Raw genomic sequence first — 450578 nt, 5'->3', positions numbered from 1 at the left:
CCACAGCTCGATGTCGAGCGGCAGCCGCTGGTACGGGATCGGCGCGAGGTACTCGACCTCCTGCCGCGCGATGAGCGTGATCGTCGCCGACCCCGGGGTCGCGTCGAGCACGGCGGTGGAGGCGCCCACAGCGTGCTCCGCCGTGCCGTCCTCGTTCACCCAGAACGCCTGGATGCGAGCCTCCTCGAGGAGGCTCAGCATCCTGGCGTTGTTGACGTGCCCGTACGCGTCGAGGTCGCTCCACCGCAGCGGAGTCGGCACGTGCAGGCGCACGTCAGTCCCTCGTGAGCTTGCGGTACGTGGAGCGGTGCGGCTTCGCGGCCTCGGGCCCGAGGCGCTCGACCTTGTTCGCCTCGTACGCCTCGAAGTTGCCCTCGAACCAGTACCAGTTCGCCGGGTCCTCGTCGGTGCCCTCGTAGGCGAGGATGTGCGTCGCGATGCGGTCGAGGAACCACCGGTCGTGCGTGATGACCACGGCGCAGCCCGGGAACTCGAGGAGCGCGTTCTCGAGGCTCGAGAGCGTCTCGACGTCGAGGTCGTTCGTGGGCTCGTCGAGCAGCAGCAGGTTGCCGCCCTGCTTCAGCGTCAGCGCGAGGTTCAGCCGGTTGCGCTCACCGCCCGAGAGGACGCCCGCGCGCTTCTGCTGGTCGGGTCCCTTGAACCCGAACGTCGACACGTACGCGCGGCTCGGGACCTCCGTCTTGCCGACCTGGATGTAGTCGAGCCCGTCGGAGACGACCTCCCACAGGGTCTTGTTCGGGTCGATCCCGCCACGCGACTGGTCGACGTAGGAGATCTGCACGGTCTCGCCGATCTTCAGGTCGCCGCCGTCGAGCGGCTCGAGACCCACGATCGTCTTGAAGAGCGTGGTCTTGCCGACGCCGTTCGGGCCGATGATGCCGACGATGCCGTTGCGCGGAAGGGAGAAGCTGAGCCCGTCGATGAGCATGCGGTCGCCGAAGCCCTTCTGGAGCTTCTTGGCCTCGAGGACCACGTCGCCGAGGCGCGGGCCCGGCGGGATCTGGATCTCCTCGAAGTCGAGCTTGCGCGTGCGCTCGGCCTCGGCCGCCATCTCCTCGTATCGCGCGAGACGGGCCTTCGACTTGGCCTGGCGGCCCTTCGCGTTCGAGCGGACCCACTCGAGCTCCTCCTTGAGGCGCTTCTGCAGCTTCTGGTCCTTCTTGCCCTGCACCTGCAGGCGCTCGGCCTTCTTCTCGAGGTAGGTCGAGTAGTTGCCCTCGTACGGGTACAGGCGACCGCGGTCGACCTCGCAGATCCACTCCGCGACGTGGTCGAGGAAGTACCGGTCGTGGGTCACGGCGAGCACGGCACCGGGGTACTTGGCGAGGTGCTGCTCGAGCCAGAGCACGCTCTCGGCGTCGAGGTGGTTGGTGGGCTCGTCGAGCAGCAGCAGGTCGGGCTTCTGCAGCAGGAGCTTGCACAGCGCCACGCGGCGCTTCTCGCCGCCCGAGAGCACCGAGACGGGGGTGTCGCTCGGCGGGCATCGGAGTGCGTCCATCGCCTGCTCGAGCTGGGAGTCGAGGTCCCAGGCGTCGGCCGCGTCGATCTGCTCCTGCAGGGTGCCCATCTCGGCGAGCAGGGTGTCGAAGTCGGCGTCGGGGTTGGCCATCTCGGCCGAGATCTCGTTGAAGCGGTCGAGCTTCGCCTTGATCGGCCCGACGCCCTCCTGCACGTTCTCGAGCACGGTCTTCGACTCGTCGAGCTCCGGCTCCTGCATGAGGATGCCGACCGAGTAGCCGGGCGTGAGCCGCGCCTCGCCGTTCGAGGGCTGGTCGATGCCCGCCATGATCTTGAGGATCGTGGACTTGCCCGCGCCGTTCGGACCGACGACGCCGATCTTCGCGCCGGGGAGGAACGCCATCGTGACGTCGTCGAGAATGAGCTTGTCGCCGACCGCCTTGCGGGCGCGCACCATCGAGTAAATGTAATCCGCCATGTCGCCTACCAGTCTATGGGGCGAGTGTCGCCGATCAGGCAGCCGCCGGTACCGAGCGCCGGCCGGACGGCGCTCTGGTAGCCGCCCGACTTCGGACCGTACTGCCCGATCAGGCAGTCGGGACCGAATCCGACGGCGAACTGGATCGAGTCGGCCGGTTCGCCGAGCGTGGTGGTGTCGTCGGTGACCTGCATCGCGGCGCGGTCGAACCCGGCCGCCACGAGCGCGTCGATGAAGGCGCGACCGCCGGCGCCGGGGTCGGCCGAGATCACCGCCCGGTTCACGGTGTCGAAGAACGTGAGGTTCTCCGCCGCCGACAACTCCGGCCGCAGCACGAGGTCGACGTTCTCGGGCGGCGCGATGGTGCTCGGCACCGGGCGCGGCGTCCGGGTGGGCTCGGCGGTGACGACCGCGGCCGGTTCGGACGCCGTGCACCCGGTCAGGCCGAACGCCGCCGCGCAGACGAGTCCGACGATGACCGCACCCGTCTTCCGCCGACCCATCGCACCCCTCGTCCGCCCGCCTCGATCGCAGAGCCGAGTCTATGTCGGTGGTTCGGAGATCGGCTGAAGGGTCGCACGTCGGCGCGGCCGAGCGGCTGGGCCGGCCGGATCAGCCGGCCGCGCCCACCGCCGCGGTCTCCGGCTCCTCGAGGGCGCCGTCCTCGGCGGCGTCGTCAGCGACGGTCGCCGTCGGCCGACCCTCGACGTCCGGCTCGGATCGGTGGACGACCCGGTCTCCGTTGCTGTCGGGCCAGCCCGGAGTCGCCCCCGGACGAGCCCACGCATCGGCGGGCGTCGACGGCGACGTCTCCTGGACTTCCGGCGATGCGGCCTCCGCGGACCGTCCGGCCGCCGTCCGAGTCACCGTCGTGCGTCCCCACGACAGGTCGTGCCCGATGGATTCCGCATCGATCTCGACCGCGGTGCCGGTCTTCTCGCCCGTCTCCCAGGGCCGCACGCGCAGCCGGCCGTGGACGATCACGCGGTCGCCCTTCGAGACCGAGGCGGCGGCGTTGACGGCGAGCTGGCGGAACGCGCCCACCGAGTACCAGTTGGTCTCGCCGTCGGCCCATTCGCCCTTGGCCCGGTCGAAGTACCGGCGGGTGGAGGCCAGCCGGAAGTTGGTGATCGCCAGTCCGGCGTCGGTGACGTGGTGTCGCGGATCGTTCCCCACGAACCCGGTCACGGTGACGAGGTCGGTCATGTCGGTGCTCCTTGCGGTCGACGCCGCCGCGGATCGGCGGCTCGCGGCATCCGGGGCCCTCGTGCCGGAACGACCCCGGATGCCGCTGACCACAGCGTGCCGCGCGCGGCGCGGCATCCGTCGGCCGTGGTGGCGAAGGGTGCAGATCCGGCGCGGGTACGCGGCTGGGGAGGAGCGGTCAGGCGACGATGTAGTCGGCGTACGAACGCCGAATCTTGTTCACCTTCGGCAGCGCGACGGCCAGGCAGTAGCCCTGCCCGGGGTTCTTGGCGAAGAAGTCCTGGTGGTACTCCTCCGCGCGGAAGAACTTGCCGAGCGGCTCGATCGTGGTCACGAGGTCACCGGGCCACCAGTCGGCGGCGCGGTCGCGCGCCTCCTCGAACAGGGCGCGCTGCTCATCGTCCTCGAAGAACATCGCGGAGCGGTACTGCGTGCCGACATCCGCACCCTGCCGGTTCAGCTGCGTCGGGTCGTGCAGGGTGAAGAACACGTCGAGGATCACCTCGCGCGGGATGACGTCGGGGTCGAACTCGACGCGCACGGCCTCGGCGTGTCCCGTGGCGCCCGTGCAGACCAGTTCGTACGAGGGGTTCGGCAGGGAACCGCCGGTGTACCCGGAGACGACGTCGTCCACGCCGCGAAGCGTGCGGTACACGGCATCGAGGCACCAGAAGCAGCCGCCGGCCAGAACGAAGCTTTCCATCGCCATAGGCTAACCGCATGACCTTCGTCGCCGCCGCGGACCGCTACGACCGCATGACCTACAACCGGATCGGCCGCAGTGGGCTGAAGCTCCCCGCCCTGTCGCTCGGCCTCTGGCACAACTTCGGCCACGACCGTCCGCTCGACACCCAGCGGGCCATCGTGCGGCGGGCGTTCGACCTCGGCATCACCCACTTCGACCTGGCGAACAACTACGGGCCGCCCGCCGGCAGCGCCGAGGAGAACTTCGGCCGACTGCTCGCCACCGACCTCAAGCCCTACCGCGATGAGCTCATCGTCTCGTCGAAGGCCGGTTACCTCATGTGGGACGGCCCCTACGGCGAGTGGGGGTCCCGCAAGTACCTGCTGGCCTCGCTCGACCAGAGCCTCGACCGGCTCGGCCTCGACTACGTCGACGTCTTCTACTCGCACCGGCCCGACCCCGAGACGCCGATCGAGGAGACCATGGGCGCCCTCGCGCACGCGGTGCGACAGGGCAAGGCCCTCTACGCCGGCATCTCGAACTACTCCCCCGAGCAGACCCGCGCCGCGGCCGCGGCGCTCGCCGCCGAGGGCGTGCCGCTCACGATCCACCAGCCCCGCTACTCGATGTTCGACCGCACCATCGAGGACGGGCTGTTCCCCGCGCTCGACGAGGTCGGCGCCTCGGCGATCGTCTTCTCGCCGCTCGCGCAGGGCCTGCTCACCGACCGCTACCTCGGCGGCGACGTCCCCGCGGGTTCTCGGGCGGCCACGAGCCACTTCCTGCCGGCCGAGCGCATCAGCGAGGACTACCTCGCACGGGCGAGGGCCCTGAACGAGGTCGCCGCCGCACGGGGCCAGTCGCTCGCGCAGCTGGCGCTCTCGTGGGTGCTGCGCGTGCCGCAGGTGGCCAGCGCGCTCATCGGCGCCTCGAGCGTCGCCCAGCTCAAGCAGAACGTGGCGGCGCTCGACGCCGCGCCGCTCACCGACGAGGAGATCGCGGCGATCGAGCCGCACGCCGCGCACGGCACCGTGCTCGGCTGAGATGGGCTACGTCTACGCGCTGTCGGCGGCACTGCTGTTCGGCCTGAACGGCAGCGTCACGCGAGTGACCGTCGACGCCGGGATCGACCCGGCGCAGCTCACGTTCATCCGCGTGCTGTCGGTTTGCCTCATCGCCGGCGGGTGGCTCGCGCTCACCGATCGCGGCGCGTTCCGGATCACGCGCCGGCAGGTCGCGGTCATGGCCGTACTGGGCGTGGCCGGTGTCGCGCTCCTGCAGTGGACGTACGCGATGGCGATCAAGCTGCTCCCGGTGGGCATCGCGCTGCTCCTCGAGTACCTCGCGGTGCTCGCGGTCGCGGTCATCGCCCGCGTCTTCTTCGGCGAACGCGTGAAGGGGCGGCTCTGGGTGGCGATCGCGCTCGTCCTCGCGGGCCTCGCGCTCGTCGCGCGGCCCGGCGGCGCGGACCTCGACCCGGTCGGCGTGCTGTTCGGCCTCGCCGCGGCCGCGACGCTCACGGTGTACTTCCTCGTCGGCGAGCGGCAGGTGGCCGCAACCTCGCCGATGGCGGTCGCCTTCTGGTCGATGGGCTTCGCGACCCTGTTCTGGGCGATGTTCAGCGGGTGGTGGCGGCTCGATCCGGCGCTCCTCGCCGCGACGACCTCGCTCGACGGCGCGCTCGAGGCGGTGTCGGTGCCGTTGTGGCTCGTGGTCGCGTGGAACGCGGTCCTCGGCTCGTTCGCCCCGTTCCTGCTGTCGTTCCTCGCCCTGCGGCGGCTCAGCGCGACCGCGGTGGGCATCGTCGCGTCATCCGAGGTGGTGTTCGCCTTCGCGTTCGCCTGGATGTGGCTCGGGCAGGCGCTCGACCCGTTCCAGCTCGCCGGTGCGAGCGTCGTCCTGGTCGCCATCATCCTCGCGCAGACGGCGCGACCGGATGCCGCGATGGACGCCGACCTCGCGAGCCAACGCCTCGCGGCGTCGATGCCGGACGACGAGTCGGAAACCGGCGCAGCGGCGCACGCAGCCGGCGCACGAGGCGCCGGCTCCCCCTCCGACGCGCGGTGAGGCACGCCGCCCAGCCTGCCGCCCGTGGAGTACCGCCGGGGCTAGCCTGCGCTCATGCAGTGGTGGAATGACTTCGTCGCCTGGCTCCTCTCGGACGCCGCCCGTCCGTGGCTGTTCACGGCCGCGGTGCTCTTCGCCTCGGTCGTCGCGGCCGGTCTCCTGTCGGCCTGGATCGCCCGGCGCGCCGTTCGCGGACTCGTGCGCCAGCGCGACCGGGAACTGCGCAACGCCGCGGTCGCCGCCCTCATCGACGCCGCCACCGAGGCCTCGGTCTGGAACTCGCTGACCCCGCAGGAGCAGGTGCTCTCGGACCGGGCAGTCGGGCAGGCCGACATCCAGGTGCGCCTGCTGCCCATCCGCGGCGCCGACGTGGCCGCCGACTGGGCCTCCCACCAGCTGCACGAACTCAAGCGCGCCTCGGCGACGTTCGGATACCAGCTCGACCCGGCCGTGGTCGAGTTCCGGGAACGCCTCCTCGAATGGCAGCGGCACCCCTCGCGCACCCGCCGCGACTTCCGCAACGACCTGGAGCGCTGGCGAGCCCAGCGGAACGACCCCGCCCAGGCGGTCATCGCCGAGCAGGACTCCTGGGTCGCCGAGCAGCACCACGAGCGCTACGTGCCGTCGCCGCTCATCGACCAGCCGATCGCACCCGCGGCCTACGACGACGCCGCGGATGCCGACACCGGCCCCGCACCGCTCGCCTCGACCGCGAGCGAAGCGAGCGTCGAGGAGTCGGACGCCCGCCGCTGACGGACGGGCTCGTCAGGCCTCCTGCCACCACGCCTCGAACGGCGTGACCGGCTCGGTGCGCTTGTGCCGCGTCTGCAGGAACCGCGCCTCGATGAGCTCGGCGACCGCAGCGTCGACCTCGCCGCCCTCGAGGAACTCGTCGATGTCGGTGTAGCGGAGACCGAGGTTCGCCTCGTCGGACTGGCCCGGGTCGTGGTCGAGCAGGTCGGCCGTGGGCACCTTCGTGTACAGGCGCTCGGGAGCGCCGAGTTCCTGCATGAGCGCCCGGCCCTGGCGCTTGGTCAGACCCGACAGCGGGAGCAGGTCGGCTCCGCCGTCGCCGAACTTCGTGAAGAACCCGGTCACGGCCTCGGCGGCGTGATCCGTGCCGACCACGAGCAGGCCGCCCTCCCCCGCCACCGCGTACTGCGCGATCATGCGCATGCGCGCCTTCACGTTGCCCTTGCCGAAGTCGCTGATTGGCACGCCGAGTGCGTCGGCGTAGTCGGCGGCGACTCCGTCGACCCCGCCCCGGATGTTGAAGTCGACGACCTCGGCGGGCCGGATGAACTCGAGCGCCAGCCGCGCGTCATCCTCGTCGTGCTGCACGCCGTAGGGCAGGCGCACCGCCACGAACCGGGCGGGACGCCCCTCGGCGGCGAGCTCGTCGACGGCGATCTGGCACAGGCGACCGGCGAGGCTCGAGTCCTGGCCGCCGCTGATGCCGAGGACGAGGCCCTTCGCTCCGGACGCGGAGAGGTACCGCTTGAGGAACTCGACCCGCCGGCGCACCTGGTCGGCCGGGTCGATCACGGGCTCGACATGCAGTTCTTCGATGATCCGGGCCTGGAGGTCGCGCATGCCACGACCCTACGACACGCGCGCGACGAACGGATGACGCGGCGCTGGGAACCGGCCGCGAGCGTCCGGTTCCCGATAGCATTCGTGCACGCGACGAAGGGGGCTCCGCGTGGAGGTCGACCTGTCCACCCTCGTGCTGGTTCCGGCCATCGCCGCCGTGGCACCGCTCGCCACGCGCGCGGTGGGGCGGTGGATCGCGGTCCCGCTCGTCGTCTTCGAGATCCTGCTCGGGCTGGTCCTCGGACCGTCGGTCCTCGGGTGGGTGCAGGAGGACGACTTCATCGCGCTCTTCGCGGACCTCGGCCTGGCGATGCTGTTCTACCTCGCCGGCCGCGAGATCGACTTCCGCGCCATCCGCGGCACGCCGATCGTGCGGGCGGGCATCGGCTGGCTGGTGTCGATCGTGTTGGGCATCGCGCTCGGCTTCCTGGTGGACCCGGGCGCGGGCGCCGTCTTCGTCGGCGTGGCGCTCGCGTCGACCGCGCTCGGGGCGCTCCTGCCGATCCTGCGCGATTCCGGCGTCCTCCGGACGCCCTTCGGCGTGTCGATCCTCGCCATCGGCGCCGTCGGCGAGTTCGGCCCGCTCCTGGCCATCTCGCTGTTCCTCAGCGGCCGCTCGCCGCTGCACTCGGCGCTCGTGCTTTTGGCCTTCGCGGTGATCGCGGGCGTGCTCATGTTCTTCGCGGCCCGCGGGGACGGCGCCCGGCTGCACCGGGCGATCGAGGCGAGCCTCCACACGAGCGGCCAGTTCGTCGTGCGCCTCGTGATGTTCGTCCTCCTCGCGCTGGTCGCCCTCTCGATCTTCCTCGGGATCGACATGCTGCTCGGCGCGTTCGCCGCCGGCGTGCTCGGCAAGCTGCTGCTCCAGGGCGCGCCGGCCCGCGAAGCCGAGGTCACCGAGGCGAAGATCGAGGCGGTCGGGTTCGGACTCCTGGTCCCGGTCTTCTTCATCAACACCGGCATCACCTTCGACCTCGCGGCGCTCGTCTCCGATCTCAGGACGCTGCTGCTGCTCCCCCTCTTCACGGTCCTGCTGCTCGTGACCCGCGGGCTGCCGGCCGCCATGCTGGCGCCGCCGGGATCGACGGTCCGGGAGCGGGTGTCGACGGGCTTCTTCGCCGCCACGGGCCTGCCGATCATCGTCGCCGTGACCGCGTTGGGGGTGGATGCCGGTGATCTCGACTCCGGCATGGCCGCGGCGCTCGTCGGCGCGGGACTGCTGTCGGTGCTGCTCTACCCGCTCATCGCACTGACGGTGCGGACGGGGAATCCTCGGCGCCCTCGGCAGGAATCGAACCTGCGACCAAGAGATTAGAAGGCTCCTGCTCTATCCGCTGAGCTACGAGGGCCGATCGCCACCACGATACCGCAGGCCGCCGCCGCGACCCGGGGGTTCCGGCCGCGCGGTCGGTCCGCGGGCCGGGCGGGCCCTGTCGGGGCGCGCCAGTAGACTCGCCGCATGGCATCCTCGAGCGACCGACTGGTCTGGATCGACTGCGAGATGACCGGGCTCGACCTCGAGGTCGACGAGCTCGTCGAGATCGCGGTGGTCATCACCGACTACGACCTGAACCCCGTCGACGCAGGACTCGACATCGTGATCAGACCCGATGCGAGTGCCCTCGAGGGCATGGGCGACTTCGTCCGCGCCATGCACACCGACTCGGGGCTGATCGAGGAGATCCCCAACGGCGTGTCGGTGGCCGAGGCGGAGTACGAGGTCCTCGAGTACGTCCTGAAGCACATCCCCGATGAGCAGAAGGCCCCGCTGGCAGGCAACTCGATCGGCACCGACCGGGCGTTCATCGCCAAGTTCATGCCGCGCCTCGACGCGCACCTCCACTACCGCAACGTCGATGTCTCCTCGATCAAGGAGCTCGCCAAGCGCTGGTACCCACGGGCCTACTTCAACGCCCCGGCCAAGGACGGCGGACACCGTGCCCTGGCCGACATCCTCGAGTCCATCCGCGAGCTGCAGTACTACCGTCGGGCCGTCTTCGTCGCCGACCCCGGACCGTCCAGCCAGGAGCTGCAGGCCATCGCGGCCGACGTCGTCGCCGAGTCGACGTCGCCGACCCCGGTCGGCGCTCCGTCGGCGGCCGACGTGTCATCGAGCACGCCCGACGTGGTGTAATCTCGTATGGTTGCAACCGCGGCACGCGGTCGCACATGGTGGGTATAGCTCAGTCGGTAGAGCGCCTGGTTGTGGTCCAGGAGGTCGCGGGTTCAAGCCCCGTTACTCACCCCAAGTACCTCCCGAACGGAGTCGCCGTGCACCTCGACGCCGAGGCCTTCGAGCGGCTCGTCGTCGACGAGCTCGACCGCCTGCCCGACGACATGGTCGACGGACTCGACAACGTCGTGTTCGTGGTAGAGGACCGCCCGGAGGACGGCTCCCTCGACCTGCTGGGCCTGTACGAGGGAACGGCCCTGACCGAGCGCGACCGCTACGGCTTCGGCGAGATGCCCGACCGCATCGTGCTGTACCGCGAAGCGCTCCTCGCCGTCGCCGATGACGAGGAGCAGCTCCGCGACGAGATCCACGTCACCCTCGTGCACGAGATCGCCCATTTCTACGGCATCGACGACGACCGGCTGCACGAGCTGGGCTGGGCCTGAGCGGGCCCGCGTTAGCCTGAATCGCATGAGCCTCTCCCCCGCTCGCGGCGTCGGCATCGCCCTCGGCACGCTCGCGATCCTAGCGGTCGGCGTCTACGCGCCCGCCATGCTCCTCGGCCCGCTCCCCGACGTCGAGATCCGCACCGCACCGTCCCAGCCGGCCCTGCCCGAGACGACTCCCGTGGCGCTGCTCGACGCCGGCGCGTCGGCCGTCGCGCTCGTCGCCGACGACGGTCAGGCGGAACTCGTCGCGACCTCGGGCGATGAGGGGGCGGCGCCGATCGGCGGCGCGGCGAAGCTCGTGACCGTGCTGGCGACGCTCGACGCACTGCCGATCGAGGAGGGCGAGCGCGGGCCCGCCATCCGGATCGGTCCCGAGGACTACACCGACTACCTGCGGTACTCGGCCGAGGGCTCCCGCGCGCTCGCCGTGTCGCCGGGTGAGACGTGGAGCCAGCGGGACGTGGTCCGGGCCGTCCTGCTCGCCTCGAGCAACAACCACGCCGACACGCTCGCGCGTTGGGCGTTCGGCAACCTCGACAACTACGTGACCGAGGCGAACGCATGGCTCGAGGAGCAGGGGTTCGAGACGCTCCGCGTCGCCGATGCGACCGGCCTCTCCGGCGACAACGTGGGTTCTGCTGCGGAACTCACGCGACTGGCCGCACTCACCCTCGCGCAGCCCACGCTCGGCCCGCTCCTGAGCGGCGACGGCGCGTCGACCACGACGGATCGGCGCGTTCCCGACGTGGTGGCGCACCTGGGCGGCGAGGGCATCCGATCGATCAGCCGCAGCTACACCGACCAGGCGCTGTTGTCCTTCGTGTTCACGAGCGAGCTCGACGGCGAGACGTCGCGGCGGATGGTCGGCGCGATGACCGGGGTCGACTCCTACGAGACCCTCGATCCGGCCGTGCTCGCGGCCGTGGAGGGCATGCGGGCCGCGTCCACGCCGATCGAGGTCATCGCGCAGGGAGCATCGTACGGCGAGGCCGTGGCGGCTTGGGGTGATCGGGCCGATCTGGTTGCCGTGGCCGGCCGGACCGACGCCGCATGGGGTGCCGTGCCCGAATCGGCGTCGGTCGAGGTGACGCCGTTCGCGACCGCGCCGGCGGGGCGCGAGGTCGGCTCGGTGACGGTCCGGATCGGCGACCGCGACCTGAGTTCGGTGCTCGAGCTCGACGAGCCCATCTCCGACCCGGGCCCGCTGTGGCGGCTGCTGAACCCCGGCGTGATCGTCGGGGCGTTCCTCGCCGACTGATCGAGTTCGGCCTCAGTCGTTCTCGTCGTCGTGCTCCACCGGGTCCGAGTCGTCGGCGTCGAAGCGGAAGCGGACGCGGATCTGCCCGTTCACCTCGCGCTGGTCGACGGCGTCGTACCAGAACAGCGACTCCAGGCCGTCGACCGCGGCGACCATGCCGACGCGCCGCTCCGGCTCGCCGTGCACGAGCGATCGCTGCTCGAAGTCGCCCTCGAGGGGCCCGTCGATGAACTCCGCCACGTACGTCGCGGCCGCTGCGTCTGCCATGCCCCCACCGTAGTCGCCGAGGAGCGTCCGGTCACCCCGGCGCGCGTGGACGGGTGCCCCGGCGCTCAGGGGGCCAGCCGCACGGTCACGTGGGCGCGCTGCGCAGCGCGGTGCCCCGTCCGGCCCAGGTGGCGGCACCAGTCCGCCTCCCAGGCGTCCCAGTGGGCGTCGAACGCGCCGAGGTCGCGGTCGAGCGCTCGGCGCCGCCGCGTCGGGTACGGCGCGGCGAGCCAGACCCGGACGGCGCCGCTGCGCTCGCCGCCGGCCGCGAACGCCCCGCACCCCTCGATGATGAGTGCGGCGTCCGGCCGGATCCGCAGGTCGACGCCGGGCCGGTCCTCGAGCCAGTCCCAGCGGTGCACCACGCCGGCGGCTCCCCGCGCGTGCGGGGCCACGAGGGAACGGCCGAGCTCGAGGGCGCCGCGATGGAGCCCGCGCCATCCGGGGATCGCCTCGTCGACCCGCACCACGCGCGGCGGGCGGCCGGGCCACGCTCGCACGAGCGCGGCCGCGAACGTCGTCTTGCCGGCGCCGCTCGGGCCGTCGACGAGCACGAGCGGATGCCGCGCCCCGGCCGTGGCGCGCCGCACCGCCTCGACGCCCGGACGGAGCGACATCGTCGGCCCTGCGACCCTCACGTCCACACCGGGTGGAAGGCACCCGCCCAGATCGAGCCGGCGATCGCGGTGGCCGCGATGGTCGCGGCGATGCCGACGAGCAGGACGTCACGCGCGCCGACGCGCGACGGGCGCGCCCACGTGCGGGGACGGTCGGCACCGAAGCCCCGCGCCTCCATGGCCGTGGCGAGCTTGGACCCCCGACGGATGGCGAGGACGAGCAGGGCGAACGCCATGGTGGCCGCGCGGCGGACGGCTCCGTGGTCGCCGATGCCGCGGGCCCGCCGCGAGAGCGCCATCGCCCGCCAGTCGTCGATGAACAGGCCGACCAGCCGGGTCGCGGCGAGCGCGCCGAGCACGAACCGCGCCGGCAGCCGCCAGACCTGCGCGAGCCCGTCGGCGAGGTCGGTCGGGTCGACGCGGAGGAACAGGAGCGCGGCGGGCAGGCCGATCGCCAGGACGCGGACCGACACGGCGATCGCCAGTTCGATGGATCCGTCGGAGATCCGGGCCAGCCAGAACTCCCAGTAGACCGTTCCCGTGGGTCGTCCGTACAGCAGCATGCTGACTCCCGCCACGGGCGCGGCGAGCAGGATCGGCCACGTGCGCCGCAGGAGCACGGCCGGCGTGACGCCGGCCGCGGCGAACAGCACGATCTCGATGAGGAGCGCGATCGCCGCACTCACCCAGTCCACCGTCACGAGCAGCGGCGTGGTGAGCACCATCGCCGCGGCGAGGCGCGTCGCCGGGTTGGTCCGGTCGATGAACCGCAGCCTGGGCACGGGCCGGGCGGGTGCCTCCTCGAGCGCGCTCATCGCCGGCTCCCGACGGGCTGCCGCGCCGGCAGGAGGTCGACGCGGTGCGTGCCGAGCGCGGCCCGGAACGCGGCGTCGTGGGTGACCGACAGGAGCGTGGTGCCACCCTCGACCAGCTCGTGCAGCAGACGGACCAGTTCGACCCAGCCCAACCGGTCCTGCCCGAAGGTGGGCTCATCGAGGATGATGACGTCCGGCCTCGTGGCGAGCACCGCGCCGACCGAGAGCCGCCGTGCCTCGCCGCCGGAGAGCGTGAACGGATTGGCCGCCGCGAGATGGTCGAGGCGGAGCCGCTGCATGACCTCGTCGACGCGCGCTCGGGCCTCCGCGTCCGGCAGCCCCAGCGCGCGGAGCCCCACGGCGAGCTCGTCGCGCACGGTCGCCGCGACGAACTGGTGCTCGGGCTCCTGGAAGACCGTGCCTATCCGTGTCAGGAGGTCGCGTGAGCGCCAGCGCACCGGGGCCCCGCCCAGGCTGCGGGCGAGCCGGGGCGCGGCGGTGACGGTTCCCCCGCGCGGCGCGAGGAGGCCGCCCATCGTCAGCGCGAGCGTCGACTTGCCGACGCCGTTCGGTCCGGTGAGGACCGTCGAGGAGCCCGCAGGCAGGCCGAACCGGAGTCCGGTGTGGAGCACCGGCGTGCGCGGGCGGCCGATGGCCAGTTCGTCCGCGGAGAGGATCGGGGCCGTGGCACCGGCCGCGGCATCCGTCGACTCGGGTACCTCGAGAGGGATGCCGGGGACCCACACGCCCGCCGCCGCGAGCTCGGCCCCCCGCGCCTCGAGGACCTCACCGGGGTCGCCGTCCGCGATCGTCCGCCCCTCGCGGTCGAGGACGACCACACGATCGATCAGGCCGAGCCAGACCTCGACGCGGTGCTCCACGACGACGAGCGTGGCTCCCGTGCGGTCGAGGACGCGCCCGACCGCCTCGCGCACCTCGGCGACGCCCTGCGGGTCGAGGTTCGCGGTGGGCTCGTCGAGCAGCAGCAGGCCCGGGCGCATCGCGAGGGCGCCGGCCAGCGCCAGCCGCTGCTTCTGCCCGCCGGACAGCCGCGACGTCGGGTGGTCGAGCGGGAGCTCGAGCCCGACCGCCTCGAGCGCATCCGCCACGCGCCGCCAGATCTCGTCGCGCGGAACGCCGAGGTTCTCGCACCCGAACGCGACGTCGTCGCCGACGCGGGCGAGGATCACCTGGGAATCGGGATCCTGCAGCACGAGCCCCGCCCGGCCGCGTGCGTCGGGTGCCGGACGCCCATCGACGCGCAGCTCGCCCCACTGCTCGCCCTCGTCGTCGCCGCCGAGGACGCCCGCGAGCGCGTGCAGCAGGGTCGACTTGCCCGAGCCGGACGGTCCAAGGAGCAGCACGCGTTCGCCCGGATGGATCCGGAGGTCGAGTCCGTCGAGCGCCGGTCGACGGCGGCCCGCATGGCGCCAGCCCCACCCGGCGGCATCCACCCGGGCAGGACCGACGGCATCAGCGTGGTGCACGCGTCAGACCCGTCCCGTGACGTCCCGTCCGGCGCCGAACCGGTTGAGTGCCCCGGTTGCGGCGAGCGCGCGGACGACGAGCCAGCCGAGGAGGCCCGCGAGGAGCGCGCCGGAGACGACGAGCGTGCCGAGGTACAGGGCCAGGAACTCCGCGGACTTCTGGAGGTTGCCGGAGGTGAACAGCTCGAGCAGCCAGGCTCCGACGCCCGCAGCGGCGCCGGCGAGCATCGCGGTGACCACGCCGAACCGGCGGTACCCGACGGCGAGGAAGACGAGCTCGGCGCCGAGTCCCTGCGCGAGACCGGAGTAGAGCGTCTCGATGCCCCACTGGTTGCCGATGAGCGCCGAGACCATGGCCGCGAGCAGTTCGACGTAGAGCGCCGCGCCGGGCTTGCGGATGACGAGCCCGCCGAGCACGCCGCCGATGAGCCAGATGCCGACGGCGATGCCGCCGAGACCCGGCGTGAGCGCGTCGGCGGCGCTGAACCACGCATACCCGACGTTGTTCCAGATGAGGAAGACCAGGCCGGTCGCGACGCCGATGACGCTCGCGACGACGATGTCGACCACCCGCCAGCGGGTCCGGCGGCCGTTGCCGCCCGTGGTGCCGTTCGCCCGGCCGTCCGTTGCGACGTTCGCGCGGTCGTCGGCCTCGGTTCCGATGGATGTCTCGTGCACTGTCGTGCCCTTTCGTCTCGTGGAAAGCGGCACGGGAGATGAGAATCTCTGCCCTCCCTGCGCTGGCATGACCCAGATCAGGTTCGACGGTCGAAGGTTGAGAACCTTCCTCTCAGCCCGGCTCACCGGACTCCCGTGTTCGACCACGAGTATACGCCGCGCCGCCCGAGGCGAGCGCGGCGCGGGCGCCGCCGGCGCCTACCGCTTCAGTGCGCGGATGACGAGCTTCAGCGCCTTGCCCGTCGCCGCGACGAGCGGGATGGCGACGATGAGCAGCCCGAGCACGTTCGGCTCGAACCGGACGTCGCCGCCGCGGCTGATGTACGCGCCGAGCGGCACGGACCAGCCGCCGCCACCGCCGCCCGAGCCCTCGCCCTGCTCGTCGTCCTTCCCGGCACCGCCGCCGAAGCCGTACGCGCCCAGCGCGACGGGCACGATCTCGGTGCCGCCCACCTGGACCTTGTCGGCGTAGGAGGTGCGGACGCCGACGCCGGCGACCTTGTCTGCGAGTTCCAGCACGAAATCAGCCATGCGGTCACGCTACCCGGGCCCGGTCGGCGTCGAAAGGCCTTGACGGATGCCGCGCGCCGGGGTCGTCACGAGAACGCACGCGCTCCGGGCGGCAGCGGTTCGTCGGGACGATCCGTCTCCTCCCGCTCCCATCCGGCTCCGGCCGTGGGGAGCGGCCCGGGCGCATCGCGTCGCACGAGGGCGGCGGGCCGCACCGCACCGCGACCGAACCTGCGCGTGACCTCGTCGATGGTGCGCTCCGCGTCGCGCCACTCCTCGTCGGGATCCCACAGCGGCGCTCCCCCGCCCGCCGGGCGCAGGTGCTCGGCCCGGACGCCGATCAGGCGCACGCGGCGCCCGTCGCCCACCAGGTCGGCGAGCGGCACGAGCGCCTCCTCGTAGATGCGCCGCGCGACATCCGTCGGCTCGGCGAGGGTGCGCGACCGGGTGACGGTCGTGAAATCGCCGTAGCGCAACTTGAGGATCACCGTGCGGGCGACCATCTCGGCGCGTCGGAGGCGCACGCCGACGTCGGTCGCCAGGCGCAGCAGCTCGCGGGCGATCTCGTCGCGGTCGACGAGGTCGTGGTGGAAGGTCGTCTCGTGCCCGATGCTCTTCTCGACGCGACGGGTCTCGACGTCGCGCGGGTCGACGCCGTTCGCGAGCCGGGTGAGGCGGGCGGCGAGCGCCGGACCCACGGCGCGCTCGAGGGCGTCGACGGGCATCTCGGCCACGTCGCCCACCGTGCGCAGGCCGAGCTTGAGGAGGGACTGCTCGGTCACGCGACCCACGCCCCACAGCGCGGAGACGGGAAGGGGGTGCAGGAACGCGGTCGTCTCGGCGGCGGGCACGACGAGCATCCCGTCGGGCTTGGCGCGACTGGACGCGACCTTCGCGACGTACTTGCTCGCGGCGACGCCCACCGAGCAGGTGAGGCCCGTCTCCTCGCGCACGCGCCGGCGGATGGTCCAGGCGATCTCGGCCGGCGTGCCGTGGAGACGCCGCGCGCCCGACACGTCGAGGAACGCCTCGTCGATCGACAGCGGCTCGACGAGCGGCGTGAGCTCGCGGAAGATCGTCATGACCCGCTCGGAGTACTCGGCGTACCGGGCGTAGTCGCCACGCAGCACGACCGCGTTCGGGCAGCGCTGCAGGGCGACCGACATCGGCATCGCGGAGTTCACGCCGTACCGCCGCGCCTCGTAGCTCGCGGCCGCGACCACCCCGCGGCCCGCCGTGCCGCCGACGAGCACCGGTCGGCCGCGCAGCTCCGGTCGGCGGAGCAGTTCGACGGACACGAAGAACGCATCCATGTCGACGTGCAGGATCGGCGTCGCCGAGTCGTCGACGGGCCCGGTGGTGACCTGCCGCGACGAGCCGTCCTGCTTGCTCATGCTGCGACCCTAGCGCCCGCCGCCGACGCGCCCGCGACGGTGATCAGAAGCCGAAGTCCCCGCCGAAGTCGCCGCCGCCGAAGTCGCCACCGCCGAACCCGCCCCAGTCGCCGCCCGCGTCGGCCGAGCCGACGTCGCCGCCGTCGCCCGCTCCGGCGTCACCGGCACCGGGGTCCCCCTCGGCGCCCGCCTGATCGAACGACGGATCGGGCAGGAACGCCTGGGCGATCGCCGACCCGACGACGAAGCCCGCGATGGTGCCCAGCATCGACGCGCCGAGCATCGACCCGAAGGACGGACCGCGAGCGCCCTGTCCGCCGGGCGAGGAGCCCGCGAAGGCCCGCTCCACGGTGCCCGGCGATCGGAGCTCCGCCCGGGTCGCCGCCCGTGCGAGGGCCGACGGCTCGTCGGAGACCACGCGCTCACCGGGCGGCGCGCTGTCGGCGAGCGCCCGGTAGACCTCCTGCCGCTGCTCCGGGGTCAGCTTCGCGAACGCCTCGGCGTGCACGGCCTCGATCGACTCGGGCGGGGCGGTCCGCAGCAGGTACCGGTAGCGCTCGATCGCCAGCTCGTCCTCGCTCGGCCGAGGCCGCTGCGGGGCCGAGGCGGCGTGCCCGTACGGCGCCTGCGGCACCGCCGGGGCGGGTCGGGCGGCGCGGTCGTCGCCGGCGCCGAAGAGCCGGTCCAAGAAGCCCATCGTGTCCTCACTCTCGTCGTCTCCCGACGATAGGCCGGGAGCCCATGATCCTGCTGTGAGGCGGTCGCGCCCGCCCCGTGAGACGACGGATGCCGCGGCGGGACACGCCCGCGCCGCGGCATCCGTCGTCGACCGGAAGGCCCTAGCCCTCGCCGCCGCTCGCGCGCTCGAGCACGAGCTCGCGGACGCGAGCGGCATCCGCCTTGCCCTGCATCGCCTTCATCACCGCGCCGATGACCGCGCCCGCGGCCTGCACCTTGCCGTCGCGGATCTTGGCGAGCACGTCCGGCTGCGCTGCGAGCGCCTGGTCGATCGCGGCGACGAGCGCTCCGTCGTCGGAGACCACCGCGAGGCCACGGGCGTCGACGATCTCGCGCGGCGATCCCTCGCCCGCGATGACGCCCTCGAGGACTTGGCGGGCGAGCCGGTCGGTCAGGACGCCCTCGTCGACGAGCGCCGCGAGTTCGGCGACCTGGGCCGGCTCGGCGAGCGCAGCCGGGTCCTCGCCGCGGGCGTTCGCGATGCGCGTGAGCTCGCCGGTCCACCACTTGCGGGCCGCTGCCGGCGTGGCACCCGCCGCCACGGTCGCAGCGACCTCGGCGAGGAGGCCGGCGTTCACGACGCCCTGGAAGTCGAGGTCGGTGAAGCCCCACTCGGCCTTGAGGCGACGACGACGCGCGGCGGGCGGTTCCGGCAGCGCGGCGCGCAGCTCCTCGATCAGGGCGGGCTCGGGCACCACCGGGAGCAGGTCGGGCTCGGGGAAGTAGCGGTAGTCGTCGGCGTCGGACTTCGGACGGCCGGGGCTCGTCGTGCCCGTGTCCTCGTGCCAGTGGCGAGTCTCCTGCGTGATCGTGCCGCCGTCGGCGAGGATCGCCGCCTGCCGCTGGATCTCGTAGCGGACCGCACGCTCGATCGAGCGCATCGAGTTCACGTTCTTCGTCTCGGTGCGCGTGCCGAACTGCTCCTGGCCGCGCGGGCGCAGCGACACGTTCGCGTCGCAGCGCAGGTTGCCGCGCTCCATCCGGGCCTCGGAGACGCCGAGCGCCAGCACGATGTCGCGGATCGTGGCGACGTACGCGCGCGCCAGCGCGGGAGCATCCGCCCCCGCCCCCACGATCGGCTTCGTGACGATCTCGACGAGCGGCACGCCCGCGCGGTTGTAGTCGACGAGCGAGTACTCGGCGCCCTGGATGCGGCCCGTGGCGCCGCCGACGTGCGTGAGCTTGCCGGCGTCCTCCTCCATGTGGGCGCGCTCGATGGCGACCTGGAAGACCCGGCCGTTCTCGAGCTCGACCTCGACGGACCCCTCGTAGGCGATCGGCTCGTCGTACTGGGAGATCTGGTAGTTCTTCGCGAGGTCGGGGTAGAAGTAGTTCTTCCGGGCGAACCGGCTCGACTCGGCGATCGAGCAGCCGAGCGCGAGGCCCAGCGAGATCGAGTACCGCACGGCCTTGCCGTTCACGACCGGGAGGGAGCCGGGCAGGCCCAGGTCGACCGGCGCGACGAGCGTGTTCGGCTCGGCGCCGTGGAACTCGGCGTGCGCCGGGTTCGGCGCGGGCGAGAACATCTTCGTCTTCGTGTTGAGCTCGACGTGCACCTCGAGCCCGATGACCGGCTCGAAGCGCTCGAGGGCCTCGTCGAAGTCCATCAGTGCTGCGCGCGCCATCAGACCACGCCCTCCTCGGTCGCCATGAGTTCGTGGGTGGACAGGTCGGGTGCCTGTGCCAGGATCGGGCCGCCCCAGCGGTCGAGCAGGAGCGCCTCGAGCGCGCCGCCGACGTTGTAGAGGCGGGCGTCCTCGCGCGCAGGCGCGAGGAACTGGATGCCGACCGGGAGCCCGTCCTCCGGGGCGAGGCCCGCGGGCACGGAGATGCCGGGCACGCCCGCGAGGTTCGCCGGGATCGTCGCCACGTCGTTCAGGTACATGGCCAGCGGGTCGTCGAGCTTTTCGCCGAGCTTGAACGCGGTGGTCGGCGCGGTCGGCGTGGCGAGCACGTCGACCTTCGCGAACGCGGCGTCGAAGTCGCGCTGCACCAGGGTGCGCACCTTCTGGGCGCTGCCGTAGTACGCGTCGTAGTAGCCGGCCGACAGGGCGTAGGTGCCGAGGATGATGCGGCGCTTCACCTCGGGGCCGAACCCGGCCTCGCGCGTCGCGGACATCACCTGCTCGACCGTGCCGCCGCCCTCGGGCGTGACCCGCAGGCCGAAGCGCACCGAGTCGAACTTGGCGAGGTTCGACGAGGCCTCCGCCGGGAGGATCAGGTAGTACGCGGCGATCGAGTACTCGAAGTTCGGCGCGCTCACCTCGACGATCTCGGCGCCGTGCTGCTCGAGGAGCTCGAGCGCCTCGTGGAAGCGCTGGCGGACGCCCGCCTGGAACCCGTCGGAGTCGAGCTCCTTCACCACGCCGATGCGCAGGCCCGAGACATCCGCTCGCCTGACCGCCTCGGCCATCGACGGCCACGGGTCGGGGATCGACGTCGCGTCGTGCGGGTCGAAGCCGGCGATCACGTCGTGCAGCAGCGCCGAGTCGAGCACGGTGCGGCTGACGGGCCCGATCTGGTCGAGCGACGACGCGAGGGCGATCGAACCGTAACGGCTGACGCCGCCGTACGTCGGCTTGACCCCGACGGTGCCGGTGACGTGCGCGGGTTGACGGATCGAGCCGCCCGTGTCGCTGCCGAGTGCGAGCGGCGCCTCGAACGCGGCGACGGATGCCGCGGAACCGCCGCCCGATCCGCCGGGGATGCGGTCGAGGTCCCACGGGTTGTGCGTCGCGCCGTACGCCGAGTGCTCGGTCGACGACCCCATCGCGAACTCGTCCATGTTGGTCTTACCGAGCGGCACCATGCCCGCGTCGCGCACCTTGCGGACCGGGGTGGCGTCGTAGGGCGGCACCCAGCCCTCGAGGATGCGCGACCCCGAGGTGGTCGGCATGCCCTTGGTCACGAGCACGTCCTTGATCGCGATCGGCACGCCCGCGAGCGGGCCGAGCTCCTCGCCGATGTGCCGGCGCCGGTCGATCTCGGCGGCGGTGTCGAGCGCGCGCTCGGCGTCGACGTGGAGGAACGCGTGGACGGCGCCGTCGACGGCGGCGATGCGGTCGAGGTGGGCCCGGGTCGCCTCGACGGAGGTGACCTCGCGGGCCGCGAGGCGCTCGCCGAGCTCGGCCGCGCTCAGGCGGATCAGGTCGCTCACTGCTCCTCCCCCAGGATCGCCGAGACCACGAAGCGCGAGCCGTCGTGCTCGGGAGCACCCTCGAGGGCCTCGTCGACGGTGAGCACGTCGCCCACCTCGTCGACCCGGAGCGGCGGGTGCAGCGGGATCGGGTGGCTGGTCGGCGGCACGTCGGGCGTGGCGACCTCGCTCACCTTCTCGACCGCCTGCATGATCTGGCCGAGCTCGGCGGTGAGGTGGTCGATCTCTTCGTCGGTGAGCGCGATGCGTGCGAGGTTCGCGAGGTGCGCGACCTGCTCGGCGCTGATTTCAGACATGCTGCTCCGTCGTGTGGGGAAGGGGTCCCCGCGATTCTATCGAGGAGCGCCGAACAGCCCGGTGCCGTGCTTCTGCAGGAGGTCGTACGCCTCCCCGTAGGTCTGTGGCTCGGGTTCGCTCCCGTCGCCGTACTTCGCGACGAGCATCCCGAGCAGGCCCCGCGCCGGCGGGCTGAGCGGCGCGGTCCGGTGCTCGGACCCCGGGTGCGGCGTCGCCGCCTCGGGGTTCGGCGGCAGGTACTGCGGGGTGGTCTCGGGCCAGGTGAGCGGATGCCGCGGCTCGTCGAGGGTGATCGCGTTGGTGATCGTCGGGGCGCCGTCGTCGCGGTCGGTGAGCGGATCCAGGCCGTGCGCGGCGCAGAGGGTGGCGATCACCGAACCGTGGTGCATGGGGTCGTGGATGACCCCGCCGGCCGCGGTGTACGCCGAGATCGCGATCGTCGGGACGCGGCATCCGAGCCGGTCGAAGGCGAACCCCATCTCGCCCGGCTTCGCGTCGGCGTGCGGGGGCGTCGCCGTCGGCGGCGGCGCGTGGTCGTAGGTGCCGCCGTGCTCGTCGAAGGTGATGAGCAGCATGGTGTTCATCGCGTTCGATCCGCCCTCGGTCGCGCTGGCCCGGATGGCGGTGTAGATCCGGTGGATCAGCAGCTCGCCCGCCCGGACGTCGGAGACGGCGCTGTCGGTGACCTCCCGGCCGTCGACCTCGGATTCGCGTAGCGGGCCCACGGGCGGGTGGAAGTCGTTGTGGTCGTAGATCATGCGCGGTTCGACGAACGCGTACGGCGGCAGCTTCCCCTGCTCGACATCGGTCCAGAACTGGGACATCGGCGCGAAGTGGTCGGTGCGCCAGAACTGCTCGAGCGCGGGCGCGTGGATGAACCCGGTCATCGAGATGAGCTGGAGGTCGTCGAAGTAGATGCGCCAGTCGAGCCCGGCCTCCTCGAGGCGGTTGAAGATCGTCGGGGCGGCCTTGGCCTCGAGCCACTTGCGGTAGCCCTTCTTGCCGCCGTGGTTGGTGACGAACCCGTGGGAGGTCGACGCGTGGAAGAACGACCGGTTGCAGAACGTCTGGCTGGGCACGGCGCAGTGCCACGCGTCGTAGACCGCGAACCCCTTCGCGAGAGTCGAGAGCACCGGCAGCATCTCGGGCGAGAACGACCCCATGATCTGGTGCAGGTCGCGATGGCCCGCCGCGTGCACGTCGTGTTCGACGTGGTGGGCGTAATCGGCGATGAATCCGCTCATCGTGGGCGTGGTGCCCGGGTCCGGCGCGTTGTACGGCGCCTGCATGTCGTCGAGCGCCGCGGTCGCGTTCGACTCCGGGCGGACGGTACCGAACAGCTGGGTGTTGACGTGCGGGAACTCCTCGCCCGGGTCGGGGTGCGGGCGGCTCATGATGGCGTCGGTCGCGCCCGCGTACACGTGGGCGCGGACCACCTCGCCGTCGGGGGCGGTGTTCGCGTGGTCGCCGAAGGCGAGCCCGTCGAAGCTCGCGCCGTCGGGAAGCGTGTCGTCGTCGTACAGCCAGCCCAGCAGGTTGTCGAACGACCGGTTCTCGCCCATGACCACCACGAGGTGGTCGAAGCCGGGTCGGGCCCGCGAGGCGGGCGGGGCGGGCAGGGCGGCCACGCCGGCGGCGCCGTCGGCGACACCCGCGGAGTGTCCCGCGGTCGCCCCTACGGCGCCGGCCGCACCGCCGGCCACGACGGCCGCGGCGCCGGCCACGCCGCCGATGCGGAGGAAGTCGCGGCGCGTGGCACCCTTCGACTCGTCGTCCCGGATGTCACGCTCGCCGCCGGCCATCGCCGCTCCCCTACTGCTCCAGCGCGTCGGGCCCCTTCGTCACGAGGATCGCGAACTGCGCGGCGTCGAGGATCCGGATGCCGAGCTCCTCCGCCTTGGCGAGCTTCGACCCGGCTCCCGGGCCAGCCGCGACGAAATCGGTCTTCTTCGAGACGCTGGACGCCGCCTTGCCCCCTGCCGCGATGATAGCCTCCTGCGCTCCTTCGCGGGTGAATCCCTCGAGCGACCCGGTCGCGACCACGGTGAGCCCCGCGAGCACGCCGCCGCCGTCCGTGGCGCGGCCCGGCCCTGGGTGGCCGGGCGTGGCGAACTGCACTCCGGCGGCAGCCCACCGGTCGACGATCTCGCGGTGCCAGTCGACCTCGAACCAGTCGATGAGCGAGTCGGCGATGATCGACCCGACTCCCTCGACCTCGGCGAGCTCGTCTCGGCTCGCTGCGCGGATCGCCTCGAGCGAGCCGAAGTGGTCGGCGAGCGCGCGGGCTGCCACCGGGCCGACGTGACGGATGTTCAGCGAGACGAGGATGCGCCACAGCGGCTTGGTCTTCGCCTTGGCGATCTCGTCGATGAGCTTGATCGCGGATGCGGACGGCTGGGGCCCGTCGAGGCCCGCCTTGCGCTCGGCGCTCGTGGGGTTGCGTCGGAAGGGGGCGCGGACGCGCGCGGACCCGTCGGCGTCGAGCTTCTCGAGTCCGGTCTCGGCGTCGCGCACGACGACCTCGATGGGCGTGAGGTCGTCGACGGTGAGGTCGAACAGCCCGGCCTCGGTGGGCAGGGGCGGTTCGGCGGGGACGCGCGGCTGGGTGAGCGCCGCAGCGGAGACCTCGCCGAGCGCCTCGATGTCGAGCGCGCCGCGGGACCCGATGTGCTCGACGCGTCCGCGGACCTGCGCGGGACACGTGCGTGCATTCGGGCAGCGCAGGTCGATGTCCCCCTCCTTCATGGGGCGGAGCGGCGTGCCGCACTCCGGGCATTCCGCGGGCATCACGAACTCGCGCTCGGTGCCGTCGCGCAGCTCGACGACCGGGCCCAGCACCTCCGGGATCACGTCGCCGGCCTTGCGCAGCACGACCGTGTCGCCGATCAGCACGCCCTTGGCCTTCACGACCTCCTGGTTGTGGAGGGTGGCCTGCCGCACGACCGACCCGGCGACGCGCACCGGCTCCATCACGGCGTACGGGGTGGCCCGGCCCGTGCGGCCGACGCTGACGACGATGTCGACGAGCGTGGTGTTCACCTGCTCGGGCGGGTACTTATAGGCGATCGCCCATCGTGGCGCGCGGCTCGTCGCCCCGAGTTCGGCGTGCAGCGCCAGCTCGTCGACTTTGACCACGACGCCGTCGATCTCGTGCTCGACGGAGTGCCGGTGCTCGCCGTAGTACGCCACGAACTCCTGCACGCCCTCGATCGAGTCGACGACGCGGAAGCGCGTGGAGGTCGGCAGGCCCCACTCGGCCAGCAGCCCGTACACCTCGGACTGCGCGGCCACCGGGGGGTCGGGCCACGCGCCGATGCCGTGCACCAGCATCTGCAGCCCGCCGAGGCGGGTGCGCATCAATTCGATCTGCGCCGCGTTCTTGCCCTCGGCCTTCTGCCTCAGGGATCCGCTGGCCGCGTTGCGCGGGTTGGCGAATTCGCGTTCGCCCGTCTCGGCCTGCCGGGCGTTCAGCGCATCGAACGCCGCGGTCGGGAAGAAGACCTCGCCGCGGACCTCGACCAGCTCAGGATGCCCCGTGCCCTCGAGCTGCATCGGGATGCCGGGGACGAACCGCACGTTCTCGGTCACGTCCTCGCCGACGCGGCCGTCGCCGCGCGTGGCCGCCGAGACGAGGCGGCCCCGCCGGTAGCGGAGGTTGAGGGCGAGTCCGTCGATCTTCAGCTCGCAGAGCCAGTGCACGTCGCGACCGGCCGCGGCCCGCGCGCGCGTCGCCCACTCGGCGAGTTCGTCGGCGGAGAAGACGTTGTCGAGGCTGAGCATGCGCTCGGCGTGCTCGACCGGGGCGAAGAGCGTGGTCTCGCCCCGGCCGCCCACGGTGAGCGTCGGGCTGTCCTGGCTCTGCAGCTCGGGGTACAGGCGCTCGAGTGCCTCGAGGCGGCGCATCAGCTCGTCGTATTCGGCGTCGCTGATGATCACCGTGTCGCGCTCGTAGTACGCGTCGCGTGCCTCGTTGATGCGGATGGTGAGAGCGGCGACCTCGTCGGCCGCCTCCTCTCGGGAGGGGGCCGCGGGTGCGGTCTCGTCGACGGATGCCACGTCGTCAGCCTATCGACGGCCACCGACCCCGGACGCCGCCCGGCCGCGTCCGCCGGGGCGCGAAGACGGGGTGCGCGGCCCCCACCGCGCACCCCTCTCCGGCGCCGCGCCCCCCAGCGCTAGGCGCCGAAGCCGGCGGCGTCCACCTTCCGGTGGTACCGCGTGCCGGTCTTGCCGCCGAGGATCGCGCCGCCGAGGCTGGCGAGGATCACGATCACCAGCGCGATGATCCCGGTCACGGTCAGCTGGCCCTCGGTCACCGGGATCCTCGGGAACGTGTTGAGGTTCGCGAAGATGTCGAACTGGCTTCCGGCGATCGCCGCGATGACGGCGGCGATGATGGCGATGATGATCGCCCACAGCCAGACCGCGATGCCCTGCTTCATCCCGTTGAAGCGAGCCATGCGCCCGGCGACGTAGCCGCCCGCGAAGTACGCGACGAACAGGATGATCGCCAGGGCGATGAGCCCGACGATCCCGATCGTCTCCACGTTCTCCTGCGCGGCCTCGTCCGCGGCGGCACCGAGGGTGCCGAGGCCGAGCGCGGCGCCGGCCGCGGTCAGCAGCGCGGTGAGCAGCACGCCCACGCCGACGGCGGTCAGCCAGCCGAAGAACGCCGACCCGAACTTCATGCCGCCGAAGCGCTCGCGTTCCCGGTCCACGACGGCGGCACGGACCGCGGGATCGGCGACGGGCCGGTCGTCGTGGACGACCCGGCGTTCGCGGTCGTCGGCGATGCCGTCGCCGTCGCGGTCGCCCCGCACGGCGTGCGCGCCGTGCTCGCGGTCGTCTCGGATGCCGTTCGCGTCGCGGTCGCGGTACTCGCGATCGTCGCGAATCCCGTCCCCGTCGCGGTCGGCCGGGGTGGCCGCGTACGGGTCGCGCCCGGGTCGATCGGATGAGGTGCTCATGACAGGTCCCCTCTCGTTGTGCGCCGCACACGGGTGGTGCCTGCGGCGCCGTCCCGAGCGTACGGCGAACTCCGCGCGGCCGCAGGGGCCTTGACAGGTGCCGCTTCCGTGCCCTCGAGGGTCGCAGGGAACGTTCGGGGCGCACACAGGTACGCCGGGTTCAGGCGGCGGGGACCGCGCTCACCGTCCGATCGATCGTGCACTGGCCGAGCACGCGCGTGCCGACGTACACGACCGCCGTCTGCCCGGGTGCCACGCCCCCGAGCGGCTCGTCGGGCGTGACGACCAGCTCGGCCGTGCCGGCGGCATCCGTCGCCACCCTCGCGACCGCGGGGACGGGATCGGCATGCGCGCGGATCTGCACTTCGCACGCGAAGGACTCGCCCGGCTCGGCGGGCGGGCGCCCGGCCCAGGTGAAGCGCGCTCCGGCGATCTCGGCGACCGCGAGGGCCTCCTTCGGCCCGACCACGACCGTGTTCTCCTTCGGTCGCACCTCGAGCACGAACCGGGGCCGCCCGTCGGGCGCCGGCGTCCCGAGCCGCAGGCCGCGCCGCTGTCCGACGGTGTACGCGTGCGCGCCGTCGTGCGTGCCCACGACCTCGCCGGAGCGGTCGACGATGTCGCCCGGCGCGATGCCGACCTTGTCGCCGAGCCAGCCGCGGGTGTCGCCGTCGGGGATGAAGCAGATGTCGTGCGAGTCGGGCTTCTGCGCCACGCTCAGCCCGCGACGCGCGGCCTCCTCGCGCACCAGCTGCTTCGAGGGCGTGTCGCCGAGCGGGAAGTAGGCGTGCGCGAGCTGCTCGGCGGTCAGCACGCCGAGCACGTACGACTGGTCTTTCGCCCACGCGCTCGCGCGGTGGAGTTCGCGGTGGCCCGCGGCATCCGTCACGATCGTCGCGTAGTGGCCGGTGCACACCGCGTCGAAGCCGAGCGCGAGGGCCTTCTCGAGGAGCGCGGCGAACTTGATGCGCTCGTTGCAGCGCATGCAGGGGTTCGGCGTGCGGCCCGCGGAGTACTCGGCGATGAAGTCGTCGACGACGTCGGCCTTGAAGCGCTCCGAGAAGTCCCACACGTAGTACGGGATGCCGAGCACGTTCGCGGCGCGCTGGGCGTCCATCGAGTCCTCGATGGTGCAGCATCCGCGGCTGCCGGTCCGCAGCGTGCCGGGCATGCGGCTCAGGGCCAGGTGCACGCCCACCACGTCGTGTCCGGCGTCGACGGCGCGCGCGGCCGCGACGGCGCTGTCGACGCCGCCGCTCATCGCTGCCAGGACTCGCATGGGGTCCAGTCTACGAACCGCTGCCTGCGCCTCGGCTGGATCCCGTTCTCAGGACCGTCCGCGCGGATCGCGTGGTTGCTCAGGACGACACGCCGCTCTCGGACGCGACCCGCCGTAGAACTCCTGAGAAGAGCGCGCGAAGGCGAGCGGATGGCGCGGGGCGGCGGTCAGCGGTCGAAGCTCGTGGCGCGCGCGGCCATGCCGGCCCGCGACGCGCGCTCGACGGCGGCGGGCAGGGCGCCGAGGAACGCCTCGACGTCGGCAGCGGTCGTGGTCCAACCCAGCGTGATGCGCAGCGCCCCGCGCGCCTCCTCCTCGGAGCGGCCCATCGCGAGCAGCACGTGCGACGGCTCGGGCACGCCCGCCTGGCAGGCGGAGCCCGTCGACACCGCCACGCCCGCGGCATCCAGGAGGAACAGCAGCGAGTCGCCCTCGCAGCCCGCGAACGAGAAGTGCGCGTTGCCCGGCAGGCGTCCGGCCGGGTCGGGGTCGCCCGAGAGCCGCGCGAGCGGCACGGCCGCGGCGACGCCGTCGACGAGCCGATCGCGCAGGCGCGCCATCCGCTCGTTCTCGACCGCCGCGTGCTCGAACGTCGCGCGGGCCGCCGCCGCGAAGCCCGCGGCGGCCGCGACGTCCTGCGTGCCCGAGCGGATGCGGCGCTGCTGGCCGCCGCCGTGCAGCAGCGGCTCGATGCGCGTCGAACGGTCGAGCACGAGCGCGCCGATGCCCACCGGCCCGCCGATCTTGTGCGCCGAGAGGCTGATCGCCACGAGGCCAGCTCCGGCCGGCGCGCGCGTCTCGCGCCGGAGGCCGTGCAGGTCGATCGGCACGTGCCCGTAGGCGGCGATCGCGTCGACGTGCAGCGGCACGCCCGCGCGCGCGCAGAGCTCGGCGACCTCGGCGACCGGCTCGATCGTGCCGACCTCGTTGTTGGCCCAGAGCATGGTGATGAGGGCGACGGATGCCGCGTCCCGCTCGAGTTCCGCGGCGAGCGCGTCGACCTGCACGCGGCCGAGCTCGTCGAGCGGCACCTCGACCGGTTCGGCGCCGTCGACGCCGGCGAGCCAGTCGAGCGCGTCGATGGTGGCATGGTGCTCGCCGCCCGGGACGAGGATGCGCCGTGCGCCGGCCTCGGCGCGGCGTCGCCAGAACAGGCCCTTCACGGCGAGGTTCACGGCCTCGGTGCCGCCGCCCGTGAGGACGACCTCGATGGGGTCGGCGCCGACGGTGGCGGCGACCTGCTCGCGCGACTCCTCGAGGAGGCGCTTGGCCTCCTGGCCGGCGGAGTGGATGGAGGAGGGGTTGCCGACGACGCGCAATGCGCGCGTGACCGCATCGATCGCCTCGGGCCGCAGCGGCGTCGTGGCGGCGTGGTCGAGGTAGACGGGCTCGCGGCGGAGCATGGGTCACCTCCTGGGGACGGGAACCGGTTCCCTACGAACTACTCTAGATCGCATGTCCCCCGCCGATCCGCTGCGCGACCTGGGCGTGCGGACCGGCCCGGACGGCGGCGTGATCCGCGTCTGGTCCGCGCACGCCACGTCGATCGACCTCGTCGTGTTCGACCGGGAGGACCTCGACTGGGCGAGCGTCCGCGTGCCACTCGAGCGGGATGCGCACGGCGTGTGGGAGGCGTCGTCCCCGGCCCTCGCGCCGGGGGCGAGGTACGGCCTGCGCGTCGACGGTCCGGCCGGGATCGAGCACGCGTTCAACCCGGTGCACACGCTGCTCGACCCGTGGGCGCGCGGGCTGCAGCCGGCCGCCGACGGCTCGTGGCGCGGCGTGGTCCTCGACTCGCTCGCCGCCGAGGGCTTCGACTGGGGCGGTGTCGGCAAGCCGCGCGTGCCGCTCGACCACACCGTGGTCTACGAGGCCCACCTGAAGGGGTTCAGCCGGCTGAACGCACGCATCCCCGACCGGCTGCGCGGCACGTACGCGGGGCTCGCCCACGACGCGTCGCTCGAGTACCTGTCCGGGCTCGGGGTCACCACGGTCGAGCTGCTGCCGGTGCACGCGTTCGTGCCCGAGGAGCGCCTCGTCCGCCAGGGGCAGGTCAACTACTGGGGCTACAACACGCTCGGCTTCTTCGCCCCGCACGCACCGTACGCCAGCCCCGACGCGCAGGCGGGCGGTCCGGCGGCGGTGCGGCGCGAGTTCGCCGGCATGGTGAAGCGGCTGCACGAGGCGGGCATCGAGGTCGTGCTCGACGTCGTCTACAACCACACGGCGGAGGAGGGCCGGCAGGGTCCGACGTACAGCTTCCGCGGCATCGACAACGCCTCGTACTACCGCCACGACGTGCACGGCCGGTACGTCGACACGACCGGGTGCGGCAACACGCTCGACTTCGGCACGGATGCCGCGATGCGCCTGGTGCTCGACTCGATGCGGTACTGGGCCGACGAGCTGCAGGTCGACGGGTTCCGGCTCGACCTCGCCGCGACGCTCGGCCGCGACGCGCTCGGCGCCTACTCCCCCGACCACCCGCTGCTCCGCGCGATGCTCGACGATCCCGTGATCGGCGCGGGCAAGCTCATCGCCGAGCCGTGGGACGTCGGCCCGTTCGGCTGGCAGACCGGGAACTTCGCGCCCGGCTTCAGCGAGTGGAACGACCGCTACCGCGACCGCATGCGCGACTTCTGGCTCGGCGACCTGCGCCGCGAGCGGCACGGCGAACCCGGCAGCGGCATCGGACGCTTCGCGACCCGCCTCGCGGGATCGGCGAACACGTTCGCGCACGAGCGCGGCCCGCTCGCGAGCCTCAACTTCATCACCGCCCACGACGGCTTCACGCTCGCCGACCTCACCGCCTACGACGTCAAGCACAACCTCGGCAACGGCGAGCACAACCGCGACGGCGCCGACCACAACAACTCGTACAACCACGGGGTGGAGGGGCCGACGGATGACGCGGACGTGGCGGCGGCGCGCCGCCGCAGCATCCGGAACCTGCTCGGCACCCTGCTGCTGTCGGCGGGCGTGCCGATGCTCACCGCGGGCGACGAGTACGGGCGCAGCCAGCGCGGCAACAACAACGCCTACTGCCATGACTCCGAGCTCACGTGGCTCGCGTGGGATCCGGCCCGTCGCGACGGCGCGATCGAGGCGACCGTGCGGCACCTGCTGCGCGTGCGGCGCGAGAACCCCGCGCTCCGGCCCGTGCGGTACGGCCGATTCGGCGAGCGCGTGCCGAGCGCGTCGCAGCTCGACTGGTACAACGCGCTCGGCCACACCATGACGATCGACGAGTGGAACGACCCGTCCCAGCGCACCCTGCAGTTCCTCGCGGCGTCGACGCCGGAGTTCGAGGACTTCAACCGCATCCTGCTCGTCGTGCACGCCTCGGAGACGATCGCCGAGGTGCTGCTGCCCGTGCATCCCGGCGTCGACGACTACGAGCTGCTGTGGGACTCGGGCCGCGACGCGCCCGACGGGGAGCAGGGCCGGCGGTACGTTCCCGGCGACCGGCTCACCGTGGCGCCGCAGACGATGCAGTTGTTCCGCGCCCACGGGGAGCCCGCACCGGTGCTCGTCGACGCGGCCGCCGACGACGGGCCGGGCGGCGACGGGCCGGGCGACGCGCCGCCCGGCGATCCGCACGACGGGGATCGGGAGGGCTGATGGCGAAGAAGCCGGATGCCACCGCCGGGACGCCGGCGACGGTCGCGCTCGCGCGCGCCGGCATCCGCTTCACCGCCCTCGCCTACGAACACGACCCGCGCGCCGCCGCATACGGCCTCGAAGCGGCGGAGAAGCTCGGCATCCCGCCGGATCGGGTGTTCAAGACGCTGCTCGTGAGCGTCGACGGGTCGCTCGTCGTCGGCATCGTGCCGGTCGCCGAGCAGCTCGACCTCAAGGCGCTCGCCGCCGCGGTCGGCGGCAAGCGCGCCGAGATGGCCGATCCCGCGCTCGCCGAGCGCAGGACGGGGTACGTCGTCGGCGGCATCAGCCCGATCGGGCAGAAGGTCGCACTGCCGACCGTGCTCGACGAGTCCGCCATCCTGCACGAGACGATCCTCGTGTCGGGCGGACGCCGCGGGCTCGACCTCGAACTCGCGCCCGACGATCTGCTCGCCGTCACGGACGGCCGGTACGCGCCGATCGCCCGCGCCCGCTGAACGCCGGGCGCGGGCCCGTGGTCAGCCCGCGGCGGCGACGAGGCCGAGCTCAGCCGACGACAGCAGCAACGGATGCCGCGGCACGACGCGCACCGTGTAGCCGAAGGCGCCGGCGCGGTCGAGCGTGACGGTGCCCACGTAGACGCGGGTCGCGGCATCCGTCGTCGACGTGCCGTCGGGTTCGAGCGCGGCGGTGCGGGCGTCCTGGATCCGGTCGTCGCCCACCGAGCGACCGTAGACCACCTCGACGGCGACGTCGTCCGGGCTCAGCCAGCCGAGCGCGACGTGCGCGCGCAGGTGCAGCTCGTCGCCCACGTGCGGCGTGGAGTCCAGCCCGCCCGACTCGACGTGCGTCACCTGCACCCCATCCCACGCGGCGCGGACGCCCGCGACCCACTCGGCGAGCTCGCGAGCGGGCTTCGCGCCGTTCGCCGCGACGACGGCGGCGTGCTCGGCGGCAGGACGGTACAGGCGCTCGACGTACTCGCGCACCATCCGGTCGGCTCCGAGCTCGGGCGAGAGGTTCGCGAGCGTGCGGCGCACGCGCGACATCCACTCGGTCGGCACGCCGTCGTGGTCGCGGTCGTAGAACAGGCGCGTGATGCGGTGCTCGAGCAGGTCGTAGAGGGCGGATGCCTCGAGTCGATCCCGTTCGGCGGGGTCGGGCGCCGCGTCCGCGGTGGGAATGACCCAGCCGTGGTCGTCGGCGGCGTACTCGGCCCACCAGCCGTCGAGGATCGACAGGTTGAGCGCACCGTTCATGGCCGCCTTCATGCCGGAGGTGCCGCACGCCTCGAGGGGTCGCAGCGGGTTGTTCATCCACACGTCGCAGCCCGGGTACAGCTTCTCGGCCATGCCCATGTCGTAGTCCGGCAGGAACACGATGCGCTCGCGCAGCTCGGGCCGCTGGGCGAACTGCACGAGGCGCTGGATGAGCCGCTTGCCCTCCTCGTCGGCGGGGTGCGCCTTGCCGGCGATCACGAACTGGACGGGGCGGTCGGGGTCGGTGAGGATCGCCGCGAGCCGCTCGGGGTCCTGCAGCATGAGCGTCAGCCGCTTGTACGTGGGCACGCGCCGGGCGAAGCCGATCGTGAGCACGTCGGGGTCGAGGACGCGCCGCACCCAGTCGGGTGCCACGGCGCCCGCGTGCTGGTCGGCCCACGCGGCGGCGAGCCGGCGCCGGGCGTCCTCCACGAGCTGCAGGCGCATGCCGCGCTTGACGCTCCAGAGTTCGCCGTCGCTCACGGCCGGGCTGAGCCAGTCGGCGTGCTCGGTGTCGTCGGTGCCGAGGTTCGCCTCGGCGAGCGCGATGAGCGCCGGGTCGGTCCAGGTCGGGGCGTGCACGCCGTTGGTGACCGAGGTGATCGGCACCTCGTCGGCGTCGAAGCCCGGCCAGAGGTCGGCGAACATCGACCGGCTGACCTCGCCGTGCAGCTTCGAGACGCCGTTGGCGTGCTGGGCGAGCCGGAGGCCCATGAAGGCCATGTTGAACGCCGACTCGTCGGGATGGGCGCCCGGCTCGAGACCGAGCGGCAGTGCGTCGGCGGGGTCGACGCCGGGCAGCAGGCCGGACTCGAGGTAGCGCGCGACGAGCGCCCGGTCGAACCGGTCGATGCCGGCGGGCACGGGCGTGTGGGTGGTGAACACGGTGCCGGCGCGCACGAGCTGCAGCGCCTCGCCGAAGCTGAGTCCGTCGCGGATGCACGCGGAGATGCGCTCCAGGCCGAGGAAGCCGGCGTGGCCCTCGTTCATGTGGAACACGTCGGGGAAGTGCCGCCCCGTCACCTCGCTCCAGGCGCGCAGTGCCCGGACGCCGCCGACGCCGAGGAGGAGCTCCTGCTGGAGGCGGTGCTCGCCGCCCCCGCCGTAGAGCCGGTCGGTGACCAGCCGCAGGTCGTCGTCGTTGGCGGGGATGTCGGTGTCGAGCAGGAGCAGCGGCACCCGGCCGATGGAGGCCTGCCAGACGCGTGCATGGAGGCTCCGTCCGCCGGGCACCGCGAGCGTGACCTGCACGGGCGCGCCGTCCGCGCGGCGGAGCACCGCGAGCGGCAGGCCGTCCGGGTCGAGCGCCGGGTAGCGCTCCTGCTGCCACCCGTCCGGGGCGATGGCCTGCGAGAAGTAGCCGGCCTTGTAGAACAGGCCGACCGCCACGAGCGGGACGCCCAGATCGGAGGCCGCCTTGAGGTGGTCGCCGGCGAGGATCCCGAGGCCGCCCGAGTACTGGGGCAGCGCCGCGGTGATGCCGAACTCGGGCGAGAAGTAGGCGATGGTCCTCGGCGTCTCGGCGCCGAGCGACTGGAACCAGCGCGGCTCGCCGAGGTACTCGCGCAGGGCCGTCCGCTCGCGCTCGGCCCAGCCGACGTAGCCCTCGTCGTTCGCGAGCTCGTCCAGGCGGCGCGGGTCGACGTCGCCGAGGAACGCGATGGGGTCGCGCCCCGCGCGCTGCCACCCGGCGGGGTCGATGTGCTCGAAGAGGCGCTTCGTGGGTTCGTGCCAGGACCACCGGAGGTTGGCGGCGAGCTCCTCGAGCGCGCCCAGCTGCGGAGGCACCACGGCCCGGACGGTGAACTTGCGGATCGGCTTCACGGGACCACCCTAAGCGGGCGCGCGTGTCGGCGAGGTGAACGGATGTCGCAGTTGCCGCAACCCCCGCAACCCGCGGTGCCGTTCCCCGCCCATCCGCGCTACGGTCGACACGTGACCAGCCGAACCGTGCTCGCCGGCCGGATCCCCGTGACCCGGCTCACGCCCGCTCTGCCCGATCCGCGTTGGAACCCGAAGGCGTTCGCCGGGGAGGTGGTCCCGTTCGGCGCCACGGTGTTCCGCGAGGGGCACGACCTGGTGGGCGCGATGCTCGTGCTGACCAGCCCGTCCGGGGTCGAGCAGCGGCATCGGATGCGCGCCGGCGCCCCGGGCACCGACCGGTGGGAGGCGAAGGTCCGCCTCGACGACCTCGGCACCTGGAGCTGGCACGTCACCGGCTTCGGCGACGAGATCGGCACCTGGGTGCACGACGCCGAGCTGAAGATCGACGCGGGCGTCGACGTCGAGCTGATGTACGAGATCGGCGCGCGCCTCATCGACCGCGCCGCCGCGGAGGCCGACCGACCCGCCTCGGTGCGCAAGCTCCTGAAGGCGTACGCGGCGGCGTTGCGCGACACGGATGCCGCGGCATCCGATCGCCGTGCCCTGCTCGAGAGCCCGCTGCTCGCCGAGTTCGACCAGCGCCCGCTCGCCCGGCTCGCGACCGACTCCGAGGAGCACCGCATCTCCGTCGAGCGCCGCCGCGCGGGCGTGGGCTCGTGGTACGAGTTCTTCCCGCGTTCCGAGGGCGCCCGGCAGTTCAAGAACGGCTCCTGGAAGTCCGGCACGTTCCGCACCGCGCAGAAGCGGCTCGACGGCGTCGCCGCCATGGGCTTCGACGTGGTCTACCTGCCGCCGATCCACCCGATCGGCGTGGCCTTCCGCAAGGGCCCGAACAACACGCTGAACCCCGGGCCGCACGACCCCGGCTCGCCGTGGGCGATCGGCGGGGCCGCCGGCGGGCACGACACCGTCCACCCCGACCTCGGCAACCTCGCCGACTTCCGGGCGTTCGTGCGCCGTGCCGCGGCGCTCGGCATCGAGATCGCGCTCGACCTCGCGCTGCAGGCCTCCCCCGACCACCCGTGGGTCACCGAGCACCCGGAGTGGTTCACGACGCTGCCGGACGGCACGATCGCGTACGCCGAGAACCCGCCGAAGAAATACCAGGACATCTACCCCATCAACTTCGACGACGACTTCGAGGGCCTGGTCGTCGAGGTGACCCGCATCGTCCGGCACTGGATGAAGCAGGGCGTGCGGATCTTCCGCGTCGACAACCCGCACACCAAGCCGCTGGCGTTCTGGGAGCGCCTCATCGGCGACATCAACGCGACCGACCCCGACGTGATCTTCCTCGCCGAGGCGTTCACGCGCCCGGCCATGATGCAGGCCCTCGCGATGGTGGGCTTCCAGCAGTCGTACTCCTACTTCACCTGGCGGAACACCAAGCAGGAGCTCGAGGAGTTCCTGACGAGCGTCTCCCAGGAGACCGCCGACTTCATGCGGCCGAACCTGTTCGTGAACACCCCCGACATCCTCACCGAGTACCTGCAGTTCGGCGGGCCCGCGGCCTTCACGGTGCGCGCGACGATCGCGGCCACCGCCGCGCCGACCTGGGGGGTGTACTCGGGCTTCGAGCTGTTCGAGTCCGTCGCGCGGCCGGGCGCCGAGGAGGCCATCGACAACGAGAAGTACGAGTACAAGCCCCGCGACTTCGCCAAGGCGGAGGCCGAGGGCCGGTCGCTCGCGCTCTACCTCGGCATCCTGAACCGCATCCGGGCCGAGCATCCCGCGCTCGGCCAGCTCCGCAACATCCGCTTCCACGCCAGCGACGACGACGCGGTGCTCGTGTACACGAAGCACCTCGAGGGGCGGTTCATCGACGGTCGAGGCGACGCCGACCACGACACGATCATCGTCGTGGCCAACGTCGACCCGCACTCGGTCCGCGAGACGACCGTGCACCTCGACCTCGAGGCGATCGACCTCGCGCCGGGCGCGTCCTTCGAGGTCGAGGACCTCGTCACCGGCGACCGCTGGACCTGGGGCGCGAACAACTACGTGCGCCTCGACGCGTTCACCCAACCCGCCCACATCCTCCGAGTGATTCGAGGCACGGATGCCTGAGACCGCCAGCGTCGCACCCCCGCCCGTCGACGACGGGCTGCTGCTCGCCGTCGCGGAAGGCCGCCACCACGACCCGCACTCGGTCCTGGGCGCACACGGCTTCGACGTCGCCGGGGAGGGCGGATCCCACACCGTCATCCGCGTGCGTCGGCCGCTCGCGGCATCCGTCGACGCCCTGCTCGACGACGGCGCCCTGGTGCCGCTCGCGCACGTCGCCCACGGCATCTGGGCCGGCGCGGGGGCGTTCGGCGCCATGGGCTACCGCGTGCGCGCCAGGTACGACGGCGGCGGCGAGTGGATCGCCGACGACCCGTACCGCTACGCGCCCACGATCGGCGAGCTCGACCTGCACCTCATCGCCGAGGGGCGCCACGAGGAGCTGTGGAAGGTGCTCGGCGCCCACCACCGCGTCTACGAGTCCCCCGTCGGCGCGCTCCGGGGCGTCTCGTTCACGGTCTGGGCGCCGCGCGCCCGGGCGGTCCGGGTCGTCGGCGACTTCAACGACTGGGACGGCACCGGCCACGCGATGCGCAACATGGGCGCCTCGGGCGTCTGGGAGCTCTTCGTGCCCGACGTCGAGCCGGGGGCGACCTACAAGTTCGAGATCCTCACCCCGGCCGGGCACTGGATCATGAAGGCCGACCCGATGGCCCGCCGTGCCGAGATCGCGCCCGCGACGGCGTCGGTCGTCGCGACGACGACTCACGAGTGGGCCGACGGCGAGTGGATGTCGCGGCGTGCGCACTCGAACCCGCACGAGCTGCCGATGAGCATCTACGAGCTCCACCTCGGCTCCTGGCGGCCGGGCAGGGGCTACCGCGACGTCGCCGATGAGCTCATCGAGTACCTGCAGTGGCTCGGGTACACGCACGTCGAGTTCATGCCCCTCGCCGAGCATCCGTTCGGCGGCTCGTGGGGCTACCAGGTCACGGGCTACTTCGCGATCACGTCGCGCTTCGGCAGCACCGACGACCTGAAGTACCTGATCGACCGCCTGCACCAGGCCGGCATCGGCGTGATCATGGACTGGGTTCCCGGTCACTTCCCGAAGGACGAGTGGGCGCTCGCCCGGTTCGACGGCGAGCCGCTCTACGAGCACCCCGACCCGCGCCGCGGCGAGCAGAAGGACTGGGGCACGCTCGTCTTCGACTACGGCAATCCGCGCGTGCGGAACTTCCTCGTCGCGAACGCGTTGTTCTGGCTCGAGGAGATGCACGTCGACGGCCTGCGAGTCGACGCGGTCGCCTCGATGCTCTACCTCGACTACTCGCGCGAGGAGGGTGAGTGGCTGCCGAACTGGTACGGCGGGCGCGAGCACCTCGAGGCGATCGGCTTCCTGCAGGAGGCCACGGCGACGGCGTACAAGCGCAACCCCGGCATCGTCATGATCGCCGAGGAGTCCACCTCCTGGCCGGGCGTCACGGCGACCACGTCTTCGGGCGGGCTCGGCTTCGGCTACAAGTGGAACATGGGGTGGATGCACGACACCCTGCAGTACATCCAGCGCGATCCGATGTACCGCGCGCACCACCACGGCGAGCTCACGTTCTCGTTCCTCTACGCGTTCAGCGAGCACTTCATCCTGCCGATCAGCCACGACGAGGTCGTCCACGGCAAGGGCTCGCTCGTGCGGAAGATGCCCGGCGACCACTGGCAGCAGCTCGCGAACACCCGCGCCTACCTCGCCTACATGTGGGCGCATCCCGGCAAGCAGCTGCTGTTCATGGGTCAGGAGTTCGGGCAGCTCTCGGAGTGGAGCGAGGAGCGGGGCCTCGACTGGTGGATCCTCGACCAGCCGAGCCACCGCCAGCTCGCCGAGCTCGTCGGGCAGTTGAACCGGCGCTACCGCGAGACGCCGGCGCTCTGGCAGCTCGACGACGACTCGGCCGGGTTCGAGTGGGTCGATGGCGGCGCGGCCGAGCTCAACGTCATCGCGTTCCTCCGGTACGACCGGGACCGTCGACCGCTGCTGTGCGTGGTGAACTTCGCCGGACGCCCCCACGAGGGCGTACGCCTCGGGCTGCCGTCCTCCGGCCGCTGGCGCGAGGTGCTCAACACGGATGCCGCGGAGTACGGAGGCTCGGGTGTCGGCAACCTCGGCGGGGTCGATGCGACCGACGACCCGTGGGCCGGCCGACCCGCCTCGGCGTCATTCACGCTGCCACCGCTCGCGGCGGTGTGGTTCCAGCCGGAGTGACGGCCGGACCGCCGGCAGCCGCGTGCCGCCGGCGGTCGAGTCGCCCGTCGGAGCGGGGCGCGTACCGGTAGCGGCGTACCGGGACCGCTAGTACAGCAGCATCGCCAGGCGGCGACGGGCCGCGCCCACGCGCGAGTCCTCGACGCCGACCACCTGGAACAGCTCGAGCAGCCGCTCGCGCACCGCGTCCTTGCCCGCCGCGTCGAGCGTCGGGAACAGGTCGAGCAGTCGCGCGAACGCATCGTCGACGTGCCCGCCGGACAGGTCGAGGTCGGCCACGTCGAGCTGGGCGTCGAGGTCGCCGGGGGCAGCGGCCGCACGGTTGCGGATCTCGTCGAGCGTCTTGCCCTGGAGGCGGCGGAGGAGCTTGGCCTGCGCGAGTCCCGCGACGGCGAGCTCGTCGCGCGGGTCTTGGGCGATGGCGGTCGTGTAGGCGGCGACCGCGGCGTCGTAGTCGCCTCGCGAGATCGCGTCGAAGGCCTCCTGGTGCAGAGGCGGCAGCGGCGGCTCGACGGGCTCCTCGCTCGTGGCCTCCTCGTCTTCACCGTCGCCGACCGGCACCCGCCCGGTGACGCCGTGCTGCGCGCCGAGCTCCAGGAGCTGGTCGAACACGTCGTCGATGACCTCGTCGGGCTGGACGCCCTGGAAGAGCGGCACGGGCTGGCCGCCCACGAGCGCGACGACCGTCGGGACGGCCTGGGCCTGCAGGGCCTGCACCAGCTGGGGGCTGCGATCGGCGTCGGCCGCCGCCAGGACGAGGCGGGCGCCACGGGCGGTCACGAGCCGTTCGAGCGACTCCACGAGCTGCGTCGACTGCTCGCTCCACGACGCCCACAGCACGACGACGACCGGCACGCTGCGGGAGAGCTCGAGCACCTGCCCGAACGACTGGTCATCGGTCGCGACGACCAGTCGATCACCGGACGGGGCCGGCGCGGAGGCGCCGCGCGCGGTATCCGTCGCCCGTCGCTCGTCGCGGTGCACGAGCGACGACAGGTCGACTGCACCACGCAGGTTCGCGGGCAGCTGCGGGGGGACGGCGTTCGTCACGGGACCTCCGAGGCTCCGATCAGGCTCTCGGACCAGCCGAGCAGGCGGATCTGCTCATCCGATCCGATCGCGGGGACGTAGAACATCAACTGGATGCCGATCTCGCGCTGCACGCCCTTGGCGCTCTTCTCGTCGAAGCCGGAGAGCGCCGCTCCCGGCGCACCGGCCTCGAAGCCGATCGTTCCGCCGTCGTTCGGCGTGACCTTCTCGGTCTGAGTGAGCGAGACGGTCACGAGGGCGCCCGAGTCGTTCGTCGCGAGCGCGACCGTCGGGCTGTCGCCGACCGCATTGCTGAACGCGATGTCCGCGGTCTCGGGGAGGTCCGCGGCGATCGCCTGCTGCCCCTCCGGACCGAGCTGGGCCAGGATCGGATCGTTCGCCGTGTCGAAGAACTCGGCGAACTCGGACTCCGAGCCCTTCAGCAGCACGTCGGCGTAGGCCGTCGCGACCTGGCCCGTGGGCATCACCAGGCCCTTGAACTCGGGGTTGATCGGCGGGGCGCCGATCGAGGCCGGCGCGACCTCGGGCACGTCGGCGTCGGGGACGAGCGCCGTCGCGTAGAGGATCTTGTAGTTGTCGCGGGGTGTCTCCTGCTGGAGCACGAGCGCCGTGGGCGCGACCGTCTCGTCGTCGCTGTTCTGCGCGATCGTGAGCACCGTACGCGGCCATCCCGAGGCCTGCTGCGGCAGCGTCAGCGTGAGGGGCGCGGCCGGGATCGCGGGGAGCTTCGGGTGGTCGGCGTTCACACCGCGGATCTTGTAGTTCGCCTGCCGGGCCTCGAGGGCCGGGCCCGTGAACCGCTCGGTGAGGCGCTCGGCGTCGCGCGACTCATCGACCTCGGTCGTGAAGACCGCCACCCGGCGCATGATGCGCTCCATCTGGGGCACGGTCACGGCGGGCGTCACCGCCGGCCGGTCGTCCGACGCCTCGCCGCCGTCGCCCTCGCCCGGGGTCGCCGGCGGGGTCGTCGCCGCGGTCGTCTCGGGTGCGGCCGAGAGGTCAGGCCAGTAGTCCGCCGAGCACGCGGAGAGGGCCAGTGCCGGCACGAGCAGCACGGGCAGCAGCGCGATGCGGCGGGCCTGTCCGAGCGAACGGTGGCCGCTCGAACCGGACGGCAGGCCCCGGGACGCGCGAGAGGGACGCGGCGCCCGCATGAGCTTGCCCTTCGGCCCCTTCGGCAGGTTGCGGCGCGGACCGCGCGACCGGCGGTGGCCGACCACGCCCCAGATCACGAGTCCGGCCCCGACGAGGAACAGGAACGCGCCACCCGCGATGAGCGGACCGGCCCACGGCGTGGCGTTGTCGAGCGGCCAGGTGACCGAGATGCGCCCGGGTGCGGGCTCGCCCTCGCTGGAGGCGAGCAGCACGGCGATGCCCTCGGGCACGTCGACCGTCGTCGTGACGGTGCGGTCGCCGGTGAACTCATCCAGCCACAGGTCGCTGCCCGCAGGCACGATCACCGGCTCTGCGTCCTCAGCCTCGGCTTCGGCCGTCGGCTCCACGGGCTCCTCGGCGGGCGGCGTCGCGTTCGTGTCGTCGACGGGCTCGGCGACGACGACCTCGCTGGTGAAGTCGCCCGCCTCGGCGTCGTACCCGACGCTGACGTAGGGCTCCTCGCCGATCCACGAGACGACGTCGGCCGTGCGGCCGTACGAGAGGAAGACGGTGTCGCCGCCCGAGACCGTGATCGTCTGCTTGCCCTCGTGGGCGGCGAGCGCCTCGGGCTGCAGCACGATGTACTCCGCCTGGTTGTCGACGACGGTCCCGAGGGTCACCTTGTCCGGATCGAGGAAGACGGTCCGTTGGGCGATGCCGAAACCGACCATGACGGCGGCGGCGGCGAACGCCAGGATCGCGAGAACGAATCGCACGCAGTTACCTCCAGGCCGCACTGAAGCGGCATCCGACAAAGACACCCAACCCTAGCGGCGCAGTCTGGGAGTCTCCTAACGGGAGTCTGGACGCCGCGAGGCGAAACCCCCGCGCCACGGCGCACCCGCGCGCCGTATGATCGGAGGCGACCCGCGCCCCCACAATCCCCCACTACGCGGGACACGGACCCCGGAGGAAGAATTGGCCGTCGAAGAGACCGAGTTCACGCAGGTATTCCGCGGATACGACAAGGATGAGGTCGACCGCAGCATCAATGCGCTCCGGCGCGAGATCATCGCGGCGAACAACGCGTCGGCCGACGTCCAGAAGGAGAACAAGCGCCTCAACGCGCGGATCGAGGAGCTGACCGCCGAGCTCGAGGAGGTCGGCAGCCCCACCTTCTCCGGGCTCGGAACCAAGCTCGAGAACACCCTCCGGGTCGCTGAGGAGCAGTCGACGCGCCTCATTGCGCAGGCCGACATCGACGCCGAGAAGCTGCGCCGCGCCGCGGAGGACGAGGCGCACCTCATGCGCTCCGACGCGCACGAGCTCGCCGAGCGCACCCTCTCGGAGGCGCGCGCCCAGGCCAACCGCCTGCTCGAGAACGCCCGCGCCGAGGCCGACGACATGGTCGCCCGCGCGCAGGAGGCGAGCGAGCAGTTCCGCGACGACGCCAACCGCGACGCCGCCGCGATCCGCGGCGCTGCGAGCACCGAGGCCGCCGAGGCGCGCGCGATCGCCAAGCGCGAGGCCGCGGCGCTCGTCGCCGAGGCGGAGCGCAAGGCCGCCGAGATGCTCGTCGCCGCCAACACCGAGGCGAACGAGGCGCGCGCCGCGGCCGCCGGCCTCCAGGAGGAGACCGAACAGACCCGCGCCGAGGTCGCCGTCGAGCTCGACCAGAAGCGGGCCGAGCTCGCCAAGGAGACCGAGCAGGCGCGCATCGACCTCGCCCGCGAGACCGAGCAGGCGCGGATCGACCTCGAGCGCGAGTCCGCCGAGGCGCGCGCCGCCGTCGAGGCCGAGGTCGAGGAGCGCCGCGCGACGCTCGAGCACGAGCTCGAGCAGGCCCGCACCGACCTGGCGCGCGAGCTCGAGGCGGAGCGAGCCAAGCTCGCGCAGGAGCGCGAGCAGACCAAGGTCGACCTCGAGCGCGAGTCCGAGACGGCGCAGCTCAAGCTGCAGCACGAGCTCGACCGCATCCGCGCCAAGCACGCCGCCGAGCTCGAGCAGATGCGCGCCGACCTCGCCCTCGAGCAGGAGCAGGCCCGCGCCGACTTCGAGGCGGAGGCCGAGCAGGCGCGCATCGACCTCGACAACCAGCTCACCTCCCTGCGCAAGAAGACCACGCACGAGGTCAACCGGATGCGCCGCGAGATCGAGCGCGCCCGCATGGACCTCGACTCGGAGCTCGCGACCAAGCGCGACGAGGCCGAGCAGGAGCTGCTCACCGCGCAGCAGGAGGCGTCCGAGCAGACCAAGAAGTTCCTCGACGACGCCAACACCGAGCTCGCCGAGGCGGTCGCCCGGACGAACGAGGCGCGGGCGGAGGCCGACCGGCTCGAGACCGAGGGCCGTGCCGAGATCGCCGCAGCCCGCGAGAAGGCCGACGAGGAGGCGCGCGAGCGCGTGGCCGCCGCGCACGCCCAGGCCCGCAAGCTCATCTCCGACGCCGAGGAGCGGACGCGCGCCCTCGTCTCCGACGCGGAGGACCGACTGGCCCAGATCAAGATCGAGCGCGACGCCGTCGCCGGCTACTTCGAGAGCCTCCGCGGCGTGCTGACGCAGGCCGAGCAGGTCGCGAACAAGAAGTAGCGCGGACGACGGACGGGGCGCGTCGGTGAGGATCCAGAACGCGTTCAGGCTGGCCCTCGTCGGCACCCTGGGTGTCGGCGCGGGCCTGCTGATCCTGTCGGCGGTCGCGAGCCTGTCGACGATCCTCACGTACGTGGGCGTCGCCCTCTTCCTCGCCCTCGGCCTCGAGCCCGCCATCAGCGGGCTCGAGCGCCGAGGGCTTCCGCGTTGGGCCGCGATCCTGCTCGTCGTCCTCGGCGTGGCCGCGCTCGTGGCGGCGCTGCTGCTGACGGTGATCCCGATCATCGTCGAGCAGGTCGGCGAGCTCATCGCGCTGATCCCCGTGATCATCGCGCAACTGAACCGCGTCGACTGGATCGAGTGGCTGCAGGAGCAGTTCCCGCTCCTCAAGATCGACGAGATCAGCGAGCAGGCCGCCGCCGCGCTCACCGACTTCTTCACCAACCCCGACAAGCTCAGCGAACTGCTGGGTGGCGTTTGGCAGGTGGCGCTCGCGATCGGCAGCGGCGTGTTCGCGGTGATCGTCGTCGCCGTGCTCACGGTGTACTTCACCGCGTCGCTCGATGCGATGAAGCGCGCCACCTACCAGTTGGTCCCGGCCAGCCGACGCGCGCGCTTCGCCGACCTCACCGAGCAGATCACCCAGTCGGTCGGCCGCTACGTCATCGGACAGGTCTCGCTCGCCGCGGTCAACGGCGTGCTGAGCTTCGCCTTCCTCTCCATCATCCAGGCGCCCTTCCCGGCGGTCCTCGCCTTCGTCGCCTTCCTGTTCTCGCTGGTGCCGCTCGTCGGCACGCTCACGGGCTCGATCATCATCGTGCTGGCCTGCCTGATCCCGGGCGTCGGATCGCCGCTCACGGCGCTCGTCGCGGCGATCTACTACCTCGTCTACATGCAGATCGAGGCGTACGTGCTCGCGCCGCGCATCATGAGCCGTGCGGTCCGCGTGCCGGGCGCCCTCGTGGTGGTCGCCGCTCTGGCGGGCGGGGCGCTGCTCGGCATCCTCGGCGCCCTCGTCGCGATCCCGACCGCGGCGGCCATCCTGCTCATCATCAAGCAGGTGGTGATCCCCCGCCAGAACGAGCGCTGACCGCGACGAGGGCGCGGCACGGCGCGCCGGTCAGCTCCGCGCGTCGGTGACGGATGCCGCGGGCCACTCGGTGGGCAGCGGCAGCGCTGCGGGGTTCACCGCGCGGACGATCTCCTCGAGGACGCGACGCGTCTGCGATTCCCCGACCCACAGGTGCTTGCCGCCGGCGACGTCGATCCGCGTGAGGTGCGGGAGCTCGGCGAAGCGCTCGGCAGCCTCGGCGGGCTTCAGGTAGTCGTCGTGCTCCGGGATCAGCGCCACCAGCGGCACCCCCGAGTCCTTCCACCGCCCGAGCTCGGCGTCGCTCGTGCGATGCAGCGGCGGCGACAGCAGGATGGCGCCGGCGATGCCGTGCTCGAGCCCGTACTTCAGCGCGAGCTCGGTGCCGAACGACCACCCGACGAGCCACGGTCGGGGCAGTCCACGCTCCTGGACGAACCGCATCGCCGCAGCGACGTCGTCGCGTTCGGTGACGCCTTCGCCGAACTCTCCCTCGCTCGTCCCCCGCGGCGACGAGGTTCCGCGGGTGTTGAACCGCAGCACCGCCAGGTCCGCGAGGGCGGGCAGCCGAGCTGCCGCCTTGCGCAGCACGTGCGAGTCCATGAAGCCGCCGGCGGTCGGGAGCGGGTGGAGGGTGACGAGCGTCGCGACCGGCTGCCGGTCGAGCGGCGTGGCCAGCTCCCCCACCAGCCGGAGCCCGTCGGGCGTGCGCAGCTCGATCTCCTCGCGGCGCGCCGGGAGTTCGACTCCGGCGCGGATCTCGGTCATGGACTGGTCGTTCACTTCGGTCCGATCCTCCAGCAGTGGGTGTGCCAGTGCCGCCTCGAGGCGAGGTCGGCGGCGTCGCCCAGGACGCCGTCGGCGCGCCAGGCGACCAGGTGGGCGGTGCCCGGTTCGACGTCGAGGCCGCAGCCGGGGCAGACGTACGCCTTGACGGCCTGCGCCTCCGTCACGGGCTGCACGTTCCATTCACGGCCCGAACGCACCTCCGTGCGCCGCCAGCCGGCCGTGAGCCGCTCGACGTCGAGTTCGGGGTGCGGCTCGCGCGCTCGCGCGGCACGGCCGCGGGAACGGTTCGATCGGGCCATCGTCCAAGTCTATGGTCGCCCCGGCGGTGCGCCCGGGTCAGTACCAGCCGACGCTCTGCGAGTGGGCCCATGCGCCGCAGGGCGTGCCGTACCGGCCGCTGATGTAGCCGAGGCCCCACTCGATCTGCGTCGCGGCGTTGGTCGCCCAGTCGGCACCGGCGGTGGCCATCTTCGAACCCGGCAGCGCCTGCGGGATGCCGTATGCGCCGCTCGACGGGTTCATGGCGTTCACGCGCCAGCCGGACTCCTTGTTCCAGAGCGCGACGAGGCAGTCGAACTCGCCGCCGCCCCAGCCGCGAGCGGCCACGGCGCCCGCCGCGTACGCCTGGGCCGATCCGGGGTCGGGCACGACGGCCGGCGGCGCCCAGCCCGCTGAGGAGGGGTCGGGCTCGGGCTCCGGTTCGACGTACTTCTCGACGAGGTAGCCCTCCGAGGCGACGGCGACCGCGTAGTCGCCGTCGACGTCGATCTCCTGCGCCTGCTGGCCGCCGAACCGGTCGACGGGCTCGTAGGACGCCGAGGCGGTGGCGCCGGAGTACGGGTCGACGACGTTGACCATGAGGAACCCGACCGAGGCGAGGAACGCGAACACCACCGTCGCGGCCTGCTTGACCGGGCTCGTCACGCGTGATCGCGACCCGTGGGTCGCGATGCGGGAGGGTGCGGCATCGGCCGTGACGGACCGGCGCGGAACGCTCGGGGCGGTGCTGGTGGATCGATGCTCGACGTTGACGTCGATCGGCGTCTCGCCGTGCTCACCCGAATGCCTGCCCACGATTCGATGAGTGTAACGGAGCCGGGGCTGCTCGGCGAAACGATCGCGCGTCACCGGACGGCGAGCATCACGTCGACCACCGCGTCGAGCACGAGGTCGACCTGCGACTCCCGATATCCGCCGCGCTGCGCGGAGAAGACGACTCCGCGGACGTCGTCGATCGCGATGGGCCAGCCGTCCCTGAAGTAGCGCGTCAGGCGGTCGGCGAACCGGTCGACCTCGCGGACGTTGTACCCGAGCGCCAGACGGCTGACGCGGTCGAATCGCTGCCCCTCGGGGCGGGCGAGGCGGTTGGCGACGACCTGGGCGGTGGTGCGTGCTTCACTCAGCCATGCCTCGTCACCGTGCAGGCGCGACGCGATCTGGCGCTCCTGGAACGCGAAGGCGTCCTCGAGACGCTCCATTGCGGCGTCGACGTGCGCAGTCGAGTACCCGCCCTTCTGCATCCCGAACGCGGTGAGCCGGATCCGCTCGGAGTCGAGCGGGGCGTCGTCGGGCAACGGCCGGCCGTCGTAGGCGCGTCGGGCGCGCTGCAGGAACTCCTCGACCTCGGACGTCTTGTAGCCGAGCTGGTTCTTGCGTGCGCGCGGGAACGTGGCATCCACCGCACCAGTATCGCGCACGCTCAACCGAACACCCGGAACGCCACGAACGCCACGGCGGCCGACGGGAGGATCGAGTCGAGCCGGTCGAGGAAGCCGCCGTGCCCGGGCAGCCACGAGCTCATGTCCTTGATGCCGAGGTCGCGCTTGATGAGGGACTCGGCCAGGTCGCCGAGGGTCGCGGTGAGGAAGATCGCCGCGCCGAAGATCAGCCCGAACCACCAGGTGTTCCCGAGCATGAAGATCGAGAGGATGACGCCGGCCACGACGCTCGCGAGGGCGCCGCCGGCGAAGCCCTCCCAGGTCTTCTTCGGGCTGATGACGGGCGCCATCGGGTGCCGGCCGAACATGAGCCCGGACGCGTACGCCCCCGTGTCGGCCGCCACGGCGATGATGATGAACGCCAGGGTCCACCACTGGCCGCCCTCGGCGGCCGTCAGCACGACCGTGAACGTCGCGAGGAACACCACGTACGCCTGGACGAGGAGCACGGCCCCGAGATCGCGGACGAGGCCGTTCGAGGCGGTGCGCACGGCGGGCGAGGCCTGCTCGGCGATGCGCCAGAGGACGACGAGCAGCATGCCGCCGAGCACGGCGGCGAGCTGGCCCGCACCTCCGCCGTAGTAGGCCACCGGGACGGCGACGATCGCGACCGCGACGGTCGGCACGCGCGGCACCCGGTAGCCGCCGTTGCGCAGTGCGGAGGCGAGCTCGGAACTGGAGAACGCGGCAACGACGACCGCGAAGACCATGAAGAGCTCCTTGATCACCAGCAGGCTGAGCAGCAGCGTGCCGCCGAACGCCACGCCGATGCCGACCGCGAGGAACAGGTTGCGTCCGGTGCGCGCGTTGATGCGCTCCTGCGCCTGGTCGAACTGTGCACGCGACGCCTCGAGCTGCCGCTCGAGCTCGACGCGCCGCTGGTGCATCTGCGCGCGGAACTCCGCCCGCGACGAGTGCTCGTGGTCGCCGGCGTCCGAACGCTCCCCCTCAGGGACGCCTGTCATGGTGACCTCAGACCTCGAGAAGCTCGGCTTCCTTGCGCTTCAGTGCCTCGTCGATCTGGTCGACGTGCGACTTGGTGATGTGCTCGAGTTCCTTCTCGGCGCGGTTCACCTCGTCGTCGCCGACCTCGCCCTTGAGCGAGTCCAGGTCGTCCTTGGTCTTGCGTCGGATGTTGCGCACCGACACGCGCGCATCCTCCGCCTTCGACCGGACGATCTTGACGAACTCCTTGCGACGCTCCTCGGTGAGCTCGGGCAGCGTGACCCGGATGATGTTGCCGTCGTTGCTCGGATTCGCTCCGAGGTTCGGCGTATCACGGATCGCCTGCTCGATGTCCTTCAGCGCGCTCTTGTCGTAGGGCGTCACGACGAGCGTGCGCGCCTCGGGGTTGTTGAGCGACGCCAGCTGCGACAGCGGGGTCGGCGTGCCGTAGTAGCTCACCATGATCTTCTGGAAGAGCTGCGGGTTGGCGCGCCCGGTCCGGACGGACGCGAAATCGTCCTTCGCGACCTCGACGGCCTTCTGCATGCGTGCACTTGCTTCGGACAGAACATCCGCGATCACGGGAACTCCTTCTCTCGGGCTCGGGTCAGTCTATCGAGCGACGGACGGCTCGCCGTTGCTCACGACGGTGCCGATCTCCTCGCCGAGGATGGCCTTGGTGACGTTGCCGGCGGGCTGCATCCCGAAGACCACCATCGGCATGCCGTTGTCCATGCAGAGGCTGAACGCCGTCGAGTCGACCACCTTCAGCCCGCGCTGCAGCGCCTCCTGGTAGCTGATCCGATCGATCTTGTGCGCGTCGGGGTTCGTGCGCGGGTCGTCGGAGTAGACGCCGTCGACGCCGTTCTTCGCGACGAGCACCACGTCGGCATCGATCTCGAGCGCACGCTGGGCGGCGACGGTGTCGGTCGAGAAGTAGGGCAGGCCGGCGCCGGCGCCGAAGATGACCACGCGCCCCTTCTCCATGTGGCGCTCGGCGCGCCGGGGGATGTACGGCTCGGCGACCTGGGTCATGGAGATCGCGGACTGCACGCGCGTCTCCGCCCCGGCCTGCTCGAGGAAGTCCTGGAGGGCGAGCGAGTTCATGACGGTGCCGAGCATGCCCATGTAGTCGGCCCGGCCCCGGTCCATGCCGCGCTCGGAGAGCTCGGCGCCCCGGAAGAAGTTGCCGCCGCCGACGACGATCGCGACCTCGACGGTGCGTGCGGCATCCGCGATCTCGCGTGCCATCGCGCTCACCACGTCGGGATTCACCCCGAGCGAGCCGGCGCCGAACGCCTCACCCGACAGCTTGAGCATGACCCTGCGCTTGCGTTGCGTCATCCGCGACCGATCCTTCCCCTTGGGAGTCAAAACTAGTGGTTCGCCCGGTCCCGGCGCAGTGCCGGTCCGAGCCGTGTCCCGGATGCCGCCGCGCGGCGACGCCGTACACAGGAAAGGAGCCCGGATCGCCGAGGCGATCCGGGCTCCCAGGTCACGACCTACGCGCCGACCTTGAAGCGGGCGAAGTCGGAGACGGTGATGCCGGCGTCCGAGAGGACCTTGCCCACGGACAGCTTGTTGTCCTTGGCGTAGTCCTGCTCGAGCAGGGCGACCTGCTTGAAGTAGGCGCCGAGGCGACCCTCGACGATCTTCGGCAGGGCGGCCTCGGGCTTGCCCTCCTCGCGGGTGATCTGCTCGACGATCGTGCGCTCCTTGTCGACGGCCTCGGCCGGGACGTCCTCACGGGTGAGGTACTCGGGAGCGGCGAACGAGATGTGCTGGGCGACCGAGCGGGCGGTCTCGGCGTCGGAGCCGGCGTAGCCGAGCACCACGCCGACCTGCGGGGGCAGGTCCTTCGACGTCTTGTGCAGGTAGATCGAGAAGTTCTCGCCCTTGACGAGGCGGACACGACGCAGCTCGACCTTCTCGCCGAGGATCGCGGCCTCCTCGCTGATCACGTCGGCGACGGTCTTGCCGTCGGCCGGCGCGGCGAGGGCGGCCTCGACGGTCTCGGCGCGTGCCGCGGCGACGGCCGCGAGGACGCGGTCGGCGAGCGCGACGAACTTGTCGCCCTTGGCGACGAAGTCGGTCTCGCAGGCGAGCTCGATGAGGGTGGCGGTGCCGTCGCCGTTGTCGACGGCGGCGACGAGGCCCTCGGCGGTCGAGCGGTCGGCACGCTTCGCGTTGCCCTTCGCGCCCTTCAGGCGGAGGATCTCGACGGCCTTCTCGATGTCACCGTCGGCCTCCACGAGCGCGTTCTTCGTGTCGACCATGCCGGTGCCGAGGCGCTCGCGCAGGTTCTTGACGTCTTCGAGGGTGAAGTTGGCCATATCAGGCAGTCTCCTGGACTCGTGGTCTTACTTGGACTCGGCGTCGGCCGGTGCGGCCTCGGCCTCGGGCGCGGCCTCGGCCGACTCGCCCTCGGTCGCCTCGGCGACGACCTCGGCGGCCTCCGCCTCGGCGGCCGCCTCGGTGCCGGCGACCTGCTCGGTCTCGGCCGACGACTGCGCGGGGGTCTCGGCGGCGCCGGCCTGGAGGAGCTCCTGCTCCCACTCGGCGAGCGGCTCGGCCTCCTGGCCCTCCTCGGGCTTCTGGTGGCGCTGGATCAGGCCCTCGGCGGCGGCGTCGGCGATGATGCGCGTGAGCAGGCTCACCGAGCGGATCGCGTCGTCGTTGCCCGGGATCGGGTACTGGACCTCGTCGGGGTCGCAGTTCGTGTCGAGGATGCCGATGACGGGGATGCCGAGCTTCTTGGCCTCGTCGATCGCGAGGTGCTCCTTCTTGGTGTCCACGACCCAGAGCGCGGACGGCGTCTTCGAGAGGTTGCGGATGCCGCCGAGCGACTTGTGGAGCTTGTCGAGCTCGCGCTTCTTGAGCAGGAGCTCCTTCTTGGTGAAGCCCGAGGTGGTGCCCTCGAAGTCGAGCTCCTCGAGCTCCTTCATGCGCGCGAGGCGCTTGGAGACCGTGGTGAAGTTCGTGAGGAGGCCGCCGAGCCAGCGCTGGTTCACGTAGGGCTGGCCGACGCGGGTCGCCTGCTCGGCGATGGACTCCTGCGCCTGCTTCTTGGTGCCGACGAAGAGGATGGTGCCGCCGTGCGCGACCGTCTCCTTGACGAAGTCGTACGCCTTGTCGATGTAGGCGAGCGACTGCTGCAGGTCGATGATGTAGATGCCGGAACGCTCGGTGAAGATGAAGCGCTTCATCTTCGGGTTCCAACGGCGGGTCTGGTGCCCGAAGTGCACGCCGCTGTCGAGCAGCTGGCGAATGGTGACGACGGCCATGGCCGTACTCCTTCTGTTCTCAGTTGTCGCCCCGGCCGGCGGCCGGAAGCCCTGGTGCCCGGCACGGCTCCGCCGGCTCTTGCGAGCGGGACTGAATGGAGTCGGTGGCCGAATGGGCACGCGTAGTCGCCCCGACGCGCGGGACGCTCCGGACATGCTATCACGCGAGCGGGATCCGACCGGTCCTCCACAGCCGCCTGCGGGTGCCCGATCGACGGGCCCCGCGACGTCGTCGAGGCGAACGGATGCCGCGTGCGACACGCTCGACGTCATGCCCCCGCTTCCCCGCGCGCTCGCCCTCCTCCTCGTGTCGTCGCTCCTCGTCGTCGCGCCCGGTGCGGCGACCGGGTCGGCCGCGGTGCGGTCGTCTGCGGGCGACCCGTCCTCGTCCCCGCCATCGTCGCCCGCGCCTGGAACGGCGCCCTGGGAGTGGCCGCTCGAGCCTCCGGTCCGCATGATCGCCCCGTTCCTCGCGCCGCCGACCCCGTACGCGGCCGGCCATCGCGGCATCGACCTGGCCGCCGTTCCCGGCACGGGGGTGCGCGCCGCAGCCGACGGCGTCGTGGCGTTCGCCGGCCCCGTGGCCGGGCGCGGCGTGCTCTCGATCGACCACGGCGGCGGCGTCGTGAGTGCGATCGAGCCCGTCGAGGCGTCGGTCGCGGTCGGCGATCGGGTCGCCGCCGGCCAGGCCGTCGGCGTCACGACGACGGGCGGGCACTGCGACGCGGTCTGCGTGCACTTCGGCGTCCGCGTGCACGGCGAGTACGTGTCCCCGCTGTGGTTCCTCGGCGGGCTGCCCCGCGCGGTGCTCCTCCCGCTGTCGGGGTGATCAGGCCCGCGGGTGGGCCGTGGCGTAGGTCTGCTTGAGCCGCTCGGCCGACACGTGCGTGTAGATCTGCGTGGTCCCCAGGCTCGCGTGACCGAGGTACTCCTGCACCGCTCGGAGGTCGGCGCCGCCGTCGAGCAGGTGCGTCGCCGCGCTGTGGCGGAACGCGTGGGGTCCCGAGGGCCCGGAGCCGGGAAGGTCGGCGAGGAGCCCCGCGACCAGTCGGTGCACGGCCCGAACGCCGAGCCGCCCGCCGCGCACCCCGAGGAACACGGGGTGCCCCATCGGCCGGGTGCCGGCCCGGACGCCGGCCGACCCGGTGCCGACGCGATCCTCCATGGAGACGAGCAGCGCCGGGCGGGCGCGGTCCAGGTACCGGTCGAGCGCGGCGGCGGCCGGCGCTCCGTACGGCACCACGCGCTCCTTCGAGCCCTTCCCGACGACGCGCACGGTGCGGTTGCCCCGGTCGACGTCGTCGACATCGAGCCCGACCAGTTCGGAGACGCGGAGCCCGCAGGCGTAGAGCAGCTCGACGATCGCGAGGTCGCGCAACGCCACCGGGTCGCCGTCGACGGCGGCCGACTGGAGTCCCTCGATGATCGCCGTCACCGCGGGCGCGGCGACCACCCGCGGGAGGGTGCGCTTGGCGCGCGGTGCGCGGAGCCTCGCCGCGGGGTCGGCCGCCACGGCGCCCGTGCGTTCGAGCCAGGCGCCGAGCCCTCGAGCGGATGCCGCCCGCCGGGCGATCGTCGATCGAGCCAGACCGCGCTCGGTGGCGGCCCACAGCCAGTCACGCAACAGGTCGAGGTCGACGCGGCCCACGTCGTCGATGCCGCGCTCCTTGGCGAACCGGCCGAGGTCGGCGAGGTCGGAGGCGTAGGCCTCGATCGTGTGGTCGGAGTAGCCGCGCTCGTGCCGGACGTGGGCGAGGTAGTCGTCCACGGCCGCGTCGAACCGGAGTTCAGCCATCGGATGCGCTTCCGCGCTTCCGCGAGAAGCGCTCGAGCCGGCCGTCGTCGTCGAGCGCCTCGAGTTCGCGGACGAACTGCTCGCCGAAGCTCGTGATCTCCGCGAACGAACCGACCGGCACGACCGAGGTCACCGCTCCGTCGTCGAAGAGGTGCACGAGCGAGAACGAGTGCCCGCCGTCGATGCCGACGAGCTCGAGCGGCGGCGCCGAGAGGTCCATGGTGTAGGCGAGGGCCCCGGCGACGGAGACGGGGATCCCGGCGAACGTGCCCTGCGTCGGATAGTGCAGGTGACCCCCGAGGATCAGTCGGACGTCGGTGCCGCGCACCACGTCGGCGAGCGCGTCCTGGCCGCGGAGCTCGAGCACGTCCATGAGGGCCAGCGGCGTGGCGATCGGGGCGTGGTGCATCGCGAGCACGGTGCCGTTCGGTGCGGGCTCGCGGAGTCGATCGGCGAGCCAGTCGAGCGTCTCGGATTCGAGTACGCCGTGGTGATAGCCCGGCACGCTCGTGTCGAGGGCGATGACGCGGAGACCGTCGAGGTCGACCACCCGGTTCACCGGCCCGTCGCCGGCATGCGGCTCGCGCAGGAGGATCTCGGAGAACGGCGCGCGTTCGTCGTGGTTGCCCATGACCCAGACGAGCCGGGCGCCCGTGGCCTCGGCGAGCGGTTCGAGGACGTCCCGGATCCGGTGGTAGGCGTCGGGCTCGCCGAGGTCGCTGACGTCGCCCGTGACGAGGATCGCGTCGAGCTCGCCGGCGAGCCGACCGAGCTGCCGTGCCGCCCGATCGAGATGCGCCACGGTGTCGGCCCGACCGCCGAGCGGAGCGCCGCCGGCGAGGAAATGCGTGTCGCTCAGGTGGGCGATCACGTGTCGCGCCGCCGGATACCTGCCGAATCGGGGATGGTCCATCGCTGCCTCCGACGCCAGCCTAGGACCACCCCCGGCGGTCGGCACCGCGTCACGCCGCGCGGAGGCGAACCCAGCCGTCGTCGACGCGTCGGGCCAGCCCGGTCGCGTCGAGCGCCCCCAACGCCCCGAGCACCGCTCCCGTGCCGAGGCCGCTGCGCGTGGCGAGCTCGGTGACGGTGCGCGCCCGACGCACGCCGAGGGCGTCCAGCACGCGCCGCTCGTCGGAGGTGAGCAGCTCGATCGCGCGCGGCGCGGTGGAACCCGCCTCGGGTCCGGCGGCGTCGGGCGAGCCGAACGCGCCCACGAGTTCGGCCATCTGCGCGGCATCCGTCACGCACACCGCGTCGAACTCGCGCAGCAGACGGTGGCACCCGGCCGACGCCGGGCTGGTCACCGGTCCCGGCATGGCTCCGAGGGGACGCCCGAGCGCGGCGGCGTGGCCCGCCGTGTTCAGCGATCCCGAACGCATGCCCGCCTCGAGCACGACGGTGGCCTGCGCCGTCGCGGCGATGAGCCGATTGCGCTGGAGGAACCGCCAGCGCGTGGGAGCCGCGCCGCACGGCATCTCGGACACGACGGCGCCGGTCTCGGCGATGCGAGCGAGGAGCGCCTCATGGCCGACGGGATAGAAGCGGTCGACGCCGCCGGCGAGGAACGCGACCGTGGTGCCGCCGCTCGCGAGCGCCGAGCGGTGCGCGGTGCCGTCGATCCCGTACGCGCCTCCGGAGACGATGCAGAACCCGCGGTCCACGAGCCCCGCGGCCGCCTCGACGGCGACGTGCTCGCCGTACCCCGTCGCCGCGCGGGCTCCTACGAGCGCGATGGACGGCCGCCGGGTGAGCGATGCCACGTCTCCACGCAGCCACAGCGTCAGGGGGGCGTGCACGCCGAGGTCGTCGACGCCGGCCGGCCACTCCGGATCGGCGGGCAGCACGAGGCGCGCGCCGACGCGCGCGGCCTGCGCGAGTCCGCGTGCGAACGCGGCGTGGTCGCGTCGCGGCCGCCAGCGCTGGAGGCCCGCCGTGACCTCGTGGACGGACACCGCGGCGCCGTGCTCCCCCGCCTCACCCGTCACCTCGGCCGCGGGCCGGTCGTCGAGCAGGAGCTCGGCCGTCCGGATCGCTCCGAGCGCGGCGACCAGGCGCCCGAGCACGCCGTCGCCCGGCTCGGATACGAAGCCCAGGGTGGCGGCGGCGGCGCACGCACGCGGATCGACGTCGGACCCGGCCGGCCGCACGGCGGCGAGCTCGGCCGCCGAGGCGTCCACCGTCCGCTCGAGCGCGCTCATGCGGCGAGCCCCGATCGGAGGCCGAGGGCCCGGCCGACGTGCTGCGCGTCGGGTCGCGCGGCGCCTTCGAGGTCCGCGACGGTCCACGCGACCTTGAGCACGCGGTCGTACCCGCGCATGGTCACCCCGCCGCGTTCGAGCGCGAAGTCGAGTGCCCGGGTGGCGACGCCACCGGGATGCATCCGGCCCTCGCCGCGCAGCCACGGCCCGGGCACCTGGGCGTTGGTGCGCCACGGCGTCCCGGCGTAGCGACGCGCGGCGGCCTCCTGCGCGCGCAGCACCCGTTCGCGCGCCTGGGCCGTGGTCGTCACCGACCTGCCCAGGTCGTCGCCCGGACCCATCCGGAGCATCGCAGGCGTCAGCCGGTTGACCTCCAGCCGCAGGTCGACCCGATCGAGCAGCGGACCCGAGATGCGCGCGAAGTACCGGCGCTTGGTGGCCGGCGGACACGCGCAGGCGTCGGCGACGCGCTCACCGCCGCCGCACGGGCAGGGGTTGGCGGCCAGCACGAGCTGGAACCGAGCGGGGAACGTCGCGACGGCGTTCGCCCGGTGGATCGTGATCTCGCCCGATTCGAGCGGTTGCCGCAGGGCGTCGAGCACGGACGAGGGGAACTCCGGCGCCTCGTCGAGGAAGAGCACCCCGTGGGACGCGCGTGCGGCAGCGCCGGGTCGGATGCCTCGGCTGCCGCCACCGACCATCGCCGCGGCGCTCGCGGTGTGGTGCGGCGCCTCGAACGGCGGCCGCACGGACAGCGTGCCGCCGATGCGCTCGCCGGCGAGCGAGCGCAGCGACGCCACCTCGAGGGCGGCATCCGGCGTCAGGTCGGGCAGGATGCCCGGCAGCCGGGAGGCGAGCATCGTCTTGCCGGCGCCCGGCGGTCCGGCCATCAGCAGGTGGTGGCCGCCCGCCGCGGCGATGAGCAGCGCCTCGACCGCCTCCGGGTTGCCGACGACGTCGGCGAGGTCGCCCCCGGCGGGACCCGCCGCGGACACGTCGGCGGTGTCGCCACTGTGCCGCACGGGTTCGTCGGCGTCGCAGGCCGACAGGTCGAACTCCCCGCCGTGGCGCACCGCGGCTTCGAGCAGGGACGAGACCGCCACGATCTCGACGCCGGGCACGAGTCGCGCCTCGTCGGCGTTCGCCAGCGGCACCATGACCCGATCGTGCCCGGCGCGGGCCGCGGCGAGGACCGCCGGGAGGACGCCGTGCGTGGGCCGCAGGCGACCGTCGAGGCCGAGCTCGCCGAGGTGCACGAACCGCTCGACCGATTCGCGCGAGATGGTCCCGGCGGCGGCGAGGCACGCGAGGGCGATGGCCAGGTCGAAACCCGAACCGTGCTTCGGCAGCGACGCCGGCGAGAGGTTCACCGTGAGGCGACGCGGCGGCAGCGGGCAGCCGGCGTTGCTCGCGGCCGAGCGGACGCGTTCGCGCGCCTCTCCGAGCGCGGCATCCGGCAGCCCGATGATGACGAGCGCGGGCAGGTGGCTGGACAGGTCGGCCTCGACCTCGACGACCGAGCCGGTGAGTCCGACGAGCGCGATGGCGTGCGTGCGTGCGACGGGCATCAGGCGATCCGCTCGAGATGCTCGACGACGGCGGGCGCGGCGGCCGGGGCGAACACCGCCACGGCATCGATCCGGATCCGCCCGGTGGGCGTCGAACTCGCCTCGCACCACGCGAGGGCGAGGCGTCGGAGTCGCGCGAGCTTGCGCGCGGTGATCGCCTCGAAGGGGTGACCGTAGCCGGCACCGGCTCGGGTCTTCACCTCGACGAACACCGTCTCGTCGCCGTCGCGCAGCACCAGGTCGAGCTCGCCGTGGCTGCACCGCCAGTTGCGGTCGATGACGCGCATGCCGCGCGCCTCGAGATGGTCGGCGGCGACCTGCTCGCCGTGCCGACCGAGTTCCGTGTTGTGGGCCATGCGCCCAGCGTCGCGGTCCGCGAGGACCCCCGAGCGCCGATCGCCGCCCGGCGCGGAGGATCCGCCGGATCAGGGCCCTGTGGAGGACCGCTCGCGGCGAGGGACCGGCTCCGGGCTACTCCTCGAGCGCGAGGTCCTTCGGCAGCTCGAACTCGCGCGTGGCCAGTTCCTCGACGTTCACGTCCTTGAAGGTCAGCACGCGCACCGACTTCACGAACCGGTCGGCCCGGTAGACGTCCCACACCCAGACGTCCTTCATCGACAGCTCGAAGTAGAAGTCGTGCTCGGTGTCTCGGCGCACCAGCTCGACCTCGTTCGCGAGGTAGAAGCGACGCTCGGTCTCGACCACGTACTTGAACTGCGAGACGATGTCGCGGTATTCGCGGTAGAGCGCGAGCTCCACTTCACGGTCGTAGTCTTCGAACTCGTCCTCATCCATCGCTGATCATCCTACTTCGAGGTCGAACAGCGACGGCGCCGCTTCTGCCGGCCGCTCGTGCAGCCACGTGCGCCGGTGGAGGCCGCTCGGCCCGTGCTCGGCGATCGCGGCGAAGTGCGCCGGGCTCGAATAGCCCTTGTTCTCGTGCCAGTGGTAGAGCGGGGTGTCGTCGTGGGCGCGGCGCATCCCCGTGTCGCGGTGCACCTTGGCGATGACGGATGCCGCCGACACCGACGCGCAGTCGCGGTCGGCCTTGGTCCGGGTGATGACCCGGGCGCGGTGCTCGATGGACTGGCTGAGCCAGTCGTAGTTGCCGTCGAGCAGCAGCGGCGCACCCGCCACGAGCGCGCGGTCGATGCCCAGCGCGGCGAACGCCCGCGCTCCGGCGAGGCCGAGGCACGCCATGATGCCGAGCCGGTCGATCTCCTCGGCGCTGGCCTCGCCGACCGCCGAGGCGAGCACCCACGAGGCGGCCCGGGGTGCGAGCAGCTGCCGCTTCGGTTCGGGCAGGAGCTTCGAGTCGCGCAGGCCCGCCGGCATCCGCTTCACCGAGGCGTCGATGACGACCATGCCGACCGCGACGGGCCCGGCCAGGGCGCCCCGCCCCACCTCGTCGCACGCGAGGACCACGGGGGCTCCCCCGGCCAGCAGCTCGCGCTCGATCCGCAACGACGGCACGCCCGCGGGGCTCACCTCACTCGGCTCCCTCGTCGACGCCGGCGAACACCTCGGGGTAGTTGTCGAGGAAGGTCCAGTGCGAGATCGGCCAGCTGACGACCACGGCCCGGCCGACGACGTTGTCGGTCGGGACGAAGCCCTTCAGCGGGGTCTCGGTGTTGTAGCGGGAGTCCTTGGAGTTGTAGCGGTTGTCGCCCATGACCCAGAGCGAGTCCTCGGGCACGACGACCTCGAAGTCGTCGCGGGAGACCTTCGTCTCGCCGGGGGGCAGCGCGACGTACGGCTCGTCGAGCGGGACGCCGTTGACGGTCATCTGGCCGAGCGCGTTGCAGCACACCACGGTGTCGCCGGGCAGGCCGATGACGCGCTTCACGAGGTGGTCGTTCGAGTCGGGGGCCGACAGCCCCACGAACGCGAGGAACCAGTCGACGGCCGCGACCACCGGGGGCTGCTCCTCCTCGACGCGGGCGGGCAGCCATCCGCCCGGGTCCTTGAACACGACGACGTCGCCGCGTTCGATCGCCGCGAGCTCCGGCACGAGCTGGTTGACGATGATCCGGTCGTCCTGCACGAGGGTCTGCTCCATCGACTGCGACGGGATGAAGAAGGACCGGATGAGGAACGTCTTGATGAGGAACGAGACCAGGACCGCGACCACGAAGATCACGAGCAGGTCGCGCAGGAACAGCAGGACGCTCCGACGGCGCGACGGCGTCTCGGAGGTGGCGCGTTCGTCGCGCGTGGTGCGTGTGTCTTCAGTCATGAAATGGCTCGAGCTCCCCGACCCAGTCTAGGGGCGGGGAGCTCGAGCGGATGACGCGTGCGCCGGCGGAACGCCGATCAGTTGTCGCGCTTCTCCTTGATCTTGGCCTTCTTGCCGCGCAGCTCGCGCAGGTAGTACAGCTTCGCGCGACGGACGTCACCGCGGGTGACGACCTCGATGCGGTCGATCACCGGCGAGTGGACCGGGAACTTGCGCTCGACGCCGACCTGGAAGCTGATCTTGCGGACGGTGAAGGTCTCGCGGACGCCCTCGCCCTGGCGGCCGATGACGACGCCCTGGAAGACCTGGATGCGCGAGCGGTTGCCTTCGACGATGTTGACGTGGACCTTGACGGTGTCGCCGGGGCGGAAGTCGGGGATGTCCGAGCGGAGGCTCGCGGCGTCGACGTGGTCGAGGATGTGCATGATGGTTCGCTCTCTGCGCCCGCCACCGGTCGAACGCGGATCATGGATGGAAGTGTCTGGTGCCGCCTCGCGCGAACATGGTCGCGCCGTGCGTGCTCCCCGGAGGCAGAGTCCTGCGGCGGCACAATCGTCCATTCTGCCAGATCAGCGGGCCCACGGCCAAAATCCGGCGACGGATGCCGCGCGCGAGCGCGTCGACGGACGACCGCTCAGTCGCGGCGTTCCTCCCACGAGCGCTCCTCGCGGACCACGATGACCTCGCCGCCGTCTTCGGCACGCGGCGTCCGGGTCTGTCCGGGGATGCCCGCGCCGGGCGCGCGACCCGAGGACGCGAGGCGCTCGTACTCCTCCATCGTGGCGCGCACCCGTCGCGCCCCGTCGCTGAGCAGCCGCCAGACGGCGTACCAGAAGGCCGCGATGGCGCCGACCATGGCGAGGATCGCGAACGTGATGCCCGTGGGTCCGTAGACGCCCGCGGCGATGATGAGCAGGTGCCAGACGCCGAGGACCGCGACATCCGCCCAGTCGACCGCCTTGGCCCGGCGCACGTCGGGCCGCGCGGCGATGACGAGGGCGACGACCCCGAGCGACACGAACGCGATCGGCGCGGCGAACATCAGGCCGATGACGCCCCAGCCGCTCGATCCGAAGATCGCGTAGCCGATGAGCAGCCAGACCGGGAGCACGATCGCAGCGATGAACTGCCACCGGTAGAAGGCGCGACGGATCAGCATGCCGCCAGCGTACCCGCGCCCGCCCGACCGGTCGCCGGGTGTTCACTCAGGGCGGACCCGACAGAATGGGTGTCGTGATCGAACTGAGGACCCCTGCGGAGATCGAGCAGATGCGGCCGGCCGGCCGATTCGTCGCGAGCGTGCTGGAGGCGACGTCGAAGGCCGCGGCGCCCGGCGTGAACCTGCTCGAGCTCGACGCGCTCGCGCACGAGATAATCCGCGCGGCGGGCGCGACGAGCTGCTACATCGACTACCACCCCTCGTTCGGCGCGAGCCCGTTCGGCAAGGTGATCTGCACCTCCGTGAACGACGCCGTCCTCCACGGCCTCCCCCACGACTACGCGCTGCAGGACGGCGACCTGCTGACCCTCGACTTCGCGGCATCCGTCGACGGCTGGGTCGCCGACTCGGCGATCTCGTTCGTCGTCGGCACGCCGCGAGAGGAGGACCTGCGGCTCATCGACACCACGCGTCGGGCCCTCGACGCCGGCATCGCCGCCGCGCGACCGGGCAACCGCATCGGCGACATCTCGCGGGCGATCGCCGACGTCGCGAAGGCCGAGGGCTACTCGATCAACACCGACTTCGGCGGCCACGGCGTGGGGCGCACCATGCACGGCGACCCGCACATCCCGAACAACGGCCGCCCCGGTCGAGGCCTCCCGCTGAAGCCGGGCCTGGTGGTCGCCATCGAGCCGTGGTTCCTGCAGACCACCGATCGCATCTTCACCGACCCCGACGGGTGGACCCTGCGCAGCGCCGACGGCTCGCGCGGCGCACACTCCGAACACACCATCGCGGTGACCGACGGCGACCCGATCGTCCTCACGCAGCGCGGCTGACGGCCCGCCCGACTCCCCGCGTCATCCGTCGAGCTCGACCTCCAGCATGCCGCCGACGACGCGCGTGCGGTACGTGCGCAGCGACAGCGCGGGATCGGTGAAGCACTCGCCCGTACCGAGGTCGTAGACCTGCTTGTGCAGCGGCGAGGCGATGGTGGGCCGGTCGCCGCGCGATCCGACGATGCCGCGCGCCATGACGGGCGCGCTCGTGTGCGGGTCGTGGTGGTCCACCGCGTACACCTCCTGTTCGGCGACCCGGATGAGGGCGACCTGGCGCGCGCCGATCAGCGCGACCTCGCCCCAGCCGGGCTCCAGGTCGGACACCGCGCAGGCGCGTACCCATGCGGTCATCAGCTCGATGGTCGACGTCATCTCCGGCTCCCTCGGTCTCGGTGCTCCTCACGCTAGGCACGGCGTGTTTCCCGCGGCGCGCCCGCCGTGTTTCCGACGGGTGAAACCGGCCTCACGTCGCCCGATCCGCGGTGCGAGGTCCCCGAGCGGTTGCGTTACGACCGCGAAACAGGACGGAAACGGCCCGGCCGTACGCTCGCCGACAACCTGAGACCGGGAGGCCAGCATGAACGAGACCGCGAACGCCGCGGCGGGCGCGCGCCACGTCGTCATCGTCGGCGGCGGCCCGGCCGCGCATCGCCTCGCCGACAGCCTCCACGCCCGCGACACCGACCGTCGCCTGCGGGTCACGGTGGTCGGCGAGGAGCCGTGGGCGCCCTACGACCGCGTGGCGCTCAGCACCCGCCTGGCCGACGCGAGCACCGATCTCACGCTTCCGGACACGCCGTGGGACGACGGGCACGTCCGCCTGATCACCGGCGAGCGCGTCGTCGAGGTGAGCCGCGCGAACCGCGTGGCCGTCACCTCGAGCGGACTCGAGCTGCGGTGGGACGACCTGGTGCTCGCGACCGGGTCGAGCGCGCCCGTCCCCGACCTCCCCGGGAGCGAGCACGCCCGCGTCTACCGCACGATCGACGACGTCGACGCGCTGGTCGCCGAGACCCGCTCGCTCGCCGAGCGCCTCGGCCGGGCACCTCGCGTGGTCGTCGCCGGCGGCGGCCTGCTCGGGCTCGAGGCCGCCGGCGGCCTCGCGAAGCTGGGGGCGGATGCCGCGATCGTGCACTCCGGTCGGTGGCTCATGTCCGCCCAGCTCGACGAGGGCGCCGGACGCGCGCTCGGCCGCATCATCGCCGGCCAGGGGATCGACCTGCACCTCGGGGTCCGCCCCGCGAAGGTGCTCACGAGCAGCGGCGGCGTCGTGGGGGTGGAGCTCACCGACGACCGCCGCGTCGACGCCGACCTCGTCGTGTTCGCGATCGGGATCGCGCCGCGCGACGAACTGGCTCGGGCGATGGGGCTCGAGCTCGGCCCGCGGGGCGGGGTCGCGATCGACACGGCGTGCGCGGCATCCGTGCCGGACGTCTGGGCGATCGGCGAGGTCGCGAGCTTCGAGGGCCGCTGCACGGGCCTCGTCGCCCCTGCCAACGCGATGGCCGAGGTCGTCGCCGACCGGCTGCTCGGCGGCGCCGCCGAGTTCACGACCGTCGACGACGCGACCAAGCTGAAGCTCGCCGGCGTCGACGTCGCGAGCTTCGGCGACGCCCTCGCACGCACCGAGCACGCGCTCGAGATCGTCTACGCCGACCCGGCGCGCGGGCTCTACCAGAAGCTCGTCGTGACGGACGACGCCAGGACGCTGCTCGGCGGCGTGTTCGTGGGTGACGCGTCGCCGTACGCGTCGCTGCGACCGCTGCTCGGCACGGAGCTGTCCGGCGAGCCCGCCGCATACCTCTCGGCGTCGGGCACGGAGGCGCCCGCGGGCGACGAGCTCCCGGCATCCGCGCTCGTGTGCGCGTGCAACAACGTCGCCGCCGGCACCATCCGGGACGCCGTCAACGGCGCCCACGGCGCGCACGCGGAGGGATGCGCCGAACTCGGGGCGCTGAAGGCGTGCTCGCGCGCGGGCACCCAGTGCGGCTCCTGCGTGCCCCTCGTGAAGAAGCTGCTCGAGGCCGAGCTGGCCAAGTCCGGCCGCGCGATCTCGCGGGCGCTCTGCGAGCACTTCGCGATCTCGCGGCAGGAGCTCTTCGAGTCCGTCCGCGTGCTCGAGCTCGCCTCGTTCGAGGACATCGTCGCCCGGCTCGGCACGGGGCGCGGATGCGACGTCTGCAAGCCCGTCGTCGCGTCGATCCTCGCCGCCCAGCACGGCTCGTACATCCTCGACGGCGGCCGCGGCGGACTGCAGGACACCAACGACCGCGCCATGGCGAACATGCAGAAGGACGGCACGTACTCGGTCGTGCCGCGCATCCCGGCGGGCGAGATCACCCCGCAGAAGCTCGCGGTCATCGCGCAGGTCGCGACGGACTTCGGGCTCTACACGAAGATCACCGGCGGCCAGCGCATCGACCTCTTCGGCGCGCGGCTCGACCAGTTGCCGGAGATCTGGAAGCGGCTCGTCGATGCCGGCTTCGAGTCGGGCCAGGCCTACGGCAAGGCGCTGCGGAACGTGAAGAGCTGCGTCGGCTCGACCTGGTGCCGCTACGGCGTTCAGGACTCCGTCGCGATGGCGATCCGGCTCGAGCTGCGCTATCGCGGGCTCCGCTCCCCGCACAAGCTGAAGTTCGGCGTCTCCGGCTGCGCGCGCGAGTGCGCCGAGGCGCGCGGCAAGGACGTCGGCGTGATCGCGACCGAGCAGGGATGGAACCTCTACGTCGGGGGCAACGGCGGGTTCCAGCCGGCGCACGCCCAGCTGCTCGCGAGCGACCTCGACGACGAGACGCTGCTGCGCTACCTCGACCGGTACATCATGTATTACGTCCGCACAGCCGACCGGCTGCAGCGCACCGCACGCTGGATCGAGGACCTCGACGGCGGACTCGACCACGTGCGCGACGTGGTCGTGCACGACTCGCTCGGCCTCGCGGCCGACCTCGAGGCCGCGATGGCCCGGCACGTCGGCACGTACGAGGACGAGTGGGCGGCCACGCTCGCCGACCCCGACCGGCTGCGCCGCTTCCGCTCGTTCGTGAACGCCCCCGAGGCGGCCGCGCAGCCCCTCGCACGCGTCGAGGAACGCGGCCAGTACCGCCCGGCCACCCCCGAGGAGCTGGCGCGGGGCGAGGCGGTCCTCGTCTCGGGGCCGACGATCCCCACGCGCGGAGCGGGCGCGTGACCGGCCGGGTGACGCTCGTCGGGGGCGGCCCCGGTCGGGAGGAGCTGCTCACCGTCGCCGCGGTCCGCGCCCTCGGGGCGGCGGACGTCGTGCTCTACGACCGGCTCGCGCCGCACGGGCGCCTCGCCGAGCTCGCGCCCGACGCCGAGCTCGTCGACGTCGGCAAGCAGCCCGGGCACCACGCGATGCCGCAGGGCGAGATCGAGGCGCTGCTCGTCGCCCACGCCCTCGCCGGACGCCACGTCGTGCGACTCAAGGGCGGCGACCCCTACGTGTTCGGGCGCGGCGGCGAAGAGGTGCTCGCCTGCCATCGCGCCGGCGTGCCGGTCGAGGTCGTCCCCGGCGTCACGAGCGCGGTCGCGGTCCCCGGCGCCGCCGGCATCCCCCTGACGCATCGCGGCGTGAGCCGACTCTTCACGGTCGTCTCCGGGCACGCACCGCTCACCGACGACGAGCTCCGACACCTCGCGGGGCTCGGCGGCACCGTGGTCGTGCTCATGGGCGTGAACACCCTCCCCATGCTCGCGGCCGGACTGGCCCGGCACGGCATGCGCGCCTCCACACCGGTCGCGATCGTCGAGCGCGGCTTCCGATGCGACCAGCGCACGACGGTCGCCGACCTGGGCGGCATCGTCACGGCGGCCGGCCTCGCCGGGGTGGAGTCGCCGGCGGTCATCGTCGTCGGCGACGTCGTCCGACTCGCCCACGACGGCCACGCCGACGCCGTCCAGCTCATGGAGCGAGCGGCAGGGTTCGCGGGAGCCGCCGCATGACCGACCAGGCGGAGTGCGCCATCGGATTCCGGCCCGACCAGCTCGAGGGCTTCCGCATCGGCGTGACGAGCGACCGCCGGTCGGGCGACCTCATCGACGCGTTCGTGCGCCGCGGCGCCCAGGTCGTCCACGCCCCGACGATCCGAATGGCGAACGCGAGTTCCGACGAACCCGTCATCGCCGACACGCGCGCCATCATCGACGCCCGGCCCGACGTGCTGCTCGCGACGACCGCCTACGGGGTGCGCCGCTGGTTCGAGGTCGCGGATGCCGCGGGGCTCGGCGACGACCTGGTCGACGCGTTGCGCGACACCGCGATCCTCGTGCGCGGCCCGAAGGCGCGCGGCGGCATCCGCGCCGCGGGCCTCGACGACGTCGGCATGAGCGCCGAGGAGACCACCGAGTCGCTCATCGACGAGGTGCTCGCCAAGCACCCGGCCGGGCTCACGATCGCGGTGCAGCTCCACGGCTACCTCCCGCCGTCGGCGCTCGACCGGCTCCGTCGGGCGCACGCCCGCGTCCTCACGGTCGAGCCGTACCGCTGGCTCGACCCCGACGTGGCCGACGAGCGCGTCGACCGGCTCATCGAGGCCGCCTGCACCGGCGGCCTCGACGCCATCACGTTCACGAGCGCGCCCGCCGTCCACGCGCTGTTCATGGCGGCCGAGGCGCGCGGCCGGTACGACGACCTCGTCGATGCGATGTGCGGGCCCGTCGTCGCGGCCGCCGTCGGCCCGGTCACCGCGGCGCCGCTGCTCGCGGCCGGCATCGATCCGCTGCAACCGGAGCGGTACCGGATGGGCGCCATGATCCGGCAGGTGTGCGAGCACCTCGAGTCGGCGCGCGTCATCCGCGTCGAGACGCGGCACGGGCCGCTCGCGTTGCGCGGATCGGTCGCCGAGGTGGCCGGACGCCGCATCCCGCTCGCCCCCGTCGCGCTCTCGATCCTGCGCCCGCTCGTCGTGGCGCGCGGCTCGGTGGTCGCTCGCGACCGGCTCGCCGCGGGGATGCCGGGCGCGGGCGACGAGCACGCGCTCGAGGTCGCCCTGAGCCGCCTCCGGCAGTCGATCGGCGTCCCCGGACTGATCGCCACCGTGGTCAAGCGGGGATACCGGATCGATGCGTGACCACGACCTCACAGCGGCATCCGATCCGGGTGAGCAGGTGGAGACGCACTGTTCACGACCCGCGCGAACCCGGGAAACACGCCGCGGATAGCGTCGCCTGCACCAGCTCGACCCCGTGACCGACATCCCCGGAGGCACCGATGACCGAGATCCTGCAGACCGCTCCCCCGAGCGCCGCATCCGCCGCGCCGACCACCTCCCCGCCCGCCCCCGCGCCCGGCGCACTGACCCGCCGCCCCGGCCGCTGGATCGACGGGTGGGACCCCGAGGACACCGCGCAATGGGAGCGCGAGGGCCGTCGCGTCGCCCGGCGCAACCTCAACTGGTCGATCTTCGCCGAGTTCCTCGGATTCGTCGTCTGGCAGCTCTGGAGCATCGTCGCGGTGGCCCTTCCCGCGGCAGGCTTCCAGCTCACCACGAGCGAGATCTTCTGGCTCATCTCGATCCCGAGCCTCGTCGGGGCGACGCTGCGCATCCCGTACTCGTTCCTGGTCCCGATCTTCGGCGGGCGGAACTGGACGATCGTGTCGGCCGGGCTGCTCCTCGTGCCGGCCGTGATGCTCGCGGTGACCGTCTCGAACCCCGACACCCCGTTCTGGGTGCTCGTCCTCGCGGCGGCGCTCGCCGGGTTCGGTGGGGGCAACTTCGCCAGCTCGATGTCGAACATCACGTTCTTCTACCCCCAGCGCGAGAAGGGCTGGGCGCTCGGCCTGAACGCGGCCGGCGGCAACCTCGGCGCGGCCGTCGCCCAGTTCACGGTTCCGGTCGTCATCACGATCGGCGCGGGCGCGACGCTGAACCTGCCGGTGGCCGGCTGGATCTGGGTGCCGTTCATCCTCCTGGCGATGTTCGGGGCATGGCGGTACATGGACAACCTCGCCAACGCCAAGGCCGACCTCTCGGGCTCGGCCGCCGCCCTGAAGGAGCCGCACCTGTGGCTGCTGGCCCTGCTCTACATCGGGACGTTCGGCTCGTTCATCGGCTTCGCGAGCGTCTTCCCGAAGCTCATCGCCGACCAGTTCCCCGAGTTCTCCACCATCGGCGTGCTCGGGGCGACGGTCTCCCTCGCGTTCCTCGGCGCCCTCGTCGGCTCCCTGGCCCGGCCCTACGGCGGGCGACTCTCGGACCGGTTCGGCGGCGCTCGCATCACGATGGTCGCGTTCGCGGCCATGGCGGTCATCACGCTCGCGGTGCTCGCGACGCTCCCCCTCGGCAGCTTCTGGGTGTTCCTCGGCCTATTCCTGCTGCTCTTCGCGACGGCGGGCGTGGGCAACGGCTCGACCTACCGCATGGTGCCGATCGTGTTCGCGATGCGGTCCGCGCACGGCGCCGGCGACGTGTCGACCCAGCGCAAGGCGGCCGCGGCACTCGGGCTCATCTCGGCGATCGGCGCGTACGGCGGATTCCTCATCCCGCAGGCGCTGAACCTCTCGTTCCAGGCGACCGGCGGGTACGCGGCGGCGTTCACGGGCTTCGTCGCCGGGTACCTCGTCCTCCTCGCCGTCACGTGGGCCGTGTACGTGCGCCCCCGCCACCTCCGCGAGCAGAAGATCTGAATCGAGCGCGCATGACCGACCGGCCCGCCCCCACCCACTGCCCGTACTGCGCGCTGCAGTGCGCGATGACCCTCACCCCGACGGATGCCTCCGGCGCTGCCGCGCCGACCGACGCTCCGCCCGTGACGGTCGTGGGCCGCGAGTTCCCCACGAATCGCGGCGGGCTGTGCAAGAAGGGCTGGACGTCGGCGGAGCTGCTCCGCGCCCCGTCCCGCCTCGGCGCCCCGCTCCTGCGGGGCGCCGACGGCGCCCTGCACGAGGCGAGCTGGGACGAGGCGCTCGACCTGGTGGCCGGCCGGCTCCGCGACATCCGTGCACGCCACGGTGCCGACGCGGTGGGCGTCTTCGGCGGCGGCGGCCTCACCAACGAGAAGGCGTACCTGCTCGGCAAGTTCGCGCGACTGGCGCTCGGCACCAGCCGAATCGACTACAACGGCCGATACTGCATGTCGTCGGCGGCCGCGGCCGGCAACCGGGCCTTCGGCGTCGACCGCGGCCTGCCGTTCCCGCTGGCCGACCTCGACGATGCCGAAACGATCCTGCTGCTCGGCACGAACGTCGCCGAGACCATGCCGCCGTTCATCGGGCACCTCGCGGGCGCGCAGGCCGCGGGTGGGCTCATCGTCGTCGACCCGCGACGGACGGCGACCGCGAAGCTCGCCGACGACGGGCGCGGGCTGCACGTGCAACCGGCGCCGGGCACCGACCTCCCCCTGCTCCTCGGACTCGCGCACGTCGTCATCGCCGAACGGCTCGCCGACACGGCCTACGTCGCCGAACGCACCATCGGCTACGACGCGGTGCGGCGGAGCGTCGCCCCGTGGTGGCCCGAGCGCGTGCAGGCCGTGACCGGCGTGCCCGCGACGACGTTGCGGCGCCTCGCGCGTCGCCTCGCCACCGGCGGGAGGACCTTCGTGCTGACGGGTCGCGGCGTCGAGCAGCACGTCGACGGCACCGACACCGCGACCGCCGCCATCAACCTCGCGCTCCTGCTCGGACTGCCCGGGCGTCCCGGCAGCGGCTACGGCACGCTCACCGGCCAGGGCAACGGGCAGGGCGGCCGCGAGCACGGGCAGAAGTGCGACCAGCTCCCCGGATACCGGAAGATCACCGACCCCGCGGCGCGTGCCCACGTCGCCGCGGTCTGGGGCGTCGTCGCCGACGACCTCCCTGGACCGGGCGTGCCGGCGATCGAACTCCTCGCCTCGCTCGGTCGGCCCGGCGGCGTCCGCGCCCTCCTCGTCCACGGGTCGAACCTCGTCGTGTCCTCCCCCAACGCGGGCGCCGTGCGCCGCGCCGTGGACGCGCTCGACCTGCTCGTCGTCTGCGACTTCGTCCTCTCGGAGACGGCGGCGCTCGCCGACGTCGTGCTGCCGGTGCTGCAGTGGGCCGAGGAGGAGGGCACCATGACCAATCTCGAGGGACGCGTCATCCGTCGACGCCGCGCGCTCGAGCCGCCGCCCGGCGCCCGCGACGAACTCCGGATCCTGCACGAGCTCGCACGCCGGCTCGGCTGCACGGCCCGGTTCGACACCGACCCCGGGGCGGTCTTCGAGGAGCTGCGCCTCGCGTCGGAGGGCGGTATCGCCGACTACTCGGGCATCGACTACGCGCTCCTCGACTCCGGCGCCGAGGCGTACTGGCCGTACCCGCGCGGCGGCACCGGCACGCCGCGGCTCTTCGCGGACCGGTTCGCGCACGACGACGGCCGGGCGCGCCTCGTCGCCGTGTCGCCCCGGGCGGCGGCGCACCCGGCGCCGGGGCCCGGCGAGCTCACGCTCGTGACCGGCCGGCTGCTCGAGCACTACCAGAGCGGCGCCCAGACCCGCCGGGTGCCCGAACTGCTCGACGCGCAGCCCGAGCTCCGGGCGTCCCTGCACCCGGCGACCGCCGAACGCCTCGGCATCGCGGACGGCGATCCCGTCGAGATCGCCAACGTCCTCGGCTCGGTGCACGGACGGGCGCGCCTCACCGCCGACATCCGACCGGATGCCGTGTTCCTCCCGTTCCACTACGGCGACGACCAAGCGGCGAACCTCCTCACGTCCGACGCCGTCGACCCCGTCTCGTCCATGCCCGAGTTCAAGACCAACCTCGTGCGCGTCACGCGCCTCGTGGAAGCCGGAGCCCCCGCATGACCGCACCGCTCAGGATCGTCCTCATCGGCTACGGGCTCGTGGGCGCCCGCTTCGTCGAGGAGCTGCTGCCCGACGTGGCCGCCGGCCGCATCGCTCTCACCGTCGTCGGCGGCGAACCCGTCGAGTCGTACAACCGGGTGCTCGTCGCCGAGTACGCCGTCGGCAACACCGACCTCGACGCGATGCTGGTCGGGGACCGGGCGGCCGCCGAGTCGGCCGGCGCGCGCGTGCTCCTCGGCGTCGCCGCCACCGCGATCGACCGCGACGCCCGGGTCGTCCGGTGCTCCAACGGCGACGAGCTCCCCTACGACCGCGTCGTCCTCGCGACGGGGGCCCGCGCCAACACGCCCACGCTCGATGCGGTGGACCGGCCGCGGCGCGACCCGGACTCGCTCCGGAAGCACGCGGCGACCCTCGTCGCGCGTGACGACGCGCTGCCGGAGGGCATCACCGCGCTGCGCGACCTCGACGACGCACGGCGGGTGCTCGCGGCGGTCCGCGGACGCCGCCGCATCGTCGTGCTCGGCGCCGGCGTCCTCGGGCTCGAGTTGGCGCTCGCCGCCGCGCACGCGGGCGCCCAGGTCTGCGTCGTGCACCACGGCCCGATCCCGATGCCCCGCAACCTCGACCGCGGCGGCGGGCACGTGCTCCGCTCGGCACTGCGCCGCGCGGGCGTCACCGTCGTGGCCCACAGTCGCGCGGAGGCGGTCGGCTATCGCACCGAACCCGACGGCACGCGCCGCTTCGACCTGCTGGTCACCGCCGACGGCAAGCAGCTCCGCGGCGACCTCCTCGTGCTCTCGTGCGGCGTCAGCCCGCGCAACGAGCTCGCGACCCTGGCGGGACTGCGCACCGCCACGGGCGTGGTGGTGGGTCCCGACCTGCGCAGCTGGACCGACCCCGACGTGTACGCCATCGGCGACTGCGCCCAGGTCGTCGAGCGCACCCCCGAGACCGCGGGGCGGCGCGACCTGCCCGGGGCGCCGTCGGGACTCGTCGCCCCGGGCTGGCGCCAGGCCTCGTGGCTCGCCGCCGCCCTGGCCGACGTGGCCGCGCGGGCCGACGGCGACCCGGTCTCCGATTCCCGCCCGGCCCTGCCCGCCGAGCGCGACGCGATCGTCATGCTGAAGGCCGAGCACGTCGACGTCGTCGCGGTCGGCGACGTCTCCCCGGACCCGTGGGACGACGACGCGCTCAGCCCGCGCCGACGGGTGGCCCAGTGGGCCGATCCCGAGCACCTCCGGTACGTGAAGATGGTCACCGAGGGCGGAGTGCTCACGGGCTTCGCCTGCGTCGGCATGCCGCGGACCGCGGCCGAACTGACCCTGCTCTACGACCGCGGCGGCGAGCTGCCCGCCGACCGCTCGCTCCTGCTCCGCTTCGACGGTCCCGACGACGACCCCGCCGCCGACGCCGACGCCTTCGCGCCCGACGCCACCGTGTGCTGGTGCAACGGGGTCACCGTGGCCGCGATCGAGGCGTCGCACGCGTGCGGCAACGCGACGGTCGAGTGCGTTGGCCGTGATACGCGCGCCGGCACGGGCTGCGGCGGATGCCGCGGCCGCATCGCCGAGATCCTGGCGCGGGCGGCCGAGGCCGACGGCGCGCTCACCGCCTGAGCGTCAGGCGCGCTCGCGGCGCTCGATCCCGATCCCCACTCGCGCGTACCGGTCGAGGACGAGGTCGACGAGCGCCTCGGGCGCGGGCCGCTCGGGCAGGAGGAGCGGATCGGCCACGACGTCCGCGCCCGCGACCTTCGCCTGGTCGTAGAACGTGCCCGGGGCGAGCAGGTAGGGGCAGACGACGATGCGCGCCCCGGGATGCACCTCGCGGAGCATCTCGATCGCGTCGGGCAGGCGGGGGATCGCCGCCGCGATGAAGCCCGCCGTCACCGGGCGCCCGAGTCGCTGGCCGAGGCGGCGCGAGGTCTCGAAGCACTCGCGGACGGCCCGCGGATCGTTCGACCCCGCGGCCGCGAGCAGGACGGCATCGCCCTCGCGCAGGCCCAGCTCGTCCAGGCGCTCCGCGAGCACGTCGACGATCCGCTCGTCCGGTCCCAGTTCCGCGGCGAGGCCCACGTCGCCGCCCAGCCGGTCGAGCGCGAGCGAGAGGCCGGTGCGCACGTGGAACCCGGCGGAGAGGACGAGCGGCACGATGACCGCATTCCGGACGGCGGCCGCTTCGAGCGCGGCGCCCAGGTCGGCGTTCCGGGCGTCGACGAACGTGATGGCGACGTCGAGGTCGGGCCGCGTCGTGGCGACGCCGTCGACCAGCCGGATGACGGCGCGGCGGTTGGCCGCGGACGGTGCGCCATGGGTCACCGCGACGAGCCGCAGCGGCGGCGGGGAGCCGGTCCCGATCGAGCCATCCGTTCGACCCATCAGGCGACCCCGCTTCCCGGCGGAATCCGCTCGTCGCCGCCGGTTCCGACGGTATGCAGGACGTGTTTCGCGGAACGGACCCACGTGTTTCCGGCGCGTGAAGAGTGCCTCACGGGCGGACTTCGCGAAGGCGGGTCAGGCCGTCGGCTCGGTGCCCTCCGGGGCATCGGGCAGCAGCTCCGGGCGCACCCGCCGAGTGCGTTCCACCTGCTGCTCGCGTCGCCACTCGGCGACGCGGCCATGGTGGCCCGACAGGAGGACGGGGGGCACCTCGAGGCCCCGCCAGACGGCGGGCTTGGTGTAGCTCGGGTACTCGAGCAGGCCGTCCTCGTGCGATTCCTCGACGAGGCTCTCCGGGTTGCCGACGACGCCGGGCACGAGCCGACCGGCCGCCTCGATCATCGCCATCACGGCGACCTCGCCGCCGTTCAGCACGTAGTCGCCGAGGCTGATCAGCCGCACGCGCATGCGACCGGCGTAGTGGTCGACGACCCGCTGGTCGATCCCCTCGTAGCGCCCGCAGGCGAACACGAGATGCTCCTCGGCGGCGAGCTCGCGCGCGACCCGCTGCGTGAACGGCTCGCCCGCGGGCGTCGGCACGACGAGCAGGGCGTCGGATGCCGCGTCGCCGACGATCGAGTCGAGTGCCTCGCCCCACGGCTCGGGCTTCATCACCATGCCCGCTCCCCCGCCGTACGGGGTGTCGTCGACCGTGCGGTGACGGTCGTGGGTGAACTCGCGCAGGTCGTGCGTGCGCACGTCGATGAGTCCCGTCTGGCGGGCCTTGCCGAGCAGCGACAGGTCGAGCACGTCGAAGAACGACGGGAAGATCGTGACGATGTCGATGCGCACCGTCGGCTCCTACTCGGCGTCGGCGTCGCGCTCGCCGCCAGCGGATGCCGCGTCCGGCGTCTCCGGCAGCTCCTCGAAGAGTCCGGCGGGGGGCGTGACGGTGACGGTGCCGGCCTCGAGGTCGACCTCGGGCACGATCGCGGAGACGAACGGCACCATGACCTCGCGGCCGCCGGACTTGACGACCAGGAGGTCCTGTGCGGGCAGGTGGTCGACGTGCGCGACCTCGCCGATCCGCTCGCCGTCACGCACGACGGCGAGGCCGACCAGCTGGTGGTCGTACCACGCGTCCGGCTCGGACTCCTCGTCGGCGGGCTGGTCGACCCAGAGGATCGCCTTGATGAGCCCCTCGGCGGCGGTGCGGTCGTCGACGCCCTCGAAGAAGCCGACGGGGTGGCCGTTGTACCAGCGGAGTTCCCGGAGCGTCAGGTGCCGGCCGTGCCAGGGCGACGACTCGGGGACCTGGAGGGAGAACTCGGCGCCGGGGACGAACCGACGCTCGGGGTCGTCGGTGTAGAGCTCGAGCTTGATGGCGCCCTTGAGGCCGTGCGCCTTGGTGAGACGACCGACGCGCAGCTGCTGGGGGCGGGGTGCCGCGGTCACGTCAGTCGTCGGTGTCGACGACGTCGACACGGACCCGGCGGCCGTCGGCGAGTGCGGTCACGACGGTGCGCAGCGCCTTGGCGGTGCGGCCGGCGCGACCGATGACGCGGCCGAGGTCCTCGGGGTGCACGTGCACCTCGAGGACCTCGCCGCGTGCGCTCGACGCGGAGGTGACCTTCACGTCGCCGGGGTGATCGACGATCCCCTTGACGAGGTGTTCGAGCGCGGAAGCGAGCAAGGCCTACGCCTCGTCCGACGCGGTCTCGTCAGCGGCCTCGGCGGCCTCCTCGGCCTTCGCCGGCTTCTCGGCCTTGGGCTTGACGACCGACTTCTTGCTGTCGTCGACCTGGTACTCGGCCTTGGGCTCGGCGGTGCGGACGGTGCTCTTGGCGTCCTTGTCGCCCTTGAACTTGCCCCAGTCGCCGGTGAGCTTGAGGATGGCCATGACCTGCTCGGTCGGCTGCGCGCCGACGCCGAGCCAGTACTGGGCGCGGTCGGAGTCGACCTCGATGAACGAGGGCTCCTCGGTGGGGTGGTACTTGCCGATCTCCTCGATCACGCGACCGTCGCGCTTGGTGCGCGAGTCGGCGACGACGATGCGGTAGTACGGGGCACGGATCTTGCCGAGCCGCTTGAGGCGGATCTTGACAGCCACGATTCTCCTGAGATGTTGTGAGGTAGGCGAACTGACAGCCGTGAGCGTGGGGTGCACACCCGGCGGAAGCTCAAAGGTGCCCTGCGCCGCCGGATAGAGGGTCGGGCGGCACAGAACTCGACTGACCATTCTTGCAGATTTCGCCCCGCGACGATAATCGCCGCGGTGCGTGGCAAGATGAGCCAACGCCGCACCCGCGGCCGGGGACGACAGGGGGCTCCCATGCGGATCGAGTTCGCGCGTTCCGAGCGCTCCTCCGTGGGCATCGAATGGGAGCTCGCGATCGTCGAGCGCGGCAGCGGCGAGCTGGCGTCGGTCGGCGACCGCGTGCTGGCCGACCTCGCCGGATCCGACGGCTCGCCGCATCCGTTCATCACCTCGGAGCTGCTGACCAACACGGTCGAGCTCGTCAGCGGCGTGCACGACCGCGTCGCCGGGGCGGTCGACGACCTCACCGCGCAGGTCGCGGAGGTCAGGTCGGTGCTCGACCGGATCGGCGAGTACGAGCTCATCTGCAGCGGCTCGCATCCGTTCAGCCAGTGGTACGACCAGCGCCTCACCGACAAGCCGCGCTACCACAAGCTCATCGAGCGCACCCGCTGGTGGGGCCGCAACATGATGATCTGGGGCATCCACGTGCACGTCGGCATCGAGGAGCGCGACAAGGCGCTGCCCATCCTCGACGGCATGCTCGCGTACGTGCCGCACCTGCAGGCGCTGTCGGCGTCGAGCCCGTTCTGGGCGGGCGTCGAGACCGGGTACGCGTCGAACCGCGCGCTGATGTTCCAGCAGCTGCCCACGGCGGGCCTGCCCTACCCGCTGCCCGACTGGGCGTCGTACGAGCGCTATGTCGACGACCTCGTGCGCACGGGCGTCATCGAGGACCACACCGAGGTGCGGTGGGACATCCGCCCGTCGCCCCGGTGGGGCACGGTCGAGGTGCGCGTCTGCGACGGCGTCTCGTCGGCCGAGGAGATCGGGGCGATCGCCGCGCTGATCCAGTGCCTCGTCGAGTGGATGTCGGACCGCCTCGACGCCGGCGAGACGCTCACGGTGCTGCAGCCCTGGTACGTCCGCGAGAACAAGTGGCGCGCCGCGCGGTACGGCATGGACGCCGAGGTCATCACTGATGCCGCGGGCACCGAGCGGCACGTCGCCGACGACCTCCGCGACCTGCTCGTGACGCTCGCGCCGTACGCCGACCGGCTCGGCTGCGCCGAGGAGCTGCAGCGGATCCGTCGCACGCTCGACGACGGCGCGAGCTACCAGCGCCAGCTCCGGGTGGCGCAGGAGCACGGCGGCGAGCTGACGGCGGTCGTGGCGCACCTCGCGCGCGAGCTCCGCGAGGGCACGGTCCCCCGCGCGAACCGGTAGCCCGGCGCGGCGGCCCCTACGCCGGGATCCGGCCGGTGCGGATGAGATCGGCGAACCAGCGCGCGCTGGCCTTCGGCAGCCGCTCGAGCGTGTCGTAGTCGACGCGCACGATGCCGAACCGCTTGGAGTATCCGTAGCCCCACTCGAAGTTGTCGAGGAGCGACCACACCTGGTACCCGCGCAGGTCGACGCCGCGCGCCATGGCGCGGTGCGCGGCCGTGAAGTGGCGACGGAGGTAGTCGATGCGGTCCTGGTCGTCGACCATCGGCCCGTCGGGACCCTCCGTCACGACGTCGTCGAACGCCGCGCCGTTCTCGGTGATCATGAGCGGCACCTCGGGGTACGCGCCGTGCAGGGCGATGAGGAGGTCCTCGAGGCCGGACGGGTCGATGTTCCAGCCCATCGCGGTGTACGGACCGGGCTGCTGCAGGAACTCGACATGCTCGGAGCCCGGCCAGGGGGTCCCCCCCATGTCCTTGTGCCCGTCGGCGTTCACGCGCGGCGAGACCCCGTCCCAGAGCCGGACCGTGACCGTCGAGTAGTAGTTCACGCCGAGCACGTCGATGGGCTGGGCGATCAACTCGGTGTCGCCCGGCTTCACGAACGACCAGTCGGTGACGGCGGCGGTGTCCTCGATGACGTCGGTGGGATAGCCGTCGCCGAAGATCGGGCCGAGGAAGACGCGGTTCGCGAGGCCGTCGATGCGCCGCGCCGCCTCGTGCCCGGTCTCGCCCGAGGGCCGGATCACGTGCAGGTTCAGCGTGATCGAGAAGTCCGGGTCGTTCGTCACGACCTCGCGGAGCGCGCGGATCGCGAGCCCGTGCGCGAGGTTCAGGTGGTGCACGGCGGCGAGCGCCTCGGCGCCGTCGGTGTGCCCCGGGGCGTGCGCGCCCGAGCCGTAGCCGAGGTAGGCGGAGCACCACGGCTCGTTGAGCGTGGTCCAGACGGCGACGCGGTCGCCGAGCCGCTCCGCCACGAGGCGCGCGTAGTCGGCGAACGCCTCGGCGGTGGCCCGGTTGGTCCAGCCGCCCTCGTCCTGCAGCGCCTGGGGCAGGTCCCAGTGGTACAGCGTGGCGATGGGGCGGATGCCGCGGGCGAGGAGTCCGTCGACGAGCTTCTCGTAGAACGCCAGGCCGGCCTCGTTCGCGGGTCCGCGTCCGGTGGCCTGGATGCGCGGCCACGCGATCGAGAAGCGGTACGCCTCGAGGCCCAGTTCGACCATGAGGTCGAGGTCGGCCTCCCACCGGTGGTAGTGGTCGCAGGCGATGTCGCCCGTGTCGTCGTTCCAGACCTTGCCGGGCGTGTGGCTGAAGGTGTCCCAGATGGACGGCCCGCGGCCGTCCTCGGTCACGGCGCCCTCGATCTGGTACGACGCCGTCGCCGACCCGAGCAGGAACTCGGGCGGGAACTCGAGACCGGAGTCGCGGTAGTCGGCGTTGCCCGTGGTCATGGTCGTCCCCCTGAAGCGATCATCGGGATGCGGCATCCGCTGCACCACGGATTCACCCTAGTGCGGCGCGTGCGCGAGACGGCTCAGCGACCGAGCAACTTCTGGAGGGCGGCCAGCTCCTCCTCGCTCGGCGCTCCCTTGGTCCCGGCCCCGGCTCCGGCGCCGCCGCCGAGGCCGAATCCCGAGCCCGACGCCCCGCCCGGGCCCGCCGGCGTGGCGCCCGAGGCGAGCGCGGCATTCTCGGCGGCGCGCTTGGCGGGATTGCCCGAACGCGAACCCGACGACTTCTTCTTGGCCTTGGCCGCCTGGCGCTTGCCGCCGCCGTAGCCGCCCGCGCCCGGGATCGGGCCCATGCCCGGCACCTGCGGCACGCCGCCGCGGGCGACGGTCTTCATCATCTTCGCCGCCTGCTCGAAGCGCTGCACGAGCTGGTTCACGTCGGTGACGGTCATACCGGAGCCCTTGGCGATGCGCAGGCGTCGGGAGCCGTTGAGCAGCTTCGGGTTGCGCCGCTCGGCCGGGGTCATCGACTGGATGATCGCCTCGGTGCGCACGATCTCGCGCTCGTCGAAGTTCTCGAGCTGCTGCTTCATGCCGCCCGCACCCGGGAGCATGCCGAGCATCTTCTTGAGGGAGCCGGCGCCGCGGAGCTGCTGCATCTGCTTGAGGAAGTCCTCGAGCGTGAACTGCTCGGTCGCGAGCTTCTCGGCGACCTTCAGCGCCTCCTCCTCGTCGAAGGCCTGCTGGGCCTGCTCGATGAGGGTCAGGATGTCGCCGAGGTCGAGGATGCGGCTCGCCATGCGGTCGGGGTGGAACGGCTCGAAGTCGTCGAGCGTCTCGCCCGTGGAGGCGAAGATGATGGGGCGTCCGGTGACGGATGCCACGGACAGGGCGGCGCCGCCGCGCGCGTCGCCGTCGAGCTTGGACAGCACGACGCCCGTGAAGTCGACGCCCTCCTGGAAGGCCTTGGCGGTCGACACCGCGTCCTGGCCGATCATGGCGTCGATGACGAACAGCACCTCGTCGGGGTTCGTCGCCTTGCGGATGTTCGCGGCCTGCTTCATGAGCTCGGCGTCGACGCCGAGCCGGCCCGCGGTGTCGATGATGACGACGTCGTGCTGGGCGCGCTGCGCGTGGGCCACGGCATCCTTCGCGACCCGCACGGGGTCGCCGACGCCGTTGCCGGGCTCGGGTGCGAAGACCTGCACGCCGGCCTGCTCGCCGACGACCTGGAGCTGGTTGACCGCGTTGGGGCGCTGGAGGTCGGCGGCGACGAGCATCGGCGTGTGCCCGTCCTTCTTCAGCCACTTCGCGAGCTTGCCCGCGAGCGTGGTCTTGCCGGCGCCCTGGAGGCCCGCGAGCATGATCACGGTCGGCGGGTTCTTGGCGAACTGCAGGCGGCGCTGCTGCCCGCCGAGGATGCCGACGAGCTCCTCGTTGACGATCTGCACGACCTGCTGCGCCGGGTTGAGCGCGCGGTTCACCTCGTCGCCGAGCGCGCGCTCGCGCACGGTCGCGGTGAACGACTTCACGACGTCGAGCGAGACGTCGGCGTCGAGCAGCGCGCGCCGGATCTCGCGGACGGTGCCGTCGACGTCGGCAGCGGAGAGCTTGCCCTTGGTGCGGAGGTTCTTGAACGTCTCGGTGAGACGATCGGAGAGGGTGCCGAACGTAGCCATGATGCGCCCCAGTCTAGATGGGCGCCGCTGGGTCCCGGCTCACCGGCCGCCCGGGCTCACCCCTCGAATCGGACGTCGACGATCTCGCGATCGATGTCGATGGACGCCACGAGGCGGGCGTCGGTGTCCTCCGGCGCCAGGCCGTACTCGAACTCGGCGAACGTGTCGCCGGGCTCGTCGGCGTCGGGTCGCAGGTCGACGCGGCTCAGCGACATGGAGCGGAGCGCGTCGATCTGGCGGTCGCCGGAGTCGCGGCCGATCGCGGCCTCGACCTCGTCGGCCTGCTCGAGCTCGGGGTCGAGCATGACGGCGAGGAACCGCACGACCGGCGACGCCGACGAGTCGAGCTGGGAGACGAAGGCGCCGCGGAGTTCGTCGTCGACGAGCTCGAGCTCGCCGACGAGGGTCGCCGCGGCATCCAGCGCCGCGTTCGAGACGGAGTCGGCGTCGGCGTCGAGCACGACCTCGACGCGCTGGTCGCCGTACTCGACGTCCTCCGACCAGTAGTCCCCGATCAGTCCGAAGTAGTCGTGCTCCATCGAGATCCCTTCCTCAGCCGACCAGCTGCTGCGCGAACACGTGCGGAGTGAAGCCCGTGAGGTCGCCGATGCCCTCGCCCTGGCCGATGAGCTTGATCGGCAGGCCCGTCTTCTCCTGCACGGCGATGACGAATCCGCCCTTGGCGGAGCCGTCGAGCTTGGTGAGCACGAGCCCGGTCACGCCGCCGTGGCGGATGAACGCCTCGGCCTGCGCGAGCCCGTTCTGCCCGGTGGTCGCGTCGAGCACGAGCAGCACCTCGCTGATGGGCGCCTGCTTCTCGACGACGCGCTTGATCTTGCCGAGCTCGTCCATGAGCCCGCCCTTGGTGTGCAACCGGCCGGCGGTGTCGATGATGACCATCTCGGTCCCGGTCCGCTTGGCGTACTCGACGGTCTGGAAGGCGACCGACGCGGGGTCCTGGCCCTCGCGCTCGGGGCGCACCACCTCGGCGCCGGCGCGCTCGGCCCACGTCGCGAGCTGGTCGACGGCGGCCGCGCGGAACGTGTCCGCGGCGCCGACGACGACGCTCCGGCCGTAGTTGCGGAGGAACTTCGCGAACTTGCCGATGGTGGTGGTCTTGCCGACGCCGTTCACGCCGACGACGAGCACGACGGCCGGTCGCTCGGTGAGCTTCAACGTCGGGTCGTACTTCGACAGCCGCTCCTCGACGAGCTCGCGCAGCATCCGCTGCACGTCCCTCGGGTCGGTGGTGCGGTACCGCTCGACCTGCGCCTTGATGCGGTCGACGATCTCCTCGGTCACGGCCGGTCCGAAGTCGGCGCGGATGAGCGCCGATTCGAGGTCGTCCCACGTGTCCTCGTCGATCGTCTTCGCGCCGAACACGTTGCGGAGGGCCGCCCCGAGCGACCACGATGCGCGTTCTGCCATGACCACCAGCCTAGGGGCGAGCGGATGCCGCGGCTCGCGTCGCGGCATCCGCCGGCCGTGCGCGCATCGGCGCGTGCCCGCCATATCGGCGAGCCGACGGCCCTGCAAGGCCTTGTCGGCTCGGCCCGGGTGCGGAAGCATCGGACCCACGCGGAAGGAGACCCCCATGCCCCTCGTCGGATTCCACGCCTCCCACGAACAGCTCCCGCCGAGTGCCCTGCTCGATGCGGTCGTCCACGCCGAACGGGCGGGATTCGACGCCGCCATGTGCAGCGACCACCTCGCCCCGTGGAGCCTGCGGCAGGGCCATTCGGGCTACGCCTGGTCGTGGCTCGGCGCCGCACTGCAGGCGACCTCGTTCTCGCTCGGCGTCGTCACCGCACCGGGGCAGCGCTACCACCCCGTGATCGCCGCGCAGAAGATCGCGACGCTCGGCGAGATGTTCCCGGGCCGCTTCTGGGCCGCCATCGGCAGCGGCGAGCGCATGAACGAGCACGTCACGGGCGAGGGATGGCCCGACAAGGAGGTCCGCGACGCGAAGCTGGCCGAGACCATCGACGTGATGCAGCGCCTCCTCGCGGGCGAGGAGGTGGACCACGACGGGTTGATCCGGGTGCACCGGGCCAGGCTCTGGAGCCTGCCCGAGACGAGGCCCGCACTGCTCGCTGCCGCGGTCAGCACCGAGACCGCCGAGGAGACCGCGGCGTGGGCCGACGGGGTCATCACCGTCGACCAGGACGCGGACGCGCTGCGCGACTTCATGCAGGCCTACCGCGGTGCCGGCGGGACGGGCCCGGTGTGCGTGCAGGTGCACCTGAGCTGGGCGCCCACCGACGACGAGGCGCGCGCGATCGCGTACGCCCAATGGCGGCAGTCGCTCGTGCCCGCCCACCTCGCGTGGGAGCTCGAGCAGCCCGAGGACTTCGACGAGCGCACCGCCGATGCGACCGTGGACGACGTCGCGAAGACCCTCCTCGCCTCGTCCGACACGTCGCGGCACCTCGACGCGCTCCTCGAACTGGCGGAGCTCGGCGTCGACCGCATCTACCTGCACCACGTCGGCCAGGAGCAGCGCGGGTTCATCGACGCGTTCGGCGAGCACGTGCTGCCGGAGCTGTCGAAGGCCGGCGTCGGCGCGGGCGCGGTGGGCTGATCGTGCGCGCCACCGATCGCGGGGACCTCTGGTGGAAGACCGCCGTCGTCTACTGCCTCGACATCGAGACCTTCATGGACTGGAACGACGACGGCTGCGGCGACTTCGACGGGCTCGCGCAACGGCTCGACCACCTCGCCGAGCTCGGTGTCACGTGCATCTGGCTCATGCCGTTCCAGCCGTCGCCCGACCTCGACGACGGCTACGACATCGCCGACTTCTACAACGTCGACCCCCGGTTCGGGTCCCTCGGCGACGTGGTCGCGGTGATCCGCGCCGCACGGGACCGCGGCATCCGAGTCATCATGGACCTCGTCATGAACCACACCTCGGAGCGGCACCCGTGGTTCATGTCGGCCAAGCGCAGCCGGAACTCGCCGTACCGGGACTACTACGTGTGGCGCGACGAGGTGCCGCCGAATCCGCCGGCAAGCGTCTTCCCCGGCGAGGAGGACGGCGTGTGGGAGTGGCACGAGCCGACGGGCCAGTACTACCTGCACTCGTTCTACCGGCATCAGCCCGACCTGAACATCGCCAACCCCGTCGTGCGCGACGAGATCGCGAAGACCGTCGGGTTCTGGCTGCAGCTCGGCATCTCCGGGTTCCGTGTCGACGCCGTGCCCTTCCTGATCGAGCCGCCCGACGGCGAGGAGATCGGCGATCCGCACGAGCTCATGCGCGACCTGCGGCGCTACCTGCAGCGGCGTGCGAGCGAGGCGATCCTGCTCGGCGAGGTGAATCTCCCCTATGAGGAGCAGCTCGACTACTTCGGCCGCGACGGCGACCCCGAGGAACTGACGCTGCAGTTCGACTTCGAGGCCATGCAGCGGCTCTACCTCGCGCTCGCCCGGCACGACGCGACGCCGCTCGTCGAGACGCTCGCCCGCAGGCCGCAGCTCGCCCCCGAGAAGCAGTGGGCGAACTTCGTCCGCAACCATGACGAACTCACGCTCGACAAGCTCAGCGATCCGGAGCGCGAGGAGGTGTTCGAGGCCTTCGCCCCGGAGGAGTGGATGCGCGTGTACGGCAGGGGCATCGTGCGGCGGCTGCCTCCGATGCTCGAGGGGGACCCGCGCCGCATCCGCATGGTCTACAGCCTCATGTTCTCGCTGCCGGGCACGCCCGTGCTGTTCTACGGCGAGGAGATCGGCATGGGCGAGAACGGCGAGCAGGAGAAGCGCCAGGCGGTCCGCACGCCCATGCAGTGGTCGGCGGGCGACAACGGCGGATTCTCGCGCGCCGCGCCGCGGAGCCTCGTCGCGACGCCCCCGTCCGACGGGTATGCGCCCGAGCACGTCAACGTCGAGGCGCAGATGCACGACCCCGACTCGCTGCTGTCGACCATCAGGGGGTTCGTCGCGCGGTACCGCAGCTCGCCCGAGATCGGGTGGGGGCGCTTCGAACTGCTCGACGCGGGCGAGCCGGCGGTCATCGCGCATCGCATCACCGCCGATCACCTGCGCTTCGCCGCAGTGCACAACTTCGCGCCGCGACCGGTGACGGTCACGCTCGAGCTCGGGGACCTGCCGGAGGGCGCCATCCTGTCCGACCTGTTCGAGACGGGCGTGACGGAGATCGACGACCGCGGCCGGGTCGAGGTGCAACTCGACGCGTACGGCTACCGCTGGTTCCGGATCCTCGCGCCGGGCGACCGACGAGTCACCTGAGGACGACGGGCGGAGGCGGGCTCAGCTCGCCTTCGCCTCGACGTCGTCGCGCACGCGCTGGCCGACGACGGCCGAGACGCCGTCCTGGCGCATCGAGACGCCGTACAGGGCGTCGGCGATCTCCATCGTGCGCTTCTGGTGGGTGATCACGATGAGCTGGCTGGACTCGCGGAGGTCCTCGAATGTGGTGAGGAGGCGGCCGAGGTTGGCGTCGTCGAGCGCCGCCTCGACCTCGTCCATGATGTAGAACGGGCTCGGCCGGGCCTTGAAGATCGCGAGCAGCAGCGCGACCGCCGCGAGCGAGCGCTCACCGCCCGAGAGCAGCGAGAGGCGCTCGATCTTCTTGCCGGCCGGCTTCACGCTCACCTCGATGCCGGTCGTGAGCAGGTCGTCGGGGTTCGTCAGCGCGATGCGCCCCTCCCCGCCGGGGAACAGGATCGGGAACACCTCGGCGAACGCCTCGCGCGTGTCGTCGAACGCCGACCGGAAGATCGACTCCATGCGGCCGTCGATCTCCTCGATGATCGTGAGGAGGTCCTTGCGCGTGTTCGCCAGGTCGGTGAGCTGCTCGGTGAGGAACTGGTGCCGCTGCTCGAGCGCCGCGAACTCCTCGAGCGCGAGCGGGTTGACGCGGCCGAGCTGGGCGAGCTTGCGCTCGGCGGCCTGCAGCCGCTTCTGCTGCTCCGCGCGGTCGAATGGGCGCGGCTCGGCGTCCGGGTCGCCGTCGACGGGGATGGGCTGCTCGGGCCCGTACTCGGCGACGAGGACGGCCTCGCCGAGGCCGAGCTCGCTCTCGGCCCGCTCGACGAGCGAGGCGACGTGCAGCTTCTTCTCGTAGATGCGCAGTTCGAGCCCGTGCACGTCCTCGGTGACCGCGTGCAGGCGCTCGCGAACGGATGCCTCGGCCCGACGGGCCGCGTGCACCTCCTCGTTCCGGCTGGCCCGCTCGGCTTCCGCGGCGGCGAGCGCGACCCGCGCCTCGGCCACGGACGCGCCGACGGATGCGAGCACGGGCGGCAGCACATCGGCGACGCGGCTCGCGGCCTCGAGCTGGGCCCGGCGGACCACCGCGCGGCGGGCCGCCTCGTCCGCGGCGCGCCGCTCGGCCTCGTGCTGGCGCTCCATCGCGGCGATCCGGGCTTCCTCGGCCCGCACGCGCTCGCGCGCCGTCTCCAGGCGCAGGCGCGCCTCGACCTCGCCCTCGCGAGCGCGTTCGAGCGCCACGAGGGCGCCGTCGCGTCGGTCGGCCTCGAGGACAGGGCGCGGCTCGGCGCGTGCGGCCTCCAGCTCCGACTTCGCGTCGGCGGCGGCCTGCTCGGCCTCGGCGATGCGCTCCTCCGCCGTGCGGAGGGCCTCCGCGAGTCGCTCGGTCTCCCCCGCCGCGGCCTCGGCCTGCACGCGAGCGCGGTTCAGCGCCTCGGTGCGCTGGGCGAGCTTCGCGTCGAACTCGCGGAGGGCGGCGAGCGCCAGCTTGGACTGCGACTTCGCGTGCTCGGCGATGCCGCGCTGCTCGTCGAGGTCGAAGCGGGCGCGCTCGATGTCGGCGCGCACCTCCTCGAGCCGGGCCTCGGCCCGATCGCGCTCGGCGAGCAGCTCGATGCGGCTCTGCGTGCGACCGGATCCGCCGCGGACGACGTAGCGACCGACCACGGTCCCGTCGCGGGTGATCACCGTCGCCGGCCGTTCGAGCGCGGCGAGCGCCGCCTCGACGGCGCGCACGGCGTCGAGGTCGTCGGCGATGAGCACCTCGCCGAGCAGGCCGAGCACGCCCGGCGGGGCGGTCACGACGTCGGCGGCGGCCACCAGGCCGGCCACGGCGTGCGCGGTCGCGGGCACGGCGCCCGGTTCGGCGATCGTGAGGGCGACGCGGCCGAGGTCGTCGTCGGCGGCGACCGCCACGGCCCGAAGCGCGGCTGCGCGGTCATCGACGAGGACCGACTCGGCGAGCGACCCGAGCGCCGCGGCGACCGCCGCCTCGTAGCCGGGCTCGACGCGGAGGTGCTCCGCGAGCAGGCCGCGGACTCCGGCGGTGCTCGATCGGGCGAGGGCGGCCGAGCCGTCCTTCTGGTCGAGGGCGAGCGACAGCGCGCTCACTCGGGCGCCGAGGGCGTCGCGTTCGCGCTCCCGGTCGTGCAGGGCCTCGCGGAGCCGCTCGATCTCGCCCTCGGCCTCGAACACCGCCGCCTGGGCGAGCTCGTACGCCTCGTCGAGGTCGGTCTCCGCGGTCGGGTCGGCGTCGGACTCGGCCTCGACGCGCGCGAGCTCGGCTGCGGCCGTCTCGCGGCGTGCCTGTGCGGCGTCGAGGGCGTTGCGATGGCGGAGCACCTCGCCGCGCACGGCGGCGAGCTTCGACGCCGCCGCATCGGCGCGGCCGGCCAGCTGCGACGCCCGCAGGTCGTACTCGCTCACGCGCGCCGCCTGCGCGGCGATCTCCTCGTCGACGGCGTCGAGCGCCGCACGCGCGTCGCGCATCGCCGACGTGGCCTGCTCGAGAGCGGATGCCGCGTCGCCGACGCCGCCGCGGATGCCGTCGAGCTCGGCGCGGGCGGCATCGATGTCCGCGCGGGTGAGCGTGGGTGCGGCATCCGTGCCCTCGTCGGCCGCCGACAGCAGCGCGATGCGCTGCCGCGCGAGCGAGTCGAGGGAGCGCAGGCGCGCCTCGGACTGCTCGAGGGCGAAGCTCACCGCCCGCGCCCGGTCGACCTCGTCGCCGCCCGACGCCTGCTCGAGCCGCTCGATGTGGGCCTGGTGGCGCTCGAGCTCCTGCTGGAGCACCAGGCGCTCGGCGTGCCGCTCGTGCTCGGTCCGGCCGGCGGACTCGAGCGCCCGACGCAACTCGACCACCTCGTCGGCCACGAGCCGCGCCTTCGCGTCGCGCACCACCGCGGCGATCCCCGCCGCCTCGCGCGCGACCTCGGCCTGGCGGCCGAGCGGCTTCAGCTGACGGCGCAGTTCCGCGGCGAGGTCGGTGAGACGCGTGAGGTTCGCCTGCATGGCGTCGAGCTTGCGGAGGGTCTTCTCCTTGCGGCGCCGGTGCTTCAGGATGCCGGCGGCCTCCTCGATGAACCCGCGGCGGTCCTCGGGACTCGCGTGCAGCACCTGGTCGAGCTGGCCCTGCCCGACGATGACGTGCATCTCGCGGCCGAGGCCGGAGTCGCTGAGCAGCTCCTGCACGTCGAGCAGGCGGCACTGCTCGCCGTTGATGGCGTACTCGCTGCCGCCGTTGCGGAACAGCGTGCGCGAGATCGTGACCTCGCTGTACTCGATGGGCAGTGCGCCATCGGAGTTGTCGATCGTGAGGCTCACCTCGGCGCGGCCGAGCGGGCCGCGCGTCGAGGTGCCGGCGAAGATGACGTCCTCCATCTTGCCGCCGCGGAGGGTCTTCGCCCCCTGCTCGCCCATCACCCAGGCGAGCGCGTCGACGACGTTGGACTTGCCCGAGCCGTTCGGGCCGACAATGCACGTGACGCCGGGCTCGAACGCGAAGGTGGTCGGCTGCGCGAAGGACTTGAAGCCCTTGAGGGTGAGGCTCTTGAGGTACACGACCACCCTTCCGACTGCCGAGCGCTGCGGACTACGGTAACCGACGATCGGCGCCGCCCCCGTCGCGCTCGCCGTGCGCGGGCCGTTCGGTCTCAGGCGGATGCCGCCGGCGGGGCGGTCCGCGGCATCCGGAGGCGCTGGCACCGCGGGCAGCGGTGCGACGACCGGTTCATGAACGCCTCGCGCACGATCGGAGTGCCGCACCGCGGGCAGGGCCGACCGGTCCGCCCGTACGCGTTCAGGGAGTGCGCGAAGTACCCGGACGCCCCGTTGACGTTGACGTACTGCGAATCGAAGCTCGTTCCACCCTCGGCGAGCGCCTTCTGCAGCACCTCGCGCACCGCCTGCAGCAGCTCGCGGACGCGGCGCCGGCTGAGACTCGAGGCGGGCTGCTCGCCGTGCATCCGGACGGCCCAGAGCGCCTCGTCGGCGTAGATGTTCCCGATGCCCGACACCAGCCCCTGGTCGAGGAGCACGCGCTTCACGCCCGAACCGCGACGGGCGAGCGCGGCGGCGAACGCGCCGTCGTCGAACGCGGGATCGAGCGGGTCGCGCGCGATGTGCGCCACCTGGGTGGGGATCGAGCGCGCCCACGGGCCGGTCACGTCGGCGGAGTGGCCGGCGACCTCGCCGTCATCGGTCGGCACCATCCGATCGACCGCCATGGAGCCGAAGATGCGCTGGTCGACGAAGTCGACGCGCAGTTCGCCGTGGTCGGGATGCTCGAGGTGCAGGCGGATGCGGGCGTGCCGGTCGTCGCCGGGGTGGTCGGGCGTGCGCAGCAGGAGCTGGCCGCTCATGCCGAGATGGCCGACGAGCGCCGCCCCGGAGGCGAGCGGCATCCACAGGAACTTGCCTCGGCGCACGGCCGCCTCGATCCGATCGCCCGTCAGCAGCGCTTCGAAGTCGCCGGATGCCGCCTCGTGGCGCTTCAGGGAACGGGCGTCGAGCACCTCCACGCCGGCGATGCGCGCTCCGGTGACCGCGGGCGCGAGCCCGGCCCGGACGACCTCGACCTCGGGCAGCTCGGGCACGTCAGCGGTCGTTCAGGGCGGTCCACGCCTCGAGGGCGGCCGCCATCTCGGCCTGCTTCTTGCTGGACCCCTCGCCCGACGCGCTCACCAGGTCGCCCACCGTGACCGTGGCGACGAAGTGCTTGCTGTGGTCGGGGCCGCTCTCGGCGACCGCGTAGACGGGCGCCGTCGCACCGCGACGGGCCGCGATCTCCTGCAGGCTCGTCTTCGGGTCCATGGCCGCGCCGAACCGCTCGGTGTCGGCCATGAGGGGGCCGATGAGCCGCAGGACGAACTCGGTGGCGACGTCACCGCCGCGGTCGAGGTAGACCGCGCCGATGATCGCCTCGACGGTGTCGGCGAGGATCGACGGCTTGTCGGCACCGCCCGTCATCGTCTCGCCGCGACCGAGGCGGATGAACCGCCCGAGGCCGATCGTGCGCGCGACCTCGGCCAGCGCCGCACTCGAGACGAGGCTCGCCCGGCGCTTGGCCAGCTCGCCCTCGTCGAGCTCGGGGTGGTCGGTGAAGAGCCGGACCGTGACGGCCTGCCCGAGGATCGAGTCGCCGAGGAACTCGAGGCGCTCGTTGGTCGGGATACCGCCGTTCTCGTACGCGAACGACCGGTGCGTGAGGGCGAGGAGCAGGAGCTCGGGATCGAGCTCGACCTGCAGCATCCGCTGCAACTCGGCCAGCTCGGGGGCCCCGGTGTCCGTCTGCTCGACGCGCCTCACGACCGGTCGTTCAGGAGTCTCGTGCCGACTAGACGTCGGCGACCTTGCGGCCCTTGTACTCGAGGAACAGCGGGGTGCCCGCCGAGTCCTCGACCACGCGAGCGCGGTGCGGGAGGCTGTAGGTGACCTTGCCGTTCTCGACCGTCTTGACGAGCGTGGGCACCTCGGCCTTCCACTGCGAACGGCGCGCGTGGGTGTTGGCGCGTGACTTCTTCCGCTTGGGAACAGCCATGACTCTCTCTCAATCTCTCTTCTGGTCGGCATCGGATGCGGACGGCACCGTGCCCTCGTCTTCGGAAGCCGTGAACCCCGCGAGCGCAGCCCAACGCGGGTCGGTCTGCTCAGGGGTGACGAGTTCCGGATGATCAGCCAGGCGCAACCCGGTCACGGGGTCGAGACCCGGGCAGTCCGGCCGGCATACCGGCTGGAACGGCAGTGCCAGCACCACCGCATCTCGGATGAGCGATTCAAGATCCACGTGGTCGTCTTGAACCTCATACTCGAAAGCTTCTCCGGAATGATACGCGAAAAGCTCCTGGAACTCGACTTCGACCGGCAGCGCGATGTCGGTGAGGCACCGTCCGCACTCGCCCTCGGCCGTCGCATCGACCTCCGCCGAGGCCAGGATGCCCTCGTGCACGGACTCCAGGCGCACGTCGACCGCGACCTCGGAGCCCTGCCGGACGGCGACGAGCCCCTCGCCGTACTGCTCGGGCGCGGGGACGTCGAGGCGCTGCTCGCGCATCTCGCCGGGACGGTTGACGAGATCGCGCACGTTGACGCTGAAGGGTGAATGCTGGACGGCCACGATCGACGATTCTACGCGCCGCGCGGCACCGACCGCCCGACGAGGGCACGTCCGGCGGCGCGCAGCGACCGCGGCAGCAGGATCGCCTCGACCCGGCGCGCGGCCGGCGCGTCCGCTGCGAGCGCGCGCGACGCGGTCGCGAGGTCCGCGGCGAGCGCGTCCCGGCGCGGTCCGGCGCGGTCGCCGCCCGGTGCGTCCGCCGACGCGGTCGAGTGCCGCACGCGGCCGTAGCGCTCGCGTTCCACCGCGTCCCGGAGCCGGAGCAGGGCTCCGGCGCCGTCGCCGTCCTCGGCGAAGGCCGGCCGAGCGCCGAGCTCCGCCGCGAGGGCGCGCGCCGTGCGGCGCTCGTCCACGTCCACACCGAGGTCGACCGCGGTCGCCGTGAGCTCGCGCCACGCGGCATCCGCCGGCGACGGCCCCAAGCGGATGCCGCGGCGACGCGTCGCCCGCAGCCCGACCCGGATCGCCGCCGGGAGCAGGACCACGAGGAGGGCCAGCACGACGAGCCCGGCGCCGCCGAGCCATCCCGGCCCGAGCGCCCCGGCGCCCCCGGTCGGCCCCGCGAGCGAGCGGTCCGGGTCGCCGTCGGGCCGCCCGGTCGCCTCGGGCGTCGCCACGGGCGCGGTGGGCACGACGCCGGGCGCCTGCTCCCCCGCGTTCGGACGCGAGTAGGCGGGCACGGTGCCGCGTCCCGGCGTGGGCTCGAACGGGACCCAGCCGACGCCTTCGAAGTACAGCTCGGGCCAGGCGTGCAGGTCGTGCGAGTCGACGTCGACGCGCACCATTCCGTCGACGCGCTGGTTGCTCGGCGTGCCGGCCGTGTAGCCCACCGCGATGCGCGACGGGATGCCGACCTCACGGGCCATGACCGCCATGGTCGAGGAGAAGTGCACGCAGTATCCCGCCCGTTGCTCGAGGAACTCGGCGATCACGTCGAATCCGCCGCCGTCGTAGCCGTCGTCGACGGGCGCCTCCTCCGAGTACTCGAACTCGGAGCTTCGCAGGTAGGCCTGGATGGCGACGGCCGCGTCGTACCGGGTGCGCGCCCCCTGGGTGACCGTCGCGGCGGTCTCGCCGATGATCGCGGGCAGCTCCTCGGGCAGCTCGCGGGTGGCCGGGGCCACGGAACCGGCGGGCGGCTCGACCGCGGCACGGAGCTGGTCGACCGTGGGCTGCACCGCGAGTCGCGTCACGTCGTAGCGCTGCCCGAGGGTCGTGGCGTCGACGCTGCGGACCGTCAGCGAGCCGTCGTCCCAGAACCACGAGCCGCGAAGCCCGCGGACCTCGGCCGTCGGGTACGGCAGCGGCAGCCAGGCGGTCCGGACCTGGCCGATCTGCACCGTGAGCTCGCGCGGCTCGACGAGCACGTCTTCGGCGAGGCCGTCGGGGCGGGGCATGGTGTCGATGGTGTGGTCGCCGTCGACGGCGCGCTCCTCGGCAGTCCAAAGGTCGCCTTCGAGCCGCTCGACGTTGAGCAGCGTGAAGTACGGGCGGTCGGCGTCGGGCGAGACGTAGCTGAACGCCGGCACGGGGTCGGGCCGGCGGAGGTCGCGACCGAGCTCGACGTAGGGGCTGACGCCGCGGGCGAACATCGTGCCGGGCCCGCCGGCGCCGAGCAGGAAGCTGCTCGACACGCTCGGCGTGACGGCCGTGACGACGGATGCCGCGACGAGGCCGATCGCGGCCAGTCCCATCGACGCGCCCGCGGTCGACACGATCGGGCGTCGCCTCGGGGCGGTCACCAGCGCGGAGTCCGGCCGTTCGTCCTCCTGTGCGAGCTCCGCGCTGCGCCGCACCCGCACGTCGACGCGGAGCAGCAGGAGGTACGCGGCAGCCGTCAGGACGAGGGTGATCGCGTCGGCGCCGGATTCGACGAACAGGCCGGGGACGAGGACGGGAACGAGCACCGGGACCGCGGCGAGCGCGGGCAGTCGGACGGTCTGCACGACGAGGTCGAGGAGCACGGCGACGAGCCCGACGCCGACCGCGAGGGCGAACACGAGGGCCGGGACCGGGATCGCCGGCACGGACTGCTGCTCGATCGTGCGCACGGCGCCCTCGGCGAGCCCGAGGAACTCGTCGAACGTGTCCAGCGTGGGGATGATGAGGGCGAAGCTCGTCGCGCCACCGAACAGCAGTGTCAGGGCCAGGAGCAGCGCCACCACCTCGAGCGGCGGCACCAGCGACGGCGGCGTTCGCAGGGCGCGCAGGCCGGCGCCCGCCCCGAGCACGGTGACGGCCGTGAACGCCGTCGCCCACCACCACGCGGCGCCGGCGATGAGCGGCGCGAGCGCCGAGGTCGCGACGAGCAGGAGCAGCAGGGTCGCCCCGGACAGGGCGACGCTCTGGCGGGTCGTCAGCGGCATCCGCTCAGGTCGCATCGCGGCCCCCGCTCCGGACGGATTCGCGTGCCGACCGCCAGGCCTCGCCCCAGGCGGCGGGGAGGTCCGCCGCCCGGCGGACCGGCACCACGCGCCAGTCGGCGTGCTCCAGTCGCTCCACGGCGTCGGCGGCGATGCCGTCGGCGGCGAAGGCGATCGCCGGTTCGAGCACGGGGCGCAGCGCCACGAGGGCGTCGACCGCGGCGTGCGAGGGCGCGACGAGCACGGCGATGCCGGGCATGCGCCTGTCGCGGCGCGCCGTCGAGGGCGACGCGACCCGCGATGCGTCGCGGGGACGGTCGCGCGTCGGCGCGGCGGGTCCGTCCCGTCGCGGCGGCTCGAGGCGCGCGAGGTCCTCGAGGAGGACCAGGTCGCCGCCGGCCGCGCGGTAGCCGCCGGGGTCGGCGGAGATCGGCGCCGCCGGGTCGTCGGGGTCGTCGACCGGTTCGACCCGCACGCGGAACCCGTTCTCGAGGAGGTGCACGCCGATCGACGCGGCGAGCTCCACGCCGAGCTCGAAGGCCGGGTCGAGCGTGGATCCCGCGTCGCGCGCGGCCGACGACGGATGGTGCGCGCGGCCGCCGAGCGCCGTGTCGAGCAGGATGCGGACCTCCGGATCGCCGCGCTGCTCCTCTTCGCGGACCATGAGCTCGCCGCGCCGGGCCGTCGCGGCCCAGTGGACGCGACGCAGCGGGTCGCCGTACCGGTACTCGCGGGCGATGAGCTCGTCGCTGTTGGGGTGGGTTCGCCGCTGGAGGGCGTGGACGGCGCCGTCGACGCTCGCCACGACCCCCGCCGCGGGCTCCAGCGGGGTGACGCGCGGGGTCACGACGAGCTCGCGCGGCAGGCCCGCCGCCCGGTCGAGCCGCGCGAGGCCGAACGGGTCGGTCACCGCGATCCGGAGCGGTCCGACGTCGAACACGCCGCGCCGCGGCGTCCGGAGCCGGTACTCGAGGCGCACGGTGTCGTCGCCGGACGGCATGGCGGTCTCGTGCCGGCCGATCGCCGGGAGCACCGCCTCGCCGGGCGGGTGCAGCGCCGGGTGCGCGAGGTCGCGCCAGTGCGCGCCGTCGAAGGCGCGACGGTCGCGGTTCTGCACGCGCAGGCGCACGGCCGCCGACTCCCCCGCCCGCACCACGTGCGGTTCGAACGCGCGGGTCACCGCGAGCCGCGGCGCCCGAACGGCGAGGAACCCGAGGGATGCGACCGGCATCGCGAGCCCGACGGCCGCGAGCAGCATGATGTCGCGCAGGTCGAACCATGCTGCGACGAGGAACAACGCCGCGCCGGCGGCGACCAGCGCCATCCCCCGCCCCGTGAGGCGTGGACGCGCCGGAACGCGCGCGGCGCGGCTGCGCGGCATCCGCTCACTCCCTCCTGGCGCTGCCCACCGGCACCGGCGTGTCGGCGACGACGCGTCGCACGATGGCGTCGATGAGCGGGCCGCCGTCGCGGTCGTGCCCGCCGACCGCACGGCTCGTGGGGACCAGCCGGTGCGCGAGCACCGGCACCGCGAGCGCGTCGACATCGTCGGGCAGGACGAAGTCGCGCCCGTGCATCGCCGCGTGCGCCTTCGCCGCGCGGATGAGCTGCAGGGTCGCGCGCGGGCTCGCGCCGAGCCGAAGCTGGCGGTCGTCGCGCGTGGCCCGCGCCAGCTCGACGGCGTACTCCTTGACCGCCTGGGACGTGTACACGTGGTGGACGGCGGCGATCATCGCGCGCAGCTCGTCGATCGAGACGACCGGCTCCAGCGCGTCGAGCGGGCTCGCCGTCTCGCGCTGCGCGAGCATCGCGAGCTCGTCGCCCGGTGCCGGGTACCCCATCGAGATGCGCGCCATGAACCGGTCGCGCTGCGCCTCCGGGAGCGGGTAGGTGCCCTCCATCTCGACCGGGTTCTGGGTCGCCACGACCGTGAAGGGCTGCTCGAGCCGGTACGTCGTGCCGTCGGCGGTCACCTGCCGCTCCTCCATGCACTCGAGGAGGGCCGACTGGGTCTTGGGGCTGGCGCGGTTGATCTCGTCGCCGATCACGATGTTCGCGAACACCGGACCGTGCTTGAACTCGAACCGCCGCGACGACTGGTCGAACACCGAGACGCCCGTCACGTCGCTCGGCAGCAGGTCGGGCGTGAACTGGATGCGGCTGACCGTGCAGTCGACCGAGCGCGCGAGCGCCTTGGCCAGCATCGTCTTGCCGACTCCCGGCACGTCCTCGATGAGCAGGTGCCCCTCGGCGAGCAGCACGGTGAGGGCGGCGGTCACCGCATCGCGCTTGCCGGCGATCACCTCCTCGACGTTGCGGACGATGCGCGCCGCGCCGGCGCCGACCTCGTCGATGCCCATCGCGGGTGCGGCCGTCGCCCCGACCTGCGGCGCCGAGACCTCGCTCATGAGGTCATCGCCCCCTGCAGGTACTGCGCCACGGGCTCGGGCACGTACGGGCTCACGTCGCCGCCGAGCGCCGACACCTGGCGCACGAGCGAACTCGACACGTGGGCGTTCGCGGGGTCGGGCAGCAGGAACACCGTCTCGACCCCGGCGAGGTGCCGGTTCACGATGGCCATCGGCGTCTCGTAGGCCACGTCGACCTGCGAGCGGATGCCCTTGACGAGGACCGACGCGCCAACGTCGGTGCAGTAGTCGACGAGCAGGCCCATGCTCCAGGACGCGACGACGATGTCGCCGACGATGCCGGCCTCCTCGATCGACTGCTCGATGAGCGAGACCCGCTGCGCGATCGGCAGGAGCGCCGACTTGTCGGGGTTGTGCACCACGACGACGTGCAACTGGTCGTAGAGGCCAGCGGCACGGCCGATCACGTCGAGATGCCCCCGGGTGACGGGGTCGAACGATCCGGGAACGACGGCGATCCGCTGCATACGTGCCAGCGTAGTGCGGGATCCGGCGCCGTGGACCGCTGCCCGGGAGTCTCAGCCCCTGCTCAGGTACTCGCTCGAGTCGTCGTCGAGGCGGCGTCGCACGGCCGCCGCGAGTGCGGGGTGGGCGGCCAGGTCCGGGTCGTCGCGGAGCACCTCGGCGGCGGCCTCGCGCGCGTCGGCGATGACGTCGCCGTGGCGCGTCACCCGGAGCAGCTTGAGGGAGGTCCGCCGTCCGGACTGGATGGCGCCGAGGACGTCGCCCTCCTGGCGGAGCTCGAGGTCGACGCGTGCGAGCTCGAAGCCGTCGAGCGTGCCGGCCACCGCGTCGAGTCGTTCCCGCGCGACGGTCTCCGCCTCGACGCGGGTCACGAGCAGGCACAGGCCGGGCACGGAGCCGCGGCCGACCCGGCCGCGGAGCTGGTGCAGCTGCGAGACCCCGAACCGGTCGGCATCCACGACGACCATGGTGCTCGCGTTGGGCACGTCGACGCCGACCTCGATGACGGTGGTCGCGACGAGCACGTCGAGCTCCCCCGCGGCGAACGCGCGCATGGTGGCGTCCTTCTCGTCGGCGCTCATCCGACCGTGCAGCGGCGCGATGCGGACCTCCGCCAGGCGCGGGTGGGCGCGCAGCTCGGCGAGCACCGAGGCGACGGATGCCGCGGGCGCGGCATCGCCTTCGGGGTCGGCGGGCTCGAGGCCGTCCTCCGCGACCTTCGGCTCGATCGCCGGGCTCACGACGAACGCCTGGCGTCCCTGCTCGAGCTCCTCGGCGAGCCGCTCCCACACGCGCGGTCGCCAGTGCGGACGCTCCGCCAGCGGGACGACGTGGGTCGTGATGCCCGCACGACCGGCGGGGAGCTGCCGGATCGTCGACACGTCGAGGTCGCCGAACACGGTCATGGCGACGGTGCGCGGGATCGGCGTCGCCGTGAGCACGAGCACGTGCGGATGCCGCCCCTTGAGCCGCAGCGCCTCGCGCTGCTCGACGCCGAAGCGGTGCTGCTCGTCGACGACCACGAGGCCCAGGTCGGCGAACGAGGTCGTGTCGCCGAGGAGGGCGTGCGTACCGACCACGATGCGCGCCTGGCCGGCTGCGACGCGCAGCGCCGCCCGCCGGCGGTCGGCGGCGGGGAGCTGGCCGGTGATCAGCGTGGGCATGACCTCGGCCGCCAGCTCGGGACCGAGCATGTCGACGATCGACCTCAGGTGCTGCGCCGCGAGCACCTCCGTGGGCGCGAGGAGGGCCGCCTGGCCGCCCGACTCGGCGACCGCGAGCATGGCCCGCAGGGCGACGACGGTCTTGCCCGAACCGACCTCGCCCTGGACGAGCCGGTTCATGGGCACCGGTTCGGCGAGATCGGCGTGGATCTGCACGCCGACCTCGAGCTGGTCGTCGGTGAGCTCGAACGGCAGCGACGCCTCGAACCGCTCGAGGAGCCCGCCGGGCGCGGGCGTGCGCCGCACCGCCTCGTGCGCCCGGGCGGCGGCGCGGCGCTCGAGCAGGACGGACTGGAGCACGAACGCCTCGGTGAATCGCAGCGTGCGCTGCGCGGCCTTCCAGTCGGCGTCGCGCTCCGGCCGGTGCACGAGCTCGAGCGCCTCGCGGTGCGCGAGCAGCCCTCGAGCCCGGCGCACGGACTCGGGCAGCGGGTCGTCGACCGGGCCGAGCGCATCGAGCACGAGCGCGACCGCGCGCTGCAGCTTCCAGCTCGAGAGGGTCGCGGTGGCCGGGTAGATCGGGATGGGCGCGGTGGCCCAGCGCAGGGCCGCGGCATCCGGCCCGGTGTCGGTGCGGGTCTCGTCCTCGAAGAGCTCGTAGTCGGGGTGCGCGAGCTGCAGCGCGCCCCGGTAGTCGGAGACCTTGCCGGCGAACATGCCGCGCACCCCGGGCTTCAGCTCCCGCGCGCGCCACGCCTGGTTGAAGAACGTCAGGGTGAGCACGCCCCTGCCGTCGGAGATCTTCGCCTCGAGGATGGACCCGCGACGCGAGCGCATGGTCCGCTCGCGCACCTCGAGGACCTCCGCGACGATCGTCACGTTCTCGTCGCGCGGGAGCCGGTCGAGCGCCGTGAGCTCGCCGCGCGGTTGGTACCGCCGCGGATAGTGACCGAGCAGGTCGCCGACCGTGACGAGCCCCCACGCGCGCTCCATCGCCTTCGCCGTGGGACCGCCGAGCAGGCCGGACAGCTTGGTGTCGAGGGTCGCGGCGCCCTCGACCGAGCGATCGGCCGTCATGCCTCGATCGTAGGCTCCGCCTCCGTCACCTCGGCCGTGAGCGCCTCGATCTCGGCCTGCACGTAGGTGTCGTCGGGCCGGGCCCGGGCCAGTTCGCGCTGCAGCTCGAGCGCCTCGCCGGTACGGCCGAGCGTGCGGAGCGCCCGACCCACCGACCACCGGGCGACGTGCTGCTGGCCGGCCGTCCCGTACTGGTCGGCGGCCTCGACGGCGCGCTCGAAGTGGTGGAGCGCGGCGACCGCGTCGCCCGCGTCGTGCTTGGTCCAGCCCAGGTTGTTGTGCAGGGCGACGCCCCAGCGCTTCAGTCGGCGATCGCGCACCCCCTCGAGGATGTCGAAGCCCTCGGTGGCCCACTCCTCCTCGTGTCCGGCGTCGTTCAGGGCCAGCATGTGGAGGGCGTCGAGGACCAGGAAGGTCGAGCCCGCGAGCGCCGCCTCGCGGACGGCTTTCGTGAACAGCGGCACGGCCTCGTCGAACCGCTCGGCGGTCGCCGCGATGCGCCCGCGTTCGAGGGCGATGCGCGCACGCAGCTCGGCCGCCTCCTCGGGCGTCTCATCGGCGCGTCCGGCCGCCTCGAGGTCGTCGAGCAGTGCGAGCGCCTCGTCGTCGCGGCGCTGGATGCCGACGGCCCGCGCGAGCTGCGTGGTCATCACGGCGCGCTCGTGCGTCGGCACGGCCTCGTCGTCGGCGACCGCGCGGAACCGCTGCTCGCTCGTCGCGGGGTCGGCGAAGTCCCAGAGCCGGTCGATGGCCTGCTGTTCGTCTTCCCGGTGGCGGGACGGATCGGCGTGCAGGGCGTCGGTCGTGTCTTCCACCCCTCCATCATGGCAGCGCGCCGGAGGCGCCCGTTATGCTCCCGAGACATGACGCGCATCATCGCCGGGTTCGCCGGGTCGCTCACGCTCGCCGTGCCCCGGTCGGGCACGCGGCCCACGAGCGACCGCGTGCGCGAGGCGATCTTCTCCGCGCTGGAGGCGCGCGACGCGGTCGACGGCGCGGTGGTGCTCGACCTGTACGCGGGTTCGGGCGCGCTCGGCCTCGAGGCGGCGAGCCGGGGCGCGAGCGAGGTGGTGCTCGTCGAGAAGGCCCGCCCGGCCGCCGAGGTGTGCCGTCGCAACGCGGCCGCCGTCGCGCGCGCCGCGCGGGGATCGGGGCCGCGCATCCGCGTCGAGGCGCGGAGCGTCGCGACGTACCTCGAGTCGGCGCCGGGCGGCGTCGACCTGGCCTTCATCGACCCGCCGTACGACCTCGGCGAGCGCGAGCTCGCGCGCGACCTCGAGCTCCTCGCCGACCTGCTCGCGCCGGAGGCGACGGTGGTCGTCGAGCGCAGCTCCCGCTCCCCGGAGCCCGCGTGGCCGGCCGGGATCGACCCCGAGCGGCGACGCGACTACGGCGAGACGACCCTCTGGTGGGCGTCCGCGAGCGCGCCCGACGCCGGCGGCGATCAGCCCCCGACGCCGTCCCAGCCCGCATAGGGATCCCACCCGGCGGTGTCGACGGGCGCCCCGTCGAGCGTGAGCACGCCCGCCTCGGCCGTCGCCACGCCGATGACCTCGAACGGATGCGGCGGCGGCACGTCCGCCGGGAACGCCGCGAGCAGCCCGTGGTCCTCGGCCCCCGCGAGCGCCGTCAGCGGGTCGGGTCCGAGCGCCGCGGATCGGAAGTCGATGCCGATGCCGCTCGCCTCGGCGATCCGACGCGCGTCGCGGGCGAGTCCGTCGCTCACGTCCAGCATCGCCGTCGCGCCCGCCTCCGCGGCGACGACGCCGGCCGACACCGGGGGCGTCGGCGCGAGCTGCGCTGCGACCAGCCGTGGATGCTCGGTGCGCAGTGCGGCGGCGGCCGCGGCATCCGGTTCGCCCCGCTCGTCGCGGGCCCGGGCGAAGAGCAGCGCGAGTCCGCGGGCGGCATCGCCCCGGCCGCCGGCGTGGGCGATCACGTCGCCCGGCCGTGCACCCGATCGCAGGACCGGTGCACGGCCCTCGAGGTCGCCGAACGCGGTGACCGAGATCATGAGCACGGATGACGCCGACAGGTCGCCGCCGACCACGCCCGCGCCGGGGGCGAGGGCGGTGAGCCCCTCGCGCAGCCCGTCGGCGATGCCCTCGAGCACCCCGACGTCGAGCGATGGGGGCGCCGCGATCGCCACGACCAGGGCCGTCGGCCTCGCACCCATGGCGGCGACGTCAGTGAGGTTCGTCGCCGCGGCCTTCCAGCCGAGGTCGGAGGGCGTGGACCAGGCGAGCCGGAAGTCGGGGCCGTGCACCATCAGGTCGGTCGTCACGACGAACCGGCCGTCGGGTGCCGCGACCACGGCGGCGTCGTCGCCCGCGCCCAGGTGCGCCGCATCGCCCGGGGCGAGGCGGGGCAGGATGCGCGCGAGCACCGCCGATTCGCCGAGGTCGCCGATCGCGGTCGACGGCTCGTGTGCAGGGGGCTCCATGGCTCCCACGGTAGCCTGATGGCGATGCCCGCTCCCCGCCCCCGCCGCCCCCGACGCACGCTGCCGCGGCTCGTCGCCGCGGCATCCGTCGCCGTCGTCGCCCTGCCGCTGCTCGCCTCGTGCGCACGACCCGTGCCGTTCGAGGCCGCGCCCGACGCCGTCGACCCCGACTGCGCCGCGGTGATCGTGCGACTGCCCGACGTCGTCGCCGGGCAGGAGGCCCGCGAGACCGATGCGCAGGGCACCGGCGCGTGGGGCACGCCGGCGTCGGTCCTGCTGCGCTGCGGCGTCGAACCGCCCGGACCCACGACGCTGCGGTGCGTGAGCGTCGACGAGGTCGACTGGATCATCGACGAGTCCGACGCGCCGCGCTACCGGTTCACGACCTACGGGCGCACGCCCGCCGTCGAGGTCGTCGTCGACAACGACGTGGTAGCGGGGACGACCGCGATCGCCGACGTGTCGTCCGCGGTGTCGGTCATCGAGGCCGACGGCGGATGCACCGACCTCGAGGACCTCGCGCCGGAGGGGTGATCCCCCCGCCGAGCCCGGCCCGCCGCCGCGGAGCGTCGGCTCAGCCGAGCCGGACGCCCCGCGCGAGGCCGACGCGGATGAGCTCGTCGACCAGCTCGGGGTAGGTCACCCCGGACTCCTGCCAGCAGCGGGGGAACATCGAGATCGGCGTGAAGCCCGGCATCGTGTTCAGCTCGTTGACGACGAACCCGTCCTCGGTGAGGAAGAAGTCGACGCGTGCGAGGCCCTCGGCCCCGATCGCCTCGAAGGCGCGGATCGCGAGATCGCGCATCTCCTCCAGCCGACCCTCGCCGAGGTCGGCCGGGCAGACCAGGTCGACGCCCGGGGCATCGAGGTACTTCGCGGCGAAGTCGTAGAAGCCGTCGCCGGTGAGCACGATCTCGCCCGCGACCGACGCACGCGGCCGCTCCCCCGGCGCGCCGCCGAGCACCGCGATCTCGACCTCGCGGCCGACCATGGCGGCCTCGACGAGCACCGTGTCGTCCTCGGCGAACGCCACCTCGAGGGCCGCGTCGAGATCGCCCGCCTCGGCCACCCGGCTGACGCCCACGCTCGATCCCGCACGCGCGGGCTTGACGAACTGGGGCAGGCCGAGGGCGGCCGCATCGGCGCGCACGCGCTCGGGGTCGTCGGCCCACTCGCGCGCGGTGACCGTGCGCCACGGCGCGACCGGGATGCCCGCGCCCTGCAGCGCGGTCTTGGTGAAGTGCTTGTGCATGCCGAGCGCGCTCGCGAGCACGCCCGAACCGACGTACGGGAGGCCGAGCAGCTCGAACAGGCCCTGGATGGTGCCGTCCTCGCCGAACGGGCCGTGGAGGATCGGGAACACCAGGTCGATGTCGCCGAGCGAGGACTCCTCGCCGCTCGCGGTCGTCACGCGCAGCTCGCGCGACGCGGAGCTGTCGGGCCACCGCACTCGCGTCCCGTTGTCGTGCACCTCCGGAAGCCGCTCGGGGTCGAGCGCGAACCGCGACGGGTCGTCGGCCTCGAGCACGAAGGCGCCCGCGCGGGTGATGCCGACGGGGATCAGCTCGTAGCGGTCACGGTCGATCGCCTGCAGCACTCCGGCCGCCGTTGCGCAGCTGATCGAATGCTCGCTGGAGCGCCCGCCGAAGAGCAGTACCACCCTGAGCTTGTCCATCCATCGTCCTTTCGCCCTGGGGCTCGTCGTCGGTCGTGAGGTGCGGCGCGATGTCCTTCGGGGCGAGCGTGCCGGCGAGCACCTGCCGGACCTGCTCGACGATGGGCATCTCCACGCCCTTCGCGCGCGCGAGCTCGAGGATCGGCCCGACCGACGCGAGCCCCTCGGTGGTCTGCTGCATCTGGTTGACGACCTCGGGCAGCTTGTACCCCTGGCCGAGCAGGCGACCGGCGGTGTTGTTGCGCGACAACGGCGACTGGCACGTCGCGATCAGGTCGCCGAGGCCCGCGAGGCCCGACAGGGTGTCGGGATGCGCGCCGTGCGCGACGGCGAAGTCGGTCATCTCCACGAGGCCGCGGGTGATGATCGAGGCCTTGGTGTTCTCGCCGTAGCCCGCACCGTCGACGATGCCGATCGCGACCGCGATGAGGTTCTTCAGCACGCCGCCGAACTCGGTGCCGATGACGTCCGTGTTCACGAACGAGTGGAAGTACGGGTTGCGGGCCACGGATGCCACGGCCTGCGCCGTCTCGAGGCTCGTCGACGAGACGACCGCGGCCGTGGGCTGCTCCTTCGCGATCTCGAGCGCCAGGTTCGGCCCGGAGATCACGGCGATCTTCGACTCGGCGATGGGCAGCACCTCGGCGATGACCTCGCTCATGCGGTGGCCCGTCGACTTCTCGACGCCCTTCATGAGCGAGACGACGATCGCCTCGGCGTGCAGGTGCGGCTCGGCCTCGATCAGGTTCTGGCGCAGCGTCTGGCTCGGCACGCACACGTACACCTGCTCGGCCCCAGCGAGCGCGAGGTCGAGCCGGCTCGTCGAGCGGAGGCCGATCGGCAGGTTCACGCCGGGGAGGTAGTCGCTGTTGCGCTTGCCCTCCTGGATCTCCCGCGCGAGCTCGGGGCGGCGCGCCCAGAGGACGACGTCGGCCCCGCCGTCGGCGAGGATCTTGGCGAACGTGGTCCCCCAGCTGCCGGCGCCGAGGACGGCCACGCGCTTGCCCTGGCCCCGGCGCGGCGTCCTAGCCTTCAAGGCGTCCCGTCTCCTTCTGGCCGTGCTTGGCCGGGTCCCACCGCTCGGCCGGCGGGATCTCGCCGCGGAGCTCGCCGAGAAGCGCGGCGATCGCGTTCATCAGCTCGTCGGTGGCCTTGAGCAGCGTCGCCTGGTCGAGCGGCTTGCCGCGGTAGGCGGAGAGGTCGAGGGGCTCGCCGATGATCACGTCGACGGTCTTGCGCGGGAACAGGCTGAGCTTCTTGCCGTACCGGGGCAGGATCGCCTGCGTGCCCCAGTGCGCGGCGGGCACCAGCGGGATGTCGCGCTCGAGCGCGATGCGGACGGCGCCGGTCTTGCCGCGCATGGGCCACAGGTCGGGGTCGCGCGTGAGCGAACCCTCGGGGTACACGATGACCATGCGCCCCTTCTCGACCAGCTGCTCCGCGGCCCGGATCGCCGCGTGGCTCTGGCTGCCGGCGCGCTCGACGGGGATCTGCCCCGAGGTGCGCAGGAACCAGCCGAGCACCGGGTTCTTGAACAGCGACGCCTTCGCGAGGAAGCGCGGCGCGCGGCCGAGGTGCCAGGCGGCGACGCCCATGACGAGCGGGTCGACCTCGCTGTAGTGGTTCGGCGAGAGCACGACCGGCCCGCTCTGCGGCATCCGCTCGCCGTGGTGGAAGCGGTACTTCACCCCGAGGCTCCACAGCGGGAGGATCAGGACGGCGAGGACCCAGAAGAACGAGGGTCGACGCTTCTCGGAACCGGGCTTCGCGGCCGGCGCGGATGCGGGGTCTTGATGTGGCACTGACCCATTATCCTTCGAGCGCGAAGTCCGCCCCGAGCAGCTCGAGCTTGGTGATGAAGTTCTCGTACCCGCGCGCGATGATGCCGACGTTCGACACGGTCGAGCGCCCCTCGGCGGTGAGCGCCGCGATGAGGTGGCTGAAGCCGCCGCGCAGGTCGGGCACCTCGATGTCGGCGCCGTGCAGCTGCGCCGGGCCCGAGATCACCGCGGAGTGCTTGAAGTTGCGCTGGCCGAACCGGCACGGGCGACCGCCCAGGCACTCCTTGTGCACCTCGATCGACGCGCCCATCTCGACGAGCGCGTCGACGAAGCCGAAGCGCTGCTCGTAGACGGTCTCGTGCACGATCGACACGCCCTTGGCCTTGGTGAGGGCCACGACGAGGGGCTGCTGCCAGTCGGTCATGAATCCGGGGTGCACGTCGGTCTCGATGATGACGGGCTTCAGCTCGCCACCCGGGTGGTAGAAGCGGATGCCGTCCTCGGCGATGTCGAACGCGCCGCCGACCTTGCGGAAGACGTTGAGGAACATGAGCATCTCGGCCTGGCGCGCACCGCCGACGAAGATGTCGCCCTCGGTCGCGAGCGCCGCGGCGGCCCAGCTGGCGGCCTCGTTGCGGTCGAAGAGCGCGCGGTGGGTGTAGCCCTGCAGCTTCTCGACGCCCTCGATGCGGATGACGCGGTCGGTGTCGACCGAGATGATGGCGCCCATCTTCTGGAGGATGTTGATGAGGTCCATGATCTCGGGCTCGATCGCCGCGCCGGACAGCTCGGTGATCCCGTCGGCGAGCACCGCGGTGAGCAGCACCTGCTCGGTCGCGCCCACGCTCGGGTACGGCAGCGACACCTTCGCGCCGTGCAGCCCGTTGGGGGCCGACATCCGGATGCCGCTCGGGAGCTTCTCGACGATCGCGCCGAAGTTGCGCAGCACCTCGAGGTGGTAGTCGATCGGGCGGTCGCCGATGCGGCATCCGCCGAGGTCGGGGATGAACGCCTCGCCGAGCCGGTGCAGCAGCGGACCGCAGAACAGGATCGGGATGCGGCTCGAACCCGCGTGGGCGTCGACCTCGGCCATGTGCGCCGTCTCGACGGCGGACGGGTCGAGGACGAGGTCGCCCTCGTCGGCGCCCTCGGTCACGGTCACGCCGTGCACCTCGAGCAGGCCGCGGACGATGCGCACGTCGCTGATGTTCGGGACGTCCTTCAGGACGCTCGGGGTGTCGCCGAGGATCGCCGCGACCATCGCCTTGGTGACGAGGTTCTTGGCGCCCTTCAGCTCGATGCGACCCCGAAGCGGCTTGCCCCCGTTGATCGTGATGCGATCGACCTGGAGGCCCACCGCCGTTCCGTGCTGCTTCGCGTCATTCACGAGTGTGTTCACTCAGTTCCCTGTCTCTGCCGGCTCCCGGATCGGGAGCGTGGTCGGCCGCCACGCCTCACGGTGCGACTCGAACTCGGCGATGGCCGGCTCGTCCCGGAGGGTGAGCCCGATGTCGTCGAGTCCCTCCAAGAGCCGCCACCGAGTGTAATCGTCGATGTCGAATGAAACCGTGAGCGAGCCGATGCTCACCGTACGCTCAACCAGATCGACGGTCGCCGCTATTCCCGGCTGGTCCTCGATCGCCGCCCAGAGGCGCTCGACATCCTCGTACGCGACCTGCGCGGCGAGCAGGCCCTGCTTGCCGGCGTTGCCGCGGAAGATGTCGCCGAATCGGCTCGAGATCACGACGCGGAAGCCGAAGTCGCGAAGCGCCCAGACGGCGTGCTCGCGGCTCGAGCCGGTGCCGAAGTCGGGGCCCGCGATGAGGATCGCCGCGCCCGCATAGGCGGGGTCGTTGAGCACGAACTCGGGGTCCTGCCGCCAGCCGTGGAACAGGGCGTCCTCGAAGCCCGTCTTCGTGACGCGCTTGAGGAACACCGCGGGGATGATCTGGTCGGTGTCGACGTTGGACCGGCGCAGCGGCGCGGCGACACCCGTGACGGTGCTGATCTTCTCCATCGTCAGTTCCCCTTCGCTCCGCTGGTCGAGTACGCCGGGACGGCCGTGTCGAACCCGGCCGCTCCCTCCTGCTCGAGGTCCCACGGGCTCGAGAGGGTGCCGCGGACGGCCGTCGCGGCCGCGACGAGCGGCGACACGAGGTGCGTGCGGCCGCCCTTGCCCTGGCGGCCCTCGAAGTTGCGGTTCGAGGTCGACGCGCACCGTTCGCCGGGGGCGAGCTGGTCGGGGTTCATGCCGAGGCACATCGAGCAGCCGGCGAAGCGCCACTCGGCGCCGAACTCCTCGAACACCTTGTCGAGCCCCTCGGCCTCGGCCTCGAGGCGCACCCGCGCCGAGCCCGGAACGACCATGACGCGCACGCCGTCGGCCTTCTTCCGACCCTGGATGATCGACGCGAAGGCACGCAGGTCCTCGATGCGGCTGTTGGTGCACGACCCCATGAAGACCGCGTCGACCGGGATCTGCTTCAGCGGCGTGCCCGGCTCGAGGTCCATGTACTCGAGGGCGCGCTCGGCGGCGGCGCGCTCGTGCTGGTCGTCGATCGACGCCGGGTCGGGCACGACGTCGCTGAGGGAGACGCCCTGGCCGGGGTTCGTGCCCCAGGTCACGAACGGCTCGAGCGCGTCGGCGTCGATGAACACCTCGGCGTCGAAGGTCGCGCCCTCGTCGGTGGGCAGCGTCTTCCAGTAGTCGACCGCGGCGTCCCAGTCGGCGCCGCGCGGGGCGTGCGGGCGGCCCTGCAGGTAGGCGAACGTCGTCTCGTCGGGGGCGACCATGCCGGCCCGTGCGCCCGCCTCGATCGACATGTTGCAGATCGTCATGCGGCCGTCCATCGACAGCGAGCGGATGGCGCTGCCCCGGTACTCGAGCACGTAGCCCTGTCCGCCGCCCGTGCCGATCTTCGCGATCACGGCGAGGATGATGTCCTTGGCCGTGACGCCGGGCCGGAGCGTGCCCTCGACGTTGATCGCCATCGTCTTGAACGGCTTGAGCGGCAGCGTCTGGGTGGCGAGCACGTGCTCGACCTCGCTCGTGCCGATGCCGAACGCCATCGCGCCGAACGCGCCGTGGGTCGACGTGTGGCTGTCGCCGCAGACGACCGTGATGCCCGGCATGGTGAGGCCCAGCTGCGGGCCGACGACGTGCACGATGCCCTGCTCGACGTCGCCGAGCGAGTGCAGGCGGATGCCGAACTCCTCCGCGTTGCGGCGCAGCGTCTCGATCTGCGTGCGGCTCGTGGGGTCGGCGATCGGCCGGTCGATGTTCAGCGTGGGCGTGTTGTGGTCCTCGGTCGCGATCGTCAGGTCGGGACGGCGGACCGTGCGACCGGCCAGCCGGAGGCCGTCGAAGGCCTGCGGGCTGGTGACCTCGTGCACGAGGTGCAGGTCGATGTAGATGAGGTCGGGGGTGCCGTCCTCGCCCTTCGCGACGAGGTGCGCATCCCAGACCTTCTCGGCGAGGGTGCGCGGGCGGGCCTGCGGCTCAGTGGGCGGATTCATCGATGAACGTCTCTCTCGGATCGTGGGGGATCAGCCGACGACGGACTCCGCGACGGGGGCGGCCGGTCGAACTAGGCCCCGTCGCGGCACCGAAGGAGGAGGCGGAACGGTACGCGCACGATCCTCAGGTTACACCGTCGCGTCGGGGGCCCGGTTCACGAGGAACGCGACGTCGCCGAGCAGGAGCACGGCCCCCTCGGGCACGGACGTGGGTCGGCCCGGCTCGAGTTCGACGGCGTCCTCGCCCTCGGGCCAGATGCGGACGCCGTTGGTCGAGGCGAGGTCGGTCGCGAGGAGCCGGTCGTCCACGACCTCCAGCAGCGCATGCGTCTTCGAGAGCGACCGGGCCGGGTCGTCGATGGCGACCGGCTCGGCCCCGGCCGCGGCATCCGTCGCCCTCGGGTCGCGGCCGACCACGACGCGACTCCGCACCGTGACGTCGTGGCCGGCGTCCGACCGCAGGCGCCAGGCCGTGCGCGGCCCGTGCGGGCGGATCGGCGGGGCCGGCGGCGGGGGCGGCGCGGCGGCGCCCGGCGGCGCGCTCGGGACCGGTGTGGCCGGCGCCGGCGGCCGCAAGGCGGGGATCCGATCGGGCACCCGCACCGTGCGCTCGGGCTCGGCCGGCGCGGGCGCGTCGGGCACGAGTCCCGGCGGGGGCACGATGAAGTCGCTCACGCCCCCACCTTAACCACGCTCAGCGTCGTCGGTGCACCCGGTAGCGGGCGATCAGGCGCCGCAGTCGGCCGGCCGCCGCCGCGACGGCCGCGGCCGCGGCATCCGCTTCGGACCACCGGCGCTCGACCGCACCCGGCTCGACGTCGCCGCCGCCGAACACGTCGCGGTCGACCGTCGCGGCGAGCGACGTGAGCCGCACGCCGTCCTCCGCGAGCCGGACCGACCCGAGGCCCTGCTCGTCGAGCTGGCGCTCGAGGTCGCGTGCGGTCTGGAGCCGCGACGCGCGCTCGGGCGGGTCGAACCCGAGCTCGGCGTAGCGGTCGACGAGCTCCTCCCAGGCTCCGGCCGCCTGCCGATCCGTCGGCCCGCTGCGGCGGAGCCGACGGCGACGGCGGCGGGCGAACATCGCGACGAGCATCGGCAGCAGCAGTGCGGCCGCCGGGATGCCCACGCTGGCGATGACGATCCACGCCCAGGCCGGCAGCTGGAACGGACGGTCGCGGTCCTCGTCGTCGGTGTCGTCGATCTCGACGGTCGTGAGCAGCTCGTCGTCGGCCTGCTCGGCTCGCGGCGGCTGGCGCACCTGCGGCTGCGGCTCGGACTTGGGCTTCGGCGTCTGCTCCTGGGGCACGTCGATGTTGTCGGGGGTGGGTCGGAACGGGACCCAGCCGACGCCCTCGAACGGCACTTCCACCCAGGCGGTCACGTCGGACCCGACGACCTCGACCTCGTCGCCGCCCTCGCCGACCTCCGGCGCGTAGCCCATCACGACGCGGGCCGGGTACCCCAGGTGGCGGGCCATCAGCGCCATCGCGGCGGCGTACTGCTCCTCGTCGCCGACCATCTGCGTGCGGGTGAACAACTCGATGAGGCGGTCGGCGCCGTGGCCGGCCCGCGAGGGCACCGCGTCGCTCGCGAGGCCGTGGCTGAGGAAGCCGTTGGTCTTCAGGCCCCGCTCGATCGCGCGCAGCTGCTCGATCGGGCTCGCCGCATCGCCGGCGTACTCCTCGGCCTTCGCGGCGACGACGTCGGGCAGGTTCTCGACGACGGGCAGGGTGAGCTGCGCGACCGGAACGTCGACGAGGGCCGAGTCGTCGGGCTCGCGCTGGATGCGCGACTCGAGCCGGTACGCCGTGCCCGGACCGACCCCGCTCGTCAGCACGGCCGTGCCGGCGTCGGCGTTGTAGCGGAGGTCGCCGGCGCTCGACGTCGCGGCGTCGCCCCGGAGCTCCAGCTCTGAGCCGTACCCGACGGTCGGCAGCCACACGTCGTCGTACCCGAGCACCTCGACGTCGACCGCGCGGGCGCTGCCGAGGTCGGCGAGCGCGGGCGGCGGGAGCGTGCGGCCCACGATCGAGTACCCGCCGTCGCCTTCCGCCTCATCGGGTCCGGCGACGTTCCAGAGCCGCCCGGAGTACGAGTCCATCGCCGCGAGGCGCAGCGTGTCGCCGGGCTGCAGGCCGGCGACGCGGAACAGCGGCTCCTCGGCGAGGTCCTTGGTGTACGTGCGGTAACCGGCCAGGGGGCTCGGGAACTCCAGCGGGTCGAAGGGCGGCACGACCTCGTCGCGGAGGACGAAGCGGTCGGGGGCGACGGGGGCGAGGGCGAGCCCGGCGACGGCGCCCACGGCGACCGCACCGGCGACGACCGCGGTCGCGCCGGTGAGCCGCCGGCGCCGCAGACGAGCGGCGCCCTCGCCGGACGCCTCGACGGTCGCCCCGCGCCGCCACGCGATCCAGGTGAGCGCGATCGCGGCGAACGCGACCCCGCGCACCGCCGCGAGGAACGCCTCGTCGGTGCCGAGCAGGATCCCCGACAGCAGCAGCAGGACGGGGCCGATGAGCACGACGGCCGCGCGCAGCGGCGTACGCTTCGCCGGCAGCCACCGCAGCACCAGCAGTCCGCCGACGAGCGACACCACGGTGGCGGCGGCGTAGGGCACGACGGCGACGTACGCCGGGGCTTCGACGGGGGCCTGGATGGTGAGGATGTCGGCCCAGCCGTGCACCGCGCCGACCGCGAGCCCGGCGAGGGACTCGAGCGTGGGGAGCACCCCGAGGAAGGCCGCGCCGGGCATGGCGAACGGCGTGCCGACGAGGAAGTACAGCACGATGCCGAGGAGCACGGTCGTGAGGACGTCGAGCCGCAGCATCGTCCCGGCGACCGCCGCGAGCGTGCCCACCGCGATGCCGGCGAGCGCCGCGGCCAGGAAGTCGAGCCCGCCGAAGCTCGTCTCGTAGCCGATGACACCGAGTAGCGACAGCAGCGACAGCACGCCGAGGTCGACGAGGGCGGAGCGGGGCGGGCGGGTCACGGGCGCACCCTCCGGACGAGGCGCGACAGCTCGTCGAGCGCGCCGACGGTCACGACGGTCGACTCCCCCACGCGCGCGATGCGCGAGGCCGCGCCGACCTCGGCCCGGAACGCGATCACCTGGGTGTCGGAACCGAAGACGGTCTCGACCGCGCGGAACTCCGCGAGCGGCGCGAGCGACCCGGCGACGACGATCACGACGCTCGGCACCGGAACGCGGCGAGCCGCCTCGCGGACGAGGTCGCGCAGCGACGCCGCGGGCGTGACGCCGACGGCGAGCGACTCCCCCGCGGCGGCGGCCGGTTCGATCCGGCTCGTGTCGTCGAGGAGCGCCGTCGGCGTCGCCGTGTTCAGCGTCATCCGGTCGGTGGCGACGGCGAGGCGCGTGGCGTCGCGGATGACCTGCACGCCGAGCGACGCGAGCACCGACACCGCGAGCTCGAACTCCTGCTCGGACGCGTAGTGGTCCGCGCGCGTGGCCTGCACGAGCAGCAGCTGGGAGCGCCGCGTCTCCTCGTACTGCCGCACCATGAGCTGGCCGGTGCGCGCCGACGTGCGCCAGTGCACGTTGCGCAGCGCGTCGCCCGGCTCGTACGCGCGCAGCGCGTGGAACGAGATGTCGTTGTTCGTGATGGTCTTCGTGATCTCGCCCTCGAGGTCGCGCACGAGGCCGGCCGCCGAGGGGCGCAGCCGCGCGGTCACGGGGTGCACGAACAGCTCGACCGGGTCGGTCCAGCGCACCTCGCGGCGCAGCAGTCCGAGCTGGTCGCCGCGAACGGATGCCGCGGGGCCGGCGACGATCACCGCGCGACGCTGCGTGGGCACGGCGAACAGTTCCTCGTGCTCGTCGCCCGGGCCGATGGCGGGGATGACGAACTCGGCGAGGCCGGCGCCGACCGGCAGCTCGAGCTGCGACGGCACCGACGGCGCCTCCCCGACGTTCTCGACGACGAGCCGCCCGAGGGCGCGCTCGCCGGCGACGACGCGGCGCGGCTGGAGTTCGACGCCGACGCGGTAGCGCACGCGCCCGAACACGAACGGGATCGCGACGAGCAGTGCGGCGAGCAGCGTCGCACCGACGAACGCGAGCTCGATCCAGCCGAGCGCCCACGCGACTGCGAACGAGGCGGCGGCGACGGCGAGCACGAGCCATCCGGTCGCCGAGACGACGCTCGTGACGGGTTCGGCGAACGCGGCTGCGCGCGCGCCGAGGCGACGAAGCCGGGCGGCGGTCGAGGCGACGGATGCCGCGGCCGAGCGCCGCACGGACCGCAGGGCGATGCGCGCCTGCGACGGGACCTTCGGTGCCGGGGGCGCGCCGGTTCCGGCCGTCATGCCGCCCGGTACGCCGGGGGCACGACGTCGGCGACCACGCGCGTGACGATGCCCTCCGCGGTCACGCCGGCGAACTCCGACTCGGGGTCGACGATGATGCGGTGGGCGAGGACCGGCACGGCGAGTTCGCGCACGTCGTCGGGCGTCACGTACGTGCGGCCCCGCGAGATGGCCCACGTCTTCGCGGTGCGGGCGAGCGCGAGGGCGCCGCGCATGCTCACGCCGAGGGCGGAGTCGGCGTGCTCGCGCGTCGCCGACACGATCTGGTTGAGGTACGACAGCACGGCGGCGTCGACGTGCACCTCTGAGGCGAGGTGCGCCATGGTGGTGACCGAGCTCGAGGCGATGATCGGCGACACCTTCGAGGCGCGCGCGCGGTTGGCCGAGTCGAGCAGGAGCGTCACGGCCGTGTCGTGGTCGGGGTAGCCGAGCGAGGTCTTGACGAGGAACCGGTCGAGCTGCGCCTCGGGCAGCGAGTAGGTGCCGGCCTGCTCGACGGGGTTCTGCGTGGCGATGACCATGAACGGGCTGCCGACCTCGTAGCTCACGCCGTCGACGGTGACCCGGCCCTCCTCCATGACCTCGAGCAGCGCCGACTGGGTCTTCGGGCTCGCGCGGTTGATCTCGTCGGCGAGCACGATCGAGGCGAAGATCGGCCCGCGGTGGAACTCGAACTGTCCCTTGCCCTGGTCGTAGATCGTCACCCCCGTGACATCCGACGGGAGCAGGTCGGGCGTGAACTGGATGCGGGAGTGCGTGCCGTCGAGCGTGTTGGCGAGCGCCTTCGCGAGCACGGTCTTGCCGGTGCCCGGGAAGTCCTCGAGCAGGACGTGCCCGTCGGACAGCATCGCGGTCACGACGAGTTCGATGACCTCGCGCTTGCCGAGGATGGCGCGGTCGACGTTGTCGACGAGCTTCGAGAAGGCGTCCTGGAACCACAGGGCCTGGTCTTGGGTCACGGTCATGGTGTGTCGTCCTCGTGATGGTGGTGGGTCAGAGCCGGCCCCAGTGGGCGACCTGGCTGTAGACGGTGCCGCTCGGTCCGACGAAGCGGATGCGGACGGCGGGGTACTGGTCGGGGTTCGCGGTGCCGAGGCCGCTCAGCGTCTGCACGCTCCCGTTCGCGGAGAGGTTGTACGACGACGTCGACAGGTTCTGCCAGGCGGCGTCGGTGTTCCACTCCTTGTACTGCACGGTGATCTGGTAATTGCCGGGCTGGAAGTTCTGGTAGTCGCCGATGACGTAGCGGCATCCGTTGCAGTACGGGGCGGGACCGCCCTTGCGCACGGTCGCGCCCGCCTGCGGCGGCGGCGGGTCCTGCACGGTGAAGTTCCGCGACTCGGCCGGACCGGTCTTGTTGCTGCCCTCGTTCACCGCGCGAACGTGCACGGTGTGGCTGCCGGCGCCGACGCCCGTGAATCGGTGGGCGCGGTCGGTTCCCGAGTTCGTCCAGCTCCCCGAGTCGAGGCGCACCTCGTATCGGACGCTGCCGCCGCCCGTGTCGCTCGGCGCCGCCCACGACACGTCGACGCTCGTCGGCGCGTTCCCGTTGACCTGGGCGTTCACGTTCCGCGGTGCCGTCGGCGTGCCGTACGGCGTCGCCGACGCCGACACCGGCGACCACTCGCTCCACCCCTTGGCATTCTGTGCGCGCACCATGAACCGGTAGGCCGTGCCGTTGGTCAGGTTGCCGATCTGCTGGTTCACGCCCGCGGCGTTCGCGCCGAAGTCGCGCGCCTGCCCGTTGACGTCGACCTGGTAGGCGGTGATCGGCGAGTTGTTGTTCGCCGGTGCCGCCCAGCGGATCGTCACGGTGCGGTCGCCCGAGCCGATGATCGCCGGCGCGGCCGGGCGATCGGGCCGGTCGCGCACGACGACCGTCACGCGTCCCTGCGACTCGCGCGCGGGGTCGCGCGTGCCGTCCTGGATGCGGTAGATCACGCTGAGCGTGCCCGTGAACGCGGCGCCCGTTCGCACCGTCACGTCGGAGGCGGTGTGGCTCACGGACGCGTTCGCGCCGACATCCGCCTGGTCGATCTGCGCCGCCACGATGCGGAGCGGCGCGTCGGGGGCGAAGGGGTTGAAGTCGTTGGCGAGCACGTCGATCGTGCGCGTCTCGCTGCGGACCATCTCGACCGGACCGTCGTCGTTCGCCTTCGGCATGGCGCGCGTCGACGACACGACGGCGACGTCGACGTAGCCCGGCACACGGAACTCGTTGAACACCACGTCGAACGTGATGCGGGTCTTCGTGCCCGGCTGGACGCCCAGCGGAGCGGAGAGCCGCAGCAGGGAACCCTCGACGAGCTCGCCGCGGATGTCGGCGGTCGAACCCGACAGGTTCTGGTACGACACCCGCTCGATGTTGTCGCGGTTCGGGTGGTCGGTCGACGAGCGCAGGTCGACCGTGAGCGGCGCCTCGCCCGCCTCGATGGTCTCGCTGCGGGGCGTGAACGCCGGCGGCGCGTCGTTGAAGTTCGGATCGCCGACGGTGATCGGGATGGTGAGGATCGCGTTGCGGCCGACCGGGTCGTCGGCGCCCTTGCCGTCGGTGACCTCGAACGTCACCGACGCCGGTCCGCGGTAGTCGCGCGCGGGCACGAACTGCAGCGCGGTGCCGCTCACGAACGGCGCCTCGCCGGAGTTCGTCGCCGAGGCGGACAGGATCGTGGCCGGGTTGCCCGACGGCACGACGACGAGGTCGTCGACGTTCCAGCTGATGCGCCCGTTCATGGGCACGATGATCTCGCCGAGCTCCTTGAGGTACGGCGCCGGGAACTTGGCCTTCTCCTCCGCGAGCAGCTCCTCCGGCGTCTTGGGTCGCTGGGTCTCCTCGACGGTGTCGTCGCCCGACGGGACCGGGGGCACGATGACGAACGCCGTGGCCGACAGGTCGTCGAGGGTGTTGGTGAGCTTGTAGGCGACGGCGTAGCGCTCGCGTCCCGGCTCGACGTCGATGGTGCCGTCGGATGCCACCTCGGCGCGCCCCGCGTTCGGGCCCTCGAGCGTCACCTCGAGGTCGTCGACGAGTCCGCCCGGGTTCGTCGCGTCGGCGAGCGGATCGACCGTGACGGTCTCGCCGTCGACCACCTGCTCGGGCTCGATGACCTGGTCCTTCGCGGTGGGCGGGTCGATCACCGCGTCGTCCGTCACGGCCACCTGGAGGAACGCGGTGTCGGCGCCGCCGCGGCCGTTGGAGATCTCGTAGCGGATCGTGTACGCCGCCTCCTGCTCGGGTGCGGTGACCACGATCCGTCGACGGTCGCGGATCTCGGCCTCGATGCCGTCGTCGACCTCGGGCAGGTCGACCACGCGCAGCCGGTACCCGCTCGGGTCGGAGTCGTTGAGCAGCACCTCGACGGAGGCGGTGCGGCCCGGCTTCATCTCGATCACGTCGTCGACGGCCTTGGGCGGCAGCTGCACGGCCGGGCGCGGGATGACGCCGATCCGGATGGTGCCCTCGGCGGTCGCGCCGAACGTGTCGCGCACCTCGTACGTGAAGCTGTCGGTGCCCGCGGAGCCGGAGAGGGCCTCGTAGGTGAACGACGTGCTGGTCCGCTCGATGATCCGCCCGAGCGTGGGGGCCGAGCGGATGCCGGTGAGGGTGACGGAGTCGCCGTCGGGGTCGAGCTGGTCGAGCGGCACGTCGACCGTCACGGCGGAGCCGGCGAAGGTGCGCGAGGTGAGCGGCGTGGGCAGCGGGTCGCGGTTCTCGCCGGCGTCGCGCGCGACGACCGTGAACCGCACCGCCGCGCGGGCGGACTGGTCGTGGTCGTCGCCGATCGTGTACACGGCGCTGTACGCGCCGGGCGCCTCGGGTGCCTGGAAGCGGACGGTGTCGCCGTCGACGAACGCCAGCCCGTCGCCGACCTCGACGTCGAGCAGCTCCGGCTCGACGTGCAGCTTCGCCGCGTCCGGATGGTAGTCGTTCTCGAGCACCGGCACGGTCACGATGTCGCCCGCCCGGACGATGGCGCCGTCGTCGACGGCCACGGGCGGCTGGTGCTTCACGAGCGGTGGCACGGGCACGATCGTGACGGTGGCGGTCGAGGCGTTGACGCCGTCGGAGACGGTGTAGGCGACCTGCAGCTGCTCGTCGACCGCCTGCGAGGCGGTGATGCGCAGCACGGTGTTGGTGAGGATCTCGACCGACACCAGGCCGTCGGCCGCCGAGTCGTCCATCGACTGCACCGCGAGCACGCGGCCGGACGGGGACACGTCGTTCGCGAGCACCGGGACGGTCAGCGGCTCCCCCGCGCGGAGGTAGGCCGTGTCCTTCACGGCGATGGGCGGCGGGGCCTCGCCGGGCGGATCGACGACCTGGACCCGGATGAGGCCCTTGCTCACGGCCGCGCCCGCGCCCAGGTCGTAGAGGAAGACGTACTCCCCCGGGGCGTTCGCGGAGAACGCGATCGTGCCGCGCTCGACGTTCGGCGTGACGGTCGCCCCGTCGGGCGGCTCGACGACGCCGAGCAGCTCGAGGCCGGCGCCGGACGGCGACAGGTCGTTCACGAGGGGTTCGATCAGCTCGGTCTCGCCGACGAACGCCTGCGCGAAGTCGGGCGTGCCGATGGGGTTGAGTGTGCCCGTCGGCTTGACCTCCACGGTGAGGGTGCCCGCCGCGGTGGTGCGCCCGTCGGAGACCGTGAACTGCACCTCCTTGGTGCCGAGCTCGGCCGAGCGGTGCTCGAAGGTGACGTAGCCGTCGGGGCTGAAGCGCACGGCGTCGCCGCCGGTGGGCGATGCGTTGACGAGGTACAGGTCGTCGCCGTCGGGGTCGTTCCAGTCCGCGAGGACGTTGTACGACAGCTGACGGCCCTGCTCGAGGCTGATCGCGCCGCTGCGCATGGACGTGGGTGCGGCGTTCTCGCTGTCGGGCACGATGCGGACGTTCACGGACGCCTCGGAGACCCCGCCGCGTCCGTCGTTCACCCCGTAGCGGAACGACACGCTGCCCGCGGCGCCCTCCGCGGGCGAGAACTGCAGGGCCCGGCCGCCGTCGATGAGCTCGAGCCGCCCGGCGGACTCGGGCACGTCGGAGACGGAGGCGATGGTGAGCACGTCGCCGTCGGGGTCGGTGTCGTTCTCGAGGACCTCGAGGATCGTCGTCCGCTCGGGACGCACACCGTAGTCGTCGTCGCGCGCGACGGGCGGCCGGTTCACGTCGGTGCGTTCGGCGAGCGTGTCCTCGAACGTCTGCTGCGACGACTTCTCGTCGCCCTCGAGCTCGTCGGACTCCTCGGGCGGCGTGACCTCCTCCCAGTTGTCGACGAGCCGCAGGTCGGAGTCGACGAGCCACGCGTTGCCGTTCGCGAGGTCGTTCAGCACGATCACGTCGCGGTTCACCCGGAATTCGAGCCGCGATCCGGCGGTCGGCTGGTCGATGGGCTGGGGTTCGGGGTCGGCGTGGTCGCACGCCGCGAGGTAGCGCTGCCCCGGCGCCCACGCGCCGTGGAGGCAGGACCCGAGGCGCACCGGCGCGGCGACCTCGCCGGCGTCGGCCGACGGCACCTCGGCGCCGCTGTCGATGACGCGGATGTCGCCGCCTCCGAGCGGCACGTCGAGCAGGCCCGTCGACGTGGCGAGCGCCACGCGGTCCCGCTCGGGCCCGGACTGCTGGATCCGCAGCGCGGGTTCCGGCAGGTCGATCTCGCGGCCGTCGGCGATGACGACGTCGGCCTCGACGTCGAGGACGACCGCGCGCTCGCCCACCGCGGCGATCTGGTGCCGCCCGAGCCGGGGAAGCTCCGTCCGCTGCGGCTCGTCGGCGTCGCGTCGGATGCTGACCAGTTCGCGGTCGCCCGGCGCCGTGGCGAAGACGGTGCCGTCGCCGCTCACGGCGACCTGCGCGTCGTCGCCGAGCTCGGCGATCGGATCGGTGCCCCGGTAGTCGAAGGCCAGGTCCGCCGCGGCGGGCACGCGCCACAGGTCGCCTTCGGGCGAGAGCACGGCGATGACGTCGCCGCCGTAGGCGAGCTGCGACGCTGGCGGCACGTCGATGCGCTGGACGAGCGTCGTGAAGGACGGGTCGATGCGCTCCACCGACCCGACGCCGGGGTCGTACAGGAAGGCGTCGTCGCCGTGCTGGAACACGTCGATGTCGTTGGTCGCGGCGGCGACCGCGGCGTCGAGTTCCTCGATCTGCCGGTTCAGCCGCCCCGCGAGCAGTTCCTCGGCGTTCGTCACCCAGACCTCGCGGGCGCGCAGGTCGGGGTCGGTGACCGGGAAGCCCTGGTGGAGTGCCGCGATCCCGACGGGCACGCCCGCGAGCACGGCGAGCGCGACGATGGAGGCCGTCTTGCGGCGCGTGCGCACCCAGGACCTCAACGTGACCAAGCTCGTCTCCCCGCGTGCGTTCCGTCGATAGGGCGTCGGATGTCGCCGCCGGAGACCGGCGGGCCGGGCCTCCGAGACCGGTGGCCGGGCATCACGCTAACACGGTCCTCCGGAGCCGCCGAATGGGGAGCGGTGCCCATTCGGACGCATGAATCGGAGAACGCCCTCCGCCGAGCCGAGCGTCGTCGCGACGGCGGATTCGCGGCATCGTCAGGACGACGGTTCCGGACGCTCCTCGGCCGCGCGGTCGAGCAGCGGCAGGTCGTCGGCGCTCACGAGCCTCGTCGCCACGGCGTACTCGACGAGGCGCGCGCGGCGGTTCGTCGCGAGGCGGCCGCGACCGCCGCGCAGCCCGTCGACGCCGATCTTGTCGAGCTTCTCGCACACGTTGTCGAGCTTGCGGTTGAACGTCGTCATGCTCCAGCCCAGGCGCGCCGCCGCCTCGGCCGAGCTCGGCACCGTCGCCCGCCCGGCGGAGGGCTGCGCGAGCACATGCTCGGCGAGCGCGACCACGAGCAGCCGCTGGCTCGTCGTGAGGGTCACGGGAAGGATGGTCGTCCCGCCGTCGACGGGGCGGGCGGTGAGCGACGTGTTGTAGAAGTCCTCCTCGGCGTGCACCGCGAAGTCGTACGTCGTGGCGCCCGCACTGAACATCACGTGCACGGTCTGGAAGACGAGCGGCAGCTTCGCGCCGGGCGCGACCCACGCCTGCACGCTGCCCGTGGCATCCGACACCGTCGCCGACAGCAGCTGTCCGACGTTCGACAGCCACCACAGGCCGAACTCGCTCGAGAGGGTCAGGAAGGTGCGGTGCAGGTAGGGGTTGTCGTCGATGGTGAGGTCGGACTCCCGGCCGATGCCGAACGTCCGGCCGGGCTCGACGGTGTACCACTCGCCGCAGTACTCGACGCGGAGCGGCCTCATGCCGTGCATCCCGTCACGGGCTCGGAGGTCTTGCTGCCCCGCTGCACCTGGACCTCGATGCACACGGGGCGGCCGTCGGCCACGCCGTCGACGACGATCTCCGGGCCGTCGGCGATCGCCGTGCCGCCCGTGCCGTCGACGTTGCGCCACCGGTAGCGGTCGCCCTCCTCGGCGCCGTCGTGGCGCACGCCGAAGACCACGCGGCCGTCGCCGGCCGGCTCCCCCGGGTCGACCTCGGGCGTGGGCACGGTCGCAGCCACGACGGCGTCCTCCCCCGTGCCGGGGCCGGCGTCGACGCCTTCGGCGGGGCTCCCCAGCGAGCCGCCGAGCGCGATGGCTGCGCCGACGGCGACGAGGACGACGACGGATGCCGCGGCGCCGATGGTGGCGGCGACGACGCGCCGCCGCCGGACGCCCGGCGGGGCCGGCTCGACGTCGGCCGCGACGGCGTCGGGACCACCCTGCTCGGCCGCCTCGAGGCGGGTGCGGCCCGCGGACTCGGGGCGGCGTGCGGCCGGCGACGCGCCGCGGAGGACCGTGCCGTCGTCGACGAGGTCGGAGGGCACGGCGGGCCCCGGCGCCTGGGCGCGTACTTCGCGCACCCCGCGAGCGCGCGTGGCGTCGTCGCTGCTCCCGCCGGTCGCGGGCACGGGCCGCGGGGCGTCGGCCGACCAGGGCCCGGCCGGCGCCGCGGGCGCGTCGGCCTGCACGACGCGGACCGAGCGTGCTCGCGTCGCCGCCTCGGCGTCCGGATCCGGCGCGACCGCGCTCGCGACCTCCGTCGCCTCGGCGTCGGACGGCGCGGCCGCCGGAATCGCGGGCACCTCGATCCCCGTCACCGAGTACCCCAGCTCGAGCTCGATGCGCTGCAGCGCGCGGCCGAACTCGACGGCGCTCTGGTAGCGGTCCTCGCGTCGCGGGGCCATGCCGGTGGCGAGGACGGCCTGCAGGGTCGGCGGCACGTCGTCGCGGTCGATGGGCGTGACCCGGCCGCGTTCGATCCGGCCGATGAGGTCGAGCGGGCCGTTCGACCGCCCCGGGACCTCGAACGGGGTGCGCCCGGCGAGCAGGGTGTGCACGGTCGCGGCGAGCGCGAACACGTCGCTCCGGGTGTCGGGGCGCGGGTCGTCCTCGAACAGCTCCGGCGGGGACCACGGCACGCTCATGCCGACCGCGGCGCGATCGGACCCCGTGCTGGAGCCCGTCGCCGCGGGGTCGACGGTGAACGACATGGTGTGGACGGGCAGGTCGCCCTCGAGGTCGGAGGAGATCCCGAAGTCGCTGAGCGCCGGCCAGCCGTAGTCGTTGGTGAGCACGTTGGCGGGCTTGATGTCGCGGTGCAGGATCCCGGCGGCATGGGCGGTCGCGACGGCGCCCGACAGGCGGATGCCGGTGCGGAGCGCGTCCTCGACGGTGAGCGGCTGCCGCTTGTAGCGCTCCGACAGGCTGGGGCCCGAGCAGTACTCCATGACGAAGTACGGCCGGCCGTCGGCCGAGACGTCGGCGTGGAAGATCGTCACGATGAACGGGTGCGCCGAAAGTCGCGCCATCAGGTTCGCCTCGGCGACGAACTGCGCGCGCGTGCCCTGGTCGATGTCGTCGGCGAGCAGCACCTTGACCGCGACCTTCCGGCGCGGGAGCCTCTGCTCGTAGAGGAACACGTCGGCGAACCCGCCGGAACCGAGCAGCCCGAGCGGCGTGTAGCCGGGCAGGTCCGGGGGCGAGGAGGGCGTGCGGCGCATCAGCGCACCACCACCTGGATCGACCAGCCGCCGCCCAGGTCGATCACGGTCTCCGGCAGCACGGGCGTGGGCTCGGACGGCCGCAACCGCATGGGCGGCTGTCCCGGAGCGACGACGTGCGTGCCGTTGCGCGACTCGAGGTCGGTCACGACCGCCGTGCCGCCCTCGACCGCGACCCGGAGGTGCGTGCGGGAGATGTCCGGGTCGCCCGCGCCGACCACCACGGGGCGCGGCACGCGCGAACCGGTGACCCGCCCGATCGCGGGAGCGCGGCCGAGGAGGAGTTCGCCCGTGATCGGCTCGAACGACCCGTCGGGCATGCGCAGCGCGAGCCGGTCGTCGGCTCGACCGGATCGCGGCGGCGTCGCGGCGGCGGCGGCGCGTTCGGCGTCGCGCGCCTCCCTGAGCTGCCGGATGTCGGCGGCCGCGACGGTGAGCCCGTCGTGGTCGCCGAGCGCGGGAGTGTCGGTGAGACCGGGCGGCGGCACGATCGTCGTGTCTCCGGAGGACACGTCGATGCGGGGGCGCTCGGTTCGCGAGAACCCCACGACGGTGTCCTCGTCGGGCACCATGGTCCGCTCGTCGGGGACCTCGGCGGCGCCGTGGGACGCTGTCGGCACCGGCTCGATCCGGACCGTCGGAGGGGGCGCGGCGGGCCCCGACGCCGCAGGCTCCGGTGACGGAGGCTCCGACGCATCGGACTCCGGTGACGCAGGCTCCGACGCGGCGGGCTCCGGCGAGGCGGCCTCCGGCGCCGCGACCCGGGCGTCGGCGCCGGGCCAGTCGACGGCGGATGCCGCCACGACGCCCTCGACGATCGGAAGCACGGGCCCCGCGGCATCCGCCGAAACCCCGGCGACCGTCACGCGGACGTCGGGCGCGCCGTCGAACGCGCGCTCGCTCCACGTGGACACGCCCGCGCCGGAGACCGTGTCGGCTCCGATCTCGACGGTCAGGGGGCCGCGCGCGACGACGCGCACCGACCCGCGTTCGCGGACCACGAGCGCGAAGCCCGGAGCCGACGTCACCCCGCCGGCGGTGAGGCGATCGAGTACGACGGCCGCGGCATCCGCTGCACCGAGCGCCGGCCACAGCCCGACGAGATCGTCGGCACGGCCGGCCGGAAGTACGAGCAGCGCGTCGGCCCGCAGCGCGGCCAGCCAGCCGCCGCTCGGGTCACGCCGGTAGTCCGCCACCCTGATCCCCCACTCCCCTGGGCCACGTCTGCTCCGCCGCGCGCGGGAGCGCGTCATCGCGGTCCCGCGTCGCCTCGTCGTCATCGGCCGCGTCGCCGCCCAGGTCGGACTCGACGACCACCGCCGTCACGTTGTCGCGCGCACCCGCCGCGAGCGCCGCCTCGACGAGCTCGCCCGCGAGCCCGGCGGCGTGCGCCGATCCGCCGGTGAGGATCTCCGCGATCGCCTCGTCGCCGACCTCCTTCGAGAGGCCGTCGGAGCAGAGCAGGAACACCTGCCGCCCCGCCGCGGGGATGAGCCAGACGTCGGGCTCGACCACGTCGTCGGCGCCGACGGCGCGGGTGATCACGTTGCGATCGGGGTGCCGTTCGGCGTCGTCGGCGTGCAGCAGGCCGGCGTCGACCATCTCCTGCACGGCGGAGTGGTCGACCGTGACCTGCTCGAGGCGGCGGCCGTCCCACAGGTACACGCGGGAGTCGCCCACGTTGAAGACCATCCAGTGCACGCCGCGGCCGTCGCCCGCGTCGACCAACGCGATGCCCGCGACGGTCGTGCCGGCGACCGCCGTGCCCTCGTCGCCCTCGGTCGAGAGCGACCGGACGACCTCGTTCGAGCTGTGGATCGCATCGAGCACCTGCTCGGGCCGCGACGGGGCGCCGGTGTCGAGGTGGCGGCGGAAGGTGTCGACCACCGCCCGGCTCGCGGCATCCCCCCGCGCGTGCCCGCCCATGCCGTCGGCGACGACGTACACGGGCGCGTGGGCGAGTAGGGCGTCCTCGTTCACCGACCTGACGCGGCCGACGTGCGTTCGTGCACTGTGTGCGATGCGCGCGGATCCGCTCGGGATCTCGACGACACCGCTGCCATCAGACGTCACTGGCTGGGTCCTCTCTGCGGGGTAGGGGCGGCGCGGAGGCGCGGGTGGCTCAACGGTAGCAAGCCCTCGGCGACCGTCGTGCGCGGCGACCGCCGATCGAGGTGGGGGTCAGCGCTCGACGCGGGACTCGTCGCGCTCGGCCCGGTCGCCCTCCTCGGTGAAGTGCGGGATCTCCTCGCCGAGGGTGTGGCCACGGCGGCGCGCGTCGAGGTTCGCCTTCGCGACGCTCGCCACGGTGGCGACGACCATCGCGGCCACGATCACGCCGAGCGAGGCCCACGTCGAGATCTCCGGCGCCCACTCGATGTGCTCGCCGCCGTTGATGAAGGGGAGCTCGTTCTCGTGCATGGCGTGGAGGACCAGCTTCACGCCGATGAACCCGAGGATGAACGCGATCCCGTACTTGAGGTACTCGAGGCGCTCGAGGAGCCCGCCGAGGAGGAAGTAGAGCTGGCGGAGGCCCATCAGGGCGAACACGTTGGCCGTGAACACGATGAACGGGCTCTGCGTGATGCCGAAGATCGCCGGGATCGAGTCGAGGGCGAAGATGAGGTCGGTCGTGCCGATCGCCACGAACACGATGAGCATCGGCGTGAAGAACCGACGGCCGTCGATCGTGGTGCGCAGCTTGATGCCGTCGTAGTCGTTCGTGATCGCGAGCCGGCGACGCAGCATGCGGATGAGGAACGTGTCGCCGCCCTCCTCCTCGTGGTCGCCGAACGCCTGGTTGTACGCGGTCCAGAGCAGGAACGCGCCGAAGATGTAGAACACCCAGCTGAAGTTCTCGATGAGCTGGGCCCCGAGCAGGATGAAGATGCCGCGCAGGATCAGCGCCAGGATGATGCCGACCATGAGCACCTCCTGCTGGTACTTCCGGGGCACCGCGAACCTGGCCATGATGATGACGAACACGAACAGGTTGTCGATCGACAGGCTGTACTCGGTGAGCCAGCCCGCGAGGAACTGCGCACCGTGCTCGGCGTCGCCGATGACGAACATGAGCCCGGCGAAGACCAGGGCGAGCACGATGTAGAACACGACCCAGAGGGTCGACTCCCGGAACGAGGGCACGTGCGGCCGCTTGATCACGAGCAGCAGGTCGGCGACCAGGATCAGCGTCAGCACGACGAGCGAGCCGACTTCGAACCAGACGGGCAATGCGGTCACGTGACGCCTTTCGGGAGGTGTGCGATCGGGTACGACGGAGATCCGAAAGTCTCTCCCGGCAGCACTTGCGTGCGCCGCCACGCCCGGAGCGGCGTCGACGGCGCTCGTATTGACGATCGTGGCCCGAGGCGCGAAGCCCCGGCGGGATACTCCCCTTCGCTCGGACGAGTCTAGCGGGCGTCGGGCGAGCCCGCGCCGGGACCGTCCGAACCCGGTGCACCGGTGCCCACGAATGGCAGCATGCCGGGAAACGACGAACGCCCCCGCATGCTGCGAGGGCGTTCGACGGTCGTGGTGACCCCAGCGGGATTTGAACCCGCGCTACCGCCGTGAGAGGGCGGCGTCCTAGGCCGCTAAACGATGGGGCCTCGTTGACGACTTCAAGAGTATGGCACACGTCTCCGGCGCATTCCAAATCGAGCGGATGGCACCGGCCGGCGCCCTCAGACGAACACGGCGAGCGCCCCGGGAACGGCCTCCACCTCCACCGGGAGCGACCCCAACCGCTCGCCGTCGGCGTAGGCGACGATGCCCTCGCCCTCGATGCGCACGCGGCGCGCGGGCGCGAACTCGACGGCGGGGTGGGTGACGTGCTCCCCCGCGAACACGCGCGGGAACACGCTGAGGAGGCCGACCCGCGACAGCGGATGCACGATGAACACGTCGAGCAGGCCGTCCGAGAGATCCGCGTGCGGGACGATGCGCATGCCGCCGCCGAGCGACGGGGTGTTCGCCACCGACACCAGCATGGCCGACTGCTCGCGCGGCGAGCCGTCGAGCGTCAGCCGGTACCGCAGCGGGCGGAACGTGGCGAGCTCGCGCAGGAGCGCGAGCGTGTAGCGGCTCGGACCTCGCGGCCGCGTCATCCGGTTGGCTCGCTCGTTGACGACCGCATCGAAACCCGCCGACAGCACGCACGCGAACCAGGTGCTGAGCTCGCCGTGGCGGGCGAGGCCCAGGTCGACCGCCTGGGGCGGGCGGGCCAGGGCCTCGACGAGGGCCTCGACGGCCGCCTCGGGGTCGTCATGGGGTAGCCCGAGGGCCCGGGCCAGGTCGTTCCCGGTGCCGGCCGCGATGACGCCGAGCGGGACGCCGGTCCGCGCGACGATGTTGACGCCGAGCGACACCATGCCGTCGCCGCCAACGACGACGAGGCCGTCGGTTCCCTGCTCGAACGCCGATTGGGTCTCACGTCGCAGCAGCTCGAAGTTCGCCTCCCGCAGCAGCGTCACCTCGTACCCGGCATCGGCGAGGCGTCGCGCGGCGGCCGGGCCGACCGCGCGGTTGCGCCCGAACGAGGCGGACGGATTCACTGCGAGCAGCAGTCGCCGGGGGGAACGGTGACTCATGGTGCGATTGTGGCAGCCCGACCGGTTGCACGACGTGCGCACACGGTGTTGGCTCGAACTATGCGCGTCACGAAGCTGGAACACGCCGCCCTCGTCGTCGAGCACTCCGGCGACCGCCTGTTCGTCGACCCGGGCAAGTTCACGACGCCGATCACCGAGGCGTCCGGCGCGCGCGCCGTGGTGATCACCCACCTGCACGACGACCACTGGACGCCGGAGCAGCTCGGCCGCATCCGCGACCGCAGCCCCGACGTGCGCCTGCTCGGCCCGGAGGGCGTGGTCCGGGCCGCCGGCGAGGCGGGCATCGAGGTCGAGCGCGTCGAGCCCGGCGACGAGGTCGAGGTGGGGCCGTTCCGGCTGCGGTTCTTCGGCGGGCGCCACGCTGTGATCCACGACTCGATCCCGGTGATCGACAACGTCGGGGTGCTCGTGAACGACGCCCTCTACTACGCCGGCGACTCGTTCGCGATTCCCGAGGGCGTCGACGTCGACGTGCTCGCCGCCCCCGCCGGGGCGCCGTGGATGAAGATCGCCGAGTCCATGGACTACGTGATGGCCGTGAAGCCGCGTCGTGCGTTCCCCACGCACGAGATGGTGCTCTCGCGAGCGGGCAAGTCGCTGTCCAATTCGCGCCTCCAGTGGGCGACCGAACAGGGCGGCGGCGAGTACCTCGCGCTCGAACCGGGCGACTCGTTCGATCTCTGAACGGCCGACGGATGCCGCGGCCCGGCGTCGTCCCGGGGCTGTGGTGGAGCGACAACGGGAGCCCCCGCGCCGCCGCCTCGCGTTGGAGGGAAGCTCCCGACTTCGGCGCTCTCCGTTGACGGAACCGCAGTCCGCCTGACAGATTCGGGCCACTTTCGACGCGACGTCGCGCCGGAGTCGCGACGATGCGACCCCTCGGCCGGTGCTCGCTCGGAACCACCGGCGCCCCCGCACCTCCCGCGCGCCGGGTGTCCTGCACCGCACCCGAACCTCGGCGCGTCGTCGCGCCCGGAACACAGGAGCCTCAATGACGAGAACCGACCCTGCCGTGCACCGCCATGGGATCGGCGTGCGAATCGCCGCCGTCGCCGTGACCGTGGCGCTCATCGCGCTCGCGGCGTTCTTCCTGCTCACGACGAACACCATCTCCGCGGGCGCGGCACGCCTGTCCGACGGCGCGGGACTCGCCGGGGAGGGCTCGGCGGAACTCGCCGCCGGCGCCGAGCGGATCGCCGACGGATCCGGCGAACTTCGTGACGGAGCGGCCGCCGCCGCCGACGGCGCCGACCGGGTCTCCGCGGGCGCGACCTCAGCCGCGGCCGGTGCCGAGCGCCTCGAGACGGGCGCGGCGAAGGCCGCCGCCGGAGCCGCCGAGCTCTCCTCCGGCGCCGCCCGGGCCGCGGACGGATCGAGCCGGCTGTCGGACGGCGCCGAGCGGATCGCCGGGGGTACCGGCGCGCTCGCGGACGGCATCGGACGGGCGACCGCCGGAGCGGCCGCCGTCGCCGACGGCGCCGGCCGGACCGCGGCGGGTGCGACGGACGTCGCGGGCGGCGCGGCGACGCTCGCCGGCGGCGCCGCCGCCACGGCGGACGGCGCCGCCAGGCTGAGCCAGGCTGCGTCGATCGCGGCCACCGGGGCCGCCGAGCTGGCCGCTGGCGCCGCGGGGGTCGCGGCCGGGGCATCCGGGGTCGGACAGGGGGCCGAGGATCTGGCGGCCGGTCTCGCGGCCGCCGATCGCGGGGCGGGCGCCCTCGTGACGGGCACGACCGGGCTGGCCGCCGGTGCCGCCGACGTGAGCGCGGGCGCCGCGGACGTCTCGGGCGGGAGCGCCCACCTCGCGGCGAAGCTCGAGGAGTTCCGGGCGGCGCTCGTCGCCGGCGGCGCGAGCCCGGAACTCGCCGCGCAGGCCACGGCCCTGCGCGATGCGGCGGCCGCCCTCGCCGATGGCGCGGCCCGCACGGCGGCCGGCGCGGCCGGCGTGTCCGACGGTGCCGAGGCGACCCGCGCGGGCATGGCGAACCTCGCGGGCGGCATCAGCTCGGCCGCGAGCGGATCCCGCTCCCTCGCCGACGGCGCAGCGGCACTCGCCCAGGGGGCCGCCGCCGTATCCGCCGGGTCCGCACGCCTCGCCGACGGCACGACGCAGCTCGCCGGCGGCGCCGGACAGGTCGCCACCGCCAACGCCCGCCTCGCCGAGGGCACGGATCGGGTCGCCCAGGGCGCGGCGCAGGTCTCCGGCGGCGCCGCGAAGGTCAGCGCGGGTGCGGTCGCCGTCAGCAACGGGACGACCTCCCTCGACGCCGGCGTCGCCGCCCTCGTATCGGGCACGCAGGAGCTGGCCGCGAAGTCGGACGAGCTCGCAGCGGGCGCCCAGCGCGTCTCGACCGGAGCGGGCGACCTCGCCGCCGGCACCGGCACCCTCTCGCAGGGCGCCATGGACCTCGCCGCCGGGCTGGACGAGCTCGCCACCGGAGCGGGCGACCTCTCGGTCGGGACGCAGACCCTCGCCGACGGCAGCATCGTGCTCGCCTCGGGCGCCGGGGACCTCGCCGGCGGGGCCGCGGAGCTCAGCGACGGCAGCACCCGCCTCGCGACCGGGTCAGCCCAGCTCGCGGCCGGGACCGCCGGCGTCGCGCCCGGCGCGCTGCTTCCCTGGCTGGTGGTCTTCGGGGCGCTCGCGCTCGCCGCGGTGGCCGCCTGGGCGGTTCACCGCGTCCGCCACAGCCGCCTCCCCGGAGCCGCGGTCTGAGGACGGGGTCGCGGGACGGGTTCCCGGCGGTCGGCGAAGGTCAGCCGCCGGGACCGGTGTCGAACGGCCACCCGGAGCCGCGATCGAACGGCCAGCCGGGGGTCGGGGGCGGCTGCGGGGACGGCTCGGGCGCCGGCGCCGGTTCCGGCTCGGGCGTCGGCGGGGGTGCGGGTGCCGGTGCGGGCGGCGCCGGTGCCGGCTCGGGTGCCGGCTCCGGCCGCGGCACCGCGTTCGCATTCGCGTCCTGCCCGGACCCGTCGCCGCCCGGCGTCGCGGGCGGCTCGACGCCCGGGATGTCCACGCGCGGCACCACCGGACCCATGCCCGCCTGCGTGAACGGGTCGCCGCCGTACTTGGCCGCGGCCACCGACATCACCTCGGGCCACATCCGGTGACGCGCCGTCGCCGCCTGTCCGGTCGCGAAGGAGATCCCCCGCTGGTTCGCGTCGCCGTTGACGCTCACCACGGCCGCGGCGGTGGCCACCTTGGAGCTCGCGCCGACCATCCAGGTGTCCTTCGCGCCATCGGTCGTGCCGGTCTTGCCGATGAGCGGCACGGACGGCTGCGTGGCGTTGTTCGACGCCTGGGCCGTACCGCTCGTCATCACGGCGCCCATCGCGGTGTGCATCGCCGCCGCGACCTCCGGGACGACCGACTGCGTGCACTGCGACTTCGGGGGCGTGACATCCTGGCCGTCTCGCCCGATGATGCGGTCGATCGCGATGGGCGAGCAGGTCACGCCGTTGTTCGCGATGCCGGCGAAGGCCACGGCCATGCTGAGCGGTGCGACCTCGTTGGTGCCGATGACCGACGCGGGGCCCTGGTCGAGCACGTTGCCGTCGGCCCGGTGCACGCCGAACGCCTCGGCGCGCTCGCGGATGCCGCAGAGGTCGAGCTGCTTGGCCATGCCGATGAAGCCCGTGTTGATCGACGCGATCGTCGACTCCATGGCGCTGTACGCGGCGCCGGACTCGTTGGCGTCGTTCCGGGGGTTCCAGTCGCCGGCGAAGTGCGGGCCGAGGCAGGAGTCCTGGAACGTGCCCCAATTGCTCTTCGGTCGCGAGTCGACGCGCTCGCCCAGTCCGCGACCCGAGCTCAGCCACTCGGCGAGGGTGAACACCTTGTACGACGATCCCGGCTGGAAGCCGCGCGATCCGCCGTAGGCGAAGTCGGTGTTGTAGTTGATGCTCGTGTACTGCGGTCCCTTCGCGAGCACCGCCGGGTCCTGGCTGTACGTACGGTTCTGCACCATCGCGAGCACCCGCCCGGTGCCCACCTCGACCGACGAGATGACGCCGCCCACGTCCCAGCCCGGGAACGTGGCCGGCACGTGGGTCGTGACCGCCTGGGACGCCGCGAGCTGCAGGTCCAGGTCGAGCGTCGTGTGGACCTCGTACCCGCCCCGGCGGAAGTTGAGCATCCGCTCGGCCTCGTCCTCGCCGAAGATCGGGTCGTTCTGGAGGATGTTCTTCACGTAGTCGCAGAAGTAGGCGCTCGCGCCCGCCGTCTGGCATCCGGTGCTGGGTTCGGTGATGACCGGCTCGACGGGCGTGGCGACGGCCTCGTCGTACTGCTCCTGCGTGATCTTCTCCTCGGCCAGCATCGCGCGCAGGATGTAGTCGCGCCGCGCGGTGTTGGCGGCGTACCCGTTCTCGGCCCCGTTGGCCGGATCGTCGGGTCGGTCGAGCCGGAACTTGCCGGGGTTGTTGACGATCGCGATGAGCGACGCGGCCTGCGCGAGGGTCACGTTCGCCGCGGTGGTGTTGTAGTAGTAGCTCGACGCGGCCTCGATGCCGTACACGGTTCCGCCGAAGCCGGCGATGTTCAGGTAGCCGAGCAGGATCTCGCTCTTGGTGTAGCGCTTCTCGACGCCGATCGCGAGGCGCATCTCCTTGAGCTTGCGGTCGATGGTCGTCTCGGTGACGGCGTCGTAGCAGCCGTCCCGCTCCTCCTGGTCGGCCGCGAGCCGCTCGCACTCCTGGACGCGGACGTTCTTGACGTACTGCTGCGCGATCGAGGAGCCGCCCTGCGTGTCGCGCCCGGTCGCGGTCGTCGCGGCAGCGCGGATGGTGCCCTGGAGGTCGACGCCGTTGTGGTCGTAGAACCGCGGATCCTCACCGGCGATCGCGGCGTCCTTCACGTACTGGCTGACCTGGTCCCATCCCACCTCCACGCGGTTCTGGTCGTAGAAGGACGCGAGGAGGACGCGGTCGCCGTTGGCGCGCTTCGCGTAGATGTTGCTCTTCTCGCTGAGCTCCCCGATCTCGAGGTAGCTCGGGAGGTTCTCGAACATCGAGATGGTGCTCGACGCGGCCACGCCGGCGGCGGCGAGCGCCGGCGTCACCGCGACCGTCACGAGCATCGCGGCGGCGGCGCTGCCGGCGACGAGGCCGGCCAGGCCCCCCACGACGCCGAGAGGCGTGCGCGTCTCGGCGAAGTCGCGATTCCGCAGGTTGCGATGCACCACCGACGAACCCCCCGATCTCCCGGTGGACCGACTCGGATGCTCCGGTGTTCGGTCCCGGGCCGAGCGGCCTGGGTCAATGGAACCTCAGCGGGTTCGCGATGTAAAGGGCTGTCGCCACGGCGTTGGCATCCCGTGACCTGCGGAGCGACCGCCGGAGCCGCACATGCGAAAAGACCCGCGATCTCTCGCGGGTCTCACTGCTGGGGTACCTGGACTCGAACCAAGAACAACTGAACCAGAATCAGCCGTGTTGCCAATTACACCATACCCCAAGGCCGGTGAACCGAGGTTCCCGGGCCGACATGTAACTCTAGCCTAGGGGGGCGATCCTCGCCAAAACGGCGGGACCGCCCGGGCGCGTCAGCCGATGAGCGCCGCGAGGCGGTCGACCCGTTCGATCGACTCGACGCGACCGAGGATCTGCATCGACTCGAACAGCGGCGGCGAGACGCGCCGGCCGGAGACCGCGACGCGGACCGGTCCGAACGCGACCCGCGGCTTCAGGCCGAGCCCGTCGACGAGCGCGTCGCGCAGCGCCTCCTCGATCTCGGCGTGGGTCCACGACTCCCCCGGGATGCGCTCGAGCGCCTCGCGCGCGGCGGCGAGCACGGCCGGGGCGTCGGCCGGCAGCGACCCGACCGCCGACTCGTCGTACTCGAGCTCCGCGGCATCCGTGAAGAGGAACCCGAGCATCGCGGGCGCCTCGCCCAGCAGGCCGATGCGCTCCTGCACGAGCGGGGCGGCCTCGGCGAGGATCGCCTCGTGCGCCGGCCCGATGGGCGTCTCGACGACGCCCGCCGCCTGGAGGTACGGCACCGTGCGCGCGGCGAAGTCGGCGACGTCGAGTTGCCGCAGGTGGTCGCCGTTGATCGCCTCGGCCTTCTTGAGGTCGAAGCGCGCGGGGTTGGGGTTCACGTCGGCCACGTCGAACCGCTCGACCAGCTCGTCGCGGCTGAACACGTCGCGGTCGGCCGAGAACCCCCAGCCGAGGAGCGCCAGGTAGTTCACGAGACCCTCGGGGATGAAGCCCCGGTCGCGGTGGTGGAAGAGGTTCGACTCGGGGTCGCGCTTGGAGAGCTTCTTGTTGCCCTCGCCCATGACGTAGGGCAGGTGGCCGAAGCGGGGCACGAAGCTCGTCACGCCGATGCCGATGAGGGCGTGGTAGAGCGCGATCTGGCGCGGCGTCGAGCTCAGCAGGTCCTCGCCGCGCAGCACGTGCGTGATGCCCATGAGCGCGTCGTCGACCGGGTTCACGAGCGTGTACAGCGGGGCGCCGTTCGGCCGCACCACGACGAAGTCGGTGGTGGACCCGGCCGCGAAGTCGATGCGGCCGCGCACGAGGTCGTCGAAGCCGAGGTCGACGTCGGGCACGCGCAGGCGCAGGGCCGGCTCGCGGCCCTCGGCGCGGAAGGCGGCGCGCTGCTCGTCGGTGAGGTCGCGGTCGAAGTTGTCGTACCCGAGCTGCTTGGGTCGCCCGGCGGCCTCGTTGCGCGCGTCGATCTCGTCGGCGGTCGAGTAGCTCTCGTAGACGTGGCCCGCGGCCTTCAGTCGCTCGATGACGTCGGCGTAGATGCCGCCGCGCTGCGACTGCCGGTACGGCCCGTGGGGGCCGCCGACGTCGATGCCCTCGTCCCACCCGAGGCCGAGCCAGGTGAGCGCGTCGATGATCTGCGCGTAGCTCTCCTCACTGTCGCGGGCCGCGTCGGTGTCCTCGATGCGGAAGACGAAGGTGCCCCCGGTGTGGCGGGCGTACGCCCAGTTGAACAGGGCCGTGCGCACGAGGCCGACGTGCGGGGTTCCGGTGGGCGACGGGCAGAACCGCACGCGGATGTCGGTGCCGGTCGCGGTCGTGGTGGGGTGGGTCGTGTCAGGCATCGCCCTCAATGTTACGGGCCCGGGATCCCTCGTCCCGTCGCGCGACGAGGCCCGCCAGGAGCTCCGCCGCGACGGCCACGGCCGGCACGCCGAGCCCGCCTCGCGCGGTCACGAGGTGCAGGGTCCGCCGGTCGGCGTTGGCGGTGCGACGCACGGCGACGCCGGCCCGGGTCCCCGCCGACTGGACGGCGAGTCCCGGCAGCACGGCGACCCCGAGCCCGGAGGCCACCATCTCCTCGACGGCGACGAAGTTGTCGGTCTCGACGGCGATGCGCGGCGCGAACCCGGCGGCGTCGCAGAGCTCCAGCAGGTGTCCGCGGCAGCGGGGGCAGCCGGCGATCCAGGGCTCGCTCGCGAGGCCGGCGAGGTCGACGACCTCGTGCTCGGCGAGCGGATGCCGCGCCGGGAGCACGACGTGCATGGCATCGCCGCCGATCGTCGCCACCTCGAGCCCGCGCGCGCTCGCTCGGTGCGGGTCGCTGCGGTCGCCGGGGTAGCTGAAGGTGAGCGCGAGGTCGGCGCGGTCCTCGCGCACGGCGGCGACCGCCTCGGGAGGCTCCGCCTCGACGAAGCTGACGCGCACGCCCGGATGGCGCTCCGCCATCCCGGCCATGAATGCGGGCACGAGGGTCGGCGAGGCCGAGGGGAACGCGGTCAGCCGGACGCGACCGGAGCGCAGCCCGCGCAGGTCGGCGAGTTCGCCGCGCGCAGCCTCGAGCGCGGTGGCGACCGCCGCGCCGTGCCGGGCGAGCACGCGCCCGGCCGGGGTGAGGCGGATGCCGCGTCCCGTCCGCTCGACGAGCGGGGTGCCCGCGCGTGCCTCCGCGCGACGCACCTGCTGGCTGAGCGCGGGCTGGCTGAACCCGAGCGCGGAGGCGGCGGCCGTGATGGAGCCGTGGTCGGCGATGGCCCTGAGGACGAGCAGGCTCGTGGCGTCCACCGTGCTCGGCAGGCCGGAGGGGCCGGGGTCGTCGCCGGGTGCGGTAGGCGACCCGGGCGGGGCATCGGGCTCGGGCATCGCGTCCATGACCGAACATAAGCACGTCTTATGCATCGGATGCAACACCGGCTCTCGACGTATCGCTCGCACCGGACGAGGCTGAGGCTATGGCGCTCTCCACCGACCTCGCACCGACCCCGAGCACCCTCGGCCTCCCCGATCCGCGATTCGCCGCCGGACGTGGCTACCTCGCCGCCTGCACGCTCGGCATCCCGGCGACGGCGACGGCGGCGGCGCTCTCGCGGGACCTCGAACGCTGGCGCGCCGGCGAGGCCTCGGCCACGGAGTACAGCGCGATCGTCGAACGCGCCCGCGGCCACGCCGCGACGCTGCTCGGCACCGCCGCCGACCGCGTGGCCGTCGGTTCCCAGGTATCGGCGTTCGTCGCCCTCGCCGCGGCATCCGCCCCGGCCGGCGCTCGCATCGCCTGCGTCGACGGCGACTTCAGCTCGGTCGTCGCGCCGTTCCTCGCCCGCGGCGACCTCGACGTGCGCCCGGTGCCGCTCGATCGCCTCGCCGACGCGATCACGCCGTCGACGTGGCTCGTCGCGTTCTCGCTCGTGCAGTCCGCGACCGGGGAGATCGCCGACGCGGCATCCGTCATCGCCGCCGCACGGGCCGCCGGCGCGCTCGTGCTGGTCGACACCACGCAGGCCACGGGGTGGATGCCGACCGCCGGCCTCGACGCCGACCTGGTCGTCTGCCACGCGTACAAGTGGCTCTCGGCGCCGCGCGGGGCCGCGTTCATGGCCGTGAGCGATCGCGCGCTCGACGAGCTCGTGCCGATCACCGCCGGCTGGTACTCCGGCGAGGATCCGTGGTCGTCGTGCTACGGCCCGGACCTGCACCTCGCCGCGGGCGCTCGCCGGTTCGACGTCTCGCCGGCATGGCACGCGTGGGCGGGGGCCGAAGCCGCGCTGGAGCTCGCCGCCGGGCTCGACCTCGAGGCCGTCCGCCGGTACGACGTGTCCCTCGCCGACGCGTTCCGCGAGCGCCTCGGCCTGCCTCCGTCGGCGAGCGCGATCGTGAGCTGGCCGGACGCGGAGGGCCGTGACCTCGCCTCGCTGACCGCCGCCGGGCTCACCGCGTCCGGGCGTGCCGGCCGGGCGCGCGTCGCGTTCCACCTCTGGAACGATGCCGAGGACGTCGACCTGGCCGCACGAGCCCTCGGCCGCTGAACGATCAGGCCGAGCGCACGGGGTTCGCGAGCGAGCCGAGCCCCGAGATGCTCACCTCGACGGTGTCGCCCGTCGTGATCGGCCCGACGCCCGCCGGGGTGCCGGTGAGGATCACGTCGCCCGGCAGCAGCGTGAACACGTTCGAGGCGTAGGCGATGATCGCCGAAATCGAGTGCACCATGTCGGCGAGGCGCGCCTCCTGTCGGCGTTCGCCGTTGACGCTCGTCTCGATGGTGCCGCGCTCGAGGTCGAGGTCGGTGTCGATCACCGGCCCGAGCGGGCAGAACGTGTCGAAGCCCTTGGCTCGCGTCCACTGGCCGTCACTGCGCTGCAGGTCGCGGGCCGTGACGTCGTTCGCGATCGTGTAGCCGAAGACGACGGATGCCGCGTCGGCCTCGCTCACGCGACGCGCGATCCGTCCGATCACGACCGCCAGCTCGCCCTCGAACTCGACCTGCGAGCTCTCCGGCGGCAGCACGATCGAGTCGCCCGGGCCGATCACCGCGGTGTTCGGCTTCAGGAAGAGCAGCGGTTCGGCGGGTGCCTCGCCACCCATCTCGGCAGCGTGGTCGTGGTAGTTCTTGCCCACCGCGACGACCTTCGACCGCGGGATGACCGGTGCGAGCAGCTTCGCCTCGGCGAGCGGCACGCGCTCCCCCGTCGGGTCGTACCCGGCGAACATCGGGTCGGCCTTCAGCACGACGAGTTCGTGCTCCTCCTCGTCGACGATGCCGAACGAGATGGACTCACCGTGGGAGAAGCGCGCGACCTTCATGCGCCCAGCCTATTCGGCGCCGCCGCGCGGACGGCGCCGACGGGGCGGGGACCCGATCGGGCCCGCGCCCGTCACGCGTCGAGCCGGAGCATCCAGCCGTGGCGGTCCTCGACGCGCCCGTACTGGATGCCGGTCAGCTCGTCGCGCAGCGACATGGCGAGCTCGGACGCCTCGGGTCCGTTGTGGACGATCTCGAAGTCCTCGGCGAGCAGGCGCCCGATGGGCGTGATGACCGCGGCGGTGCCGCACGCGAAGGCGCCGACGATCTCGCCGGACGCCGCACCCTCGCGCCACTCGTCGATGGTCACGCGACGGCTCTCGACCGCGTGGCCGCGGTCGCGCGCGAGCTGCAGCACCGAGTCGCGCGTGATGCCCTCGAGGATCGAGTCCGACTCGGGGGTGACGAGCCGGCCGTCGCGGTACACGAGGACGACGTTCATGCCGCCGAGCTCCTCGAGGTACGTGCCCTCGTCGAGGAACAGCACCTGCTGGCAGCCGTGCTCGGCCGCCTCGGCCTGGGGCAGGAGGCTCGACGCGTAGTTGCCGCCGGTCTTCGCCGCGCCGGTGCCGCCCTTGCCGGCCCGCGCGTACTTGGTCGACAGCCAGATCGACACGGGCTTCACGCCGCCGTGGAAGTACGCGCCCGCGGGGCTCGCGATGAGGTAGTACGCGACCTTCTTCGCGGGGCGCACGCCGAGGAACGCCTCCTTCGCGAACATGAAGGGCCGCAGGTAGAGGCTCGTCTCGGGGGCGGACGGCACCCACGCGGCATCCAGCGCGATGAGCTGCGTGAGCGAGTCGATGAAGTACTCGGTGGGCAGCTCGGGCAGGGCGAGCCGGCGCGCCGAGCGCTGCATGCGCGCGGCGTTCTCGTAGGGACGGAACGACCACACCGAGCCGTCGGCGTGGCGGTACGCCTTGAGTCCCTCGAAGATCTCCTGCGCGTAGTGCAGCACGGCGGCGGAGGGGTCGAGCTGGATCGGACCGTACGGCGAGACGCGGGGCCGGTGCCATCCGCCCTTCTCGGACCAGCACAGGTCGACCATGTGGTCGGTGAAGTGGTTGCCGAAGCCGGGGTCGGCGAGGATCGCCTCGCGCTCGGCGTCGGACTTCGCGTCCTCGTTGCGCGTGACCTGCCAGGTCAGGCCGGCCGGGGACGGCGTCTGGAGGGTGAGGTTCGTCGTGGTCACGGTGGTCTCCTTCGAAGCGGGTCAGTGGGCGCCGACGGTGGCGCCGAGGCGGGCGGCGATGGCGTCGCCGATCTCGGTGGTCGAGCGGTTCGCGTCGCCGCGCTCGGCGACGTCGGCGGCGACCGCGTCGCGCACCCGGTCGGCGGCCGCCCCGTGGCCGAGGTGGTCGAGGAGCAGCGCGACCGAGAGGATCGCGGCGGTGGGATCGGCGATGCCCTTCCCGGCGATGTCCGGAGCCGAACCGTGCACGGGCTCGAACATGCTGGGGAACCGGCCGTCGGGGTTGATGTTGCCCGAGGCCGCGAGTCCGATGCCGCCGCTGATCGCGCCGGCCAGATCGGTGAGGATGTCGCCGAAGAGGTTGTCCGTGACGATGACGTCGAATCTAGCAGGGTCGGTGACCAGGAAGATCGTCGCGGCGTCGACGTGCAGGTAGTCCACCGCGACGTCCGGGTACTCGGCGGCGACGGCGTCGACGGTCCGCTTCCAGAGCGAGCCCGCGAAGACCAGCACGTTCGTCTTGTGCACGAGCGTGAGCCGCTTCCGGGGGCGAGCGGATGCCGCGGCGAAGGCATACCGCACGACGCGCTCGACGCCGTACGCGGTGTTCACCGAGACCTCGTTCGCGACCTCCGCCGGCGTGCCCACGCGGATGGCGCCGCCGTTGCCGACGTAGGGGCCCTCGGTGCCCTCGCGGACCACGACGAAGTCGACGTCGCCGGGGCTCGCGAGCGGGCTCGCGACGCCGGGGTGCAGGACGGAGGGACGGAGGTTGACGTAGTGGTCGAGCTCGAACCGCAGCTTCAGCAGCAGGCCGCGCTCGATGTTCGCGCCGGCCAGGCGCGGGTCGCCGGGCACGCCGCCGACCGCGCCGAGCAGGATCGCGTCGTGCGCCTTGATCGCCTCGAGGTCGTCGTCGGTCAGCACGTCACCGGTCTCGAGGTACCGACCCGCACCGAGCGAGAACCCGGTGCGCTCGAAGGCCAGGCCGGCGTCGGCGGCGACCGCGTCGAGGACCTTGAGCGCCTCACCGACCACCTCGGGGCCGATGCCGTCGCCCGGGATCACCGCGAGCCTGACCGTCGTTACCATGAAGCCTCCTTCGTCCGCCAGCCCTCCAAGAGTACTGTCCGCCGACGTGGCCGCTCACTACACTCGGCCTCAGGGAGCGGTACACCCCACCCCCGCATGTGCGGCGCTCGCCGCCGCCCGAGTGAAAGGCACTACCAGATGAGTCTCGGTCTCGGAATCGTCCTCTTCGCCATCGGCGCGGTGTTCGCGTTCGCGCTCAACGTCTCCGTGGAGTGGATCAACCTGCAGATGGTCGGCTACATCCTGATGATCGCCGGCGCGGTGGTCATCATCCTCGGCATCGTCCTCCTCGCCCGTCGTCGCAGCTCCGTCTCGACGTCGCGCACGATGGTCGACCCTGCCACCGGCGAGCGCGTCACGCGCGCCGAGTCGTCGCGTCCCGACGACGGCACCACGCTCTGACGGTCATCGAACTCGACCCCCGCGGGGCGCCACCTCACTCCGAGGCGGCGCCCCGCGGCTCGTTCAGGGTGGTCGCGGCGATGACGCCCGCGGCGACCATGAGCAGCATGCCGATGAACGCGGTGACCGTCACGCCGCCGCCGAACGCCGTGGCAGCGGATGCCGCGAGCTCGGCACCCACGGAGGCGGGCAGCGTCTCGGCGAGCGCCATCGCGCCAGCGAGCGTGTCGCGCGCGGCATCCGCCTGCCCCGCCGTCAGTTCGGCCGGGAGCTCGATGGCGGTGCGATACCAGGCGGCGAGGATGCTGCCGAGGACCGCGGTGCCGAGCACCGCGCCGAGCTCGTAGGCGGTCTCGGACACGGCCGATGCCGCGCCCGCCTTCGCCGGCGGCGCGCTCGAGAGGATCAGCTCGTTCGAGACCGTCTCGGCCACGCCGATGCCGATGCCGAGGAGGACGAACGCGAGGACGACACCCGCGACGCCGTCGCCGGCGGTGAGGGCGATCACGAGGTACCCCGCCGCAGAGAGCGCGACGGCCGACGGGACCAGCACGCGCGGGTGCACGCGGCGGGCGATGGGAACGACCGAGAGCCCGGCGGCGATCATCGCGACGAGGCCCGGGGTGAGCGCGAGGCCCGCCTGCACGGGCGACAGGCCGACGATGAGCTGCAGGTGCTGCGACACGAAGAAGAGGAAGCCGACGAGCGCGATGACGCTCAGCAGGTTGACGAGCACGCCCCCGCCGAACGAGCCCTGCCGGAACAGCCGCATGTCGAGCATCGGGGTCGCCGCCCGCAGCTGCCGGCGCACGAACCAGACCGCCAGGGCGGCGCCCGCGAGCACGGCGGCGACGCCGACGAGGTCGATCCCCTCGGTGGCGACGTGCTTGATGCCGTAGACGACGGCGCCCATGGCGGCGAACGAGAGCAGGATGCTCGGCACGTCGATCGGGCCCGGCGCGGGGTCGCGGCTCTCGGGGATCAGGAGCGGCACGAGCACGACGAGCGGCACGAGCACGGGCACGGCGAGGAGGAACACGGAGCCCCAGTGGAAGTGCTCGAGGAGCACCCCGCCGACGATGGGCCCGAGCGCGCTGCCGGCGGCGAAGCCAGAGGCCCAGATCGCGATCGCGAGCCGTCGCTGTTCACGGTCGGCGAAGACGGTGCGGAGCAGCGAGAGCGTCGAGGGCATGAGCATCGCACCGAAGAACCCGAGCGCCGCGCGGGCGGCGATGAGCGCCTCGGCCGTCGGTGCGAACGCGGCGGCGATCGACACCAGCGCGAAGCCGACGGAGCCGATGAGCAGCATCCGTCGGCGACCGAAGCGGTCACCGGCACTGCCCATGGCCACGAGGAGTGCGGCGAGCACGAGCGGGTAGGCGTCGATGATCCACAGCTGCTGGGCACCCGTGGGACCGAGGTCGCGCGCGATCGCCGGGAGCGCGAAGCTCAGGACGGTGTTGTCGACCGAGACGAGCAGCACGGGCAGCATGAGCACCGCGAGCGCGAGCCACTGCCGGCGCGATGCGCGCGGCCGGCCGGGGTCGACGCGGGTGACGACGGATGTCGCGGCATCCGTTCGCGCGGGAATGGTGCTCGTGCCGTTGGTCTCGTGAGTCATTTCGGGGTTCCTATTACTGTACCGTCTGGACGGTAGAGTATCAGATCCCGCCGACACGGGCCGCTCGATACCATCGGAGCCATGAGCCGCCCACCCGCCGCCCGCGACGCCGTTCTCGATGCCTTCGAGCGCATCCTCATCGACGCGGGCGAGCGCGCGGCGACGCTCGACGCGACCGCGAAGGCCGCCGGGGTCTCCAAGGGCGGCCTGCTCTACCACTTCGCCAACCGGGAGGCGCTCGTCGACGGGGTCCTCGATCGGTTCGCCCGGCTCGTCGACGACGACATCGCGGTGCTCGAGCGAGCCCCCGAAGGCGCGATCGCCTACTACGTGCGGTCGTCGGTGGCGGTCGGATCCCCGCTCGACCGCGCGGCAGTCGCGGCGACGCGACTCGCCCAGGCCGGGCACGAGTCGGCCGCCCGCACCATCCGCGCGGTGCGCGAACGCTGGCTCGAGGCGGTGCGGCGGCACGTCGCGGACCCGACCGTGGCCCTCGCGATCACGCTCATCGGCGACGGGCTGTACTACGACTCGGCGCTCCACGGGCAGGACCCCGAGCTCGGGGTCGACGCCCCGCCGGCCGCCGAGCTCGACGCGCTCGTCGCCCTGCTCGAGCGCCTCGCGGCAGATCCGGTCGTCGAGGAGGACGCGAAGCGCCCGGTGGTCGAGTAGGACGCGAAGCGCCCGTACCGAGACCCGGTGGTCGAGTAGGACGCGAAGCGCCCGTACCGAGACCTAGGACTCCGTGATGTCGACCTCGACCATGACGTCGGCGTCGATCGCGGTGCGCACCCGCTCGATCACCTCGGCCGGAACCGGCGAGTCGACCGTGAGCACCGACAGCGCCTGGCCCCCGGCCTCGCGACGCGCGATCTGCATGCCCGCGATGTTGATGCCGGCATCGCCGAACTCGCTGCCGTAGACCGCGACGATGCCCGGACGGTCGGTGTAGATCATCACGATGTGGTGGTCGGCGATCGGCACCTCGATGTCGTAGCCGTTGATGCCGACGAGCTTCTCGATCTGCTTGGTTCCGGTGAGCGTGCCCGACACCGACACCTGGGTGCCGTCGGCGAGCGCGCCGCGCAGCGTGATGACGTTGCGGTACTCGGGGCTGTCGGCGTCGGCGATGAGGCGCACCGCGACGCCGCGCTGCTCGGCGAGCAGCGGCGCGTTCACGTACGAGACGGTCTCGCTCACGACGTTGGTGAAGACGCCCTTCAGCGCGGCGAGCTTCAGCACGCTCACGTCGTAGTCGACGAGTTCGCCGTGCACCTCGACGTCGAGGCTCTCGAGCGGTCCCTGGGCGAGACCCGCGAAGAGCTGGCCGAGCTTCTCGACGAGCGGGATGCCGGGGCGCACGTACGGGTCGATCACGCCGCCGGCGACGTTCACGGCGTCGGGCACGAGCTCGCCCGCGAGCGCGAGGCGGACCGACTTGGCGACCGAGACGCCCGCCTTCTCCTGCGCCTCGTCGGTCGACGCGCCGAGGTGCGGCGTGACCACCACGTTCGGCAGGGCGAGCAGCGGCGACTCCTTCGGCGGCTCCTGGACGAACACGTCGAGGCCTGCGCCGGCGATGGTGCCCGCCACGAGCGCGTCGTGCAGCGCCTCCTCGTCGATGAGCCCGCCGCGCGCGACGTTCACGACGAAGGCGGTGGGCTTCATCTTCGCGAGCTGCTCGGCGCCGATCATGCCGGTCGTCTCCGGCGTCTTCGGCATGTGGATGGTGATGAAGTCGCTGCGCTCGAGGAGTTCGTCGAGCGTGACGGTCTGCACGCCGAGCTGCTGCGCGCGTGCGGCGGTGATGTAGGGGTCGTAGGCGATGACCTCGACGCCGAACGCCTGGAGCCGGGCCGCGATGAGCGCGCCGATGCGGCCGAGGCCGATGATGCCGACGGTCTTCTCGTAGAGCTCGACGCCCGTGTACGCCGATCGCTTCCACTCCCCCTGCGCGAGGGCGGCGTGCGCGGCCGGGATGTGCCGCGCGAGGCTCAGGATGTGCCCGACGGTGAGCTCGGCGGCGGAGATGATGTTCGACGTCGGCGCGTTCACGACCATCACGCCGGCGGTCGTGGCCGCCTTGATGTCGACGTTGTCGAGCCCGACGCCCGCACGGGCGATGACCTTCAGCGAACGCCCCGCGGCGATCGCCTCGGCGTCGACCTTGGTGGCCGAGCGCACGAGGATCGCGTGCGCGTCGGCGATCGCCTCGAGCAGCGCCGGACGGTCGGTGCCGTCCACGTTGCGGATCTCGAAGTCGGGTCCGAGGGCATCGACGGTGGCGGGCGAGAGTTCTTCGGCGATCAGCACGACCGGCTTCGACACGTTGGGTCCTTCACGGGATTCGGATGGGTGCGCGTGCACGCATGCGCCGGCATCGTCGGAGGCGCGGGGACGCGCTCATGCTACTTCAGCGTCCGGGGCGTCCCCGAATCGTGTGACGCGCGCAGACGAGCGCACGCTCGCGGGCACGCCGCTCAGGTGAGCAGCGCTCCGACCCCGAACATCAGCAGGATGTCGAGGTAGAGCAGCGCCGACACCGCGAGTCCCGTGAGGTACAGCGCCGCCTGCACGACGGCCGAACGCCGTCGCCCGAGCAGGAACGCCGCGGCGAAGAGGCCGATCGGCAGCAGGATCGCCGCGATGAGCACGACCCAGCCCAACCCGCTGATCGACGTGTCGAGCGTGCGCGCGACATCGGCGACGCCGACCAGGTTGCCGACGGCCTCCCACGCGTCGTACGCGAAGAACAGGCCGAACGCGATCGCGAGGGCGATCTCGAGCCAGAACGGCGTGCGGCGCACCGACGGGTCGACCGTCGCGGCGCTCATGCCGTCACCCCCGCCACGAACGCGACCGGCAGGAGCACGATGGCCCCGACGAGCATCCACACGAGTCGCGCCCTCGGTCGCCCCCGGGTCAGCGCGAACGTCACCCCGAACCACAGCGCCGGAGCGAGTACGGCGAGCCACAGACCCAGGCTGAACATGAACTGGCCCACCGGATCGGCCGCGGGGTTCTGCACGCGGAGCACGCTGAGGATCCACCCGAGCGTGTAGAGGAGGTAGACGCCGCCGAAGACGCCGAGCAGCACGAGCTCGGCCGACCCGGGCTGGCCGGCGGCATCCGCCGTGTCGCCGTCCGGCTCGCCGTCGACGGATGCCGCGGCATCCGTCGTGCCCTCGCCCGGCGCAGTGACGGGCACCGGGGTGCCGACCGCTCGCCATCCGGGCGCGAGCGTCGCATCGTCGTCGCCATCCCAGCGGAGGGCCTCGTCCTCGTCGTCGCCGTCGTTTCGGGCCATGCGTTCACGATAACGACCGCGGCGCCCGCGCGTGGCGGACCGCGCCGCCGACGGGCGACGGAACGCGGCGGCGACGGGGCTCGTCGCTCCGTCGCCGCCGCGGCATCCGCTCGGTTCACCCGGTCGGGGCGGTCGGGCTGAGGTCGTCCCGGACGGGATCGGCCCGGCGGGCGTCCTGCGCCCGTTGCTTCAGCTCGGCGAGGTAGCGCTCGACCTGCGCCTGGAGCTGCTGGCGATGCGAGTCGGTGACGACGTTCGCGCGGGCTCGGGCGATCAGTGCCGAGACGTAGGCGTCGGCCGTGTCGCGGGCCATGTCCAGGTGCGCCTCGGTCGAGACGCGGGCGGGCCCGCCTGCGCGGGCCTGGTCGCCGACCGTGGATGCGAGCGAAGCGCAGCCGGCGAACGTCGCCGCGAGGCCGACCATGAGGGCGGACGCGACGAGGCGGACAGTGACGGTGTGTGCGTGTTCCATGTCACCACGGTGCGTCCCGCGGGTACCGGCACGCCCTTCGGCGGTATTCCAGCGGTATGCCGGGTCCGGCCCGCTCATTGACCCGTCGCGGGCGCGGGTGGACACTGCGGGTATGGGCATCCGGGTCCTCGGCCCGCTCCGTCTCGACGACGCCGCGCTCAACCTGCGGGAACGCATGGTGCTCGCCGTCCTCGTACTCCGGAACGGCCAGCCGGTCCCCGCCGACGAGATCGCGTCGGCGGTCTGGGGCGACGACCGCCCGCACACCTGGCAGAAGCAGGTGCAGGCGGCGATCGGCCTCGTGCGGAAGGCCGTTGGGCGGTCGGCGATCGAGACGGTCGACGACGGGTACCAGCTGCGGATCGACGCGGCGGAGATCGATGCGACGCGGTTCGAGCGGCTCGCGGCCGCCGCACGCGAACACTTGGGGGCAGGCGACCCGGTGCGCAGCCTCGACGCGGCCGACCGGGCCCTCGGCCTGTGGCATGGCACCGCGTTCGCGGAGCTGTCAGCGTGGCTGCCCGCGGCGGCGGAGTCGGCCCGCCTCGAGGAGGCCCGCATGGACCTCGAGGAAGTCCGCCTGGATGCGTGGTTGCGAGCCGGGAGGCACGCCGAGTCGGCTCCGATGGCCGAGACGATGGTGCGCGAGGCTCCGCTGCGCGAACGCCGCTGGACGATGCTCGCGACGGCGCTCTATCGCAGCGACCGCCAGGCGGATGCGCTCGCGGCCGTGCGCGCTGCGCGTGAACGGCTCGACGAGGAGCTCGGCGTCGAGCCCGGCGAGGAGCTGCAGGACCTGGAGCTCGCGATCCTCCGGCACGACCCGTCGCTGCGCCCGTCGACGCCGGTGACGGCCCCGAGTGCGGACTGCCCGTACCCCGGACTCCGGTCCTTCGCCGCGGAGGACGAGGAGCACTACTTCGGGCGCGACGCCGACGTGCGAGCGGCGCTGGCCCGGCTGGCCCGGGCCCCGTTCCTCGCGGTGTCGGGGGCGTCGGGCAGCGGCAAGTCCTCGCTCGTGCTCGCCGGGGTCGTGCCGGTCCTCCGGAGGCGTGGTGACCGCGTCTTCGTCCTGCTGCCGAGCGCCGACCTCGAACGCCGCATCCGCGACGCCGTCGACGGCGTCCACGGCCGCACCGCGCTGGTGATCGACCAGTTCGAGGAGGTCTTCCACGCGCGCGGCGCGGATGCCGACGGGACGGCGGCGGCGATCGCCCGGGCGTCGGCGGCCGGCGTCGTGGTGGTCCTCGTCGTCCGCTCCGACTTCCTCGACCGGTGCGCGGCGCTCGACGACCTCGGTCCGCTCATGGCCGACGGCGTGCACCTCGTCGGTCCGATGGGTCGCGAAGCGCTCCGCGACGCCATCGAGCAACCGGCCCGACGCGCCGGACTCAGACTGGAGCCCGGACTCTCGGAACTCATGCTGCGCGACGCGGCGGGTGCGCCCGGCGCGCTCCCCCTCCTCGCCCACGCCCTCGTCGAGACCTGGAGCCGCCGCGAGGGCGCGACCCTCACCGTCGCCGGCTACGAGTCGTCGGGCGGCATCTCGGGCGCCATCGCCCAGTCGGCCGAGCAGCTCTTCGAGTCGCTCGACGCCCGGGAACGCGACCAGTGCCGTTCGCTCATGCTCCGGCTCGTCGAGCTCGGCCCGGACGGCGCGCCCATCCGGCGCCGCGCCGCCGCCGGGCCGCTCCGGGCGGACGCCGCTCGGGCGCGCGTGCTCGCACGACTCACGAGCGCGCGGCTCGTCACCGCGGAGGCGGGGTCGGTCGCGATCGCCCATGAGGCGCTCGCACTGGCGTGGCCGAGGTTGCACGACTGGCTGCAGCAGGACGCGGATGCCGCGCGCGTGCTGGCGGGGGTGACCACGGCTGCCGAGTCGTGGGACGAGGCCGGGCGCCCGGATGACGAGCTGTTCCGTGGCGCTCGCCTGCAGGCGGCGCTCGAGCGACGGGATGCCGCTCCCGACGACCTCACGCGCATCGAGGCGGACTTCCTCGACGCGTCGGCCGCCCGCGCCGACGCCGAACGGACGGAGCTGCTCGCCCGGGCGGCGGAGGACCGGCGGCGGAACCGTCGGCTCCGATCGCTGCTCGGCGTGGCCGCGGCCCTCATCCTGCTGCTCGTCGGAGTCGGATCGACCGCCGTGGTCACGTCGACCGAGGCGGGCGCGCAGCGCGACACGGCCACCGTCGAGGCGCTCGTCGCGACGGCCCTGGCGCTGCGGACGTCGGAGCGCGACGTCTCCGCCCTGCTCGCGGCCGAGGCCTACCGTCGCTGGCCCGACGACGCTCGGACCCGCTCGGGGCTCACGAGCGTGCTGCAGGCGGCGGGCGGACTCGTCGGCACGATCACCCTCGAATCCGAGGGCAGTGCGTACGGCTCGCTCATCCCCGGTACTGACGAGGCCCTGGTGGTCACGTCCGGCGGTGCCGCCGCGGTGCGGGACCTCGCCGGCGGTGGCACGGTCCGGGCGCTCGACCTCGGATTCGAACCCGGGCCGCCGCGGCCCTGGCCGCTCGTCGAGGTGAGCGCCGACGGCCGGGTCGGCGCGGTGCTCTGGCCGTCGAGGACGCAGCCGTCCGGCGTGACGTGGTACGGCACGTCGCCGACCTCGGTGCTCGTCGCCTTCGACCTGACGGGCGGCGAACGCCTCCTCGGCCCGATCCGACTCGGCACCGGGACCGGCGCCCTGGCGCTGAACCGCGACGGATCGCTCATCGCCATCGCCGACGCGCGCGACGGCGCCGTCGAACTGGTCTCGACGACGGATGCCGCGGTGCGCGCGATCGACGGCGAGCGCACGACCGCGCTCGACCGCGACTCGTACGCCGCGGCGATCGCGTTCGACACCGCGGGCCGCCTGCTCGTCGGCCGCCTCGACGACCGGGTCGACGTCATCGACCCGCGCACGGCGTCGGTCGTGACCCGCATTCCCGTGGCGCCGTCGTCGGCGCACGTCGACCTGGCGGTGGCCCCCTCGGGGACGGTGGTCGCCTCGGGGGACCGCGCGGTGACCGCCTTCGACCCGGCGACGGGCGAGGTGCGCTGGGCGACCGACCTCTCGACGGCGAACCTCGGCCCGTGCGTCTGGATCGCGGTCTCCGAACCGCACGGGCGGGTGTTCTGCAGCAGTCGCTTCGGCGTGACGACGGTGTTCGACCTGGCGTCGGGGGTTCCCCTGCCGTCCGACGAGTTCCGCGGATCGGACGACGTCGGCCCGCTCGCCGTGGGCGACGACGGCGGCATGCTCACCGCGATCGGCGTCGGCCGACCGGTCGTCACCCGCTGGCGGATCGACGGCGACGGGCCCGGCCACCGGCTGCTGACCCGCGGTTGGGAGGTGCTCGGCCCGTACTCGCAGGAGGACTCGATGCTCCTCATCACGCCCGCCCGCGTCGAGCGCGACGTGTGGGACCCGGCGTACGACGCGGTCGCCATAGATACGCGGTCGGGAACGGTGGTGCACCGGTTCGCCGACGCCGTGGTCGAGACGGGCTGGCTCCGGGACGGGCGGCTCTACGCCCGGTCGGCCGCGGACGATCTCTTCCGGGTGTTCGATTCGCGGACCGGGACGCAGCTCGGCGAGGAGCTGTGGGGGGTCGTCTCGCTCTGGCCGATCGACGGCGGCGAGCACCTCCTCGCGGTGCGCACCAACGGTCGGATGCGGACGATCGATCCGGAATCCGGGGCGGCGCAGGGCCCCGCCTGGAGCGTCGACGGGTACCCGGTGTGGGTGTCGTCGGCGCCCGACGGGGATCCGCTCGCCGTCAGCTACCTGCCGGAGGTGCGCAGTCGCGAGATCGGCCCCGACGAGCCGCTGCCGCAGGGCCCGATCCGTACCGCGGTCGTGTCGGGCCGGGATCACGCGCTGCGCGCCGACGGACTCCTCGGCCTGCGGGCCCACGTCGTCACGCCGGATGACGAACTCGTCGGCGTCGGCGACGACGGCATCGGGCACTACCGGGTGGATTCGCTGCGCCGTGCCGGGATCGTCGCCGGTGCCGCCACCGGTCGCTACGCACCATCCTTCGACGCCGACGGCCGGACCGTGGTGGTGACCCTCGCCGACGGCACGTCGATCGTCTACGACACGGTGAGCGGTGAAACCATCGGCGACCCGTTCCGCAGCAGCGGACGGGCCGTCGTGCCGGCCGCGATCCGTCCCGACGGCGCCGAACTCGCGGTCTCGACGCGAGAGGGCGTCGTGGTGTGGGACCTCGACCCGGAGCGCCAGTTCGAGGCCGTCTGCCGCCTCGCCGGGCGCGACCTCACCGAGGCGGAGTGGGACCGATACCTGCAACCGCTCGGCGAACCGCGGAGCACGTGCGCATCCGCCCGGTGAACGCCGACGGCGGGGCCGGTCGGAACCGGCCCCGCCGTGCGGGATGGTGCGAGGGGCTCGCGAGCGTCAGCGAGCGACCTCGCCGTCGACGTAGTCGTCCTCGTCGACCTGGGTCCACGCGAAGAGCTTGCGCAGCTCGCGGCCCGTGGTCTCGATGGGGTGGCCCTGGCCCTTCTCGCGGAGCTCGAGGAACTCCTTGGCGCCGTTGTCCTGGTCGTCGATGAAGCGCTTGGCGAACGTGCCGTCCTGGATGTCGGCGAGGACGGCCTTCATGTTCTCCTTGACGTGCTCGTCGATGACGCGCGGGCCCGAGACGTAGTCGCCGTACTCGGCGGTGTCGGAGACGGACCAGCGCTGCTTTGAGATGCCGCCCTCCCACATGAGGTCGACGATGAGCTTCAGCTCGTGGAGCACCTCGAAGTAGGCGATCTCGGGCTGGTAGCCCGCCTCGGTGAGGGTCTCGAAGCCGTACTGCACGAGCTGCGAGACGCCGCCGCAGAGCACGGCCTGCTCGCCGAACAGGTCGGTCTCGGTCTCCTCGGTGAAGGTGGTCTTGATGACGCCGGCGCGGGTGCCGCCGATCGCCTTCGCGTACGACTTGGCGAGGTCCCAGGCGGTGCCCGAGGCGTCCTGCTCGACCGCGATGATGTCGGGGATGCCGCGGCCCGCGACGAACTCGCGGCGCACGGTGTGGCCCGGGGCCTTCGGCGCGACGAGGATCACGTCGACGCCCGCGGGGGCCTCGATGTACCCGAAGCGGACGTTGAAGCCGTGCCCGAAGACGAGGGTCTTGCCCTCGGCGAGGTTGTCCTTGACGGACTCGGCGTAGATGTGGCGCTGGAACTGGTCCGGGGCGAGGATCACGATGACGTCGGCCCAGGCCGCGGCGTCCGCGACGCTCTTGACCTCGAAGCCGGCCTCCTCGGCCTTCGCCGTCGACTTCGAGCCCTCCTTGAGGCCGATGACGACCTCGACGCCGGAGTCGCGGAGGTTCTGCGCGTGCGCGTGGCCCTGCGAGCCGTAGCCGATGACGGCCACCTTCTTGCCCTGGATGAGCGAGAGGTCGGCGTCCTTGTCGTAGTAGATCTCAGCCATGTGCGGTCTTTCTCCTCGTGGTGGTTCGGGTGACGGATGCCGCGGCAGCCCGCCGCGGCATCCGCTGGTCAGTTCTTGTAGACGCGTTCGGTGATGGACTTGCCGCCGCGGCCGATCGCGAGGAGGCCCGACTGGGCGATCTCCTTGATGCCGTACGGCTCGAGCACGCGGAGCAGCGCCGTCGTCTTGCCCGAGTCGCCGGTCACCTCGATGACGAGCGCATCGGTCGACACGTCGACCACGCGCGCGCGGAACAGGTTGACGGCCTCGAGCACTGCCGAGCGCGTGGCGTTGTCGACGCGGACCTTGATCAGCAGGTGCTCGCGCTGCACCGACTGCGCGGGGTCGAGCTCGACGATCTTCAGCACGTTGACGAGCTTGTTCAGCTGCTTGGTGACCTGCTCGAGCGGCAGGTCCTCCACGTCGACGACGACCGTGATGCGGGAGAGCCCGTCGATCTCGGAGTGGCCGACCGCGAGCGACTCGATGTTGAATCCGCGGCGGGCGAAGAGTCCCGCGACGCGGGTGAGCAGGCCGGGCTTGTCCTCGACGAGGAGGGAGAGCACGTGGGTCGACATGTTCAGTCCTCCTGGCTGAAGGCCGGCGAGTGGTCGCGGGCGTACTGGATGTAGGAGTTGGAGACGCCCTGCGGCACCATCGGCCACACCATGGCGTCGGCGGAGACGACGAAGTCGATCACCACCGGGCGGTCGTTGGTCTCGAGCGCGAGCTTGATCGCGTCGTCGACCTCCTCCTCCTTCGTCACGCGGATGCCGAGTGCGCCGTAGGCTTCGGCCATCTTGACGAAGTCGGGGACGCGGACGGTGTCGTGGCCCGTGTTCAGGTCGGTGTTGGAGTACCGGCCGTCGTAGAACAGGGTCTGCCACTGGCGCACCATGCCGAGCGACGAGTTGTTGATGACGGCGACCTTGATCGGGATGTCGTTCAGGGTGCAGGTCGCGAGTTCCTGGTTGGTCATCTGGAAGCAGCCGTCGCCGTCGATCGCCCACACCGTGCGCTCCGGCTCGGCGACCTTGGCGCCCATGGCGGCGGGCACCGCGTAGCCCATCGTGCCGGCGCCGCCGGAGTTCAGCCAGGCGTTGGGCCGCTCGTACTTGATGAACTGCGCGGCCCACATCTGGTGCTGGCCGACGCCCGCGGCGTACACACCCTCGGGGCCGGTGAGCTCGCCGATGCGCTGGATCACGTACTGCGGCGCGAGCAGCCCGTCGGACGGCTGGGTGTAGCCGAGCGGGAACTCGGACCGGAGGCCGTCGAGCGTCGACCACCAGTCGGCGACGTCGGGCGTGTGCTGGCGCGTGACCTCGCGGTAGGCGGCGAGGAGGTCGACGAGGACGTCCTTCGCGTCGCCCACGATGGGCACGTCGGCGGCGCGGATCTTGCCGATCTCGGCCGGGTCGATGTCGACGTGGACGACCTTGGCCTCGGGGGCGAACAGCGCCGCCTTGCCCGTGACGCGGTCGTCGAAGCGGGCGCCGAGGGCGACGAGCAGGTCGGCCTCCTGGAGGGCGAGCACGGCGGGGACCGTGCCGTGCATGCCGGGCATGCCGAGGTGCTGCGGGTGCGAGTCGGGGAACGCGCCGCGCGCCATGAGCGTCGTGACGACCGGCGCGTTCGTCGCCTCGGCGAACGCCTGCAGCTCGCCCGAGGCACCGGCGCGGATGATGCCGCCGCCGACGTAGAGCACCGGGCGCTTCGCCTCGGCGATGAGCTGGGCGGCGGCGAGCACCTGCTTGCCGTGCGCCTTGGTGATCGGCCGGTACCCGGGCAGGTCGAGCTTCGGCGGCCACTGGAACGGGAAGGTGGCCTGCTGGGCGTCCTTCGTGATGTCGACGAGCACGGGGCCGGGGCGGCCGGTCGTGGCGATGTGCACTGCCGACGCGATGGTGGCCGGGATCTCCTCGGCCGTCTTCACGAGGAACGAGTGCTTCGTGATCGGCATCGTGATGCCGACGATGTCGGCCTCCTGGAACGCGTCGGTGCCCATGAGGTTCGAGAACACCTGGCCGGTGATCGCGAGGAAGGGCACCGAGTCCATGTGCGCGTCGGCGATGGCCGTGACCAGGTTGGTGGCGCCCGGGCCCGAGGTCGCGATGGCGACGCCGAGCTTGCCCGACGACGAGGCGTAGCCTTCGGCCGCGTGGCCGGCGCCCTGCTCGTGGCGGACGAGGATGTGGCGGAGCTTGCGGCTGTCGAGCAGCGGGTCGTAGACGGGGAGGATGGCGCCGCCGGGGAGCCCGAAGACGTCGGTGATGCCGAGCAGCTCGAGCGAGCGGACGACCGCTTCGGCTCCGGTGAGCATCTCGGGACCGCTCTGCGACTGCGACAGGCTGGCGGGCGATGGCACGGGGCTGGCTTCCGTGGTCATTCGTTTCCTGTTCATGGTGCGTGGTGTTCGGGACAGGCGAGAGCCTCAGCCCGTGGTCGCGCCTTCGGCTGCGGAGCGCACGAGCTTGGAGTACTTCGCGAGGACGCCTCGGGTGTAGCGCGGGGGAAGCGGCGCCCAGCCGTCACGGCGGGCTGCCAGCTCGGCCCCGTCGACCAGTAGGTCGATGGAACGAGCCGCGATATCGACCCGAATCAGATCACCATCGCGCACGAAGGCGATCGGACCTGCGTCGACCGCCTCGGGTGCTATGTGGCCGATGCACAGGCCGGTTGTGCCGCCTGAGAATCGACCGTCCGTCAAGAGTAGTACATCTTTACCGAGCCCAGCGCCCTTGATGGCGGCGGTGATGGCGAGCATCTCGCGCATGCCCGGTCCGCCCTTGGGGCCCTCGTAGCGGATGACGACCACGTCGCCGTGCCTGATCTCGCCGGCGGTCAGGGCGTCCATCGCGGCCCGCTCGCGCTCGAAGACGCGCGCGGGCCCCTCGAAGGTCGCCGCGTCGAAGCCGGCCGTCTTCACGACGGCGCCGTCGGGAGCGAGCGAACCGTGCAGGATCGTCAGGCCGCCGGTCTCGTGGATGGGGTTGTCGAGGGTCCGGAGCACTTCGCCGTCGAGCGGCGCGACGTCGAGCTCGGCGAGGTTCTCCGCGAGGGTCTTCCCGGTGACCGTGAGCACGTCGCCGTGCATGAGCCCCGCGTCGAGCAGGGCCTTCATGAGCACGGGCAGGCCGCCGCGGCGGTCGACGTCGTTCATGACGTACTTGCCGAACGGCTTGAGGTCGCCGATGTGGGGCACCTTGGACCCGATGCGGTTGAAGTCGTCGAGGGTGAGCTCGACCTCGGCCTCGCGGGCGATGGCGAGCAGGTGGAGCACGATGTTGGTCGAGCCGCCGAGCGCCATGCCCACGGCGATGGCGTTCTCGAACGCCTCCTTGGTGAGGATCTGCCGGGCGGTGATGCCGGTCTTCAGCAGGTTCACGACGGCCTCGCCGGACCGGTGGGCGTAGTAGTCGCGACGGCGGTCCGCGGACGCCGGGGACGCCGAGCCGGGCAGCGAGAGCCCGAGCGCCTCGGCGACGGAGGCCATGGTGTTCGCGGTGTACATGCCGCCGCAGGCACCTTCGCCGGGAGCGAAGGCGCACTCGATGCGCTTGGCATCCGCTTCGCTCATCTTGCCCGCCTTGACCGCGCCGACGGCCTCGAACGAGTCGATGATCGTGATGTCCTTCTCGGTGCCGTCCTCGAGGCGGACCCAGCCCGGCGCGATCGAACCGGCGTAGAGGAAGACGGACGCGAGGTCCAGTCGAGCGGCGGCCATGAGCATGCCGGGGATCGACTTGTCGCAGCCCGCGAGCAGCACCGAACCGTCGAGGCGCTCGGCCTGCATGACGACCTCGACCGAGTCGGCGATGACCTCGCGCGAGACGAGGGAGAAGTGCATGCCCTCGTGGCCCATCGAGATGCCGTCGGAGACGGAGACGGTGCCGAACTGCAGCGGGTAGCCGCCGCCGGCGTGCACGCCCTCCTTCGCGGCCTGCGCGAGGCGGGCGAGCGAGAGGTTGCAAGGGGTGATCTCGTTCCACGAGCTCGCGATGCCGACCTGGGGCTTCTCCCAGTCGGCGTCGCCCATGCCGACGGCACGGAGCATGCCTCGGCTCGTGGTGGCTTCGATGCCATCCGTGACGACGCGACTGCGGGGCTTGGGATCGATCTCGGACATGCGTCGAGTCTAGATGCCGCCCGAGACCGGTTTCACCGCGCGGCGTCGCGGGCGTCGGCGAGCACCTCGAGCAGTTCGGCGACGTCGTCGGGACCGCGCAGCCGGTAGGCCGCGAGCGACTTCCCCTGGCCGACCTTCACGCCCACGTCGTCGATCTCGAGCGTCGCGAACGCGTCCTCGTCGGTCACGTCGTCGCCCACGTAGAGGACGGCGTCGGCGCCGGCGTGCTGGCGCAGCCGCGTGACGGCCTCGCCCTTGTCGCTCGCTCGGACCGCGAACTCCAGCACGTTCTTGCCGGTCCGAGTCGCCAGCCCGGGCAGCACCTGCTCGACGCGCTCGCGGGCCTCTCGCTGGAGCGCCGCTCCCGCGGTCGCGCCGAGCTTGCGGGTGTGCAGGGCGATCCCGGCCGGCTTGCGCTCGACCCAGGCGCCGTCGGCGGCGGATGCCGCGTTCTCGACGATGTCGATGAGCTGCTCGAGCCGCGTGAGCTCGTTCTCGCGCAGGTCGATCGTGACGCCGCTCGCGTCGAGCTGCAGCTCGACGCCGTGCGAGCCGCTGAGCAGCGCGGCGACCGGCGGCGAGGCGACGTCCTTCAGGCTGTCGAGCGCTCGGCCGGAGACGAGGGCCACGCGCGTGTCCTCGTGCTGCGACATCCGCTCGATGGCGGCGCGCGCCCGTTCGGTGGCCCGCGCGTCCTCGGGACGGTCGACCAGCGGCGCGAGGGTGCCGTCGAAGTCGAGCGCGACGAGCAGCCGCTCGACCTCGGCGATACGCGCGACGGCGCTGCGCAGGGCGTCCGGCACGCCCGGCTGGATCTTGCCCACGCCGGTGAGCGTCTCGAGGAACGTCGCCGACCAGTTGGCCACGTCGTTGTCCTTCACGCGCTTGCGCAGCGCGCGCATGCGCCGCGCCCGTTCGCGCTTGGGCATCTGGGTCGCCTCGACCATGGCGTCCTTCAGGCCCTCGATGTCGTGGGGGTTCACGAGGATCGCCTGGCGCAGCTCGTCGGACGCACCGGTGAACTCGCTGAGCAGCAGCACGCCGTCGTCGTCGAACCGGCAGGCGACGTACTCCTTCGCGACGAGGTTCATGCCGTCGCGCAGCGCGGTGACGAGCATGACGTCGGCGGCGAGGTAGAGCGCCGCCATCTCCTCGCGCGGGTAGCCGTGGTGCAGGTACGAGATGGCCGGATGCCCGAGCGTGGAGTGGTCGCCGTTCAGCCGCCCGACGAGCAGCTCGATCTCGTCGCGCAGCTGCCGGTAGGTGTCGACGCGTTCGCGGGACGGGCTCGCGACCTGCACGAGCGTGGCCTCCTCGACGGTGAGCCGCCCGTCGCGCAGGAGCTCGCCGAACGCCTTGATGCGGTGGCGGATGCCCTTCGTGTAGTCGAGTCGGTCGACCCCGAGCATCACGACATCGGGGTCGCCGAGGCTCTTGCGGATCTCCCGGGCGCGCTCCTGCACCTCGGGGCGGCGCGCCATCCGCTCGAATGCGGCCGCGTCGATCGAGATGGGGAAGTGCCGGGCGACCACGTGCCGGGTCTCGCCGTCGAGGCCGGGCACCTCGAGCACCGAGCCGCGCGTGCGGTAGCCGTAGAGTCGCCGGACGGCGCGCGTGAAGTTGCCGGCATCCGCTGCTCGCTGGAAGCCGATGACGTCGGCGCCGAGCAGGCCGTCGACGACCTGGCGACGCCACGGCAGCTGCGAGTAGATCCCGTACGCGGGGAAGGGGATGTGGTTGAAGAAGCCGATCACGAGGTCGGGCCGGCTCTCGCGGAGCATGCGCGGGACGAGCTGGAGCTGGTAGTCCTGCACCCACACGACCGCGCCCTCGGCGGCCGCGCGGGCGGCGGCCTCGGCGAAGCGGCGGTTGACGCGCACGTAGGCGTCCCACCACTCGCGGTGGAAGCGGGGCGGCGCGATCACGTCGTGGTACAGCGGCCACAGGGTGTCGTTCGAGAAGCCCTCGTAGTACTCCTCGACCTCGTCGGCCGAGAGCGGCACGGGGATGATCGAGATGCCGTCGTGCTCGAACGGGTCGAACTCGCGATCGGCGACGCCGGCCCAGCCCACCCACGCGCCGTCGTTCTCGCGCATGACGGGCTCGAGCGCCGTCACGAGACCGCCGGGCGAGCCCTTCCACTGCGTGTCGGCTCCCTCGCCGCCCACGTAGTCGACGGGCAGGCGGTTGGACACGACGACCATGTCGTACGCGCCATCGGGGAACAGGTCGTCGGGCTGGGAATCGGGCTTCACGGCGTCGGGTCCTCCTCGGACTGCTCGGCGTTCAGGCTAACAGGGCGGCACGTCCTCACCCTGCGTCCAGCCGCCCGGGCTAGACTGCGATCCTCATGATCCGAATCGGTATGAGCACCACTTGTGTGTACCCACTCGAGCCCGAGCACGCCTTCCGATACGCGAAGGAGGCCGGGTTCGACGGCATCGAGATCATGGTGACCCAGGAGCTCACCACCCAGGTCGCCGAGGGCCTCAACGAGATGTCGGAGCGGTGGGACCTGCCCATCCTCTCCATCCACGCGCCCGTGCTGCTGCTCACCCACTTCGTCTGGGGCCGAGATCCGCGCGTCAAGCTCGACCGCACGGCCGAACTGGCCGCGGCCGTCGGGGCCGAGGCCGTCGTCGTGCACCCGCCGTTCCGGTGGCAGGCCACCTACGCGCGCGAGTTCCTGCCCGCGGTGCGGGAGTTCTCGGGCGCGCACGGCGTCGAGATCGCGGTCGAGAACATGTTCCCGTGGCGCGCCGCCGGCCGGAACATGAAGGCGTACGCGCCCGGCTGGGACCCGCGCGATATGGACTGCGACGCGGTGACCCTCGACTTCTCGCACGCCTCGCTCTCCGGCGTCGACAGCCTCGAGTACGCGAAGGACCTGGGCGACCGGCTCCGCCACGTCCACCTGTGCGACGGCACGGGCGCGATCGGCGAGGGCCAGATCTTCGACGAGCACCTGCTGCCCGGCCGCGGCACCCAGCCCGTCGCCGAGACGCTGCGGTGGCTGGCCGACCGCGGGTGGAACGGCTCGGTGGTCGCCGAGATCAACACCCGCAAGGCGAAGTCCGAGGCGGAGCGGCTCGACCTCCTCCGCGAGACGCTCGCGTTCGCCCGCGAGCACACGGCCGTCGCACCGGCCGCCGAGCCCGAGCGGCCGCAGTCCGAGTCGCCGCTGCGTCGGGCGATCGACGCGATCCTCCCCCACCGCCACTGACGCCACGCGACCCGGCAGCCGCGGGGGCCACCGGGTCGCGATCTCCATGTCGCCGTCAGGCGGGTGCGGGCAGCGCCGAACGCACCGAGCGGATGCCGCGGCGCCGCGCCACCACGGCCGCGGTGCCGGCGACGCCGAGCAGCCCGAACAGCGCGACCACCGCGGCGGCTCCGGCCACGGCCCCGCCGCCGGCGCCGCTCACGATCAGCTGCATGCCCTGCACCGCCCAGGTCAGCGGCAGGAACGGGCTCACCGCCTGGAACGGCCCGCTCACGATCTCGAGCGGGTAGAGCCCACCGGATGCCGCGAGCTGGAGCACGACGAGCACGAGCGACACGATGGTGCCGGCGCGCCCGAGCCACGCGTTGAGGAATGCGTGGATCGCCGTGAACGCGACCGCGAGCAGGGCGGAGAATGCGAGCGTCTGCGGCAGCAGCGCCCAGTCGACGCCGAGCGCCGTGTGCATGAGCAGCACGACGGCCGCCGCCTGCGCGAGGCCGACGAGCGAGCCGCGGAAGAGCGTGCGAGCCACGAGTCGTCCCGTCGGCGCCGTGCTGGCGAGCGCCTCCCGCCCGAACGGACGGAACACGAGGAAGAGCGCCATCGCACCGAGCCACAGGCCGATGGGTGCGAGCAGCATCGCGATGACCTGGCCGAGCGAGTCGATGGCGTTGTCGCGCTGCGCCGCCACGGTCACCGGCTCGGCGACCACCGAGGCGGTGTCCTCGGGATCGAGGTCGGTGAGGGATGAGGAGCCCTCGGCGCCCTCCGCGAGTCCGTCGGCCAGCTCGCCCGTGCCGTCGGCGAGTCTGGTCGCGCCGTCGGCCGACGCCGAGGCTCCGTCGCGGAGCTGCGCGAGTCCGCCCGCGAGCTCCGACGTGCCCGACGCGGCGCCCGAGGCGCCCGACTGCAGTTCGCCGAGGCCGCCGGAGAGTCCCTCGAAGCCCGCGGTGAGACGGTCCGCACCGTCGCGCAGCTGCGGGGAGCCGCTCGAGAGCTGCGACGCGCCGTCCGCGAGTCCGGCGATGCCCGACTGGAGCTGCCCGAGTCCGGCGGCGCCCTCGGCGATCGGCGTTCCCCCGACGGCGAGGGCCGACGCGCCGTCACCCGTGTCGACGACGCCGGCCCGCAGCCGGCAGAGTTCGACGAGGGGCGCCGCGGGCTCGGGCGCGCAGGTCGCCGGCACGCCGGCCGCGGCGGCCGTCGCGGCGATGTTCCCGTCGATGAGCTGGAGGAGGCCGACCTCCAGTTGGTCGTACCCGGCGGAGAGCCCCTGGACTCCCGCGACGTAGTCGCCGATCCCGGTGCCGAGTTCACCGAGCCGTCCCGTCTGGTCGCGCAGCGCCCCGAGGCCGCCGGAGAGCGAATCCACGCCGCCCGTGTACTGGTCGACGCCGTCGGCGTACGCCGCCGCGCCGGCCGCGCCCTGGGCCGCACCCGATGCCGCGCTGCCCACGCCGCCCGCGAGCTGGTCGAGACCGCCCGCGAGCTGCTGCGCGCCGTCGGCGGAGGAACCGACCCCGGCCGCGAGCTGGTCGAGGCCGCCCGCGAGCGAGTCGGCGCCGTCGGCGAGCTGCCCCGCGCCATCCGCTGCCTCGCCGAAGGCCCCGCCGACCTGGATGAGGTTGCCGTACAGGCCCTCGAGGTACTGCGTGGTGAGCTCCTGCCCGAAGGCGTCGGCGATCGCGTCGCCGACCGTCGTGGCGACGGTGCCGGCGAGGTAGCCGTGCGCGTCGTCGGTGCGGATGTCGAGCGCCGCCGTCGTGGGCGCCTGGCCGGAGAGCGACGTGACCGACGCCGAGAAGTCCGCGGGGATGGTGAGCACCGCGTACGCGTCGCCCGCGGCGAGCGCCTCGGCCGCCTGTTCGTCGTTCGAGATGGTCCAGTCGAACCCGGTCGATCCGTCGCCGGTGAGCTCGGTGACGAGCTGCCGACCCGCGAGCACGGGCTGCTCCTCGCCGTCGGGCAGGGTCATGGTGACCATCTCGTCGTTGTTCACGACGATGGCCGGGATGGCGTCGAGCCGGTCGTCGGCTCCGCCGACCGCCGCGGCGACGAGGCCGGCGACGGCGAGCGGCACGGCGATCACCGCGGCGAGCAGGGCGGCGCTGCGGCCGCGTCGGCCGCCCGGGCCGGCGCCGCGGCTGGTGGGGTCGGTTCGGGTCATCGGTGCGCCTCCTCGGCTCGGGTCGCGAGGTCGAGTTCGCGGATGCCGCGGGCGTCGAACGCCTCGCGAGCGGGGACGGGGTCGGCGTCGGCGGGCACGGTCGCGATGAGCGCGACGTCGTCCGGTACCAGGTGCGCGAGGGCTCGCCAGGTGCCGGCCTCGGACGCGGACGCCGCGTCGAGATCGAGGACGAGCGCCCGCGGTTCCTCGGCGAGCGCGGCGGCCGCGGTCACGAGGATCCGGTCGAGCCGGTCGAGCTCGCCCAGCGGCGTGACGGGATCGACGGCGGTGGTCCGCCACGGGAACGAGTCCGTCAGCGCCGCGGCGAGGCGGCCGCCGCTCGTCTCGGCGACCGATCGGGCGACCGCGGCGGCGTCGAGGGCGTCCTCGACGGCGTCGCGCGTGGAACCGAGCCGATACCACGGCCGGGTCGCGTCGACCCGTGCGGCGACGAGGTCGCCCGCGGTCGGCGCGGATGCGGCGTCCGTGGCGGTGTCGGCGACCGCGACCCGGCGCATGACGGCGTTCGCGTCGGTGGGCAGCGGCAGCCCGAGCACCGCGAGGCGCCCGCCCGCGGGCAGGACCCTGCCGGCGATCGTCGCCGAGACGAGGCGCCGTTCGGCGGGGCCGCCCCGGACGACGAGCGCGCCGCCGCGCGGCACGTCGAGCGTGATCGGCCCGACCGGGGCCGCCGGGTCGCCGACGAGCAGCCCCTCGGCGAGCACGTCCGCGTTGCGTGCTGCGGCCCACTCGGACTCGGCGAGGTGGGCGCGCAGCCCCTCGCCCTCGATGTCGACGTCGGGCAGGACGCGGGCGAGCCACCTCGGCAGCCACCACGCGTGACGACCGGCGAGGGCCATGGCGGCGGGCACCAGCGTCATCCGCACAAGGAACGCGTCGAAGGCGACGCCGATGGCCAGCGCGAAGGCGATGCCCTTGATGACGCCGGTGCCCTCGGGGACGAACGCGAAGAAGACGAAGAACATGATGAGCGCCGCCGCCGTGACGACCCGCGCGGCGTGCTGGAAGCCGTGCACGATCGACGAGCGCGGTTCGCGGGTCTTCACGAACTCCTCGCGCATGCCGGAGACGAGGAACACCTCGTAGTCCATGGCGAGCCCGAACAGCACCGCCATGAGCAGGATGGGCAGGAAGCTCAGGATCGGCCCCGGTTCGACGTGCATGAGGTCGGCGAACCACCCCCACTGGAACACGGCGACCGTGACCCCGATCGCGCCGAACGCCGAGAGGAGGAAGCCGAGCGCCGCCTTGACGGGCACGAACAGCGAGCGGAACACGATGAGCAGCAGGACGATCGACAGCCCCACGACGATGAGCGCGAACGGGATGAGCGCATCGGTGAGGCGCTGCGAGATGTCGATCGAGACGGCGGTGTAGCCGGTCACCGCGATGGGCGTGCCGAACTCCTCGGCGATCTCCGGCTCGAGCGCACGGATGTCCTGCACCACCTGCTTCGTCTCCGGGTCGGTCGGACCGCTCTCGGGGATCACCTGGATGATCGCGGTGTCGACGGTCTCGTTCGGGAGGCCCTCGCCGACGTAGTCGACGCCGTCGACTCGGGCGAGGCGCTCGCCGATCGCGTCGAGGTCCTCGAAGATGTCGGTGGTCTGCGTGATGTCGACCGTCACGATGAGCGGACCGTTCGCGCCGGGGCCGAAGCCCGCCTCGATCATCTCGTAGGCCTCGCGCTGGCTGGATCCGGCTTCGCCCTCGCCACCCGGAAGGTTCAGGTCGAGGCTCGCCGCGGGGATCGCCGCCGTGCCGAGGAGCCCCACCACGAGCAGCAGGAACACGACCGGCGCCTTCAGCACCGTGTCGACCCAGCGGCGCCCGAGGGTCGGCCGGCCGCCCTCGTCGGCCGCGACGGCGCGGCGGTGCGCCCGGCTGCCGGGCTTCGGCGCCAGCCGCCCCTTCGCGAGGCCGAGCAGCGCCGGCAGGAGCGTGGTCGCGCCGATCACGGCGACGAGGACGGCGAACGCCGCGGCGACGCCCATGACGCTGAGGAACGGGATGCCGACGACGAGCAGGCCGAGCAGGGCGATGATCACCGTGAGGCCGGCGAACACGACGGCGCCGCCCGCGGTCGCGACGGCCTCCGCCGCGCTCTCCTCGGGGTCCATGCCGCGTGCGAGCTGGGTGCGGTGCCGCGACAGGATGAAGAGGGCGTAGTCGATGCCGACGGCGAGGCCGATCATGACCGCGAGCATGGGCGCCGTGCTCGACACGGTCGCGAACGCGGAGACCACGGCGATGCCGCCGAACGTCGCGCCGACGCCCACGATCGCCGTGAGGAGGGGCATGCCGGCAGCGAGGAGCGACCCGAAGGTGATGAGCAGCACCACCCCCGCGAAGAGCACGCCGAAGACCTCGGTGATCGTCAGGCCGAACGTGGTCTCCTGGAACACCTCGCCGCCGAACGCGACCCGGAGTCCGGCGTCGCGGCCTGCGTCGCCCGTGGCGACGACGGCGTCGATCGACTCCTGCGCGACATCCGTCACCGGCCCGTCGAACTGCACCTGGATGTAGGCCGTGCGCGCATCGTCTGAGACCTGGTCGCCGGCGTACTCGTCGAACGGGCCGAGCACGCTCGCCACGCCGTCGACGCGCTCGAGCTCGCGCTCCATGTCGGCGATCGCGGCGCGGGAGTCCGGGTCCTCGACGGACTCGCCGTCGGGCGCCTCGACGACGGCTTTGGCCGACGCGCCGGCGGTCTGGGGGAACACAGCGGCGAGCTGGTCGATGGCGTCCTGCGATTCGGTGCCGGGGATCGCGTACGACTCCTGGAGCTGGCCGCCGAGGGCGATGCCGCCGCCGACGAGCGCGGTGAGCGCGACGATCCAGGCGACGACGACGAGCCAGGCGCGGCGGAAGGCGGCGCGCCCGATGCGGTGGAGGAGGAGAGCCACGTGCGGTCCTTACTCGGCGTCGGCGGTGCGGGTGCCGGCGGGCGGGGCGAGCAGCTCGGGCAGCACCGTGTGCAGCGCGGCCCGGAGTTCGTCGTCGGACGGCTGCGCGCGGTCGTCGGCGAACGTGCGGCCGGCGGTGAGCAGGAAGGCGGCACCGCCGAGCGCGACGCCGAAGCGCACCTGGTCCTCGACGCTCTCGCGCTCATCGCAGATCGCCGCGGCGAGGCGGCGCACGGCCGCGTCGGCGCGGGCGATGATCGGCAGCTCGGCGAGGCTCGGCCCCTGGATCAGGAACACGTGCACGGCCTCGCGGTGCACGAGCATGAGGTCGATCACCCGGTCGACGAGCCGGCGGCGGCGCGCCGGGTCGCGGCCCGCGAGGTAGTCCTCGAGGACCTCTTCGAACTGGCTGACGGCCGGCTCGATCGCGGACTCGAGCAGCGCCTCCTTCGACGCGTAGTGGTAGAGCACGCTCGACTTCGAGTAGCCGGCGTGGTCGGCGATGTGCTGCAGCGAGGTGGCCGCGAAGCCGACGCTCGCGAACTGCTCGAGTGCGGCCTGCTTGAGTTCGTCGGCGGCGCGGGCGCGCGCCGGCGCCTTGGCATCGGTGGGCATGCGGATGACGCTACCTTGACCGATCGGTCAGATCCTGCACGATCGGTCAGATTCGCGGGGATCTCTCAGCGAGCGGGTGTCAACCGGTCGCATGCGTCGGACCCGGACGGTAGTTTCGGGGTATGCGCAAGTACCTCTTCAGCGGAGCCGTCCTCACCTCGCTCTTCGGCGCCGTCGGCGTCATCAAGGCGACGGCGGCAGGACCGCGCGACTGGAGGCTCCTGCTGATGTGGGTGTCGTGGGCCGCGACGCTCGCAATCGCGATCGGCACCGTGGCCGACGAGCAGAAGCGCCGCGAACTGGCCGAGTAGCCGCCCCGGCCGCGCCGGCGACGGCCCGGCCGCACCATCCTCGCCCGAGTCATCACCCCCGTTCAGGGGCGGCTCGGGCGCTGTGCGGCGTGTCCCGGCGAGGATGCCGCGCCGCCGACGGACACTGGACGGGACCGAGTCCGCCGCCCGAGATCCGCCGACCGACCCCCACGAGAGGACGCCGATGTTCCGCCGCTGGCGCCGCGCGCGGCTCGCCGCACAAGCCGCCGCCCACACCGCACCCGCCGCCCCGTCGCCCGCCGCGACCGCTGCGGACCTGCGCGGGGAGCACATCTTCGAGCTCGTCAACGCGCGACTCTCCCGGTTCATCGGCCCCGAAGGCGACTGGTCGCTCGTCCGCCGCGGCGACGACGACACCGACCGCATCTTCCAGTCGATGCTCACCCACCAGATCGCCGCCGAGGTCACGCGCGCCATCCTCGAGGAGCGCGAGCAGGTCGCCGTCGTGGTGCCGGCCGACGAGGCATCCCTCGCCCTCAGCTGGTCGCCCGCCCCGCTCGTCATGTGGGCCGACCCGATCGACACCGGCGCCGACACCCTCGACGACGAACTGCCGTCGACGGATGCCGCGGGCGACGACGCCCTCCTCGCCGCATCCGTGCCCGCCCCGGTCGCCGCGACCGACCCGGCCAAGGCGGCCTGACCCGCAGCGAGTGCCTGAGGGCGGTCCACTGCGCCCGCCGAGGCGTCGTGCTCGACCGACGCCGCTCCAAAATCGCGCGCCGTTTCTTGTACGGCCACCTCGAGCGACCGCTCCCCGGCCGTTCCTAGCGTGAGAACAGGGCCATGCGCCCGCCACGCCGAATCACGGGAGCATGATGACCGACACCCAGACCCCCGCCGCACCCGCGCCCGCGCCCGAGCGCGGCCGCGCCCGCATCCCGGCACGCGACCTCGCGCAGATCGCCGTGTTCGCCGCGCTCATCGCGGCGCTCGGCCTGCCGGGCGCGCTCTACCTCGGCGGCACTGCGGTGCCGATCACGTTCCAGACGCTCGGGGTCATGCTCGCGGGCGCGATCCTCGGGGCGCGCAAGGGCTCGCTCGCGGTGCTCCTGCTGCTCGCGCTCGTTGCGGCGGGCCTGCCGCTGCTGTCCGGCGGACGCGGGGGCCTGTCGGTGTTCGTCGGCCCCTCGGTCGGCTACCTCATCGGCTGGGTGCTCGGCGCCTTCGTCGTCGGCTGGTTCACGGCACGGCTGCTCCCCCGCTACCGGGTGCTGCCCGCGCTCGGTGCGACCGCCCTGGGCGGCATCGTCGCCATCTACCTCGTCGGCGTTCCCGTCTTCGCGGCGATCACCGGCACGCCCCTGGGTGTCGCCATCGCCGGGTCCGCGCTGTTCCTGCCGGGCGACATCCTGAAGGTCGTCGTGACCGTGCTGGTCGCCAAGGGCGTGCACCGTGCGTGGCCCGGGCTCATCGAGCCGCGACCCTGGCCGTGGCGCCGCCAGGCGGTGACCCCGACGGCATGAGCGACTGGCTGCGCGGCCGCGCCGACGACGTCGCCCTCGCGTTCGGCGGCGACGTCGTGCGCTACGGCGAGCTCTCGCGCGCGGTCGACGCGGCCGCGCTCCCGCCGGGTGCCGGGGCGGTCGGATGCCGCGTCGGCACCGATCCGGTCGACCTCGTCGTCACGGTGCTCGCCGGCCTGCGACGCGGTCGGCCGGTCCTCGTCGGTGCCGACCGGGCGGCGGCCGACCGGCTCTCGCCCCTGCTTCCGGAGGGGACCGAGCTCGGTCTGACCACCTCGGGATCGACCGCGCCGCCCGGCGCCGCGCCGCGCATGGTCGCCCGGACGAGCGCGTCGTGGCTCGACTCGGCGGCGCCGCTCGCCGAACTCGCCGGGCTCGAGGCCCGCGACCGCGTGGCCGTGTCCGGTCCCCTGCACGTCTCGATGCACCTCTACGCGGTGCTCCACGCGCTGTCGCTCGGCGCCACCGCCACCGACCGCGTGCAGGGTGCGGCCGTCGTGCACGCCACGCCCACCCGGCTGACCCGCATCGTCGAGGAGCCCGACGCGCCGCGCACCGCGATCGTCGCGGGCGCCGCGACGGGAGCCGCGCTCCGTGGACGCGCGGCGGACCGCGGCATCCGCCTGGTCGAGTACTACGGCGCGGCCGAGCTCTCGTTCGTGCTCGCGGGCGAGGGTGCCGTCGGCGCGCTCGAGGCCTTCCCCGGCGTCGAGGTCGAACTCCGGCCCGCCCCGGGCGGCGACCGGATCTGCGCGCGATCGCCCTTCCTCGCCCTCGGCACCGTCGATGAGACCGGTGCGACCGACCTGGAGCGGGACGAGCGCGGGTTCGCCACCGTCGGCGACCTCGGCGAGCGGATGGCGGGCGGCGGCATCCGGGTGCTCGGCCGCGGCGACGCCGCCATCACCACCGCCGGCGCGACCGTGCCCGCCGAGCAGGTGGAGGCGCGGCTGGCCGCGCTGCCCGGCGTCGCGGCCGCTGCGGTGCTGGGCGAGCCGCACGACCTGCTCGGACAGCGCATCGTCGCCGTCGTCGAGCTCGACGCCGGCGCGACGCTCGAGCAGGTCGCCGCCGCCGCGCGCGGCGTGCTCTCGGCCGTCGAGCTGCCCCGCCGTTGGTACGCCCGGCCGCTCCCGCGCACGGCATCGGGCAAGGTCGCCCGTGCAGCGCTGCGCGACGCGGTGCTCTCCGGCGAACCCGGCCCCGGCTTCCCCGCCGCCCACGCACCGGACGGAACCGCCGCATGAGCACCGACCGCTCCCCCGTCATCGTCGCCGCCCGACGCACCGCCATCGGCACGGCCGGACGCGGGTTCGCCGCGCACACGGTCGACGCGCTCGCCGCGCCCGTGCTCGCCGCGACCGCCGCCGCGGTCGCGCCCGCAGGGCTGCCGGTCGACGACGTCGTGCTGGGCAACTGCATGGGTCCCGGCGGCGACCTCGCGCGCGTGGCGGCGCTGCGCGCGGGCCTCGGCACGACGGTGCCGGGCGTCACCGTCGACCGCCAGTGCGGCTCCGGTCTCGACGCGGTGCTGCAGGCCGCCGCCCGCGTGCGCGCGGGCGACGCGAAGCTGGTGCTGGCCGGCGGCGCCGAGTCCGCCTCCACCGCGCCGCACCGCCACTGGCCCGATTCGGGCCAGCGCTATGAGCGCGCCCCGTTCGCACCCGCCGGGTTCGCCGACCCGGAGATGGGGCCGGCCGCCGAGCACCTGGCTGGCGAGCGCGGCATCACGCGCGCCCGGCAGGACGCCTGGGCGGCACGTTCCCACGCGCGCGCCGCGACTGCACAGGCGGCGGGCGTCTTCGACGCCGAACTCGTGGCGGTCGACGGCGTCGCCCGCGACGACCGGCCCCGCGCCGCGATGGACGCCACCCGCCTCGCGCGATTCGCGCCCGTGTTCGCGCCGGACGGCACCGTCACGGCGGGCAACTCGTGCGGGTTCTCGGACGGCGCCGCCGCGATGGCGGTCACGACCCCCGAGGTGGCGCGCGAGCTCGGCCTCCCGGCGCTGCGCGTGCGCGCGGCGGCGGTCGCGGCGGGCGACCCCGCGCTACCCGGCATCGGCGCCGCCCCGGCGGCCCGCGCCGCGCTGGACCGCGCCGGACTCACCGTCGCCGACCTCGGCTTCGTCGAGATCACGGAGGCGTTCGCCGCGCAACTGCTCGCGGTGAGCGACGACCTCGGCCTCGACGAGGCGACGATCTCCGCCGACGGCGGCGCGATCGCGCTCGGTCACCCCTGGGGCGCGTCCGGCGCCATCCTCCTCGTGCGACTCGCCGCGCGCATGCTCGCCGACGACGCCGACGGCCGCGCCGGGCTCGCCGCGTGCTCGATCGGCGGCGGACAGGGCATCGCCATGGTCGTGGAGCGGGCGGCATGAGCGGCATCCGCTTCGATGGAGTTAGCCACGACTTCGGCGACGAACGCGTCGTCGACCACGTCACCCTCGAGCTGACCGAACGGCGGGTCGGCATCGTCGGCGCGAACGGCTCGGGCAAGTCGACGCTCGCGCGCATGATCAACGGCCTCGTGACACCCACCGAGGGCCGCGTCGAGGTCGACGGCCTCGACGTCGGCAAGCACGGCCGGGAGGTGCGTCGCCGGGTCGGCTTCGTCTTCACCAACGCCGACACGCAGATCGTGATGCCCACCGTGCGCGAGGACGTCGCATTCACGCTGCGCCGCCACCGGCTGAGTCCGGCGGATGCCGCGGCCCGCGTCGAGCGGACCCTCGACCGGTTCGGGCTCACCGACCTCGCCGACCGGCCCGCGCACCGGCTCTCCGGCGGACAGAAGCAGCTGCTCGCGCTCGCGGCCGTCCTCGTCGGCGAGCCGTCGATCGTCGTCGCCGACGAGCCCACGACACTGCTCGACGCCCGGAACGCGCGCCGCATCGCCGAGCACTTCGAGACGCTCGACGAGCAGCTCGTGGTCGTCAGCCACCAGCTCGAACTGCTCGAGTCGTTCGACCGGGTCATCGTCATGGAGGGCGGCCGCGTGATCGCCGACGACGAGCCGCGTCCGGCGCTCGACGCGTACCGGGCCCTGATCGGGTGAGCGGCGCATGATCGGCGTCTTCCACCCGGGCACCTCGGTGGTGCACCGCGCGCCCGCGCTCGTGAAGCTCGGGCTGCTGGCCGTCATCGTGACCACGGTGGCGCTGCTGCCGTCGCTTCCGGCCCTCGGGGCGGCATCCGTCGTGGTCGTCGCGTTGTTCGCGCTCGCGCGCGTGCCCTTCCGCGTGGCGTGGCGGCAGGTGTCGCCGATCCTGTGGATCCTCGCGTTCGCGGTGCCCGTGCAGTGGATCTTCGCCGGCTGGGAGGCGGCCGCGACCATGGGCGTGCGGCTCGTGCTCGCCGTCGCGCTGGCGGCCGTCTACACACTCACGACGCCGGTCACGGCGACGCTCGACGCCATGCAGGTGCTGCTGCGACCGTTCCGCCGCTGGATCGACGCCGACCGCGTCGGCCTCGCGCTCGCCCTCGCGATCCGTTGCGTGCCCCTCCTCGCCGACCTCGTGCGCGAGGTGCTCGACGCGCGCAAGGCGCGCGGCGCCGAGGGCTCGCCGACGGCGTTCGCGGTCCCCGTGATCGTGCGCGCGCTGCGCACCGCAGATCACCTCGGCGAGGCGCTCATGGCGCGCGGCGTCGACGACTGAGCGGATGCCGCAGCCGGGCCGGTCGACCCTCGACGCACCGGTCCGCCGGTGTCGCCGGTCTGCGCCAGACTGGTCCTCGCCCTGCCGACCCGAGGAGACCCGCACCGACATGATGGGTGTCACCCATGCCACGAGCGGCGCCGCCGCGTGGATCGCGATCACCAGCACGATGCCCGTCATCACCTTCGGGGCGTACCCGCTCGATCCCGTCGGCGTGCTCGCGGGCACGGCCGTGTGCGCGGGGGCCGCGCTGCTGCCCGACGCCGACCACCACAGCGCGACGATCGCACGATCCGTGCCGGTGCTCGGGCGCCTCGCGACCGGGACGGTCGGGGTGTTCGCGGGCGGCCACCGCCAGGGCGCGCACTCCGCGATCGCGATCGGCGTCGTCGCAGCGGCCGCGTGGGCCCTGACGCTGCTCACCGTCCCCACCGAGGCCTTCGGCACGATCGCCGTCGGCGCCGGCATCGGCACCGCGGCCCTCACCGCGTTCGGCCTCAAGGCCCGGCGGTACGCGCCGTCGTGGCCGGTCGCGTGGCTGCTCGGCGTGCTGCTCGGTGCGTTCATCGTCGTCTTCGCGCCCGACCAGGTCGGATGGTTCCCGCTCGCCGTCACGGTCGGCTTCGTCGCGCACCTCGCCGGGGACTTCCTCACGACGGGCGGGTTGCCGGGCCTGCTCTGGCCGTGGGTGCTGCGGCCGCCGGAGCAGCTCCGGCCCGTGCCCGTGATCAACCGCATCTGGCTGCCCAATGGCTTCGTCGCCCTGCCGGTGCTCGGCGACACGGGTTCGTACCGCGAGGCGCTCTTCGGTACGCTGCTCGCGCTGTACTGCTTCGCGGGGTTCGCGCACGAGGGGCTGGTGCTCGCCGGCGTCGACCTCCTGGCCCTCCTGGCGACGGACGCCGCGAACCCGACCGGAGGCACGCCATGACCGACCCTCAGCCGCACGCCACCAGCATCGGCATCGAACCGGCCGCATCCGCCGCCGACGCCGAGCTGGTCGAGTCGATCGCGGACCTCGTCAACCGCGTCTACGACGAGGCCGAGGCGGGCCTCTGGCTGCCCGGTGCGGAGCGCACGACACCCCACCAGGTCGCCCAGCTCGTCGCGGCCGGGCAGATCGCCACGGCCCGGGAACACGATCGCGTCGTCGGGGCGGTGCGCGTGCACGCGCTCGACGACGACCTCGCGGAGTTCGGCATGCTCGCCGCCGACCCCGACCGACGCGGGCTGGGGATCGGCCGCGACCTCGTCGCGTTCTCCGAACGACTCGCCGCAGGGCGGGGCGCCCGGACGATGCAGCTCGAGCTCCTCGTGCCCGTCTCGTGGGCCCACCCGTCGAAGGAGTTCCTCCGCGCCTGGTACGAGCGCCTCGGATACCGGGTGGTGCGGACCGGCGACCTCGCCGAGCTGCACCCAGAGCTCGCGCCGTTGCTCGCGACCGAGTGCGACCTGCTCGTGTTCCACCGGCCGCTCGCGTCCGCGCGCTGACTCCGGGCAGCCGGGCGCTGACGCCGTCGAGCCGCGAGCGGCGTCCCCGGACGCGAAAAAGCCCCGGATGCTGGCGAGAGCATTCCGGGGCTGATCCGTGCACCCCCAGGGACTTGAACCCTGAACCCACTGATTAAGAGTCAGTTGCTCTGCCGATTGAGCTAGAGGTGCGTTCCGGCGGGATCTGCATCAACCCCGAACCGAGGAACAACGGTATCAGGTGGGCCGCCCCAACGCGAATCGAGGCCGCTCGGGCGCGTCGCGCGTCGAACCCGACGAGCGGCCGCGCACGAATCGGCGTTCCGCCGCGGCATCCGTCGGCGTCTCGCGCCGCGATTAGGCTGGCCGGGTGACGGATGCCACGACCCAGCCGGAACCCCACGACCCCGCCCGCGACGGGGTCGACCCCGATGTCGAGGCGCTCGCGCTCGACAACGACCTCGCGCTCGCCCTCGAGCTGGCCGACCTCGCCGACGCGGCGGCCATGGACCGGTTCCGGGCCGTCGACCTCCGCGTCGACACCAAGCCCGACCGCACGTTCGTGACCGAGGCCGACCTCGCCGTCGAGCGCGCCGTTCGCGACCTGATCGCCGAACGACGACCCGGCGACGGCGTCCTCGGCGAGGAGTACGGCACGCAGGGCTCGGGATCGCGCCAGTGGATCGTCGACCCGATCGACGGCACCTCGAACTTCCTCCGCGGCGTCCCGGTCTGGGGCGCGCTCATCGCGCTCACGGTCGACGGCGTCCCGGTCGTGGGCGTCGCGTCGATGCCCGCGCTCGGCCGTCGCTGGTGGGGCGCACAGGGCCTCGGGGCATTCACCACCGATGCGCCCGGCGCCGAGCCCCGCGCGATCCGGGTGTCGGAGGTGTCCGAGCTCGCCGACGCCTCCCTGAGCTTCCAGAGCATCGCCCAGTGGCGCGACGCCGGGCGGCTCGAGGCGCTGCTCGCCCTCGGCGAGCGGGTCTGGCGCGATCGCGCGTACGGGGACCTCTGGTCGTACTGCCTCCTCGCGGAGGGGCTCGTCGACGTCGTGGCCGAGTTCGACCTGAAGCCGTGGGACATCGCCGCGGCGGTGCCGATCGTCGAGGCGGCCGGCGGCCGGGTGACCTCGACGGCCGGCACGGCGCTGGGCGACGGCAGCGTGCTCGCCACGAACGGTCGCCTCCACGACGCGGTGCTGGGCGTGCTCGATCGCGGCGCGGCATCCGCCGACTGACGCGGCCGGCACCCCACCCGCCCGCGATCGACCGACCGACCGGAGGCCGTCATGGAACTCTGCATCTTCACCGAACCCCAGCAGGGCATGAGCTACGACGAGCAGCTCGCGCAGGCGCAGGCGACCGAGCGGCTCGGGTTCGACGGATGGTTCCGGAGCGACCACTACCTGCGCATGGGCGACGGCTCGCCGCTGCCGGGCCCGACCGACGCCTGGACGACGCTCGCCGGGCTCGCCCGCGAGACCAGCCGCGTCCGGCTCGGCACGCTCGTGTCGTCGGCGACGTTCCGGCACCCGAGCGTGCTCGCCATCCAGGTCGCGCAGGTCGACGCGATGTCGGGGGGTCGCGCCGAGTTCGGCCTCGGCACCGGATGGTTCGCCGAGGAGCATCGCGCGTACGGCATCCCGTTCCCCGACCGCCGGTTCGGCCTGCTCGAGGAGCAACTGGCGATCGTCACCGGGCTGTGGTCCACGCCGGTCGGCGAGACGTTCTCGTTCGCCGGCGAGCACTACGAGCTCGACGCCGCTCCCGCCCTGCCGAAGCCCGTGCAGGCCCGCGTGCCCGTCATCGTCGGCGGCGGCGGTCCGGCGCGCACGCCCGCGATCGCCGCGCGGTACGCGACCGAGTACAACCGGGGCTTCGTGGGCGAGGACGAGATCGCGGTCGCGTTCGCGCGCGTACGGGCCGCCTGCGAGGCGGCCGACCGCGATCCGGCGAGCCTGCGCCTGAGCGTGGCGCTGCCGACGGTCGTGGCGACGGATGACGCCACCTACCGCCGTCGGCTCGACGCGATCGGGGCCGACCCGGCGACGTTCGCCGAGGTCAACGTCGCGGGCACGCCCGAGCGGGCCGTGGAGAAGCTGCAGCGCCTGCGCGACCTCGGCGCCGACCGCGTCTACCTCCAGCTCGTCGACGTGCGCGACCTCGAACACGTGGAACTCATCGGCGCCGAGGTGCTCCCGCACCTGCGTTGACGCGCCATCCGGCGTCACGAGCGGTGACGCGGAGCCTTGCGGAGCGTACCCTTGAGATGAGGGCCGGGGGGCCTCGATGGGGGAAGAGCCGGTGGTGGGGCGGAGACGTCATCAGGTCGAGGACCAGCGACCGCTGGGTCCTGACGACGACCCCTACCTCGCCTATCTCCAGTGGCGCGAAGAGCGCGAGGCGGAGGCCGCCGCGGCGCGCGCCGCCGCGGGCGAGCCGGAGCCCGAACCGCAGGAGGCGGAGTCGGTGTTCGCGGGGCGCACGGGTGGCCTCCGCTCGCTGATCGGGCGCCTCTCGGCACGGCGTCACGTCAACGGCCGCGACTGAGGCGCCGGGGCGCCCTCCCGGAACCGGTGGCGTGCCGCTAGGCTGGCGCGGCCGCACCCGTACGGACGGCGCCTCACCCTCTCGAGACAGGAACCGAATTGCCCTCCATCGTTCGCGTCGCGCGCCCTGCCGCGATCGCCGCCGCCGCCCTCCTCGCCGCGTCGCTCACCGGTTGCGGTGCGATCGGCGACCTCCTGTCGGGACCGGCCCAGCCGGAGCGGGACGAGACCACCCAGGAGATCGTCGAGTCGGCCGACGCCGACGTCTTCGCGCTGCGCGTGGGCGACTGCCTCAACATGATCGCGGCCGACGAGGTGGAGACCGTTCCGGTCGTCCCCTGCGGGGAGCCGCACAGCGACGAGGTGTTCCACGAGTTCCAGATCCCCGACGGCGAGTACCCCGGCGACGACGCCGTGATCGCCGCCGCCGAGGAGTCGTGCCTGGCCGCCTTCGAGCCGTTCATCGGCCTGCCGTTCGAGGAATCGACCCTCGACGTGTCCTGGTACGTGCCCACGCAGCAGTCGTGGGAGGGCATGGACGACCGCACGGTGTCGTGCATGGTCTCCGACCCGGCCGGCGAGGTCACGGGCACGCTGAAGAACGCCCAGTACTGACGCCGGACACGACGAAGGCCGCCCCCTCGGGGGCGGCCTTCGTGCGGCTGGCTTCACGTCGTGCGATGACGGCCGATGGTGGAGATGGGGGGAATTGAACCCCCGTCCATCGCTGTGATTCCACGCCTTCTCCGGGCGCAGCCTGTGCAAGCGTTCTGCTCGGCCCCGACCTTTGCCACAGGCACCCAAGTCGACAGGCCCAGCCTGAGTGAAGTCCCGCACGTCGCTCAGGCGACGACGCGCAGCAAGTTCCCTAGATGACGCCAGCGACCGGGTCGGGAACGCACCCGGGCTGACGGACTATCGGGCTCGCTTAGGCAGCGAGGGCGAAGTCAGACTGCTTCTTATTGGCAGTTATTGTTTTGCAGAGAGCGTTAACGAGATAACCCTGCATCCTCGGCCCGCTTCTCGTGGGTTCGCAGGCGATGTCGAAACCGATCATCCCCATGTGTCGCCGCCCGACCTGGGTCGGATCGACGGGCCGTCAATCGCACGCTGTGGAGTTGCCATGCCCGGGCGGCGAGGCGTTGAAGCGCCTGTCACCCGGCCTTACAGTCTAGAACAGGCGCGGCCGCTCCGCCATTCCCGAGCGGAGTCCTTGGAGGAACCGAATGGCCACGGTCATCGCCGTCAGCGGACGCGCCGAGGTGCGCATCGAACCCGAACTCGGGGCGGTGTCGCTCACCGTCGGTTCGTCCGGAGGGGACCGCGAACCGCTCCTGCGCGACGTCGCCGAGGCGCACGAGCGCCTCCTGGAGGACGTCCGGGAGCTCGAGGCCTCGGGCGTGCTCGACACGTGGTCGGCCGGCCAGTTGCGCGTGTGGTCGCACCGCCCGTGGAACGCCGAGGGCCGGCAGCTTCCGCTCGTGCACCAGGCCAATGCCGACGTCGAGGTCGTGTTCAGCGACCTGTCGGCGCTCGGCGGGTGGCTCGGCCGGGTGACCGGCGCGCCGCACCTCACGCTCGGCGGCATCGAGTGGCGGCTGACGGATGCCACGCGCGACCGCGTGCTCGAGGAGGCGCAGCGCGCCGCGGTCGCCGACGCCGTGCGCAAGGCGGCCGTCTACGCGGAAGCGCTCGGACTCGGCGCGCCCGTCGCGATCGAGCTCGCCGACAGCGGCATGCTCACCACGCCGCAGCCGATGCCGCGACCGCACCAGGCCGTGATGATGCGGGCGATGGCGCTGGACGGTGCTCCCGAAGCCGAGATCGCGCCCGCGAAGCTCGTCATGGAGGCATCCGTCGACGCGCGCTTCCACGCCGATTAGCCGGACCGCCGAGGTCGGCCGACGCACTCAGGCGCGGTCAGCCGCGCTCGATGAGCAGCGACTCGAGCGCGTCGAGTTCGGCTCGCGAAAGCCCCGAGGCGAGCAGGTAGTCGCGTGCGGTGCCGTGCCGGCGTTCGACCTCGTCGAGGGCGACCTCGATCGCCTCGCGCGGGCTGCCGCCCATGAGCGTGCGGAGCTCGGGGGTGTCCGGGATCCCGTACCGGCCGATGAGGGCGACCATCTCCTCGAGCCACTCCCCCGCCAGGTGCGTCTCGGTGAGGATGTAGTCGGCGATAACCGCCTCGCGGTCCACGCCCGCGGCGAGCAGGGTGAGCGCGACCACGATGCCGGTGCGGTCCTTGCCGGCGGTGCAGTGCACGAGCACGGCCCGGTCCCCCGAGGTCGCGATCTCGCGCACGGCGTCGACGACGATGGGCGCGTGCGTGGTCACGATGCGGTGGTAGAGCGCCTCGAGCGAGATCCCGTGCTCGCCCTGCGAGGCGCCCGAGCCCTCGAAGACGGGCAGGCGGCGCACCTCGACGTCGAGCCCCTCGAGGTCGTCGGGCATGAGCCGGGCCTCGTTGTCGTCGCGCAGGTCGATGACGACCCCGACGTCGAGCCGTCGGAGCGCCTCGCGGCCCTCGTCACCGAGACGGTGGAGCCCGTCTGAGCGGTAGAGCACGCCGCGGCGCACGCTCCCACCGCGCGCCGGCAGGCCGCCCACGTCGCGGAAGTTGTACGTGCCCGGCACCGGGATGCGCGTCGAGATCTCCACGGATCGGAGCCTACCCGTGGGTGTCCTACGGGCGGCTGGGAGTCCGCGGAGCGGACCGGCGAAGCGACGTCACTCGCCGAGGTGGCGTCGCGACGCGATCGCGCGCGCCGCCTCGCGCTTGTCCTGCTTCTCGCGGAGCGCCTGGCGCTTGTCGTACTCGCGCTTGCCCTTCGCGACCGCGATCTCGACCTTCGCGCGGCCGTCGCTGAAGTACAGGCGGAGCGGCACGATCGTGTAGCCGCCCTCCTTCGTCTTGTGGCTGATCTTCACGATCTCGTGCTTGTGCAGCAGCAGCTTGCGCTTGCGCCGGGGCGCGTGGTTGTTCCACGTGCCCTCGGTGTACTCGGGGATGTGGACGGCGTCGAGCCACATCTCGCCGCCGTCGATGAAGGCGTACCCGTCGACGAGCGACGCACGCCCCTGCCGCAGCGACTTCACCTCGGTGCCCGACAGCACGATGCCGGCCTCGTAGGTGTCCTCGATGGTGTAGTCGTGGCGCGCCTTGCGGTTGGTCGCGACGACCTTCTCGCCCTGCTCCCTCGGCATGGCGCGCTCCTCTCCTGGCAGCGTTCGAACAGCGGATGCCGCCGGCGTCGGCCGGCAAGCCCTTCAGTCTAGTCCGCCCCGCGGCATCCGCTCACCGTCGGCCGGGATCACACCCGGAGGTACCGCCCGATGGCGATCGCCGCCGAGATCGCCGCGAGCAGCACGCCCACGCCGATGAGGAGCGGCACCACGAGCAGCGCATCGCCCAGCCCCACGAACGTGAACGAGAGCGTCTCGGCGAGGTAGCCCTGCACGAAGAAGTACACGATCGCGACGACCGCGCCCCCCGCGAGGAGCGACCCGATCAGCCCGGCGAAGATGCCCTCGAGCACGAACGGCGTCTGGATGAAGCGGTTGGACGCGCCCACGAGCCGCATGATGCCGAGCTCCTTGCGCCGCGAGTACGCGGAGAGCCGGATGGTCGTCGCGATGAGGAGCGCGGCCGCGATGAGCATCACCCCGGCGACGGCCACGGCCGTGTAGCTCGCCACGTTCAGCACGTTGAAGATCTGGTCGAGGTAGCGGCGTTGGTCGACGACCTGCTCGACGCCGGCGAGCCCCGCGAGGCTCTCGACCAGCACGTCGGACTGCGACGGGTCGACGAGGTTCACCCAGAACGTCTCGTTGAGCACGTCGGGCGTGACGTAGTCCGCGGCGGGCGTGCCCTCGAACTGCTCCTGGAAGTTCTCGTACGCCTGGTCGCGATCCTCGAAGTAGTACTCGTCGATGAACGGCGACAGCGTGGCGCCCGAGAGCTGCGCCTCGACGGCCTCCTTCTGTTCGGGCGTCGCCTCGCCGTCGATGCAGCCCGCGGCCGTCGACACCGCCGTGCACAGGTACACGGCGACCTGGGCGCGGTCGTACCAGTACCCGCGCATCTGCTGGATCTGCAGCTGCAGCAGCGCCGCGATGCCGACGAACGTGAGCGACACGAACGTGACGAGCACGACGGAGACCACCATGGTGGCATTGCGGCGGAGGCCGTTGGCGGCCTCTCCGAGCACGAGTCCGACCCTCACTTGACGGGCCCCACTTCCTGGTCGTCGTCGCCGGGTCGCGGTCCGGCGGGGCTGCGCAGTCCGAGGCGTTCAGCGAGCGTGAGGTTCGCCGACTGCCGGCCGCTCACGGGCGGCGCCGGGCGTCCCGGTGGGCCGTCCGCGTCGTCGTCGACGGATGCCGCGGCATCCGCCTTCGCGCGATCGCCCGTGCCCAGCGGCTCGACAGGTGCGGTCGCGGCCGCGGTGATCGCGGCGGCCTCCTCGGTCACCTCGTCGGTCACCTCCGGCTCGACGTAGAGCGGCGGCGCGTCGCGCATCATCTGCGGCGTGACCTTGGGTGCGGCGGCGGTGACCGTCGGCGGCTCCGCCGGCGTCGGTCGCTCCTCGGGCGCCTCCACGGCGGCGGCCGCCTCGGCGGGGGCCTCCGGCGTCGGGACGTCAGCGGCGGCCGGCGCCGCGGCGGGCGCGGAGACGGGTGCGGCGGCCGGCGCATCGACGGGCTCGGCCGAGCGGCGGCGTCCGAGACCGCGCCGCTTGGGCTTCGGCTTCGGCTCGGGCGCGGCAGCCGCGGGCGCCGGCTCCGACTGCACGGCCGCGGCGGCGGGCGGCGCGGGCTCGGTCGCGGCATCCGTCGCCGCCTCGGCAGCGACCGCCGCCGCCACCGCGCCGGGAACGCCGTCGGCGTGGATGGGCAGGTCCATGACCTCGTGGCTCAGCGCGTACCCGGCGCTCCGGGCGTCGCGGACGACCTCGCCCGAGGACAGCTCGATGACCCGGCGCTGCATCTGGTCGACGATGCCGGCCTCGTGGGTGGCCATGATGACGGTCGTGCCGCCGGCGTTGATGCGCTCGAGCAGGGTCATGATGCCGGCGCTCGTCACCGGGTCCAGGTTGCCCGTCGGCTCGTCGGCGAGGAGGATCTGCGGCTTGTTCACGATCGCCCGGGCGATCGCGACGCGCTGCTGCTCGCCGCCGGAGAGCTCGTGCGGCATCCGCTTGGCCTTGCCGTCGAGGCCGACCAGCTTCAACGTCTCGGGCACGGCCGTCTGGATGTAGCCGCGGGACTTGCCGATCACCCGGAGCGCGAACGCCACGTTGTCGAACACGTTCTTGTTCGGCAGCAGCCGGAAGTCCTGGAATACGACGCCGAGGTTGCGGCGGAAGAACGGCACCTTGCGGCTCGAGATCCGCCTGAGGTCCTGTCCGAGCACGTGGATGCTGCCCGCCGTGGGCTTCTCCTCCTTGAGGATGAGGCGCAGGAAGCTGGACTTGCCCGAGCCCGACGCGCCGACGAGGAACACGAACTCGCCGCGCAGGATCTCGACGGTGATCCCGTCGAGAGCGGGGCGGTTCTGCCCGGGGTAGGTCTTGGTGACGGAGTCGAAGCGGATCATCGCGTTCGAGCGTAGGCGGAATCCATCGGAGTTCGGGCAGCGACACCGGAAAACGGCGTGCTCGCGGACGGGTGGAGCCGGTTCAGTGAGGTGTTCCGGCCGACGAGCGCAGGTCGGCGGCGACGTGATCGGCCCACGAGTCGATCGCGTGCCAATCGCGGAAGTCGCCCTCGGGCAGCGCGTCGTTCGCGGGCATCCAGCTGACGATGCGATCGGGTCCGCGCAGCCGGTCGACGTCGAGCGCGCCGAAGAACACCATGCGGCCGCGCGGATGGATGCGCGACTCGTACTCCTCGAACTGCTTCGGCTCGGCGGCGACGAGCACGTCGTTGCCGTCGCGGTCGATGCGTTCGGTGCCGAGCGGACCGCTGCTGAACAGCCAGGTCGGCTTCGAGGCGAGCACCCCCGTGTTGCGCTCCACGAAGTTCCGGGCGGCCTTGCGCCACTTGCCCATGTAGGCGGCGCTGCCCACCACGTACGCGTCGTACTCGTCGGGTCGGTCGACGTCGCGGCAGCGGAGCACGTCGACGTGGTGCCCCGCGGTGCGCAACCGTGCGCCGATGCGCTCGGCGATGCCCTCGGTCGCCCCGTACTTGCTCGAATACGCGACCAGCACGCGCATGTCGGTCTCCCCTCACCGCGTCCCCCGACGGCCGACTGCGACGCTACGCTCGCCGGCCGCGGGGACCGAGTGCCGAAGGTCCCGGCGCGCCGACCCGGTTCCCGCGACGACGTGCGCGGAGTAGCGTGGCCCCCACCGCTCCGGAGGCTCGATGACCGTTCCGCTCATCGGCGTCGTCGCCGATCGCAAGCCCGCGAGCTCCGGCGCGTGGGTCGACATCCCGACCGACGGGCTGCCGCATTCGTACCTGTCGGCGATCGAGCAGGCGGGCGCCGCTCCCCTGCTGTTCCCGGCCCTCGACGTGCACCTCGACGATCCCGGCCGGCTGCTCGACCGGATCGAGGGCCTGTTCCTCTCCGGCGGCCGCGACGTAGACCCGCACCTGTACGGGGCCACCCCGCACCCGGCCAACGACGAACCCCTCCGCATCCGCGACGAGCTCGAGATCGCGCTGGCCCGGCAGGCTCGCGAGCGCGGCATGCCGGTCTTCGGCGCGTGCCGCGGCATGCAGGTGCTGAACGTCGCCCTCGGCGGCACGCTCGAACAGCACCTGGGCGACCGGGTGGACCTGTCGCCGCATCGCGACGTGTACGGCGTGCACACGGCGCACTCGGTCACGGTCGCGCCCGGCACGCTGCTGGACCGCATCACGCGCGACCGCGACTTCGACATCTCGTCGCACCACCACCAGGCCGTGGACCGGCTCGGCGAAGGGCTCATCGCCTCGGCGTCGGCGCCCGACGGGGTCGTCGAGGCGATCGAGACCACGGACGGCGGGTTCTGCATCGGCGTGCAGTGGCATCCCGAGGAACGACTCGAACCGGAGGGGCTCGCGCTCATCCGGGCATTCGTCGGCGCGGCGCGGGCCTACGCGCAGGGTCGGGCCGACGGTGCGACGGCGGCGCCGATCAGCGCGGCGGCGGCGATCGTCGAGTCGGCGTCGTGACGAACGGATGCCGCGCGGCATCCGTTCGGATCAGTCGTCGGTCTTGCGCTTGCGCCACTTGATGCCGGCGGCGATGAACCCGTCGAGGTCGCCGTCGAACACCTGGCTGGGGTTGCCGACCTCGTACTCGGTGCGGAGGTCCTTCACCATCTGGTACGGCGCGAGCACGTAGGAGCGCATCTGGTCGCCCCAGCTCGCGGTGATGTTGCCCGCGAGCTCCTTCTTCTGGGCGGCCTCCTGCTCCTTCTGCAGCAGGAGCAGCCGCGACTGGAGCACCCGCAGCGCGGCGGCGCGGTTCTGGATCTGCGACTTCTCGTTCTGCATCGACACGACGATGCCGGTCGGAAGGTGCGTGATGCGCACCGCGGAGTCGGTCGTGTTGACCGACTGCCCGCCGGGGCCGCTCGAACGGAACACGTCGACGCGGATGTCGTTGTCGGGGATGTCGACCTCCTGCGCCTCCTCCATGAGCGGGATGACCTCGACCGCGGCGAAACTGGTCTGCCGCTTGCCGGCGGCGCCGAAGGGGCTCATGCGCACGAGGCGGTGCGTGCCCGCCTCGACGGAGAGGGTGCCGAACGCGTACGGGGCATCGATCTCGAAGGTGGCGGACTTGATGCCCGCCTCCTCGGCGTAGCTCGTGTCCATCACGGTGGCGTTGTAGCCGTGCTTCTCGGCCCAGCGCAGGTACATGCGCATGAGCATCTCGGCGAAGTCCGCGGCATCCACCCCGCCCGCGCCGGCGCGGATCGTGATGACGGCGGGCCGCTCGTCCCACTCGCCGTCGAGCAGCGTCTGCACCTCGAGGTCGCCGACGGTCTTCTGCAGCGACGCGAGCTCGGCGCGCGCCTCGGCGGCGGATTCCTCGTCGTCGGCCTCGCGCGCGAGTTCGATGAGCACCTCGAGGTCGTCGAGTCGCGACTCGATGCTCGTGATGCGCGTGAGCTCCGACTGGCGGTGGCTGAGCGCGCTGGTCACCTTCTGCGCGGCCTCGGGGTCGTCCCACAGGTCGGGCGCGCCCGCCTGCTCGCTGAGGCGCGCGATCTCCGCCTTCAGGGCGTCGACGTCGACGACGGCACGGATGTCACGGAACGTGGAGCGCAGCGCGGCGATCTCCTGCGAGAGGTCAAGATCCAACATGGCCTTTCCAGCCTAGTGGGCGGTGCCGGGAGGGGCCTGCGCGCGGGCGCCCGAGTGCGCGGGCGCCCGAGTGCGCGGGCGCGCGAGTGCGCGGGCGCGCGAGTGCGCGGGCGCGCGAGTGCGCGGGCGCGCGACGAGAGCGCGGCCCCGGAGGCACGCGCTCGTCGCGCATCCGCGCGCTCGTGAGGGGCCGCGCGGTCCGGGGCGCCGGGGCGGGAGGAGCGGCGGGCCGAGGGAGGGGGACGCGGGCATACGATCGATCGGGTGACCTCCGACACCGCGCACTCGTTCTCGTGGCGGTCGATCGTCCTCCCCGCGTACCTGCCGACGCTGCTGTTCTCGCTCGGCGAGGGGGCGCTGATCCCCGTCATCCCGGTCGTGGCGACCGAGCGCGGTGCCTCGCTCGCCCTCGCGGGGCTGATCGCGGCGATGCTCATGGTCGGCGAACTCGTCGGCGACCTGCCCGCGGGCTGGCTCGTGGCGCGCATCGGCGAGCGCGCGGCGATGATCGGGGCGGCGGTGCTCGCGTCGGCGGGCACGGTGCTCGCGCTGCTCGTGCCGACGACGTGGGCGCTCGGGATCGGCGTGTTCCTGCTCGGGCTCGCCACGGCCGTGTTCGGGCTGGCCCGGCACGCGTTCCTCACGAGTTACGTGCCGGCCCGGGTGCGGGCGCGGGCGCTGTCGACGCTCGCGGGCGTGTTCCGCGGCGGGTGGGCGATCGGTCCGTTCCTCGCGGCGGGCATCATCGCGTGGACGGGGTCGTCCGCGGCGGTGTTCTGGGTGCTCGTGGCCGCGTGCGCGGCGGTCGTGGTCGTGCTGCTCGTGCTGCCCGACCCCGAGCGGGTGTTCGGTGCGGCGATCCGGTCGCGTGCGGCATCCGCGAACCCGGGCCCCGACGGCGAGACGGATGCCGCGCACGGGGTGTGGCGCGCGATCGTCACGCATCGCGGCGTCCTCGCCCGCATCGGTACGGGCGTGGGCCTGCTCGCGGCGATCCGGGCGAGCCGCACGGTGATCGTGCCGCTGTGGGCGGTGTCGATCGGCATGCGACCGGATGCCGCGGCTCTGGTGATCGGCATCGCCGCGACGGTCGACTTCGCCCTCTTCTACGTCAGCGGGCACGTGATGGACCGGCACGGACGCCTCTGGAGCGCGATCCCGGGTCTCGTGGGCCTCGCCGCCGGGCACTTCGTGCTCGCGGTGACGCATGACGTGCCGGGTGCGGTCGCCTGGTTCACCGCGGCGGCCATCCTGCTCGGGCTTGCGAACGGGCTCTCGTCGGGGGTGATCCTGACCGTCGGCGCGGATCTCGCGCCGAAGGCGAACCCCGCGCCGTTCCTCGGCGCCTACCGCACGATCGCCGACGCGGGCCAGGCGGCTGCGCCGCTCGCGGTGGCGGGGGTCACGTCGGCGGTGTCGATCATGGCCGCGAGCGCGACCATGGGGGTCGTCGGCCTCATCGGCGCGGCGATGCTCTGGCGCTGGATCCCGCGCTACGTGCCCGCACGGCCGCGGCATCCGTCGCCCGCCGACGCCGACCGCGACGAGGGTTGGACGTCCGCCGCCGACACCTGAGCCGCGCGGTCAGTGGAAGACCGAGCGGGCGTCGGCCGTGACCTCGATCGGCACCGTGAGCGGCGTGAACTCGGAGTGGATCGGCGCGTGCCAGGTGGCGCGGAGGGTGACCGTCGCGCTTCGGCCGTCCGCGGAGCCCGCTCGGACCAGTTCGAGGCCGCGCAGCGAGTGGGCGGCGTCGCCGAGATACCCGGATGCCACGGCGCGGACGCGCGCGTCGTCGAGCTCGTAGGTCAGGCGGTCGCCGTCGATCCGCACGTCTTCCAGTCGCCACGACTCGGCGGCGGCCAGCGCCGCACCGTCGGCGAGGGTGAAGAGCCGCTTCCGCTCGAGGTACAGCGAGGTCGCGGAGACGACCACGAGCACGAGGGCGAGCGCGAGGACGCCGTAGAACATGGTGAGCAGGAGGGTCGAGCCGTCCTCGTCAGTAAGCCGACTCCTCCCAGCCGTCCGCGTCGTCCGCGTCATGACGGCCCGGTGAAGCGGGAGACCGTGTGCGTGGCGATCCCGTCGAGCTGCACCGTGCCGATGGAGCTCGCGGCGAGCGCCTGCGGCACGAGCGGGAGCGCGACTGCGGCGCTCACGCGGACCGTGATGCGGGTGCCCGGCTCGTCGCACGCCGCGGAGCAGTCGACGGCGATGGTGGCGGCGGCGGCGTCGATCCCGTAGTCGGCGAGCACCACGCGCACCGTGCGCTCGACGGATGACGCAGACCCGCCGTCATCCGTCTGCAGCACCGCGATGCGGGCCGCCTGCCTCGCCGCCCCCTCGACGCCGAGCGCGGCGGCCTGGATCGACGCAAGCGCGAGCACGAGGTAGACGAGCGGTACGAGGAGGATCATGCCGACCGTGAGGAACTCGAGCGACGCCGAGCCGTCGTCCGCGGCGAACCGTGGCCGCAGCCGGCGTCGCAGGGCGTTGAATCCTGAGCCCGGCGATACGGGCCCATCGGGATCAGCCGAGCGTCTCGACAGGGGCATGGCCCGTCACCTCCAGCGCGCGTTCCGGTCCGAGGAGTCCGACGACCGGGAGGGTCGTGCGGACCGTGACCGCGATCGCCGTCGCGCCGCCGACGTTCGTGGTCGTCGCGCTGACGTCGCCGGCGTAGTCCGCCGCGATCGCCGCGCCGATGAGCGCCCGGGTCCTCTCGACGCCGGCCGCGGGCGACGAGCCCGCGAGAGCCGCGTAGCGCGCTCCCTCTGCGGCTGCGTCCAGCACGGTGTTGCGGACGTGCAGGGCGAGGGCGAGCTGCACCACCGCGAGCACGAGCGCGGTGAGCAGCACGCCGACGAGCGAGAACTCCGCGACGGCCGAGCCGCGTTCGTCGCGGAGCCGCTCGGCGAACCCGCGGGACGTCAGAACCCCGTGACGCGTCCGATCGCCTGGTCGAACACCCCGCTGAGCGCCGGCCCGGCGAGGCCCCAGATGAGGATCACGAGTCCGGCCGTCATCAGGGTGATGAGCACCCAGCCGGGCACGTCGCCTCGGTCGTCGGTCAGGCGTCGACGGAGCGTCTCGATCATGCGGGGTCCTTTCGCGGTGGGCGGATCGGGTGGCGAGGCGGCGCATCAGAAGCCCGCCTGGAGGACGAGGTAGCCGGGGAACAACGCGAAGGCGATGGTGACCGGCAGGATGAGGAACACGAGCGGCACGAGCATCGCGATCTCCTTGCGACCGGCGAGCTCGATGATGCTGCGCTTGGCTTCGGCGCGTGCGTCGCCGGCCTGCGCGCGGAGCACCGCAGCGAGCGGCGCACCCCGGTCGAGCGCGCCGAGCGCCTGGTCGAGCGCGCGCGCCAGCCCGGGATGCTCGAGTCCGTCGCGGAGGTCGGCCAGCGCGACCTGCAGCGGGACCCCGGCGCTCACCGCGGAGACGACCTCGGCGAACTCGGCGGGCAGTTCCCCCGAGCCGGCACGGGCGACGCGGCGCAGGGCGTCGAGCATGCCCTCGCCGGCGGTGAGGCTCAGCGTGAGGAACTCGAGCATGGTCGGCAGCTCGGACGAGATGCGGCTGAGCCGACGGCGCGCCGCCCGCTGGAGGATCCAGTCGCGAGCGACCGCTCCGGCGGCACCGAACAGGAGGGGCAGGAGCGCTCGGACGACCGGCGGCGCCGCGACGAGCGCCGGTGCGAACAGCGCGAGGGCCGCGCCGAGCGCGAAGGTCCCACCCGCCCATGCGAGTTGTTCACCCCGGAAGCGCTCGACCGTGGCCGTGGAGCCGGCCTGGCGCAGGCGCCTGGCGATCGTGTCGTTGCCGCCGAGGACCGTGGAGAGGACGCCGCGGAGGCGCCGGGCTGCGGGGAGGACGAGAAGTCCGAGCACGCTGCCCGGATCGGCGGAGGGTCGTGCCCGCATCGCGCGGGCCTCGGCCGAGAAGTCGGTGATGTACGGCGCCACGCGGTCGACCAGCCGGGGGCGACCGAGCCGCGGGGCGGAGGCGACGACGAGCCAGAGCCCGAGGCCGAGCACGGCACCGAGCGCGGCCGAGACGGCGGGCGCGGCGCTCAGGTGAACCATCGGCGCTCCTCTGGGAGACGGCCGAGGCCGATCATGAGTCGGTACGCGATGAGCGTGACCCCGACGCCGCACAGGATGAGTGCCGAGCCCGCGGCGGAGTCGTAGGCGCGCAGCGTCTCCGGTCGGCTCGCGAGTACGAGCAGGAGGAGCCACGGAGCCGCCACGCCGAGCCGGGCGGCGTTGCGGATCCACGACTGCCGCGCGCTCACCTCGGCGCGCACCGCGGCATCCTCGCGCAGGTACACGGCGAGTCCTCGGAGAACCGCGGTGAGGTCGGTGCCGCCGACCTCGCGCGCCATGCGGAGGGTCTCGAGGATGCGGTCGGCGGTCGGGTCGGCGAGTCGCGCCTTGAGCGTGTCGACGGCGCCGCCGAAGTCCCCGGTGCGGCGGAACTCGTCGTCGAACGAGGCGAAGGCCGCCCGCGTCGCCGCCGGGCCGAGGTCGCCCAGCGCGCCGATGCTGTCGGGAAGCGACATCCCGGCGCGCACGCTGGCGACGAGGTGATCGACGACGTCGGGCCAGATCGCCCGATTGCGGATGCGGCGCCGGTTCGCGCGGGCGCGGATCACGACCGGAAGCAGCAGGAGGCCGAGGACGCCGCCGACCACGGCGAGCACCGTCACGCCGAAGCGGCCTGGCCGACGGCGGCGCCCACGACGGCGAGCACGAGGGTGACGGCGAGCACGGCCGGGATGGGCGCACCGGGGACGCCGGCGAGCGCGAGTTCGTCGGCCAGCGCCGAACGCCGACGTGTCGGAGGGGTGGCCTCGCCGCCGCGAGGAGAGGGCCACAACAGCGGCGAGACCACGAGGAGCAGGCCGACGCCGAGCGTCGCACCGAGCATGACGCTCACGCCGCGACCTCGCCGGCGTCGAGGACCACCGCGGGATCGAAGCCCGCGGCGGCGTACTTCTCGAGGCGGGCCGGGCGGAGGCCGGTCGCGACGAGGGCGTGCGAATGCGGATCGAGCCGGAAGATCGGCTCGGCGTCGACGCCGGCGCCGGTGGTCGCGCCGGTGGTCGCTTCGATCGACGCGACCCGGCGATGACCGCGGCGATCGATGGTGAGGTGGACGACCAGGTCGACGCAGGTCGCCACCGTCGGAACGACGAAGGCGGAGTCGATGTTGCGGCCCGCGAGCAGCGGCAGCGTGCACAGTTTGGCGAGGGCGTCGCGCGCCGAGTTGGCGTGGATCGTGCACATGCCGGGCACCCCGGAGTTCAGGGCGATGAGCAGGTCGAGGCTCTCGGCCTCGCGCACCTCGCCGACGATGAGCCGGTCCGGTCGCATGCGGAGGGCCTCCTTGATGAGACGGCGGAGGGTGATCTCGCCGGTGCCCTCGAGGTTCGGCTGCCGGCACTGCATCGCGACGAGGTCGCGCACGTCGAGGTCGAGCTCGAAGGTCTCCTCGACCGTGACGACGCGTTCCCCGGCTCGAGCGCCCGACATGAGGGCGTTGACCATCGTGGTCTTGCCCGTGTGCGTGGCGCCGGAGACCAGGATGTTCGCGCCGGCGAGCACGCTCATCCGCAGGAACTCGGCAGCGGGACGCGTGAGCGACCCGAGTTCGACGAGCTGACCCAGCGAGCGGATGCGCTGCTGGAACTTGCGGATGTTCACCGCCCAGTGCGCGCGCGTCACATCGGGGATGGCGACGTGCAGCCGGGAGCCGTCGGGCAGGGACGCGTCGACGAACGGCGATGACAGGTCGACGCGGCGCCCGGAGTGCTGCAGCATCCGTTCGACGAGGTCGCGCACCTCGCGGTCGGACAGCACGACCGTCGTCAGCTCGGGCACGCCGGCCCGGGCGACGAACACGCGGGTCGGCGAGTTGATCCAGAACTCCCGACGTGGCAACGGCAGACGACGGAAGAGGCCGACTCCCGCGAGATTCCGCGGAAGCCGACCCCCTCGATCGTTGGTCACCAGTGGCGATTAGTGACCATGCTGACGAACGGCTGACGAATCAGACGCGCATCCGGTGGTTGCAGTCGTTGCACGAGGCATTCGTGTCGAGCTGGAACCGCGGGTCGTGCGAGAGCTTCCCGCCGCACTCCTCGCACGGCGTCGGGATCGGCGCCGGCATCAGAACACCACCGCCGACCGCCCGGCGGGCTCGTCGAACTCCTCCACCAGGATGGGCACGCCCGGCGTCACGAAGATCCACTTCACGATGCCGTTCTTCGTCGGCACCTGGAGCCACCCGTCACCGCCCGCGGCCATCGCCACGCCGCCCCTCAGATCCTTCGGGTCGACCTCCGAGTCCACCGTGATCTTGTGCTCCCCATACTGCAGTCTGAGCCCCATACTGGCCCCCTCTCATCAATGCCCCGGACGAGGCGCCGATGAGTCTAGATCTGAGGTCCGACACGTTCGGGTCAAAATCAGCCCATGCGCGTGCACTGCTCGCAGCGCCGATTGCGGCCGGTGCCGCTCGCACGGTTGCGTGCGGGGATCTGCTGGCCCGTGGGACAGTCGCTGTGGTCGTGGTAGACGTCAGGGTCGCTCGGGTTGGTTGAGTGGTAGGCCGGGACGCGCATCGGTCGCTCCTTCTGGTTGAGGTTGGAGCCACCGAGCGTAGGACCGCAGCCGGGGGTCCGGGTCAGGGCCTACCCTGATCCTCGCCGACGCAGGTTCCGCTCGACCGCTTCCACGTAGTCCAACTCGAGTTGTGCCCGCTCCTCGTCCGTCATCGGAACCCGATCCTGAGGCCGCACCCGATGCCTCCGCAGGAACAGCTCCAGCACGTTCTCCGGCCGCTCCAGACGGTGATCCTCGCCCGCGTTTCGACCCGGTTTCGCGGGCGCCTCAGCAGCCTCAGCACGCACCAGCCGCGCGAGCACCGACTGATACTCCTTCAGCAGCGTCAGAGGGGCGCTCTCAGCCCCCTGCGCATCCAGACGACGCGCGAGATTCCGGGCCAGACCGATCAACGCCGCATGCCGGCCCCGCTCGTCCAAACCGGCCGCCGCGACCTGCCGATTCACCTCGATCAGGTGCTTCCTACCAGCCATCACAACCTCCTCGACAGTGGTGAAGAACTCGAAGCCCGGGGAGGGAGGACGACGCCTCCGAGGGGTTGTCCGCCTCCATCGGGGTTGCTGGATTTTCTGACGGTTTGGTCACTCGGGCGCCGGGAGGTCGTCGAACCAGGGACCGGGCCTGATGCCGCCGTTGGCCTCCAGCGCTGTGGCGATGAGTCCGCCTGCGAGGGCCCACGCCTCGGCGGGCGTGAAGCGCATCCGGCGGGCGCTCATCATGACGATGACCTCCGCGTAGTTCGGCGGTTCGGTGCCGAGAGTGCTGATGTGGACCACACCGGACGGGAGGCTCAGCGCGATCCGCTTGGTGGGGCGTCCTCGCTCGGGCTGGGGCTGCTGCTCGCTGGTCATGTTGTCAGGCTCTCCCGGTCGTGGAGTCCCACACGTTCGACGCGCCCAGCGCGCCCTGGATGGGATCGATCGGGAGGCTGATGCCGACCCGGTCGCGGATCTCGCGGAGCAGCTGCAGCGCGATCGGCGGGAAGGCCGGCGCCGGCATCGCCCGGGCGCCGCTCGTGAGGCCGCCGTCCGCCATCGGCAGCACGACGCCCATACGGCGCATCGCCTCGAACAGGATCGCCATGGACCGCGCGGAGCCGTCGAGCGGGATGTAGGCCTCCGCGACGTCGCCGCGGTCGCCGACGACGCGCCACGTGTTCGCGGGGACCATTTGCGCGATGGGCTGCATCGGCGTCAGCCCGCGGAGGCCGCCCTGCGCCATGAACTCGAGCACCGAGCCGTTGGCCTGCATGCCGACGTTGATCGGCCGGCCGGACGCGTCGACGTAGAGCTGCACGACGCGGCCGGAGTAGTCGCGGATGAACCCGTCGACCTTGCGAATCGCCGGCTGCGTGTCGGCCGTGATCACCACGGTCCCATCGGGCAGGGTCGTGATCCGGTCGGCGAGGGACTGCACCTTCCCCTTCTCCGCGTCGGCGTTGGAGCTGTACTCCGTCTTCGCGTCGGTCGGGGTCTGCAGGACCGTGTCGATCAGCGCCTGCGCCTGCTCCTTCGTCAGGCCCATCTGCGTGAGCTGCCCGACGAGCGCCTCCGTGCCGGCCCGGTACCGCTCCGCGAGCTCCTCCTGCGATTCGCCCGACGCCGACGCAGCGACCTGCTCGTCCTGCAGGGCGATCACCGCGTTGCGGATCTGCTCCTCGAGCTGACGCCCCGAGTCCGACGCGGACAGGTTCGCGAGGTTGATGCCGTCGAGCGCGAGGAGCGCCCCCTCAGCGTCGACACCGACCTGGCCGAGCGCGCCGGCGAGCCGCACCGACGCGTCGTTGAGGTAGCCCACCGCGATCGCGCCGTCCATGAAGCCGTTGAACTTGTCGCGGGTCCCCTCGAGTCCCGGGATCAGGTTCTCCCGGATCGCTCCGGCGGCCTCCGCGGTCTCGTCCTTGAAGCCCCGCATCTGCTCGGCGATACCGATCATCTCGCCACCGCCCTGCGGATTCAGGATCGCCATGGCGCGCCCGATGCCGTCGACGACGGTCGCGAGCGGGCCGGACACGAACTCGCCGAACGCCTCAGTGCCGGACGCGGCGGACTCGACAACCGAGATGCCGAAGTCGATCGCGCCGTTCACCAGGTCCGCGAAGAACTGCAGCAGCGGTCCGCGGTTCTCCGAGACCCAGTCGGCGAAGTCTCCGAGCGGCTCGGAGAACGCCGACGCGAGCGCGCCCTGGATTCCCTCCGCGGCGACCTCGATGTTCCGCTTCGCCTGCTCGACCTTCGCGGCGTCGTTGCCGGCGAGCGTGTCGAACATGGCCCGCGCGGCGCCCTCCACACCGTTGAGCTGCTCGACCGCAGTCGACAGATCCATCGCGAACAGCGCCTCGCCGAGGTCTTCCGCCTGCGTGCCGAAGAGCGCGACGGCCGCCCGTGTGCGGTCGGCGCCGGCCTCCATGCCGCCCAGCTTCGTGAGCACCTCCTCGAGGGCGTCGCGGGCGCCGGGCCCGCCCTCCGCGATCGTCTGCATCGCGGCCTCGGCGTTCATCCCGAGGATCTGGAAGCCCTCCGCGGCTGTCCCGTCGCTCGCGCGGATCTGGAATTCCTTCAACGCGTCCGCCGCGAGGTCGCTGTTACGCGCGCCGGCGTCGAGTCCCTGGTTGATCAGGCCGAGCGCTTCCGCGCCAGACAGGCCGAGGCGGGCGAACAGCGCCGGGTACTCGGTGAACGTGTCGAGCATGTCCTCCGACACGTTCACACCGTTGCGGGCGCCAGCAGCGATGATGTCGAACGCCTCGTCGGCCGACTTCGCCAGACCGGTGCGGAGCAGCTGCGTGACAGCCGCAGCGACCGGGCGGACGTCCTCGCCGAGCACGTCCGCGATGCCGGCGAGACTCTCGACGACGCGCTGCGCCGACCGGGTCGACGTGTCCGCGTCGATGAGGTCGAACTGCAGCGCCAGGCGGGCGGTGTCCATGTTGGACTCGATCGACTCGCCGAAGTTCGAGGCGTAGGCCTCCCCGGCCGCGCGCCCCAGTCGCAGCGCGTCCGCCTCGGAGATGCCCGTGAGCGCCTGCAACCGGTCGTACCGAGCCTCCTGAGCCAGCCCGTCGTTGAACGCGTCGATGAGCGCGCTCGCGGCTGCAGCGCCGACACCAACGATCGCCCCAGCGATCGGGATCGTCGCCAGCGCCGCCACGATGTTCGCGCCGAACTCCTCGCCGGCATCCTCGCCAGCGTCGCCCGCGATGTCCTTCGCACCCGCCAGGGCGTCCTCGGCCGGCGCAGTGTTCGCGTCGACCTCCATCACGGCGCGCGCGGAGCGGAGCCCGTCGAGGTTCCGCTGCACCTTGGAGAGGTTCGCCTCGGCCCGGCGGATGTCGGCGGAGACGTCGAGCTCGGTCTCCACGGACTTGAGATAGTCGAGGCGCTCGTAGACCCGCATGAAGGACTTCTCGGCGCGCTCGATGTTCGCGTCGACCGTGGCGATCGTCTTCGCCGAGACGATCCGCTTCGCCGACTCCTCGACGCGATCCATGCTCTCCAGAGCATCCTTCGCGTCCGCGTCGACCTTCGTCTTGATCGGCTTCTTCTCGAGCCGCTCGCCCGCCGACTTGACCGTCTTCTCCGCCTTCGCGACATCCGTCGTGTCCGCGGTGAACAGAATCTCGAGCTCAGCAGCCCTCAGGGCCATGGTCGCCTCCTCGGCACTCGTGAGAATGGGAGAGGGGCTCGCGTCGTCCGCCGCGAGCCCCTCGTGCGCTTAGGGCACTCACCCCGTTGCCGGAGCGAGGGACCGATCCCCGTTGCGCTGTGTCGGGTGCCGACCCCGCCCAAGCGTCGGCATTCCCTGATCGACTCGTGCCGGCCCCAGGCGTGGAGAACGACGCTGGACGGGCGGCTCGGGTCGAGGTCATGAGCTAGAAGGTGAACGGCCTCGAGACGACGCCGGCCGCGATCAGCTTCTCGTGCACCTCGGTGGGCGTGTTGAGGCGGAGGCCGCCGGCTGCGAGCGCGAGCCAGTCGATCGCGCCGTCGATGCGCTCGTGGAGGTAGTAGCGGCCCGTGGTGGACCAGTTGTCGCCCTCGGCGAAGCACACCGAGTAGTCGACGACCTGGCCGGCGCCGCCCATGGTCGGGATCGGGCCGTCGAACTCGTCCCGGGTGGGGCTCACGTCGAACGTCTCGCTGATCGCCTTCCGGAGCTGCACGATCGGGGCGATCGCGGCCAGCGCGTCGCGCGTGGCGCGCCATGCCGTGCTCGCGTTCTCGTCGGCCCGGTCGATGACCTGATCGGACGACGTCCGCGACGTGAACCGGAACTCCTGCGCCGCGACGACGAGCGGCTCAGCGAGCTCGGCGAACTTGGGGCGGAGGTCCTCGACGATCCGGTCAAGATCGGGCCGCACCGCCTCATGGACCTCTCGGAGGACCTGGCCCTGGAACTCCTGCACAGCGGCGCCGAGGCCGCGGCCGCCGCCCGGGCCGAGCGTCCAGAAGTGCGACCGCGCCGCGAGCGTGTCCACGCGGGCGCGAGCCTGCGCGTCGGTCAACTTCAGCACCGACCCGGTCGGCGGAGTGTCGTGCTCGGTCGCGATCTGCAGCAGCTCGAGGCCACGCGTGATCGCGGACGGCACGGGGATGTCGTTGAGTTCGAGCTGCCCCTTCATCAGGTGCAGGGCGCCCGGCGAGAGGGTGATCCGCTTGGCCATCTACTTCTCCTTCGTCGAGACGGGCTCGATGAGCTTGTTTGCGAGCAGGTGCTCGATGTGGTTGGGGTTCGCATCGGTGGGCACGAGAGCGCCGCGGGCGACGTCGACGAACCGGCCGTCGAGCCGCTTCACGCTCACGCCGTGCCGGATCACCTGATACCGCTGGCCGCCGCCGAAAAGGTAGCTATTCATGTCGCCGACCTCCTAGACGAACAGGACGTCGACGGTGGCCACGGTCGGGGATGACCCGGTCAGTGCGAGGCCGATGGGGAACGAGCCGGCGCCGAGCGCGGCGACCTGGCCGTCGGCCGCGGACGTGACCTTGTCGCCCGGGAGGATCGTGCCGGCCGGGATCAGACCGTGGACGCCGCCCGCGCGGGTGAACACGACCACCAGCTCACCCTCCGCTGCGTCGTTGCCGGCGACGCCGATCGCGCGGGAGTCATCCGCGCCGGTGTGCTCGACGAGCCGGTCACCGACCGCGGCGACCAGGCGGCCGCCGATGACGTCCGCTGCGGCGGTGAACGTGGCGGCCGCACCGGGGTTGAACTTGGGCAGGTAGTCGACCATGGGCTAGGCCCCCTTCGTGTCGGTCCAGCCGGCCTTCGCGGCCAGCGCTTCGTCATCCGCATCGAGCGCGGCCGGACTGTTCGTGCCCCACGCGGCCGGACTGTTCGTGCCCCACGCCGCCGCGTACAGGGCCTCGTCCGACGACGCCGTGCCGATCGGCGCCGGGCGGCCGGTGGGAGTCTGGCGGGCGGCCGGCTTCGCGAGCTTCGCGTCGAGCGCCGAGTAGATCGATCCCAGCGTCGGGCCGGAATCGGGGTCGATCCCGAGTCGGTCGCACAGCGCGACGAACAACGCGGACGCAGAGCCGCGGTCCTTGCCCGCCTGCGCGCGAACCGCGCGGTCCCGGCCGTGTCGGGTGAACGTCATGATGATCCTCCGAGGGTTGCGTCGAGATTCGACTTGCCGCGGGCCGAAGCCAGTTCGCGGTGACCCCTCGGGGATCTTGCGCGTTAGAGCGAGCCGTTCCGGCTCTCAATCGCGCTGAGAACACTCTAGGACCGCCCTCCGACATCGGCGGCGGCGGCCGCGGCGTGTCGTGCCACCTCCGCGCGGATCTGCTCCCAGGCGATGCGGCCCGAGCTCGCGTCGACGAAGCCCTCGCGGACCTGCGCCGGTACCTGCGTCGGGTCGACGCCGGCGGCCCCGAGCTCCTGGTCGATCAGCATCCCCTGCAGCTCCACGACCTGCGCCGCGTACTCGGCCGACCGGGACTCCTCCTCGCGCAGCCGCTGCCGGTAGGCCTCCGCCTCCCGGGACGCCTGCCAGATGCGCACCAGGGCCTCCTCGAGCGTCCTCGGCGCTCGCTTCCGTCTGGTCACAAGCCCCTCCCCACCACCTCAAGAACGGCACCCGGCCGACTCACCGAATCCGAGACCACTCCATCTCTCATCGACATCCCGCGCGCTCGCGCGCGTAAGAGTTCTAAGAGTTCTTCAACAAGAGGAATGGAATGGTCAGCCTGAGCCATTGGGCGTGCAGGATGACCCTTCCGCAGAATGGTCAGGCTGACCCTTCCGCAGCCCTGCTCGACAGGGCCGCCCACAGCCATCCCGGCTCGTCCTTCCGCTCCCAGAACTCGGTCGCCGGAACCCCCTTCAGGGAGAGCTTGTGCGCGATGTCCGGTGCAGCCCCGAGCCACTCGCGCCCCAGCCCGAGACGGGCGAGTTCGCCCTCCTCCCGACTCAACCGCTTCTCGACCTCGCGCGGCGACTCCGGCTCGAATGCCGGCGCGACCTCCTGGACCTCCTCGGCTTCCTCGGCAGGCCGGAGCAGCAGGAACAGTGTGCCGACCTTCCTCCCGGACGGGTCGAGCCTCGGCTGGCGCTCGATCAGGCCCGACTCCTCGAGCTCGGCGAGCTTCCGCTTGATCGACGCGCTGCTCAGGTTCGTTCGGCGCTGAATGTCCGCGTAGTCCGGCCACGCGAACCCCTTCCGGTCGTTGAACCGGTCCGCCAGGGCGAGCAGCACGTGGCACGCCCCCGGGCTCAGGGTCGGGTGCTCGGCCGGCACTCCCCAGGCCCACTTCAATGCCGAGTTCGACATCAGACACGGCCACCCTCCTCCTCCTCGCGAAGGATCCGCTCGGCCTCATCGAGGAGGATGTCCGCGGCTAGGGCGATCGCCTCAGCCCGCGAGAGCACGGTACGCCTCCGCGATGCTCACGCCCTCGTCAATCACTCGCCGCGCAATGTCGAGCGGGCTCGGCTCAGGGGTGACCCCGATGCTCGGCGGGTGGGCGCTGGTAGTCTTGTTCACGATCGTTCTCCTGTTCTGGGTGTTCGGTCCTTCGGCCCCGCTACGCGTTGCACCGCTGGCGGGGTCTTTCCTTGCCGCCGTCACTTCTCGATCGACGGGTCGCTGAGCAGCTCCTCGACGGCCTCCAGGATCACCGCGGCGAGCCCCACGGCATCCGCCAGCGGCACCTCGAGCTCCTGCCCGCTCTCGTCGCCGACGATCACCATCCTCCGCGGCGCAGTCGGCTCCCCGCCCTCGTACGACTGGAACAGCGACGCGAACGCGTGCACGCCGTTGGCGGTGCGCTTCTCGCCGTCGAAGCTCACGTGACCCGTGGTCGGGTCGCTCTTCTCGACGTGCTCGTCAGCAATGACCGCCCACTCCGGGCGGCTGATCTTCCTGGTCACCGTGCTCCTCCTTCATGTTCGCGCTGCTCGATGCGTGCGAGCTGGCGCTCCAGCGACTCCACGGCCTTCGGCAGCGCGTCGCGCATGCTCGTCGCCGAGACGGGCCCGCGCGCGACACGGACCGTCGTCGTGAGGCGACTCGAGCCTGCCTCCAGCGTCAGCCGGGCCTCGCCGGCGCCGACGCCCATCACGCACTCGCCTTCTCGGCGGCGTCCTTCGCGATCTGGGCGTCGACGTACGCGGCGACGTCCTCCTCGCGGAACATGCGCCGGCGGCCCAGCTTGAACGAGGCCGGCCCGGTCCCCTGCGCGATCCAGTAGCGCAGCGTGTTCTCCGGCACGTTCATGGCCTGCGCGGCCTCCGAGAGCTTCAACAGCTTCCCCATGATGGACTTCCCTTCGTCGTGTTGAGCCCTGACGCGGCCCGACAACAGCACGTTGCCATGGATTGTTCGCTGTGTCAACACGTGACACAACCAAACAATCGATGTACGCTCGCCTCATGCCAGTTGAGGTCTCCGAGGTAACGACGGCGGGTCGCTGCAGAGTCGACCCGGATGTCTCCGTGCCGAGAGAGCTTCGCATCGAGGTCCGCGACGATCCCGCCGTCGAGCATGACGTCGACATCGACGCCGAGTTCTCGGTATGGGAGCTCCGGTACGAAGTGAAGCGCCTCGAGGCGTTCCAGCGCCCAGAAGGCGGGGCCATCACGAGCGAATCACTGCGCCGCCTCCCGGTCCAGCGGCTGCTGCAGCTCGGCATCGACCTCGCGGTCTCCCTCGACGCCGGCGGCGTGCTGAACACGAGCGACCAGGAGCTCGCCGACATCGCCCGGCACGGACCAACCGACTACACGCTGCTCTGGGTCGCGAGGCTCTACACGATCGCGCACGTGCGCTTCGACCCGCCGACGAAGACGGTCGCCGAGCGGCTCGGCATCACTCACCGCACCGCCACCTACTGGGTGAAGCTCGCTCGCGATCGCGGCGTCCTGTGGCCACTGTCCACCGAGGAGGGCTCCGATGGCTAGCGTCCGGAAGCTGCCGAGCGGCCGCTGGCAGGCTCAATTCCGACCGGTCCCTGGCGGGAAGCAGATCACGCGCACCCACGAGCGGAAAGCCTTGGTCGAGCAGTGGCTGCAGGAGCAGATCGCGGCGAAGGTCACCGGCACGTTCGTGAACCCGCGCGACGGCCGCACCACGTTCGCGAGCTACTACGCCGAGTGGTCGGAGCGGCAGATCTGGACGCACGGTACCCGCCGCGCGATGGACCTCACCGCGCGCTCGGTCACGTTCGCCGACGTCCCGCTGCGACAGATCCGTCGATCGCACGTGGAGCTCTGGGTCAAGGCGATGCAGACGCAAGACCGCGGCACCGACGCGGCCGGAGGCATCCGGCAGGGCCTCGCGCCGCAGACGATCAAGACGCGGCTCATCAACGCCCGTACGGTCTTCCGCGCCGCGATCGTCGACCGGAAGATCGCCACCGACCCGACACTCGGCGTTCGCCTCCCCCAGACCCGCAAGGCCGCTCAGGCGATGAAGATCCCGACGCCCGACGAGGTCCGCGGCATCCTCGCGGCCGCGGCGCCGCACCAGCGCGCCCTGTTCGCCGTCTGCGCGTTCGCCGGCCTCCGTCTCGGCGAGGCGTCCGCGCTGCAGGTCGGCGACATCGACTTCATGAAGCGCACGATCGCGATCCGCCGGCAGGCGCAGAAGACGCGCGGGAGCACGCTCGAGATACGCCTCCCGAAGTACGGGTCAGAGCGCGTCGTCGCGGCCGCTGACGGCCTCCTCACGCTCCTCGGCGCGCATGTGGCCCTCCACGGCCTGCAGGGCGCTCCGGGCGCCTTCCTCTTCGCCTCGGAGAGCGGCGGGCCGGCTGCACCCTCAACCGTGCACCACGCCTGGACGACCGCGCGCGACAAGGTCACCAGCGGCGGGTACCACCTGCACGACCTCCGGCACTTCTACGCCTCCGGGCTGATCGCCGCGGGCTGCGACGTCGCAACCGTCCAGCACGCCCTGGGGCACGCTTCCGCGACGACGACGCTACGGATCTACACCCACCTGTGGCCGAAAGCCGACGACCGCACCCGAGCGGCCGCGCAGGGCATGCTCGACGCCTCGCTCGGAGCTGTTGACGAATTTCTGACGAACGCCGCGGCCAGTTCCGCGTGATTCCGGGCCAGAACGGCCCTCCTGTGAGTTGATCCAGATCTCCTCGACGGTCGGGTCGTCGAAGAACGGCTGCAACGGCCCGTAGCCGGTGATGGATGCCACGACCTCGCGTGCCGCGTCGCGCTCGTCGACGAGCGGGGCATGGGCGCCGGCGAGCGCACGCTCGGAGTAGCGCTGCACCTCCTCTGCGACGTAGCGCGAGGCGAGTCCCTCGTCTCGTGCGAGGTCGACGCCCTCGCGCAGCACCCGACCGCGCACCCGCTCGGCGATGGTGCGCACGGGATCGGACATGCGCTCCATCTTGGAGAGCCGCGGCGATGAGCCCCCGAAGTTATCCACACCGGGGCCGCCGGACCGCGCTCAGCGGAGCGGATCCTCCATGCCGGCGGGATGGTGCGTGACGGCGAACGCGTACGCCACCTTGAGCAGGAACAGGGCCGCGGCGACGAGCAGCAGGAGCGGCGCGACATCCGTCATCGCCCAGATCACCACGCCGGCCAGGCCGAATGCGAGCACGAGACCGCCGACCGGCTGCTGTATCCGCGACGCGTGCAGCAGGTTCACGGCCGACGCCCCCACGAGCGTGTACGCCGTGACGGCGAGCGCGAACCAGAACCCCTCGCCCAGGGCGAGCGCGATGACCACCAGGTGCCAGTGCACGGCGATGAACATCCACCGGTTTCGGGGCCGCTCGGCGTAGTACCGGTCGGTACCGCGCGTGAAGTTCGCCACGGCGCCGCAGCAGATGTCGGCCACGAGCAGCACCGCGATCGCGGCACGCCACCACGCGACGCCGGCGAGCGACTCGACCCCGGCGAGGCACACGACCGCGGCGAGCGCGAGCCCGCCGACGACCACGAGCGCGAGCTCGACGGGCGACTGCACCTCGCCGAACACGTCGTGCAGCGCCTTCGGCATCCGGATGTCGCGCACCCGCGGCGCACGGCTCGTCATGCCGCGAGGCTACCGCCCGGCACTGTCCAGCGCCGCTCAGCGCGGCTCAGCGCCGCCCTGCGCCGCCCTGCGGGCGGACCTTCCCACACCGGCTCCGTCGCCGCAAGCCCGCGAGACCGCACCGCCGACGGCGGTACCGTCGGCGTGGTGCCGCAAGGAAGACCTCGATGAACACGCCTCCCGCCCTGGTCGCCGACCGCTATCGCCTCGTGCAGCTGATCGGCAGCGGCGGCATGGGCGTCGTCTGGCACGCGTGGGACGAGCGCCTCGAGCGCACGGTCGCCCTGAAGCTGCTGCGCACCCAGCCGGAGCTGACCGACGAGGAACGCGAGGTCACCACCAAGCGGGCCATGCGCGAGGCGCGGATCAGCGCCGGCCTGCACCATCCGCATGCCGTGCCGGTGTTCGACGTCGTCGAGCACGAGGGTCAGCCGTGCATCATCATGCAGCTCATCGAGTCGACGCCGCTGTCGGCGCTGCTGCAGGAGCACGGCACCTTCACGCCGCAGCAGACCGCGCGCGTCGGCGCCGAGATCGGGTCGGCACTCGCCGCCGCGCACCGCCGGCGCATCGTGCACCGCGACGTGAAGCCGGGCAACATCCTGATCCGCGAGGACGGGTCGGCGCTGATCAGCGACTTCGGCATCGCGCAGGCGCTCGGCGACACCACGATCACCGCGACCGGGCTCGTGCACGGCACGCCCGCCTACCTGGCACCCGAGGTGGCGCGAGGCGAACCGTCCAGCTTCGCCTCCGACGTGTTCTCGCTCGGGTCGACGCTCTATGCGATGCTCGAGGGCGGTCCGCCGTTCGGCACCGACCAGAACGCGATCGCCCTGCTGCACCGTGTCGCACAGGGCGACGTCCCGGTCGCCGAGCACGCCGGACCGCTCGAGCCGGTGCTGCGCGAGATGCTGGCGCCCGATCCGAAGCAGCGTCCCAGAATGTCCGTGGTCGCCCAGCGGCTCAGCGACCTAACCCAGCAGCTGGCGACGGATGCCGCGGAGCCGGCGGATCGCGACGAGCCCGCCGTGCCGACGGTTCCGCTCGCCGGCGCCGGCGCCGGAGGGGCCGCGGCCGCCGCCGGAACCGCCGCCGCTGCGGACGACGTCGACACGCGCGTCCTCGGCGCCACCGCCGCCACCGAGTCGCTCGACGAGTCCGGGGAGCGCGGCGAGCCCGGCGAGCCCGGCCAGGGGGCCGCCGACGCCGCGCAGGACGCCGAACCGGCCGTCGCGCGTCCGGACCGCCTGGCCGAACCGCTCTTCCCGTGGATGGCCGACACCCCCGCTGCCGCTGCCCCGCCCGCGGAGCCGGCCGCCGCCGACCGTCCGTCCGGTCGCCGCCCGGGACGCACGGTGATCCTGATCGGGGCGCTGGTCACCGCCGCGCTGCTGACGATCGGCACCATCCTGCTGCTCACCGGCCTGCAGCAGGACGGCGAGACCGCCGCGCCACCCGAGACGGAGCCCGCGGCGACGTCCGAGCCACCCGCCGAGACCGATGAAGCGGAGCCGCCGGCCCCGGCCGAGACCCCCGAGCCCGAGCCCGCCCCCGAGACGGCCGAACCGCCGCCCCCGAGCGAGGAGCAGCGGACGGTCGACGCGCTGCAGGACTACTACGCGCTGATGCCCGGCGACCTCGACACCGCGTGGACCCTCATGACCGCCGACTACCAGGTGAACCACGTGGGCGGCCGCGACGCCTACCAGGCGTTCTGGGGCGACATCACCGACGTCGCCATCGCCGACGTCGTCGCGACCGCACCGGGCGAGGCGCAGGCGACGCTGACGTACACGTTCGCCGACGGGCGGGTCGTGCGCGAGGTCACGGCCTACCGCCTCGTCGACGAGGGCGGCACCATGAAGATCGCCGCGAGCGAGGTGCTGAGCAGTACCGGCCTCTGAGCGAGCATGATGGGCTCATGACCGGTGTGCTGCTCGATCTCGACGGCGTGGTCTACGTCGGCGACGAGGCGATCGCGGGCGCTCCCGAGGCGGTGGCCCGCCTCGACGCCGAGGGCGTGCCGTACTGCTACCTCACCAATACGACGTCCCGTCCCCGCAGCGCCATCGTCGCGAGCCTCGCACGGCTGGGGGTCGGCGCCGACGCCGAGCGCATCCTCACCCCCGCGGTCGCCGCCGCCGCGTGGCTGCGCCGCGAGGGCATCGAGCGTCCGGCGCTCTTCGTGCCGGATGCCACGGCGACCGAATTCGCCGGCCTCGAGCCGCTTGCGCCATCCGCCGACGAGGGTGCGGGCGCCGTGGTCGTGGGCGACCTCGGCGAGGGGTGGGAATTCGCCACGCTGAACCGGGCGTTCCGGCTGCTCATGGCCGACCCGCACGTGCCGCTCGTCGCACTCGGACTCACCCGGTACTGGCGCGCGCCCGACGGGCTGCGGCTCGACGTGGGTGCGTTCGTGCGCGCCCTCGAGCACGCCTCGGGACGCGAGGCGGTCGTGCTCGGCAAGCCGGACCCGGCGTTCTACGGTGCCGCCGTCGCCGCGCTCGGCGTGGACCCGAGCGACGTCGTGATGGTCGGCGACGACATCCGCAGCGACGTCGACGGGGCGCAGCGGGCCGGGCTCACCGGGGTGCTGGTGCGCACCGGCAAGTTCTCCCCCGCCGACCTCGACGGCGAGGTCCGTCCCGATGCGGTGCTCGACTCCATCGCGGACCTGCCGGACTGGCTCGCCGCACGACGACGCTAGAGGGTCGTGAGGATCCGCCCCGTCGCGAGCACGAGGCCGAGGATCGCGAGCGCCGCCAGCCAGCGGCGCGTGCGGGTCCCGAGCTCGGGCGCCGCGATCTCGGCGAGGACCAGCGCGGCCATCGAGACCGGCAGGGTGAACCAGATGCCCGACACGTGCACGAGCGCCGACGCGCCGGCGACGACGAGCACCGCGGCCTTCACGCCCGGCGGCCACTCCCGCTCGAGCGTGGTCTCGGTGTCGACGCGTTCGGTCATCGGCTCCCCCTTCCGGGGAGGCTAGCGCGAGCGATCCGACCGGTCTCGGGGCTTGACAGCGGGCGACGGATGGCAGTGCGGGCGCGCGGCCGGGCGATTCGTGGGCCCGGGCCCGGCCGGTGCAGCGGTGTCGATCAGCGCGGTCGCTCGGCGGCGCCCGCGGCCGCCTCCGCTGCGTCGAGGTCGGCACTCGCGCGGTCGGCGGCGTGCGCGGCGGCTTCGCGCGCCCGGGTGGCGGCCCGAGCCTCGCGCTCGGCCTCGGCGAGCTCGTCGCGCAGCCGGTCGAGCCGCTCCTCGAGCTCGTCTCGCTCGGCACGCAGCGCGGCCACGCGCTCGTCGGCGGCGTCGAGCGCGTCTGCCGCCTCGTCGAGTTCGCGCTCGGCGGTCTCGGCGCGCTCCCGCGCGGCATCCGCCTCGGCGCGGGCTCGCTCGCGCGCGGCGGCGCGCTCGGCCTCGGCCCGTTCGGCCTCGGCCCGTTCGGCCTCGGCGCGGTCGCCGGCGAGGTCGGCGTCCTCCTCGGGCGCGGACTCGGCAGCTGGCGCGTCCCCTTCCGCGTCGCCGGCCCCGACCGACGCGCGCGGCGCGTCAGGGACTTTCCCCGCCACGGCGCCCGACACGTCCACCTCCGACCCGACGGCCTGCAGCGACCGCACCAGCCGGCCGGTCAGCACCGCCGCACCCGCCTCGGCCGACACCGTCGCCGCCACGAGGGTCTGCTCGACCTCGTCGAGCACCGCGCGCGACGGACTCCGGTCCGCAGCCTCCGCGAGCTCGGTCGCCTGACGAAGGAGCCCCGCGACCGCTCGCCGCCGCTCGGCGACGAGCGCCGTGAGCGCGCGGCCGTCGCCCGAGCCCTGCGCGTCGGCGAGCTCTCCGCCGAGCCCCACGAGGTCGCCCACGTCGTCGGCGTGCTCACGCGCGAGGCGGTTCACGATCCACGCCGCGGGCGACGGCCGCTTCAACGCCGAGATGCGCTTGGCCAGATCCCGGTCCGACGCCTTCGCCTCCGCCGCGCGGGCGTTGCGCGCCGCCGTGAACTCCTCCGGCACGAGCGCGTACAGCGCGTCGGCCGCGTCGGTCAGGGCATCGGTCGCCATCGCCCCATCATGTCGCGAACGGATGCCACGCGGCATCCGCTCGCCCTCAGACCGTCTCGAGGTACTGGTGCACGAGGCTCACCGCGAGCGCCCCCTGCCCGACGGCCGACGCGACGCGGCGCATCACGTCGTGGCGGACGTCGCCCGCCGCGAAGATGCCCGGCACGCTCGTCTCGAGCAGCAGCGGATCACGCCGCAGCGTCCACCCGCGCGGACGCCGACCGTCGTGCACGAGGTCCGGTCCCGTGAGCACGAACCCGTGGTCGTCGAGCTCGAGCAGGCCGCGCACGAGGTCGGAACCGGGGACCGCGCCGATGAAGATGAACATCGCGTCGGCGGCCAGGTCCTCCTCGGCATCCGTGACCGTGTCGCGCACCGTCATCGAGGTGAGCCGGTCCTCCCCCTCGAGCTCGGTCACCTGGGCGTGCGGTCGCACGGTGATGTTCGGCGTCGCCTCGATCTGGTCGATGAGGTACTGCGACATGCTCTTCGCGAGCGAGTCGCCGCGAACCAGGATCGTCACGTGCTCGGCGTACCGCGACAGGAACATCGCACCCTGGCCCGCCGAGTTCGCGCCGCCGACGACCACCACGCGGCATCCGCTGTAGCTGACGGCCTCGCTCGCTGCGGCACCGTAGTAGACGGATGCCCCGTTGAGCCGTTCCTCGCCGGGGATGCCGAGGGTGCGCGCCTCGACGCCGGTCGAGAGCACCAGCGCCCGGGAGCGCAGCTCGCTGCCGTCGTCGAGGGTGACGATCTTGTACGAGTCCTCCACCCGGATGCCCGTGACCGCCTGCGGATTCAGGATCTCCGCGCCGAGCCGCTTGGCCTGCGTGACGGCGCGGCGCGCGAGGTCGGCACCGCTGATGCCGTGCGGGAAGCCGAGGTAGTTCTCGATGCGGGAGCTCGTGCCCGCCTGGCCGCCCGGCACCTCGCGTTCGATCACGGCCGTCCGCAGCCCCTCGGACGCGCCGTACACCGCCGCGGCGAGACCCGCCGGCCCGGCGCCGATCACGATCAGGTCGTAGAACGGCGCCTGCGGCGGCGCGCGCAGCCCGATGCGCTCGGCGAGCTCGTGCAGGTCGGGGCACGAGAGCACCGTGCCGTCCGGCAGGAACACCACCGGCAGGCGGGTGCTGCCGGGCGTGGTCGCCTCGACGAGGGCCCGCGCCCCCTCGTTGCGCTCGATGTCGAGCCACTGGTACGGGATCTGGCTCCGCGCGAGGAAGTCCTTCACCGCATGCGTCGTCGGCGACCACAGCGCCCCCGCGACCCGGATGCCCTCGTAGACCGGCGGCGTGTTCGCCTGCCAGTCGTCGAGGAGGTCGTTCAGCACCGGGAAGAACCGCTCCTCGGGCGGATCCCACGGCTTCAGCAGGTAGTAGTCGAGGTCGATCTTGTTGATGCTCGTGATCGCGGCATCCGTGTCGGCGTACGCCGTGAGGAGCACGCGCTTCGCGTCGGGGTAATGCGTGATGGCCTCGGTGAGGAACTCGGTGCCCGACATGCCGGGCATGCGCTGGTCGACCACGAACAGGGCCACCGGCGTGCCGCGGCGCTCGAACTCGGCGATCGCCTCGAGCGCCTCCTGTCCCGAGCCGGCCTTCACGATGCGGTAGTCCTCGCGGTACCGCGACTGCAGGTCGCGGGCGACCGCGTTCAGCACCTGCGGCTCGTCGTCGACGGTCATGATGACGGGCTTCGCCATCCGATCACCCCTCCTCCTGCTGCAGGGCGCCGGCCGGCGCGCCGGTCTCGCCGTCGGGTGCGACGCCGATCGGCAGGCGCACCGTGAACCGCGTGCACCCGTCGCGCGACTCGAGGTCGAACTCGCCGCCGTGCTTCTTCACGATGATGTTCCGCGAGATCGCGAGCCCCAGACCGGTGCCCTCACCGGGGGCCTTCGTCGTGAAGAACAGGTCGAAGAGCTTCGAGCGGATGTCGGCGGGCACGCCCGGCCCGTCGTCCTCGACCTGCACCTCGACCCGGTCGCCCGCGCGTCGCGCGCGCAGCGTGAGCGTGCCCTGGCCGCCCATCGCGTCGATGGCGTTGTCGATGAGGTTGGTCCACACCTGGTTCAGCTCGCTCGCGTACGCCTGGATCAGCGGCAGGTCGGCGTCGAACTCGCGCACCACCCGCACGCCGTGCTTGAGCTTGTTGTGCAGGATCACGAGCGTGTCGTCGAGCCCCGTGCGCACGTCGACGTCCTGGACCGGGGTCTGGTCCATGTACGTGTACATCTTGAGCGCCCTCACGAGTTCGACGATGCGGTTCGTCCCCACCACGATCTCCGACAACAGGGCGTAGATGGCGGACTTCAGTCCCAGCCACTCCACGACGACCGGCAACCGCTCATCGCCGAACACCATGCCGAGCTCGTCCAGGCCGTCGCGCGTGACGCCGAGGTTCACGATCGAGGCGGCCAGGTCGCCGCCGGAGCGGACGTCGTAGCGCTCCAACCAGTCCTCGACCTCGGCCTCGCGGTCGCTGCGCTCGACCGCGCCGAGCTCGACCGGATCCCGCGCCCGCCGCGCCGCCAGCGCGTCGAGCTCCCGGAGCTTGTCGAGCCGGGAACCGTAGAGGCCGAGCCGTCCGAGCTCGATCTGCGCCTCCTGAAGCCGCGCGAACACCTCCGAGGCCTGGGCGGCGCCGCGCTGGGCAGCGGATGCCGGATTGTTCATCTCGTGCGCCATGCCCGCGCTCAGCCGCCCGATCGAGGCCATCTTCTCCTGCAGGAGCAACTGGTCCTGCATGCTGTTGATGCGCTGGATGGTCTCCTCGAGGGCGGCGTTGCGCGCCCGGAACTCCGCCTCCTTCGCACGGAACTCCTCCTCGCTGCGACGCAGGGCCGCTTCGGCCGCCCGGCGCTCCGCGAGGTCGCGGATGATGCCGGTGTAGTACCGGTCGCCGCCCACGGTCCAGGTCGACAGCGAAAGTTCCACGGGGATCTCGGCGCCCGACGCCGTGAGCGCCTCCAGCTCGACCGTCGTGCCGATGACGTGCGCCTCGCCCGTGGCCGCGTACCGCGCCATCCCGGCGCGGTGCTGCTCGCGATACCGCGCGGGGATCACGAGTTCGAGCGAGCGGCCGAGCGCGTCGGCCTCGCTGTGCCCCAGGATGCGAGTGGCCGCGGGGTTCCACGACACGATGCGCCCGGTGTGGTCGGCCGAGATGATGGCGTCGACGGCGGAGTCGGTCACCGACCGGAACCGCTCCTCGGCGCGCACGCGATCGCTGATGTCGCGGATGATCCCGGTGTAGTAGCGGTCGGCGTCGAGGAACCAGGTGCTGAGCGCGAGTTCGATGGGGAACTCCGTGCCGTCGCTGCGGAGCCCCGCGAACTCGACGGTCCGACCGATGAGGTTCGTCGGACCGCCGTGGCTGACGCGTTCGATCGCGGTGCGGTGCTGTTCGCGGAACCGTTCGGGGATGATGAGGTCGAGCGTCCGTCCGACGGCCTCCTCCTCGGGGTGACCGAACAGGTCGGCGGCGGCGCTGTTCCAGCTGCGGATCACGCCATCGGCGTCGGTGGAGATGATCGCGTCGATCGCCGACTCCATCACGGAACGGAACTTCGCCTCCGACTCCCGCAGCGCCGCCCGCGACCGCGAGATCGTCACCTGCCGCTGCACCCGCGCGAGCGCCTCGTGCGGATCGAGCGGCGTGGAGATCAGGTCGTCGCCGACCTGCAGCCCCCGCACCCGGCGCTCGACGTCGGACTCGGCGACGAGGAACACGACGGGCAGGTCGCGCGCCCGGCCCGCGTGGTGCAGGTCGGCGGCGAGCTCGAACGGGTCCGCCCGCTCCAGTCCGACGTCGACCACGATGAGGTCGGGCGCGGCCGCGAGCGCCTCGGTCGACCGCTCCAGGTCGCCGGGCGCGTGCACCACCTCGTACGCGTCGACGCCGAGCAGGTCCCGCAGTTCGCCGGCTGCCCGGGCGTCGTCGGAGACGACGAGGATCACTCCGCGGTCGCCCACGAGCCCCACCTCCCCCGCTGCATCGCGCCGGACGGCCCACCGCCAGAGTAGCGACGCGCCCGAGGCCCGGCCAGCGTCGACGGAGGCCCCGAACAGGGGTCGTCAGTTGCCGACGGTCGCGAACAGGATGAGCGCTCCCTGGGTGACGAACACGAACCCGCCGAGGATGATCGCGGCCATCGAGATCCATCCCGGTCCCGTCGACGGATCCTCCCGGAACCGTCGACGACCCTGCACGCCGAGCGCGAGCGCGATCCCCGAGACCCCGAGCGCCCAGAGTGCCGGCAGCGCCAACGAGAGGGCGGCGAGCAGCAGCCCGATCACCGCCGCGGGCGACACGGTGCCGAACCAGCGGAGCGCGCCGCCGCGCGGGGCACCGTCGGCGTCGCCGCCGCCATCCGGTCGTTGCACCATGCGCCCCAGTCAACCGCATCGCGCCGCCTAGACTGAACGGGCACTCGCGGGAGTGGTGAAATCGGCAGACACGCAGGATTTAGGTTCCTGTGCCTTCGGGCGTGTGGGTTCAAGTCCCACCTTCCGCACTCTGTTCTACGGCGCTAGCCCCCGGGAATCTCGCACCCACCGAGAGACGAGCACGAAAGGGCGTGAGCATGGGCAGGTCGGCCAAGAACGACGCGGTTCGTCTTACGCGCCGGCGTGAGCAGAAGCGGGAGTATCAGCGGCGGTATCGGGAGCGGAAGCGGCAAGAGAAGCGTGAGGCCGTCCGCGCGGCGCACGCGGCCGCTGAGGCGCCCGGGGAGATGTCGCGGGTGGTTGATGCGGCGGTAGGTGCGATGAAGTGGCTCCAGCCGTCTGACGGCGCTCTGATTGCTCAGGCGCGGTCGTTGGCTTGCACGATCGACGGTCTCGAATCGGCGGGTACGTCAGAGGCACGAGCGAAGGCGCTGCGATGCATGGGCTGCTCAGGCAGGTGCTGGTCGAGCCTGGTGGGACGCCGCGGGTGCGGATGCAGCACGAGCTCCGATCGGCGCGCGTGTCACGCGCCGCGGAGGCCCAGGCCGTTGCGTCTTCCCCGAACGTCACCCGCCTCCGCAGGCCATCGAAACGCGGCTAGCGGAAATCTGGCCCAACCAGATCCCCACAACGTCCGCGCCCGGCCCTACTATGTGGACTCATGGGGGACGCGCGTAGCTCGAATGCCAAGCGCATTCGCCTCACGGGCGAGCGCTTCCGTGGCGGGCGCCTGCCTATTGACTCGCTGATTGAGTTGCAGCGCTACCAGGACGCAATCCGGCGTCTAGCAGAGCACGAGTGGTACCACGATCACCCCGACGAGGCGCTGCCGGCGGACTTCGATGAGTCCGTGAGCCTGACGATTGAACGGATCGGCGACGGCAGCGCCGACGTCTTTCTCGCCTTCGAACAGCATGCGGCGTATGTGCAGTACCAGGAGGAAGCTCGAGACGCCGTAGATGCGACAATCGCGGCCGCGTATGCCGGCGAATCACTTCCCTACCTTCCATCACTGCCAAGGGACGCGGCAAACGAGGTCCGAGAAGAGCTCGCTCGCATAGGCGAGACACTCGAAGCCAATCAGGCGATCGAGTTCTTCGCATACGGAGAAGAAGCGCCTCCCGTGATCATCACGACGGAGACTAGGCCACGCGCCCAAGCGAACCTGATACTTACCGACTTCCTAAGCCCGCCTGATGAACTCGCGCCGCCGTCGACGCTCGAGACGCGCCAAGAAAGCCTCGTGGGCCGCGTGACCGCCGTGGACGCAGATTCCACGCGATTCGAGATGCTCACGAGCACAGGCAGGGTGCATGGCTGGTATCGAGATAATGTCGCGCTACTCGAAGACCTGAGGGCCGTGCTCAACTCGGCCGAGGAGGGACCCCTCACCCGAGTGACTGGCGAGCTGCAATTCAAGAACGGCGAGCCTACTCGCTTCTGGAAGGCGTCTCTCATAGAGAGATTCGAGTTTGACGAATCACCGACGGGTGAACGCCTCACTCAGTTCGCGATGCTTCCGAGCGGATGGGAGGACGGAGAGGGCAATCAGATCTCGTCCGTCGCGCTCGAGGGAGCCCAGAGTGTGCTTCGGCAGATCGAGCACGCCGGTCTGCCCTTACCCGGCTTGTTCCCGACCTCGGAAGGTGGTGTCCTGCTCGAGTGGGCGGACCTGTCATCGGTGATGAGTATCGAGGTGCTCGAAGACGGCGCGTTTGAGCTCTTCCGGCTGGTGGCCGACGAGCGACACGGCACGCATTCCGAAACCAAGAACGCCGAGGATGCCGTGTGGTTCATCATGGAGGGTTACCGACGATGAATGATGTCGACGTTGAACTCCTGGACGGCGAGTGCTTGATGACCGACGCCGACGAGCTGATCTTCCGCCAGATCACCGATCGGATGATCGATGGAGACAAGATCAACACCGAGGCGTTCGGACCGCAGACAATTGACAACGGTATGCCTTCGTTCTCCCGCTCCTCGATCGTTAGCGCCCAGGAAGCCCGGGACTGGCACACCCTCAACGCGCGCCGGCCATCAGTTGCGGTGTATGCAGTGACGGTGGGTGAAGTGATCGACGGTGGGCGCCACACGGTCGACGATGCCGGCGCTCCCGCCGAACCTGGATCGGTGCGCGCTCCCGGCCACTGCTTCGTGGACTACCGAGGACTGAACCGGCAGCGGCGCAAAGAGCTTCGCGCGCACCTGTACATGTGCGCAATGAGACGGCGCGAGATCCCAACACGCGCCACGACCCCCGTAAGTCAGCTGACCTTCGGCAATCGTGACAACACGACTGACAACACTCGACGCTGACTCGAAACCATCTAAATAACTGGACGCGGCCCTAGATCCCTGTGAATTCGCGGTTGTTGGCCCCCTCTGCCGTACCCGCGGGGGCTTGAGTAGGGTTCAAGTCCCACCTTCGGTCCTAATTCTCGCGAGTGGGAACAGCCGCACTTCAGCCCGGCAGTCGCTTGGTCATCGATGGAACGCAGAACGACTCCCCCGACGTCCGTCCGGGAGGGGCAGCTGTTGCGATTCGCGGTGCATAACGGCAGCATCACTGCGAGCTCTGGCGGTCATGTTCGGACTGAAAGAGGCGGCACACTGCCCGGCGCGGTCGATCTTGGTTGGACCACCCAGGATGCTTGCATCAGAGGTCGCACCATCCGCCGGCATGGCCTAGGCACCAGTACCGATCTTCTTGGTGCAACGACAGATCGATGCCAACGCGAGCGCATGTACCGCGGGTGAAGGTAGGAGGCTACCGCTCACCTAGGAGCAAGCTACGCAAGGCGGCGGCGTTACGCCCGCAATCGGTTGGTCAATGTGTCGGGCCCTCTCGGGCAGCAGAGCTCACTGTCAACGAATGCGCGAATGATGAGAGATGCTCGTTCGACGCCACACTTCACCCGCTGCGTTGACCGTCTGTGTGGAAGCCGCTCGCGTGGGTGGTTAGGCCGGTGAGAAGTGGGCCGGTTTCGCTAATGGCACCGTTGAAGGCAAGGCGGTCCCAGACGCATCGGCCGACCCCCTCAAGATAAATCGGCGTTGGCCGCCCGCGGACCACGAGGCCGACCAAACTTCCTCAAGAGGCAGACATCGATTATCGACTCTGGCTGACTTGCCTTGCTGAGTATGTCGGCCCACCCGTCGGTTATCACCCTGCGCCGTCGTCTTGGGCGAGACCTCGGAGCGCACCTCTTCCCGAGGCTCGCGGTGTCGGCGTCCCCTGCTATTTGGGACCTGTTCCGACTCGCACCGGGGAGGAGGGCACCGTGTTCCGAGCCGCTACAGGCGCTGTTGCAACCGCGCTCGCGCTCACTCTGATCGGATGTGCGGAAGGGCCGTCGCCCGAACTCGGCAGTGGGGCTGACGCACCGTCCGCTCAGACCTCACTTTCGACGAGCACCGCAACCCCGACACCGACCACAGATCTGATGGCGGGGCCTCTCACCGTCGACATGATCCAGGCGGCGTACTGGCCGGAACCGCAAACGTACGAGAACTGGCTGGATCACCTAACGGAACTCCGCGACGCTGTCGTCCGTGACTGCCACTCGAGACTGCAGCCCTTCAATATCGAGTCTCTCGAGGACATGCACGCGGAAGATGTCGCGAGGCTCGCGGAGAAGACAGGCAAGGTTGAGGGCGAGGACGCTGTGTTCTTCTTTCGCTGTACGCCTACTTCGTCCACATGGAGTGCTTCCCGGACAGCGACCTACCTGATGATCTGACCGAATCAGGCCCTTTGTCCTACAACTGACCCCATGCCCGGCGTACCGTGCACCGCAGTAGGACGCACTGCACCCGCAGCCGCCCACCGTCACTTGGAGGGCACCATGCACCGCACGATCGCCGGCGCAGCACTCGCTCTGCTGCTCGCAGGCTGCACCGCAGGGGGAGGGCAAACCGGTTCGGAGGGCACACCGTCGCCCGAACCGGTCCGCACTGCTGAATCGTCCGCGACTCCGTCACGAACCCCATCCGAACTACCCGACCAAGCGGCCGGAGATGAACCGATCAGCCAAGCCATGATCGAAGCAGCCCGCGGGCTGAACGCCACCACGTACGAGGCTCTCGCCGCGGCCTACAAGGTGCTGCACGAGGCTGCCCAGCGGCACTGCTACCCCGTCCTGGACGCCACAGGGGACCTCTCCTACAGCGCCGACATGGAAGCGGAGTTCGCCGAAGAGTTCACGCGCATCGCGCAGAGCACCGGACCGGTGTCGGCGAAGGACAAGCTTGAGCTGGGCTACGCCACCTCCGTGGCGGTGTTCTGCGGACCGAGCACCTGACCCGGCCTCCGCCACGGCCGCGTATGACCGCCCGCATCGCGCATTCACCGACTGGGCGAGCAGCCGGCACGGCCGCGTCACCCGGCTCAGTCGCGGCGACGCCACCACCTCGACCGAGTCGATCGTGCCGCCTGCTCCTGGCGTTCGCGCTCATCGGCCGCACGCCGGTGGCGCGCCTCGCGGCGTTCGCGCCAGGCGCGGACCTCACGGTCGGCATCGCGAGTCGCGGTGACGACGGGCGGCCCGCCCATCAGTTGGCGGCGCGCCTCGATCACGCGTCGGTTGAAGTCCTCGATCGCCTCGCGGACCTCCGACTCGCGATGCATCCGGTCGAGCCGATCGTCGAGTTCGGCGTCCTCCACGCGGAGGGTCAGCGCGGGCGGTCCGAGTCCGGTCAACTGCTCGCGCTCGATCTTCCGACGGATCCACCAATCCGCGTCATGCCGCCCGCTCAGTCCCTCGAGCGGCTTCCCCGCGCCGGGCAGGTTGTCGAACTCCCCGCGTCGGATGGCCTGCTGGATGACGTTCTCGACGTACGCCGCGCGTTCGGCCGCGTTGGACCAGCGGGGACCGTCCGGTGCACGCTCGGCCAGGTCGGGGTCCTCGCCGCGGGCGAGGGCCTCCTCTCGGGCGAGGCGATCCGACCGGTACTGCGCCGCGGCGCGCTGGGGATCCTCGCTCATCCTCGACCTCCTCGCGGCGACGGGCGTCCGTCTTCCACGATACGTTCAGTCCCGGGGTGGGCGCCGCAGTCGCTTCACGTCGGTCCGGCGCCTCTTCGCGTCCAGCCGCCGTTCCTTCGCGCCGCGGCTCGGCTTGGTCGGTCGCCGCGGGGGCGACGGCGGGCGCAGCGCCTCGGCCACCACCTCGGCCAGGCGAGCACGCGCCGCGTCCCGGTTGCGCAACTGCGCGCGGTGCTCGGACGCGGCGATGGTGAGCACTCCGCCGACGAGGCGATTCCCCAGTCGTTCGACGAGGCGTTCCCGCTGGACCGGGGAGAGGACGGCCGACGCCGCGACGTCCCACACGAGTTCGACCCGGGAGTCGGCGGTGTTGACACCTTGACCGCCGGGACCGGACGACCGCGAGAACCGCCAGCCCAGCTCCGCCTCGGGGATCGTCAACGCCGCGTCGACGCGAAGACCGGGACGGTGGGCGGCGGGCATGCCACCATCATCCACCGCCCGATGGCGCCCGTGGCATCCGTGACCGACCCCCGGCCCGCTCAACTCCCCCAGAACGGCCCGGTCAGCCCGACGCTCGCGAAGTACTCCCGCGCCTCGGCCGGCTCGCGGCGGCGGTAGGGGGAGTCCAGGCGGCCCTCGTACCAGCGCGCGGCGAGCCGCCAGAGCGTCGGCAGGTCCATGACGTACCCCCGCTCGTTGCCCGTACGGGAGAGCCAGGCCTCGACGCAGTCCTCGGAGCAGAAGATGCGCTGGTGCGAACAGGTGTGCACCACGTCGTCCCACACGTGCGCGACCGGCACCAGGAAGTGCGCGACCTGCGGCGCGTCGGGTTCCTCCGTCCGCGAGACCGTCCAGGCGTGCGGGCTCCCGCACGCGGGACAGGTCGTGGCGATGAGCGCGTGCGGCTCGTCGGGCACGAGGTGCGGGATCGCGAACGCATCCCACGCGCAGCCGCCCCACCAGATGGTGCGTCCGCCCATGACCGAGAACCCGAAGCTGCGGGTCGCGAACGGATGCGCGAGCACGATCCGGTGCTCCTCGTCGAACACCACGTGCCGCGCGGCCGCCAGGCGTTCGAGGGCACCGGCGACCTCGGCCTCGCTGAGCGAGGCGTGGGCGGCGAGGGCATCGTGGGCGGGCATCCGCCCGCTCGCGGCGAGCCCGCGGTAGACAGCGAGGCGGACCGCCTCATCGCGATCGTCCATGCCTCGAGTCTGCTCCCGAGCCGCCTGCGACCGCCAGTCCGACGCGTCACCTCGTCGCGGGCCGATAGGATCGGCACGTCGAGGCGCCCGACGCGCCGGTGCTCGGAAAAGGGGCACGAAGCGACGCAGCCGTCCGGCTCCTCGCGAGACACATACGGAACCCTTCCCCGTCCGTCATGTCTCGAGAGGCTTCGCCATGCCCACCGTCTCCGCGCACGTCGCCCGCACCCTCGCCGCCCACGTCGACCACGTCTTCGGGGTGATGGGCAACGGCAACGCCTACTTCCTCGATGCGCTCGAGCGCGAGACGGATGCCGCGTTCGTCGCCGTCCGCCACGAGGTCGGCGGGGTCGTCGCCGCCGACGCGCACTTCCGGGCGTCGGGCCGGCTCGCCGCGGCGACCGCGACGTACGGCGCCGGGTTCACCAACACGCTCACGGGCCTCGCGGAGGCCGTCCAGGCGGGAGTCCCGCTCGTGCTCGTCGTCGGCGACGAACCCACCTCGGGTCCGCGGCCGTGGGGCGTCGACCAGATCGCGCTCGCATCGGCGGTGGGCGCGCGCACCTACACGGTGGGGCGAACGGATGCCGCGGCGACGACGGTGATCGCGATCGAGCACGCCCTGTCGTACCGGGTGCCGACGGTGCTCGCGATCCCCTACGACGTCGCGTCGTTCGAGGCGGGCGATGTGCCGCCCACCGTGCCGCTCCGGCTGCCGGCGCCGCTCGAGCCGGCGGGCGACTTCGGCGCGACGGCGATCCGTCGCCTGGCGGAGCGGCTCGCGATCGCGGAGCGGCCGCTCCTGCTCGCCGGCCGAGGCGCGTGGCTCGCCGGTGCCGGTGCGGCGCTGGGCGAGCTCGCCGCGGCGACGGGCGCGCTGACGGCGACCACGGCGCTCGGACGCGGCATCTTCCCCGACGCGCGCTTCGACCTCGGGGTGGCGGGCGGCTTCGGCGCGGAGGGCGCGATGGAGCTCGTGCGGGAGGCCGACGTCGCGGTCGTGTTCGGCGCGTCGCTCAACCAGTTCACGATGCGGTTCGGCGAGCTGTTCGCTCCGGGTGCGCACGTGGCGCAGGTCGACACGGCGCCCACGGCGACGCATCCGCACGTCGGTGCGTACGTCCGCGGCGATGCGGCGCTCGTGGCGCGGGCCCTCGTCGCCGAGCTCGACGCCACCGGGGCGTCGCGAACCGGCGGCGGATGGCGCGAACGCGTCGACGTCGCGGCATCCGTTCGGCACGACCCCGGTACGGGCACCGCCGAGGAGGGCCGGCTCGACCCGCGGTCGGTCGCCGCGCGGCTGGCCGAACTGCTGCCGGAGGACCGCGTGGTCGTCTCGGACGGCGGGCACTTCATCGGCTGGGCGAACATGTACTGGCCCGTCGCCTCGCCCGACCGGATGATCATGGTCGGAACCGCGTTCCAGTCGATCGGACTCGGCTTCCCGAGCGTGCCGGGCGCCGCGGCGGCGCGGCCCGACGCGACGATCGTGCTCACCACGGGCGACGGCGGCGGCCTCATGGCGCTCGCCGATCTCGAGTCGGCGGTGCGCACCGCGGGCGGGCGGGGCATCGCCGTCGTCTGGAACGACGCCGTCTACGGCGCAGAGGTGCATGTCTACGGCGCGAAGGGCCTCGCACCCGAGCCGATGCAGATCCCCCAGGCCGACTTCGCGGGACTGGCCGCGGCGGTCGGCGCCGAGGCCGTCGTGGTGCGCGAGCTCGCCGACCTCGACCGGCTCGCCGAGTGGGCGGCGGAGCCCGTCGGCGAGCGCCGGTTCCTGCTGCTCGACTGCCGGGTCTCCGATCGGGTCGTCGCGCCGTACCAGCGGGAGATCCTGCACGCCAACCGCTGAGGGCGAGCGCACCTCGACCCCGCCTCGCACCGTCGGCCGCGGCGTCGGGGATGAGCGGGCCGCGGCATCCGTACCATGGGGCGGGTGACCGCCCCCGAACCGACGCCGGACATCGAACCCGGCCTGTACGAGCACTACAAGGGCCCCCGCTACGAGGTGCTGACCACCGCCCGGCACAGCGAGACGGAGGAATGGGTGGTGGTGTACCGCCAGCTGTCCGGCGATCGCGGCACCTGGGTGCGGCCCGCGGAGATGTTCGCCGAGACCGTCGTGCACGAGGGGCGCACCGTGCCCAGGTTCCGCCGTATCGCCGAGCCCGACGGCTGATCGCCGGCGGTCAGGCCAGCGAGAGCACGAACGACAGCACGAACCCCGCGGCCGTGCTCATCGCGACCGCCGGACCCCCGTGCTCGTACGCCTCGGGCATGATCGTGTCGGCGAGCGAGGCGATGACGGCGCCGGCGGCGAACGCGAGCGGCAGCGAGACGGTCTCCGGGTCCGAGTTCGCGAGCGGCCCGGCACCGACGACCACCGCGATCACGAGGAGCACCGCGCAGCCCGTCCAGAGGCTCAGGATGGAGGCGGTCGAGCGCCCCTGCGATCGCATCGACGACGCGCCGACGAGCGCCTCCGGCAGGTTCGAGACGAAGATCGCCGCGAGCAGCGCGAGCCCCCCGGAGCCGGCGGCGCCCAAGGAGACGCCGAGGGCCAGGTTCTCCGGCACCCCGTCGAGCGTCACCGCGGCGAGGAGCGCGAGGCCGGCCGTGCCGCGGGTCGACGCCGACGTGGGCGGCCGGTCGGACGCCGCGGCATCCGTGTCGAGCTTGACGCTCCCCTCGATCTCGGCGGTCGGCTTCGCCCGCCGCGTCGGCTGCGCCCAGCGGTCGAGCAACGCACTCAGCCCGGTGAAGACGACGGCGCCGGCGAAGAGGCCGATCGCGGCGCGCACGATGCCGCCCTGCTCGTAGGCGTCCTCGAAGAGCTCGAAGGCGAGCGCGGTGATGAGGGCGCCCGCCGCGAACGACAACAGCATGGCCAGCAGGCGCTTCGGGAACGTGACGCGCACGCCGAGGAACGCGCCCAGCAGCAGTGCGCTGGACGCGACCGCGCCGAACAGGAGCGCCGTGCCCACGGGCTCAGTATGGAGCGCCGCCCCGACGCCGCGGAAGTGGTTGACGGCGGCGGGTACGAGCGCCCGCGCCGTCCGGGGGCACGGACAACGGGGCGCCTCAGCGTTCGACGCCCTCCACGTCGGCACCCCCGAACTCCTCGCCGAGGCCCGCGTCGCCGCCGCGCGCGTTCAGCACCTCGATGCCGTCGACGTTGTCGACCTCGACCGACACCGGCAGCTCCGGCATCATCGGCTCGGCGCACGGCGGCTCCGGGATGTCGAGGACGGGCGGCGGCTCGATGCGGGCGCCGGTGCTCACGGCGAGCTCGGCAACGGCGCGTTCGAGCGCCGCGATACGCGCCGACTGCTGGGCGATCAGGCTCTGGTTGTGCGCAACGATCGGCAGCACGCCGTAGTTGAAGCGGCGCACGACGCCGGGGTCGGTCTCGACCGACGCCCCGGAGAACAGGCCCGCCCAGATGTTGTTCATGCGCGTCCGGTCGCTGTCGCTGAACATGTCATCCTCCACCATCAGAATCGCGGGCGCGGCTGAGGAGATCGCGAGGCGGATGAGCCCCATCGGGTCCTCGACCCGGCCCGAGAAGATCGAGTCGACGCTCCGGCCGAGCGTCGTGTGCGCATGGGCACCGGCCCATGCGGTGCCGGGCGAGTCGCCCGCACCGGCGACGTGGGCGAGCGTGTCGCCCGGTCGCACCCGCGTCCCCACCGAGACCGCGATGCCGCGCACGTGCGCCCAGCCCGCGAAGCGGCCTTCGTCGAGCTCGACGACGACGCAGCGGCCGAGCACCGATGATCGCGGCAGGCTCGCGACGCGACCCGGGAGGTAGGCCGGGATGGGCGTGCCGGCGCCGTGGATGAAGTCCTTGCCGCGGTGCCCCTGCGGCCCGTAGAACTGCGAGTTCGGCAGGATGCCGAAGGCGCCGCCGGGCGCTCGATAGAAGTCCTGCCACTCGGCCATCGCGTCCCCCCGATGTCGCGACGCATGCCGACCCTGTCGGTCGCGGCATCAGACTAGAGGATTCCTCACCTCGCGTCGTCCCCCGAGAGGGGGCTTTCGGTGCAGACGCCGACCTCGTGCTCAGTCCGCGTACGCGGACGTCGCAGAAGCGACCGCCAGGTCGAGCCCGAACGCCTCGGCCGCATCGCACACCCCGCGGGCCCGCGCGAGGCGCGGCAGGTCGCTGCCGTCGCGGATGCCGGACCGCTCGATGGTCTCGAGCACGCCCAGCGCCCACGCGATGTCGCTCGTGGACGGGCTCATCGCCTGGTGCACCGCACCCACCTGCTCCTCGCGGAGGCACAGGCGCCCGGTCAGGCCGACGGATGCCGCCTGGCGCGACGCCTCGGCGAGCACCGCCGCATCGCGGGCGACCGTCGGCCCGTCAACCGGCCCGGGGAGCCCGGCCGCCCGGCTCGTCGACACCAGCCGCGACCGCGCGTACAGCAGCGCCATGGGGTCGTCGGCGGCGCCCGTGTCGCGCCGGAAGTCGCCGCTGCCGAACGCGAGGCGGGTCACGCCGGGGGCCGACGCGATCTCCAGTGCCGACTCGACCCCGAGCGCGCTCTCCACGAGCGCGACGAGGGGCAGGGATCCCGCTCCCCCGAGCCCGTCGAGCGTGCGTCGCACGTGCGCCGCCGTCTCGACCTTGGCGAGCACGACGCCCGCGGCGAGGTCGCGGCCGCGCAGGAGCGCGACATCCGTTCGCCACTCGTCGGATGCCGCGTCGGCGATGCGCACCCACGGCCGTTCGGCGATGCCGGCGCGTTCCAGCTCGGCGACGGCCGCGGCGAGCGCACGTCGGGCCTCGCCCTTGCGGTCGGGCGCGACGCCGTCTTCGAGGTCGACCACGACGACGTCGGCCGACGACGAGCGGATGCGGTCGGCGAGCCGGTCCGCGGTACCGGGCACGAGCAGCCACGAGCGGGCGATGGCCGGTGCCACCTTCGTCGAGGTCGTGACGGATGCCGCGGCCGGCGCCGCCGGCGCGGGGCGTCCCGCGTCGACGGCGCCGGTCGTGCCGGTGACCTGCGTGCTCACCGGCGCGCTCCGGCCTTCTCGGCCTCGAGTTCGCCGACGATCGCGGCGATCGACTCGGTCGACGGACGCTGCTCGCGCTCGACCTCGGCCTGCTCGTCGGCGGAGAGGTGGTCGTCGACGCTCATGGTCGCCTCGTCGAAGGGTCGCTCCCCTGCGAGCACCGACCGCAGCTGCTCGCGGTCGAGCTCCCGGGTCCACGTGCCGACGAGGAGGGCGGCCACGGCGTTGCCGGTGAAGTTGGTGAGGGCGCGCGCCTCCGACATGAACCGGTCGATGCCGACGATCACGCCGACGCCGTCGACGAGGTCGGGGCGGTGCGCCTGGAGTCCGCCCGCGAGCGTCGCGAGGCCTGCGCCGGTGACACCGGCGGCCCCCTTCGAGGCGACCATCATGAACAGCAGCAGGCCGATCTGCTCGCCGAGCGAGAGCGGCGTGCCCATGGCCGACGCGATGAACAGCGACGCCATCGTCAGGTAGATCGCCGTGCCGTCGAGGTTGAACGAGTACCCGGTCGGGATGGTGATGCCGGCGACCGGCTTCGACACGCCCGCGTGCTCCATCTTCGCGATCAGGCGGGGCAGCACGACCTCGCTCGACGACGTCGAGACGATCAGCAGGTACTCCCGGCCGAGGTACTTCATCATGCGGAAGATCGACACCCGCGCGACGGCCCACAGCAGCGTGCCGAGCACCACGACGATGAACAGCGCGCAGGTCACGTAGAAGGCGATCATGAGCGTGCCGAGCGAGATGATCGCGGCGACGCCGGTGTTGCCGACGACGGCGGCGATCGCGCCGAACGCCCCGATCGGGGCGACCCACATGATCATGGCGAGGATCCGGAACACGAGCGCCTGGATCTGGCGGATGGCGCCGAGGATCGGCGTGCCCTTCGCGCCCATCTTCTGCAGCGCGAACCCGACGAGGAGCGCCACGAAGAGCACCTGGAGGATGTTGCCGTCGGTGAGCGACGACAGCATCGAGGTCGGGATGATGCCGAGGATGAACTCCGTCGTGGTCTTCGCCTCGCCGGTTCCGGCGTCGTACGAGGCGCCCGCGATGTTCAGGCCCTCGCCCGGGTGCACCAGGTTGCCGACGACGAGTCCGATGCCGAGTGCGAACGTCGACATGAGCATGAAGTAGAGCAGGGCGAGCCCGCCGACCTTGCCGACGGTCGCCGCCTTCGCGATCGAGCCGACGCCGAGCACGATGGTGCAGAAGATGATCGGGGCGATCATCATCTTGATCAGCAGCACGAACGCCTCGCCGATGGGCTTCAGGCCGACGGCGAACTCGGGGGCCGCGAGGCCGACGACGGCGCCGGCGACGACCGCCGCGATCACCGCGATGTAGAGGTAGTGCGACGGGTCGATCCTCCGCTTGGGCTTCGAGCCGTCGACGCGAGACTGGAGCGCCATTGCCGTCCCTGCCTTCCTTGGTCGGTTGTCGCCGGGGGCGACGAGTCGGGGTGTCGGGCCAGCATGCGCGAGCGGATGCCGCGCCATCCGCTTGTGTTCATACTGTTCGCGGTCGACGCGGCCCCGGCCGCCCCCGACGGTCGTAGGGTGAGACCGACGACGGCGTTGCGAGGAGGACACGGTGCGGCGGATCCGCGGGTGGAGCATCGCCGCGAAGCTGTTCGCGCTGCAGCTCGCGGTGATCGTTGTCCTCGCCGGGATCGCCGTCGCCCTGATCTGGGCCGACGCGCGCGCCGATGTCGAACGGGATGCCGTGTCGACGACGATGGCGGTCGCGCAGACCATCGCGAACGATCCGTTCGTGGTCGCCGCGGTGCAGGGCGACGACCCGTCGGCCGACCTGCAGCCCTATGCCGTCGACGTCATGCGCGAGGCGCGGATCGACTTCGTGACGATCATGGCGCCCGATCGCGTGCGCTTCACCCACCCGGACCCGGCCGAGATCGGCCGGGCGTACCTCGGCAACATCGACCGCGCGCTGGGCGGCGAGCCGTTCAGCGAGACGTACACGGGGACCCTCGGGCCGTCGGTGCGCTCGGTGGTGCCGATCGAGGATGCCTCGGGCGGGGTCGTCGCGCTCGTTGCCGCGGGCATCACGGTGTCCACCACGCAGGTGGCGCTCGGCGCGAGGATCGCGACCGTCGTGATCGCGGCGGGGGTGATGATCGCGCTCGGCGCGCTCGGCGCCTGGCTGCTCAGCCGCTACCTGCGACGGGTGACGTGGGGGCGCGGCGCCGAGGAGATGAGCCGCATGTTCGCGTACTACGAGGGCGTGCTGCACTCGATCGGCGAGGGACTCGTCCTGCAGGACGACCGGAACCGCGTCGTGCTCGCCAACGACCGTGCGGTCGAGCTGCTGGGACTGCCGAAGCCCGCCGGACGGGACGCCGCGCCCGCCGCCCTCGAGACGCTCGACCTCGCGCCCGCGGTCGCCGACGTGCTCGCCCGCGACGACGCCGTCGTCGACGAGATCGTGATCACGCCCACCCACGTGCTCGTCGTCGACCGCGACGTCATCGTCTCCCGAGAGCGCCCGGGCGACCGCGGCGCACGCCGCGTGGGCACCGTCACGACGCTCCGCGACCACACCCGCCTGCAGGAGCTCACGGGCGAACTCGCCACGATGACGACGCTCTCCGATGCGTTGCGATCGCAGGCGCACGAGTTCGCCAACCGCCTGCACACGATCATCGCGCTCATCGAGCTCGGTCGCACCGAGGAGGCCGTCGAGCTGGCCTCGAGCGAGCTCGCGCTCAGCCAGGCCCTCGCCGACCGGCTTCTCTCCGCCGTCGAGGAGCCGGTGCTGCTCGCCCTGCTGCTCGGCAAGGCGGCGCAGGCCGGCGAGCGCGGCATCCGCTTCGACGTCGACCTGCCCGAACGGCTCGCCGCCACGGGCATCGACCCGCGCGAGACCATCACGATCGTCGGGAACCTCATCGACAACGCGCTCGACGCCGCGGCGACGACACCCGCACCCGCGGTCGACGTCGCGATCGACACGCGCGACCGATGCCTCGTGGTGGCCGTCGCCGACAGCGGTCCGGGGCCGGCCGCGGGCGCCCGGGTGTTCGACCTCGGCGTCACGACCAAGCAGCCCACCGCCGGAGGCGGCGACCACGGGCACGGCATCGGCCTCGCCCTCGTGCGCCAATCCGTCGCGCGACTCGGCGGCGCGCTGGAGGTCGACGGGTCGCGGTTCGAGGTGACGCTGCCGCTCCCCGCGGCGGCGGCGACGGTGCGCCCGGAGTCCGCCGATGCCTGACGCGCCGATCCGCGTGCTCGTCGTCGAGGACGAGCCGCTCACCGCCGAGGCGCACGCGGCGTACGTGGGGCGCGTCGCCGGCTTCGAGGTCGTCGGGGTCGCTCACACGGGCACCGAGGCGGTGCGCGCCCTGCGCGACGCGCGGGACGCCGACGGGCGGGTGGCCGGGGTCGACCTGATGCTGCTCGACGTGAACCTGCCCGACACGACCGGCATCGAGCTCTGCCGGTCGCTCCGCGCGGCCGGCATCGAGATCGACGTCATCGCGGTGACGGCGGTGCGGGATGCCGCAGTGGTCCGCTCCGCCGTGTCGCTCGGCGTCGTCCAGTACCTCATCAAGCCCTTCGCCTTCGCGGCGTTCGCCGAGAAGCTCGGCGCGTACCGCGACTACCGGTCGCGCGTGCACGGTGCCGGAGTGACCGACCAGCAGGAGGTCGACGCGTCGTTCGCCGCGCTCCGCACCTCATCGGGCGGCGACCTGCCGAAGGGCCTCACGCGCGAGACGCTCGACCGGGTCCGAACGGCGATCCGGGACGCGCCGGAGGACGCCGGCATCTCGGCCGGCGAACTCGCCGCCGCCCTGGACCTCTCACGCGTGACCGCGCGGCGCTACCTCGAGCACCTTGCGGACACCGGGGCGGTCGAGCGCGCGAACCGCTACGGCGCGCCGGGCAGGCCGGAGGTGGAGTACCGTCGCCGGCACGCCGACGATCGGCCCGTCCGTCATCCGCTCGGTTGACTCCGGGACGACCCGGGCGTCGCGCCACCTCTCGCTCGGTAGACTGCACGGACACCACGCACCGTGACCGGCCCTCCGCCGGGTCCGTCGACAGGAGCCGTCCGTGATCCACACCGCGCTGATCCCCTGGTTGGATCCCGAGAACATCATCGGCGCGGCCGGCCCGTGGGCGCTGCTCGTGGTCTGCTTCATCGTCTTCGCCGAGACGGGCCTGCTCGTCGGCTTCCTGCTGCCGGGCGACACGCTGCTCATCATCTCCGGCCTGCTCGCGCACTCGACGCCGGCGCTGCCGAACGGCGTCTTCGGGGTCGCCGCCTGGGTCGTCGCGCTGCTCATCGGGCTCGCGGCGTTCGTCGGCGGCGAGGTCGGCTACGAGATCGGCCATCGCGGCGGGCCGAGGGTGTTCGAACGCAAGGAGAGCGGCGTCTTCAGCGTCAAGAACGTCGAGCGCACCAACGCCTTCTTCGAGCGCTTCGGCGGACTCACGATCATCCTCGCCCGCTTCGTGCCGATCGTTCGCACGTTCGCGCCCGTCGCCGCCGGCGTGGGACACATGCAGCGCGGCCGGTACACGCTCTACAACTTCATCGGCGCCGTGATCTGGGGCTTCGGCCTCACCATGTTCGGCTACCTCATCGGCTTCATCCCGCCCGTGGCCTTCCTCGTGCGCGAGTACATCGACGTGATCCTGCTCGTGGCCGTCGGCGGCACGGCGCTCGTGACCGCCTGGCACTACTTCCGCGAGCGTGCCAAGGCCCGCCGCGCCGAGCAGGCCGGTGAAGACGTCGTCACCGATGAGGACGAGGCCGAGGAGCTCGTCCTCGACCCCGACGTGTTCGACCGTCCGCCGCACTTCGACGGCGACCACGACGGCCACGGCCATCAGGGCCACGGCGACGAGCGGCCGCCCGGCGAGCGCTGACCGCGAACGGATGCCGCGTGGCATCCGCTCGCCTCACGCGTGGAGCTGCGGCTCCCGTCCGGCGCGCCCCTCGGGCTCGAGCTGGAACGTCGAGTGGGCGACGTCGAAGTGGTCGCTGAGGCAGCCGCCGAGCTCGTCGAGCAGCGCGCCGACGCGTCCCTCGGCGAACACCGCCGGCTCGACCTCGACGTGGGCGCTGAAGACGTGGGCGCCGGTCGTGATCGCCCAGACGTGCACGTCGTGCACCGCGACCACGCCGGGCGTGCCGAGCAGGTGGTTGCGGATCTCCGCGACGTCCGTCTCGGCCGGTGCCGACTGGCTCAGCACCCGCATGACGTCACGGAGCAGCATGATCGCCCGCGGCAGGATCAGGGCGGCGATGAGGAGCGACGCGATCGGGTCGGCCGCATCCCACCCGGTGGTGACGATGACCACGGCGGCGACGATGACGAGCGCCGAGCCGAGCGTGTCGCCGAGCACCTCGAGGTAGGCGCCGCGCAGGTTGATCGAGTCCTTCGCACCGCCGCGCAGCACGAACAGGGCCACGAGGTTCGCCACGAGGCCGGCAATCGCGACCGCGAGCATGGGCCCGCCGGCGACCTCGTGCGCCTCGCCCTCGCCGCCCGCGAGCAGCCGGCCGATCGCGCCCGCCGTCACGGCGACCGCCACGACGACGAGGATCACCCCGTTCGCGAGCGCGCCGAACACCTCGAACCGGCGGAACCCGTAGGTCTGGCGGTCGGTCGCCGGACGCGCCGCGACGACGGCCGCACCGAGCGCGAGGACGAGCCCGAGCAGGTCGCCGGCCATGTGCCCCGCGTCGGCGAGCAGCGCCAGCGAACCGCTGAGCAGGCCGCCGATCACCTGCACGACGAGGAACACGCCGATGATCCCGATCGCCACGCCGAGTCGGGTGCGGTTCGCGGCGTGTGCGGCGTGCGAGTGGTCGTGCGTGTGGGCCATGGTCCTTCCAGCGTAGGCGCGGATGACGCGCCCCCGCGCTGATGGGAATGAGAGCCGTTCTCGGGCGGCGGTCCCTCGCGTCAGTCGCGGCGCGCGGCCGCGATCCGCTCGAGCTCGGGCAGCAGCGCCGCGAACGCGCGGGCACGGTGGCTGTTCCGGTTCTTCACCTCGGGCGCGAGCTCCGCGGCCGACACGTCGAAGCCGTCGGGCACGAAGATCGGGTCGTAGCCGAAGCCGTTGACCCCGGCGCGCTCGGTGGCGATCCGGCCCGGCCACGTGCCGACGGCGGCGAACTCGTAGGGCGCCCCGCCCGCGGCATCCGGCACCACGAGCGCGATCGTGCAGTGGAAGTGCGCCGTGCGGTGCGGGTCGCGGATGTCGGACAGCTGCGCCAGCAGCAGCTCGAGGTTGCCCTCGGCGCCGCGACCCGGTCCGGCCCAGCGCGCCGAGAAGATGCCCGGCGCCCCGCCCATCACGTCGACGGCGATGCCCGAGTCGTCGGCCAGGGCGATGCGCCCGGTGTGGGATGCCGCGGCCCGCGCCTTGATGAAGGCGTTGTCGTCGAACGACGTGCCGTCCTCCACGGGCTCCGGCCCGTCGTAGGGCAGGACGGTCACGCCCGGCACGTGCTCGCCGAGGATGTGCTGGAACTCCTCGACCTTGTGCGCGTTGTGGGTGGCGAGGACAACCTCCATGAAAGTGCACCATTCCAATCACATGCGAGTCATCGGTTACGCCCGCCTGTCGCGAGCGGTCGACGAGTCGACCTCGATCGCCCGTCAGCGCCAGATCATCCAGAAGGCCGCGGATGCCCGCGGCTTCGAGCTCGTCGACACAGTCGAGGATAACGACGTCTCCGCCACGCGGACCCGCCTCGACCGCCCCGGCCTGAACGAGGTCCGCCGCCGCATCGCCGCCGGCGAGGCCGAGGCCGTCGTCGTCTGGCGACTCGACCGCCTCGTCCGCTCCGTGGTCGACGTCGGGATCCTCCTCGACGAGGGCCTCCAGATCGTCTCGGCGACCGAGAACCTCGACACGACGACGCCCATGGGCCGCGCCATGGTCGAGATCCTTCAGGTCTTCGCCGCCATGGAAGCGAAGACGATCGGCCTCCGCGTGAGCTCGTCGCGCCAGTACCTCCCGACCGTCGGACGCTTCCCCGGCGGGAATGTCCCCTACGGCTACCGGCCATGCCCGCACCCCGGCGGCGTCGGCCGCGCGCTGGAGCCCCACCCCGACGAGGCCCCCGTCGTGCGCCGCATCGTGGACGCCCTCCTCGCGGGCGAGCCCTCGGCGGCCGTGGCGCGCGCCCTGAACGCGGACGGCGTCCCGACGCGCTCGGCGCGGACCGGGAAGAACCCCGAGAGCCGCTGGCACCCGTCGACCATCCGCCTCATCGTCACCGGCGACGCGATCCTCGGCCGCGTGGTCTCGAAGGGCCGCCTCGTCCGCGACGATCTCGGCCTCCCCGTCGTGGCATGGCCGCCGCTGATCTCTCTCGACGAGTCCGCCCGCCTGCGCGCCCGCTTCGAGGACGACCCCGCCCGCGGCGAGAAGATCGCCGCCGGCCGCGGCCGGAAGGCGTCCCGGCTCCTGTCGGGCCTCATCCTGTGCTCGTCCTGCGGTCGGCCGCTCGTGGCCCGCAACGACACGCGCCGGAGCTCCGTCTACTCGTGCGTCTCGCGGAGCCGCGGCGTCCCGTGCGAGCGTCCCGTCTCGATCTCGGCGGACGCCGTCGAGGCCGAAGTGACCCGCCGCTTCCTGTCCCTCTTCGGCCGCTGGGACGTCGTCGAGGAGCAGCGCGTCGCCGTCGAGGACGCTCGCCTGTCCGAGGTCGAGGCCGCGATCCGCGACACGACCGACGAGCTCCGCGCCCCGGATGCCGACGTGCTCGCCCTCGTCGACCGCCTGAACGGCCTCCGCGAGGAGCGCGAGCGCCTCGCCACGCTCCGCCCGAAGGTCGAGACCGTGCGCGTCCCGACCGGCGAGACCTTCGTGCAGGCGTGGGAGTCCGCGGCCGACTACCGCGGCCAGCGCGAGATCCTCCTCTCGGCCGGCGTCGAGGTCGTCGTCGACCCGCCCACGAAGCACCCCGGCCGCCGCGCGGACCTCTCGCGCGTCCGCCTCCTGATCGCCGGCGAGGAGCGGCCGATCGCTGCCTGAGGCCCCTCGACCGCGCCGCTGAGGCCCCGCCCGGATCCTTCGCCGGCGCGGGCCTCCGGCGTCCCTGGACAGTCGTCCCAGATCAATTCCGAGGCCGTGCCATTCGTCCAGAATCGGCCCGAACAATGGGCAGACTTCGTGCCCCTGGCCCCCTCTATCTTCGAAGAGAGAAGTGGGGACGCTCCGCCTCGATTTGCCGACGCTCGTGGATCCGTCCAAGGAGAGCTCTTCGCAATGCTGGCGATCTCCTTCTACAGACCCCCTAGACGCTGGACGCGCTGCGGAGCCCTTCTCCCGCATCGGGGGTATCGCACTACGTCCCCGGCCCTGTAAGGCCGTCAATCAATCGCCTGCGGCTCCTCCGCTGGCATCATCCGACCTCGCCGCCGGCCCGTTTCTGGGGCTCCTTTCCAGCCAGCGGCGACCGAGCGCGCTCTGTCCTTTCGGCGCGCTCGGCACTGGGCGACCCGTCCTCAACGATGCGGGCGGCGTCGCCCGCTCTCTCTTTGCCCCCTTACCGATCGACCGAAAGTGAGGCCGAAGGATGACCGCCTACATCGCCCGCTGCGCCGAGTGCGCCGGTCTCTACGAGGCCCGCAACACCCGCTCGCGCTATTGCTCGGACGCCTGCCGCTCCCGCGCGAACCGCGCCCGCGTCGAGGGCCGCTCCGACGCCCTCGCCGATCTACTCCGGCGCTCCGCCGACGCCCTCGCGAACGGCGCTCCCGCCGGTGTCGTCGAGGAGCTCGTCGCCGAGGCCCGCCGCCTGACCGACGAGGAGCGCCGATGACCCCCTGAGAGCCTCTCGAAGGCCGTTTACACGCCCTCGGAGCCCCTCGGAGTGACGTTCGAGTGGTGAAGTGACGAAACAAACGCCACTCCCCCTATGTAGTCCTCCTGCTTCTTGAAGGTGCGTCTTCTGTTCACCCCACCCCGAAAGGATCCCTGCCCCATGCCGTCGACCCCCGCCACCCGAGCCGCTCGCGACCGCGCACGCCGAACCGCGGACCTCGCCGAGCGCGAGGCGACGACCCTCGCAATGCTCGGCGACCGCCTCCCGGACTACGAGCCCCGCGTCGCCTTCCCCGACCTCTGGCGCGACGTCAAGCACCTCCGCGGCATCCTGCCCCGTAACGCCTTCTACGCCTTCCTGACGACGCTCGACGGCGCGCACCTTCACGAGGATCTCCTCGTGCGGATCCGTCATCACGAGAGCGCCTCGCGCCGCTCCGTGCTGATCCGCACGCGCCGATCGTGGGAGGAGCAGCGCGCGTACCTCGGCCGCTACCTCGCCCGCGGCCGTCGTCGCCCGCCCCGGCCCGTCTCCTACAAGACCGCTCACGCCCGCGTGCGCGCCGAGCGCGGCCTCGCCTCGAACTACTCCTGTGTGGAGTGCGGCGAGCCCGCCGCCGAGTGGGCCTATGACGGCTTCAGCCCCGACGAGCAGATCGACTACGTGACCTTCACGACCGACGCCGGGATCGACCGCCGGCTCATGCTGTGGAGCCCGAACCCCGCGGACTACTCCCCGCTGTGCTGGCTTGACCACGTCCGCCGCGACGAGTCCGGCCTCGCCTTCGGCGTCGGCCCCGCCCCGTCGCCGAAGCCGCGCACCCTCCCGCCGGCCCCGCCGCTGCCCGCCGACGCCCCCGACTGGGTCCGGCGCATCGCCGCCGGCGAGTAACCCCGCACACGCGCCACGCGCCTCGCCCGCATGGCCGCCCGCATCGCTTCCACGCCCGCCGGCGCGCACTTCCTCGCCGACGTCCTGCCGATCGACGAGGAGCTCGCCGAGATGTCATCCAGGGTGTCGGAACATCAGCGCCATCCTCACCTGGCCGCAGGCGGTCGTAGCCACCGTCATCATCCTCGCCGTCGTCGTGCCTCAGGTGATCGCGCTTATCCAGAACCGCGACATCAAGCACCAGTTCAGGAACAACTCGGGCAGCACGATGCGCGATGCCGTGGACACGATCGAGAAGAAGCTCAACGCCGTTGACGACAGGCACACCGAACTGGAGCGCGCAGACGGCAAGCACCGGCAGTAGATGTTGAACTGCACGATGACCTCGCGTGCTTGTCGATGACGACGCGGATGCCGTAGGTGTGGTCGAAGATCGACTTGAAGTAGTCACTCGACATTCAAAGTGACGGCGTGGTTGTGCAGCGACATGGGGGATTGAAGGTCATAAGGTAGACACAACGAAGCGCCCGGCACACTGCGATTGTGCCGGGCGCTCGTCATTGGATCAGCGCGTCAGGTAGTGCATCACCACCACCAGCGCTGCCGGGCTCAGCCACGCCGCTGCAGCAGCTTCGTGGAGCCTGAGTCTGTAGCGGGTCTTTCTTCCTTTCTTGCCTGACCTCATGTTCACCTCCTCACGGGCCTCTGCGTCGAACGCCTCCCCCCATCCACTTGAACAGAAGAGTCCGACATCTGAGAACGCGACACGCGATGCGGCATCCGCTGTTCACACCGCGTGGTGTCCGACTGGCCTCCAAAGTCTTCATACGGGGTGGGGAACGGTTGTTCCCGCACCTCCACGTTTGCACGAAGGACCCACACCCGGCCCACCGACGAACCTGCGGCGTGTCGTTGTACCCCCCGGAGCCCCCGAGGCCGCCGCCGAGTGGCGCCGCCCTCGTGGCCGCCCGCGCCGCCTCGCGCGCTCGCGCCGACCTCGCCGAGCTTCAGCGCTCCGGCGCTCCACTCGCCGAGCTCCTCGCCACCGCCGAGCTCGTCGACTCGACGGCCCGCGACGCCGGCCGCGCCGTCCGCATGGCCCTCGGCCTCGCTCGGCGTCTCGACTACCTCCTCGATCCGCCGCCGGCCGGCACGGTCCGTGTCCGCGGCTGACACACCCCCTAGACCCCCGCGCGCCAAGCCCCGGCGAACGGTTCACCCCCGCCGGCATCCGCCGGCCCGACCCATGAAGGGACCCCGACCCATGGCAAAGTTCAACGCCTCCTTCGGCCGCGCTCGCTACGTCTTCACGACCTCGGAGCCCCCGGCATGGCTCATCGACGCTATCCCCGGCGCTCGCGACCTGCACGACGCATGGCAGGCCGAGAATGCTCGCGGCGAAGAGCTCGCCCGCGAGTGGCAGCGCTCCGGCCGCGAGCTCGCCGAGTTCCGCACGACCAACCCCCTCGCCGCTGACCTCGAACGCGCCGAGCGCGCGCACGCCGAGAAGCAGCGCGCCCTCGACGCGCAGGCTAAGCGCGCGCTGGCCGCTCTCCGGCGTTTCGACGAGCACGTCTCCGCGAACCTCGCCGAGGTCGACGGAAAGGCCCTCGCCGCCCGCGAGGCGCTCGCCGCGCACGCCGAGGCCGTCGAGGCCTACGAGGTCCTCCTCTCGGCGCTCGACCGGCGCGAGCAGGCCTTCGCGGCGGCCGGCCGCCCCGGCATTCGCGACTGGACCCGCACCCTCCGCAACCCGCTCGGCTCGAAGAAGCAGGCCGAGGAGACCTACCGCCGGATCCTCGAAGGGTTCGACCCCGTCGCCGTCGAGCGCGTCGCCGAGGGCGAGGAGGTCGCCTCGCGCGCCGCGCTCCTCGCGCAGGCCGCCGACGAGACCGAGGCACAGAACCGCCGCGTCGCCGCCGCGACCCGCAAGCGCGAGCGGGAGGGCCGCTGATGAGCCTTCCTGCACACCTCGCCCTGATCTCCACCCTGACCCGGATGGAGCTCAACCTCGACGCCGCCCTCGCCGGCGTCTCGAACCTGTCCAACCCCACCCCTGACAAGGAGACCCCGTGAAGCTCACCTATTCCGCCCTCGCCGAGATCGTCGGCGAAGCCAAGGCCGCGCACCCGATGCCCGAGGACTGGCGCGACCTCCCCGCCGCCATGCGCCGGCGCGTGGAGCGCGAGGCCCTCGCGGCGAAGCTGACGCCTGACCAGTACTGGCGCACGGTCCGCGACGCGGAGGCCGCCTCCGCTTCGGCGTCCGACGAGGCCGCCGCGATCGCGAAGGCCGTCCGCCGGCGCTAGCCACCGCACCCCCGAGGAGGCCGCAGGCCGCCCGCGCGCGGCCTCCTCGACCCCTTCCCACCCCTCGACTGTGCCGAGTGCTATAGGCCGGCACGCGGCCCGGAGAGCCGCAAAGCAATGACCACCGCCCCGACCCCTCGCCTCCGCTACGAGCACGCTAAGCGCGTCGCGTCCCGCTTCCGGCGCGTCGAGCCCTTCTCCACCGACCGCCCCGAGCAGGTGCCTGCCAAGCTCCTGCGCGTCGTCGGCGTGAGCCGCTCCGACTTCGTCCGTATGTCGCAGGCCGAGCGCCGCTCGACGCTCCGCCGAGCGCTCGCGTGGCAGATCGCCGACGAGCTCAATGCCCCGGAGCTCCGGCACGAGATCCCGACGACCACGCCCGCCGAGGCCCGCGTCGTCGACACGCCGCCCGAGACCCTCGCCACCCTCCGCGCGAAGTACCGCCCCCGCCCTCGCGTCGAGGCCGAGCCCACCCCGGCCGCCGAGTCGACGCCCCCGGCCTCGACGCCGTCCCCCTCGCCCGTCCCCGTCCCGGCGTCGCCGGCCGCTGTCGTCGCGTGCGTCGGTGGGTGCGGCCGGCTCTTGCCTGCGAAGCCCGCGAAGCCTGTCCGCGCGTATTGCCGCCACGAGTGCTTCCCGCCTCGCCCGAAGCGCCGGCCGCGCGTCCGCGAAGACTGGGAGCTCTGACCCGCGCCGCCTCGCCGGCGTCCCCGCCCGCGGGATCCCTCGCGCTCGCCCGCGCCGGCCGAGGGATCCGCGGGCCGCGGTGCTCGTCGTGCTCGGCGTGCTCGTGCTCGTCGTGCTCGGCGTGCTCCGGCGGCGGATGCCGCTCGCCCTCGTCGGCGAGGCCGCGACCCCTGGGGGCGGACTCCCTCCCCGCCCCCTCCTCCTAGACCGGTGCGGCATAGCGCGTCACGCTCCGTGCCGGCATGGGCCGGGTTTACTCCGTGGTGTCCATCCAGAATCGCCTCCCGCGGTGGTCGCGGCGAGCTTCGTAGCGAAGCCGGCGTAGGACCTCGGAGGCGCCGTCGTCGCTGGCGGAGAACCGCCGCTTGAACGCCTCGTGATCCCAATAGGATTCGGCGCGAACCGCTTGCTCCAGCGGTAGTGAGACCTCGCCCCCTCCACCATCCCGCCAGTCCTCGTACAATCGCCGGTTCTCTGCGTTCGTGCGCCGAACGGCGGCACCTTCTGCTTCGACGAGCATCGCAAGCACTCCCGGAGTCGGATCTCCGCCGAGCGCGGCCGCCACCGCGCCGACAATCGTCGCGAACCGCTGGACGTCGCCCCCGCCGCGTCCCATGAATCCCAGCGCGATTCGAGGCGGCGGCCCCTGTCCCTCTGCACCAAGGAACAACTCGACCTGCCCGACAGTGAGACCGTCCCCCTGATCCCACGACAAGAAGACGTCGTCGTCCGGGGCACCACCGATCCATAGCCAATGCGGAACCCATCCGCCAACGCGGAAGTCATGGTGAATCGGGTGCCCGGCGAAAGCCCTATCTAATGCCGCGTTGAACGGCTCGTCTGGGTCGCGGGAGACCACCTCAATCTCGAACGCCTCGCGAAACGGGTCGCCATGGACCCGGAACCAAGCCTTCAGCGCCATGGCAGCCACGGTAATGCGCCAACCGAACTAATCCGAAGGAGACACCTTGAACAACTTGTCACACCCCTCCCCACCCCGCCCTGCTGACGACTGGATCTTGCCCGAGGGTTGGACCGAGAGCGCTCGCGATCTCTTCCACGAAGTCCTGGACGAGCGGCCGGAACTCGCTGGCGCTGAGCTCGGCGCGCTTGAACAGGCCTGCGCCCTCGCGTCGGCCGCCGAGCGCCTCGACGAGGTCGCCCTCGCCGCTGGCATGATCGCGAAGGGCTCGACCGGCCAGACCATCGTCCACCCGGCCGTCGTGGAGGCACGCCTCGCTCGCACGGCCGCCGCGGCGATTCTCGCCCGCCTCGTCCCCGCCGGCGGCGCTGGCGCTCGGACCAACTCGCAGCGCGCGAGGGATGCCGCTCGCGCCCGTTGGGGGGCGAAGGCCTGATGAGACGCCCCGCCGGCGGCATCCGCCGCTCTTCGCTGACCATCGTCCCCCGCGACCGCTCCGGCGATCTCCCCGAGTGGCACCCGGCCGAGCCGCGCGGAGGCTGGACCCCGACGACCGGCCGCGAGGCCGCACGCGCCTACGCCGAGGAGATCGCCCCCGTGCTCGGCGCGGATCCTCGCCGCGTCGCGCGCTCGGCGTACCGCGCCCTGCGCGCGGCCGTACCGGCCCTGCATCACGCCGACGTGGTCGCCCGTCTCCGCGGCGAGCTCTCGCACGACGACGCTCCCGCGCATCACTTCAGCGCGCCGCCCGCGCCCTTCTGAGCGCCGCTTACGAGCCCCTCGACCTCTCGCAGGCCGGGGGGCTCTTCGGCGTTTGCACGAGCGACGCACCGATGACAAGCCGCCGAGCCTGTCGGACCTCGCCGATAGGGTCGCCACATGGAAAATGACGATCGTCTCCGGTCTACCCTGCCCACGGCGGGGCAACTGCTTAGGCACGTTGCCGACGCCCTGCGCGCCGGCGGCGGCTCCGCCACCAACTCCGAGATCAGCAAATACGTGGTCGATACGCTCGGTTTGACGGAGGAGCAGCAGGAGATCACTCGCGCGGACGGTCGCATCTCGCAGGTGGAGCAGTCCATCTCAGAGGCCAAGAGCTACCTGAAGCGCGCCGGGTTCGCCGATCGCAGCCGCCAAGGCGTCTGGGCGCTAACCGAGGCGGGCGAGCGAGCGAGCGACGACGACCTGGAGGATTCAGCCCGCGTCGCGTGGCGTCGATGGAGCGAAGAACGGAAGGCGCGCGCGGAGGCGGGCGAGAGCGTCGCCGACGATGCCACGGTGCCCGATCTCGACGACGAGACCGGCCCCTTGGGAATTGATTGGAAGCAGCAGGTAATCAGCGCTCTTCTGACCATGTCTCCCTCAGCGTTTGAGGATCTCGCCAAGCGGCTCCTCCGCGAAGCGGGATTCGTGAACGTGAAGGTCCGAGGCAGGAGCGGCGACGGCGGAATCGACGGCGAAGGCGTCTACCGTCCGCTCCCCCTCATCGGCTTTCAGGTCTACTGGCAGAGCAAGCGATACTCGGGGACCGTCTCGGCCGAAGACGTCCGAAACTTCCGCGGCGCAATGGTCGGCCGCGGCGACAAAGGCCTCTTCATCACCACGGGGACCTTTACCGGCCCCGCCCGCGACGAGGCGGCCCGCGAAGGCGCACCGCCGATCGACTTGATCGACGGGCCGGCGCTAGCGGAGCTCCTCGCGCAATACGAGCTCGGCGTTCGCCGGAAGCCCGTCACGAGCTACGAGCACTCGGTCGACGCCGACTTCTTCCAGTCCTTCTCGTGAAGCGAAGCGGCCTGCAAGTTCAGACGAGCCGCCCGTCGGCGCGGTAGGTCGCCGAGCTCCCGTCGGCGTATACGAGGATCCGCGCACTGTCGGCGTCTCGCACCTCGACAGGATCCGGAATCTCGACGACCTCGAAGGCTTCATCTGCGGCGCGCTCGGCCTCGATCAGCGCCCCTAGCATCGCATCCATGGCCGGCACTTTAGGCCGCTTCGCCGCCCGTTGTCCCTGCGTACCGCCTCACGCGAGAAGCCTCAAGAATCGACTTAGCATTGCCGCAATGAGCAGGATCCCGACCGACGAGGAGATCCGCGCCGCGGTCGCCGCGCGCCCGGACTCCGAGACCCTTCAGCAGAGCTACGCCGCCGCGGCCTACGAGGCCGCCCTCGCGGCACAGAATGCCGGCGTACCGGGAAGCATCCGCGCCGGCATCCTGATGGCCTACGCGACCGCGTGGCGCGAGACGCAGGCCGCCCTCGAAGCCGTCGAGTCCGGCGTGGAGCCGACCCCGCCCTTGTGACACACTTTGGTGTGAGTCGAGAGGACGACCTCGAGCGGCTGCGGCATCCGTTCGCCCCCGGTCACTCGCCCCGGCCCGGGAGGGCCGCTTCGAGCGCGTGCCGCTGGGCGGCGGCGAGGTCGGCGGTGCCCGCGAGCGCGAGGTCGAGCAGCGCGTCGAGTTCGCGGCGGTCGAACGGCGCGCCCTCGGCGGTGCCCTGCACCTCGACGAACAGCCCGCGCCCGGTCGCGACGACGTTCATGTCGGTCTCGGCGCGCACGTCCTCGACGTAGGCGAGGTCGAGCATCGGGGTGCCGTCGATGATGCCGACCGACACGGCGGCGACCGTGTCGATGAGCGGGGTCGCCTTCTGCGCGATGAACCGCTTGCCGCGGGCCCATTCGATGGCATCGGCGAGGGCCACGTAGGCGCCCGTGATCGCGGCGGTGCGCGTGCCGCCGTCGGCCTGCAGCACGTCGCAGTCGATCTGGATGGTGTTCTCGCCGAGCGCCTTCGTGTCGACGACCGCGCGGAGGCTCCGGCCGATCAGCCGGCTGATCTCGTGCGTGCGCCCGCCGATGCGGCCCTTGACCGATTCGCGGTCGTTGCGGGTGTTCGTCGACCGGGGCAGCATCGCGTACTCCGCGGTGACCCAGCCCGTCCCCTTGCCGGTCATCCAGCGGGGCACGCCGTTGGTGAAGCTCGCGGTGCAGAGCACCTTGGTCTGCCCGAACGAGATGAGGGCGCTGCCCTCGGCGTGGGCGCTCCAGCCGCGCTCGATGACGACCTCGCGGAGGGCGTCGGGTGTGCGGCCGTCGGCGCGCACCAGGTCGGGGTGGGAGTGCTCGGTCACGTGGTTCTCCTGTCGGTGACGGATGCGGCGTGGCCGGCCGGACCGCGGTCGCGGAGGCCGGGAAGGGTGAGGGCGCCCGTCTGCACGAGCTCGACGCTCGAGATGTCGGGGCCGATGAGTCGGTGCGCCAAATCGAGGAAGGCGGCGCTCGACCCGCCGGTCGCCTCGAAGCGGTGCACGGGCGGGGTCGGAGCGCGACGTTCGAGACCCTGCGAGACGAGCACGCGGTAGACGTCGTTGGCGGTCTCGACGTCGCTCGAGACGAGCGAGACGCCGTCGCCCATGACGTACGAGATCGCACCCTTGAGGAACGGGTAGTGCGTGCAGCCGAGCACCAGGGTGTCGACGTCGGCCGAGCGGAGCGGCGCGAGGTACTCCTCGGCGACGGCGAGCACCTCGGGCCCGGTCGTGACCCCCGCCTCGACGAACTCGACGAACCGCGGGCAGGCGGCCGAGGTGAGTTCGAGGTGCGGCGCCGCGGCGAACGCGTCGTCGTAGGCGCGCGACTGGATCGTGCCGGCCGTGCCGATGACGCCGACTCGGCCCGTGCGGGTCGCGGCGACCGCGCGCCGCACCGCGGGCTGGATCACCTCGACCACGGGCACGTCGTACCGTTCGCGCGCATCGCGCAGCATGGCCGACGATGCGGTGTTGCACGCGATCACGAGCATCTTCACGCCCTGCGCGACGAGGTCGTCGAGCACCGCGAGCGCGTACCGGCGTACGTCGGCGATGGGCTTGGGCCCGTACGGCGAGTGCTCGAGGTCGCCGACGTAGAGGATCGCCTCGTTCGGGAGCTGGTCGCGAACGGCGCGGGCCACGGTGAGTCCGCCGACGCCCGAGTCGAAGATCCCGATTGGTGCGTCCGTCACGGGTACCCAGCCTAGATGAGCGGATGCCGCGGCTGCCCGCCGGCCCGCGTGACGCGCATCGCCGCCCCGCGGCATCCGCTCGCCCCGGGGCTAGGCTGGGCGCGTGACGACCGGGTCTGCTGCGCTGTTCACCGACCGCTACGAGCTGACGATGGTGGATGCCGCGCTGCTCGACGGCACCGCTCACCGCGAGAGCCTGTTCGAGGCGTTCGCGCGCCGCCTGCCCGAGGGCCGCCGCTACGGCGTGGTCGCCGGCACCGGGCGGCTGCTCGAGCTCATCGAGCGGTTCCGCTTCGGCGATGAGGAGCTCGACTTCCTTCGCGAGCAGCACGTGGTGCGCGACGAGACGCTCGACTGGCTGGCCGACTACCGGTTCAGCGGCGACATCTGGGGCTATCGCGAAGGCGAGGCGTACTTCCCCGGCTCGCCGCTCCTGACGATCCGCGCGTCGTTCGCCGAGGCCGTCATGCTCGAGACCGTCGTGCTGTCGGTGCTGAACTACGACTCGTCGGTCGCGAGCGCCGCCGCGCGCATGGTGTCGGTCGCGCTCGGCCGGCCGATCGCCGAGATGGGGTCGCGGCGCACCAACGAGGGGTCGGCGATCGCCGCCGCGCGCGCCGCCTACATCGCCGGCTTCGACGCCACGAGCAACTTGGAGGCGGGCCGCAGCTGGGGCATCCCGACGATGGGCACCGCGGCGCACGCGTTCACGCTCCTGCACGACAGCGAGGAGGCGGCGTTCCGCGCCCAGGTCGAGGCCCTGGGCCCCGGCACCACGCTCCTCGTCGACACCTACGACATCGAGCGCGGCGTCGAGACGGCGATCCGGGTCGCGGGCACCGAGCTCGGCGCGGTGCGCATCGACTCGGGCGACCTCCCCACCGTGGTCGCGGCGGTGCGCGAGCAGCTCGACTCGCTCGGCGCCGTGCGGACCCGGATCACCGTCACGAGCGACCTCGACGAGTACACGATCGCGGCCCTCTCGGGGGCGCCGGTCGACGCGTACGGGGTGGGCACGTCGGTCGTGACCGGGTCCGGCTTCCCGGCGGCCGGCATGGTGTTCAAGCTCGTCGCCCGGCGCGGCGACGACGGCGAATGGGTCGACGTCGCGAAGGCGTCGACGAACAAGCTCAGCATCGGCGGGCGCAAGAACGCCGCCCGTCGACTCGATCGCACGCGCACGGCGCGCGAGGAGCTCGTCTTCGTCGGCGACGGACCCGGGGGCGAGGCGGAGTTCGCCGACGACGACTCGCTGCGGCCGCTCATGGTGCCGCTCATGCGCGAGGGTCGAGCGGATGCCGCGTACACGGGCCACGCGGGCGTGCAGGCCGCACGCGCCCACCGGGCCGAGGTCATGCAGGAGCTGCCCATCGAGGCGTTCCGGCTCGGCCGCGGCGAGGCGGTCATCCCCACCTCCTACCGCTGAGGCCCGCGGGCTCCCCGCCCCCGGACGGCGAGCGGGTCAGCCCTGCTTCAGCCGCTCGTAGATCTCCTTGCACGTCGGGCAGACCGGGAACTTCTCCGGGTCGCGGCCCGGCGTCCACTTCTTGCCGCAGAGCGCCTTGACGGGCTTGCCGGTGAGCGCCGACTCGAGGATCTGGTCCTTCTTCACGTAGTGCGAGAACCGCTCGTGGTCGCCGGGTTCGATGGCCTCCTCTTCGAGGAGCTTCTCGAGTTCGCGGTCGAGCACCGTAGTGCCGCCGCCGGGTGCGTCGGGGTCGGCGATGCTCGCCTGCACGGGACGGATCATGCGCTCGATTCTACGCGCGACTCAGGCGCGGACGGCGGCCTGGAGGATCTCGGGGGCGCGGCGGTTGAAGACGCGGCCGCCGACGAGGACGCCGAGCACGAGCACGATGAGTCCGAGGCCGACGCCCGATGCGAGCGACGCCGCATGCCAGGCGGGGTCGAGGAAGATCCCGAGGCCGGCGAACACGATCGCGGGCGCCGCGACCAGCACGGTGCCGAGCATCGTGACGGACTGCACGAGGGCGGTCACGGTGCCGCTGGACTGCGGCTGCTGGAACGGGCTGTCACCCGGCTTCACGACCGGGTACGGCAGCGCCGCGGACGTGATCGAGCCGATGCCGAGCCCGGCGAGCAGGAGCGCGGTGCTGACGCCGAGCAGCGACGGCAGCAGCCGCCAGTCGTTGATGACGAACACGGTCACCGCACTGCCGAGGCCGATGACGAGGACGCCGGAGACGAGCACGGGCACGAGGCGGCCGATGCGGTCGGCCACGCCGCGAACCCCGGAGGCCACGTGCAGCCAGACGGCGGTGCTGTCGTACGCGGTGTCGTTGTGGAGGCTCCAGCCCAGCAGCAGGCAGATGAGCGGCACGGGGATGAGCCCGAGGTAGGTGGCGGGCACGCCGGCGATGGCCAGCGGGACGATCACGAGCAGCGGGGTGACCGGCACCATGACGAGCGCCACCCAGTAGCGGGCGTCGCGGAACCAGTAGGTGATGCTGCGCGCGGCGATGGCGCCCGTGGCGCCGTGCGGCATCCGGCCGAACCACCCCAGCCCGTGGTACGACCGCGGCGCGGCCTCGCGGCCGGGGGTCACGAGCATGTGGGCGACCAGTCGTTCCCACGCGCGCCAGGCGAGCCACACCGTCGCCGCCGCGATGACGAGCTTCAGGATGGCCGGACCCCACTCGCCCGCCGCGGCGTCGCCGGGCACGGCGAAGGCGGCGCCCAGCGGGGTCCACGACAGGATGCCGCCGATCGCCGCGAGCGCGCTCCGGCCGGAGGAGGCCCAGTCGACGGTCGCGAGCGCGACGACGACGGGCGCGGCCATCACGACGAGCAGCACGCCGATGACGCCGCCCACCTCGCGCGCGCGGCGCGTCTCGAGGAGGAGCCCGCCGAGGCCGGCCGTGAGGCGCGCCGCGAGCAGGCACGTCGCGAAGGCGAGGGCGGCCGCGATGATCGCGAGCAGCGTCTCGGGGATCCCGCGGGACCAGGTCACCACCGTGCCGAGGAGGGCGATGGCGAGCGCGAACGCGGGCACCCCGACGGTCGCGGCGATCGCGAGCCCCAGCGCGAGCGCGCGGTCGGGCAGGCCGAAGAGCGCGAACCGTCGCGGGTCCATCGTATCGTCGACGCCGAAGACGAGCGGCACGAGCAGGAATCCGACGACGACGGCCGAGCCCGCGACCACGAGCACGTCGCGCACGAGGGCCACGTCATCGCTGCCGCGGAGCCCGGACAGCAGGAGGAACACGACGATGGCGGCGCCGAGTCCGTAGACGAGGCCCACCGTGACGCCGACGACCTGCCAGGCGCTGCGTCGGAAGATGTTCCGCAGCAGCCGGAGCTTCAGTCGGAGAAACTGTGCAACCATTCCAGCCCCTCCGCTGCCTTGCGTCCGCCGGCGAGCTCGACGAAGCGGTCCTCGAGGGTCTGCCCCTGGCGCACCTCGTCGAGCGGTCCGGATGCGAGCACCCGACCGCCGACGATGATCGCCGCCGAGTCGCAGACGCGCTCGATGAGGTCCATGCTGTGGCTTGACAGCAGGACCGTGCCGCCGCCCGCCACGTAGCGCTCGAGGATGTCGGTGAGGTTCGCCGCCGAGACGGGATCGACGGACTCGAACGGCTCGTCGAGCACGAGCAGCCGCGGCGAGTGGATCATGGCGCAGGCCAGCGCGATCTTCTTCGTCATGCCGGCGGAGTAGTCGGCGACGAGGCGGTCCAGGGCGTCCTCGAGGCCGAACGCGGTCGCGAGGTCGGCGCTGCGGTCGAGCACGGTCGCATGGTCGAGTCCGCGCAGCGAGCCGGAGTAGTAGAGGAGTTCGGAACCGGTCAGCCGGTCGAAGAGGCGGAGCCGGTCGGGCAGCACGCCCGTCGCGCGCTTGGCCGCACGCGGGTCCTTCCAGACGTCGATGTCGTTGATGTGCACCGTGCCGGCATCCGGCCGGAGCAGGCCCGTGACCATCGAGAGCGTGGTGGTCTTGCCGGCGCCGTTCGGCCCGACGATGCCGTAGAACGACCCGGCGCGCACCTCGAGGCTGATCGCGTCGACGGCGGTGGTGTCGCCGTAGCGCTTCACGAGTCCGTCGATGGCGAGCACGCGCGACGCGGCGTCCGGAGCCGGACGGGCCACCCGCAGGGTGCGCTTCTTGCGCGGAGCCGGCTTCGACGAGCCGACCGGGATCACGGCGACCCCGCGCTCGTCGCCCACGGCACGCGCGTCGTCGTCGACCTCCGACGGCGCTACGGCGGACTCGGCCACGGGCTCGTCGGCCACGGGCTCCTCGACCACGGGCTCCTCGGCCACCGGCTCCGCTGCCACGGCCTCGTCGGTCAGGGACTCCTCGGCGACCGACCTGCCGGCCTCGGGCTCCTCGACGACGACCTCAGCGGGCACCTCGACGACCGGCTCCTCGAGGACGGGCGCCTCGACGACCGGTGCCTCCTCCGCCACGGGTGTCGGATCGGCCTTCGCCGGCGCGACCGAGTCGTCGGAACGGCGCGGCGGGCGCTCGGCTTCGGTGGTGTCGGTGGTCATCGCGGCAGCGACGCGCTGGCGGGCGACGGCCTTCTTCCGTGCGTCCGCCGCGCGCTCCTTCGCCTGGGCGAGCGAGACGGAGGGCGTCCGGGCGTTCTTCGCGGCGGCCGTGCGCTTCGCTGCGGCCGACGACGACGCCGACCGCGATGCGGCGCTGCGCTTCGACGCGGCGGTCTCGGTCGGTACCTCGGCCGAGGCGTCGACCGCCTCGGACTCGACCTCGGCGACCTCGGCGGGCGCGGCCGTCGATCGCGACGATGGCTTGCGGGCCGCGGGCTTGCGGGCTGCCGGCTTGCGGGCCGCGGTGGTCTTCGCTGCTGCGGACGCGGGCGCCGCCGCCGACGTCGCAGCGTCACCGGGAGCAGCGGAGGCGGCCTCGGTCGCGTCGGAGTCTGCGGGAGCGGCCACCACGGGCGCCGGCGCCTTGGTCGCGGTCGTGTTCGGTCGGCGGGCGGTCGGCTTGCGGGCGGACTTCGGCGCGGCGTCGGTGCCGCTCGCGTCATCCGCCTTCGGCGCCTCATCCAGCTTCGCCGCGGTCGTCTTCGTGCTCGCCGACTTCGCGGTGCTCGTCTTCGCTCCCGACTTGGCGCCTGCCTGCTTCGACGTCGTCGACGCCTTCGTGCGCGCCGACGACGACCGCGCCGACGACGGCCTCGGCTTGGCTGCGGGCTTCGCCTTCGCGGGACGCGCCGGGCTCGCCGCCGCATCCGTGGGCTCGGGCGCGACGGACGCCCCCCGATCGGCGGACACCCCCGTGCCGGTGCCTTCGGGAGTCTCGTCGTCAGGGCCTGATCGCGAAACGGAAGTCACCACGACAACCTACCAAGTCGCGTGGTCGCCGCCTCCGAATCCCCTGCACGCCGCGCCGGGTTTCGGGCCACGAAACTGGGCAACGGCTGGGCGTCACATCACGAAAGCGCCACGACGGGCGCAAGGGGTAGGGCTCGAACACTCCGACCCGGTATCCTGAGGATCGGCATAACGGCGTGTCCACCCAACAACTTCCGGATGAACTCCTGGCGAACTCGTCGTGACACGGCGCGCCGCTTCATCCGACCGATGAAGGAGATGCAGTGACCACCCAGATCGTGATCCTCGCAGCCGGCATGGGGAGCCGGCTCGGGCGAAGCCTCCCCAAGCCGCTCACCGAGCTCAGCGACGGCCGCACGATCATGCGCCAGCAGTTCGACAACATCGAGCACGCGTTCGGCCGGAACGCCGCGGTCACCATCGTCGTCGGCTACAAGCTCGAGCACATCATCGAGGCGTTCCCGCAGGCGTCCTTCGTCTACAACGAGGAATACGACCAGACGAACACGTCGAAGTCGCTCATGCGCGCGCTGCAGGCATCGCAGCCCGGCGGCGTGCTGTGGATGAACGGCGACGTCGTCTTCGACCCGCGCATCCTCGACCGGGCGCTGCCGTTCATCGCGCGCGACCAGTCGTTCGTCACCGTGAACACCGCGAAGGTGTCCGACGAAGAGGTGAAGTACACCACGAGCGCCGAGGGCTACATCAAGGAACTCTCCAAGACCGTCAAGGGCGGGCTCGGCGAGGCCGTGGGGATCAACTACATCTCCAGCCGCGACAAGGCGACGCTGCTCGCCCACCTCCAGCGCGTCGGCGACCAGGACTACTTCGAGCGCGGCATCGAGCTCGCGATCGAGCAGAACGGCATGCTCGTCGAGCCGATGGACGTCTCCGACCTCTACGCGGTCGAGATCGACTTCGCCGAGGACCTCGAGCGGGCCAACCACTTCGTGTGACCTGCGCCCCACCGACAGCGTGAGAAGCGGATGCCGCGTGGCATCCGCTTCTCGCATGTCGGGGCCCGCCCGCGCGGTTCGGGAGCCGTGCGCCGGGCCTCTACGATGAGAGCCATGAGCTACGCCGACTCGCATCCGTTCTCGCGGACGCGGTGGTCGGAGTACCGTCACTCGCTCTGGTTGCTGACCACGCGCGACCTGAAGGTGCGGTACACCACGTCGGCGCTCGGCTACCTGTGGTCGATCCTCGACCCGCTGGTGATGGCGGCGATCTACTGGTTCGTCTTCACCCAGGTCTTCCAGCGACTGGTCGGCACGGAGCCGTACATCGTGTTCCTGCTGGCCGGCCTCCTGCCCTGGATGTGGTTCAACGGCGCCGTGTCCGACTCGACGCGGGCGTTCCTGAAGGACGCCAAGCTCGTGCGGTCGACCAAGCTGCCGCGGACCATCTGGGTCAACCGCATCGTGCTCTCGAAGGGCATCGAGTTCGTGCTCGCCCTGCCCGTGCTGGCGCTGTTCGCGATCTTCGGCGGCGCCCGGGTCGGCTGGGAACTCGCGTACTTCCCGCTCGCGATCGTGCTGCAGGCGGCGCTCACCGCTGGCATCGGCATGATCGTCGCCCCGCTCGTGGTGTTCTTCCGCGACCTCGAGCGTGCGACGAAGCTCGTGCTGCGGTTCCTCTTCTACGCCTCCCCCATCATCTACGGCATCTCGAACCTGCCCGAGCCGCTCCACTTCTGGGCCGCGTTCAACCCGCTCACGGGCATCTTCAGCCTCTACCGGGCGGGCTTCTTCCCCGGTGAGCTCGACTGGTTCGCCGTGGGCGTCGCGGCGGCCATGTCGGCGGCGTTCCTCGCCGTCGGACTCTGGGTGTTCCGCAACGCCGAGCGTCAGGTGCTGAAGGAGATCTGATGACTGACGCCGCCATCCGCACCATCGACCTCGGCATCCGCTTCCGCCGCAACCGCCGGGGCCGGCGCACCTTCAAGGACCTCTTCTCCCGCAGCCGTCGGAAGATCCGGCCGGACGAGTTCTGGCCGCTCCGCGGACTCAGCGTCGACGTGCTGCCCGGCGAGGCGATCGGCGTGGTCGGCCGCAACGGCCAGGGCAAGTCGACGCTCCTGAAGCTCGTCGCGGGCGTGCTGATCCCCGACGAGGGCGAGGTCGTCGTCAACGGCGGGGTGGCCCCCCTCATCGAGATCACGGGCGGATTCGTCGACGACCTCACGGTGCGCGACAACGTCTACCTCACCGCCGGGCTCCACGGCATGAATCGGGCGCAGATCGACGCGAAGTTCGACGAGATCATCGGCTTCGCCGAGATCGCCGACTTCCTCGACACCCCGTACAAGCACCTGTCCAGCGGCATGAAGGTCCGCGTGGCCTTCGCCGTGGTGTCCCAGCTCGACGAGCCGATCCTCCTCGTCGACGAGGTCCTCGCCGTCGGCGACAAGGCGTTCCGCGAGAAGTGCTACCGGCGCATCGAGGAACTCCTCGAGAGCGGCCGCACGCTGTTCTTCGTCTCGCACAACGAACGCGACCTGCGCCGCTTCTGCACGCGCGGACTGTACCTCGACAAGGGCCGCCTGGTGCTCGACGCGGGCATCGACGAGGTCATCGACCGGTACAACGCCGACTACGGCACACGCTGACCGGCATCGTCAAGCCCTGCGATCCTGCGGCGGGTTCCCACGATGGCGTCCTAGGATGCTCGCCATGTCCGACCGAGTGCACCGCATCACCTCGATGGGTCCCGGCGCCCCGCATGAGGCGGGCACCGAGGTGCCCGACGACCCCGCCTTCGCGAGCGCGGGGCAGCAGCAGCCGGATGCCGCGAACCGGGCCGAGGGGCTCGAGCGCGGGCTCGACCGGCTCATCTCGATCCAGCGTCCCGTGGTGCTCGCGCACCTGCGCACCATCCGGCGCAACCACCCGCACGCGACGCCCGACGAGATCGTGCGCATCCTGGAGCGCCGCTACCTCACCGCGGTGACGACGGGCGGTGCCGCCGTCGGTGCGACCGCCGTGGTGCCCGGCATCGGCACGGGCGTCACGCTCGCGCTCTCGGGGGTCGAGACCGCCGCATTCCTCGAGGCGACGGCGCTGTTCGCGCAGTCGGTGGCCGAGGTGCACGGCCTGCACGTCGAGAACCCCGACCGCGCCCGTGCACTCGTCATGACCCTCATGATGGGCCGCGAGGGCGTCGACCTGGTCAAGCAGTTCGCCGCCCGGGCCGTCGGCGGCGGTGTGAGCCGGGACGCCTACTGGGGCGAGATCATCACGAGCAGCCTGCCCAAGGCCGTGATGGGCCAGGTCGTCGACCGCCTGCGGCGGAAGTTCATCAAGCAGTTCGCGGTCCGCGGGGGCGCCGGCATCATCGGCCGCGCCATCCCGTTCGGCATCGGCGCGGCCATCGGCGGCGTGGGCAACCACGTGCTCGGCCGGCGCGTGCTCCAGCACGCCCGGCTCGCCTTCGGCGCGGCGCCCGCGCTGCTGCCCGTGGAACTCGAGCCGAGGGATGCCGGCGTCTTGGCCGTCACGCGGACCGCGCGACGCGGGGCGTCCATCGGGGCGGCCGTGGCCGGGGCGACGAGTCGCGGCATCCGCTCGGCCGGACGTGCCATCGGCCGGCGCCGACGCGACGACGAGCAGGCCGAGGTCGAGGGCGGCGCACCGGCGCCGGCACCCGACGCGCCCGAGGCCGGAGCCGACCGCTAGTCGACGTCGATCTCGTCGGACCGCTCGGCGACCTCGCCCTCCGCGTCGTGCTCCTCGATCTCCGGGTCGTCGGCGTGCAGCGCCGCGAAGCGCTCCCACTCGGCCATGAGGTGGTCGACCGCCGCATGGAATCGCGCGGTCGTCGCGCCCGGCGTCGTGTCGCCGAAGTACCGCTCGACCCAGAACCCCAGCCGCTGGAGCGCCGCCTCGTCGTGCGCCACATCGTCGACGCGCGCCGCCATCGCCTCGCCGTCGGCGGCGTCGAGCCACTCGCACGCCGACAGGTAGCCGCCCGTGTCGATCTGCGCCTCGGGATCGACCGGTCGCGTGACGAGCAGCGGCCGACCCGCGGCGAGACGGTCGTAGACCATCGCCGAGATGTCGACGATCGCGACATCCGCCGCGGCGAGCTGCCACCCGAGGGCCGGGCCGTCGTCGAAGACGTGCTGCGCGGTCGGGTCGGCCGCGTTCGCCGCCCCGATCGCCTGGATGATGGCCCGATTGGCGGCGCCGTACTCGTGGTCGACGACTCCCGACCGCGGGTGCGGACGGTAGATCACGCGGTGACGGCCCGTCGCGAGCAGGCTCGTCACGAGCGCGACGCCGTGCGAGGCGATCGACCCGTACGCCGCCGCTCCCCGGTCGCCCTCCCAGGTGGGCGCGTAGAGCACCACCTCGCGGTCGTCGGGCGTGTACGGCAGCGGCGAGCCGTCGAGGTAGTGGTCGGCCTGCGGCCGGCCGATCGGGATCGCGCGCTTGTCGAAGTCGTAGTCCCAGAGGACCTTCTCGAGGCGGGTGCGGGCGGCATCCCCCGCGATCAGCGCGTAGTCGTACGCCTTGAACTGGTTCGTGGTCATGTACATCTTGTCGGACTCGCCGTGGTTGATGAACACGTGCCAACGACGCCCGTACCGCATCATCTGGAAGTTCTTGGCGTTCTGGTTGACGTAGAACACCAGGTGGAGGTCCTGATCGTGGATGACCTGCTCGAGGTCGGCGACGCGGCGCACGTACGCGACGGGCAGCGGCGACTCCTCGAGGAGCTGGAGCGCGGCGCCGGAGGCCCGGCTGAGGATGAGCACCGGGTGCCGCTCGGCGAGCCGGGCGAGCGGCTGGTACCACTGGCGCAGCTGGTAGAGGTTGACCTTGCCGTCGGCGAAGTAGACGCCGATCCGGTACCGGTGCGGTTCGAGCGGCGGTCGGGCGGCGAGTTCCCGTGCCAGCCGTCGCTGCGCGCTCCGCGAGCGAACGACGTTCTGGACGAGTTTCACGGCACGACGCGCATCAGTCCTCAAACCCACCGTCCAAGGGTAGCCGCCGCTCGCGGGCCTCACACGACGGGCGGTCTCCCGGCCAGCGTCATCCGCCACACGGTGCGCCACGACATGGGGCGCCGCTGCCCCGGGTCCTCGCGCCATCCCGCCCGCCACCCGGCGAACCAGGCCGAGAGGGCCTTCGGATGCCGCGCCCACCGCAGCACCTGGATGACCGTCCACGATCCGACGTAGAGCGGCACGAGCAGCGCGGGCAGGTTGCGGCGCGCGAGCCACACCCGGTTCCGTGCATTGAGTCGGTAGTAGTACGCGTGCCGCGCCGGATCGATCACCGGATGCGCGGCCTCGAGGTCGCCCGCGTACCACGCGCGTCGGCCCGAGTCCCAGACGCGCCACGCCAGCTCGATGCCCTCGTGCGCGTAGAAGAACGGGTCGGCCCAGCCGCCGGTCGCGTCGAACGCCGAGCGCGGCATGAGCACCGCGCCCTCCCAGCACGAGAAGACGTTGCTCGAGTGCGCCGGATCGCCCTTGCGGATCCGCGGGATCCACCGGCGGGGGGCCGTGCTTCCCGTCGGGTCGACGACGCGGGGCTGCACGAGGCCCACGTCGGGATGCTCGGCCAGGAGGCGGCATCCGTCGGCGAGGAACGTCGGGCCCGGCAGGAACGCGTCGTCGTCGAGGAAGAACAGCACCTCGCCCGCGACGTGCGGGACACCGCGGTTGCGTCCGGCCGGGATGCCGAGGTTCTCGGGCAGGTGCACGGTGCGCACCTCGTCAGGCAGCCGCGGGTCGGCGGTCGCCGGGTCCCACCCGTTGCCGACGCACACGACGTCGACCGCGACACCCGCCTGGTCGAGCACGCTCCGGATGCCGCGCGCGAGCTCGACCGGGCGCCGCCCCTGCGTGAGGACGACGACGCCGACGCGCGGCACCGGCGAGAGATCAGGCCCGGACACGGCGGGACGCCATGATCGCGACGAAGTGACCGAGGAGCGCGAGCGTCGCGAGCGGCAGCAGCGCGAGGACCACGATGCGGTCGACCTCGGGCTGGCCGGCGACCAGGCCGACGAGCGACGCCGCCAGCGCGATCAGCGTGAGCTCGACCGAGTGGTAGAGCCGATGGAACGGGAGGAAGCGTGCGGCACGACGGAGCTTCGCGACCAGTCCGCCACGGGGGGCCGTCTCGCCGTGGGTGTCGGCGAGCTTCGGCAGCCCGGCGTTCGCCCGGGCCACGTGCACCATGTCGTTCAGCGCCTTGTTCAGCACGATGACGAGCGCGAGGAGCGCGCCGACCGTGGTCCACAGGAAGTCGGCCGGGAACTCGAGCGGATACGCGGCGGCGCGGATGCCGAGCGCGATCGGGATCAGCGCCTCGGTCGAGTAGTGGCCGACCTTGTCGAGGAACACCCCGGCGGGCGACCGCGTGCCGCGCCAGCGGGCGACCTCGCCGTCGCAGCAGTCGACGAGCATCTGCAACTGGCCGAGCAGGACCGCGAGGAGCGCACCCCACACGCCCGGGATGAGCAGGGCCGCTGCGGTCGACCAGCCGACGAGGATCATGAGCCCCGTCACCCCGTTCGCCGAGATGCGCGTGCGCAGCAGGAGCCAGGTGAGGTAGGGCGAGAGGTCGCGGAGGTACAGGGACGCCGTCCAGTGCTCCGCGTTGCGGCGGTTGCGCACCTCGGGCGGCTGCGTGACCGCGCGCAGCTCGGCGATGCTCGTCGGCCGCCCGCGGCCCGGCGAAGTCTCCGTCATGCTCACCTTCCCGTGTGGCTCGCGATGTTGCTCGTGAGGGAGAGGTAGCCGAGCACGAAGCCCGTTCCCCACGACACGTGGATGCACGGCAGCACCACGAGGAACCAACCGAACACGCCGGCGCCGCGACCGCGAGCGTACGCGAGCGCCGCGAGCAGCACGAAGAGGAGGTACACGACCGGCGCGGCGAAGCCGAGGAGCAGCCACGGGCTCGCGCCCACCGCGAGCTGCACGAGGCCGCCGATCCCGAGCAGGGTTCCGACGACGACGCCGACCACCATCAGGGGCGGCACGAAGTAGCGGATGCCGTTGTCGGCGGGGAACCGGCGCGCGAGCTCGCCACGCCACAGGCCCGTCGAGAGCATCTGCCGGGCGAGCCGCTCCACCGTGGAACGGGGACGATAGGTGACGGCGAGCTCAGGGGTGAACCAGACGGTTCCGCCGGTGTCGCGCAGGCGCCGGTTCAGCTCCCAGTCCTGCCCGCGCTTGATGGTCTCGTCGAACAGGCCCACGCGTTCGAGGGCGCTGCGCCGGAAGACGCCGAGGTAGACGGTGTCGGCCGGGCCCTCCTGGCCGCCGACGTGGAACGCCGCCCCGCCGAGGCCGACGGGGGTCGTGTAGGCGAGCGCGACCGCTCGCTCGAACGAGGTCTCGCCGCGGGCGTCCATGATGCCGCCGACGTTGTCGGCGCCGGTGCGGACGAGGGTCTCGACGGCGATGCGCGTGTACTCGGCGGGCAGCATCGAGTGCGAGTCCACCCGGACCACCACCGGGTGCACGGCCGCGCGGATGCCGAGGTTGAGACCCGCGGGCGTGGACCCGACCGCGTTCTCGAGCACGCGCACGCGGGCGTCGCGCTCGGCGAGGTCGGCGACGAGTTCGTTCGTGCCGTCGATCGACGGGCCCAGTGCGATGAGCACCTCGACCGGCCCGTCGTAGTCCTGATCGAGGATCGACGCGACGGCCGCGCGCACATGGGAGGCGTCGTTCAACACGGGCATGACGTAGGAGACGCCGATCGGCGGCGACAGCTCCGCCGGATGGTGCTGCTCGGGCATGGTCCTCACTCGTGCACTGGGTCGATCGAGCCTAGCAGCAGGGGGTGCGCCGACCGGGACGCGACGGGGCCCGGACCGCACGCGGTCCGGGCCCCCTCCGAAGGGACGACGACGCGATCAGCCCTCGAAGGTGCCGAGCGTCACGGTGACCGTGCTCGACTCGCCGTCGCGCGTGTACGTCACCTCGGCATCGGCGCCGCCGGGGAGCGCCCGGACCTGCGCGGTGAGGTCGGTCTGGTCGGTGATGGGGATGCCGTTCAGCGCCGTGACGACATCGCCCGCCTCGAGTCCCGCCGCCTCGGCCGCACCGCCCGGCGTGACCTCGGAGATGAGCGCGCCCACGGTCGAGCCCTCCCCCGCCGCCTGCGCGGACGTGACGGTCGCGCCGAGGAGGCCGTGCGTCGCCGCACCGTTCTCGATGATCTCGTTCGCCACGCGCTCGGCGAGGTTCGACGGGACGGCGAAGCCCACGCCGATGTTCCCCGCCTCGCCCGACGAGCCGCCCGCCGACAGGATCGCGACGTTGACGCCGATCAGCCGACCCTCGGAGTCGAGGAGCGCACCGCCGGAGTTGCCGGGATTGATCGCGGCATCCGTCTGGATCACCGGGATCGAGATGAGGCCGCTGCCCTGCGACTGCCCCTGCTGGCCGGGCACGTCGAAGTTCCAGAAGTCGAAGGGGCTCTCGCCCTGCTCGCCCTCGCCCTCGCCGCCGTCGTCGGGCGTCTCGGGCGCCGCGGCCGACTGCACGTCGATGCTGCGGTTGAGCGCGCTCACGATGCCGTTGGTCACCGTGCCGGACAGGCCGAGCGGTGCGCCGATCGCGATCGCGGTGTCGCCGACGTTGAGCTGGTCGGAGTCGGCGAACTCGATCGGGCTGAGGCCGGACGCGTCGACGAGCTTGATCACGGCGAGGTCGCTCAGCGGGTCGGTGCCGACGAGCTCGGCCGAGTACAGCCGGCCGTCGTCGGTGCGCACCTGGATGCTCGGGTCGCCGGTGGCGCCGTCGAGCGTCACCACGTGGGTGTTCGTGAGCACGTAGCCGTCCTCGGAGAGGATCACGCCGGATCCCGTGCCCTGGCCCTGGCCGCCGGACACCGCGATGGTGACGACGCTCGGGCTCGCCGCTGCGGCGACCGCCGAGATCTGGTTCACCGACTCCGTGTCGTTGATGACGATCCGCTCGCCCGAGGTGGACTGGAGCACGGTGTCGTCGCCGTCGTCGGTCATGAGCGCGGTGATGCCCGCGCCGGACGCGCCGCCGATGAGCGCGGCCGCGACGACGGCGGCGGCGATGCCGAACCCGGCCCGGCGCTTCTGCGGGCCCTCGGGGGCAGCGGATGCCGCGGGCGCCGGTCCGCCGAACGCGGGCGGCACGGAGCCGCCCCCATCGTCGGGGCGAGCCGCGGCGGGCGCCGCGTGGGGCGCGGAGGCGGCGGTCGCGCCGGCCGCAGCGCCCGTGAGCGGGGTCGTGGGGGCGGTCTCCCCGGGCGCGGGCGCGGTCGCCGGCTCGTGCCGGTACTGCGGCGCCACGTACGGCTGCGGCGCCTGACCCGGAGCGTAGACCGTGCCGGTGGGGCGCGGTGCTTCGGGCTCGGGCGCGGCGGACGGCGCCGGAGCGGCGGGCTCCGGAGGCGCCACGGGGGTCTCGGGCACCGCCTCCGGCTGGGCCGGCGCGGCGGAGGATTCGGGCGTCGCGGGGGCCTCGGGCGTCGCGGCCCGTGCCTCGTCCTGCGGGCGGGTGTCCGGGTCGTGCTCGTGCCCGCCGGGGGTGGTGTCGGTCATGTGTCGCTCCCTTCAGCGAATGCCAGCATCGCCCGTGGATCTGTGCGGGACTTCTGCGGTTCCTATGACCCGGCTGTGCCGGCACCGGGAACCGCCCGGACGCATCGGACAGCGTATCCGCCCGAGCGTGACGTACGGTGTGAGCGTGGATGACACCGGAGCACCGCATCTCGCCCCCTGGCAGCGGACGGCCGCCGGAGCGGGCCTGCTCGCGGCGAACGGCACCGTCGCGCCGACCGTGTTCGCCGAGATGAGCGCGCTCGCCCTCGAGACCGGAGCCGTGAACCTCGGCCAGGGGTTCCCCGACGAGGACGGCCCGCGCGAGGTGCTCGAGGCGGCCCGCGAGGCGATCGCCTCGGGCGTCAACCAGTACCCGCCCGGGCCCGGGATGCCCGTGCTCCGCGAGGCGATCGCGCGCCACCAGCGACGCTGGTACGACCTCGAGGTCGACCCGGTCCGCGAGGTGCTCGTCACCGCCGGCGCGACCGAGGCGCTCGCCGCCGCCATCCTCGCGTTCGTCGACACCGGTGACGAGGTCGTCACCTTCGAGCCCTCCTACGACGCCTACGCCGCGCTCGTCGCACGCGCCGGCGGCGTCCACCGCACCGTGCCGCTGCGCTTCCCCGACTGGGTGCCGGACCCTGACGAGCTCCGCGCCGCCGTGACCGACCGCACGCGCGTCATCCTGCTCAACTCGCCCCACAACCCGACCGGGGCGGTGCTCGATCGGGAGACCCTCGAACTCGTCGTCGAGCTCGCGCACCGGCACGACGCCCTCATCGTGACCGACGAGGTGTACGAGCACCTCGTCTTCGACGGCAGGCATGTGCCGATCGCGACGCTCCCCGGCGCGTGGCAGCGGACCGTGTCGATCTCGTCCGGCGGCAAGACCTTCAACACCACCGGGTGGAAGATCGGATGGCTCACCGGCCCCGCCCACTTCGTGACCGCGGTCCTCGCGGTCAAGCAGTACCTCACGTTCGTCAACGGCGCGCCGTTCCAGCCCGCGATCGCGGCCGGGCTCGACCTGTCCCACACCTACTTCGCGGATGCCGCAGCGGCCCTCGCCGCCAAGCGGGACGTGCTCGTGCGCGGGCTCGACGCCGCCGGGTTCACGACGGCGGTGCCGCGCTCGGGGTACTTCGCGGTCGCGGATGCCGCGCCCCTCGGCGCCTCCGACGCGGCCGCGTTCTGCCGTGAGCTTCCGCGCCGCGCGGGCGTGGTCGGCGTGCCGGTGACCGCGTTCGTGCACCCCGACCGTCGCGACTCGGTGCGGACGCTCGTGCGCTTCGCGTTCTGCAAGCGCCGTGAGGTGCTGGAGGAGGCGTCGGCTCGGCTCGCGTCCCTCAGTCGACAGCGGGGTGCGGACGCTCGGCGACCGTGAACCGGCGCAGGCGCAGCGCCGGATTCAGCCGGCGCACCGACTCGATCCGCTCCCGGGAGAGCCACGCGACCGCGACATCCGTCTGCTCGCCGACCGTCGCGACCTCGACGCCCATCGGGTCGACGACCATGCTGTTGCCCGCCCCGACGGGCGGCGCGTGGTCGGCTGCGGCGACGTAGATCGTGTTCTCGAGTGCCCTCGCCGTGGTCAGGGTGCGCCAGTGGGCCTCCTTCAGCGGACCGCGCACCCACTCCGCGGGCATGCAGATCACGTCGGCGCCCGCGTCGACGATGCGACGCGACACCTCCGGGAAGCGCGCGTCGTAGCAGGTCTGCAGGCCGAACCGCAGTCCGCCCGCCTCGAACAGCTCGGGCGGGGTGACCTCGCCGGGAGCGACCCACTCGGATTCGCGCTGCCCGAACGCGTCGTACAGGTGCAGCTTGCGGTAGCGCGCCACCACCCCGGCACCCGGCGCGACGGCGACGACGGTGTTGGCGACGCGTCGCTGCCCGTCGAGCCGTTCGATCATGCCCGCCACGAGGTGCACGTCGAGCCGGTCGGCGAGCGCGGCCAGCGCGGCCGTGAACGGCCCGTCGACCGGCTGGGCGGCGTCGAGCCACGCCTCCGACGGCGAGGCCGTGAACCAGCTCGAGTACTCCGGGAAGACGACCAGGCGCGCACCCCGCGCCACGGCGAGTTCCGCGAGGCGCTCGATCTCGGCGAGGTTCGCCTCGGCGTCGTCGTCCGGGGCGAACTGGGCGACGGCGAGCGCGAAGCCCGCGGCATCCGTCTGCATGCCCTTCAGCCTAGGCCCGGCCCTGCACGATCCGGGCGCGGACCCGGTGGATGATGGCGTCGAGCTCGCGTGTCGTGGCCTCCAGTTCGTCGAACGCATCGAGCAGGTCGGACCGCCGCGCGCCGTCCTCCCCGGACAGCCTGAGATCGGTTCCGATGTTCAGGGCGGCGGCGCGCGTGCTTGCGGCGAGGGTCGCCGCGGCCGTGCCGACGTCGGCCAGGAGCAGGGTGCTCGTGTCGTCGACGAGTTCCTCGAGCACGGGGACCAGGTTGGCGGCGAATCGGCCGAGCGCGGCCGACGACTCGGCCGCCGCGAGGCTCGCCTCGCGCATCGCCGTCGCGCGGCTCTCCGCGTCGTCACGCCGATTCGCGTCGGCGAAGCCCGACGAGGCGGCCGTGTCCCGGTCCGCTATCCCGGGCGCGGTCTCGCGCATCGCCGCCGAGAACGCCGCCAGGCACTGCTGGCGGATCTCCTCCTCGGGCGACGCGTGGGGCCTGCGATGCGCCACGACCATCTCGACGAGGGCTGCCGCCATCCCGGTCATCAGCGCGGCGGCCGCACCGCCGCCCGGGTTCGCGCCGGTCGAGGCGAGCGCGTGCAGCCACTCCGAGATCGGCTCGTCGGCCGTCAGTCTGCGTCCCATGGCTCGACGGTAGCCCCTCGCGTGCGGCATCCGTCACCGTCGCCCGAGACCGCCGGGCTGCCGAGGGCGCCGCGGAGGCGTAGTCAACTCGATCGCTCCGCCGAAGACAAGATCTGTCTTCCTCGCCCGCGACGTGGTGGACTGTGCCCGTTCAGGCGCGCGACCGAACCCGGCCGTGTCGCACGATCGGTCCCTACGCCGACGGACGAACCATCTCGGGCAGCGGGGCCACGACAGATGGGAAACCCCGTGCTCAGAGCACCACGACGCTCCATCGGCGCCTTCGCCGTCGGAGCACTCGCCGCGAGCTTCCTCGCGGCGACCGCGGCGCCGGCGAACGCCGACGACCACGAGAACCTGCCCGGCGAGCCCACCATCACGCTGCCGATCAACGACAGCGCGGCGGGCGGCACCTACGACCAGGACTTCACCCGGGTGTACGCCGGCGCGACGCCCGACGGGACGCCGGTCTACCTCTACGTCCCGGCCGGGACGCCCCTGGACGGCAGCGCACCCGTCGGCGTCGACAGCCTCGACCCGGCGTTCGACCACAACCCGGACGACGACTTCGTGCCGTGCGCCGACCGCGACGTCGCGGACTTCACCCTGACGCAGGCGCAGATCGACTACATGGGCGACCAGCTCGCGAACCAGATCGTCGCTGTCGACGAGGAGCACTTCGGCCCCATGGATGCGGCCGATCCCGACGTCCCCGAGAGCGACTCGCTCGTGATGCTGGTCTACAACGTGCAGGACGACAACTACTACGACTGCGCGGCGACGAGCTACACCGCCGGCTACTTCGCACCGGACTTCATCGACTCCGCCGGCATGAACACCATCGTGATCGACGCGTTCGACTGGGCCAACCGCGTCGGGCCGAACGACGCGGAGTGGCGAGACGACGACCCGGCGAACGACCTGCCGACGCTGTACGAGGGCGTCATCGCGCACGAACTCGAGCACCTGCTGCACAACTACAGCGACCCCGGCGAGCTCAGCTGGGTCGACGAGGGCCTCGCCGACTTCGCGGTGTTCCTCAACGGCTACGACGTCGGCGGCTCGCACCTGACGTACCACCAGGTGTTCTACGCCGAGACGTCCCTGACGCGCTGGGCGGGCGGCCTCGAGAACTACGGCGCCGCCTACACCTACATGCAGTACCTCTGGGAGCAGGCGGGCGGCAACGGCGACGGCACCTACGAGCCCGACCTCGAGTACGACGGCGCGGGCGGCGACCTGCTGATCAAGCTCATCTTCGAGAACCAGGCCGACGGCATGGCGGGCGTGCAAGCGGCGATCGACGAGTTCAACGCGGCCACGGGCGCCGACCTGCGCTCGGCCGAGGAGCTCTTCCAGGACTGGGCGGTCGCGGTGTACCTCGACGACGAGGACTCCGAGCGCTTCGACATCAAGGCCGTCGACTTCGGCGACCCGGCGTCGACGAGCTGGACCATCGACATCGCCGACGACCAGTTCTGGGACGGCCGGGGCTCCAACCAGGGAGCGCAGCCCGACGCCAAGTGGGAACGTCGCAAGAACGGCCAGCCCGACACGGCCCTGCCGTACGGCATCCAGGTCGAGCGCTTCCGCAACCCGGGGCCGACCGTCACGGTGGGCCTCGACGGTGACGACACCACGCAGATCGCGCCGCACACGGGCGACACCCACTGGTACGCCGGGTACGAGAGCCAGGCCGACAACATCCTCGACGTCGAAGTGGCGGATGGTGCGGCCTCGACGCTCGACTTCTGGTCGTGGCACTTCATCGAGGAGGGCTGGGACTACGGATTCGTGGAGGCGCTCGTCGGCGACGAGTGGGTGACGGTGCCCCTCACGGACGACTCGGGCGCGACGGTGACCACCGACACCGACCCGCACGGCAACAACGAGGAGGGCAACGGCCTCACCGGGACCTCGGGCGGCGAGTACTTCGTCGACGAGCCCGAGTACGTGCACCTCTCCGCCGATCTCCCGGCGGGCACGACCGACGTGCGCTTCCGGTACTCGACGGATGCCGCGTACCTCGACACCGGGTGGTTCGTCGACGACGTCATGGTCGACGGCGAGGCCGCCGCGGTGTCCTCGGCCGACGGCGAGTGGATCGAGACGACGGGCCTCCAGGACAACAACTGGACGCTCCAGGTCGTCGCGAGCTGCGACCTCACCCCCGGCGTGGAGTCGGACTTCGAGATCGTCGACGAGGCGGGCAACCACGTGTACCGCCTCGAGGGCGACGACATCTCGATGTCGGGCCTCGACACGTCGTGCGCGAAGGGCGAGAACCGCGACTTCGCGACGCTCGTCTCGAACCTGCCCACCGGCGACCTCGACACGCTCGACGCGGGCTACTCGCTCGGCGTGACGAACACCGGCAAGGGCAAGCGCGGCTGACGCCGCACCGCCGGCAGGAGGCCCCGGTCCGCATCGGACCGGGGCCTCCCGCCGGTTGCGGGCGCCGTGGCGAACGGATGCCGCCGCTCGACCTCGCCGCGGGCGCGGCGCATTGTCCTCCGCTCACCGCCTCGTGGGAACCCCCTACGCCGATCGCTCGGCGCACGCTGATGATGACGAGTGACCAATGCCCGGATGCGACATCGAAGCCGAGCCGCACGTTCCGACACCAGCCGAGCGGTGGCCTTCAGCGACGCCGTCATCGCCATCGTCATCACGCTCCTGGCACTCGAGCTCAAGCCGCCCGACGCCGAATCCGGCGAACTGCTGGATGCCCTGCTCGGCGAGTGGCCCACCTACCTGGCGTATGCGGCCTCGTACCTCTACCTGGCCGTGATCTGGTTGAACCACAAGGCCGCCTTCACCCGGATCCGCGAGATGGACCGCGGCCTGCAGTGGGCGAACCTCGGGATCCTCGCGACCCTCGCGCTCGTGCCCTGGCCGACCGCGGTGATCGCTGAGACCGCCAGGACGGGCGACCTCACCGACGAGCGGGTCGCCGTCGCGCTGTACGCGCTCGTCGGCGCGGTGCTGTGCCTGGCCTGGCTGGCGTTCTTCTCATACCTGGCGCGGCATCCGGATCTCACGAACGACGAGGTGGACGACGCGTACTTCGCGCGCGAGCGCCCGCGAGCGCTCATCGGGTTCGTGCTCTACCTGGTCGCCGGAGCGGCCGGCATCCTGATCCACCCGCTCGTGGCGTCGGTGGGCTTCCTGCTCGTGCCCGTCTACTGGGGCGTGACCAGCCACGGCGTCGACCACTTGCCGGCATTCCTCCAGCGCGGCGGTCGCAACGGGCGCATCAAGGCGCACTGACGGATGGCCCGGAGCGGGGCCGGAACGACGAAAGCCCCTCCCGAAGGAGGGGCTTTCCGAGGCGATTTCTCGCCACGTGGTGGCGGGTTCGGGGAATCCGGAGGGCCTTGCGGTTGCTGGGCTGTTTCAGCGTCGGGGTTTCAGCCTTCCAAGCTAAGCGCCAGATCTTTCCAGCGCTCCCCTCCCGCGACCATGCGGGATCGAGCCTGACCTCACCCCGGGTGAAGGCGATGCGGTCGAGCACCCAGACGAGCCCACCGAGTTCAAGGATCGCTTTCCTGCACGCAACGCTTCCCCGCCCACAGCGATCGAGCAGCCGCCGGCCCGAGCGGTGCCCGTTGACGTGACCGAACAGCTGACGAAGCTGGCTTCCCTCCGAGACGCTGGCATCCTCACCGACGAGGAGTTTCTCGCCAAGAAGACTGAACTGCTCGCGCGGCTCTGACTCCCACTCACGCGACGTACGTCTCGAATCGACTTCACGGCTGGCTCGCTGCTCATTGCCACGTTCAGCGCCGAGGAGGCCAGCTCTACGTCACCCACTTCAACGGCCCGTCGGCCGCAGCTCCCTGTTCAGCCGCTGCGATCGCCGTCAACTGGCGAAGTGGCCTGGGAGTACGTCAAGGCCGGATGGCTCAGCGTCATTTGTCGGTTGAGCTGGTACATCGCCGCCTGCGTGCGACGCTGCAACCCCAGTTTGGTCAGCAGGCTGGAGATGTAGTTCTTGACTGTCTTCTCCGAGATGCCGAGCTCGTTGCCGATCTGCCTGTTGGACATCCCGCGCGCGATCCGCTCGAGGACCTGCCGTTCGCGTTCGACGAGCGAACCATAGCGCGGGTCGTCGAGGTCGGCACTCCGCGGATGCTTGGCCGTGGTTGCAGCTGCATTTCGCGGGAGAATCGCCCTGCCAGCCGCTAATGTGCGGACGTCGCCGATGATCACGCTGCCCGGAGCGCTCTTCGCGCGGTACCCGGCTGCTCCTGCCCACGCTGCGGACGCCGCCGCATCGCTCTCGTCATACGCGGTGAGGATGAGGCATGCCACGCCCGGGCTGCTCGACCGCAGTGAGCGGCACAGTTCCAACCCGCTCCCATCCGGCAGCCGGACGTCGAGGATGGCCACGTCCGGCTGGGTCGATACGATCGCACGAATCGCATCGGATACCGTCGCCGCTTCGCCGATCACCTCGATGTCTGGTTCCCGTCGAAGGAGCTGCAAGATGCCGCGTCGGATGACCTCGTGGTCGTCCACGACGAAGACCCTGATCATGGCGCAGCTTCCGATGCGGTCGCGCATGCTTGCGAAGGCGCGAATCTCTTACGGCCAGTCGCCAGTACTGGCAGCTGGCGGGCACTCGTCCGATCCGACAGCTTCAACCGTTCCCCCAAGTCGGCCTTGGCCAGACTCTAGCACCGGGGCCAGATCGCCGGAGCGCAGCTCAGCGCTTTGTGTGACGAGGTGGCCCACCGTCCCGTTGCCGCTCATCCTGATGCAAGCGCCTTCGCCGAGAGGGCAAGACTGGTGCGGAGCAGGGCCGCCTGACGCCCGGCATCGCTACGAACGATGCGGTCGGGAACCGGTCGTCGGGGTCCAAGAATGCGGTGTCGCCCGGCTCGAGCGTCGGGTCGGCGAGGATACCCGCGATCTGCTCGCCGACTCCTTCGGGGCGTCGGATGCTGCGAGCGTACAAGGGCTTCATGATGACGCGCAGCAGCCTCGGAACTTCGCGGCGGATGCTCGTGTCCACCGCTCCGGGGCCGTATCCGACGGCACCAATGAGCGGCACGAGACGAACGAGGATGACGCTCGGTCATCCCATCGATCGCGGCGCAGATCCTGATGAATTCGTACCGCCCGTCAGCGACGACGGTGAGTGCATCGACAGCGGGACGTCAATCGGCGCTTCAGCGGGGCGCCTCCTGAACCAATCGCATACCCCACAAGTCGCATCGCAGGTGCGCTGGCATCACGCGTGCGAGCGTTCACGCTGTCGGCGAACGCGAGTCCACAGCTGATCGAGCAGCACGGCCAGTCCGATGATGGCGAGCAGGGCGATAGCGGTCCGCGGCTGCTCGACCAGCGTGGTCGTGCAGAACACCACGAAGGTCACCGCCGTCGTAATGAGCGCGATGATCAGCACGATGAGACTGGCCCCCGTCTCGCGGTAGACGCGGAAGTGCGCGATGGTGACCGCTGAGAAGACGATCAACGCGACAGCGCTGCCCAGTGATGCGATCGCGTTGAGGTCGAGCAGCAGCAGTTGCACGATGGTGAGCGCCGCCATCACCAGCAAGCCGACCGGCACTCGGCCGAGAGAGCGCGAGAACGCGGACGGGAACAGCCCGACTGCAGCGAGATGCTGCGTCATGCCGACGGATGGGTAGAGGCCAGCGTTCACGGCGCCCATCGTGGAGAAGATGGCCGTCACCACGATGAGCGAGTACCCGAGATCGCCGAGTACCGGTTTCGCGGCCTCCGCGATGGCTGTCTCGCCGTACTCGACCACCTGGTCGGCGGTCAATGTACCGAAGACGCCGAGCGATACCGCCACGTAGATGGTCGTCGCGATCGCAATGGCGATGTACATCGCACGAGGCAGCTGTCGCTTGGGATCCGGGAGATCGCGTGCCGTGAAGGTGATCACGCCGAAGCCGAGGAATGCGAAGAAGGTCAGCGCGACGCTCGCGATGATCTGCTGGAACCCCGGGTATTGCGTCGGTGCGAGCAACGTCGGATCGAGGTTCGCGATGGTCACGACGGCGAACACCGCGAGGATCGCCAGCACCACCTTGACGATGACGGACTGCACGCGGGCAACGGCCTGCGAGCCGATGGCGTTCAGCCCGGTCATGACGAGGACGAGCAGGATGGCGAAGACGGTCGCCCAGACCGGGTCGTCGTCGGTGAAGGCGGTGCTGACGTACCCGCCAAACGACGCGGCGACCATCGCGGTCACGATCGAACCCGCCGTGTAGAACAGCCAGGCGCCGACCGCGGTCACGTGACCCTCGCCGAACCCCTTCGACAGGTACGTGAGGAGGCCACCGCCCGACGGGTACGTCGAACCCAGTTTGGCGAACGAGTAACCCTGCAGCGCGGCGATGATTCCCGCGATGAGGAACGACAACCACACGGCAGCGCCGGCGACGGCGCCGGCCGAGCCGAGCAGGGCGAAGATCCCCGCACCGACCATCGAGCCGACGCCGATGAACGTCGCCTGGGTCACCGTCATCCGCTTCGACGACTTCACCTGCGACATCCGAATCCCCGCTCTCGCCCGATCGTGGAGGCCACCGCGCCCACAACGCCGAATGCGAGGCGACCGTCGGCCGATATTCAAGCGGATGTCTGCTTCAGCAGACCCGACGAAAGTCCCGCCTGCCGGCGCACGTCGGACCTCGGGCCTTTCGTCCCGCGATCTGCGCATGCGATCGACCAGACTGCTGGCTTCAGCCCGTACCGGCTCGTCGTCGACTCGGCATGCTTCGGCACTCAGTCGGATAGCTGATCGAGGCGGACGAGAGCGAGCGTCTCGAGCACCCGCGCCCCGCACACGACCGGAGGAGGCAGCGATGACCGGCCCATCCGCACACGCCGAACCTGAGCCGTTCAACGCCGCCGACTATGCGGCGAGGCTTCAGCGGGCGGCGCGGTCCGCGAATGCCGCGGGGCTGTCCGGGCTGCTGCTCACCCCCGGGCCCGACCTCATCTATCTCACCGGCTACGCGCCGGTCGCCATCACGGAACGCATCACCATGCTCGTCGTCCCCGTCGACGGCGAGGCGACGATGATCGTCCCGCGGCTCGAACGACCCGACGCTGAAGAGACGCCGGGCGCGACCGTGTTCCGGCTGGTCGACTGGCCCGACGGAAGCGATCCCTACGCGGCCGCCGCGAAGCTCCTCGGCCCGGGCCGCTACGCGCTGTCGGATTCGGCATGGGCGATGCACCTGCTCGGATTGCAGGGCCGGCTGCCCGACACGTCGTTCGTGTCGATGACGACCGCGCTCCCGATGCTGCGTGCGATCAAGGACGACGACGAACTCGACAGACTAGCCGCGGCCGGCGCAGCAGCCGACGCGGCGTACGGGGAGATCCTCAAGGCGCGCTTCGCCGGCCGGAGCGAGACCGACGTCGGCAACGACCTGGCGAGCCTGCTCCGCCAATTCGGGCACTCGCAGGTGGACTTCACCGTGGTCGGCTCCGGTCCGAACGGGGCGAACCCGCATCACGAGATGGGTGACCGGCTGATCGAGCACGGCGACATGGTGGTGCTCGACTTCGGCGGTCTCATGCATGGCTACGGATCAGACACGACCCGCACGGTCCACGTCGGCGAGCCCACTGACGAGGAGCGCAAGGTGCACGAGATCGTGCGCCGAGCCCAGCAGGCAGGATTCGAAGCGGTCCGTCCAGGGGTCGAATGCCAAGAGGTCGACCGAGCCTCACGCGCCGTGATCACCGAGGCCGGCTACGGGGAGTACTTCATCCACCGCGTCGGCCACGGGATCGGCCTGACCACACACGAGCCGCCGTACATGGTCGAGGGGGAACATCAGTCCATGCAACCCGGCATGTGCTTCTCGATCGAGCCGGGTATCTACCTTCCGGGGCGATTCGGTGTCCGTATCGAGGACATCGTCACGGTGACGGCCGAGGGCGGTCGCCGGTTCAACCGGACGCCCCGCGAAATGGCGATCGTCGAGTAGTGGCCGAGGTCAGCGACCGTGCGGTGCTCCGCCGATTCCTTCTCGGGCTCGCGGAGGCACTGAACGCAGCCTCCGAGACGGTCGACGGGATCCGCGACAGGATGCTGGCCGTGTCACGCGCGTACGGTCGCCCCGACACCGACATCCTGGTGCTTCCGACGGCCATCTTCGTGCAGACCGGCACCGCGGAGGAAGGCCGAGTCGCACTGCGCTCCATGCTCACCCCGTCCTTCCGGTTCGACCAGATCGCGGCGCTCTACACGCTGGTGGAGCAGGCGAAGCGGGCCGAGATCCAGCCGCTCGAGGGCATCAAGCGGCTGAACGACATCGGAGCGATGCGACCGCGCTACGGCTGGCTCGTGCGCACGTTGGGGCACGCGCTCCTCGTGACGGGTCTGGCGCTCCTGCTGACGCCCACCTGGCAGGGAGCGTTCGTCGCCTTCGTGCTCGGCGCGTTCATCGGCCTCGCGAAGCTCGTGCGATCCCAGACGCTGCAGCTGGTGTTCCCCGTCTTCGCGGCGTTCGCGTGCGCGCTGGCAGTGTTCCTCATCGCGCCGTACGTCGAGATCGGCGATCCCATCAGGCTGCTCATCGCCCCGCTGGCGACGTTCCTGCCCGGTGGGGCGCTCACGACGGGGACCGTCGAGCTCGCCGCCGGGCAGATGGTCGCCGGCGCCTCGCGGCTCGTCTTCGGCCTCGTGCAACTCGCGCTGCTCACGTTCGGCATCATCGCGGCAGGTACGTTGGTGGGGATCGAGAGCTCAGCCTACCTCTCGCTCGGCGGATCCGAACCGTTCCCGTGGTGGGCGGCGATCGGAGGCGTGCTGCTGTTCGCGCTGGGCAACTACCTGCACTTCTCAGCCCCGTCCTCGACGTTCGGATGGGTGCTGTTGGTGCTGTTCGTGGCGTACGGGGGCCAGCAGGTCGGGCAGGTGCTCATCGGATCGACGGTGAGCGGGTTCGTCGGCGCCCTCGCCATGACCCCCGTCGTACTCTGGATCGCGAGTCTCCGCCATGGGGTGCCGTCGCAGCTGACCTTCCTCCCCGGCTTCTGGCTTCTGGTGCCCGGGGCCGCCGGGCTCGCGGGCCTCACCGAGGCGGTCGGCACGAGCGAGGGCCTCGAGGACTTCGCCACCGCGCTCACGTCGGTGATGTCGATCGCGCTGGGCGTGCTCATCGGCACGGCGCTGTATCGCGTGGTCCATCGCGGGGCCGAGGAGATTGCCGCGTTCCACGTCGACCTCCCGGCGGCATTGACCGAGGAAGTGGCGCCGCCCCTGTGGGCACGCATCATGCCGGGCACCCCGAGGTCGATATGGGGCCCGCGCCGGCGTGGACCACGGAACCCGGACCCGGGTGGCGCGAACGCCGGCCCTTGGGCGTCAGATGCCTAACCGCGGCCGGATCTGTGAACGGCCTTAAGTCCCGAAACCGGGCCTCCGCGCAGCGATAACGTGCCGCCATCCGGCACGCGAGCCGGCATCGAGGGGGCGATCATGATCACGCAGTCGGGCACAACCTGCCATCGCGCCGGCGCGACGTCGGCCGGATACACTGCGAAGTTCGGGCGGTGCGAGCGATGAGCGCCGCGGATGCCACGGCCGGACGGGCCGACGCGGCGGGCATGGCCCGCACCAAGGCACCGGCGGTCGCGTACATCTCGTGGATCGCGCTCGCACTGATGACGACCGCCTCGGTGGCGAGCCTGCGCCCGTCGCCGACGATGGCCGTGTACGGGCTCGCGTGTATCTTCCTCTACGTCGTGCCCGCGATCGTCTTCTTGCTGCCGACGTCGCTCGTCTCGGCGGAGCTCGCCTCGGGCTGGAAGGGTGGCGTCTACAACTGGGTGTCCACCGGCATCTCAAAGCCCATGGGCTTCCTCGCGGTGTGGTGCCAGTTCGCGATGACGATCTTCTACTACCCGACGCTGCTCGGATTCGTCGCGTCGACTCTCGCTTATGTGATCAATCCTGCCTTGGCGAGCAGCGGCGTCTGGACGGCGCTCGTGATCGTGGTCTGCTATTGGTCCGGCGTGTTCATCTCGTCGCGTGGCACCAAGGGTGTGGCCGGCCTCGCCAGCTGGGGCCTGATCATCGGCACCCTCATCCCCGGTGCCCTGCTCGTGCTGCTCGGGGCCGTCTTCCTCGGCCAGGGCAACGAGTCGGCGGCGCCGATGACGGCCGAGAACCTGCTGCCGCAGTGGGCGGGTCTCGCAAGTCTCGTGCTCATCGTGAACAACTTCCTGTCGTACAGCGGCATGGAGATGAACGCGGTGCACGTGTCGTCGCTGAAGAACCCCGGTAAGGAGTTCCCGAGGGCGATCTTCCTCGCCATGGGCCTCGTCCTCCTCATCTTCATCCTGCCGGCGTTGGCGATCAGCTGGATCGTCCCGGCCGAGCAGCTCTCCCTCACCGCCGGCGTGATGCAGGCGTTCGACGCGGTGCTCGCGGTGTTCGACTCGCAGTGGCTCACGCCGATTATCGGCATCGCGCTGGTGGCCGCATCGCTCGGCGGCATGCTGACGTGGCTGGCCGGGCCGTCGAAGGGCCTTCTGCTGATCTCCCGTCAGGAGGGCTACCTTCCGCCGTTCCTGCAGAAGCTCAACAAGAACGGCGTGCAGCAGAACCTGCTCGTGACCCAGGGGATCATCACCACGATCATTGCGCTCGGTTACGCACTCATCCCCCAGGTCTCGAGCGCGTACTGGATCTTCTCGGTGATCACGACGCAGGTGTACTTGATCATGTACCTGCTGATGTTCGTCGCGGCGGTGCGCCTGCGGCGCACGCACGCGGACCATCCGCGCGGCTTCCGAGCGCCGCTGCTCGTCACCATGTGCGTCGTCGGCTTCACCGCCTCGCTCGCGGCGCTGCTGGTCGGGTTCATCCCTCCGTCGCAATTCAGTGAGGGCAACCCCCTGATCTACTTCGTGATCGTCGCGGGCGGCGCGCTCGGACTCGGTTTGCTCGTTCCGTGGCTCTTCTACCGGTTCCGGAAGCCGTCGTGGAAGCAGCCCGATGCGGCGGCGCAGACGGAAGCGGAGGTGTCGGGATCATGAGCACCCACGTGGAGACGCAGCCGACACGCGAGCGATCGATCATCTACATCATCACCGTGGCCGTGCTGGTCGTTCTCGGGGCGATCGCGGTGTTCACCTTCCTCGCGGCCCGCGAGGAAGCGCGCGGGGTCGACAAGGCCGAGGAGCTGATCACGTCCCTCGAGGACGCCGGCGTGGACGTCACGCTCACGGCACAGCAGATCGCCGGCGTTCTTGGCGACGACGGCGGTGTGGTGTGCGCGGACCCGAATGCGGCCCTCAGCCGGGCGGCCCTGCTCGATCGGCTGTCGAACGGCGCCAGCGGTCCGGGTCAGCGTCCGATCCTCGCCGAGGACCGGCTCGTCGAAGCAGGAGTCCTCATCATCCAGACGTACTGCCCCGATGAACTCGAGGAATACCAGCAGTTCATCGACGGCCTGGAGCTCACGGATACGGGGAACTGATCGTGGGCGACCTTCGTTCACAGGTCGGCGAACTCATGGCCGCGACCGGGCGGTCCGAGCTCGCCGAACTCGTCGCGATCCGCTCGGTCGCGGACCCGCGCCAGTTCCCCCCCGAGGAGTGCGAGCGGGCGGCGCTGTGGGTGCGGGACCGGTTCGCCGAGCTCGGCTTCATGGATGCTCGGCTGGAGACGACGCCTGATGGCAGCAAGGCCGTCGTGGGCTCGCGCGCCTGCCCCGAGCCGGATGCCCCGACAGTGCTGCTCTACGCGCACTACGACGTGCAACCGCCGCTCGATGACTCAGCCTGGAGGACTCCGCCGTTCGACCTCACCGAGATCGACGGGCGCTGGTACGGCCGCGGTGCCGCCGACTGCAAGGGCAACATCCTGATGCACCTGCTCGCACTGCGCGCGCTCGGGGACGACATCCCGGTGAACTTGAAGCTCGTCGTCGAAGGCTCGGAAGAGCAGGGCACGGGCGGACTCGAACGGTTCGTCGAGGCGAACCCCGACGTGCTGCGCGCCGACGCCATCCTTGTCTGCGACACCGGGAACGCCGCCGTCGGACGACCCGCCGCCACGGTGACCCTGCGGGGCATGGTGAACATCGTGGTGCGGGTCGAGTCCATGGTCTCGGAGGTGCACTCCGGCATGTTCGGCGGGCCCGCGCCCGACTCGCTCGCGGCGCTCATCGCGATCCTCGCGTCGCTGCGCGACGAAGACGGCAACACGACGATCACCGGCCTGGACGCCTCCCGGCGCTGGGACGGGGCACCATACGCGCCCGAGCAATTCCGGTCCGATGCCGGGGTGCTCGAGGGCGTCGCGCTGCTCGGCGACGGGACCGTGTCCGACATGCTCTGGGCACGACCCGCCGTGACGGTGCTCGGCATCGACTGCCCGCCGGTGCTCGGCTCCACCGCAGCGATCGTGCCTCGCGCCGCTGCTCGGCTGAACCTCCGGATCCCACCGGGAATCGAAGCGGATGACGCGCACGCGGCGTTCGTGGCGCATCTGCGCGCAGCGGCACCTTGGGGCGTGCACATCGACATCGAGACCGAGGCCGTGGGATCCCCGTTCTCGGCAGACACCGACGGGCCGGCCTACCGCGCCATGGCTGCCGCAATGCTCGAGTCGTACGGCGTGCCCATGACGACGCTGGGCCAAGGCGGATCGATCCCGCTGTGCAACGTGTTCGCCGACACCTACCCGGACGCGGAGATCATTCTCATGGGGGTCGAGGAGCCGCTCGCCCTCATCCACGCGCCGAACGAAAGCGTGGACCCGACCGAGATCGAACGACTCGCCCTCAGCGAGGCATTGTTCCTCCGCGGGTACGGCTCGGCGCGCCACTGACCGCGAATCGGCGCGAGGGCACCGGGGGCGTCTGATGCCAGACGACTGGATCACCGCGCGGATGTTCTGAAGGCGAGGATGGCACCTGCTCGATGTCGCGAAGCTGCAACGGTGCCGCCATCGGGTCGAGAATCCTGAACCGGGTCAACTTCGATGTATCCGTGGGTCAATTACCGTGACGACTTACACATCCCTCCCACTCGTCCAGTGGGGACTCGGCCTTCGGATAGCAGCGCTCTCCATCACCGCGCTGCTAATGCCCGGGGCAAGTGAACGCCATTTCGGCTGACGCTCGCCGTTCGGCGGCTTCCGTGCGACGGATGCCAGCGCGCCGGTAGCCTTGCGATATGTCCCGCACCCCCCGGTTGAGACCGATCGACCTAGCCCCTGGCTGGCCCGATCAGCGCTCCAAGGATCCGGCGGGTGAGGCTGCGCGCCAGTTTGCTCTGCGACTTCGCGAAACGATCGGCGACGGCAGCATCCGGGGCACTGCGAGAGCCGCGGGGCTGAGTCACGGGGCGCTGCTCGGTTACTTGAAGGGCACGAGCTGGCCGGACCTGTACGCGATCGCACGGCTGGAGGCAGCGCTCGGCGTGTCGCTCTGGGACAGTAGCCGGTAGCGGTTTCTCCACGCCGCCCGGCGGTGCCATATCGTGACGGCATGGTTGGCCATAATTATGACCGCACGACGGAGCGGCGGATTGCCGAGTTCCGAACCCGACTCCGCACCGCTGTCGAGAACCGCGAGCTCGGGGAGGTCGCCGAACGCTCGGGCCTGTACCCCGACGAGATTGCCGACGCGATCTACGGAACGGATGCGCCGGACCTCTTCCTGGTCGCTCGCCTCGAGCACGCGCTCGGCGCCGAGTTGTTTCCACGCTTCGAGAGCCGACCAGACATCCGTCAGGACCACCGCGATGGACCGTCAGGGCGACCCGGGCCGGATAGCCCATTGACGCTCTAGCCACGCGGGTCGGACAGAGGTATCGTCGCCACATGTTCGGTAATTCTAATGACCAGCCATCAGCGGCCCCTGCGGGCGACGCTGAATCCATCGAGGATCTTTCGACCGTCACCAGCGGCAGGTGGATCGTCCACACGCTCACTGGCAGCCGCCACCTGTTCGATCTCGACGCCGGCACGGTGCACCGCTTCCCAGCGCCCGAGGCGGCACCGTTGCAGCTTCCCGACATCGAGCGGCAGATCCGCACGATCGATCGCGTCCAGGTGGGTGAGGCCGGGTACTACACCATGCACTCACCTGAGTGGCTGATCGACTACCTCTGGCACCAGACCTCCACGGTGCTGCGGATCGTTCGCGAGAAGTGAGCGAACACCGTGAAACACACCTGCCGAGACGAGACCGCCTGTTGGAATGCGATCCGATTCTGTGCCTGGCAGCACGGCGTCGACGCTGCGGGCGTCATACGAGAAGCGCAGCGCCGCAACGTTCCCGCCCGCGAACTCCACGAACGATTCGAGCGCAGCGCTCGGCACATCTTGACCACGTTCCGAGCCCGGGTCGCCAATGACGCGTTCACGCCCGGGATCTTCCACATCGAGGTTCTCGACCAGACCACATTCTGGATCGACGGTCTCGGTCGAGTGTGGCGAATCAGCAGCCCGGACTTCTCCACTGATCACCTCATCAACGCGACGCTGTTCCTCCGCGAGATGGCACCGCAGCTCATGGAGATCCTCCAGCCCCTGCAAGACCTCACCTACAACCAAGCAGCCGAGCAGATGAGAGCGATACCGCTCATGGGTGCCCTCGTCGCCGAGACGTGGCGCCGCGTCGACAGCGCGCCCGACCGTAGCCGCTGAGCGGGCCTGTATCGGTCGCCGCCGCTGCGGTCACGAGTCAGCGATCCGCAGCAATTGGCGCTCGGACGCTGTCACAAAACCGCTTTCAGTGGACGGCTGCGATCATCTCGTCGGCGCCTGCCGTCAGTTCTGCTTCGCGACCGAGTTCCGTGACAAGACGCTGGGCTGCACGCAGGAACGATTCATCCCGTGCTGGGGTCGCGATTTCCTCGAACCGAGCAAGTTCGGTATCCGGAACCGAGATCACCACGTCCATGACGAGCGCATGACTGGTTCTGAGACCGACGACCCGTGCGTGAGCCTGACCGCGGGCGTTGATAACTTTATCAACGCACTCAAGCGGCGATAACTTTATCAAGACCCCAGCACGGGCATCGGTCCCGGGGAGGTCAAGTGCCTGCGACGTAGCCCTTACCGCCGTTCGGGGCACCGCCTAGCGCATGCGATCGCACGAACACGTGATGTGCCGCCTCGAGCGCGGCGCGCAGAGTGCGGTACCGCCCGACCAAGCGCGTGTCGGACTCGGCGAGGTACCCCACCTCGGACCCGACACGCACGATCCGCACACGCGCATAATCGCATCCCATCGAGTCGACAAGCGTCCAGACGCCCGGTTCGCGCTCGTCGGCGGCGAGGAACGGATGCCAGCGCGGGCGATACTCGACGGGCAAACCGGGGCGGCTCCTCTCATGGGAGCGCGCCGGCCCGCGCAGGCTCACATGCTATGGGGACCCACCGGCGATCGACGCCCACTCACGCCGTCAAGGTTGAACCTCGCCGATTCCTACAAACGACCGAACGAGGTTAGCGAGCACCGCCGAGACCGCGTTTCGGCCAACGCTCGAGCGTGCGAATCCAAGATCACGCCAGGTCGGTGAACCTCATCCGGTGCGTGACATGGCGAGCCCCACCGAACGGCACCGACGGATACGCCGCCCGGGGAATCCACGGTCGCAGGACCGAGCTCGAGATTGCACTCATCAGGTTCAAGTCGACCCAACCGAGCCAGGTCCTAGGGGGATCCGGAACAAGGGGCCGACGATGAGCCACAGCAGGAGGGACAGCGGCGCGACGAGCCAGAGCAGAATCCCGCGGATTATCAAGAGGAAGAACCCGGCGTACTCACCTATGCGCCGGGCGTCATCTTTCACCACGAGCCATCAGCCGATCTATCCATCTGTCGCCCGCTGGCAACTGTTGGAAGCCTATATCGGCGACCCGAGGGAGAATGGCACTCTCGACGAATAGCTGGCCGGGCGACTGCAGGGACAATCCCTCAGTGGGATCCGCTCGCCGCTCGGCTGGACGGCTCTGGGAGACTGCCGACTGTGTCCAATCTCGCAACACACCTGCGCGTCGTCGGCGACACGTCTGAACCTCTCCAACGACGCGTCGCTAACCTCTCCAGCGCGGTCGAGCGTTTCCGCCCCTTCGGATTCTCCCCGACGTTCGCGCTGATCTACCGCGCCACCGGAGCATCGCCCGAGAACTGGACTCCGGAGCAACTCGATCTCGCAGCGCGATTGATCGAGGACGCGCATGCTTCCTGGGCCGCCTTCGCACAAGAGGAGCAACAACGAGCTCGGCAGGCGAAACGTGGTCCCGGCTACAAGCCGAGGTCATCGGACGCGGTGGTCCAAGCCTGGTGGAATGACTATCTCGAACTGCCAGGGAAGCGCGCTTTCTGGAAGCTCGATGAGTAGCTTCGCGGCAACCATCCCTCAACGAGCGTTTGCCCGATATCTAATCGTGCACCGGCGGTCGGGCCTTCAACCTCCCAGCCCCGGCAAGATGGGTCGAGTGACGAATGCGCCTGACGAAGACTCGATCAATCGCAAGTGGGCAGAGATGGCCGCGTCCGTTGACCGCTTGGCTGAGCGGATCGGCGATCCCGACGATTTCCCAGTCTTGGCGGGAAGCTCTCTCGCTGGAGACGACGACGTTTCCCACCCCTTCGAGGTGTCGCAAGCCGTCCGTCACCTGGTCAATGCCTCGGTCGATCAACTTCATGGGATCAAGACGCTGCTCCATGAGACGCAGACACAGCATCTTGCCGTTGGCTCGACCCTTGCGCGTGCGGCATTGGAGAACACAGCGGCAGCAATGTGGATACTCGGCCCGCGTAGCCGAAACCTGCGCATAGAACGGGTGCTGCGCTGGCATGCGCGAAACTACACCGATCAACGAGCCGTGGTCGGTCACCTGCTACCGAGCGATCCGACCGACAACCTTGAGCTCATTCGAACGGTGGCCGCATCACGAGGCATCGATCCCAAGGTCGCGGCCTCGGGGTACAAGATCACTGGGCCGATCGAGGGAGCCGAGGAGTTCACTTCGATCGAGGTGAAGTTCCACTGGGCCGTTGCGTCGGGGTTTGCGCATGGACGACCGTGGGCCTTCGGGCTATTGGCGCAACGGAGGCTACGGATCGACGACGGTCACGAGGTACGCCGTATCACTCCGAGAACCGACCTCGCGATCTGGCTACCTCTGCAGGCGATGCACCTTCTCGGTGAGCTGCTGCGACTGCGCGACCGTCGTGCAGGCTTACCGATGCCGCCGATGCCTGATGGGACGCCGGACTCGGAGTTTCGGCTGTCGACGGCTCGGTGATCGATCCCTTAGCGGTCAGCCGAGCTCAACCGACGTCTGGTCATCCGTTTCGTGGCCTCGTCCGCAGCGCCATTCGCACCGAACAGATAGAGTCCTGCGGCCACCGCGCCGCTGATACCGCAGGCGACGCTCAATGGGTCCCATGCCTCGATGCCGGCACCAACCGCTAAGCCAAACCCCCCGATGGCGGCCGTGACCGTAGCAACGAGGCCGGCGCGACCGATCCACGGCAGTGCCGCCTTATGCGCTCGCACCCACACCTCATCGGACTCGCGAGCGTAGCCGGGGAGCCCGATGTATGGGTTCCGAGGAAAGCGTCCAGTGCGAATCAGAACGTACTGAATCGCACATACGAGCGCACCGAGAGCGAACCCCAGACAGAGCACGAGCAGCATGCGAGACACCGCATCATCCTAGGCCGAGGCCCGGTGCCCGTGCCTCATCGTGGCGGTGCCGTCCACGCCCAGCGAAGCCGCCGTCCGGTAGCCGGTCCGCCGGTGACGCCGAGATCACGCTTCCTGCGCTCTCTACCGCCGTGCCCGTCGCACCTCAGATCGCGCTCCTTCGGAGTAAGGAGCGTGACCGAGGAGATCTCTCAACTCGTCTGCGGCGGTCTTCGCAGATCTCCACCACATCGCCGTGGCAGGAAACTCCCGGACCTTCCCTCGCTGGTCTTCGAACTCGAACATCAGGACAGCCCAGGTGACGAAGTCGGTTCCGCCCCCGCCGGTCCACATCGTGGCGAACCCGTTGTAGTTCTGCAGGGTGACCCGTTTGAGCGAATCCCGATCTATCCGGTAGGTCCAGTACCAGGAGACGACCTTGACGGTCGAGGCGTCGACGTAGACACCGAACCACCAACTTCTGACAATCACGGCGGCCGGAAGACCGACGAAGATCCACGCCCCCAAGGTTCTCCAGTCGGGCACCCCGGAGCCGACCACGGTGGCGGCGATGCATCCGCCGAATACCACGATCGCCAAGAGTCGCGCAGCGGCTCCGCTCCGACGAATGCGACGCCAGCGTCGCGACCGCAACGAAGACGGTCGACCGACTCTCTTCACACTTGCATTATCCAGGCCGTGAGTTGCGCGACCGCCCGGTAGCCGGTCCTCCGGCGAGGCACGGACAGTCGCCGCCCGGCCCGACTCCCGACAGCGTCCCAGGAGCGCCTTCCACTAGACGACCCCGGCCGCCGGTACCTGCCATCGGGGTTCGGAATTGCGTATAGCCCGCCCGAAATGGCTCGCAATGAGGGGACGCTGAGCGGACACCGACAGCGACCACCACGACCGCCACGGCAGGGCAGCTCGAGCGCCAGGACCGAATCTGGACAGATCGACAACCCTGCCTTCAACACCGACCACCTGCCCGACGCGACGGACGTGCCCCGAGAGGCCGCGGACGACCTCTACTGCCACCTCCCCACCGCAGCCGTCGCGGCCGGTAATGACTCGGCCGTCGCCTGGTTGTCGCCCACGGCGCCGATGCTGGACTGCGGCCGAGATCAACCGACGCCCGGCGGCCATAGACACGGGCTACGTGCTGGGCAGGTGCCGTTCACGCGGTTCTCGCCGTTGAGCATTGCTCGCATGGGTAATTAGAATGCCCAAGCAGCACGAGGGGGTGGTTCATGACGTCTGTGAGCTCCGTTCGTGTTGGGTTGCGACGTATCCCCGTCACCCTGCCGTAGCTGGGCCTCGGACAGTCTCCGGCGAAAATTTTCGATCGAAAGCACGAGGCTGCTGAAACCGCCGCACACATAGGTCCGCATGACCATCCCCGCGGCCACTCAGTTCGCCAACTTCACGCATTTCCCGATCTCCACGAGCGTCACCGCTGCGCGGCCGCGACGCCTGATCGACCTCGACTCAACTGACAGCTCGGACTACCCGAGCACGACCTCGGCGGAGGTGATCAGCGCCGTGGAACGCTATGAGCCCAGCCGCGGGCAGGCCGGATGGGAGCGCATCAAGCCCTTCGTCCGTCAGCTCGCAGCAATGGCGGCTTCTGAGGCCCCTGACGCCGCACGCCTCATGATCGTGCTGAACGCCTTCGTCCGTTGGGCCGTGACCGAGCAAGGTCTCCCGATGACCGTCGAGGGCCTCTTCACGCGGCGTGTCATCGACGCGTACTGCGCGGAGAGCCCGACAAGTGAGGGAACGCGCGCGACTTATCGATCGAAGCTGGTCTCAGTGGCGGAGGCTCTGAATCCGGGCGGCATGCCACGCCGGTTGGAGCCGATTCCGAGGCGAACCATTCAGCCCCCCCTACAGTCCGGCCGAAATGGCGGAGTTCATGAGCTGGGCGAACGGTCAACGAACCGACCTTAAGCGGCGCAAAGCTCGCCTCATGCTCGCGCTGTGTGCCGGCGCCGGGCTCAGGGCAGGCGAACTCGATCTGCTGCGCAGCGACGTGACGGTCGACACGCACGGCATCCTTCTGAACATCCGCTCCGGCGAGTCACCGAGGCAGGTGCCGCTGCTGCGACAGTGGGAAGCCTTGGTTACCGCAGAGCTCGCTGGCTTGGCGCCCGACGCCCCGCTGTGGATGAGCGATGGGCAGAAGAAGAACAAGAGCCTGCTGAACGGCTTCACCGACAAAACCACCGGCAAGTCACCCAACGGGACGAGGCTCCGCGCGACCTGGATCGTGACGCATCTGGCTGCAGGCACCCCCATCAAGGAACTCATGCGCGCAGCCGGCATGGCACAGTTCAACAACCTCCACCATTACCTCGAGTACGTGGGCGACGTCGGCGAACTTGCGTATCGCTCCGAACTGCGCGGCTCGGTGGACGAATGAGTACAGTGTCCGCCGCCGCCGAGAGCCCAGGTCGCAGCAATGAGCCGGGCGGTCATCTCCGCCTCGGCGAACGATTCCAAGCAGCCTTCGGACGTACGCCCCAAGCGTTTGAACGCGAAGTCGCACGAGACACCCTGCCGAAGGTGTACCTCCAGACCGCGCACCGCGTGGTGACCGAGTCTGGCGCGCCCGAGCTGCTGCACAAGTGGAAACAGGCCGACCGAGCCTCCAACGCGGGTGCAAAACCCCTCATCCCCCTGACTGCCGTCCTGACGCTGTTCGTGGCACATGCCCTCGCTGGGAGACCGATCACGTACGACGAACTCGCGTCGACACTCCGCCTGCGCCTCGACCACGACGAACGCGTTCTCCTCGGCGTTTCGCACAAACCAGGCACACAGGATCAGTGGTACGACCGGGCCTGGGCGGCCGTGAACCGCGTGATCGCGCTCGTGGACCCATACCCTGGCCCGAGGAACGTGATCCTTCGGGGCGGCGCATGGGAGTCCTTCCGTGACCGCACCCAGACTCCCGCCTACGCGGCGAACACCGCGCTGATGCTCGAGCGCTTCGACGAACTCATCAACGCGGTTGTCCAGGCATCGATATCCCTCGTGCCGCCTGACATCTGGTCCGCCTACGAGGGTTCCATCGCGATCGACGCCACACGCGTCAGGATCACTGGGCGACCGAACGCTGCATCAGCGAACGGAGACCGCTCGAACCCCGACCCTCTATCCGGACGGTACACCCGCCTCGGAAGCCATCAGGGACTCGGCGCCGGCACCGATGAAGCGGCCTACGAACTCGAAACCGCCGTCTCCATTTGGAACCGGCCTGGAGAGAGCGACCGCTTCCCCTCGCTCGTCACTGCAGTCACGATGCACAACCCCGGGCAGCTGATCGGCCATGGGGCACGCCTGATCGGATTCCATAAGCGACTCGGCTTCGACCGGTTCCTCGTGTGCGTCGACCGCGCCTACAACGGCGGCACCATCGAGACCTTCCATGTCCCAGCGCGGTTGGCAGGTGCTGAACTGGTCATGGACTATCAGCGCCCGGAGTTGGGCCTGCAGGGGTGGTATGAGGACCTCTTCATGGTCGACGGCAACTGGCACGTGCGGTGGATGCCGTGGGACATGGTCATGGCCGGCCGTGACCTGGAGGAGCTCAACGAAAAAGTCGCGCGAGCCCGCGGCGCTCTGAAGGCTGCATCCCGGGACGAGGAGGGGACTCGAACCCCGGAACAATTGAAAGAAGACGCTGACAATCGGGCGCTGGTGGACTCCGCCCCGGAGCTGCGCGTCGCCTTGCTGAAACTGCTCCACAACCGTTCTCGATACCGGATGAAGCCCCATGGCCTCCCGGACGCCGACGGGGCGCAGAGATACACCTACCCCAACGAAGACCGTCCCCTCGTCGATGCGACGCCACTCAAGAGGCGCCAATCGGTCACGATCCCGATGCTCATCCCCGAAACGGACGCACCGCCGCGGACCGAAGCTCCTCGCCCCAGCGGATCGCCACGAAAGCCTCAACCCATCCGGTTCCTCCAGAAGTTCGCGCACAACACACCCGAATGGGACGCGCACTACGGAATGCGGAACCTCGTCGAGGCTTCGAACCGTCTTCTCAAGAAGGGTACGAGGTTCAACATCGCGGATCCCGACCAACGATCCGGCCGAGGCTACGCGTTCACCTACCTCTCGGTCGCCCTGGTGGTCGTCGCGGATAACATTCACCGGATCCGCGTCTTCTTCCATGCTGAGGCCAAGCGTGCCGACGATGCGTCGAAACCCAAGACCCGAGCGAGGCGCCGAAAGGACGCGAACGGCAATCCACTGCCCCGCCGGCAAACGACCAACACCGGCCCGCCACGATGAGCTGAGCGCCGCAACCTCCCACACCACCATCTGAACAACGAAACGCTTCAGCCTGCCCTCGTGGCAGGCTTTCGTCGTTTCCAGGCCGAAATTGGCTGCGCTGGCGGGCATCTGAGCGCCGTCAGGCGTTGCGGAGCCAGGAAAAGCAAGAGGCCGGCGTCGGACTTCTCCGATACCGGCCTCTTCTGCGCCATTTCCCGAAGATCAGAAACCGATTCTCCGAGTGCGCCGTGGTTGCGGGGGCAGGATTTGAACCTACGACCTCTGGGTTATGAGCCCAGCGAGCTACCGAACTGCTCCACCCCGCGGCACGAGAGATAACACTAGCACGGGCCGGGACCGCGGTCGAATCGGGGGCGCGGGCCGGGCGTTTCGGGTCTCGAACGGGTGCGGCGCGGCTCGCTCGAGCACCTCGAGGCGGTCTCGATATGGGCGTTTCGCGCCCTACTCCCCCGCTCGCGTGCGCGGGGCCGCGGCGACCACCTCGTACGACAGCGGGAGCCAGCGGCGGTCGGGCCAGCCGTACATGCCGTCGCCCTTGGGCACCGTCACGGGGAAGATCTGCCACGGCACCTCGTAGTGCTCGGTGAACGACTCGATCCGCAGCCCGGCGTCGCGCAGGGCCCCGAGCACCTCGTCGAGCGGATGCATCCACTCCCAGGTTCGCGTGTGCTGGATGCGTGCGTCGGGGTCCGCGTAGTCGCTCGGGTCGTCGATGACCTCCGGTCCGCCGGCGGCGTACGGGTAGGCGAACTGCGGCATCCCGTCCGGCCCGCCGTCGCCGTCGAACACGAACGCGGCGGGGTGACCGTCGGCGAAGAGGAGCCGCCCTCCCGGCGCGAGGAACCACTCGATGATGCGGGCCCACTCCGCGACATCCGGAAGCCAGCCGATGGTGCCCCAGGTGGTGAAGACCAGGTCGAACGACTCGGGTTCGGGCAGCACGTGCCGGGCGTCGTAGATGTTGGCCTGCACGAACCGTGCACGGTCGGCGACGCCGAGCTCGTCGGCCATCCGCCGCGCCTCGACGACCGCGGGCTCCGAGAAGTCCAGGCCCACGGCCGTCGCGCCCGCGTTCACGAGCGAGAGGGTGTCCGACCCGAAGTGGCACTGCAGGTGCAGCACGCGGACCCCGTCGAGGCCATCCGGGAAGAGCTGCTGGACCCCGGCGCGCGTGATGGGATCGAGGACGCTGCCGCCTTCCCGGAGCCGGGCACGGTCGTAGAACGTCGAGGCGACGTGGACGGGCACGCGCTCGTCCCAGTTCGCCCGGTTGTCGTCGAGCCAGTCCCCTCCTCGGAGGTCGACGCTCACTCTCCCTCCGCGGGCGGTTCAGCGGCGGGCGTCTCGACCGCCTCGTCACCCGCGAGGACGATGAGCTCGGAGATGATCTCGGCGAGCTCGGCGTCGGCCCGGCCGTACTCGACCCAGTCGCCGGCCTGCAGCGCAGCCTGCTTGTCCTCGATCGCCTGGCGGGCCCGGTTGAGCAGCGCCTGCAGTTCGGTGTCGGCGGTGACCGGCGTGTCAGTCCCGTCTCCGTCGCCCTCGCCCTCGCCCTCGCCCGGCTCGGTCGGCTCGACCTCCTCGTCACCCGCGGCCGCACCCGAGTCACCTCCGAAGAGCACGTTCAGTGCCTCGTCGAGCGTGTCCTGGAAGGCGATCTCGTCGCCGAAGGCCACGAGGACCTTCTGCAGCACGGGGTAGCTGGTCTCACCGGTCGAGCGCACGTACACCGGCTGGACGTACAGCAGGCCGCCGCCGACCGGGATCGTGAGCAGGTTGCCGTTGATGACGTCGGACTGGCCCTGGCGGAGGATGTTCAGCTGTGCCGAGATCGAGGTGTCGCTGTTGAAGGTGTTCTGCACCTGGCCGGGGCCGGGCACGTTGTCGTCCTCCGGCAGGTTCAGGAGCCGCAACTTGCCGTAGCCTTCGGCACGCTCGCCGTCTTCCGATCCCGCATCCGAATCCACCGCGAGGTATCCGCGCAGCACGTTGCGGCTGGCCTGACCTCGCGCTTCGGGGATGAACGTCGAGTAGATCGAGTACGTCGGCTCCTCCTGGCCGGGCATCTGCATCGTCAGGTAGTACGGCGGCTGCAGGAGCGTGCTGCCCTGCCCCTGCGTGGGGTCGAGCGGCGTGGTCCATGCGTCCTCGCGCGAGTAGAAGGCGTCCGCCTCGGTCACGTGGTACCGGCCCAGCACGGCGCGCTGCATCTTGAAGAGGTCGGCGGGGTAGCGCACGTGGCTCATGAGCTCTCCCGACATCTCGCTCAGGGGGCGCACCTTGCCCGGGAAGATCTTGTCCCACGTCTGGAGGATGGGGTCCTCGTCGTCCCAGGCGTAGAGCGTCACCTTGCCGTCGTACGCGTCGACCGTCGCCTTCACGGAGTTGCGTACGTAGTTGACCTCGTCGAATGCGAGCGGCGATGCGACCGTGTCGCTGTCGGAGATCGCCTCGCTGTAGCTCACCTTGTTCGAGTACGGGTACTGATCGGAGAGCGTGTATCCGTCGACGATCCACACGATGCGTCCATCGACCACGGTCGGGTAGGTGTCGGTGTCGAGGGTGAGGAACGGCGCCACCTTGCGCACGCGGTCGATCGGATCGCGGTCGTAGAGGATCTGCGACTCCTCGTTCACCTGGTCGGAGAGGAAGATCTGCTCCGACTGGAACTTCAGCGCGTAGACGAGCTTCGTGAAGACGTTGTCGAGCTTCGGCCCGCCGTCGCCCTGGAACGTCGTCTGCTGGGGTTCGCCGTCGCCCCCCGCGGGGAAGTCGAGCTCGATCTCACGAGCCCCCTCGGGGGCGCCGACGATCGAGTACTCGGGCGAGTTCTCGCCGAAGTACACGCGCGGCTCGAATTCGGGCAGGGTTCCCGTCGAGGGAATGCCCGACTGCAGGAAGACCGGCTGGCCGTCGCTCGACCGCTGGTTGCCGGCCGCGGCGACGAGGCCGTAGCCGTGCGTGTAGACGAGGTGCGTGTTGAACCACGTCTGCGCGTCGCCGAGTCCCTCGAGGTTCAGGTCGCGGATGGCGACGATCGTGTCCTGCGACTGCCCGTCGATCTCGTAGCGGTCGACGTCGAGCTGCTCGGGGAACTGGTAGTACTGGCGGAACTGCTCGAGCTGGCGGAACGCCGGGCTGATGATCGCCGGGTCCATCAGGCGGATGCTCGCCGTGGTCTCCGCATCGGAACGCAGCGCGCCGGGCTCGGCGTCCGTCTTCGCCTCGTACGGGATCTCCTCGATGTCGGCGACTCCGAACGCGTCGCGCGTCAGGTCGATGTTGCGTTGGATGTAGGGGGCCTCCAGCGAGCGCGCGCTCGGGTCGACCTGGAAGCGCTGCACGACCCACGGGTAGAGCGAGCCGATCAACAGGCTCGACACCACCAGCAGCACGGCGCCCACGAGCGGGAGGCGCCAGCGTCCGAGGAACGCGGTGACGAGGAACAGCACGGCCACCACCGCCGCGATGACGGCGAGGATCTGCCGGCCGGGGATCGTCGCGTTGACGTCGGTGTACGACGCACCGGTGATGAGCGAACCCACCTCGGTGACGGTCGCGTACTGGTCGAGCCAGATGCTGACGGCCTGCAGGAGCAGGTAGACGCCCGCGGTGATGGCGATCTGGATGCGCGCGGCCTTCGAGATGACCACCTCGCGTCCGCTGATGCGGATGGCGCCGTAGAGGTAGTTGGTCGCGATGACGAGCAGGCCCGAGAGCAGCACGACCGCCGAGGCGAATCCGACGATCGAGCGGTAGAACGGCAGCTCGAAGACGTAGAACCCGACGTCGAGGCCGAACTGCGGGTCGGTCGTGCCGAACGGGGTGCGGTTCAGCCAGGTGAGCACCGAGTCCCACCGGCTCGCCGTCGAGACGCCGGCGAAGATGCCGAGCACGATCGGCACGCCGAACATGGCGAGGCGCCGCAGCGGCTCGAAGACCTCCTGGTAGCGGTCGAGCTGCGAATTGAGCTTCGCGTACACGGGCCGCGTGCGGTAGGCGATCTGGATCGAGGCCCAGACCGGCACGGCCATCGCCACGAAGCCGATGAGGAACAGCACGATGCGGGCGACCCATTCGGTCACCAGCACCTCGACGAACCCCAGCTGCTGGTACCACATCACGTCGGCGTAGATTCCGGCGAACACGAAGAACGCGACGACGAGGGCGCCGACGATGCCGATCGTGATCGCGATCGGCGCGCGTCGGCGCGGCATCCTCGGTTCCTGCGGCTGTGCTGTGGACACTTCTCGGCCTCATTCGGGTCGGGACGGGATCGAATCCCCATCCTATGGTCGGCAGTCTTGGAAACGGCTGGTGGGAAGCGGCTGCCCGGGCCCGGGGAGATAACGAACCGGTACCGTTCGATCCCACTCGCCCGACGGCACGGGAGCGCCCTCGATCAGCCCGCGGCCTCGCACCGGGCGAACGACGACGTGTCGCCGCCCTCGCCCGCCGCCTCGACGATCGCCCGCGCCTCGTCGAGCGTGGTCACGGCGAACACCTCGAGCCCGTCGGGCACGTGCCCGACGACCTCGCCGCAGTTCGCCTCGGGGGCGAGGAACCAGTCCGCGCCGCTGTCGACGGCGCCCCACAGCTTCTGGCGGATGCCGCCGATGCCGCCCACCTCGCCGTCGGAGTCGATCGTGCCGGTGCCGGCGACGCGCTCGCCGCCCGTCATCGCACCCGGGGTGAGCTTGTCGACGATCCCCAGGGCGAACATCATGCCCGCGCTGGGACCGCCGACGTCGTCGAGGCGGATCTCGACGTCGATCGGGAACTCGTACCGCATGCGCACGCCGATGCCGATCACGACCTGGCCGTTGCGCTCGACCGGCGTCACCTCGACTTCGGCGGTGCCGTCGCCGCGCACGACCTCGAGCGTCGCGGGCGACTCGGTCCCGTGCTCGGCCAGGGCGCCCCGCAGCTCGCCGACCGAGCGCACCGGCTCGCCGTCGACCGCCGTGATGACGTCGCCGATCTCGAGCACGCCGTCGGCGGGCAGGCCGTCGCCGACGCCCTGCACGACGACCTCGCGCGGGAAGTCGTAGCCGAGTTCGACCAGCGCGGCCGCGATCGCGTCCTGCTGCGAATCGACCATCTGGGCCTCGTTCTGCGAGTCGCGATCCTCCTCGCTGATGCCGGGCGGGAAGACCGCCTCCACGGGCACGACCGCGCGACGGGTGTCGAACCACGCCACCGCGACGTCGAGCCAGCCGGGCGTGCGGCCGGGCCGTCCGACGGCGGAGACGGTGAGCAGGTCGAGCGAGCCCTCGGTCGGGAAGGTCTCCTCGTCGGGGATCGAGATGAGCGGGATCTCCTCGCCGTCCGCTTCGGTCGTGCCCAGGGTGTCGAAGACCGGACCGGGCTGCTGGATGACGTACGGGGACGGCAGCAGCGCGATCAGCAGGCCGAGGACGGTCGCGACCGCGATCGCGCCCCAGCCGATGCGCTCGCGACGGCTGCGACGGGACGCGACGGCGGACTCGTCGGAGTCGCCGGTCGGCGCGGCATCCGCTCTCGGTCCTGACAGCACCATGCCGCGTTCATCCTTCCCAGGGCGCCGCAGAACCGGTCCGCGCCGACTCGTGCGGCGCTGTTCGCGACGGGCGGACACCCGGAACGTCAGCCTAGGCCAATTCCCGGGGAGGAAGACCGGGGGCGGCGGTAGCGTGGAATTCCGATCGAGGGAGGTGGCCTCCGTGGCCGAACGCGACGACCAGCCCGACCGGAACCCCGAGGACGAGTTCCGCGACATGCTGCGCGAGCTGCTGTCCGGATCCGGCGGCATCGATCCGTCGAGGCTCGCCAACGCGGCGGGCCTGCCGAGCGACCCGGCGAGCCTTGCGGCGATCTTCAGCCAGCTCCAGCAGGCCATGCAGCGCTCCGACGACGAGGGCATCGACTGGTCCCTCGCCCTGCGGCAGGCCGAGCAGCGCGCGGCATCCGGCCAACGCCAGGTCGACGCCGCCGACGCCGAGCGGCTCCATCGGGCGACGCAGGTCGCCGCCCTCTGGCTCGACGAGGTCGTCGACGTCGCCGCCCTTCCGACGCCGCCCGAGCTGCTCACGCGGCGCGCCTGGGCCGCCGCGACCCTGCCCATCTGGTCGCAGCTCGCGGAACCGGTCGCGCTGAGCATCGCCGACTCGCTCACCCGGGTCATGTCCGAGCAGGCGCCGGAGGAGATGCGCGAGATGGTGCAGGGCGCCAGCCGCATGATGCGCGGCATCGGCGGCGCGATGTTCGCGATGCAGCTCGGGCAGGTGGTCGGCCAGCTCTCCACCGAGGTCGTCTCCGGCGGCGACGTGGGCATCCCGCTCCTCGACGACGGCCGCGCCGCCCTGCTGCCGCAGAACATCGCCGAGTTCGGCGCCGAACTCGACATCCCCGACGACCAGGTGGAGCTCTACCTCGCGGTGCGCGAGCTCGCGCACGCGCGACTGTTCCGCCACGCCCGCTGGCTGCGGCTGCACCTCATCTCCGCGATCACCGCGTTCGCCCGAGGCATCGACGTCGACGTGGAGCGCCTCGAGGAGCTCGCCGAGGGCTTCGACCCCGCCAACACCGACGAGCTGCGCGACGCGGTCGCGAACGGCGCCCTCCTCCGGCCCAAGAGCCCCGAGCAGGAGGCCGCCCTCGGGCGCCTCGAGACCGTGCTCGCGCTCGTCGAGGGCTGGGTCGATGTCGTGACGGCCGACGCGACGCAGCGGCTGCCGAAGTCCGACGCCGTGGCGGAGACCATCCGCCGCCGCCGCGCGACCGGCGGGCCGGCCGAATCGGCGCTCGCGACCCTGGTCGGCCTCGAGCTGCGCCCTCGTCGCCTGCGCGACGCGGCGGCGATGTGGCGCGCGGTCACCGACGCGGTCGGGGTCGCCCAGCGCGACGCCCTGTGGTCGCATCCCGACCTGCTGCCGACGGCGGCCGACCTCGACGATCCGGGTCCCCTCGCCGCGCGCCTCGCCGCGGGCGGGCAGGCCGCCGGCGAGGCCGACGCCGCCTTCGACGAAGCGCTCGAGGCCCTGCTGCGCGGTGAGACCGGCGGCGACGACGGCGACGACCCGAGCGGCGGCTCCGACGACGAGCGCGGGTCCGCCGCGAGCTGAGGCCGTCGCACCCGCTGCGTCCGCGGCCCCCGACCTGTGGACGACCGACGAGCCGTCGGCCGACGGTCGGGCATGCTTCCGGCATGACGCCGCGACTCGACCCCGCACTGCCCCTCGTCTGGCGCTCGCACGACGCCCTCCAGCTCGGCGGCGTCCGTCCGGTCGCGGTCCTCGAGCGTCCCGGGCCGTTCGAGGAGGGGATCCTCAGCGCGCTCGCCTCCGGCGCGAGCCGGTCCACGCTGGCGACCATCGGAGCGGCGCTGGACGGCTCGCCTACCGACCTCGACGACCTGCTCGAGCGGGTCGAACCGGCCCTGCTCCCCGCCGCGCCATCCGCCGGATCGCCCCGCGCCGGAACGGTCGCCATCGACGGCGAACCCGACCACGTCGCCGCCCTCGCCGCGCAGCTCGCGCGGCTCGGTCACCGACCGGTCCACGCGCCGAACGCACCGGCCGACGCGGTCGACGCGGTCGTCGTGATCGCCTCACGCGTGGTCGCCCCCGCGGCCCACCTGCCGTGGCTGGCGGCCGACGTACCGCATCTCGCGCTCGTGTTCGACGAGCGCGGCGCCGAGGTGGGCCCCTTCGTGCGCCCCGGGTCGGGTCCGTGCCTGCGCTGCGTCCACCTGGGCCGACGCGACGCGGATGCGGCGTGGCCGGCCGTGGCCGCCCAGCTCGCGGCGGCCGCCGCCCCGCCTCGCCGCCCGCGCGTCGAGCACGAGGCGTTGGCGCTCGCGGCATCCGTCGTCGACGACCTGCTGCGGGACGGCCGCACCGCCCTCGACGCGGCCTGCGTGCTCGTCAGCGACGCATCGGCACGCCGCCCACGCGCTCCCGAGCCGGTCGCTGCGCATCCCGAGTGCGGATGTCGAGCTCCCGGAGGAATCGCGACGGCTCCCGCTCGCCTCGATGCGCGCCGGATCGGGCCGCCCAGCTCAGCGTCAGCCGACGCCGTGCCCGCGTGATGCCGACGTAGAGCAGGCGTCGCTCCTCGTCGATCGCCTCGAGCCCGGTCGCGTAGGCGATCGGAAGCATGCCCTCGGTGAGGCCCACGAGGTGCACCTCATCCCATTCGAGGCCCTTCGCCGAGTGCAGCGTCGCCAGGGTGACGGCAGCGATCGCCGGTTCGTGCTGGGCCTGGGCCCGCGCCGACAGGTCGTCGGCGAACGCGCGGAGGGTCGTGCCCGCGGGCACGTCGTCGACGAGGCGGGCGAGCGCGTTGAGCGACTCCCACCGCGACCGCACCGCTCCGGGGCCAGCGGGCGCCTCCACCGACCAGCCGAGCGAGCGCAGCACGTCGCTGACCGTCTTGAACAGCGGCTCGCCCGTCGCCGCGAGCGCCTGGGCGCGGATGGCGTGCACGGCCTGCTTCACCTCGGGCTGGTCGAAGAACCGCTGGGCCCCGCGCACCCGCGTCGAGACGCCGACCTCGGCGAGCGCCTGCTCGAGCAGCGCCGACTGGGAGTTGACGCGCATCAGGACGGCGACGGATTCGGGGGGCGTGCCCGCGTCGATGCGTTCGCGGATCCGCGTGGCGGTGCCGCGGGCCTCGGCCAGCTCGTCGGGATAGGCCACCACCTCCGGTGCCGGCCCGTCGGCCACGCGTCCCCGGGCGGACGCCGCGCGCTCGGCCGCGACCGTCGCGTCGCCGGTCGCCGCATCCCCGGCGTCGGGCGCGGCCGCGACCAGCCGGAGCGCGCCGGGACGACCGCGCACGAGGCGGTTCGCGACCTCGACGATCTCGGGGGTCGAGCGGTAGTTGCGTTCGAGGCGCACGATCGTGGCATCCGGGTACCGCCGCTCGAACCCGAGCAGGTGCTCGGCCGACGCGCCCGCGAAGGAGTAGATGGTCTGGCTGGCATCGCCGACGACGCACACGTCGCGGCGGTCGCCGAGCCACAGGTCGAGCAGGTGCTGCTGGGCGGGCGAGACGTCCTGGTACTCGTCGACCACGAAGTGGCGGTAGCCCTCGCGGACCTGCATGGCGACCGCCGGCTCGGTCTCGATCATGCCCGCCGTGGCGAGCAGGACGTCCTCGAAGTCCATCGAGCGGCGCTCGTCCTTCAGCTGCTCGTACGCGGCGACGAGGTCGAGGAACTGGTCGGCGTCGAGCGAGCCGGGCGCCCCGCGCGAGGCGAGGCGGGCGCGGTACTCGTCCATGCCGAGCACGCTCACCTTGCGCCACTCGATCTCGGCGGCGACGTCGCGCAGCGTCGCCGTGTCGACCCGCAGGCGGCACCGCTCGGCCGCGAGCCCGAGCAGCCGGCCCTTGAACTCGAGCACCCGCGGCGCCGGACCGCCCGCCACGATCGGCCAGAAGTGGTTCAACTGCGCGAGCGCCGCGGCATGGAAGGTGCGCGCCGGCACGCCGCCCGCGCCGAGCGCGCGCAGGCGCGACCGCAGTTCGGCGGCGGCGCGGTTCGTGAACGTGAGGGCCATGACGCGGGCGGGGTCGTAGGCGCCGGATGCCACGCCGTAGGCGATCCGGTGCGTGATCGCGCGGGTCTTCCCCGTGCCGGCGCCGGCGAGCACGCAGACCGGTCCGACGAGGGCCTCGGCCGCGACGCGCTGCTCGTCGTCCAGCGCGTCGAGGAGCGGATCGCTCGTGGTCATGACGTCGACCAGGGCAGTGACGACGCGAGCGGACCCCCGTACCACTGCTCGAGCATCCAGCGCGCGATCGAGGTCTCGCCCGGCAGGGCCACCCGGCCCAGCGCCCCGCGCAGCTCGGTCCGGTCGAACCAGCGCAGCTCGACGATCTCCTCGCCATCGGGCACCGGCGCGACCGGCGCCCCGTCGACCACCCGCGCCCGGAAGGCCAGCATGAGGCTCGCCGGGAACGGCCAGGGCTGCGACCCCAGGTACTCGACCCGGTCGACCTGCAGGCCGGTCTCCTCGGCGATCTCCCGCACGACGGCCGCTTCGAGCGACTCCCCCGGCTCGACGAAGCCCGCGAGCACCGAGAAGCGGTCCTGTTCCCACATCGCATTCGAGCCGAGCAGGACGCGATCGTCGTCGTCGGTCACGATGACGATCACCGCCGGGTCCGTGCGCGGGAATCGCATGCGGTCCTCGGCGAGGCAGCGACGCGCCCAGCCCGCGGTCACGACCTCGGTCGCGCTGCCGCACGAGGCGCAGAAGGCGTGCGTGGCGTGCCAGTTGGCGAGGGCCACCGCCTGGATGGCGAGTCCGGCGTCGCGGTCGTCGAGGACCGTCGCCACCGAACGCAGGCCGCGCCAACGGTCGTCGTGCCCGAGCGCCGGCGCGTCGGCGTCGGCGAGCACCCACGCCTCGACGGGGCTGCCGGCGGGCAGCGGCTCGCCCGCGGCATCCGTCGACGCGTCGAGCGTGCGGCCGAGGTACATGCGCACCGCGGGCCGGGGCAGGGCCGACGGATGCCGCAGCTCGAGCGCCTCGGGCGCGCCGGCGCCGACGAGGACGCGCCCGTCTCGGACCACGAGCACGCGGGCGTGCGGGTCGGCGTCGAAGGCGGCCTCGCGAGCCGGATCGGTGCGGCCGACGGCGTCGCGATCGAGGTGCTCCCGCGCCAATGGCGGTGCCTCGGCCGCGAGCGGCGCCCGGGTCGGATGCGGCGCGGCGTCGGGGTCGGACGCGGCCTGCTCGGGCGACGCGGGTACGGACACGGTCACCTCTCGCTTTCGTCCGGAGTCGTCGGGAAGGCGTGGCGGTCGCCGGGCGGGCGCGGACGCGTGCTTAGGCTGTGTGCCATGGCCAGACCCCCACTCACTCTAGCCGCGTTGGCCACGGCCGCGGTGGCGGGACTCGAGGTGCGGGCGGCCCGGACGCACACCTACGGGATGTCGGGCGCGTTCGATGCCGTCGAACTCCACTCCACCGACGGTCGGAGGCTGTTGATCCGCGTCCCGCGCTCGCCCGCCGCCGAGAACGAGCAGTCCGCCGACCTCGTCGGGTTGCGCGCCCTGTCCACCGGCATCCGCTCGCGCCTGCCGTTCGCGGTGCCCGAGTTCGTCGGCCAGGCGCCGATCGGCCCCACTCGGGCGGTCGTCACCGAGTTCATCCCCGGCACGGTGCGCTCGGCGGACGACCTCACGGCCACCCCGGCGCTCGCGGCCGAGGTCGGCCGGGCGATCTCCGCGATCCACGCGCTTCCCGCGGGCTTCATCGGCGAGGCGGGGCTTCCGCGGCGCTCGGCGGAGCAGGCCCGCGAGGCGGCCGTCGAGGTCATCGACCGCGCGGCGGACACCGGGCGGCTCCCTGCGGCGCTCGTGCGCCGCTGGGAGGAGGCCACCGACGACGACACGCTGTGGCGGTTCGCCCCCACCGTCGTCAACGGACAGCTCGGCGCCGACTCGTTCCTCGTCGAGGGCGACCGCGTGACGGGCGTGCTCGGCTGGGCCGGCCTCGCGCAGGACGACCCCGCACGCGACCTCCACTGGGTGCTCACCTCCACGGGCGCCGCGGCCGAGGAGACCCTGGCCGCATACGTGACCGCTCGCGCCGGGCTCGCCGACGCCGAACTGGCACGGCGCGCGCTGCTCTACGGCGAGCTCGAGCTCGCGCGCTGGCTGCTGCACGGCGTCGACACGCACGACGACGCCGTGATCGACGATGCCGTCGGTCTGCTCGACGGCCTCGTCGCGCGCGTGCACGACCACTCGTCCGAGTCGCTCACGACCGACACCGGTCCGGTCCTCGCCGTCACGGACGTGGAGCGCCTGCTCGAGACCACGCCGCGGGGCACCGCCGCCCGCGAGCCCGGGACGAGCATGCTCACCGACAGCTACGACGTCGAGGAGCTCCGTCGCCACCTCGACGGCGGCGAGGCGCCCGCCGCGGGACCCGGCGACACGCGCGCCGCCGAGCGCGCGCCGGCCATGGACGAGACCGCGCCGATCCCGCTCGACCTCAGCGACTGGGGCGACGCGGCGCCGCGCCCGGCTCGGGCACCTCAAGCCTCGGCGACCGCCGAACGCACCTCGCCCGGCAGCGCGTCGAGCGTCGGTGCGGAGGACGGCGCGGCAGAGACGGCGCGCTCGGACACCGACGCCCACGCTCGCCGCAACGCCTCCTCGTCGTAGAGGCGTTCGGGTCGGAGCACCAGGTCGTCCTCCACGTAGTAGAAGACGGCGTCGATCTGCTCGACCGGCACGCCCGACCATCGCGAGTACGCGAGGCGGTAGAGCGCGAGCTGGGTCTGCCGCAGCTCGAGCTCGCGCTCGTCGCGCGGCGCCGCACCGGTCTTCCAGTCGACCACCTGGTAGCGGATGCCGCGCTCCGCCGCATCCGTTCCCGGCGTCACCTCGTAGACGGCGTCGAGCTTGCACACGAACACGTGACCGTCGAGCGGGAGGTGCAGTTCGAGTTCGACCGCCTCCGGGCGCCGGTCGCCCCACTCGGACGCCGCGAACGTCTCCCGGAGCGCCGCCAGTCGCGCCTCGGTCGGGTCGGCGACGACCTCGCCCTCGGTGTCGAGGTCGAGCTCGACGTCGAGCGTGTCGAGGTCGTCGCCGGCTCCGGACGACGCCCCCTCGCCGAGGGCGCGCTGCTCGACCCAGGAGTGGAAGAGCGTGCCGATGCGCGTGGCCCGGTAGGGGCGCTGCGGCATGGGGCGCGCGAGCTCCGCGGCGACGGCACCGGGGTCGTCGACGTAGTCCTTGAACCGCGAGGCGGGCACGCGGACGGGGACCCCCCCGCCGCGCCGCGGATCGCTGCGCCGCCGGCGCTCCTCCAGCAGCATCCGGATCTCGTCGGCGAGCTGCGGCCCGATGCCGGTTCCCGACGGCAGCGACGCGGCCTCACGGACGAGACCGGCGGCTCGCTCGACCGACCCGCGTCGCGGCCCGAGCGGATCGAGCGGCCACCGCACGCGCGACGACTCGGACGCGCGCGGGTTCTCGTCGTGCTCCGGCGCCGGCGGGAGCACGTCGGCCGCGACCGCGCCGACCTGGACGAGTTCACGGAGGAACACGCTCGGCGAGCGCGGCGCCTTCTGCGTCGCCCACCACGACCCGGCCAGCAGGAGTTCGGCGCGCGCCCTCGTCACCCCGACGTAGGCCAGCCGGCGTTCCTCCTCGGCGTGCCGGTCGCGGTTCTCGGCGGAGTACGCGCGCACCGCCTCGTCGAACTCGGCCTGGCTCTGCACCCCGCGCCACATGAGCTCGGGGATCTCGTCGCGATCGCCCCGGAACTCGTCGGGCAGCGCACCGAACGTGAGCCAGCCCTTGCCGCTCCGCGGCTTCGACGGCAGCTCGTCGTCGACCATGCGCGGGATCGCGACGAGGTCCCATTCGAGGCCCTTGGATCCGTGGATGGACAGCACCTGGACCGCACCCGGCTCGGGGTCGTCCTGCCGGGGGCTCAGCCGGTCGCGCTGCTCGGCCTCGGTCAGCCAGCCGAGGAAGGCGCCGAGCGTGGCGTGCTCGGCGGTGTCGACGAACCCCGACACGAGCTCGTCGAACGCCTCGAGGCTCGGGCCGCCGAGCGGTTGGGCGGGGTTGGCGGCGACCTCGACGTCGAGCAGGAGTTCCTGCTGCACGAGCGTGACGAAGTCGACGAGCCCGAGTCCGGTGCGGCGTCGCAGCGCCTGCAGCTGCGTGCCCGATCGGCGCATGCGGCCCAGCCCCTCGGGGGTGATCGCCGCGAGCGCGCGGTGGTCGTCGGGCGCGGTGAGGATGAAGTCGAGCGCGTCGACGATCGAGGGTGATTCGTCCGGGGCGATCGAGCCGCGGATGCCCTGCCGCACCTCGTCGGCGAGACGACGCGTGGAGAGGTCGCGCTCGGCGAGCCACCGGGCCAGGGCGCCGAGGGCGGCGAGGTCGGCGGTGCCGATCCGCCACCGGGCGCCGCCGAGGAGGCGCAGCAGCTCGGACCCGGCCGTCGGGTCGTGCAGCACCCGGAGCGCGCACACGAGATCGGCGATCACCGGCTGGTCGAGGAGGCCGGCCACGCCGAGCACGTGGACGGGCACCCCCCGCGCACGCAGCGCGTTCGCGAACAGGTCGACGTGCGCGAAGGTGCGGCAGAGCAGCGCCGCCGTCCGGCCGCCGGGACGGAGCCGGTCGGCGAGCCACTCGGCGACCTGCTCGGCCTCATCGTCGATCGTCTCCGACCAGGACACGTAAAGGCGGCCGGGTCCGGCGAAGGGCGACGGGCGCAGCGGCGCCTTGGGGATGCCGCCGTCGAGCGGCGCGATGAGGGCATTGGCTGCGTCGAGGACGACGACCGGGTTGCGCCAGCTCGTCGAGAGGTCGTACGCCGACGCCGTGCCGTCCGCGCCGAAGTCGCGGCCGAACCGCGCGAGGTTGGCGGCACTCGCGCCGCGCCATCCGTAGATCGACTGGTCGGGGTCGCCGACGGCCATCACGGGGTGGTCGCGGAACAGCGTCGCCAGCAGTCGGGTCTGGACCACGCTCGTGTCCTGGTACTCGTCGAGGAGCACCGTCGCGTAGCGGTCCCGGTGCTCGGCGACCACATCCGGATGCGACGTGCAGATCTCGAGCGCCAGCGCGACCTGGTCGGAGAACTCGATGTACCCGCGCGACCGTTTGGCGGCGGCGTACGCGTCGGCGAGGTCGAGGAGCGGCGGCAGGGCGTCGACCACGCCGAGCGCCGAGGTGAAGCTCTCGAACGGCGTCCGCTTGCGCGGTGCCTCGATCGGCAGGTCGGCCATGGCGAGGAAGTCGCGTGCGAACGCCCGCACGTCCCGGCTGTCGGTCACGTTCTCGGCGAGCGCGCGGCTGAGCGAGAGCACCGCCCCGGTGACGCGATCGAGGGAGGCGTCGATCTCGACGAGCCTCGGATCGGCGGAGTCCGCCACGATGCTCCGTGCCAGCTGCCAGGCCGCCGCCTCGCCGAGCACCACCGCGTCGGGCTCGCGGCCGATGCGCAGTGCGTGTTCGCGATAGATGGCGCCCGCGAACGCGTTGTACGTGCCGACGGCGGCGGACTCGAGCGGATCGATGCGGACCTCGGCGAGCCCCTCGTCGACGAGCTGGCCGATCCGCTCGCGGATCCGGTCGGCGAGTTCGCCCGCGGCCTTGCGGGTGAACGTCAACCCGAGCACCTCGGGCACGTCGGCGTGGCCGTTGGCGAGCAACCAGACGACGCGATTGGCCATCGTCTCGGTCTTGCCGCTGCCCGCGCCGGCGACCACGATGCTCTGGCCGTGCGGGGCGGCCTCGATGACGGCGCGCTGCTCGGGCGTGGGCTGGTGGAGGCCGAGTCGCAGGGCGATCTCGTCGGCCGCGAGCCGGACTGCGGTCATGCGCACACCGCCGGAACGAGGTGGACGCGGTACTGCCAGTCGCCGAACCGGGAACCGTGGGCGAACTCGATCGGCGATTCGAACGTCGCTCCGGCCATGACCCGGGCGACCTCGTCGAGGCGACTCCGGAAGGCTGCCTCGGCCTCGTCGTCGAAGGGCTGCTGGGCGCGCTCGGTGTAGAGGCGGCTACCGACCGGCCGGGCCACGTAGACGAGCTTCGCGCCGCCGAGACGCCCGGCGTTCGGGAGGGCGCCGGCACGGGCGGCGAGCTGGTAGGCGGCGAGCTGCGGGTGCTCCGCGGTCTTCGCGGCGCTCGGGGGCGTGCGACCGGTCTTGAGGTCGACGATCACGGTGGTGCCGTCCGGCGACGCCTCGACGCGGTCGATCGTGCCCGTGATGCGCACCCGGCCGGTGACGAGCGTGAACCGCCCCTCTGCCCCGAGGACGACGACCCCGTCGTCCGCGGCGCTGCGGAGATAGTCGGCCGCTCCCTCGGTCATGCGCCGTGCGCCGCGACGCTCGCGTTCGGCGACCCAGCCCGCATCGAACCGGAGGTCGCGCCAGCGGCGCTCGACGGAGGCCCAGAGCGTCTCGACGTCGAGGTCGCCCTCCGTGGTCGAGGCCTCCTCGACCACGGCGTGCACGATGGTGCCGATGGACGCGGCGAGTCCCGACGGCGGGGACGCCACGCGGTCGACGAACCAGCCCAGCGGCGATTCCTCGACCCGGTCGATCTGCGACGGCGACACGGCGACGAGCGCTTCGGGATCGCCCTCGAGGTCGACCAGCGGGGCGACGGTCGACGGGGCGAGCAGGCCGTACCAGTCATCCGGGTGGGCGCCGGGGACGCCCTGCTCGGCGAGGAGCGCGATCGCCGCGGCGGCCTCCCGATCGCCTCCGGCCGCGTCGCGCCGCAGGGCGCCGACGAGCCCGCGCAGGTGCAGCGGCCGCCGCCGCCGCGCCACGCGATGCTCGGCGGCGAAGGCCATCAGCACGGACGGCTGCTCGTCGTCGTTCGCGGTGCACGCGAGGACCACCTGGCGGCGCGCGCGGGAGATCGCGAGCGCGAACAACCGCAGCTCGTCGGCTCGCACGGCGGCGCGCACGGCGGCCGCGGAGTCGGGTTCGGGCGGCTGCTGCCCGGCGCGGGCCGCGGCCACGGCGGGACCGAGCGATCCCGCGTGCAGCAGCGTGCCGCGCGGACGCAGGTTCGGCCAGACGCCGTCCTGCAGGCCCGCCACGACGACCACGTCGAACTCGCGTCCGATGAGCGCCGGCGGCGTCGCGAGCACGACGGCGTCGTCGCCGCGCTCGGGAGCGAGCGAATCCTCGGGGAGGGCGTTCTGGAGGAGCTCGTCGACGAAGCGACGCGCCGGGGCTCCCGGCTCGCGCTCGACGAAGCGACGCGCGGACGCGAACAGGGCCACGACGCCGTCGATGGACCGGTCGGCCTCGTCGGCGAGCACCCCCGAGCCGGCCGCCTGGCCCGCCCATTCCGCCTCGAGGCCGCTGTCGTGCCACAGCTGCCAGAGCAGCTCCTCGACCGTGGCGCCCCGCTCCGCGGACCGACGGGCGGCGTCGAGCAGTCGCGCGAGGCGCGCCGCGCGGCGACCGGCCGGCGCGTCGATCGTGGCGAATCCGCCCGCGACGCCGAGCGCCTCGACGAGCAGCTCGTCGGCGCTGCGGACGCCGCCGCCGGAGAGTTCCTCGTGCCGGAGGGCGAGCCGCAGCCGACGGAGTCCGACGCGGTCGAGCCGACCGAGCGGGCCCGTGAGCAGCGCCGTGGCCGATTCGGGCGTGAGCGGCTCGATGCCGAGCACGCAGGCCACCGCGGCGATGAGCGGTGCCGCACCGGGGGCTTCGCGCAGCGCGACTCGTGCGTGGCGGCCGGACACCGGCACGTCGGAGGCGGCGAGCGCGCGGGCGAAGGCCGGCAGCTCGGCGCCCGAGCGGAGCACCACCGCCATCGACGACCACGGCACGCCGTCGAGGAGGTGGCGCTCGCGCAGCAGCGCCGCGACCTGCGCCCCCTCTGCGGCGGCGGAGGCGGCTTCGATGCCCACGATCGGCGCGAGCGGATCATGTGCGGGCTCGGTGCCCGCCGCAGCCGCGGCGAGGTCGGCCCCGCGGTGGCTGCCGCCGAGCGCCGCGCCGACGTGGGCGGTCACGGAGGCGAGCAGGTCGCGATGCTCGGCGCGACCGCGGTGCACGCGAGGCAGCACCACGCGGCGCACCTCGCGTGATCCGAGCACCGATCCGAGCGAGCCCAGCAGGTCGGCGCGGCCGCCGCGGAAGCCGTTGCTGGCCACGTCGGGGTCGCCGAGCGCGACCACCCGGACGCCGCGGGCCGCGAAGGCCCCGAGCAGCGCCGCGGTGGCCTCGGTGGCCTCCTGGGCGTCGTCGACCACGATGAGCCGGAGCGCCGCCAGGTCGCCGAGCGCGGCGGCGTCGGCGGGGTCGACGAGGCTCCGACGGACGATCGCGGCGGCGTACGCGCCGAGCTCGGCCGAATCGAACTGGGTCGGTCGGAGCTGCTCCTTCACCTCGGCGTACTCCGCAAGGAATCCCGCGGCGGCGCACCACTCGGGGCGCCCGGCGAGCCGGCCGAGGCGGTCGAGCTCTGCGGCGTCGACGCCCTGCTCGACGGCGCGCATGAGCAGGTCGCGCAGCTCGGACCGGAACCCGCGGAGCGCCCGGACCTCCTCGGAGAGGACCTCGGGCCATGCCGGCCCGCCGCCGTCGACGGCCTGCGCCTCGAGCAGCTCGCCGATGACCTGGTCGTGCTCGGCGCCGGTGAGCAGCGTCACCGAGCGGCCGCTGCGGGCGCGCACGAGGTCGTACGCGACCGCGCTCGCGGTGCGGGCGAGGGCGCCGCGCGTCGGCACGCCGAGGCGGACCGCGAGCGTGTCGCGCAGGCTCGATGCGGTGCGACGGGTCGCGGCGAGCGCGAGGACCTCGCCCGGGTCGCCGCCCGAGGCCACGTGCTCGGCGACGAGGTCGACGGCGAGCGTCGTCTTGCCGCTGCCCGGCGCCCCGAACACCGCCGCGTGCCCCGCTCCGACCAGGTCGACGAGCGAGGTGGCGGGCTGGACGAGCGGCTGCATGCGGCCAACGGTATCCGTGTCCGCCGACAGTGAACTCGTCGGGCCGGGTGCCGCGCGTGTCGTAGTGTGCTGTCAACGACAGAAAGGCGCACCGTGGACCTTCGCATCGGCATCCAGAACTCCCCCCGCGAGCTCGGCTTCGAGACCTCGCAGACGGCGGAGGAGGTCGAGCAGGCCGTCGCTGCCGCACTGACCGGACAGTCGCCGGTCCTGCGCCTCACCGACTCCAAGGGCGCCGTCTTCGTGGTGCCCGCCGCCGCGCTCGCCTACGTGGAGATCGGCACCGAGTCCGCTCGCCGCATCGGCTTCGTCGGCTGATGGAGCTGCTGTTCATCACGCTCGGCGGCGCCCTGCTCGGCATCGCCGCGCGGTACGCGATCCCGCGCCGGAGCATGCACGGCGTGCTCGTCGTGCCGGCCGTCGGCGCGGCGGTCGCGGCGGTGGTGTGGGTCGCGCTCACGTGGCTCGGCCTCGCGTGGGACGGCGGCTGGATCTGGGTGATCTCGCTCGTCGCCTCGGGGCTGGCGGCCGCGGCCGTCGCGCTGTTCCTCGGTCCGCGCCGTGAGCGCGACGACGCCGAGACGTTCACGCGCCTCGCGAAGGCGGGCGTCGCCCGCTCCTGAGCCGGGCAACGCACGAAAAGGGCTCAGCCGCCCGGCGGACGGCGACGATCGTCAGGCCGTGAGGCCGAGCGCGTCCATGCGCCGGGTGTGCGCGGCGATGAGCTCGGTGAAGACCGGCTCCACGTCGGTGCCGAGCGCGCCGTTCGCCTCCGCGGCCCGGAGGGCCGACCGCGCGATGAGCAGCGTGTCGCCGACGAGGCTGCGACCCCACAGGGCGAGCCGGTCGTCGAGCCCGGGCTGCGTGGCGATGGCCTCGGAGAGCTCGCGTTCGATCACCTCCGACGCGCCGCGTTCCTGCAGGATGCCGCGCACGCGCGCGCCCAGTTCGGCCGGGAGCCCCTCGGAGAGCTGCCCGAAGTAGTCGTCGAGCATGCCCGAGGTGATGTGGATGCCGAGCAGGAGCTCGTACCAGTCGGCGCCCGAGGTCGCCTGGCGGAACCGGTCGGTCGCGGGCGCGAACGGCGCCATGACCTCCGCCGGCTCGGCGCCCAGGCGCCGGAGTTCCGCGATGAGGTCGTGGTGCTTGCGCAGCGCGACCCCGGCGGCGGCGCTCAGCCCCTCCTTCGCGGCGAGGTCGGGCGCGGTCGCGACGGCCTTCGCGAGGCTCTCGAAGAACTCGAGCTGGATGTAGGCGGCCTGGCCGAGGAACGCGACCGGTTCGGGCACGATCTCGGTGAAGTCGATGCGCGTGAGCTCGGTCGGCACGACGCGGGGCCGCATGCGCGGCGCCTCGGGGCGCGGGAGGCGCGCGCGGGACCAGTTCGCCATGTCGGACAGCATATCCGGGCGCTCACAGCCGCCTCGGATAGGCTGTGCGTGCACGCGGGCGATGGAACCGCGGCCGTGCGCCTGGGATCGGAACAGGGCGCACCTCTTCATTCCGCATCACCGACAGGCAGACATCTTGACCACGTTCACCGAACTCGGCATCGCGCCCGACATCGTCGAGGCCCTCGCCGGGAAGGGCATCGTCGATGCCTTCCCCATCCAGGAGCAGACGATCCCGCTGGCGCTCTCCGGCCAGGACATCATCGGCCAGGCGAAGACCGGCACCGGCAAGACCTTCGGCTTCGGCCTCCCCCTCATCCAGCGCCTCGGCGACGACCCCGAGGGCGGTGTCAAGGCGCTCATCGTGGTGCCCACGCGCGAGCTGTGCGTGCAGGTCACCGAAGACCTCGAGCTCGCGGCATCCAACCGCCCCACCAAGATCGCGTCGATCTACGGCGGCAAGGCGTACGAGGGCCAGATCGAGCAGCTGAAGGCCGGCGCCCAGATCGTCGTCGGCACGCCCGGCCGCCTCCTCGACCTGGCCAGCCAGCGGCTGCTGTCGCTGAAGAACGTCAGCGAGATGGTGCTCGACGAGGCCGACAAGATGCTCGACCTCGGCTTCCTCGCCGACATCGAGAAGCTGTTCTCGCAGACCCCCGCCACGCGCCACACCATGCTGTTCTCGGCGACCATGCCGGGCCCGATCGTCGCCCTCGCGCGCCGCTTCATGCTGCGCCCGATCCACATCCGGGCGACCGATCCCGACGAGGGCCTCACGCAGGCGAACATCAAGCACCTCGTCTACCGGGCCCACTCGCTCGACAAGGACGAGGTGATCGCCCGCATCCTGCAGGCCGAGGGCCGCGGCAAGACCGTCATCTTCACGCGTACGAAGCGCGCGGCGGCGAAGCTCGTCGAGGAACTCAACGACCGGGGCTTCAACGCCGCAGCCGTGCACGGCGACCTCAACCAGGACCAGCGCGAGCGCGCGATGGCCGCGTTCAAGGCCGGCAAGAAGGACGTCCTGATCGCGACGGATGTCGCCGCCCGCGGCATCGACGTCGACGACGTGACGCACGTGATCAACCACACCATCCCCGACGACGAGAAGGCCTACCTGCACCGGGTCGGCCGCACGGGCCGCGCGGGCAAGACCGGTATCGCCGTCACGTTCGTCGACTGGGACGACCTGCACAAGTGGGCGCTCATCAACCGCGCACTCGAGTTCGGCCAGCCCGAGCCGACCGAAACCTATTCGTCGAGCCCCCACCTCTACACCGACCTCGACATCCCCGAGGGCACGAAGGGCCGCCTCAAGCCCGCGCCCACCGCCCCGCCGACCCGGTCGAGCACCGCCGGTCGCCGCGAGGGCGAGGCGGCGACGGATGACGCGTCCCGCCCGTCGCGGTCGCGGTCGCGTCGTCGCACCCGCGGCGGCCGTCCCGACGGCGAGCGTCCGGCGGCGACCGCTGCCGACGAGCTCGCCGCCGCCGAGGTCAGGGAACCGGGCGCCGGCACCCACGACGGCAAGGGACACGAGCACCACGACGGCAAGGCCGCTCCGCGCCGCCGCCGTCGTCGCGGCGGTCGCTCGGGCGGCGGCACCGCCGCGCCCGCAGCGCAGGCCTGAGGCGACCGGTCAGCGTGCCGCGCGTTCCCCCGCGCGCGGCACGACCGGCGACGACCCGGTTCCCTCCGCGACGATCCGCGCGACGACCTCGGGGTCGGTCGTGCACTCCCCCAGTCGGTTGGGCTTGCCGAGTCCGTGGTAGTCGCTCGACCCCGTGACGGCGAGCCCGTACCGGTCGGCGAGTCGGCGCAGGCGCGGCTTGGCGGCATCCGTGTTCTCGGGGTGGTCGATCTCGAGGCCGAAGAGTCCCGCGTCCACGAGCTGGCGGATGCGCGACTCCGGCAGCACCTCCTCGGCGCCGCGCGTGCCCGGATGCGCGAGGACGGGCACGCCGCCCGCGGCGCGGATGAGGCGGATGCCGGTGAGCGGGTCGGGCGCGTAGTGCGGCTGGGCGTACCCCGATCGCCAGTGCAGGATGCCGGCGAAGGCATCCGACCTCGTCGCGGCGTGGCCGCGGGCCACGAGCGCGTCGGCGATGTGCGGCCGGCCGATCGTGGCGCCCGAGCTCGTCTGCGCGAGCACGTCGTCCCAGGTCAGGTCGTAGTCCACCGCGATGCGCTCCACGATCCGCTCCGCGCGCGTCAGGCGCGACTCGCGGATGCGGGCGGTCTCGGCGAGGAGGCCCCCGTGCGCGGGATCGACGAGGTAGCCGAGCACGTGGACGCTCGCGAACTGCACGCGGGTCGACAGCTCGATGCCCGGGATCATCGTGACGCCGTGCTCCTCGGCAGCGATGCGCGCCGCAGCCCAGCCCGCCGTCGAGTCGTGGTCGGTGATCGCGAACGCCTCGAGCCCCGACCGCGCGGCGGCCGCCACCAGCTCCGCCGGTGAGTCGGTGCCGTCCGAGACCGTGGAGTGCGTGTGCAGATCCGCCCGGACGGCGACGGGGATGTCGGCCATCCCCCCATCGTACGGGCGCGTTCACCGCGGACTCCCAGCGGACATGCGGTCGGCTCGTGCCCCGCGCACGGGGGCGCTGGCCTACGCTGGAACGCGATGCTCCCCCGCACCCTCGGCTGGGCGTTCCTGCTCGGCACCGCCGCCGTCGCCGTCGCGCTGCTGTGGCCGCAGGCGTTCGGACTCCAGAACCAGTGGATCGCGGCGCACGTCGTCGCCCTGCGCGGCGCCGCCGCGGTGTGCGCGGCCGTCGCCTCGGCGTTGTTCGTGGCGCTCGCGCTCGGCCGTTCGGCACGGTGGTTCGGGGCGGCGATGGGCGCGATCCTGATGCTGTTCGCCATCGGCAACGTCGGCGTGCTCGCCGCGCGCGGCCTGGGGCTCGGCGGGACGCCCGCGGTCGCCGCATCCGGTTCGGTCACCGTGCTGTCGTGGAACACCCTCGGCGAGGTGCCGGACGCGGCCACCATCGCGGATCTCGCCCTCGCGGAGGGCGCCGACGTGGTGGTGCTCCCCGAGACGACCGCGCAGCTGGGCGAGGATGTCGCGGTCGCCATGCGCGAGGGCGGCAGTCCGATGTGGGTGCACACCCAGGCGTTCGACGAGATCGCGAAGGCGCGCTCCACGACGATCCTCATCACGCCCGACCTCGGCGACTACGAGGTCGTCAACGCGCAGTTCCCCGGCCCGCCGGGCAACACGAACACGCTGCCGAGCGTCGTGGCCGACCCGGTCTCGGGCAGCGGGCCGCGCATCGTCGCGGTGCACGCCGTCGCCCCCATCCGCTGGGAACTGCGCAACTGGCGCAGCGACCTCGACTGGCTGGCCGAGCAGTGCGCGGGCGACGACGTGATCATGGCCGGCGACTTCAACGCGACGCTCGACCACTTCGCCGGGCGCGGCGTCGACGGCGGCGACCTCGGGCGGTGCGCGGATGCCGCGGCCGCGGGCGGTGCCGGCGGAGTCGGCACCTGGCCCACGGGGTTCCCGGCCCTGCTCGGCAGCCCGATCGACCACGTGATGGCGACACCGTCGTGGTCGGTCGAGTCGTTCCGCGTGATCGAGGCACTCGACGACGCGGGAAGCGACCACCGGCCGGTCGTGGCCACCCTGGTCCGCAGCTGAGCGTCGTCGCCCGGTGCGAGAATGGACCGCATGACGAACACCGGCGACGCCACCGCGACGGCCCACGAGGCCCGCTCCCTCGACGAGACCACGGCCGAGGAGTCCGGCCGCAACGCCAACCGGTCCACGACGCCGGAATCCGAGGGGTTCAAGACCTTCATCCGCGGCGGCTGGGCCGATCGCGACGAGACGCTGCCGGCGCCGCGCGAGCAAGCGGCCTTCGCCGCATCGCGTCGCGAGCGGGTGTCGGCGGCGTTCCCCGGCCAGCGGCTGGTCATCCCCGCCGGCGACATGAAGCAGCGGGCGAACGACACCGACTACCCCTTCCGTGCGCACTCGGCGTTCGCCCACCTCACCGGGTGGGGCTCCGACTCCGAGCCCGGCGCGGTGCTCGTGATGGAGCCCGCGGGCGACGCCGGCCACACGGCGACCGTCTACTTCCGCGAGGGGGCGGGCCGCGACTCCGAGGAGTTCTACGCGAACCCGGCGATCGGCGAGTTCTGGATCGGCGCGCGCCCGTCGCTCGCCCACGTCGCCGCCGACCTGCAGCTCCAGGCGCGCGGCATCGCCGACCTCGACCACGTGGTCGACGCCGTCGACACGGCCACCCTCGTGCTGCGCGAGGCCGACCCGGCCGTCACGGAGCGGGTCGACCACGCCCGCCTGCGCTACGCCGCCGAGGCCGCGCTCTCGACGAACGCGGCCGACACCCCGTTCAGCCTCGAGGTGAACGCCGAGCACGAGCCCGACGCCGAGCTCGCTCGGGTCCTGTCCGAGCTGCGCCTTGTGAAGGACGACTACGAGGTCGCCGAGCTGCGCGCCGCCGTCGATGCGACCGAGCGGGGCTTCGCCGAGGTGCTCGCAGAGCTGCCGCGCATCACGAGCGAGGTCCGCGGCGAGCGCGTGATCGAGGGGGTCTTCGCGACGCGCGCCCGCCTCGACGGCAACGACGTCGGCTACGCCTCGATCGCCGCGGCCGGCCCGCACGCCACCATCCTGCACTGGACCCGCAACGACGGTCCGGTCGTCCCCGGCGACCTCGTCCTGCTCGACGCGGGCGTCGAGCGCGACAGCTACTACACCGCCGACATCACGCGCACGTTCCCGGTGAACGGGACCTTCTCGCCCGTGCAGCGGCAGGTGTACGAGGCCGTGCTCGAGGCGGCGGATGCCGCGTTCCGCATCGTGCGCCCCGGTGCGATCTTCCGCGAGATCCACGCCGCGGCGATGGAGGTCATCGCGAAGCGCACCGCCGAGTGGGGCTTCCTGCCCGTCTCGGCTGAGGAGTCACTGCGCCCGGAGAACCAGTTCCACCGGCGCTACATGGTGCACGGCACCAGCCACCACCTCGGCCTGGACGTGCACGACTGCGCCCAGGCGCGGCGCTCGATGTACCTGGACGGAGTGCTCGAGGCGGGGATGGTGTTCACCATCGAGCCGGGCCTCTACTTCCAGCCCGACGACCTCACCGTTCCGGAGGAGTTCCGCGGCATCGGCGTCCGCATCGAGGATGACATCCTCGTCACCGCCGACGGCGCCGAGAACCTCTCGGCCGGCATTCCGCGCACGGCCGACGAGGTCGAGGCCTGGGTGCGGGGCGCGCGCGGTTGAGGCCGCCGGCCGGCGCTGCGACGGAGGTCGCGGCGCCGGCGTCAGGCGCCGCCGGTGTCGCGCTCCTCGCGCGCCGCGCGTCGGCGCGCATCCTGCGCCTCGCCGTAGGTGAGCGGTCGCGCCTCGTCGACCGGGGCTGCGGGCTCGTCGCCCGTCGGCGGACCGGCCGGGGCCGTCGGGTCGGCGGCCGGAGCGGGCGGCGGCGCGGCGGGCGGCTGCGCGGGCGGCACGGGCGCGGCGGGCGGCGCCGGCGCCGTGGCATCCGTCACCCCCAGCACGGTGCGGGCCCGGGCCACGTGACCGGGGTCGCCGATGATGGCGTAGCGCGTCGCGAGCACCTGCATGACCGAGGTGAAGTCGCGGCGGCGGCGGTTCAGGGAGTACGACACGACGCTGAAGATCATGCCGAAGCCCGCGCCGATGAGGATGGCGGCGCCGAGCACGCCGAGTGACGTGCCGGTCGGCGAGAAGATGAACAGCAGGAGCCCGAGGAACGTGCCGAACCAGGCTCCGGAGAGGGCACCGGCGCCGGCCGCGCGGCCCCACGTGAGCTTGCCCGTGATGCGCTCGACCGTGGTGAGGTCGTGGCCGACGATCGAGAGTTCCTTCACGGGGAACTCGGCCTTGGCGAGCTTGTCGACCGCGGCCTGCGCCTCCTGGTAGGTCTCGTAGCTCGCGATCGTCTCGCCCTTGGGCAGCGTCGGGTAGGCGCGGCCGAGTCGGCCGCCGAACGGGCTCTGCGTGCTCACCCGGCCATTCTCCCATGCGGCCGCCTCGGCGGGCCGGAAGGGAGGCCCCCGGGGTAAGTTGGGGGTGTGAGCGCCACGAGAGTCTTCGTCGCCCGACTCGCCGGGTGCCCCGTCTTCGACCCCGCGGGCGACCGGGTGGGCAAGGTGCGCGACGTCCTCGTCGTGTACCGCAAGTCCGACCCGCCGCGCGTCGTCGGCCTGATCGTCGAGATCCCCGGAAAGCGCCGCGTCTTCGTCTCGATCGGGCGCGTCACCTCGATCGGCGGCGGGCAGATCATCACCACCGGGCTCATCAACCTGCGCCGCTTCGAGCAGCGCGGCGGCGAGGTGCGCGTGATCGCCGAGATGCTCGGCCGCAAGGTGGCGTTCAACGACGGCTCCGGCACGGCCACCATCGAGGATGTCGCGATCGAGGAACGCGACCAGGGCGAGTGGGAGGTCGACCAGCTGTTCGTCCGCCGCCCGAAGACGAGCGCGTCACCGTTCGCCAAGGGGCCGTCGGCCTACGTGACGTGGCGCGAGGTCCGCGAGCTGACCGCCGCGGGCGAGGCGCAGTCGGCCGAGCAGCTCATCGCGACGTACTCCGAGCTGAAGCCCGCCGACCTCGCGAGCACGCTGCTCGACCTGCCGCCTCGCCGCCGGCAGGAGGTCGCGGCCGAACTGCCCGACGACCGGCTCGCCGACGTGCTGGAGGAGATGCCCGAGGCCGACCAGGTCGACATCCTCGCCAAGCTCGGCGACGACCGCGCCGCCGACGTGCTCGACCACATGTCCCCCGACGACGCCGCCGACCTCATCGCGCAGCTCCCCGAGGAGCGCGGAGAGCACCTCCTCGAGCTCATGGAGCCCGAGGAGGCCGAGGACGTCCGGTTCCTCCTGTCGTACGGGCCCGACACCGCGGGCGGGCTCATGACCACCGAGCCGATCATCGTGTCGGCGGATGCCACGGTCGCCGAGGGCCTCGCACTGATCCGCCGGCACGACCTGCCGCCGGCCCTCGGCGCGGCGGTCTGCGTGACCCTCCCGCCGTACGAGCCGCCGACCGGCCGGTTCCTCGGCATCGTGCACTTCCAGCGGATGCTGCGCTACCCGCCGCACGAGCGGCTGGGCTCGCTCATCGACCAGGGCCTCGAGCCCGTGACCGCCGACACGTCGGCGGCCGAGGTCAGTCGCATCCTCGCCAGCTACGACCTCGTGTCGGTGCCCGTCGTCGACGAGAAGCACCGCCTCGTGGGCGTCGTCACCATCGACGACGTGCTCGACTACCTGCTGCCCGATGACTGGCGAAGTCATCCCGACTCCGAGTCGGAGGTGACCAGACGCGCGACCGCCCGCGCCCAGCTCGCCACCGGCAGTATCCCGATCGCACCCGGAAGGAGGGCAGGAGATGGCACGCGCTGACGGCGACGACCGACGGTTCGACACCCCGAAGGGCCTCGGCCGCTCGGGCTCTCCCCTGCGACTGTCCGGGGACCGCGACCGGTTCGGCCGGTTCACCGAGGTCGTCGCGCGGGGCATGGGCACGCCGTGGTTCCTGCTGGGTCTCACGGTGTTCGTCGCCGCGTGGATGCTCTGGAACACGCTCGCCCCGGCGAACCTCCAGTTCGACCGGGCCGACTACGGCTTCATCGCGCTGACCCTGATGCTCTCGCTGCAGGCGTCGTATGCGGCGCCGCTCATCCTGCTCGCGCAGAACCGCCAGGACGACCGCGACCGCGTGCAGATCGAGCAGGACCGCCAGCGCGCGGAACGGAACCTGGCCGACACCGAGTACCTCGCGCGCGAGGTGGTGGCGCTCCGCATCGCCGTGCGCGACCTCGCGTCGAAGGACTTCATCCGGCAGGAGCTGCGGCAGGTGCTCGACGAGCTGGACCGCCGCGACGACGAGGACACCGCGAATGGGTCCTGACCGGTCGGGGGCGACGGACTCGGACGCCTCGCGGTCGCCTGCGGAGGTCGAAGCCGCCGTCCGCGCCGCCCTCGCGGGGGTCATCGATCCCGAGATCCGGAAGCCCATCACCGAGCTCGACATGGTCGAGGCGGTGGCCGCGACCGCGAACGGGGTCGACGTCGACATCCGCCTGACCATCGTGGGCTGCCCCGCGTCGGACCGCATCGAGCGCGACGTGCGCCTCGCGGCCGAGCAGGTCGTGGGGCCGGGCAACGCGGTGGTGCGCCTCGGCGTCATGACGCCGGAGCAGCGGCAGGCCCTGACCGAGCGGCTTCGCGGCGGGCGGGGGGCCCGCGGCAACCCGTTCGGGCCGGGCACGCTCACGCGCGTGATCGCGGTGACGAGCGGCAAGGGCGGGGTCGGCAAGTCCACCCTGACCGCGAACCTCGCCGTCGCCCTCGCCGCGCGCGGCCTCTCGGTGGGGCTCGTCGACGCCGACGTGCACGGCTTCTCGATCCCCGGTCTCCTCGGGCTCGTCGACGAGCACGGCAACGCGCCCCGGCCGACGCGGGTCGACGACATGATCCTCCCGCCGGTGGCGCACGGGGTGAAGGTGATCTCGATCGGCATGTTCGTCGAGCCCACCAGCCCGGGCGGGCGCGGTTCGTCGGTCGCCGTCGCGTGGCGCGGGCCGATGCTGCACCGCACGCTGCAGCAGTTCCTCACCGACGTGTACTTCGGCGACCTCGACGTGCTCCTGCTCGACCTGCCCCCGGGCACCGGCGACGTCGCGATCTCGCTCGGCCAGCTCCTGCCGAACGCCGAGGTCGTCGTGGTCACGACGCCCCAGCCCGCGGCGGCGGATGTCGCCGAGCGCTCGGGCCTCGTGGCACGCCAGACCGGCCAGCACGTGGTCGGCGTGGTCGAGAACATGGCCGGCTTCGCCCAGCCCGACGGCTCCGTGCTCGACCTCTTCGGCGAGGGCGGCGGCTCCGAGGTGGCGCGCCGGCTCTCGGAGGGCGTCGACGAGGCGGTGCCGCTGCTGGCCTCGGTACCGCTCAGCGTGGGGCTCCGTCGCGGCGGCGACGACGGGGTGCCCGTGGTCCTCGCGGAACCCGACGACCCGGCCGCGCGCGCGATCGAACAGGTCGCCGAGGCGCTCGCCCGGCGTCCGCGCTCGCTGGCCGGCCGGCCGCTCGACATCCGGGTGCGGTGAGGCGGATGCCGCGGGCACGACCGGCCGGCGCGAATGCGCTCGCGGTCGTCGTGGCGGCGCTGGTGCTCGCCGGATGCGCCACCGGTGCGAGCGCGCCGGGCGACGCCGGTCCCGAGGCGGTCGGCGGGACGATCCGGGGCCTGTCGGTGGAGGTCCGCCAAGGTCGGTTCGACGTGCCCGACCGCGTGCTCGTGGTGTCGTTCGCGAACGACGGCGAGGAGCGCCTCGTGATCGACCGGGCCGAGGTGGTCTCCCCCGCACTCGAGCCGGGGATGACGCGCTCGCGACCGATCGAGCTCGATCCGGGCGACCGGCTCGACGCCCGGTTCCCGCTCACCGCGAGCGTGTGCGACGCCGCCCCCGACACGACGGTCGACGTGCTCGTCCGACGCGGACCGGACGTCGGCGCCGACGACGGGCGGCGCGCCGCGGTGGTGCCGAGCGACCCCTACGACACCATGGCCCGCATCAACGACCGCGACTGCCTCGCCGACTCCGTGGCGGCCGCGGCCTCGATCGTGCTGCCGGACCGCCTGCGCACGACCGGCGAGGGCACGGACGCGCGAGCGGTCATCGACGTCGGCGTCGAGCCCGCGGCATCCGGCGACCTGGCGCTCGAGATCACGCAGGTGCTCGGCACGACGCTGATCGGCTCGGAGGCGGGCGGGGCGTGGCCGGTCGGCCTCGACGTCGCGGCCGGCGACCCGGCGACCACCGTCGAGCTCCCCGTGCGACCCGCCCGCTGCGACGCGCACGCCATCGCCGACGACAAGCGGGGCACCATCCTGCCCTTCGAGGTGCGCACGTCCGACGGCCGGTCGGGCGTGCTCGAGCTGCCCTCCGGCGACGCGCTGAAGGCCGACCTGTACGCCTACTACGCCGAGCGCTGCGGCCTAGACTGACCGCGTGTCCATCGCCCCTGCCCGTACACCCGTCCGCTCCTCGGTCGATGCCCTGACCGCCGACCTCGTCGCCTCCACCGGACGGACCGTACCGATCCCGTCCCCGGCGACGGGCGAGCCCATCTCGGACCTCCCGCGGTCGAGCGCGGACGACGTGCGCGGCGCCGTCTCGCGGGCCAGGCTCGCGCAGCTGGCGTGGGCGCGACTCGGCTTCGCCGAGCGGCGGCGGGTCCTGCTCCGGGCGCACGACCTCCTCCTCGACCGCCGCGAGGAGCTGCTCGACCTCACCCAGCTCGAGAGCGGCAAGACCCGAGGGCAGGCCTTCGAGGAGGTCTTCCAGGCGGCATCCGTCACGCGTTGGAACGCCCTGATGGCGCGCCGGGTGCTCGGCGGGGGCCGGCGTCGGTCGGGCATCCCGCTCGTGCTCTCGACCCGGGTGCGCTACCGCCCCAAGGGCGTGGTCGGCGTGATCACGCCGTGGAACTACGGCGTGAGCCTCGCCGCGATGGACGTCGTGCCCGCCCTCGCCGCAGGCTGCGCCGTCGTGCAGAAGGCCGACGACCAGGGCGCGCTGTCGGTGCTCGCCCTGCGTCGCGCCTTCATCGACGCGGGCCTGCCCGAGGCGGTCTGGGCGGTCGTCGCGGGCGATCCCGGCGAGGCCGGCGAGGCGCTCACCGACGAGGTCGACTACATCTGCTTCACCGGCTCGACGGCGACCGGGCGGCGCATCGCCGAGAAGGCCGGGCGGCGACTCGTCGGCGCCTCGCTCGAGCTCGGCGGCAAGAACGCCCTCATCGTCCTCGACGACGTCGACGTCGAGCAGGCCGCAGCGGATGCCGCGCACGCGTGCTTCTCGTCGATGGGACAGCTGTGCGTCTCGATCGAGCGCATCTACGTGCACCGTCGCGTCGCCGAGCCGTTCACCGCGGCACTCGTCGCGCGCCTGTCCGATCCCCGGATCGGATCGGGTCTCGACCACGACGCCGACTACGGCAGCCTCGCGACCGAGGCGCAACTGCAGCGCGTGCGTTCCCACCTCGAGGACGCCGTGGCCAAGGGCGCGCGGGTCGTGGTCGGCGGACGCGCGCGACCCGACATCGGGCCGTGGGCATTCGAGCCGACGATCCTCGCCGACGTGGCCCCCGACATGCGCGCCGCGAACGAGGAGACGTTCGGCGCGATCGCGAGCATCGCCGTGGTCGACGACGAGACCGAGGCCGTGCTCCTCGCGAACGAGTCGGAGTACGGCCTGAACGCCTCGGTGCTCACGGGCTCCACGCGCCACGGGCTCCGCCTCGCCCACGAGATCGACGCCGGCAGCGTCAACGTCAACGAGGGCTACCGCGGCAGCTTCGGGTCGGTCGACGCGCCCATGGGCGGGCTGAAGGAGTCCGGGATCGGACGTCGGAACGGCGTGGAGGGGCTCCGGCGGTTCGTCGACCCGGTGACCATCTCGATCAATCGGCGGCTGATCCCCCTGCCGCACACCGGTCGCGAGTACGCCCGGCTCGTCGGCCCGCTCGTGCTGCTCGCGCGCGTGCTCCGGGCGATCCGGCGCGCCTGACGGCGACGAGGTCGGCCGGACGGGCCTCGCTCAGGTGGCCTCGGAGTCGAACGGGGCGCCCTCGCCCACCGCGAGCGTCTCCCGCTTGCGCTTGCGCTGCAGGTAGGCGGAGTTCTCGTTGACGGCCGCGCGGGCGACGACGGGCTTCTGCGGTTCGGCGAACGGGTCGACCTCGGTGAGTGCCTCGCGGATGATGCGACGCGGGTCGTACTGCCGCGGATCGAGCTTCTGCCAGTCGACGTCGTCGAACTCCGGACCCATCTCCTGGCGCATGCGGTCCTTCGCCCCGTTCGCGAGGTCGCGGAGCGAACGGACCATGCGGCCGAGCTGCGCGGCGTAGTGCGGCAGGCGTTCGGGGCCGAGCAGGAAGACGGCGATCACCCCGATGATGAGGAGTTTGTCGAAGGTGAGGCCGCCCATGTCGTCAAGGATAGTGGGCGGCGAGGCGTGCAGGGCCACCCCCGGACGGCCCCTAGGCTTGGGGGTCGAGAGAACCCCGGGAGCCGCCACGTGTCCGAACACGACTTGAACTGGAAGTACGTCGACGAGTCGGTCGTCGAATCCGAGTCGATCGCGAAGGCCCGTCAGCAGTCCCTCGAGCTCGGCGTCGAGCCGGTGTCGCCGGCCGTCGGAGCGCAGCTCGCGGTGATCGCCGCGGCGGCCGGCGCTCGCGCGATCATCGAGATCGGCACGGGCGTGGGCGTGTCCGGGCTCTGCATGCTGCAGGCGGCCCGCGGCGCGCACCTCACGTCGATCGACACCGAGACGGAGTACCAGCAGCACGCGCGCGAGCACTTCACCGAGGCGGGCGTCGCGCCGGCGCGGGTGCGCCTCATCGCGGGCCGCGCGAGCGAGGTGCTGCCCCGCATGAACGAGCGCTCGTACGACATCGTGTTCGTCGACGCCGACGCGCCGTCGGTCATCGAGTACGTCGAGCACGGGCTCCGCCTGGCGAAGCCAGGGGGCAGCGTGCTCGTGGCCCGAGCGCTGTGGAAGGGGCGGGTGGCCGACCCGGCGCGGCGGGACGACGCGGCGACGGCGTTCCGCGGACTCATCTCGGAGCTCGCGGCCTCATCCGCCGTCGTCACCGCCATCTCGCCGGCCGGGGACGGCCTGCTGCAGATCGTGAAGCTGGGCGCCTGAGGTCAGGCCGCGTTCACGACGCCGCCGAGGACGTCGTAGAGCTCCTTGGCCTCAGCGTCGTTCACCGAGACGACGAGACGACCGCCACCCTCGAGGGGCACGCGCACGATGATGAGGCGCCCCTCCTTCACAGCCTCCATCGGTCCGTCTCCAGTGCGTGGCTTCATAGCCGCCATTGAGCTACCCCTTTCGTGGCTGAACCTCCATTATCCCGCACCGTGCTGTCCGCCGGGAAATCCTCTCCGGTTGTGTCCGGCCGGTTGCGGGTCCGTTCACGCGGCGTCCGCGCCTCGTTCACGATCACGGTGGCGTCCAGTCCCTGCCGTCGATGCCCCACGCGATGAGCAGCCAACCCACCTGCAGGGCGAGGAAGAGCAGGACGAGGCCGCCCCGCCACCACGGCGAGCGCGGCACGGCGAGGGCGCCGGCCATGGGGAACAGCGGCGCGAGGATCCGGAACGTGCTGGACTGCGGGAAGAACACGGCGAAGACGTACAGGGCGTAGCTCACGAGCCAGAGCCGGATGTCCACGCCGAGTCGCTGCACCCACGGCGAGGCGATGGCGAGCCCGAAGGCGATGACGAGGGCGATCGGCACGACCGTGCCCATCGGCTGGCCGAGCCACCATTCGCCGGACTGGAACCACGGCGTGAGGGGAACGAGCTCGACGTACCCGATGTAGGCCGAACGCCACGCGAGCTCGGTGTCGGTGTACGCCGTGAGCGAGCCCGTCGCGGCCCAGGCGATGCCGGGCCAGGCGAGGCCGACCACGCCGGCGAAGGCGGCGACGGATGCCACCACGATCCGCTCGCGGACCGGGAACGGGTCGCGTCGCCGCGTGGCCCACCGCACGATCCAGTGCAGTCCGAGCGTGAGCGCGAACGCCAGCGCCCCCGGCCGCGTGAACGCCCACACGGCGAGGACGGGCACGAGCCAGCCGTAGCGCCGGTCGACGAGCAGGAGCAGCGCGATGGCGAGCCAGAGGAACCCGAGCGACTCGGCGTAGCCGAACTGCATGATCGGCGCGACCGGTGCGACGCAGAACAGCACGACCGCGAACATCGCCTGGTCCGGTTCGAGGAACCGCGACATGAGCCGGTGGAACACGAGCGCGGCGCCGAGGCCCGCCGAGAGCGCCACGAGCACGGCGGCCACGTCCCACGGCACGCCAACGGCGGTGAACAGCCGGACGACGCCCGGGAAGACGGGGAGGAACGCCCACGCGTTCTCGGCGACGTGGCCGTCGTCCGTGCTGGGCAGCTCCGTGGGGTAGCCGACCGCGGCGATCACCTGGTACCAGCGCGAGTCCCAGATGTTCGCGTACTCGAAGTAGCCCGGCTGTGCACCGGTCCACGGGTTGGCGCCCTGCTCCCGTGCGAGCAGCATCACGAACACGGTCGTGAGGAGCCGGGATGCGGCGTACACCACGATGACGCGACCCCACCACGGCAGGAGCCGCCAGCGCACGCGCGGCGCCCAGCGGCCGTACCGGACGGCGTCCGGTCGCCGGGGCTCGACCTCGATCCCGCTCACCGCTCCCCTAGGCGGCGGATCCGGTGAGCCAGTCGCGCAGCGCCCGCTCGCAGGCGACGATCTCGTCGCAGTCGACGCGTTCGTCGTCGGCATGGGCCAGCAACGGGTCGCCCGGGCCGAAGTTGACCGCCGGGATGCCGAGCGCACTGAAGCGCGCCACGTCGGTCCAGCCGTACTTGGGGCGCGCCTCGCCGCCGACGGCGCGCACGAACTGCCGGGCGAGCGGGTCGTCGAGCCCGGGCCGGGCGCCTTCGGCGGAGTCGGTCACCGTCACCTCGTACTCGGGGAAGAGCTCGCGCACGTGGGCCGTGGCATCCGCCACCGATCGACTCGGCGCGAACCGGTAGTTGAGCGTCAGCACGGCCTCGTCGGGGATGACGTTGCCGGCGACGCCGCCGTGCACGAGTACCGCGTTCAGGCCCTCGCGGTAGTCGAGCCCGTCGACGCGCACGGTCTCGGCCTCGTACGCCGCGAGCCGCTCGAGCGCGGGCGCGAGCCTGTGGATGGCGTTCTCGCCGACCCAGCTGCGGGCCGAGTGCGCGCGGCGGCCGGTCGCGCGCAGCTCCGCGCGCAGGGTGCCGTTGCAGCCGCCCTCGACCTCGGCGCGCGTCGGCTCGCCGAGGATCGCGAAGTCCGCGTGGAACAGCTCGGGGTGCACGCGCAGCACGCGTCCGAGCCCGTTCAGGTCCGCCGAGACCTCCTCGTGGTCGTACCACATCCAGGTCACGTCGACCGCGGGCTCGGCGAGCTCGTACGCGAGCTTCAGCTGCACCGCGACGCCGGCCTTCATGTCGACCGTGCCGCGCCCCCACAGGATGCCGCGCCCGTCGACCTCCTCGTACTGCGTCGGCAGGTTCTCGTTGATCGGCACGGTGTCGAGGTGGCCCGCGATGACCACGCGCCGGTCGCGGCCGAGGTTCGTGCGGGCCACGATCGTGTCGCCGTCGCGGACCACCTCGAGGTGCGCCGCATCCGAAAGCGCCTCGACGATCAGGTCGGCGAGCGGCCCCTCGTCGCCCGACACGCTCGGGACGTCGCAGATGGCCCGCGTGATGGCGACGACGTCGGCGGAGAGGTCGAGCGCGGCCGTGGGACGGACGGGAGCAGCCATGCGGTCGAGTCTACGGCGGCGGCCGGGGGCGAGCGGATGCCGGCGACGGGCGCCGTCGTCACGCGCCGACCCGGCGGCATCCGGCTCGATACCCTTGAGGCATGCCCGCAGACACGCCGAACACGACCGCGCCCACCGCCGCCTGGGGCGATGGGCTCGCCACCATCGCCGCCGACGGCACGGTGCTCGACACGTGGTACCCCGCCCCGCAGCTCGGCGACCTGCCGTCGCCGGAGCCCGCCGCGTGGGAGCCGCCCGCGGGCACGGTCGGCGACGACGAGCGGCGGGGCGTGCGGGTCGAACCCGTCCGCATCGCGATCCGCCTCGCCGAACCGCCGGCCGACACCTCGGACGCCTACCTCCGCCTGCACCTGCTGTCGCACCTGCTGGTCCGACCGAACTCGATCAACCTCGACGGCATCTTCGGGCACCTGCCGAACGTCGCCTGGACCAACGCCGGCCCCGTCCACCCTGACGACCTCGACCGCCTGCGGCCGGTGCTGCAGCGCGCGGGCATCCACGTCACGGGCCTCGACAAGTTCCCGCGCCTGCTCGACTACGTGATCCCCGAACGCGTCCGCATCGCCGACGCCTCGCGCGTGCGGCTCGGCGCCCACCTGGCTCCCGGCACGACCGTCATGCACGAGGGGTTCGTGAACTTCAACGCGGGCACGCTCGGCACGTCGATGGTCGAGGGCCGCATCTCGCACGGCGTGGTCGTCGGCGACGGCAGTGACATCGGCGGCGGCGCCTCGATCATGGGCACGCTGTCCGGCGGCGGCACCGAGCGCGTCACCATCGGCGAGCGCGCCCTGCTCGGGGCCAACTCCGGCATCGGGATCTCGATCGGCGACGACTCCGTCGTCGAGGCGGGCCTGTACGTCACGGCCGGCACCAAGGTCGCCGTGCGCGGCGCCGCCGGCGAGCGGGACCGCGTCGTCAAGGCCGTCGAGCTCTCGGGACGGCCCAACCTGCTGTTCCGGCGCAACTCGCTCGACGGGCGCGTGGAGGTCATCTCGCGTTCGGGCGAGGGCGTCGTGCTGAACACGGAGCTGCACGCCTGAGCACGCGCCGCCGCGCGGCATCCGTCGGCCCACCCGGCCGGGTACAGTGATCACCCGAGGCCGCCCCACGGGCGGCCACCCGCATGCGCATGGCGGCGCGGCGGCGAGCACGAGGGAGTGACGTGGGGACGGACGCGCCGAGGACGGCTCGACACCGGTGGGGCCGGTTCCTGGTGGGGCTGCTCGTCACCGTGCTGGTCCTCGCGGTGGTCGCCGCGGGCATCGGCTGGTGGACCGTGCAGCGCTCCTTCCCCGCCGCCTCGGGGCGGGTCGTCGTGCCGGGGCTCACAGCCCCGGCGACCGTGTACCGCGACGACGCGGGCGTGCCGCACATCGTCGCCGAGACCGACGCCGACCTCTTCTTCGCGCAGGGATTCGTGCACGCGCAGGACCGCTTCTGGGAGATGGACCTGCGCCGCCACGCCACCGCGGGCCGGCTGGCCGAGCTGTTCGGCGAGTCGCAGGTCGCGAGCGACGCGTTCGTGCGCACCCTCGACTGGCGCGGCGTCGCCGAACGCGAGTACACCGAGCTCGACGCCGACACGCGTGCCGCATTCGACGCGTACGCCGAGGGCGTCAACGCCTACCTCGACCGCCGCTCGGGCGTCGAGCTGTCGCTCGAGTACGGCCTGCTCGCGTTGCAGCGGCCCGGCTACGAGCCCGAGCCCTGGACCGCGGTCGACTCCATCGCGTGGCTCAAGGCGATGGCCTGGGACCTCCGTTCGAACCTCGGCGACGAGATCGACCGCGCGCTGCTCTCGGCCGAGCTGCCGCCCGAGGAGGTGGCGCGGCTGCACCCCGGGTTCCCGTTCGATGCGAAGCCGACGATCGTCGACGGGCCCGTGGCCGCGGCGCCCGCCGCCACGGCCGTCGAACCGATCGTCCCGGATGCCGCCGGGCACCTGGACGCGCTCGCCTCGCTCGCGACCACCATCGACGCGCTGCCGGAGCTGCTCGGCCCCGAGGGCGGCGACCTGGGCTCGAACTCCTGGGTCGTGTCGGGCGCGCTGACCGAATCGGGACTGCCCCTGCTCGCGAACGACCCCCACCTCGGGCCGGCGATGCCCTCGATCTGGACGCAGACGGCGCTCCGGTGCGCCGAACGCAACGCCGCCTGCCACTACGACGTCTCGGGCTTCGGGTTCGCCGGACTCCCGGGGATCGTCATCGGGCACAACGACCGCATCGCGTGGGGCCTGACGAACATGGCGCCGGATGTCGCCGACCTGTACCTCGAGCGCGTGCAGGGCGACTCGTACGAACTCGACGGCGCGCTCGTGCCGCTCACCGTCCGCGAGGAGGTCATCGAGGTCGCGGGCGGCGATCCGGTGTCCGTGACCGTGCGCGCGACCGAGCGCGGCCCGATCGTCACCGACATCTCCAGCGACTTCGGCCGGGTGGCCGAGGACTACGCCGCCGTGGCCACCCCCGGCGAGCCGCCGGCAGCCGAGGGGACCGAGGCGGAGGTCTCGCTGCAGTGGACGGCCCTCACCGCCGGCACCACCTCGCGCGCGATCCTCGCACTCAACCGCGCCCGCGACTGGGACGAGTTCCGCGATGCCGCGGCGCTCTTCGACGTGCCGGCCCAGAACCTCCTCTACGCCGACGTCGAGGGCAACATCGGCTACCAGGCACCCGGGCGGATCCCGGTCCGCTCCGCGGGCGACGGCACCCTGCCCCTCCCCGGCTGGACGAGCGCGAACGGCTGGTCCGCCTACCTCCCGTTCGACGCGCTGCCGACCGCGCTCAACCCTGGTCGGGGGTACTTCGTCGCGGCGAACAACGCGATCGCGGCCGACGGCGCCGAGCTCACGCAGGACTGGGACCTCGGGTACCGCGCGGAATCCATCGACCGTCGACTCGGCGAGCTCATCGCCGCGGGGCAGCCCATCACCGCCGAGCACATGGCGGAGATCCAGCTCGACACGCGCGACGCGAACGCCGAGGCCTTCCTACCGGTCATCGCGGAACTCGAGCTCGACGGCGACGCCGCGCGAGGGGCGCGACTGCTCGAGGGGTGGGACGGCGCCGCCGACGCGGACAGCGCCGAGGCGGCGTACTTCGCCGTCGTCTGGCGGGAACTGCTCGACCGGATGTTCGGGGACCTGCCGGAGGGCACCCGGCCGCAGGGCGGCGACCGCTGGTTCTCGGTCGTGCAGACGCTGCTGGGCGAACCCGAGAACCCGTGGTGGACCGACGAGGGGGCCGGTGCGACCGGACGCGACGCCGTGCTCGCCGCCGCACTCGCGGGCGCCTGGGCCGAGGCATCCGATCTCATGGGCGACGACGCCGCGGAATGGCGGTGGGGACGCCTGCACACGCTCACCCTCGAGCACTCGTCGTTCGGGTCGTCGGGCATCGACGCCCTCGAGCGGACGTTCAACCGCGGACCGTACGAGCTCGGCGGGGGCTCGGCCATCGTCAACGCCAACGGATGGGACGCGAGCGTCGGCTACGAGGTCGACTGGGCGCCCTCGATGCGCATGGTCGTCGACCTCGACGACTTCGACGATTCGACCTGGGTGAACCTCACGGGCGTCTCGGGCCACGCGTTCCACCGGAACTACGACGACCAGGCCGAGCTCTGGCGCGAGGAGCGCATGCTGCCGTGGGCGTTCAGCGTCCGCGCCGTCCGCGAGGCGACGCGCGACGTGCTCCAGCTCCGGCCGCCCGGCGACTGACCCGCTCGGTCAGCGCAGCACGGAGCTGAGCAGCAGGCTCGTCTCGCTGTTCACGACGCCGACGATCGAGCGGATGCGCCCGAGCACGCGGTCGAACTCGCCGAGGGTCTCCGTGCGCAGCTCGGCGACGAGGTCCCAGCCGCCGTTCGTCGTGTGCAGCGCGATGATCTCGGGAAACCCCCGCAGGCGGCGGATGACCTCGTCGGTGCTCCGCCCCTCGACCTCGATGAACGAGATCGCGTGGATCGCGAGCGGGTCCGCCTCGTCGCGCACGCGCACCGAGAATCCGATGATGGTGCCGGATGCCACGAGCCGGTCGATCCGGCCGGTGACCGTCGCGCGAGCCACGCCGAGCCGGCGCGCGAGCTCGGCCACGGGCGCCCGTCCGTCCTCGCGCAACAGCGCGAGCAGCCGGCGGTCCAGCTCGTCCAAGTGGTCCATGGACACATCGTATCTTCGTGGTGTGCAATTCGATCGTGTCGGCGGCGATCCGTGGGCAGAACGGTCGTTGCCGTTGCATATCGACGGGTCCTAGCCTGATCGCAGGCAACTGGAAAGGAACGTGATGACGAGCTTCGTCGACGTACGCAACATGGTCGGCTGGGTCGCCAGCACCGGACCCGAGCGCATCATCGCCGGGATCATGGAGTACCTCGAGCAGGACTTCGCGCGGTGGGAGAGCTTCGACAAGACCCCGCGCGTGGCCAGCCACACGCCCTTCGGCGTGATCGAGCTGATGCCCACGAGCGACCACGAGTCGTACGCGTTCAAGTACGTCAACGGCCACCCCTCGAACCCGGCCCGCGGCTACCAGACGGTGACCGCGTTCGGCGTGCTCGCCGACGTCCACAACGGCTACCCCACGTTCCTCGCCGAGATGACCGTGCTCACCGCGCTGCGCACCGCCGCGACGTCCGCCTTCGCGGCGAAGCTGCTCGCCCGGCCCGACTCGCGCGTCATGGCGATGATCGGCACCGGCAGCCAGGCCGAGTTCCAGGCACTCGCATTCCGCAGCGCCCTCGGCATCACCTCGCTCCGCGTGTTCGACGTCGATCCCGACGCGATCGCGAAGTTCGTCCGCAACATGCTCCCGCTCGGGTTCGAGATCGAGGTCGCCGGGAGTGCCGCCGAGGCGCTCGACGGCGCGGACATCGTCACGACGTGCACCGCCGACAAGGCACGCGCCACGGTCGTGTCCGACGAGTGGGTGCGCCCCGGCATGCACCTGAACGCGATCGGCGGCGACTGCCCCGGCAAGACCGAGCTCGACCCGGCGATCCTCGATCGCGCGAGCGTCTTCGTCGAGTACACGCCGCAGACGCGGATCGAGGGCGAGATCCAGGCGAAGGCGCCGGACTTCCCGGTGACCGAGCTCTGGGAGACGCTCACCGGTCGCGCCGCCGGCCGCACCGGCGCCGACCAGATCACCCTGTTCGACTCGGTCGGCTTCGCCATCGAGGACTTCTCCGCCCTGCGGTACGTGCGCGACCAGGTCGCGGGCACGAACTTCGAGCAGCGGATCGACCTCGTCGCCGACCCCGAGGACCCGAAGGACCTCTTCGGCATCGTCGGCGCGTTCTCTCCCGTGAGCTGAGCGGATGTCCGTCCAGTCCCCCGCTGCGGTCGTGATGGTCCGGCCGCACCACTTCGCCCCGAATCCGCAGACGGTCGCCGACAACGGCTTCCAGCCGAGCACCGACGGCCTCGACGAGCACGCCTTCGCGGCATCCGCCTACGAGGAGGTCACGCGCGCCGCAGCGGCGATCGAGGCGGCCGGCGTCACCGTGCACCTGTTCGAGGACGAGACCCGGCACCGCCCCGACAGCGTCTTCCCGAACAACTGGATTTCGACCCACTCGGGCGGCCACATCGCCCTGTACCCGATGTTCACGCCCAACCGCCGGACCGAGCGCCGGTCCGACATCGTCGAGCTGCTGAAGACCACCTACCGCGTGCAGGACGTCATCGACTACTCGGGACTCGAGTACGACGACGTCTTCCTCGAGGGGACGGGGGCGATGGTGCTCGACCACGAGTCGCGCATCGCCTACGCGGCGCGCTCGAACCGTGCCGACCCGATCGCCCTCGAGCGCTTCTGCACCAACTTCGGCTACGAGCCGATGGTGTTCGACGCGGTCGACGGACGCGGCATTGCCGTGTACCACACCAACGTGATCATGAGCATCGCGACCGAGTACGCCCTGCTCGCGACGGACATGATCGTCTCCCCGGTGCGCCGACAGGAGATCATCGACCGGCTCTCGGCGCGCGGCCGCCGCGACGTCATCGCGCTCACCAACGAGCAGATCGACGAGTTCAGTGGGAACGCGCTCGAGCTCTGGGGCTCGCAGGGCCGCGTCCTCGCGCTGTCGCGGCGCGCGTACGATGCGCTCACCGCCGACCAGCGTGAGCGCATCGAGCGCTCCGCGCGTCTGCTGCCCCTCGACGTGCCGACGATCGAACTGGCCGGCGGCTCGGTGCGGTGCATGCTCGCGGGCATCCACCTCGACCCGCGCCCCGGGCTCGTGGAACGGCATGCGACGCCGGCCGACGCCGCCTCCGCCGACGAGGTCGCCGCGCTCTGACCGGGTGACACGGGCCCCGTGGCAGCGACCGACGACGACGGCCCCGCCTCCCTCGGGAGGCGGGGCCGTCACTCGTCCGGCGTCAGCGGTGCGGGTACGGGCGCTCGAGCAAACCCGTGTACAGCTGCTGCGGGCGGCCGATCTTGGTCTGCGGGTCGAGGTTCATCTCGCGCCAGTGCGCGATCCAGCCGGGAAGGCGGCCGATCGCGAACAGCACCGTGAACATGCGCGTCGGGAAGCCCATCGCCTTGTAGATGACGCCGGTGTAGAAGTCGACGTTCGGGTACAGGCGACGCTGCTTGAAGTAGTCGTCCTCCAGGGCGAACTGCTCGAGCTCCTTGGCGATGTCGAGCAGCGGGTCGTTCACGCCGAGGCCCTCGAGCACGGCATCCGCGCTCTGCTTGACGATCTTCGCGCGCGGGTCGTAGTTCTTGTAGACCCGGTGGCCGAAGCCCATGAGCTTGACGCCGTCCTCCTTGTTCTTCACGCGCTCGACGAACTTGCCGACGCCCTCGCCGGAGTCGCGGATGCGCGCGAGCATCTGGAGGACCGCCTCGTTCGCGCCGCCGTGCAGCGGACCGGACAGCGCCTGGATGCCGGCCGAGATCGACGCGTACAGGTTGGCCCCGGTCGATCCGACGAGCCGGACGGTCGAGGTGGACGCGTTCTGCTCGTGGTCCTCGTGGAGGATGAGCAGCCGGTCGAGCGCCTTGGCGAGCGTGGGGTCGATCGAGTACGGCTCGGCCATGTTGCCGAAGTTCAGCCGCAGGAAGTTCTCGACGAAGTTCAGCGAGTTGTCGGGGTAGAGGAACGCCTGGCCGATGCTCTTCTTGTGGGCGTAGGCGGCGATGACCGGGAGCTTCGCGAGCAGGCGGATCGTCGTGAGCTCGACGTGGTCGAGGTCGTGCGGGTCGGACGAGTCCTCGTAGTACGTCGAGAGCGCCGCGACGGCGCTCGAGAGCACGGCCATGGGGTGCGCGGTGTGCGGCAGGGCCGAGAAGAAGCGCTTGAGGTCCTCGTGGAGGAGCGTGTGCCGGCGGATCTTCTCGTCGAACTCGCCGAGCTGGTCGGCCGTGGGCAGCTCGCCGTAGATGAGCAGCCAGGCCACCTCGAGGTACGTGGAGTGCTCGGCGAGCTGCTCGATCGGGAAGCCGCGGTACCGGAGGATGCCCTGCTCGCCGTCGATGTAGGTGATCGACGAGCGCGTGGACGCGGTGTTCACGAAGCCGTAGTCGAGCGCGGTGAGGCCGGTCTGCCGCGTGAGCGTCGAGAGGTCGATGCTCGAGTTGCCCTGGGCTGCGGCGTGGATTGGGAACTCGGCGGTGCCGCCGGGGAAGGCCAGCGTGGCGGTGTCGGGACGGTCGGCCCCGGGCGCGGTGTTCACGACGTCGCTCACGGCATCTCCTGTGATCGTCACTTGCGGGGTCACCTGCTTTCCGGCCCCGTGCCGGTCGGCGTCGGCGGCCCGCACTACAGCCTAGACGGGCCGAGCGGGCATTGTCGCATCCACCAAGAGATCGCACCTTCGGTTGACGGATGCCACAGATCAGCCCGCCGGATGCCCCCGCGACCTCGCCCGGACCGGGTCAGCGGACCGCGGTGGCGCGAAGGCGCGCCGCCGCGGAGGCGACCCGTTCGTCGGGCGCGGTGAGCGACAACCGGACGTGCTCGGGGAAGTGCGTGCCGTAGAAGTGCCCCGGACCGGCGAGGATCCCCAGGTCGGCGAGTCGACCGATCGAGTCCCAGGCGTCGCGGCCCTCGGTCGCCCACAGGTAGAGCCCCGCCTCGCTGTGGTCGATGCGGAACCCTGCGTCCTCGAGGGCGCCCCTCAGCTGCTCGCGGCGGCCGCGGTAGCGCTCCTTCTGCTCGGCGACGTGCGCCTCGTCGCCGAGCGCGACCGTCATCGCCGCCTGCAGGGGCGCCGGAACCATGAGGCCGGCGTGCTTGCGCGCCGTCGTGAGCCGGGCGATCGAGTCGTGGCATCCCGCCACGAACGCGGCGCGGTAGCCGGCCATGTTCGACTGCTTCGACAGCGAGTAGATGGCGAGCACCCTCGAGGTGTCGCCGCCGGTCACGCGCGGGTCGAGGATGCTCGGCACGGCACCCTCGCGCCACGGACCCTCCCACCCGAGTTCGGCGTAGCACTCGTCGCCCACGATGACCGCGCCGAGCTCTCGCGCGCGACCGACCGCCGCCCGGAGCTCCTCGACGTCGAGGACCCGGCCGTCCGGGTTGCCTGGCGAGTTGAGCCACACGAGCCGGGTCTCCTCGGGCCACTCGGCGGGGTCGTCGGAGGCGATCGATCGGGCCCCGGCGAACACGGCGCCCATCTCGTACGTCGGGTACGCCGCACGGGGATGCACGACGACGTCGCCCTGCCCCACCCCGAGCATGAACGGCAGCAGGGCCACCAGCTCCTTCGACCCGATGGTGGGCAGCACGTCGTCGGCGGCGAGACCGGTCACGCCGCGGCGGCGCTCGTACCACGCGACGATGGCGCGACGCAGCGCCGCGGTGCCCACCGTGGTCGGATACGCGTGCGCGTCGGTCGCCGCCGCGAGGGCCTCTCGCACGACGGGCGGCGTGGGGTCGACCGGCGAGCCGATGGACAGGTCGACGAGCCCGTCACGATGCGCGGCGGCGCGCTGGCGATACGGGACCATGAGGTCCCAGGGGTACTCGGGCAGGGCGCCGAGCGCCATGCTCAATGGCCCTGGGGCGGCAGGGCGGCGACGAGCGGGTGGTCCTTGGCGATCACGCCGACCTTGGCGGCACCGCCGGGCGAGCCGATGTCGTCGAAGAACTCGACGTTGGCCTTGTAGTAGTCGGCCCACTCGTCGGGCAGGTCGTCCTCGTAGTAGATGGCCTCGACGGGGCACACGGGCTCGCAGGCGCCGCAGTCGACGCACTCGTCGGGGTGGATGTAGAGGGAGCGTTCACCCTCGTAGATGCAGTCGACGGGGCACTCGTCGATGCAGGCGCGGTCCTTCACATCGACGCACGGCAGGGCGATGACATAGGTCACGGTGGGTCGGTGTCCCTTCGATGAGGCTGGAAGGCCAGTCTACGCGTGCGTCGCGCGCGGCTGCGCTACGGCGGCGCCGCGTGACGGGAGCGACGGCCACGCGACGACGAGGACGGCGATGAGGGCGGGCGCGACCGACCAGATGGTGCCGACGATCCCGCTCGCGACGAGGACGGAACCACCCGGCCCCGGGAGGGACAGGAGGGCGACGGCGGCGACGACGCCTGCCGACGCACCGATCGCCGCCACGCGTCCGCCGGCCACCATGCGGATGCCGATGAGCAGTGCCGCCACGCCGACGAGCCCGGCGAGCAGCCCCCACGGGATCGAGACGTCGCCGATCTGCCACGCGTGGCGGTGGCCGACCGTCGCGACCGTGCCGTAGACGACGCCCACCACGACCGCGATGGCGATCGTCCGCACGCGCGCGGAGATCGACGTGCGCGGTTCGCGATCGCGCTCGACCGGGGCGTTCCCGCCGCTCATGGCGCGACGCTGACGGCGTAGCTCACCGTCGTGCCCTCCCCGGCGAGCACCACGAGGTGCTCGCCGTTCGAGTAGAGGATGCCTGACGCCGACTGCGCCGACCCGGAGGTCTGCTCGGTGAATCCGGCCTGCTCGAGCGCCGCCGCCGCCTCCCCCACGGGGTCGGCCGCCGACGAGGTCACCACGACGACCCACCCGGCAGCGCCGCCGGAGCCGCCGCTCAACTCGATCTCGCCGTCGATCACGGGGACCGACGCCGGGAAGTCGGCCGGCAGGTCGCCGCCGAGGCTCACGTCTCCGCCGATGGCGCCCTCCACCGCGTCCTCGACGTTGCGGTTCACGAACTCGTCGACCGGGGTGCCGGTGCACCCGGCGAGGAGGCCGACGGAGAGGGCGGCCGTGAACGCGGCGCGGATCGCGCGAACGCGTCGGGGGAAGGCAGGCATGCGGCCGAGTCTACCGTCGGGGCCTGCAGCGGCGGATGGCGTAGCGTGGTCGCCGTCGGGCACCGGCGCCCGTCGGGAAGGACCAGGAATGACCGAGCATCCTGCAGGCGATATCGCGACGCCCGCCGTCCGCGTCGAACGCGACGGCGTGGTGGCGACCGTCGTCATCGATCGCCCGTCGGCGCTGAACGCCCTCTCCCCGGAGGTGCTGCGCGACCTCGCCGAGGCGTTCGACGGACTCGTGGCCGAGGGCGACGCCGTGCGCGGCGTGATCGTCGTCGGGGAGGGCGGCCGTGCCTTCGTCGCGGGCGCCGACATCCGCTCGCTCGCCGGGCTCACCCCGAAGGAGGGCGCCGACGCCGCACGCCTGGGCCACCGCGTGGCGGCGGCGATCGAGGCGTTCCCGGCACCCGTGATCGCGTGCGTCGACGGGTTCGCGCTCGGCGGCGGCCTCGAGCTCGCGCTCGCCTGCGACCTGATCTACGCGACGGATGCCTCGGCCTTCGGCCAGCCCGAGGTGCGCCTCGGCCTGATCCCGGGATTCGGCGGCACGGTGCGCCTGCCCCGTGCGGTCGGCCTCGCCCTGGCGAAGGAGCTCATCTACACCGGTCGGCGCATCGGCGCGGCGGAAGCCGAGGCCGCCGGACTCGTCTCCCGGCGGTTCCCCGATCGCGAGGCGCTGCTCGAGGGCGCACGCGCGACCATCGCCGAGGTGGCGGAGAACGCGTGGACGGCGGTCGCGCTGGCCAAGCGCGTGCTCGTCGCAGCGACCGGCACGCCGACCGCGGTCGCGACCGACCTCGAGATCGAGGGCTTCGCCGATGCGTTCCGCACCGACGACATGCGCGAGGGCGTGGCGGCGTTCCTCGAGAAGCGCTCGCCCCGATTCGCGGGGCGCTGACCCCGGAGACGACGAAGCCGGGCGCCCCGTCGACGGGGACGCCCGGCCTGCGCCGAGGTGCCGCGGGTCAGCCGGTGACGTTGGCCTGGAGCCAGGCCATGCCGTCGAACCGGACGCCGTCGGCGCCGTACATCTCGAGGTGGAGGTGCGGCCCGGTCGACTGGCCGGTCGAACCGACCGCTCCGAGCGGGTCGCCGGCGCTGACGCGCTGGCCCGCAGAGACCTGGATGGAGCCGTACTGCATGTGGGCGTACAGCGAGGTGATCAGCACGCCGTTGATGTTGTGCTGCACCTCGACGTACGCGCCGAAGCCGCCGCCCGCCTCGGTCGCGGTGATGACCACGCCGTCGGCGATGGAGACGATGGGGGCGCCCGCGCCCGGGTTGAAGTCGACGCCGTCGTGCTCGGTCGAGCAGCCGCCGCAGGGGGCGACGCGCGGACCGAAGCCGTCTGAGGTGCGCGAGGGGTCGACGGGCCAGACGATGCGCGGCGACTCGAGCAGCGACACGTCGCCGACACCGGCGACGCTCGACTCGATGGGCGGCGGAGCGGCCTCGACATCCCACTCGCCGATGTCGATCGGCTGCAGGGTGGCCTCGGCGCTCACTTCGAGCGTCTGGGAACGCTCCGAGACGGCGCCGCTCTCGGGGGCGTACACCGAGGCGCGGACCTCGGTGTCGGTGGCGGACACGGCGAGCGCGGGAACGCTCGTCGCGAGCAGCATGCCGCCGGCGAGGGACATCGCGGCGAGCGACATCGCGGACCGGACGGGGGCGGTGCCGCTGCGACGCGCTCGGGGGGCGCGGTCGCGTCGCGGGAGGAGGGCGGGGCGGGGGCGTGCGGCCGCGCGGCGGCCATGGGGGCGATGGGTCATGAAGTCACAAGGGGGGGTTTCGTACGTAACAATTGCGTAACTGGCGTATCGGGTTTCGAAGAACCCGACAACCATACGACCCCGTTTCTGTGAACTTCATCAACCGGGCGAGCGGATGCCGCAGGCGGAGGCCCGCGGCATCCGCTCGGACCGCCGGCTCAGCCCTGCTTCTTGAGGCGCGAGGCAGCACGAGCACGTGCCGTCGCGTCGAGTTCCACCTTGCGGATGCGCACCTTCTCGGGCGTGACCTCGACGCACTCGTCCTCGCGGGCGAACTCGAGGCACTCCTCCAGCGTGAGCTGGCGGGACGGCGTCATCGACTCGAACGTGTCGGCCGTCGACGAACGCATGTTCGTGAGCTTCTTCTCCTTGGTGATGTTCACGTCCATGTCGTCGTTGCGCGAGTTCTCGCCGATGACCATGCCCTCGTAGACCTCCTCGGTGGGGTTCACGAAGAAGGTCATGCGCTCCTGCAGCGCGATGATCGCGAACGGCGTCACCACGCCGGCCCGGTCGGCGACGATCGAGCCGTTGTTGCGCGTCGTGATCGTGCCCGCCCACTCGTCGTACCCGTGCGAGATCGCGTTGGCGATGCCCGTGCCGCGCGTGATCGTGAGGAATTCGGTGCGGAAGCCGATGAGCCCGCGGCTCGGGACGACGAACTCCATGCGCACCCAGCCGGTGCCGTGGTTCGACATGCCGTCCATGCGTCCCTTGCGCGCGGCGAGGAGCTGGGTGATCGCGCCGAGGTACTCCTCCGGCGCATCGATCGTCAGGTGCTCGTACGGCTCGTGCACCTTGCCGTCGACGGTCTTCGTGACCACCTGCGGCTTGCCGACGGTGAGCTCGAAGCCCTCGCGGCGCATCTGCTCGACCAGGATGGCGAGCGCCAGCTCACCGCGGCCCTGCACCTCCCAGGCGTCGGGCTTGCCGATGTCGAGGACCTTCAGCGAGACGTTGCCGATGAGCTCGCGGTCGAGGCGGTCCTTGACCATGCGCGCCGTGAGCTTGTGGCCCTTCACCTTGCCCACGAGCGGGGAGGTGTTGGTGCCGATCGTCATCGAGATGGCGGGGTCGTCGACCGAGATGGCCGGGAGCGGCCGCACGTCCTCCGGGTCGGCGAGCGTCTCGCCGATGGTGATCTCGTCGATGCCGGCGACCGCGATGATGTCGCCGGGACCGGCCTCCTCGGCCGGGTGGCGCTCGAGCGCCTTCGTCTTCAGCAGTTCGGTGATGCGCACGTTCGAGTGCGAGCCGTCGTGGCGCACCCACGCGACCGTCTGCCCCTTGCGGATGGTGCCGTTGAACACGCGGAGCAGCGCGAGGCGGCCGAGGAACGGCGACGCGTCGAGGTTCGTCACCCAGGCCTGCAGCGGCGCCTCGTCGTCGTACGTCGGCGCCGGGATGTGGGTCAGGATCGCCTCGAACAGCGGCTCGAGGTCGTCGCTGTCCGGCAGCGAGCCATCCGCGGGCTTGGTGGTCGACGCCCGGCCCGCCTTGCCCGACGCGTAGACCACGGGCACGTCGAGGATGGCGTCGAGGTCGAGGTCGGGCACGTCGTCGGCGAGGTCGGAGGCGAGGCCGAGGAGCAGGTCCTGGCTCTCGGCGACGACCTCGTCGATGCGTGCGTCCGGCCGGTCGGTCTTGTTGACGAGCAGGATGACGGGCAGGCGCGCCTCGAGCGCCTTGCGCAGCACGAACCGCGTCTGCGGCAGCGGCCCCTCGCTCGCGTCGACGAGCAGGACGACGCCGTCGACCATCGACAGGCCGCGCTCGACCTCGCCGCCGAAGTCGGCGTGCCCCGGGGTGTCGATCACGTTGATCGTGACCGGGCCGGATGCCGCGTGGCGTCCGTTGTACTCCACCGCCGTGTTCTTGGCGAGGATCGTGATGCCCTTCTCGCGCTCGAGCTCGTTGGAGTCCATCGCCCGCTCGTCGACGTGCGCGTGCTCGGCGAACGAGTGGGTCTGCTTGAGCATGGCGTCGACGAGGGTCGTCTTGCCGTGGTCGACGTGGGCGACGATCGCGACGTTGCGCAGGTCGTTGCGGGTGGCCTTGGCCATGGTTGGTCCTCGCGTGGCCGCCGGTCGCCGTGGGCTCCGGGGCGCGGATCGGCAGCGCGGAAGGCGCTGGATGGGGTCGGTGGGAGCGCGGTGGGCCGAGCGGCACGGATCGCGCCAGACCAGCCTACCCTGTCGCCGGAACGGCGGACGCCCGGCATCCGTCTGGCGGATGCCGGGCGTCCGGCGGTTCAGACCCTCGGCGTCAGGCGCCGAGCTTGAGGTTCGCGCCCGGGATGGCCGCGAGCAGGTCCTTGGTGTACTGCTCCTTGGGGTTGTCGAAGACCTCGTCGGTCGTCGCCGACTCCACGATGCGGCCCTTCTGCATCACCGCGACGTGGTCGGCGATGACGCGCACGACCGCGAGGTCGTGCGTGATGAAGAGGTACGTGAGGTCGAGCTCGGCCTGCAGGTCGGCGAGCAGGCGCAGGATCTGGGCCTGCACGAGCACGTCGAGCGCGGAGACGGCCTCGTCGAGCACCACGATCTCGGGCTTCAGCGCGAGCGCGCGCGCGATGGCGATGCGCTGGCGCTGGCCGCCCGACAGCTCGTTCGGGTAGCGACCGACGAGCGTGCGCGGCAGCGACACCTGGTCGAGCAGCTCGAGCACGCGGGCCCGGCGCGACGCGGCGTCGCCGACCTTGTGCGTGTAGAGCGGCTCGGCGATCGTGTTGCCGATGTTGCGGAGCGGGTTGAGCGAACCGTACGGGTCCTGGAACACCGGCTGCATGCGGCTGCGGAGTTCGAACAGCTCCGACCGGCTGACCTTCTCGAGGTCCTTGCCGCCGACGATGATCTTGCCGCTCGTGGCATCCTCGAGCTTGAGGAGCATCTTCGCCACCGTCGACTTGCCCGATCCGGACTCGCCCACGAGCGCCATGGTGGTGCCCTTGGGGATTTGGAACGAGACGTCGTCGACCGCGGTGAACTCGCCCGACCCGCGGATCTTGAAGACCTTGGTCAGGTTCTCGACCACGATGGCCGGCGCCTTCGACGCGGCGGCCTCGACGGCCTCGTGCCGGGCCTCGGCCGTGGCGATGAGGTCGATCGCGTCGCCCGCGGCGGACGCGGCGTCCTCGGACATCGAGGCCTCGGCCGCGCTCACGCTGCCCGTCGCCTGGATGCGGCGCGAGGCGAGGCTCGGCGCTGCGGCGACGAGTCGCTGTGTGTACGGGTGCTGCGGGTTCTGCAGGATCTGCAACGACGGGCCCGACTCGACGACCTTGCCCTTGTACATGACGACGAGCTGCTCGGCGCGCTCGGCCGCCAGGCCGAGGTCGTGCGTGATGAACAGCAGCGTCGTGCCCAGCTCGCGCGTCAGCGACTCGAGGTGATCGAGGATGACGCGCTGCACCGTGACGTCGAGCGCCGAGGTCGGCTCGTCGGCGATCAGCAGCTGCGGGTCGGCCGCGAGGCCCATGCCGATGAGCACGCGCTGGCGCATACCGCCCGAGAACTGGTGCGGGAACTGCTTCAGGCGCCGGTCGGCGTCCTGCAGGCCGGCCTGCTTGAGCACCTCGATCGCGCGGGCCTTGACCTCCTTGCGGCCGGTGGCGATGCCGTTCGCGCGGATCGCCTCCTCGACCTGGAAGCCGATGGACCACACCGGGTTGAGGTTCGACATCGGGTCCTGCGGGACGAAGCCGATCTTGCGACCGCGGATCGACTCCATGTCGCGCTGCGACGTCTTCGCGAGGTCCTGCCCGTCGAGCAGGATCTGGCCGCCGGCGATGTGCCCGGTGCCGGGGAGCAGGTTGATGATCGCGTGTGCGGTCGTCGACTTGCCCGAGCCGGACTCGCCGACGATGGCGAGGCTCTGGCCGCGGTAGAGGGTGAAGCTCACGCCGTCGACGGCGGTGACCTTGCCCTCCTGCGTGTTGAAGGCGACCTCGAGGTCCTTGACCTCGAGGATCGGGCGCTCCTCGGCGCCGGAGGTGGACTGCTGCACGTCGGATCCGTTCACGGTCGAGGTCATCGCTGCGCCCTCGCCTTCGGGTCGAGCGCGTCGCGGATGACCTCGCCGAGCATGATGAAGCTCAGCACGGTCACCGACAGCGCGATGGAGGGGAGGATCAGGGTCTGCGGGTTGGTCCGCAGGTCGACCTGGGCCTGGCTGATGTCGTTGCCCCACGACATGGTCGTCGACGGGAGCCCGACGCCGAGGAACGACAGGGTCGCTTCGGCCACGATCGCCGACGCGAGCGAGATCGTCGTGATGACGAGCACGGGCGCGATCGAGTTGGGCAGGACGTGACGGAGCAGGATGCGGAACCGCGAGACGCCGAGCGCCGTCGCGGCCATCACGAAGTCCGCGTTCTTCACGCGGAGGATCTCCGCGCGGAGCACACGGGCCGTGGCGGGCCAGGCGAACGCGCCGATCGCCAGCGAGATGGTCCAGACGTTGGCGTACTGCGAGAACACCGACATCACGACGACCGCCGCGAGGATGTAGGGGATCGAGAAGAAGATGTCGCCGATGCGCGAGAGCACCGCGTCGAGCCATCCGCCGTAGAACCCGGAGAACGCGCCGAAGATCACGCCGAGCAGGGCGACCAGGAACGACACGATGAGGCCCACCGCGAGCGACGTCGACGTGCCGTGGATGATCCGCGAGAAGATGTCGCAGCCCTGGCGGTTGTAGCCGAGGAGGCTGTCGCCACCGGGACCCTGGTTGCTGAGCGAGAGCTGGCAGTACCGGGGGTCCACGCTCGTGAAGAGCGTCGGGAACAGCGCGACGATCACGAGGATCGCGATCATGACCGCGGAGATCCAGAACATCGGGCGCTTGCGGAGGTCGCGCCACGCATCGGTCCAGAGGTTCGAGGGCTTGCCCTCGGCCTTGACGGAGTCGATGGCGACGAGGGGCGTCTCCTCGATCGGCGCGACGTAGTGCGCCTGGCTGGGGCGGGTGTTACTTGGCATAGCGGATCCTCGGGTCGAGAACGGCGTACAGCAGATCCACCAGCAGGTTGACGACGAGGTAGATCAGCACCATGACGGTCACGAAGGAGACGACGGTCGGTCCCTCTCCTCGGATGATCGCCTGGTAGAGCGTGTTGCCCACGCCCGGCACGTTGAAGATGCCCTCCGTGACCGTCGCGCCGACCATGAGCACGCCGAAGTCGACGGCGAGGTAGGTCACGACGGGGATGAGCGAGTTGCGCAGGATGTGCACCGGAACGATGCGGCGACGCGACAGGCCCTTGCTCGCGGCGGTGCGAACGAAGTCCTGGCCGTCCGTCTCGATGACCGACGACCTTGTCAGTCGGACGATCTGTGCGAAGCTGCCGGCCGCGAGCACGATCGCCGGCAGCACGAGGTCGCCCCAGGGCGCCCCGGGACCGACGGTGGTCCGGAACCAGCCCAGCTGGATGGCGAAGACGAACTGCGCGACGAAGCCGATGACGAAGATCGGCAGCGAGATCAGGATGAGGCTGACGACGAGCGCGCTGGCATCGAAGATGCCGCCCTTGCGCAGGCCCGAGATGAGGCCGATGAGGATGCCGCCGACCATGAGGAACAGGGTCGAGAGCAGCGCGAGGCGCAGCGTCACGGGGAACGTGCGAGCCAGGATGTCGCTCACGGGCTCGCCCGAGAAGGAGATGCCGAGGTCGCCCTGGAAGATGCCGCCGAGGAAGAGCAGGTACTGGACGATGAACGGCTTGTCGAGGTTGTACCGTTCGCGCACCGCCTCGAGCACCTGGGGCGGCGGGGTCTTCTCGCCGAACAGGGCGACGATCGGGTCGCCCGGCATGGCGAAGACCATGAAGTAGATCAAGAACGTGGTGCCGAGCAGCACAGGGATCGCCTGCAGCAGTCGGCGCAGGATGTAGCCGGCCATGGATCAGGCCCCGCGCTCTGCGTGTGTTGACATTGTTGAAGAAACCTCACCGTTGTGGAGTGCGACCACACGATGTTACGCGCTCTGGCTGCACCCCGGATACGTGGGAGTGGGGCGGCGATCCGAATGACCGCCGCCCCACGGGCGTCAGAGAGTCTAAACCCCCTCACACCATGATCGAGAATTACTCCTCGCTCTTGGTCACCTGGTAGTACAGGGGCACCGAGTTCCAGCCGAACTCGACGTTCTCCACCTGCTCACCCCACGCGCCGTTGACGGTCGAGTACCAGAGCGGGATCGCGGGGAGGTCCTCGAAGAGGATCTCCTGCGCCTGCTGGAACTTCTCGATGCCCTCTTCGACATCGGTCGCACCGAGGCCGTCGGCCATCAGCTGGTCGAACTCGGGGTTCGAGTAGTCACCGTCGTTCGAGCCGGCACCGGTCTGGTAGAGCGGCGCGAGGAAGTTCGACAGCGACGGGTAGTCGGCCTGCCAACCGGTGCGGAACGCGGTCTGGATGGCACGGTCGGTGATCGAGGTGCGGAACTCCGCGAAGGTCGGGTACGGAGCACCCGTCGCGTCGATGCCGAGCTCGTTCTTGATCTGGTTGGCGACTGCGTCGACCCAGGCCTGGTGGCCACCGTCGGCGTTGTAGCCGATCTGGAACGAACCCTCCCACGGGCTGAGGGCGTTGGCCTCTTCCCAGAGCTCGACCGCGCGCTCGGGGTCGTACTCGAGGACCTCGGCACCCGGGATGTCCTCCGAGTAGCCGTCGATGACGGGCGAGGTGAAGTCCTTCGCCGGGGTGCGGGTGCCCGAGAAGATCACGTCGGTGATCTCCTCGCGGTTGATCGCGTGCGAGATCGCCGCGCGACGGAGCTTGCCCTCTTCGCCGCCGAAGTGCGGGAGGCGGTCCGGGACGACGAACGACTGGAAGATCGCCGCGGCCTGGCTGACGGAGCGGTCGCCGAACTCGTCCTCGTAGGTGGCGAGCGCGCTGTCCGGGATGGCGTCGATGATGTCGAGGTTGCCACCCTGCAGGTCGGCGTAGGCCGCGTCCTGCGTCGCGTAGAAGATGATCTCGAGACCACCGTTGGCAGCCTGGCGGCCACCCTGGTAGTCCTCGTTCTTCACGAGGTCGATGCGCTCGTTGTGCTTCCAGGCGCCCTCTTCGGCCAGCTTGTACGGGCCGTTGCCGATCGGGTTCTCACCGAACGCCTCGAGGTCCTCCCACGCCGCCTCGGGCAGCGGGTAGTACGCCGAGTAGCCCAGTCGGAGCGGGAAGTCCGACTCCGGCTGCTTGAGGGTCACCTCGAAGGTGCGCTCGTCGACGACCTCGAGGCCCGACATCTCCTCGACGTTCTCGTCGTAGGAGAAGCCCTCGATGGACTCGAAGAAGTAGCTCGAGAGCTGCGCGTTGTCGAGCGCAGCGCCGTAGTTCCACGCCTTCACGAAGGACTCGGCCGTGACGGGCTCACCGTTGGTGAACTCCTGGCCCTCCTTGATCGTGATCGTGTAGGTCTGCGAGTCCTCGGTCTCGATGGACTCGGCCATGTCGTTGACCGGCTTGCCCTCGGCGTCGTAGTAGATCAGACCCGCGAAGATGGAGTCGAGGATCTTGCCGCCGCCGGTCTCGTTCGTGTTCGTCGGGATCAGCGGGTTCTGCGGCTCGGAGCCGTTGGTGGTGATGATCGCGGACGAGTCACCCTCGGGTGCCGCGGGCTCGTTGCTGGTCGAGCAGCCGGAGAGCGCGAGCGCGCCGGCCGCCGCAAGAGCAATGGCTGCGACGCCGATTCTCTTGATCTTCAATGTTCCTCCTGTGAGATGAGCGCACGACAGCACGATTCGCGTCGGTAGGACTCGAAGGTCGGGTCTGGGGGCGCTGGTAGGTGAATCGAGACTATAAGCGCGTCCCAGTCAGGCAAACCCGATGGCGGAACCGTTACCGAGGCGCAATCTAGGACGGCCGGTCTGCTCAGATGAGCGCGGCCGAACGCACGATTCTTGCGTAGCGCGGCGTCGTGCGAGGATTGCCGCATGTCCCCGTCGCGGCGCCTGCGGCTCGAGATCGCGATCGTCCTGGCCCTCTCGCTCGGCGCTTCGGCGGTCTACTCCATCGTCTCGATCGTCGCGCGCCTGACCGATGAGCGCCCGCTGGGCCAGCAGTCGGCCGCGATCAACCAGTCGCGCGCGGCGCGCGAGTGGCTCGACTTCACCTACCAGTTCCTCGACGTGATCTTCGGCGTGGCCGTGGTGGCGCTCGTCCTCTACCTGCTGTGGCTACCGGGCCGCGACCCGTTCCGGCGGATCGGCCTGGACTTCACGCGACCGGGGCGGGACGCCGCATCCGGACTGCTGCTCGCGGCGGTCATCGGCGTGCCCGGCCTCGCGCTGTACGCGGCGGGTCGCGCCCTGGGGTTCACGGTCGCGGTCGTGCCGCAGTCGCTCGACGCGTACTGGTGGACCGTGCCGATCCTCGTGCTCGCGGCGCTGAAGGCCGCGCTCGTCGAGGAGGTCATCGCAGTCGGCTACCTCTTCACGCGCCTGCGCGAGCTGGGGGTGGGGCCGTGGGCGACGATCCTCTCGAGCGCGCTCCTGCGCGGCACGTACCACCTCTACCAGGGCTTCGGCGCGTTCGTCGGCAATGCCGTCATGGGCGTCGTGTTCGGCTGGGCCTACCTCCGCTGGGGCCGCACGATGCCGCTCGTGGTGGCCCACTGGATCCTGGACATCGTGTCGTTCGTCGGCTACCCGCTGGCGCTCGGCTGGTGGCCCGAGCTGTTCGCTCCGCCGGCCGACTGAACCGGCGGTCGGGCCGCAGGCGCCACCGGCGGCGCCGACGGATGCCGCGGCCGCGACGTCTCCGCGACGTGACGGCCCCGCGCGAGGGCCACGACGGTGGCCGGCATGGGCGGCAGCGCCTCCTCGGGCGGCTCGACGCGCAGGTCGGCGTCCGCGGAACGGACGCGGGCCCCGTCCATCCAGCTGCGCCGGCTCGGCGTGCAGACCGCCGAGAACGCCTCGGGGCCGGTCGCGAACCCCCGGGTGAAGTCGCCCATGGTCTCCGCGCGCCGCAGTGCCTCGGCGAGCGCGGGATTGCGGCGCTCGACCAGCCCTGCACGCTGCTGCAGTCCGAGCGACCCGGATCCGGCGAGCGTGCAACCCACCATGACACCGGCGAAGGCGACCGTCGCGACCGCGGCGACGAGATCGATCGGGACCATGCGCACCCCCATTGTGCGAGAGATCCTCAGTGTACTCCCGGGGGTCGCTCGAGGGACCGTCCGGATCCGGCGGCAGGCGGTCGCGACCACCCTGATCCTCGGACCGCCGCGCGCGGTCGGACGGAAGGGATCGGCCATGGACCTCGCACACGCGCTCGCAGCCGCCGGCGTCGCCGCACGACGCACCCGACGACGCTTCGACGACGAGGAGGAGGTGCGCGCCGCGGAGCGGCGGGTCCTCGCGCGCCGCAGCGCACTGGTCGCGGCATCCGCTCGCCCCGAGCCCACCGAGCGCGGACGCCACGTGGCGCCGCGCCCGGCGAGCGCGTGACGCCTACGCGAATGCCTCGATGGGCGGGCAGGCGCACACGAGGTTGCGGTCGCCGTACGCCTGGTCGATGCGGCGCACGGGCGCCCAGTACTTGTTGCGCACGAGCGAGTGGACGGGGTAGACCGCCTGCTCGCGCGTGTACGGGTGGGTCCACTCCCCCGCGATGACCGATTCCGCCGTGTGCGGGGCGTTCCGCAGCGGGTTGTCGTCGGCGGGCCACTCGCCGCGCCCGACGGCATCCGCCTCGGCCTTGATCTGGATCATCGCCTCGATGAACCGGTCGAGCTCGGCGAGGTCCTCCGACTCGGTCGGCTCGACCATGAGCGTGCCCGCGACCGGGAACGACATCGTCGGCGCGTGGAAGCCGTAGTCGATGAGCCGCTTGGCGACGTCGTCGACCGTCACGCCGGTCTCGGCGGTGAGGGGCCGCAGGTCGAGGATGCACTCGTGCGCGACCAGGCCGTTCTCGCCGGTGTACAGCACCGGGAAGTGGTCGCGAAGGCGCGTGGCGACGTAGTTCGCCGCGAGCACCGCGGTCGCGGTGGCCTGCTTGAGCCCCTCGGCGCCCATCATGCGCACGTACGCCCACGAGATCGGGAGGATCGACGGGCTCCCGTACGGCGCCGCCGAGACCGGACCGCCGTCGTGCGACACCCCGCCCGCGTGCGCGTTGCGCTGGGCCAGGGGGTGGCCGGGCAGGTGCGGCGCGAGATGCGTCTTCGCCGCGACCGGGCCCACGCCCGGCCCGCCGCCGCCGTGCGGGATGCAGAACGTCTTGTGCAGGTTGAGGTGCGACACGTCGCCGCCGACGTCGCCGAAGCGCGCGAAGCCGAGCAGCGCGTTGAGGTTCGCCCCGTCGATGTACACCTGCCCGCCCGCGTCGTGCACGGCCTTCGTGATGTCCTTCACGTCGTGCTCGTAGACGCCGTGCGTCGACGGGTACGTGATCATGAGCGCGGCGATGCGGTCGGCGTGGTCGGCGATCTTCGCGCGCAGGTCGCCGAGGTCGACGTTGCCGAGCTCGTCGCACGCGACGACGACCACGCGCATGCCCGCGAGGACCGCGGAGGCCGCGTTCGTGCCGTGCGCGCTCGACGGGATGAGGCATACGTCGCGCTCGGCGTCGCCGTTGGCGAGGTGGTAGCCGCGGATCGCGAGCAGGCCCGCGAGCTCGCCCTGGCTGCCCGCGTTGGGCTGCAGCGAGACGGTGTCGTAGCCGGTGACCTCGGCGAGCCACCCCTCGAGCTGCGAGATGAGCTCGAGCGAGCCGTCGACGTCGGCCTCGGGCGCGAACGGGTGCAGGTTCGCGAACTCGGGCCAGGTCACGGCCTGCATCTCGGTCGCGGCGTTGAGCTTCATCGTGCACGAGCCGAGCGGGATCATGCCGCGGTCGAGCGCGTAGTCGCGGTCGGCGAGGGTCTTGAGGTACCGCATCATCTGCGTCTCGGACTGGTGCGTGTTGAACACCGGGTGCTCGAGGTACGACGAGGTGCGGCGCAGGGCCTCGGGCAGGCTCGACGGCAGCTCGCGCACGGCGTCGTCGAACGCGCCATCCGTCGCCCCGAACGCCCGCGCGACGGCACCGAGCTCGGCGGCCGTCGTGGTCTCGTCGACGGCCACGTGCACGGTGTCGTCGTCGCCCTGCCAGAGGTGCACGCCGGCCTCGCGCGCGGCCGCGACGATCTCGGCGGCGCGACCGGGCACGCGCACGCGCACCGTGTCGAAGAACGACGCGTGCACGGGCTCGAGCCCGGCGGCGCGCAGCGCGTCGGCGAGCGATCCCGCCTTCGCCGCGGTGGTCACGGCGATGTGGCGGATGCCGCGCGGCCCGTGGTACACGGCGTACATCGACGCCATCACCGCGAGCAGCACCTGGGCCGTGCAGATGTTCGACGTCGCCTTCTCGCGGCGGATGTGCTGCTCGCGCGCCTGGAGGCTGAGCCGGTACGCGGGGTGGCCCGCGGCATCCTGCGACACGCCCACGAGGCGACCGGGCAGCTGCCGCTCCAGCCCCTTGCGGACGGCCATGTACCCGGCGTGCGGGCCGCCGAACCCCATCGGCACGCCGAAGCGCTGCGAGGTGCCGACCGCGACATCGGCCCCCAGCTCGCCGGGGCTCGTGAGCAGCGCCATCGCGAGCAGGTCGGCCGCGACGACGGCGAGCGCGCCCTGCTCCTTCGAGGCGGCGATGACGGATGCCGGGTCCCAGACCCGCCCGGAGGCACCCGGGTACTGCACGAAGAGGCCGAAGTGCTCGCCGAGCGCCGCGGCATCCGTCGTCTCGTCGAGCTCGACCTCGACGAGCTCGATGCCCACGGCACCGGCCCGGGAACGCAGCAGCGCGAGCGTCTGGGGCAGCGCGTCGGCGTCGACGACGAACCGGTTCGAGCGCGACTTCGACGCGCGACGCGCGAGCAGCATGCCCTCGACGACCGCGGTGCCCTCGTCGAGCATCGATCCGTTGGCGGTGTCGAGACCCGTGAGGTCGGCGACCATCGTCTGGAAGTTGATGATGGCCTCGAGCCGCCCCTGCGAGATCTCCGGCTGGTACGGCGTGTAGGCCGTGTACCAGCTCGGGTTCTCGAGCACGTTCCGCTGGATGACCGCGGGCGTGATCGTGCCCGAGTAGCCGAGGCCGATCATCGACGTCCGCACGGCGTTCCGGTCGGCGAGCGCGCGCAGCTCCGCCAACGCCTCGCGTTCGGTCGCGGCCTCGGGGATCACCGAGTCGACGACCTCCTGCATGCGGATGGCGGTCGGCACGGCGGCGTCCATGAGCGCGTCGAGCGAGTCGTAGCCGAGCGCCGCGAGCATCCACTCGTGGTCGCGGGGGGTGGTGCCGATGTGGCGCCGCCCGAAGGCGTCGACATCGAAGGCCGGTGAGGTGCTGGCGGTCATCGTCTTCCTCGGTCGGGGTTCGGACTACTCGCCCGTGAGGGCGCGGTACTCGTCGTGGCTGAGGAGCTTGGGCAGGGACGCAGCGGTCACCTTGAGCAGCCATCCCTCGCCGAACGGGTCGCTGTTGACGAGCTCGGGCGAGTCGACCACGGCCTGGTTCGACTCGACGACCTCGCCGTCGACGGGGGCGAAGAGCTCGCCGACCGACTTGGTCGACTCGATCTCGCCGACGACCGTGCCCGACGTGATGGCGGTGCCCGCGGCGGGCAGGTCGACGTAGACGACGTCGCCGAGCTTCTCGGCGGCGTAGTCGGTGATGCCGATGGTGACGGTCTCGCCGTCGACCTTCACCCACTCGTGCTCTTCGGTGTACTGCAGGTCGGTGCGGTCGGTCATGGGGTGCTCCTCGTGGTCTCGTGCGGTCCGGTTGCGGTGCTGGTGCGGTCGGTGGCGCGGGGCTCAGGCGCCGCGCTTGTAGAAGGGAAGGGGGGTGACGGATGCCGCGATGCGCGTGCCGCGCACGTCGACGAACAGCTGCGAGCCCGGCTCGGCGGCATCCGGTGCCACGAACGCCATGGCCACCGGGTGGCCGAGCGTGGGCGACAGGGCGCCCGAGGTGATCTCGCCGACCCGGCGCGCGTCGTCGCCGTCGCCGTCGTACACCTCGTAGCCGGCGCGCGGGGCGCGGCGGCCCTCGGCGGTGAGGCCCACGAGCACGGGCGCGCCGTCGGCCGGACCCTGTTCGATCGCGGCGCGGCCGACGAAGTCGCCCTCCTTCGACAGCGCCACGACGCGGCCGAGGCCGGCCTGCACCGGGAGGATGTCGCGCGAGAGCTCGTGCCCGTAGAGGGGCATGCCGGCCTCGAGTCGCAGGGTGTCGCGGCTCGCGAGACCGCACGGCACCACGCGCGGACCGCCGGTCTCGCGCAGCGCCTCCCAGAGGCGCGCGGCGCGGTCCGGCGAGAGGTACAGCTCGAAGCCGTCCTCCCCCGTGTACCCGGTGCGGGCGACGAGCACGGGCTCGCCGTCGAACTCCGCGGCGAGCGCCCGGTAGTACTTCAGGCCCTCGAGTGCGGCGTCGAAGTCCTCGTCGTCGTTGCCGGGACCCTGGATGCCGAAGCCCTCGGTCTCCTGCAGCACCTCGAGCGCGTCGGGACCCTGCAGCGCGATGAGCGCGACGTCGTCGGACTCGTCGAACACCTCGCACTCGAACGGCGACGTGCGGTTTCGGAGCTCCTCGGCCACGACCTCGCGGTTGGACGCGTTCGCGACGACCATGTAGCGGTCTTCGCCGGTGCGGTACACGACGAGGTCGTCGACGACGCCGCCGTCGCGCGCGAGCAGCAGCGAGTACTTCGCCTGGCCCTCGGCGATGGCCGACAGCTTGCCGGCGAGGGCGTAGTCGAGGGCGTCGGAGGCCTCGGGGCCGACCACGAGGATCTCGCCCATGTGGGACAGGTCGAACAGCCCGGCGTGCTCGCGGACGGCACGGTGCTCGGCGAGGTCGCTGGAGTAGCGCACGGGCATCTGCCAGCCGGCGAAGTCGGTGAAGGACGCACCGGCCGCACGGTGCACCTCGTCGAGGGGGCTGCGTCGTTCGGTGGCGGTGCCGGGGTCGGTGGTGCCGGTTGCGTCGGTCACGAGTTCTCCATATCGCGCGATGGCGCGGCGGTGCGCCGCTCGAGAACTCCCCCTCTGTCATGGGCCTGAGAGCTTCGCGCGCCCCGGGGAGCTTGCTTTCACCTTCGGCGGGAGGCAGCCCGGAGGCGGCATCCGCTTTTCAGAGTGGCCTGGTCATCGCGGTGATGCGACCTGAGAGATTGGCGGGGAGGCTTGCTCCTTCGGTGCCGGCGATGTTGGCTGCCGGCTCTCCCGCGATGCGTCGATGGCCCGATGTGCGGTTGTCGTCGCAGTCTACAACCCGCCGCACGTTGCGTGCTCCCGGGCGGCGGGCGTCATCCGATTCGCGTTCGTGTCACGGTGACTGTAAGCTGGTGCCAGTACTTAGCGTCATCTTGACACTAAGGCCACGGTGAAGGGGTGAACGGATGCCGCAGCACGACGCGCAGGCGCGCCTGGCCGTCTCGACGGTCATCTTCGCCCTCTCGCCCGAGACCGACGGCGACGGCGTCGAGCGCCCGAGCCTCCGCGTGCCGCTCGTGCGCCGGCTGCGCGAGCCCGGCCTCGGCCGGTGGGCGCTGCCCGGCGGCTGGCTGCCCGTGCACGAGTCCCTCGACGCGGCCGCCGCGCGCACGCTCAACGAGACCACGGGCCTCGCTCCGCGCTACCTCGAGCAGCTCTACACGTTCGGCGATCCCGACCGCTCCCCCGGCGAGCGCGTCGTCTCGGTCGTGTACTGGGCGCTCGTGCACTCCGACGAGGTCGAGCGGGCGGTCTCCGACGAGAACGTGCGCTGGTTCGACGAGGACGACCTGCCCGACCTCGCCTTCGACCACGCCGCGATCATCGAGTACGCCCTGCGCCGACTCCGCACGAAGCTCGAGTACTCGGGCATCGCCCACGCGCTGCTCGGCGAGACCTTCACCATGGCCGAGCTGCGCGGCGTGCACGAGGCGGTGCTCCGCAAGCGCCTCGACGCCGCGAACTTCCGCCGCACCATGGAGGCCTCCGGCACCCTCGTCGACACCGGTGAGCGCCTCGCCGGCACGCGCCACCGCCCGCCCGCCCTGTACCGCTTCGATCCCGCCCACTCCCCCGTGGCGTCGCCCTCACCGGCGTCCGCGGCGCCGCAGCACGCGGCATCCGTCACCGCACCCCCCGCCCCCAGGCCCGGCACGCACAGCAAGGACACGCCATGAGCACCACCATTCCCGTCACGACGGCCGACGCCGAGCGGCGCATCCGCGACGCGGCGTCGGTCGACCGCAGCATCCGCCTGATCACGACCGGCGCAGCCCGCGGCGAGACCTGCACGCCCGACCTCGCCCGCGGACCCTGGGAGTTCGACCGCGGGCCGGCCGGATACGGCCCGGGCTCGTCCATGGGCGACGTGATCCCGGCCGGCGCACCCCGCCAGGGCGCGCTGCCCGCCAAGTACCGCGAGGCGTCCGCCGCCGAGCTCGACGAGCGCGTCCGCGCGGCGAAGGCGACGCTCGGCGACCGCGTCGTCGTGCTCGGGCACTTCTACCAGCGCGACGAGGTCGTGCAGCACGCCGATTTCACGGGCGACTCCTTCCAGCTCGCCAACGCCGCGAAGTCGAAGCCTGACGCCGAGGCGATCGTCTTCTGCGGCGTGCACTTCATGGCCGAGACCGCCGACATGCTCTCCCGGCCCGAGCAGGCCGTGATCCTGCCGAACCTCGCCGCCGGCTGCTCGATGGCCGACATGGCCGACACGTCGAGCGTCGAGGAGTGCTGGGAGCAGCTCGAGGAGGTCTACGGCGACCTGACCGCCGTCGACGAGACCGGCCGGGTGCCCGTCATCCCCGTCACGTACATGAACTCCTCGGCCGCGCTCAAGGGCTTCGTCGGCCGCAACGGCGGCATCGTGTGCACCTCGTCGAACGCGGTCACGGTGCTCGAGTGGGCGTTCGAGCGCGGGCAGCGGGTGCTGTTCTTCCCCGACCAGCACCTCGGCCGCAACACGGCCAAGGCGATGGGCGTGCCGCTCGAGGCCATGCCCATGTGGAACCCGCGCAAGCCGCTCGGCGGCAGCACGGCGGAGGAACTGCAGGACGCCCGCGTCATCCTCTGGCACGGGTTCTGCTCGGTGCACAAGCGCTTCACCGTCGACCAGATCGAGCAGGCCCGGCGCGACCACCCCGGCGTGCAGGTCATCGTGCACCCCGAGTGCCCGATGCCCGTCGTCGACGCTGCGGATGCCGCAGGCTCGACCGACTTCATCGTCAAGGCGATCCAGGCCGCGCCCGCCGGCTCGACCTTCGCGATCGGCACCGAGATCAACCTCGTGCAGCGCCTCGCCGCCGAGCACCCGGAGCACACGATCTTCTGCCTCGACCCGGTGGTGTGCCCGTGCTCGACGATGTACCGCATCCACCCCGGCTACCTCGCCTGGGTGCTCGAGGAGCTCGTCGCCGGGCGCGTCGTCAACCGCATCGAGGTCGCCGACGACGTCGCCGAGCCCGCCCGCGTGGCCCTCGAGCGCATGCTCGCGGCGAAGCCGCCGGCATCCGTCACCGTGCCCGCGGGCTCGACCATCGCGGCGGCGACGGATGCCGCGGCCGCGCCCGTCGGAGCCTGACATGACCCGCGTGCTCGTCGTCGGCTCCGGCATCGCCGGGCTGTGGACGGCGATCCGGGCCGCCGAGGCGGGATGCGACGTGACCGTCGTGACCAAGGCCGACCTCGGCGACGGGGCCACCGGCTGGGCGCAGGGCGGCATCGCCGCGGCGATCTTCGCCGACGACGCTCCCGCGCGGCACGCGGCGGACACGCTCGCCGCGGGCGCCGGGCTCGGCGACTCGGAGGCGGTGCGCGTCCTCACCGACGACGGCGCGGCGCGCATCCGCGACCTCATCCGCTTCGGCGTCGCGTTCGATCGCGACGACTCCGGACTCGCACGCGGCCTCGAGGCGGCCCATACGCGCGCACGCATCCTGCACGCCGGCGGGGATGCGACGGGTGCGGCGATCCAAGCGGCGCTCGTCGGGACGGTGCGACGACGCGGGCTGCGCGTGCTCGAGCACACGACGCTCGTCGACCTCGTCGTCGAGGGCGGTCGGGTCGTTGGGATCCGCGCGATCGCTGCGGGTCGGGCGGGCGGTGCGTCGCCCGTGAACGGCGGCGCCGTCGTCACGCTGCGGGCCGACGCCCTCGTGCTCGCGACCGGCGGAGCCGGATGCCTCTACCGGCATACGACGAATCCGGACGTGGCGACGGGCGACGGCGTGGCCGCCGCGGCCCGCGCGGGCGCCGTCGTCGCCGACCTCGAGTTCGTGCAGTTCCACCCGACCGCGCTGGCGATCCCGGGCACCCCCCTCATCTCCGAGGCCGTGCGCGGCGACGGCGCGGTGCTGCGCGACGCCGAGGGCCGTCGGTTCCTGCTCGAGGTCGACCCGCGCGGCGAGCTCGCGCCGCGCGACGTCGTCGCGCGCGCCGTGTGGCGTCGCATGGCCGAACAGGGCGGCGCCCCCGTCGTCCTCGACGCGACGCACCTCGGGGCCGACCGACTCGCGGGGCGCTTCCCCGGCATCGACGCCGCCTGCCGCGCGGCGGGCTTCGACTGGTCCCGCGAGCCGGTCCCCGTGGTCCCCGCGGCGCACTACGCGATGGGCGGCGTCGCGACCGACCTCGACGGGCGGACGAGCCTGCCCGGCCTCTGGGCCGTCGGCGAGGTCGCCCGCACGGGCGTGCACGGCGCGAATCGGCTCGCCTCGAACTCCCTGCTCGAGGGCGCGGTGTTCGCCGAGCGCGCGGCGCGCGACCTCGCTTCGGCGGCCGCCGTTCCCGCGTCCGTACCGGCTGCAGGAGATCCGACGGGACACGCCGGGCCGGATGCCGCGGCCCGCGGCGTGTCGGAGCGGAACTCCTTCGACACGCACGAGGGCGCCGCCGTGGTCGTTCGCGAGGCGTTGCAGGCGCTCATGTGGGAGCACGTCGGACTGGAGCGGGACGCGGCCGGGCTCGCCGCGGCATCCGCTCGCCTCGACGCCTGGCGCGCCCCCGACGTCGTCGACCGCCGCACCGCCGAGGACCGCAACCTGCTCGACCTCGCCCGGCTCACGGCCGCCGCGGCACTCGCCCGCACCGCGAGCGTCGGCGCCCATACGCGTCGCGACGCCCCCGTCCCCGCACTCGAGAGGCAGGCCGCCTGATGACCGAACCCCGCGAGATCGAGCGCATCGTGACGATGGCGCTCGACGAGGACGCGCCGTGGGGCGACCTCACCGGCGAGACGCTCATCCCCGAGCAGGCGACCGCGACCGCGGAGATGGTCGCGCGCGAACCGGGCGTGTTCAGCGGCGCGCGCGTGGTCGAGGCGACGTTCCGGCTGGTCGACCCGCGCATCGCGGTCGAGGTGCTCGCCGCCGACGGCGACCGGTTCGCGGCGGGCGACGTGCTCGCGCGCGTGCAGGGCCCGGCCCGCGGCATCCTGCGCGCCGAGCGCATCGCGCTGAACCTCGTGCAGCGGATGTCGGGCGTCGCCACGCTCACCGCGCGGTACGTCGAAGCGGTCGCGGGCACGCGCGCGCGCATCGTCGACACGCGGAAGACGACGCCGGGACTGCGCAGCCTCGAACGCCAGGCGGTGCGCGACGGCGGCGGGCGCAACCACCGCCGGTCGCTCTCCGACGCGGTCATGGCGAAGGACAACCACCTCGCCGTGCTCACCGCGGGCGGGGCCGACCTCGCCGCGGCGCTGCGCGAGGCGCGCGAGCGGATGCCGCACACCGCCCATCTCGAGGTCGAGGTCGACCGCGTCGACCAGATCGAGGCGGTGCTCGCGGGCGGCGCCGACACGATCATGCTCGACAACTTCTCGCTCGACGACCTGCGGGCGGGCGTCGAGCTCATCGCCGGCCGGGCGATCGTCGAGGCCTCCGGGGGCGTGAACCTCGACACGGTCGCGGCGATCGCGGCGACCGGGGTCGACGTGATCTCGGTGGGCGCGCTCACCCACTCGGCGCGAGCGCTCGACCTCGGTCTCGACGTGGCGATCGAGGCGAGCGGTGCCGAGCCGGCGGATGCCGCGGCCGAGGGGTCGCCGTGATCTTCGCCGACCACGCCGCCACGACCCCGGTGCGCCGCGAGGCCGTCGAGGCGATGTGGCCGTTCCTGACGGGGGCGTTCGGCAACCCGTCGAGTCGGCACGGCCTGGGCGAGGAGGCGGCGCGGGCGCTCGCGTGGGCGCGCGAGGAAGTCGCGGCGGTGGTCGGCTGCCGACCTGGCGACGTGGTGTTCACGTCGGGCGGCACCGAGGCCGACAACCTGGCCGTGAAGGGGCTCGCGCTCGCGAATCCGCGCGGCCGACACGTCGTCGTCTCGCCGGTCGAGCACGAGGCGGTGATCGCGGCGGCGGACGCCCTGCGCCGCCTGCACGGGTTCGAGGTCGACGAGGTCGAGGTCGATGCGACGGGCATGGTCACGACGGCGGCGCTCGAGCGCGTCATCCGGCCCGACACCGCGCTGGTGTCGGTGCAGCTCGCCAACAACGAGGTGGGCACCGTCAATCCGGTCGCCGAGCTGGCCGCCGCGGCGCACGCGGCGGGGGCGGTCATGCACACCGACGCCGTGCAGGCGGCCGGCTGGCTGCCGGTCTCGATCGGGGCGCTCGGGGTCGATGCGCTGTCGCTCGCCGGGCACAAGGTCGGAGCGCCGAAGGGCACGGGCGCGCTCGTCGTGCGCGGACGCCTCCCGCTCGAGCCGGTGCTGCACGGCGGCGGCCAGGAGCGGGGCCGACGGTCCGGGACCGAGAACGTGGCCGGCGCGGTGGCGTTCGCGACGGCCCTGCGGCTCGCCGAGGCCGACCGCGCGGATGCCGCGGCGCGCGTGGCGGCGCTGACGGAGCGGTTCCGCGCCCGGGTCGCCTCGACGGTGCCGACGGCCACGCCGACCGGGCATCCCGACCGCCGTCTGGCGGGGACGGTCTCCTACGTCTTCCCCGGGACCGCGGGTGAGGCGGTCCTGCTCGAGCTCGAACGTCGCGATGTCGTGGTCTCGAGCGGCTCGGCGTGCGCTGCCGGCAGCGACGAGCCGTCGCACGTGCTCACCGCGATGGGGTTCGATCCGGACCTCGCGCGCACGGCCGTGCGCTTCTCGTTCGGTGCGGACGCCACCGACGACGACGTCGACGGCGCCGCCTCCGCCCTCGCCGACGCGGTGTCGGCGGTCCGCGATATCGTCCGCTGACCGGCCCGCCTCCGCCACGAGGCGCATGCATGCGCATGGTTCGGCGGAAACGGGAATAGCGCACCTCCGGATCTCGGTTGCATCTCGCGTTCGCCGTGGCCATCCCCGCATGGGCGCGGGCCGGCGACACGACGCACACGATCGAGACAGACGAGGACGCCCGTGACCGAACGCACCGCACCCGAGACCGGCTCGATCACGATGCCGCCCGGCGACGCCGCCCTCGGATCCGAGGAGGCGGTGCCCGGCTCACGGCACCCCGCCACGCCGACGGCGCCGACCTCGCCGGCCGATCGCGAGGCGCGCGACACGCGGGTGATCTGGCTGCTGCTCGCGGCGACGTTCGTCGTGTTCCTCAACGAGACGATCATGAGCGTCGCGATCCCCGAACTGGTCGACGACCTCGGCGTCACGCTCACCGCGGCCCAGTGGCTCACGACCGCCTTCATGCTCACGATGGCCGTCGTGATCCCGATCACCGGGTTCCTGCTGCAGCGGTTCCGCACCCGCCCCGTCTTCGGCACCGCGATGAGCCTCTTCTCGGCGGGCACGCTGCTCGCCGCGCTCGCACCGGGCTTCGAGGTGCTCCTCGCCGCGCGCATCGTGCAGGCGACCGGCACCGCGATCATGATGCCGCTGCTCATGACCACGCTCATGACGCTCGTGGCCCCGTCCGATCGCGGCCGCATCATGGGCCGAGTGTCGATCGTGATGTCGGTCGCGCCCGCCATCGGCCCGGCGATCTCCGGGTTGATCCTCAACTCGCTCGGCTGGCGGTACATGTTCTGGCTGGTCCTGCCGATCGCCGTCGCGATGCTCGTCATCGGCCTGCGGCGCGTGACCGACGTCGGCCAGACGCGCGTCTTCCCCATCGACCTCGGCTCGGTCGTGCTCTCCGCGTTCGGCTTCGGCGGCCTCGTGTACGGGCTCAGCCTGGTCGGCGGCGTCGTGAGCGGTCGGGCGCCTGGCGACGCCGTGCCGATGTGGCTCGCGCTCGCGATCGGTGCCGTCGGCGTGCTCGCGTTCATCCTGCGCCAGGTCGCCCTGCAGCGCACCGATCGAGCGCTGCTCGACCTGCGCACCTTCCGGACCCGGAACTTCGCGGTGTCGATCGCGATGATGGCGGTGATGATGGCGGCGCTGTTCGGCACGATCATCCTCCTGCCCATCTACCTCCAGGACGTGCTCGGCCTGGAGCCGCTCGCGACCGGGCTCCTGGTCCTGCCGGGCGGCCTCGTCATGGGCCTGCTCGGCCCGACGGTGGGCCGCCTCTACGACCGGGTGGGCCCCACGCCGCTGCTCGTGCCCGGCAGCATCGTGGTGAGCGGCGTGCTGTGGTCGCTCACGCTCGTGACCGAGACGACGCCCCCGTGGATGGTCCTCGTCGCGCACGTGACGCTCTCGACGGCGCTCGCGTTCATGTTCACCCCGCTGTTCACGAGCGCGCTCGGCTCGGTCGAGCCGCGCTTGTACTCCCACGGGTCCGCCATCGTGGGCACGCTCCAGCAGGTCGCCGGAGCGGCGGGCACCGCGATGTTCATCACGGTCATGACCGCCTCGGCGGCCACCGCCGAGGCGGGCGGCACCGATGCGATCGCAGCGCAGGCCGCGGGAGTGCGTGCGGCGTTCCTCGTCGGCGCCATCGTGTCGGTCTTCGCGATCGTCGGCGCGACGATGGTCCGTCGCCCGGCCGACATGGTCCAGGCGCCCGCCGCGCACTGAACGACGTCAGCCGGCCTTCGCCGTCAGCCGCAGTCGGGGCGGCAGGTGCGCTGCGAGATGGCGTCGACCAGCACCGTGCCGAGATCCTCGGGCTGCGCCGCCGAGTACGCCCCGCCCTTGGTCGCCTTGGCGATCTGCTGCATGGCCTGGAGGTCGGTGTCGGGTCCGAAGCCGATCATGATGACCGGAACCGGCTGGTTGGGGTCGTCCATCTTCGCGAGCTCGGCGAGGAGCTGCTCGAGGCTGATGCCGTTCTCGTCCTCGTTCTTGCCGTCGGTGATGACGAGCACCGAGTTGACCTTCTCGGGGTCGTAGGTCTCGCGCACGCGCTTCACCGCGTCGAGCGTGGTGTCGTAGAGGCCGGTCGCGCCGCCCAGTCGCGAGGGCAGGGACTGGATGATCCCGGCGATGCGCTGCGTGTGCGCAGCATCGGCGAGCGGGGCGATCGGGGCCACGTCCTCGTAGTCGAGGTTGCCGTTGCGGGCCGTCGAGAACAGCCAGACGCCCAGCTCGGCCTCGCCCGAGAACTTCTGGACCGCTCCCATCGCGGCCTGCTGGAACACGTCGATGCGACGGAGTCCGTTCGCCGCGGGGTCCTGCATCGACCCGGAGACGTCGATCACCGCGAGCATGCGACCGCGCATGGTGAGCACACCCCACGACCGCAGGATCTCGATCTGCGAGGCCCCGTCGAGCTCGCCCTGCGCGGGCGGCGCGGTCGCGGCCACCCCGCGGGCCTCGAGCTCGCCGGTGCCGTCGGGGGCGCGGAAACCCGCCTCGGCGAAATGGTCGCCGGCCTTCGAGAGCGCCGTGCGGAACGCGTCGAGGTTCTCGGTCCGCTCCTTCGCCATGCGGACGAAGGGATAGTCGAGCGCCACGGTGCCCTCGGTGGGGTAGGCCGCGACGAGCGGCTCCGCCGACTTATCGGCGTTGTGGGCCACGACCCGCGCTTCGCTGGTGAGCGTGATCATCGGCGTGGACGACGAGGTGACGGTGGCCATGGCGGCATCCGTCGACGCGGGGATCGACTTGCTGAGCGCGATCATCGCACCGGCGAACTGGCGCGGGTCGTCGGGCGAGGTCTGCCCCTTCAGCGCGTACAGGCTCGCGAGGCTCGCGGCGGATGCCTCGGGGTCGGGCAGCAGCGCGGGGAGCTGGCCGCTCAGCACGCGGGCCCAGCTCACGGGCTCCTTCGCCAGCTCCTCGGCGTCGGACGCGGCCGCCGCGAACACGATGGGCGACGACACGATGGAGTCGCCGACCTCGAGGACCGGCGCGCCGAGGCCGAGCGACGTGGCCGTCGCGCGCGTGCGATCGATCCACACGGTCGAGTCGGGGATCCAGACGTCGGCGTCGGCGGTGCCGGCGGCGACGGATGCCGCGGTGTCGGCCGAGTCCTGCGCGCGCACCTCGGTCGCGACGCATCGCTTCGGGTCGGCGTCGAAGTCCTCGGCGAGCTGGGCCACCGACTTGGCGATCGACGTGTCGGCGACCACGACGACCTGCTCCGGCTCGTCGCAGGCCGGCTGGTCGGCGGCCGCGAGGAGCGGGTTCAGGTGACCGCCCACCCACAGGTAGACGCCGGACGCGACGAGGGCGATGACCGCCACGCCGGCAGCGACGGACAGGATGAATCGGCGGCTCGGCGCCTTCGCCGGAGCCGCGACGCTGTGACGTCCCACGGGGCACTCCAAGTTGAACGGCCGCGCGGGGGAGCGCGCCGATCCCAGTCTGAACGGGTTCCCCCGTTCAGGGGGAAGGGTGCTGACAGCATATGCGAACATGAGCGAATGGCGAACTCGGCCGACGGCGGCGCAGCCGGGCACGGGACCGGAGCGTGATCCGGTTCGCCGACCGGCGTGACGCGGGCCGCCGGCTCGCGGAATCGGTCGCGCGGCTGGACCTCGGCGACGCCGTCGTGCTCGGGCTTCCACGCGGCGGCGTCCCGGTCGCCGACGAGGTCGCCCGCGTCCTCGGCGCTCCGCTCGACGTACTCGTGGTCCGCAAGCTCGGGCTCCCCTCGCGACCCGAGGTCGCCATGGGCGCCGTCGGCGAGGAGGATGCCGAGATCGTGAACGAGGACGTCGTCGGCCTCGGCCGCGTGACTCCCGAGGAGTTCGCCGGTGTCGAGCGCCGGGAGCGGGCCGAGCTCGCGGCCCGGGTGCGGCGCTTCCGGGGAGACCGGCCGCCGGTCCCGCTCGCGGGACGCACCGCGGTCGTCGTCGACGACGGCGTCGCGACCGGGGCGACGGCCCGGGTGGCCTGCCGGGTCGCCCGTGAGCGCGGTGCAGTGCGGGTCGTGCTGGCGGTGCCCGTGGCCTCGCCGCGGGCGCTCGAGGGCATCCCCGAGGTGGACGAGGCCGTCTGCCTGGAGGCGCCGCCGGGCTTCATGTCGGTGGGCATGCACTATCTCGACTTCCGGCAGACGGAGGACCGCGAGGTGTCCGACATCCTCGCCCGCGCGCACGCCCGCCGGCGCGGCCGGGACGACTCGCCGACGCCCTGAGCACAGCCGGAGCACGCCGCGCAACCCCGTTCACGTCACGGCCCGTCCGCGGTTGAGTGTGTTCGAGCCCGAACGGGAAGGTGGAACAACCGTGGAGATGGACACCAGCACCATCATCTGGATCGTCGTCGGCGTGATCGCCCTGATCGCCCTCATCGCCGTCATCGCGTGGATCGCGACCTCCAACCGGCGTCGCGAGAAGCAGGTCGAGGGCCGGCGCCACGAGGCCGCGGAGATGCGCGATCGAGCGGCCGAGGTCGAAGAGGCCGCGCGCGAACGCGAGGTCCGCGCGGCGAAGGCGGACGCCGCTGCCCGCGACGCGCAGGCCAAGGCGGCGGAGGCGCAGCTCGAGGCCGAGCGCCTGGCCGACCGCAGCCGCGAGCACCGCTCCGATGCGGATCGGCTGCGTGCCGAGCGCGATCAGCACGCGCGCGGCGCGGAAGCCGTGGACCCGGATGTCCTCGACGGCGGCGACCGCGCGCCGTCCGAAGGCGAACCGCGCCGCTAGTCCACGGTCCGGACCCCGGTCATCCGAACACGTGACGGATGCCGAGCGCCTCGTCGACGCCGGCGTGCACGTCGTCGAGGCGGCATCCGTTCGGGCATCGGTAGGAACTGACGGCCAGGCCGGCGTCGCCCATCGTGGGGACGACGGTCACGAGCGCGGCGGCGGTCGCACCGCAATCGGGGCAGGTCACGCGGGTCCATCGATCGGTCACGGGTGCGTCTCCTCGGGGTCGTCGGTGGCGTCGGTGCTGTCGGTGCTGTCGGTGCTGTCGGTGCTGTCGGTGTCGTCGGCGGTCTCGGCCGCTTCGGTACCGGTGCTCGGCCGGGCCGTCCCCTCTCCGGTCGCGAGGCCCTCCCCCAGCGAGGCGAGCTCGGCGTCGAGGTCGTCCTCGGCGGTCCAGGCCGCGGTGAGGACCTCGCCCGCGCCGTGGGTGAGGTCGATCAGGCCTACGAGCAGGTCGCGGAGGCTTCGCGAGCCGAGGAGCCGGACCTGGTCGAGCGGCGTGAGGGGCGCGATCCCCGCGAGCTGCCACGCGGATGCCACGGGGTCGTCGCTGAGTCCCACGTCGGCGTCCCACGGCAGTTCCACGAACTCGCTCGCCCTGGCGATGGTCCGCCGGACGACGAGTTCGGCCTGCGCCAGGAGCGGGGCGAGCGACGTATCCCATTCGAGCTCGGGCACGTCGCGGACGATGGCCGCGGGATGCGGATCGTCGTCGAGCCACTCGACGACCTCGATGCGCCGACCGCCTCGCGCGAGGACCGCGAGCATCCCGTCGGTCTCGCCGAGCTCGGTCACCTCCGCGACCGTCCCGTGGCGGAAGCGTCGCTGGGCCTCCGCACCGGCGGCCTCGCGTCCGCTCTCGATGAGCACGACGCCGAACTCGGCGGGGCGGGCGCCGAGCACGCGCGACATCATCACGAGGTAGCGCTCCTCGAACACGCGCAGCGCGAGCGGCATGTGCGGGAACAGCACGCTGCCGAGCGGGAACATCGCGAACGGGGCCATGCGGCGAGTGAACCACCGTGCGGCTGGGAACGGGGCCCGAATCAGCGGCCTCGCGGCATCCCCTCAGCCCTACTTCAGCAGCCGGGAGCGCACGCGATCCGCGAGCGGCTTGCCGCCCGTCTGGCAGGTGGGGCAGTACTGGAACGTCGAGTCGTGGAACTCGACCTGTCGGATCGTGTCGCCGCAGACCGGACAGGCCTCGCCGGTCCGGCCGTGGACGCGCAGGCGCCGGCGCTTCGCGTCTTTCAATTCGGCGGCGGGCCGCCCGGATGCCTCGGCAAGGGCTTCACCGAGGGTCTCCCGCATCGCCGCGTAGAGCCGCGCGACCTCGTCGGGCGTGAGGGACGCGGCGAGCTTGTACGGCGACATCTTCGCGGCGTGGAGGATCTCGTCGGAGTACGCGTTGCCGATGCCCGCGAGGACGGACTGGTCGCGAAGCAGCCCCTTGACCTGCGTGCGCCGGCCGGCGAGCAGGGCGGCGAACTCGTCAGGGCCGAACCCCTCGGTCATGGGATCGGGACCCAGCCGGGCGATGCCCGGCACCTGCGCCGGATCGCGGACCACGTACGCCGCGAGCGACTTCTTGGTGCCGGCCTCGGTCAGGTCGAATCCGGAGCCGTCATCGAGGCGGACGCGCAGGGCGATCGGCGACTTGCCCGGACGGAGCACGGTCGCAGGCACCTCGTCGTACCAGCGCAACCACCCGGCGCGCGCGAGGTGGAAGGCGAGGTGCAGCGAGTCGACCGCTCCGGCGTCGGCATCCGCGCCGAGCTCGAGGTCGAGGAACTTGCCGTGCCGGGAGACCGCGGTGATGGTTCGACCCTCGACCGCCTGGAGCGGCGGGTCGAACGTCTTCAGCGCGGAGATCGCCGCCACGCGTACCGAGGCGACGGCACGCCCGACCGCGCGCTCGCGGAGGAACCCGGCGAGCGCCTCGACCTCGGGCATCTCCGGCACTCCCCCATCGTGTCACCGGGGGCCGACATCCGCACGGGTTCACGGGGCGGGATGCGTCGCGACGTGGACCGGAGGGTCTAGGACGGGCCGACGGCCGACTCCGCGGCATCCGTCGTCTCGCCGTCGATGGCGCGCAGGGCCTCGACGAGATCCGGCGTGAGCTGCAGCCCGCGGACCGCGTTCGCCGCCATCATGAGGCGATTCATCCAGCGCCGGTCGAGGTGGGGCTCCTCGTCGCTGTCGTATTGAACGAGGATCGGCATGGTGGGGTTCACCATGACCTCGTCGTGGTGGCCGTCCTCGGCGATCCAGCCGACGATCACGGGCTCGCGCACCCGCAGCTTCGCGATGACCACCGCGTGGACGTGCGCGAGCACGTCGTCCGGCAGGTCGATCCGGACGATGCGGCCGAGCATGAGGTTGCCCAAGGTGGTCCTTCCGATGCGGGGAATCGGTCAGGCCGCCGGTCGCCCGGACGCTTCCGGGGCGTGCACGGTCGAACTCGTGCGCGGACCGACGGCCTGTCACGGGCTTCGGGTGCCCGCGCACTCATGTCTATGCACTGGATCGCGATCCGGGGAGGGTCTTGACACGGGTCGTCCGCGCATGGCATGGGCACCCGGCCGCTCCGCACCGTATGATCCACGCTGTGGACCCGAACATCGCGCGGCAGGTGCTGCGCCTCGACGCCGTCGCCCCCCTCTCCCCCGCCATCGTGGAGGACGCCTTCGCCCGCGAGTCGTGGGAGCGCCATCCGTCGCGGTATCCGGATGCCGAGGGACGCGCCTCGGCCGAAGCATGGGCGGCCACCCTCGCCGAGGCGCGCGCGGTCCTGCTCCGCGAGGCGGGGTCCGCGGCCGGGGGCGCGGGGCCGGGGTCGACGGATGCCGCGGGGCCGGCGCCGGCACGACGCGGACTCTCGCGCGGCGCGGTCGTCGGCATCGTCGCCGGATCCGTCGCACTGCTCGCCGTGCTGACGGCGGCCGGGATCGGCGCGGCGCAGCTCGCGACGACCGCGTTCGAGCAGGCCCGCGTCGCCGCCGAGGAGGACGCCGCCCCGCGCGCGGACGGCGACGCCGGCAGCACCGACGCCGGCAGCACCGGCGCCGGCGACGACGCGGCGGCCGCCGACGAGCCCGCCGACCTGGAGCGCTTCGAGGCGGACGAGACCTACTTCACGTTCCCCGCAGCGCTCGAGATGTACGCCGACGGCCGCTACGACGGCCGGTGCGGGCTCGAGCATCTCGAGGGGTGCTGGGAGGGGGCGCTCTTCGTCGAGGCGGACTGCGCGTCCCTCGAGATCGAGCTCGGCTTCACCAACGACGAGGACGTCTGGGCTCCCGCCGACGAGACGCGGACCCTCACCGAGACCGGCGTGGTCGCGGGCGAGGCGTTGCCGGTGGTGTTCGGCAACGACGCCTACGACTTCGGGTGGATCCAGGACGTCCGCTGCGTCGCGGCGGCGAGCTGACGCAGTCAGGATCGCGCGCCGGATCGGGTCGCGCGGTCAGTTCACGGCGTGGGCGGCGTCGAGCAGCGAGGTGAGCTCGTCACGGAGCCGCTCGAGGCGCTCGACCGAGTAGCCGAGGCGCTCGACGACCTCGCCGGGGACTCGGAGCGCCTGTTCGCGCAACGCCGTGCCCTCGTCGGTCAGCGCGATGTCCACGGCGCGCTCGTCGGCGGCGCTGCGCGACCGGGTCACGAGGCCGGCCGCTTCGAGCCGGCCGATCAGGGGGCTCACCGTCGCGGGTTCGAGGTGGAGCCGTTCGGCGACCTCCCGCAGGCGCTGCGGGCTCCGTTCCCACAGCGCGAGCAGCACGAGGTACTGCGGGTGGGTGATGCCGAGCGGCTCGAGCGAGGGCCGATAGAGCCGCACCACCTCGCGGCTCGTGGCCGCGAGCGCGAAGCAGAGCTGGCGGTCGAGTTCGAGCGGATCGGTCATGCTCCCAGAATAGCGAGTACACTAACTGTTCGTGCACGAACAGAAGCTGCCCAACCCGTGGCGCGACGTCCCTGGCTTCTGGGCGCGCGTGAGCCGCGTGCTGTACCCGTTCGCGGGGCCCGCCGAGGTCGGCATCGGCCGACCGGAGGAGCCGTACCGCCCGCCGGCCGATCCCACCTGTCCGGTGTGCGGCGCGTCCATGGCCGAGCACCGCATCGAACGCGGCGACGCGACGACGCCGACCCGCCTGCACTGCCCGACCGGAGACGACCGAGCTGCGTGAACGGCGCGGCGCCTCGGACTCGATCGAGGCGCCGCGCCGAGGATCACCCGAGCGTCACGCCTCGTGCGGAGAGGAACGGCACGGGGTCGATGCGGGTGCCGTTCTGGTACACCTCGAAGTGCAGGTGGCATCCGGTCGAGGCGCCCGTCGTTCCCGAGTACCCGATCAACTGGCCGACCGAGACGGTCTGGCCCACCTTCACGCGTATGCCCCCGTCGACCAGGTGCGCGTATCCGGTATCGATGCTCGAGGCATGCGCGATCTTGATGAAGTTGCCGTAGGTGCCGACCCAGCCGGCCGTGCTCACCTTGCCGGACGTGGCGGCGTAGATCGGCGCGTTGCAGCCGGTCGCGAGGTCGACGCCCGCGTGGAACGACGACGTGCAGCCGCCCGACGTGCAGATGGGCTCGCGAGGTCCGAACGTGCTGGTGATGCGCCCGTTCGCGGGCTTCGCCCAGTCGGTCGCGCACGCCGTGTTCTGCGCCACGGCGTCGCCGACGACGCCCGTGCTGCCGAGGATCACCCGGGCCGGCGGCGCCATCTCGCGGAGCGCGTTCCACGCCGGGTACGGGATGCACGTCGCCCGGGTCAGATACAGGGGCGACCCGAGCGCGCCGGCGAGCGCGGCGCCCGAGAGCGCGTCGGCGAATTCGATGCCCGTCGCGAGGAAGGCGCTCCCGACCGCCGACGACGTGCTGCGGAAGACGGCCTGGTTGATCGCCGTCGCGGTGAGGTACCGATCGGCGCCCTCGTGGCGGAGTACCGTGAAGCCCTCGGAGGAGAGCTGCCTGGCGATGCCCTCGCTGACCGCGCCCGCACTGCCGGCGATGCGGACCGTGCGCACGCCGAGCGACTTCATCGCGGTGATCGTGCTGGATCGGGCGGACTGCGCGAGACCCTCGACGAGGAACACCGGTGCGCCGATCGCGCCGGCCGCAGCGGATGCCGCGAGCGCATCGGGGAAGTCCGCGCCGGTGGCGATGAAGGCTTCCGTCGCGCTCGTGAAGGCGCTGCCGACGACGAGTTCGCCGGTCTGGTATCGATCGTTCCCGCCGAACCGGCTGACCTGCGGTGTCAGGCCGGCGAGCTGGTCGTAGACCGCCGGGGTGATGACGGCATCGCTGCCGGCGACCACGATGCGCTTGGGCGCCAGGCGGACGATCTCGGCCCGCACGACCTCGGGGATGGCGTCGCCGCGGGTCAGGAGCAGCGGCCCGCCCGCCTTCGCCGCCGCGGCGGCGGCGGTCAGACCGTCCGGGAAGTTGAGGCCAGTGGCCACGTACAGGACCGGGACGCCCGCGGCGAACCGCTTCGAGATGGCCACGGCCGTCTCGTACCGGTCGGCGCCGGCGAGCCGGTGCACGCCGGTACCGAAGGCCTCGATGACCGGCTCGGCCGTCGTCGTCGTCGCAGACATCATGGTGGTGGTCTGCTCGGTCGTGCTGCCGGTGGACGACTGGGTCGTCTGCTCGGTGGTCTTCGCGCTCGAGTCGCCGGGCTTCTTCGGCGACGTCGTCTCCGCGGGTGCGCCGGATACCGGGCCGGAGACCGTCGGGGCCGGCGTCGTGGGAACCGGCGTGGGCGCCGGCTCGGTCGTCGGTGGAGTCGACGCGACCACCTGCTGATCGGACCCCGCGACGGGCTCCTCCGCCTGTGCCGGCACGGCGGTGCCGAACACCAGCGCGATCGCCGCGGCGACCCCCGTCACCGCCCGAACACGGACCCAACCAGCCATCTTCGCCTCCCCCCGGAGCGAGCGTGCGCAAGGGGAATCGCGCGACGCTCGTCATCGCAGTGTAGGGGGCGATGGCGAAAGTGTGAAGTTCACGTAGAACGTTCGTGTTGAATCGATCAGATTACGGAGCGGGCATCCGCCGTCGCGTGAGGGCGGACGGCGTGTCGCGGAACGGGTCCCGAGTGGTCGATCGTCCCGCCGCGCGGGGTCCGGGCGCGTGGTCTCGCCTGACGCTAGCGCGCCGGCCTCACGCTCGTCTTGTCCCATCTTGTGAGGACCGACGGTCGCCCCGGCCGACGCGCACGGCTCGCACCCCGCTGCACCGCCGCGCACGTTCCGGACATTCCGTTCCCGGCATGCGAGGTCGCGTACGGTGGCCGGATGCTCCGACGATTCATCTCCCGCGTCTACTGGGCCTGCAGCAGGTGGACGCTCGCGGGCGAGCCGGCTCCCGACCGGCCGTCGGTGCTGATCGGCGCCCCGCACACGTCGAACTGGGATTTCGTGCTCATGCTCGCCATCGCCTGGCGGTACGGCATCGACATCCGCTGGCTCGGCAAGAAGAGCCTGTTCCGCGGATGGCGCGGGTCGATCATGCGCCGGATCGGCGGCATCCCGGTCGATCGCGACGACCCCAGCCGCGTCGTCGGCGAGGTCGTCGAGCGGATCCGCGACGGCGAGGTGTTCGGCCTCGTCGTCACGCCGGACGGCACGCGTGGGGCGAACGAGTACTGGAAGTCGGGGTTCTACCGCATCGCGCGGGAGACCGGGCTTCCGGTGACCCTCGGCTTCGTCGACCGCACCACGATGACCACGGGCCTCGGACCGACGTTCGACCTGACCGGCGACGTCCCGGCCGACATGGACCGGATCCGGGCGTTCTACGCCGACAAGGCCGGCCTGCGGCCGCACCTGCGCACCGAGCCGCGCCTGCGTGACGAGCGCCGCACGGCGTAGCGCGAGGGTCAGTCGTCGAGCCGGAACCCGACCTTCAGCGTCACCTGGAAGTGCGCGATGTTCCCGCCCTCGACGTGACCGCGAGTGGAGATCACCTCGAACCAGTCGACGTTCCTGAGCGTCGAGGTCGCCCGTGCGATGGCGTTCCGGATGGCGGCGTCCTGGCTCTCGGAGGAGCTTCCGACGATCTCGGTGACGCGGTAGACGTGGTCGTGCATGGCCGGCTCCTGACTTCCCCGCGTCGGCGCGGGATTCCTCGACCCTAGTCGGGCACGCGGCCGAGCGACAGGATCACTCGACGGAGAAGTCGAGACTCGACTCCGCGACCGCGATGACCGACCACGTGCCGCCGTCGGCGTCGGTGAACTCGTACGCCGGCACCACCAGGACGCTGCCGTCGGGCTGCCACTGGCTCGCGAGCCCGAGCCGCGCCTCGACGATCTCCACGTCGTTCACGGGCCACGACACGGCGACGCCGGGCTCCGGTGCCGCGGGCGGCTCGGTCGGCGGCACCCACTCCGGCATGTCAGTCACGGGCAGGTCGCGCGCCTCGGCGGGCAGCGCGATCATCGTCGACGCGAACCGAGGGTCGGACAGCCGCTCGAACGCCTCCTGCTCGCTCACCACGGGGTAGTCGCCGAGTTCGACGAGGTCCGCGAGCATCCCGGACGCGCTGACGATGCCGCGGTCCGACAGCTCGACGCCCCAGGCCTGGTCGATCCGCTGGCCGTCCACGACGGGCCAGGCCTGCGCCGTGCGCGTCACGGCACCCTCCCACGTCTCCGAGGCGAACTCGAACGCGGCGGCGTCGCGCCCGGTGGACTCGATCAGGGAGCGCAGCGCGTCGATCGCCGCCTGCTCGCTCGGGATCTCCCCGGCCGGCTCGCAGGTCTCCGCGCCGTCGCCGCACTGCCACGGGCTGTTCGCCGGATCGGAGTACCAGAATCCGAGCGTGCCGTCGAGCGAGACCCCGAGCGCGGGGCCGGTGCCGTCCTTCGGCCCGACCGACCAGGATCCGTCCGCGAGTTCCGGCGTGCCCTCGACACCGAGGACCCCCGCCAGCGCGGCGACGGTGTCGGCATCGGATGCCGCGCGGGCGTCGTACCCGTAGGCCGCTGCCGTTCCGCCCGAGGTCGAGAGTCCCGACGCGCTGAACGAGTTGCGCCCGCCGCCCCATGATGGCCAGCTCATCCCCTGGGCGCCTGGCTCCGGCATCATCCGGTCGCCGGTCGCGATCTCGGGCATGGCGCCGCCCTCGGTCGCCGCGCCCTCGGGCGGGCCCTGCAGGGAGATCGGCGGCGCGGCCCCCCCGGCGAGAACGGCCGGACCCGCGGTGGCGGAGCCGATGCCGTACCCCACCGCGCCGACGACGACGAGCGCGGCGGCCGCCGCAGCCACCGGCATCCGCGCCGGTCGCCGGCGGGCCCGCTCCGCGGTGAGGTCGGCGACGGGGGCCGATCCGCCCGTCTCGGCCGCGGCCCGCGCCACGACCTCGTCGGCGAACCCGTCACGGGCCTCGACGCCCGCAGCCGGGTCCGCGGCGCGCAGCCGTTCCATCGGGTCGCGCTGGTCGTCGTTCATGTCGATCACCTTCCGTGGCATCCGCTCTCACCCATGCCTGTGTGCCGCGTGAGCCGAACCTTGCAGGAGTCGCTAGAACGACATCCGCTCGCCCCACGCCTCGCGCAGGCGCTTGCGGGCCCTCGAGAGCGCGGCGTCGGCGCCCGACCGCGAGATGCCGAGCACCTGCGCGAGCTCCTCGCCGTCGAGGCCCTCCCACGCGTGCAGCAGGAGGATGCGCCGGTCGCGTTCGCCCACGCTCATGAGCGCGCCGCGCAGTTCGTCGTCGAACAGGGCGCTGAGCTCGGGATCGGTGCGCACGCGTGCGTCACCTGCGTCGGGCACCTCGTCGACGGGGAGGTCGACGAGCTTGCGGCGGTGGTTCGCGAGCGTGAAGCCCGCCGTGCGGTACAGCCAGGGCAGCACGGCCTCGCGGGGCACGTCGTCGCGCCGGCGCCACGCGGTCGCGAACACCTCGGCGGTGAGATCTTCCGCGTCCTGGCGGGGTCCGCGGCGAGCGAAGTACTTCACCAGCGCCGTCGAGTGCTCGCGCACCACGTCCGTGAACCACGCGAGCGCATCGGTGCCGTCCTCGACCGGCTGCGGCTCGGCGCGGTCGGGCATCGGCTCCCCCAGGGTCGAATCGGCGTCTGCGGCGTCGGTGCTGGCGATCCTCACACCCTGCCTGTGTCGCGACTGCGCCGAGTCTTGCACGGCGCGCCCGCCCCGAAGATCACGGATCGGTCGCGATCGGGGAACCCATCGCTCCAGCGGACCACGCCTTGAGCCGCGGCAGGACGCGCGAGTACCCTCTCCGCATGTCGGCGGTCCCGGTGGAGGTGTGGGGCTCCGGCGAGCGCGTCGTGCTCGTCCACGGGTCGCTCGCGACCGGACCGGCCGAGTGGGCGGCGCAGCGACCGCTCGGCGATCACGGCTACGAACTCGTCATCCCGACGCGACGGGCGTACGCCGGCGAGCCCGGCGCCGTCGGCGAGGACTTCCTCAGCGACGGCGACGACGTGGCCGCGCTGCTCGGCGACGGCGCCCACCTCGTCGGCCACTCCTACGGCGGGCTCGTGGCGATGGTCGCCGCGGCGCGACGACCGCACGCGGTGCGCTCCCTGGTGCTCGCCGAACCCCCGGCATTCGACGCGGCCTCCGCGCACCCGGCGGTGCGACGGCTGCGACGCGACATCGAGCAGGCGCTCGTATCGCCGGGAGACGACCGCGAGTTCCTCGACGGGTTCCTCGAACTGGTCGGATCGCCGGTCGACGAGATCCCGGCCGACGTCATGCGCGACCTGACCGCACTGGTCCCGGCGCTACGCCGCGCGCGTCAGCCGTGGTCGGGCGCGATCCCCGTCGACGAGGTGCGCGACGCGGCGTTCCCCACGGTGGTCGTCTCCGGCGACCATCACGAGGCGTTCACGGCCATGTGCGACGGGCTCGCCCGCGACCTCGGCGCCGACCTCCGAACGGTGACCGGCGCCGGACACGAGATCCAGCTCGCCGCCGCCGACTTCAACGCCCTGCTGCTCGCCCTCTGGCGATCGACGGCTCCGCGCTGAGCGGATGCCGCGTCAGACGTTGAAGCGGAACTCCACCACGTCGCCGTCCTGCATGACGTAGTCCTTGCCCTCCATGCGGGCCTTGCCGCGCGCGCGGGCCTCAGCGACCGAGCCGGCGTCGACGAGGTCGTCGAACGAGATGACCTCGGCCTTGATGAAGCCCTTCTCGAAGTCGGTGTGGATGACGCCGGCCGCCTGCGGCGCCTTCCAGCCCTTGCGGATGGTCCAGGCGCGCGACTCCTTGGGGCCGGCCGTGAGGTAGGTCTGCAGTCCGAGCGTGTCGAAGCCGACGCGCGCGAGCTGGTCGAGGCCCGACTCCTCCTGGCCGGTCGACGCGAGCAGCTCCGCGGCATCCGCCGGGTCGAGGTCGATGAGCTCGGACTCGATCTTCGCGTCGAGGAAGACCGCCTCGGCGGGGGCCACGAGTGCGGCGAGTTCCGCCTTGCGGGCGGCATCCGTCAGCACCGCCTCGTCGACGTTGAAGACGTAGATGAAGGGCTTGGCCGTGAGCAGGCCGAGTTCGGCGATGGGTGCGAGGTCGACGGATGCCGCGGACAGGGGCGTGCCCTGCTGCAGCACCTCCTGCGCCTCCTTCGCCGCGGCGAGCACGGACGGGTCGAGCTTCTTGCCCTTGACCTCCTTCTCGTAACGCGTGATGGCGCGCTCGAGCGTCTCGAGGTCGGCGAGGATGAGCTCGGTGTTGATGGTCTCCATGTCGTTCTTCGGGTCGACGGCGCCGTCGACGTGCACGACGTCGGAATCCTCGAATCCGCGCACGACCTGCGCGATCGCGTCGGCCTCGCGGATGTTGGCGAGGAACTTGTTGCCGAGCCCCTCGCCCTCGCTCGCGCCCTTGACGATGCCGGCGATGTCGACGAACGACACGGCCGCGGGGAGGATGCGCTCGGAGCCGAAGATCCCGGCGAGCTGCTCGAGTCGCGGGTCGGGCAGGTTCACCACGCCGACGTTCGGCTCGATCGTCGCGAACGGGTAGTTCGCGGCGAGCACCTGGTTCTTGGTGAGGGCGTTGAAGAGCGTCGACTTGCCGACGTTCGGGAGACCGACGATTCCGATGGTGAGAGCCACGGGGGTCAATCGTACCCCGCGGCTCCCGCGTCCCCCGTGCGTCTCGGTGCGGTCCCTGATGCGGCAGCGGATGCCGGGACGTAGCGTCGCCGGAGCGGGGAACGACTCCCCGCTCGACTGCGCATGGAGCGCACACCGGGAGGGGTACGGATGCTGCAGGAAGGACGTGCCGCCGTCGAGGCGCACGCGGAGGCGCAGGTGAAGCCGATCGTCGCCGTGGGCTCGGCCACCACGGTGCGGGTCGTGCTGACCGCCGCCCCGCACGCCTCGAGCCGAGCTGCGGATGGCACGGCGACCGGCGGCCGCGCGGTCGAGCCGGCGACCCGTCACCTGTCGGTCAGCGTGGAGCCGCACGGCCTGAAGCTCGCGCTCGGCGTCCGCCGCACGCGCTCGCTGCGGCTCTCCCCCGGCGGGCGCGCCGCCGCGACGTTCCGCCTCGTCGGCGTCGAGCCGGGCCCCGGAGCCGTGCCGGTCGTGATCCGCAGCGACGACGGCGACGCGCTCGCGACGCTGCAGTTGACGGTCGAGGTGGTCGGCTCCGGCGATCACGACCAGACGGGCGTGGCTCGCGTGTCCGCGGTGGTGCCCGCCTGTCCGGTCCTCGCGGAATCCGCCCCGGCGCAGGACGAGCCCGAGCAGCGCGCCGAACCGGTGCCTCCGGCCGGCGAGGTCACGGCCGCCGGGTCCGGAAGCACCGCGTGACGTAGGGCACGGCCAGCTCGTCCGCACCGGCGACGTCCGGGTGCGTGTCGAGCAGGGTCTCGATCGCGGCCACGACCGCGCGCTGCTCGTCCGGCGGCGCGGTGATCCAGTGGCTGCGTGAGCGCACGAGGTCCAGGAACCTCGCCCGCGTCATCCGCTCGACCCACTCGACCCGGTGCTCCTCGATGGGTCCGAAGGGACGCCCGACGCGCACGTACGACTCGAACGTGGCCGACGCGTCGTGCCGCTCGTGCATGATGGCGCCGGCCTCGCGCAACCAGTCCGCCGAGGTGTCGCGGCTGTTCCAGACCAGTCCGAGGGTGCCGCCCGGCCGGAGCACCCGCGCGATCTCGGGCACGGCACGCTCGGGTTGGAACCAGTGCCACGCCTGACCGGCGACGACCGCGTCGACCGACGCGTCCTCGACGGGGATGTCCTCGGCGGTGCCGAGGATGCGCGGCACGCCGGGCACCCGGACCTCGAGTTCGTCGAGCATCTCCTCGACGGGGTCCACCGCGACGACGTCGAGGTCGAGCTGCACGAGCGCCTCGGTCAGCTTCCCGGTCCCGGCGCCGAGGTCGAGCACGCGACGCGCGTCCTCGACGAGCCAGGCGACGGCCTCCACCGGGTAGCCGGGCCGAGCCGCCCCGTACACGGATGCCACGGTCCCGAACGACCGCGCCACCGCCCGCGTCGCCGGGTCGCCGGGGTCGATCACGGGCGCGGCCCGTCCGCCGGCATGCCCCTGCTCGTCCGCTTCGCCCATGGTCGGCCCCCGATCCCCGTCCCGGACATTCCACGCCCGCGCCGCGGCATCCGTCAACCACCGCGTGCGCCGATCACCGACGCGCGGCGCGACGCGCCCGGCGGCGTCGCCCGGACGTGCGACGATCGGCGCGTGCCAGTCAGCTTCACCGCGATCGACTTCGAGACCGCCAACTCCTCCGCCGCGTCGGCGTGCTCGGTCGGGGTGGTGAAGGTCGTCGACGGCGTGGTGGTCGAGCGCGAGCACCGCTACATCCGCCCGCCGTTCCCGCACGGCGACTTCTCGCCCTGGAACGTGCGGATCCACGGGATCACCGCCGAGATGGTGGCCGAGGCCGCCGGCTGGGCGTCGCACCTGCCGTGGCTGCGCGAGTTCGCCGGCGACGACTGGCTCGTCGCGCACAACGCGGGGTTCGACATGGGCGTGATCGCGAAGACGTCCGAGGCGCACGGGCTGGCGGTACCCGACTTCCGGTACCTCTGCAGCCTGCAGGTCGCGCGGCGCACCTACCACCTCGACTCCTACCGCCTGCCGGTCGCGGCGATGGCCGCGGGGTTCGAGGACTTCTCGCACCACGACGCCCTGGCCGACGCCGAGGCCTGCGCGGCCATCGTGGTGCACGCGGCGAAGCGGCACGACGCCGACGACCTCGAACGCCTGGCCCACGTCACCCGCGTCAAGGTCGGGACGATCGGCGCCGCGGCGACGGCGCAGCGCGCGTCGCTGCACGGGCCGATGGCGCTGCAGTAGGCGTCAACCCCCTCGCGCGACGGCGCCTCCGTCGGCTTGGCTGGCGCTCGACGAAGGGAGCCGACATGGCCGAGCAGCACACCGACGAGTTCACGCCCCGCATCGCGATCGTGACCGGAGCCGATTCCGGGATCGGCCGCGCGACGGCCGTGGCGCTGGCCCGGGACGGCATGGACGTGGGCATCACGTACCACACCGACGCCGATGGGGCCGAGGAGACCGCGCGCGAGGTGCGCGAGCTCGGCCGGCGTGCGGAGGTCGTGCGGCTCGACGCGTCGGATGCGCCGGCGTGCGGGGACGTGGTCGACGACCTGTGCGAGCAACTCGGCGGCATCGACGTCTTCGTGAACAACGCCGGCACCGGCTCGGCGACCCCGTTCGTCGACCAGTCCTGGGACGAGTGGCGCGAGGTCGTGGCGACGGACCTGGACGGCGCGTTCGTCTGCCTGCAGCGGGCCGCGCGCAGGATGGTCTCCGCCGGTCGTGGCGGGCGCCTCATCGCGGTGACGAGCGTGCACGAGCACCAGCCGCGCGTGGGCTCCGCGGCGTACGACGCGGCCAAGCACGGCCTGGGCGGGCTGGTGAAGACCATCGCGCTCGAACTCGGAGAGCACGGCATCACCGCGAACTGCGTGGCGCCGGGCGAGATCGCGACGCCGATGACCGACCAGGAGGACGTGGACCCGACGACCGTGGACCGCCCGGGCGTGCCGCTCGGTCGCCCCGGCGACGCGCGCGAGATCGCCGCCGTGATCGCGTTCCTCGCCTCGCCGGGGGCGTCGTACGTCACGGGGGCATCGTGGGCCGTCGACGGCGGCATGCTGCAGATGGGCCCGCAGGCCGGCTCGCACCTCACGAGCGACGACTGGCGCCGCGTCTGAGCCCTGCGGGCGCGCGCCGTGCCGGGCAGGTTCCGGCGGCGCGCGACGCCGCGCCGAACGGATGTCGGGGGCCGCTGCCACACTGACGGCATGGACTTCCTCCTGCTGCTCATCGGCCTCCTCGTCGGCGGCGCGCTCGGCGCGCTGGTCATGCACGTCGTGGCGTCCCGTCGCCCGGGCGACGCGGTCGAACCGGTCGAGGATCCGGCGCTCGTCGAGGCGCGCCACGAGCGCGCCCTGCTCGAGCTGCGGGCCTCGGCCGAGGCCGAGCGCGCGGCGCTGCTCGCCGAGCAGCACGAGAAGCAGGCGATGCTCCGCGCCGAGCTGGCGGCGGCCGAGGCCGCCGCCGCGGGGCTCCGCGAGCAGCTCGAGCACCAGGTGCGCCAGCACCGCGAGGCCCTCGAGCAGCAGCGGCTCGACCAGGCCGAGCGCAGCGAGCGCGAACGCCGCGAGAGCGCCGTGCTGCAGGCGCTGAGCCCCGTGCGCGAGACCCTCGCGACGATGCAGCGCAAGGTGTCCGAGCTCGAGCAGCAGCGCAGCGAGCAGTACGGCTCGATCGCCGAGCAGCTCAAGCGGGCGCAGCTCTCCGACGCCGAGCTCCGTGCCACGACCGAGTCGCTGGCGAGCGCGCTGCGCAACAACAGCACCCGCGGGGTGTGGGGCGAGACGCAGCTGCGCCGAGTGGTGGAGGCCGCGGGGCTCACCCAGCACGTCGACTTCGAGCTGCAGACCCAGGTCACGACCGACCAGGGCCGCGGTCGCCCCGACATGGTCGTGAACCTGCCCGGCGGCAAGTACATCCCGCTCGACTCGAAGGTGCCACTCGAGCACTACCTCGAGGCGTCGAGCATCCCCGAGACCGCGACCGGCGAGGAGGGTGCGCGCCGCAAGTCGCTCATCGACCGGCACGTGAAGGCCATGCGCTCCCACATCGACGCCCTGGGCAAGAAGTCCTACTGGGAGGGGCTCGCGGCCAGTCCCGAGTTCGTGATCGCGTTCATCCCGAACGAGTCGCTGCTCTCCGCGGCACTCGAGGCCGACGCCGGCCTGCTGAACTACGCGTTCGATCGTCGCGTCGCCCTCGCGTCCCCCGTGAACCTGTTCGCCGTGCTCAAGACCATCGACTACGCGTGGCAGCAGCAGGCCGTGTCCGACGAGGCCAAGAAGCTGTTCGACCTCGGCAATACCCTTTACCAGCGCATCGGCGTGCTCGCCGGTCACGCCGACTCGCTGCGCAAGGCCATCGAGCGCACCGTCGACAGCTACAACAAGTTCGCCAGCTCGCTCGAGTCCCGCGTGCTCGTCACGGCGCGCCAGTTCCCCGGCATCAACGAGACCAAGCTCTCGCTCGTCGCCGAGCCCACGCCGATCCACGAGTCGCCGCGCCGGCTCTCCGCCCCGGAACTGACCGACGGCGACCCCGTGGCCGGGCTCACGGCGGCGGATCCGAGGCCCGCCGACGCCACCCCCGCGAGCGAGCCGATCGAGGCCGTTCCGGTGAGCGACGAACCCGTGGAGCTCATCATCGGCACCGACTTCGACGGCGCCGACCTCGATCCCCACATCCGCTCCGCCTCATCCTGACCCCTCGCGGGCGCCGCCGTCGCGCCCGCCGGTGGCCGGCGGCGGTTCGTGGCGCTCGTCCACCGGCGCTGCGAACCCCCCCCCCGCTTCGGCACCCGTCACCTGCGTCGGATCCATCGGGCCGTCGTCGAGCGGGTGCGCCAGTTCGTCCTCGCCGAGCCGGGCGGCCGCGAGGGTGATCACCGCGAGCAGCGGCGGCACCAGGCCGGCGATGAGGAACGCGGGCGCGAGGCCGAGCCACTCGCCCACCGGGCCGGCGATCGCCATCGACAGCGGCATCAGGGCGAGCGAGACGAAGAAGTCGAGGCTCGACACGCGGCCCAGCATCGCCGGCGGCACCCGGCGCTGCAGGAGCGTGCCCCAGACGACCTGCGCCGCGTCGAACAGGAACCCCACGATGAAGGTGGCGACGACCATCACCCACAGCCACGGCGTCACCCCGATCACCGCGAGCGGGATGCAGCCGAAGCCCCACGCGATGATCATGAGCGTGAGGTAGCGCCGCGGCAGCCGGAACGACGAGACCAGGAGCGAGCCGACGGCACCGCCGAGGCCGAACGCCGCGAGCACGAGCGCGAACTCCCCCGCGCCGCCGCCCGCCTGGTCCCGCACCGCGAACGGGATGAGCACCTCGATCGGGCCGATGACCACCAGCACGAGCAGGATCGAGAACGCGAGCGTGGCGAACAGCCACCGGGTGCGCAGCAGGTAGGCGAACCCGTCGCGCAGGTCCACGAACATCTGCCGCGCGGGATGCGCCGGCGTCCCCTCCTCGAACTCCCGACGCACCGCGGTGGTGCGCATGAGGCCGAGTGCCCCGACGGCGACCACCTGCAGCCCGGCGACCACGAGGAACGACAGCCACGGCCCCTGGAGGGCGATGAGCAGGCTCGCGAGCGCCGGCCCGGCCGCGTTCTGCGCGACCGGCCGCAGCACCCCCTCGACGCCGTTCGCGGCGAGGAGCTGCTCGGCCGGCAGGAGGGCGGGCAGCCACGCCGAGTACGCCGGATAGAAGAACCCGTCGGCGACGCCGAGCACGAACGACAGCACGGCGAGGTGCCAGACCTCGATCGCACCGGCCGCGGCGAGCCACCCGGCCGCCGCGAACACCGCGGCGCGGACCACCTCCACGACGAGCAGGATCCGCCGCTGCGGAACGCGGTCGGCGACTACGCCGCCCACCAGCACCGCCGCGACGAGTCCGAGGCTGGCGCCGACGGCGACGATCGACAGGTCGATGGGCGTGCCGCCGAGTTCGATCACCTGCCATGCGGCCGCGACGATCCAGGCACCCGCCGACAGCAGCGACGCGGCGAGGGCCACGACGAGCAGGCGGTACTGGCCGGAGCCGAACGGGCGGAGCGCCCGCGGCATCCGCGTCACGGAGGTCACCCGCCCAGTCTGCGCCAGCCCGGCGGGTGCCGCGAGCGGTTCAGCTCACGGCAGCGCGAGCGGGTATCGGCACCGTGCGGCTCAGCGGTCGTCCGCGTCGAGCCACTTCTCGACGAGGTGGTCGGCGCGGACCCGGCGGATGGTGCCCGACTTGCCGCGCAGCACGATCGACTCGGTGCGGATGATCGGCCCCTTCTTGCGCACGCCGTCGACCAGTTCGCCGTCGGTGACGCCCGTGGCGACGAAGAACGTGTTGTCGCCCCGGACGAGGTCGTCGAGCTCGTACACGCGGTCGCAGTCCAGGCCCGCCGCCTCGCCGGCCGCGCGCTCCTCGTCGTCCTTCGGGGCGAGGCGACCCTGCATGAATCCGCCGAGCGCCTTGATGGCGCATGCGGTGGTGATGCCCTCGGGGCTGCCGCCGATGCCGACGCACATGTCGATGCGCGACTCGTACCGGGCTGCGTTGATGCCGCCCGCGACGTCGCCGTCGCTGATCAGGCGGGTGCCGGCGCCCGTGGCGCGGATGTCGGCGATGAGCTGCTGGTGGCGCGGACGGTTCAGCACGGCGACGCGGAGGTCGCTGACATCGCGGCCCTTGGCCTTCGCGAGCGCCCGGAGGTTCTCGCCGATCGGCTTCCGGATGTCGACGACGCCGATGCCTGCGGCATCCGTCACGATCTTGTCCATGTAGAAGACGGATGACGCGTCGAGCATCGTGCCGCGATCGGCGACCGCGATCACCGACAGGGCGTTCTGCCGGCCCTCGGCGGTGAGGGTCGTGCCGTCGATCGGGTCGACCGCGATGTCGCACGCCGGCCCGCGCCCGTTGCCAACGTGCTCGCCGTTGAACAGCATGGGCGCCTCGTCCTTCTCGCCCTCGCCGATCACGACGACGCCGTCGAAGTCGACCGTGCTGAGGAAGGCGCGCATCGCGTCGACCGCCGCACGGTCGGCGCCGATCTTGTCGCCGCGCCCGATCCAGGGGTAGGAGCGGATGGCGGCGGCCTCGGTCGCGCGCACCAGCTCGAGGGCGATGTTGCGGTCGGGGTGGAGGTAGAGGCTTTCGGTCTCGGTGCTCGCCATCGAAGGGCCTTCCCTGAATGTCTGGGTGCGGCGACCGCGGCGGGTCGCGCGAACGGAGGGTCGGTTCGAGCCTACTGAGGAGGGCAGCCCGCGGGCCGTGGAACCGGCGCGATCGGCGCGAAAGATCGCGGATTCTTAACGCTCGGTCGCCCAGGCCATCGATCCGACCGACCACGACTCCCCCGCGGACAGGCGCACCCCCGGACCGAGATCGCACGGCGTCACCGCCGTGGCGAAGAACGCCGTCGCCGGGCCGCACAGTTCCGCGAGGCCGACGACCCGCTCGACATCGACGCCGGCGGCGGCGAGGCGTGCCGCCTCCGCCTCCGACTGCGGAGCCAGCCGCGCCTGCATCCAGCCGCCGAGCGCCCGGACGGCCGCGGCCGTGAGCACCCCCTCGGGCGCACCACCCACGCCGACGACCAGGTCGAGGTCGCCGTCGCCCCGGGCGGCACGGAGGCAGCGCTCGACGTCGCCGTGCGCGAACCGCTCGACGGCGGCACCCGCGTCGGCCGCCGCGTCGGCGAGGGCGGCGTTGCGTGGACGATCCTGCACGGCCACCCGCACGTCGGCGGCCGTCACCCCGCGGGCCCGGGCGATGCGGTCGATGGTCTCGGCCATCGGGGCATGGGGGTCGAGTCCGGGCACCCGGCTCACGAGCTTCGACATGTAGTGCGCGGGTCCGATCTCGAGGAACGCGCCTCGGGGAGCCACCGCCATCACCGCCATCGCGCCCGGCAGTGCGGCCGCGGCGAGGCTCGTGCCGTCGACCGGGTCCACCGCGATGTCGATCGCCGGGCCGCCGCCTGTTCCGAACCGCTCGCCGAGGTGCAGCATGGGGGCGTCGTCCTTCTCGCCCTCCCCGACCACGACCCGGCCGTCGGCGTCGGCTCCGGCGAGCGCCGCGCGCATGGCGGCGACGGCGGCGCCGTCGACCGCGTCGCGGTCGCCGCGGCCGACGAGCGGCACGGCGGCGACGGCGGCGAGCCGGGTCGCCTCGGCGAGCACGCGGTCGAGCGGACGGGTGTCGAGCGGCGGCTCGTGGGGCTGGGTCGAGGACACGGGTCCATCGTGCCCGATGCGGCTGCGGCATCCGTCACGCACCTGAGGCCGCCTCGACACGTCGCTAGACTCGTGCGCAACCCACGACTTCCCGAAGGAGCAAGGTATGCCCATCGCAACTCCCGAGCAGTACGCGCAGATGCTCGACACCGCCAAGGCCCAGGGCTTCGCCTTCCCGGCGTTCAACGTGTCGAGCTCGCAGACCCTCAACGCGGTGCTGCAGGGCCTCAGCGAGGCGGGCTCCGACGGCATCATCCAGGTCACCACGGGCGGCGCCGACTACTTCGCCGGCCACACGGTGAAGGCCCGCGCGGCCGGTGCGCTCGCGTTCGCGAAGTTCGCGCACGAGGTCGCGAAGGCGTACCCGGTCACCGTGGCGCTGCACACCGACCACTGCCCGAAGGAGGCGCTCGAAGGCTTCGTCTACCCGCTCATCGCCGCCTCCGAGGAGGAGGTGAAGGCGGGCCGCAACCCGATCTTCCAGTCGCACATGTGGGACGGCTCGGCCGTGCCGCTCGACGAGAACCTCGAGATCGCGAAGGACATCCTCCCGAAGCTGAAGAACATCAACGCCATCCTCGAGGTCGAGATCGGCGTCGTCGGCGGCGAGGAGGACGGGGTCAAGCACGAGGGCTCCAACGAGGCGCTCTACACGACGCTGAACGACGCGATCGCCGCCGTCGAGGCGCTCGGCCTCGGCGAGCAGGGCCGGTACATGGCGGCCCTCACCTTCGGCAACGTGCACGGCGTCTACAAGCCCGGCAACGTCAAGCTCCGCCCGTCGCTGCTGAAGGAGATCCAGGACGGCCTCGCCGCCAAGTACGGCACCGGCGAGAAGCCGCTCGACCTGGTCTTCCACGGCGGCTCCGGCTCGACCGACGAGGAGATCGCCGAGGCGGTCGCGAACGGCGTCGTGAAGATGAACATCGACACCGACACGCAGTACGCCTTCACGCGCGCGATCGCGGGCTACATGTTCACGAACTACGACGGCGTGCTCAAGGTCGACGGCGAGGTCGGCAACAAGAAGCAGTACGACCCCCGCGCCTGGGGCAAGGTCGCCGAGACGGCGATGGCCGCGCGCGTCGGCGAGTCCACGCGCCAGCTCGGCTCCGCCGGCAAGTCCATCTCGGCGTAGGGCAGCGGATGTCGCAGGACGAGGCCGCTCGGAACGAGGCCGCGCACGGGGCGGGCGCCGAGGGCGCTCCGCCCCCGCCGCCGCGCGACGAGCGGCCTCGTCCGCAGTACGGCGAGTACGCCCCCGAGGGCTGGTCGTGGCAGCCGCCGGCCGAGCAGCGAACGGATGCCGCGGCATCCGCCGCCCCCGCAGCCCCGGGCCCAGCGGCGCCGGCCGTCGGCGCCGGCGTCCGCCGCGGCGACGCGATCGCGACGATCATCCTGCTGGTCCTCGGCCTCTTCGGCGCCGCCTACAACGCGCTCCTGCTGAACCTGCTGCCGACGGTGGCGACCGAGACGTTCCGGCAGACGGCCGAGATGCTCGGCACCGAGGTGCCCGGGCGCGACTTCGTCCCCGGGGTGCAGGTGCCGACGCTCATCCTCGTGGGCACGGTCCTGCAGCTGGCGCTGTGGGGCATCGCACTGGCCTGGTCGCTGCGGCGCCTGCGGGCGCGACGCCTGGCGTTCTGGGTGCCGCTGCTGATGGGCGCGCTGGCGTTCGTGGTGTTCTACGCGCTCATGGCGCAGATCCTGCTCTCCGACCCGGAGTACGCTCGCGTGCTCATGGGCCCGGGGGCCTGACCGGCCGGCCGCGTCGCCGCGTCGTCCTCTCTGCGGCGAGGGCTCAGGCGTTGGCGGCCTGGCGACCCCGGCCACCGAGGGCGCGGGCGTCGCGGTTGCCCTGCAGGTCCTTGCGGAGCTCCTTCGGCAGCGAGAACATCAGGTCCTCCTCGGCCGTCTTGACCTCCTCGACCTCGCCGTAGCCGGCGTCCTCGAGCTCGAGGAGCACCTCCTTGACGAGCCCCTCGGGCACCGACGCGCCGCTCGTGACGCCGATGGTCTCGGCCCCCTCCAGCCACTCCTGGCGGATCTCGGTCGAGTAGTCGACCCGGTAGGCGCGCTTCGCGCCGTACTCGAGGGCGACCTCGACGAGGCGGACGCTGTTCGACGAGTTCGCCGAGCCGACGACGATCACGACGTCGGACTCGCGCGCGACCTTCTTGATGGCGACCTGGCGGTTCTGGGTCGCGTAGCAGATGTCGTCGGACGGCGGGTCCTGCAGGTTCGGGAACCGCTCGCGGAGGCGCCGCACGGTCTCCATCGTCTCGTCGACGGAGAGCGTGGTCTGCGAGAGCCACACGACCTTGTCGGGGTCGCGCACCTCGATGTTCGGCACGTCGTCGGGGCTGTTGACGAGGGTGACGTGGTCGGGTGCCTCACCCGCGGTGCCCTCGACCTCCTCGTGGCCCTCGTGGCCGATGAGCAGGATCTCGAAGTCGTCGCGCGCGAAGCGCACGGCCTCGCGGTGCACCTTGGTGACGAGCGGGCAGGTGGCGTCGATGGCGTGTAGGCCGCGCTCGGCGGCGGAGTTCACGACCGCGGGCGAGACGCCGTGCGCACTGAAGACGACGTGCGAGCCCTCGGGCACCTCGTCGACCTCCTCGACGAAGATCGCGCCCTGCTTCTCGAGCTCGGTGACCACGTGGATGTTGTGGACGATCTGCTTGCGCACGTAGACGGGGGCACCGTAGTGCTCGAGCGCCTTCTCGACGGCGATCACCGCACGGTCGACGCCCGCGCAGTAGCCGCGCGGCGCTGCGAGCAGCACCCGCTTGCGTCCTTGGGCGGGGATATCCTTGAGCCGGCCGCGCACGCTCGGGATCCGAGGCATGCCGAGGTCGATTCGCGGGGCATCCGTCAAGCTCGTCACGGTGCCCATCCTACGCGGCCCCACATGACGAGCGGCTGGGAGGCCGCATGGCGCAGGGCCCCACGACGCGCGAGACGCCGTGGCCCGTCTCGGTGCTCTCGGGCAAGCTCAAGGAGTACCTCGACCGGCTGGGCACGGTGTGGATCGAGGGCGAGGTCACGCAGTGGGGCGTCTCGACCGGCAACGTGTACGGCAAGCTCAAGGACCTCGAGGCCGAGGCGACCGTCTCCTTCACGATCTGGTCGTCGACCCGGGCGAAGCTGACCGAGCAGTTCAAGGCCGGCGACCACGTCGTCGCGCTGGTGAAGCCCAACTGGTGGGTCAAGGGCGGCTCGCTCACGATGCAGGTCTTCGACCTCCGCCACGTCGGGCTCGGCGACCTGCTCGAGCGGCTCGAGCGGCTGCGCGCCCAGCTCGCGGCCGAGGGGCTCTTCGACGCCGCCCGCAAGCAGCGGCTGCCCTTCCTGCCCGGCGTGATCGGGCTGGTCACCGGCAAGGACAGCGACGCCGAGAAGGACGTGATCCGCAACGCCAGGCTTCGGTGGCCCGCGGTCGAGTTCCGCGTCGTCCACGCGGCGGTGCAGGGCGAGCGCTGCTGTCCCGAGGTGGTGTCGGCGATCCGCCGGCTCGACGCCGACCCCGAGGTCGACGTCATCATCGTCGCGCGCGGCGGCGGCGACTTCCAGAACCTCCTCGGCTTCAGCGACGAGCGCGTGGTGCGGGCCGCGGCCGAGGCGACCACGCCCATCGTGAGCGCGATCGGCCACGAGGCCGACCGCCCGCTCCTCGACGACGTCGCCGACCTCAGGGCGTCGACGCCGACGGATGCCGCGAAGCGGGTGGTGCCCGACGTGGCCGAGGAGCTCATCCGGGTCGAGCAGGCCCGCGCGCGCCTGCGCATGCGGGTCACGACGCTCGTCTCGCACGAGATCGACCGGCTGGGCCACCTGCGATCCCGCCCGGCCCTCGCCGACCCGGGCTGGATCGTGGACCGCCGCGCCGAGGACGTGACGAGGTGGGTGGCGCGCGGCACGGAGCTGGCCGAACGTGCGATCGAGCGCGCCGGCGTGCGCGTCGCGGAACTGCGATCGCAGCTGCGGGCCCTCTCGCCGCTCGCGACGCTGCAGCGCGGCTACGCCATCGTGCAGCGCGAGCACGACGGTGTCCTCACCCGTCCCGACCAGGCGCCGGAGGGCACGGCGCTGCGCATCACGCTCGCCGAGGGCCGTCTCGGCGCGACATCTCGGGGTGCTGTCGGCGACGGCGAATAGAATGCCGTCCATGCCCACCACTCCCCCGGATGTCGCCGAGCTGAGCTACGAGCAGGCGCGCGACGAGCTCGTTCGCGTCGTCTCCGAGCTCGAGCAGGGCTCGGCCACGCTCGAGGAGTCGCTCGCACTCTGGGAGCGCGGCGAGGCGCTCGCGCAGCGCTGCGAGGAGTGGCTCGTCGGCGCGAAGGCCAGGCTCGACGCCGCGCGCGCCGGCGCGGCGGCATCCGACTCCGCGACCCGCGGCGGCGAGGGCTGATGGCGAGACGCGAGCCGCGCGTGGTGGCCGAGCTCGGCCGCCCCGAGACGCCGGAGGAGACGGCGGCACGCAAGGCCGACGACGCGGTGCGACGACGCCAGCGGCAGACCGTCCGCAACCTCGTCGGTTCCCTCCTCGCGAGCCTCGCCGTCGTCGCCGTCATCGTGCTCCTCGTCCCGCGCAGCGACGTCCCGATCGAGCGCGACATCGACGTGCCCGCCGTCGCGGCGCAGGCGCAGGCCGGCATCGAGCCGCAGCTCGCGGTGCCCGAGCTGCCCGAGGGGTGGCGTTCGAACGCCGCCGAGCTGCGCGACAACCGCGCCGACGGCGTGACCGCCTGGTACGCCGGCTACCTGACGCCGAGCGACGAGTACGCGGGCATGTACCAGGGGCTCGATGCGAACCCCACGTGGACCGCCGACCTGCTCGCCAACACGATCGCGACGGGCGTGACGACCATCGACGAGGTCGAATGGACCGTGTACGACAACCGCGAGACGACCGCCGAGGTCGGCAACGCGAGGTACGGCCTCGTCACCGAGGCCGGCGACAGCACCTTCGTGCTGCTCGGCACCGCCTCCCCGGAGGAATTCGAGACCCTGGCCCGCGCGATCGCGCCGGCCGTCGACGCACAGCGCTGAGAGGAACGGCCGTGACCCAGTCCGTGCCCGCACGTCCCACTTCCCCCGCCGAGACGTGGCGCGAGCTCCGCGCCGGCAACCAGCGGTTCATCGCCGGCACCCCGCAGCACCCCCGTCAGGATGTCGATCGGCGAACGGAACTCGCCGACCACCAGCGCCCGCTCGTGGCGATCTTCGGCTGCAGCGACTCGCGGCTGTCGGCCGAGATCATCTTCGACGTCGGACTCGGCGACGCCTTCGTGGTCCGCAACGCCGGGCAGGTGACCTCCGACGACGTGATCGGTTCCCTCGAGTACGCGGTCGGCGTCCTCGGGGTGCCGCTGATCCTCGTGCTCGGCCACGACCAGTGCGGCGCCGTCCGCGCCGCCATCGACTCGCAGGGCCCGGACGCCGCGCCGCTCCCGGCGCACATCCAGTCCGTGGTCGAGCGGATCGTGCCCGCCGTGCGCCGCGTGGCCGGCTCCGCCGAGGGGACGATCGACCCGGGCGCGATCGACGCCGCCTACGTCGGACGCGAGCACCTCCGCGACACCGTGGCGGAGCTCCTCGAGCGATCCGAGGTGATCAGCGACGCGATCGCAGCCGGTACGCTGGCTATCGTCGGCGCGAACTACCGCCTGCTCGAGGGCCGCGCCGAGACCGACATCGTCGTCGGTCGCATCTGACGCCGGCGGCGGCATCCGCTCCCTGCGCGCGCCGCTGCCGCAACTCGAAACCGCCCGAGATCGAAGGGGAACACACCGTGGTGGACAACGCCGCCGACTACCGGATCGAACACGACACGATGGGCGAGGTGCGGGTCCCCGCGTCGGCGCTGTACCGCGCGCAGACGCAGCGGGCGGTCGAGAACTTCCCGATCTCCGGGTCGGGCCTCGAGCCCGCCCAGATCGCGGCGCTCGCCCGCATCAAGAAGTCCGCGGCGCTCGCGAACGCGCGACTCGGCGTGCTCGACGCGCAGCTCGCGCAGGCGATCGCCGACGCGGCCGACGAGGTCATCGCCGGTCGCCACTCCTTCACCGAGCACTTCCCGGTCGACGTGTACCAGACCGGCTCGGGCACCTCCTCGAACATGAACATGAACGAGGTGCTCGCGACGATCGCGACCGAGAAGCTCGGCAGCCCGGTGCACCCGAACGACCACGTCAACGCCTCGCAGTCCTCCAACGACGTCTTCCCGACCTCGGTGCACATCGCCGTCACCGCCGCGCTCATCGACGAGCTCATCCCGTCGCTCGACCACCTCGCCGTGGCCCTCGAGGCGAAGGCCGACGCGTGGGCCGACATCGTCAAGGCCGGCCGCACCCACCTGATGGACGCGACGCCCGTGACGCTCGGCCAGGAGTTCGGCGGCTACGCCCGCCAGGTCCGCCTCGGCATCGAGCGCGTGCGCTCGGCGCTGCCGCGGGTCGCGGAGGTCCCCCTCGGCGGCACCGCCGTCGGCACGGGCATCAACACGCCGGCCGGGTTCCCGCAGCTGGTGATCGAGCTGCTCCAGCAGGAGACCGAGCTGCCGATCACCGAGGCGGCCGACCACTTCGAGGCGCAGGCCAACCGCGACGGGCTCGTCGAGGCCTCCGGCGCGCTCCGCACCATCGCGGTGAGCCTCACCAAGATCTGCAACGACCTCCGCTGGATGGGTTCGGGCCCGAACACCGGCCTCGGCGAGCTGTTCATCCCCGACCTGCAGCCGGGGTCCTCGATCATGCCGGGCAAGGTCAACCCGGTCGTCCCCGAGGCGGTGCTCATGGTCGCATCGCGCGTCGTGGGCAACGACGCCACCGTCGCCTGGGCGGGCGCGTCGGGCTCGTTCGAGCTGAACGTGCAGATCCCGGTCATGGGCACGGCACTGCTCGAGTCGATCCGCCTGCTGTCGAACTCGGTGCGCGTCCTCGCCGACAAGACCATCGACGGCCTGCAGGTCAACGAGGAGCGCGCGACCGCCCTGGCCGGCATGTCGCCGTCCATCGTCACGCCCCTCAACAAGATCATCGGCTACGAGGCCGCGGCGAAGATCGCGAAGCACTCGGTCGCCAAGGGCATCACGGTTCGCGAGGCCGTCGTCGACCTCGGCCACGTCGAGCGCGGCGACCTCACCGAGGCCCAGCTCGACGAGGCACTGCACCTGCTGTCGATGACGCGTCCGCCGCAGGCGAAGTAGCGCCGGCCGCGGCATCCGCTGCATCACGACGGCCCCGGAACCGAGGTTCCGGGGCCGTCGTGTGTCCGCGCGGCGTCGCCGACTACGCCAGTTCGGCGCCGTCGAGCATCTCGGAGACGAGTGCCGCGATCGCCGACCGCTCGGACCGCGTCAGCGTGATGTGGGCGAACAGCGAGTGCCCCTTCAGCGTCTCGATGACGCTCGCGACGCCGTCGTGCCGGCCGACCCGCAGGTTGTCGCGCTGCGCGACGTCATGCGTCAGGATCACCCGCGAGTTCTGCCCGATGCGGCTCAGCACGGTGAGCAGCACGTTGCGCTCGAGCGACTGCGCCTCGTCGACGATCACGAACGCGTCGTGAAGGGAACGGCCCCGGATGTGCGTGAGGGGCAGCACCTCGAGGATGCCGCGGTCGACGACCTCCTCGAGCACGTTGTCGGAGACGAGGGCGCCGAGCGTGTCGAACACGGCCTGCGCCCAGGGGTTCATCTTCTCGCCCTGGTCGCCCGGCAGGTACCCGAGCTCCTGCCCGCCCACCGCGTACAGCGGCCGGAAGACCATGATCTTCTTGTGCTGCTGCCGTTCGAGCACGGCTTCGAGCCCGGCGCACAGGGCCAGCGCCGACTTGCCCGTGCCCGCCCGGCCGCCGAGCGAGAGGATCCCGATCTCCTGGTCGAGGAGCAGGTCGATCGCGAGGCGCTGCTCGGCCGAGCGTCCGTGCACGCCGAACACCTCGCGGTCGCCGCGCACCAGCCGCACCTCGTGCTCGCCCACCACGCGGCCGAGGGCCGAGCCGCGCTCGGAGTGGATGACCAGGCCGGTGTTGACCGGCATGCCCTCGACCTCGCTCGTCGTGATCGCGTCGTGCTCGTACAGCTTCGCCATGTCGTTCGAGCCGAGCGCCAGCTCCGCCATGCCCGTCCAGCCGGAGTCGACCGCGAGTTCCGCGCGGTACTCCTGCGCGTCGAGGCCCACCGAGGCCGCCTTGACGCGCAGCGGGAGGTCCTTCGAGACGACCGTGACCGCGAGGCCGTCGTTCGAGAGGTTCATCGCGCACGCCAGGATGCGCGAGTCGTTGTCGTTCAGCTGGAGGCCGCTCGGCAGCACCGACATGCTCGAGTGGTTGAGCTCGACGCGGAGCGACCCGCCGTCGTCGCCGACGGGGATCGGGAAGTCGAGCCGTTCGTGCTCGACGCGGAGGTCGTCGAGGATGCGCAGCGCCTTGCGGGCGAAGAAGCCGATCTCGGGGTCGTTCCGCTTCGCCTCGAGCTCGGTGATCACCACGACGGGGAGCACCACGGCGTGTTCGGCGAATCGGAACAGCGCTCGCGGGTCGGACAGCAGCACCGACGTGTCGAGCACGTAGGTGCGTTCCGCCTGCGAGATCCCGCCGGGCACGGCATCCGACGGCGCCGCACCGGCGACCGACTCGACCGATCCGACGGGCTTGGTGGGTTCGACAGAGGTCACGACCGCTCCTGCCCCGAGCTTCCGCTCGGCTCACGCGCCGGCCGGCGATCCTCCAACGAGCGGTTCACGAGCCGACTCGATCAGGCGACTTGCCCGATGCCTCGACGGTACGTCCGACGCCCGACATCCTCGTGAGCGACACGCGGCGCGACATCCCCCGTTCACGTGCCGGTCGACGGCGCGACGGATGCCGCCCGTGGGCGTCAGTACGTCGCGGCGGTGTTGAACGAGACGAACGCCCCGCGGAGCATCTCGACGGTGTCCTCCGACAGCACGGCGTGGACGCTCAGGCGCACGCTGCCGAGCCGCGTGGTCGCAGTGACGCCGTGGTTGTGCAGCGACGCCGACAGCACGGTGATGTGCTCCGGTTCGGGTTCGAGCACCACGATGCCCGCGCGCTCGCGTTCGTCGCGGGACGACGAGACGGGGATCGCGAACTCGTCGGCGAGGTCGATCACCCGGCTCACGTTCTCGGCGAGCCGCGAGTTGACGGCGTCGACGCCGACCCCGGCGATCTCCTCCATCGCGGCCGCGAAGCGTGCTGCGGCGATCGGATCGAGGTTCGAGACGCGGAACGCGCGGGCCGTGGACGCGGGCGGCGGCACCTCGTCCCACACCTCGGGCTCCTCGGTGCCGGTGTAGCCGGAGAACACGGGGGTGAGCTGTTCCCGGGCCCGGTCGGAGACGGCCATGAACCCGGTGCCCCAGCCGGCGCGGCACCACTTCTGGCCGCCGGTGACGACGACGTCGGCGAGCTGCCAGGGCGCGTCGACCACGCCGAAGCCCTGGATGGCGTCGACGATGAGCAGCCGGTCGCCGATCACCTGGCGGATGCCCTCGAGGTCGCAGAGGTAGCCCGTGCGGGAATCGACGAGGCTCACCGCGACCGCGGCGACGTTGGACTCGAGCTGCGCCCGGATCAGGCCGGGGGTGACCTTCCCGTGATCGGTCTCGAGCCACGCGGGCTGCACCGCGTGCAGCGCCTCCTGCGCGCGGACGGCGGCGATCGGGAGGCTGGGGAACTCGCCGGGCGAGAGGAGCACGGTCCCGGTGAGGCCGAACATCGCGTGCATCAGGCCCGTGGTCGTGTTCGGCACGGCGACCACCTGGTCCGGCGTGAAGCCGGTGAGTGCGGATGCCGCCTGCCGGAGCCGTTCGTCCTGCTGGCGCAGCGCGTCGAGGCTGCCATAGCGCGCACGCTCGAGGACGTGCGTGAAGGCGTAGGTCTCCTCGGCCGCGACCCGCGTGAGCGGGCCGACCCGGCCGTAGTCGAGGTACCCGGGTTCCTCGGTGAAGCCGGCGAGGTAGTCGTCGATGGTCACTCGGCTCAGCGCCCCCTTCTCCGAGGCATATCCTGACATGCCCGCGGCGGAATGATCACCCTCCGAACCGCCGGTGCCGCTTCGTGTAGTCGCGGAGCGCGCGCAGGAAGTCGACCTGCCGGAGGTCGGGGCCGAGCGCCTCGACGAAGTAGAACTCGCTGTGCGCCGCCTGCCAGAGCATGAAGTCGCTGAGGCGCTGCTCGCCCGACGTGCGGATGACGAGGTCGGGGTCGGGTTGCCCGCCGGTGTAGAGGTGCTCCCCGATGAGGTCGGGCGTGAGCGACTCGGCGAGGTCCTCGAGGCTGCGACCCTCCGCGTGGTGCGAGGCGACGATGGAGCGCATCGCGTCGGTGATCTCGCGTCGACCGCCGTAGCCGACGGCGAGGTTCACGTGCAGGCCGGTCTTCCCGGCGGTCCGCTGCTCGGCCGCATCGAGGGCCGCCACCAGGGGCTCGGGCAGACCCGCGTCGCTGCCGACGTGCTGCACGCGCCAGTCGCGGTAGTGGCTGAGCTCCTCGGCGAGGTCGGCGATGATCTCGATGAGGTCCTCGAGCTCGTCGGAGGTGCGGTTGCCGAGGTTGTCGCTCGACAGGAGGTACAGGGTCACGACCTTCACGCCCAGGTCGTCGCACCACTCGAGGAACTCGCGCATCTTCGCCGCGCCGGCACGGTGGCCGTGCGCAGCGGTCTCGTACCCGAGCTGCCTGGCCCAGCGCCGGTTGCCGTCGATGATCATGGCCACGTGGTGCGGCAGTTCTGCCTGGTCGAGCTCACGCCGGAGCCGGTTCTGGTAGAGCCGGTAGAGGAGCCCGCGACCGAGGTGATGATCGCTCGTCTGCACCCGACTACGGTACTCCCCCGCCGAAGCCGGTCACTCACAGCATCCCGTGATGCGCGCGCCCCTACGCTGTGGACATGAGCCCCGCGAGCGAACCCGAGGACGTCGGCGAGCACCTCAAGCGCCCCGAGTCCCAGCTCGACCCGGCCGACGCCGCGGTCGCCGTCGACGATCGCCGCGGCCCCGACCTTCCGAACCTCCCGCTGATCGACGCGTCGCCCGAACGCCCGACCGACGTGAAGCCGACCTGGCGTGGCTGGATCCACGCGGGCACCTTCCCGCTCACCATCGCCGCGGGCATCGTGCTCATCGTCCTCGCCGAGGGGGCGTGGGCGAAGTGGGCGTCGGCGGTGTTCACCCTCACCTCGATGCTGCTGTTCGGCCTCTCGGCCCTCTACCACCGATTCGACTGGTCCCCGCGAACCAAGGTGATCCTCAAGCGCGTCGATCACGCCAACATCTTCCTGCTGATCGCGGGAACGTACACGCCGCTGGCGATCCTCGCCCTGCCGCCGGACAAGGGCTGGCTCCTGCTCGCGATCGTCTGGGGCGGCGCGCTGCTCGGCATCGGGTTCCGGGTGTTCTGGATCCACGCCCCGCGCTGGCTGTACGTGCCGCTGTACCTGCTGCTCGGCTGGGCCGCCGTGATGTACCTCGGCGACCTCCTCGAGGCGAGCGTGGCGATGATGGTGCTCGTCATCGTCGGCGGCGTGCTCTACACCGTCGGTGCCGTCATCTACGGCCTGAAGCGACCCAACCCGTGGCCGGGCCACTTCGGCTTCCACGAGATCTTCCACGTCTGCACGGTGCTCGCGTTCATGTGCCACTGGACCGCGACGCTGATCATCGCCCTGAACCCCGTCTACCACCTCGGCTGAGACCGGGTGGCGCCGCTCGGCGCTACTCGGGCTTCGAGGGGGGCAGGTCGGATGCCGCGTCGCCGCCCGGTCGCTCCGTCGGCGCTCCCGAGCCGTCGCCCTCGGCGGCGGCGCGCTCCTCGGCGTCGAGTCGTTCGCGCGCCTCGGCGCGGTAGTTGACGCGGCGGATGCGGCGCACCATGTCGAGCACGAGCAGCAGCACGACCGCCATCACGATGAAGGTGATGACGAAGCCCTCGACGCCCGGCGTCACGTCGTTCGGGTCGAACTCCTCCTCCGCGGCGACGGCGAGCAGCGCGGTGACGGCGGACGCGACGGGCATCGGGATCCCTTCAGGGGCGGGGCGTAGGCTTGCTTGAAGCCTAGACGATCGAACCGGGAAGGAGCCGGGCGGTGCCCCCACGCGAGTCCGCCGATGCCGCCGCGATCGATGCGGCGGCCGAGGATGCCGCACTCGACGGCGCCGCACGATCGTCCGACGCAGTCCGCGGGCCCGGCGGGGTCAGCCGGCTCGCCGACCGCTACGGGCGCACGCCGGAGCGCCGACGTCGCGAACGGTGGCTGCTCGGCGGCGCCGCGCTCGCCTTCGCCGTGGTGCTCGTCGCCTGGGTGGTCTGGGCGGGCCTCGACGGCAGCCGTCCGCAGGTGGAGGCGACCGACCTCGGGCACCGGCTGATCGACGACCACGCCGTCGAGGTGACCTGGCGGCTCTCGGTGCCGGCGGGCAACGAGACCGCGTGCATCGTGCAGGCCTTCAACGAGGACTTCACCATCGTGGGCTGGAAGGTCGTCGAGATCCCGGCCTCCGAGCGGCCGCTGCGCACCTTCACCGAGACCGTGCGCACCGCGCTCGAGCCCAATACGGGTTTGGTCTCGACCTGCTGGCTGATCTAACATAGGAGATTCGCTCCGGCATCCGCCGGGGCGTCACGTCTATACACGGGAGTGTGCACCATGGCGCAGGAGGCAACCGTCACCTGGCTCACCCAGGAGGCCTACGACCGGCTCGCCGCCGAGCTCGAGCACCTCTCCACCACCGGCCGCGAGGAGATCGCGAAGCGCATCGAGGCCGCACGTGAAGAGGGCGACCTCAAGGAGAACGGCGGGTACCACGCCGCGAAGGACGAGCAGGGCAAGCAGGAGGCCCGCATCCGCCAGCTCACCGAGCTGCTGCGCACCGCCGAGGTCGGCGAGGCGCCCCAGTCGAGCGGCGTCGTCGAGTCGGGCACGGTCATCACGGCCGTCGTCGCCGGCGACGAGGAGCGCTTCCTCATCGGCAGCCGCGAGATCGCGGGCGACTCCGAGCTCGATGTCTTCAGCGAGCAGTCGCCGCTCGGCGCGGCGATCCTCGGCCTCAAGGTCGGCGAGTCGACGTCGTACACGGCACCGAACGGGCGCGAGATCCCGGTCGAGATCCGCAAGGTCGAGACCTGGGGCGGCCAGTAGGCCCGAGCACGAGCTTCGAGGGGCGGAGGCGGCGCGTTCAGCGCGGCATCCGCCCCTCGCTCATTCCTCGATGACCTCGGGCTCGTAGCCGGCGCGTCGCAGCACGTCGACGACCTCGGCCCGATGCTCCGGACCGCGGGTCTCGACCGAGAGCTGGAGCGCCACCTCGGAGATCTGCATGCCGGCGCCGTGGCGGGTGTGGAGCACCTCGACGACGTTGGCGTTCGCGCGTGCGACGAGTTCGGCGATGCGGGCGAGCTGACCCGGTCGGTCGGGCAGCCCGATGCGCAGGGTGAGATAGCGATCGGATGCCGCGAGACCGTGCGCGATCACGCGCTGCATCAGGAGCGGGTCGATGTTGCCGCCCGAGAGCACGACCACCGTCGGCCCGTCGGGGCGCACCCCGCCGGTCATGAGTGCGGCGACGCCCACCGCGCCGGCCGGCTCGACGACGAGCTTCGCGCGCTCGAGCAGCACGAGCAGCGCCCGGGCGATGTCGTCCTCGGTCACGGTGACGACCTCGTCGACGGCGTGACGGATGATGTCGAAGTTCAGCTCGCCCGGCCGGTACACGGCGATGCCGTCGGCGATGGTCGGCACGACCGGCACGGTCGTCGGCTCCCCCGCGACGAGCGATGGCGGGTACGGCGAGGCGTTCTCGGCCTGCACCCCAATGACCCGGACCGTGCGCCCGAGCGCGGCACCCCGCTGCTTGGCGGCGCTCGCGATCCCGGCGGCCAGGCCACCGCCGCCGATGGGCACGACGATGGTCGTGGCATCCGGGACCTGCTCGAGGATCTCGAGCCCGAGCGTGCCCTGCCCGGCGATCACGTCGGCGTGGTCGAACGGCGGGATGAGCACCGCGCCGGTCTCCTCCGCGAACCGGGCCGCGGCCTCGAGCGTCTCGCCCACGGAGTCGCCCCGCAGCACGACGTCGGCGCCGTACGCCCGGGTCGCCTCGAGCTTCGGCAGCGCAACGCCGACGGGCATGAAGATCGTGGCGCGGATGCCGAGCTCGCGCGCCGCGTATGCGACGCCCTGCGCGTGGTTGCCCGCGGACGCGGCGACGACCCCGAGCGCGCGCTCGTCGTCCGTGAGCGCCGACATCCGGTTGAACGCGCCGCGGAGCTTGTACGAGCCCGTGCGCTGCAGGTTCTCGCACTTCAGGTGCACCGGCACCCCGGCGAGCGCGGCGAGGTAGCGCGAGGACTCCATGGGCGTGGGCCGGGCGACGTGCGCCACGATCCGCTGCGCGGCCTCGAACCCGGCGAGGTCGGGGCCCGGCCAGGCGGGGGCGCCGGTCGAGGGCGGGGCGACCGGCGGAGCGTCGGTCATGCGGGCGTCGATGGCGTGGTTCATGTCACCGTCCGTATCCGGGTCGTTGGGGCACCGTGCGCCACAGCGGCGATTTCGTCTCGGTGGGTTCCGGCGGTTCCGCCTGCTTCCACGTGCCGCCGGCGATGTAGAGGATCATCACGTTGAGCACCGCCGCCACGGGCACGGCGAACAGGGCGCCGGGGATGCCGGCCAGCAGCGACCCCGTGGTCACGGCGATGACCACGCCGAGCGGGTGGACCTTCACCGCCGTGCCCATGATGAGCGGCTGGAGCACGTGGCCCTCGACCTGCTGCACGAGCAGCACCACGCCGAGCATGGCCAGCGCGATGCCCCATCCGTTGTAGACGAGGGCCACGAACACGGCGAGTGCGCCGGTCACGACCGCACCGACGATCGGGACGAACGAGCCGAGGAACACGAGGATCGCGATGGGGATCGCGAGCGGGACGCCGAGCAGCAGCGCGCCGAGGCCGATGCCGACGGCGTCGATCGTCGCGACGAGGATCTGCACCTTCACGAAGTTCTGCAGCGTGGCCCACCCGACCCGGCCGCTGCCGTCGATCGCCGCGCGGGCGCGCTGCGGGAAGATCCCCACGATCCAGTTCCAGATGAACCGGCCGTCGATGAGGATGAACAGGGTCGCGAACAGCGCGAGCAGCAGCCCCGCGAGGAAGTGACCGACCGAGGACCCGACGGACAGCGCGCCGCTGACGAGGACGCTGCTGTTCTCCTGCGCGGAGGTGACGATCTCGTCGACCCAGTCGTCGAACTGCTGCGGCGTGATGTGCAACGGCCCCTCGAGCAGCCACGCACGGAAGTCCTCCCACGCGATCACGGTCTGGGCGGCGAGGTCGCCGGAGCCGCGGACGATCTGCGAGATGCCGAGCGTCAGCAGCCCGGCGACGGCGGCGAGGGTGGTGAGCATGGCGGCGGTCACCGCGAGCCACTTCGGCCACCGGTGCCGCTGGAGGAACTGGGAGAAGGGCACGAGCAGCGCGGAGAGCAGCACGGCCACGAGCACCGGCACGATGACGAACCGGAGCTGGATGATGAGGAACACCACGACGGCGAGCACGCCCCCGACCAGCAGGAGCCGCCACGACCACGCCGCGGCGACGCGCATGCCGTACGGCACGGACTCGGCCGCGTCGCGCGACGGCTGCGCCGCCGTCTCGGGCACGGACGTGCGGCGTGCGATCGCGCGCCGAGCGCGCGAGGTCCCCTTGGCATCCGCCATGGGGTAAGTCTAGGCTCCGCTCCCCGGGGGGTTCCGCCGTATGTCGCAGGCGGCCGGTAGGGTCGACGCACCATGGTCGACGTCGTCAGTCCCGCCCTCGCCCGTCGCATCGCACTCGCCGCCCAGGGCTTCGGCCGCCCGATCCCGGCCGCCCCGGGCGCGAGAGCGCTCGGCGGCGTCGTCGATCGGCTCGGCCTGCTCCAGATCGACTCGGTGAACGTGTTCGAGCGCAGCCACTACCTGCCCGCGTTCAGCCGCATCGGCGGATACGACCGAGCCGTGCTCGACCGGCTCGCCTGGGGGCGGCGGGGCCGCCTCGTCGAGTACTGGGCGCACCAGGCGGCGTTCATCCCCCGCGAGCTGTGGCCCGTGTTCGAGTTCCGTCGCGAGGAGTATCGCCGCAGCGGCACGTCCGAGTGGGGCGGATGGCTCTCCGAGAACCGGCGCCTCGCCGACTGGCTGCGTGCCGAGCTCGCCGCGAACGGTCCGATGCCCGCAAGTGCGATCGAGCACGACGCCAACGAGCGCCGCGGGCCGTGGTGGGGGTGGTCCGACGTGAAGCGGACCCTCGAGTGGATGTTCCGCACGGGCGAGGTCGTGTGCGTCGACCGACGCCGCTTCGAGCGCGTGTACGCGCTCCCCGAGCAGGCCCTCGACCCCGCCCTGCTCGACGCCGCCCCCGCCGAGGCCGACCAGGTCCGCACCCTGGTCGAGCGGGCGGCATCCGCGCTCGGCATCGCCACGGCCGCCGACCTCGCCGACTACTGGCGCATGAAGTCCGCCCAGGTCCGTCCCGCCGTCGCCGACCTGGTCGACGCCGGGGTGCTCCTGCCCGTCGAGGTGCCCGGCTGGACCACGGGCTCCAGGCCCGCACCGGCGTGGCTGCACCGCGACGCCCGGCGCCCCCGCCGGATCGAGGCGGCCGCGCTGCTCTCGCCGTTCGACCCGGTGGTGTGGTTCCGGCCGCGGGCCGAGCGCCTCTTCGACTTCCACTACCGCATCGAGATCTACACCCCTGAGCCGCAGCGACGCTTCGGGTACTACTCCCTGCCCGTCGTGATCGACGACGCCGTCGTCGCGCGTGTCGACCTCAAGAGCGACCGGGCGGCGGGCGTGCTCCGGGTGCAGTCGGCGTGGGCCGAACCCCACGCCCCCGCCGGGACCGCCGAGCGCCTCGTGCCGGAGTTGCGCCGCGCCGCCGACTGGCAGGGCCTCGGCGAGATCGTCGTCACCGGCCGGGGCGACCTCTCCCCCGCGATCGCCTCGGCGCTCTCGTCAGCGTGAGCGGCTAGAAGCTCCGCCCCATCTCGTGCAGCCGCCGCACGCGCTCCGGGATCGGCGGGTGCGTCGCGAACAGCCGGTCGACGACGCCCGGCTTCAACGGATCGGCGATCCACAGGTGGGCCATCGACGTGTTCTGGCGCTGCATGGGCCGCCCGTACGCCTCGAGCTTGAGCAGGGCGCGCGCGAGCGCGTCGGGATGCCGCGTGGTCATGGCCCCCGTGGCATCCGCCAGGTACTCGCGCTGCCGCGAGACCGCCAGCTGCACGAGGCTCGCCACGAGGGGCGCGATGAGCATCGCGACCAGCCCGAAGACGAGCACGACGGGATTGCCGTTGTTGTTGCGACCGAAGAACGCCATGCGCAGGAACAGGTCCGAGATGAACCCGATCGCCACGACGAGGCCGAACACGACCATCGAGAGCCGGATGTCGTAGTTCCGGACGTGGCCGAGCTCGTGCGCCATGACGCCCTCGAGCTCGGAGTCGTCCATGAGTTCGAGGAGTCCGGTGGTCGCCGCGACGACCGCATGCTGCGGGTCGCGCCCCGTCGCGAACGCGTTCGGCGCGGGGTCGGAGATCACGAAGACGCGCGGCATCGGCGTGCCCGTGGTGATCGACAGGTTCTCGACGGTGCGCCACAGCCGCGGGTGGTCGCGGACGCCGTGGATCTCGACGGCGCCCGACATCGACAGCGCCTGGCGGTCGGCCGTGTAGTACTGGAAGAGCGAGTACGCGGTCGCGATCACGAGCGTGATGACGACGATGGTGAGGTCGCCGTAGATCACCGACGCCAGGTAGCCCAGTCCGCCGACGATGGCGAGGAACAGCAGGATCGTGAAGACGGTGTTGCGCTTGTTCCGGGCGATCGCTCGGTACATCGGCTAGAACTGCACGCGCGGCGGCTCCGCGATGGCCGCCGGCTCCGTGACCTCGAAGAACTCGCGCTCGTGGAAGCCGAGGCTGCGCACGAACAGGGTGTTCGGGAACACCTTGATCTTCGTGTTGAGCTCGCGCACGCCGCCGTTGTAGAACCGGCGCGACGCCTGGATCTTGTCCTCGGTGTCGACGAGTTCGGACTGCAGCTGCAGGAAGTTCTGGCTCGCCTGCAGCTGCGGGTACGCCTCGGCGACGGCGAAGATCGACTTCAGCGCCTGCTGCATGTGGTTCTCGGCGGCACCGGCCTCGGCGGGACCCTGCGCCTGCAGGGTCTCGGCGCGGGCGCGCGTGACGTTCTCGAAGACCGCCTTCTCGTGCGCGGCGTAGCCCTTGACCGCCTCGATGAGGTTCGGGATCAGGTCGGCCCGTCGCTTCAGCTGCACGGTGATGTCGCTCCACGCCTCATCGACGCGCACGTTCAGGGTGACGAGCGAGTTGTAGGTGGCCCACAGGTAGATGCCGATCACCAGCACCAGGACGACGACGATGATGAGCGGGATCAGCCATTCCATGGCGAGGACTCCTGAGCTTCGGCGACGATCGGGTACGGCCATCCTACGCCGCGGGGCCGGGGCCCGCCCGGACTCCCATGCGACTCAGAGTCAGCGCGCCCGCGGCATCCGCTCGCCTCAGGCGCCGAGGACCCGGTCGAGGTAGGTGTTGGCGAAGCGGCGGTCGGGGTCCAGCTCGTCGCGTACGCGCAGGAAGTCGTCGAACCGCGGGTAGGCGCCGCGCAGCGCGCCGGCGTCGAGCGAGTGCAGCTTGCCCCAGTGCGGCCGTCCGTCGTGGGCGCGCATGATGGCCTCGACGGCGTCGAAGTACTCGCGCGGGTCCTCGCGGAAGTACCGGTGCACCGCGATGTAGCCGGTCTCGCGGCCGTATGCGGTCGAGAGCCACACGTCGTCGGACGCCGCGGCCCGCACCTCGATCGGGAAGCTGATGCGCCAACCGCGCCGCTCGATCAGCGCGCGCACCTCGCCGAACGCGGCCGGGACCGCCTCGAGCGGCAGCGCGTACTCCATCTCGGCGAACCGGACGCTGCGGTGGGTGGTGAACACCGCCGGCGACCGGTCGGTGAAGTCACGGTTGCCCGTGAGCCGTTCGACCTGCCGTGCGAAGAACGGCGTGACGGATGGCGCCACCCGGCCGAGCGCGCAGATCCCCCGGTAGACGCCGTTGGCGAGCAGTTCGTCGTCGATCCACCGCGACACGCGACCGAGCGGCTGCCGCGGTGCGTCGCCGGGAAGCCGGGTATTCGTCTTGGTGAGCGCGGTCGTGGTGTGCGGGAACCAGTAGAACTCGAGGTGGTCGGCGTCGCGCACCCGGTCGTCCCAGGCGGCGAGCACCTCGTCCAGCGGTTCCGGGCGTTCCACGGCGTGGAGGACGAAGCGCGGCACGAGCTGGAGGGTCACGTCGACGAGCACGCCGAGCGCGCCGAGCCCGAGTCGCACTGCCGGGAGCAGGTCCGGGCGCTCGCGCTCGTCGACCCGGAGGAGTTCACCGGTCCCGGTGACGAGCGTCGCCGCGACCACCTGCGTGGCGAGCCCGCCGAAGCCGAGTCCGGTGCCGTGCGTGCCCGTCGAGATCGCTCCCGAGATGGTCTGCCGATCGATGTCGCCCATGTTCGCCAGCGCGAGCCCGTGGGGTTCCAGCAGCCCGGGCAGGCGGTGCAGCGGCGTCCCAGCGCCGAGCGTGACGCGACCGGTCGTGGCATCCGCGTCGATCACCCCCGAGAGGTCGGCGAGGTCGAGCTGCACGTCGGGCGCGACCGCGATGCCGGTGAAGCTGTGCCCCGACCCGACGGGCTTCACCCGCAGCCCGGATGCCGCGGCGGCCCGGACCGCCCGCTGCACCGCGACCGCGTCCGCGGGCCGCTCGACCCGCAGCGGTCGCACCGCCTCGGTGCGCGCCCAGTTCCGCCAGGTCGCGCCGGTGGCGGTCACAGGAACGCCTTCCCCTCGCCGCGGTACGTGGGAAGCTCGCCGATCACGCGACCGTCGTCGACGAGCGCGTACGCCTCGACGTGCTCGGCGAGCTCACCGGACTTGGCATGACGCAGCCAGACGCGGTCGCCCGCGCGAAGCGCGCCCGCCCCTCGACCGGTGACCGGGGTCTGCACCTCGCCGGCGCCCTCGCGCGGAAGCAGCCGCAGGCCCTCGGGCCACACCACGCGCGGCAACCGGTCCCGGCCGGGTGGGCCGGACGCGATCCACCCGCCGCCGAGCAGGGTCGCGTGCTCGGGACCGGGCGAGCGGACCACGTCGAGCGCGAACGCGGCGGCCGGCGCGGGCGCGAAGCCGGCGTACCCGTCGAAGAGGTGGCCGGCGAACAGGCCGGACCCGGCGGCGACCTCGGTCACGCTCGGATCGACCGCCGTCGCCTCGATCGAGCCAGTGCCGCCGCCGTTGACGAACTCGAGGTCGGCGTGCCGGCGCACCGCGGCGACCGCGAGGGCTCGCCGCTCGACCAGCTCGGCCATCGACCGCGGCTTCATCCATCGAGTCGCCGCGCCCGCGACCGGCCGGCCGGCCGGTCGATCGGCGACGCCGGCCACCTGCGCCTCGTAGGCCATGAGCCCGACGAGGCGGAAGCCGGGCCGGGACGCGACCGTCGCCGCGAGCGCCTCGGCGTCGGCCGCCGAGTGGACCGGCGACCGGCGCACGCCGACGTGGCCGAGCACGGGCGCGCGCCACGATGCGTCGAGTTCGAGGCAGACGCGGATCGGTTCGCGGCGCCCCGGACCCGCCACGGCGTCGACGAGGTCGAGCTGGTCGACCGAGTCGACCATGATCGCCACCCGCGCCGCGGCTTCGGGATCGCCGGCGAGCCGGGCGATCGCCGCCCGGTCCGCGGTCGGGTAGCCGACCACGACGTCATCGGCCGATCCCCTTCCGACCAGCCACAGCGCCTCCGGGAGGGTGTACGCGAGCACGCCCCGGTATCCGGGCAGCTGCTCGAGCGCCTCGACGACGCCGCGCACGCGCAGCGACTTCGACGCGACCCGGATGGGCGTGCCGCCCGCACGACGCACGAGGTCCCGCGCGTTGCGACGCAGCGCCCCGAGATGGAGCACCGCCAGCGGTGCCGCGAGTGCCGCCGTCGCGGCGTCGAGCTCCGGCCAGTACCGTTCCGGGTGGGTCCAGGGCGTGCCATCCGCGTCGTCGGGGGCGTCGGCGCGGAGGCCGAGATCGAGGGCGGTCACGGGGCACAGTATGCCTGCGGGGCGCGCGGGACACCAACCACGCACTACGCTCGCACCATGCGCCTCGGGGTCCTCGACGTCGGTTCCAACACCGTGCACCTGCTCGTGGTCGACGCGCATCCCGGTGCACGACCCATCCCGGCCGCGTCGAACAAGTCCGTGCTGCGGCTCATGCGCTACCTCGACGACGACGGCGCGATCACCGAGGAGGGCGTCGACGCGCTGCTCGCCGCGGTGACCGAGGGCGCGCGGGTGGCCCGCGAGGCCGGTATCGACGAGATGCTCGCGTTCGCCACGTCCGCCATCCGCGAGGCGGCCAACGGTCCCGAGGTGCTGCAGCGCATCGAGGACGCCGCCGGCATCCGCCTCGACGTGCTGAGCGGCCCCGACGAAGCGCGGATCACCTTCCTCGCCGTGCGTCGGTGGTACGGCTGGTCCGCCGGACGCGTGCTCCTGTTCGACATCGGCGGCGGCTCGCTCGAGATCGCGCACGGCGGCGATGAGATCCCGGATGCCGCGCAGTCGGTGCCGCTGGGCGCCGGCCGGTCCACGATCCGCTTCCTGCCGGACGATCCGCCGAGCGAGGCGCAGGTGAAGCGGCTCCGCGAGCACGCTCGGGGGCTCCTCGAGGCGACGGTGGACGAGTTCGGCGGGATCCCGGCGTCCGACCACGTCGTCGGCTCGTCGAAGACCATCCGATCGCTCGCCAAGCTCGCCGGCAGCACCGAGGAGGGCGTCGGCTCGGAGGAGCGCAGCATCCTCAAGCTCTCGCACCTCGACGACTGGATCCCGCGCCTCGCACGCATCCCCGCCGACGCGCGACCGGCGCTGCCCGGGATCACGGAGGACCGCACGTTCCAGATCGTCGCCGGCGCGATCGTCCTCTCCGAGACGATGCACGCGTTCAAGGCGAAGACCCTCGAGGTGTCGCCGTGGGCGCTGCGCGAGGGGCTCATCCTGCGCCGCCTCGACCGCCTGGGCTGAGCCGTCGGCCGGCGGTGGCGCCGTTCGAGACGGACGGGCGCACCGCGTCGATTCGTGGTGCTCCCGCTGGGATTCGAACCCAGACTGAGGCGAGTTTAAGTCGCCTGCCTCTGCCGATTGGGCTACGGGAGCGCGGTGCCGGCCGATCCGGCCGGCACCGCGTCACAGCTTAGGGCGACTACTTGGCCGCGACGGCCTTCGCGGGCGTCTTGCGAGCACCCTTCGTGCCGCTGCCCGACTCGACCGCCTTCGCGGGTGCCGCCGGAGCGACTTCGGCCGCCGGCTTCGGGCGCGCGGCGAACTGCTCGAAGGCAGCACGCGGGTGCTGGACCGCAGCGAGCGACACGATGTCGCGGCCGAGCCAGAAGTTGTTCCACCAACCCCAGAACACGCGGAACTTGCGCTCCCACGTCGGCATCGCGAGGCCGTGGTAGCCGCGGTGGGCGAACCACGCCGGCAGGCCCGTGATCGCGATCTTGCCCGACTGGAACGCCCCCGAGCCGACCCCGAGGCCGGCCACGGCGCCGAGGTTCTTGTGGATGTACTGCTTGGGCTCCTCGCCGCGCAGGACCGCGACGATGTTCTTCGCGAGCAGCTTGCCCTGGCGCACCGCGTGCTGCGCGTTGGGCACGCAGTAGCCGCCCACGCCGCCGCCCGTGAGGTCGGGCACGGCCGCGATGTCGCCGGCCGCCCAGGCGTCGGGCACGATGTCGTCCTCGTCGCCCACGCGGAGGTCGGCGCGCGTGAGGATGCGACCGCGCTCCTCGACCGGGAGGTCGCTCGTCCGGACGATGGCCGGGTTGGCCATGACGCCCGCGGTCCAGACGATGAGGTCGGACTCGAAGGTCTCGCCCGTCGAGAGCTCGATGCGCCCGTCGACGGCGCTCGTGAGCTGCGTGTCGAGGTGGACCTCGGCGCCGCGCTGGGCGAGGTGCTTGATGACCCAGTGGCTCGTCGGCAGCGACACCTCGGGCATGATCCGGCCCATCGCCTCGATGAGGTGGAAGTGCGTGTCGTCGAACGAGAGCTGCGGGTAGTACTTCAGCAGCGAGCTCGCGAACGAGCGGAGCTCGGCGAACACCTCGATGCCCGCGAAGCCGCCGCCGACCACGACGAACGTGAGCAGGCGGTCGCGCTCGGGGCCCGCCGGCAGGTTCGCGGCCTTGTCGAAGTTGGTGAGGACGCGATCGCGGATCGCGACGGCCTCCTCGATGGTCTTGAGCCCGATCGCCTGGTCGGCGACGCCCGGGATCGGGAACGTGCGCGAGACGGCACCACCGGTGACCACGATGACGTCGTAGTCGAACTGCCACGGCTCGCCCACCTCGGGCGTGATCGTCGCGGTCTTCGACGCGTGGTCGATGCCCGTGACCTTCGCGGTCACGACGGTGGTCTTCTTGAGATGGCGACGGAGTGCGACCACCGAGTGGCGCGGCTCGATCGAGCCGGCGGCGACCTCGGGAAGGAACGGCTGGTAGGTCATGTACGGAAGCGGGTCGACGACCGTCACCTCGGCCTCGCCGGGTCGCAGCCACTTCTCGAGCTTCCACGCCGTGTAGAAGCCTGCGTAGCCGCCACCGACGATCAGAATCTTGGGCACGGTGAATGGACTCCTTGGTTTTCTGGTGAGTGCGATCACTGGGCGCGGATGCGCTCAGTCCGCCTGATGTGCCGAGTGGCGCCGATGCCCAACAGCGCTGCTAGCGTACCAAATCCGGCGACCAGCGAGAGCGGCACCGTGATATAGGCGAGCGTCCACGGCGTCGGGAGCAGCGTCTTGGCGCTTTCCGAGCGCGGCGGCGGCGGATCGGCGATCGGGACGATCTGCTCGGCGTCGCTTCCGTCGGCCGTGTCCTGCTCCGGCAGGTCGGCGCGGCGATGCACGCGGATCCAGTCCTGGAGGCTTCCCAGCGGATTCGCCTCGACGGCCTCGACGTCGGCGGTGAGCGCCGCGACCGGGTCGATGATGCCGTACCCGTACAGCGGGCTCGGCACCTCCTCGCCCTTGGGGTCGGCGGTGCGGATGACGCGGTTGATGACGTTCGCGGCATCCATGTCGGGGTACTCGGCGCGCACGAGGGCCACGAGGCCCGAGACGAGCGGCGCCGCCGCGGAGGTGCCCGACCACTGGACGTAGCCGCCGTCGGGGAGCACGCCGACGAGGTCCTCGCTGGGCGCCGCGACCGCGATGGTGATGCCCTGCGAGCTCGCGTCGAAGCTCGCGTTCTGCTCCCGGTCCACGCCGGCGACGGTGAGCACGCCGGGGATCGTGGCGGGCGCACCGACCTGCGTCGTACCCGACCCGCGGTTGCCCGCGGCCGCGACCACGACCACGTCGTTCTCGAACGCGTGGAGGAACGCGTCGTCCCAGCTCTCGGGCCAGTCGCTGGTGTTGCGGGTCAGCGACATGTTGATCACGTCCGCGCCGTTGTCGACCGCCCATCGCACCGCATCCGCGATCTGCTCGTCGTTCGTCTTCGGCGACCCCGAGTCCTGCCCGAAGGCGACGGATGCCGTGAGCAGGTCGGCGTCGGGCGCCACCCCGATCACGCCGTTGCCCGCGCCGGTGCCGCGGCCGGCGAGCAGGGAGGCCACCAGCGTGCCGTGCTCGCTCTCCTCGCCGACGGGCGTCTGGCCGTTCGGCGACCCGATGCCCGAGGCATCCGTGCCGCCCACCACCACGCCGCGGAGCTCGGCGATCTCGCCGTTGACGCCCGTGTCGATGATGGCGACCTTGACGCCGTCGCCGCGGGACGTGTTCCAGGCCTGGGTGAAGCCGTACTCGTTCAGCCAGTACTGCAGGTCGCGGACCGTGTCGGCGTTCGCGGGGGCGGTGCCCGTGACGGCGAGCGCCGCGGCGAGCGCGACCGTGAGGCCCGCGCGCCACCCGCGCCCGCGCCGGCGTCGGACGACGTCACCCGCGCGACCGTCCCGGGTCCGGGTGGGCGTCATGACGACGACTCCGCGGCATCCGCGTCGTCGACGCCGTAGTCGGGGCACCGGCACACGTCGGGCGACCAGGTGGAGCGCTCGAGGGCGAGGTCGCCGATCGGGTTCACGCCGGACCCTGCGGCGAGCGCATGGCCCGCGAGGGCGTGCAGGCACTTCACGCGCGTGGGCATGCCGCCCGCCGAGACGCCCGCGATCTCGGCGACGGTGCCGAACTGCTCGCGGTCGGCGAGGTACTGCTCGTGGGCCGCCCGGTAAGCTGCCGCGACCTCGGGATCGCGCTCGAGCAGCTCGGTGAACTCCACCATGAGCTGGGCCGCCTCGAGGAACGACATGGCGGCGGTGGCGACCGGGTGGGTCAGGTAGTAGAAGGTGGGGAACGGCGTGCCGTCGGACAGGCGCGGCGCCGTGGAGACGACCGTCGGCGCCCCGCAGACGCAGCGCGCCGCGATGCCGACGACGTCGCGCGCGGGGCGGCCGAGCTGCGCCGACACGATGCGGAGGTCCCGTTCGGACACCGGGGGGAACGGCGGGCGGGTCATCGGGTCCCCTCGTCGGCGGGTCGGTCGTTCGCGGGCTCGGTCGCCGGGGCGTCGGATGCCGCGGGCGCGAGTCCCGCGGTCATCACCGAGCGCAGCATCGTCTGCATCCAGTCGCCGCGCTGCTCGGTCACCTCGCGGGAGACCTCCCGGTCGGCGGCGGCGAGCGCCTCGGGCGAGCGGTCGTCGATGACGAGGTAGCTGACCTCGCCGGGGAGCACGTAGTAGAGCCGCTCGCGTGCCTGGGTGACGATGTACGTCTCGTCGTTCCAGCGCTCGCGCTGCTCGGTGAGCCGGGCGACCTCGGCCTCCTGGCGGGCGACGTCGGCCTTCAGCTCGGCGATCTGCTGGCGCTGCTCGGCGTAGGCCGCGATGCTCGGCGCGAGCACCACCACGGCGAGCACGAGCACGCCCATCATGATGATCGAGAAGCCCGAGAAGCGGATGCCGGCGAGCCAGTCGGCGCTCACCTGGCGGACCGACTGCCGTGCGGGCCTGCCGCCCGGGCGCGGCGACGGCGTCGTCCGAGACGGGGTGGCGGCCGGCTCGGCGGGCTTTGCGGGCTTGGCGGAACGAGGCGGGGTCGGACGACGTGCGTTCATCGGCGTCGCCCTCCTCTCGTGCCCGCGGGAACGACCGACGGGAGCGGCCGCCTGGCCGCTCCCGTCTGGACGTCTGGTGACGTGCTACGCCATGAAGCGCGGGAATGCCGTGCGGCCCGCATACACCGCGGCCTCACCGAGCTCTTCTTCGATCCTCAGGAGCTGATTGTACTTGGCCACTCGCTCGGACCGGGCGGGCGCGCCCGTCTTGATCTGCCCGCAGTCCGTCGCCACCGCGAGGTCGGCGATGGTGGTGTCCTCGGTCTCGCCCGATCGGTGCGACAGCACCGCGGTGTAGCCGGCGCGCTGCGCGAGCTTGACGGCGTCGAGCGTCTCGGTGAGCGTGCCGATCTGGTTGACCTTGACGAGGATCGAGTTGCCGACCCGACGGCCGATGCCGTCGGCGAGGCGCTTCGGGTTCGTCACGAAGAGGTCGTCGCCGACGAGCTGCAGCTTCGTGCCCAGCGAGCCGGTGAGCTCGGCCCAGCCGTCCCAGTCGTCCTCGGCGAGCGGGTCCTCGATCGAGATGAGCGGGTACGCGTCGGCGAGCTCGGCGTAGTACGCGTTCATCTCGGCGGCGCTGCGGTCCTTGCCCTCGAAGCGGTACACGCCGTTCTCGAAGAACTCGGTGGCCGCGACGTCCAGGCCGAGGGCGATCTCACCGCCGAGGGTGAAGCCGGCCTTGCCGATCGCCTCGGCGATCAGGTCGAGCGCGGCGCGGTTGTTCGCGAGGTCGGGCGCGAAGCCGCCCTCGTCGCCGAGGCCCGTCGACAGGCCCTTCGACTTCAGCAGGCTCTTCAGCGCGTGGTACGTCTCGACGCCCCAGCGGAGGCCCTCGGAGTAGGTCTCGGCACCGACCGGCAGGATCATGAACTCCTGGATGTCGACGCCCGTGTCGGCGTGCGCGCCGCCGTTGATGATGTTCATCATCGGCACCGGGAGCACGTGCGCGTTCGGTCCGCCGAGGTAGCGGAACAGGGGCAGGTCGGCCGAGTCGGCCGCGGCCTTCGCGACGGCGAGGCTCACGCCGAGGATCGCGTTCGCGCCGAGGCGGCCCTTGTTCTCAGTGCCGTCGGCGTCGATGAGGGCGGCGTCGATGACGCGCTGGTCGCTGACGTCGAGGTCCTCGATGGCCGGGCCCAGCTCGTCGAGCACGGCGTCGACGGCCTTCTGCACGCCCTTGCCGAGGTAACGGTCCTTGTCGCCGTCGCGCAGCTCGTACGCCTCGAACGCGCCGGTCGACGCGCCCGAGGGCACCGCGGCCCGCGAGACCGTGCCGTCGTCGAGCAGGACCTCGACCTCGACGGTGGGGTTGCCGCGCGAATCCAGGATCTCCCGTGCGCCGACAGCTTCGATGAATGCCACAGTGAACTCCTCTGTGATGGGGGTGTGCTGGACGACTCCGTCGTGGCCCGCAGGACAGTCTAGGACCCTCGATCCGAGGTCGCCTCGCGTATGTCGTCGCGCGCGACGCGTCGCGGGGCGCCGTCAGGCGGCGAGGTCGCGGAACTCCAGCGACGCGGCATCCGTCGTCTCGGCCGTGACGGGCGCCCACGCGTCGAAGCCGTCGGCGGTCACCCGCTCGAGCAGGCCGCGCAGGTTCTTCGAGCGCTTCTCGAAGCGCACGCGCACGCCGGATGCCACGAGCTCGTGCTTCAGCGCGAGGAGCTCCGCGGGCGCGACGTCGCGGTCGTGCACGAGCACGACCGACCGCGGCCGGCCCTCGTCGCGGACGGCGAGGAGGTCGACGATCCGCTCGAAGCCGATCGAGAACCCGCACGCCGGCACCTCCTGGCCGAGGAAGCGCCCGACCATGTGGTCGTAGCGGCCGCCGCCGCCGAGCGAGTAGCCGAAGTCGGGGTGGGCGATCTCGAAGATCGTGCCCGTGTAGTACCCCATGCCGCGCACGAGCGTCGGGTCGAAGTCGACGGCCGCGCCCGGCACCGCGTCGCGCAGGGCGACCAGGTCGCGGAAGGCGTCGCGGTCGAGCCAGCCCGGGGCTGCGGCCTCATCGGCGGCGATCGACCAGTCGGCCGCCGCGAGCTCGCGCAGCTCGTCGGCGACGCCGGGGCGGTCGACGCCCAGGGTCGCGAGCTCCGCGGCGACGCCGTCGGGGCCGATCTTGTCAAGCTTGTCGATCGTGATGAGGGCGCGCTCGCGCAGGTCGTCGGGCACGCCCCACGAGCCCAGGATGCCGGCGAGGATCCGGCGGTCGTTCAGCCGGATGCGGCATCCGTCGAGCCCCAGCGCCTCGAGCGCGTCCACGGTCGCGGTGAGCAGCTCGAGCTCCGCGAGCGGGCCGGCCTCGCCGATGATGTCGATGTCGCACTGGACGAACTGCCGGTAGCGGCCCTTCTGCGGGCGCTCGGCGCGCCAGACCGGCGCGATCTGGATGGCGCGGAACACGGGCGGCAGCGCGGCGCGGTGCGTCGAGTAGAACCGGGCGAGCGGCACCGTCAGGTCGTACCGGAGGCCGAGGTCGGCGAGCGAGAGCGCGTCGCCGGACTCGGCCGCCGCCGCGAGGTCGTCGGGCGTGATGCCGCGCTTCATGACGGCGAACGCGAGCTTCTCGTTGTCGCCGCCGAGACCCGCGTGCAGTCGCGACGAGTCCTCCATCACGGGGGTCTCGATCTCGTCGAACCCGTGGGCCGCGTACACCCCGCGGATCACCGAGAGCGCGTGCTCGCGGCGGGCCTTCTCGGCGGGCAGGAAGTCGCGCATGCCGCGCGGGGGCGTCACGGTCTGGGCCATGCGTCCCATTCTTCCAGCAGCGGATGGCGCGCCCGACCGGTGTGCGTGTCGAGGCGCGCTCCGCTACTCGGCGGCCGCCGGTCGAGAGCCGACCTCCCGCTCGCGGACCTCCGACGACAGGTCTCGGATGGCGCCGCGCAGCGCCCGCTCGGCGTCGAGGCCCTGCGCGCGGGCGGACGCGACGAGCGCGAGGAGCGTGTCGCCGAGTTCCGCCTCCGTGGTGGGTGCGGTCGCGGCATCCGTCGGCTCACGGGTCACGCCCACCTTCTCGGCCTTGCCGAGCAGCTTCTGCGCGAGCGCGAGTGCGGGCATGCCCTGCGGCACGCCGTCGAGGACGCTCGTGCGGTGCGGCTTCTCACCGGCCTTGAGCTCGTCCCAGAACGCGACCACGTCGGCGGCCGTCTCGGCCTCGCGGTCGCCGAAGACGTGCGGATGCCGCGCGACCATCTTCGCCGTCATGTGCCGGGCCACCTCGTCGATGTCGTAGTCCTCGCCGGGGGTGTGCGCCGCGAGATCCGCGTGGAAGAGCACCTGGTAGAGCACGTCGCCGAGCTCCTCGATCATCTCCTCACGCGAGCCGGACTCGATCGCGTCGATGAGCTCCCAGCACTCCTCGACGAGGTACTGCACGAGCGACTCGTGGGTCTGCTCCGCATCCCACGGGCAGCCGCCGGGACCGCGGAGCCGTCCGACCATCGCGACGAGCTCGAGCAGTCCGTCTCCGGACGCGGGGGCCTGCGTCATCCGTCGTCACCTTCCCGTCCGCGCATTGCGGCTCCTCCCAGCGAGCGTAATCGCGGCCCGATAGACTCGATACCCGGGGTGCCGGGAAGTCTGGTCGGCCGACGCGATGCGTCGTTCACGTCCCCGCGCGCCCGCCCGGTCGCGCTCGTCTTCCCCAGAGGTGCCATGAACATCCTCCGCTCCGAGCGCGTCTCCGCGTCGCTCCTGCTGTCCGCCGCCGTGCTCGGCCTGCTGCTGGCGAACCTCGCGTTCGGCCCGGCGCTGATCGACCTGAAGCACGCCTACCTGCAGGTGCCCTTCACTCCCCTGGAGCTCTCGGTCGGACACTGGATCAGCGACGGCCTCCTGGCGATCTTCTTCTTCATCGTCGCGATCGAACTGCGCCGCGAACTCGTCATCGGGGAGCTGAACAGCCTCTCGAAGGCCGCGCTGCCCGCGATCGCCGCGATCGGCGGCGTCGTCGTGCCCGCGGTAGTGTTCCTCGTCTTCGCCGGCAACGGGCCCACCTCCGACGGCTGGCCGATCCCCACGGCGACCGACATCGCGTTCGCGCTCGGCGTGCTGGCGATGTTCGGCCGGTTCATCCCGACCCGGGTGCGCGTCTTCCTGCTCGCCCTGGCCGTGCTCGACGACCTCATCGCGATCCTGCTGATCGCCTTCTTCTTCACCGCCGACGCCGACCTCACATGGCTCGGGTTCGCCGCCATCACCGTGACGCTCTTCGGCATGACCAGCCGGCTCCTCCGCCCGCGGTCGCCGTACGTGCTCGCGCGCCGGGCGCAGTGGCCCGTGATCGTCGCGCTGGTCGTGCTCGGCGTGCTCACGTGGAGCTTCGTCTACCTCTCGGGCGTGCATGCCACCATCGCGGGCGTGATGCTGGGCCTCGTGATGTCGCGGCGCCCCGCCGGCCGGGTCATGCACGAACTCGAGCCGTGGTCGAACGGCGTGGTGCTGCCGCTCTTCGCGTTCTCCGCCGCGCTCGTCGCGGTGCCGCAGGTGCGACCGAGCGAGCTCGACCCGGCGTTCTGGGGCATCCTCGTCGGCCTGCCCGTCGGCAAGATCGTGGGCGTCACGATCGTCGGCGGCATCGCGACCTGGTTCGTCGGCCGCCGCAAGGGAATGACGCCGTTGACCTGGGCCGACATCGCGACCGTCGGCGCCCTCGCCGGCATCGGCTTCACGGTGTCGCTGCTCATGAACGAGCTCGCGTTCCGCGAGTACCCGGACGTGATCGACCAGGGCACCGTGGCCGTGCTGCTCGGCTCCGGCGCGGCGATGATCGTCTCCGCCGTGCTCGTCACCCTCCGGTCGCGGCACTACCGCCGGCTCGGCGAGCAGAAGGGCGTCGGCGGCGCGATGTCGCGCAACGCCGCTCCGCCGATGGAGGAGGCCGACCGGGCCTGACGACGACGGGGGCGGATGCTGCGGCATCCGCCCCCGTCTCGTCGCGGGCCCGCGGGACTCAGCCGGCCGTCGCCGCCGCGCCGTCGGCGACCGGCTGCTCGACCGGGAAGATCACGCCGATGAGGTTCGAGACCCACTCGATGAGGTCGGCGTCGCCCGGAGCCTCGCCGCCGGGCGTCGGGAACGGCACGAGGATGACGTCGTTCTGCGCGAACAGCTTCGCGCCCGGGTACATGCGCTCCAGCCGCACACGTCGCGAGTCGGGGAGCCGGGCCGGCGCGATGCGCAGCTTCGAGCCGGTCGCGATGACGTCGGAGAGTCCCGCGAGCTGGGCCTTGCGCCGCAGGCGGGAGATCGCGACGAGGTGCTCGACCGCCTCGGGCGGCTCGCCGTAGCGGTCGACGAGTTCCTCGACCACGAGGTCGATCTGGTCCTCCTTGGCCGCCGGCCCGCTCGCGGCCGACAGCTTCTGGTAGGCCTCGAGCCGCAGCCGCTCGCTGTCGACGTAGTCCTCGGGGATGTGCGCGTCGACGGGCAGTTCGAGCCGGAGCTCGGTCTGCCCCTCGGCGACCTCGCCGCGGAACGCGCTCACTGCCTCGCCGATCATGCGCAGGTACAGGTCGAACCCGACGCCGGCGATGTGACCGGCCTGTTCCGCGCCGAGGAGGTTGCCGGCGCCGCGGATCTCGAGGTCCTTCAGGGCGACCTGCATGCCGCTGCCGAGCTCGTTGTTGGCCGCGATCGTCTCGAGGCGGTCGTGGGCCGTCTCGGAGAGGGGCTTGGCCGGGTCGTAGAGGAAGTACGCGTACGCGCGCTCGCGCCCGCGCCCCACGCGGCCCCGGAGCTGGTGCAGCTGGCTCAGGCCGTACTTGTCGGCGCGATCGATGATGATCGTGTTCGCGTTGGCGATGTCGAGGCCCGTCTCGATGATCGTCGTCGAGACGAGCACGTCGAACCGGCGCTCCCAGAAGTCGACGACGATCTGCTCGAGCACGTGTTCGTTGAGCTGTCCGTGCGCGACCGCGATGCGCGCCTCGGGCACGAGCTCGGCCAGCTGCGCGGCGACCCGGTTGATGGACGAGACGCGGTTGTGCACGAAGAACACCTGCCCCTCGCGGAGCATCTCGCGGCGGATCGCGGCGGCGACCTGCTGGTCGGAGTAGGGCCCGACGTAGGTGAGGATCGGGTGGCGGTCCTCCGGCGGCGTCGCGAGCGTGGACATCTCCCGGATGCCGGTCACGGCCATCTCGAGGGTGCGCGGGATCGGCGTGGCGCTCATCGCGAGGATGTCGACGTTGGTCTTGAGCTTCTTCAGCTGGTCCTTGTGCTCGACGCCGAACCGCTGCTCCTCGTCGATGACGAGCAGCCCCAGGTCCTTGAACTTCACCTGCTCGGTGAGGATCCGGTGGGTGCCGATGACCATGTCGACGGTGCCGTCGGCGAGGCCGGCGACGGTCTCGCGCACCTCCTTGTCGGTCTGGAACCGGCTGAGGGCCCGCACGTGGACCGGGAACCCGGCGAAGCGCTCGGAGAACGTCTCGAGGTGCTGCTTGACGAGGAGCGTGGTCGGCACGAGCATCGCGACCTGCTTGCCGTCCTGGATCGCCTTGAACGCGGCGCGGACGGCCACCTCGGTCTTGCCGAACCCGACGTCGCCGGCGAGCAGCCGGTCCATCGGGATGGGCCGCTGCATGTCGGCCTTGACCTCGTCGATCGTCTGCAGCTGGTCGGGCGTCTCGGCGTAGGGGAACGCCTCCTCGAGCTCGTGCTGCCACGGGGTGTCGGGCCCGAACGCGTGCCCCTTGGCCGCCATGCGAGCCGAGTAGAGCTTGACGAGCTCGACGGCGATGTCGCGGACGGCCCTCCGTGCGCGGCTCTTGGCCTGAGCCCAGTCGCTGCCGCCCATCTTCGACAGCGAGGGCGCCTCGCCGCCCACGTACCGCGAGAGCAGGTCGAGCTGGTCCATGGGCACGTACAGTCGGTCGCCGGCCTGGCCGCGCTTGGACGGGGCGTACTCGAGCACGACGTACTCGCGCACCGACTTGGGCGCCTGCTGGATGCCCGCGGTGCGACTGGGTCCGGTCGGTCGTGTGCCGGTGGCGACCTCGCGCTGCACGAGCTCGACGAACCGGCCGATGCCGTGCGTGGAGTGCACGACGTGGTCGCCCGGCTTCAGCTGCAGGGGGTCGACGACGTTGCGGCGACGGCTGGCGAGCTTCTTGACCTGCCGGGTGTCGTATCCGGCCGACCGACCGTAGAACTCGGCTTCGGCGATCAGCCCGACCTTCGCCTCGGGCACCTCGAAGCCGGCCGAGGCCTGGGCCTGCACGAGGAACGCGACGCCGGGTTCGAGTTCGGCGGGCACCTCGTCGACGAGGCGGCCGGCGAGCCCGTGCTCGGCCAGCACGTCTCGGGCGCGCTCGACGAGGCCGTGCCCGGCGGCGGCGACCACGAGGCTCCAGCCGTCGCGGAGGCGCTCGCCGACGTGGGCGACGGCGCCCTCGACGTTGCCCTGGAAGCTCGGCACACTCGCCGCCGCGATGCGGACGTACGCGCCGTCCGGACCGCCGGACGCCTCGCCGATCGCCTCGGCGGCGTCGCCCTGGTCGAAGCTCGAGAAGGTCCACCAGGCCCGCCGCGGGTCGGGCTCGCCCGGTGCGCTGTGCAGCGCCGACTCGCGGAGCTCGCGCAGCGTGAGGAAGTCGCCGGCCTCGAGGTCGATCGGCGCGGCGGCGCCGGCGGTCGCGGCGTTCCATGCTGCGGCGAGGAACTCGCGGTTCGTCTCGGCGAGGTTCACGGCCCGGGAGGCGACGCGCTCGGGCGCGACGACGGCCACGGCGGCGCCCGCCGGGAGGTAGGTCGTCACCGGGACCAGCCGGTCGAGCAGCGCCGGCGCGAGCGACTCCATGCCCTCGACCGGGATGCCCTCGGCGACCTTCTCGAGGATGCCCGAGAGGTTGGGGAACTCGTGGACCATCTCGCGTGCCCGCTGGCGCACGGGCTCGGTGAGGAGCAGCTCGCGGCTCGGCGGGAGCTCGACGCGCTCGACCTTCTCGGGGAGCGACCGCTGGTCGGCGACGGAGAAGGCCCGCAGTTCCTCGACCTCGTCGCCGAAGAAGTCGACCCGCACCGGGTGGTCGGCGGTCGGCGGGAACACGTCGAGGATGCCGCCGCGCACCGCGAACTCGCCGCGACGCGACACCATGTCGACGCGCGCGTACGCGAGGTCGACGAGGCGCAACGCGATCCGGGACAGGTCGTACCCGCGCGCGCCCCGGGCGAGCACGATCGGCTCGAGGTCGCCGAGGTTGTCGGCGACCGGCTGCAGCGCGGCGCGCACCGAGGCGACGACGACGAGCGGATGGCGCGCGCCCTCCGCCTTCCACGTGCGCAGCCGGCGCAGGGCGTGCAGGCGTCGGCCGACGGTCTCGGCGGACGGGCTCAGCCGTTCGTGCGGCAGGGTCTCCCAGGCGGGGAACTCGAGGAGCTCGCCGTGCTCGAGGTACGGCTCGAGCGACGCGCGGAGGGCCTCGCCCTCGCGGCTGGTCGCCGTCACGGCGAACAGGGCCGGCGCGAGCCCGGCCTCGCGGCGACGCTCGAGCAGCGCGGCGAGCATCGGCGCCGCGAGGCCCGCGGGCGCGGAGAAGTCCGCGTTCCGCTCGGCCTCCGCGAGGGCTCGTTCGATCGTGGAGGCGCGCGAAAGCGCCGTGTTCAAGCCCTGCAGGATCACCGGAGCAGTCTACGCGCGCCCCCTGACAGCCCTCCGATGTCGCAGCGCGCCGATAGCATGGTCGCCGTTCCCGACCGGAAGGACCCGCATGATCATCGCCGCCGCCGACGGATCCGCCCTCGGCAACCCCGGTCCGGCCGGGTGGTCGTGGTACGTCGATGACGGATGCTGGGCCGCGGGCGGGTGGCCGCACGGCACCAACAACCAGGGCGAGCTCACGGCCGTCCTCGAGTTGTTCCGGGCCACGGCGCACCTCGACGAGGAACTGCTCGTGCAGTGCGACAGCCAGTACGTGATCAACGCGCTGACGAAGTGGATGCCGAACTGGAAGCGCAAGGGCTGGCGCAAGGCCGACGGCTCCCCCGTGCTGAACCTCGAGCTCATGCAGTCGCTCGACGAGGCGCTGCGCGGCCGTCGCTACCGGTTCGAATGGGTTCGCGGGCACGCCGGGCACCCGATGAACGAGGCCGCGGACGAGCGTGCGCGCGCGGTCGCGATCGCCTACCAGCGGGGTGGCGACATCCCCACGGGCCCCGGCTGGACGGGGGCGTGCGAACCCGCCGTCGATGCGATCGTCTCCCCCGGGCGGGTCGACCTCCCGGACGCCGCCGACGACGCCGACGCGGGCGCGGGCGAGGTGCCCGCCGACGCGGCGCTGTTCGACTTCGACGACCCCACCGCCGACTGGACCACGCTCTCGCTCGAGCTCACGACCGAGGAGCACACGCGGCTCGTCGAGCGCGCCCGCGCCGCCGGCGTCTCACCGGAGGAGTTCCTCCGCGGCCTGATCTAGCGGCTCAGGCCGGCGAGTGGAAGCGCTGCTGCGCGGCCACGAGCCCGTCGGTGACGATCGACTCCACGGCGTCCGCGGCATCCGCCAGCAGGTTCGGCAGCGCCTCGCGCTCGGCCCCGGCGAAGTCGCGGAGCACGTAGTCGGCGGCGTCCATGCGACCCGGGGGTCGACCGATCCCGACGCGCACGCGCGTGAACTCGGGCGATCCCGAGGCCTTCTGGATGTCGCGCAGCCCGTTGTGGCCGCCGTGGCCGCCGCCGCGCTTCAGCCGCACCGTGTCGAACGGGATGTCGAGCTCGTCGTGCACCACGATGAGCCGGTCGACCGGCAGCGAGTAGAACTTCAGCAGCGCCGAGACCGGCCCGCCCGAGGTGTTCATGTAGCTGTTGGGCTTGGCGAGGACGAGCTTGGGGCGCCCCGGGCCGAGGAACCCCTCGGCGACGCGCGACGGCGTCTTGTGGCTCTTGAACGTCGCGCCGATGCGGGACGCGAGCTCGTCGGCGACCATCTGGCCGACGTTGTGGCGGTTGCCCGCGTACTGGGCGCCGGGGTTGCCGAGGCCGACCACGAGCCAGGTGTTGTCGGACACGACCTCGTCCTTCCGGCGGTGCAGGAGGCGGTCGAGCAGGTTCACGGATGCCTCCGGAGCGGGGGTGGTGGGAACGGCGGAGGGCCTGCGGCCCGCGTCCGAGCGTACCCGGATGCGGCGCCGCAGGCCCTCACGTCGAATCGATCGATCGGGGTGCGGTCGACTACTCGGCCGACTCGCCCTCGGTCGCGGCCTCCTCGACGGCGCCCTCGGCCTCGGAGACCTCGCCCTCGGCCTCCTCGCCCTCGGCGGTCTCCTCGCCGAGGTCGACCTTCTGCGGCACGTGCACGTTGATGACCAGCGTCTCGGGGTCGCTGATGAGGGTCGCGCCCTTGGGCAGCTCGACCTCGTTGGCGAGCACCTTGGTGCCGTCCTCGAGGCCCTCGACCGAGAGGGTGATGTTCTCGGGGATGTGCGTCGCCTCGACCTCGAGCAGGAGGGTGACGGCGTCGAGGTCGGCGATCGTGCCGGAGGCGGGCTCGCCCTCGACGTGCACGGGGACCTCGACCTGGACCTTCTCGCCGCGCTTGATGACGACGAGGTCGATGTGCTCGATGAGCTGGCGCACCGGGTCCTTCTGGACGTCCTTCACGAGCGCGAGCTGGCTCTTGCCGCCGATCTGGAGGTCGAGCACCGCGTTGGCCTTGCGGATGAGCAGCGCGACCTCGTGGCCCGGCAGCGTCAGGTGGCGGGGGTCGGTGCCGTGGCCGTAGAGCACGGCGGGGATCTTGTCGGCGGCGCGGATCTTGCGCGCCGCGCCCTTGCCGAACGACTCGCGCGGCTCGGCGACGATCTTGTTGTCTTCGTCCATGGTGATGGCTCCTAGCGGGCTCGCGGCCCAGAGTGGGGTTTCTGATGTCGTCTCGAACGCCCGGCACTGCGCGTACGCAGCCAGCGTGAGGAACAGCCGTGAGTCTCGTTCCACCGCGTCGATCACGGATGCCGCACCGGGCGGGCCCGGCTCCGGCGGCATCCCTCGCCGAAGTTCAATCGCCCAGTCTACCGGATGCCGCAGTCGGGGCTGCGCGCGCCGATATCCTCGACCCATGAGCTCCCGCCTGCACGACCTCGTGGTCGACACCCTCGGCCGCCGCGTGGTGCAGGGCGAGCTCGCCGAGGGCACGACGATGCTCGCGGAGGAGCTCGAGCGCGAGTTCGGCGTCTCGCGCTCGGTCGTCCGCGAGGCGGTCCGCGCGCTCCAGTCGCTGGGACTCGTCGAGTCCGCCAAGCGCGTCGGCATCCGCGTGCTGCCGATGGCCCGCTGGAACGTGTTCGACGCCTCGGTGATCCGCTGGCGGCTCGCCGCGGACGCGCACGGCGTCCAGCTGCGCTCCCTCACCGAGCTGCGCGCCGCCGTGGAGCCGGCCGCGGCCGAGCTGGCGGCCCGCTTCGGTCCGGATGGACTCGCGGCCGAGCTCATCGCGATCGCGGGCCGCATGCGCGCGGTCGGCCGGGCGGGCGATCTGGCGACGTTCCTCGATCTCGACATCCGCTTCCACGCGCTCGTGCTCGCGGCATCCGGCAACGAGATGTTCGCCAAGCTCGAGGGGGTCATCGCCGAGGTGCTGCGCGGCCGGACCGAGCACGGGCTCATGCCCGACCACCCGCACGAGGAGGCGCTGCAGCTGCACGTCGACGTGGCCGACGCGATCCTCGGACGGCGACCGGACGAGGCCCGCGAGGCCATGGACCGCATCATGCGCCGCACGGTCGACGAGGTCCAGTCCGTGTGGGCGGGCCGGCCGCGCGTCCACCTCGCGTAGCCGGCCCGCCGGTCGGGTCACGAGAAGCGCAGCAGCACCTTGCCGCTGGTGGCGGCATCCGTCGCGGTCTCGAACGCCGCGAGGGCGTCGGCCGCGTCGAACTCGTGGGTGACGATCGGGTCGACGACGAGCGAGCCGTCCCCGAGCGCGGCGACGACCTCGTCAATCTCGTCGTTGAAGCGGAACGAACCGACGAGTTCGAGCTCGCGCGTGATCGCGAGCGAGACCGGCACCGGCTGGTCGCCCGTGGGCAGGAGCCCGACCATCACGACGCGACCGCCTCGGGCGGTGCCGCGGATGGCCGAGCCCAGGCCGAGCGGGTTGCCGGACGTCTCGAAGGCGACGTCCGCCTCGACGGCGGCGATCGCGTCGGCATCCCGGGCGTCGACCGTCCGAGTCGCTCCCGCCTCGCGCGCGATCCGCAGCGGCAGGTCGTGCAGGTCGACCGCGACGATCTCGGCGGCGCCCGCCCGGCGCAGCACGGCGACCGTGAGGGCGCCGATCGGCCCGCTGCCCACCACGAGCGCGCGACGCCCCCGCACCTCGCCGGCGCGGCCCACCGCGTGCCACGCGACGCTCGCGGGCTCCACCAGCGCGGCGTCGCGCAGCGCGAGCCCGTCCGGGAGCGCCCGCAGCATCCGCGCCGGGAGCACCGCAAGGCGTGCGAAGGCGCCGTCGGTGTGGGGCACCCGGGCGGCGCTGCCGAGGTAGGTGCACCCCGGCGAGAGGTTCGGGCGATCGGCCGGGTACCGCGCGCCGTCGCCGGGCCCGGGGGTGGCCGGGTGCACGGCGACGGGCGTGCCCGCGGCGGGACCGGTTCCGTCGGCGGCCGCGCGGACCACGGTACCTACGACCTCGTGGCCGAGCACCATCGGGTTCCGGAGGATCGACTCGCCCGCCGCGCCGTGGCGCCAGTAGTGCAGGTCGGACCCGCACACGCCCCCGTAGGCGATCTCGACCACGGCGTCTCCCGGTCCCGGCGCGGGGACCGGGACCGGCTCGACGCGGAGGTCGCCGGCGCCGTGGGCCACCACGCCCAGCGTGGTGCCGGGGATCTGCTGCTCGTTCATCCGTTCCCTTCCGTCCGTCGCCGTCACACGACCGCGGTCATGCCGCCGTCGACGAAGACCACCTGGCCGTTGACGTAGTCCGACCCGTCCGAGGCGAGCCACACGGCCGGCCCGATCAGGTCCTGGGTGGTCCCCCACCGGTGCGCGGGCGTGCGCCCCGTGATCCAGGCGTTGAAGTCGGCGTCGTCGACGAGGTTCTGCGTCATCTGCGTGTGGATGTATCCGGGCGCGATCGCGTTCACCTGCAGCCCGTGCGCGGCCCACTCGGCCGTCATCGCGCGGGTGAGGTTGCGGATGCCGCCCTTGGAGGCGGTGTACGCGCCGATGGTCGGCCGGGCGAGATCGGCCTGCACCGAGGCGACGTTGATGATCTTGCCCCGCCCGCGGGGGATCATGCGGCGGGCCGCCTCGCGACCGACGAGGAAGGCGCTCGTGAGGTTGGTGCGGATCACCCGGTCCCAGTCCGCGGGGTCGAGTTCGAGCATCGGGACGCGGTGCTGGACTCCGGCGTTGTTCACGAGGATCCGCAGTTCGCCCACGTCGCGCTCGACCCGGGCGATCCCGTCGGCGGCGGCCGCGGCATCCGTCACGTCGAAGGCGACGGATGCCACGCGCCCCGCACCGTACCGATCGGCGAACGCCTCGTGCGCCGCCCGGAGCCGGTCGGGGTCGACGCCGTGCAGGACGATCGTGGCGCCCGCGTCGGCGAGCCCCGCTGCGATGGCTCGGCCGATGCCGCGACTCGAGCCGGTGACGAGCGCGACGCGCCCGGTGAGGTCGAAGAGGTCCACGGCCGCCCTCCTAGAAGCCGCTCGCGAGCAGGTAGATCGTGAGGGACAGCGCGAAGCCGATGATGCCGACGAGCGCCTGGCCGACCGTCCAGGTCTTCAGGGTCGTCTTGGTGTCCATGCCGAAGAAGCGCGAGACCAGCCAGAAGCCGGAGTCGTTGACGTGGCCGGCGAACACCGAACCGGCGGCGAGGCTCAGCACGATCGCGGCGAGCTCGACCGGGTTGTAGGCGGCATTGTCGAGGACCACGGGCTGCACGAGCGCGGCGGCGGTCGTGAGCGCGACGGTGGCCGAGCCCTGGGCGAGGCGCACGACGGCGGCGATCACGAACCCGGCGACGATGACCGGCAGCCCGATCGCGTCGAGGGACTCGGCGATGGCGTTGCCGATGCCGCTCGCCCGGAGCACGCCGCCGAACATGCCGCCGGCGCCGGTGATGAGGATGATCGAGCAGACCGGGCCGAGAGCGCTGTCGACGACCGTCTCGACGAGGCTGCGCGGCTTGCGGTTGCGCCAACCGAGCAGCCACATGGCGAACAGGACGGTGATGAGCAGCGCGATGGGCGTCTCGCCGAGCAGGCGGAGGATCTGCACCCACGTGTCCTCGAGCGAGACGAGGCCCGCGGTGGCCGCCATGTTGAGGCCGGTGTTGAGGAAGATCAGCCCGAGGGGCAGGAGCAGCAGGAAGAGGATGGTGCCGAGCTTCGGGGTGGATCGGAACTCCTGCTCGGGCGAGTCCGCCGGGGCGTCGAGGATCATCGGCACGGGCAGGTCGATGCGCCGCCCGAGGAACCGGCCGAAGAGGTAGCCGACGACGTACCAGGTGGGGATCGCGACGACGAGGCCGAGGACCAGCACGAGACCCACGTCGGCGCCGAGCAGGCCGGTCGCGGCCACCGGGCCCGGGTGCGGCGGGACGAAGATGTGCATGACCGAGAACGCCGTCGCGGCCGGGAACGCGTAGAGCAGCAGCGACCCGCCGAGGCGCCGGGCGACGGTGAAGATGATCGGCAGCATGACGACCAGGCCCGCGTCGAAGAAGATCGGGAAGCCGAACATGAGCGACGCGATCGACAGCGCGAGCGGAGCGCGCTTCTCACCGAACCGGGCGATGAGCGCGTTGGTGAGCACCTCGGCGCCGCCCGAGACCTCGAGCATCCGGCCGAGCATGGCGCCGAGGCCGACGAGGAGTGCGACGCTCGCGAGCGTGCCGCCGAATCCCGTGAGGAGGGTGGGCACGAGTTGGCCGGCGGGGATGCCGGTGGCGATGGCGGTGAGCACGCTCACGATCACCAGGGCGATGAACGCGTGGATGCGGAACTTCATGATGAGCAGCAGCAGCGCGGCGATCGCCGCGGCCGCCACCGCGAGGAGGCCCGGCGTGCCGAGCGTCCAGTTGAGGTCGAGGTCGGTCATCTTCGTCCTTGTTCGAGAGTGGTGGTCGGGATGGGTGGTGCTGTGGTTCGCGGGCGACCGGCGGCGTCAGCCGTGGTCCGGGGCGCCCTCGTCCAGGACGCCGAGCGCGTCGCGGACATCCGCGACGATCTCGGCGGGGTCGCGGCGGACGTCGACGCGGATGCCGCGCTCGTCCTCCTCGAGGGGCTCGAGCGCGTCGAACTGCGACGCGAGCAGGCTCACGGGCATGTACTCGTGGGTGCGCCCGAGCTGACGGTCGGCGATGAGGTCGGGGTCGCCGACGAGGTGCACGAAGACCGTCGAGGGCGCGTAGGCGACGAGCTGGTCGCGGTACCGACGCCGGAGCGCCGAGCAGGCGACGACGATCGGGCGGCCTTCCGCCAGCTCGGCGCCGATGCGCAGCGCGATGATCTGGAGCCAGGGCGCGCGGTCCTCGTCGTCGAGCGGCTGGCCGGCGGCCATCTTCGCCTTGTTGGCGCTGGGGTGCAGGTCGTCGCCGTCGATGAACTCGACGCCGAAGGCCGCCGCCAGCGCGGCGCCGATGGTCGACTTCCCCGATCCGGAGACGCCCATCACGATGATGGGGGTGCGAAGTGCCATGGTGCTGCTCCTCAGACGCGTCATTACATCTGATTCCAACACCCGACTCGCGGGTTTAAATCAGATTTATTGCAGGTACGATAGCACAGCGTCGGCGCGGATGGTCAGAGGGACTCCCGACGACACACGGGGCGGGCGTGTCCTACGCTTGACCCGATCCCCCGACGGAGCGAGGCGCCGCTGCGCGGCGCGAGGAGGAATGATGGCGGAGACCACGGGCACGGCGAACATCGGCGTCGTCGGACTCGCAGTGATGGGGTCGAACCTGGCCCGCAACCTGGCGAGTCGCGAGGGCAACACGGTGGCCGTGTTCAACCGCTCCCCGGAGCGCACGCGCACCCTCACCACCGAGCACCCCGAGGCCGGGTTCGTCGCCGCCGAGGGCTACGACGAGTTCGTGGCCTCGCTCGCGAAGCCCCGCACCGCGATCATCATGGTCCAGGCCGGCCGGGGCACCGACGCGGTGATCTCCGAGCTCGTCAAGCGGTTCGAGCCGGGCGACATCATCGTCGACGGCGGCAACGCCAACTTCCACGACACCATCCGTCGCGAGGCCGAGATCGCGCCGACCGGCATCCACTTCGTCGGCGCCGGCATCTCCGGCGGCGAGGAGGGCGCCCTGAACGGACCCTCGATCATGCCCGGTGGCTCGGCCGAGTCGTACGAGACGCTCGGCCCGATCCTCGCCTCGATCGCCGCGGTCGCCGAGGGCGAGCCGTGCGTCACCCACGTCGGCACCGACGGCGCCGGCCACTTCGTCAAGATGGTCCACAACGGCATCGAGTACGCCGACATGCAGCTCATCGCCGAGGCCTACGACCTCATCCGACAGGGCACCGGCAAGTCCCCCGCCGAGATCGCCGACATCTTCGCCGAGTGGAACACCGGCGAACTCGAGAGCTACCTCATCGAGATCACCGCCGAGGTGCTCCGGCAGACGGATGCCGAGACCGGGCAGCCGCTCGTCGACGTCATCCTCGACGAGGCCGGCGCGAAGGGCACCGGCGCCTGGACCGTGCAGAACGCGCTCGACCTGGGCGTGCCCGTGTCGGGCATCGCCGAGGCCGTGTTCGCCCGCAGCCTCTCGTCCAAGCGCGCGCAGCGCGACGCCGCCGCCGACCTGCCCGGCCCCTCGGGCGAGTGGACCGTCGCCCCGGACGACGCCGACGCCTTCGTCGAGGACGTGCGCCGCGCCCTCTACGCGTCGAAGATCATCGCCTACTCCCAGGGCTTCGACGAGATCGTCGCGGGCGCCGAGCAGTTCGGCTGGGACGTCAAGAAGGGCGAGATCGCGAAGATCTGGCGCGCGGGCTGCATCATCCGCGCGCGCTTCCTCAACCGCATCGCCGAGGCCTACGCCGAGGACCCGGGCCTCGTCGCCCTCGTGACCGCGCCGTACTTCCGCGACGCCGTCGCCGGCGCGCAGGACAGCTGGCGCCGCGTCGTGCAGGTCGCCGCCGGCGCCGGCATCCCCACGCCCGCCTTCTCGTCGTCGCTCGCGTACTACGACGGCCTCCGCGCCCCGCGCCTCCCCGCCGCACTCGTGCAGGGCCAGCGCGACTTCTTCGGCGCCCACACCTACAAGCGCGTCGACAGGCCCGGCGTGTTCCACACGCTCTGGTCGGGCGACCGCTCGGAGATCGAGACCACGCCCTCGTCGCACTGAGCGTCGGGCACGGGGTGAGACGGAGCGGATGATGCCGAGGCCGTCGTGGCAGCAGGAGGGGCAGGACCCCGACTACCGGTTCACGCTGGCCAACGAGCGCACCTTCCTCGCCTGGATCCGTACCGCGCTCGCCCTGCTCGCGGGCGGTGTGCTGCTGCACCAGTTCGCCGTCGGGCTCGAACCGCGGGTGGTGCTCGTCATCGTCGCGGTCGGACTCGGGCTCGTCTCCACCGCGCTCAGTGTCGTCGCGTACACCCGGTGGCGCGCGAACGAGATCGCCATGCGGCACGGACGGCCGCTCCCCTACGGCTGGGCGCTGCCCGTGCTCACCGCCACGAGCCTCCTGACGGCGGCGGTGCTCACGGTCGTCCTGATCGTGTCGTGAGGCCGCCGAGGTGAGCGCCTACCGCGTGCCGGCGACCGGCGACCCCGGCCTCCAGCCGGAGCGGACCGCGCTCGCCTGGGGCCGGACCTCGCTCGCGATCGCCGTGAACGCGCTGCTGTCGCTGCGCACCGGGCTCGTGCTCGGCGAGCCGTCGCTGGTCGCCATCGGGGCGCTGCTGTTCGCCGCCGCCGGCGGCGCGGTCGCGATCGGCGCCGTGCGGCGCGTGCAGCTCTCCGGCGCCGAGCTGACGATCACCCCGCCCGCCTGGGCGCTGCCCGGCGTCGCCGCGGCGACCGTCCTCGCGAGCGTGGGCGGCATCGCCTCGGTGCTCGTGGAAGGATCGGCGTGATGGACGATTCGCATCCCGAACTCGACGACGACGGCTGGCGCGACGACCGACCGGTGCGCACCGAGCGGCGCCGCCGCGCGCTCCGGATCGTCGTGCTCGTCGCGCTCGCCGGCATGCTGCTCCCCCTGGTCCTCTCGGCGTACGGCGTCGCCCGCGCCGCCGCGGAGCGCGCGTGCGCCGTCTACGCGCTCGACTACAGCGTCAACGCGAGCTCGAGCGTCGGCTTCGACCTGTTCGCCGAGGGCGGCCCCGGCTGGCTCTGCTTCGCCCAGGTCGGCCCAGGCGACCGCGGCATCCTGCTCGGCAACCTCGGCCTCATGCCGGCCGCCCCGCGCCCCGCAGCGCCAGGACGCGACGCGTAGGCGCCCCGGGCGCCGGTCGCCGCACCCCTAGGACCAGAGCAGCCGCCGCCTGACCCGGCGCCGGGTCACCGTCGGAGCCAGGGCTTCGCCGTGGCACCTGCCATCAGGCCGCGCCGTCGAACATACTCGTGACGCTGCCGTCCTCGAACACCTCGTGGATGGCCCGGGCGAGCAGCGGGGCGATGGGCAGCACCGTCAGGCGGTCCCAGCGCTTCTCCTCCGGCACGGGCAGCGTGTCGGTGACCACGACCTGGTCGATGAAGTCGGACTGCAGGATCTCGACGGCCGGGTTGGAGAAGACCGCGTGGGTCGCGGCGACCACGACGCCCGTGGCGCCGTTCTTCTTCAACGCCTCGGCCGCCTTCACGATCGTGCGGCCCGTGTCGATGAGGTCGTCGACCAGCAGGCACACGCGTCCCTCGACGGTGCCGACGATCTCGTGCACCGAGACCTGGTTCGGGACGAGCGGGTCGCGGCGCTTGTGGATGATCGCGAGCGGCGCGCCGAGCTTGTCGGACCAGATGTCGGCGACCCGAACGCGCCCCATGTCGGGAGACACGACCGTGAGCGTCTCGGGGTCGAGCAGCTTGCGGAAGTGCTCGAGCAGCACGGGCATCGCGAACAGGTGATCGACCGGGCCGTCGAAGAAGCCCTGGATCTGCGCGGCGTGCAGGTCGACCGACATGATCCGGTCGGCGCCGGCGGCCTTGTAGAGGTCGGCGACCAGGCGGGCCGAGATGGGCTCGCGGCCGCGGCCCTTCTTGTCCTGACGGGCGTAGGGGTAGAACGGCGAGACCACCGTGATGCGCTTCGCGGACGCGCGCTTCAGCGCGTCGACCATGATGAGCTGCTCCATGAGCCACTCGTTGATCGGCGCCGCGTGCGACTGGATCACGAACGCGTCGGTGCCGCGCACGCTCTCGCCGTAGCGCGCGTACAGCTCGCCGTTGGCGAACGTGCGGGCATCGGTCGGCACGAGCTCCGACCCGAGCTCGGCGGCGATCTGCCGCGCGAGCTCCGGGTGCGCACGCCCCGAGATCAGCACGAGCCGCTTCGATCCGGTGGTCTCGATCATGTGTGCAGTCCTTCCCACCGGTGGCGGCGTTCTCTGGTCAGTCCTCGGTCGCCTGGACGGCGTCGCCCGTGCCGGCCGCCTCGGCCGCCTCGGCGGCCTTGGTGCCGGCCCGGTGCTCCCGGACCCACCCGTCGATGTTGCGTTGCGGGGCGACGTTCACCGCGAGGGCACCGGCAGGAACGTCCTTGCGGACGACCGTCCCGGCCCCCGTGTAGGCGCCGTCCCCAATCGTAACGGGCGCGACGAACACGCCGTGCGACCCGGTGCGGACGTGGGACCCGATCGTGGTGCGGTGCTTGCTCACGCCGTCGTAGTTCGCGGTGATCGAGCCCGCACCGACGTTCGAGCCCTCGCCGATCTCGGTGTCGCCGATGTAGGACAGGTGCGGCACCTTGCTGCCCGCGCCGATGTCGGCGTTCTTCGTCTCGACGAACGTGCCGATCTTGCCGTCGGCGCCGAGCACGGTGCCCGGCCGGAGGTACGAGAACGGTCCGACGGAGGCACCGGCGCCGATGACGGCGAGCGTGGCATCCGTTCGCTTGACCTCGGCGTTCTCGCCCACCTCGCAGTCGACGAGCGTCGTGTCGGGGCCGACCACCGCGCCCGTCGCGATGGCCGTCGCGCCCTTCAGCTGCGTGCCCGGGCGGATCGTGACGTCGGGCTCGATGCGCACGGCCAGGTCGATCCACGTGGTGCCCGGGTCCTCGATCGTGACCCCGTTGAGCTGCCAGCCGCGCACGATGAGCGCGTTCAGGCGCGCCGCGGTCTCGGACAGCTGGGCCCGGTCGTTGATGCCCGCGACGAGCCAGCCCTCGGACACCGGCCGGGCCTTGACCTCGGAGCCCGCGGCGCGGAGGTGCTCGATGACGTCGGTCAGGTACTTCTCGCCCTGCGCGTTCTCGGTCGTGAGGTTCGCCAGCTGGTCGCGCAGCGCGTTCGCGCCGAACGCGTAGACGCCCGCGTTGACCTCGTCGATCGCGAGCTCCGCCTCGCTCGCGTCCTTCTGCTCGACGATGCGGTCGAACGACCCGTCGGCCGCCCGCACGATGCGCCCGTAGCCGGCCGGGTCGTCGTACCGGGCCGAGAGCACGGATGCCGCGAGCCCGTCGGCGCGGTGGCGCTCGAGCAGCTCGGTGAGCGTCGAGGCGTTCAGGAGCGGCACGTCGCCGTTCAGCACGAGGACCTCGCCGGCGAAGTCGCCGGGAAGCGCCTGCACGGCCTGCTCGACCGCGCGGCCGGTGCCGGGGATCTCGTCCTGGTCGACGATGATCGTGCCGGGCAGCTCGGTCTCGATCGCCGCCGCGACGAGGTCGCGCTCGTGGCGCACCACGGCGACCACGTGCGCGGCATCCAGCGCCCGTGCCGTGGCGAGCACGTGCGCGATGATGGGCGCACCCGCGAGCGGGTGGAGGATCTTCGGCGTGGCCGACTTCATGCGGGTGCCCTGACCCGCGGCGAGCACGATGATGGCGAGGTTGTTGTCCATGCTCCGCCACCAGGATTCGAACCTGGTCCTCACAGCTCCAAAGGCTGTCGTGCTGCCGTTACACCATGGCGGACCGCGCCCGGCGGGGGTCCGCCGAGCGCCTACCAAGTCTGCCACGCGGCATCCGTCGGCTCTGAACGGATGCCCCATGCCCGATGCGATACTGGCGACATGACGGCGGACGCGGACGAGGTGGACCGGATCGTCGACGACTGGGAGCGCGAGCGCCCCGACCTCGACTTCGCCCCCCTGCAGGTGTTCTCGCGCGTCGGGCGACTCGCGAAGCTGCTCGACCGCGCCCGGAAGCAGGCGTTCGAGCGCTCCGAGCTGGAGTCGTGGGAGTTCGACGTGCTCTCCGCGCTGCGCCGTGCGGGGGCGCCGTTCCGGCTGCCGCCGAAGGCGCTGCTCGCGCAGACGCTCGTCTCGAGCGGCACCATGACGAATCGCATCGACCGGCTCGTCGCGCGCGGTCTCGTCACGCGGCAGACCGACCCGCACGACGGCCGCGGCATCCTCGTCGAGATGACGCCCGCGGGCGTCACGCGCGTCGACGCCGCGATCACCCGGCTCGTGGATGCCGAGGCCGAGCTGCTGGCCGGCCTGCCCCCGGCCGAGCAGCGCCGGCTCGCCGCACTGCTGCGGAAGCTCTCGCTCGGCTTCGCCTGAGCCGAGGGGACGCGACGTGCCGCGCCGCCGCGGCGTGCCGCGCCCCCTCGGCGCGGTCTACCGGCGCAGGACGCGCCGGGCGAGCCAGTTGCCGAGGTACTGCACCACCTGCACGAACGCCACGATCAGCAGGACCGCCGCCCACGTGACCACCGGCTCGAACTGCCGGTAGCCGTAGAGCTGCGCGAAGTAGCCGAGGCCGCCGCCGCCGATGAGCCCCGCCATCGCCGACATGTCGATCACCGCGACCACGATGAACGTGTAGCCGAGGACGAGCGGCCCGAGCGCCTCGGGAACCACGACCGTGCCGAGGATCCGCCACGGGCCTGCGCCCATCGACCGCGCCGCCTCGATCACGCCCGGTCGCACGGTCAGCAGGTTCTGCTCGACGATGCGACCGATCGCGAACGACGCCGCGAGCGAGAGCGCGAAGATCGCGGCATCCGTGCCGATGCCGACGCCGATCACCGCCCGCGTCACGGGCTGCACCGCCGCGATGAAGATGATGAACGGGATGGGCCGGAAGAAGTTGATGACGACGTTGAGCACGTTGTTCACGACGGTGTTCGGCAGCAGGCCGCCGCGGCGCGTGACGTAGAGGCCGACGCCCAGGAGGAAGCCCCCCGCGCCGCCGAACAGCATGGTCAGCGCGACCATGTACAGGGTCTCGGCGGCGGCGGTCCAGAACTCGGGCGCCAGTTCGATGAGCCGGTCCATCAGCGGGCCTCCGTCACATCGGCGTGGCGCGCGACCGTCTCGAGCGCGCGGTCGATCGCGGCATCCGCCCCCCGGATCGCGAGGGTCAGGTGGCCGAACGCCCGCCCGCGGATGTCGTTGATGCCGCCGTAGATGAGCTCGAACTCCAGGCCCGCCGCCGCGAGGTCGATGAAGACCTGCGCCTGCGAGGCGTCGCCGTCGCGGAACGAGAAGGTCACGATGCGCCCCTCGTGGCGCTCCCGGAGCACCGCGAGCTCGGCGGGCGAGGGCACGCCCTTGATGACGGTGCCGACGAACCTCTGCGACGACGGATGCCGCGGGCCGGAGAAGACGTCGAACACGTCGCCGTGCTCGATCACCCGGCCGCGGTCCATGACCGCGACCTTCGTGGCGATCGTCTGGATCACGTCCATCTCGTGGGTGATGACGATGATGGTGACGCCCTGCTCCTCGTTGACGCGCTTCAGCAGCGTCAGCACCTCGTGCGTGGTCTCGGGGTCGAGCGCGCTCGTGGCCTCGTCGGCGAGCAGGATGCGCGGGCGGGTCGCGAGTGCGCGGGCGATGCCGACGCGCTGCTTCTGCCCGCCCGAGAGCTGGTCGGGACGCGCCCCCGCCTTGTCGGCGAGGCCGACGAATTCGAGCAGCTCGTCGACCCGGGCGCGGATGTCGGCGGCGCGCCATCCGGCCACCTTCAGCGGGTACGCGACGTTGCCCCGCACGGTCTTCGCATCGAACAGGTTGAACTGCTGGAAGATCATGCCGATGCCGAGGCGGATGCCGCGGAGCTCGCGCTCGGCGAGCCCGGTGATCTCGCGCCCGTCGATGCGGATCGAGCCGCTCGTCGCGGGCTCGAGCGCGTTGACGAGCCGCACGAGCGTCGACTTCCCCGCGCCGGAGTAGCCGATGATCCCGAAGACGTCGCCCGCCTCGATCTCGAGCGAGACGTCGTCGACGGCGGTGACGGGCTCGGCGCGCCGGTCGGCCGCCGGGTAGGACTTGGTGACGTGCTCGAGGGTCACGAGCGCCATGGGGTACCTCCTTCCGTTGGCAGGCCGGTGGTCGAGGAGCACGCAGGCGCGTACCGAGACCTCGCTCGGGTCTCGGTACGGGCGCTGCGCGTCCTACTCGACCACCGGGGCCGCCGCCGACTAGCCCTGGGCGCGGGTGTCGTCCTCGACCTCGGCGAGCGAGGACTCCAGGTCGGCGACCGGGATCTCGACCGAGACGCCGGTACCCGCCGAGGCCTCGTCGAGGCCGGCCTGCACGGCCGCGTCGGTCTGGAAGATCTCGACGAGCTTGCGGTACGTCTCGTTGTCGGCCTCGTCGGCGCGCGCCGCGAAGATGTTGACGTAGGGCAGCGCGTTGGGGTCGGCCGGGTCGTCCTTCGCGATGGCGTCCTCGAAGCTGAGGCCCGCGTCCTCCACGAAGTCGTTGTTGATGATCGCCGCGGCGACATCCGGCAGCGACGTCGCCGTGAGCGACGCCTCGAGCGGGGTGACCTTCACCTTCGACGCCGCCTGGTCGATGTCGTCGACGGTCGAGAAGATCGACCCGCCGTCCTCGAGCTCGATGAGGCCCGCCGACTGGAGCACGAGCAGGGCGCGCGCGAGGTTCGAGGGGTCGTCGGGGATCGCGACGGTCTCGCCCTCCTCGATGTCCTCGACGGACTCGTACTTGGTCGAGTACAGGCCGAGCGGGTAGATCTGCGTCGAGCCGACGGGCGTCAGGTCGGCGTCGGCCGAGACGTTGTAGTCGGCGAGGTAGACGATGTGCTGGAACTGGTTGAGGTCGAGCTCGCCCTCGGTGAGCGCCGGGTTCGGCTGGGCGTAGTCGGCGAAGTCGACCAGCTCGATCTCGATTCCGGCCTCGGCGGCGGCCGCTTCGAAGGCGGGCCACTGGGGGTCGGACTTGCCGACGACGCCGATGCGGACGACGTCGTCGCCCTCGGCCGCCCCGGCGGACGAGCACGCGGCGAGGCCGATGACGAGCGGGGCTGCCGCGAGCGCGGCGATGAGCTTGGTTCGGGTGCTGGGCATGCGGTGGTTCCTCTTTCAGGTGGGCGCGCGCGAACGGATGCTGGTGGCGGATGGTGCCCGGCATGACGAAACCCCACCGCTGGTGGCGGTGGGGCGTCGATGCCGCGTTCGTGGACGCACGTCAACGTTAGGCGAAGGTCCTGCGCCCGAATGACCGCATGGTCACCGAGTGTCACAGATCCTGCGGCGTCATCCCTCGAGTTGCTCGGAAACTTCGAGCCAGCGCGTCTCGAGGTCGGTCACGGAGTCCTCGAGCGCGCGCAGTTCGTCGCCGAGCGCGCCGAGTCCGACGTAGTCCGACTGGTCGTGCCGGGCGAGCTTCTCGTGCTGCTCGGCGATCTGCGCCTGCAGTTTCTCGAGCCGACGGTCGATCGACGCGAGCTCCTTCTCGGCGGCGCGGCGATCCGCGCCCGCGAGCGCCGGGCCACCGGCAGCGGATGCCGCGGGCCCGGCCGCGGGCGCCGCCGACGCCGGCGCCGTGGCATCCGTCACCTGCCGGCGTCGCAGCTCGAGGTACTGGTCGACCCCCCGCGGCAGGTCACGCAGGTGCCCCTCGAGGATCGCGACCTGGCGGTCGGTCACCCGCTCGACGAGGTACCGGTCGTGACTCACCACGAGGAGGGTGCCGGGCCACGCGTCGAGGAGGTCCTCGATCGCGGCGAGCATGTCGGTGTCGAGGTCGTTGGTCGGCTCGTCGAGGATGAGCACGTTGGGCTCCTGCAGCAGGATCAGCAGGAGCTGCAGCCGCCGCTTCTGCCCGCCGGAGAGGTCCTTCACGGGCGTCGCGAGCTGCTGGTTCGTGAAGCCGAGCCGTTCGAGCAGCTGTCCGGGCGTGAGTTCGACGGCCTTCGAGCCCGAGCCGACCACGTAGCTCGTCTTCTGCGCGGCGACCACCGCGCTCACGCGCTCGTCGGCCCATTCGGCGAGCTCCGCGAGTTCCTGGCTGAGCACCGCGATCTTCACCGTCTTGCCGCGCTTCACGCGGCCGGTCGTCGGCTGCACGTCCCCCGTCACGAGCTTCAGCAGCGTCGACTTGCCGGCGCCGTTCACGCCCAGGATGCCGGTCCGTTCGCCCGGCGCGATGCGCCACTCGAGCTCGTGCAGCACGGTGCGGGTCGCCGGAGCGTCGGGTGCGGCATCCTGGACGGGGTACTCGACCGTCACCCCGAGCAGGTCGACGACGTCCTTGCCGAGCCGCGTGACCGCGAGCCGGTTCAGCTCGACCGGGTTGCGCACGGGCGGCTCGTTCTCGATGAGCTGGTTCGCCGCTTCGATGCGGAACTTGGGCTTCGACGTTCGCGCGGGCGCGCCGCGGCGCAGCCAGGCGAGCTCCTTGCGCATGAGGTTCTGGCGCTTGGCCTCGGATGCCGCGGCCATGCGGTCTCGCTCGACGCGCTGCAGCACGTATGCGGCGTACCCGCCCTCGAACGGCTCGACGATGCCGTCGTGCACCTCCCACGTGGCCGTGCACACCTCGTCGAGGAACCACCGGTCGTGGGTCACGACGACGAGCGCGCCGTCGTTCGCCGCCCACCGGGCCTTGACGTGACCGGCGAGCCACGCGATGCCCTCGACGTCGAGGTGGTTCGTGGGCTCGTCGAGGAACAGCACGTCCCAGTCGCCGATGAGCAGAGCGGCGAGCCCCACGCGTCGGCGCTGGCCGCCCGAGAGGTCGCCCACGCGTGCGTGCCACGGCACGTCGGCGAGCAGCCCGGCGATCACGTCGCGCACCTTCGCGTCGCCCGCCCAGACGTGCTCCTCGATGCCGCCGACGACGGCGTCGGCGACCGTCGTCGCCGGGTCGACCGTGTCGGCCTGGTCGAGCATGCCGATGCGGATGCCGCGGCGCACCGTCACGCGACCGCCGTCCGGCTCCAGCCGCCCGGCCAGCAGCTTCAGCAGGGTGGACTTGCCGTCGCCGTTGCGCCCCACGATGCCGATGCGGTCGCCCTCGTCGATGCCGAGGGTGACCTCGTCGAAGACGGTGCGCGTAGGGAACTCGAGGTGCAGGCGCTCGGCGCCGAGGAGGTGTGCCATGTCGCGCTCAACCCTAGCCACCCACCCTGTGCGCCCCCGCCGCCCGCCGCTCCTCCTCCTTTCCCGCTCCCGCTTTCCGCCCCTCCATCACTCTCGCCCGGTGCCCCGCCCGTCCCTCCGCGGAGCGCCGAGAGTATGCCCAACATCCCGTCTGCAACCACGAAGCCGAGGTTCGGCATACTGTCGCCGCAGGTTCTCAGGGGCACCAGCCCCGTGAATGCAGGCGAGCGACGACGCGATGGACGAAGGCGGCGGAATCCCGGAGCGCCCCGTCGGCGCCGACATCGTCCGCCGTCGCCTGCACCATCAGCCACCCCTCATCCGCCAGCCGCTCGAGCCGGCGGACGTCGGCCCGGAAGCGCGACGGTGAGCGATGCAGGTCGCCCTGGTACTCGATGCCGACTCTCCACTCCGGGAACGCGAGGTCGACGATCGCCACCAGCCGGCGCGTGGCGTCCAGGACGCGCAGGTTGGGCACCGGCTCGGGCAGCCCGCCGCGCGTCAGCTGGAGTCGCAACAGGCTCTCACGACGGGACAACGGCCCCCATCGGGCGAGCTCGAGCGCCTCGCGCAGCCTCGTCGCGCCGCGGCATCCGCTGTGCCTGCGAAGCGCCGCCGTGAGCTCGCCCCGGGTGCACAGCGCCGCATCCCGATTCAGGGGTTCGCCGCCGGTGATGAGGAAGTCGGCTGCGGCGACGAGGTCGTCCACACCGAGCATGGACCCGAGCTGACACCAGGCATCGGAGGGGCCCGCGAGCCGGACGCCCGCCAGGGACATCGCTCCAAGACGCTCCGGGCGGACGACGTGCCCCACGACGCCCTCGGCCAACGACCTCGTACTCCCGGCCGGCACCCCCACGTGGAGCCTGAGGTCGCCCTCGAAGTGCGGGGGCAGCGGCATACCCCAGAGCATCGCCGCGGTGGCGTGGCTGAAGACCTGCCGTCCCGGCATCCGCTCGGCGTAGGCCATCGCGCGCGAACGAACATCGTCGGCGACCCCCGCGTGCTGTCGCACGCCGTGGAAAGGTCGCCGAAGGTCCGCCGCCGCGAGCCGGCTGGGGTGCACCCCGTGGCGCACCGCATGTCGCACGGTGAATGCGGGTGCGGACTGCAGTACCGGCGGCAGGGGGGCGGGTCGTCGCATCCGCTCATCATCGTCGCGACCTCGCGCCGGCCGCACCGGCTCTCCACAGCCGCCGATGCAGCGGATCGAGGGTATGCCGAACGACGGTCTATGGCCTCCGAAACCGACGTTCGACATACCCTCGGCGCCGCGCGCCGCGGGGCGGATGGGCACTGGGAAGGAGGGAGGAGGGCGCGGAGAGGGAGGAGGGCGCGGGGAAGAGGGAGGGCGGGCGCGGAGAGGGCGGGCGCGGGTCAGCGGAGGGCGGCGCGGGCGCCGTGCACGGGCCCGTGGACGTGGACCGCGGTGAGCCGCGCAGCCGACAGCGCGACCTGCAGCTCGATTGCCGAGTCGGCGCCGTCGACGAGGAACGCCACCGTCGGCCCCGACCCCGAGACGAGGCCCGCGAGCGCGCCGTTGCGCTCGCCGATCTCGAGGATGCGGCCCAGGCCGGGCGCGAGCGACAGCGCCGCCGACTGCAGGTCGTTGTGCAGCGCGGTGGCGAGCCGGCGCGGGTCGCCCGCCCGCAGCGCCTGCAGCACCGCGAGGTCGACCGTGGGCGAGGCAGCGGATGCCGCATCCGCGCCGGAGCGCCAGTCCTCCTCGAGTCCGGCGTCGCGCCGCCGGTCGAGCTCGCGGTAGACCGCCGGCGTCGACAGGCCGAACTCGGCGACAGCGAGCACCCAGTGGAACGACCCGGTCGCGAGCGCCGGGCTCAGCCGGTCGCCGCGGCCCGTGCCGATCGCCGTGCCGCCGGTGAGCGCGAAGGGCACGTCGGCGCCGAGGGACGCGGCCAGTGCGTGCAGCTCCTCCTTCGGCAGCGCGGTGCCCCAGAGCGCGTCGCAGGCGACGAGGGTCGCCGCGGCATCCGCCGACCCGCCGCCCATGCCGCCGGCGATGGGAACGTGCTTCTCGATCTCGAGGCGGACCCCGCCGGGCACCCCGGCGTGCCGGGCGAGCAGCTTCGCCGCGCGGACGGCGAGGTTCGAGGCATCCGTCGGCAGGTCGGAGGTGTCGACCGTGCCGCTGAACGAGACCGTGATGTCGTCGTCCGGCCAGGCGCGCACGTCCTCGTAGAGCGACACCGCCTGGTAGGCGGTCGCGACGTCGTGGTAGCCGTCGGCATCGAGCGCGCCGACGCGCATGAAGACGTTGATCTTGCCCGGCGCCCGGACGTGCACTGCCTCGTCGGTCGCCGCGATCGTCATGCGTCCACGCTAGGGCATGCGATCAGCCCACGCGCTCCAGCCACTCGCGCAGCGTCGCCTTGACGTCGGCGACGCGCGAACCGTCGGGCATGCGCCCCCACGTGAGCGAGATCGACGAACGGTCGTCGCCCCGCGGGCTCGACCCGGCGAGCACGAACTCGCCGCCGTCGAGGTGGAACCGGGCGGTCGGATGCCGAGCCGACGTGTTGCGCGCGAGCGGCTCGACCGCGAGTTCGGCGGCCACCACGTCGGCCAGCGCGTGGAGCGCCGCGACCGCGTCGAGCGGCACCGTGCGGGAGACGCTCGCCTCGAACATGCCGTCCTGGCGCTGGCCGGGCGAACGGATGCCGCGGGCCTGCTCGTACGCCACGGTGAGGTGCTGCGACCACCACGCGTCGACGCCCTGGTCGGCCGCGAGCCAGGCGGCGATCTCGGGGTGGGTCCACTCGCGCGCCCCCGCCTCGTCGAGGATGCCGAACCAGTCCTCGCGAGCGCGCCCGGTCACCTCGCGCACCTTGGCGTCGCCGACGCCGTCGCCGCTCGATCCGATGCCGTCCGTCGTCATGCACTCACGGTACCCGGGGCCCGGGGGCCCGACGCAAGGGGTGGCGTCGGGCCGATCCTCCGTACTCGGTTCGGTGTGCGGTCAGGCGGATGCCGCGGCGCGCGCCACGCGCAGGAAGTCGTCGACGGTGAGCTGCTCCCCGCGTGCCTGCGGGTCGATGCCCGCACCCTCGAGGACCGCCGTCGCCGCAGCCGACGTGCCGCCGAGCACCCCGGAGAGGGACTGCCGCAGCATCTTGCGACGCTGCTGGAAAGCGGCGTCGACGAGCGCGAACACGGCGACGCGCTCCGCCTCGGTTGCGGGCGGGTCGCCGGGCGCCTCGCCGCGCTCGAAGCCGACGAGCACCGAGTCGACGTTCGGCACCGGCCAGAACACCATGCGGGAGACCTGGCCGGCGATGCGCCACCGGCCGTACCAGGCCGCCTTGACGCTCGGAGCGCCGTACACCTTCGAACCCGGTTCGGCCGCGAGCCGGTGCCCGACCTCGGCCTGCACCATGACGATGCCGCTGCGCAGCGACGGCAGGTGCTCGAGCAGGTGGAGCAGCACGGGCACCGAGACGTTGTACGGCAGGTTCGCGACCAGCCGCGTGGGCGCTCCGGGCAGCGAGGTGACGCGGAGCGCGTCGTCGTGCACGACGGTGAGGCGCGTTCCGGGCTGCATCACGGTGGCGGTGTGCGGCAGTTGCCGGGCGAGGCGGCCGTCGATCTCGACGGCGACGACGTCGGCGCCGGCCTCGAGCAGTCCGAGGGTCAGCGAGCCGAGGCCCGGCCCGATCTCGAGGACCGTCTCCCCCCGCTCGACGCCGGCCGTCTGCACGATGCGGCGCACGGTGTTGCCGTCGTGCACGAAGTTCTGGCCGAGCTTCTTCGTCGGCGTGACGTCGAGCAGTTCGGCGAGGTCGCGGATCTCGGCGGGCCCGAGGAGGCGCGCGGTACGGTCCGCCCCGTCGGCCTCGTGGCGGTGCGCGTTCACCGGATGCTCCCCCGCACGGTGTCGATGCTGCGGCACGTGGGGGCGACGGTGGTCACGGCGCGCCGGTTCACGCGGATCCCGCCGCGTCGGCAGCGAGGCCGTCGTCCCACGACCCGTAGGCCCGCACGGTGTTCTCGGCGACCTGCGCGCAGAGTTCGTCGAGGTCGGCGTCGAGGGTCTCGGCGAGGAACCGCATGGTGTGCGGCACCAGGTACGGCGCATTGGGCCGGCCGCGGAGCGGCACGGGCGTGAGGTACGGCGCGTCGGTCTCGACGAGGAGCAGCTCGCGCGGGAGGACGCGCAGCGCCTCCCGCAGGTTCTCGGCGTTCTTGAACGTGACGTTGCCGGCGAACGAGCAGTACCAGCCGGTGTCGGCGGCGAGCCTGGCGAGCTCGGCGTCGCCCGAGAAGCAGTGGAAGATCGTGGTGTCGGGCGCCCCCGCACGACGCAGCGTCGCGACCACCTCGTCGTGGGCGTCCCGGTCGTGGATCTGCAGGGCGATCCCGTGCCGCTTCGCGATGTCGAGGTGCGCCTCGAACGAGCGGAACTGCGCGTCGCGGCCGTCGTCGCCCGTGCGGTAGAAGTCGAGGCCGGTCTCGCCGACGGCGCGAACGCGCGGCTGCGCGGCGAGCTCGTCGATGACGTCGATCGCCGCATCGAGCTCCCCGCGGGCGTCGAGCTCCGGCGCCTCGTTGGGGTGCAGTGCGACGGCCGCGAGCAGGCGTGGTTCGCGGGCGGCCATCTCGGCCGACCAGCGGCTGGTGGCGACATCCGTGCCGACCTGCACCGCCCCGGCGACGCCGACGGATGCCGCACGCTCGAGGTGCTCGTGCGGCGTCAGCGGCATCGCGCCGTCGGCGATTTCGAGGTGCGTGTGGTTGTCGTACACCGCGACCGCGAGCGGCTCGGGCGCCGGCGGGTACTCGGCGGCGCGTCCGCCGTCGGATCGGGTGCGCAGGTGGTCGGCCGGAGCCGTCACTCGGCGACCTCCACGCGCGGGAACAGCGGCTCGAGCGCGGCGACGCGTGAACCGGGCGTCCATTCGTGGGCGCGGTCGATCGGCTGCTCCTGCACGGTGCCGGGCGCGCCGAGGGCGGTCCACAGCTTCGCGGTCGCCTTGGGCAGCACCGGCGAGAGCAGCACGGCGAGCGTGCCCAGCCCGCGGTACGCGGTCGCGAGCACCGCCTCGAGGCGGTCGCGCTGCGCCGGGTCCTTCGCGAGCGCCCACGGCTCCTGCTCGGTGAGGTAGCCGTTGAGGGCGTCGACGAGGCGCCACGCGGCGGCGATCGCCTCGTGCACGTGGAGCCGCTCGATCGCCCGCCACGCGGCATCCGTCACCTCGGCCGCGAGCGCCGCGATGGCGGCGTCGGCGTCGGTGCGACCGGCCTCGCCCGAGGGCACCTCGCCGTCGCAGTACCGGCCGATCATCGCGATGACCCGGGAGGCGAGGTTGCCGAAGCCGTTCGCGAGCTCGGCCTGGTAGCGGGCCGCGAGGTCCTCCCACGAGAACGAGCCGTCCTGTCCGAAGTGGATGGCGGAGAGGAAGTAGTAGCGGAACGCGTCGGAGCCGAACGTGTCGGTGATCTGCTCGGGCGCGATGCCCGTCAGCTTCGACTTCGACATCTTCTCGCCGCCGACGAGCAGCCAGCCGTGGCCGAACACGCCGCGCGGCACCTCGAGGCCTGCGGCCATGAGCATGGCCGGCCAGATGACGGCGTGGAAGCGCAGGATGTCCTTGCCGACGAGGTGCTGTGCGGGCCAGCGCCGCGCGAACTCCGCGTCGTCCTGTCCGTAGCCGACCGCGGTGATGTAGTTCAGCAGCGCGTCGAACCAGACGTAGACGACGTGGGACTCGTCCCACGGGACCTTCACGCCCCAGTCGAACGTCGACCGCGAGATCGACAGGTCGGCCAGCCCCGACCGCACGAAGCTCACGACCTCGTTGCGCGCCGACTCGGGCTGCACGAAGTCCGGACGCGTCTCGTAGAGTTCGAGCAGTCGGTCGGCGAACGCGGACATGCGGAAGAAGTAGTTCTTCTCGTGCAGCAGTTCGACGGGCTTCGAGTGGATGGCGCACACGAGCTGGCCCGCGTACTCCCCCTCGCCGTCGACGAGCTCGGACTGCTGCTTGTACTCCTCGCAGCCGACGCAGTAGTAGCCCTCGTACTCGCCCGTGTAGATGTGCCCGTCGTCGTAGAGCTTCTGCAGGAACCGCTGCACGTTCGCCTCGTGGCGCTCGTCGGTCGTGCGGATGAAGTCGTCGTTGGCGACGTCGATCGTGTCGAGCAGCGGCTTCCACGCCTCGGCGACGAGCTTGTCGGCCCATTCCTGGGGCGTGACGCCATTCGCCGTCGCGGTCCGCAGGATCTTCTGGCCGTGCTCGTCGGTGCCCGTCAGCATCCACGTGTCGCGGCCCGCCTGCCGGTTCCAGCGCGCGAGCACGTCGGCGGCGACCTCGGTGTAGGCGTGCCCGATGTGGGGCACGTCGTTGACGTAGAAGATCGGGGTGGTGATGTAGAACGAGGAGCCGTCGGCCATGCCGACAATCCTACGGGCGGCGCACGGCGCGTAACGCCGGGCCGGGGGCGGCCCCGGCCCGGACGATCAGCGCACGGGCGCCGCCGCGGCGGGCGCCCCGACCTGCGGGATCGAGCCCGTGCGCAGCCGGCGCGCGCGGCCGTCGCCGATCACCGGCGGCAGCACGCCCTCGACGCTGACGCGCTCGTGCGGCGTGGGGACGCCGATGGTGACGTCCTGCTGCTTGAGCCGGGACGGCCGCACCTTCTGCCCCTTGTAGTCGACGAGCTTCATGCCGATGACGATCTTGCCCGCCGAGTCCCGCTGGTCGAGCTGTCGGTACGCGTCGGCGATCTCGGACAGGGAGAACACGTCGGCGATGGGCAGCCGGATCTGGCGGTCGGCGACGAGCTGCGCGACGCGCGCGAGCGCGATGGTGTCGCCCGCGTAGAGCTTCACCGCGTCGTGGTCCTCCACGGCGCCCCAGTCGGTCGTGGTGAACACCCGCGTGGGCGGCACGCCGAGCTCGGCGGCCTCGTCGGACTCGCCGCCGAGGAAGTCGAGGAAGGCGGTGACGGGCGCCCTGGTGACGGCGCGGACGCGTGCGGCGAGGTCCGGGCCGTAGGAGACCGGCACGACGCCGAACTGCCGGACGAAGTCGAACCGCTCCTCGGTGGTGCTGCCGATGACGACGGCGCCCCGAGCCCGCGCGAACTGCGCCGCCAGGCAGCCGATGCCGCCGGCCGCGGCCGTGATGACGACGACGTCGTTCGCGCCGAGGTTGAGGCCCTCGACCGCGCCGAGAGCGGTGGTGCCGGCCACGTAGAGCGACCCGGCGATCTCCCACGAGAGCGAGATCGGCTTGGGCAGGAGCTGGGTCTCGGGCACGACCACGTGCGTGGCGTGCGCACCGCGGGCGACGTAGCCCATGACCTCGGCGCCGCGGCGGAACCGCGTGACGCCCGGCCCGACCTGGGCGACCACGCCCGCGAACTCGCGCCCCTGTCCGGAGGGGAACTCGACCGGCCACCGGTCGGCGTTGTCGCCGAGTCGCACCGCCGTCTCGACGGGCGAGATCCCGGCGGCGTACACCTCGACGAGCACTTCGCCCGGGCCGGGTGCGGGCGTCGGGATCTCCTGGATCTCGAGCACCTCCGGTCCGCCGAATTCACTGAACCGCACTGCCTTGGCCATGACGCCCTCCCCCGGACTCCGTTGTCACGGTCATCGTCCGTCCGGCCGGTGGGAGGCGCTTGGGAAGCACCTGTGATTCCGATGCAAGCGAATGGACTCGCAGGCTCAGTCGCCCCGGCGAGCCTCCAGCGCCGCCTCGTACAGGTCGCGGCGCCCCAGGCCGGTCTCGGCGGCGACGGCGGCCGCGGCGTCCTTCAACCGGGTACCGGATGCCGCGAGCGCGACGACCCGCGCCACGGCCTCGCCGGCGTCGGCCGGAGCCGGCTCGGCGGCGCCGCCCACCACGATGCAGATCTCGCCGCGCACGCCGTCGGCGGCCCACGCGGCGAGCTCGCCGACCGGACCACGGCGGACCTCCTCGTGCAGCTTGGTGAGTTCCCGGCAGACCGCGGCGGGCCGGTCGTCGCCGAACGCCTCGGCGAGCGCGCCGAGCGTGGCCGCGAGCCGCGACGGCGCCTCGAAGAACACGAGCGTGCGACGGTCGGCGGCGAGGTCGGCGAGCCGCCGGATCCGCTCGCCCGCCTTGCGCGGCAGGAACCCCTCGAACGCGAAGCGGTCGGTCGGCAGCCCCGACACGGCGAGCGCGGTGATCACCGCGCTCGGGCCCGGGATCGCCGTCACGTCGACGCCCGCCTCGACCGCGGCCTGCACCAGCGGGAAGCCCGGGTCGGACACCGTCGGCATGCCCGCGTCGCTCAGCACGAGCAGGTCGCCGTCGCGCGCGAGCTCGACGAGGTCGGCGGCGCGCGCCCGCTCGTTGTGCTCGTGCAGCGCGATGAGCTTCGGCCGGTTGGCGATGCCGAGGCCGGCGAGCAGCCGCTGGGTCACGCGGGTGTCCTCGGAGGCGACGACGGTCGCGTCCTCGAGCGCCTGCCGGAGCCGTGCGGAGGCGTCGCCGAGGTTGCCGATGGGCGTCGCCGCGAGGATGATCACCGGTCCAGTCTGACGCACGGATGCCCCGGCGGTCGCGGCTACAGTGGGGCGCATGGGTTCGAACGGGGTCGGCGCCGACGCGCGCGACGCCGCATCCGTCACCGCGCCGGAACCGCCCGAGCGCGCCGCCGAGGCCGAGCCCGGGACTGGGACCGGCCCGGTCGACGCTCCCGCGACCGCCCCCGGCCCGCGCGGGTCGCGCCTCGACGAGCGCTGGGCGCACCTGCTGCGCACCCCCCGTCGCCGCGCCGTCTGGTACTGGGGCGGCCCCGTCGCGGTCGCGCTCATCGCGGCGCTGCTGCGCTTCTGGAACCTCGGCCACCCCCAGGAGATCGTCTTCGACGAGACGTACTACGTGAAGGACGCGTGGACCCTCATCGCGAACGGCTACGAGTCGGCCTGGCCCGAGGGCGCGAACGAGGACTTCGCGCGCGGCGACACCGACGTCTTCTCCGACGACCCGTCGTACGTGGTCCACCCGCCGCTCGGCAAGTGGATGATCGGGCTCGGCATGGCCCTCTTCGGCGCCGACAGCGCGTTCTGGTGGCGCGCGTCGACGGCGCTCGCCGGCGTCGTCGCGGTGTTCGCGCTGACCATGGTCGGCCGCATCCTGTTCCGGTCCACCTTGCTCGCCGTGATCGCCGGGCTGCTGTTCGCGGTCGACGGCAACGCCATCGTCATGAGCCGCGTGGGCCTGCTCGACAACTGGCTGATGCTGTTCTGCCTGCTGGGCTTCTGGTTCGTGCTGCTCGATCGAGCGAAGACCGAGGACCGGTTCGCCGCGCGGCTCGCGGCGCTGCGGGCTGACGGCGCCGAGCCCCGGTCGGGTCCGGTGGTGTGGGCGCGACCCTGGGTGGTCGCGGCGGGCGTCGCGTTCGGCGCGGCGATCGCCGTGAAGTGGTCGGGGCTGTACTTCCTGGCGGCGGTGGGGGTCTACCTCGTGCTCGTCGACGCGCTCGCGAGGCGTCGCGCCGGGCTGCCGTTCTTCGTCGAGGGCGCGGTCGTCAAGCAGGGGCCGGTCACGTTCCTGCTGCTCGTCCCCGTCGCGGCCGCGACCTACCTCGCATCGTGGACCGGCTGGCTCGTGACCTCGGGCGGGTACTACCGCGACTGGGCCGACCAGCCCGAGAATGCGGCCACCGGGTTCTGGTCCTGGGTGCCGCATCCGCTGCAGAGCCTGTGGCACTACCACCAGGCCGCCTACGGCTACCACGTGGGGGTCCGAACCGACCACCCGTGGGAGGCGAACCCGCTGACGTGGCCGCTCATGCTCCGTCCGACGAACATGTACTACGCCGAGGTCGACGGCTGCGGCGGGGGCGAGTGCGTGTCGTCCATCATCGGCATCGCCAACCCGCTGATCTGGTGGGCGGCCACCCTCGCCTCGGTGTACCTCGTCTACCGCTTCGCACGGTACCGGGAGTGGCAGGCGGGCGCCGTCCTGCTCGGCGCGGCGGCCGGGTACCTGCCGTGGCTGCTCTACGTGGAGCGCACGGTGTTCCACTTCTACACGATCGCGTACGAGCCGTTCGTGCTCCTCGCCCTGACGTACGTGCTCGGCATCGTCCTCGGCAGGCCCGACGATCCACGCTGGCGTCGCCAGCAGGGCATCGCCACGGTCGCGGTGTTCCTCGTGGTGGTCCTCGTCGTCTCGGCGTTCTTCTTCCCGATCTGGAGCGCGATGCCGACGTCGCCGGAGTTCCGGCAGCTGCACTTCTGGCTGCCCGGGTGGGGATGACGCGCACGCCCGCGTGGGGCGAGCGGATGCCGGGCGTCGGCGTCGCGGCGCTCGCCGCGGTCGTCGCCTGGCTCGTGCACCTCGCGGTACCCGCCGTGCCGCTGCTCACGGTCGCGGTCGCGGCGGGCATCGTCGCGGGCCAGGTCCCGCGGGTGCGGCCACACCTCGACGGCGCGCTCCGGCCGGGCCTGGCGTTCAGCGGTCGCACGCTGCTCCGCGCCGGAATCGTGCTCCTCGGACTCCAGCTGGGACTCGGCGAAATCGTCGGCCTCGGCTGGGTCACGGTGCTCACGACGATCGGCGTGGTCGTCCTCACGTTCGCCGGCACGTGGTGGCTCGGACGCGCGGTCGGCCTGCCCGGGCATGAACCGCTGCTCGTCGCGAGCGGCTTCGCGATCTGCGGCGCCTCGGCGATCGGCGCGATGGGCGGTGCCGTGCGGGCGCGGCAGGAGGAGCAGGCGGTGCCGGTGGCGCTCGTGACGCTGTGCGGCACGCTCGCGATCGCGGTCCTGCCCGCCCTGTGGCATCCGCTCGGCCTGACGGCTGCCGAGTTCGGGCACTGGGTGGGTGCGGGCGTGCACGACGTCGGCCAGGTCGTCGCCACGGCGCAGGTGGCGGGCGCGTCGGCCCTCGCGGTCGCGGTGGTCGTGAAGCTCACCCGGGTGCTGCTGCTCGCCCCGATGGTCGCGATCGCGGCGAGCGTCGAACGGCGCCGGGTGACGGATGCCGCGGGCCCGCGCCCCGCCATCGTGCACCTCTTCATCGTCGGCTTCCTCGCGGCGGTGCTGCTCCGCACGTTCGTGCCGTTGCCCGAGGCGCTGCTCGGCGCCGCGGAGGTGGTGCAGACGACCCTGCTCGCCATGGCGCTCTTCGCACTCGGCTCGTCGATCCGCGTGGGTGCGCTGCTGCACACCGGCTGGCGCGCGCTCGTGGTCGGGCTCTCGTCGTGGGCGCTCGTCGCCGCGCTCGCCTACGGCGCCGTGCTGCTCGGCTGAGCCGGGCGACGTGCGGTGCCTCCCGCGGCGTCCGCTGACGCGCCCGCGGCATCCGGCGCCGACCGGTCGTCGCGCACCCGGATCGCGACCTTGCCCCGGACCCCACCGGACTGGAGGCGTGCGATCGCCTCCGCCGCCCGGTCGAACGGGACGACCTCGTCGACCACGGGTCGCAGCCGCCCCGCCTCGGCGTGCCGACGGAGCTCGTCGAGGTCGTCGCCGCTGCGACGTGCGACGAGGGGCTTCAGGCGCCGACGCGTGAACGGCGACATGAGCGTCGCGGCCGCCAGCCTCGGGATCGGCCCGAGCACGCGCGAGCCGGTGCCCGAGGAGAGCACGAGCGTGCCGCGCGGGGTGAGGATCCGCTTCAGTGCGCGGATCGGGTGCGCGCCCGCGAGATCCATGATGACGTCGTACCGGGCGCTACCGGTGGTCGGGTCCTCGGTGTGCCGGTCGAGGACGTGGGTCGCCCCCGCGGCGCGGACGTGGTCGGCCTTCGCGGCGCTCGCGACGCCCGTGACCTCCGCGCCGAGCGCGACCGCGAGCTGCACGGCGAACGTGCCGACGCCGCCGCTCGCGCCGATCACGAGCACGCGGTCGCCGGATGCCACGCCGCCGAGGCGCAGCCCCTGCAACGCGGTCGTGCCCGAGACGGGGATCACCGCGGCGTGCGCGTCGTCGAGGTTCGCCGGGGCCCGGCGCACGTACGTGGCATCCACCACCGCGGTCTCGGCGAAGCCGCCCTGGTCGGACTCGGCGAACACGCGGTCGCCGGCCGCGAGGGTCGTGACGCCCTCGCCGACGGCGCTGACGACCCCGACGACGTCGCGTCCGACGGGCTGCTTCGGCCGCTTCCGACCGAAGACGGCGCGGAGCATGAGCGGCTCGCCTCGCATGATCCACACGTCGCCGGCGTGGACGCCCGCCGCATGGACCTCGATCGCCACCTGTCCGGGGCCCGGTGGGGCCGGATCGGGCACCTCGGCGACGACGAGGACCTCGGGGCCCCCGTATCCGATCTGGGTGAGCGCCTTCATGATGCCTCCTGCAGTTCGGGCACGGGCGCGATCACGACCGTGCCGGCCTTGTGTCCGGTGTCGACGACGGCGTGGGCCTCGGCGACGGCGTCGAGCGGAAGGATCCGATCGACGAGCGGCGCGAATCGGCCGGATGCCGTGAGCGCCGCGAGCTCCTCGAGGTCGGGGCGCTTCGCCTCGGCCGACCGGAGCCCGGTGAACATGATGACGGCGCGACGCCGCCCGAGCCGCGACGTGAGCTGCTGCAGCATGATCGCCCAGGACGGCACGGTGGTGAGGTAGCGACCGCCGTCGGCGAGCACGCGGCGCGCCCGCCGGAACGAACTCGCCCCCACCGCGTCGAACACGAGGTCGTACGTCGTGGCGTCCGCGGGGCGCATCGGGTCCTCGCGGGTGTAGTCGATGACCCGCCGCGCGCCGAGTCGCGAGACGAGGTCGGCGTGCCCGGGGCCGCACACGCCCGTCACCTCGGCGCCGAGCCGAGCGGCGAGCTGCACCGCCGCGGAGCCCACCGCGCCCGACGCGCCGTTGACGAGCACGCGCATGCCGGGCCGCAGCCGGCCGCCGTCGCGGAGGAAGGGCAGCGCGGTCATGGCGCCGTCGCAGATCGCGACCGCCTGCGACGTGGTGACGCCGTCGGGCAGCGGCACGATCGCGCCGTGCTCGCTCACGACGACGGCCTCGGCGTGCGCGCCGCCGTCGGCGCCCGTCGCACCGAAGACCCGGTCGCCGACGGCGAACCGCTTCACGTCGGCCCCGACCGCGTCGACGACGCCGGCGAAGTCCGATCCGAGCACGGTGTTGCGGGGGCGGCGCAGCCCGAAGGCGAGCCGAGCGAACCAGGGCGAACCCGCCCGGCCCGCGGCATCCGACGCCCCGACGGATGCCGCGTGCACCCGCACGCGCACCTCGCCCGGCCCGGGCTCGGGCTGCTCCCGCTCCTCGATCCCGACGACGTCGGGCGAACCGTACCGGTGGTAGGCGGCGATCCTCATGATGCCGACACCTCCTCGTGGGGGTACTGGAAGACCTCGTCGAGCGGCACCCCGAACACCTGAGCGATCTGGAAGGCCATCTCGAGCGACGGCGAGTAGCGGCCCTGCTCGATGGCGATGACGGTCTGGCGGGTGACCCCGAGCCGCTGCGCGAGCTCGGCCTGGGTCATCTCGCCGTGCCGGAACCGCAGGGTGCGGATGTCGTTCGTGACCCGCGTCGGTTTCACCATGCGGGCAACCCCCGGCGGTACATGGCGAGTTTCGCGAGGCTCCCGAGCACCGCCGAGAGCACGAAGCCGAGGTAGATGGCGTTGGCGATCCAGAACCAGTGCACCTGCAGCATGGCGAGCACGAGCGCGCCGATGCCCGCGATCACCACGAGCGAGTTGCCCACCTGCTCGCCGGCCCGGTCGATCTGCTTGTCGCGCACGTCGGCGCGGGTGCTCTCGCTGGGGCTCGCGATCTCGATCGCGATGCGCGCGACGATGCCGGCGACGACGGCGCCCCCGATGGTCCAGAGCATGGGGATCGCGTAGTCGACCTCGTCGACGGGCGTGCCGCCCACGATCTGGGAGAGCACGAGCCAGAGGTACACCGCGTACCCCGCGATCGCGACCACGAGGAACGACCACGTGCCCTTCTCCTCGTATGACATCCGCTTCCTCCGATGTGAAGAATATTTGACACGCCCAGTGTCAACCATTCCCGACATCGTGTCAAGCATTCTTGACACAGCGGATGCCGCAGGGCCGGCGCGGTCGGCGCGGCCGCCCGCGTCCGACCCCGCCGGCGCGCGAGGGTATGGCGAACGACGGTTCCGCCGCACGTCGAGCGACGTTCGACATACCCTCGCCGCTGGCGCGCGGCGCAGCGCGGCGCGCTAGTGCCCGGCGCCGCCGTCGACGAGCTTCAGGCCGACGACGCAGCCGACGAGTCCCGCGATGAGCGCGAGGCGGGCCCACGAGACATCCGTCTCGCCCGTGACCATCGCCCAGATCACCGTGAGCGCGGCGCCGATGCCGACCCACACGGCGTACGCCGTGCCCACGGGGATCTCGCGCATCGCCCACGCGAGCCCGCCCATCGAGAGCACGAGCGTCGCGCCGAACACGACCGACGGCCAGAGCCGGGTGAACCCCTCGGACCGGCCGAGGGCGGTGGCCCACACGGCCTCGAGCACACCGGAGAGGATGAGGACGATCCACGACATGACGGCACTCCTTCGGCCAGTCTTGTCGCGCTCCGGGTACTGGGTTCCCTCGTCCGGGGCCGCCCCTCGGCGACCTCATCCGAGGCTAGCAGGCGCCCCTGATCACGGCCTGTGCAGCAGACGGCCGGCGGAGGTCGCGCGGCGGCGCCTCAGCGCCCAGCGAGCCCGGTCGGCGACGACCCCGCCGAGATCGCCCTGCCGGCCCGGAACCGGTCCGGCGCCGGCCCCGAGCCGTCGGCGAGATCCGCCAGGATCCGCCCGACGACGGGCGTGAACTTGAACCCGTGCCCCGAGAACCCGGCGCCCAGGACGATGGGCCCGATGCGGTCGAGCACGAAGTGCTCGTCGGGCGTACTCGTGTAGGTGCAGCTGATCGGGTCCGCCGTGTCGGCGTCGACGCCCGGGAGCCACTCGCGCGCATAGCGCTGCAGGTCGGCGAGTTGATCGGGCACGGGCAGGAAGTCGCGTGCGTCGGGGTCGACGACGGGGCCGACGCCGTGCCATCCGGCCTTCACGCCCTCGCCCGGCGTCAGCATGCCGTAGACCGGCGAGCGCCAGTACTCGTAGCCGTCGGCCGCTACGCCCGGGAAGTGGTTGTAGCTCGGCCACACGACCGACTCGTCGCGCACGGCGAAGTGGGCGGGCTGCTCCTGGGTCACCACGAGCCGCGGCAGGGCGAGCCCGCCGACGAGCTTCGCGGTCCATGCGCCGAGCGTCACCACCGCGGTCCGCGCCTCGAAGAGCTCCTCGCCGGCGTCGGTCGTGCAGCTCACGCGAACGCGCGCGTCATCGAGGACCTCGATGCGCGTCGCCCGCGTGCGATGCCGCACGTCGGCCCCCGCGGCAGCGGCGGTCGCGTGGAGCGCCGCGACCGTGGCATCCGCGTCCACGCGCCCGGCCCGCTCGTTGAACAGCACGCGCGTGTCGAAGCGGATGCCGGGCCAGCGGCGCCCGGCCTCCTCGACGGGCAGGAACTCGGCCGGGATGCCGGCCGCGGCGAGCGCGGCGTGCACGTCGTCGAAGTGAGCGCCGTGACCGTGGTTCGCGACCCCGACGAGGTCGAGGAGGCGGGTGCCGGACTCGGCCTCCAGCTCGCGCCACAGCGGGAGCGCCTCGACGAGCAGCCGCACGTAGGCGGGATCGTCGTACGCGACGTTGAAGTTCCGCGAGGCGCCGTGCGAGGCGCCGTTGCGGTGCCCGGGCTCGAAGCGCTCGAGCAGGGCAACCTCACGGCCGCGGCGCGCGAGCTGCCAGGCGGTCGCTGCTCCCATCGCACCGCCGCCGACCACCACCGTCTCGACGCGAGTGACCGCGGTCATGCCACCTCCCGGAAGTGCTCGACGACGGGGAAGGGATCGTAGAACCCGTGCAGCAGCTCCCGCCAGCGCGCGTACTCGGGCGAGCCGCGGAATCCCGGATCGTGGTCCTCGAGGCGCTCCCAGTGCACGAGCAGCAGGTATGCGTTCGGGGTCTCGACCGACCGCGACAGGCGCAGGTCGACGAACCCGGGCATCGATGAGATGATGAGCCGCGCCTCGGCGAAGGCCGCCTCGAACGCGGCCTCGCGGCCCGGGACGACGGGGAGGATGGCGTGCTCGAGGATCATCCGGCCCACGCTACCGCGCCGTTGGCAGCCGCTCGCCGAGGAATGGCAGGCGTGGGCCGGGCACGGCGCCGGGCCGCCCGTCACGATGGACCCATGGACTTCGACGACACCGCCGCCCTCCTCGTGATCGACGTGCAGCAGGGATTCGACGACCCGTACTGGGGCGACCGCGACAACCCGGACGCCGAGGCGAACATCGCCCGGCTCGTGCAGGCGTGGGCGGATGCCGCGCGGCCGATCGTGCTCGTCCGGCACGACTCTCGCGAGCCCGGGTCGCCCCTCCGGCCCGGCTCCCCCGGCAACGCACTGAAGCCCGTCGTCGCCGACGCGCCGCACGACCTCTTCGTCACGAAGCACGTGAACTCGGCGTTCTACGGCGAGCCCGACCTCAAGGCGTGGCTCGACGAGCGCGGCATCCGGCAGCTCGTCGTCTGCGGCATCCAGACGAACCAGTGCGTGGAGACGACCGCCCGCATGGGCGGCAACCTCGGCTACGACGTGGTGCTCCCCATCGACGCGACCCACACGTTCGACATGGCCGGCCCGGGCGGCCTCCGCCTCACGGCCGTCGAGCTCGCGCGGGCGACCGCGGTGAACCTCGACGGCGGCGGGTTCGCGCGCGTGGTCGCGACGGACGACGTGCTCGCCGGGTGACCCCGACGGGACGCGACACGCCGCATCGACGCCGCACCCGACGGCGAGTCGCGTCCCCTCGGGACGCCGCCGGCCACGCGGCATCCGTTGCCTCTCGTTACGGCGACGAGCGGATGCCGCAGCCCGGCCGACTACCGTGGCCCCATGGCAGACCGCGAATACGGCTTCAAGACCCGCGCCATCCACGCGGGCAACATCCCCGACGCCGAGGCGGGCGCCCGCGCGCTCCCGATCTACCAGTCGAGCGCCTTCGTCTTCGACGACACGGCCGATGCGGCGGCGCGCTTCGCGCTGCAGAAGTACGGCAACATCTACTCGCGCCTCGCGAACCCGACGGTCGCCGCGTTCGAGGAGCGCGTGGCGAGCCTCGAGGGCGGGCTCGGCGCGGTCGCCACGGCGAGCGGCCTGTCGGCGCAGTACATCACGTTCGCGAGCCTCGCCGGCACGGGCGACCACATCGTCGCCTCCGCGAACCTCTACGGCGGCTCGATCACCCAGCTGGATGTCACCCTCCGCCGATTCGGCGTCGAGACGACGTTCGTCCGCTCATCCGACCCGGCCGACTACGCGCCGGCGATCACCGAGCGCACGAAGGCGCTGTTCGTCGAGACGATCGCGAACCCGTCGGGTGAGGTCGCCGACCTCGAGGGGCTCGCCGACGTCGCGCACGCGCACGGCATCCCGCTCATCGTCGACTCGACGATCGCGACCCCGTACCTGAACCGCCCGATCGAGTGGGGCGCCGACCTCGTCACCCACTCGGCGACGAAGTTCCTCGGCGGGCACGGCACGACCCTCGGCGGCGTCGTGGTCGAGTCGGGTCGGTTCGACTGGCACTCCGAGAAGTTCCCGCTCTTCGGCGAGTCCGTGCCGCACTACGGCGGGCTCCAGTGGTCGGGCAACTTCGGCGAGTACGCGTTCCTCACGCGCCTGCGGGCCGAGCAGCTGCGCGACATCGGGCCGGCGCTCGCGCCGCACTCGGCGTTCCTGCTCGCGCAAGGGGTCGAGACGCTGCCGTACCGCATCCAGGCGCACATCGACAACGCGCGCGCGGTGGCCGAGTGGCTCGACGCCGACCCGCGCATCGAGCGCGTGTTCTGGGCGGGCCTGCCCGACCACCCGCACTTCGAGCGCGCGGGCAAGTACCTCCCGAAGGGGCCCGGCTCGGTCTTCAGCTTCGAGGTGAAGGGCGGCCGCGAGGTCGGCCAGAAGCTCATCGAGTCGGTGAACCTCGCGAGCCACCTGGCGAACATCGGCGATGCGAAGACGCTGATCATCCACCCGGCGTCGACGACGCACGCGCAGCTCACCGACCAGCAGCTCGTCGATGCGGGCGTGCTCCCCGGTGTCGTACGGCTCTCGGTCGGCATCGAGGATGTCGACGACATCATCGCCGACCTGGACCAGGCCCTCTCGGCTGCGACCGCGGGCCTCGCGGTCGCCGGCGCCACGATCGGAGGCACGCGATGAGCACCGCCGTCGACCTCGACACGTCCGGCGCCGAGACGACGGATGCCGCGGCCGGCGACGTCGAGACCGTGCGCCTCGTCAACGGCCTCTCGTGCGAACTGCCCGCGAGCTCGCCGCTCGCGAAGCTGCTGAAGTCGCAGCGCACGTGGATCGGCCCCGACGCGAGGCAGCGGCAGCGGATCCTCAACGCCGCGAGGTCGGTCGCGATCGTCGGCGCGTCGCCGAAGCCGCAGCGCTCGAGCTACTTCGTGGGCACGTACCTGCAGCAGTCGAGCGACTATCGCGTGTACTTCGTGAACCCCAACGAGACCGAGATCCTCGGGCAGCCCGCCTATGCCGGCCTGGCGGACCTGCCCGAGGTGCCCGACATCGTGGTGGTGTTCCGGCGCGGCAGCGACATACCGTCGGTGGTCGACGAGGTCGTCGCGGCGGGTGCGAAGACCATCTGGGTGCAGCTCGGCATCTGGAACGAGCAGGCTGCCCACCAGGGCGAGGAGCAGGGGCTCACGGTCGTCATGGACCGGTGCATCAAGGTCGAGCACGCACGCTTCCACGGGGGCCTGCACCTGCTCGGGTTCGACACGGGCCAGATCACGAGTCGCCGCGGCGGGCGCTGAGGAACGATCCGGACGCGTCCGGGCGGGTCAGGCGGCGTGCGCCGCCCGGCCGGCGTCGGCATCGACGTCGCGGCCGTAGGCCCAGATGAGGATGCTCGTTCCGTCGGGACGCTCGAACGTGAACTCCCGCTCGAGCAGCCGCTCGAAGCCGAGGCGCTCGTAGAGCCGCTGGGCGGCGATCATCTGCCGCCCGGTGTTCAGCACGACGCGGCGGAGGCCGCGGTCCGCCGCGAGCGCGGTCACGTGGTGCACCAGCCGCTCGCCCACCCCGCGTCCGCGCGCCGCCGCGGCGACGCCGAGGAAGCGGAAGTCGAGCTCGTCCCCGTCGCGGGCGACGGCGGAGAGGCGCTCCCCGGGCCGCGGCGTGGTGACGGTGCCGAGCAGCGCGCCGGACGCGGCATCCTCGGCGACCCACACCTCGTGGTCGCGCGCCCGGTCGGCGACGGCCTCGATCTCGGCGAGGTAGTCCTCGGAGAGCTCGTAGTCGCCGGCGTACGCCTGGCGGACGAGGCGGCCCACCGAGGCGGCCTCGTCGTCACGCATGAGGCGGATGCGCACCCCGGCGGAATCGTTCACGGACATCCGCACGAGTCTACGCCGCGCCGGCTGGGTGAAGGTCGTGGCCCCGGGCGAGACGCCCGGGGCCACGACCGGCCGGTCCTGCTCAGGAGAGCAGGCCCTCCTGCCACTCGATGAGGTCGGCGATCTTGGAGACCAGGACCTCGTCCTGCAGGCCGTGCGCCTTGCCCTTCGCCTGGCGGAGCACCGCGATGGCACCCGCGTGGTCGCCCGCGTCGGCCGCCGCCTCGGCGGCGTCGAGGTAGGCCGTGACGTCGGCACCGAGCTTGTCGACGCGGACGGATCCGTCGCCGAGGCCGCCGACGATCTCGCCGACCTCGTTGAAGGTGACGCAGTCGCCGCCGCCGGTCACGACGCCCGCGGTCCACTCGATGCCCTTGAGGGTGTGCTCGAGGAAGAGCGGGTCGTGCCACGACGCATCGGTGTGCCCGGCGCCCTCGTACCACGAGCGGCCGCCCTCGAAGTTGTGGCACCACGCGATCGGGTGGTCCGCGCCCATCCGCCCGCTGCCGGGGTTGTAGGTCGACTCGTCGAGCGTGATGAGCACGTGCACGTCCTCACGCGGGTTGGTCGTGAAGTTGTACCACTCGTCGAAGCGCACCCACTCGGTCGGCAGCATCTCGGTCGAGGGGTGCGACGGGTTCTCGACGCGCATGGTCGCGGTCTGCTGCGCCGGGTGGTTGCGGAAGCGCGCGCTGCCGCCCGTGAGCTCGCTGTACCACGGCACCGTGTGCATCGAGTCCGTCGCCGCGTGCAGCCCGACGTAGCCGCCGCCGCCGCGGATGTAGCCCTGGAACGCGGCGAGCTCGGTGTCGTCCAGCAGGCGGGGCCGGTTGGGGTCGAGGTTGTTCGTGGCGTCGACCGGCGAGGCGAAGATGATCGTCGCGTACTTCGACAGGTCGGCCGTGCTCGTGAACGGCGTGCTGGGCAGCGTCAGCGACGGCTGACCCGGTGAGGTGCCCTGCGGCGGATCCCACACGTCGACGGCGAACCCGTGCTCCTCGCCGAGGGCGATGATCGCATTGGTGGTGTCGTCGATGTGCGAGTGCCGGAAGCCGAGCGTCTCGCCCACGACGAGCACGCGGTAGTCGTCGTCGGCGGCCTGCGCGGGCATGGCGACGACGCCGAGGCCGAGCGCGACTCCCGCGGCGCAGAGCCCGGTGACCGCGCGTTGGACATGTTGCTTCATAGGTCGTTTCTCCCCTTCGAGTACGGACCGATGCCGCCGGAGCGAATCAATATGTTGCACGCGACGACATATCTTGTCGCAGCCGACCCTATTCCCGACGGCGAGCGGATGTCAACGGCTGGCGTGAATACCTGTCAGTCCGATGCACAACTTCTGCCGTTCTCCGTTAAAAGCGCCTCCGCGGTGGGCACAGCGGCATCCGCAGTCGGATCGCGGGTGCGCGCACGATTCTTCGATCGATCGGGGGAACCGTGCGCGTGCTGCGACGTAGGCTGGGCTGGTGACAGCGTTCGTCTCAGCCCTCGACCTCTTCTCGATCGGGATCGGGCCCTCCAGCTCCCACACGGTGGGACCGATGCGGGCCGCTCGGACGTTCGTCGAGACGCTCCACGCGAACGGCACGCTCGAGCGGGTCCGGCGGGTCAGCTGCTCCCTGTACGGCTCGCTCGGCGCGACCGGACTCGGCCACGGCACGCCCGACGCGGTCGTCGCGGGCCTCGCCGGCCTCACACCGCACGACTGCGACCCCGACGACGTGCGCGGCGCCTGGGCGAGGCTCGGCTCCGGCGGGGCCGAGGTCCGGCTCGCCGGCACGCACCCGATCTCGATGACCCGGGACGACGTCTCCCTCGAGCCGCGCACGCGCCTGCCCGGCCACCCGAACGCCATGTCGCTGCAGGCGTGGGGCGACGACGACGCACTCCCCCTCGCCGAGGAGACGTACTACTCGGTGGGCGGCGGCTTCATCCGCCGCGAGGGCGACGCCCCGGAGCAGGCGGAGGCACTGCGGCATCCGCTGCCCTACTCGACCGCGGCCGAGCTGCTCGACCTGTGCGACGCGCACGACGTCAGCTTCTGCGACGTCGCGTGGCGCAACGAGGTGGCCGTGCACGGCGAGGCGGGCATCGTCGCGGGGCTCGACGCCATCTGGGCGGCGATGGCCGAGTGCGTCGACCACGGCCTGCGCACCGAGGGCGTGCTCCCCGGCATCCTCAAGGTGAAGCGCCGCGCCCCCGAGGTCCGGCGCCGGCTCGAGGAGTACGACCGCGACGAGCACGTCCGCGACACCTCCACGGAATGGCTCCATGCGTTCGCGCTCGCGGTCAACGAGGAGAACGCGTCGGGCGGCCGCGTCGTGACCGCGCCCACCAACGGCGCCGCCGGCATCATCCCCGCCGTCGGTCACTACTACCTGCGGTTCGTGCCCGGCGCCGACCAGGAGGGCATCCGCCGGTTCCTGCTCACGGCGGCCGCGATCGCGAGCCTCGTGAAGAAGAACGCCTCGATCTCCGGCGCCGAGGGCGGCTGCCAGGCCGAGGTCGGCTCGGCGTGCGCCATGGCCGCCGGCGCGCTCTGCGCGGTGCTCGGCGGCACCCCGCGCCAGATCGAGAACGCCGCGGAGATCGCCATGGAGCACCACCTCGGCCTCACGTGCGACCCGGTGGCCGGCCTCGTGCAGGTGCCGTGCATCGAGCGCAACGCCATCGCGGCGTCGACCGCCGTGTCCGCCGCGCGACTGGCCCTGCACGGCGACGGCACGCACGTCGTCTCCCTCGACACCGTGATCGAGACCATGCGGCAGACGGGCATCGACATGATGACGAAGTACAAGGAGACCAGCGAGGGCGGCCTCGCGGTCAACGTCATCGAGTGCTGACGCCCGATCCCGCGCCGGTGTCCCCCGGACGGGTCCCTTCTCTCTGGCCGCTCGCTCTGCCAAGGTAACGGGGTGGACCCGAACATCGACCCCGACGTCGTCGCCGGCGTCAGCACCTTCGCGCTGCTGATCGGCGTGATCGTCTACTTCGCGACGATCGCCCTCAGCCTCTGGATCGGCTATCTCATCGTCAAGGCGGCCGTGCGCAACGGCCTGCGCGAGCACACCCTCTGGCTCGAATCCCGCCGGGGGCCGCTGCGCTGACGGATGCCGCGTGCGCCTGCCCGCCGGACGACGACGGTCAGCAGGCGCACTCGACGGCGTCCGCCGCCGCCGCGACGTTCGTCAGGGGGTCGAGCGGATGCCGCTCCGTGCCACCGTCGCGCTCGACCGCGAAGCCCTCGCGCGCCCAGTACTCGAACCCGCCGAGCATCTCCTTGACGGGATGGCCGAGGGTGGCGAAGGCGAGGGCGGCGCGCGTGGCGCCGTTGCAGCCCGGCCCCCAGCAGTAGACGACCACCGGGGTGCCGGGGGCGATGAGCTCCGGCGCGGCCTCCGCGATCCGCCGGCCGGGCAGGTGCACGGCGCCGGGGATCCGCCCCGCCGACCACGCCGCCTCGCTGCGGGTGTCGACGAGCACGAAGCCGGGTTCGTCGGCGGCGAGCGCCGCGGCGACGTCCGAGACGTCGGTCTCGAAGCCGAGGCGCGCCCGGAAGTGGCGCGCGGCCTCCTCCGGTGCGGCGGCGTGATCGAAGAGTGCGGGTGCGGGGAGCGTCGAGGTCATGCCTCGATGCTCGCACCCGCGGGCCGACGGCGTCGGCGCGGTTCGCGCCGAGATTGCGCGAGATCCCGCCAACGTCGGGTCGGCCGGCCCGCCGGTCAGGCGTGCGACAGGAAGGCGCCGAGCGCCGCGCCGAGCGCCGCGAGGTCGTCGACGTGGGCCAGTTCACGGGCCGAGTGCATCGACAGCAGCGGCGGGCCGACGTCGACCGTGCGGATGCCGAGGCGCGTGGCCGTGAGCGGACCGATGGTCGAGCCGCACGGGATGGCGTTGTTCGACACGAAGGGCTGCATGCCGGCGCCCGCCGCGCGGCAGGCCTCCGCCCACAGGGCCGAGCCCGCGGCATCCGTCGCGTAGCGCTGGTTGGCGTTGAGCTTCAGCAGCGGCCCGCCGCCGAGCACCGGACGGTTCACCGGATCGTGTCGCTCGGGATAGTTCGGGTGCACGGCGTGACCGGCATCGCTCGAGACGTGCCACGACGCGGCGAACGCGCGGCGGCGCTCCTCCACGCCGGCTCCGAGTCCGGCGCCGATGCGGGTGAGCACGTCGTCGAGGAAGGGGCCGCTCGCGCCCGAACGGGACTCGGAGCCGAGCTCCTCGTGGTCGAACGCGGCGAGCACGCTCACGTGGCCGGCGTCGGCCGGGGCATCGAGCAGGGCGGTGAGACCCGCGTGCACCGAGCTGAGGTTGTCCATGCGGCCGGAGGCGAGGAACACGTCCCCCCGACCGAAGCGCGCCGGAGCGGCCGCATCGACGACGTGCACGTCGTGGCCGACGACGTCCTCGGCCGCCACGCCCACGAGTCCGGCCAGGTGCGCCACGACGTCGGCCGGCTCCGGGCCGCCCTCCACGCCCCAGATCGGCTGGACGTGCCGCTGCTTGTCGAGGGTGAGCCCGTCGGCGTTGACGCCCCGGTCGAGGTGGATCGCGAGCTGCGGGATCCGCAGCAGCGGTCCGGTCGCGACGAGGTGCTCCGCGCCGTCGCGGGTGACGAGGCGTCCCGCGAGGCGCAGCTCGCGGTCGAGCCAGGAGTTCAGCAGCGGGCCGCCGTAGACCTCCACGTTCGCCTGCGACAGTCCGGCCGCAGCGCTCGACGGGTTCGGCTTGAGCTTGAACGACGGCGAGTCCGTGTGCGCGCCGACGATCCGGAACGGGGTCGTGGCGCCCGCGGACTCGGGCTGCACCCACGCGATCACGGCGCCGTCGCGGACCACGACCCGGCGGCCCGCGCCCGTCGGCCAGGCGTCCCGCTCGTCGAGCCGCTCGAACCCGGCGGCCTCCAGCCGCCGCGCGACCTCGGCGGCGGCGTGGTACGACGACGGCGATGCCGTCACGAATGCGGTGAAGTCCTCGATGTACGCGTCGACGTCAGGCATGCCCATCCCTCCATCCTCCCCCACCGGTGCGTCACGTCGGGACGCGATCAGGCGAAGCGCACCGTCGCCTGCAGCCGCGCGCGCACCTCCATGGAATCCACGCCGCCGAGCTGCGGCGACCCGGGGATCCCATCGCGAATGGCGCTCGCGAGCCGCGACCTGCGGGCGAGGGCGACCGCGGCGCCGCGGTTCGTGCCGCCCACCTCGAGGGGCACCGCGGCGTGCTCGTCGGGCACGACCACGAGGAGCGCGGTCGGCTTCACCTTCGCCGGGCGGGTGACGGCCTTGGCCCGGCCGGCGAGCGCGCGGATCGGCCGTTCGCCGGCGAGCGCGTCGCCGACGAGTTCGCCGCGCTTCAGCGCGACCGGACCGCCCCAGTCCTCGGACTGGATCGCGATGAGCCCCGTGGGGCCGAGCACGAGGTGGTCGAGCTTCGGCGGCAGCCCCGGTCCTCCGGCGTCCGTCGCGAGGTCGTGCCAGACGGTGTACGCGATGCCGAGCGTCGAGAGCGCGCGTGCCGTCTCCTCCTCGGCGAGCGCGTCGGCGAGCACGTGACGGATGTCGCGCGGCGCGCTCCGCACGAGGGCCGGGTCGTACGGGTCGTCGAGTGTGACGCCGCGGCCCGCCCACTCGCGGATGAGGGCGAGGTACTGCTCGCGCGAGAACCCGCCGGGATGCCCGTACGAGCGCGCGAGCGGCCGCGAGTCGCGGCGGGGCCGCGGAGCGGCCGGCGCGAACGGGTCGTGCGGGGCGTCCGAGGGCGCCGTCGTGCGGACGCCCCGGTCGAATGCGGCGCGCGCCTCGGGCGTGCCGACGAGCTCCCACGCGGCCTGCACGGCATGGAACGTGGCCGCGTCGCCACCCGTGTCGGGGTGGGCGTGCCGCAGCGCGCGGCGGTACGCCAGGCGGAGCTGGGCGGCGTCCGCATCGGCGGGCACGCCGAGCACCTCGTACGGGGAGGCGGAGAGGGGGCTGTCGGGCATGGGCTCGCTTTCGGTGGGCGAGCACGAGAATACCGCCGCCCGCCGGAAGCACGCCGAATGCGGTCGCGCCTGGGCCCGCGGCCCGCTCAGCCGACGGGCCGCAGCAGCCCGCCGGCGACGAGCTCGCGCACGGCCGGGCCGAGCTCATCCCACAGCTCGGTCGGATCCACCTCCAGCAGCTGGGCGATCGCGTCGGAGAGGACGCCGACGGGCAGCTCCCCGTCGGCGGCGCCGACGAGCGCCGCGAGGCCCGTGCCCGCGTCGACCGTGCGGGCGAACCCGCCGCCCTGGTGCAGCAGGATGACGGCCGGCTGCTCGGCCCCCGGCCAGTGGTGCCGCTCCTCGGTCACGTCGGGCGCGACGGCGATGCGGACCGCCCGCAGGCCGACGTCATCCAGTCCGGAGATGCGGTCCATGGCTCCGAGGCACTCGGCCAGGTGCGCCGCCAACCCGCCCGAGCCCTCGCCGAGTGATCCGTGGAGGCGCTCCGCGCGCGCGAGCCGCGGCGTCGCGTTCGCGGCGGGCCGCCGGAGCAGCAGGTATCCGAACCCGACCGACTCGACGCCGCGGGCGGCGAAGTCGTCGAGCCAGGCCGCGTACATCGCCTCGAACTCGGGCGTGCCCGGCCGCGTGCCGCCGTCGCGGATCCACGTCTCGGCGTACTCGCCGGGGTCCTGACGTTCGCGCTCGACGACCCAGTACTCGAGTCCCGCCTCGGCCAGCCAGCCGGTGACCCGCTCGAGCCCGTCGGCGAGGCCGTCCGCGGTCCGCCGGTACTCCCAGTTGCCGAGGAGCTGGGCGATGCCGTCGGGGCGCAGGTGCTGGGCCGTCCCGCGGAGGACCGCTTCGACGAGCCCGTCGCCGACCATGCCGCCGTCGCGGTACTCGTACACGGGCACGCCGTCGCGTCGCGGCGTGATGACGAACGGCGGGTTGGACACGATGCGGTCGAAGTGCTCGCCGGACACCGGCTCGAACAGGCTGCCGAGGCGCAGCTCCACGCGCTCGATCCCATTGAGCGCGAGGTTGAGCCGGGCGAAGCGCAGCGCCCGCTCCGAGACATCCGTCGCCACGACGCGGTCGCTGAACCGCGCCGCGTGCATCGCCTGGATGCCGCAGCCCGTCCCGAGGTCGAGCGTCGCCTCGACATGCTGCGGCACGAGCAGCCCGCTCAGGGTCAGGGAGGCGCCGCCGACGCCGAGGACGTACTCCTCCGGCAGCGCGCCGCCCGTGGCGAGCTCCCCGAGGTCCGAGGCGATCCACCACTCCCCCTCACCGCTCGCGTCGGCGAAGGCGTACGGCCGCAGGTCGACTCGCGGCGAGGCGACCTCGCCGTCGACCGCGACGAGGCCGAGCCGCTCGGCGCCACCGAGGTCCAGGGTCGGCAGTGCCGAGGCGAGGGCGTCGGATGCCACCGGCATCCCGAGCACGAAGCAGCGCACGAGCGTCGCGAGGCCCTGCTCGTCGGGTCCGACGTGCTCGAGGGCGCGCAGCGCGGGCACGCGGTGTCCGCGGCGGAGCGCCGATCCCGGGTGCGTCGCGTCGGACCGGGCGCCGCGCTCCCACAGCGCCTCGATCGCGGACACGGTGAACCGGGCGGCGGCGAGGTCGCGCGCGAGGGCGTCGACCGCGCCGAGGTCCGGTCCGTCGGCGGGGACGCCGGGAGGCGCGGGGTCGGTGCTCACGCCCCCATTCAACCAGCCGGCCGCGACGTTCCCGGATCGTCATCTGAGCGACATCCGCCGTCAATGCCGGACGTCGACGCGTAACCCCGCCGACACACGCGCCGCGTACGGTCGGTTACCATCGGACGAGCGAGGGGAGGTCGCATCATGGCGGAGCCGACGACGCTGGAACGCCTGCGACAGGACGCACGCGACGAACTCGCCGCGCTCATCGAGCTGCGCTGCCGCATGGGCGAGGACCCTTGGACCTTCCTCCCGGAGCTGCCGTCGGTGGACGAGCAGGTCGTCGCGACGCTCCGCGAGGAGCGGCTGCACTCCGAGCGCTGGAGCCCCGCGCGAGCGCGCGCGTATCATCCGACCGCTCGGCGCGGCGACGTGGCGCGCTTCGAGTTCGAGGTGCTCCGCGACATCGCGCTCGACCACCCCGAGCTGAGCCGCGCGGTATGGAGCATGCTCGAGCGGGTGCCGTCGACCTGGTGAGGTTCAGCCAGCCGCGCGACGTGCTCGTTGCCGTGCGACGAGGGCGGCCACAGCGCGCCAGCCGACGAGGAGCATCGCGAGCGTCAGCGTCGCGACGATGACGAACGGCACCGCGGTGCCCTGATCGGTGGCCGCGCGCAGCAGCATGCCGATCGCGACCGCGCCGACCCACGCCGCGACGCCGGTCGGCCACGGCGCCGTCGGCCGTCGCCATGCCCGCGCGGCGAGCCACCCCGCCGCCCCGCCGACCAGGAACGGCCACGCGGTGGCCCAGATTCCGGCCGGGTCGAGCGTCTCGGCGTGGCTGGACCGTCCGGCGATCGCGAACGCCACGATGAGCACGGCGTCGACGACCGCCGCGAGCACGATCCGGGCGGGCGCGGTCCGGGCGGGCGCGGTCCGGGCGGGCGCGGTCCGGGCGGGCGCGTCGGTCGTGGTCACCCGTCCATCGTACGGATCAGGGTTCGGCGTCGACGAGCGCGGCGAGTTCCTCGCCGGTCGAGACGGGCAGCGCGCACACGAACGCGCGGCAGCGGTACGCGGCCCCGCCGCCGTCGCGGGCGGTCCGCCCGTCGAACAGCTCGAAGCCGGCCTCCGCGAAGTCCCTCGCCTGGGGTTCGGTGACGATCGCCGAGACGGATGCCGCCTGCCGCCGCGCGACGCGGACGAGCTCCTCGTCGAGCGCGTCGGTCTGGTCGCTCGTCACGGTGACGAGTTGCACCAACGGGGTGGCCAGTCGGGCCATCACCTCGAGCGCGCCGCCGAAGGCGATCGGACGCTGCACCGCGATGCCCGCGACGGAGCGCACGGCCCGCTCGGCGAGATCGCGGTAGCGGTCCCCGGCACCGAGCGCGTAGAGCTCGAAGGCTGCCGCGGCGCAGGCCGTCATGCCGGACGGGGCGGCCCCCTCCGCCGGGTCGGCGGGAAGTGCCAGACCACGTGCGCGGAGCACCGGGTCGGGTCCGCCCGGCGCAGCGAACGCGTCGTCGTCACCGGATGCCGTGGCTGCCGCGTCGACCAGTTCGCGCGCCGTGGTCGCGTACCGCACGTTGCCGGTCGCCGTGGCCAGCGCGATCAGGCCGCCCGCCAGCATCCCCGTGTCCTCCAGGGTGGCGACCGCGTCCGAGAGCTCGCCGTCGAGCGAGGCCCGGGCGAGGCGTCCGTCCGGCTGCAGGTGGGTGGCCAGGACGAAGTCGGCGGCGCGGCGCGCGGCCGACGTCGCGCGTTCGTCGCCGAACACCGATCCCGCGCGGGCGAGGGCGCCGATGGCGAGCCCGTTCCAGCCGGTGAGGACCTTCGCGTCGAGCGCGGGCGGTTCGAGCTCGGCGCGGCCGGCGGCATCCCGGCGGTAGTAGCCGCCTTCGCTGCGCTGCCCGTCGATCACGCTCTCGGAGTCCTGGGCGCTCGCGAACCCGCCGCTCGGCAGCCGCATCCGTTCGACGAGGAAGTCGATGAGGCCGCCCGCCAGTGAGTCGGCGAATGCCGGGGCGTCCCGTCCGGTGGAGAGTTCGGCGGTGACGGAGAGCAGGAGCGCGTTGTCGGTGAGCATGCGCTCGTAGTGCGGGTCGCTCCAGTCCGCCCGGGTCGCGTAGCGGAAGAAGCCGCCCTCGACCGGGTCGCGGAGCGGCGACGCCCCCATGCGGCGAAGGGTCCGGGCGGCGAGCTCGCGCGCATCGCCGCCGGCTCGGGTGAGGAAGGCGAGCACCGGCGCCACGGGGAACTTCGGGGCGCTGCCGAACCCGCCGAACTGCCGGTCCTCCCCCTGGGCGAGGGTGGCGACCGCCTGCTCGAGCGCGGCGCGGTCGGGCAGGTCGCCATCGGTGCGGGCGACGGATGCCGCGGTGAGCGCCTCGCCGACGGCGTCCGCCGTCCGATCGAGGTCCTCGCGCCGCTCCCGCCAAGCTTCGTCGACCGCGGCGAGCACGTCGGCGAACGACGGGATGCCCTGGACGGCCCGGGGCGGGAAGTACGTGCCCGCGTAGAACGTCCGGCCGTCGGGCCGGGTGAACACGGTGAGCGGCCAGCCGAGATCCCTGGTGAAGGCGGATGCCGCAGCCAGGTAGCTCGCGTCGACGTCGGGGTGCTCTTCGCGGTCGACCTTGATGGCGACGAATCGGTCGTTGAGCACACGGGCGATCTCGGGATCGCTGAAGCTCTCGCGCGCCATGACATGGCACCAGTGGCACGTGGCGTAGCCGACGGAGACGAGCACGGGCACGTCCCGCCGTCGCGCCTCCTCGAAGGCGGCTTCGCCCCACGGATACCAGTCGACCGGATTGCCGGCGTGGGCTCGCAGGTACGGGCTGAGCGCGTCGCCGAGTCGGTTCCCCATCGACCCAGCCTAGGCATCCCGCGGGCGGTCGTCAGGACCTCACGGGTTAAATGCAGAAGAGCCGCCCAACTCTGGGCGGCTCTTCCGTGAAGTATGTCCGGCGGTGTCCTACTCTCCCACAGGGTCGCCCCTGCAGTACCATCGGCGCTGCGAGTCTTAGCTTCCGGGTTCGGAATGTGTCCGGGCGTTTCCCTCGCGCTATGGCCGCCGAAACTCTAGAACCATCCGCACCCTGGGGGGTGTGGTGGTGGTCTCGGTGGCACCCCGGTGCCAGGCCCCGTGTGGGGGTGGTGGGGTGCGGGTTGCACTGTGTGATTGTGTTGGGTTTCCCGTCTGCTGGGAACCACAGAGTGGACGCGAGTCATCAGGCTCCACACCGCTGCCTTACAACGATGGTGTGGATAGTGATTGTCAAGTTGTCGGCGTATTAGTACCAGTCAGCTGCACACCTTGCGGTGCTTCCACATCTGGCCTATCAACCCAGTCGTCTGGCTGGGAGCCTCTCCCCCCGAAGGGGATGGAAATCTCATCTTGAGGCCGGCTTCCCGCTTAGATGCTTTCAGCGGTTATCCATCCCGAACGTAGCTAACCAGCGGTGCTCCTGGCGGAACAACTGGCACACCAGAGGTTCGTCCAACCCGGTCCTCTCGTACTAGGGTCAGATCCTCTCAAATTTCCTGCGCGCGCAGAGGATAGGGACCGAACTGTCTCACGACGTTCTAAACCCAGCTCGCGTACCGCTTTAATGGGCGAACAGCCCAACCCTTGGGACCTACTCCAGCCCCAGGATGCGACGAGCCGACATCGAGGTGCCAAACCATGCCGTCGATATGGACTCTTGGGCAAGATCAGCCTGTTATCCCCGAGGTACCTTTTATCCGTTGAGCGACAGCGCTTCCACAAGCCACTGCCGGATCACTAGTCCCGACTTTCGTCCCTGCTCGACCTGTCAGTCTCGCAGTCAAGCTCCCTTGTGCACTTACACTCGCCACCTGATTGCCAACCAGGTTGAGGGAACCTTTGGGCGCCTCCGTTACTCTTTGGGAGGCAACCGCCCCAGTTAAACTACCCACCAGGCACTGTCCCTGAACCGGATCACGGTTCGAAGTTAGATATCCAGAGTGACCAGAGTGGTATTTCAACAATGACTCCACGAACACTGGCGTGCCCGCTTCACAGTCTCCCACCTATCCTACACAAGCCACACCGAACACCAATACCAAGCTGTAGTAAAGGTCACGGGGTCTTTCCGTCCTTCTGCGCGTAACGAGCATCTTTACTCGTAATGCAATTTCGCCGAGTTCGCGGTTGAGACAGCTGGGAAGTCGTTACGCCATTCGTGCAGGTCGGAACTTACCCGACAAGGAATTTCGCTACCTTAGGATGGTTATAGTTACCACCGCCGTTTACTGGGGCTTAAATTCTCAGCTTCGCTCCGAAGAGCTAACCGGTCCTCTTAACCTTCCAGCACCGGGCAGGCGTCAGTCCGTATACATCGTCTTGCGACTTGGCACGGACCTGTGTTTTTAGTAAACAGTCGCTTCCCACTGGTCTCTGCGGCCTTCAACGCTCCAGGAGCAAGTCCCTTCACGAATCCGGCCCCCCTTCTCCCGAAGTTACGGGGGCATTTTGCCGAGTTCCTTAACCACGATTCTCTCGATCTCCTCGGTATTCTCTACCTGACCACCTGAGTCGGTTTGGGGTACGGGCGGCTGGAACCTCGCGTCGATGCTTTTCTCGGCAGCATAGGATCACCCACTTTTCATCCGCATCGCGTCTCAGCCTGTGTGAGCGACGGATTTGCCTATCGCTCGGCCTACACGCTTGCCCCGGGTCAACCATCGCCCGGGTTGGGCTACCTTCCTGCGTCACACCTGTTATCACGCTCACTCCACCAGATGGGGTCGCATGCCGCCCCGCGACGTTCCCCGAAGGGTCGGTCACGGCTTGGGATGCTTAGCACTCCTGGCTTCGTGTGGGCGGTTCTTCGCCGGTACGGGAATATCAACCCGTTGTCCATCGACTACGCCTGTCGGCCTCGCCTTAGGTCCCGACTTACCCAGGGCAGATTAGCTTGACCCTGGAACCCTTGGTCTTCCGGAGGACGGGTTTCTCACCCGTCTTTCGCTACTCATGCCTGCATTCTCACTCGTGTGCCGTCCACGGCTGGTTTCCACCGCCGCTTCACCCAGCACACGACGCTCTCCTACCCATCAACACGGCTGGACCACGAAGGCCTACCTAATATGTCAATGCCACAACTTCGGTGGCGTGCTTGAGCCCCGTTACATTGTCGGCGCGGAATCACTTGACCAGTGAGCTATTACGCACTCTTTCAAGGGTGGCTGCTTCTAAGCCAACCTCCTGGTTGTCTGTGCAACTCCACATCCTTTCCCACTTAGCACGCGCTTAGGGACCTTAGTTGGTGGTCTGGGTTGTTTCCCTCTCGACGATGAAGCTTATCCCCCACCGTCTCACTGCTGCGCTCTCACTTACCGGCATTCGGAGTTTGGCTGACGTCAGTAACCTGTTGGGGCCCATCGGCCATCCAGTAGCTCTACCTCCGGCAAGAAACACGCAACGCTGCACCTAAATGCATTTCGGAGAGAACCAGCTATCACGAAGTTTGATTGGCCTTTCACCCCTATCCACAGCTCATCCCCTCAGTTTTCAACCTAAGTGGGTTCGGTCCTCCACGACGTCTTACCGTCGCTTCAACCTGGCCATGGATAGATCACTTCGCTTCGGGTCTAGGACCTGCGACTGAATCGCCCTATTCAGACTCGCTTTCGCTACGGCTGCCCCACACGGGTTAACCTCGCCACAGATCACTAACTCGCAGGCTCATTCTTCAAAAGGCACGCTGTCACCCCTACAAGGAGGCTCCAACGGTTTGTAAGCAAACGGTTTCAGGTACTATTTCACTCCCCTCCCGGGGTACTTTTCACCTTTCCCTCACGGTACTTGTCCGCTATCGGTCATCTGGGAGTATTTAGGCTTATCAGGTGGTCCTGACAGATTCACACGGGATTTCTCGGGCCCCGTGCTACTTGGGATCCCCCTCCGGCCGGCCAGGCATTTCGACTACGGGACTCACACCCACTCCGGTCCGGCTTTCAATCCGGTTCGTCTATACCTGACGCGTCACCGCGGCTGTCCGGCAGAACAGCCCGAGAGGTCCCACAACCCCGACCATGCAACCCCTGCCGGGTATCACACATGACCGGTTTAGCCTCTTCCGCTTTCGCTCGCCACTACTCACGGAATCACGGTTGTTTTCTCTTCCTGTGGGTACTGAGATGTTTCACTTCCCCACGTTCCCTCTACCCGCCCTATATATTCAGGCGGGAGTCACCAGGTCACCCTGAGGGCCTGGCGGGGTTTCCCCATTCGGAAATCCTCGGATCACAGCTCGTTTATCAGCTCCCCGAGGCTTATCGCAGATTACGACGTCCTTCTTCGGCTCCAGATGCCAAGGCATCCACCGTTTGCTCTTAGAAACTTGAAATCACATGAGTTATCGAATCGCACACCCGGACCCGAAAGCCCGGATGCGAAATTGACCAGTGAATACACCAGACAGGCACCCGAAAGCACCCGCCGGCGACTCACCTCGTGACCCAACGTCCGAAAACGTTGAATCTAAGATGCTCGCGTCCACTATGTAGTTCTCAACAGACGGTCAGAACCCCCACCCCCACCAGCAACAGCCGGCTTCGGCGAAGGCCTGAAGAAACCATCCCCCACACCCGACCAGGGCGCAGGACGTCCGGTCCCTCAGGACCCAACAGCGTGCACGTGCCCGACCATCCGGCCCCCACCGTTCCAACCCACCGAAGCAGGCGTACTAGGTCTGAACCATCCAGACGAGCACCTATGTCAATGTTCCACCCATGAGCTGCCGACCAAGGACGTTCGCCTTGATGCCGGCTGCCTGGAAGGCCGAAGCCTCCAGATGCTCCTTAGAAAGGAGGTGATCCAGCCGCACCTTCCGGTACGGCTACCTTGTTACGA

At 72.2% G+C, this 450578-nt stretch carries 424 protein-coding genes, 9 tRNA genes, 3 rRNA genes, 1 other RNA gene, 1 pseudogene and 4 riboswitches (1 of these 442 running past the window's edge); of the genes and pseudogenes, 164 read left to right on the top strand and 274 right to left on the bottom strand.

The genetic code is table 11. From position 1 onward, the window contains the following. From RH861_RS08385 to msrA, 5 genes are all read right to left on the bottom strand, one after another. Positions 1-273 carry the 5' portion of an acyl-CoA thioesterase gene (locus RH861_RS08385; RefSeq protein ID WP_248599510.1) on the bottom strand. Its footprint begins 207 nt before the window's first position, so the window shows 273 of its 480 coding nt (coding positions 1-273); it begins with the start codon at positions 271-273; the stop codon falls past the left edge of the window. A 1-nt stretch (position 274) separates the two neighbouring features. After that, on the bottom strand, positions 275-1957 hold the full coding sequence (ettA, locus tag RH861_RS08380; RefSeq protein ID WP_067950429.1) for an energy-dependent translational throttle protein EttA: 1683 nt from the start codon (positions 1955-1957) through the stop codon (positions 275-277). A gap of 5 nt (positions 1958-1962) precedes the next feature. After that, positions 1963-2460 (bottom strand): DUF6993 domain-containing protein, encoded by a 498-nt coding sequence (locus RH861_RS08375; protein WP_310520622.1) that lies wholly within the window; start codon positions 2458-2460, stop codon positions 1963-1965. Between the two features lie 109 nt (positions 2461-2569). Beyond that, on the bottom strand, positions 2570-3163 hold the full coding sequence (locus RH861_RS08370; RefSeq protein ID WP_310520621.1) for a single-stranded DNA-binding protein: 594 nt from the start codon (positions 3161-3163) through the stop codon (positions 2570-2572). A 178-nt stretch (positions 3164-3341) separates the two neighbouring features. Continuing rightward, positions 3342-3866: a peptide-methionine (S)-S-oxide reductase MsrA gene (msrA, locus tag RH861_RS08365; RefSeq protein ID WP_310520620.1), complete on the bottom strand. Its 525-nt coding sequence runs from the start codon at positions 3864-3866 to the stop codon at positions 3342-3344. 17 nt (positions 3867-3883) lie between these two features. On the opposite strand from msrA, the gene RH861_RS08360 reads away from it, so the two are divergent. The 3 genes from RH861_RS08360 to RH861_RS08350 are packed head-to-tail and all read left to right on the top strand — an operon-like array spanning position 3884 to position 6668. Continuing rightward, positions 3884-4891, top strand: coding sequence for an aldo/keto reductase (locus tag RH861_RS08360; RefSeq protein WP_310520619.1), 1008 nt, complete (start codon positions 3884-3886; stop codon positions 4889-4891). A gap of 1 nt (position 4892) precedes the next feature. Beyond that, positions 4893-5915 carry an EamA family transporter gene (locus RH861_RS08355; protein ID WP_310520618.1) on the top strand — a complete coding sequence of 341 codons (1023 nt, stop codon included), beginning with the start codon at positions 4893-4895 and terminating at the stop codon, positions 5913-5915. A 54-nt stretch (positions 5916-5969) separates the two neighbouring features. Next, entirely contained in the window at positions 5970-6668 is a 699-nt protein-coding gene (locus RH861_RS08350; RefSeq protein WP_310520617.1) for a hypothetical protein, read from the top strand. Between the two features lie 12 nt (positions 6669-6680). Here the strand turns inward: RH861_RS08350 and nadE are convergent, their stop codons facing one another. Next, positions 6681-7508, bottom strand: a complete 828-nt coding sequence (gene nadE, locus RH861_RS08345) for an NAD(+) synthase (RefSeq protein ID WP_310520616.1) — start codon at positions 7506-7508, stop codon at positions 6681-6683. Positions 7509-7617: 109 nt separating this feature from the next. Here nadE and RH861_RS08340 point away from each other — a divergent pair, with 109 nt between their 5' ends. Beyond that, complete coding sequence (locus tag RH861_RS08340) at positions 7618-8823, top strand: cation:proton antiporter (protein WP_310520815.1); 1206 nt, start codon at positions 7618-7620, stop codon at positions 8821-8823. Here RH861_RS08340 and RH861_RS08335 read toward each other — a convergent pair. Further along, positions 8785-8857, bottom strand: a tRNA-Arg gene (locus RH861_RS08335). The genes RH861_RS08340 and RH861_RS08335 overlap by 39 nt on opposite strands. A gap of 110 nt (positions 8858-8967) precedes the next feature. Between RH861_RS08335 and orn the strand changes: the two genes are divergently transcribed. From orn to RH861_RS08315, 4 genes are all read left to right on the top strand, one after another. Further along, a complete protein-coding gene (orn, locus tag RH861_RS08330) occupies positions 8968-9642 on the top strand; it encodes an oligoribonuclease (RefSeq protein ID WP_248599504.1) in 675 nt (224 codons plus the stop codon). A gap of 38 nt (positions 9643-9680) precedes the next feature. After that, a tRNA-His gene (locus RH861_RS08325) sits at positions 9681-9756 on the top strand. Between the two features lie 23 nt (positions 9757-9779). Further along, positions 9780-10127, top strand: coding sequence for a metallopeptidase family protein (locus tag RH861_RS08320; protein WP_067950446.1), 348 nt, complete (start codon positions 9780-9782; stop codon positions 10125-10127). 25 nt (positions 10128-10152) lie between these two features. Further along, positions 10153-11388 carry a D-alanyl-D-alanine carboxypeptidase family protein gene (locus tag RH861_RS08315; RefSeq protein ID WP_310520615.1) on the top strand — a complete coding sequence of 412 codons (1236 nt, stop codon included), beginning with the start codon at positions 10153-10155 and terminating at the stop codon, positions 11386-11388. Positions 11389-11400: 12 nt separating this feature from the next. Here RH861_RS08315 and RH861_RS08310 read toward each other — a convergent pair whose 3' ends face one another. The 16 genes from RH861_RS08310 to RH861_RS08235 form a co-directional block, all read right to left on the bottom strand. Continuing rightward, on the bottom strand, positions 11401-11655 hold the full coding sequence (locus tag RH861_RS08310) for a hypothetical protein (RefSeq protein ID WP_067950449.1): 255 nt from the start codon (positions 11653-11655) through the stop codon (positions 11401-11403). A gap of 65 nt (positions 11656-11720) precedes the next feature. Further along, positions 11721-12272, bottom strand: a complete 552-nt coding sequence (locus RH861_RS08305) for a nucleoside/nucleotide kinase family protein (RefSeq protein WP_310520614.1) — start codon at positions 12270-12272, stop codon at positions 11721-11723. Between the two features lie 17 nt (positions 12273-12289). Continuing rightward, complete coding sequence (locus RH861_RS08300; protein WP_310520613.1) at positions 12290-13087, bottom strand: energy-coupling factor transporter transmembrane component T family protein; 798 nt, start codon at positions 13085-13087, stop codon at positions 12290-12292. Next, complete coding sequence (locus RH861_RS08295) at positions 13084-14574, bottom strand: ABC transporter ATP-binding protein (RefSeq protein ID WP_310520612.1); 1491 nt, start codon at positions 14572-14574, stop codon at positions 13084-13086. The genes RH861_RS08300 and RH861_RS08295 overlap by 4 nt, the downstream gene beginning before the upstream one ends. 3 nt (positions 14575-14577) lie before the next feature. Continuing rightward, positions 14578-15252 carry an ECF transporter S component gene (locus RH861_RS08290; RefSeq protein ID WP_310520611.1) on the bottom strand — a complete coding sequence of 225 codons (675 nt, stop codon included), beginning with the start codon at positions 15250-15252 and terminating at the stop codon, positions 14578-14580. 37 nt (positions 15253-15289) lie between these two features. Continuing rightward, positions 15290-15399: riboswitch (TPP riboswitch) on the bottom strand. A 51-nt stretch (positions 15400-15450) separates the two neighbouring features. Continuing rightward, positions 15451-15783, bottom strand: a complete 333-nt coding sequence (locus tag RH861_RS08285; protein ID WP_310520610.1) for a hypothetical protein — start codon at positions 15781-15783, stop codon at positions 15451-15453. Between the two features lie 65 nt (positions 15784-15848). Beyond that, a complete protein-coding gene (locus RH861_RS08280; RefSeq protein ID WP_310520609.1) occupies positions 15849-17156 on the bottom strand; it encodes a DNA polymerase IV in 1308 nt (435 codons plus the stop codon). A gap of 43 nt (positions 17157-17199) precedes the next feature. After that, complete coding sequence (locus tag RH861_RS08275; protein WP_310520608.1) at positions 17200-17853, bottom strand: flagellar biosynthesis protein FlhF; 654 nt, start codon at positions 17851-17853, stop codon at positions 17200-17202. 142 nt (positions 17854-17995) lie between these two features. Beyond that, complete coding sequence (gatB, locus tag RH861_RS08270) at positions 17996-19519, bottom strand: Asp-tRNA(Asn)/Glu-tRNA(Gln) amidotransferase subunit GatB (RefSeq protein WP_310520607.1); 1524 nt, start codon at positions 19517-19519, stop codon at positions 17996-17998. Then, positions 19519-21051, bottom strand: a complete 1533-nt coding sequence (gatA, locus tag RH861_RS08265; RefSeq protein ID WP_067950464.1) for an Asp-tRNA(Asn)/Glu-tRNA(Gln) amidotransferase subunit GatA — start codon at positions 21049-21051, stop codon at positions 19519-19521. The genes gatB and gatA overlap by 1 nt, the downstream gene beginning before the upstream one ends. Further along, positions 21048-21347 (bottom strand): Asp-tRNA(Asn)/Glu-tRNA(Gln) amidotransferase subunit GatC, encoded by a 300-nt coding sequence (gatC, locus tag RH861_RS08260; RefSeq protein ID WP_310520606.1) that lies wholly within the window; start codon positions 21345-21347, stop codon positions 21048-21050. Before gatC ends, gatA begins: the two co-directional genes overlap by 4 nt. 36 nt (positions 21348-21383) lie before the next feature. Next, a complete protein-coding gene (locus RH861_RS08255) occupies positions 21384-23150 on the bottom strand; it encodes an alkaline phosphatase family protein (protein ID WP_310520605.1) in 1767 nt (588 codons plus the stop codon). Positions 23151-23160: 10 nt separating this feature from the next. Continuing rightward, the gene (gene ligA, locus RH861_RS08250) at positions 23161-25404 is read right to left on the bottom strand and encodes an NAD-dependent DNA ligase LigA (RefSeq protein WP_310520604.1); all 2244 of its coding nucleotides are present in this window, start codon (positions 25402-25404) and stop codon (positions 23161-23163) included. A 119-nt stretch (positions 25405-25523) separates the two neighbouring features. Beyond that, entirely contained in the window at positions 25524-26315 is a 792-nt protein-coding gene (locus RH861_RS08245; RefSeq protein ID WP_310520603.1) for a DUF4153 domain-containing protein, read from the bottom strand. 160 nt (positions 26316-26475) lie between these two features. After that, positions 26476-27594, bottom strand: coding sequence for a tRNA 2-thiouridine(34) synthase MnmA (gene mnmA / locus RH861_RS08240; protein ID WP_310520602.1), 1119 nt, complete (start codon positions 27592-27594; stop codon positions 26476-26478). Between the two features lie 167 nt (positions 27595-27761). Further along, complete coding sequence (locus tag RH861_RS08235; RefSeq protein ID WP_310520601.1) at positions 27762-28997, bottom strand: cysteine desulfurase family protein; 1236 nt, start codon at positions 28995-28997, stop codon at positions 27762-27764. Positions 28998-29049: 52 nt separating this feature from the next. Here RH861_RS08235 and glgX point away from each other — a divergent pair, with 52 nt between their 5' ends. Both glgX and ybaK read left to right on the top strand, forming a co-directional pair. Next, entirely contained in the window at positions 29050-31215 is a 2166-nt protein-coding gene (gene glgX, locus RH861_RS08230; RefSeq protein WP_310520600.1) for a glycogen debranching protein GlgX, read from the top strand. Continuing rightward, positions 31215-31712, top strand: a complete 498-nt coding sequence (ybaK, locus tag RH861_RS08225) for a Cys-tRNA(Pro) deacylase (RefSeq protein WP_310520599.1) — start codon at positions 31215-31217, stop codon at positions 31710-31712. The genes glgX and ybaK overlap by 1 nt, the downstream gene beginning before the upstream one ends. 21 nt (positions 31713-31733) lie before the next feature. Here the strand turns inward: ybaK and glgP are convergent, their stop codons facing one another. Continuing rightward, positions 31734-34298, bottom strand: coding sequence for an alpha-glucan family phosphorylase (gene glgP / locus RH861_RS08220; protein ID WP_310520598.1), 2565 nt, complete (start codon positions 34296-34298; stop codon positions 31734-31736). Positions 34299-34340: 42 nt separating this feature from the next. Between glgP and RH861_RS08215 the strand changes: the two genes are divergently transcribed. Together RH861_RS08215 and glgB are read left to right on the top strand one after the other, a co-directional pair. Beyond that, positions 34341-36425: a maltotransferase domain-containing protein gene (locus RH861_RS08215; RefSeq protein ID WP_374760964.1), complete on the top strand. Its 2085-nt coding sequence runs from the start codon at positions 34341-34343 to the stop codon at positions 36423-36425. Further along, positions 36418-38622 carry a 1,4-alpha-glucan branching protein GlgB gene (gene glgB, locus RH861_RS08210; protein ID WP_310520596.1) on the top strand — a complete coding sequence of 735 codons (2205 nt, stop codon included), beginning with the start codon at positions 36418-36420 and terminating at the stop codon, positions 38620-38622. Before RH861_RS08215 ends, glgB begins: the two co-directional genes overlap by 8 nt. Before the next feature lie 87 nt (positions 38623-38709). Here glgB and RH861_RS08205 read toward each other — a convergent pair whose 3' ends face one another. Both RH861_RS08205 and RH861_RS08200 read right to left on the bottom strand, forming a co-directional pair. Beyond that, positions 38710-39672: a tetratricopeptide repeat protein gene (locus RH861_RS08205; protein ID WP_310520595.1), complete on the bottom strand. Its 963-nt coding sequence runs from the start codon at positions 39670-39672 to the stop codon at positions 38710-38712. Next, on the bottom strand, positions 39669-41543 hold the full coding sequence (locus RH861_RS08200) for a DUF8094 domain-containing protein (RefSeq protein ID WP_067950483.1): 1875 nt from the start codon (positions 41541-41543) through the stop codon (positions 39669-39671). The genes RH861_RS08205 and RH861_RS08200 overlap by 4 nt, the downstream gene beginning before the upstream one ends. 202 nt (positions 41544-41745) lie before the next feature. Between RH861_RS08200 and RH861_RS08195 the strand changes: the two genes are divergently transcribed. Both RH861_RS08195 and RH861_RS08190 read left to right on the top strand, forming a co-directional pair. Then, positions 41746-43356, top strand: a complete 1611-nt coding sequence (locus tag RH861_RS08195) for a DivIVA domain-containing protein (RefSeq protein WP_310520594.1) — start codon at positions 41746-41748, stop codon at positions 43354-43356. A gap of 25 nt (positions 43357-43381) precedes the next feature. Continuing rightward, positions 43382-44446: an AI-2E family transporter gene (locus RH861_RS08190; protein ID WP_067950487.1), complete on the top strand. Its 1065-nt coding sequence runs from the start codon at positions 43382-43384 to the stop codon at positions 44444-44446. A gap of 30 nt (positions 44447-44476) precedes the next feature. On the opposite strand, the gene RH861_RS08185 is transcribed toward RH861_RS08190, so the two are convergent. The 9 genes from RH861_RS08185 to rpsB all read right to left on the bottom strand — a co-directional run bounded on the left by RH861_RS08185 (position 44477) and on the right by rpsB (position 51182). Further along, positions 44477-45214: an alpha/beta hydrolase gene (locus RH861_RS08185; protein WP_067950576.1), complete on the bottom strand. Its 738-nt coding sequence runs from the start codon at positions 45212-45214 to the stop codon at positions 44477-44479. An 11-nt stretch (positions 45215-45225) separates the two neighbouring features. Continuing rightward, a complete protein-coding gene (locus RH861_RS08180; protein ID WP_067950489.1) occupies positions 45226-45534 on the bottom strand; it encodes an Rv1322 family protein in 309 nt (102 codons plus the stop codon). Positions 45535-45571: 37 nt separating this feature from the next. Continuing rightward, positions 45572-46309, bottom strand: coding sequence for an aggregation-promoting factor C-terminal-like domain-containing protein (locus RH861_RS08175; RefSeq protein ID WP_310520593.1), 738 nt, complete (start codon positions 46307-46309; stop codon positions 45572-45574). Positions 46310-46359: 50 nt separating this feature from the next. Further along, the gene (locus RH861_RS08170) at positions 46360-46914 is read right to left on the bottom strand and encodes a DivIVA domain-containing protein (RefSeq protein WP_067950491.1); all 555 of its coding nucleotides are present in this window, start codon (positions 46912-46914) and stop codon (positions 46360-46362) included. A 20-nt stretch (positions 46915-46934) separates the two neighbouring features. Next, positions 46935-47918, bottom strand: coding sequence for a phosphatidate cytidylyltransferase (locus tag RH861_RS08165; RefSeq protein ID WP_310520592.1), 984 nt, complete (start codon positions 47916-47918; stop codon positions 46935-46937). A 7-nt stretch (positions 47919-47925) separates the two neighbouring features. Then, positions 47926-48480, bottom strand: coding sequence for a ribosome recycling factor (frr, locus tag RH861_RS08160; protein ID WP_067950493.1), 555 nt, complete (start codon positions 48478-48480; stop codon positions 47926-47928). 30 nt (positions 48481-48510) lie between these two features. After that, on the bottom strand, positions 48511-49242 hold the full coding sequence (gene pyrH / locus RH861_RS08155; RefSeq protein ID WP_067950495.1) for a UMP kinase: 732 nt from the start codon (positions 49240-49242) through the stop codon (positions 48511-48513). Positions 49243-49400: 158 nt separating this feature from the next. Beyond that, a complete protein-coding gene (gene tsf / locus RH861_RS08150; protein WP_248599485.1) occupies positions 49401-50231 on the bottom strand; it encodes a translation elongation factor Ts in 831 nt (276 codons plus the stop codon). 27 nt (positions 50232-50258) lie between these two features. Next, positions 50259-51182, bottom strand: coding sequence for a 30S ribosomal protein S2 (gene rpsB / locus RH861_RS08145; protein ID WP_067950499.1), 924 nt, complete (start codon positions 51180-51182; stop codon positions 50259-50261). Between the two features lie 271 nt (positions 51183-51453). Between rpsB and RH861_RS08140 the strand changes: the two genes are divergently transcribed. Beyond that, a complete protein-coding gene (locus tag RH861_RS08140) occupies positions 51454-52011 on the top strand; it encodes a murein hydrolase activator EnvC family protein (protein WP_310520591.1) in 558 nt (185 codons plus the stop codon). On the opposite strand, the gene RH861_RS08135 is transcribed toward RH861_RS08140, so the two are convergent. From RH861_RS08135 to RH861_RS08090, 10 genes are all read right to left on the bottom strand, one after another. After that, entirely contained in the window at positions 52012-52977 is a 966-nt protein-coding gene (locus tag RH861_RS08135) for a tyrosine recombinase XerC (RefSeq protein WP_310520590.1), read from the bottom strand. Continuing rightward, positions 52970-53890: a phosphodiesterase gene (locus RH861_RS08130; RefSeq protein WP_310520589.1), complete on the bottom strand. Its 921-nt coding sequence runs from the start codon at positions 53888-53890 to the stop codon at positions 52970-52972. The genes RH861_RS08135 and RH861_RS08130 overlap by 8 nt, the downstream gene beginning before the upstream one ends. 49 nt (positions 53891-53939) lie before the next feature. Next, positions 53940-55178: a DNA-processing protein DprA gene (gene dprA, locus RH861_RS08125; protein WP_310520588.1), complete on the bottom strand. Its 1239-nt coding sequence runs from the start codon at positions 55176-55178 to the stop codon at positions 53940-53942. After that, complete coding sequence (locus tag RH861_RS08120; protein ID WP_310520587.1) at positions 55175-56746, bottom strand: YifB family Mg chelatase-like AAA ATPase; 1572 nt, start codon at positions 56744-56746, stop codon at positions 55175-55177. The genes dprA and RH861_RS08120 overlap by 4 nt, the downstream gene beginning before the upstream one ends. After that, positions 56746-57102, bottom strand: coding sequence for a YraN family protein (locus RH861_RS08115; RefSeq protein WP_067950511.1), 357 nt, complete (start codon positions 57100-57102; stop codon positions 56746-56748). The genes RH861_RS08120 and RH861_RS08115 overlap by 1 nt, the downstream gene beginning before the upstream one ends. 115 nt (positions 57103-57217) lie before the next feature. Beyond that, on the bottom strand, positions 57218-57541 hold the full coding sequence (locus tag RH861_RS08110; protein ID WP_067950513.1) for a DUF2469 family protein: 324 nt from the start codon (positions 57539-57541) through the stop codon (positions 57218-57220). Between the two features lie 6 nt (positions 57542-57547). Then, positions 57548-58234, bottom strand: a complete 687-nt coding sequence (gene rnhB, locus RH861_RS08105) for a ribonuclease HII (protein WP_310520586.1) — start codon at positions 58232-58234, stop codon at positions 57548-57550. Position 58235: 1 nt separating this feature from the next. After that, positions 58236-58982, bottom strand: coding sequence for a signal peptidase I (gene lepB, locus RH861_RS08100; protein ID WP_310520585.1), 747 nt, complete (start codon positions 58980-58982; stop codon positions 58236-58238). Positions 58983-59059: 77 nt separating this feature from the next. Beyond that, on the bottom strand, positions 59060-59407 hold the full coding sequence (gene rplS / locus RH861_RS08095) for a 50S ribosomal protein L19 (protein WP_067950517.1): 348 nt from the start codon (positions 59405-59407) through the stop codon (positions 59060-59062). 209 nt (positions 59408-59616) lie between these two features. Next, positions 59617-60141 carry a hypothetical protein gene (locus tag RH861_RS08090; RefSeq protein WP_310520584.1) on the bottom strand — a complete coding sequence of 175 codons (525 nt, stop codon included), beginning with the start codon at positions 60139-60141 and terminating at the stop codon, positions 59617-59619. Positions 60142-60215: 74 nt separating this feature from the next. Between RH861_RS08090 and map the strand changes: the two genes are divergently transcribed. Next, positions 60216-60983, top strand: a complete 768-nt coding sequence (gene map, locus RH861_RS08085) for a type I methionyl aminopeptidase (protein WP_310520583.1) — start codon at positions 60216-60218, stop codon at positions 60981-60983. A gap of 21 nt (positions 60984-61004) precedes the next feature. On the opposite strand, the gene nirD is transcribed toward map, so the two are convergent. Next, positions 61005-61355 carry a nitrite reductase small subunit NirD gene (gene nirD, locus RH861_RS08080; RefSeq protein WP_310520582.1) on the bottom strand — a complete coding sequence of 117 codons (351 nt, stop codon included), beginning with the start codon at positions 61353-61355 and terminating at the stop codon, positions 61005-61007. A gap of 205 nt (positions 61356-61560) precedes the next feature. Between nirD and nirB the strand changes: the two genes are divergently transcribed. The 6 genes from nirB (at position 61561) to RH861_RS08050 (ending at position 71383) form a co-directional block, all read left to right on the top strand. Next, positions 61561-64170, top strand: coding sequence for a nitrite reductase large subunit NirB (nirB, locus tag RH861_RS08075; RefSeq protein ID WP_310520581.1), 2610 nt, complete (start codon positions 61561-61563; stop codon positions 64168-64170). Then, positions 64167-64943: a uroporphyrinogen-III C-methyltransferase gene (gene cobA, locus RH861_RS08070; RefSeq protein ID WP_310520580.1), complete on the top strand. Its 777-nt coding sequence runs from the start codon at positions 64167-64169 to the stop codon at positions 64941-64943. Before nirB ends, cobA begins: the two co-directional genes overlap by 4 nt. Beyond that, positions 64940-66070, top strand: coding sequence for a uroporphyrinogen-III synthase (locus RH861_RS08065; RefSeq protein ID WP_310520579.1), 1131 nt, complete (start codon positions 64940-64942; stop codon positions 66068-66070). Before cobA ends, RH861_RS08065 begins: the two co-directional genes overlap by 4 nt. Before the next feature lie 140 nt (positions 66071-66210). After that, on the top strand, positions 66211-67626 hold the full coding sequence (locus RH861_RS08060; protein WP_310520578.1) for an MFS transporter: 1416 nt from the start codon (positions 66211-66213) through the stop codon (positions 67624-67626). Between the two features lie 11 nt (positions 67627-67637). Continuing rightward, complete coding sequence (locus tag RH861_RS08055; RefSeq protein WP_310520577.1) at positions 67638-69764, top strand: molybdopterin oxidoreductase family protein; 2127 nt, start codon at positions 67638-67640, stop codon at positions 69762-69764. Further along, a complete protein-coding gene (locus RH861_RS08050) occupies positions 69761-71383 on the top strand; it encodes an NAD(P)/FAD-dependent oxidoreductase (RefSeq protein ID WP_310520576.1) in 1623 nt (540 codons plus the stop codon). Before RH861_RS08055 ends, RH861_RS08050 begins: the two co-directional genes overlap by 4 nt. A 3-nt stretch (positions 71384-71386) precedes the next feature. Here the strand turns inward: RH861_RS08050 and RH861_RS08045 are convergent, their stop codons facing one another. The 5 genes from RH861_RS08045 to rpsP form a co-directional block, all read right to left on the bottom strand. Beyond that, positions 71387-72145: a sirohydrochlorin chelatase gene (locus RH861_RS08045; protein ID WP_310520575.1), complete on the bottom strand. Its 759-nt coding sequence runs from the start codon at positions 72143-72145 to the stop codon at positions 71387-71389. A gap of 135 nt (positions 72146-72280) precedes the next feature. Further along, positions 72281-72997 (bottom strand): tRNA (guanosine(37)-N1)-methyltransferase TrmD, encoded by a 717-nt coding sequence (trmD, locus tag RH861_RS08040; protein ID WP_067950537.1) that lies wholly within the window; start codon positions 72995-72997, stop codon positions 72281-72283. A gap of 9 nt (positions 72998-73006) precedes the next feature. Further along, positions 73007-73600 (bottom strand): ribosome maturation factor RimM, encoded by a 594-nt coding sequence (rimM, locus tag RH861_RS08035; RefSeq protein WP_310520574.1) that lies wholly within the window; start codon positions 73598-73600, stop codon positions 73007-73009. A 1-nt stretch (position 73601) separates the two neighbouring features. Then, positions 73602-73838 carry an RNA-binding protein gene (locus tag RH861_RS08030; RefSeq protein WP_067950541.1) on the bottom strand — a complete coding sequence of 79 codons (237 nt, stop codon included), beginning with the start codon at positions 73836-73838 and terminating at the stop codon, positions 73602-73604. A gap of 3 nt (positions 73839-73841) precedes the next feature. Then, positions 73842-74255 carry a 30S ribosomal protein S16 gene (rpsP, locus tag RH861_RS08025; protein ID WP_310520573.1) on the bottom strand — a complete coding sequence of 138 codons (414 nt, stop codon included), beginning with the start codon at positions 74253-74255 and terminating at the stop codon, positions 73842-73844. Between the two features lie 222 nt (positions 74256-74477). Here rpsP and RH861_RS08020 point away from each other — a divergent pair, with 222 nt between their 5' ends. Beyond that, the gene (locus RH861_RS08020) at positions 74478-75629 is read left to right on the top strand and encodes a glutamate--cysteine ligase (RefSeq protein WP_310520572.1); all 1152 of its coding nucleotides are present in this window, start codon (positions 74478-74480) and stop codon (positions 75627-75629) included. Between the two features lie 16 nt (positions 75630-75645). On the opposite strand, the gene RH861_RS08015 is transcribed toward RH861_RS08020, so the two are convergent. From RH861_RS08015 to ftsY, 4 genes are all read right to left on the bottom strand, one after another. Further along, the gene (locus tag RH861_RS08015) at positions 75646-77079 is read right to left on the bottom strand and encodes a GH1 family beta-glucosidase (protein WP_310520571.1); all 1434 of its coding nucleotides are present in this window, start codon (positions 77077-77079) and stop codon (positions 75646-75648) included. A gap of 83 nt (positions 77080-77162) precedes the next feature. Continuing rightward, positions 77163-78758, bottom strand: a complete 1596-nt coding sequence (ffh, locus tag RH861_RS08010) for a signal recognition particle protein (RefSeq protein WP_310520570.1) — start codon at positions 78756-78758, stop codon at positions 77163-77165. A 56-nt stretch (positions 78759-78814) separates the two neighbouring features. Beyond that, entirely contained in the window at positions 78815-79297 is a 483-nt protein-coding gene (locus RH861_RS08005) for a hypothetical protein (RefSeq protein WP_310520569.1), read from the bottom strand. A gap of 13 nt (positions 79298-79310) precedes the next feature. Next, positions 79311-80186 carry a signal recognition particle-docking protein FtsY gene (ftsY, locus tag RH861_RS08000; protein ID WP_067950551.1) on the bottom strand — a complete coding sequence of 292 codons (876 nt, stop codon included), beginning with the start codon at positions 80184-80186 and terminating at the stop codon, positions 79311-79313. Positions 80187-80352: 166 nt separating this feature from the next. On the opposite strand from ftsY, the gene RH861_RS07995 reads away from it, so the two are divergent. Continuing rightward, positions 80353-81339, top strand: coding sequence for a TIGR03885 family FMN-dependent LLM class oxidoreductase (locus RH861_RS07995; RefSeq protein ID WP_310520568.1), 987 nt, complete (start codon positions 80353-80355; stop codon positions 81337-81339). Between the two features lie 2 nt (positions 81340-81341). Then, positions 81342-83006 carry an alpha-amylase family protein gene (locus RH861_RS07990; protein WP_310520567.1) on the top strand — a complete coding sequence of 555 codons (1665 nt, stop codon included), beginning with the start codon at positions 81342-81344 and terminating at the stop codon, positions 83004-83006. Between the two features lie 21 nt (positions 83007-83027). Here RH861_RS07990 and smc read toward each other — a convergent pair whose 3' ends face one another. From smc to RH861_RS07935, 11 genes are all read right to left on the bottom strand, one after another. Beyond that, entirely contained in the window at positions 83028-86549 is a 3522-nt protein-coding gene (gene smc / locus RH861_RS07985; protein ID WP_310520566.1) for a chromosome segregation protein SMC, read from the bottom strand. A 92-nt stretch (positions 86550-86641) separates the two neighbouring features. Next, entirely contained in the window at positions 86642-87583 is a 942-nt protein-coding gene (mutM, locus tag RH861_RS07980; RefSeq protein WP_310520565.1) for a bifunctional DNA-formamidopyrimidine glycosylase/DNA-(apurinic or apyrimidinic site) lyase, read from the bottom strand. Between the two features lies 1 nt (position 87584). Further along, the gene (rnc, locus tag RH861_RS07975) at positions 87585-88238 is read right to left on the bottom strand and encodes a ribonuclease III (RefSeq protein WP_067950590.1); all 654 of its coding nucleotides are present in this window, start codon (positions 88236-88238) and stop codon (positions 87585-87587) included. An 85-nt stretch (positions 88239-88323) separates the two neighbouring features. Then, positions 88324-88527 carry a 50S ribosomal protein L32 gene (gene rpmF, locus RH861_RS07970; RefSeq protein ID WP_067950558.1) on the bottom strand — a complete coding sequence of 68 codons (204 nt, stop codon included), beginning with the start codon at positions 88525-88527 and terminating at the stop codon, positions 88324-88326. 9 nt (positions 88528-88536) lie between these two features. Then, positions 88537-89103 (bottom strand): YceD family protein, encoded by a 567-nt coding sequence (locus tag RH861_RS07965; protein ID WP_310520564.1) that lies wholly within the window; start codon positions 89101-89103, stop codon positions 88537-88539. An 11-nt stretch (positions 89104-89114) separates the two neighbouring features. Next, complete coding sequence (locus RH861_RS07960; protein WP_310520563.1) at positions 89115-91469, bottom strand: transglutaminase TgpA family protein; 2355 nt, start codon at positions 91467-91469, stop codon at positions 89115-89117. Between the two features lie 4 nt (positions 91470-91473). After that, positions 91474-92790, bottom strand: coding sequence for a DUF58 domain-containing protein (locus RH861_RS07955; protein ID WP_310520562.1), 1317 nt, complete (start codon positions 92788-92790; stop codon positions 91474-91476). Between the two features lie 61 nt (positions 92791-92851). After that, positions 92852-93874 (bottom strand): AAA family ATPase, encoded by a 1023-nt coding sequence (locus tag RH861_RS07950; RefSeq protein WP_374760963.1) that lies wholly within the window; start codon positions 93872-93874, stop codon positions 92852-92854. Next, positions 93871-94362: a pantetheine-phosphate adenylyltransferase gene (coaD, locus tag RH861_RS07945; RefSeq protein WP_067949356.1), complete on the bottom strand. Its 492-nt coding sequence runs from the start codon at positions 94360-94362 to the stop codon at positions 93871-93873. Before coaD ends, RH861_RS07950 begins: the two co-directional genes overlap by 4 nt. A 51-nt stretch (positions 94363-94413) precedes the next feature. Continuing rightward, positions 94414-96600, bottom strand: coding sequence for an ATP-dependent DNA helicase RecG (locus RH861_RS07940; RefSeq protein WP_310520561.1), 2187 nt, complete (start codon positions 96598-96600; stop codon positions 94414-94416). Continuing rightward, the gene (locus RH861_RS07935) at positions 96597-97415 is read right to left on the bottom strand and encodes a tetratricopeptide repeat protein (RefSeq protein WP_310520560.1); all 819 of its coding nucleotides are present in this window, start codon (positions 97413-97415) and stop codon (positions 96597-96599) included. The genes RH861_RS07940 and RH861_RS07935 overlap by 4 nt, the downstream gene beginning before the upstream one ends. 48 nt (positions 97416-97463) lie before the next feature. On the opposite strand from RH861_RS07935, the gene RH861_RS07930 reads away from it, so the two are divergent. Further along, entirely contained in the window at positions 97464-98075 is a 612-nt protein-coding gene (locus tag RH861_RS07930; protein ID WP_310520559.1) for an RsmD family RNA methyltransferase, read from the top strand. Here the strand turns inward: RH861_RS07930 and thiL are convergent. Further along, a complete protein-coding gene (gene thiL / locus RH861_RS07925) occupies positions 98045-99043 on the bottom strand; it encodes a thiamine-phosphate kinase (protein WP_310520558.1) in 999 nt (332 codons plus the stop codon). The genes RH861_RS07930 and thiL overlap by 31 nt on opposite strands. Before the next feature lie 24 nt (positions 99044-99067). Here thiL and RH861_RS07920 point away from each other — a divergent pair, with 24 nt between their 5' ends. Next, positions 99068-99577: a DUF3515 family protein gene (locus RH861_RS07920; RefSeq protein WP_067949377.1), complete on the top strand. Its 510-nt coding sequence runs from the start codon at positions 99068-99070 to the stop codon at positions 99575-99577. A gap of 40 nt (positions 99578-99617) precedes the next feature. Here RH861_RS07920 and RH861_RS07915 read toward each other — a convergent pair whose 3' ends face one another. The 18 genes from RH861_RS07915 to RH861_RS07830 all read right to left on the bottom strand — a co-directional run bounded on the left by RH861_RS07915 (position 99618) and on the right by RH861_RS07830 (position 123929). Then, complete coding sequence (locus RH861_RS07915; protein ID WP_310520557.1) at positions 99618-100718, bottom strand: D-alanine--D-alanine ligase family protein; 1101 nt, start codon at positions 100716-100718, stop codon at positions 99618-99620. Continuing rightward, positions 100618-101754: an NAD(P)H-dependent glycerol-3-phosphate dehydrogenase gene (locus RH861_RS07910; RefSeq protein ID WP_310520556.1), complete on the bottom strand. Its 1137-nt coding sequence runs from the start codon at positions 101752-101754 to the stop codon at positions 100618-100620. The genes RH861_RS07915 and RH861_RS07910 overlap by 101 nt, the downstream gene beginning before the upstream one ends. Further along, a complete protein-coding gene (locus tag RH861_RS07905) occupies positions 101744-102520 on the bottom strand; it encodes a lysophospholipid acyltransferase family protein (RefSeq protein ID WP_310520555.1) in 777 nt (258 codons plus the stop codon). Before RH861_RS07905 ends, RH861_RS07910 begins: the two co-directional genes overlap by 11 nt. 7 nt (positions 102521-102527) lie before the next feature. Continuing rightward, positions 102528-103898 (bottom strand): UDP-N-acetylglucosamine 1-carboxyvinyltransferase, encoded by a 1371-nt coding sequence (murA, locus tag RH861_RS07900; RefSeq protein WP_197467017.1) that lies wholly within the window; start codon positions 103896-103898, stop codon positions 102528-102530. Then, entirely contained in the window at positions 103899-104516 is a 618-nt protein-coding gene (gene leuD, locus RH861_RS07895; protein ID WP_067949371.1) for a 3-isopropylmalate dehydratase small subunit, read from the bottom strand. Between the two features lie 2 nt (positions 104517-104518). Further along, entirely contained in the window at positions 104519-106015 is a 1497-nt protein-coding gene (gene leuC, locus RH861_RS07890) for a 3-isopropylmalate dehydratase large subunit (RefSeq protein WP_310520554.1), read from the bottom strand. Between the two features lie 129 nt (positions 106016-106144). Beyond that, a complete protein-coding gene (locus RH861_RS07885) occupies positions 106145-106690 on the bottom strand; it encodes an FHA domain-containing protein (protein ID WP_310520553.1) in 546 nt (181 codons plus the stop codon). A gap of 19 nt (positions 106691-106709) precedes the next feature. Then, positions 106710-109004: a transglutaminase-like domain-containing protein gene (locus RH861_RS07880; RefSeq protein ID WP_310520552.1), complete on the bottom strand. Its 2295-nt coding sequence runs from the start codon at positions 109002-109004 to the stop codon at positions 106710-106712. Then, positions 109001-110338, bottom strand: a complete 1338-nt coding sequence (locus RH861_RS07875) for a DUF58 domain-containing protein (protein ID WP_310520551.1) — start codon at positions 110336-110338, stop codon at positions 109001-109003. Before RH861_RS07875 ends, RH861_RS07880 begins: the two co-directional genes overlap by 4 nt. Beyond that, complete coding sequence (locus RH861_RS07870) at positions 110335-111303, bottom strand: AAA family ATPase (RefSeq protein ID WP_310520550.1); 969 nt, start codon at positions 111301-111303, stop codon at positions 110335-110337. Before RH861_RS07870 ends, RH861_RS07875 begins: the two co-directional genes overlap by 4 nt. A gap of 28 nt (positions 111304-111331) precedes the next feature. Beyond that, positions 111332-116674 (bottom strand): Ig-like domain-containing protein, encoded by a 5343-nt coding sequence (locus RH861_RS07865; RefSeq protein WP_310520549.1) that lies wholly within the window; start codon positions 116672-116674, stop codon positions 111332-111334. 210 nt (positions 116675-116884) lie between these two features. Next, positions 116885-117598, bottom strand: a complete 714-nt coding sequence (locus tag RH861_RS07860) for an FHA domain-containing protein (protein WP_310520548.1) — start codon at positions 117596-117598, stop codon at positions 116885-116887. After that, the gene (locus tag RH861_RS07855) at positions 117595-119340 is read right to left on the bottom strand and encodes a serine/threonine-protein kinase (protein ID WP_310520547.1); all 1746 of its coding nucleotides are present in this window, start codon (positions 119338-119340) and stop codon (positions 117595-117597) included. Before RH861_RS07855 ends, RH861_RS07860 begins: the two co-directional genes overlap by 4 nt. After that, a complete protein-coding gene (locus tag RH861_RS07850) occupies positions 119340-120536 on the bottom strand; it encodes an FHA domain-containing protein (protein WP_310520546.1) in 1197 nt (398 codons plus the stop codon). The genes RH861_RS07855 and RH861_RS07850 overlap by 1 nt, the downstream gene beginning before the upstream one ends. Then, positions 120517-121320 carry a PP2C family protein-serine/threonine phosphatase gene (locus RH861_RS07845; RefSeq protein WP_310520545.1) on the bottom strand — a complete coding sequence of 268 codons (804 nt, stop codon included), beginning with the start codon at positions 121318-121320 and terminating at the stop codon, positions 120517-120519. Before RH861_RS07845 ends, RH861_RS07850 begins: the two co-directional genes overlap by 20 nt. A 201-nt stretch (positions 121321-121521) precedes the next feature. Next, the gene (locus RH861_RS07840; protein WP_310520544.1) at positions 121522-122580 is read right to left on the bottom strand and encodes a TerC family protein; all 1059 of its coding nucleotides are present in this window, start codon (positions 122578-122580) and stop codon (positions 121522-121524) included. Between the two features lie 292 nt (positions 122581-122872). Further along, positions 122873-122948 (bottom strand) — tRNA-Glu (locus tag RH861_RS07835). Between the two features lie 75 nt (positions 122949-123023). After that, positions 123024-123929: a diacylglycerol/lipid kinase family protein gene (locus tag RH861_RS07830; protein ID WP_310520543.1), complete on the bottom strand. Its 906-nt coding sequence runs from the start codon at positions 123927-123929 to the stop codon at positions 123024-123026. Positions 123930-123989: 60 nt separating this feature from the next. On the opposite strand from RH861_RS07830, the gene RH861_RS07825 reads away from it, so the two are divergent. Then, complete coding sequence (locus RH861_RS07825; RefSeq protein WP_310520542.1) at positions 123990-124634, top strand: MBL fold metallo-hydrolase; 645 nt, start codon at positions 123990-123992, stop codon at positions 124632-124634. 307 nt (positions 124635-124941) lie between these two features. Further along, on the top strand, positions 124942-126666 hold the full coding sequence (locus tag RH861_RS07820) for a hypothetical protein (RefSeq protein WP_310520541.1): 1725 nt from the start codon (positions 124942-124944) through the stop codon (positions 126664-126666). Between the two features lie 40 nt (positions 126667-126706). On the opposite strand, the gene RH861_RS07815 is transcribed toward RH861_RS07820, so the two are convergent. The 4 genes from RH861_RS07815 to RH861_RS07800 form a co-directional block, all read right to left on the bottom strand. Then, positions 126707-129133 (bottom strand): transglycosylase domain-containing protein, encoded by a 2427-nt coding sequence (locus tag RH861_RS07815; protein WP_310520540.1) that lies wholly within the window; start codon positions 129131-129133, stop codon positions 126707-126709. Positions 129134-129333: 200 nt separating this feature from the next. Beyond that, positions 129334-129405: transfer RNA gene (locus RH861_RS07810), tRNA-Gln, on the bottom strand. Positions 129406-129493: 88 nt separating this feature from the next. Further along, a complete protein-coding gene (gene gltX, locus RH861_RS07805; protein WP_310520539.1) occupies positions 129494-131008 on the bottom strand; it encodes a glutamate--tRNA ligase in 1515 nt (504 codons plus the stop codon). Further along, positions 131001-132026: a LysR family transcriptional regulator gene (locus tag RH861_RS07800; protein WP_425549095.1), complete on the bottom strand. Its 1026-nt coding sequence runs from the start codon at positions 132024-132026 to the stop codon at positions 131001-131003. Before RH861_RS07800 ends, gltX begins: the two co-directional genes overlap by 8 nt. Positions 132027-132115: 89 nt before the next feature. Here RH861_RS07800 and RH861_RS07795 point away from each other — a divergent pair, with 89 nt between their 5' ends. Continuing rightward, positions 132116-133186, top strand: a complete 1071-nt coding sequence (locus RH861_RS07795; RefSeq protein ID WP_310520537.1) for an aminotransferase class V-fold PLP-dependent enzyme — start codon at positions 132116-132118, stop codon at positions 133184-133186. A gap of 4 nt (positions 133187-133190) precedes the next feature. On the opposite strand, the gene RH861_RS07790 is transcribed toward RH861_RS07795, so the two are convergent. The 3 genes from RH861_RS07790 to RH861_RS07780 form a co-directional block, all read right to left on the bottom strand. Beyond that, the gene (locus tag RH861_RS07790; protein WP_310520536.1) at positions 133191-133961 is read right to left on the bottom strand and encodes a fumarylacetoacetate hydrolase family protein; all 771 of its coding nucleotides are present in this window, start codon (positions 133959-133961) and stop codon (positions 133191-133193) included. Positions 133962-134032: 71 nt separating this feature from the next. Then, positions 134033-135151, bottom strand: a complete 1119-nt coding sequence (locus tag RH861_RS07785; protein ID WP_310520535.1) for a branched-chain amino acid aminotransferase — start codon at positions 135149-135151, stop codon at positions 134033-134035. Between the two features lie 21 nt (positions 135152-135172). Further along, positions 135173-136243 carry a 3-isopropylmalate dehydrogenase gene (locus RH861_RS07780; protein ID WP_310520534.1) on the bottom strand — a complete coding sequence of 357 codons (1071 nt, stop codon included), beginning with the start codon at positions 136241-136243 and terminating at the stop codon, positions 135173-135175. Positions 136244-136381: 138 nt separating this feature from the next. Here RH861_RS07780 and RH861_RS07775 point away from each other — a divergent pair, with 138 nt between their 5' ends. Then, positions 136382-136645, top strand: a complete 264-nt coding sequence (locus RH861_RS07775; RefSeq protein WP_067946624.1) for a DUF6458 family protein — start codon at positions 136382-136384, stop codon at positions 136643-136645. 34 nt (positions 136646-136679) lie between these two features. Here RH861_RS07775 and RH861_RS07770 read toward each other — a convergent pair whose 3' ends face one another. Next, the gene (locus RH861_RS07770) at positions 136680-138266 is read right to left on the bottom strand and encodes an MFS transporter (RefSeq protein ID WP_310520533.1); all 1587 of its coding nucleotides are present in this window, start codon (positions 138264-138266) and stop codon (positions 136680-136682) included. Positions 138267-138347: 81 nt separating this feature from the next. Here RH861_RS07770 and RH861_RS07765 point away from each other — a divergent pair, with 81 nt between their 5' ends. Next, the gene (locus RH861_RS07765; protein WP_310520532.1) at positions 138348-138938 is read left to right on the top strand and encodes a TetR/AcrR family transcriptional regulator; all 591 of its coding nucleotides are present in this window, start codon (positions 138348-138350) and stop codon (positions 138936-138938) included. Between the two features lie 63 nt (positions 138939-139001). Here RH861_RS07765 and serA read toward each other — a convergent pair whose 3' ends face one another. The 4 genes from serA to RH861_RS07745 all read right to left on the bottom strand — a co-directional run bounded on the left by serA (position 139002) and on the right by RH861_RS07745 (position 142045). Further along, entirely contained in the window at positions 139002-140594 is a 1593-nt protein-coding gene (gene serA / locus RH861_RS07760) for a phosphoglycerate dehydrogenase (RefSeq protein ID WP_067946629.1), read from the bottom strand. Positions 140595-140746: 152 nt separating this feature from the next. Continuing rightward, positions 140747-141100 (bottom strand): hypothetical protein, encoded by a 354-nt coding sequence (locus RH861_RS07755; protein WP_310520531.1) that lies wholly within the window; start codon positions 141098-141100, stop codon positions 140747-140749. After that, the gene (locus RH861_RS07750) at positions 141097-141573 is read right to left on the bottom strand and encodes a DNA polymerase III subunit gamma/tau (protein WP_310520530.1); all 477 of its coding nucleotides are present in this window, start codon (positions 141571-141573) and stop codon (positions 141097-141099) included. The genes RH861_RS07755 and RH861_RS07750 overlap by 4 nt, the downstream gene beginning before the upstream one ends. A gap of 115 nt (positions 141574-141688) precedes the next feature. Beyond that, a complete protein-coding gene (locus tag RH861_RS07745) occupies positions 141689-142045 on the bottom strand; it encodes a hypothetical protein (protein WP_310520529.1) in 357 nt (118 codons plus the stop codon). A 112-nt stretch (positions 142046-142157) separates the two neighbouring features. Between RH861_RS07745 and RH861_RS07740 the strand changes: the two genes are divergently transcribed. Continuing rightward, positions 142158-146390 carry an nSTAND1 domain-containing NTPase gene (locus tag RH861_RS07740; RefSeq protein WP_310520528.1) on the top strand — a complete coding sequence of 1411 codons (4233 nt, stop codon included), beginning with the start codon at positions 142158-142160 and terminating at the stop codon, positions 146388-146390. A gap of 66 nt (positions 146391-146456) precedes the next feature. Here the strand turns inward: RH861_RS07740 and ilvC are convergent, their stop codons facing one another. The 5 genes from ilvC to RH861_RS07715 form a co-directional block, all read right to left on the bottom strand. Further along, a complete protein-coding gene (ilvC, locus tag RH861_RS07735) occupies positions 146457-147485 on the bottom strand; it encodes a ketol-acid reductoisomerase (RefSeq protein ID WP_067946639.1) in 1029 nt (342 codons plus the stop codon). Positions 147486-147553: 68 nt separating this feature from the next. Further along, on the bottom strand, positions 147554-148063 hold the full coding sequence (gene ilvN / locus RH861_RS07730) for an acetolactate synthase small subunit (RefSeq protein WP_067946641.1): 510 nt from the start codon (positions 148061-148063) through the stop codon (positions 147554-147556). A gap of 2 nt (positions 148064-148065) precedes the next feature. Then, positions 148066-149874, bottom strand: a complete 1809-nt coding sequence (locus tag RH861_RS07725; RefSeq protein WP_248598435.1) for an acetolactate synthase large subunit — start codon at positions 149872-149874, stop codon at positions 148066-148068. 45 nt (positions 149875-149919) lie between these two features. Further along, positions 149920-151614 carry a dihydroxy-acid dehydratase gene (gene ilvD / locus RH861_RS07720; RefSeq protein WP_310520527.1) on the bottom strand — a complete coding sequence of 565 codons (1695 nt, stop codon included), beginning with the start codon at positions 151612-151614 and terminating at the stop codon, positions 149920-149922. Between the two features lie 32 nt (positions 151615-151646). Beyond that, positions 151647-153869: a bifunctional alpha,alpha-trehalose-phosphate synthase (UDP-forming)/trehalose-phosphatase gene (locus RH861_RS07715; protein ID WP_310520526.1), complete on the bottom strand. Its 2223-nt coding sequence runs from the start codon at positions 153867-153869 to the stop codon at positions 151647-151649. A gap of 95 nt (positions 153870-153964) precedes the next feature. On the opposite strand from RH861_RS07715, the gene RH861_RS07710 reads away from it, so the two are divergent. After that, positions 153965-154837, top strand: a complete 873-nt coding sequence (locus RH861_RS07710; protein WP_310520525.1) for a sugar phosphate isomerase/epimerase family protein — start codon at positions 153965-153967, stop codon at positions 154835-154837. A gap of 55 nt (positions 154838-154892) precedes the next feature. On the opposite strand, the gene RH861_RS07705 is transcribed toward RH861_RS07710, so the two are convergent. Genes RH861_RS07705 through RH861_RS07695 form a run of 3 tightly spaced genes read right to left on the bottom strand, consistent with a single transcriptional unit; the run spans position 154893 to position 160546 of the window. Further along, the gene (locus RH861_RS07705) at positions 154893-157004 is read right to left on the bottom strand and encodes a YhgE/Pip family protein (RefSeq protein WP_310520524.1); all 2112 of its coding nucleotides are present in this window, start codon (positions 157002-157004) and stop codon (positions 154893-154895) included. Continuing rightward, positions 157001-159931 carry an MMPL family transporter gene (locus RH861_RS07700; RefSeq protein WP_310520523.1) on the bottom strand — a complete coding sequence of 977 codons (2931 nt, stop codon included), beginning with the start codon at positions 159929-159931 and terminating at the stop codon, positions 157001-157003. Before RH861_RS07700 ends, RH861_RS07705 begins: the two co-directional genes overlap by 4 nt. A 9-nt stretch (positions 159932-159940) precedes the next feature. Further along, the gene (locus RH861_RS07695) at positions 159941-160546 is read right to left on the bottom strand and encodes a TetR/AcrR family transcriptional regulator (RefSeq protein ID WP_310520522.1); all 606 of its coding nucleotides are present in this window, start codon (positions 160544-160546) and stop codon (positions 159941-159943) included. A 122-nt stretch (positions 160547-160668) separates the two neighbouring features. Between RH861_RS07695 and RH861_RS07690 the strand changes: the two genes are divergently transcribed. The 9 genes from RH861_RS07690 (at position 160669) to RH861_RS07650 (ending at position 167493) form a co-directional block, all read left to right on the top strand. Beyond that, positions 160669-160857 carry a hypothetical protein gene (locus tag RH861_RS07690; RefSeq protein WP_248598441.1) on the top strand — a complete coding sequence of 63 codons (189 nt, stop codon included), beginning with the start codon at positions 160669-160671 and terminating at the stop codon, positions 160855-160857. A 184-nt stretch (positions 160858-161041) separates the two neighbouring features. After that, positions 161042-161521, top strand: a complete 480-nt coding sequence (locus tag RH861_RS07685; protein WP_310520521.1) for a hypothetical protein — start codon at positions 161042-161044, stop codon at positions 161519-161521. A gap of 175 nt (positions 161522-161696) precedes the next feature. Next, positions 161697-162344 carry a biotin transporter BioY gene (locus tag RH861_RS07680; protein ID WP_310520520.1) on the top strand — a complete coding sequence of 216 codons (648 nt, stop codon included), beginning with the start codon at positions 161697-161699 and terminating at the stop codon, positions 162342-162344. Then, on the top strand, positions 162341-163591 hold the full coding sequence (locus RH861_RS07675) for an AMP-binding enzyme (protein ID WP_310520519.1): 1251 nt from the start codon (positions 162341-162343) through the stop codon (positions 163589-163591). Before RH861_RS07680 ends, RH861_RS07675 begins: the two co-directional genes overlap by 4 nt. After that, positions 163588-164724, top strand: coding sequence for a thiolase family protein (locus RH861_RS07670; protein WP_310520518.1), 1137 nt, complete (start codon positions 163588-163590; stop codon positions 164722-164724). The genes RH861_RS07675 and RH861_RS07670 overlap by 4 nt, the downstream gene beginning before the upstream one ends. Continuing rightward, positions 164721-165401 (top strand): energy-coupling factor ABC transporter ATP-binding protein, encoded by a 681-nt coding sequence (locus RH861_RS07665; RefSeq protein ID WP_310520517.1) that lies wholly within the window; start codon positions 164721-164723, stop codon positions 165399-165401. The genes RH861_RS07670 and RH861_RS07665 overlap by 4 nt, the downstream gene beginning before the upstream one ends. A gap of 7 nt (positions 165402-165408) precedes the next feature. Continuing rightward, positions 165409-166002 (top strand): energy-coupling factor transporter transmembrane component T family protein, encoded by a 594-nt coding sequence (locus RH861_RS07660; protein ID WP_067945733.1) that lies wholly within the window; start codon positions 165409-165411, stop codon positions 166000-166002. Between the two features lie 109 nt (positions 166003-166111). Then, positions 166112-166933 (top strand): metal-dependent hydrolase, encoded by an 822-nt coding sequence (locus RH861_RS07655; protein ID WP_310520516.1) that lies wholly within the window; start codon positions 166112-166114, stop codon positions 166931-166933. Further along, entirely contained in the window at positions 166930-167493 is a 564-nt protein-coding gene (locus RH861_RS07650) for a GNAT family N-acetyltransferase (RefSeq protein ID WP_310520515.1), read from the top strand. The genes RH861_RS07655 and RH861_RS07650 overlap by 4 nt, the downstream gene beginning before the upstream one ends. Before the next feature lie 98 nt (positions 167494-167591). Here RH861_RS07650 and RH861_RS07645 read toward each other — a convergent pair. After that, positions 167592-167664, bottom strand: a tRNA-Lys gene (locus RH861_RS07645). A gap of 178 nt (positions 167665-167842) precedes the next feature. On the opposite strand from RH861_RS07645, the gene hisN reads away from it, so the two are divergent. From hisN to RH861_RS07625, 4 genes are all read left to right on the top strand, one after another. After that, positions 167843-168712, top strand: coding sequence for a histidinol-phosphatase (gene hisN / locus RH861_RS07640; protein ID WP_310520514.1), 870 nt, complete (start codon positions 167843-167845; stop codon positions 168710-168712). Positions 168713-168763: 51 nt separating this feature from the next. After that, positions 168764-169687: an LLM class F420-dependent oxidoreductase gene (locus RH861_RS07635; RefSeq protein WP_310520513.1), complete on the top strand. Its 924-nt coding sequence runs from the start codon at positions 168764-168766 to the stop codon at positions 169685-169687. A gap of 94 nt (positions 169688-169781) precedes the next feature. After that, complete coding sequence (locus RH861_RS07630) at positions 169782-170024, top strand: hypothetical protein (RefSeq protein ID WP_310520512.1); 243 nt, start codon at positions 169782-169784, stop codon at positions 170022-170024. Positions 170025-170122: 98 nt separating this feature from the next. Continuing rightward, the gene (locus RH861_RS07625; RefSeq protein ID WP_310520511.1) at positions 170123-170638 is read left to right on the top strand and encodes a septum formation family protein; all 516 of its coding nucleotides are present in this window, start codon (positions 170123-170125) and stop codon (positions 170636-170638) included. A gap of 76 nt (positions 170639-170714) precedes the next feature. Here RH861_RS07625 and ssrA read toward each other — a convergent pair. Continuing rightward, positions 170715-171084: a transfer-messenger RNA gene (ssrA, locus tag RH861_RS07620) on the bottom strand. A 165-nt stretch (positions 171085-171249) separates the two neighbouring features. On the opposite strand from ssrA, the gene RH861_RS07615 reads away from it, so the two are divergent. Next, on the top strand, positions 171250-171906 hold the full coding sequence (locus RH861_RS07615) for an SIMPL domain-containing protein (protein WP_310520510.1): 657 nt from the start codon (positions 171250-171252) through the stop codon (positions 171904-171906). Between the two features lie 37 nt (positions 171907-171943). Here RH861_RS07615 and RH861_RS07610 read toward each other — a convergent pair whose 3' ends face one another. From RH861_RS07610 to RH861_RS07590, 5 genes are all read right to left on the bottom strand, one after another. Further along, the gene (locus RH861_RS07610; protein ID WP_310520509.1) at positions 171944-172681 is read right to left on the bottom strand and encodes a tyrosine-protein phosphatase; all 738 of its coding nucleotides are present in this window, start codon (positions 172679-172681) and stop codon (positions 171944-171946) included. A 69-nt stretch (positions 172682-172750) separates the two neighbouring features. Continuing rightward, on the bottom strand, positions 172751-173227 hold the full coding sequence (gene smpB, locus RH861_RS07605) for an SsrA-binding protein SmpB (protein WP_067945747.1): 477 nt from the start codon (positions 173225-173227) through the stop codon (positions 172751-172753). A gap of 107 nt (positions 173228-173334) precedes the next feature. Continuing rightward, a complete protein-coding gene (gene ftsX / locus RH861_RS07600; protein WP_067945748.1) occupies positions 173335-174246 on the bottom strand; it encodes a permease-like cell division protein FtsX in 912 nt (303 codons plus the stop codon). After that, a complete protein-coding gene (gene ftsE, locus RH861_RS07595) occupies positions 174243-175619 on the bottom strand; it encodes a cell division ATP-binding protein FtsE (RefSeq protein WP_310520508.1) in 1377 nt (458 codons plus the stop codon). Before ftsE ends, ftsX begins: the two co-directional genes overlap by 4 nt. Before the next feature lie 82 nt (positions 175620-175701). Further along, the gene (locus tag RH861_RS07590; RefSeq protein ID WP_310520507.1) at positions 175702-176241 is read right to left on the bottom strand and encodes a flavodoxin domain-containing protein; all 540 of its coding nucleotides are present in this window, start codon (positions 176239-176241) and stop codon (positions 175702-175704) included. Positions 176242-176392: 151 nt separating this feature from the next. Here RH861_RS07590 and RH861_RS07585 point away from each other — a divergent pair, with 151 nt between their 5' ends. Continuing rightward, positions 176393-177187: a gamma-glutamyl-gamma-aminobutyrate hydrolase family protein gene (locus RH861_RS07585; protein ID WP_310520506.1), complete on the top strand. Its 795-nt coding sequence runs from the start codon at positions 176393-176395 to the stop codon at positions 177185-177187. A gap of 30 nt (positions 177188-177217) precedes the next feature. On the opposite strand, the gene prfB is transcribed toward RH861_RS07585, so the two are convergent. Next, on the bottom strand, positions 177218-178327 hold the full coding sequence (gene prfB, locus RH861_RS07580) for a peptide chain release factor 2 (protein ID WP_248598458.1): 1110 nt from the start codon (positions 178325-178327) through the stop codon (positions 177218-177220). Between the two features lie 264 nt (positions 178328-178591). Here prfB and RH861_RS07575 point away from each other — a divergent pair, with 264 nt between their 5' ends. After that, on the top strand, positions 178592-179902 hold the full coding sequence (locus RH861_RS07575) for an MFS transporter (protein WP_310520505.1): 1311 nt from the start codon (positions 178592-178594) through the stop codon (positions 179900-179902). A 9-nt stretch (positions 179903-179911) separates the two neighbouring features. Here the strand turns inward: RH861_RS07575 and RH861_RS07570 are convergent, their stop codons facing one another. From RH861_RS07570 to RH861_RS07470, 21 genes are all read right to left on the bottom strand, one after another. After that, positions 179912-180370: a pilus assembly protein TadG-related protein gene (locus tag RH861_RS07570; RefSeq protein WP_310520504.1), complete on the bottom strand. Its 459-nt coding sequence runs from the start codon at positions 180368-180370 to the stop codon at positions 179912-179914. Further along, entirely contained in the window at positions 180367-180882 is a 516-nt protein-coding gene (locus RH861_RS07565; protein ID WP_310520503.1) for a hypothetical protein, read from the bottom strand. The genes RH861_RS07570 and RH861_RS07565 overlap by 4 nt, the downstream gene beginning before the upstream one ends. Continuing rightward, a complete protein-coding gene (locus RH861_RS07560; protein WP_310520813.1) occupies positions 180857-181261 on the bottom strand; it encodes a TadE/TadG family type IV pilus assembly protein in 405 nt (134 codons plus the stop codon). Before RH861_RS07560 ends, RH861_RS07565 begins: the two co-directional genes overlap by 26 nt. Further along, positions 181258-181425 carry a hypothetical protein gene (locus tag RH861_RS07555; protein ID WP_197467036.1) on the bottom strand — a complete coding sequence of 56 codons (168 nt, stop codon included), beginning with the start codon at positions 181423-181425 and terminating at the stop codon, positions 181258-181260. The genes RH861_RS07560 and RH861_RS07555 overlap by 4 nt, the downstream gene beginning before the upstream one ends. Positions 181426-181470: 45 nt before the next feature. Continuing rightward, positions 181471-182418 (bottom strand): type II secretion system F family protein, encoded by a 948-nt coding sequence (locus RH861_RS07550; RefSeq protein ID WP_310520502.1) that lies wholly within the window; start codon positions 182416-182418, stop codon positions 181471-181473. Beyond that, a complete protein-coding gene (locus RH861_RS07545) occupies positions 182406-183041 on the bottom strand; it encodes a type II secretion system F family protein (RefSeq protein WP_310520501.1) in 636 nt (211 codons plus the stop codon). The genes RH861_RS07550 and RH861_RS07545 overlap by 13 nt, the downstream gene beginning before the upstream one ends. Further along, positions 183038-183271 (bottom strand): hypothetical protein, encoded by a 234-nt coding sequence (locus tag RH861_RS07540; RefSeq protein ID WP_310520500.1) that lies wholly within the window; start codon positions 183269-183271, stop codon positions 183038-183040. The genes RH861_RS07545 and RH861_RS07540 overlap by 4 nt, the downstream gene beginning before the upstream one ends. Next, the gene (locus tag RH861_RS07535) at positions 183268-184275 is read right to left on the bottom strand and encodes a TadA family conjugal transfer-associated ATPase (protein ID WP_310520499.1); all 1008 of its coding nucleotides are present in this window, start codon (positions 184273-184275) and stop codon (positions 183268-183270) included. The genes RH861_RS07540 and RH861_RS07535 overlap by 4 nt, the downstream gene beginning before the upstream one ends. Before the next feature lie 228 nt (positions 184276-184503). After that, positions 184504-184725 (bottom strand): hypothetical protein, encoded by a 222-nt coding sequence (locus RH861_RS07530; RefSeq protein WP_310520498.1) that lies wholly within the window; start codon positions 184723-184725, stop codon positions 184504-184506. 302 nt (positions 184726-185027) lie between these two features. Beyond that, positions 185028-185432, bottom strand: coding sequence for a hypothetical protein (locus RH861_RS07525; protein ID WP_310520497.1), 405 nt, complete (start codon positions 185430-185432; stop codon positions 185028-185030). Positions 185433-185540: 108 nt separating this feature from the next. Then, positions 185541-185810, bottom strand: coding sequence for a hypothetical protein (locus tag RH861_RS07520; protein ID WP_310520496.1), 270 nt, complete (start codon positions 185808-185810; stop codon positions 185541-185543). A gap of 4 nt (positions 185811-185814) precedes the next feature. After that, complete coding sequence (locus tag RH861_RS07515; RefSeq protein ID WP_310520495.1) at positions 185815-188604, bottom strand: phage tail tape measure protein; 2790 nt, start codon at positions 188602-188604, stop codon at positions 185815-185817. Between the two features lie 226 nt (positions 188605-188830). Next, on the bottom strand, positions 188831-189622 hold the full coding sequence (locus tag RH861_RS07510) for a hypothetical protein (protein ID WP_310520494.1): 792 nt from the start codon (positions 189620-189622) through the stop codon (positions 188831-188833). Next, complete coding sequence (locus RH861_RS07505; protein ID WP_310520493.1) at positions 189623-189814, bottom strand: hypothetical protein; 192 nt, start codon at positions 189812-189814, stop codon at positions 189623-189625. A 12-nt stretch (positions 189815-189826) separates the two neighbouring features. Continuing rightward, complete coding sequence (locus RH861_RS07500; protein WP_310520492.1) at positions 189827-190192, bottom strand: DUF2190 family protein; 366 nt, start codon at positions 190190-190192, stop codon at positions 189827-189829. Positions 190193-190195: 3 nt separating this feature from the next. Further along, positions 190196-190558 carry a hypothetical protein gene (locus RH861_RS07495; RefSeq protein ID WP_310520491.1) on the bottom strand — a complete coding sequence of 121 codons (363 nt, stop codon included), beginning with the start codon at positions 190556-190558 and terminating at the stop codon, positions 190196-190198. A gap of 125 nt (positions 190559-190683) precedes the next feature. Continuing rightward, positions 190684-191010, bottom strand: coding sequence for a hypothetical protein (locus RH861_RS07490; protein WP_310520490.1), 327 nt, complete (start codon positions 191008-191010; stop codon positions 190684-190686). A gap of 181 nt (positions 191011-191191) precedes the next feature. After that, entirely contained in the window at positions 191192-191734 is a 543-nt protein-coding gene (locus tag RH861_RS07485) for a helix-turn-helix domain-containing protein (protein ID WP_310520489.1), read from the bottom strand. Positions 191735-192027: 293 nt separating this feature from the next. Then, positions 192028-192333, bottom strand: a complete 306-nt coding sequence (locus RH861_RS07480) for a hypothetical protein (protein ID WP_310520488.1) — start codon at positions 192331-192333, stop codon at positions 192028-192030. After that, positions 192330-192521: a hypothetical protein gene (locus tag RH861_RS07475; protein ID WP_310520487.1), complete on the bottom strand. Its 192-nt coding sequence runs from the start codon at positions 192519-192521 to the stop codon at positions 192330-192332. The genes RH861_RS07480 and RH861_RS07475 overlap by 4 nt, the downstream gene beginning before the upstream one ends. Continuing rightward, positions 192521-192718 carry a helix-turn-helix transcriptional regulator gene (locus RH861_RS07470; protein ID WP_310520486.1) on the bottom strand — a complete coding sequence of 66 codons (198 nt, stop codon included), beginning with the start codon at positions 192716-192718 and terminating at the stop codon, positions 192521-192523. Before RH861_RS07470 ends, RH861_RS07475 begins: the two co-directional genes overlap by 1 nt. A 179-nt stretch (positions 192719-192897) precedes the next feature. Between RH861_RS07470 and RH861_RS07465 the strand changes: the two genes are divergently transcribed. Continuing rightward, on the top strand, positions 192898-193362 hold the full coding sequence (locus tag RH861_RS07465) for a hypothetical protein (RefSeq protein WP_310520485.1): 465 nt from the start codon (positions 192898-192900) through the stop codon (positions 193360-193362). A gap of 91 nt (positions 193363-193453) precedes the next feature. Then, a complete protein-coding gene (locus tag RH861_RS07460) occupies positions 193454-194512 on the top strand; it encodes a tyrosine-type recombinase/integrase (protein WP_310520484.1) in 1059 nt (352 codons plus the stop codon). A 360-nt stretch (positions 194513-194872) separates the two neighbouring features. On the opposite strand, the gene RH861_RS07455 is transcribed toward RH861_RS07460, so the two are convergent. Further along, complete coding sequence (locus RH861_RS07455) at positions 194873-195466, bottom strand: hypothetical protein (protein WP_310520483.1); 594 nt, start codon at positions 195464-195466, stop codon at positions 194873-194875. Between the two features lie 167 nt (positions 195467-195633). Between RH861_RS07455 and RH861_RS07450 the strand changes: the two genes are divergently transcribed. Together RH861_RS07450 and RH861_RS07445 are read left to right on the top strand one after the other, a co-directional pair. Beyond that, a complete protein-coding gene (locus tag RH861_RS07450) occupies positions 195634-197373 on the top strand; it encodes a serine/threonine-protein kinase (RefSeq protein WP_310520482.1) in 1740 nt (579 codons plus the stop codon). Between the two features lie 17 nt (positions 197374-197390). Continuing rightward, the gene (locus RH861_RS07445) at positions 197391-198176 is read left to right on the top strand and encodes a TIGR01458 family HAD-type hydrolase (RefSeq protein WP_310520481.1); all 786 of its coding nucleotides are present in this window, start codon (positions 197391-197393) and stop codon (positions 198174-198176) included. Here RH861_RS07445 and RH861_RS07440 read toward each other — a convergent pair. From RH861_RS07440 to RH861_RS07420, 5 genes are all read right to left on the bottom strand, one after another. Further along, the gene (locus tag RH861_RS07440) at positions 198173-198433 is read right to left on the bottom strand and encodes a hypothetical protein (protein WP_310520480.1); all 261 of its coding nucleotides are present in this window, start codon (positions 198431-198433) and stop codon (positions 198173-198175) included. The genes RH861_RS07445 and RH861_RS07440 overlap by 4 nt on opposite strands. Before the next feature lie 134 nt (positions 198434-198567). After that, complete coding sequence (locus RH861_RS07435) at positions 198568-199530, bottom strand: hypothetical protein (protein WP_310520479.1); 963 nt, start codon at positions 199528-199530, stop codon at positions 198568-198570. A gap of 46 nt (positions 199531-199576) precedes the next feature. Beyond that, on the bottom strand, positions 199577-201238 hold the full coding sequence (locus RH861_RS07430; protein ID WP_310520478.1) for an FAD-dependent oxidoreductase: 1662 nt from the start codon (positions 201236-201238) through the stop codon (positions 199577-199579). 4 nt (positions 201239-201242) lie between these two features. Next, positions 201243-203510, bottom strand: coding sequence for a hybrid sensor histidine kinase/response regulator (locus RH861_RS07425; protein ID WP_310520477.1), 2268 nt, complete (start codon positions 203508-203510; stop codon positions 201243-201245). 102 nt (positions 203511-203612) lie between these two features. Continuing rightward, positions 203613-203924 carry a hypothetical protein gene (locus tag RH861_RS07420; RefSeq protein WP_310520476.1) on the bottom strand — a complete coding sequence of 104 codons (312 nt, stop codon included), beginning with the start codon at positions 203922-203924 and terminating at the stop codon, positions 203613-203615. Positions 203925-203970: 46 nt separating this feature from the next. Here RH861_RS07420 and RH861_RS07415 point away from each other — a divergent pair. The 5 genes from RH861_RS07415 (at position 203971) to RH861_RS07395 (ending at position 208288) form a co-directional block, all read left to right on the top strand. Continuing rightward, positions 203971-204052, top strand: a tRNA-Leu gene (locus RH861_RS07415). A 593-nt stretch (positions 204053-204645) separates the two neighbouring features. After that, positions 204646-205803, top strand: a complete 1158-nt coding sequence (locus RH861_RS07410) for a hypothetical protein (protein WP_310520475.1) — start codon at positions 204646-204648, stop codon at positions 205801-205803. Then, on the top strand, positions 205800-206303 hold the full coding sequence (locus tag RH861_RS07405) for a hypothetical protein (protein ID WP_310520474.1): 504 nt from the start codon (positions 205800-205802) through the stop codon (positions 206301-206303). The genes RH861_RS07410 and RH861_RS07405 overlap by 4 nt, the downstream gene beginning before the upstream one ends. Before the next feature lie 965 nt (positions 206304-207268). Next, positions 207269-207727 carry a hypothetical protein gene (locus tag RH861_RS07400; RefSeq protein ID WP_310520473.1) on the top strand — a complete coding sequence of 153 codons (459 nt, stop codon included), beginning with the start codon at positions 207269-207271 and terminating at the stop codon, positions 207725-207727. A gap of 105 nt (positions 207728-207832) precedes the next feature. Further along, entirely contained in the window at positions 207833-208288 is a 456-nt protein-coding gene (locus RH861_RS07395) for a hypothetical protein (protein WP_310520472.1), read from the top strand. Between the two features lie 86 nt (positions 208289-208374). Here RH861_RS07395 and RH861_RS07390 read toward each other — a convergent pair whose 3' ends face one another. The 3 genes from RH861_RS07390 to merB are packed head-to-tail and all read right to left on the bottom strand — an operon-like array spanning position 208375 to position 210179. Next, positions 208375-208971 (bottom strand): DnaJ family domain-containing protein, encoded by a 597-nt coding sequence (locus tag RH861_RS07390; protein WP_310520471.1) that lies wholly within the window; start codon positions 208969-208971, stop codon positions 208375-208377. Between the two features lie 45 nt (positions 208972-209016). Then, a complete protein-coding gene (gene arfB / locus RH861_RS07385; protein ID WP_310520470.1) occupies positions 209017-209454 on the bottom strand; it encodes an alternative ribosome rescue aminoacyl-tRNA hydrolase ArfB in 438 nt (145 codons plus the stop codon). A gap of 59 nt (positions 209455-209513) precedes the next feature. Beyond that, a complete protein-coding gene (gene merB / locus RH861_RS07380) occupies positions 209514-210179 on the bottom strand; it encodes an organomercurial lyase (protein WP_310520469.1) in 666 nt (221 codons plus the stop codon). Between the two features lie 196 nt (positions 210180-210375). On the opposite strand from merB, the gene RH861_RS07375 reads away from it, so the two are divergent. Next, on the top strand, positions 210376-212034 hold the full coding sequence (locus RH861_RS07375) for a thiamine pyrophosphate-binding protein (protein WP_310520468.1): 1659 nt from the start codon (positions 210376-210378) through the stop codon (positions 212032-212034). An 84-nt stretch (positions 212035-212118) separates the two neighbouring features. Continuing rightward, a complete protein-coding gene (locus RH861_RS07370) occupies positions 212119-212361 on the top strand; it encodes a DUF1653 domain-containing protein (RefSeq protein WP_310520467.1) in 243 nt (80 codons plus the stop codon). A 10-nt stretch (positions 212362-212371) separates the two neighbouring features. On the opposite strand, the gene RH861_RS07365 is transcribed toward RH861_RS07370, so the two are convergent. The 4 genes from RH861_RS07365 to RH861_RS07350 all read right to left on the bottom strand — a co-directional run bounded on the left by RH861_RS07365 (position 212372) and on the right by RH861_RS07350 (position 216622). Then, a complete protein-coding gene (locus tag RH861_RS07365; RefSeq protein WP_310520466.1) occupies positions 212372-213166 on the bottom strand; it encodes a ZIP family metal transporter in 795 nt (264 codons plus the stop codon). A gap of 97 nt (positions 213167-213263) precedes the next feature. Next, positions 213264-214124 carry a M23 family metallopeptidase gene (locus RH861_RS07360; protein ID WP_310520465.1) on the bottom strand — a complete coding sequence of 287 codons (861 nt, stop codon included), beginning with the start codon at positions 214122-214124 and terminating at the stop codon, positions 213264-213266. Between the two features lie 120 nt (positions 214125-214244). Further along, complete coding sequence (locus tag RH861_RS07355) at positions 214245-215204, bottom strand: HpcH/HpaI aldolase/citrate lyase family protein (RefSeq protein WP_310520464.1); 960 nt, start codon at positions 215202-215204, stop codon at positions 214245-214247. Next, positions 215201-216622 carry a cation:dicarboxylate symporter family transporter gene (locus RH861_RS07350; protein ID WP_310520463.1) on the bottom strand — a complete coding sequence of 474 codons (1422 nt, stop codon included), beginning with the start codon at positions 216620-216622 and terminating at the stop codon, positions 215201-215203. Before RH861_RS07350 ends, RH861_RS07355 begins: the two co-directional genes overlap by 4 nt. A 181-nt stretch (positions 216623-216803) precedes the next feature. Between RH861_RS07350 and RH861_RS07345 the strand changes: the two genes are divergently transcribed. From RH861_RS07345 to RH861_RS07335, 3 genes are all read left to right on the top strand, one after another. Then, a complete protein-coding gene (locus RH861_RS07345) occupies positions 216804-218444 on the top strand; it encodes an ATP-binding protein (protein ID WP_310520462.1) in 1641 nt (546 codons plus the stop codon). Continuing rightward, positions 218437-219183 carry a response regulator gene (locus tag RH861_RS07340; RefSeq protein WP_310520461.1) on the top strand — a complete coding sequence of 249 codons (747 nt, stop codon included), beginning with the start codon at positions 218437-218439 and terminating at the stop codon, positions 219181-219183. The genes RH861_RS07345 and RH861_RS07340 overlap by 8 nt, the downstream gene beginning before the upstream one ends. Positions 219184-219286: 103 nt before the next feature. Next, complete coding sequence (locus RH861_RS07335; protein WP_374760962.1) at positions 219287-220105, top strand: DedA family protein; 819 nt, start codon at positions 219287-219289, stop codon at positions 220103-220105. 33 nt (positions 220106-220138) lie between these two features. On the opposite strand, the gene RH861_RS07330 is transcribed toward RH861_RS07335, so the two are convergent. Both RH861_RS07330 and rdgB read right to left on the bottom strand, forming a co-directional pair. After that, positions 220139-221068 (bottom strand): cation diffusion facilitator family transporter, encoded by a 930-nt coding sequence (locus tag RH861_RS07330; protein WP_310520460.1) that lies wholly within the window; start codon positions 221066-221068, stop codon positions 220139-220141. Between the two features lie 80 nt (positions 221069-221148). Next, positions 221149-221763: an RdgB/HAM1 family non-canonical purine NTP pyrophosphatase gene (rdgB, locus tag RH861_RS07325; RefSeq protein ID WP_310520459.1), complete on the bottom strand. Its 615-nt coding sequence runs from the start codon at positions 221761-221763 to the stop codon at positions 221149-221151. A gap of 22 nt (positions 221764-221785) precedes the next feature. Here rdgB and RH861_RS07320 point away from each other — a divergent pair, with 22 nt between their 5' ends. From RH861_RS07320 to RH861_RS07280, 9 genes are all read left to right on the top strand, one after another. Beyond that, the gene (locus RH861_RS07320) at positions 221786-223231 is read left to right on the top strand and encodes a recombinase family protein (protein WP_310520458.1); all 1446 of its coding nucleotides are present in this window, start codon (positions 221786-221788) and stop codon (positions 223229-223231) included. Between the two features lie 544 nt (positions 223232-223775). After that, positions 223776-224021, top strand: a complete 246-nt coding sequence (locus RH861_RS07315) for a hypothetical protein (RefSeq protein WP_310520457.1) — start codon at positions 223776-223778, stop codon at positions 224019-224021. Positions 224022-224183: 162 nt separating this feature from the next. Beyond that, complete coding sequence (locus tag RH861_RS07310) at positions 224184-224915, top strand: hypothetical protein (protein ID WP_310520456.1); 732 nt, start codon at positions 224184-224186, stop codon at positions 224913-224915. A 196-nt stretch (positions 224916-225111) separates the two neighbouring features. After that, positions 225112-225279 (top strand): hypothetical protein, encoded by a 168-nt coding sequence (locus tag RH861_RS07305; RefSeq protein WP_310520455.1) that lies wholly within the window; start codon positions 225112-225114, stop codon positions 225277-225279. 596 nt (positions 225280-225875) lie between these two features. Continuing rightward, complete coding sequence (locus RH861_RS07300; protein WP_310520454.1) at positions 225876-226088, top strand: hypothetical protein; 213 nt, start codon at positions 225876-225878, stop codon at positions 226086-226088. Between the two features lie 91 nt (positions 226089-226179). Continuing rightward, positions 226180-226869 carry a hypothetical protein gene (locus RH861_RS07295; protein ID WP_310520453.1) on the top strand — a complete coding sequence of 230 codons (690 nt, stop codon included), beginning with the start codon at positions 226180-226182 and terminating at the stop codon, positions 226867-226869. Beyond that, complete coding sequence (locus tag RH861_RS07290; RefSeq protein ID WP_310520452.1) at positions 226869-226991, top strand: hypothetical protein; 123 nt, start codon at positions 226869-226871, stop codon at positions 226989-226991. The genes RH861_RS07295 and RH861_RS07290 overlap by 1 nt, the downstream gene beginning before the upstream one ends. After that, on the top strand, positions 226988-227224 hold the full coding sequence (locus tag RH861_RS07285; RefSeq protein WP_310520451.1) for a hypothetical protein: 237 nt from the start codon (positions 226988-226990) through the stop codon (positions 227222-227224). The genes RH861_RS07290 and RH861_RS07285 overlap by 4 nt, the downstream gene beginning before the upstream one ends. 117 nt (positions 227225-227341) lie before the next feature. Next, positions 227342-227911 carry a hypothetical protein gene (locus RH861_RS07280; protein WP_310520450.1) on the top strand — a complete coding sequence of 190 codons (570 nt, stop codon included), beginning with the start codon at positions 227342-227344 and terminating at the stop codon, positions 227909-227911. A gap of 253 nt (positions 227912-228164) precedes the next feature. On the opposite strand, the gene RH861_RS07275 is transcribed toward RH861_RS07280, so the two are convergent. After that, positions 228165-228833: a hypothetical protein gene (locus RH861_RS07275; RefSeq protein ID WP_310520449.1), complete on the bottom strand. Its 669-nt coding sequence runs from the start codon at positions 228831-228833 to the stop codon at positions 228165-228167. Between the two features lie 46 nt (positions 228834-228879). On the opposite strand from RH861_RS07275, the gene RH861_RS07270 reads away from it, so the two are divergent. From RH861_RS07270 to RH861_RS07260, 3 genes are all read left to right on the top strand, one after another. Beyond that, positions 228880-229269, top strand: coding sequence for a hypothetical protein (locus tag RH861_RS07270; RefSeq protein WP_310520448.1), 390 nt, complete (start codon positions 228880-228882; stop codon positions 229267-229269). Then, a complete protein-coding gene (locus tag RH861_RS07265; RefSeq protein WP_310520447.1) occupies positions 229269-229595 on the top strand; it encodes a hypothetical protein in 327 nt (108 codons plus the stop codon). Before RH861_RS07270 ends, RH861_RS07265 begins: the two co-directional genes overlap by 1 nt. Positions 229596-229712: 117 nt before the next feature. Continuing rightward, positions 229713-230618 (top strand): restriction endonuclease, encoded by a 906-nt coding sequence (locus RH861_RS07260; RefSeq protein ID WP_310520446.1) that lies wholly within the window; start codon positions 229713-229715, stop codon positions 230616-230618. A 19-nt stretch (positions 230619-230637) separates the two neighbouring features. Here the strand turns inward: RH861_RS07260 and RH861_RS07255 are convergent, their stop codons facing one another. Then, positions 230638-230817: a hypothetical protein gene (locus tag RH861_RS07255; protein WP_310520445.1), complete on the bottom strand. Its 180-nt coding sequence runs from the start codon at positions 230815-230817 to the stop codon at positions 230638-230640. A 79-nt stretch (positions 230818-230896) separates the two neighbouring features. Between RH861_RS07255 and RH861_RS07250 the strand changes: the two genes are divergently transcribed. Then, the gene (locus RH861_RS07250) at positions 230897-231136 is read left to right on the top strand and encodes a hypothetical protein (RefSeq protein WP_310520444.1); all 240 of its coding nucleotides are present in this window, start codon (positions 230897-230899) and stop codon (positions 231134-231136) included. 61 nt (positions 231137-231197) lie between these two features. On the opposite strand, the gene rph is transcribed toward RH861_RS07250, so the two are convergent. Beyond that, a complete protein-coding gene (gene rph, locus RH861_RS07245; RefSeq protein WP_310520443.1) occupies positions 231198-231968 on the bottom strand; it encodes a ribonuclease PH in 771 nt (256 codons plus the stop codon). Then, positions 231965-232840 (bottom strand): glutamate racemase, encoded by an 876-nt coding sequence (gene murI / locus RH861_RS07240; RefSeq protein ID WP_310520442.1) that lies wholly within the window; start codon positions 232838-232840, stop codon positions 231965-231967. Before murI ends, rph begins: the two co-directional genes overlap by 4 nt. A 103-nt stretch (positions 232841-232943) precedes the next feature. Here murI and RH861_RS07235 point away from each other — a divergent pair, with 103 nt between their 5' ends. After that, the gene (locus RH861_RS07235) at positions 232944-234266 is read left to right on the top strand and encodes a nicotinate phosphoribosyltransferase (protein WP_310520441.1); all 1323 of its coding nucleotides are present in this window, start codon (positions 232944-232946) and stop codon (positions 234264-234266) included. A gap of 36 nt (positions 234267-234302) precedes the next feature. On the opposite strand, the gene RH861_RS07230 is transcribed toward RH861_RS07235, so the two are convergent. The 3 genes from RH861_RS07230 to RH861_RS07220 are packed head-to-tail and all read right to left on the bottom strand — an operon-like array spanning position 234303 to position 237352. Beyond that, positions 234303-234590 (bottom strand): DUF3039 domain-containing protein, encoded by a 288-nt coding sequence (locus RH861_RS07230; RefSeq protein WP_067950077.1) that lies wholly within the window; start codon positions 234588-234590, stop codon positions 234303-234305. Between the two features lie 21 nt (positions 234591-234611). Beyond that, a complete protein-coding gene (locus RH861_RS07225; RefSeq protein WP_310520440.1) occupies positions 234612-236186 on the bottom strand; it encodes a hypothetical protein in 1575 nt (524 codons plus the stop codon). Next, positions 236162-237352 (bottom strand): ABC transporter ATP-binding protein, encoded by a 1191-nt coding sequence (locus RH861_RS07220; RefSeq protein WP_310520439.1) that lies wholly within the window; start codon positions 237350-237352, stop codon positions 236162-236164. Before RH861_RS07220 ends, RH861_RS07225 begins: the two co-directional genes overlap by 25 nt. Here RH861_RS07220 and RH861_RS07215 point away from each other — a divergent pair. The 5 genes from RH861_RS07215 to RH861_RS07195 all read left to right on the top strand — a co-directional run bounded on the left by RH861_RS07215 (position 237339) and on the right by RH861_RS07195 (position 241836). Then, the gene (locus RH861_RS07215; RefSeq protein WP_310520438.1) at positions 237339-238322 is read left to right on the top strand and encodes a hypothetical protein; all 984 of its coding nucleotides are present in this window, start codon (positions 237339-237341) and stop codon (positions 238320-238322) included. The genes RH861_RS07220 and RH861_RS07215 overlap by 14 nt on opposite strands. 103 nt (positions 238323-238425) lie before the next feature. Then, positions 238426-239118, top strand: coding sequence for a phosphocholine cytidylyltransferase family protein (locus RH861_RS07210; RefSeq protein ID WP_067950079.1), 693 nt, complete (start codon positions 238426-238428; stop codon positions 239116-239118). A 114-nt stretch (positions 239119-239232) separates the two neighbouring features. Next, positions 239233-240030 (top strand): ABC transporter permease, encoded by a 798-nt coding sequence (locus RH861_RS07205; RefSeq protein ID WP_067950081.1) that lies wholly within the window; start codon positions 239233-239235, stop codon positions 240028-240030. Continuing rightward, the gene (locus RH861_RS07200; protein ID WP_310520437.1) at positions 240030-240770 is read left to right on the top strand and encodes an ABC transporter ATP-binding protein; all 741 of its coding nucleotides are present in this window, start codon (positions 240030-240032) and stop codon (positions 240768-240770) included. The genes RH861_RS07205 and RH861_RS07200 overlap by 1 nt, the downstream gene beginning before the upstream one ends. Positions 240771-240834: 64 nt before the next feature. Continuing rightward, positions 240835-241836: a hypothetical protein gene (locus RH861_RS07195; RefSeq protein WP_310520436.1), complete on the top strand. Its 1002-nt coding sequence runs from the start codon at positions 240835-240837 to the stop codon at positions 241834-241836. Here the strand turns inward: RH861_RS07195 and RH861_RS07190 are convergent. The 5 genes from RH861_RS07190 to RH861_RS07170 form a co-directional block, all read right to left on the bottom strand. Continuing rightward, positions 241833-243137 (bottom strand): CDP-glycerol glycerophosphotransferase family protein, encoded by a 1305-nt coding sequence (locus RH861_RS07190; protein WP_310520435.1) that lies wholly within the window; start codon positions 243135-243137, stop codon positions 241833-241835. The genes RH861_RS07195 and RH861_RS07190 overlap by 4 nt on opposite strands. Before the next feature lie 29 nt (positions 243138-243166). Beyond that, the gene (locus RH861_RS07185; RefSeq protein WP_310520434.1) at positions 243167-244066 is read right to left on the bottom strand and encodes a glycosyltransferase family 2 protein; all 900 of its coding nucleotides are present in this window, start codon (positions 244064-244066) and stop codon (positions 243167-243169) included. Then, positions 244053-244865, bottom strand: coding sequence for a CDP-alcohol phosphatidyltransferase family protein (locus RH861_RS07180; RefSeq protein WP_310520433.1), 813 nt, complete (start codon positions 244863-244865; stop codon positions 244053-244055). The genes RH861_RS07185 and RH861_RS07180 overlap by 14 nt, the downstream gene beginning before the upstream one ends. Positions 244866-244867: 2 nt before the next feature. Then, positions 244868-245923 (bottom strand): glycosyltransferase family 2 protein, encoded by a 1056-nt coding sequence (locus RH861_RS07175; RefSeq protein WP_310520432.1) that lies wholly within the window; start codon positions 245921-245923, stop codon positions 244868-244870. A 117-nt stretch (positions 245924-246040) separates the two neighbouring features. Then, a complete protein-coding gene (locus RH861_RS07170; RefSeq protein WP_310520431.1) occupies positions 246041-247708 on the bottom strand; it encodes a S1C family serine protease in 1668 nt (555 codons plus the stop codon). Between the two features lie 145 nt (positions 247709-247853). Between RH861_RS07170 and RH861_RS07165 the strand changes: the two genes are divergently transcribed. Continuing rightward, positions 247854-249092, top strand: coding sequence for an aminotransferase class I/II-fold pyridoxal phosphate-dependent enzyme (locus RH861_RS07165; protein ID WP_310520430.1), 1239 nt, complete (start codon positions 247854-247856; stop codon positions 249090-249092). Here the strand turns inward: RH861_RS07165 and RH861_RS07160 are convergent. Both RH861_RS07160 and RH861_RS07155 read right to left on the bottom strand, forming a co-directional pair. After that, entirely contained in the window at positions 249055-249888 is an 834-nt protein-coding gene (locus RH861_RS07160) for a carbon-nitrogen hydrolase family protein (RefSeq protein WP_310520429.1), read from the bottom strand. The genes RH861_RS07165 and RH861_RS07160 overlap by 38 nt on opposite strands. A gap of 10 nt (positions 249889-249898) precedes the next feature. Further along, on the bottom strand, positions 249899-250531 hold the full coding sequence (locus tag RH861_RS07155; protein WP_310520428.1) for a cyclodeaminase/cyclohydrolase family protein: 633 nt from the start codon (positions 250529-250531) through the stop codon (positions 249899-249901). 249 nt (positions 250532-250780) lie between these two features. Here RH861_RS07155 and RH861_RS07150 point away from each other — a divergent pair, with 249 nt between their 5' ends. The 3 genes from RH861_RS07150 (at position 250781) to RH861_RS07140 (ending at position 254246) form a co-directional block, all read left to right on the top strand. Continuing rightward, a complete protein-coding gene (locus tag RH861_RS07150; protein WP_310520427.1) occupies positions 250781-252925 on the top strand; it encodes a hypothetical protein in 2145 nt (714 codons plus the stop codon). A gap of 240 nt (positions 252926-253165) precedes the next feature. Beyond that, positions 253166-253801 (top strand): TMEM175 family protein, encoded by a 636-nt coding sequence (locus RH861_RS07145; protein WP_310520426.1) that lies wholly within the window; start codon positions 253166-253168, stop codon positions 253799-253801. 343 nt (positions 253802-254144) lie between these two features. Beyond that, positions 254145-254246 (top strand): SHOCT domain-containing protein, encoded by a 102-nt coding sequence (locus RH861_RS07140; RefSeq protein WP_310520425.1) that lies wholly within the window; start codon positions 254145-254147, stop codon positions 254244-254246. A 128-nt stretch (positions 254247-254374) separates the two neighbouring features. Here RH861_RS07140 and RH861_RS07135 read toward each other — a convergent pair whose 3' ends face one another. Next, the gene (locus tag RH861_RS07135; RefSeq protein WP_310520424.1) at positions 254375-255052 is read right to left on the bottom strand and encodes a response regulator transcription factor; all 678 of its coding nucleotides are present in this window, start codon (positions 255050-255052) and stop codon (positions 254375-254377) included. A gap of 715 nt (positions 255053-255767) precedes the next feature. After that, positions 255768-256994, bottom strand: a complete 1227-nt coding sequence (locus RH861_RS07130) for an APC family permease (protein ID WP_310520811.1) — start codon at positions 256992-256994, stop codon at positions 255768-255770. On the opposite strand from RH861_RS07130, the gene RH861_RS07125 reads away from it, so the two are divergent. The 5 genes from RH861_RS07125 to RH861_RS07105 all read left to right on the top strand — a co-directional run bounded on the left by RH861_RS07125 (position 256915) and on the right by RH861_RS07105 (position 263366). Then, positions 256915-258510, top strand: coding sequence for a M24 family metallopeptidase (locus tag RH861_RS07125; RefSeq protein WP_310520423.1), 1596 nt, complete (start codon positions 256915-256917; stop codon positions 258508-258510). The genes RH861_RS07130 and RH861_RS07125 overlap by 80 nt on opposite strands. Next, entirely contained in the window at positions 258510-259904 is a 1395-nt protein-coding gene (locus RH861_RS07120; protein ID WP_310520422.1) for a threonine/serine exporter family protein, read from the top strand. The genes RH861_RS07125 and RH861_RS07120 overlap by 1 nt, the downstream gene beginning before the upstream one ends. Positions 259905-260089: 185 nt before the next feature. Then, the gene (gene gadC / locus RH861_RS07115; protein WP_310520810.1) at positions 260090-261568 is read left to right on the top strand and encodes a glutamate/gamma-aminobutyrate antiporter GadC; all 1479 of its coding nucleotides are present in this window, start codon (positions 260090-260092) and stop codon (positions 261566-261568) included. Continuing rightward, positions 261565-262011, top strand: a complete 447-nt coding sequence (locus tag RH861_RS07110; protein WP_310520421.1) for a hypothetical protein — start codon at positions 261565-261567, stop codon at positions 262009-262011. Before gadC ends, RH861_RS07110 begins: the two co-directional genes overlap by 4 nt. Before the next feature lie 2 nt (positions 262012-262013). After that, positions 262014-263366, top strand: coding sequence for a dipeptidase (locus RH861_RS07105; RefSeq protein WP_310520420.1), 1353 nt, complete (start codon positions 262014-262016; stop codon positions 263364-263366). Between the two features lie 529 nt (positions 263367-263895). On the opposite strand, the gene RH861_RS07100 is transcribed toward RH861_RS07105, so the two are convergent. After that, positions 263896-264279: a hypothetical protein gene (locus RH861_RS07100; protein ID WP_310520419.1), complete on the bottom strand. Its 384-nt coding sequence runs from the start codon at positions 264277-264279 to the stop codon at positions 263896-263898. Between the two features lie 83 nt (positions 264280-264362). Between RH861_RS07100 and RH861_RS07095 the strand changes: the two genes are divergently transcribed. Further along, complete coding sequence (locus RH861_RS07095) at positions 264363-264695, top strand: hypothetical protein (protein ID WP_310520418.1); 333 nt, start codon at positions 264363-264365, stop codon at positions 264693-264695. A 9-nt stretch (positions 264696-264704) separates the two neighbouring features. Then, the gene (locus RH861_RS07090) at positions 264705-265190 is read left to right on the top strand and encodes a hypothetical protein (RefSeq protein WP_310520417.1); all 486 of its coding nucleotides are present in this window, start codon (positions 264705-264707) and stop codon (positions 265188-265190) included. A gap of 85 nt (positions 265191-265275) precedes the next feature. Here the strand turns inward: RH861_RS07090 and RH861_RS07085 are convergent, their stop codons facing one another. After that, positions 265276-265446 (bottom strand): hypothetical protein, encoded by a 171-nt coding sequence (locus RH861_RS07085; protein WP_310520416.1) that lies wholly within the window; start codon positions 265444-265446, stop codon positions 265276-265278. Positions 265447-265579: 133 nt separating this feature from the next. Next, a complete protein-coding gene (locus RH861_RS07080) occupies positions 265580-265861 on the bottom strand; it encodes a hypothetical protein (protein WP_310520415.1) in 282 nt (93 codons plus the stop codon). Between the two features lie 657 nt (positions 265862-266518). Here RH861_RS07080 and RH861_RS07075 point away from each other — a divergent pair. Both RH861_RS07075 and RH861_RS07070 read left to right on the top strand, forming a co-directional pair. Then, positions 266519-266893, top strand: coding sequence for a hypothetical protein (locus RH861_RS07075; protein ID WP_310520414.1), 375 nt, complete (start codon positions 266519-266521; stop codon positions 266891-266893). A gap of 97 nt (positions 266894-266990) precedes the next feature. Continuing rightward, positions 266991-267803: a hypothetical protein gene (locus RH861_RS07070; protein ID WP_310520413.1), complete on the top strand. Its 813-nt coding sequence runs from the start codon at positions 266991-266993 to the stop codon at positions 267801-267803. Positions 267804-268330: 527 nt separating this feature from the next. On the opposite strand, the gene RH861_RS07065 is transcribed toward RH861_RS07070, so the two are convergent. Further along, entirely contained in the window at positions 268331-268777 is a 447-nt protein-coding gene (locus RH861_RS07065; protein WP_310520412.1) for a hypothetical protein, read from the bottom strand. A gap of 798 nt (positions 268778-269575) precedes the next feature. Here RH861_RS07065 and RH861_RS07060 point away from each other — a divergent pair. The 3 genes from RH861_RS07060 to RH861_RS07050 all read left to right on the top strand — a co-directional run bounded on the left by RH861_RS07060 (position 269576) and on the right by RH861_RS07050 (position 272491). Next, positions 269576-270136 carry a hypothetical protein gene (locus tag RH861_RS07060; protein ID WP_310520411.1) on the top strand — a complete coding sequence of 187 codons (561 nt, stop codon included), beginning with the start codon at positions 269576-269578 and terminating at the stop codon, positions 270134-270136. Next, the gene (locus tag RH861_RS07055) at positions 270090-270608 is read left to right on the top strand and encodes a site-specific integrase (RefSeq protein ID WP_310520410.1); all 519 of its coding nucleotides are present in this window, start codon (positions 270090-270092) and stop codon (positions 270606-270608) included. Before RH861_RS07060 ends, RH861_RS07055 begins: the two co-directional genes overlap by 47 nt. A gap of 143 nt (positions 270609-270751) precedes the next feature. Beyond that, positions 270752-272491, top strand: coding sequence for a hypothetical protein (locus RH861_RS07050; RefSeq protein WP_310520409.1), 1740 nt, complete (start codon positions 270752-270754; stop codon positions 272489-272491). 231 nt (positions 272492-272722) lie between these two features. Here RH861_RS07050 and RH861_RS07045 read toward each other — a convergent pair. From RH861_RS07045 to RH861_RS07030, 4 genes are all read right to left on the bottom strand, one after another. Then, positions 272723-272799 (bottom strand) — tRNA-Met (locus tag RH861_RS07045). Positions 272800-272935: 136 nt separating this feature from the next. After that, positions 272936-273805 carry a class I SAM-dependent methyltransferase gene (locus RH861_RS07040; protein WP_310520408.1) on the bottom strand — a complete coding sequence of 290 codons (870 nt, stop codon included), beginning with the start codon at positions 273803-273805 and terminating at the stop codon, positions 272936-272938. Next, positions 273802-276711: a UPF0182 family membrane protein gene (locus RH861_RS07035; RefSeq protein WP_310520407.1), complete on the bottom strand. Its 2910-nt coding sequence runs from the start codon at positions 276709-276711 to the stop codon at positions 273802-273804. Before RH861_RS07035 ends, RH861_RS07040 begins: the two co-directional genes overlap by 4 nt. Before the next feature lie 185 nt (positions 276712-276896). Then, positions 276897-278033: a YlbL family protein gene (locus RH861_RS07030; protein WP_310520406.1), complete on the bottom strand. Its 1137-nt coding sequence runs from the start codon at positions 278031-278033 to the stop codon at positions 276897-276899. Positions 278034-278250: 217 nt separating this feature from the next. Here RH861_RS07030 and RH861_RS07025 point away from each other — a divergent pair, with 217 nt between their 5' ends. Next, positions 278251-279597 carry a zinc-dependent metalloprotease gene (locus RH861_RS07025; RefSeq protein WP_310520809.1) on the top strand — a complete coding sequence of 449 codons (1347 nt, stop codon included), beginning with the start codon at positions 278251-278253 and terminating at the stop codon, positions 279595-279597. Between the two features lie 801 nt (positions 279598-280398). Here RH861_RS07025 and RH861_RS07020 read toward each other — a convergent pair. Continuing rightward, the gene (locus RH861_RS07020) at positions 280399-282210 is read right to left on the bottom strand and encodes an ATP-dependent helicase (RefSeq protein WP_310520405.1); all 1812 of its coding nucleotides are present in this window, start codon (positions 282208-282210) and stop codon (positions 280399-280401) included. Further along, positions 282207-283241 carry an NAD(+) diphosphatase gene (gene nudC / locus RH861_RS07015; RefSeq protein ID WP_310520404.1) on the bottom strand — a complete coding sequence of 345 codons (1035 nt, stop codon included), beginning with the start codon at positions 283239-283241 and terminating at the stop codon, positions 282207-282209. The genes RH861_RS07020 and nudC overlap by 4 nt, the downstream gene beginning before the upstream one ends. On the opposite strand from nudC, the pseudogene RH861_RS16350 reads away from it, so the two are divergent. Next, positions 283185-284090 (top strand): annotated as a pseudogene (locus RH861_RS16350) (phosphotransferase); the annotation flags it as partial. The gene nudC and the pseudogene RH861_RS16350 overlap by 57 nt on opposite strands. Positions 284091-284527: 437 nt before the next feature. On the opposite strand, the gene RH861_RS07010 reads toward RH861_RS16350, so the two are convergent. Both RH861_RS07010 and RH861_RS07005 read right to left on the bottom strand, forming a co-directional pair. Then, positions 284528-287842: an ATP-dependent helicase gene (locus RH861_RS07010; RefSeq protein WP_310520403.1), complete on the bottom strand. Its 3315-nt coding sequence runs from the start codon at positions 287840-287842 to the stop codon at positions 284528-284530. After that, entirely contained in the window at positions 287839-290946 is a 3108-nt protein-coding gene (locus RH861_RS07005; protein ID WP_310520402.1) for a PD-(D/E)XK nuclease family protein, read from the bottom strand. The genes RH861_RS07010 and RH861_RS07005 overlap by 4 nt, the downstream gene beginning before the upstream one ends. 93 nt (positions 290947-291039) lie before the next feature. On the opposite strand from RH861_RS07005, the gene RH861_RS07000 reads away from it, so the two are divergent. Both RH861_RS07000 and RH861_RS06995 read left to right on the top strand, forming a co-directional pair. Further along, a complete protein-coding gene (locus RH861_RS07000) occupies positions 291040-291264 on the top strand; it encodes a DUF3107 domain-containing protein (protein ID WP_067949010.1) in 225 nt (74 codons plus the stop codon). Further along, the gene (locus RH861_RS06995; RefSeq protein WP_067949007.1) at positions 291264-291569 is read left to right on the top strand and encodes a hypothetical protein; all 306 of its coding nucleotides are present in this window, start codon (positions 291264-291266) and stop codon (positions 291567-291569) included. Before RH861_RS07000 ends, RH861_RS06995 begins: the two co-directional genes overlap by 1 nt. Before the next feature lie 51 nt (positions 291570-291620). Here RH861_RS06995 and RH861_RS06990 read toward each other — a convergent pair whose 3' ends face one another. Then, positions 291621-292337, bottom strand: a complete 717-nt coding sequence (locus RH861_RS06990; RefSeq protein WP_082847189.1) for a ferritin-like fold-containing protein — start codon at positions 292335-292337, stop codon at positions 291621-291623. A 136-nt stretch (positions 292338-292473) separates the two neighbouring features. Here RH861_RS06990 and RH861_RS06985 point away from each other — a divergent pair, with 136 nt between their 5' ends. Further along, a complete protein-coding gene (locus tag RH861_RS06985; RefSeq protein ID WP_310520401.1) occupies positions 292474-293967 on the top strand; it encodes a DEAD/DEAH box helicase in 1494 nt (497 codons plus the stop codon). Positions 293968-293976: 9 nt separating this feature from the next. On the opposite strand, the gene RH861_RS06980 is transcribed toward RH861_RS06985, so the two are convergent. Further along, the gene (locus RH861_RS06980) at positions 293977-294867 is read right to left on the bottom strand and encodes a PHP domain-containing protein (RefSeq protein ID WP_310520400.1); all 891 of its coding nucleotides are present in this window, start codon (positions 294865-294867) and stop codon (positions 293977-293979) included. A 96-nt stretch (positions 294868-294963) separates the two neighbouring features. Between RH861_RS06980 and RH861_RS06975 the strand changes: the two genes are divergently transcribed. Beyond that, the gene (locus tag RH861_RS06975) at positions 294964-295986 is read left to right on the top strand and encodes an endonuclease/exonuclease/phosphatase family protein (protein ID WP_310520399.1); all 1023 of its coding nucleotides are present in this window, start codon (positions 294964-294966) and stop codon (positions 295984-295986) included. 30 nt (positions 295987-296016) lie between these two features. After that, positions 296017-297597: an aminopeptidase P family protein gene (locus RH861_RS06970; protein WP_310520398.1), complete on the top strand. Its 1581-nt coding sequence runs from the start codon at positions 296017-296019 to the stop codon at positions 297595-297597. A 41-nt stretch (positions 297598-297638) separates the two neighbouring features. On the opposite strand, the gene RH861_RS06965 is transcribed toward RH861_RS06970, so the two are convergent. Next, positions 297639-298346, bottom strand: a complete 708-nt coding sequence (locus RH861_RS06965; RefSeq protein ID WP_310520397.1) for a YflT domain-containing protein — start codon at positions 298344-298346, stop codon at positions 297639-297641. A gap of 66 nt (positions 298347-298412) precedes the next feature. On the opposite strand from RH861_RS06965, the gene RH861_RS06960 reads away from it, so the two are divergent. The 5 genes from RH861_RS06960 to RH861_RS06940 are packed head-to-tail and all read left to right on the top strand — an operon-like array spanning position 298413 to position 303919. Further along, complete coding sequence (locus RH861_RS06960) at positions 298413-299747, top strand: magnesium transporter MgtE N-terminal domain-containing protein (protein WP_067949383.1); 1335 nt, start codon at positions 298413-298415, stop codon at positions 299745-299747. After that, a complete protein-coding gene (locus RH861_RS06955) occupies positions 299734-300255 on the top strand; it encodes a DUF1003 domain-containing protein (protein ID WP_310520396.1) in 522 nt (173 codons plus the stop codon). Before RH861_RS06960 ends, RH861_RS06955 begins: the two co-directional genes overlap by 14 nt. After that, positions 300245-301453, top strand: coding sequence for an Mrp/NBP35 family ATP-binding protein (locus RH861_RS06950; RefSeq protein ID WP_310520395.1), 1209 nt, complete (start codon positions 300245-300247; stop codon positions 301451-301453). The genes RH861_RS06955 and RH861_RS06950 overlap by 11 nt, the downstream gene beginning before the upstream one ends. A 5-nt stretch (positions 301454-301458) precedes the next feature. Then, positions 301459-302355 carry a hypothetical protein gene (locus RH861_RS06945; RefSeq protein WP_310520394.1) on the top strand — a complete coding sequence of 299 codons (897 nt, stop codon included), beginning with the start codon at positions 301459-301461 and terminating at the stop codon, positions 302353-302355. 4 nt (positions 302356-302359) lie between these two features. Further along, on the top strand, positions 302360-303919 hold the full coding sequence (locus RH861_RS06940) for a succinic semialdehyde dehydrogenase (protein ID WP_310520393.1): 1560 nt from the start codon (positions 302360-302362) through the stop codon (positions 303917-303919). Positions 303920-303949: 30 nt separating this feature from the next. Here the strand turns inward: RH861_RS06940 and RH861_RS06935 are convergent, their stop codons facing one another. After that, positions 303950-304339 (bottom strand): twin-arginine translocase TatA/TatE family subunit, encoded by a 390-nt coding sequence (locus RH861_RS06935; protein ID WP_067949392.1) that lies wholly within the window; start codon positions 304337-304339, stop codon positions 303950-303952. Between the two features lie 90 nt (positions 304340-304429). On the opposite strand from RH861_RS06935, the gene RH861_RS06930 reads away from it, so the two are divergent. After that, complete coding sequence (locus tag RH861_RS06930) at positions 304430-305062, top strand: O-methyltransferase (RefSeq protein ID WP_310520392.1); 633 nt, start codon at positions 304430-304432, stop codon at positions 305060-305062. Between the two features lie 2 nt (positions 305063-305064). Here RH861_RS06930 and RH861_RS06925 read toward each other — a convergent pair whose 3' ends face one another. The 3 genes from RH861_RS06925 to dapE all read right to left on the bottom strand — a co-directional run bounded on the left by RH861_RS06925 (position 305065) and on the right by dapE (position 307706). Beyond that, positions 305065-305238 (bottom strand): DUF3117 domain-containing protein, encoded by a 174-nt coding sequence (locus tag RH861_RS06925; RefSeq protein ID WP_019179788.1) that lies wholly within the window; start codon positions 305236-305238, stop codon positions 305065-305067. Between the two features lie 124 nt (positions 305239-305362). Continuing rightward, positions 305363-306595 (bottom strand): putative hexosyltransferase, encoded by a 1233-nt coding sequence (locus RH861_RS06920; protein ID WP_310520391.1) that lies wholly within the window; start codon positions 306593-306595, stop codon positions 305363-305365. A 7-nt stretch (positions 306596-306602) separates the two neighbouring features. After that, on the bottom strand, positions 306603-307706 hold the full coding sequence (gene dapE / locus RH861_RS06915) for a succinyl-diaminopimelate desuccinylase (protein WP_310520390.1): 1104 nt from the start codon (positions 307704-307706) through the stop codon (positions 306603-306605). A gap of 101 nt (positions 307707-307807) precedes the next feature. Here dapE and dapD point away from each other — a divergent pair, with 101 nt between their 5' ends. Then, positions 307808-308770, top strand: coding sequence for a 2,3,4,5-tetrahydropyridine-2,6-dicarboxylate N-succinyltransferase (dapD, locus tag RH861_RS06910; protein ID WP_310520389.1), 963 nt, complete (start codon positions 307808-307810; stop codon positions 308768-308770). 122 nt (positions 308771-308892) lie between these two features. Next, positions 308893-311451: a penicillin acylase family protein gene (locus RH861_RS06905; RefSeq protein ID WP_310520388.1), complete on the top strand. Its 2559-nt coding sequence runs from the start codon at positions 308893-308895 to the stop codon at positions 311449-311451. A 9-nt stretch (positions 311452-311460) separates the two neighbouring features. Here RH861_RS06905 and RH861_RS06900 read toward each other — a convergent pair whose 3' ends face one another. After that, positions 311461-311892, bottom strand: coding sequence for an Lrp/AsnC family transcriptional regulator (locus tag RH861_RS06900; RefSeq protein ID WP_248598531.1), 432 nt, complete (start codon positions 311890-311892; stop codon positions 311461-311463). 124 nt (positions 311893-312016) lie between these two features. Between RH861_RS06900 and ocd the strand changes: the two genes are divergently transcribed. Further along, positions 312017-313045: an ornithine cyclodeaminase gene (gene ocd / locus RH861_RS06895; RefSeq protein WP_282573326.1), complete on the top strand. Its 1029-nt coding sequence runs from the start codon at positions 312017-312019 to the stop codon at positions 313043-313045. 4 nt (positions 313046-313049) lie between these two features. Further along, the gene (gene ctlX / locus RH861_RS06890) at positions 313050-314036 is read left to right on the top strand and encodes a citrulline utilization hydrolase CtlX (protein ID WP_310520387.1); all 987 of its coding nucleotides are present in this window, start codon (positions 313050-313052) and stop codon (positions 314034-314036) included. 82 nt (positions 314037-314118) lie between these two features. Here the strand turns inward: ctlX and RH861_RS06885 are convergent, their stop codons facing one another. From RH861_RS06885 to RH861_RS06865, 5 genes are all read right to left on the bottom strand, one after another. After that, positions 314119-315432, bottom strand: coding sequence for a citrate synthase (locus RH861_RS06885; protein ID WP_374760961.1), 1314 nt, complete (start codon positions 315430-315432; stop codon positions 314119-314121). Positions 315433-315622: 190 nt separating this feature from the next. Beyond that, positions 315623-316738: a succinyldiaminopimelate transaminase gene (gene dapC / locus RH861_RS06880; RefSeq protein WP_310520386.1), complete on the bottom strand. Its 1116-nt coding sequence runs from the start codon at positions 316736-316738 to the stop codon at positions 315623-315625. Between the two features lie 2 nt (positions 316739-316740). Beyond that, positions 316741-317061, bottom strand: coding sequence for a ferredoxin (fdxA, locus tag RH861_RS06875; protein WP_067949403.1), 321 nt, complete (start codon positions 317059-317061; stop codon positions 316741-316743). Positions 317062-317100: 39 nt separating this feature from the next. Further along, positions 317101-317547, bottom strand: coding sequence for a hypothetical protein (locus RH861_RS06870; protein ID WP_310520385.1), 447 nt, complete (start codon positions 317545-317547; stop codon positions 317101-317103). Beyond that, a complete protein-coding gene (locus RH861_RS06865; RefSeq protein ID WP_310520384.1) occupies positions 317544-317993 on the bottom strand; it encodes a hypothetical protein in 450 nt (149 codons plus the stop codon). The genes RH861_RS06870 and RH861_RS06865 overlap by 4 nt, the downstream gene beginning before the upstream one ends. 88 nt (positions 317994-318081) lie before the next feature. On the opposite strand from RH861_RS06865, the gene RH861_RS06860 reads away from it, so the two are divergent. After that, the gene (locus RH861_RS06860) at positions 318082-318894 is read left to right on the top strand and encodes an enoyl-CoA hydratase/isomerase family protein (RefSeq protein WP_310520383.1); all 813 of its coding nucleotides are present in this window, start codon (positions 318082-318084) and stop codon (positions 318892-318894) included. A gap of 67 nt (positions 318895-318961) precedes the next feature. Here RH861_RS06860 and RH861_RS06855 read toward each other — a convergent pair whose 3' ends face one another. The 6 genes from RH861_RS06855 to RH861_RS06830 all read right to left on the bottom strand — a co-directional run bounded on the left by RH861_RS06855 (position 318962) and on the right by RH861_RS06830 (position 327476). Next, positions 318962-319651: a M23 family metallopeptidase gene (locus RH861_RS06855; protein WP_310520382.1), complete on the bottom strand. Its 690-nt coding sequence runs from the start codon at positions 319649-319651 to the stop codon at positions 318962-318964. A 275-nt stretch (positions 319652-319926) separates the two neighbouring features. After that, positions 319927-321831: a translational GTPase TypA gene (gene typA, locus RH861_RS06850; RefSeq protein ID WP_310520381.1), complete on the bottom strand. Its 1905-nt coding sequence runs from the start codon at positions 321829-321831 to the stop codon at positions 319927-319929. A gap of 202 nt (positions 321832-322033) precedes the next feature. After that, entirely contained in the window at positions 322034-323803 is a 1770-nt protein-coding gene (locus RH861_RS06845) for a dipeptide ABC transporter ATP-binding protein (RefSeq protein WP_310520380.1), read from the bottom strand. Next, positions 323800-324750 (bottom strand): ABC transporter permease, encoded by a 951-nt coding sequence (locus tag RH861_RS06840; protein ID WP_310520379.1) that lies wholly within the window; start codon positions 324748-324750, stop codon positions 323800-323802. Before RH861_RS06840 ends, RH861_RS06845 begins: the two co-directional genes overlap by 4 nt. Next, entirely contained in the window at positions 324740-325669 is a 930-nt protein-coding gene (locus tag RH861_RS06835; protein ID WP_067949414.1) for an ABC transporter permease, read from the bottom strand. Before RH861_RS06835 ends, RH861_RS06840 begins: the two co-directional genes overlap by 11 nt. A 184-nt stretch (positions 325670-325853) precedes the next feature. Continuing rightward, the gene (locus RH861_RS06830; protein WP_310520378.1) at positions 325854-327476 is read right to left on the bottom strand and encodes a peptide ABC transporter substrate-binding protein; all 1623 of its coding nucleotides are present in this window, start codon (positions 327474-327476) and stop codon (positions 325854-325856) included. 228 nt (positions 327477-327704) lie between these two features. Between RH861_RS06830 and RH861_RS06825 the strand changes: the two genes are divergently transcribed. Continuing rightward, positions 327705-328469: a CPBP family intramembrane glutamic endopeptidase gene (locus tag RH861_RS06825; protein ID WP_310520377.1), complete on the top strand. Its 765-nt coding sequence runs from the start codon at positions 327705-327707 to the stop codon at positions 328467-328469. On the opposite strand, the gene RH861_RS06820 is transcribed toward RH861_RS06825, so the two are convergent. Next, a complete protein-coding gene (locus RH861_RS06820; protein WP_310520376.1) occupies positions 328415-328891 on the bottom strand; it encodes a hypothetical protein in 477 nt (158 codons plus the stop codon). The two genes, RH861_RS06825 and RH861_RS06820, sit on opposite strands and share 55 nt — an antisense overlap. Before the next feature lie 136 nt (positions 328892-329027). On the opposite strand from RH861_RS06820, the gene RH861_RS06815 reads away from it, so the two are divergent. Continuing rightward, positions 329028-329222 carry a hypothetical protein gene (locus RH861_RS06815; RefSeq protein WP_310520375.1) on the top strand — a complete coding sequence of 65 codons (195 nt, stop codon included), beginning with the start codon at positions 329028-329030 and terminating at the stop codon, positions 329220-329222. A gap of 3 nt (positions 329223-329225) precedes the next feature. On the opposite strand, the gene gcvP is transcribed toward RH861_RS06815, so the two are convergent. From gcvP to gcvT, 3 genes are all read right to left on the bottom strand, one after another. Beyond that, positions 329226-332120 (bottom strand): aminomethyl-transferring glycine dehydrogenase, encoded by a 2895-nt coding sequence (gene gcvP, locus RH861_RS06810; RefSeq protein WP_310520374.1) that lies wholly within the window; start codon positions 332118-332120, stop codon positions 329226-329228. A gap of 24 nt (positions 332121-332144) precedes the next feature. Then, positions 332145-332516: a glycine cleavage system protein GcvH gene (gene gcvH, locus RH861_RS06805; RefSeq protein ID WP_067949426.1), complete on the bottom strand. Its 372-nt coding sequence runs from the start codon at positions 332514-332516 to the stop codon at positions 332145-332147. A 63-nt stretch (positions 332517-332579) separates the two neighbouring features. Continuing rightward, entirely contained in the window at positions 332580-333761 is a 1182-nt protein-coding gene (gene gcvT / locus RH861_RS06800; protein WP_310520373.1) for a glycine cleavage system aminomethyltransferase GcvT, read from the bottom strand. Between the two features lie 44 nt (positions 333762-333805). After that, a riboswitch (glycine riboswitch) is annotated at positions 333806-333910 on the bottom strand. After that, positions 333911-334005: riboswitch (glycine riboswitch) on the bottom strand. A 163-nt stretch (positions 334006-334168) separates the two neighbouring features. Between gcvT and RH861_RS06795 the strand changes: the two genes are divergently transcribed. From RH861_RS06795 to RH861_RS06770, 6 genes are all read left to right on the top strand, one after another. Then, positions 334169-334939, top strand: a complete 771-nt coding sequence (locus RH861_RS06795) for an NUDIX hydrolase (RefSeq protein ID WP_310520372.1) — start codon at positions 334169-334171, stop codon at positions 334937-334939. Continuing rightward, positions 334936-336342: a quinolinate synthase NadA gene (gene nadA, locus RH861_RS06790; protein ID WP_310520371.1), complete on the top strand. Its 1407-nt coding sequence runs from the start codon at positions 334936-334938 to the stop codon at positions 336340-336342. Before RH861_RS06795 ends, nadA begins: the two co-directional genes overlap by 4 nt. Before the next feature lies 1 nt (position 336343). Continuing rightward, positions 336344-337915 (top strand): L-aspartate oxidase, encoded by a 1572-nt coding sequence (gene nadB / locus RH861_RS06785; RefSeq protein WP_310520370.1) that lies wholly within the window; start codon positions 336344-336346, stop codon positions 337913-337915. Continuing rightward, on the top strand, positions 337915-338811 hold the full coding sequence (gene nadC, locus RH861_RS06780) for a carboxylating nicotinate-nucleotide diphosphorylase (RefSeq protein WP_310520369.1): 897 nt from the start codon (positions 337915-337917) through the stop codon (positions 338809-338811). Before nadB ends, nadC begins: the two co-directional genes overlap by 1 nt. Beyond that, the gene (locus tag RH861_RS06775) at positions 338808-339950 is read left to right on the top strand and encodes a cysteine desulfurase family protein (RefSeq protein WP_310520368.1); all 1143 of its coding nucleotides are present in this window, start codon (positions 338808-338810) and stop codon (positions 339948-339950) included. The genes nadC and RH861_RS06775 overlap by 4 nt, the downstream gene beginning before the upstream one ends. A gap of 201 nt (positions 339951-340151) precedes the next feature. Next, positions 340152-341672, top strand: coding sequence for an MDR family MFS transporter (locus tag RH861_RS06770; RefSeq protein ID WP_310520807.1), 1521 nt, complete (start codon positions 340152-340154; stop codon positions 341670-341672). Between the two features lie 23 nt (positions 341673-341695). On the opposite strand, the gene RH861_RS06765 is transcribed toward RH861_RS06770, so the two are convergent. Beyond that, positions 341696-343354, bottom strand: a complete 1659-nt coding sequence (locus RH861_RS06765; RefSeq protein ID WP_310520367.1) for a substrate-binding domain-containing protein — start codon at positions 343352-343354, stop codon at positions 341696-341698. A gap of 155 nt (positions 343355-343509) precedes the next feature. On the opposite strand from RH861_RS06765, the gene RH861_RS06760 reads away from it, so the two are divergent. Both RH861_RS06760 and RH861_RS06755 read left to right on the top strand, forming a co-directional pair. Then, a complete protein-coding gene (locus RH861_RS06760; protein ID WP_310520366.1) occupies positions 343510-344178 on the top strand; it encodes a phosphoribosyltransferase in 669 nt (222 codons plus the stop codon). 97 nt (positions 344179-344275) lie between these two features. Further along, positions 344276-344686, top strand: a complete 411-nt coding sequence (locus tag RH861_RS06755; protein WP_310520365.1) for a hypothetical protein — start codon at positions 344276-344278, stop codon at positions 344684-344686. A 19-nt stretch (positions 344687-344705) separates the two neighbouring features. On the opposite strand, the gene RH861_RS06750 is transcribed toward RH861_RS06755, so the two are convergent. The 4 genes from RH861_RS06750 to RH861_RS06735 form a co-directional block, all read right to left on the bottom strand. Next, on the bottom strand, positions 344706-344897 hold the full coding sequence (locus RH861_RS06750; protein WP_067949445.1) for a hypothetical protein: 192 nt from the start codon (positions 344895-344897) through the stop codon (positions 344706-344708). Beyond that, on the bottom strand, positions 344894-345694 hold the full coding sequence (locus RH861_RS06745) for an LON peptidase substrate-binding domain-containing protein (protein WP_310520364.1): 801 nt from the start codon (positions 345692-345694) through the stop codon (positions 344894-344896). The genes RH861_RS06750 and RH861_RS06745 overlap by 4 nt, the downstream gene beginning before the upstream one ends. Before the next feature lie 69 nt (positions 345695-345763). Next, a complete protein-coding gene (locus RH861_RS06740) occupies positions 345764-346651 on the bottom strand; it encodes an Fpg/Nei family DNA glycosylase (protein ID WP_310520363.1) in 888 nt (295 codons plus the stop codon). A 77-nt stretch (positions 346652-346728) separates the two neighbouring features. Then, entirely contained in the window at positions 346729-347079 is a 351-nt protein-coding gene (locus RH861_RS06735; protein WP_310520362.1) for a DUF7882 family protein, read from the bottom strand. A 221-nt stretch (positions 347080-347300) separates the two neighbouring features. Between RH861_RS06735 and RH861_RS06730 the strand changes: the two genes are divergently transcribed. Continuing rightward, on the top strand, positions 347301-348122 hold the full coding sequence (locus RH861_RS06730) for a hypothetical protein (RefSeq protein WP_310520361.1): 822 nt from the start codon (positions 347301-347303) through the stop codon (positions 348120-348122). Between the two features lie 36 nt (positions 348123-348158). Here RH861_RS06730 and RH861_RS06725 read toward each other — a convergent pair whose 3' ends face one another. Beyond that, positions 348159-348593, bottom strand: a complete 435-nt coding sequence (locus RH861_RS06725; protein ID WP_067945789.1) for a MarR family winged helix-turn-helix transcriptional regulator — start codon at positions 348591-348593, stop codon at positions 348159-348161. A gap of 31 nt (positions 348594-348624) precedes the next feature. On the opposite strand from RH861_RS06725, the gene RH861_RS06720 reads away from it, so the two are divergent. Next, positions 348625-348876, top strand: coding sequence for a hypothetical protein (locus RH861_RS06720; RefSeq protein ID WP_310520360.1), 252 nt, complete (start codon positions 348625-348627; stop codon positions 348874-348876). A 43-nt stretch (positions 348877-348919) separates the two neighbouring features. Here RH861_RS06720 and RH861_RS06715 read toward each other — a convergent pair whose 3' ends face one another. Next, positions 348920-350296, bottom strand: coding sequence for a cell wall-binding repeat-containing protein (locus RH861_RS06715; protein ID WP_310520359.1), 1377 nt, complete (start codon positions 350294-350296; stop codon positions 348920-348922). Here RH861_RS06715 and RH861_RS06710 point away from each other — a divergent pair. Further along, positions 350259-350501, top strand: a complete 243-nt coding sequence (locus RH861_RS06710) for a hypothetical protein (RefSeq protein WP_310520358.1) — start codon at positions 350259-350261, stop codon at positions 350499-350501. The genes RH861_RS06715 and RH861_RS06710 overlap by 38 nt on opposite strands. A gap of 491 nt (positions 350502-350992) precedes the next feature. After that, complete coding sequence (locus tag RH861_RS06705; protein WP_067945814.1) at positions 350993-351568, top strand: 1-acyl-sn-glycerol-3-phosphate acyltransferase; 576 nt, start codon at positions 350993-350995, stop codon at positions 351566-351568. A gap of 8 nt (positions 351569-351576) precedes the next feature. On the opposite strand, the gene RH861_RS06700 is transcribed toward RH861_RS06705, so the two are convergent. The 3 genes from RH861_RS06700 to RH861_RS06690 all read right to left on the bottom strand — a co-directional run bounded on the left by RH861_RS06700 (position 351577) and on the right by RH861_RS06690 (position 353806). Then, on the bottom strand, positions 351577-351786 hold the full coding sequence (locus RH861_RS06700; RefSeq protein ID WP_067945797.1) for a dodecin: 210 nt from the start codon (positions 351784-351786) through the stop codon (positions 351577-351579). A gap of 73 nt (positions 351787-351859) precedes the next feature. Further along, positions 351860-353149, bottom strand: a complete 1290-nt coding sequence (locus RH861_RS06695) for a hypothetical protein (RefSeq protein WP_310520357.1) — start codon at positions 353147-353149, stop codon at positions 351860-351862. A 72-nt stretch (positions 353150-353221) separates the two neighbouring features. Beyond that, complete coding sequence (locus RH861_RS06690; protein WP_310520356.1) at positions 353222-353806, bottom strand: RNA polymerase sigma factor; 585 nt, start codon at positions 353804-353806, stop codon at positions 353222-353224. Positions 353807-353946: 140 nt separating this feature from the next. On the opposite strand from RH861_RS06690, the gene RH861_RS06685 reads away from it, so the two are divergent. Further along, positions 353947-354696 (top strand): alpha/beta fold hydrolase, encoded by a 750-nt coding sequence (locus RH861_RS06685; RefSeq protein WP_310520355.1) that lies wholly within the window; start codon positions 353947-353949, stop codon positions 354694-354696. Between the two features lie 12 nt (positions 354697-354708). Here RH861_RS06685 and ychF read toward each other — a convergent pair whose 3' ends face one another. Continuing rightward, positions 354709-355782, bottom strand: coding sequence for a redox-regulated ATPase YchF (ychF, locus tag RH861_RS06680; RefSeq protein WP_310520354.1), 1074 nt, complete (start codon positions 355780-355782; stop codon positions 354709-354711). Between the two features lie 150 nt (positions 355783-355932). Here ychF and RH861_RS06675 point away from each other — a divergent pair, with 150 nt between their 5' ends. Further along, entirely contained in the window at positions 355933-356484 is a 552-nt protein-coding gene (locus RH861_RS06675; protein WP_310520353.1) for a DUF7363 domain-containing protein, read from the top strand. Here RH861_RS06675 and RH861_RS06670 read toward each other — a convergent pair. Then, positions 356453-357250, bottom strand: a complete 798-nt coding sequence (locus RH861_RS06670; RefSeq protein ID WP_248598562.1) for a class I SAM-dependent methyltransferase — start codon at positions 357248-357250, stop codon at positions 356453-356455. The two genes, RH861_RS06675 and RH861_RS06670, sit on opposite strands and share 32 nt — an antisense overlap. Before the next feature lie 132 nt (positions 357251-357382). Between RH861_RS06670 and RH861_RS06665 the strand changes: the two genes are divergently transcribed. The 3 genes from RH861_RS06665 (at position 357383) to RH861_RS06655 (ending at position 360465) form a co-directional block, all read left to right on the top strand. Next, on the top strand, positions 357383-358000 hold the full coding sequence (locus RH861_RS06665; protein ID WP_310520352.1) for an exonuclease domain-containing protein: 618 nt from the start codon (positions 357383-357385) through the stop codon (positions 357998-358000). A 65-nt stretch (positions 358001-358065) separates the two neighbouring features. Continuing rightward, positions 358066-358881 carry an SDR family oxidoreductase gene (locus tag RH861_RS06660; protein ID WP_310520351.1) on the top strand — a complete coding sequence of 272 codons (816 nt, stop codon included), beginning with the start codon at positions 358066-358068 and terminating at the stop codon, positions 358879-358881. Between the two features lie 90 nt (positions 358882-358971). Then, positions 358972-360465, top strand: a complete 1494-nt coding sequence (locus RH861_RS06655) for a DNA recombination protein RmuC (protein WP_310520350.1) — start codon at positions 358972-358974, stop codon at positions 360463-360465. Here RH861_RS06655 and RH861_RS06650 read toward each other — a convergent pair. The 3 genes from RH861_RS06650 to RH861_RS06640 form a co-directional block, all read right to left on the bottom strand. Further along, positions 360457-361857, bottom strand: a complete 1401-nt coding sequence (locus tag RH861_RS06650; protein WP_310520349.1) for an MFS transporter — start codon at positions 361855-361857, stop codon at positions 360457-360459. The genes RH861_RS06655 and RH861_RS06650 overlap by 9 nt on opposite strands. An 81-nt stretch (positions 361858-361938) precedes the next feature. Next, positions 361939-362940: a class II fructose-bisphosphatase gene (gene glpX / locus RH861_RS06645; RefSeq protein WP_067945810.1), complete on the bottom strand. Its 1002-nt coding sequence runs from the start codon at positions 362938-362940 to the stop codon at positions 361939-361941. A gap of 135 nt (positions 362941-363075) precedes the next feature. Further along, the gene (locus tag RH861_RS06640) at positions 363076-364002 is read right to left on the bottom strand and encodes a fructose-bisphosphatase class II (RefSeq protein ID WP_310520348.1); all 927 of its coding nucleotides are present in this window, start codon (positions 364000-364002) and stop codon (positions 363076-363078) included. Between the two features lie 106 nt (positions 364003-364108). On the opposite strand from RH861_RS06640, the gene fbaA reads away from it, so the two are divergent. Together fbaA and RH861_RS06630 are read left to right on the top strand one after the other, a co-directional pair. Next, positions 364109-365140, top strand: a complete 1032-nt coding sequence (gene fbaA, locus RH861_RS06635; RefSeq protein WP_067947482.1) for a class II fructose-bisphosphate aldolase — start codon at positions 364109-364111, stop codon at positions 365138-365140. An 8-nt stretch (positions 365141-365148) separates the two neighbouring features. Next, on the top strand, positions 365149-365760 hold the full coding sequence (locus RH861_RS06630; protein ID WP_310520347.1) for a DUF6264 family protein: 612 nt from the start codon (positions 365149-365151) through the stop codon (positions 365758-365760). Between the two features lie 43 nt (positions 365761-365803). Here the strand turns inward: RH861_RS06630 and RH861_RS06625 are convergent, their stop codons facing one another. Further along, positions 365804-366850: a 4-hydroxy-3-methylbut-2-enyl diphosphate reductase gene (locus RH861_RS06625; protein ID WP_067950015.1), complete on the bottom strand. Its 1047-nt coding sequence runs from the start codon at positions 366848-366850 to the stop codon at positions 365804-365806. 86 nt (positions 366851-366936) lie between these two features. Here RH861_RS06625 and xseA point away from each other — a divergent pair, with 86 nt between their 5' ends. The 5 genes from xseA (at position 366937) to RH861_RS06600 (ending at position 371215) form a co-directional block, all read left to right on the top strand. Beyond that, entirely contained in the window at positions 366937-368160 is a 1224-nt protein-coding gene (gene xseA / locus RH861_RS06620) for an exodeoxyribonuclease VII large subunit (RefSeq protein WP_310520346.1), read from the top strand. A gap of 10 nt (positions 368161-368170) precedes the next feature. Continuing rightward, the gene (locus tag RH861_RS06615) at positions 368171-368416 is read left to right on the top strand and encodes an exodeoxyribonuclease VII small subunit (protein ID WP_310520345.1); all 246 of its coding nucleotides are present in this window, start codon (positions 368171-368173) and stop codon (positions 368414-368416) included. Next, positions 368416-369057, top strand: coding sequence for a DUF4245 family protein (locus RH861_RS06610; protein ID WP_310520344.1), 642 nt, complete (start codon positions 368416-368418; stop codon positions 369055-369057). The genes RH861_RS06615 and RH861_RS06610 overlap by 1 nt, the downstream gene beginning before the upstream one ends. An 11-nt stretch (positions 369058-369068) precedes the next feature. Continuing rightward, positions 369069-369722, top strand: a complete 654-nt coding sequence (locus RH861_RS06605; RefSeq protein ID WP_310520343.1) for a carbonic anhydrase — start codon at positions 369069-369071, stop codon at positions 369720-369722. 77 nt (positions 369723-369799) lie between these two features. Continuing rightward, entirely contained in the window at positions 369800-371215 is a 1416-nt protein-coding gene (locus tag RH861_RS06600; protein ID WP_310520342.1) for a class II fumarate hydratase, read from the top strand. A gap of 82 nt (positions 371216-371297) precedes the next feature. On the opposite strand, the gene phoH2 is transcribed toward RH861_RS06600, so the two are convergent. The 3 genes from phoH2 to RH861_RS06585 form a co-directional block, all read right to left on the bottom strand. Beyond that, positions 371298-372611 (bottom strand): RNA 5'-3' helicase PhoH2, encoded by a 1314-nt coding sequence (gene phoH2 / locus RH861_RS06595; protein ID WP_310520806.1) that lies wholly within the window; start codon positions 372609-372611, stop codon positions 371298-371300. Positions 372612-372886: 275 nt separating this feature from the next. Next, complete coding sequence (locus tag RH861_RS06590) at positions 372887-374044, bottom strand: aminotransferase class V-fold PLP-dependent enzyme (protein ID WP_310520341.1); 1158 nt, start codon at positions 374042-374044, stop codon at positions 372887-372889. 16 nt (positions 374045-374060) lie between these two features. Then, positions 374061-374846, bottom strand: coding sequence for an isoprenyl transferase (locus RH861_RS06585; RefSeq protein WP_310520340.1), 786 nt, complete (start codon positions 374844-374846; stop codon positions 374061-374063). 74 nt (positions 374847-374920) lie between these two features. On the opposite strand from RH861_RS06585, the gene trhA reads away from it, so the two are divergent. After that, on the top strand, positions 374921-375721 hold the full coding sequence (gene trhA, locus RH861_RS06580) for a PAQR family membrane homeostasis protein TrhA (protein WP_310520339.1): 801 nt from the start codon (positions 374921-374923) through the stop codon (positions 375719-375721). Positions 375722-375743: 22 nt separating this feature from the next. Here the strand turns inward: trhA and RH861_RS06575 are convergent, their stop codons facing one another. Next, the gene (locus RH861_RS06575) at positions 375744-376043 is read right to left on the bottom strand and encodes a hypothetical protein (protein WP_248598574.1); all 300 of its coding nucleotides are present in this window, start codon (positions 376041-376043) and stop codon (positions 375744-375746) included. A 71-nt stretch (positions 376044-376114) separates the two neighbouring features. On the opposite strand from RH861_RS06575, the gene RH861_RS06570 reads away from it, so the two are divergent. Beyond that, positions 376115-376615, top strand: coding sequence for a DUF4307 domain-containing protein (locus RH861_RS06570; RefSeq protein ID WP_310520338.1), 501 nt, complete (start codon positions 376115-376117; stop codon positions 376613-376615). 60 nt (positions 376616-376675) lie between these two features. After that, on the top strand, positions 376676-377167 hold the full coding sequence (greA, locus tag RH861_RS06565; protein WP_067949979.1) for a transcription elongation factor GreA: 492 nt from the start codon (positions 376676-376678) through the stop codon (positions 377165-377167). A gap of 60 nt (positions 377168-377227) precedes the next feature. On the opposite strand, the gene ilvA is transcribed toward greA, so the two are convergent. Further along, a complete protein-coding gene (ilvA, locus tag RH861_RS06560) occupies positions 377228-378502 on the bottom strand; it encodes a threonine ammonia-lyase (protein WP_310520805.1) in 1275 nt (424 codons plus the stop codon). 25 nt (positions 378503-378527) lie between these two features. After that, positions 378528-379742: an AI-2E family transporter gene (locus tag RH861_RS06555; RefSeq protein WP_082847281.1), complete on the bottom strand. Its 1215-nt coding sequence runs from the start codon at positions 379740-379742 to the stop codon at positions 378528-378530. A gap of 72 nt (positions 379743-379814) precedes the next feature. Here RH861_RS06555 and RH861_RS06550 point away from each other — a divergent pair, with 72 nt between their 5' ends. Then, the gene (locus RH861_RS06550) at positions 379815-381026 is read left to right on the top strand and encodes a winged helix-turn-helix domain-containing protein (protein WP_310520337.1); all 1212 of its coding nucleotides are present in this window, start codon (positions 379815-379817) and stop codon (positions 381024-381026) included. Positions 381027-381030: 4 nt separating this feature from the next. Here RH861_RS06550 and RH861_RS06545 read toward each other — a convergent pair whose 3' ends face one another. The 4 genes from RH861_RS06545 to RH861_RS06530 form a co-directional block, all read right to left on the bottom strand. Continuing rightward, a complete protein-coding gene (locus RH861_RS06545) occupies positions 381031-381903 on the bottom strand; it encodes a M48 family metalloprotease (RefSeq protein WP_310520336.1) in 873 nt (290 codons plus the stop codon). Between the two features lie 3 nt (positions 381904-381906). Further along, positions 381907-382473, bottom strand: a complete 567-nt coding sequence (locus RH861_RS06540; protein WP_067949973.1) for a LemA family protein — start codon at positions 382471-382473, stop codon at positions 381907-381909. Between the two features lie 117 nt (positions 382474-382590). Beyond that, entirely contained in the window at positions 382591-383904 is a 1314-nt protein-coding gene (locus tag RH861_RS06535; protein ID WP_310520335.1) for a D-arabinono-1,4-lactone oxidase, read from the bottom strand. After that, positions 383901-385163, bottom strand: coding sequence for an alanine racemase (locus RH861_RS06530; protein ID WP_310520334.1), 1263 nt, complete (start codon positions 385161-385163; stop codon positions 383901-383903). Before RH861_RS06530 ends, RH861_RS06535 begins: the two co-directional genes overlap by 4 nt. Positions 385164-385220: 57 nt before the next feature. Between RH861_RS06530 and RH861_RS06525 the strand changes: the two genes are divergently transcribed. Next, positions 385221-386147, top strand: a complete 927-nt coding sequence (locus RH861_RS06525) for a Ppx/GppA phosphatase family protein (protein WP_067949967.1) — start codon at positions 385221-385223, stop codon at positions 386145-386147. Between the two features lie 55 nt (positions 386148-386202). On the opposite strand, the gene RH861_RS06520 is transcribed toward RH861_RS06525, so the two are convergent. The 8 genes from RH861_RS06520 to RH861_RS06485 form a co-directional block, all read right to left on the bottom strand. Next, a tRNA-Leu gene (locus tag RH861_RS06520) sits at positions 386203-386279 on the bottom strand. Positions 386280-386325: 46 nt separating this feature from the next. Beyond that, positions 386326-387747, bottom strand: coding sequence for an NAD(P)/FAD-dependent oxidoreductase (locus RH861_RS06515; protein WP_310520333.1), 1422 nt, complete (start codon positions 387745-387747; stop codon positions 386326-386328). A 35-nt stretch (positions 387748-387782) separates the two neighbouring features. Beyond that, a complete protein-coding gene (locus RH861_RS06510) occupies positions 387783-389099 on the bottom strand; it encodes a S8 family serine peptidase (RefSeq protein ID WP_310520332.1) in 1317 nt (438 codons plus the stop codon). Continuing rightward, the gene (locus RH861_RS06505; protein ID WP_310520331.1) at positions 389096-389638 is read right to left on the bottom strand and encodes a DUF501 domain-containing protein; all 543 of its coding nucleotides are present in this window, start codon (positions 389636-389638) and stop codon (positions 389096-389098) included. The genes RH861_RS06510 and RH861_RS06505 overlap by 4 nt, the downstream gene beginning before the upstream one ends. Beyond that, positions 389635-390237 (bottom strand): FtsB family cell division protein, encoded by a 603-nt coding sequence (locus tag RH861_RS06500; RefSeq protein ID WP_310520330.1) that lies wholly within the window; start codon positions 390235-390237, stop codon positions 389635-389637. Before RH861_RS06500 ends, RH861_RS06505 begins: the two co-directional genes overlap by 4 nt. Before the next feature lie 84 nt (positions 390238-390321). Continuing rightward, positions 390322-391602: a phosphopyruvate hydratase gene (eno, locus tag RH861_RS06495; RefSeq protein WP_310520329.1), complete on the bottom strand. Its 1281-nt coding sequence runs from the start codon at positions 391600-391602 to the stop codon at positions 390322-390324. 123 nt (positions 391603-391725) lie between these two features. After that, positions 391726-392988, bottom strand: coding sequence for a histidine--tRNA ligase (gene hisS / locus RH861_RS06490; RefSeq protein ID WP_310520328.1), 1263 nt, complete (start codon positions 392986-392988; stop codon positions 391726-391728). Between the two features lie 63 nt (positions 392989-393051). Further along, a complete protein-coding gene (locus RH861_RS06485; protein ID WP_310520327.1) occupies positions 393052-393732 on the bottom strand; it encodes a nucleoside triphosphate pyrophosphohydrolase in 681 nt (226 codons plus the stop codon). A 165-nt stretch (positions 393733-393897) separates the two neighbouring features. Here RH861_RS06485 and nhaA point away from each other — a divergent pair, with 165 nt between their 5' ends. Beyond that, positions 393898-395136 (top strand): Na+/H+ antiporter NhaA, encoded by a 1239-nt coding sequence (gene nhaA / locus RH861_RS06480; protein ID WP_310520326.1) that lies wholly within the window; start codon positions 393898-393900, stop codon positions 395134-395136. A 58-nt stretch (positions 395137-395194) separates the two neighbouring features. Here nhaA and mfd read toward each other — a convergent pair whose 3' ends face one another. Then, on the bottom strand, positions 395195-398866 hold the full coding sequence (gene mfd / locus RH861_RS06475; RefSeq protein WP_310520325.1) for a transcription-repair coupling factor: 3672 nt from the start codon (positions 398864-398866) through the stop codon (positions 395195-395197). Positions 398867-398954: 88 nt separating this feature from the next. Between mfd and RH861_RS06470 the strand changes: the two genes are divergently transcribed. After that, positions 398955-399659 carry an RNase H family protein gene (locus RH861_RS06470; RefSeq protein ID WP_310520324.1) on the top strand — a complete coding sequence of 235 codons (705 nt, stop codon included), beginning with the start codon at positions 398955-398957 and terminating at the stop codon, positions 399657-399659. A 4-nt stretch (positions 399660-399663) separates the two neighbouring features. On the opposite strand, the gene pth is transcribed toward RH861_RS06470, so the two are convergent. After that, positions 399664-400248 carry an aminoacyl-tRNA hydrolase gene (gene pth / locus RH861_RS06465; protein WP_310520804.1) on the bottom strand — a complete coding sequence of 195 codons (585 nt, stop codon included), beginning with the start codon at positions 400246-400248 and terminating at the stop codon, positions 399664-399666. Positions 400249-400411: 163 nt separating this feature from the next. Continuing rightward, positions 400412-401059, bottom strand: coding sequence for a 50S ribosomal protein L25/general stress protein Ctc (locus tag RH861_RS06460; RefSeq protein ID WP_310520323.1), 648 nt, complete (start codon positions 401057-401059; stop codon positions 400412-400414). A gap of 235 nt (positions 401060-401294) precedes the next feature. Between RH861_RS06460 and RH861_RS06455 the strand changes: the two genes are divergently transcribed. Further along, positions 401295-402011: a FadR/GntR family transcriptional regulator gene (locus tag RH861_RS06455; protein ID WP_310520322.1), complete on the top strand. Its 717-nt coding sequence runs from the start codon at positions 401295-401297 to the stop codon at positions 402009-402011. Positions 402012-402028: 17 nt separating this feature from the next. Here the strand turns inward: RH861_RS06455 and RH861_RS06450 are convergent, their stop codons facing one another. The 4 genes from RH861_RS06450 to RH861_RS06435 all read right to left on the bottom strand — a co-directional run bounded on the left by RH861_RS06450 (position 402029) and on the right by RH861_RS06435 (position 405886). Then, positions 402029-403081: an L-idonate 5-dehydrogenase gene (locus RH861_RS06450; protein ID WP_310520321.1), complete on the bottom strand. Its 1053-nt coding sequence runs from the start codon at positions 403079-403081 to the stop codon at positions 402029-402031. A 23-nt stretch (positions 403082-403104) separates the two neighbouring features. Further along, positions 403105-403872 carry an SDR family oxidoreductase gene (locus RH861_RS06445; RefSeq protein ID WP_310520320.1) on the bottom strand — a complete coding sequence of 256 codons (768 nt, stop codon included), beginning with the start codon at positions 403870-403872 and terminating at the stop codon, positions 403105-403107. Between the two features lie 10 nt (positions 403873-403882). Further along, a complete protein-coding gene (locus RH861_RS06440; protein ID WP_067949937.1) occupies positions 403883-405286 on the bottom strand; it encodes a GntP family permease in 1404 nt (467 codons plus the stop codon). Positions 405287-405352: 66 nt separating this feature from the next. Then, a complete protein-coding gene (locus RH861_RS06435) occupies positions 405353-405886 on the bottom strand; it encodes a gluconokinase (RefSeq protein ID WP_310520319.1) in 534 nt (177 codons plus the stop codon). A gap of 202 nt (positions 405887-406088) precedes the next feature. On the opposite strand from RH861_RS06435, the gene gnd reads away from it, so the two are divergent. Genes gnd through RH861_RS06415 form a run of 4 tightly spaced genes read left to right on the top strand, consistent with a single transcriptional unit; the run spans position 406089 to position 408648 of the window. Then, positions 406089-407552, top strand: coding sequence for an NADP-dependent phosphogluconate dehydrogenase (gnd, locus tag RH861_RS06430; RefSeq protein WP_310520318.1), 1464 nt, complete (start codon positions 406089-406091; stop codon positions 407550-407552). Positions 407553-407580: 28 nt separating this feature from the next. Beyond that, positions 407581-407937, top strand: coding sequence for a YidH family protein (locus RH861_RS06425; protein WP_310520317.1), 357 nt, complete (start codon positions 407581-407583; stop codon positions 407935-407937). A gap of 10 nt (positions 407938-407947) precedes the next feature. Beyond that, positions 407948-408286 (top strand): DUF202 domain-containing protein, encoded by a 339-nt coding sequence (locus RH861_RS06420; RefSeq protein ID WP_067949931.1) that lies wholly within the window; start codon positions 407948-407950, stop codon positions 408284-408286. Further along, positions 408286-408648, top strand: coding sequence for a hypothetical protein (locus tag RH861_RS06415; protein ID WP_310520316.1), 363 nt, complete (start codon positions 408286-408288; stop codon positions 408646-408648). The genes RH861_RS06420 and RH861_RS06415 overlap by 1 nt, the downstream gene beginning before the upstream one ends. Before the next feature lie 103 nt (positions 408649-408751). On the opposite strand, the gene RH861_RS06410 is transcribed toward RH861_RS06415, so the two are convergent. The 3 genes from RH861_RS06410 to RH861_RS06400 all read right to left on the bottom strand — a co-directional run bounded on the left by RH861_RS06410 (position 408752) and on the right by RH861_RS06400 (position 411282). Continuing rightward, a complete protein-coding gene (locus RH861_RS06410; protein WP_067949925.1) occupies positions 408752-409723 on the bottom strand; it encodes a ribose-phosphate diphosphokinase in 972 nt (323 codons plus the stop codon). 37 nt (positions 409724-409760) lie between these two features. Continuing rightward, a complete protein-coding gene (glmU, locus tag RH861_RS06405) occupies positions 409761-411209 on the bottom strand; it encodes a bifunctional UDP-N-acetylglucosamine diphosphorylase/glucosamine-1-phosphate N-acetyltransferase GlmU (protein WP_310520315.1) in 1449 nt (482 codons plus the stop codon). Position 411210: 1 nt separating this feature from the next. Further along, positions 411211-411282: transfer RNA gene (locus RH861_RS06400), tRNA-Gln, on the bottom strand. A gap of 98 nt (positions 411283-411380) precedes the next feature. Here RH861_RS06400 and RH861_RS06395 point away from each other — a divergent pair. Continuing rightward, positions 411381-411875, top strand: coding sequence for a MarR family winged helix-turn-helix transcriptional regulator (locus RH861_RS06395; RefSeq protein WP_067949920.1), 495 nt, complete (start codon positions 411381-411383; stop codon positions 411873-411875). 57 nt (positions 411876-411932) lie between these two features. Here the strand turns inward: RH861_RS06395 and RH861_RS06390 are convergent, their stop codons facing one another. From RH861_RS06390 to rsmI, 12 genes are all read right to left on the bottom strand, one after another. Beyond that, positions 411933-412592, bottom strand: a complete 660-nt coding sequence (locus tag RH861_RS06390) for a methionine ABC transporter permease (protein WP_310520314.1) — start codon at positions 412590-412592, stop codon at positions 411933-411935. Further along, a complete protein-coding gene (locus tag RH861_RS06385; RefSeq protein ID WP_310520313.1) occupies positions 412592-413620 on the bottom strand; it encodes a methionine ABC transporter ATP-binding protein in 1029 nt (342 codons plus the stop codon). Before RH861_RS06385 ends, RH861_RS06390 begins: the two co-directional genes overlap by 1 nt. Before the next feature lie 120 nt (positions 413621-413740). Beyond that, a complete protein-coding gene (locus tag RH861_RS06380; RefSeq protein WP_248598600.1) occupies positions 413741-414628 on the bottom strand; it encodes a MetQ/NlpA family ABC transporter substrate-binding protein in 888 nt (295 codons plus the stop codon). A 189-nt stretch (positions 414629-414817) separates the two neighbouring features. Continuing rightward, positions 414818-416665: an ABC-F family ATP-binding cassette domain-containing protein gene (locus RH861_RS06375; protein WP_310520312.1), complete on the bottom strand. Its 1848-nt coding sequence runs from the start codon at positions 416663-416665 to the stop codon at positions 414818-414820. 196 nt (positions 416666-416861) lie between these two features. Further along, entirely contained in the window at positions 416862-417617 is a 756-nt protein-coding gene (locus RH861_RS06370) for a putative endonuclease domain-containing protein (RefSeq protein ID WP_310520311.1), read from the bottom strand. Between the two features lie 425 nt (positions 417618-418042). Then, entirely contained in the window at positions 418043-418996 is a 954-nt protein-coding gene (locus RH861_RS06365; protein WP_310520310.1) for a 4-(cytidine 5'-diphospho)-2-C-methyl-D-erythritol kinase, read from the bottom strand. A 22-nt stretch (positions 418997-419018) separates the two neighbouring features. Then, the gene (locus RH861_RS06360) at positions 419019-419561 is read right to left on the bottom strand and encodes a hypothetical protein (RefSeq protein WP_310520309.1); all 543 of its coding nucleotides are present in this window, start codon (positions 419559-419561) and stop codon (positions 419019-419021) included. 81 nt (positions 419562-419642) lie between these two features. Then, positions 419643-420536, bottom strand: coding sequence for a 16S rRNA (adenine(1518)-N(6)/adenine(1519)-N(6))-dimethyltransferase RsmA (rsmA, locus tag RH861_RS06355; protein ID WP_310520308.1), 894 nt, complete (start codon positions 420534-420536; stop codon positions 419643-419645). A gap of 67 nt (positions 420537-420603) precedes the next feature. After that, positions 420604-421515, bottom strand: coding sequence for a TatD family hydrolase (locus tag RH861_RS06350; RefSeq protein WP_310520307.1), 912 nt, complete (start codon positions 421513-421515; stop codon positions 420604-420606). Further along, entirely contained in the window at positions 421512-423074 is a 1563-nt protein-coding gene (metG, locus tag RH861_RS06345; protein WP_310520306.1) for a methionine--tRNA ligase, read from the bottom strand. The genes RH861_RS06350 and metG overlap by 4 nt, the downstream gene beginning before the upstream one ends. A gap of 66 nt (positions 423075-423140) precedes the next feature. Beyond that, on the bottom strand, positions 423141-424247 hold the full coding sequence (locus tag RH861_RS06340) for an NADP-dependent oxidoreductase (protein WP_310520305.1): 1107 nt from the start codon (positions 424245-424247) through the stop codon (positions 423141-423143). Between the two features lie 105 nt (positions 424248-424352). Then, positions 424353-425180, bottom strand: coding sequence for a 16S rRNA (cytidine(1402)-2'-O)-methyltransferase (rsmI, locus tag RH861_RS06335; RefSeq protein WP_310520304.1), 828 nt, complete (start codon positions 425178-425180; stop codon positions 424353-424355). A 52-nt stretch (positions 425181-425232) separates the two neighbouring features. Between rsmI and RH861_RS06330 the strand changes: the two genes are divergently transcribed. Next, positions 425233-426918: a dolichyl-phosphate-mannose--protein mannosyltransferase gene (locus RH861_RS06330; RefSeq protein WP_310520303.1), complete on the top strand. Its 1686-nt coding sequence runs from the start codon at positions 425233-425235 to the stop codon at positions 426916-426918. Beyond that, positions 426915-427913, top strand: coding sequence for a YeiH family protein (locus RH861_RS06325; protein ID WP_310520302.1), 999 nt, complete (start codon positions 426915-426917; stop codon positions 427911-427913). The genes RH861_RS06330 and RH861_RS06325 overlap by 4 nt, the downstream gene beginning before the upstream one ends. Here RH861_RS06325 and RH861_RS06320 read toward each other — a convergent pair. From RH861_RS06320 to RH861_RS06290, 7 genes are all read right to left on the bottom strand, one after another. Next, entirely contained in the window at positions 427889-428950 is a 1062-nt protein-coding gene (locus RH861_RS06320) for an NAD(P)-dependent alcohol dehydrogenase (RefSeq protein ID WP_310520301.1), read from the bottom strand. The two genes, RH861_RS06325 and RH861_RS06320, sit on opposite strands and share 25 nt — an antisense overlap. After that, complete coding sequence (locus RH861_RS06315; protein ID WP_310520300.1) at positions 428947-429945, bottom strand: NAD(P)-dependent alcohol dehydrogenase; 999 nt, start codon at positions 429943-429945, stop codon at positions 428947-428949. Before RH861_RS06315 ends, RH861_RS06320 begins: the two co-directional genes overlap by 4 nt. After that, positions 429942-430175, bottom strand: a complete 234-nt coding sequence (locus tag RH861_RS06310) for a helix-turn-helix transcriptional regulator (protein ID WP_310520299.1) — start codon at positions 430173-430175, stop codon at positions 429942-429944. The genes RH861_RS06315 and RH861_RS06310 overlap by 4 nt, the downstream gene beginning before the upstream one ends. Further along, positions 430169-430600: a hypothetical protein gene (locus RH861_RS06305; RefSeq protein ID WP_310520298.1), complete on the bottom strand. Its 432-nt coding sequence runs from the start codon at positions 430598-430600 to the stop codon at positions 430169-430171. Before RH861_RS06305 ends, RH861_RS06310 begins: the two co-directional genes overlap by 7 nt. Before the next feature lie 225 nt (positions 430601-430825). Next, positions 430826-431155, bottom strand: a complete 330-nt coding sequence (locus RH861_RS06300) for a DMT family transporter (RefSeq protein WP_067949890.1) — start codon at positions 431153-431155, stop codon at positions 430826-430828. An 11-nt stretch (positions 431156-431166) separates the two neighbouring features. Beyond that, positions 431167-431233: riboswitch (guanidine-III (ykkC-III) riboswitch) on the bottom strand. A 71-nt stretch (positions 431234-431304) separates the two neighbouring features. Next, entirely contained in the window at positions 431305-432474 is a 1170-nt protein-coding gene (locus tag RH861_RS06295; RefSeq protein WP_310520297.1) for an FAD-dependent oxidoreductase, read from the bottom strand. Beyond that, complete coding sequence (locus tag RH861_RS06290; protein WP_310520296.1) at positions 432471-432761, bottom strand: antibiotic biosynthesis monooxygenase family protein; 291 nt, start codon at positions 432759-432761, stop codon at positions 432471-432473. Before RH861_RS06290 ends, RH861_RS06295 begins: the two co-directional genes overlap by 4 nt. Positions 432762-432854: 93 nt before the next feature. On the opposite strand from RH861_RS06290, the gene RH861_RS06285 reads away from it, so the two are divergent. The 3 genes from RH861_RS06285 to RH861_RS06275 all read left to right on the top strand — a co-directional run bounded on the left by RH861_RS06285 (position 432855) and on the right by RH861_RS06275 (position 435502). After that, entirely contained in the window at positions 432855-433415 is a 561-nt protein-coding gene (locus RH861_RS06285; protein ID WP_310520295.1) for a cysteine hydrolase family protein, read from the top strand. Positions 433416-433559: 144 nt separating this feature from the next. Continuing rightward, positions 433560-434885, top strand: coding sequence for an O-acetylhomoserine aminocarboxypropyltransferase/cysteine synthase family protein (locus RH861_RS06280; protein WP_310520294.1), 1326 nt, complete (start codon positions 433560-433562; stop codon positions 434883-434885). Beyond that, on the top strand, positions 434882-435502 hold the full coding sequence (locus RH861_RS06275; RefSeq protein ID WP_374760960.1) for a CoA-binding protein: 621 nt from the start codon (positions 434882-434884) through the stop codon (positions 435500-435502). The genes RH861_RS06280 and RH861_RS06275 overlap by 4 nt, the downstream gene beginning before the upstream one ends. Before the next feature lie 27 nt (positions 435503-435529). Here the strand turns inward: RH861_RS06275 and RH861_RS06270 are convergent, their stop codons facing one another. Both RH861_RS06270 and RH861_RS06265 read right to left on the bottom strand, forming a co-directional pair. Beyond that, entirely contained in the window at positions 435530-436084 is a 555-nt protein-coding gene (locus tag RH861_RS06270) for a GNAT family N-acetyltransferase (protein ID WP_310520293.1), read from the bottom strand. 82 nt (positions 436085-436166) lie between these two features. Continuing rightward, positions 436167-437270, bottom strand: coding sequence for a ThuA domain-containing protein (locus RH861_RS06265; RefSeq protein ID WP_310520292.1), 1104 nt, complete (start codon positions 437268-437270; stop codon positions 436167-436169). A 280-nt stretch (positions 437271-437550) separates the two neighbouring features. On the opposite strand from RH861_RS06265, the gene RH861_RS06260 reads away from it, so the two are divergent. Together RH861_RS06260 and RH861_RS06255 are read left to right on the top strand one after the other, a co-directional pair. Further along, entirely contained in the window at positions 437551-438927 is a 1377-nt protein-coding gene (locus RH861_RS06260; protein ID WP_310520291.1) for an L-serine ammonia-lyase, read from the top strand. A gap of 72 nt (positions 438928-438999) precedes the next feature. Continuing rightward, entirely contained in the window at positions 439000-439191 is a 192-nt protein-coding gene (locus RH861_RS06255) for a hypothetical protein (protein ID WP_067949873.1), read from the top strand. Positions 439192-439228: 37 nt separating this feature from the next. Here RH861_RS06255 and RH861_RS06250 read toward each other — a convergent pair whose 3' ends face one another. The 4 genes from RH861_RS06250 to RH861_RS06235 form a co-directional block, all read right to left on the bottom strand. Next, positions 439229-439711 (bottom strand): rhodanese-like domain-containing protein, encoded by a 483-nt coding sequence (locus RH861_RS06250; protein WP_067949871.1) that lies wholly within the window; start codon positions 439709-439711, stop codon positions 439229-439231. Between the two features lie 95 nt (positions 439712-439806). Further along, positions 439807-441084: a M18 family aminopeptidase gene (locus RH861_RS06245; RefSeq protein WP_310520802.1), complete on the bottom strand. Its 1278-nt coding sequence runs from the start codon at positions 441082-441084 to the stop codon at positions 439807-439809. Positions 441085-441131: 47 nt separating this feature from the next. Beyond that, the gene (locus RH861_RS06240; protein WP_310520290.1) at positions 441132-442067 is read right to left on the bottom strand and encodes a J domain-containing protein; all 936 of its coding nucleotides are present in this window, start codon (positions 442065-442067) and stop codon (positions 441132-441134) included. 86 nt (positions 442068-442153) lie between these two features. Then, entirely contained in the window at positions 442154-443752 is a 1599-nt protein-coding gene (locus tag RH861_RS06235) for a DUF7059 domain-containing protein (protein WP_310520289.1), read from the bottom strand. A gap of 147 nt (positions 443753-443899) precedes the next feature. Between RH861_RS06235 and RH861_RS06230 the strand changes: the two genes are divergently transcribed. Beyond that, positions 443900-444232, top strand: a complete 333-nt coding sequence (locus RH861_RS06230; RefSeq protein WP_067949864.1) for a hypothetical protein — start codon at positions 443900-443902, stop codon at positions 444230-444232. Positions 444233-444235: 3 nt separating this feature from the next. Here RH861_RS06230 and RH861_RS06225 read toward each other — a convergent pair whose 3' ends face one another. The 5 genes from RH861_RS06225 to RH861_RS16375 form a co-directional block, all read right to left on the bottom strand. Beyond that, positions 444236-444673: a DUF3054 domain-containing protein gene (locus RH861_RS06225; protein ID WP_310520288.1), complete on the bottom strand. Its 438-nt coding sequence runs from the start codon at positions 444671-444673 to the stop codon at positions 444236-444238. A gap of 16 nt (positions 444674-444689) precedes the next feature. Beyond that, a complete protein-coding gene (locus RH861_RS06220; RefSeq protein WP_310520287.1) occupies positions 444690-446564 on the bottom strand; it encodes a thioredoxin domain-containing protein in 1875 nt (624 codons plus the stop codon). A 95-nt stretch (positions 446565-446659) separates the two neighbouring features. Then, positions 446660-446776, bottom strand: a 5S ribosomal RNA gene (rrf, locus tag RH861_RS06215). A gap of 195 nt (positions 446777-446971) precedes the next feature. After that, positions 446972-450072, bottom strand: a 23S ribosomal RNA gene (locus RH861_RS06210). A 458-nt stretch (positions 450073-450530) separates the two neighbouring features. Then, positions 450531-450578 (bottom strand): 16S ribosomal RNA (locus tag RH861_RS16375); the annotation flags it as partial.

The sequence above is a fragment of the Agromyces indicus genome, assembly GCF_031432295.1.
In the GTDB taxonomy this organism is placed as follows: domain Bacteria; phylum Actinomycetota; class Actinomycetes; order Actinomycetales; family Microbacteriaceae; genus Agromyces; species Agromyces indicus.
Note: the sequence above shows the minus strand (reverse complement) of the source record. Positions and strands in the feature narration are given on the sequence as shown.

What these genes read in the sequence shown, in the direction of transcription:
- RH861_RS07170 (WP_310520431.1), bottom strand. Translation starts at nt 247,708, where the DNA reads ATGACCGACACCACCCCCGGCGGGCACGAGCACGACCCGGACACCCGC.
- RH861_RS06710 (WP_310520358.1), top strand. Translation starts at nt 350,259, where the DNA reads ATGACCGGCTCGGCCGTCGTCGTCGTCGCAGACATCATGGTGGTGGTC.
- metG (WP_310520306.1), bottom strand. Translation starts at nt 423,074, where the DNA reads ATGGCCGACGGCTCCTCGTTCTACATCACCACCCCGATCTTCTACGTC.
- ilvN (WP_067946641.1), bottom strand. Translation starts at nt 148,063, where the DNA reads ATGTCGACCCACGTGCTCTCCCTCCTCGTCGAGGACAAGCCCGGCCTG.
- coaD (WP_067949356.1), bottom strand. Translation starts at nt 94,362, where the DNA reads ATGCAGCGGATCGCCGTCGTTCCCGGATCGTTCGACCCCGTCACCCGG.
- RH861_RS07500 (WP_310520492.1), bottom strand. Translation starts at nt 190,192, where the DNA reads ATGGTCGACTACCTGCCCAAGTTCAACCCCGGTGCGGCCGCCACGTTC.
- dprA (WP_310520588.1), bottom strand. Translation starts at nt 55,178, where the DNA reads ATGAGCGCGCTCGAGCGGACGGTGGACGCCTCGGCGGCCGAGCTCGCC.
- RH861_RS06305 (WP_310520298.1), bottom strand. Translation starts at nt 430,600, where the DNA reads ATGTCATACGAGGAGAAGGGCACGTGGTCGTTCCTCGTGGTCGCGATC.
- RH861_RS07435 (WP_310520479.1), bottom strand. Translation starts at nt 199,530, where the DNA reads ATGGCGACCGATGCCCTGACCGACGCGGCCGACGCGCTGTACGCGCTC.
- RH861_RS06320 (WP_310520301.1), bottom strand. Translation starts at nt 428,950, where the DNA reads ATGAAGGCGCTCACCCAGATCGGATACGGGGGCCCCGAGGTCCTCGTC.
- smpB (WP_067945747.1), bottom strand. Translation starts at nt 173,227, where the DNA reads ATGCCGAGGGAGCAGGGCGAGAAGGTCGTCGCGACCAACCGCAAGGCG.
- RH861_RS06955 (WP_310520396.1), top strand. Translation starts at nt 299,734, where the DNA reads ATGGCACGCGCTGACGGCGACGACCGACGGTTCGACACCCCGAAGGGC.
- RH861_RS07260 (WP_310520446.1), top strand. Translation starts at nt 229,713, where the DNA reads ATGGAAAATGACGATCGTCTCCGGTCTACCCTGCCCACGGCGGGGCAA.
- leuC (WP_310520554.1), bottom strand. Translation starts at nt 106,015, where the DNA reads ATGAATCCGCCCACTGAGCCGCAGGCCCGCCCGCGCACCCTCGCCGAG.
- RH861_RS07725 (WP_248598435.1), bottom strand. Translation starts at nt 149,874, where the DNA reads ATGACCACGGAAGCCAGCCCCGTGCCATCGCCCGCCAGCCTGTCGCAG.
- RH861_RS07585 (WP_310520506.1), top strand. Translation starts at nt 176,393, where the DNA reads ATGACCGTTCCGCTCATCGGCGTCGTCGCCGATCGCAAGCCCGCGAGC.
- RH861_RS07420 (WP_310520476.1), bottom strand. Translation starts at nt 203,924, where the DNA reads ATGGTGCAACGACCGGATGGCGGCGGCGACGCCGACGGTGCCCCGCGC.
- RH861_RS06380 (WP_248598600.1), bottom strand. Translation starts at nt 414,628, where the DNA reads ATGCCCAGCACCCGAACCAAGCTCATCGCCGCGCTCGCGGCAGCCCCG.
- RH861_RS08135 (WP_310520590.1), bottom strand. Translation starts at nt 52,977, where the DNA reads ATGGCTGAACTCCGGTTCGACGCGGCCGTGGACGACTACCTCGCCCAC.
- RH861_RS06755 (WP_310520365.1), top strand. Translation starts at nt 344,276, where the DNA reads ATGGACACCAGCACCATCATCTGGATCGTCGTCGGCGTGATCGCCCTG.
- RH861_RS06715 (WP_310520359.1), bottom strand. Translation starts at nt 350,296, where the DNA reads ATGATGTCTGCGACGACGACGACGGCCGAGCCGGTCATCGAGGCCTTC.
- nadA (WP_310520371.1), top strand. Translation starts at nt 334,936, where the DNA reads ATGAGCACCACCATTCCCGTCACGACGGCCGACGCCGAGCGGCGCATC.
- RH861_RS07035 (WP_310520407.1), bottom strand. Translation starts at nt 276,711, where the DNA reads ATGCCGCGCCGACGCGCGCCGATCGCGATCACGATCGGCATCGTCGGC.
- RH861_RS08005 (WP_310520569.1), bottom strand. Translation starts at nt 79,297, where the DNA reads ATGGAGCACGACTACTTCGGACTGATCGGGGACTACTGGTCGGAGGAC.
- ocd (WP_282573326.1), top strand. Translation starts at nt 312,017, where the DNA reads ATGACGAGCTTCGTCGACGTACGCAACATGGTCGGCTGGGTCGCCAGC.
- RH861_RS06590 (WP_310520341.1), bottom strand. Translation starts at nt 374,044, where the DNA reads ATGTCAGGATATGCCTCGGAGAAGGGGGCGCTGAGCCGAGTGACCATC.
- RH861_RS07750 (WP_310520530.1), bottom strand. Translation starts at nt 141,573, where the DNA reads ATGGCCCGAAACGACGGCGACGACGAGGACGAGGCCCTCCGCTGGGAT.
- RH861_RS08360 (WP_310520619.1), top strand. Translation starts at nt 3,884, where the DNA reads ATGACCTTCGTCGCCGCCGCGGACCGCTACGACCGCATGACCTACAAC.
- RH861_RS07800 (WP_425549095.1), bottom strand. Translation starts at nt 132,026, where the DNA reads ATGCCCGAGCCCGATGCCCCGCCCGGGTCGCCTACCGCACCCGGCGAC.
- RH861_RS07265 (WP_310520447.1), top strand. Translation starts at nt 229,269, where the DNA reads ATGAGACGCCCCGCCGGCGGCATCCGCCGCTCTTCGCTGACCATCGTC.
- RH861_RS06360 (WP_310520309.1), bottom strand. Translation starts at nt 419,561, where the DNA reads ATGACGACGGACGGCATCGGATCGAGCGGCGACGGCGTCGGCGACGCC.
- RH861_RS06980 (WP_310520400.1), bottom strand. Translation starts at nt 294,867, where the DNA reads ATGGCCGACATCCCCGTCGCCGTCCGGGCGGATCTGCACACGCACTCC.
- RH861_RS07155 (WP_310520428.1), bottom strand. Translation starts at nt 250,531, where the DNA reads ATGGGACGCAGACTGACGGCCGACGAGCCGATCTCGGAGTGGCTGCAC.
- RH861_RS07690 (WP_248598441.1), top strand. Translation starts at nt 160,669, where the DNA reads ATGCGCAAGTACCTCTTCAGCGGAGCCGTCCTCACCTCGCTCTTCGGC.
- RH861_RS07550 (WP_310520502.1), bottom strand. Translation starts at nt 182,418, where the DNA reads ATGGTTCACCTGAGCGCCGCGCCCGCCGTCTCGGCCGCGCTCGGTGCC.
- RH861_RS07230 (WP_067950077.1), bottom strand. Translation starts at nt 234,590, where the DNA reads ATGATCCGTCCCGTGCAGGCGAGCATCGCCGACCCCGACGCACCCGGC.
- RH861_RS06945 (WP_310520394.1), top strand. Translation starts at nt 301,459, where the DNA reads ATGCCGCGGGCACGACCGGCCGGCGCGAATGCGCTCGCGGTCGTCGTG.
- RH861_RS06505 (WP_310520331.1), bottom strand. Translation starts at nt 389,638, where the DNA reads ATGACCCGCCCGCCGTTCCCCCCGGTGTCCGAACGGGACCTCCGCATC.
- ctlX (WP_310520387.1), top strand. Translation starts at nt 313,050, where the DNA reads ATGTCCGTCCAGTCCCCCGCTGCGGTCGTGATGGTCCGGCCGCACCAC.
- RH861_RS06745 (WP_310520364.1), bottom strand. Translation starts at nt 345,694, where the DNA reads ATGGCCCCGTTCGCGATGTTCCCGCTCGGCAGCGTGCTGTTCCCGCAC.
- RH861_RS06440 (WP_067949937.1), bottom strand. Translation starts at nt 405,286, where the DNA reads ATGACCGACCTCGACCTCAACTGGACGCTCGGCACGCCGGGCCTCCTC.
- RH861_RS06450 (WP_310520321.1), bottom strand. Translation starts at nt 403,081, where the DNA reads ATGAACGAGCAGCAGATCCCCGGCACCACGCTGGGCGTGGTGGCCCAC.
- trhA (WP_310520339.1), top strand. Translation starts at nt 374,921, where the DNA reads ATGAGCCCCGCGAGCGAACCCGAGGACGTCGGCGAGCACCTCAAGCGC.
- RH861_RS07790 (WP_310520536.1), bottom strand. Translation starts at nt 133,961, where the DNA reads ATGAAGGTCGCGCGCTTCTCCCACGGTGAGTCCATCTCGTTCGGCATC.
- RH861_RS07175 (WP_310520432.1), bottom strand. Translation starts at nt 245,923, where the DNA reads ATGCCCGAGCAGCACCATCCGGCGGAGCTGTCGCCGCCGATCGGCGTC.
- RH861_RS07055 (WP_310520410.1), top strand. Translation starts at nt 270,090, where the DNA reads ATGGCGGAGTTCATGAGCTGGGCGAACGGTCAACGAACCGACCTTAAG.
- prfB (WP_248598458.1), bottom strand. Translation starts at nt 178,327, where the DNA reads ATGTTGGATCTTGACCTCTCGCAGGAGATCGCCGCGCTGCGCTCCACG.
- RH861_RS08215 (WP_374760964.1), top strand. Translation starts at nt 34,341, where the DNA reads ATGTCGCAGTTGCCGCAACCCCCGCAACCCGCGGTGCCGTTCCCCGCC.
- RH861_RS07960 (WP_310520563.1), bottom strand. Translation starts at nt 91,469, where the DNA reads ATGCCGCTGACGACCCGCCAGAGCGTCGCCCTGTCCGGGGCGACCCTG.
- RH861_RS07520 (WP_310520496.1), bottom strand. Translation starts at nt 185,810, where the DNA reads ATGACCAGCGAGCAGCAGCCCCAGCCCGAGCGAGGACGCCCCACCAAG.
- RH861_RS07290 (WP_310520452.1), top strand. Translation starts at nt 226,869, where the DNA reads ATGAGCCTTCCTGCACACCTCGCCCTGATCTCCACCCTGACCCGGATG.
- nadE (WP_310520616.1), bottom strand. Translation starts at nt 7,508, where the DNA reads ATGCGCGACCTCCAGGCCCGGATCATCGAAGAACTGCATGTCGAGCCC.
- typA (WP_310520381.1), bottom strand. Translation starts at nt 321,831, where the DNA reads ATGGCCAAGGCCACCCGCAACGACCTGCGCAACGTCGCGATCGTCGCC.
- RH861_RS08315 (WP_310520615.1), top strand. Translation starts at nt 10,153, where the DNA reads ATGAGCCTCTCCCCCGCTCGCGGCGTCGGCATCGCCCTCGGCACGCTC.
- RH861_RS07295 (WP_310520453.1), top strand. Translation starts at nt 226,180, where the DNA reads ATGGCAAAGTTCAACGCCTCCTTCGGCCGCGCTCGCTACGTCTTCACG.
- RH861_RS06870 (WP_310520385.1), bottom strand. Translation starts at nt 317,547, where the DNA reads ATGAGCGGCGGGAACGCCCCGGTCGAGCGCGATCGCGAACCGCGCACG.
- RH861_RS06825 (WP_310520377.1), top strand. Translation starts at nt 327,705, where the DNA reads ATGTCCCCGTCGCGGCGCCTGCGGCTCGAGATCGCGATCGTCCTGGCC.
- RH861_RS07995 (WP_310520568.1), top strand. Translation starts at nt 80,353, where the DNA reads ATGCCCCTCGTCGGATTCCACGCCTCCCACGAACAGCTCCCGCCGAGT.
- RH861_RS07755 (WP_310520531.1), bottom strand. Translation starts at nt 141,100, where the DNA reads ATGAGCGCCGCGACGGTCGACCCGTCGGTGCGCCGCACGCCGTTCTGG.
- RH861_RS06340 (WP_310520305.1), bottom strand. Translation starts at nt 424,247, where the DNA reads ATGGCCAAGGCAGTGCGGTTCAGTGAATTCGGCGGACCGGAGGTGCTC.
- RH861_RS06545 (WP_310520336.1), bottom strand. Translation starts at nt 381,903, where the DNA reads ATGTACCGAGCGATCGCCCGGAACAAGCGCAACACCGTCTTCACGATC.
- RH861_RS08375 (WP_310520622.1), bottom strand. Translation starts at nt 2,460, where the DNA reads ATGGGTCGGCGGAAGACGGGTGCGGTCATCGTCGGACTCGTCTGCGCG.
- ettA (WP_067950429.1), bottom strand. Translation starts at nt 1,957, where the DNA reads ATGGCGGATTACATTTACTCGATGGTGCGCGCCCGCAAGGCGGTCGGC.
- RH861_RS06270 (WP_310520293.1), bottom strand. Translation starts at nt 436,084, where the DNA reads ATGTCCGTGAACGATTCCGCCGGGGTGCGCATCCGCCTCATGCGTGAC.
- RH861_RS07680 (WP_310520520.1), top strand. Translation starts at nt 161,697, where the DNA reads ATGACCGACACCCAGACCCCCGCCGCACCCGCGCCCGCGCCCGAGCGC.
- dapC (WP_310520386.1), bottom strand. Translation starts at nt 316,738, where the DNA reads ATGGCGCTCGGCGCCCTGCCCGAGTACCCCTGGGACCTCATGGTCCCG.
- RH861_RS07010 (WP_310520403.1), bottom strand. Translation starts at nt 287,842, where the DNA reads ATGACCGCAGTCCGGCTCGCGGCCGACGAGATCGCCCTGCGACTCGGC.
- RH861_RS07955 (WP_310520562.1), bottom strand. Translation starts at nt 92,790, where the DNA reads ATGGCGCTGGTCGCCGCCGGCGCGGCGTTGTTCCTCGTCGCAGCATGG.
- ftsE (WP_310520508.1), bottom strand. Translation starts at nt 175,619, where the DNA reads ATGATCCGCTTCGACTCCGTCACCAAGACCTACCCCGGGCAGAACCGC.
- rnc (WP_067950590.1), bottom strand. Translation starts at nt 88,238, where the DNA reads ATGCTGCAGGTCGAGCTCGATCCCGAGCTCCTGCTCCTCGCCCTCACG.
- RH861_RS07555 (WP_197467036.1), bottom strand. Translation starts at nt 181,425, where the DNA reads ATGATCGAGACGCTCCGTCGACGCCTGACCGACGACCGAGGCGACGTG.
- RH861_RS07915 (WP_310520557.1), bottom strand. Translation starts at nt 100,718, where the DNA reads ATGGACAAGCTCAGGGTGGTACTGCTCTTCGGCGGGCGCTCCAGCGAG.
- RH861_RS06725 (WP_067945789.1), bottom strand. Translation starts at nt 348,593, where the DNA reads ATGACCGATCCGCTCGAACTCGACCGCCAGCTCTGCTTCGCGCTCGCG.
- RH861_RS07485 (WP_310520489.1), bottom strand. Translation starts at nt 191,734, where the DNA reads ATGTCGAACTCGGCATTGAAGTGGGCCTGGGGAGTGCCGGCCGAGCAC.
- RH861_RS06615 (WP_310520345.1), top strand. Translation starts at nt 368,171, where the DNA reads ATGCCCACCACTCCCCCGGATGTCGCCGAGCTGAGCTACGAGCAGGCG.
- RH861_RS08055 (WP_310520577.1), top strand. Translation starts at nt 67,638, where the DNA reads ATGACCGACCGGCCCGCCCCCACCCACTGCCCGTACTGCGCGCTGCAG.
- RH861_RS06280 (WP_310520294.1), top strand. Translation starts at nt 433,560, where the DNA reads ATGGCAGACCGCGAATACGGCTTCAAGACCCGCGCCATCCACGCGGGC.
- RH861_RS06555 (WP_082847281.1), bottom strand. Translation starts at nt 379,742, where the DNA reads ATGGCGGATGCCAAGGGGACCTCGCGCGCTCGGCGCGCGATCGCACGC.
- RH861_RS08165 (WP_310520592.1), bottom strand. Translation starts at nt 47,918, where the DNA reads ATGACAGGCGTCCCTGAGGGGGAGCGTTCGGACGCCGGCGACCACGAG.
- RH861_RS07860 (WP_310520548.1), bottom strand. Translation starts at nt 117,598, where the DNA reads ATGAGGCCGCTCCGCGTCGAGTACTGCGGCGAGTGGTACACCGTCGAG.
- RH861_RS08370 (WP_310520621.1), bottom strand. Translation starts at nt 3,163, where the DNA reads ATGACCGACCTCGTCACCGTGACCGGGTTCGTGGGGAACGATCCGCGA.
- RH861_RS07430 (WP_310520478.1), bottom strand. Translation starts at nt 201,238, where the DNA reads ATGGCGAAGCCCGTCATCATGACCGTCGACGACGAGCCGCAGGTGCTG.
- RH861_RS08065 (WP_310520579.1), top strand. Translation starts at nt 64,940, where the DNA reads ATGACCGACCAGGCGGAGTGCGCCATCGGATTCCGGCCCGACCAGCTC.
- RH861_RS07340 (WP_310520461.1), top strand. Translation starts at nt 218,437, where the DNA reads ATGCCTGACGCGCCGATCCGCGTGCTCGTCGTCGAGGACGAGCCGCTC.
- RH861_RS06330 (WP_310520303.1), top strand. Translation starts at nt 425,233, where the DNA reads ATGGGTTCGAACGGGGTCGGCGCCGACGCGCGCGACGCCGCATCCGTC.
- RH861_RS06820 (WP_310520376.1), bottom strand. Translation starts at nt 328,891, where the DNA reads ATGGTCCCGATCGATCTCGTCGCCGCGGTCGCGACGGTCGCCTTCGCC.
- RH861_RS06975 (WP_310520399.1), top strand. Translation starts at nt 294,964, where the DNA reads ATGCTCCCCCGCACCCTCGGCTGGGCGTTCCTGCTCGGCACCGCCGCC.
- RH861_RS07250 (WP_310520444.1), top strand. Translation starts at nt 230,897, where the DNA reads ATGAGCAGGATCCCGACCGACGAGGAGATCCGCGCCGCGGTCGCCGCG.
- RH861_RS06470 (WP_310520324.1), top strand. Translation starts at nt 398,955, where the DNA reads ATGATCATCGCCGCCGCCGACGGATCCGCCCTCGGCAACCCCGGTCCG.
- RH861_RS06300 (WP_067949890.1), bottom strand. Translation starts at nt 431,155, where the DNA reads ATGTCGTGGATCGTCCTCATCCTCTCCGGTGTGCTCGAGGCCGTGTGG.
- RH861_RS06365 (WP_310520310.1), bottom strand. Translation starts at nt 418,996, where the DNA reads ATGACGATCGCGGCGACCGACGAGGCAGTGCACGTCCGGGCGCCGGGC.
- merB (WP_310520469.1), bottom strand. Translation starts at nt 210,179, where the DNA reads ATGGACGATCGCGATGAGGCGGTCCGCCTCGCTGTCTACCGCGGGCTC.
- RH861_RS07060 (WP_310520411.1), top strand. Translation starts at nt 269,576, where the DNA reads ATGACCATCCCCGCGGCCACTCAGTTCGCCAACTTCACGCATTTCCCG.
- RH861_RS06815 (WP_310520375.1), top strand. Translation starts at nt 329,028, where the DNA reads ATGGACCTCGCACACGCGCTCGCAGCCGCCGGCGTCGCCGCACGACGC.
- RH861_RS06325 (WP_310520302.1), top strand. Translation starts at nt 426,915, where the DNA reads ATGACGCGCACGCCCGCGTGGGGCGAGCGGATGCCGGGCGTCGGCGTC.
- RH861_RS07410 (WP_310520475.1), top strand. Translation starts at nt 204,646, where the DNA reads ATGGGGGACGCGCGTAGCTCGAATGCCAAGCGCATTCGCCTCACGGGC.
- lepB (WP_310520585.1), bottom strand. Translation starts at nt 58,982, where the DNA reads ATGACTGAAGACACACGCACCACGCGCGACGAACGCGCCACCTCCGAG.
- RH861_RS07475 (WP_310520487.1), bottom strand. Translation starts at nt 192,521, where the DNA reads ATGGGCGTCGGCGCCGGCGAGGCCCGGCTGACGCTGGAGGCAGGCTCG.
- RH861_RS06290 (WP_310520296.1), bottom strand. Translation starts at nt 432,761, where the DNA reads ATGATCCTCGAGCACGCCATCCTCCCCGTCGTCCCGGGCCGCGAGGCC.
- RH861_RS07515 (WP_310520495.1), bottom strand. Translation starts at nt 188,604, where the DNA reads ATGGCCCTGAGGGCTGCTGAGCTCGAGATTCTGTTCACCGCGGACACG.
- RH861_RS06230 (WP_067949864.1), top strand. Translation starts at nt 443,900, where the DNA reads ATGGCGGAGCCGACGACGCTGGAACGCCTGCGACAGGACGCACGCGAC.
- RH861_RS08090 (WP_310520584.1), bottom strand. Translation starts at nt 60,141, where the DNA reads ATGCTGATCCGTCGCGCCTTCTACCGGTGGCAGTTCATCGCTGCGATC.
- RH861_RS07695 (WP_310520522.1), bottom strand. Translation starts at nt 160,546, where the DNA reads ATGCCCACCGATGCCAAGGCGCCGGCGCGCGCCCGCGCCGCCGACGAA.
- RH861_RS06485 (WP_310520327.1), bottom strand. Translation starts at nt 393,732, where the DNA reads ATGACGCAGGCCCCCGCGTCCGGAGACGGACTGCTCGAGCTCGTCGCG.
- RH861_RS07665 (WP_310520517.1), top strand. Translation starts at nt 164,721, where the DNA reads ATGAGCGGCATCCGCTTCGATGGAGTTAGCCACGACTTCGGCGACGAA.
- RH861_RS07470 (WP_310520486.1), bottom strand. Translation starts at nt 192,718, where the DNA reads ATGGGGAAGCTGTTGAAGCTCTCGGAGGCCGCGCAGGCCATGAACGTG.
- RH861_RS06370 (WP_310520311.1), bottom strand. Translation starts at nt 417,617, where the DNA reads ATGCCGGGACGGCAGGTCTTCAGCCACGCCACCGCGGCGATGCTCTGG.
- RH861_RS07570 (WP_310520504.1), bottom strand. Translation starts at nt 180,370, where the DNA reads ATGACGCGGACGACGCGGACGGCTGGGAGGAGTCGGCTTACTGACGAG.
- RH861_RS07795 (WP_310520537.1), top strand. Translation starts at nt 132,116, where the DNA reads ATGGCGCTCTCCACCGACCTCGCACCGACCCCGAGCACCCTCGGCCTC.
- RH861_RS07280 (WP_310520450.1), top strand. Translation starts at nt 227,342, where the DNA reads ATGACCACCGCCCCGACCCCTCGCCTCCGCTACGAGCACGCTAAGCGC.
- RH861_RS07870 (WP_310520550.1), bottom strand. Translation starts at nt 111,303, where the DNA reads ATGACCGTGACCCAAGACCAGGCCCTGTGGTTCCAGGACGCCTTCTCG.
- dapE (WP_310520390.1), bottom strand. Translation starts at nt 307,706, where the DNA reads ATGGCTGCTCCCGTCCGTCCCACGGCCGCGCTCGACCTCTCCGCCGAC.
- RH861_RS07670 (WP_310520518.1), top strand. Translation starts at nt 163,588, where the DNA reads ATGAGCACCGACCGCTCCCCCGTCATCGTCGCCGCCCGACGCACCGCC.
- RH861_RS07310 (WP_310520456.1), top strand. Translation starts at nt 224,184, where the DNA reads ATGCCGTCGACCCCCGCCACCCGAGCCGCTCGCGACCGCGCACGCCGA.
- RH861_RS07655 (WP_310520516.1), top strand. Translation starts at nt 166,112, where the DNA reads ATGATGGGTGTCACCCATGCCACGAGCGGCGCCGCCGCGTGGATCGCG.
- RH861_RS07495 (WP_310520491.1), bottom strand. Translation starts at nt 190,558, where the DNA reads ATGACGTTCACCCGACACGGCCGGGACCGCGCGGTTCGCGCGCAGGCG.
- glpX (WP_067945810.1), bottom strand. Translation starts at nt 362,940, where the DNA reads ATGGCGAGCACCGAGACCGAAAGCCTCTACCTCCACCCCGACCGCAAC.
- RH861_RS06900 (WP_248598531.1), bottom strand. Translation starts at nt 311,892, where the DNA reads ATGGACCACTTGGACGAGCTGGACCGCCGGCTGCTCGCGCTGTTGCGC.
- nadC (WP_310520369.1), top strand. Translation starts at nt 337,915, where the DNA reads ATGACCGAACCCCGCGAGATCGAGCGCATCGTGACGATGGCGCTCGAC.
- RH861_RS07125 (WP_310520423.1), top strand. Translation starts at nt 256,915, where the DNA reads ATGAGGAACGACAACCACACGGCAGCGCCGGCGACGGCGCCGGCCGAG.
- RH861_RS08285 (WP_310520610.1), bottom strand. Translation starts at nt 15,783, where the DNA reads ATGGCTGATTTCGTGCTGGAACTCGCAGACAAGGTCGCCGGCGTCGGC.
- RH861_RS07110 (WP_310520421.1), top strand. Translation starts at nt 261,565, where the DNA reads ATGAGCACCCACGTGGAGACGCAGCCGACACGCGAGCGATCGATCATC.
- RH861_RS06685 (WP_310520355.1), top strand. Translation starts at nt 353,947, where the DNA reads ATGTCGGCGGTCCCGGTGGAGGTGTGGGGCTCCGGCGAGCGCGTCGTG.
- RH861_RS07030 (WP_310520406.1), bottom strand. Translation starts at nt 278,033, where the DNA reads ATGGTGCTGTCAGGACCGAGAGCGGATGCCGCGCCGACCGGCGACTCC.
- RH861_RS07740 (WP_310520528.1), top strand. Translation starts at nt 142,158, where the DNA reads ATGGGCATCCGGGTCCTCGGCCCGCTCCGTCTCGACGACGCCGCGCTC.
- RH861_RS06670 (WP_248598562.1), bottom strand. Translation starts at nt 357,250, where the DNA reads ATGGGCGAAGCGGACGAGCAGGGGCATGCCGGCGGACGGGCCGCGCCC.
- RH861_RS07455 (WP_310520483.1), bottom strand. Translation starts at nt 195,466, where the DNA reads ATGACGAGCCGTGCGCCGCGGGTGCGCGACATCCGGATGCCGAAGGCG.
- RH861_RS06675 (WP_310520353.1), top strand. Translation starts at nt 355,933, where the DNA reads ATGCTGCAGGAAGGACGTGCCGCCGTCGAGGCGCACGCGGAGGCGCAG.
- RH861_RS07930 (WP_310520559.1), top strand. Translation starts at nt 97,464, where the DNA reads ATGACGCGCATCATCGCCGGGTTCGCCGGGTCGCTCACGCTCGCCGTG.
- RH861_RS07770 (WP_310520533.1), bottom strand. Translation starts at nt 138,266, where the DNA reads ATGACTCACGAGACCAACGGCACGAGCACCATTCCCGCGCGAACGGAT.
- RH861_RS08180 (WP_067950489.1), bottom strand. Translation starts at nt 45,534, where the DNA reads ATGGCCCGATCGAACCGTTCCCGCGGCCGTGCCGCGCGAGCGCGCGAG.
- arfB (WP_310520470.1), bottom strand. Translation starts at nt 209,454, where the DNA reads ATGCCCGCCGCCCACCGTCCCGGTCTTCGCGTCGACGCGGCGTTGACG.
- RH861_RS07225 (WP_310520440.1), bottom strand. Translation starts at nt 236,186, where the DNA reads ATGGTTGCACAGTTTCTCCGACTGAAGCTCCGGCTGCTGCGGAACATC.
- RH861_RS07830 (WP_310520543.1), bottom strand. Translation starts at nt 123,929, where the DNA reads ATGAGTCACCGTTCCCCCCGGCGACTGCTGCTCGCAGTGAATCCGTCC.
- RH861_RS08140 (WP_310520591.1), top strand. Translation starts at nt 51,454, where the DNA reads ATGCCCCCGCTTCCCCGCGCGCTCGCCCTCCTCCTCGTGTCGTCGCTC.
- RH861_RS06835 (WP_067949414.1), bottom strand. Translation starts at nt 325,669, where the DNA reads ATGGCCGGCTACATCCTGCGCCGACTGCTGCAGGCGATCCCTGTGCTG.
- RH861_RS06295 (WP_310520297.1), bottom strand. Translation starts at nt 432,474, where the DNA reads ATGACCGCGGTCACTCGCGTCGAGACGGTGGTGGTCGGCGGCGGTGCG.
- RH861_RS06865 (WP_310520384.1), bottom strand. Translation starts at nt 317,993, where the DNA reads ATGCCTGCCTTCCCCCGACGCGTTCGCGCGATCCGCGCCGCGTTCACG.
- ilvA (WP_310520805.1), bottom strand. Translation starts at nt 378,502, where the DNA reads ATGACCGACGCTCCGCCGGTCGCCCCGCCCTCGACCGGCGCCCCCGCC.
- RH861_RS06425 (WP_310520317.1), top strand. Translation starts at nt 407,581, where the DNA reads ATGATGCCGAGGCCGTCGTGGCAGCAGGAGGGGCAGGACCCCGACTAC.
- RH861_RS08015 (WP_310520571.1), bottom strand. Translation starts at nt 77,079, where the DNA reads ATGACCACGGGCAACGCCGACTACCGCGACTCCGGTCTCGAGTTCCCG.
- leuD (WP_067949371.1), bottom strand. Translation starts at nt 104,516, where the DNA reads ATGGAGAAGATCAGCACCGTCACGGGTGTCGCCGCGCCGCTGCGCCGG.
- RH861_RS08115 (WP_067950511.1), bottom strand. Translation starts at nt 57,102, where the DNA reads ATGGCCCACAACACGGAACTCGGTCGGCACGGCGAGCAGGTCGCCGCC.
- RH861_RS07660 (WP_067945733.1), top strand. Translation starts at nt 165,409, where the DNA reads ATGATCGGCGTCTTCCACCCGGGCACCTCGGTGGTGCACCGCGCGCCC.
- RH861_RS07320 (WP_310520458.1), top strand. Translation starts at nt 221,786, where the DNA reads ATGCGAGTCATCGGTTACGCCCGCCTGTCGCGAGCGGTCGACGAGTCG.
- RH861_RS07615 (WP_310520510.1), top strand. Translation starts at nt 171,250, where the DNA reads ATGGCCACGGTCATCGCCGTCAGCGGACGCGCCGAGGTGCGCATCGAA.
- RH861_RS07820 (WP_310520541.1), top strand. Translation starts at nt 124,942, where the DNA reads ATGACGAGAACCGACCCTGCCGTGCACCGCCATGGGATCGGCGTGCGA.
- RH861_RS08235 (WP_310520601.1), bottom strand. Translation starts at nt 28,997, where the DNA reads ATGCTCCGCCGCGAGCCCGTCTACCTCGACCACGCCGCCACGACGCCG.
- RH861_RS07275 (WP_310520449.1), bottom strand. Translation starts at nt 228,833, where the DNA reads ATGGCGCTGAAGGCTTGGTTCCGGGTCCATGGCGACCCGTTTCGCGAG.
- RH861_RS06415 (WP_310520316.1), top strand. Translation starts at nt 408,286, where the DNA reads ATGGACGATTCGCATCCCGAACTCGACGACGACGGCTGGCGCGACGAC.
- glgB (WP_310520596.1), top strand. Translation starts at nt 36,418, where the DNA reads ATGCCTGAGACCGCCAGCGTCGCACCCCCGCCCGTCGACGACGGGCTG.
- RH861_RS07130 (WP_310520811.1), bottom strand. Translation starts at nt 256,994, where the DNA reads ATGGTCGGTGCGGGGATCTTCGCCCTGCTCGGCTCGGCCGGCGCCGTC.
- RH861_RS07220 (WP_310520439.1), bottom strand. Translation starts at nt 237,352, where the DNA reads ATGACCACCGACACCACCGAAGCCGAGCGCCCGCCGCGCCGTTCCGAC.
- hisS (WP_310520328.1), bottom strand. Translation starts at nt 392,988, where the DNA reads ATGGCCCAGACCGTGACGCCCCCGCGCGGCATGCGCGACTTCCTGCCC.
- RH861_RS08350 (WP_310520617.1), top strand. Translation starts at nt 5,970, where the DNA reads ATGCAGTGGTGGAATGACTTCGTCGCCTGGCTCCTCTCGGACGCCGCC.
- ftsY (WP_067950551.1), bottom strand. Translation starts at nt 80,186, where the DNA reads ATGGCAGAACGCGCATCGTGGTCGCTCGGGGCGGCCCTCCGCAACGTG.
- RH861_RS07530 (WP_310520498.1), bottom strand. Translation starts at nt 184,725, where the DNA reads ATGGGGCTCAGACTGCAGTATGGGGAGCACAAGATCACGGTGGACTCG.
- RH861_RS06240 (WP_310520290.1), bottom strand. Translation starts at nt 442,067, where the DNA reads ATGCCCGACAGCCCCCTCTCCGCCTCCCCGTACGAGGTGCTCGGCGTG.
- RH861_RS06510 (WP_310520332.1), bottom strand. Translation starts at nt 389,099, where the DNA reads ATGACGCCCACCCGGACCCGGGACGGTCGCGCGGGTGACGTCGTCCGA.
- nhaA (WP_310520326.1), top strand. Translation starts at nt 393,898, where the DNA reads ATGAACATCCTCCGCTCCGAGCGCGTCTCCGCGTCGCTCCTGCTGTCC.
- RH861_RS06460 (WP_310520323.1), bottom strand. Translation starts at nt 401,059, where the DNA reads ATGGACGAAGACAACAAGATCGTCGCCGAGCCGCGCGAGTCGTTCGGC.
- RH861_RS07565 (WP_310520503.1), bottom strand. Translation starts at nt 180,882, where the DNA reads ATGCCCCTGTCGAGACGCTCGGCTGATCCCGATGGGCCCGTATCGCCG.
- RH861_RS06435 (WP_310520319.1), bottom strand. Translation starts at nt 405,886, where the DNA reads ATGGCACTTCGCACCCCCATCATCGTGATGGGCGTCTCCGGATCGGGG.
- nirD (WP_310520582.1), bottom strand. Translation starts at nt 61,355, where the DNA reads ATGACGTCGACCATCGAGCTGATGACCGCATGGGTACGCGCCTGCGCG.
- RH861_RS06395 (WP_067949920.1), top strand. Translation starts at nt 411,381, where the DNA reads ATGACGGCGGACGCGGACGAGGTGGACCGGATCGTCGACGACTGGGAG.
- nirB (WP_310520581.1), top strand. Translation starts at nt 61,561, where the DNA reads ATGAACGAGACCGCGAACGCCGCGGCGGGCGCGCGCCACGTCGTCATC.
- rpmF (WP_067950558.1), bottom strand. Translation starts at nt 88,527, where the DNA reads ATGGCTGTTCCCAAGCGGAAGAAGTCACGCGCCAACACCCACGCGCGC.
- ybaK (WP_310520599.1), top strand. Translation starts at nt 31,215, where the DNA reads ATGGCGAAGAAGCCGGATGCCACCGCCGGGACGCCGGCGACGGTCGCG.
- glgX (WP_310520600.1), top strand. Translation starts at nt 29,050, where the DNA reads ATGTCCCCCGCCGATCCGCTGCGCGACCTGGGCGTGCGGACCGGCCCG.
- RH861_RS06660 (WP_310520351.1), top strand. Translation starts at nt 358,066, where the DNA reads ATGGCCGAGCAGCACACCGACGAGTTCACGCCCCGCATCGCGATCGTG.
- gcvP (WP_310520374.1), bottom strand. Translation starts at nt 332,120, where the DNA reads ATGACCGCCAGCACCTCACCGGCCTTCGATGTCGACGCCTTCGGGCGG.
- RH861_RS06385 (WP_310520313.1), bottom strand. Translation starts at nt 413,620, where the DNA reads ATGGCGCTCGTGACCCTCGAGCACGTCACCAAGTCCTACCCGGCGGCC.
- dapD (WP_310520389.1), top strand. Translation starts at nt 307,808, where the DNA reads ATGCCCGCAGACACGCCGAACACGACCGCGCCCACCGCCGCCTGGGGC.
- RH861_RS07450 (WP_310520482.1), top strand. Translation starts at nt 195,634, where the DNA reads ATGAACACGCCTCCCGCCCTGGTCGCCGACCGCTATCGCCTCGTGCAG.
- RH861_RS07180 (WP_310520433.1), bottom strand. Translation starts at nt 244,865, where the DNA reads ATGACGGAGACTTCGCCGGGCCGCGGGCGGCCGACGAGCATCGCCGAG.
- RH861_RS06315 (WP_310520300.1), bottom strand. Translation starts at nt 429,945, where the DNA reads ATGAGGATCGCCGCCTACCACCGGTACGGTTCGCCCGACGTCGTCGGG.
- RH861_RS07440 (WP_310520480.1), bottom strand. Translation starts at nt 198,433, where the DNA reads ATGACCGAACGCGTCGACACCGAGACCACGCTCGAGCGGGAGTGGCCG.
- RH861_RS06285 (WP_310520295.1), top strand. Translation starts at nt 432,855, where the DNA reads ATGGACTTCGACGACACCGCCGCCCTCCTCGTGATCGACGTGCAGCAG.
- RH861_RS07825 (WP_310520542.1), top strand. Translation starts at nt 123,990, where the DNA reads ATGCGCGTCACGAAGCTGGAACACGCCGCCCTCGTCGTCGAGCACTCC.
- RH861_RS06950 (WP_310520395.1), top strand. Translation starts at nt 300,245, where the DNA reads ATGGGTCCTGACCGGTCGGGGGCGACGGACTCGGACGCCTCGCGGTCG.
- thiL (WP_310520558.1), bottom strand. Translation starts at nt 99,043, where the DNA reads ATGGAGCCCCCTGCACACGAGCCGTCGACCGCGATCGGCGACCTCGGC.
- RH861_RS06795 (WP_310520372.1), top strand. Translation starts at nt 334,169, where the DNA reads ATGCCGCAGCACGACGCGCAGGCGCGCCTGGCCGTCTCGACGGTCATC.
- RH861_RS06575 (WP_248598574.1), bottom strand. Translation starts at nt 376,043, where the DNA reads ATGCCCGTCGCGTCCGCCGTCACCGCGCTGCTCGCCGTCGCCGCGGAG.
- gcvH (WP_067949426.1), bottom strand. Translation starts at nt 332,516, where the DNA reads ATGACCGACCGCACCGACCTGCAGTACACCGAAGAGCACGAGTGGGTG.
- RH861_RS08275 (WP_310520608.1), bottom strand. Translation starts at nt 17,853, where the DNA reads ATGGGCTTCTTGGACCGGCTCTTCGGCGCCGGCGACGACCGCGCCGCC.
- RH861_RS07920 (WP_067949377.1), top strand. Translation starts at nt 99,068, where the DNA reads ATGCCCGCTCCCCGCCCCCGCCGCCCCCGACGCACGCTGCCGCGGCTC.
- gatB (WP_310520607.1), bottom strand. Translation starts at nt 19,519, where the DNA reads ATGGCGCGCGCAGCACTGATGGACTTCGACGAGGCCCTCGAGCGCTTC.
- RH861_RS06625 (WP_067950015.1), bottom strand. Translation starts at nt 366,850, where the DNA reads ATGCCTCGGATCCCGAGCGTGCGCGGCCGGCTCAAGGATATCCCCGCC.
- RH861_RS06220 (WP_310520287.1), bottom strand. Translation starts at nt 446,564, where the DNA reads ATGGGGAACCGACTCGGCGACGCGCTCAGCCCGTACCTGCGAGCCCAC.
- RH861_RS08130 (WP_310520589.1), bottom strand. Translation starts at nt 53,890, where the DNA reads ATGGACCATCCCCGATTCGGCAGGTATCCGGCGGCGCGACACGTGATC.
- RH861_RS06375 (WP_310520312.1), bottom strand. Translation starts at nt 416,665, where the DNA reads ATGGCACACCTCCTCGGCGCCGAGCGCCTGCACCTCGAGTTCCCTACG.
- RH861_RS08050 (WP_310520576.1), top strand. Translation starts at nt 69,761, where the DNA reads ATGACCGCACCGCTCAGGATCGTCCTCATCGGCTACGGGCTCGTGGGC.
- xseA (WP_310520346.1), top strand. Translation starts at nt 366,937, where the DNA reads ATGGCGCAGGGCCCCACGACGCGCGAGACGCCGTGGCCCGTCTCGGTG.
- RH861_RS07390 (WP_310520471.1), bottom strand. Translation starts at nt 208,971, where the DNA reads ATGAGCGAGGATCCCCAGCGCGCCGCGGCGCAGTACCGGTCGGATCGC.
- pyrH (WP_067950495.1), bottom strand. Translation starts at nt 49,242, where the DNA reads ATGACGCAACGCAAGCGCAGGGTCATGCTCAAGCTGTCGGGTGAGGCG.
- RH861_RS06845 (WP_310520380.1), bottom strand. Translation starts at nt 323,803, where the DNA reads ATGACCTCGACCGTGAACGGATCCGACGTGCAGCAGTCCACCTCCGGC.
- RH861_RS07020 (WP_310520405.1), bottom strand. Translation starts at nt 282,210, where the DNA reads ATGACCACGAGCGATCCGCTCCTCGACGCGCTGGACGACGAGCAGCGC.
- RH861_RS08280 (WP_310520609.1), bottom strand. Translation starts at nt 17,156, where the DNA reads ATGAGCAAGCAGGACGGCTCGTCGCGGCAGGTCACCACCGGGCCCGTC.
- RH861_RS08245 (WP_310520603.1), bottom strand. Translation starts at nt 26,315, where the DNA reads ATGAGCACCTCATCCGATCGACCCGGGCGCGACCCGTACGCGGCCACC.
- RH861_RS07005 (WP_310520402.1), bottom strand. Translation starts at nt 290,946, where the DNA reads ATGCAGCCGCTCGTCCAGCCCGCCACCTCGCTCGTCGACCTGGTCGGA.
- RH861_RS06860 (WP_310520383.1), top strand. Translation starts at nt 318,082, where the DNA reads ATGACCGAGCATCCTGCAGGCGATATCGCGACGCCCGCCGTCCGCGTC.
- RH861_RS06265 (WP_310520292.1), bottom strand. Translation starts at nt 437,270, where the DNA reads ATGAAGCAACATGTCCAACGCGCGGTCACCGGGCTCTGCGCCGCGGGA.
- RH861_RS08110 (WP_067950513.1), bottom strand. Translation starts at nt 57,541, where the DNA reads ATGGATGAGGACGAGTTCGAAGACTACGACCGTGAAGTGGAGCTCGCG.
- rpsB (WP_067950499.1), bottom strand. Translation starts at nt 51,182, where the DNA reads ATGGCCGTCGTCACCATTCGCCAGCTGCTCGACAGCGGCGTGCACTTC.
- RH861_RS07375 (WP_310520468.1), top strand. Translation starts at nt 210,376, where the DNA reads ATGCCCACCGTCTCCGCGCACGTCGCCCGCACCCTCGCCGCCCACGTC.
- RH861_RS07525 (WP_310520497.1), bottom strand. Translation starts at nt 185,432, where the DNA reads ATGGCTGGTAGGAAGCACCTGATCGAGGTGAATCGGCAGGTCGCGGCG.
- RH861_RS07745 (WP_310520529.1), bottom strand. Translation starts at nt 142,045, where the DNA reads ATGGAACACGCACACACCGTCACTGTCCGCCTCGTCGCGTCCGCCCTC.
- RH861_RS07160 (WP_310520429.1), bottom strand. Translation starts at nt 249,888, where the DNA reads ATGCAGACGGATGCCGCGGGCTTCGCGCTCGCCGTCGCCCAGTTCGCC.
- RH861_RS07940 (WP_310520561.1), bottom strand. Translation starts at nt 96,600, where the DNA reads ATGACGGCCGATCGCTCGGTCGAGGGCGCCGCGACCCTCGACACCAAG.
- RH861_RS06455 (WP_310520322.1), top strand. Translation starts at nt 401,295, where the DNA reads ATGAGCTCCCGCCTGCACGACCTCGTGGTCGACACCCTCGGCCGCCGC.
- RH861_RS07765 (WP_310520532.1), top strand. Translation starts at nt 138,348, where the DNA reads ATGAGCCGCCCACCCGCCGCCCGCGACGCCGTTCTCGATGCCTTCGAG.
- RH861_RS06700 (WP_067945797.1), bottom strand. Translation starts at nt 351,786, where the DNA reads ATGCACGACCACGTCTACCGCGTCACCGAGATCGTCGGAAGCTCCTCC.
- RH861_RS08355 (WP_310520618.1), top strand. Translation starts at nt 4,893, where the DNA reads ATGGGCTACGTCTACGCGCTGTCGGCGGCACTGCTGTTCGGCCTGAAC.
- RH861_RS07095 (WP_310520418.1), top strand. Translation starts at nt 264,363, where the DNA reads ATGTTCGGTAATTCTAATGACCAGCCATCAGCGGCCCCTGCGGGCGAC.
- RH861_RS06695 (WP_310520357.1), bottom strand. Translation starts at nt 353,149, where the DNA reads ATGAACGACGACCAGCGCGACCCGATGGAACGGCTGCGCGCCGCGGAC.
- RH861_RS06705 (WP_067945814.1), top strand. Translation starts at nt 350,993, where the DNA reads ATGCTCCGACGATTCATCTCCCGCGTCTACTGGGCCTGCAGCAGGTGG.
- RH861_RS06550 (WP_310520337.1), top strand. Translation starts at nt 379,815, where the DNA reads ATGGTCGACGTCGTCAGTCCCGCCCTCGCCCGTCGCATCGCACTCGCC.
- tsf (WP_248599485.1), bottom strand. Translation starts at nt 50,231, where the DNA reads ATGGCCAACTTCACCCTCGAAGACGTCAAGAACCTGCGCGAGCGCCTC.
- gadC (WP_310520810.1), top strand. Translation starts at nt 260,090, where the DNA reads ATGAGCGCCGCGGATGCCACGGCCGGACGGGCCGACGCGGCGGGCATG.
- RH861_RS06540 (WP_067949973.1), bottom strand. Translation starts at nt 382,473, where the DNA reads ATGGAATGGCTGATCCCGCTCATCATCGTCGTCGTCCTGGTGCTGGTG.
- RH861_RS06970 (WP_310520398.1), top strand. Translation starts at nt 296,017, where the DNA reads ATGACGAACACCGGCGACGCCACCGCGACGGCCCACGAGGCCCGCTCC.
- RH861_RS06610 (WP_310520344.1), top strand. Translation starts at nt 368,416, where the DNA reads ATGGCGAGACGCGAGCCGCGCGTGGTGGCCGAGCTCGGCCGCCCCGAG.
- RH861_RS06525 (WP_067949967.1), top strand. Translation starts at nt 385,221, where the DNA reads ATGCGCCTCGGGGTCCTCGACGTCGGTTCCAACACCGTGCACCTGCTC.
- greA (WP_067949979.1), top strand. Translation starts at nt 376,676, where the DNA reads ATGGCGCAGGAGGCAACCGTCACCTGGCTCACCCAGGAGGCCTACGAC.
- RH861_RS07855 (WP_310520547.1), bottom strand. Translation starts at nt 119,340, where the DNA reads ATGCGCCGCACGCCCTCCTCGCCCCCGGACCTGCCCGGCTACACGCCG.
- RH861_RS07350 (WP_310520463.1), bottom strand. Translation starts at nt 216,622, where the DNA reads ATGGCGCTCCAGTCTCGCGTCGACGGCTCGAAGCCCAAGCGGAGGATC.
- RH861_RS06995 (WP_067949007.1), top strand. Translation starts at nt 291,264, where the DNA reads ATGGAGCTGCTGTTCATCACGCTCGGCGGCGCCCTGCTCGGCATCGCC.
- RH861_RS07085 (WP_310520416.1), bottom strand. Translation starts at nt 265,446, where the DNA reads ATGGACGTGGTGATCTCGGTTCCGGATACCGAACTTGCTCGGTTCGAG.
- RH861_RS07675 (WP_310520519.1), top strand. Translation starts at nt 162,341, where the DNA reads ATGAGCGACTGGCTGCGCGGCCGCGCCGACGACGTCGCCCTCGCGTTC.
- RH861_RS06250 (WP_067949871.1), bottom strand. Translation starts at nt 439,711, where the DNA reads ATGACCTCGACGCTCCCCGCACCCGCACTCTTCGATCACGCCGCCGCA.
- RH861_RS06275 (WP_374760960.1), top strand. Translation starts at nt 434,882, where the DNA reads ATGAGCACCGCCGTCGACCTCGACACGTCCGGCGCCGAGACGACGGAT.
- nadB (WP_310520370.1), top strand. Translation starts at nt 336,344, where the DNA reads ATGACCCGCGTGCTCGTCGTCGGCTCCGGCATCGCCGGGCTGTGGACG.
- RH861_RS07505 (WP_310520493.1), bottom strand. Translation starts at nt 189,814, where the DNA reads ATGAATAGCTACCTTTTCGGCGGCGGCCAGCGGTATCAGGTGATCCGG.
- RH861_RS07205 (WP_067950081.1), top strand. Translation starts at nt 239,233, where the DNA reads ATGAGCTACGCCGACTCGCATCCGTTCTCGCGGACGCGGTGGTCGGAG.
- RH861_RS07685 (WP_310520521.1), top strand. Translation starts at nt 161,042, where the DNA reads ATGTTCCGCCGCTGGCGCCGCGCGCGGCTCGCCGCACAAGCCGCCGCC.
- RH861_RS07775 (WP_067946624.1), top strand. Translation starts at nt 136,382, where the DNA reads ATGAGTCTCGGTCTCGGAATCGTCCTCTTCGCCATCGGCGCGGTGTTC.
- RH861_RS07360 (WP_310520465.1), bottom strand. Translation starts at nt 214,124, where the DNA reads ATGGCCGAGTGGCAGGACTTCTATCGAGCGCCCGGCGGCGCCTTCGGC.
- mnmA (WP_310520602.1), bottom strand. Translation starts at nt 27,594, where the DNA reads ATGCGAGTCCTGGCAGCGATGAGCGGCGGCGTCGACAGCGCCGTCGCG.
- RH861_RS08045 (WP_310520575.1), bottom strand. Translation starts at nt 72,145, where the DNA reads ATGGGTCGAACGGATGGCTCGATCGGGACCGGCTCCCCGCCGCCGCTG.
- RH861_RS06935 (WP_067949392.1), bottom strand. Translation starts at nt 304,339, where the DNA reads ATGGGCGGCCTCACCTTCGACAAACTCCTCATCATCGGGGTGATCGCC.
- RH861_RS06655 (WP_310520350.1), top strand. Translation starts at nt 358,972, where the DNA reads ATGGACTTCCTCCTGCTGCTCATCGGCCTCCTCGTCGGCGGCGCGCTC.
- RH861_RS07705 (WP_310520524.1), bottom strand. Translation starts at nt 157,004, where the DNA reads ATGACCCGAACCGACCCCACCAGCCGCGGCGCCGGCCCGGGCGGCCGA.
- RH861_RS06840 (WP_310520379.1), bottom strand. Translation starts at nt 324,750, where the DNA reads ATGCCAAGTAACACCCGCCCCAGCCAGGCGCACTACGTCGCGCCGATC.
- RH861_RS07330 (WP_310520460.1), bottom strand. Translation starts at nt 221,068, where the DNA reads ATGGCCCACACGCACGACCACTCGCACGCCGCACACGCCGCGAACCGC.
- RH861_RS07635 (WP_310520513.1), top strand. Translation starts at nt 168,764, where the DNA reads ATGGAACTCTGCATCTTCACCGAACCCCAGCAGGGCATGAGCTACGAC.
- msrA (WP_310520620.1), bottom strand. Translation starts at nt 3,866, where the DNA reads ATGGAAAGCTTCGTTCTGGCCGGCGGCTGCTTCTGGTGCCTCGATGCC.
- ilvD (WP_310520527.1), bottom strand. Translation starts at nt 151,614, where the DNA reads ATGTCCGAGATCGATCCCAAGCCCCGCAGTCGCGTCGTCACGGATGGC.
- RH861_RS08120 (WP_310520587.1), bottom strand. Translation starts at nt 56,746, where the DNA reads ATGCCCGTCGCACGCACGCACGCCATCGCGCTCGTCGGACTCACCGGC.
- RH861_RS08310 (WP_067950449.1), bottom strand. Translation starts at nt 11,655, where the DNA reads ATGGCAGACGCAGCGGCCGCGACGTACGTGGCGGAGTTCATCGACGGG.
- RH861_RS06630 (WP_310520347.1), top strand. Translation starts at nt 365,149, where the DNA reads ATGTCGCAGGACGAGGCCGCTCGGAACGAGGCCGCGCACGGGGCGGGC.
- RH861_RS06310 (WP_310520299.1), bottom strand. Translation starts at nt 430,175, where the DNA reads ATGGTGAAACCGACGCGGGTCACGAACGACATCCGCACCCTGCGGTTC.
- RH861_RS06925 (WP_019179788.1), bottom strand. Translation starts at nt 305,238, where the DNA reads ATGGCGGCTATGAAGCCACGCACTGGAGACGGACCGATGGAGGCTGTG.
- RH861_RS07650 (WP_310520515.1), top strand. Translation starts at nt 166,930, where the DNA reads ATGACCGACCCTCAGCCGCACGCCACCAGCATCGGCATCGAACCGGCC.
- RH861_RS08020 (WP_310520572.1), top strand. Translation starts at nt 74,478, where the DNA reads ATGCGGATCGAGTTCGCGCGTTCCGAGCGCTCCTCCGTGGGCATCGAA.
- RH861_RS06410 (WP_067949925.1), bottom strand. Translation starts at nt 409,723, where the DNA reads ATGATCGAGACCACCGGATCGAAGCGGCTCGTGCTGATCTCGGGGCGT.
- RH861_RS06390 (WP_310520314.1), bottom strand. Translation starts at nt 412,592, where the DNA reads ATGGACCGGCTCATCGAACTGGCGCCCGAGTTCTGGACCGCCGCCGCC.
- gnd (WP_310520318.1), top strand. Translation starts at nt 406,089, where the DNA reads ATGGCGGAGACCACGGGCACGGCGAACATCGGCGTCGTCGGACTCGCA.
- RH861_RS06855 (WP_310520382.1), bottom strand. Translation starts at nt 319,651, where the DNA reads ATGTCGCTCGCCGCGATGTCCCTCGCCGGCGGCATGCTGCTCGCGACG.
- RH861_RS07195 (WP_310520436.1), top strand. Translation starts at nt 240,835, where the DNA reads ATGTCCGACCGAGTGCACCGCATCACCTCGATGGGTCCCGGCGCCCCG.
- RH861_RS07395 (WP_310520472.1), top strand. Translation starts at nt 207,833, where the DNA reads ATGCACCGCACGATCGCCGGCGCAGCACTCGCTCTGCTGCTCGCAGGC.
- RH861_RS08185 (WP_067950576.1), bottom strand. Translation starts at nt 45,214, where the DNA reads ATGACCGAGATCCGCGCCGGAGTCGAACTCCCGGCGCGCCGCGAGGAG.
- RH861_RS06990 (WP_082847189.1), bottom strand. Translation starts at nt 292,337, where the DNA reads ATGGCGAACTGGTCCCGCGCGCGCCTCCCGCGCCCCGAGGCGCCGCGC.
- ilvC (WP_067946639.1), bottom strand. Translation starts at nt 147,485, where the DNA reads ATGGCTGAGATCTACTACGACAAGGACGCCGACCTCTCGCTCATCCAG.
- gatC (WP_310520606.1), bottom strand. Translation starts at nt 21,347, where the DNA reads ATGTCTGAAATCAGCGCCGAGCAGGTCGCGCACCTCGCGAACCTCGCA.
- RH861_RS08300 (WP_310520613.1), bottom strand. Translation starts at nt 13,087, where the DNA reads ATGAGCGCGCTCGAGGAGGCACCCGCCCGGCCCGTGCCCAGGCTGCGG.
- RH861_RS07875 (WP_310520551.1), bottom strand. Translation starts at nt 110,338, where the DNA reads ATGACGGCCGGAACCGGCGCGCCCCCGGCACCGAAGGTCCCGTCGCAG.
- RH861_RS07445 (WP_310520481.1), top strand. Translation starts at nt 197,391, where the DNA reads ATGACCGGTGTGCTGCTCGATCTCGACGGCGTGGTCTACGTCGGCGAC.
- RH861_RS07200 (WP_310520437.1), top strand. Translation starts at nt 240,030, where the DNA reads ATGACTGACGCCGCCATCCGCACCATCGACCTCGGCATCCGCTTCCGC.
- RH861_RS06770 (WP_310520807.1), top strand. Translation starts at nt 340,152, where the DNA reads ATGCCGCCCGGCGACGCCGCCCTCGGATCCGAGGAGGCGGTGCCCGGC.
- RH861_RS07025 (WP_310520809.1), top strand. Translation starts at nt 278,251, where the DNA reads ATGCTGCGCGAGCTGCTGTCCGGATCCGGCGGCATCGATCCGTCGAGG.
- gltX (WP_310520539.1), bottom strand. Translation starts at nt 131,008, where the DNA reads ATGCCTGACACGACCCACCCCACCACGACCGCGACCGGCACCGACATC.
- RH861_RS07780 (WP_310520534.1), bottom strand. Translation starts at nt 136,243, where the DNA reads ATGGTAACGACGGTCAGGCTCGCGGTGATCCCGGGCGACGGCATCGGC.
- RH861_RS08305 (WP_310520614.1), bottom strand. Translation starts at nt 12,272, where the DNA reads ATGTCGCTCCGTCCGGGCGTCGAGGCGGTGCGGCGCGCCACGGCCGGG.
- RH861_RS07315 (WP_310520457.1), top strand. Translation starts at nt 223,776, where the DNA reads ATGACCGCCTACATCGCCCGCTGCGCCGAGTGCGCCGGTCTCTACGAG.
- RH861_RS06500 (WP_310520330.1), bottom strand. Translation starts at nt 390,237, where the DNA reads ATGAACGCACGTCGTCCGACCCCGCCTCGTTCCGCCAAGCCCGCAAAG.
- fbaA (WP_067947482.1), top strand. Translation starts at nt 364,109, where the DNA reads ATGCCCATCGCAACTCCCGAGCAGTACGCGCAGATGCTCGACACCGCC.
- rplS (WP_067950517.1), bottom strand. Translation starts at nt 59,407, where the DNA reads ATGCACATCCTCGACCACGTCGACGCCGCGAGCCTCCGCTCGGACATC.
- RH861_RS07950 (WP_374760963.1), bottom strand. Translation starts at nt 93,874, where the DNA reads ATGAGCGAGGTCTCGGCGCCGCAGGTCGGGGCGACGGCCGCACCCGCG.
- orn (WP_248599504.1), top strand. Translation starts at nt 8,968, where the DNA reads ATGGCATCCTCGAGCGACCGACTGGTCTGGATCGACTGCGAGATGACC.
- RH861_RS07590 (WP_310520507.1), bottom strand. Translation starts at nt 176,241, where the DNA reads ATGCGCGTGCTGGTCGCGTATTCGAGCAAGTACGGGGCGACCGAGGGC.
- RH861_RS07405 (WP_310520474.1), top strand. Translation starts at nt 205,800, where the DNA reads ATGAATGATGTCGACGTTGAACTCCTGGACGGCGAGTGCTTGATGACC.
- RH861_RS07710 (WP_310520525.1), top strand. Translation starts at nt 153,965, where the DNA reads ATGATCCGAATCGGTATGAGCACCACTTGTGTGTACCCACTCGAGCCC.
- ffh (WP_310520570.1), bottom strand. Translation starts at nt 78,758, where the DNA reads ATGGCTACGTTCGGCACCCTCTCCGATCGTCTCACCGAGACGTTCAAG.
- glmU (WP_310520315.1), bottom strand. Translation starts at nt 411,209, where the DNA reads ATGGACAACAACCTCGCCATCATCGTGCTCGCCGCGGGTCAGGGCACC.
- RH861_RS07510 (WP_310520494.1), bottom strand. Translation starts at nt 189,622, where the DNA reads ATGGCCAAGCGGATCACCCTCTCGCCGGGCGCCCTGCACCTGATGAAG.
- RH861_RS06245 (WP_310520802.1), bottom strand. Translation starts at nt 441,084, where the DNA reads ATGCCTGACGTCGACGCGTACATCGAGGACTTCACCGCATTCGTGACG.
- rdgB (WP_310520459.1), bottom strand. Translation starts at nt 221,763, where the DNA reads ATGGAGGTTGTCCTCGCCACCCACAACGCGCACAAGGTCGAGGAGTTC.
- RH861_RS08060 (WP_310520578.1), top strand. Translation starts at nt 66,211, where the DNA reads ATGACCGAGATCCTGCAGACCGCTCCCCCGAGCGCCGCATCCGCCGCG.
- RH861_RS08255 (WP_310520605.1), bottom strand. Translation starts at nt 23,150, where the DNA reads ATGGCCGGCGGCGAGCGTGACATCCGGGACGACGAGTCGAAGGGTGCC.